Source organism: Amycolatopsis sp. GA6-003, assembly GCF_046267895.1.
GTDB lineage: Bacteria > Actinomycetota > Actinomycetes > Mycobacteriales > Pseudonocardiaceae > Amycolatopsis.
The window spans coordinates 8,409,696-8,871,068 of the sequence record NZ_CP176499.1 but is presented as its reverse complement, the minus strand read 5'-3'; the positions used below and the strand labels follow the sequence as shown (position 1 = coordinate 8,871,068).

Genomic DNA, 461,373 nt, shown 5'->3' with positions numbered 1-461,373 from the left:
CCGCCCCGTCGTTTAGCGGGCAGCAGTTTGCCGCGGTAACCGTCCCGTCTGGTCGGAACACCGGCTTGAGTTGAGATATCTTCTCCAGCGTCACGCCCGCCCGCGGGCCGTCGTCGGCGGACACCACGCTGCCGTCCGGCAAGGTCACCGGAGTGATGTCCTGCCGCCAGAACTCCCCCGCCGCCTCGGCAAGATTCTGGCTGCGCACCGCGAACGCGTCTTGGTCCTTTCGGGACACTCCACAATGGTCTGCGACATTCTCCGCGGTCTCGCCCATCGTGATGTAGACATCCGGCAGCGCACCGTCTTTCCGCGGGTCTGTCCACTTCAGACCGCCAGCTGCCCGCTTCTCCGTCACGGCCATCGCGTCGGCGTACAGCGGGTTCTTCGTGTCCGGCATCCCGTCCGCTTTCCCTTGGGAGAACCGGGAAACGCACTCGACGCCCGCCGAAACGAACACGTCGCCTTCGCCAGCGCGGATCGCGTGCATCGCCATCCTCGTGGTCTGCAGCGAAGACGCGCAATAGCGGTGCACAGTGGTGCCGGGCACCGCGTCGAGGCCGAGCCTCAGCGCAACCATCCGGCCGAGGTTGTACGCCTGTTCCCCGGCCGGTTGCGCGCAGCCGAGCATCAGGTCGTCGATCCGCCCGACCTCCGGGACCGCGGCCAGCGCGGCTTCGACCATCTGCGCGGCGAGGTCGTCCGGCCGCAGGTCTTTGAGCGAGCCTTTATACGCCCGCCCGATCGGCGAGCGAGCGGCGGAGACGATCACGGCTTCGGGCACAGCAGGGTCCTCCTCAGGAGTTCGGGGTGTGCTGGAGGAAAGCAGGCCATTCGCCGCCCCCGTCCACATTGAGCACCGCGCCGCTGACGTGACTCGCGAGCGGCGACGCGAGCAGCAAACAGGCTTGCCCGACCTCGGCCGGGGACGCGAACTGTCCACGCGGGATCGTCCGGGCGACCGCGGCGCGCTGTGCTGGATCGCCGTAGTGGTCCTCGGAACCCGGCGTCTCGACCAACCCGCAACTGACCGCGTTGACCCGCACCCGCGGTGCCCACTCGACGGCCAAACTGGTGGTGAGACTTTCCAGCGCCGCCTTCGCCGCGCCGTACACCGCCGTGCCCGGGCTGGGCCGCCGCGCCGAAATCGACGTGACATTGACTGCCGACGCACCGGCCGTCTCGGACAGAATCGGGTACGCCGAGTGGAGCACGTACGCCGCGGCCAGGAAGTTCAGATCGTTGATCTTGCGATGAAACCGCGGCGAGGCCTCGGCGAACTGGGCGAACGGTGCGCCGCCGGCGTTGTTGACCACGACGTCGAGCCGCCCGTGCCGCTCGCCGATCTCCTCCAGCCACTCGCGGACCTGCTCCGGCTCCCGCACGTCGACCTGCGTAAACCGCGGCTTGCGCCCGTCCACCTCGCGCAGCTTCCCGGGTTCGGTGCGCCCGCAGATCTCGACCTCGGCCCCCGCTTCGAGGAACGTCGTCACGATGCCGTCGCCGACGCCGCGCGCTCCGCCGGTGACGAGGACGACGCGACCGGTCAGGTCGAAGCTGACAGACATGCTGCTCCTTCTCGCCGGGAGCGCTCAGCTTACCAAACAAGTGCTAGGTTGAGGGCGAGGAGGTTTTCCCTGCCACGTGAAGCGATCCGGCGAGCCAGCATCGTCGCCGGGGGCGCGCCGGGATTGGCGGGGCGTCGCTGAAGGACATCGACGCTGCGTTGCCACGGCGGCTCGTGAGCGCTGATTCCGGTCAGAACCGGCGCCGCCGCTCACGAGCTATTCAGCCCACGTATCCCGCGGGCTTGCCCCAATCCGCACCCCGGGTCGTAGTCCGGTCCACCAGCACACACCGCGTCCCGGTGAAGTTCGTTGGCATGCATTTGTTGCAGTGGATGCACAACGACGGCGTCTCCGGCTCGGCCGCGATGCGGTTCACCAGGTCCGGCTCGCGCAGCAACGCGCGCCCCATCGCGACGTACTGGAATCCTTCCCGCATCGCCAGCTCCATCGACGCGCGGCCGGTGATCCCGCCGAGCAGCACCATCGGCAGCTTCACCGCGGCCCGGATCTGGCGCGCGTCTTCAAGCAAGAATGCGTCCCGGTAAGGGTATTCGCGGATAAAGCGCTTCCCCATCGCCTGAACGCCCAGCTTCAGCGGCTGCGGCAGCACCGCGGCGAACTCGCGGACCGGGGCGTCGCCCTTGAAGAGGTACATCGGGTTGAGCAGCGACGAACCGGCAGTCATCTCGAGCGCGTCGCAAGTACCGTCGGCTTCCAGCCACTGCGTCACCGGAATCGCCTCGTCGAGCCAAAACCCGCCGGGAGCACCGTCGTCCATGTTCATTTTGACGATCACCGCGATCCGGTCGCCGACCGCGTCGCGCACCGCGCGCATCGTGTCGCGCGCGAGCCGGGCGCGGTTTTCCAGCGAGCCGCCGTATTCGTCGGTGCGGTGGTTGAGTTTCGGACTCAGGAAGGAGCTGATCAGATAGTTGTGTCCTAAGTGGACCTCAATCGCGTCGAAGCCGCATTCGATAGCGCGCAAGGCAGCTTCGGCGTGGGCGCGTTTGACGCGTTCGATGCCGACGTGGTCGATTTGCTGGGCGAAACTGAGCGTCGTCTTGTGGAAATACCGGCTCGGCGCGAGCGCGGGAAGCCCGTTGCCCTTAGGGTTCGCGACCGGCCCGCCGTGCCCGATCTGCGCCGAGACCGCCGCGCCCTCGGCGTGCACCGCGTCGGTGAGCACGCGCAGTCCGGGCAGGGCTTCGTCGGCCCAATAGATCTGATGCCGGTCGGTGCGGCCTTCCTTGGCGACCGCGCAATAGGCGACCGTCGTCATCCCGACGCCGCCTTTCGCGTAACCGACGTGGAAATCGACCAGATCCCGGGTGACCCGGCCGTGATGGCTGAGCCCCTCGTAGGTCGCCGCCTTGACAACGCGATTGCGCAACCGCACCGGCCCGAGCCGGGCGGGAGCCAGCGGGTCGGGCGGGGTGGAGGTCGTGGAAGTCACGGTGCCACGGTAGGAAACGGAGCCCGCGGCCCGCTCCGCCGATCTCGGTGACCGGGAGGCCAGGACAGGTGGGCGCGGCAACGCTCGGCCCGGGCGCGGCGACTCCAGTTCAGCTGTTCGCGCTCAGGAGGGAAACCGCTGTGTCTGGCCTCGTCCTCGATACCACGCCGACGCCTTCACCGGCCCCACCGCCGTCGCCGCGCGCCTCAAGGAAGCGTCCGAGACGGACGAGCCGGCGGATTACGCGAACAGGATCAATCTGGAGATCCTCGGCCAGCTCGCGGGTCCGCGCCCATCAGCACTCCGCCGGTCGTGCGGATGTCCGGGAAATCGAACGGGGCCGGTTTCCTCGACATGACGGCCGAGTTCCTCGCAGAGTTTGGCCGTTTGCCGCGACGCGGCCAGGCACGCCGGATGCGGGTCGACCCGGTCCGGGCGTGCCTCGCCAGGTCGATGCGGAGCCGCCCGGGGCCGCGGCGGGTCGCGGCGATGAAGGTGCCGTTCGGGGTCGGGCGGCGATCGCGTCCAGCAGCGCCGCGCTGTCCCGGACTGTCGTGGTCACCGCGTGGGCGACCGAAACCGGCGCGTCGGCAGCGGCGGAGCAGCTCGATGTCCACAGTGGACTCAGCCGAGGCGGACAACCGGCTGTTGCGGGGAGACCGGCGGCCTCGGTGCCGAGGTCCTCGACCAGGAACGGGACGCCGGTGAGCGGGCCGTCCGGCGCCGATCTCGGCGAGGGCGGCTTCGAAGCGACGGCCGACGACAGCGTTGAGCCGAGGATTCGTCTCCTCGATGCGGGCGATCGCCTGTTCGGCGGCCCCGTGCGGACAGTTCGCCGCGGCGGATGGCGGCGGGGTCAAGGGCGGAAGGGGGCACAGCGAGATCTCCTCGGAAGGCTCAGCCGAAGAAGGCTTGACCGCCGTCGAGCGGCACGGTGGCCCCGGTCAGGTAGCGCAGATCGGAGCCGACCAGCGCGACGACGGCGCGGCCGATGTCCTCCTCGCACTCCCCGATCCGGCCCATCGGAATGGTCGCGACGAATTCGGCGGCCTCTTCGGGATGGTGCTCGGTCCACCATTTCAGCCCGGGCGACAACGCGTGCGGCGCGATCGCGTTGACCCGGATCCCGTCGCGCGCCCACTCCACGGCGGCGGTGCGCGACAGCGAGCGCAGGGCTTGTTTCGCCGCGGCATAAGCACCGTAGGTGGTGGGATCCCAACGCACCATCGCTGAGGTGACCAGGTTGACGATCGAACCGTCGCCGGTCGCCTTCAAATGCGGATGGACGGCTTTCATGAACGCGAACGCGGCGAACGGGCCGGTTTCGAAACCGCGCCGGAAATCCTCCTCGCTCATTTTCAGCAACGGCCCGAAGGCGCCGGAGTACGCATTGTTGACCAGAATGTCCAAGCGGCCGAACCGCGAAACGGCCTCGTCGACGACGCCGGGAATCGACGCGGTGTCCGCGACATCGCATGCGAACGGTTCCGCGGACGCGCCCCGCTCGCGCAGGAGACGACAGGTCTCGTCCAGCTTGGCGCGCGTGCGGCCGACGACCGCGACCGACGCCCCCTCTCCTGCCAGCGCCAATGCGATTCCTTGCCCGACGCCTTGTCCGGCGCCGGTCACCAGGGCCACCCGGCCCGCGAGCGTGTTCATCGGCCTCCTTCGTCCTGGGCAACCGGCCGGGCGAGGTGTTTCGCCACGAAAATGCCGTCCGCGGAAACGCAGACCCGGCCGTCGGCGAGTATTTCGCCGGTCGTGTGAATACGGTGGCCTTCGCTGGATTCTTGGCGTGCGCGAATCGTCAGTTCCTCGAACAACGGGGTCGTCCGGTGGTACCGGACGCTGAGCGTGCCGGTCATCCCGTCCGGCCCGGGACCCCAGCTGTTCGCGACGCCGAGCGCGTGATCCAGCAGCAGTGCGGAAATCCCGCCGTGCACGCAGCCCGGCGGACCTTGATAAGGCAAGCCGAGCGTCACCGTTCCGGCGACCGAACCGTCCGGCAGGCCGTGCAGGCGCAGCGGCGGCGCGAGGGCGTTTTCCGGGCCGGTGACCGGATCGTGCCGTGGCCGCCCGGCCCACATTCCGGCGACTCGTTCCTGCCGCTCCGGCGCGTGTTCTTCGAGCTGGGCGGCGATCCGGTCGAGTTCGCGGGCGATGTCCGTCATCGGCGCGGCGCTGTCCGCGCCCGCGTGCAGCAGTGCGCTGACCACCCGGCGCGCCGCCGCGACGGCAGCGTCGATGCCGTCGTCATCGGGCATGGGCGACAACGGGACGTTCTCGGCGTAGGTCGTCATCAGTAGTGCGCCGCCGGGCGGAGAGTCGCTTCGGCGCCGCCGTCGACGTAAACGACCTGGCCGGTGATGTGCGTGGTCGCGGCGTCCGCGAAATAGGCCAGGACTCGCGCGACGTCCTCCGCGGCCGCGTAACCGTGCAGCGGCATCGGGACTGCTTTGTCCATCACGGCTTTCCTCTTCGGGTCCGCGAAAAGCTCGTCGGTCATCGGCGTCCGCACCACCCCGGGTGCGACCACGTTGACCGCGATTCCCGCGTCGGCCCAGCCTGGCGAGACGGACGTCCGGCGCGCCCATTGCGCGATCGCGGACTTCGAGGACGGGTACAGCTGGAGCGCGCGATTGCCGGCGATCGCCGCGCGAGCGGCGGTCAGCGCGGCTTGCTCGTCGCCGCGCAGGCAGGCGTCGACCACCGCGGGATCGTTCGGCTGGGTGCCGGAGATCGAGCCGACCAGGACCACCCGCGGCGTCGCGGATTTCGCGAGCAACGGCTGGAGTGCGTCGACGAACTCGGTGCTGCCGAAGTAGTTCACCGTGACCATGGCTTCGCCCGGATTCGCCGTGCCGGCGCAGGTGATCACCGCGTCGACGTGCCCGGTGCGCTTGCCGATGTCCTCGGCGGCAGCGGCCCGGCCCTGCGGCGTCGAGAGGTCCGCGTCCACGTCGCTGCCCGCGAGGTCGACGCCGAGAACCTGGTCGCCGCGCTCGGCGAGGAGACCGCTGAGCGCCGCCCCGATCCCCGAACTCGCTCCGGTGACGACGACAGTGCGCGGCATGACGGCCTCCTGAGGTGGGTTCCGGGAACGGCCGCGACGCTACGGGGACCTCGGCGCGCGCGGCGGGCTGATCCCGGTCACCGGGAGAAACTGGCCGGTCTGACATACCAGCGCTCCGGACTACCACGTCACCTCGAGCACCTGGTCGCCGAGCGAGCCGCCCGGCCTGCGCGGTGTGAAGTCTCAACCGGCCCGGACTGGTCGGTCAGCCGGCCGGCCCAGTTCGGCCAGCAGCAACCGGCACGCCAGCACGGTGTCCGCCTCGGCCTCTTCCGCGGTGATGTGCCCGTTCAGCTGCGAGGTCAGCACGCCGTACCAGGTCTGCTCGACCAGCCGGACCAGCCGGCGGTCGTGGCCGCTGGGCTCGGCCACCCCGGCGACGCGCAGGATCAGGTCGCCGAACGCGACCGTCGCGGCCATGTTCGGCGACTCCCCCGCGACCGTCGCGTTGTTCGACTGCAGCATCGCCTGCGCGAGCCGCGGCCGCTCCAGCAGCCGGCGGGCGGCGTCGACCAGCACGCGCGCGACCGCCTCGGCCGGTTCCTGGCCGGGTCCGACCGGGACGCTGGTGCGGTCCAGCTGCTCGACCTGGCTGTGCAGCAGCGCGGTGAACAGGACCGTCTTGGACGGGAAGTACCGGTAGAGCGTGGCGATGGCGACCCCGGCGTCGCGGGCGACGTCGAGCATCTGGATCCGGTCGAGGCCGTGCTCGGCGCCGTGGTCCGCGGCCGCCCGCAGGATGCGCCGGTAGCGCTCCCGCTGCGCGGGCGAACTCGGCGTGGCCGGCGCCCGGTTTTCGGCGACTCTCGGCACCGCGACTCCTCCGCTCGTGATCAGGCCATTCTCGCGCACGATCCTCCCACCGGGCGCCGCCGCTGCCGGTGAGCGGGACGACCGCGGCCGGACGCGGTGGGCTCGCTGGGTCGCGACGACTTGGCTTCGGCGACCAGTTCGACGTGGTGGCGGCCGGGTCCGGCGCGTACCTCGCGGCCCGGGCCGGGCTGCGCACCCGCAGTGGTCGAGGGCGCGGACCGGCTCGGCGGGACGTCGGCGTACTCCGGCGCGGCCTGCTGGCTGCCCGGCACGCAGGTGCAGCAGCGCTTCGGCGTCGCGGATTCCACCGCCGCCGCGCGCGAGAACCTGCGCGCGCTGCTCGGCGAGGACCGGGCCGGGCGGCAGGAGGCGTTCCTGGAGAAGGCCCCGGAGCTGGTCGCGACGCTGCGGGCGGACCCGGCGCTCGAGTTCGAGCGGCGGGCGTTCCCGGACTGCTTCGACCGGCCGGGCCGGGTCCCCGGCGGACGTTCGTTCGTGCCGGTCGGCCTGCCGCGGTCCGAGCTGGGCGAACGCGCGGAGCTGGTGCCCGCGCCCGCGACGGACGGCGGTACGCGAACGAGTCCCTGCCATACGACCAGAGGGGCCGTGAGATGGCAGCGGACCCGGCGCGGCGGATCCCCTCGCACCTCGTGTCCGACAGCCGGGAGGGCGGCCGCGGTGCCCGGCGGACGGCCGGACGACCGCTCGGCGGCCGACACGTGGGTGCAGGCGGACACGCTCGCGGAGCTGGCCAAGTTGATCGACGCTCCGGAGCCGCCGGAGACGGTCGCCGGTTCGATTCTTTCGCCGAGGCCGGGCACGACCCGGGATTCGGCCGGGGCGAGGACGAATACGCGCGGCATGCCGCGAATCCGGTGCCGGTTCCGGTGATCGCCCGCCGTTCCGCGCCGCTCGGCTGGTGCTGCCGGACCTGGGCGCGAAGGGCGGACTGGTCACCGAGCCGGTCCGGACGCGCGAGTGCTGCGCGAGGACGGTTCGGTGGTCGAAGGTCTTTACGCGGCCGGGAATTCGGCGGCTTCGATGACCGGGCGGTACTGCCCGGGCCCGGGCATTCCGCGGGGCACAGCGTTCCCGGCCCGAGCGGTCGACGAGATGGGGGCACGGGCCGGAAAACAGCCGGATTGCCGCGCAGCCCCACGCCGCCGCGGGCCAGGCGCGTCAACCGAGCACCGTGCCCGAGCTTTCCGTGCGAGGGCGTTTGCGGGAGAAGGCCGAGAGGTCGATCTCCAGCCCCGTGTGTTCGCCGACGTACCGCGCCGGCCGCGCGTCGTGGTCCGTGCCGTTCTCGGTCTGTTCGATGATCGCGGCCAGGAACTTGCCGACGACCGGGGCGTTTTTGAACTGGTTGCCGCTGGTGCCCATGGCGACGTAGAACCCGTCGAGCCCGGTGCGGTCGTAGATGGGGGTCCAGTCGTCGGCGACGTCGTAGACCCCCACGACCCCCCGCGCCCGGTTCGGGACCGTCAGCCCGGGCAGCCGCCGGGCGGCGCGGGTCACTTGCGCCTCGAACACCGCCATGGTCGGGTGCGTCGCGACCGCGTCCGGGTCGTCCGCCCACTGCAGCGGATCGCACTCCGGTTCCGTGCCGCCGACGAGCAGCCCGCCGCCGGGCTCGCCGCGCAGATACGTGCCCAGGTCCATGTCCGCCACCGAAATCCCGGCCCCGGAACCGGCTTGATACCCCGGCGGCGCCGCCACGTGCGCGACCTCCTGGCGCAAGGGCCGGCACGACACCGTGAAATCCGCGCCGACCCCGGCCAGTTCGTTGACGCGCGTCGACCACGGGCCGGCGGCGTTGACCACCACGGCACACGGAATCCGGGTCCCGTCGCCCAGCACTGCCGCACTCACGCGGCCATCGGCCCGCTCGACGCCGCACACGGTCGTGCGGAAGCGGAACTCCGCGCCGTGGAACCGCGCGGCGGCGGCCAGGTTCTGCGCGGCCAGCGCCGGATCGGTCACGAATCCCGCGTCGGGCGTGTACACCGCGCCCAGCGCGGACTCCGCGTCCGCCCAGAACCGGTTGTCGTCAAGGCGTTTCGGCGGCCAGTAACTGCCGACGTCGATACCCGGTATCCGCTCCGCGAGCTCTGCGCTCGACCACTCCTCGAACGGAACCCCGGCCTCTTTGAACAGCGGCACATACGCCGACCGCGGCGCGGCAGGAACGTCCAGCATCGCCAGCCCGCACCGCTCGAACCGGGCCAGCTGCCCGACGTCGCAACCGAGGTGCTCCGCCCACGCCCGCCAGGCGAAATGCGCCTCCCAGGCCGCGGAAACCCCGGCCAGCGTGGAAAAATTGAACCGCACCACCGCACTCGAAGCGGCCGTGGAACCGTGCCCCGGCGCCCCGGCCTTGTCGACGACCGTCACGCGCCACCCGCGCCTGCCCAGTTCCAGCGCGACCGAAGCACCGACAACGCCCGAACCGATCACCACGACATCGGCGGCCATGGAACCCACTCCCCTCACGGAAACCCGTGCGCCACGCCGAGCACGCACGATGACCCGGCCATTGTCGGCAGGCGCGGAGTCGCGCGGCATCAAGCATTCGCCGCATCTCCGCGCGCGAAACCGCGACCGCTGTCGACCCGCGGCGCTGCCTGGCCCCTGCGTCAGCCGGCCTGACCGGGCAGCCTGCACGCGTCATCTGTCGCGCCGGACCGCCGCCGGGTACGACAGGTATCGCTTGTCCTCGAAGGCGTGATGGGAGAAAGTGGACACTGGCCCGTACCAGCGGAGGTAAGCGCGCATGGCTGATGAGCTGCAGGAGGTCGTGGACGCCCTGGCCGAGCGGCTGCAGCGGTCGGTGGCGATCGACGACCCGCAGATCCGGCTGCTCGCGGCGAGCCGCCATTTCGGCGACGAGGACACGACACGGGTCTTCTCGGTGCTCAACCGCTCGCTCGACCCGCGGCTGCGCGAGCAGATCCTCGCCAAGGGCATCGCGCAGTGGACCAGCCCGGGCCTGGTGGTCGTGCAGAACGAAGGAACGCTGCCGCGGCTGTGCGTACCGATCCGCTGTGCCGGCCTGCTGCTCGGCTACCTGTGGCTCATCGACCCCGATGCCACGCTGACCGAGCACGACATGGAGAGCGCCCGGGAAGCCGCCGAACGCGCCGGTGTCGTGCTGTACCGGGACCTCATCGTGCACGAACGCACCCGGGCCCGGCACGAGGCGATCCTGTGGGAGCTGGTGGCCACCGACCCGGCCATCCGCTCGCAGGCGGTCGAGGACCTGCATGCCGAGCAGCTGTTCCCCGCGACGGCCATGCACTTCCAGGTGCTCGGCGTGCAGCACCGGGGAGCCGAATCCCCGCAGACGGTGGCCATGGAGGCGGCGCTCGAGGACGCGCAGGACGCGATCGCGCAGCACTGCGGGGCACCGGGATCCGCGCTCGTCGCCGCGAACAAGTCCCGGGCCTGGTTGGTGATCGCCCAGCCGCGGCCGTTGTCGCGGCGCGAGACGGAGACCGTCTGCGACCGCCTCACCGCACGATTCGACCAGCTCACCCACCACGACGGGCGACTCGTGCTCGGCATCGGCGGCCCCGTCTCCCGGATCGAGGACATCGTCGAGTCGTACCGGCAGGCTTTCCTCGCGGTGCGCGCGGCACAGCTCGTCCCCTCCGTCGGACCGATCGCCCGCTGGGACGAGCTGGGCCCCTACGCGCTCCTGCTGAAAATGCCCGCCGAGGATCTGCTCGCCGCCGCGCAGGTGCCGGCGCTCGCCACCCTGGAACGCGAGGACGGCCAACGCGGACTCGTCGCGACGCTGGAGGCGTTCCTCGACAACGCGGGCGATGTCGCCCGTACCGCGGGCGAACTCAAGGTGCACCGGGCCACCCTGTACCACCGGCTCAAACGCATCGAAGCGATCACCGGATGCGACCTGAACCGAGGCGAAGACCGGCTCACCCTCCACTTGGGACTGAAACTGCGCACCCTGGCCGCCGCCTACCGCGACCAGACGGCTCCGGAAACCTCTTCCGCCGCGCTGCGCTCGGTGTCCTGACGCTCGGTGTCCTGGCCCAGACCGCGCAAGCCGCTCCGAAACGCGAGCCCTCGCCGCGGAGGCAGGACTGCGCACTTGCCGAACCACCAGGCGCGGCAGGGCATGCCGCCCAAGCGGATCTTTCAGCGGCGCCGCCGGAAACCAGCCACGGCACGACCTTCGGCAGCTAGTCGGCAGCTGGCGTCATCCCCAGATGGTCCATGACGAACGCGAGGATCTCCGCGTGGTGCTCGATGGCCTGCGCCCGCGTCGCCGGCAGGTGGCCGTAGTCCTTCCGGACCCGCAGCAGCGGCTTGTTCGCGGCGCTGGCCGCGCGCAGCCGCGCGGTGAAGACGCGGCCGTGGAACGGTTCGCAGCCGAAGTCGTGCTCCCCGAAAATCTGCAGCACAGCCGGATGCCGCACGCCGACGCGAACGTTGTGGTACGGGGAAAAGGCGGCGAGACGACGGGAGTCTTCGGGGTCCGTGACGTCTCCGTAGTCCTCGAGGAACGCCCCGCGCACTTCCTTGGCTGCGGGGTTGTCGGGGCTCTGGAACTCCAGCATGTCCAGCAGCGGCACATCGGCCACCACCGCGCCCCAGAGATCCGGCCGCCGCACGAGCGCGACGCCGGCGAGCATGCCGCCGTTGCTCTTGCCGTAGAAGGCGAGCCGTCCGGGTTCGCTGACCCCGGTCGCGATCAGTTCGTCGGCGACGGCGAACAGGTCGTCGAAGGTGTTCTGCTTGTTGGCCAAGCGCCCGGCTTCGTACCACTCCCGGCCGTATTCGGCGCCCCCGCGGAGGTTCGCCTGCACGTACACGCCGCCCGCCGCGAGGAACGGCCCGACATTCCCGAGATAATGGGGCATCAGCGCCTGGTTGAAGCCGCCGTAGGCCTCGATGAAGGCCGGCTGCGGCTTGCTGCGGTCGAGATCGGGCCGGTGGACGACGAAGTACGGGATCCGGGCGCCGTCCCGGCTCGTGGCGAACGCGCGGTCGACGGTCAGCTCCGGAAAGGCCCGGCCGCTCTCGCTCAGCCGGACGAGTTCGTTCGTCTCGGGCAGGTAGCGGTAGTCCACCGGCGCCTGCTGGAAAGTCTCGTGAGTGAACGTCAGCTCGGCGGAACGCTCGAAGCGGCGGGCGGCCATCGCGGTGGGCGAGGACCCGGAACCGGGCATCGGGACGGCCGCCTTCGCTTCGCCGGTCGCGCCGACCACCCGGAACTCGACCGCGATGTCCCGGATCTCGCAGACAACCAGGTCGTCGCCGAGCTTGCGGACGCACCGCAGGACCGCTTCGGACTCCGGCACCAGTTCGCGCCAGGTGCGCTCGTCGGCGGAGGTGGCGACGGGGACGGCGACCACTCGGCCGCGCGGGGCGTCGCCGGTGACCACCGCGACGTAGGTGTCGTCGTCGTACCACACGCCGTGGCACTCCCCGCGGTAGTCCGCGGGGAGGAAGGGCCGCCATTCGCCGGTGGCGCGGTCCAGGAGGCGGCAGGCGATCTGCTCGTGCTGCCCGGCGAGGGCGACGACCCGGGCGCCGTCCGGGGACACCTGCGCGGTCAGCGTGAAGGTGTTGTGCGGCAGCTGGTCGCAGGGGAACACGGTGTCGGCCTCGGCGGGGACGCCCGCGGTTACCGGGACGAAGCGCAGCCGGTGATCGCCGGTGTCCGTCCGGTCGGCCGTGTAGAACCCGGTACCGTCCGGCAGCCAGCCAGGAGTCGCGCCGGCGGCGACGTGGCGCGGTGCCTCGACCGGCAGCAGCCGGCCGTCGTCGGTGCGGACGACGTGCAGCGTGCCGATCGTCTGTCCCAGCGGGTAAGCGGCGAACACGACCCGTGCTCCGTCGGGGGCCGGTTCGTACCAGAGCAGCTGCGAGCCCTGGCCGAACGCGGGGTCGCGCGGGTCGACGAGAAGAGTGCGGGGGCCGTCCGCGGTTTCCGAGACCCACAGGCCCAGCGTCGGGTCGTCGGCGGCGACCGCGGCGAGCCGGAACCAGAACCGGCCCATCCGGCGCGGCGTCGTGGTCCCCCAGATCTCCGCGTTCGACGGCTGGTCCGCGACGGTCCGGCCGAGCTGGTCGCGGATCTCGCCGAAATGCTCCCAGCCGCGGAGCGCGGCCGTGGTGGCGGCGTTCTCCCGTTCCTGCCAGGCGAGCGTCTCCGGGGTGTTCTCCCGCAGCCAGCGGTTCTCGTCGGTGAACGTCACCGCCCCGACCGTCACGACCTGCTCGCTGGTCTTCCCGTCCGCCGTTTCCGTCGTCACCCGTGCTCCTCGGTTCTGCGTGGGCAAGGAACGCGCTCCGCGCCAATCGTGCGGTCCAGCTTAGGATTCGCCGTCGCTCGCGGCCGCAGGCAAACGTCGCGACTCCGCGCCCGGGAACGCGACATCTGTCGCCCGCGCCAGATGTCGGACCGCCGCGCCGAACTGCCCGACGTTTGTCCAATTCTCCTCGGCGAGTCCGCATCGCAAGCTGAGTACCGGGTTCGCCGCCTTCGCCCTCACCTGGAGGTATTCATGTCCTCGCGCACGGTCGACCTCGTCACCCGCAACGTCGTCGAGATTCCCGCGGAACCGGCCGCGATCTGGCCGTTGCTGCTCGACCCGGACAGGTGGAAACAGGGGGCGAAACCGGTCTGGGAATCGGGCGAGCCGGGTGCCGTCGGGGAGGTCCGGGTCGCCCGAGAGGCGATCGACGGCGCCGAGTACCGCCTGGCCGTCGAGACAGTGGTGCTCGAACCGCCTTTCCGCAAGGTCGTGAAGCTGCTGACCGGCGCCCCGGACGATCCCGGGTGGGCCGCGTGGCAGCTCGTCCCGCTGGCCGGCTCGACGCTGGTGAGCTACGACGTCTACAGCCGGCACGAAATAGACGGCGGGACGACCGCGGACGATTACCGGGCGGCGAACCGGCTCCGCTTCGACACCGAACTCGCCACGCTCAAGCGGCTGGTCGCAGAGGAGGTGGCGGGCGATGAAAAATGAAACCGTGGCGAGCGGCCTGCCGGCGCCGAGGGGCCGCACGCGATCGGTGAGCGCGTTGCTGGTCGGCGCCGTGCTCGTCTACGGCTTGCTCGAAGCCATGATCGTGCCCGCGCTGCCGCTCATTCAAGGCGGGATCGGCGCCACCCAGGCGGAAGCCGGGTGGATCATCTCGGCGATGGCGCTCGTCGGCGCGGTCGCGACGCCGGTCGTCAGCAGGCTCGCCGACATCCGCGACCGGCGGCGCGTTTTCCTCGGTGTGCTCGCGGTCGTCTTCGTGGGGATCGCGACCGCGGGGCTGGCCTCGTCGGTGCTGGTGTTCGCGATCGGCCAGGGGCTGCAAGGCGCCGGGGTCGGCCTGGTGCCGCTCGCGGTCGGCATCGTCCGCGACACCGAACCGCCCGAGCGGTTGCGCCGGACGAACGGGCTGTTCGTCGGAGGGCTGGCCGTCGCCAACGCGACCGGGGTGCTGCTGGCCGGGCCGCTTCTCTCCGCGCTCCCGTACCAATGGCTGTACTGGACGGCGTTGATCGTGCTCGTTCCGCTGCTGGCGTTCGCGGTTGCCGTGATGCCCTCCTATCCGCCTTCGGTGCGCGGCAGGGTCGATTCCGCCGGCGCCGCCCTGCTCGGCCTCGGCGTGGTCGCGCTCCTGCTGGCCATCACGTTCGCCGCTTCGACCGGATGGGCGTCGGCACCCGTGCTCGGGCTGGGCGCGGCGGCGATCGTCGCGCTGGCGGGGTTCGTCCTCGTCGAGCGGCGCGTCGCCGACCCCCTGGTGGACCTGCGGCTGGGCGGCTCCGCGGTGCTGATCGTGCACGTGACCGCGTTCGCCGCGGGCGTGTCCTCGGCGGTGCTGATGATCGCGGTGCCGAGGATCGCGGCGGCACCGGCGGCGACCGGGTACGGGCTGGGTTCGACCGCGGTCGCCACCGGGCTGATCATGTTCCCGCTCGGCGTGCTCGGCGCGATCTCCGCCCCGCTGACCGGCCGGCTGGAACGGCTGGTCGGGTCGCGCATGGTGATGGTGCTTTCCGGGACGCTGCTGCTCGCGGCGGGACTGATCATGGTGAGCGGCCGGTCCAGCGCTTTCGTGCTCGCCGTCGGAGCCGGACTGGTCGGGGTGGCCATCGGCACCGGGCTCACCCAGGGCGTCAACATCATCGCGCTCACGCTTCCCGCCGACCGCGTCGCGAGCGTCACCGGGCTCGCTTACGTGCTGCGCGCCGTCGGCAACGCGGTCGGCGCCCAATTGGCCGCCACCGTCATGGCCCTCGACCTGCTTCCGGGCACCCAGCTGCCCACCTGGAACGCCATCACCTGGGTCTTCCTCGGCGCGGGCGCGGTAGGAGCGCTCGTGGCAGCGGTGTCTTTCCGGCTCCCCGCGCGGCTGACCGCCGCACACTGAACCGCGCGCATCCGTCCGACCAAGGAGACGCACATGGCCCCGACCGTCCGAGCCCTCGCCGACCGGGTGTGGGACCACGTCCTGCGCACCGAGCCGCACCACGCGCTGCGCGCCGGCCACCCCGTCGAGCACCTGCCGAGCGGGTCGCTCGACGAGGCGGAAGAACGGGCCGCGACGGGCCGGTCCGTGCGTGCGGCACTCGCCGAGATCGACGACGCCGCGCTCGACCGGGACACGGCCGCGCTGCTGCACTTCGTCGCCGACCAGTGGGCGTGCGCCGGCGAATCGTGGTGGTGGCACTTCCCGGTCGCGCCCTACCAGCTGTTCGAGCTCAGTTTCACCGCGCCGCAAGCCTTCGACGCGATCACTTTCGCCGACCCGGACGCCGATGTCGAGCTTTTCCGTTCCCTCGCAGGGGATCTCGCTCGGCGGGTACGCGGCGCGGAAGCGAAACTTCGCGCGCAGGCCGAGCGCGGATGGGGAGCACCGCGAGCGGCGTTGCCAGGATTCGTCGCCGCCGTCACCGGCCTGCGCGCCGCGACGCAGCGGTGGCTCACCCTCGACGAGCACCGCGTCGAGCCCCTCTCCCCCGCACTGCGCGGCAGGCTCGCCGACGGACTCGGCCGCACCGTGACGAACGACGTACTGCCCGCGGTCGACTCCCTGCTGCGCTACCTCGACGGTCCGGCACGAGACACCGCTGCGCCAGGGGTCGGGCTCGGCCGCTACCCCGGCGGCGAGGAAGCATACCGGCGGCTGGTACGGCAGTACGCCTCCTTTGACATCTCACCGGAGCAGGTGCACGACATCGGGCAAGCCCAGGTCGCCGAACTCACCGAGAAGATGGCGGAACTGCGCTCCGAGACCGGGTTCGACGGCGACGAAGCCGCCTACCGGAAGGTCCTCGAGGCGGACGAACGATTCCACGCCCGCCGCGCCGAGGACGTCGCCGCGACCTACCAGCGCCACCTCGCCGCCATCGAACCGCTGCTCGGGCACTGGTTCTCGGTGCTGCCCAAGGCACCGCACACAGTCGAACGCCTCGATCCCGAACTCGAAGCCGGACTGTCCTACGGCTACTACGAACCACCAGGACCGGCCAATCCCGCAGGCCGCTACCGCTACAACGGATCCGGGCTCGACAGCCGAGCACAGATCAACGCGGCGACCCTGATCTTCCACGAACTCGTTCCCGGGCACCACTTCCACCTCGCGCGCCAGGAAGAAGACACCGCACTGCACCCGATCCGCGGCAAGCTCGCCCCCGAGCTGCTCGACGCCTACACCGAAGGCTGGGCCGAATACGCCGCCTCGCTCGGGATGGAAATGGGCCTCTACGCCGATCCCTGGGACCGGTACGGCCACTACGCGCACCAGCGCCTCACCGCACAACGACTCGTCGTCGACACCGGGCTCAACGCGTTCGGCTGGTCCTTGGAGAAGGCGGAGGCGTACCTGGCGGCCACGACCTTGGAATCGCCGTCGCAAATACACACCGAAACGCTGCGCTACTCCACCGATATGCCCGGCCAAGCGCTGGGCTATCGCCTCGGGTTCCTCAAGTTCTGGGAACTGCGCGAACAAGCCGCGCGCACACTCGGGCCCGCCTTCGACGTCCGCGCCTTCCACGAGGTCGTCCTCGGTCCCGGTGCGCTCCCGCTCGCCGCCGTTAGCGAGAACACGGCGGACTTCGTCGCGGAGCAAACCACCGGATGACACCGCGGGCTGCCCCGGTTCGAGGGTTTTGCCGCCACGCTGGTGCTGTTCTCGCACTCTGCCGGGCTGAGGCGGCAGCCGCGGCCCGAGCCGGTCGGCCGCCGAGGTGCGCCGTCCGGCTGATTCGCGAGGTCGGCGAGGGTTGACTCCGCGCCCGGCAGCCGTGTTACCGTCCGAACTAGAAATGATTTCAGTTCGTCCGCGAGGAGCACAGCATGCCGGTTGCCGCGACCGAAACGGGCCCCTCGCCGAACCGCACCCTGCCGCCGTCGATGGTCGAGCGGATGACGCTGATCCTCGACGCCTTCGACGCGCCGAGCACCCGGCTCACCCTCGAACAGGTCGCGCACGCGACCCGGCTCCCCCGTTCGACCGCGCACCGCATCCTCGACCAGCTCGTGCGGCTGCAATGGCTGTCGCATTCACCGTTCGGGTACGCGCTCGGCACCCGGGCGCTGCGCCTCGGCGGCACCGGCGGCAATCATCTCGAACTGCGCGAAGCGGCCGCGGCCGTGCTGCACGAACTGCAGTTGCGCACCGGGATGGTCGCGCACCTCGCGATCCTCGACGGCGCGGAGGTCCGGTACCTGGACAAGGTCGGCGGCCGCTTCGCCGCGGTCGTCCCGTCGCGCGTCGGCGGCCGCGCGCCCGCGCAGTGCACCGCGCTCGGCAAGGCGATGCTCGCCTGGCTGCCCGCGGAACAGATCGAGGACCGGTTCCGGCCGGGGATCGGCCGCCGGACCAGCCGGACGATCTGCGACCTGGTGACGCTGCACCGCGAACTCGGCCGGATCCGCGACCGCAACGGCCTCGCCTTCGAACGCGGCGAGTGCTTCTCCGAAATCTCCTGCGTCGCGGCTGCCATCCGCGGCCCGGAGGGACCGGAGGCGGCGATTTCCCTGGTCGGCGACGCGCACACGGCGCTGGAGCGCGTCGCGCCGCTCGTCGTGGTCGCCGCGCGGCAGGTCACCCGGCAGCTGTACCCGATGGTGCGGCCGCGCACGGCAGAACCGGCCTGAACCCGGCCGTCCACAAAGGACTATCCGGCGCCTGGACAGCACCGGTCCGCGAGGAATCCGCCGACCGCGGAGCGGAAGCCGGCCGGATCCTCCACCCACGGCAGGTGACCGGCGGGCAGCCGCACGCGCGACACCTCCGGCAGCGCCCGGGCGAGCGAGTCGACTGCCGAGCGCGGCCGGATGTCCGCGGTCCCGTCCACGATCAGGGTCGGGACGTCCAGCGTTTCGCACTGGCCGCGAAGGACTGGCGAGCGCTCGCCGCCGAGGGCCGCGTTGCACTCGAAATTCACGTCGAACCACGGGTCGGCCATGGCTTCGGCGTGCTCCAGCGCGCGTTCCCGGTCGGCGAAGTCGGCTGACCACTGCAGGACGCAGTACTCCCGGTCTTCCTTGGCCGTGCGCTCCTTGGCTGCCAGCGCCTCCCATCGCGTCCGGTGACCGCCCAGCGCGTTCCGCAGATTCCGCGAGTAGTCCCCGTGCCAGGTCGAGTCGTCGTCGATCCCGGTGCCGGAGACGTAAACCAGTTTCGTCACGCGGTCCGGATGCGCCAGGGCGTAGCGCAACGCCAGCTGCGCGCCCCACGAATGGCCCAGCAACGCGACGCGGTCCCAGCCGAAATGGGCTCGGACCGCGTCGAGATCGGCCACCGTCCGCTCGACCGAGTACGGTCCCTGTCGCTGTGATCGGCCGCATCCTCGCTGGTCCCAACGACAGACAGTCGCGGCTGCCGACAGGTCGGCGGCGACGTCCGCCATCATGTCCCACAGACCCGGGCCGCCGTGACAGAAGACGACCGGTTCGCCGTCGCCTTCCCGGGCCGCCCACAGCCGGACACCGTCCTCAGTACGCACCGCGTGCTCCACCGACGCAGTGTCGCGCACCGTTCCGCTCCCTGCGACCGGGTTTCGAGCGGCCGGGTGCTCGCGTTGGACCCGGGCGTCGACGACCGGCCGATGACTTCCCGCCGCGGCGATTTCGGCGGCGACGCGCGTCCGGACGAGGTCCCGGGCTACCGCTGGGGCTGGAGCGACCGCTGAGCCTCCTCCTCGAGCGCGCGCACCATCGCCACCGCCGCCTGCCCCGGCTGCTCCCCGGTCACCGCCCACAGTGCGCGTCGCGGTCCGCCGCATTCGTCGCGCACCGGGATCCACCGGACGTCGGCGGGCAGCGAATCCGCGGCGAAACCGGGCACCAGCGAAATTCCCAATCCGGCCGCGACCAGGCCCAGCCGCGTCGGCCACGCGCGCACCGCGAAAGCGATCGACGGCCCGGCGATTCCCGGCCACGTCCCGAATTCCGGCGCGCCGCCCGCGCCGACGATCCATTGCTGTTCGGCCAGTTCGTCCGGTTCGACCCAGCTGCGCCCGGCGAACGGATGCGCTTCCGCGACCGCCACGCCGTAGCCGATTCCACTGCGCAATTCGGTGCGGCGCAAGCCCGCGAAGTCGTATTCCGGAACACCGTCGCCGGTCACCGCCACCGCGACGTCCAGCCGGCCGCGGCGCAGCGACTGCAATTGCGCCGGGATCGCCGACTCGGCGAGCTGCACCTCCACGCCCGGATGCGCGCGCAGCAGCCGGGAAACCGCGCGCGGCAGCAGAACCGCCGACGCGGCGGGGAATCCGCCGACCGAGATCCGCCCGGCGAGGCGGTCGCGCAGTCCGGCGAGTTCCTTTCCGGCCGCGCTCACGCTTTCCAGGACGCGACCGGCGTGCCGGATCAGCACTTCCCCTGCTGTCGTAGGACGGATTCCGCGCGCGTGCCGTTCGAACAAGGCGGTTCCCGTCGCGCGTTCGCTCGCCGCGATCTGCCGGGACACCGCCGATTGCGTGTAGCCGAGCCGGTGCGCGGCAGCACTGAACGACCCCGTGCGGGCCACCTCGACCACGACCCGGAGGCCGGTGAGCGTCAGATCAGCCATTCCGCCAACCATATCCGAAACGCGCGACCCCGGGCGTCCACAGTAGACGCCACCGCGACCCCCTCCCCTCGCCCCGGCCCGAAGCACCGGCGCGAACCCGGGTTTTCGCGCCCCGAAGGACACCGAGCGTGCCCCACCTGCCCCGCCGCGGGTGCCGCCGAACGCCCGAACCGCGGTTGCGGCGAACAGGCGAACTCGCCCGCGCCCGAAACATCCGCGTGGCGCCGAGCGATGCTCTTGCCAGGAGCGCCGAAGGAAACTCCAGCGGGACCGCCTGCCGGCGGTCCACTGTGGAATGCCCGCGCCCACCCGCTGTTCACCGGCTGGCCGTCGCCGCTTAACCGCGGGCGGTAACTTTTCGGCGCCGTGTCCACGATGTCCTCATCGACTGCGACGGCTCGTCACCGGACGGCCGTCCGAGCCGGACTGAGGTTGCGACCCATGAAAAGCGCTCGAAGTCCACGCCGGACTCCCCGGTTCCAGCTGATCGGCGGCCCGGGAAACGCGACGAGATGGCGGCTTCTCGGCACGAACAACGCTTCGCTGGGGCTGGGCACCGTCGATTATCGCAACGGGGAGGAATGCGTCGCGGCGATCCAGTGGCTGTGCGCGAACATTCCGCGCACGCGCATGGAACTCACCCACGACCACGGGATCGACTGGCGATGGTTCCTGCGCGCGGGCAGCGGGACGATAGCGTCGGCGAGCCACGCCTACGGCCGCCGCATCGAAGCGCAGCACGGATACGAACGATTCGTCGCCGCGATCGGGGAAGCGGCGGAATTCGCGGCGGAAGGCCGGATCACCGACTGGCGCACGAAATACCGGCTGCCCGGCTGAACGCGTTCGCCGGGCATTGACTACCACGGACGTCTCGCTCCTCGCCGCCGCCAAGGGTTCGGCGGCGAACGCCGACCCGGGCACCGCCGTGAACGTCCCGCCGGTTCGCGCGAGCAGCCAGTCGTCGCGCCAATCGCGGATTCCTGGCCTGGCGCAATGCCGATCCGCCGCTTGCCAGGCAGCGGATTCGGCGCATGGTGGTGTTCGCGGCTATCTGCGCACCGTTACTGGTGAGAGGAATCGTCCGGCGGTCGCGGCGGACGGGATAATGCGTCAGTTCCCGGTTCCCGGCCGAGCTGAGCCCCAGCCCCGCCGGGAACCGGCTGGTCGGCCGCGGGCCCGACGTCCGCCCCATTCGAGATATCCGGCGAGCGCGGCGCGGAACTCCGGGTCGGCGGGCAGCCCGACCTCGTCCGCGGTGGCCAGCAGCAGCGAACCCACCGGCGCGCTACGGCTCGGTGCGGCGCCGGAGGTACTCGATGATCACCCAAGCACGCGCAACGGCATCGCGGTCGGCACCTCCTGACCGCTACGAGCCCAGCAGCTCGGCCAGCACCGCAGCCTCGCTGATATCACTGCGCTTGGTCGCCGTCAGCAGAGTCAACGGACCCTTCTCCGCCAGCGCACGCAGATGGTCCAGCGCTTCCGCACGCTCCGGATCTTCCAGCTCCGCCCGGTAGCGCTCCGCGAATTCCTCGTAGCGCTCCGGATCATGCGCATACCATTTGCGCAGTTCCGTCGACGGGGAGATCTGCTTGAGCCAGTCGTCCAGGTGCGCGCGATCCTTGCTCAGCCCGCGCGGCCACAGCCGGTCGACCAAGACCCGCGAGCCGTCGGCGGATTCCGGTTCGTCGTAGACCCGGCGGACCTGGACTCGGCGTTTGCTCATCGGCAAGCGGCTCCTTCCGCGGTCGGGGGCTCCCGCCCAGCGTCCGCCGTCGCCCGCCCCGGCGCAAACGAAGGGGGTATAACCCCAGGGTATGGAACTGCGTCAGCTGCGGTACTTCGTCGCCGTGTTCACCGAGGGGTCGATCAGCCGGGCGGCCGGGTCGCTGCTGATGTCGCAGCCCGCGCTGACCCGGCAGATCCGGGTGCTCGAACGCGAACTCGGGACGCCGTTGTTCGACCGGGTGCCGACCGGCGTGCAGGCGACGGTCGCCGGCCGGGCGTTGCACGAGCACGCGCGGCAGCTGCTGCGGCTCGCGGACGCGACCCGCGAGGTCACCCGGTCCGCGGCCCCGGTCAAGGAGCAGGTCGAAATCGCGTTGCCGCCGGGCATTCCGCAGGACTGGGTGCTCGCGGCGCTGGCGGAGATCCGCCGTCAGGTGCCGGACGCCGCACTGTCGTTTTTGGACGCCAGCAGCACCGAGCAGCTGCGGATGCTCAGCGAAGGACGCATCGACATCGGGCTGGTGCACCAGAACCCGCCGTCGACGCTGCACGGGCGGCTGCTGTTCGAGCATCCGTTCGGCGTCGCGATCCGGCCCGGGCACGAGCTTTTCGGCCGCGCGAAGTGCCGGTTGCGGGAACTCGACGAGGTCCGGGTGCTCGCCCACGCGCGGGCGCAGGTCCCGGCCGGGCACGACCAGATGCTCGCGGCCGCGCACGGGCTCGGGGTGTCGCCGCACTGGCGGTTCGCGCGGTTCAACGAGAACGCGCTGGCGTGCGCGGAGGCCGTCGAGGCGGACGCCGTGCTGCTGAGCCGCCCCAGCGCGAACCGGATGCTGCCCGGCTGGGCCTGGAGCGAGCTGGTCGAGCCGAGCGTCCCGCTGACGACGTGGGCCGCCTGCCAGCCGCAGACCCGGCGGATCGTCGGCGCGGTCATGGAGGTGCTGGCCGGGTTCTAGCGAGCCCGTCCGGGAGCGCGAGGGCTCCCGGACGGGACCGGGTCAGCCGGTGGCCAGCACCTTGAGCCGGTCGAGCCCGGCGCTGAAGTAGTCCTGGTCGAGCGGCGACGAGGTGTACTGCCAGAAGGTGTAGAACCCCCAGTTGTAGGGCAGCGCGCCCGGCGACGACGAGTACGCCGCCACCCACAGCGGGTTGGTCGAGCTGAAGTCGCCCTTGTTGCCGGTGCACTGGGTCCACCAGCTGGTGGCCGTGTAGATCACCGGCCAGCGCGACGTCTTCGCGTGGTACTCGTCGCTGAACGCCTTGATCCACGACACCATCGCGGACTGGCTCAGCCCGTAGCAGGCCGAGTTCGGGCCCCATTCGATGTCGAGCGTGCCGGGCAGGGTCTTGCCGTCGTTCGACCAGCCGCCGCCGTGCGCGACGAAGTAGTCGGCCTGCGCCGCGCCGCCTGAGATGTCAGGGCGGCCGTAGTGGTATGCGCCGCGGATCATGCCGACCTGGTACGAGCCGTTGTACTGCTGGGCGAAGTCCGGGTTCTGGTATCCGGTGCCCTCGGTCGCCTTGACGTAGGCGAACCGTTTGCCCTGGTTCCACCAGGACTGCCAGTCGACCGCCCCCTGGTAGCTGCTCACGTCGATGCCCGCCGTGGTCGTTTCGACCGACGCCGGCGCGACCGCGGCGCCGCCCGGTTCGCGCGCCCGGATGGACGCGCCCATCTGGTGGTTGTCCGGAGTCTCGGCCGAGGTGCTCGCGGCCGCGGCAGGTGCGGCCGCGGCGGCCGGCGCGGTCGCCGCGAGCAGGGCGGCGGCCGCGGCGACCACCGTTCCGGTCAGGCGGCGGCGCGCCCTCCCGGCGGGTCCCCAGTGGTGAGTGGTCATGACAGGTCCTTTCGGATGCCCTCGCGACGTGCCACCCGATCAGGCGGCACGAGGACCTGATTCTGTTGCTGAACGTGATGCGCTGTCACTGCTCCAAGTGAACTAATTTCCAGTTGACCGGACAACGGGAAAGACATTCTCAGTAGGCCGTTGCGGTCGAATCCGGCGAAAACGCCGCCGGCCGGCCGCCGTCGCCTTACTCTCCTGCGCCATGTCGAAATCTCGAAGAACCCGGACGATCCTCCAGCTCCTCGCCGTGCTCCTGGCCCTCGCCGCCACGGGCGCCGGCACCGCGCAGGCGGACGAACCGGCCCTGCTGCGCTTCAACCACTCCTACGGAGTCCTCGACCGCGAGACCGCCGACGCCATCGAGCATTCGGCCTACCTCAAGGACTTCGCCAACTTCCAGGTCCGCACCACCACCGGCGCGGGCGGCGAGAAGTGGACCGGCCGCTACCTGATGGGCCGCGAAACCTACCTGGAGCTCTTCGGGGTCGGCGACGTCCCCGGCAAGGACGGCGACCTCGGTTCGGCGGGCCTGGGAGTCTCGGTCGAACACACCGGTCAACTGTCCACAGTGGTCCAGCGGCTGCGCGACGCGGGCATCGCGAACCCGGTGGAATTCCAGCAGACCCGCGACTTCGGCGACGGCAAGCCGGTCCCGTGGTTCGACGCGGTCTTCACCACCGACCAGTACGACACTTTCGGCGCCTGGGGCATGGAATACCGCCCCGAGTACTTCGCCGACCCGCGCAGCAACACCGGACCGGCACAGTACCCCGGCGACATCAGCCGCAACCGGTACTTGCCGGACGACTACCGCAGTCACCAGATGCGCGACGTCGTCGGCATCCGGCTGGGCATCACCGCCCGCGACCTGGACAACACGCTGTCGCTGCTGCGCGCCGGAGGCATGACCGTGCGCCAGTTCCCGGCCGGCGCGCTCGCTTTCGACGGCATGACCACGATCCGCTTCGACGCGGTCCCGGCGGATCAGGTCGGGTTGCGGCAGATCGACCTCGTTCTCAACCGTCCGGCCGGAACGAGGCACGTCGAGCAGATCGGCCGTTCGACGCTCACCGTAGGCCCCGGCGCACACGCGCGCTGGACGTTCGGCTTCCGCGGCTGATCCCCGTCCGCGAGGGGAACCCCGCGTTCCCCTCGCGGACGGCAGGCAGAGGCGGCGAAAACCCGGTGGTCCCCGCCGGTAAGTTGATCGATATCTCGGTGCACCGGGAACGACGACCCGGAAAATCGGGTCCGTACGAGGGGAATCGCATGCACAAGAGTTCCGTCCTGTCCATCGGCCGTTCGGCCGCGGCGCTCGCCGCGTTCGCCGCGCTGGCGGCGTGTTCGCCGGGAACCGGCGCGGCCCCGGCGGAAACGGCCGCCGCCCGCCCGGAGGCCTTCGGCGCGGCCGGCTACCGCGGCATCGCCCCGGGGATGGCCAAGGAAGCGGCTGTCGCCACCGGGAAACTCGCCGCCGCCCCGGTCTCGGCGCTGGACGGCTGCACGGTCCTGAGCTGGCAGGGCGGCCCGGCGCCGGACCCGGCCAAGCTGGCCGCCGAAACCGAGGCGCAGCGCAAGGCCGACGACCTCTACGCCAGATCCGACGCGGCGGACCACGAGGCGAAGCAGAGCGCGGGCAAGTCCGCCGCGGAGCTGGCCAAAGCCGCCGCCAAGGACGCGGAAGCGGCGCAGCTGGCGGCCGACTCCGCGATGGCGAGCGCCGAACTGGCGGGCAAGCGCGAAGAGCGCGACAAGGCGTTCGCCGCGGCCGGCGGCGCCTCGTTCGGCAAGAACGGCCTGCACGAACTGGGCGCTCCTCCCGGAGCCAAGACCGCGGAGGGCATCGGCGTCGGTTCGTCGCTGGCCGACCTGCACAAGGCGTACGACGCGCGCGGCCTGAAGCCCGGCACGGCCGGGCGGTTCGAGCTTCCCATCGCGGAAAAGCCGGGCTGGCGTTTCGTGTTCACCCCCGCCGACAACGGAACCGTCGGCGGAGTGGCGATCAGCGACGGCGCCCTGAAGTGCCGCTGACGCTGAGTCCATAGTGGACGGTTGAAGGCCTCCTCGCCGTCGCGGGCGAGGAGGCTTTCACGCGTCCCCGGAACGCAAGACCGCCAACTCCGTGCGGCCCCGAATTCCCAATTTCGCGTAAATCCGCGTCAAGTGATATTGCACAGTCTTGACCGACAGGAACAATTCCGCGGCCACCTCCCGGTTGGACTGTCCACGGGCGACCATCCGCGCCACCGCCTCCTCCTGCGGCGTCAGCTGATCCGCCCCGCTCCGCGGCACGTGCACGCCGCCGGCCCGCAATTCCCGCTCGCACCGGGCGACACACGTCACCGCCCCCATCGAAGCGAACCCGTCCCGGGCGGCAGCCAATTGCGCGTCCGCCCGGGCCCGCCGGCCCAGCCTCCGCAACGTCTGTCCATACGCGAACGCGATCCGCGCCTGGTCGTACCGCAACGGCAGCGCCCCGATCAATTCCAGCGCGGCGTCGAACGCCGCCACCGCACCGACATGATCGTTCCGCGCGCCCAGCAACCGCCCGCGAGCCGCCGCCAGCCGGGCCCGCGCCGAAGCATGCTCCCGTTTTCCCGCGGCCCGCTCGTGCGGAGCCAGGAACGCGTCCGCCTCCGCCGATCGTCCACTAAGGACCAAAGCGTGCGCGTACAGGTCGTGCCAGGGCCAATGTCCGGGCTCGTCCACCGAAGTCGGCAGCGACAACCGGGTCAGCGGATGCAAGGCCCGCAGCACGCCTGCGGAATCAGCCGCGGCCTCCGCGACCTGCGCCCGCGCCAGCAATGCCGGGACCCGCATGATCTCGTAATCCTGCGGTCCCGCCGCACAAGCGAGCAACGCCTCCTCGGCCCGCCCGTGGTCCCCGCGCAACGCGTGCACCGCGGCCGAAGTCCAGTGCAGCAACGGCGCGGCGAGCACGATTCCGGTCCGGTCCACGAGCGCCAGCGCTTCCCGGACCACCCGCAACGCGTCGTCCCATTCCCCGCTCAGGAACAGCGTCCGCGCCAGCCATGCCCGCGCCCACAAGGAAATCCGCGCCGAGCCGCCCAGATAGCTCGTGGGCACCGCGCTTTCCAGGTCCACCCGGGCGTCGTCGATCCGGTCGGCGAGCAGATTCAGCCATCCCCGCGCCATCACGACCCGCTGCGCCTGCGCCCCGTGCCGGATCCGGTCCGCCAGCCGCGCGTAATCCCGCCGCGCCTGCTTGGCCCGTCCCGAAGCGGCGAGCCCGAGGCCCCGGATCGCCGCCGCCTCCACCGCGGCCGGCGTCTCCGGCACCGCCAGCTCGAGAGCCCGGTCCGCCCAGCGCACCAGGTCCTCCGCGGAGTACCGGCACAGCGCGTCGAGCACATAGCGCTGACATATCAACGCAGCCGTCTCCGGATCTCTCGAGGCGTTGACGATATCCCAGGCCCGGCTCAACCGTCCGCCGGCTTCCGCCGCCCGGCCCCGCACCACCGCGAGGTAGCCCAGCACCGCGTCCCGCAACGGCGTCTCGCGCACGCTCTCGACTTCCGGGGCGAGCGCGGCGGCCCGGAACACGTCGCCGGTGCCGATCAGCGCGTCGACCGCCCGGGTGATCCGAGCCTGCCGCAGTTCCGCGTCTTCGGTGAGCCGTCCAGCGTCGTTGAGCAGCACCGCGGCCGTCCCCCACGCCCCTGCCGCGGCCCGCTCGACCGCCAGCGCGTCGAGCCGGTCCGCGACGCCCGCGTCCGGCACCGGACTGGCCGCGACCAGCAACCGCAAGCTCCGCGCCGGATCCTCGACCAGTTCCGCCGCCCGCCGCTGCAGCTTCGACCGCCTTTCCGGGCCCAGCCCGGCCAGAACCGCCGCGCGCACCATCGGGTCCGGCGGCCCGACCTCGGCCAGCCCGCGCGGCGCGAGTTCGACCAGCCGCGTCGCGCACGCCTCGTCCAGCACCGGCAGCGGATCGCCGTCGAGATCGGCCAGCGACGCCACCGAGCGCACCGCCGCACCGCCGCCGAGCACCGCCGCGGCCGCGACAAACCGTTCCGCCGCCGGAGAAAGCCGCGAGATCCGTTCGCGCACCGAAGCAGCGACCGCGGCCGGTGCGGGGAGATTCGGATCGAACCCGGCCCAAGTCGCACGCGGGACCTCGGTCAGCAGCCGCACGACGTCGCGCGGCCGGCCAAGCGTGTGCCGGCACAAGCGTTCGGCCATCGTCGGGTGCAGAGCGATCCCGTGCGCCGAGGCCAGCTCGGACACTTCCGCGGCGTCCAGCGGCGGCACCCGCACCTCGTCGCCGGACATCCGCGCGAGCAGTTCCTGAACGTCCGCACGGGCGCGGGAATCGCCGGTCGCGGCGGTGAGCAGCACCGTCGCCCGCGCCGCCGGATGGTGCCGCAGCAGCGACGACAGCGTCCGGATCGAGTCCACGTCGGCCAGTTGCGCGTCGTCGACCACCAGCAACGTCCCCGGCAGCAGCTCCGCCGCGATCCGTCCCGCGACCGAGAGCGGACCGTCGTCGGTCGGCACGTCCGGGAACAGCTGGCGCAGCACGGCGAACGCGCTGCCGCTCTCCCATTCGGCGGCGGTCGCGCGGAGCACCGGCCCGGGGAACGCGCCGGCGGCCCGCCGCGCCAGGGTGGTGCGCCCGCATCCGGCCGGACCGCACAGCAGCACCGCGCGCCCCGCCTGGGACAGCAGGCCGGCCAGCTCCTCCGCCGCGGTCGTCACGGTCCTCCCCGCTTCTCCGGATGCCGCCGTCAGCCGGGATCGCCCCCGGCGACGGGCAGGACGGTGCCGGTGACATACGAGGCCTCGTCCGAGGCCAGGAACGCGATCGCCGCGGCCTGCTCGTCCAGAGTGCCGTACCGCTTCAGCAATGACGACCCGACAGTCTGGTCGATGTGCGCCTGGAACCACTCCCGTTCCTGGTCAGTGGCCGGATCGGGGCCGCCGCGCGGGATGCGCCGCGGCGGGGCCTCGGTGCCGCCCGGCGCGGTCGCGACCACCCGGACGCCCGCGTCCGCGTATTCGAAGGCCAGCGACGCGGTCAGCGCGTTGACCCCGCCTTTCGCCGCCGAGTACGGGATCCGGTGGATGCCGCGGGTGGCCGCCGACGAGACGTTCACGATCACCCCGCCGCCGCGCTGCGCCATCGACGGCAGCGCGGCCCGGCAGGAGAACAGCGCGGTCAGCAGGGACCGGCGGAGTTCGGCCTCGATTTCGTCCGGGGCGAATTCGGTGAACGGCTTGAACCGCAGCGCGCCGCCCACGTTGTTGACCAGCACGTCGATCCGGCCGAACCGGGCCAGCGCGGCCTCCGCGACCGCCTGCGCGCCCGCCCAGGTCTCCAGGTCGGCGACCACCGCCGCGGCCTCGGGCAGCTCGTCGGCCAGGCCGCTGACCAGGCCCGACCGGTCGGCGAGCACCAGCGCGCCGCCCTCCGCGGCGATCCGCCGGGCGGTCGCCTCGCCGATGCCCTGCGCGGCCCCGGTGACCACCACGACCTTGCCCGCGAACCGGCCCGGCGACAGGAATTTCGGCCGCGCCGCCGCGTCGCCCATCGCGCGGCGGGTGGTGAGCTTCGACCGTTCCGCGTGCTCGGCCACCAGCCTGCGCGCGGCCGCGCGGTCGCCGGACTCGAACGCGGCGACCAGGTCCAGGTGGTCCTGCGTGCAGCGCGGATGGCACCAGGTCGCGTTGCGCAGCGTCTCGGCCATGTGGCCTTTCACGCCGAGCGCCTGATATGCCTGCAGGAGGTGTTCGTTGCCGGTCAGGGTGAACAGGTAGTCGTGGAACGCCGCGTTGGTTTCGGTGTAGGCAGCGGCGTCGAGGAACCGGTCACCGTCCACATAGGGCACGGTCGACTCGGCCAGCAGCCGGTATCCGGCGAGCTGGCCCGAGGTCAACCGGCCGATGGTCAGTTCGAGCGCACCCAGTTCGAGGGCTTGCCGGGCCTCGAAAACGGCGTCCGATTCGTGGACCGACGGGTGTTCCTCGCCGATTTCGTACCCGCCCGGCGCTTCGCCGGCCGCGGGCAGCATTTCCTGGCCCGCGATCGTGCGCGCGACCCGGGCTTCTTCCGCGGCGGACACCACCGCTCCGGCCCGCACCGGGTTCAGTTCGACCGCCGGGAACAGCTCCTGCCCGGCGAGCGCCCGGCCCGCGCCGAATTCCGGTTCAGGTTCCGGAACTGCCATGGCAACCGGCTCGGCTGGGATCTCTGGCGCCCGAACTGGCGCCGCCAGCGCGAATTTCTCGTAGTAGAACCCGGTCGGCTCGAATCCGGCCGAGGCGAAGTGGCCCCGCACCGCCTCCACCATCGGCGGGGGCCCGCACAGGTACACCGCGACGTCGCCGCCGTGCAGGTGCTCGTCCCGGATCAAGGCGGTCACGTAGCCCTTGTTCGGCGCGGCACTCCTCGGGTCGGAAACGCAGTAATCCCAGGTCAGCCCGGGAACCTCGGCGGCGAGCTTCTCCAGCGTCCCCGTCTCGACCAGGTCGTCGTCGGTGCTCACGCCGTATATCAGGTGCGCGGGTCTGGTCAGACCAGAATCGCGCATAGCGCGCACAATGGACAGGATCGGCGCGAGCCCGGTGCCCCCGGCGAGCAGCAGCACCGACCGGTCCGTCTCGCGCAGGAAGAAGCTCCCGTGCGGCCCGGTGAAGGTCAGTGCGTCGCCGGGTTTCGCCCGTCCGGTCAGGTAATCCGACATGACGCCGCCCGGCGTGAGCTTCACGAGGAAAGTGAGCCGCTCGTCCTCGGGCGCGTTGCTGAACGAATACGACCGGGTCGCCTCGGTCCCTGGCACGGCGATGTTCACGTATTGCCCGGGCAGGAAAGCCAGCCGGCCGCGCTCGCGGATCTCCACCGTCAGCGACATCGTCGTCGGCGAAAGCCGGTCCAGCGCGACAAGAGTGCCGTGATGTTCCGCGGCCTGCGTTTTCGCGACCGCCGACGTGCTCGCGATCTGCAACACCAGATCGGACTTCGGCTTCATGCTGCACGGCAGCACATAACCGCGCTCCGCCTCGTCCGCGCTCAACGCGTCTTCGAGATACGACCCGCCGTCGTACTCCCCCGATTCGCAGAACGCCTTGCAGGTTCCGCACGCGCCGTCGCGGCAATCGAGCGGAATGTTGATGCGCTGCCGGTAGGACGCGTCCGCGACCGTCTGCTCCGGCGCGCAGGTGACAAAGCGAGTGACACCGTCCTCAAAGGACAGAGCGATCCAGTGGTTCATGACCGCCTCCGCTCAGAAATGGTACACGTCGACGACGTGATGAATGTAGTCGTTCTTGAGCACCACCGTTTTCCGCCGGATCAACGGCGAAGGACCGGAGAAATCGATGGTGTAGAACGAAGTCCCGTAATACGGATCGACCGTGTGGTACCGGAAATACATCGTGTGCCAGTTGAACCGCACGTCCACCAGATCGCCGTGCCGCTCGATCAGTTCGACGTTCGCGATGTTGTGGCTGGTCCGCGGTTCCGGAATGGACGTCGCGCTCGACCGTTCGGTGCGGATCCGGAACACCCGGTCCTCGAGCCCGCCCTTGTTCGGGTAATAAATCAGCGAAATGTCGCGCTGCGGGTCCTCGGTGAGCAGATCGTCGTCTCCCCAGGAAGGCATCCAGTACACGACGTCGTCGGCGTAGCACTCCAGCCACTTCTCGAACTCGCGGTCGTCCAGATACCGGGCTTCGCGGTAGAGAAACTGCTCGACGTCGTGCTGGGTGATGGTTTTCCCGGCGGCGGCGGTCATCGGGCCCCTCCTCGAACAGCCTGCTCACGGGCGATCGCCGCGCGCATGGCTTCCTGCCAATACCCGTGCTGCACCGGATAAAGACCCTCGTCCTCGTTCTTCTGCCCGGCCGAAACGACCCCGTGCAGCCCGAGCGACGACGCGACCTCGTCCGGTCCGGTGAGCCAATGGCGTGCCCCGCGGCTCATGTCGTTCCACGGTGCGGCCGTCGCGCGGAAAGTGAGCTGACAGGACCGGAATTCCTCCAGATCGTCCGGCGTGGCCATGCCCGAGGCGTTGAAGAAATCCTCGTACTGCCGGATCCGCCACGCCCGCGCTTGCGCGCTCTCGCCCTTCGGCGCGATGCAGTAGATGGTGACCTCGGTCTTGTCCGGCGCGATCGGCCGGAAATGCCGGATCTGCGTCGAGAACTGGTCCATCAGGTACACGTTGGGGTACACGCACAGGTTCCGGGACCCGCGCACCATGAACTCGCCCTTGGCGTCGCCGTATTTCTCCTTCAGCTCCGCCATCCGCGGCCACAGGGGCCGGTCCTGCGGATTGCCCGCCCAGGTCCACAGGCACAGGTGCCCGTGCGGGAACGACCAGTAGCCGCCGCCGGACTTGCCCCACGAACCGGCGTCGAGGGTCTTCGTGTCGTTCGCCGATTCGCCGGTGTTGCGCCGGGCCGTGGTGGCCGCGTAATTCCAGTGCGTCGCGGTGACGTGGTAGCCGTCCGCGCCGTTCTCCGCCTGGACCTTCCAGTTGCCGTCGTAGGTATACGTGGAGGCCCCGCGCAGTACTTCAAGTCCGTCCGGCGACTGGTCCACGAGCATGTCGATCACCTTGGCGGCGTCGCCCAGGTGCTCGGTCAGCGGAAGGACGTCCGGATTGAGGCTGCCGAACAGGAACCCGCGGTAGGACTCGAACCGGGCGACCTTCGTCAGGTCGTGCGAGCCGCCGGTGTCGAACGATTCCGGGTAGCCCGCGCCGTCCGGGTCCTTGACCTTGAGCAGCTTGCCGTCGTTGCGGAAGGTCCAGCCGTGGAACGGGCAGGTCAGCGTGGGCCGGTTGTCCCGTTTCCGGCGGCAGATCATCGCGCCGCGGTGCGCGCACGCGTTGATCAGGCAGTGCAGCTCGCCGGCCTTGTCGCGAGTGACGACGACCGGCTGGCGGCCGATCGTGGTGGTGAAGTAGTCCCCGGGATCGGGCAGCTGGCTCTCGTGCGCGAGGTAGATCCAGTTGCCCTCGAAGATGTGCTTCATCTCGAGTTCGAAGATCTCCTCGTCGGTGAAGATCCGGCGGTTCGCGCGGTAGACGCCCGCCTCCGGGTCCTCCACCACCGCGTCCGCGACGAGCGAAGCGGCGTGGTCCAGCATCTCGGCCATGACTCCTCCAACGGGCCTCGGATCTGCACTGATCGGCTCCCCACCAGGGCGTTTCCCGCACTGTGCCAGCCCGTGGCCCCAGCCACACCAGGGCAAGCCCCAGTCCTGACCCAGGGTGCGATTATTCGATGCGGTTTATCAATCGCACGCAAACCGCTCCTTGTCTTCACTCAATGCCGGAACCTACGGTGAGCGAGACCACGCGAGGAGCCGGTGAGGAGGCAGCCCGATGGAACTGCGCCACCTGCGGTACTTCGCCGCGGTCGCCGAGACCTGCCACTTCGGCCGCGCCGCCGAACGCCTGCACCTCGCCCAGCCCGCGCTGTCGCACGCGATCCGGCAGCTGGAGGACGAACTGGGCGTCGCCCTGCTCAGCCGCACGACCCGGCAGGTGCAGGTCACCCCGGCCGGCCAGTTCTTCCTGGCCGAGGCCCAGCGGATCCTGGACGCCGTCGAGGCGGGCGCGCGCGGAGCCCGGCGCATCGCCGACGGGCGGCGCGGCCTCGCCCGGATCGGCTTCACCGGCACCGCCGCGCTGTCGCACCTGCCGCAGGTCGCCCGCGCGCTGCAGCACCGGCTGCCCGAGGTCGAACTCGAAGTGCACGCCGACCTGCTCACCGGCGAGCAGTGCGCCCAGCTGCGCGACGGCACGCTCGACATCGGCGTGCTGCGTCCGCCGGTCACCGGCGGCGACCTCGACCTGCACGTCATCGAGACCGAACCGCTCGTGCTCGCCGTCCCGGCCGACCACCGGCTCGCGGTCGAACCGGTCGTGGCGATGAGCGATCTGCGCGCCGAAGCGTTCGTCACCTATCCGGCCAGCCACTCCGTCGTCAACGAAGCGGTGCTGCGCAGCTGCCGCGACGCCGGTTTCACCCCGCACCGCGAGCACGAAGCGGCCGGCACCGCGGTGCTGCTCGCGCTCGTCGCCGGAGGTCTCGGCGTCGGCGTCGTCCCCGCGTCCGCGCGGGCGCTGCCGCTGGCCGGGGTCGTGTTCCGCGACCTCGCCGGAGCGGCCACCGTCCAGCTCGCGCTCGCCTGGCACCGCGACCGGGCCTCGGCACTGGTCCCGGCCGTGCTCGACGCGCTCGGCGAGCTGTTCCCCGTCGAACTGCCCGTGTCAGGGAGGACACGATGAAGATCACCCGGGTGGAGGCGATCCCGTTCGCCATCCCCTACCGCAAACCGCTGCGCTTCGCGTCCGGCGAGGTGCACACGGCCGAGCACGTGCTGGTCCGCGTGCACACCGACGACGGCGTGGTCGGCGTGGCCGAAGCGCCGCCGCGGCCGTTCACCTACGGCGAGACCCAGGCCGGGATCGTGGCCGTGCTGGAGACCGTTTTCGCGCCGCAGGTCGTGGGGCTGAGCCTGCTCGAACGCGAGACGGTGCACGCCCGGCTTTCCCGCACGGTCGGGAATCCGGCCGCGAAGTCCGCTTTGGACATGGCGATCTGGGACGCGCTCGGGCAAAGCCTCGACGTCTCGGTCACCGAACTGCTCGGCGGCTACACCGACCGCATGAAGGTGTCGCACATGCTCGGCTTCGACGAGCCGGCCGCGATGGTCGCCGAGGCGGAGCGGATCCGCGACAGCTACGGGATCACGACGTTCAAGGTGAAAGTCGGCCGCCGTCCGGTCTCCCTGGACACCGCGGTGGTTCGCGCGCTGCGGGAGCGGTTCGGCGCCGAGGTCGACCTGTACGTGGACGGCAACCGGGGCTGGACGGCCGCGGAATCCGCTCGCGCGATGCGGGAAATGGCCGACCTCGACCTGCTGTTCGCCGAGGAGCTGTGCCCCGCCGACGACGTGCTCGGCCGCCGCTGGCTCGTGTCCCGTATGGACGTTCCGTTCATCGCCGACGAATCCGCGGTGACCCCGGCCGACGTGACCCGCGAGATCCTCGGCGGCTCGGCCACCGCGATCAGCATCAAAACCGCCCGCACCGGTTTCACGCGTTCGCAGCGCACGCACCATCTCGCCGAAGGCCTCGGACTGGAAGTGGTGATGGGCAACCAGATCGACGGCCAGATCGGTTCACTGTGCACTGTCGCGTTCGGAGCGTCGTACGAGCTGACGGCCCGCCGCCCCGGCGAACTGTCCAATTTCCTCGACATGACCGACGACCTGCTCGCCGAACCGCTGCGCATCGCGGACGGCGAACTGGCCATCCGCCCCGGCGCCGGCCTCGGCGCCGAACTCGACCCCGGCAAGCTCCGGCACTACCGGCAGGACCGCTGAGCCGGAAACCCCCGATGGATCAAGGAGGATTCATGACCGCCACGCATTCCCCCACCGCCGCCGCGTCCGGAGCCAACGCCACCGAACGGTTCAAGAGCGACAAGCTCGCCGGCGTCGCGGGCACCCCGAAGGAACGGGTCAGCCTGCTCGCCCGCGAGGTGCTGGAGGCCGTGCACGCGACGATCCGCAAGCACAAGGTGACCTACGACGAATACAACGCGTTGAAATCGTGGCTGATCAGCGTCGGCGAGGACGGCGAATGGCCGCTGTTCCTCGACGTCTGGGTCGAGCACGTCGTCGAAGAGGTCGCCACCGAGCACCGCAAGGGCAACAAGGGCACCATCGAAGGCCCCTACTACGTGCCGGACGCTCCCGAGCGGGGCGCGCGCGGCAAGATCCCGACGCGGGAGAACGAGCCGGGCACCCCGCTGGTCTGGACCGGCCAGGTCACCTCGACCACCGGCGAGGCGCTGGGCGGCGCGAAGGTCGAACTGTGGCACGCGGACGCGGACGGCCTGTATTCGCAGTTCGCGCCGGGTATCCCGGAGTGGAATCTGCGCGGCACCTTCACCACCGACGACGAAGGCCGCTTCGAAATCCACACCGTGCGGCCCGCGCCGTACCAGATCCCGACCGACGGCGCCTGCGGCAAACTGATCGCGGCGGCGGGCTGGCACGCCTGGCGTCCGGCGCACCTGCACGTCAAGGTGTCCGCGCCGGGCCACGAACTGCTCACCGCGCAGCTGTACTTCCCCGGCGACGAGCACAACGACGACGACATCGCGTCCGCGGTGAAGCCGGAACTGCTGCTCGACCCCCGGCCCGCGGACAACGGCGAAACCGTCGAATACAGCTTCGTCCTCGACCCGGCCCTCTGATTCGTTAGGAGCCTCATGCTTTACCACGTGCGGATGGACGTCCGCCTGCCCGCGGACCTGGACCCGGCGGTCCGCGACGCCCTCATCGCGCGCGAGAAGGAGTACAGCCAGCAGCTGCAGCGCAGCGGGAAATGGCCGCACATCTGGCGGATCGCGGGCGAGTACGCGAACTACTCGGTGCTGGACGTCGCCGACCACGACGAGCTGCACCAGATCCTGTCGAACCTGCCGCTGTTCCCGTACATGGACATCCAGGTGACCGCCCTCGCCCGGCATCCGTCCAAAGTGGACTAACTTGCCCGCTCCCGGACTTCTCGTCCGCGAGGGAACCCTGAGAGGGTGTTGTGGAACCCGGTGATCGCCGATCATCGGGTCGGGTGTGCGTGTGTTCGGGCAAGCCGTCGTATGACTCGGCGAAAACCAGCGAGGGCGGCGAACACATCGAACCCCGCGGCCCCACCGAAACCGAAGCCGCACGCCACCAGAAGACACCAACGACTAACCACCACACCCTCTCAGGGACTCCGATTCCGTCAGGGTTCCCCTCACGGACGTCCGGAACGCTTACCTGGCCTGCCAAACCGGCGCGCGCTTCTCGACGAACGCCTGCGTCCCCTCGCGCACGTCCTCGCTCGTCATTACTGCGACGGCGTTCTCCCGATTGTTGTCCCAAAAGACGTCCTCAGCCGGGATCGCACCGTCCACAATGCCCAGTGCGACGCGTTTGCTCGCCTGCACCGCCAACGGCGCGTTCGCGGCGATCTTCTCCGCCAGCGCCAGCGCCTCGGCCAGCACGTCGGCGTCCGCGACCACGTGGTTGACCAGTCCCAGCGTCGCCGCGCGGGCGGCGTCCAGCGGTTCGCCGGTGAACATCATCTCCATCGCGATCTTCCGCGGGATCTGCCGGGGCAGCCGGAACGCCCCGCCCGCCGCGGCGAACAGGCCGCGTTTGACCTCCGGGAGCCCGAAGGCCGCCGATTCGGCCGCCACCACCAGGTCGCTGGCCAGCGCGAGTTCCGTGCCGCCGCCGAGAGCGAATCCGTTCACCGCGGCGATCGTCGGCTTCGAGACCGGGTGCCGCACGTACCCGGCGAAGCCCCATTCCTCGTGGCCCGGCGCGGCGAGCGATTCGCCCCGCGCCACGGCTTTCAGGTCGGCGCCGGCGCAGAACGCCCGCTCCCCCGCGCCGGTCAGCACCACGACCCGCGTTTCCGGGTCCCGCTCGGCCCGTTCCAGCGCGGTGCCGACGAGTTCGCTCAGCTCGGCGTTGACCGAGTTCATCGCGTGCGGCCGGTTGAGCGTGATGACCAGGACGTGTCCGCGCTGGTCGACAAGCGCGGCAGGGGCGTCTGCGGGCATGGCCGTCCTCCTCCGCCGGCGCGAGGGCCGGCGCCTTCTCGTGGTCGGGTCCGGGCCGGAGGGCACCGCACCGGCCACCACCCCACCGTGCCGGTTCCCGCGGCGGCCGTCCACTCGAGCCGGAAGGTCCGCCTCGGCTCAAGCGTCCACAGTGGACCGCTAGGACTCGACGAACCTGCTCAGCAGCCGCCCGAACTCGGCCACGTCGCGGCGCGGCCAGTCCCGCAGCCGGTCTTCGAGCCGTTTCCGTTGCGCCGCACGGGTGATCGCCAGCGCGCGATGCCCGGCTTCGGTCAGCTCGAGCCGCTGCCGGCGCGAATGCCGCGGGTCCGGGCCGCGCACCAGCAGCCCGGCGTTCTCCAGTTCCGCGAGCTGCCTGCTCACCGTCGAGGGGTCGAGCCCGTACTCCTGGGCGAGATCCGCCGCGTGCGCGCAGTCCGCGAGGTCGATCGAGGACAGCATCGTGTACTGCACGAACCCGAGCCCCTCGTACAGTTCGTTCGAGCGCACCCGGGACCCGCGGGAAAACAGGATCATCGCGCGGTGGATAGCGTCCAGGGCGTCGCCGTCGCGGTCTTCTCCCGGCATGTCCCCGCATGCTAGAGATGCACCATACAACTGTCAACGCGGCTCGGCGGCGATTCCCCGGCGCAGCAGGTCGTCCGCGTCGGCCCCGGCTTCCTCGAGCAGCGCGCGGGTGTGCGCGCCGAACGCCGGGACGTCGCCCATCCGCGCCTCGACGTCGGCGAACGTCACCGGCGGCAGGAGCGCGTCGACGACGGCGTGCTCGGTGCCGATCTTCCGCCAGCGGTCGCGGGCGCGCAGCTGCGGATCGGCGACGACGTCGGCGACCTGTTTCACTTGCGCCGCCGGGATTCCCGCGTTCGCGAGCCGTTCGTCCAATTCCACTGTGGACCATCGGACGGTCTCGGCGGCGACCGCCGCGTCGCACTCCGCCCGGTGCTGCACGCGCAGGACGTTCGTGGCGAATCGGGGGTCGGCGGCCAGGTGCGGGGCTTCGAGGACCGAGGTGACCAGGGTCCGCCATCCGCTGTCGTTCTGGACGCCGATCAGCATCTGGCCGTCTTTCGTCGGGTACGCGTCGTAGGGGGCGATCGACGCGTGGCTCAGGCCCATCCGCGCGGGCTGGCGGCCGGAGTACATCTGGCTGTACATCGCGTAGCCCATCCATTCGACGGTCGCCTCCAGCATCGACACCTCGACCGTCGCGCCCTGGCCGGTCCGCCAGCGGCGCAGCAGGGCGGCCAGCACGGCTTGCGCGCAGTACATCCCGGAGGCGATGTCGGCGGCCGGGATGCCGGTCTTGACCGGGGTGTCCGGGGTGCCGGTGATGCCGATCAGCCCGGCTTCGGCCTGGACCAGCATGTCGTAGGCCTTGCGCTGTTCCCTGGGGCCGCCGGTCCCGTAGCCGGAGAGGTCCACCGCGACCAGTTCCGGGCGGTCCGCCCGCAGCTCGGCCGCGCCGAACCCCAGGCGGGCGGCCGCTCCGGGGGCCAGGTTCTGCACGAAGACGTCGGCGCGGGCGACGAGCCGGCGGACGACGTCGCGGCCTTCCCCGGTCTTGAGGTCCACGGCCAGGGATTCCTTGCCCCGGTTGAGCCAGACGAAGTGGGCGCCGGTGCCGTGGACCACGTGGTCGTATTCGCGGGCGAAGTCCCCGCCGTCCGCCCGTTCCACCTTGACGACGCGGGCGCCCAGGTCGGCCAGGGTGCGGGTGGCCAGCGGGGCGGCGACCGCCTGTTCGATCGAGACGACGGTGATTCCGTCCAGCGGAAGCGCGGAGTCCGGGTGCATGCCGCTTACTATTACCCGGTTTTCGCTCGCGTGGAAGGTCAGCCGCGCGGGTCGAAGGGGATCCCGGACGGCTTCGCCTTCTCCAGCAGGTCCTGGTACCTGCCGTCGCTGATCTTGATCGTGGCGGCGCCGAAATCCGCGTTCATCAGGCGGTCGCGCAGAGCTGCCGACGGCCACCCGTCCCAGCCGACCAAAGGTGGGTACCGCCAATCGTGGTAGTGGTTTTCCGGCGGTTCGTCGTGGGCGTCGGCCAGCCGGAAGAAGTGCGTGCCGAGGCCGTCCTTGTGGTAGACGACCTTCGGGTGGGAACCGTCGAAGTTCACCTTCGACCGCGGGTACGTGACCTGCGACGAGTGCTGCGTGGTCGTGACGTATTCGACCTGGTTCGCCGACTGGTCGATCCACGAGATCACGTGCTCCCAGTCGTGCCGGTGTCCGCCGAGGCCGCTGCCGTCGACGGCCTGGTCCTTCTCGAAGTAGCTCGCGTAGACGACCGCGCACCAGCCGTGGTTGCAGGTCGAGCGCGAGTAGGTCTGGGAGTTGTCCAGGTCGGACTTGTCGTGGCAGTTGCCGTTGACCGCGCCGGTGGTCTTGAGGCCCGGCGCGAGCGTGCCGTCCGGGCCGATCGCCGGGGTGGCGTAGCAACCGTCGCCGTCGTAGTCGTAGGCGGGCGAGAAGGACTGCTCGTATCCGTTGGCGTTCTGCGGCAAGTTGTGCGGTGGATCGGCGTACGCCGCGGTCACCGGGAACAGCAACGCCATGCATCCGGCGACCGTCGCGGCGCGGGCGAGCGGGAGTTTCCTCATCTCCGGATGGTGCCATCGCGAACGCGGAAGGTGAAGGGACGCAAGGGAAGCATCCGATGCCCTTTCAGCCCGCGAGCACCTCCGCACCCCGATGCACGCGCAGCAGATCCGCCCGGACGAGGTCGGCCAGCAGCCGTTCCTCCTCGTCGGCCTCGACCGGACGCGCGGGCAGCTCCCGGCTTCCGGCCAGTGCAGCGGCCGCGGCTTCCGCGAAGGACGCCATCGCGGGAGACTGCCCGTCCCGCTGCAGCAACGCGCCCGCCGACGCCGCGAGACCGCGCAAGCCCTGTCCGGCTTCTTCCAACGCTTCCCGTTGCTCCGCCGAAGGCTCCCGGCTGCCGGGCTCGGGGCTCAACAGGTCCTGATGCGTCCGGGCCGCGGCGCGGAACCGCAAGCCGACCTCACGCCGGCCGCCTCCGCCGCGCAATCGCTCCGCCACCGCCGCGAGCAGCTCGCCAGTCTCCTCGACCGCGTCGGAAAACCTTTGCGCCACCGAAGGTTTCGGCACGCCCGGCACCGCGGCGAAGCCGAACAGAAGCCCGATCACCACGGCGAGCGCCACCAGCAGCAGGTACTCCATGAGCACCGAAACCGCGTCCAGATGCCGCGTCGTCGCGTTCATCCCGACGCTCATCAGCACCATGCAGCCGTTGAACACCATCGGCTGCACCTGCATGAACGGGAATCCAACGAGCAGCGCGACAATCCCCAGCGGCAGCAACGCGCCCGGCGGCAACAGCCACAGCGCGACCGCCAGCACCACGGCCCCGGCCACCGCGCCGGCGGCGCGCTGCCACGCCTTCGCCAGCGTGTCCCGCCACTCCGGCTGCATGAGCGCGAAGGTCGTCATCAGGAACGACACCGTGAGCGGATCGCCCGGACGGAACGCCGCGATCACCGCCGCGACCAGCATTCCCAGCGCACACCGCACCGCGTGCCGCAACTGCGCGGAGCGCCACGAGAACACCCCGGTCGCCTCCCGCCGCAAGGCCTCGCGCACGAGATGCCGCGGGAAGTCCACAATGGACTCGTCGCGACGCAGGGCTGCCTCCCGGACCGCGGACAGCCCGGCCCAGGCTTCGTCGAGCAGCGCCGAGGTGTCGCCGGGCAGCGCGACGTCCGGGGCGCTCCGCTCGATCTCCGGCGGGTCCGAAACGGTCTTGGCCCGCACGGCTTCCGCCAGCGCCGCGACCTGTTCGTCCGCGGCGTCGAGCACGCGGGTCACCGCCGCCGCCTGCGCCTCGTCGAACGCGCGCAGCCGGTCGCGCAGCAACGCGGCCGTGCCGTGGTAGCGCGCGCCTCCGGCGAGCACCCGCGCCTGCCACGCGCGCGGCCGGTCGGTCACCCACAACCGCACCGCCCGTTCCGCGCTCGCCCGATCCGGCCCGGCGAGCGCGTCGGCCAGCGCGGTGCGGGTCGGCTTGCCCGGATCGCCCAGCCCCATCAGCAGCCGCAGCACGAACACGACCGCGACGGCCAGCGCCGGCGCGCAGACGATCTGCGCCGGGCTGGCCGTGCCGCTCAGCTGGAAGCCGTAGCCGAACACCGAAGCCATCCCGAGCCCGAGCCCGACCGTCACGTACCGCGGCCCGAGCGCGGGCACCAGCGCGGCCGCGAACACCACCAGCACGAGCAGCGCGATCGACGCGACCGGCGACACCTCGCCCAGCAGCCGCGGCCCGGCCCCGCCGAGCACGACCGCCGGGGCGAACGCGGCGAGCAGCCACAGGTCCGGCCGCAACGGCCCTCCGGTGGCGGCGATGAAGCAGAACAACGCGGTCAGCCCGGCCAGGATCGCCGTCGCGCCGAGCCCGAGCGCCACCCCGAGCCCGGCCGTGCCGCCGACGACCACCAGAATCGCCGCGAGCATCCCGCCGCCGCGCGCAATCGCGTTCATCCCGCCCCGTTCCGTCACCGCGCAATGCCGCCGGGTAGCCTCGCACGCCGCATTGCCGCACTGTGCAGCGGGGAAAGCTCGTGAGTGCTTATCCCGGTTCTAACCGGGACCAGCACTCACGACGTCAGACGGCCGCGCGCTCCGGCGGCAGCGTCAGCAGCGTGTACACCTCGCCGCGCGCCTGTCCTTCCAACCCGTCCACCGACCGCAACGCCGCGTTCCGCGCTTCCAGCTCCGCTTGCGTCCGCGGCGCCATGACCGACGCGCCGTCCGTGGCCAGCGCCTGGTTGCGCTCCACGAACTCGCGCGACCGAGCCTCGTACGCCGCGAACGCCTCGTCGTGCGGAGCGGCGGCCAGCTCGTAGGCCAGCAGGTACGCGCCGACCATCGCGAGGCTCGAGCCCTGCCCGGACAGGAACGACGTGGCGTGCGCGGCGTCCCCGGCCAGCGCCACCCGGCCCTTCGACCACACCGGCAGGCGGATCTGGCTGACCACGTCGAAGAACAGATCGTCCGCCGAGCGCATCGCCTCGACCATCCGAGGCACCAGCCAGCCGTCGCCCTCGAAGCAGCTGGCGACCAGATCGCGCTGCGCCCGCGGGTCAGCGAAGGCGTGGAACGGCGGATCCTCGCGGCTGAACTGCAGGAACGCGTGCATGTCCCCGTCGCCGTCCCCGGTGGCGTAGAGCGCCGCGCTGTGGCCCGGGACGGCCCACACGACCCCCTCGTGCGACAACCCGAGGTCGTTGGGCATGGTGAACCCGGCGAAGCAGCAGCCGAGGTAGCGGTGGAACTGCTCCTCGGGCCCGAAGATCAGCGAACGGGTCTTCGAATGCAGCCCGTCCGCGCCGATGACCAGGTCGAACGTCTGCCGCCGGCCGCTGGCGAACCGCACGTCCACCGCGGCCCCGCGGTCGTCCAGGTCCGCGATCGACTCCGAGAAGCGGAACTCGACGTCGTCGCGGACCGCGTCGTAAAGGAGGCTGGTGAGGTCGCCGCGGGCCAGTTCGATGTCGTGCCCCGTCAGGTCCCCGGTCACCGCCGCCGGTTCGAGCCCCTTGAGGAGGCTGCCGTCCACGTCGAGGAACGAAATCCGCCGGGTCGCGACGTGCCGCGCCCGCGCCTTCTCCTCCAGCCCCATCCGCCGCAGCACCTCGACGGCCGGGCCGCGCATGTCGATCGGATACCCGCCGCCGCGCACCGCCGGCGCCTTCTCCACCACGGTGACCGCGAAGCCGTACCGGTTCAGCCAGTACGCCAGCGCCGGGCCCGCGATGCTCGCCCCCGAGATCAGCACACTCCCGCTCATGGTTCTCCCCTTCCCCTCGGCAAGCGATAGATGCCTACCTTAGGTATCATTTTCGAGACCGGCCGGACCCGCCTCCCGCGATCCCGGCGACCCAACTATATACCTAAGTTAGGTATCTAATCAAGGAGCCCGCGATGTCCGCCGTCCCTTCCCTGTTCCGGGACCTGCTCCCCCGGCTGAACGAGCTGAGCGGGACGCTGCGCCGGGGAAAGCTGTTCGAGCGCGCGGTCGAGGCCACCGGGCTGCCGCTGGAACGGCCGGCGGTGAGCGTGCTCGGCATCCTGCGCCTGGAGGGCGAACCGCTGCGGGTCGGCGAGATCGCGAGCCGGATGAACGTCGTCGGACCGCACGCGACGCGGCAGGTGCAGGCGCTGGAAAGCCGCGGCCTGGTCCGGCGCGTGGCCGATCCGGACGACCAGCGGGCCCGGCTGATCGAGCTGACGCCGGAGGGAGAGGCCGCCGCCGACCGCTACGTCGGCGTGATCGAGGGCTGGTTCTCCGCCGCCCTCAGCGACTGGACGGCAGAAGACCGCCAGCTCCTCGACCGGCTGATGAAGCGGCTCGTCGAGGACCTGACGGCCCGGCTGTCCGACTGGGACTGAACGCCGTCACCGCGACAGCCGCAGGAACTCCCGCTGTTCGCGGTCGTAGCGCTGGGTCAGTCCGTTCCCGTAGCGGTCCCACCAGTTCTGCGTGTGCCCGTTCTGGCGGGTGGTCGTGTCGCCGTAGACCTCCCGGTCGTACTCGATCCGGGCGTCGCGGAACTGCTGCTGGAACTCCTCCGGCGACAGCCCGCGCAGATGCTCCACCGCCGCCGGGTCGAGGGTGCGCGCGCTCTGCACGATGTCCGCGCCGCCCATGTGGTTCAGGATCGCCCGGACGCCGCCCGCGCCGCGCATGTGCGCGCCGGACATGATCGCGGCCTGCGTGCCCGGGTCGGTGAATTCCAGGGCGCCGGCGCGGCGCGCGTTCGCGGTCATCAGCTGCGCGACCACCGCGCGTTCCTCGGCGCTGCCGACGCCGTACTGCTCGCGAGCGGCCATGATCTGGTCGTAGCCGTTGTGCATGCTCTCGCGGAAGCCGTACGCCTCGCGCACCCCGCCCTGTTCGCCGCTCGCGCCCTCGGACCGCATGATCGAGTCGACGACCCGGTCGTCCAGCTGGTGCGGTGCGGCACCCCCAGCAGCCGCACCGCCGCCGGCCCCAGCTCCCCCGCCGCCCGTGCCGCCGCCGTAGCCCTGGGCCACCGCGGTGTCGGCCTCGGCGTAGTTGTGCGCCGCGTGCGCCACCTTGCCGTTGACCTGTTCGATCAGCTTCACGAAATCGCCGAGCGACGACACGAGCTTCGACTGCAGCAAGGCGTTCGCGGCGGCCACCCCGCTGCCGATGCCGGCGAACGACAGGGCGTCGATCACGAGCGTCTCGAGGTCGCGCACGGCCGAGAACGCCGCGGCGCCGAGGCCTTCCACGTTCTTCACGATCGCCGACACCTCGGCCGGCAGCACCCGGTAGGTTCCCGCTGTCATGGCAGTGACCCTCGCGCACCGGCCGGGCCGCGCCAACGGCCGAATTACCCACTTCCGCCGGGGATCGAATCGCTGCCCGGCGGGTACCTGAGCGGCATGGAGCCCGACGAGGACCGGCACGACCGGACCGACCACGAGATCGAACTGCTCGCCGAGCGGCTCTGGGCCTGGTCCCGCGACCCGGACGGCGAGCCGGGCCTCGGCCAGCTCGCCGACGCCGGGTTCGCCGTCTCCGGCCGCACCGCGCGCTACGGTTCCGGGCGGCCGTGCGTCGCCCTGCTGCTGCCGTCCGACCGGCTGCGGGAATTCGGGCACAACCTCGTCGCCGCGGCCATCGTCGGCGCGGCGCTCGCGACGGTCCGGACGCTGGAATCCGGTTCGCTCGTGGTCACCGACCGCCCCGCCGACGGCATCGACGCGGTGCTGACCTTCCAGCCCGGCGTGCACACCTGGGCCGCCGCGCCGCTCGCCGCCCGGACCGAGCTGCGGGTCACCGTGCAGGGGAATTCCGGACCGGCCCCCGAGGACAGCACGGACGCGGTCGCCGGGCTGGTGCAGGTCTTCACCGCGATCGCCGCGCTGCGAGCGCGGCTGCCCGCCGGGTCGGAGGTGCGGGGAATCGTGACGCACGGCGGAGAATCCACCGACGTGGTGCCCGATTTCGCCGAAGCCCGCTTCGGCTTGCGCGCACCCGACGCGGAAACGCTCGGCCGGGTCGTCACCGAGGTGACCACGGCCGCCGAGGGCGCCGCGATGGCGACCGGGACCAAGGCGAACGTCGAACGGTTCGGGCCGATTCACGCGCGGTTCCAGGACAATCCGGTGCTGTCCGGGCATTTCGCCCGGCATCTCGCGGCGTGCGGGATCCACGCGTCCCCGGCGGGAGCCGCGGCGATTCCCGGCCGGGCGGAGGTGGGCGATCTGAGCGTGCGGATGCCGGCCATCCATCCGTCCGTCGCGCTCCACGATCCGGTGCGCGCGGTCGGCAGCCGGGCGTTCGCCGAGGCGACCGGCTCGCCGCGCGCCCGGACGGTGCTGCTCGCGACCGCGTCGGCGCTGGCCCGGACCGCGTCGGACCTGCTCGCGCATCCGGCTCTGGTGCGCCAGGCCTGGGACAATTTCGCCGACCGAGCGCGGCGGCGCGGCTAAAGTCCTCGGCATGGGGACGACGACCGCGGACGTGCCGCTGCCGGACGGCCGGAATCTTCGGGTCCACGACAGCGGGGGCGGCGGTTTTCCCGTGGTGTGGCACCACGGGACCCCGCAGTCCGGCCGCTTGCTGTCTCCGGTCGTGGAAGCCGCTGCCGCGCGGGGCTTCCGGGTCGTTTCCTATGCCCGGCCGGGATACGGCGAGTCCGCTCCGGACACCGGGCGGACGGTCGGGTCGGCCGCCGAGGACGTCCGGCAGCTGGCGGACGCCCTGGACCTGCCGCGGTTCGCGGTGGCGGGCGCGTCCGGCGGCGGACCGCACGCGCTGGCCTGCGCCGCGAGGCTGCCGGATCGGGTGCCGGCCGCGGTGTCGCTCGGCGGAATGGCGCCGTTCTCCGAGGAGTACGACTGGTACGACGGGATGGCCGACGACAGCTGGCTGCGGGCCGCCCGCGAGGGCCGGGAAACCCGGCTGCGGCACGGGAAAACGCAGGAATTCGACCCGGCGAGCTTCACCGACGCGGACTGGACGGCACTGCGCGGCGCCTGGGCGCCGCTGGGCCAGGACGCCGGCGCCGCGGCGGACGTGGCCGCGGAAGCCGACGACGACCTCGCGTATGCCGCACCGTGGGGATTCCCGGTCTCCGACGTGCGGGTCCCGGTGCTGCTGGTGCACGGCGGCGAGGACCGGATCGTCCCGGCCAGCCACGGCGAATGGCTCCTGCGGAACCTCCCGGACGCCGAACTGTGGCTGCGTCCGCGCGACGGGCACATCTCGGTGCTGAACGCGCTCCCGACCGCGCTCGACTGGCTGCGCAACCTCCTCGACCGTCCGTGAGGGGCGCTCCCGCGGCGACGCGTAGTGGTGCCGCCGGATCGTCAGCCGTGCCGATTTGAGCCCTCCACCATGCGGCGGCCGGACCTGGCTATGACTTCGGCCTGAATCTGCGATATCGGCCAGCCGATCGGGCCTCTGCCGCCGGCAGCGCGTGCCGGGTTTCCGCGGATCAGGATCAGCGAAGCATTTCCGGCCGTTTGCCGCCGCGGCCTTTCCCGGCGGCCGCGACCCCAGCCGGGCAGGAACCCGCGCCACCGCCGGTTATCGTGTCCGGCATGAGCAACGTCGAGACCGACCCGGCCGAACTGGCGTGCGGCGGCGATCCGGTCGGCCCCGGCAAGGTCGAGATCCTCGACGCCCGTTCCGTGCCGCTCGGCGGACCGCGGGCGATGCCGGTCCGCCGCACCCTGCCGCAGCGCCGGCGGTCGCTCATCGGCGCGTGGTGCTTCGCCGACCACTACGGTCCCGACGACACCTCGGTCAGCGGCGGCATGTCGGTCGGCCCGCATCCGCACACCGGGCTGCAGACGGTGAGCTGGCTGTTCGCCGGCGAGATCGAACACCGCGACAGCCTCGGCTCGCACGCGATGGTCCGGCCCGGCGAGCTGAACCTGATGACCGGCGGGCACGGCATCTGCCACGAAGAGGTGTCGACGCCGGAAACGACGACGCTGCACGGGGTCCAGCTCTGGGTCGCGCTGCCGGACGAGCACCGGCACACCGCGCGGGACTTCCAGCATTACGCGCCGCCGGCCACCGAACTCGACGGGGCCACCGCGCGCGTCTTCCTCGGCACGCTGGCCGGGGCGACCTCGCCGGTGAAGACCTTCACTCCGTTGCTGGGCGCGGAACTCGTCCTCGAACCGGGCGCGAGCATCCGCCTCGACGCGGACCCGTCCTTCGAGCATGGCGTCCTGCTGGACACCGGGGAAATCGTCTTCGCGGGCACCCCGCTGCAACGGGCTCAGCTCGGTTACCTCGGCATCGGCGCGGCCACGCTCGACCTGCACAACCCCGGCCCGTCGCCGGCGCGGGCGATCGTGCTCGGCGGGCCGCCGTTCGGCGAGGAAATCCTGATGTGGTGGAACTTCGTCGGCCGCAGCCACGACGAGATCGCCGAGTACCGCGCGGCCTGGGAGGCGAATTCCGACCAGTTCGGCGCGATCGAGCCGTACCCCGGCGGCCCGGCGCGGCTGCCCGCTCCCCCGCTGCCCGCGGTGCGGATCAAACCGCGCCGCAACCCGGCGTGAGCCTCCCGGAACGGTGACGCCGCGGTGACGGCCGGCCCGGAGGCTGGGGGCCGATCGCGTCGGCACTGTCGGAGGCGTTGTCATGGATGGGGCCTTTGCCGCGTCGCGGCGCAACCGAGCACCTGCCGCCGCGCCGCCGATCGTGCACGACGTCCTCCGTTCCCCGGGCCAGCCGCTCGCCCGCGACACGCGGGCGGTCATGGGCGCCGAACTGGACTGCGATTTCAGCGAAGTCCGGGTGCACACGGACTCGCGCGCCGCCGAGTCCGCCACCGCGGTCGGCGCCGCCGCCTACACGGTCGGCCAGCACATCGTCTTCGGCTCCGGCCGCTACGAACCGCACTCCGCGGCGGGCCGGCGCCTGCTGGCCCACGAACTCGCCCACACCCAGCAGCAGACGGCCGCACCGGCTCCCGCGGACTTGCGGATCGGGGCAGCCGAGGACAGCACCGAACGCGACGCCCGCCGGGTCGCCGCGGGCGGACGGGCCCGGGCCGCCGCGGGTCCGGCGGTGCTCCGCCGAAGCCCGCTGACCGACGAGCTGACGACCGACCTGCGCACGGGCGGCAAGGCAAGCGTTTTCGACCGGCTGCGGGCTCGCGGCCCGATCGCTCAGGACCCGGATCTGGGCCCCTGGATCGACCGGAGCTTTCCCGGCGACACCGACGATCGCTGGCTGGCCCGGGAACTCGCCGCCCGCGGCGCGGAGCCGCGCTGGACGGCCGAGGCCTTCGCCGAACGGGAGCGCCGGGCCGCCGAGCACGGGTGGCGGCCCGAACCCGGCAACATCGAAGCGCGCTTCGACGCCGGCCACGGCCCGAACCCGATCCAGGCGTTCTATTTCCCCGGGAGAACCAACCGCCACGCCATGATCGTCGGCGGGGTGCACGGGTCCGAGGCCGCCGGAGTCCAAGTGGTCGAAATGCTGCTGCGGATCCTGCGGACGCCGGACGCCCAGGGCAACCCGCGCGTGCCCGCGTTCAGCGTCATCGTCGTCCCCACTTTGTTCCCGGCGAATTACGCGGTCCGCAGCAGGCAATCCCCAGGCGGCATCGACCCCAACCGGAATCTGCCCCAGCGCGGGCAAACGGTCGGCGCCGTCCCGGTCGATCGGCGGAACCGGCCGCTCGATGCGCGAAACCGGCCGATCCTGCCGGAAAACCTGGTGCTGCTCGATCTGGTCGACCGGTTCCGCCCGGAGCGCATCGCCATGGTGCACGGCGTGGCCGGCGGTCCCAACGCGGGCGTGTCCACCGACCCGCGGCCCGGGCACGACCGGCCCGCCGGCCCGGACACTCCGGAAGGCGACGATCTCGCTCTGGCCCGGGAGATGGGAAGCCGGGCGATCGCCGGAGGGGCGCGGGCCCCGCTGAACGAGCGGGGCAGTGTCACCTACCCGACGCAGTCGGTGCCGCACCAGGAAGGCGTGACGTTCGGGATGTACGGCTCCAGCGCGGCGGGCAGCCGTCCCGCGATGAACGTCGTCCTCATCGAAACCCTGGGCAACACCCGGTCCGACGAGATCAGGAACAGCGACGCCGCGGGCAAACGGCGGATCGAGCTGCAGTCGTTCGCCGACGTGCTCAGAGACGTCTTCCTCGAACGGCCCTGAACTCGCGCCTAGCGCAACCGGTTCCGCGCCCCGGACGGATCGAAGTTCACCCGCCGCAGCGGTCCGGCCGCCAGCAGCACCACCGCCACCGCGCTCAACGCCGCCAGCACCAGCGCCGCCACGAACCGGGCCGGCACCGACGTCGCCGAGGCCAGGACCGCGTAGCCGCCCAGCACCACCGCGACCGGGCCGAGCAGCGCGACCGCGGTCAGCACCGGCGGAATCCGGCCGCCGTCCGGGCGCCGCGCCGAGACGACCGCCGCGCCCGCCGTCACGACCGCGGCCACCAGCAGGCAGGCGCCCACGGTGTCCGACAGGCGGTGCCAGCTGAGCGCGACGGTCGCCGCGGCCACCCAGGCCACGCCGGGCGCACCCACGGCGAGCACCCAGGTCCGGAACCGCGCGGGCAGCACCACGGCCAGCGCCAGCAGCACGGCGGTGGCCGCGCTCACGTGCCCGCTCGGGAAGCTGTTGTGGTGCGGGGCCCCGGACGAACCGACGTCCGGCCGGTCCAGCAGGTAGATCTTGAGCAGCTGCGCGGCGGCCAGCGGCAGCGAATACAGCACCAGCGCGGTCACCCCGAGCGCGAACCGCTTGCGCAGCACGGCGAGCGCCACGATCACGATCCCGGCCGCGCCGAACACCTCGACGCCGTCGATCCCGGCGAGCGGCCGCGCCCAGTCCACAGTGGACCGCGGAAGGCTCTGCGCGAAGCGCACGACGCCGTCCTCCGCGCGCTGCCCGGCCTCGGTCCGCACGAACAGCAGGTAGGCGACGACGAACGCGGCGGCGAACCCGATCGCGGCCGCCACGAGCACGGCGGTCCGCGAACGCCGCGGCGGGGCGAGCGCGTGCCGGGGCGCGGACAGGGGCACGGTCGGCGTTTCAGGAGTCAGCACTGCCATGCCTTCGAGCCTGGCCGCGGGATTTCGGGATCTCGTCAGTGCCGTGTCATGGTTTCGCTACAAGATCCGCCCGGCTCGCGCGCATCCGCGGGCTTTCCGAATAATGGCCCCTGTGGCTGTGGTGCTGGTGATCGAGGACGACGCGTCCGTCCGCGAGGGCATGGAGCTGGCGCTGCGCCGGCAGGGACACACGGTGCACACCGCGGCGACCGGCGAGGACGGCGTCGCGCAGCTGCGCGAACGCGCGCCCGACCTCGTGGTGCTCGACCTGATGCTGCCCGGCATCGACGGGTTCGAGACCTGCCGCCGGATCCGCGCGCTCGGCCAGGTGCCGATCATCATGCTCACCGCGCGCAGCGACGATTTCGACGTCGTCGCCGGCCTCGAAGCGGGCGCGGACGACTACGTCGTGAAGCCGGTCGAACCGCGCGTGCTCGACGCCCGGATCCGCGCGGTGCTGCGCCGCACCGCCGCCGAACCCGGCGCCGCCGGCCCCGAACAGCACGGCGACCTGGTGATCGACCGGGCCGGGATGCTGGTGCGGAAACACGGCGAGCAGGTCTCGCTCACGCCGACCGAACTGAAGCTGCTGCTGGAGATCTCGCGCACGCCCGGCCAGGTCTACAGCCGCAGCCAGCTGCTCGCCTCCGTGTGGGGGCACGACTACCTCGGCGATTCCCGCCTGGTCGACGCCTGCGTGCAGCGGCTGCGCGCGAAGATCGAGGACGTTCCGGCGCGGCCGGACCACGTGCAGACGGTCCGCGGCTTCGGCTACCGGTTCGGCCGCTCGTGAGCCGGCTCCGGTCGTGGGTGTCCGGGCTGCGCCTGCGGCTGGTGCTGGCGTTCGCGGCGATGACGCTGGTCGGCGCGGGCGCGGCGGCGGGCGCGAGCTACGTGTCCGCGCGCAACACGATCCTGGCCGGCGTGCAGGACCCGGCGATGGTGCAGCTGCGCGACGAGGTCCGGACCTACCTGCCGCAGCTGACGCTCCCGCCCGACCAGCGGCAGCTCGACAACATGGCGAGTTCGCTCAAGGGCGTCACGACGGTGGTGTTCGGGTCGCTGCATTCGCGCGTCGGGCTGAACCCGGCGGAAATCCCCGCCGGGCTGCGCAGCGCGGTCGCGGAGGGGACGTCCATCCAGTTCCAGCGGGTCGTCGAGGGCGGGCGCCCGGTGCTCTACATCGGGATGCCGCTGCTGCGCTACGGCGCGACGAAGAGCGAACACACCGGCATCGAGGTCTACAAAACGGTCCCGCTCGCCACCCAGCAGGCCGCGATCGAGCAGCTGGCGACGCGCGCGTGGCTGATGACCGCGCTGGCCCTGCCGATCGCGGTCGCGCTGGCGCTGCTGGCGGCGCGGCAGGTGCTGCAGCCGGTGCGCGCGCTGAACTCCGCGGCGCGCAAACTCGGCGACGGCCAGCTCGACGTACGGCTGCCCGCCAAGGGTTCCGACGAACTGGCCCAGCTGGTCACCACGTTCAACCACACCGCCGCGGAACTGGAACGCACCGTCGGCTCGCTGCGCGAGATGGAGGCCGACGCGCGCCGGTTCGTCGCGGACGTCTCGCACGAGCTGCGCACCCCGCTGGCCGCGATGAACGTGGTCACCGACGTCCTCGACGAGGACGCCGACCAGCTGCCGTCGGACACCGCGGTGGCGGCGCGGCTGGTGTCGGCCGAAACGCGGCGGCTGACCCGGCTCGTGCAGGACCTGGTCGAGATCTCCCGCTTCGACGCCGGACGGGCTGAGCTGCGGGTCGAGGAGGTCGACCTGGCCGAGGCGGTGCCGAACAGCCTCGCCGCCCGCGGCTGGATCGACTCCGTGGCGACCGACCTGCCCAGCGTCACCGTGTCCGCGGACCCGCGCCGCCTCGACCTGGTCGTCGCCAACCTGGTCGGCAACGCCCTGCACCACGGCGCGCCTCCGGTCGAAGTCCGGCTGAGCGCCGACGAAACGACCGTTTTCCTGACCGTCACCGACCACGGCCCGGGCATCCCCGAGGAGGTGCTGCCGAAGGTGTTCGACCGCTTCGCGAAGGCCGACACCTCGCGGGCCCGGTCCGAGGGAAGCGGTCTCGGGTTGTCGATCGCCCTCGAGAACGCCCGGCTGCACGGCGGCGACATCGAAGCCGAAAACACCGGCGACGGGGCGCGGTTCACGCTCCGCCTGCCCCGCACCGCGCGGGAGGAACGATGAAACTCCTGCGGCTTTTCCTTGCGGCAGCTTCGGTTTTGGCGCTCGCCGGGTGCGGCGTCCAGCCGACCGGAGTGATCCCCGCCGGTGACGCTCCCGGCGGATTCCAGCTGGGCGCGCCGCGTCCGCAGATCACGCTCTACTTCGTCTACGCGGGACAGCTCAGCCCGGTGCAGCGCGCCTGGGCGAGGGACGCGACCCCCACGACGGTGCTGACCGAACTGTTCGGCGGCCCGACCCGGGTAGAGGAACAAGAGGGTTTCTACTCGATGCTCTCGCCTGGCCGGCACGTCACGGTCGACACCTCGGCGCAGCCGGTGACGGTGACTGTCGGCGAATCGATGAAACTGCTGTACCCGATCGGGCTGCAGCAGGTGGTCTGCACCGTGTCCGCTTCGTTGGCCGCTTCCGGGCAATCGATCGGCAAGGGGATCACCGTGGTCGCCTCGGACACCAAGCTGGAATCCCTGTACTGCAATTAGCCTTGCGTGCCGGGCAAAAACCCGTACACCACCCGTTCGACGACCGACAGGACGATCTCCGTCGCGCTGTGTCCTTCGGGCACCTGCCGCAACGCCGCCTCCAACGCGCCCAGCACCGCCCCGGTCAACGCGGCGGCCTCGACCCGATCCAGCTGCGGCGCGCACGTTTCGTAGAGCTTCTCCGCCCACCGGTCGGCCACCGCGGCGTTGCGCAGCAGGTACCCCGCACGCAACGCCGGGACCCCGGCCAGCAACCGGGTGCGCACCTCGGTGAGCGGATGGTCCAGCGGAAAGCTCCAGGCGTCCGCCGTCGCCAGCGCGTGGACGGTTTTGGTCACCAGCTCCGCCACCGGCGCGCCCGGCCGCGCCTGCGCGAAGACCCCGTCGACCACCTCGTCGTAAAGATGCTGGTCAGCGAAGACGACGTCCTCTTTCGTGGCGAAGTAGTTGAAGTACGTCGCCGGGGACACCTTCGCCCGCGCGGAGATCTCGGCGACGGTCGTGCCGTCGTAGCCCTGCTCGTCGAACAGCGTGAGCGCCGCCTCGATCAGCGCCTGGCGGGTCCGCCGCTTCTTCTCTTCCCGCAACCCGGTCATGGCGGGAATCTTACCGTTACTCTAAACTTAGAGAGTCTCTAAGATTGGAGGTCCCGATGGAGCGGACCGGATGCGTGGTGGCCGGGGGCGGCCCGGCCGGCGTGATGCTGGGCCTGCTGCTGGCGCGGGCCGGGGTCGAGGTGGTGGTGCTGGAGAAGCACCGCGATTTCCTGCGGGATTTCCGCGGCGACACCGTGCACCCGTCGACGTTGCGGCTGCTGGACGAACTGGGCCTCGGCGACCGGTTCGCCGCCCTGTCCCGTTCGGTGCTGGAACGGATGAAAATGGAGATCGGCGAGGAAACCGTGATCGCCGCCGACTTCGGCAGGCTGCGCGGCCCGCACAACCACATCGCGATGGTGCCGCAAGCCGAATTCCTGGGCCTGCTGGCCGAAGCCGGCGCGGCCGAACCGAAATTCTCGCTGCGCATGGGCGCGTCGGTGGTGTCCCTTCGCCGCGAGGGCGGCCGCGTGACCGGCGTGAACTACCGCGACGAAACCGGCGCCGTGCACGAACTCGCCGCCCCGCTGACGGTCGGCTGCGACGGCCGCTGGTCGACCGTGCGCCGCGAACTCGGCCTCGCCCTGCGGGAGTCGGAGGTCCCGATGGACGTCTGGCAGGTGCGAGTGCCGAAAGCCGGACCGGGCGAACGGGGGGTGTTCGCGCGGTTCGGCCCCGGATACGCCTCAGTCACCATGGACCGCGGCGACTACTACCAGACCTCCTACCTCATCCCCCGCGGCCAAGACGCACAGCTGCGCTCCGGCCCCATCGAGGGCTTCCGCTCCCGGCTGGGCGAACTGTTCGGCTGGACGCCTTCGCAGTTGTCCGCCATCCGTTCGTGGGAAGACGTGAAGCTGCTCGAAGTGACCATGGGCCTGCTGCCGCGCTGGCACGCCCCGGGCGCGCTGTGCATCGGCGATGCCGCCCACCCGATGTCCCCCGTGGGCGGCGTCGGGGTGAACCTCGCGGTGCAGGACGCCGTCGCCACCGCACGCCTCCTCGCGGAACCACTGCGCCGCGGCGAGGTCCCGATGTCCCGCCTGGCCGCAGTACGCCGCCGCCGCTTGCTGCCGACGGTCGCGGTGCAGTCGAGCCAGCGAGGCGAACATGAGATGCTGCTGCGCCCGGCGCTGGAGGGAACGCTGGATCGGCTGCCCGCACCGATGCGGATGGTGCAACGATTCCCGGCGCTTTCCGGGGTAACTGCTTATCTCGGCGGCGTCGGGCTGCGACCGGAGCATGCACCTGCTTTCGCTCGACGGTCCAGTGTGGACAGTTACGCGGGATGAGGTGCTGCCGTTGGGTTGGTGCCGCGGGGGTTCGCGGCACCAACCTGAGGTGGGTTTGAGCGGTGCCTGGGTTTGGCCGGAGCCCGGGCTTGGGCGGAGCCTGGGGCTTGGGCGGAGCCTGGACTGGACCAGAATCCCGGCTCGGCGGGAGCCCAGAATTGGCCAGCGCGCAAGCTTGGCCGGAGCCGCGGCTCAGCCGAAACCTCAACTGGAGGAAAAGCCCGGCTTGGCCGGAGCCCGGGCTCGAGCGGAGCCCCGACTTGACCAGAGCCCGGGATTGGCCAGCGCCCGGGCCGGACCGGAGCCCCAGCTGGCCGAAACCCGGGCTTGTCCGGCGCCTGGGTCGAGCAGAGCCACGGCCCAGCCGGAGTCCGAACCGTCGGCGTCCATCTCCACGGACGGCGCGTAGCCGCGCTCCATCCCCCAACGGAAACCGGCGATGCAGGCCCTGCCGAGGCCTTCCTTCGCGGTGCGGTGCAGCACGTGCACCGCTTGTCCGACCCGGTTTGCCGAAACCCGGGCGTGAGCAGAGCCCCGGCTTGACCAGACCCCAGGATTGCCAGTGCGCAGGCTGGACCAAAGCCCAAGCTTGGCCGGAGCCCTGGCTTGGCCCGAACCCCCGGCCCGACCGGAGCTCCGGCTTGGCCCCAGCCCCCCGGCCCGACCGCAGCTCCGGCTTGGCCCCAACCCCCGGCTCGGCCCGAGCCCCGGCTTGGCCGGAGTCCGGACTTGGCCGGGACAGCAGCGGAACGCGCACCGTTAGCCCACCGCCAAACCGGCTTCCACCCGTCGCCATGGACTCGTCCCCCGGTCGCATCGGCCGCGGCCTCCCCGCGGTAGCCCGGCTACGCCGGATAAGCCCGCACCAGCCGCGCCTCCTGCAGTGCCCGGGCCCACCATTCGAGCTGGTCGAGCAACGCCTTCGCCGCGACCGCCGCGTCCGGGTCGAGCGGTTCGCCGTTCTCCCCGAAGCGGCCGTGCGCCCCGTGGAAGCTCACGGTTTCGCGGATGGTGACCGCGTGCAGCTCGGCGAAGACCGGACGGAGGTGCTCGACCGCGCGCAGCCCGCCGGAAATCCCGCCGTACGACACGAAAGCGACCGGTTTCGCGTGCCATTCGCCGCGGAACCAGTCGAGGACGTTCTTGAGCGCGGCCGGGTAGCTGTGGTTGTACTCCGGCGTGACGACGACGAACGCGTCCGCCGCTTCGAGCCGGGCGGCGACGGGCGCGGCCCCCTCGCCGTTCATCGCGAGCGGCAGCGAGATCTCGGCGACGTCGAGGACGTCCACCGAGAATCCGCCGTGCCGGTCGACCTCGCGGGCGAACCAGCGCACGACCGTGGGGGCGAACCGCCCTTCCCTGGCGCTGCCGACGAGCACAGCGAGCCGGACGGGAGCTTCGGACACGTTTTTCTCCTTTTTCCCGGGGCGGAACAGGTTTCCCGCCTCCGGAAGGGAGTCTCGAACTTCAAGCTCCCTTTAAGTCAAGCTATGCTGAGCGCATGACGAAAACGGAGCCGCCCGAACTGACCGTCGGCGAACTCTCCCGCCGCAGCGGCGTGCCGGCGTCGGCCCTGCGGTTCTACGAGGACGAGAACCTGATCCGCAGCAGGCGCACTGCGGGCAACCAGCGCCGCTACCGGCGCGACGCCCTCCGGCGGGTCACGTTCATCCGCATGTCGCAGCGAGTCGGCATGCCGCTGGCGCAGATCCGCGAGGTGCTGGCCCTCCTGCCGGACGACCGGACCCCGACCCGCGCCGACTGGTCACGCATCTCGTCCTGCTGGCGCTCCGACCTGGACCAGCGCATCCGCCAGCTGGAACAGCTCCGGGACCAACTGAACGACTGCATCGGCTGCGGCTGCATGTCCCTGGCCAAATGCCGCCTGGCCAACCCGAACGACCAACTGGGCCAAGCCGGCCCCGGCCCGCAGCGGCTGCCGGACCACCGGGGAACGGAATACGACTGAGACCGCCCGGCGTCTCGAGCCGCCCGCGCCTCCGGCCCGGGTTTCGCCGCGCGGGACTAGCCCCACCGGGGGGTGCCACCTGGCAGCCACACTCCGCCCGACTCACCGCCCCGCCCCCACCCCCGCCGCCGCCGAAACCTGAGCTGCCCACGGCCTGCCGCCATTTCTCGGGCGCGCAGAAACCCCTCCCCGCCAGCGTCGGCGACGACAGCCTCGATTTCGGCGCGGCTCCCGCTCAACCCGCGCCAACGCCCATCGCTCGGCGTACACCAGGCGTAAGCCGCCGTCGACGGATGCCTGCGCGCAAGTCGCCGTCCGCGGGCGGCCGCGCACAAGCCCCGAGCGAGCAGCCACGCGCTGACCGCCGTGCACAATCAGCCGCACGCAAGCCGCCATCCCTGGCCGCGAACTTCGCCAGCTCACCGCCCAGCTTTCGCCGCCCATCGCCTGCAGGCCGCTGCCCCAGCCTGCCGAGCACGCTCCGCATGCGACAACTCGGGCCGCCGCACTCAACCTGCCGGCTACCGGCCGCGCGTCCGCAGCCGACTGCCGCTGCAGCGGTCCGGGCGGGACCGCTCACTTGCCCGGTGCGTCAGTCACTCCGGCGCGGTCATCCCAGCAGCAACCCCCTCACGTAAGCCGCCTGTCCGGCGTGCTGCAGGTCGTCCGACAGCACGCTGACCAGCCGGACTCCCAGCGTCACCGGCGGGTCCCAGGCTTCGTCGACCACGCGGTCCAGCGCCTCCTCGTCGATACCGGCCACCCAGGACACCGTGTGCTCGTGCACGGCGTCGTAGTAGCCGGTGAGCAAATCCGGCGACTGCGGCCGCACCTTGGCGACGTCGTCGCTGCTGTGCCCGTAGCCGATGTCGCCCGCCGGGAACGGCAGGTCGAATTTCTCTCGCCAGTCCTTGGCCGTCCAGAGCTGGTCGGTGCCCGCCACGTCCGCGACATGGTCGTCTTGCACCCTCGCCAAATGCCAAATCAGCCAGCCGATCGAGTTGGCGTCCGGGCCGGGGCGCGCCGCCAGCTGCTCCGCGGTCAGCCCGTCGACTGCCTGGTGCACCACTTCCCGCACCCGGCCGAATCCGTCCACGAGCAGATCGGCCACATTCATCTCGCGCTCCTCCTCCGTCGTCGTGTGCCTGCCTCGATCATGCCTCGAAGATCCGGCTGTGCCCAGCACTGTGACTCGAGCAGTGCGAAGGGTCCCTTCGCACCGGCAGAACCGCTTCCGCACGGCAAAATCCGCCGGCTACCCGCGGTGACCGCGACCGTCCACTTCGGACCTGACGGCCGCGGCCGGTGTCAGGTAAACTCCGCGGCGAAAGCGACCTGCACGCCGACGACGCGAACGGAGGGCCCCGTGGCGATCACCGCGCCCCGCGCCCTGCCCGGCTTCGACAACATCGCCGGCATCGCGATTCCCGCGTGGGCGGGCATGGTGCTCACCGCGGCCTGCGCGATTTCGGCGATAGTGGTGCTGCTGCTGATTTTCCGCAACCGGCGCAAGTAGTCCACGCGGGACCTTCGCTTCGATATCCGCCGGTTCCGGTGCGAGACAGTGCGGAATCAAGCGCCAACCGAGAAGATCACTTGGCCACCCGGGTGAACCGGCTGGTGATCACGTGGTCCTTGGCCGGCCCGGTCACCACCCATTCCTGTTCCCACCGGCGGGCGTCGAGCACGCGGTAGGCCCCTCGATACCAGTCGGCGGCGCACGGATGGTCGGCCGTCCACTCCCCGGTCGCCAGGTCCAGGTCGTGGAAGAATCCGCCGTGGTCGAAGTGGACCGCAGCGCGCGGGCCTCCGCCCGGCCGGTAGTGCAGCGTCCGGACGAACGGTCCGCGATGCGCTCCGAGCTGCAGTTCTCCCGACTCGTGATAGACGAGCACCCCGTCGGCGGCCGTGAACGTCGCGCGACCGCTCGCCTCCCCCAGCGCCGCCCCGTCGACGTCGACGATTTCGCGCGCGAGCTGCCATTCGCCGGAAAAGTACCCGGTCAGGTCATCGATCGGAAAAGCCACGGATCCCATTGTGCGCCTCCGGACCGCCCGCGAAGGGCACTGGGACCGCTGTCTCGACACTGTCTGTCACAGGGGTGGCGTGAAGGGTCCTGTCATCCCGGCTGCCACCAGTCCCCATGCTGTTCACCCTGCGCGACCGGGCCCGCCCCGGCCCCCGAAAACGGCCGGCGCGACGGGGACTCTCGCGCCGATCGCGGCGGGGCAGGCTCGCCCGGACGGTCCGCCGCCCTAGAATCGGCCGAGTGGCGCACCCCGACCTGGCCGAGCAGGCCACCCGTTCCCCCGCTCTCGAGACTCTGCAGCGCGTCTTCGGCTACGACGCGTTCCGCGGCGACCAGGCGGAGATCGTTGAGCACGTGATCTCCGGCGGCGACGCGCTGGTGCTCATGCCCACCGGCGGCGGGAAATCGCTGTGCTACCAGATCCCGGCGCTGGTGCGGCCGGGCGTCGGCGTGGTGATCTCGCCGCTCATCGCGCTGATGCAGGACCAGGTCGACGCGCTGCGCAACGTCGGCGTGCGCGCCGGATTCCTCAACTCCACACAGGATTTCGCCCAGCGGCAGGAGGTCGAGGAGGCCTTCGTCGCGGGCGAACTCGACCTGCTCTACCTCGCGCCCGAACGGCTCTCGGTCGAATCCACCGTGCGGCTGCTCGACCGCGGCAAGATCGCCCTGTTCGCGATCGACGAGGCGCACTGCGTCTCCCAGTGGGGCCACGATTTCCGGCCCGACTACCTGATGCTGTCGTCGCTGCACGAACGCTGGCCGGACGTGCCCCGGATCGCGCTCACCGCCACCGCGACCGAGGCCACGCACAAGGAAATCTCGCAGCGGCTCGGCCTGGACGACGCGAAGCATTTCGTCGCGAGCTTCGACCGGCCGAACATCCAGTACCGGATCGTGCCGAAAAACTCGCCGCAGAAGCAGTTGCTCGACCTCCTGCGCACCGAGCACCAGGGCGACGCGGGAATCGTCTACTGCCTGTCCCGCGCTTCGGTGGAGAAAACGGCGGATTTCCTGGTGCAGAACGGAATTCCGGCGCTGCCCTACCACGCCGGGCTCGACAAGGCGACCCGCGCGGCGAACCAGTCGAGGTTCCTGCGCGAGGACGGGCTCGTGGTGGTGGCCACGATCGCGTTCGGCATGGGCATCGACAAACCCGACGTGCGGTTCGTCGCGCACCTGGACCTGCCGAAATCCGTGGAAGGCTATTACCAGGAAACCGGCCGCGCGGGCCGCGACGGGCTGCCGTCGACCGCTTGGCTCGCGTACGGGCTGCAAGACGTGGTGCAGCAACGCAAAATGATCGACAACTCCGAGGGCGACGAGAGGCATCGCCGCCTGCAGGCCCAGCACCTGCACGCGATGCTGGCGCTGTGCGAGACGGTCGAATGCCGGCGCACGCAGATCCTCGCGTACTTCGGGCAGTCCGGCCAGCCGTGCGGGAACTGCGATACCTGCCTGAACCCTCCGGAACGCTGGGACGGCACCATCGCCGCGCAGAAACTGCTGTCCACAGTGGTCCGTCTGCGCAACGAACGCCGGCAGAAGTTCGGTGCAGGCCAGATCATCGACATCCTGCTGGGCAAGACGACCCCGAAGGTCACCCAGTTCCAGCACGACACGCTGAAGGTCTTCGGCATCGGCACCGAACTGCGCGAACAGGAATGGCGCGCGGTGGTGCGGCAGCTGCTGGCGCGCAACCTGCTCGCGGTCGAAGGTGATTACGGATCGCTGGTCCTGACCGAAGGCTCGACCGCGGTGCTGAACGGCTCACTAGAAGTGCAACTGCGCCGCGAACCGGAACGCCCGGCGCGCGCCCCGCGAACGTCCCGCCGCACGCCAGCCGCGCCGATCGACATGCCCCCGGAAGCCGAACCGGTCTTCGAGCGCCTGCGTGCCTGGCGCGCGGCGACGGCGAAGGAACAGGGTGTCCCGGCATACGTGATCTTCCACGACGCGACGCTGCGCCAGATCGCCGCGATGATGCCGACGACGCTCGACGTGCTGGGCACGGTGAGCGGGGTGGGCGAGAGCAAGCTGGCCAAGTACGGGGAGGGAGTGCTGGCGGTTTTGGCGGAAGAGTGAGGGCGGGGAAGCTGCCGACGAAGCCGTCGGGTGCCATCTCGCGCAGTACCTGGGCAATCTGTCGCTGTGGCCGGTGTCCGCCTGGCCGCGCGTTCGCCGCGCACAGCCCGCCGTCAGCGCAGCACGCTTCCCGCGCAGCCTCAGACCGCAATCCGGCCCGCCCGCTCAGCGCCACCCCACCTCAGCCGCGAGAATCCCCGCGAACCAGCCGCCTCCTCCCAGTCAACGTCGACGCCAGGGCTCACTCAACCGCCCGGGCGCGGGTCGTTTCCGAGACCTTCCGGACCGCTCCCGTGATCTGCGAGTGGTACCGCCCGTTGGTCTTCTCGTCCACGAAGCGCGCCGCCTTGCCTACGGCCTCGTTCACCTTCTCCGGGTTCTTCCGCACGTACGACACCGCGCCCGCGGCGCCGGCCAGCATGGTGAGTTTCTTCATCAGAGCCATCGCGCACAAGTCCTTTCCCTAGGGAACCTCAGTCACCTGCCCAACGCCGTCCGGCCGCTTCGGGTTCCCGGCGAAACTCGGGTGACAGGAGGAGCGCGGGGCAGGCATCATCCGATCGTGCGCGATCTTTCGGCTCTTCCCAAGGTGCATCTGCACGTCCATCTCGAGAGCACCGTTCGTCCCGGTACGCTGGAGGAACTCGCGGCCGCCCATGGTGTTCGGCTGCCCGGGAAGCCGGCCTCGTTCAACGGGTTTCGGGCGTTCGCCGATCGGAACAGTCTCACTCGGTCGTGTTTGCGCGAAGCCGAGGACTTCGAGCGGATCGCACGGGAATTCTGCGCGGACGAAGCCGCACAGGGGACTCGGTACGTCGAGGTCACCTTTACCGCTGCCTCGCACGGGGAACGGGTCGGGGACCTTGAACTTCCCCTCGCCGCGGTCCTCAACGGACTGTCGGAGGGCGGGAAAGAGCATGGGCTGCAATGGAGGCTGATCCTCGACCATTCGCGGCGGAGGTCGGTCGAGCGTGCCGAGAAGACCCTGGAATTGGCCAAGCGGCACGAAGAGGTCGTCGCGATTGGCATGGCTGGCGAGGAAAGGTATTCGCTGGCTCCGTTCCGGGAGGTGTTCGTCAAGGCGCGGGAGGCGGGGCTGCATCTCGTTCACCACGCTGGCGAGGACGCGGGGCCGGACAGCGTGCGCGAGGCGCTCGAAATCGGTGGTGCTGAGCGGATCGGCCACGGAATTCGCATCGTGGAGGATCCGGAGCTGACCGCTCGGCTCGCGGAAAGCGGGATGCCGCTTGAGGTGTGTCCGTCGTCGAACGTCGTGCTCGGGTTGGTTCCGTCGCTTCCGGAGCATCCGCTGCCCCGATTGATCGACGCTGGTCTCAGGGTCACGCTCAACACCGATGTCCCGGACGTCACCGGCACCACGATCACCGACGAATTCACTCGGGCGAGGGAAGTTTTCGGGTACGACGACGCGACCTTGGCTCGATTGGCCGGCAACGCGGTGACCGCCTCGTTCGCGCCGGAAGAGACCAAAGCGTTGCTGCACAAGGAGATCGACGGCTGGCTCAGGTCGGCAGAAGACGCGTGACCAGCGCGCCCAGCTGCTGCGCGTTCCGGCATTCGTGCATCTCCACCAGCTCCGCGTAGTCCGGCGCGGCCGAATCGCCGGTACCCCACAGGGCCCGGCGCTCAGGGTTCAGCCAGTGGACGTGCCGGGCACGGGAGCGGATCGCGCGGACGGCCTCGAGGTTCGGGTCGCCGCCGTTCGTCCGGGCGTCGCCCAGGATCAGGACCGACGTGCGCGGGCCGACGGCGTCCAGCCAGCGCGAGGTGAATTGTCCCAGCGCACGGCCGTAATCGCTGTGGCCGTCCCAGCGGACCACCGCGGCCTCGCTGAGCATTCGCGCGCCCAGCTGCTCGGGATCGGCGGCGCCGGTGTCCACGAGATGCGTCACCTCGTCGGTGCTGTCGACGAAGCCGAAAACGCGGATTTTGCTGAACTGGTCCCGCAACGCTTGCACCAGCAGCATCGTGAAGTTCGCGAATCCCGCCACCGAACCGGAAAGATCGCACAGGAGGATGATTTCCGGGCGACCGGGGCGGCGATGCCGGTAGGCTGGCCGCAAGGGCACCCCGCCGGTGGAGAGTGAACGACGCAGCGTTCGGCGCAAGTCGATCTGGCCGCGTGTCGTGCGTTTGCGGCGCGCGGCGAGCCTGGTGGCGAGTTTGCGGGACAGCGGCTGGATCGTGCGGCGCAGTTCGGCCAGTTGCGTCCGGCTGGCGAGCAGGAAGTCCACGCGGTCGGCGGCGGGGGCGATCGCGTGCTGGGCGATCCGTTCGCGGCCCCGGAGTTCGGCGGCCCGGCGGCGCGCCTCGGTCCGCACCCGGCCGCGGAAACCTTCGACGCGGCGGCGGATTTCGTCGCGGGTGAGCCGGTCGGTGAACTCGCCCGAGGAACCCGAGGAACCCGAGGAACCCGAGCCGGAACCCGAGGCGCGCATCGCGGCGAGCACTTGGGCGATGAGCGTCTGCGGTTGCAGGCGGTCCAGCGTCTGGTGCGCGGAATACCCGCCGCCCGGGCCGGTGCCGGCGCCGTACTGGCCCAGCAGGTCCACCGCGAGCCCGGCGAGCTGGTCCAGGGCCTGGTCGTCGCCTTCGGCCAGGGCCTCGGCGAGCGCTTCCCGCAGCTCCTCCCGGTCCCGCGGCGGGTTTTCGCGCGCCAGCTCCGGAGCTCCGACGCCGGCGGGGAAGTACAGGTCGAACGCGGCGTCGAACACCGTCCGCTGCCCGCCCCGGCGGACGAGGGCGGCGGCGAGCCCCTCGCGGACCAGTTCGCGGTCGTCCATGCCGAGCACTTCCAGCGCGGCCGCCGCGTCGGCCGTCTCGCCCGGACCGGCCGGGATGCCGTGCGCCCGCAGGGCCCGCACGAACTCGGCGAGCCGTCCGGCCAGGCCCGGCGCGGCGGTCACGACGCGTCCAGCACCTGGTCGAGACGCAGCCCGGCCCCGGCCTTCGCGATGTCGTCCTGGTGCTTCAGCACGACGCCGAGGCTTTCCCGCACCACCCGCTCGTCCAGCGCGTCCGCGCCCAGCTCCAGCAGCGTGCGCGCCCAGTCGACGGTCTCCGCCACCGACGGCAGTTTTCGCAGGTCCATCGCCCGCAGCGCGGCGATCACCCGCACCACCGAATCCGCCAGCGCGGCCTCGATGCCGGGCACCTTCAGCCGGACGATCTCGCGTTCGAGGTCCTCGTCCGGGAAATCGATGTGCAGGAACAGGCACCGCCGCCGCAGCGCCTCGGACAGCTCGCGCGTCGCGTTCGACGTGAGCACCACGAACGGCTGCTGCGTCGCGGCGATCGTGCCGAGTTCGGGCACGGTCACCTGGAAATCGCCGAGCACCTCCAGCAGCAGGCCCTCGATCTCGACGTCGGCCTTGTCCGTCTCGTCGATCAGCAGCACGGTCGGCTCGGTGCCGGAGATCGCGGTGAGCAGCGGGCGGCGCAGCAGGAACTCCTCGCCGAAAATGTCGGTGCGCGCCTCGTCCCACGTCTCGTCGCGGCCCGCGGTGATCCGCAGCAGCTGCTTCGCGTGGTTCCACTCGTACAGCGCGCGGGCCTCGTCGATGCCCTCGTAGCACTGCAACCGCACCAGCCGCGAGCCGGTGACCTCGGCGACCGCCGTCGCCAGCGCGGTCTTGCCGACCCCGGCCGGGCCCTCGACCAGCAGCGGCTTCCCCAGCCGGTCGGCGAGGAACACCGTGGTCGCGACCGCGGTCGACGCGAGGTACCCGGCCTCGGCCAGCTGCGCCGACACGTCGTCGACGGACGAGAAAAACCCGGTGCCCACGTAGCCTCCTAAGCGATCGCTCACCTGCACTGTACTGGCCGGTCGCCCCGAAAGCCGTCCCGCCGCCCGGACATCGGACCCATACTGGACCCGCACTCCCCCGCACCACCAGCGGTCCGGAAAAGGAAGCACATTCCTCCGACGTATCCCGGACCGCCGCACCAAGGCAGGAGGCCGCCCGCCGGACGCGGACCCCGGGCTAGCATCGCGGCGTGACCTACGCTGCCGCTGATGCCCGTTACGACTCGATGCCCTACCGCCGCTGCGGGCGCAGCGGCCTGAAGCTGCCCGCGATCTCGCTCGGGCTGTGGCACAACTTCGGGAACGACCGCCCGCTCACCGTCCAGCGCGACATCGTCCGCCGGGCCTTCGACCTGGGCATCACGCACTTCGACCTGGCCAACAACTACGGCCCGCCGTACGGCAGCGCCGAGGAGAACTTCGGCCGGCTGCTGGCGAGCGACCTGAAGCCCTACCGCGACGAGCTGGTCGTTTCGACCAAGGCCGGCTACGACATGTGGCCCGGCCCGTACGGCGAATGGGGTTCGCGGAAGTACCTGCTGGCCAGCCTCGACCAGTCGCTGGGCCGGATGGGGCTGGACTACGTCGACATCTTCTACTCGCACCGGTTCGACCCGGAGACGCCGCTGGAGGAGACCGTCGGCGCGCTCGACCGGGCGGTCCGGTCCGGCAAGGCGTTGTACGTCGGGATCTCGTCCTACAACTCCGCGCGGACCGCGGAAGCCGCGCGGTTGCTGCGCGAACTGGGCACGCCGCTGCTGATCCACCAGCCGTCGTACTCGATGTTCAACCGCTGGACCGAGGCGGACGATCTGCTCGGGACGCTGGAGCGGGTCGGCGCGGGCTGCATCGCGTTTTCGCCGCTCGCGCAAGGGCTTCTGACCGACAAGTACCTCTCCGGGGTGCCCGCGGATTCGCGGGCGGCGCAAGGGAAATCGCTGAACCCGGACACGATCACCGAGGAGAAGCTCGGCAAGATCCGGGCGCTCGGCGAGATCGCGGCGCGGCGGGGGCAGACGCTGGCGCAGCTCGCGCTGGCCTGGGCGTTGCGGGATCCGCGGATGACGTCGCTGGTGATCGGGGCCAGCAGCGTGAAGCAGCTGGAGGACAACGTGGCCGCGCTGGACAACCTCTCCTTCACCGCGGACGAGCTGGCCGAGATCGACCAGCACGCCACCGAAGAAGGCATCAACATCTGGAAGCGGTCTTCGGACGGCTGAAAAGGCACTCGGCCGGAGGCGCGAACTACCCGAGCCTCCGGCCGAACTCGCCGTAGACCGTCTCGCCGTCCAGGAACGCTTGGTACGCAAGAGCGATTCGCCGCGCTTTCGAGGGCCGCAATCGCGCTCGCGCGGCCTCGAGGTCAAGAAACTCGAACCGGCTCACCTCGTCCGCGGCCAGGCGGATAGCGCCGATCCGCTCGCGGCTCAGCACCCCGCCGTCGAAGACGAACTGCAGGCTGTCCCGCCAAACGCCGTGCGCGGGCAACCAATCGACGACGAGCAGGCGTCCCGCCGCGACGTCGATCCCGAGTTCTTCCCGGACCTCCCGACGGCACGCGGCCAGCGGCGACTCGCCGTCTTCGACCAAGCCGCCGGGAATCTCCAGGAACGGCTTGTAGGTCGGGCAAACGAACAGGACCCGGCCGTGCTCGTCGCGCGCGAGAACTCCGGCCGCTGCGTTCTTGCGCGGAAACCGGGCGGCGATGCCGGGATGGAATTCGGCCTCCGGCTCGCCCTCGTCCCGGAGATCGCGCGCGAACCGGGCCTCGTCGCCGCCATGGACCGGATTGCCCGCCACGGCCGTCACCCCCGGCGGGCGCGGATGGTCTCCGCCGCCCACTCCGCCCAGTCCCGTTCCATCGCCGCGTACCGCTTGCCCCACTCCAGGGCGAGGCGGCCGTAGAGCGACGGATCGCTGTCGTCCCAGTCGACCGAAGCCTCCAGCGCGGCCAGCTCCTCGACCAGTCCCTCGGCGAAAGCGCCGTGCCTGCCCAGGAACCCCCGGGCCTCCTCCGGCGAGACCTCGCCCAGGAAGTACACCCGCAGCAGCATCTCGTTCCGCCGCGGCGCCGGCGGCCTGTCCTCCAGCAGCCATTTGCGCAGTTCCGCGCGCCCGGCGTCGGTGATCGCGTACTCCTTGCGGCCGCGCGGGCCCTCCGCGGAGACCTCGATCAGGTCCGCGCCCTCCAGCTTGCCCAGTTCCCCGTACAGCTGGCTCTGCGTGGCCGTCCAGACGCTCGACATCGCCGTTTCGAAGCGTTTGAGCAGGTCGTAGCCGCTTCCCGGGGCCGTGGCGAGCAGCCCCAGCACCGCGTGTCGCAAAGTCATGCCCCCACCCTACCTTCCACTATTGACATGTCCAGCCCGCACGTTCTAGCTTTGACCTGTCACCACAGGAATATGGGGGTACCGATGAACTACCTGAAGAGTTTCCTTCCGTGGATCGCCTTCGCGGTCGTCTCCACGCAGGCCGACTGGCGGTGGTCGGGCCTGGCCGGGCTGGTGCTCGCGGGCGGGCTGCTCCTGCTCGAACGCCGGAACGGCAAGGGCTGGGACACGCTGTTCATCGAGGTCTCCGCGGTCGTCTTCTTCGCGGCGCTGTCGGCCTGGTCCTTCAGCGACCCGGCCTCGCCGCTGAGGAATTACGTCGGCGCGCTCACCGACCTGTGGCTGGCGGCGACCGCCTGGGGGTCGATCGCCGCGAAACGGCCGTTCACGCTCGGGATCGCGAAAACCATGGTCCCGCCGGAAATCGCCGCCACGACGGTGTTTCGCCGGGTCAACGTCGTGATCACCGCAGTGTGGGCGGCCAGTTTCACCGTCGCCGGAATCGCCGAAGCCGTCCTGCTGCATTACGCGCCGCACGACACCGTCGGTTTGGTCGTCATCAAGGTCCTCGGCTTCGCGGTTCCGATTTCGTTCACCATTCGCTATCCGCGCATCGTCCGGGCCCGTGCCCAGAAAGCCGCGTGAATCCATGGCCACCACCGATTTCCACCTCAAGGGCCACTACGCCCCGGTCCACGACGAACTCACCGCCCACGACCTGCCGGTCACCGGTGCGCTGCCGCCGGAACTGACTGGCTGGTACCTGCGCAACGGGCCGAATCCGCGCCAGGACAGCGCGCATTGGTTCACCGGCGACGGCATGGTGCACGGCGTGCGGCTCGAAAACGGCCGCGCGGCCTGGTACCGCAATCGCTGGGTGCGCACCGAAAGCTTCGACACCCCGAATCCGGTGCTCTACAACGCCGACGGAAGCAGGAATCTCCGGTCGAGCGTTGCCAACACCCACGTCGTCAATCACGCGGGCCGCACGCTCGCGCTCGTGGAATCCTCGCTGCCGTACGAAATCACCACGGATCTCGACACCGTCGGCGTCTACGATTTCGACGGAAAGCTCGCCGACGCGATGACCGCGCATCCCAAGATCTGCCCGGAAACCGGCGAACTGCATTTCTTCGGCTACGGCAGCCTCACCGCCCCGCACGTGAGCTACTACCGCGCCGACGCCGCCGGGGAACTCGTGCTGCGGCAGCCGATCGACGTGCCCGGCCTGACAATGATGCACGACTTCGCGCTCACCCGGCGGCACGTGGTGTTCTTCGACCTGCCGGTGGTGTTCGACCGCGGAACCGACGGCGGCATGCCGTTCCGCTGGAGCGACACCTACGGCGCGCGGCTCGGCCTGCTCAGCCGCGACCGGCCGGAGGACGGCGTGCGCTGGTTCGAGATCGACCCGTGCTACGTCTTCCACACGCTCAACGCGCACGACACCGCCGACGGCCGGATCGTCGTGCACGTCGTGCGCTACGAGCACTTGTACCGGCCCGGCGTGCCGGACCCGAAGGGCGCGCTGTGGCGGTGGACGATCGACCCGCGCGCGGGCGCCGTCGCCGAGGACCTGCTCGACGACCGCGACGGCGAGTTCCCCCGCATCGACGACCGGCTCGCCGGGCTCGACGCGCGGTTCGGGCATCTCACCGGATGGCACGGCCCGGAGGGTCCGCTCGTGCTCCGCCGCTACGACTTGCACACGAACACCTCACGCGAGCACGTGTTCCCGGAAGGACACATCCCCGGCGAAGCGGTTTTCGTTCCGGCGGACGACCGTCCGGACGGCGCGGGCTGGCTCCTGACGTACGTCTACGACGGACCGGACGACCGCAGCGACTTGGTGGTGCTCGACGCGCAGGACCTCGAGGCCGATCCGGTCGCGACGGTCCGTCTGCCCGGACGCGTGCCCACCGGGTTCCACGGCAACTGGCTGCCCGACGCTTGATCCGGTCGGCCGGCGGACGGCGGACTCTGCGTGCCGTCCCCGGGTTTCGCCCGCCGAGCCCGTATCGTCGGGCCAAGACCTCCCGCCTGCCCTCCCGAGCCGGAAGAAAAGAAACTTTCCTGCCAAAGCGGGGCGAATCCGGTTACCGTGGCAGGACGGAAGTCCGAACGGGAAGGAAACTCAGCAGGTGGCAGGGTCGGGTACACCACCGGTCGGCACCCCGGCCGGGATGCGCATGATCAACCAGCGGGCGGTGCTCGACCTGCTGCGCCGCGGCGGGCCCGCGACGCGGCCGCAGGTGGCGAAGGACACCGGGCTGTCGAAGCCGACGGTGAGCCAGGCGCTGCTGGCGCTGGAGGCCGCCGGGCTCGCCCGCGCGACCGGGCACACGTCCACCGGCACCGGCCGTTCGGCGGTGCTCTACGAGGCGGACCCGACCGCGGGGTACGTGCTGGGCCTGGACATCGGCCGCGAGCACATCCGGGTCGCGGTCGCCGACCTGGGCCGCACCACGGTCGCCCGGCGAGACGTGCGCAACACGGCCCGCTCGGGCAGCGCGCTGATCTCCGCACTGGGCAAACTGGCGGCGGACATCGTCGCCGAAGCGGGCCTGACCAGCGACGACATCGTGGTCCGCGTGCTGGGCTCCCCCGGCGTCGCGGACCCGGTGAAACGCTGTTTCCGGCACGCCCCGAACCTGCCCGGCTGGGGCCGTCCCGGGTTGCTCGACGACCTGGAGCAGGTGCTCGGCCCGGACCTGCTGGTGGAAAACGACGCGAACCTCACCGCGGTCGGCGAATGGGAAAGCGGCGCCGCCCGCGGAGCGTCGGTAGTGGGCTGCATCACCATCGGCACCGGAGTAGGCATGGGCCTGATGGTCGACGGCCGGGTCTTCCGCGGCGCCACCGGCGCAGCGGGAGAAATCGGCTACCTGCCCTACGGCCGCACCCGCGTCGGCGACGAGCCCAGCGAACCCCCCGCCCGCGGCCACCTGGAAGAAGCGACCGCCGCACAGTCGGTGGTCCGCGGCGCACGCGAACTGGGCCTGGGCACAGCCCGATCCGCCCGCGAAGTCTTCAGGCTAGCCCGCGAGGGGGACGAACTGGCGCAACGAGCGGTATCCGCGGAAGCAGACCGACTCGCCTACACCGTCGCTTCGGTGGCCGCGGTGATCGACCCGGAACTGATCGTCCTGGGCGGCGGCGTAGGAACGGCAGCAGACCTGCTGCTGGAACCAATCGACCGCGCCCTTCGCGCGTTCACCCCGCTCACCACCACGGTGGTGCAAGGCGAACTCGGCGACGACGGCGTCCTCACCGGCGCCATCAGCGTCGGCCTGCGCGCAGCAGAACGCCTAGTCTTCGACCGCCGCGTAGGCGCCGCCTAACCCGCACCGCTGCACCCAACAGCGCGGCACCAACCGCAACCGCTGCACCCAAACAGCGAGGCACCCAGCCCTAAAACCGCAGCCAGCGCACCCAACGAGCGAGGCACCCAGCCCCTCCCCCGCACCCCGATACGAAGCCTCCCTGCGGGCGGTGGGTGCTTGTCAAGGCATCTTTCCCGCCTTGACAAGCACCCACCGACCGTCAGCACAATCAAGCTTCGGGGTGCCCCACGCCAAACCGGGCGCAATGTCGCCCGCCAGGGCGACGAGCCGCCCCCCGGCACCCCGCAAACCTCCCCCACCCCCGGTACCTTGCAGGAATGATCGGACTGCCCGACACCATCACCGCCTGCCTCTTCGACCTGGACGGCGTACTGACCGGGACGGCCGTGCTCCACCGCGAGGCGTGGAAACGGACGTTCGACGAATACCTCCGCACCCGCGACTCCGCGAACTTCCAGGAATTCACCGACACCGACTACGCCACCTACGTAGACGGCCGCCCGCGCGCCGACGGCGTCCGGGAATTCCTGCGCTCCCGCGGAATCGAACTCCCCGAAGGCGCCCCGGACGACCCCGTCGACGCACCCACCGTCAACGGCATCGGCAACCGCAAAAACGAACTGGTCCTCAAAATCATCGACGAACGCGGCGTAAACCCCTATCCGGGCTCCGTCCGCTACCTGGAAGCAGCCCAGCAAGCGGGCCTCCGGATCGCCGTAGTGACCTCCTCGGCGAACGGCGCGAAGGTCCTCGACGCAGCCGACCTGTCCCGCTTCGTGGAAGCCCGCGTAGACGGCCTGGTCATCCGCCGCGACCACCTGAAAGGCAAGCCCGCGCCCGATTCCTTCCTCGCCGGAGCCAAGGCGCTGGGCGTGGACCCGAAACAGGCCGCGGTGTTCGAAGACGCACAATCCGGCGTCCAGGCGGGAAAAGCCGGCGGTTTCGGGTACGTCGTGGGCGTGAACCGCGAAAACCAGGCGGCCGCCCTGCGCGCGCACGGCGCCGACGTCGTGGTGGACGACCTCGCCGACCTGCTGGAGGACAAGTGACAGAACTCGGTTACGAGTGCGCGCCGTGGGAGCTGCGCTGGCGCGGGCTCGACGTGGATGCGTTGCAGCGCACCGAATCCGCCTTCGCGGTCTCGAACGGACACATCGGACTCCGTGGCACCCTTGAGGAAGGCGAACCGCGCGGGCTGCCCGGCACGTACCTCAACGGCTTCTACGAACAGCACGAACTCCCTTACGCCGAGGGCGGTTACGGCTATCCGGAGGAAGGCCAGACCGTCGTCAACGTGACCGACGGCAAGATCATCCGGCTGCTGGTCGAGGACGAGCCGCTGGACATGCGCTACGGCATCGCGACCGCGCACGACCGCGTGCTCGACTTCCGCCGCGGCACGCTGCGCCGGGTCACCGAATGGTCCTCCCCCACCGGCAGGCGCGTGCGGGTGACCACCGAGCGGCTGGTTTCCTTCACCCAGCGCGCGGTCGCCGCGATCCGCTACGAGGTCGAACCGCTGGACGAGAACCTGCAGCTCGTCGTGCAGTCCGACCTGCTGGCCAACGAACCGGTCGAGTCCGACACGCACGACCCGCGGGTGGCCGCCGCGCTCGACGCGCCGCTGGTCGGCGAGTTCTGCCACGCCGCGGGCTACCAGGCGGTGCTGGTGCACCAGACCCGGATGTCCGGGCTGCGGGTCGCCGCCGCGATGGACCACAAAATCGAGGTGGACGACGGCCTGCGCACCCGCATCCACGCCGAGGAGGACCTCGCCCGGCTCACCGCCGCGGTCGACGTGCCCAAGGGCGGACGGCTGCGGGTCACCAAATTCCTCGCCTACGGCTGGTCCGCGCAACGGTCCGCGCCCGCCTTGCGCGCACAGGTCGAAGCCGCGCTCGCGGGCGCCCGGCAGACCGGCTGGAAAGGCCTGGCCGCCGAGCAGCGCCAGTTCCTGGACGACTTCTGGGCCACTTCGGACATCGAAATCGACGGCGACCCGGAACTCCAGCAGGCCGTCCGGTTCGCGCTCTTCCACCTGCTGCAGGCCGGAGCCCGCGGCGAAACCCGGGCGATCGCCGGGAAAGGCCTCACCGGCCCGGGGTATGACGGGCACGCGTTCTGGGACACCGAAACCTTCGTGCTGCCGGTGCTGACGTACACGATGCCGGACGCCGCCCGCGACGCGCTCGGCTGGCGACACTCCACAATAGACAAAGCGAAAGAGCGCGCGGCCCAGCTCGGCCTGCGCGGCGCGGCTTTCCCGTGGCGGTCCATCAACGGGGCCGAATGCTCCGCGTACTGGCCGGCCGGGACCGCGGCGTTCCACGTCAGCGCGGACATCGCCGACGCCGTCGTGCGCTACGTGAACGCCACCCAGGACGAGCATTTCGAACGCACCTGCGGCGCGGAACTGCTGCTGGAAACCGCGCGGCTGTGGGCCTCCCTTGGGCATTACGACCACCACGGGCACTTCCGCATCGACGGCGTCACCGGGCCCGACGAGTACTCCGCGGTGGCGGACAACAACGTCTACACGAACCTGATGGCGCGCAAGAACTTGCTCGCCGCGGCCGACGTGTGCCAGCGGCATCCGGACGTCGCCGCACAGTTCGAAGTGGACACTCCCGAGATCGATTCCTGGCGCGCCGCGGCGGATGCCATGGCGCTGCCCTACGACCAGGAACTCGGCGTGCACCCGCAGTCGGAAGGCTTCCTGCAGCACGACGAGTGGGATTTCGCCGCCACCGACGAGGATTTCTACCCGCTGCTGCTGAACTACCCGTACTTCGACCTGTACCGCAAGCAGGTCGTCAAGCAGGCCGACCTCGTGCTGGCCCTGCATCTGTGCGGCGATTCGTTCAGCCCCGAGGAAAAAGCCCGCGACTTCGCCTACTACGAAGCACGGACCGTCCGCGATTCCTCGCTGTCCGCGGGCACCCAGGCCGTCATCGCCGCCGAGGTCGGACACCTGCAGCTGGCCTACGACTACCTCGCCGAAGCGGCGCTGACCGACCTGCACGACGTGCACAACAACGTCCGCAACGGCCTGCACATGGCGTCCCTGGCCGGTGCCTGGCAGGCCACCGTGGCCGGATTCGGCGGCCTTCGCGACTACGGCGGCCAGCTCTCGTTCGCGCCCCGGCTGCCGGAGGAACTGGGCGGCCTCACCTTCCGCCTCGCCTTCCGGGAAACGCGGTTCCAGGTGTCCATCCAGCACGACGCGGCGACGTACCGGGTGCTCAACGGGCCGCCGCTGGACCTGATCCACCACGGCGAACGGTTCACCGTGACCGAGGAGCCGGTGGAGCTGCCGATCCCGAAGCTGGACCCGGGCCCCGCGCCGGTCCAGCCGGCCGGCCGCGCTCCGGCGCGCCGGGACGCGTCGAAGGTGCGGCAGTTCGACCGAACCTGACTCGCGAGCGGCGATGCCGGGGCGAACCGGCTCTAAACCGCGGGACATGGTTGGCACCCGGACTTGGTGATCACAGGGAATCCGGGTGAGTGAGCCCCAGTTGGACCGCGAGGCGCGCCGGTGCCTCGCGGTCCTGCGTCAGGTCGAGGAAGTGTCCGGGAACGCCGCGCTGACGGCGCAACTACCACTTCGGGCTCGCCACTAACACGTCCTCGACAAAGGCATCGGGCACGTCTGCCTCAAGCCCCGCACGCCCCCTCCACGGCATCGTCATCGACAACGTCTTCACCGGTCAAACCCCTACGAGAGACTCCGGCAGAAAACCCAAACCACACAGTCCGAGTGACACCGATCTTCCGCAGTCGCACAGCCGGTTCTAACCGGCATCGCCGCTCACGACGGCGTTTCGTCCGTGCCCGGCACCCGCGGCACCTCGTCGGTCCGGGGCGGGCTCAGGTCCGGCCCCGGCGCGGTGGCCACCTCGCCGGGCAGCTCGTCCGGATCGGGCAGCTCGCGTTTGCGGCGCGCGGGGAACGGCGTTTCCTCGTCGTCGTCGTCCTCGGAGCGGTCGCGGGGAAGGAATTCGCTGCGCGGGGTCATGTCTCCGGGATACCCGGTTTACCGCGCCCGCACCAGGGAGTTCACGCGGCCGGACGCGAGCGCTGCTTTCCGGTCGCGTCGGTGAGCTGGTCCAGCAGCGTCAGCAGGAGCCCGTCCCGGGTCGACCACGGGCAGATCGTCATCTTCCCGCCCGCGACCGTCAGCAGGGCTTCCGCGACCACCGCGCCGCCGAGCGCCTGCTGGGCCCGCTGCCGCGAAATCCCGGGCAGCTGCGCCCGCCGCGCGAACGGCATCGCCGAGAGCCGCGGAATCCACGCGCGCACGTCGTCCAGGTGCAGCTCGCGGGCCTTGCCCGGACGGTCGCCGGCCAGCCGGGCCAGCTGCCGCAGCACCTTCGAACAGCCGACCACGCGGTGTTCGGCCAGTTCAGCCTGCACATCGCCCAGCGCGGCGGCGACTTCCTCCAGCACGTGGTCACGCAGCGCACGCACTTGCTTGCCGCGCACCGGCGGTTCGGCGGGCAGCCAGTCGCGCGTGACCGACCGGGCGCCCAGAGGCAGCGACCGCGCGAAAGTGGCCTGCTCGCCGGCCCCGGCGGACAGCTCGACCGTGCCGCCGCCGATGTCGAGCACCAGCAGCGGTCCCCCGGCCGCGCCGTACCAGCGGCGCGCGCCGACGTAGGTCAGCTCCGCTTCCCTGCGGCCGGAGAGGAACCGCAGTTCGACCCCGGTTTCGCGGGCGACCGCACGGACCGCCTCCCGGGAGTTGACCGCGTCCCGGACCGACGACGTGGCCAGCGGAAACACGTCCTTGACCCCGTGCTCGCGGGCAAAGTCCATGCCGTTCGCGACGGCCTTCGCGATGGCCGCGATGCCGCGTTCGCTGAGCCGTCCGTCGTCGTCGAGTTCGCGGTCGAGGCGCAGCCGGGTCTGGTGCGTCAGCGCCGGGTCGATCGGGGATCCGCCGGGTTCGAGCACGACGAGCCGGGCACTGAACGATCCCACGTCCAGCACCGCAGCAGCGGGTCCTTCGATTCTGCGCACAGCCCGGCCTACCTCGCTTTCGCCCCGCCCGGATTCCCCGTTGAACCCGTTCTTACTCCCGTATTCGCGTCCCGCGCGGGGAGTTGACGGCATTTCGACGGCGGCATCGACCTGAGGTGCGGTTTTTTCACACCCTCAGTAGCCCGCATCATAGCGGACCTAGCCGAGCAGCTCCTTCAGCTTGGCGACGGCGGCCACCCGCGCCTCGCGTCCGGGCTGCAGCGGGTTGACCGCCAGCGTGGTCGCCCCGGCCTCCTTGAACGCCGCCAGCCGCTCCTTCACATACCCCGCCGGACCGACCAGCGACGTGGCGCGCAGCAGCTCCGTCGGGACCGCCGCGGCGGCTTCTTCCTTCTTGCCGTCGAGGTACAGGTCCTGGATTTTCTTCGCCTCGGCCTCGTAGCCGTAGTTGCACGCGAGCGTGTTGTAGAAGTTCTTGCCGCGCGCGCCCATCCCGCCGATGTACAGCGCGAACACCGGGCGCACCCAGTCGAGCAGGCCCTCGACGTCGTCGCCGATGGCCAGCGGCGGCGCGGCGAACACGTCCAGCTCGCCCAGCTCCGGGTCGCGTTTGGCCTTGCCCTCGGCCAGCGCGGCTCCCCAGACGTCGGCGGCCTTCTCCGGGTGGAAGAAGATCGGCTGCCAGCCCTCGGCGACCTCGGCGGCGAGCGCGACGTTCTTCGGCCCGAGCGCGGCGAGCACGACCGGGATCCGCTCGCGCACCGGGTGGTTGATCAGCTTGAGCGGCTTGCCGAGCCCGGTGCCCTGGTCCGCAGGAAGCGGGATCGTGTAGTGCTTGCCGTCGTGCACGACGCGCTCGCGCTTCCACACCTGGCGGCAGATCTCGATGATCTCGCGGGTGCGGCCGATCGGCGCGTCGTACTTCACGCCGTGGAAACCCTCGATGACCTGCGGTCCGGACGCGCCGAGGCCGAGGGTGAACCGGCCGTCGGACACGAAGTCCAGCCCGGCCGCGGTCATCGCGGTGAGGCTCGGGGTGCGGGTGTAGATCTGGAAGATGCCCGACATCAGGCCGACGCGCTCGGTCTTCGCCGCGAGGTAGCCGAGCTGGCTCACCGCGTCGAAGCTGTAGGCCTCGGGGACGAACACGATGTCGAGCCCGACCCGTTCCAGCTCCACGATGTCCGCGACGCTTTCGGCGAACCCGCCCGAGTAGCTGACGCCGGTGCCGATCCTCATCGATCCCTCATTCCCGTGCCGGTCGACTGTGACTAAGCGTTTGCTCATTATGCGGCCGCCCGGGTGCCGGCGCTACGGCGTGGGTCACACCACAGCGGGCGCCACCGTCCCGCGCACCTCGCCGAAGCCGATCCGGGCGCCGGCCGGACCCGGGGCGGAGGCGCTGACGACGACCTCGTCGCCGTCTTCCAGGAAGGCCCGGGTCTCGTCGCCGACCGCGAGCGGTTCGCGCCCGCCCCAGCTCAGCTCCAGCAGCGAACCGCGCTGGTCCTTCGCCGGGCCGGTGACCGTGCCGGACGCGTACAGGTCGCCGGTGCGCAGGCTCGCGCCGTTCACCGTGAGGTGCGCGAACTGCTGCGCGGCCGTCCAGTACTGCGTGGCGAACGGCGGGCTGGACACGAGGTGGCCGTTGATCCGGATTTCCAGCGTCAGGTCGAGACTCCACGATTCGGCCGGGCGCAGGTATTCGAACGGCTCCGGATGCTGCGCGGGCTGGGACACCCGGGCGTGTTCCAAGGCGGCGAGCGGGACCAGCCACGGCGACACGGACGTGGCGAACGATTTGCCGAGGAACGGCCCGAGCGGCTGCGATTCCCAGCCCTGCAGGTCGCGCGCCGACCAGTCGTTGACCAGGCAGACGCCGAACACGTGGCGCGGGAACTCGTCGATCGGCACCGGTGCGCCCAGCTCCGAGCCCACGCCGACGACGAAGCCGACCTCGGCCTCGAAGTCGAGCCGGGTGGCCGCGCCGAACGACGGTTCCGGGGCGCGCCGCGGTTTCCGCTGCCCCGCCGGGCGAACCACGGGAGTGCCCGACGGGACGACGGTTCCCGCGCGGCCGTGGTAGCCGATCGGCAGGTGTTTCCAGTTCTCCGGCACCAGATCGTCGCCGCCGGTGAAGATCCGGCTGGCGTTGAGCGCGTGCTGTTCGCTGGAGTAGAAGTCGACGTAGTCCGCGACGTCCACCGGCAGATGGCTGACGATGTCCTCGCGGGGCACCAGGTGCGGCCGGATCCGGTCGGCGTGGCGCGGTTCGGTGAGCCATTCGCGGACCCGCGCCCGCACTTCGGCCCAGGTGTCCGGGCCGGCGGCGAGCAACGGGTTCAGCACGCCCGCGCCGAGCAGGCGGCCGAAGGACTCGCCCTCGGCCGCCGCGCTCAGGTCGAGCACCTGGTCTCCGACCGCGACGCCCGCCCGCCGGATCCGCTCGCCGTGCGAGAAAACGCCGTAGGGCAGGTTGTCCAGGCCGAACAGGGTGTCCGGCGGAAGGTCGAGCCAGGTCACGCGGACGCCTCCGCGATCCACGCGCCGACCACGGTGTCCAATGCGGACAGCGGGAGGATTCCGTTGCCCAGGACGACGTCGTGGAAGGCGCGGATGTCGAACCGGTCGCCCAGCGCCTGTTCGGCCTCGGCGCGGACGCGCTGGATTTCCAGCCGTCCCACCATGTAGCTCAGCGCCTGGCCCGGATTCGCGACGTACCGGTCGATCTCGGCCTCGATCTCCATCTTCGCCATCGGCGTGTGCTCCACCAGGTAGTCGACCGCCTGCTGCCGGGTCCAGCCCAGCGCGTGCAAACCGGTGTCGACCACCAGCCGGCCGGCCCGCATGGAGTCCTGGGCCAGCATGCCGAAGCGGGCGATGTCGTCGGAGTACAGGCCCATCTCGTCGGCGAGGCGCTCCGCGTACAGGCCCCAGCCCTCGATGTAGGCGTTGAACGGCGCGATCCGGCGCAGCAGCGGCAGATCGGCGAGTTCCTGCGCGAAGGTGAGCTGGAAGTGGTGGCCGGGAACGGCTTCGTGGAACGCGATCCCCTCGCTGGTGAACCGCGGCCGCGAACTCGCCTCGTAGGTGTTCGCGTAGTACGTGCCGGGCCGGGAACCGTCGAACGCCGCCTGCAGGTAGTAGGCGATGGTGCCGCTCGCCGCGTCCGCCTCCGGAACCGGCTCGACCGCGCACTTCGCCTCCGGAACCCGGGAGAACCATTGCGGGGCAACGGTTTCCGCCCGGGCGATGGCCGTGCGCGCGCCTTCCAGCAGCTCCTCGCCGTCGCGCCAGCGCAGCTCCGGGTCGTTGCGGAGCCGGTCGAAGATCTCCCGCAGCTCTCCGGTGCCGAACACGCGGGCGCCGAGTTCGCGGTACTCCTCGGCCAGCTTTTCGCCCAGCCGCAGCCCGGTTTCGTGCAGTTCCCGCGCGGTGCGGTCGGTGGTGGTGTGCGCGCGGATCAGGCCCTGGTACTTCTCCAGCCCGCCCGGCAGATGGCTGATGCCCGGCTCGCTGTCCGTCTTCGAAACCGGCAGCACGTCCTCGGCGAGGAAGTCGCGGTAGCGCCGGTAGGCGGGCCGCACGACTTCGGCGAGCAGCCGGTCGCACTCCGCCGCGAAGCCCTCGACCTCGACCGCTGGGGTTACGCGGAACGGGTCGCCGTCCTCGTTCGCGAGGTACCGCTCGACGTACTCGATCCCGATGCGCACCAGGAAGTCCGGCGGCGCGAATCCTTCCGCGACGGTCGTCCGCTGCGCCTCGATCACCGCGTCGAGATAGCCGCCGATCGCCGCCAGCCGCGTGAGGTAGTCGCGCGCCTTGCCCTCGTCCTCCGGGACCAGCGCGGGAAGGATCGTCATCAGGTTCAGCGCGGGCGAGCTGAACCCGTCGCTCACCGCGAAGCCGGACAGCCGCGAGTCGATCGTGTCGATCGCGCCGCGGGCGTGCGTGCGCACCACCTCGCGGGTGATGACCTCGGACGGGGTCAGCCCGGCCGGGTCGATGGCGTCGGCGCGCTCGGCGATCGCGGCGTACCTGGCGCGGTCGCGCTCGGCCGCGGCAAGGCTCGGGTCGGCGAGCTTCGTGTGGTCGCCGGGCAGGCCGAGGACGGTGCGCTCCAGCGGTTCCCGCTCGAAGTCCAGCTCGACCAGCTCGTCGGCCAGACCGGCGACGGTGTCGCCGTGGCCGGCCACCCACTCGGTGACCACGGCGTCCAGCACCGACAGCGGCAGCGAGCCGCCGGAGAGGACGGTGTCGTGGAACGCCTTGACGTCGAAGCGGCTGCCGAGCCGCTGCTCGGCCTGCGCGCGCAGCCGCTCGATTTCCAGCCGTCCCACCATGTACGCCAGCGCCTGGCCCGGGTAGCCGAGGTACCGGTCGACCTCGGACTCGATCTCGACCCGCGCCATCGGCGTGTGCTCCAGCAGGTAGTCGACCGCCTGCTGCCGGCTCCAGCCCAGGGCGTGCATGCCGGTGTCGACGATCAGCCGGCCGGCCCGCATGGACTCCATCGTCAGCATGCCCAGCAGCGACACGTCGTCGGAGTACAGGCCCATCTCGTCGGCGAGGCGCTCGGTGTAGAGGCCCCAGCCCTCGGCGTACGCGGTGAAGTTGCCGATGCGGCGCAGCAGCGGCAGGTCGGCGAGGTCGAGGGCGGTGCTGAGCTGGAAGTGGTGGCCCGGGATCGCCTCGTGGAACGCGATGACCTCGGCGGTGTGCCGGAACCGCTCGGTGGCCTGGTGGGTGTTCGCGAAGTAGACGCCGGGGCGGGACCCGTCCGCGGCGGGCGGCATGTAGTACGCCGGGGGCGCGCCGGGCGCGGAGTCCTCCGGCACCGCCTCGACGGTCCACGGATGCTCCGGGACGCGGCCGAACCAGTTCGGCGCCTCGGCCGCGGCGCGGGAGATGGCCGTGCGGGCGGTTTCGAGGAGGTCCTCGGCGCTCGTCCAGCGGAGCTTCGGGTCGGTGCGCAGCCGCTCGAAGATCTCCGGCAGCTCGCGCGTGCCGAACACGCGCTCGCCGAGCGCCTGGTACTGCTCGACCTGGCCGGCGATGATCGCGAGGCCGGTGTCGTGCAGCTCCTGCGGGGTGCGGTCGCTGGTGGTGTGGGTGCGGGCGAGGCGGGCGTAGATCTCGTCGCCGCCGGGGAGCCAGGAGACGCCCGCCTTGTCGTCCGGGCGGCCGTGCGGGAGGACCTCGGCCTCGAGGAAATCGCGGTACTCGCGGAAACCCGGCCGGGCGAAGTCGCGGAGGATTTCGTCGCGGCGGGCGGCGAACTCGTCGTTCGGGGCGGGCTGGCGCAGCAGCGGGTCGTTCTCGGGCTCGGCGAGGTAGCGGTCGAGGTGCGCGATCGCGGCCTTGACCAGGCGTTCGACCGGCAGGAGTCCCGCGGCGATGCCGTCGCGGTGGCGTTGCGCGACGGCGCGGAGGTACTCGGGGATCTCGCGGAGCCTGCCGAGATGCGCCTCCGCGGTTTCCGCGGTGACGGTGATCATCGGCAGCGCGGACAGCAGCCCGGACGCGGGCCCGACGAACAGGTCGGTGACGGTGAAGTCGACGACCCGGCTGTCCATCCGGTCGAGGCTTCCGGCGATGGAGCTGAGCACGACGTCGCGGGTGACGCGGTCGGCCGCGCCGAGCCCGGCCGGGTCGACCGCCTCGGCGCGCTCCCGGATCCCGGCGAGCTTCTCCCGGAACGCCGCCTCCGCCGCGGCCGACGGATCGCCGAGCCCCGGCGCGTCCGGCCGGACGCCGAGAATGGCGGCGTCGAGCGGCTCGTGGTCGAACGACGCCTCGACCAGCTCGTCGGCGAGATCGGAAACGACGGACATCGGCGTGGACCCCCAGGGTAGGCGGAGAAGGTGCTGCCGCCGACCCTAATCGAGACCCGCGCCGCGACGCCCGTCTCCCGGCTGGCCGGTCCCTCGGCAGGCCTACCGGCGTGCCGGGGCGTGGAACTCGGGGCGGCCGGGTTGGGGCGGGTTTTCGCTTTTCCGCGCTGGTGCGGCGGTTGGCCTGGGCGCGCTTTGGCGGCGGTTGGCCTGGGCGCCATGCCAGGAAGGCACGGTTCGCGAGGCCTTTCGGACAACCGGCCACCGCCCGCATCCCGCCAGCCGCCGCGGTGGCGCGCGGCTCGCCGATGCCGAGGGCAAGGCATCCCCCACGAGACAAGGCCCGCAAGACTCTCCGGACAACTCGCCACCGCCAGCCGCCGCGGCGGCCTGCGGCTCGCCGACGCCGGGGGCAAGGCCTCCCCCGCGAGACCCTCCCGACAACCCGCCACCACCCGCATTCCGCGAGCCGCCGCGATGGCCCGCGGCTCGCCGATGCCGGGAGCAAGGCCTCCCCCGCGAGACCTTCCGGACAACCCGCCACCACCCGCGCCCCACCAGCCCGCAGCTCGCCGACGCCGGAGGCAAGACCGCCATGCCAGCGCGACCACACCCCGCAAACCCTTCCGGACAACCCGCCGCCACCCGCGCCCCGCCAGCCGCCGCGGTGGCGCGGGGCACGCCGGGCGCGGTGGTGCGGCCGGGTGCGGCGGGCGAGGCGGTAGCGTTGCCGGAGTGGCCGTGACCGATCCCGCCGACATCCGCCTGCTCGCCGCGCTCGCCGAGCTGGGCAAGGGGGCTGTGCACGAGCTGGCGGCGAAGGTCGGGATGGATCCGAGGGAGGTCGCCTACCGGCTGGTCGCGCTGTCCGGGAGCGGATTGCCGCTGCTGGTCGGGGTCGAGAGCGACCCGAACGGCCTTCGCGCGGCGATTTCCGGGGCTCCGGCGTCGTGGCAGCGTCCGCAGGGGGGCGGGTATCCGGGAGGGCCCGGGTCGGCGCCGTTCCCCGCGGCCGGGCCCGGCCAGGGCGTGCCGCCGGGTCCGGCCTCCGCGCCGATGGCTTCCGGCCCGGCCGCGATGCCCTCCGGTCCGGCGCCGAACGGCCCGGCTTCGGCGGGAGTCCCGGGGCGGGGCGCGCAGGCTCCCGGGATGCCGGGCTCGTCCGGTCCGCATCCGCCGGGACAGTCCGGGATCCCCGACTCGGCCGGGATGCCGGGGCACTCCGGACCGCACCCGCCGGGGCAGCACGGCATGCCCGGACCCGGGACCTCCGGCGCCTACCCGCCCGGGCAAACCGGTCTCCCCCCGGGCCCGGGGCAGCACGGCAGGCCCGGGCCGGGGACGTCCGGCGCCTACCCGCCGGGGCAGAACGGCATTCCCGGACCGGGAGTGTCCGGCGCCTACGCACCCGGACCGGCCGGGATTTCGGGCGCTTACCCCCCTGGGCCGAACGGGATTCCCGGCGGAATGTCCGGCGCGTACTCCCCCGGGCAGACCGGGATGCCGCCCGCCGGGGCGAGTGTCCACAATGGACCTTACCTGGCTCCGGACCCGGTCGTCAGCACGTGGGGCGTCCCGCAGACGGCTTCCTGGGCCCGCGGCGACGAACCCCGGCCCGCCGCCGCGCCCGCGAAGCAGGGGCGGATCGGCGAGACGATGCAGTCGCAGGGGCTCGAGGGGGAACAGCTTTCGGTGCAGCTGCTGGAAGTCCAGGATCCCGCCGACTTCCTCTTCGGCGCGGCCGGATACCGGCTCGAGGACGGCGAGCGGGCGGTCGTCGTGCACACCGAGATCACCAACCGCGGCCCGATCCCGTTCGCGTCGCTGCCCGACAACTACCTGGAACTCGTCACCGACAGCGGCGAGACCATCGCCAAGGCCCCGGTTTCGCTGACGTCGCGGCCGCCGCACAAGATCGGCGTGCAGCCGGGCGAGACGCTCGGCGGGCACACCGTCTACGTCCTCCCGACCGCCACCCGGGTGGTCGCGGTGCGCTGGAGCCCGCGGCCCGAGCCGGACGAACGCACCCTGACCTGGGCCGTCGACTAACCGGCCGGCCGGCGCCCGCGCCGGTCGGCACCCGGCGCAGGCGCTCGCGAGGCCTCCCGTCTCGCGGGAGGTCCGGAGCACCGGCCACATCGTCCGGACACTCCGCCCAGCGGCCATCCGCGAGACGGGCAAACCCCGCGCATGCCTCGCCAGCAAACCACGCAGCCACCGGGCTAGTTCCCGTGCCGCAAGGTCTCCAGCGCACCGGCCACACCGTCCGGCTACCCCGCCCAGCGGCCATCCGCCAGACGGGCAAACCCCGCGCATCCCGCGTCAGCAAAACCACGCAGCCACCGGGCTAGTTCCCGTGCCGCAAGGTCTCCAGCGCACCGGCCACACCGTCCGGACACTCCGCCCAGCGGCCATCCGCGAGCTGGGCAAGCCCCGCGCATGCCGCGCCAGCAAACCACGCAGCCACCGGACTAGCTCCCGCCCCGCAAGATCCCCAGCGCACCGGCCACACCGTCCGGCTACCCCGCCCAGCGGCCATCCGCCAGACGGGCAAACCCCGCGCATGCCACGTCAGCGAAGCCGCAGGACTAGTTCCCGTCCCGCAAGATCTCCAGCGCACTAGCCAAATCGTCCGGATACTCCGCCTCGAACTCCACCCACCGGCCGTCCGCCGGATGCGCGAAGCCGAGGGTTCGCGCGTGCAGCCACTGCCGCGTCAGGCCGAGTTTCCGGGCCAGCACCGGGTCCGCGCCGTAGGTCAGGTCGCCCGCGCACGGGTGGCGCAGCGCGGAGAAGTGCACGCGGATCTGGTGCGTGCGCCCGGTTTCGAGCTTCACATGCGCCAGCGAAGCCGCCCGGAACGCCTCGACCACCTCGTAGTGCGTGACGCTCGGCCGTCCGCCCGCGACGACCGCGAACTTGTAGTCGTGCCGCGGATGGCGGTCGATCGGGGCGTCGATGGTGCCGCGCGTCGGGTCGGGGTGGCCCTGGACGACGGCGTGGTAGCCCTTGTCGACGGTCCGCTCCTTGAACGCCCGCTTCAGCACGGTGTACGCGTGCTCGCTCTTGGCCACCACCATCACCCCGGTGGTGCCCGCGTCGAGCCGGTGCACGACGCCCTGCCGTTCGGCCGCTCCGGACGTCGAGATGCGCAGCCCGGCCGCCGCGAGGCCGCCGACGACCGTCGGGCCGGTCCAGCCCGGGCTGGGGTGCACGGCGACGCCGACCGGTTTCGAAATCACCACGATGTCGTCGTCATCGTGCAGGATCTTCATGCCTTCGACGGGCTCCGCGACGATTTCCGCCGCCCGTCCGGGTTCCGGCAGCGTCACCTCGAGCAGCCCGCCCGCGGCCAGCCGGTCCGATTTGCCCGCCGGACGGCCGTCGAGGAGCACGTCGCCCGCCGCGGCGAGGTCCGCGACCGCGGTGCGGGACAGGCCGAGCAGTTTGGCGAGCCCGGCGTCGACGCGCATCCCGTCGAGCCCGTCCGGGACGGGCAGCATGCGCGCGCTCACTCGGAGTCCTTCTTCTTGCCGCGGGTGGAGGTGCCGTCGTAGTCCTTGCCGAGCAGGGACAGCAGCACGATCAGCGCGCCGCCGACGCAGATCGCGGAGTCGGCGATGTTGAAGATCGCGAAGCCCTGCCCGTTGGGCACGAACGCGGAGATGAAGTCGACGACGTGCCCGCGCAGCGGTCCGGGCTCGCGGAAGAACCGGTCGGTCAGGTTGCCGAGCGCGCCGGCGAGCACGAGCCCGAGGCCGATCGCCCAGCCGACCGAGCGCAGCCGGCGCGAGATCCACACGATCGCGATCACGACGCCGATCGCGACGAGCGCGAGCACCCAGGTCATGCCGGTCGCCATCGAGAACGCGGCGCCCGGATTGCGGGTGACCTGCAGGTAGATCAGCCCGCCGAGGATCGGCTTGGGCTCCTTGCCCTCGAGGTTGGCGACGACGAGGTTCTTCGTGATCAGGTCGATCGCCCACAGCAGCGCCGCGACCGCGAACACCACCCAGACCCGCCGCTTGGGCAGCGGCGAGGTTTCCTCGGCAGCCCCCTGCTCAGGCGGTTCCGCAGACGGCTCGACCTCGGATTCGGACGGCGAAGGATCGGTGCTCACCCCTCCATTGTCCACAACCGCGCCCGAGCAGGTCACAGCGGCAGTCCCCGGCCGGAATCCGGTCGCCCGGCGCCCGCTGGTTCCGCCTGTTTCGCCGTCGTGCCCGCCGAGATCCCCACCCGCGCCGCCGCGGCGTGGACCCCGCCGACTGTCTCCCGCTGTGGGCGGCCCACTGGCGGGCCTGTCCCGCACCGAACCGCGAGAAATCCACGACGGTCAGCAGGCCGCCCTAGCCGACTGCCTCCCCCGCGGCGGCGACGCCATCAACCGCGTTCCCCGTCGTCGAGTTTGAAATGATCAGTCAACCGGTCGATGGTGAATTTGTTGCTGAGACGGCAAGCGCTGTGCTGATTGGCGAACATGCCGCTCTGCCAAAAGCCTTCGGTCCGGTCGCGGACGGCCACCCATTCGACGGGGACGACGTACTCGGCGGTGTCGTTCGTCGACCAGCCAGGTGCGAGCGAGGTACTCGTGTCCGCCGTCGCGGTAATAACGGAAGAAGACGACATTGATCGGCACCCCGTAGCTGGTGTTGAGGTAGGTGACGATGCGCTCGGTCGCGGAGTCCGCCTCGGCGGCGACTACGGACAAGCGGTGGTCCCTGTTCAGTTCTTCGGGCGGATTGCTGCCCAACCTCCAAGACGTGCAGTGCGCCGTCTCCGTCGACTGCGGGCAAGTCGATGATTTTTCCGAAGCTGGTCGGCACTTTGCTGCCGATCAGCAGCAACCGAGGACCCAAGATGTCCGGGTCCGCCTTCGATCAGGAACAGAAACCGGGCAGCTCCCGCGTGTCCCCCACCGGCGCCCACCGGCCGTCCACCTTCGCGTACTCCCACCGGGCGCCCCGGGCCACGATCTGTCGCAGCGCCAGCACCAGCCGGTCCACGTGTTCCTCGGTGCTCCCCAGCCCCAAGCTCACTCGGACGGCCTGCTGGCCCTCGCTTCCGGCTTCACGGATCAACCGCCGGGCGGCCACATGCGCGCAGAATGCCCCGTCCCGCACGCCGATTCCGTACTCAGCCGACAGAACCGCCGCCAGCCAGCCGGGCTCGAATCCGTCGACCACGAAACTGACCGTGCCGACCCGGTCCACCGGTGCGTCGAAGAAGCGCAGCTCGGCAAACCCGGGCAAGCTCTCGAGACCCTTGCGCAACCGCTCCAGCAGCGCGGCCTCGTGCGCACCAACGGCATCCCAATGCGCCGCCAGCTGCTCGCAGGCCACGCCGAGCGCATACACGCCAACGGTATTCGGCGAACCGGCCTCGTGCCGTTCCTCGCCGGTGTTCCACACCACGGCTTCCTCGGTCACCAGTTTCGTCGCACCGCCGCCGGCCAGGTACGGCTCGGCCGCCCGCAGCCAGTCGCTGCGGCCGATCAGCGCGCCCGCCCCGAACGGCGCGTACAGCTTGTGCCCGGACAGCGCGACATAGTCGACATCCAGCTCCCGCACCGAAATCCTCCGATGCGGAGCGAGCTGCGCGGCGTCGAGCGCGACCCGAGCACCGTGTTTCCGGGCCACCGCGGCGATTTCCGCGACCGGCAGCAGCTCGCCGGTCACGTTGGACGCCCCGGCGACCACCACCAATCGCGGCCCCTGCGGACATTCCGCCAGCGCTTCGTCCACAACGGACACCGCGGCGAGCCGGGTGCGCGGCAGCCGCACGCGCCGGACGTTCGGGCCCCGCCACGGCAGCAGGGCCGCGTGGTGTTCGCTGTCGAACACCACCACGGAAGTCTTGCGCGGCAACGCTTTCGCCAGCAGGTTGAACGCGTCCGTGGTGTTGCGGGTGAAGATCACCGAATCGCCGCTGCGGGCGTCCACGAACCGGCGCAGCACGTCGCGGGTCCGCTCGTACAGCCGGGTGGAGACCTGCGAAGCGAAGCCCGCGCCGCGATGCACGCTGGCGTACCAGGGAAGGAACTCGTCGACCGCCGTGCGCACCGCGTCCAGGCAGGGCGCGCTGGCCGCGTGGTCGAGGTTGGCGTAGCCGATGTCGCCGCCGGTGACCAGCGGGACCCGCAACGCGGCACCAGCGACAGCGGGAACAGCAGAAACAGTTTCCGTGGACCGGTCGAGTGCGAGAGTCATGACGGTGCCTCCTCGGCGTTCCGGGGGACCCCCGGCGAGGGGCCCGCGCTTGCCCGCCGCACTGCGCGACCGGCCTGGTCCTCACCCGGGGCACCCCACCGCGGTAGGAGGGTTGCCGGCCAGCAAGCCGGGGCTTCGCGCTGGCACTCATGACCTGGAACCGAAGATAGCGGAAAACCCGCGAAGAAAGCCAGCCCCGTCTCGTGATCTGAGACGGCGGTCACCCGACAGTCTACAAAGGACAGAAGGGTCAGGCCCCGGATTCCCCGTGCCAGCGGGCGAGGCGGCCGGCCCGGTCGACGGCCCGGATGCGCCGTTCGGTCGCGTCGCGGTCGGCGGCGGTCGTGACCACGAGAAGCTGATCCTCGACCTGCAAACGGCTCGTTTTCTGCGGGGTGAAGCCCGTCCCGCCGCGCACCACGAGGCTGACCGTCGCCCCGGCGGGCAGCCGCAGCTCCGACAGGTACACGCCGTGCAGCTTCGACCCCTTCTGGATGCGCACCTGCAGCAGTTCCGCGCCGAGTTCGTCGAGCGGCGCGGCGTCGACCTCGATCTCGTGCGCCTGCGTCGCCTTCGTCAGCCCGAGGATCCGCGCGAGCGGGCTGAGCGTCGCGCCCTGCAGCAGGGTGAGCACGATGACGAGCACGAAAACCGCGTCCACGAGCCGTTGCGCGCCCGGCACGCCTTCGGACAGCGGGATCATCGCGAGCACGATCGGCACCGCACCGCGCAACCCCGCCCACGACAGGAACGTCTGCTCCCGCCACGGCAACCGGAACGGCAGCAGCGACAGGATCACCGACAGCGGCCGCGCGAGCAGCAGCACCACCGCGCCCGCGACCAGGCCCGGGATGAGCGTTTCGAGCAGCCGGGTCGGCGACGCGAAGAGACCGAGCAGCACGAACAGCCCGATCTGCGCCAGCCAGCCGAGCCCTTCGGCGAACGACAGGGTGTCCGACCGGTGCGGCAGCTTGGAATTGCCCAGCACCAGGCCCGCGACGTAGGTGGCGAGCAGGCCGGACGCGTGCGCCAGCTGTCCCGAGGAGTACGCGAGCACGCACACCGCGACCGTGGCGAGCGGGTACAGGCCGGTCGCCGGAAGCGCGGCCCGGCGCAGCGCCTGCGCGCCCAGCCAGCCGAACGCGAGGCCGAGCGCGAGGCCGGCGAGCAGTTCGTAGACCACCAGCAGCGGCAGCGACCAGTCGACGGCCTCGCCGGACGCGAGCACGACGACCGCGATGTAGGCGGGCGCGTCGTTGACGCCGGATTCCAGCTCCAGCGCGCCGACGAGCCGTTTGCCCACCCCGGCCGTGCGCAGCACGGAGAACACCGCCGCCGCGTCGGTGGACGCGAGGACCGCGCCCCACAGCAGAGCGAGCCGCCAGTCGAGGCCGAGCAGCCAGTGCAATGCCGCGCCGGTGACCGCGATGCTGATCACCACGGCCACTGTGGACAGCAGGATTCCGGGCCCCAGCGAGGGTTTCACCGCCGACCAGCGCGTGGTGAGCCCGCCTTCGGTGAGGATCAGCACGAGCGCGGCGAGCCCGAGGGACTGGGTGAGCGCGGGATTGTCGAAGCGGATGCCGAACCCGGCCTCGCCGAGCACGACGCCGATCCCGAGATACAGCAGCAGCGACGGGAAGCCGAGCCGGATGGACACCCGCACCGCGACGACCGAGACGACCAGAACCAGCGCTCCGACGCCCAGCAGCACGGGAAGCTCGTCCACTCTGGCCCTCCCTCCCGGTCGCCCGCAGGCGTCCAGAATAGTGAGGCAGGGTCCGGTTCCCGAGCGCGCACCACCGGTGCGGGGGACGGCGCAGGTGTGTTACGACGCCTCGGCGGCACTCACCGTCGCGAGATCGACACCGAGCGCGGCGAACGGCCCCTTCGCGCTCGGCAGGACCCGGATCGCGCGCTGCTGGTCCCGCGTCAGCCATCCCGCCTCGACGGCCCGCTCCAGCACCGCCGCCGGAACCGCGCCGGCCAGGTGCTCCCGCCGCTCTGTCCAATCCAGACAGTCGCGCAGCAACGGCCGCCGCGGCCGATCCGGCACCGCGACGCCGAGATCGGCCAGCACGTCTCGTCCGGCGTCGGTGAGCGCGAGCCCGTCCGACACGTCGATCAGGCCCCGTTCGACCATCCCGTCCCGCAAGGCGACCCCGAGCGTCCCGGCCAGATGGTCGTAACAACTGCGCGCGAAGGACAACCGCTGCACCCGCAACGAAGTCCGCAGCCCGGACGGCCGTTTCAGTTCGGCATGCTGCGCCAGATGCTCGATCAACTCCGCGACCCGCGGATTCGCCAGCCGCACGTACGCGTGCCGCCCCTGCTTCACCCGCGCGACGAACCCGGCCTCGGCCAGCCGCGTCACGTGCTCGCTGGCCGTCGAGACCGCGATCCGCGCGGCGGCGGCCAGTTCGCCGACGGTCCAGGCGCGGCCGTCGAGCAGGGCGAGGCACATGGTCGCGCGGCTCGGATCGGCGAGCACTGCGGCGACTTCGGCCAGTCCGACTGTTTCCATACGGCGAGGGTAGAGCGGGCAAGGTTCGGCGGCGGCCGAAAAGTCGCCTCGTGAGTGTTCATCCCGGTTAGAACCGGGATGAACACTCACGAGCCGCTACAGCGCGTCGAGGAACTTCGCGCCCAGCGAGACCGCCGGTTTGGAGTCGTTGGCCCCCTCCAGGAACACCGCGAACGCCAGGTCGCCGCGGTAGCCGACGAACCAGCCGTGCGCCTCCGCGCCGTCGCCGAACTGCGCGGTGCCGGTCTTGCCGAACACCGGACCGGAGTGCGAGAGGCCGGTCGCCGTGCCGCCGGTGACGACCTCGCGCATCATCCCGCGCAGAGCCGACAGCACCGATCCGGACGGCGGCTGGTAGCCGGTGTTGACCTTGGTCCCGCCCTCCCACAGCCGCGGCACGACCGCGCGCCCGGACGCCGCGGTCGCCGCCAGCACCGCCGCTCCCATCGGGCTGACCTGCACCTTTCCCTGTCCGATGCCGTCCTCGACCTGCTCGTCCGCGTTCGCCGCCGGGTCGACGCGGCCCAGCTCGGTGGACAGGCCCTCGATCGCGAAATCGGCGTTGAGGCCGAACTGGGTGGCCGCCTTCGCGAGCCCATCGGCGGGCAGCTGCGACGCGAGCCGGCCGAACGTCGTGTTGCACGACTTCGCGAACGCCTTGTGCACGGTCGTCGTGCCGAGGTCGAAACCCTCGTTGGAGAGCGTGCGGGTGCCGATCCGGTCGGTCAGCGGGCACGGCACCGAGGAATCCGGCGTGACGAGCCCGGCTTCCAGCGCCGCGGTGGCGGTGACGATCTTGAACGTCGACCCCGGCGCGTACTGGCCGCTGAACGCCGACGCCGCGTTGGTGACGCTGGCGTTCTGCGCCACCGCGAGCAGATCGCCGGAAGACGGCTGGACCGCGACGAGGACTGCCTTGCCGCGGTATCCGTCGACCGCTGCCTGAGCGGCGTTCTGGGTCGCGACGCTGAGCCCGGTGACGGCCGGTTTGTGGTCGCCCTCGGGGTTGCCGAACAGCGTCTCCAGGCTCTTGCCCGTGGCGTCCACGCGCTCGACCGCGAACGCTTGCGACGCTTGGCCGTGCCCGGTGAGCGCCGAACGGAGCAGCGGGAACACCTCGTCGTCAGCCAGTTTCAGCCCGCCGCTGCCGGAGACGACGACCGGTTTGCCGTCGCGGTCGACCACCGCCGGAAGGTCCGAGGACGCGATCGCCAGCCGCTGGCCCGCTTCCAGCTTGGGGTGCAGCACGGTCGGCGCCCAGTGGACCCGCCACTTGCCCTGCGCCTGGACGAGGCCGAGGCTGCCGGTGTACGTCCAGCTGCGGTTCGGACCGAGGTTCCAGGTGATCGTGTAGGCCGCCGTGGCCTTGTCGCCCTGTGCCGCGCCGACGTCGCCGAGCTTGGCGGTCAGCTCCTTGGGCCGGAGCGTCGCCCACGCGTCCTGCAGCGCGGAAGAGGCGTCCGTCGGGGCGTCGGTGGCCTTGCTGGCGGCGTCGGGGTCTTTCCCGGCGAAGGCGAGCAGGTAGGTGCGCGCCGCTGACGTCGGGTCGCCGGGCTCCGCGACCGTCTCCGTTCCTGGCGAGGCCGCCGTCGATCCCCCTCCGTTGAGCAGCACGACCGCCGCCACCACGATCGCGACCACGGCCAGCGCGCCCCCGATCAGCACGCCCTTCTTCCCGGCAGGACTCACCGTCGCCTCCCCCTCGCCCCACGCGGTCCGCCCGCGTCCCTGGCCCAGCTTGCTCATCGCTGGAGGGAACCGGGCGTTACCTCGGGGAATGGGACGGATTCGTGATCAACGCGGTGCAGTATAGGTCGTTATACGTCCGCCGCCGGTCCGCGGGTCAACGATCCGCGGGCCGGAGGGCAGTTTGGGACCAGTCGGGGACGTGCCGCGCTCAAAGCCCGCCTGAAGGACCCCGATCACCGGCGAGCGGTGGCGCGGTGCTCCTGCTGTCCACGGTGGGCCTTCTGCTCCGCGAGATGGCCTCGCCCGGGACGCGTCGTCGGCTGTTTCGGAATCCCGGCTGCTCGTTCGCAGGGTAAACCTGCTGGTCACCGCCGGGATCCGGACGGCAGACGCACCCTTTTCGCTGCCTCCTGGCCTTCCGGATCAAGTCGCCAGTCGGTACCGGACGTACTGCCGGGCAACGTCGGTGAGCCCGGGGAACGCGCCGCGGTAGGCCCACATTCCGAAGACCAGCACCGCGAACGCGGTCACTGCTTCGGCGGGGGCGTCTCGGTACGCCGGGATCGCGTTCGCCCATTCTTCGGCCTGTTGCGGGGTGTGGCCGTCGGCGACGAGCCGCAGCACCAACGCCGCCGGGTCAAGCCATGGCGCGCCGACGCTCGACCACGCCCAGTCGACAACCCGCGCGCGGTCGGAGACGAGAATGTTGAGCGGGTGCAGGTCACTGTGCACGAGGCTGCTTCCGTCAACGGCCTCGATCCCGCGCCGCTCCCAGTCCAGCAGTTCAGGCAGGTGGGCCTTGTCCCAGCCGTCAAGTTCGCGGTCCGATTCGGACAGTCGACGCCAGGGGGCGGACCACGCCCATTGGTCCATGGACTGCTCCAGTTCGACGGGGGACGGGGTCAGCTCCCGTGTCATCGCAGCTACGGTCTCGGCGACCATCGGGAGGTCCGGCGATCCCGGCGCGAGGCTGGGGTGATGCCCGGTGACGGCCTCGAACCCGAGCACGTGCCACCCCTCGGCGGTCACTTCCCAGAGGAGGCGCGGCGCAGCAGAATTCGGCCGGGCCCCGACCCGTGCTTCCGTCTGCTGCGCCCGCGCTCGCCGTGTGCCAGCCAGGACGCCCTTGACGAAGCAAGGGCCGTGCGCGGCCTGGAGCGTTGCCAGGAAATCGGAGTTCCGGCCGTTGTCCGGGGAAACCGTCGCGGCCACGGGACCCGTCCGTTCTTCGATCGCTCGCCGGACGGCAGCGGGAAGGTTCGCCCAATCCTGGCTGACCATGTCTGCCTCTTCGGTCTAGCTCCGCGCGGAAGACGGCGGCGGGTCGTCGGTGCACCCGTTCTTGCACTGGGAACACTTGGCGCACTTCGCCGCGCCAGTGAACCACAGGGGCTCGTCCACCGCGAACCCCGCCGCCCGGATGGCGCCGGTGGTCCGGCGCATCATGTCGACGAGCGGAACGTCCCCGATTTCGTCTCTGTCATTCGGGACGTGGTGGATGAAGCTTCCGGAAACCCGGTCGCAGAATTCCGCGTATTCGTGCGTGTACAGAATGAACGTGTGCCATCCGATATCGACGGTTTCGCTCGGCGCCAGAGGGCGGCTGGTCCGGGCGCACGCCGCGAGGAACGCAAGCGCCTGGTCCATGATTCGTCCCGCGTACTCCAGAGAAACGACGTTCTCTGTCGAGATGCGGGCCCGGAGCCTGCGGAACAATTCCTCCGGGATGAGCCCCTGCCCGGTCAAGTCCCCTACCGCAACAGTCATATGCGAACATCCTTCCGATCTGGTTGTATCCGTTGCCTTGCGTGCCAACGAAAACCCGGCGACCGCCGCCGGGACCACTACAGTCCAGCGGTCTTTTTCGTTGCCGCGCATGGAACCCGGCCGGTGCGGAGCCGATTCGCGGACCGTGCGCGGAAGGTCTCCCCAGCATGATTCGCGCGGTCATCGCCTGTCCCTCGCGTCCGTACCAGCCCATGCCCTCTACCTTCGGGACCAGCCGGACCGATGAACAGACGTTTGCCGTCTACCGTCGTCTACAGTCAATGGCGAGCACAGGGGGTGACGGATGGACGACCTCGCAGCACGGCTCCGGCGCGCACGCACCGACGCGGGGATGAGCCTCGCGGCTTTAGCCGCCCGCACCCACTTCAGCAAGCCGCTGCTCGGGTTGCTCGAAACCGGAAAACGCACGATCAGCCCGGAACACGTAGTCGCCTACTCCCGCGTCCTGTGCGTTCCCGTGACGGCCCTGTACGGGGCCCCGGACGACCCATTGCGCATCGCGCACGAATGGCTGGTGTCCGAGACTCCCGCAGCCCGGCACACGGCCGCCGGGCGACGCGTCGGCCCCAGCCTCGCCACCGAACTAGAGGAACGCGTCGTCGAGCTGCGCCACCTCGACGACGTGATCGGCGGGGGCGACCTCATCCCGCTCGTGCGCCGCGAACTCGCCGACGCCGAACGGGTAGTGAACGAGGCCAGCTACGACGAGGACACCGGCCGCCGCCTGCTCACCGCAGTCGGCGAACTCGCGCAGCTCGCCGGATGGGTCGCCAGCGACGCCGGACAGTACGCAGAAGCACAGCACGTGTACCTGTCCGGCGTGTCCGCCGCCCGCGACGCCGGCGACCGGGCACTCGCCGGGCAACTCCTCTCCAGCCTCAGCTACCAGGTGGCGAACGTCGGCGACCCGGCCGACGCCGCCCTGCTCGCCCGGTCCGCCGTCGCCGGGGCCCGCGACGCCACCCCCACAGTCCGCGCACTGCTGCTCGAACGAATCGCGTGGGCATCCGCCCGGTCCCGCGACACCGACAGCACCCGCCGCGCCCTCGACTCCGTAGACGACGCCTACGCCGCCCGCAGCACCGGCACGGAAGAACCGGAATGGGTGTACTGGCTGGACCGGAACGAAATCGACGTGATGGCCGGACGCTGCCTCATCGAACTAGGCGAACCGGCACGCGCGGAACCTCTCATCACCCACGCCGTCGACGCTACGCACCGGAACACGCCCGGGAAGTCGCCCTGTACCGGACCTGGATCGCCGAGGCATACGCGCGCTCTGGGGACCTCGACGCGGCCCGCTCCGCACTACGCGCTGCCCGCGAGTCCGGCGACGGAGTCAACTCGGCCCGGCTGGCCACCCGCGTCGAACAGATCTCCCGGCTGGTCGGCGCGGACGCGTAAGCACCAGGCCCGCGCTGTCGGCCAGCTCCCCGAGCGGAGATCATCTCGTCTCTCAGCCGGGGCGACCTCCGCCTGGGGAAATCGACCGACGAAACAGCAGGTTTCAACCCCGCGCCGTATAGGTCGTTATACAGCCTGATCGGTCTTCCGCCGCGCGCGCTGCCAGCAGATCCCGGCCACGACCAGCACCGCGACCAGGACACCCGAGCTGATCAGCTGGACCCGGGCCTCGGGGTCGCCGGTCATCACCGCCAGGATCGCGACCATCGCGGCCAGCGTGAGCCAGGTCAGGTACGGGAAGCCCCACATGCGCACGGTAAGGCTCTCCGGCGCGGTGCGTTCCAGCTGCCGGCGCACGCGCAGCTGCGTGCAGGCGACCAGGATCCACACGATCAGCAGCACTGAGCCGACCGCGTTGAGCAGGTATTGGAAGACGGTGTCCGGCCAGAGTGCGTTCAGGGCCACGGCGACGAAGCCGAAGAGCACCGAAGCCGCGACAGCGAACACCGGCACGCCGTTTCGGTCCACTTTGGTCAGTGCGCGGGGCGCGTGGCCGCGGCGGCCCAGCGAGTACACCATGCGGGCCGCGCCGTACATGTTGGTGTTCAGGGTGGACAGCAGGGCGAACAGCACGACCACGTTCATGATCTGCCCGGCCGCCGGGATTCCGATCCGCTCCAGGGTCGCGACGAACGGGCTCTGTCCTGTTTGGACGTCCGGCCACGGCAGCAGCGAGACGATCACCAGCATGGAACCGATGTAGAACACCGAAATCCGCACGACCGCGTTGCGGACCGCGCGGCCGACGGCGTGCGCGGGGTCGTCGGACTCCGCGGCCGCGATGGTCACCACTTCCAGGCCGCCGAAGGTGAAGACCACCGCGAGCAGCCCGGTGCCGACGCCCTGCCATCCGTGCGGCAGCAGCCCGCCGTGGCCGAGGAGGTTGCTCGTGCCCGCGAAGGACGTCCCGGGGAGCACGCCGAGGAACGCGAGCACGCCGAGGACCAGGAACGCCACCACGGCCAGCACCTTGATCAGCGCCAGCCAGAACTCCAGCTCGCCGAAGCGGGACACGGCCGTGAAATTGACCGCGGTCAGCACGGCCATGAAGAGCAGGACCAGCGCCCACTGCGGAATGCCGGGCAGCCAGCCGTTGACGATGATGGCGGCGGCGGTGGCCTCGACGGCGAGCACCACGACCAGCGCGGCCCAGTACAGCCAGCCGATGGCGAACCCGGCCCACGACCCGAACGCGCGCTCGGCGTGCACCGAGAACGACCCGCTGGACGGGATCGCGGCGGCCATTTCCGCCATCATGCGCATGACCAGCATCGCGAGCGTGCCCGCGAGCACGAAGGACAGCACGATGCCGGGCCCGGCGAGCTTGATCCCGACGCCGGAGCTGACGAACAGTCCCGAACCGATCACGCCGCCCATCGCGAGCATGGCGAGGTGCCGCTGGCGCAATCCGGCGGCCAGCCCCTCGGCGGCCGCGGCTTCTGAAGTCATGGGGAATCCCTAGCAGACGCTCCCCCAGGCGCCGGAAGGCAGGCGTCCGTGCGGGGAACCCAAGCAGAATCCCTCCGGGTTCCCCGCACGGACCAACCGCACTTACGCCTTCGCGACCGCCACGCGCACCTTCACGCCTTCGCCGACCGTGCCGTCGAAGCCCTCGGCCACCTCGCCGTAGGACACCGACGTCGCGAGCGTTTCGGACGCCACGAACTCCTCGTGCTTGCGCACCGCGCCGGTCACCTCGCCCGCGGCGTCCACGGTCAGCGAGATCCGGTCGCCGACGTCGAGACCGGCCTCGCGGCGGGCCTGCTGGACCACGCGGACCAGGTCGCGCGCCACGCCCTCGTTCGCCAGGTCCTCGGTGACCTCGGTGTCCAGCACGACCAGGCCGGCCCCGCCGGGCAGTTCGGCCGCCGCGCCGCCGCCGGAGGCCACCAGCCGCCGGTCGTACTCGCCCTCGACCAGCTCGACGCCCGCGGCCACGACCGCGCCGGAGGCGTTCGTCGTCCAGTCGCCCGCCTTGACCGCCTTGATCACCTGCTGCACGGCCTTGCCCAGCCGCGGCCCGGCCGCCCGCGCGTTCACCGCGACCTCGAACGTGCCGTGCGCGGCGACGTCGGCGGTCAGCTCCACCGCCTTCACGTTCACCTCGTCCCGCAGGATCTCGGTGAACCCGCGCAGCGGTTCGACGTCCTCGGCCGCGACCACGAGCTTCGCCAGCGGCAGCCGCACCCGCAGCTTGTTCGCCTTGCGCAGCGCCAGCGCCGACGACGCCACCTGCCGCACCTTGTCCATCGCGGTCACCAGCGCCGCGTCGGCGGGCAGGTCGAGCGCGTTCGGCCAGTCGGCCAGGTGCACCGAGCGGCCGCCGGTCAGCCCGCGCCACACCGTCTCGGTGGTGAGCGGCAGCAGCGGGGCGACGACCCGGCAGGTCACCTCCAGCACCGTGTGCAGCGTGTCGATCGCGTCCTGCTCGCCCGCCCAGAACCGGTCGCGCGACCGGCGGACGTACCAGTTCGTGAGCACCTCGAGGAAGTCCCGCACGGTCTGGCACGCGCCCGCGATGTCGTAGCCGTCCATCGCGGACTCGACGTCGGTCACCAGCTCGTGCGTTTTCGCCAGCACGTACCGGTCGAGCAGGTGCGTGGAATCCGTGCGCCACTGCCCCTGCTTGCCCTCGGCATTCGCATACAGGGCAAGGAAATAGTACGAGTTCCACAGCGGCAGCACGGCCTGGCGCACCGCGTCGCGGATCCCCCGGTCGGTCACCACGAGGTTGCCGCCGCGCAGGATCGGGCTCGCCATGAGGTACCACCGCATGGCGTCGGACCCGTCGCGCTCGAACACCTCGTTGACGTCCGGGTAGTTCCGCAGCGACTTCGACATCTTCTGGCCGTCGGAGCCGAGCACGATGCCGTGCGACACGCAGGTGCGGAACGCCGGCCGGTCGAACAGCGCGGTGGCGAGCACGTGCAGCAGGTAGAACCAGCCGCGGGTCTGCCCGATGTACTCGACGATGAAGTCGCTCGGGTAGTGGTGCTCGAACCATTCGCGGTTCTCGAACGGGTAGTGCACCTGGGCATACGGCATCGACCCGGAGTCGAACCACACGTCGAGCACGTCCGGCACGCGGCGCATGGTCGACTTGCCGGTCGGGTCGTCCGGGTTCGGCCGGGTCAGCTCGTCGATGTAGGGCCGGTGCAGGTTGTCCAGCCGCACGCCGAAGTCGGCCTCCAGCTCGTCCAGCGAGCCGTAGACGTCGATGCGCGGGTAGGCCGGGTCGTCGCTTCGCCACACCGGGATCGGCGTGCCGAAGTAGCGGTTGCGGGAGATCGACCAGTCGATGGCGTTCTCCAGCCACTTGCCGAACTGGCCGTCCTTGACGTTCTCCGGGTACCAGGTGATCTGCTGGTTCAGCTCGACCATCCGGTCCTTGAACTGCGTCACCGCGACGAACCACGACGACACCGCGCGGTAGATCAGCGGGTTCCGGCAGCGCCAGCAGTGCGGGTACGAGTGGTCGTAGGTCTCGTGCCGCAGCAGCACCGCGCCCTGGCGCGCCGCGCCGCCGGTGCCGTTCTTGAGGTCCTTGACGATGTTCGGGTTCGCGTCGAACACCTGCTGCCCGGCGTAGTCCGGCACGGTGGCGTCGAACTTGCCGTGGTCGTCCACCGGCGTCACCGGGGCGATCCCGGCCGCGTCGGTGACCACCTTGTCCTCGGCGCCGTAGGCGGGCGCGATGTGCACGATGCCGGTGCCGTCTTCGGTGGTGACGTAGTCCGCGGAAAGGACGCGGTGCGCGTTCTCGGCGCCCACGAAGTACGGGAACGGCGGCGCGTAACGGGAGCCGAGCAGCTGCTCGCCGGTGTAGCGCGCGACGACAGCCGGTTCCTCGCCCAGCTCGCGGGCGTACGCGGCCACGCGCTCCTCGGCGAGCAGGTACCGCTTGCCGTCGCTTTCCACCACGACGTACTGCACCTCGGGATGCACCGCGGTGGCGAGGTTGGACGGCAGCGTCCACGGCGTCGTGGTCCAGATCAGCAGGTACGTGCCGTCGAGTTCGTTGTCGTTGCCCTCCAGGCGGAAGCCGACCGTGACGGCCGGGTCCTGCCGGTTGCGGTAGACGTCGGCGTCCATGCCCAGCTCGTGGTTGGACAGCGGCGTCGCGTCGCGCCAGCAGTAGGGCAGGACGCGGTAGCCCTCGTAGACGAGTCCCTTGTCCCAGAGCCGTTTGAACGCCCAGAGCACCGATTCCATGTAGGTGACGTCGAGCGTTTTGTAGTCGTTGTCGAAGTCGACCCAGCGGGCCTGGCGGGTCACGTACTCGCGCCATTCGTCCGTGTAGCGCAGCACGGACTGCCGCGAAGCCTCGTTGAACTTCGCGATGCCCATCTCTTCGATCTCGGTCGTCTCGGTGATCCCGAGCTGCCGCATCGCCTCGAGTTCGGCGGGCAGGCCGTGGGTGTCCCAGCCGAACCGCCGTTCGACGTGCTTGCCCTTCATCGTCTGGTAGCGCGGGACGATGTCCTTGACGTACCCGGTGAGCAGGTGCCCGTAGTGCGGGAGGCCGTTGGCGAAGGGCGGGCCGTCGTAGAAGACGTACTCGTTGTCGCCGTTCGTGCCGGCGGGGCGCGCGTCGACGGTCGCCTGGAAGGTCCGGTCGCTCTCCCAGTACGCGAGGACGCTCTCCTCCAGCGCGGGGAACGACGGCTGGGACGGGACCGTGGTCTCTCCGCCCGGCGAAGCCTGGGGGTACATCCGGGTGCTCCTTGCGTTCGTCGCTCGTACGGGCGACCGGCGGCCGCCCACACGGGGACGAGACGCTCGCGCGTCACGCGGTACCACCCCGCTTGCCCGGCGCGCTGCTCCCGGGCCACTCGTTGCACGGCTGTCACGGGCCGCACCCGTCCGGTTCTACTGCGGGCTCGCGCCCGGTTCTTCCGGAGGCTCCCCGGTGATGGCCGGATCGACGCCTTGCTGACTCCAGGTTAACGCCTCGCCGCAACTCGCTTTCGCCCTGCCCCGGCTGTGTTCGCCCGGCCGGGCGCGGACGCCGGTAAACCGCGTAACGATCGCGGGCGCCGGGCGGAAAAACCCGGTGCCCGGCGCCGGGCCGCACCGATACGGTGGCCGCCGGGCAACGGTCCCGCCAACACCACAGCACAGGAGTCGAGCACGGGTGAACCGTAGTTTCCAGGTGGATCTTCGCGGGGTCGTCGACCTGCTGAGCCAGCACCTCTATTCCAGTCCGCGCGTGTACGTGCGGGAACTGCTCCAGAACGCGGTGGACGCGGTGACCGCGCGGCGGGCGGCCGACGCCGCCGCGCCCGCCGGGATCGCGATCGACGCCGGCGAGGGGACGCTGCGGATCGCCGACACCGGGATCGGGCTGACCGAGGGGCAGGTGCACGAGCTGCTCGCGACGATCGGCCGCAGCTCCAAAAGGGACGAACTCGGGTACGGCCGCCGGGATTTCCTCGGCCAGTTCGGGATCGGGCTGCTGTCCGCGTTCCTGGTCGCCGACGAGACCCGCGTCGTCACCCGCTCGGCGACCGGCGCTCCCGCGGTTTCGTGGACCGGCCGCGCGGACGGCACCTACGCCGTCGGGCCCGGCGAGCGGGACGCGATCGGCACCACCGTCACCCTCACCGCGCGCCGCGGCGCCGAGCAGTGGTTCGTGCCGGAGACGGTCGCCGACCTCGCGACGCTCTACGGTTCCATGCTGCCGTTCGAAATCACCGTGAACGGCAAGGCGATCAGCGGCTCCGGCGTCCCGTGGCTGGCCGGCCAGCGCTCCCCCGGGCACCGTTCGGCGGACCTCGTCGGCTACGCGCAGGAGGTGCTGGGCTTCACCCCGTTCGACGTCGTCGACCTCGACGTGCCCGAGGCCGGGCTGACCGGCGTCGCCTACGTGCTGCCGTTCCCGGCGAACCCGGCCGAGCAAGGCGGGCATCGCGTGTACCTCAAGCGGATGCTGCTCGCGGAAAACGCACCCGGGCTGCTGCCGGACTGGGCGTTTTTCGCCCGCTGCGTCGTGGACACCGGCGAGCTGCGGCCCACCGCGAGCCGCGAGGCGCTGTACGACGACGATCAGCTCGCCGCGACCCGCGAAGCGCTCGGCGAGCAGCTGCGCGGCTGGCTCGTCGGGCTGTCGGCCACCCATCCGCAGCGGCTCAACCAGTTCCTCAAGATCCACCACCTCGGCGTCAAAGCGCTCGCCCTGCACGACGACGACATGCTGCGGCTGGTCGACGAGTGGTGGCCGCTGGAAACGAACGTCGGCCGGATGACGCTCGCCGAATTCCGCGCGCGCTACGGCGTGCTCCGCTACTGCGCGACCGCCGACGAATTCGACCAGCTGGCCGGCGTCGCGGCCGCGCAGAACCTGCCGGTGATCAACGGCGGCTACACCTACGACAGCGAACTGGTCGAACGCGCCCGCGCGCTCGACCCGGCCGTGCGCGTCGAGCGGCTCGACCCGAGCGACCTCACCACCGCCTTCGCCGACCTCGACCCGGACACGGCGCTGGCGGTCCGGCCGTTCGCCGCGGCCGCGCAACGCTGCGTCGACCGGCTCGGCTGCGAGGTCGTGCTGCGCGAGTTCGAGCCCGCGTCGCTGCCGGTGCTCTATCTCGTCGACCGTGCCGCCGCGTTCGCCGGCGAACTGCGCGCGACCAAGGAAGCCGTGGACGAGCTGTGGGCCGGGGTGCTCTCGGCCTTCGAGAAGCCGGAACGGGACCGCCCGCAGCTGGTGCTCAACTACCGGAACCCGTTGGTACAGCGCATTTCCCGGCTCGACAACGCGGAGCTGACCGCGCTGGCCGTCGAATCGCTCTACGGACAGGCGCTGCTGCTCGGCAGGCACCCGGTCCGGCCCGCCGATTCCGCGCTGCTCAACCGGGCGTTCCTCGGCCTCCTCGACCGCGCCGTCCCGAACCAGGAGAACCGATGACCGCACCGACCGGCCAGGACCTGTGGAACCGGCTGGGAGCGGCCCGCAGCCTCCCCTTCGGCAAGGGCCAGATCGCCGCGATGGAGACCCTGGTCCGGACCGCCGACGCCGAGGGCGCGGGCGACGTGCAGTACGCCGCCCGGCTCTCGCTCGTGCGCGCGTACACGCACGGCGGCGAACCGGCGAAGGCGTTCGTGCCGTTCGCCTGGTGTCTCGCCAAGCACGACCAGGGCGAGGGCGCCGAGAACTGGGACTACGTTCTCTTCTGGTCGTTCAAGTCCGTCGTCAAGTCGCTGACCGACTTCCCCGAGGTGCCGCTGGAACGCACCTACGCCGTGCTCGACGACATGGAGCGCAGGTACCGGGTGGCCGGGCACACGATGAACCCGGTGCACCAGCACCGGCAGATCGTGGCGCGGCACGTCGGCGACCACGAAACGGCCGTCGAGCAGTACCGGCTGTGGAACGCGGCGCCGCGCGGCGAAATGTCGGACTGTGCCGGATGCGAACCGTCGAGCAAGGTCGCCCACCTGAGCCGCTACGGCCGGTTCGAGGAAGCCGTCGCGATCGCCGAACCGGTGCTCAGCGGCACGTTCACCTGCAGCGAGCAGCCGAACGGGATCCTGTCCACACTGCTGCTCCCGTTCGTCCACAGTGGACGGCTCGAAGAGGCGGCGCGGGCGCATCGGCAGGTGTACCGCACGATCCGGCACAACCGGCTGGACCTGGGCCTCCTCCCCCGCCACCTCCGGTTCTGCGCGCGCACCGGCAACCACGTGCGCGGGCTGGAAATCCTCGAGCGGCATCTCGGCTGGCTGGACGACGCGCCCTCCCCGTACGTCGAGATGGAGTTCTGCGCGGCCGCGGCGCTGAATCTGCGCCTGGTCGCCGACTCCGGGCACGGCGGCACGGCCGTGCGGCGGCCCGGAGGCGAGATTTCCGTCCAGGCCCTGCACGACGAGCTTTCCGAGCGCGCGCTGGGCGTCGCGGCCCGCTTCGACGCCCGGAACGGGACCAGCGAGCAGAGCGACCTGGTCCGCGCCGTCCTCGCCGCCGAGCCGATCGTGGACCACCTCCCGCTGTCCTGGACCAGCCCGCGGCCGGCCCCGGCGCGGACTCCGGCCGCACCGTCCTTTCCGGACACTCCGGAGGAACTGGCCGACCTCGCCGAGAAGCACTCCCGGCGCGGCGAAGAAGCGGCCGCCGAAGCCGCGTGGGCGAAGTTCGACGAACTGTGCCCGGAACCGGCCGGAGCGCTGCTCGCGCGGCGGCTGTCCGGGTCCGCCAACGCGGCGGCGGACCCCGAAACCGCCGTGCGCGATTGGCTGCGCGCGGCCGAACTGTTCGCGGCCGAGGGCGACGAGGTCGCCCGGCACACCGCGGCGAGCAAGGCCGGGCTCGCCCGCTGCCAGCTGGGCCAGCCCGGCCTCGCCGCCCTCTCCGACGCGGCCGAGGCACTGGCCGGGCTGGACGACCGGGACCAGTACGTCCGCGCCCTGATGCGGTGGGCCGTGGCGCTTTCCGAGACGGACGACCTCGACGGCGCGTCCGCCGTTCTCGGCCGCGCCGAAGCCGCCGCCACGGCGGCGCCCGCCGAGCTCACCGCCCGGCTCTCGCTGCTGCGCGCCGAACTCACCGCGCGCAGCGGCCGGCTGCCGGAGGCCCGAGAGCTGGCCGAGCGCGCGACGGAACTGTTCGCCGAAGCCGGGTTGGCCGGCCAGGAGGGGTGGGCACGGCTCATGGCCGCCCGGATGACCGCCTCGACCGGCGATCTCGAGGCGGCTTACGCCCTGCTGCGGCCCGCCGAATCCGTCGCCGACGCGGGCCTGCGGGCCCAGATGCGCCGCACCCTCGGCATGCTCGCGTCCGACCTCGGCCTGCTGGAGGACGCGGTGGGCCACTACCGCGACGAGGTCGCCGATCTGGCCGAGTCCGGGGACCTGGCCGGGGCCGCGCTCGCCCAGCTCGGGCTGGCCTCCGCGGCCGGCCGCGCCGGGGACGCGCTGACCGCCGCCGACGCGGCCGAGGCGGCGATCGAAGTCCTGGAACGGGACGGCGGCGAGGACGAACTGGCCAGGGCGCGCTACCTGCTCGCCGGGGCACATCGTGCGCTCGACCAGCGAGACGCGGCGCTGGTCTTGCTGGGGCAGGTGCTCGAGCATTTCGCCGCGGCCGGGAACCAGCCCGCGGCCGGGCAGGCAGCCGAGACCATCGGCGACGTCCTCGACGAACTCGACCGCGACGACGAGGCCGCCGAGTCCTACCTGCGCGCCGCGGAGTGCTTCAGGGCGGCGGAAATCCCGGTCGACGCCGTGCGCAACCTGCGGCAGGCAGCGGTGTCGTGGCAGTGGACCGCCGACCCGGACCGGGCGCTCGCCACGCTGGCCGAAGCAGAGAAAAGCGCCGCGGCCCTCGAGGGCGACGAGCCGCCGGTCGTCGGGGAACGAGCCATGGTCGCCTTGAACGGCGGCCGGATCCTGGGTTCCGCCGGACAGCGGGAGGAAGCGCTGCCCCGGGCCGCCGCGGCCGCGGAACTGCTCCAGTCGATCGGCGCGACGACCGAAGCCGCGATCGCCGTGTCGCTGCAGGCCCGGCTGCTGGCCGAACTGGACCGCCCCGCCGAAGCCCGGGCCGCGGCGGAAGCAGCGATCCAGGGCTTCCCGCCGGAGGCGACGGAGCAGATCGAAGGACTCCGGGCGCTTTTGGCGAGCCTCGACGTTTCGTAGGCGCCGCTCCGCCGAGCCCGCGGGTGTTCTGCCGGGCTCGGCGGATCATCCCGCTTGTCGCGAACCCGGCCGCGCACCGTCGCCGCGGCAAGACGCTCCCCCCTGCCTCACCGCGTTGCTTGACCCCGCCCGCGCGCGATGGCCCCAGCAGAGGCACGATCCAGCCCGGCACCGCGGATCAACCCGCCGACTCCACCCGCTCACCCCGAACCCGGCCGCGCACCGTCACTGCGGCAAGCACCGCCGCCGCGAACCACAACCCCGCCGAAACCACCCCCAGCACATGCAATCCGTCCACAAACGACCCGCGCGCCGCCGGTTCCCCCGCCACCGCACCGAAAACCGCCACCCCCAGTGCTCCGCCCGCCTGCCTCGCCGCGTTGTTGATCCCGCCCGCGATGCCCGCGCGCTCCCCCGGCGCGTCGGCGACCGCGGCGGTCACCACGGCGGCGGTCAGCAGTCCCATCCCGACGCTGAGCACCACCAGCGTCGGCAGCAGCGTCCAGTACCCGGTGCCAAGGCCGATCCGCAGCAGGTTCAGCAGCGCCGCCCCGCCGAGCAGGAGCCCGGTCACGATCTGCGGTCGCGGGCCGAACCGAGCGGTGAGCCGTCCGGAGACCGGGCCGACCAGGACCAGCGGGACGAACATCGGCAACAGCGCCACCGCGGCGGCGATCGGGTCTGCGTGGAGCACGTCCTGCAAGTAGAGCGTGAACACCAGCACCGAACCGAGACCGACGAAGTTCATCGCCGCGGACACCAGGTTCGCGCCCGCCGTCTGCCGGGACCGCAGCAGCGACAGCGGCAGCATCGGTTCTGCCGAGCGCAGTTCCACCGCCACAAAGGCCACCGCGAAGGCCACGGCGAGCAGCCCCACCCACGGCGTTTTCGCGATCACCGCATACACCCCGGAGCCGAGCGCCAGCGCCGCGGTCGCCGCGCCGGGAAAGTCCACGCGGCCCGGTTTCCGGACGTCCGGCGGCACCATCCGCCGGGTCGCGACGGCCGCCGCGGCGACGATCGGCACGTTCAGCCAGAACACCGGCCGCCACCCGGCCGTCTGCACGAGAATCCCGCCCAGCAGCGGTCCGGCGGGCAGCGCGAGCGCCGAAATCCCGGCCCAGATCCCCAGTGCCCGGGCGCGTTCCGCCCGGCCGGGGAACGTCCCGGTGATGACGGCCATCGTGCCCGGCAGCAGCAACGCCGCGCCCACGCCTTGCCCCGCCCGCGCCGCGACCAGCCACCCCGCCGACTGCGCCAGCCCGCACGCCGCCGACGCGGCCCCGAACACGGCCAGCCCGGTCAGCACCACGCCGCGGTGGCCGAGGACGTCGCCGAGCGCTCCCCCGGTCAGCAGCAAGGCGGCGAGCACGACCGAATACCCGACCACCACCCACTGCAGCTGCGGGACGCCCGCGTGCAGTTCGCTGCCGAGCGTGGGAAGGGCGACGTTGACGACGGTGACGTCGAGCTGCACCAGGAACATCCCGGCGCACATGGTGAACAAGATCGCGGTGCGCATGGGTCCAGGAGACACCGGGAACGCTTCCGTCGCGGTGGAAGTGTGCCGGGGGCATGCTGGAGGCATGGAAGGAGACGCCGACATCGCGCGCACCGCCGCCCTGTTCGCCGATCCGGCGCGGGTCCGGGTGCTGATGGCCCTCGCCGACGGCCGGTCGCTGGCCGCGTCCGTGCTGGCCGGCGAAGCGGGCCTGACCGCGCAGGGAGTCAGCGCGCATCTGTCGAAACTGCTGGCCGCGGGTCTGGTGACCGCGGAAAAGTCCGGCAGGCACCGGTTCTACCGCATCGCCGGTGCGGCCCCGGAACTGCTGGAAGCGCTCGCCCGGCACTCTCCCGCCCGTCCCGTCCGGTCGCTGCGGGAAGGCACGCGCGCGGAAGCCTTGCGCACCGCGAGACTGTGCTACGACCACGTCGCCGGACGGCTCGGCGTGACCGTCACGGCGGCGCTGCTCGACCGCGGCGCACTGGCCACTGTGGACGGTGACCCGACCACCCGGCGACGGCCCGGGGACCGGATTTCCTCGCAGCTGCAGGAACATCCGTACGTGCTGGGACCGGCCGCCGACGAGGTGTTCGCCGCGTTAGGGGTGGACGTCGCGGAGGCCGCGAAAAGCCGTCGTCCGCTGCTGCGGTTCTGTCTGGATTGGACAGAGCAGCGCCATCACCTGGCCGGAGCGCTCGGCGCGGCGGTCACCCGACGGTTCCTGGACGCGGGATGGCTGCGGTCACGCGCGAAGGCACACCGAGCGGTCCAGCTCACCGAGGCTGGTGCGAAAGTGCTCGAAGAGGTCTTGGGCGTCAGCGATGCGCCGCGGCCAGCACGGCATCCGGACCGCACCGCGCGCACGGCGTGAAGCCGAGCTGCCGGGCCTCGCCGACGCCGATCGGAATCGTGTCGCGGCCGGACAGCCAGCCGCAGTCCACCAGGTGGTAGCGCGGGTACTCGTCCACGACCACGACCTCGTCCTCGAGGTCCTTGACCACCTCGAGGTCCTCCGGCGCGGTCTCCTCCACGCCGGGCGGAGTGTCGCGGACCGCTTTCGCCTCGGATTTCGGCCCGGCTTCCGAGGCCTGCTTCCCGATCTCCGGCTCCGGCACCTCCGCCGGATCGCCCAGCTCGCCCGTCGCCGGGATCAGCGCGGTCTGCTCGGCGTCCTTCTCGGCCGGGACCGCCTCGCCCTTTTCCCCATCCGAATCCTCCGAGTCCTCGGAGCCCTCGGCGTCCGAAGAGTCCGCGGAGTCCTCGTCCGCGGGCCCCGCGGTGTCCGCGCCCTTGCGCCGCCGCAGCCAGTCCACGAGCAGCAGGAGCCCGGCGAGCACGGAGAGCCCGATGGAAACCCAGGCCCACAGCGAGGTGCCCGTGATGAGCGCCGTGACGAGCAGCCCGAGAGCCGCCAGCACCAGAAGGAGGACGATGTAGAGCACGCTGAATTACAACACGCGCCGCCCGGTTTCCGGAGCCGACCCGCCCACGCGGCGTACCCCGCCGGTGCCCCACCGTGGCCGCGCCGGATCCAGGCACGCCGAAACCCCGCCGGGTCGGAAGGCGCTCCGGCGGGGTTGGGTACGGCAGTGGGTCAGCCGGCCTCGGCGCGCGGGCCGAACGAGTAGCCCTGGCCGCTGCTTCCGGTCGAGGACTGGCTCGAACCGGACGACGCCGACGCCGGGGCCGCGGAGCCGCGGTCGTCGAGCTCGCGCAGCTGGGACTCGAGGAATCCGCGCAGCCGGGTGCGGTATTCGCGCTCGATCGTGCGGAGTTCTTCGATCTTCTTGCCCAGAGCGCCCTTCTCGGCGTTCAGGTTGTTCATCGTCTCGGTGTACTTGCGCTGCGACTCGCGTTCCATGGTGGTCGCCTTGTCGCGCGCCTGGCGCTCCAGCGTCTCGGCGCGCGTGCGCGCGTCGTTCAGCATCGTCTCGGCGCGGGTGCGCGCCTCGTTCACCATCGAGTCGGACTTCGCCCGGGCGTCGGACAGCAGCTGCTCGGACTTGGTCCGCGCCTCCGCCAGCATCCCGTCGGACTCGGTCTTCGCCTCGGCGGTGAGCCGGTCGGCCATCTCCTGCGCCAGTCCGAGCACCTTGGCGGCCTGGACGTTCGGCTCGGCGCTGTCGGGGACCATCGAGTGCGCCTGGGTCTGCTCCATCGCCGACGCGGGCGGCGGAACCGGGGCGAGCCGCCGCGACGGCTCGGGGTCGCGGCCCGGCGGCGGGCCGGCGACCTTCGCGTTCTCGAGCTCGGAGCGGGTCGACTCCAGCTCGGCGTCGAGCTGCTCCACCTGCTGCCGCAGCTCGTTGTTGTCCTCGATCAACCGGGCAAGCTCGGTCTCCACCAGGTCGAGGAACGCGTCCACCTCGTCCTCGTTGTAGCCCCTCTTGCCGATGGGCGGCTTGCTGAACGCGACGTTATGCACGTCAGCGGGGGTCAACGACATCAGATCACCTCACGCACTCCATGGCCTGCAGGACACACCCGGGTTTTCCCCGATCACCTGGGTGTCAGTTGCATCGCGAAGAACACAACCAACAGCAGCACCATAATCGACAAGTCCAGTCCTACGCCGCCGATCCGGACCATCGGAATGATCCTGCGGAACAACCGCACCGGCGGGTCGGTCACTGTGTAGATGGTCTCGAGCGTCACCGCAACCCCTCCGGCGGGACGCCATTCCCGTGCGAAAGTCCGCACGAGCTCGACCACGATCCGGGCCGTGAGCAGCAGCCAGAAGGCAAACAGCACGTACCAGATCGCGAGCCACACAGCATTCACGGCGACCACTCTAGCGGGGGACGGCCGGATTGGGCGCGACCAGCCGCTCCCAGGGCGACATAGTCGACAAAATCACGTCTGGCTGCGCCCAGCGGTTCTCCCGTGTTCACCCGCGCAGGAACAATCCGCCCTCGGCGATCCGCCTGCGGTCCTCGGCGGTCACGTCCACGTCGGGCGGTGAGAGAAGGAACACCTTGTTGGTGACCTTGTCCATCGAGCCCCGCACGGCGAACGCCAGCCCCGCCGCGAAGTCCACGATCCGCTTGGCGTCCGCGTTGTCCATCTCGGTGAGGTTGATGATCACCGGGATGCCCTCGCGGTAGTGCTCGCCGATCGCCCGCGCCTCGATGTAGCTCGTCGGGTGCAGCGTCGTGATCCGGCTCAGCGGGTCCCGCGCCGGCGCGGCGGCCGGTTCGGCGACCGGGCGCAGCCGGGCGACCGGCTCCGGCTGGCGGTCCACGGCGAGCGCGCCGTGCGTCGCCGGCTCGGCCGCCATCGACCGCGACCGGACGCGCGCGGCGGGTTCGTCGTAGCTGTCCTCGACGTCGCGGTAGCGGGCCCGGGAGCGCGCCGGCGGCTGGTCGTAGCCGTCGTCGTACTCGTCGTAGCCGTCGTCGTAGCCGTCCTCGTCCGCGGGCACCATCCCGAAGTAGGCCTTCAGCTTCTGCAGCGCGCTCATGCCTCTCCCTAGCCCTTGCCGCTCCCGCACCGTTGTGCCCCGCCCGGGCGGACACGAAACGTGACCGCCGGGCGGACTCCCTACGGCGAGGCTAAACCGCGCCCGCCGAGCAACGCGGTTCCGACACGCACACACGTCGAGCCGTGCCGGATCGCCTGGTCCAGATCATGGCTCATTCCGGCGGACACGTCAGCCGCTTCCGGATGCCGGGCCTGGACCCGTTCCGCCGCCTGGGCCAGCCGGGCAAAAGCGGTGCCCGGATCCTCCCCCAACGGGGCCACGGCCATCACGCCTCGCAACCGCAGCTCCCCCGTGTGGGCGATATGGTCGGCGAGGGCGTCGACCTCGGCCAGCGGGATCCCGCCGCGCGCGACGTCGCCGTCGAGGCTCACCTGGACCAGCACGTCGAGCGGTTCGGTCCGCTCCCCCGCCTCCCGCGCGGCGGCGACCGCTCGGGAGAGCGCGTCGGCGAGCCGCACCGAGTCGACCGACTGGACCTCCGCCGCCCAGCGCACGACCGAACGCGCCTTGTTCCGCTGCAGCCGCCCGACCATGTGCCAGCGCGGCGCGGCCTCCGGGCGCAGTTCGGCGACCTCGGCCGCCTTCGGACCGGCCTCCTGGTCTCGGTTCTCGGCGAGGTTCAGCAGCCCGAGGTCGGTCAGCAGGGCGGCATCGACAGCCGGGAAGGTCTTGGTGACGCCGAGCAGCCGCACCTCGTCGCGGGAACGGCCGGCCGTCGCGCAGGCGTTCGCGATGCGTTCCTCGACCGCGGCCAGCGCCGCCGCCAACTCCGCCCGCCGCTTCTCGACCGGGTCCTCGGTCACGCCTTCTCCTCTTCGAGCCAGGTGATGCCGGCGATCCGGCCGGTGGTGCCGTCGCGGCGGTAGCTGAACAGCGTCTTGTCCTCCGCCGTGCACCGCGGGTCCGCGCCGACCCGGCCGACGCCCAGGTCCGCCAGCTGCTGCCAGAGCCCGGCCCGCAGGTCCAGACCAGCCGTGCCCTTGCGCGTTTTGCAGGCGCTGCCGGGCAGGTGTTTCTCGACGTCCGCGGCCATCGCGGCCGGGACCTCGTAGCAGTCGCCGCAGATCGCCGGGCCCAGCAGCGCCTCGACGCGCCCCGGTTCGGCGCCGAGCCCGCGCATCGCCTCCAGCGCGGCGGGCAGCACGCCGACGCGCGCCCCGACCCGGCCCGCGTGCACCGCGGCGACGACGCCCGCTTCCGGATCCGCCATGAGCACCGGGACGCAGTCGGCGACCAGCACCACGAGCGCGACGCCCGGCCGGTCGGTCACCAGCGCGTCGGTGGCCTCGGCGGCGGAGGTCTCGGTGCCGTCGACGACGGTCGCGGTCCGGCCGTGCACCTGCTCCATCCAGGCCAGCTTGTCCTCGGCGAGGCCGAGTTCGGACGCCAGCCGCTTGCGGTTGGCGTAGACGTCGCCCGCGTCGTCGCCGACGTGGTCGCCGAGGTTGAAACTCTCGTACGGCGGCCGGGAAGCCCCGCCCGCCCTGGTCGTGACCACTCGTCGTACTCGCACCCCGCCATCCTGCCAAAAACCGCGGCGGCCGCAGGGGCGAGCCTCGTGCGCGGCGATCCCGGTTCTAACCGGCGCCAGCACTCGCGGCCTCCCTCCGGCGCGCCGCGCGCTTCCGCCGCTGAGCCACGCGACCGCACGCCTGTCCCGCACGAACGCGCACCGCAGCCGGGCCCTCGTGCGCGGCGATCCCGGTTCTAACCGGCACCAGCACTCACGACCCCCTCCGGCCGCCGCACGCATCCACCGCTGACACACACGCGACCGCACGCCTGTCCCGCACGAGCGCGCAACACGGCCGGGCCCTCGTGCGCGGCGATCCCGGTTAGAACCGGGATTGCCACTCACGACGCCCCGCCCGGCCGCTCCCCCAACCGCACGCTTCTTCCGCAGCGCCATGCCCTTGCCGCGCCGCCATGCCCCGCCCGCTGCGCCATGCCCGCCCGCAGCAGCACGCTTGTCCCGCGCGAGTGGGCACCGTGGTTGGGTCTCGTGAGTGTTTATGCCGGTTAGAACCGGCACCAGCACTCACGAGGGCCCAGGAATACGCCAACGGCCGCCCCGAACGCGTCGGGACGGCCGTTGCTCGTGAGTCCGTGCTTACCGCCGCATGAAGGGCGGCACGTCCACATCGTCGTCGGTCGGGTCGTCGTGGACCGTCGTCGGGCGGCTCGGCAGGCCGCCCGTCGCCGAACCCGAACCGATCGGCGAATACCCGCGCGAGCCGCCGCCCGGCTGGGGCAGGCCGCCCGGCGGGGTGCCGGCGCCGGGCTGCGGCAGGCCCGACGCGGGCGTGCGCGGCGGGGCGACCGGGTAGCCGGAGCTGCCCGCCGGGGGCACCGGGGTGGCCCCGGTCTGCGGCGGGGTCTGCGCGGACGAACCGCCGCCGACCTGGCCGGCCGAGGCGGACGCGGTGCCGTTGCCCTGCTTGCCGCCGAACGCGGGCGGGTCGAGTTTCTTGTGGGTGGGCGCGCCGGCGTCGAAGCCGGCCGCGATCACCGTGACGCGGACCTCGTCGCCGAGGGAGTCGTCGATGATCGTCCCGAAGATGATGTTCGCGTCCGGGTGCGCCGATTCCTGCACGAGCGACGCGGCCTCGTTGATCTCGAACAGGCCGAGGTCCGAACCGCCCGCGATGGAGAGCAGCGCGCCGTGCGCCCCGTCCATCGACGCTTCCAGCAGCGGCGAGTTGATCGCCTTCTCCGCGGCCTGGATCGCCCGTCCCTCGCCGCGCGCGGAGCCGATGCCCATCAGCGCGGAGCCCGCGCCGGACATGACGCTCTTGACGTCGGCGAAGTCGAGGTTGATCAGGCCGGGCGTGGTGATCAGGTCGGTGATGCCCTGGACACCGGAGAGCAGCACCTCGTCGGCGGAGCGGAACGCGTCCATCAGGGACACGCCGATGTCGCCGAGCTGCAGCAGCCGGTCGTTCGGGATCACGATCAGCGTGTCGCATTCGTTGCGCAGCTGCTGGATGCCCTCCTCGGCCTGCTTGCCGCGGCGCTTGCCCTCGAAGGTGAACGGCCGGGTCACCACGCCGATCGTGAGCGCGCCGAGCTTGCGGGCGATCTGCGCGACGACCGGCGCGCCGCCGGTGCCGGTGCCGCCGCCCTCGCCCGCGGTCACGAACACCATGTCGGCGCCCTTGATGACCTCTTCGATCTCCTCGCGGTGGTCCTCGGCCGCCTTCTGCCCCACCTCGGGGGCGGCTCCGGCGCCGAGCCCGCGGGTCAGTTCCCGGCCGATGTCGAGCTTGACGTCGGCGTCGGACATGAGCAGTGCCTGCGCGTCGGTGTTCACCGCGATGAACTCGACACCCTTGAGGCCGACCTCGATCATCCGGTTCACGGCGTTCACGCCGCCGCCGCCGATGCCGACGACCTTGATCACCGCAAGGTAGTTGTGCGGGGGCGTCATCGGGTCCGCCTTCCTGATCGTGATGTGCACATGCCGCCCGCCGGGGCCGGAACCCTCAACCTCAACCCGAGAGTGAGAGTTATGTCAACCACCGGCGTCAAGGCAGGACGGTAGGCGCCGCGCAAGCTCTAATCCAGTAGCCACGCCGTGAGCGGCAAAGGTGTTTTGCCACAACGCGAAGCCGCGCGCAAGGCCGGAACCCGCCGCGAGGCCCGGCGCGCGGTCTGGTATGCGAGCGCGCCGGGTCCGGCGGAAGCGCTGCCCAGGCGCGAGATCCGCCGCTGCGCGGGCGCCGAAGCCGCCAGCTCCACCACCGCACCCCGGAAACCCGGCCGCACCCCGCCCGATCCGCTAGGCAGGCACGGAAGTCACCAGCACCACGTCGCCCGACGGCTTCCCCGACGGCGACCCGCCCGCCTGCTCCACGCTGATCGCGAACTGCCGCGCACCGGCCAGCCCGTCCGCCACCACCAGCGAGCCCGACGGCCCGCCCGGCAGCAGGCCCGCCGGGCGCGGGGCGAGGTCCGGGCCCATCAGCCACGCCTCGTACACCTGCCCGGCCCGGACCGGCGGCAGTCCGGACTGCATGAACATCACGCGGTCCAGCTTGCGCGAAACCACCACCGTGCCGCCGCCCCCGCGCGGCGACGCGACGTGTTCGGTCCGCGCGTCCGGCGCGGTGAGCAGTTCGGCCACCGGGAGGTAGCGGGCGCGCGCGGCGTCCAATTCGGACTGTGCGCTGTTCAGCTGGCTGCTGGTGTGCAGCGCGATCCCGCCGAACACGCCAGCGAGGGCGAGGCCGACGACGGCGGCCGCGGCGGCGAGCAGCATCGGCCAGCGGCGCGGGCCGCGCGGGCGCGGTTCGGCGGAGCCGGTCTTCGGCGGCAGCTGGCGGGTCGTGCGCATGTCCGCCAGCACCCGGTCCTTGAGCCCGGACGGCGGCTGGTCGTCCATCGCCGCGCCGAGCCGGGCCGCGGTCTCGCTCAGTTCCCGCACTTCCTGCGCGCAGGCCTCGCACTGGTCGAGGTGGCGGCGGAACTGGGCCCGCTCGACCTCCGAGAGCGCGTCGAGCGCGTACGCGCCGGCCAAGGTGTGCATGTCCGGACTGTTCACGCCGTCACCCCCAGGCAGTCGCGCAACCGGATCAGCCCGTCGCGCAGTCTGGTCTTGACCGTCCCCTGCGGCGTGTCCAGCACGTCGGCGACCTCGCGGTAGGTGTAGCCCTGGTAGTAGGCCAGGAGGACGGATTCCCGCTGGAGTTCGGTGAGCGTCTTCAGGCAGCGCCGCACCTGCGAGCGCTCCAGCCGGGTCGCGACGGATTCGGCGACCTCGTCGAACGGCCGCCCGCGCGCGGCCTCGAAGGTCGCTTTCCGCTCGCGTTCGGTGCTCGCCCGCGCGGACCGCACCCGGTCGACCGCGCGGCGGTGCGCCAGCGTCATCGCCCAGTTCAGGACGCTGCCCTTCCCCGGCGAGTAGCGCGTGGCGGTCTTCCACAGCTCCACCAGCACCTCCTGCGCCACCTCCTCGGACTGCGCGGGGTCCCGCACGATGCGGCGGACGAGCCCGTAAACGGGACCGGCGAGCTGATCGTAGAGCCGTTCGAAGGCGCGTTCGTCGCCCTTCGCGACCAGCGCCATCAGGTCCTCGGCGCTGGTCGCGGGCGCCGCGGAGAGCCGGTCCGCCGGGCGTGCGCTCTCATCCATGGAGGGCTCCTGCCGTGTTCTGTCCGGTCCGGGCGGCGAGCGGGGCCTTGCGCCGCCAGAGCGCGAGCCCGTGGCGGCGGATCAGCGCGGAGACGCGCTGCGGCTGCAACGGCCGGCCGAGCAGGAAGCGCGCGAGCGTGCGGATCCCGGCCGGTCGGCGGACTCCTCGCAGCGTAGCGGTCAGCGCGGCGTCGCCGCCGTGCCGCAGGACGACGGTCAGCGCCAGCAGCGCGTCCGGGCGCGGCAGGTGCATCCGGTACTCCCCCGCCGCCTCCTGGAACGGCGACACGTAGAACTCCTTGTCCGCCCGGACGTCTTCATCCGGCCGGAGCAGGTAGGCGTGCCTGCCGCCGTAGGTGTTGTGCACCTCGGCGACCACGCAGGCGAGTTCGCCGTCCGGCGTGTGGCACCAGTAGACAGTGATCGGGTTGAACACGTACCCCAGAACGCGCGCCGACGCGAGCATCGTCACCGGCCCGCCGCGCAGGTCCACTCCGCGGCGCGCGAGCCAAGCGTCCAGTTTGGACCGGATGTCGCCGGGTTCGTCGCGGCTGAAGTGGTCGCGGCCGTCGAAGCGCGCGAACGGCCGGAGCCACCACGGCAGCCGCGGCAGGTCGTCGAGATCGGTCCGCCACAGGTACATCCGGTGCACGAAGGAGTACGGCGGATCGGCCCGGCGGACGTGCGCGACGGTGGCGTCGTAGAGAGCGGTCACCAGCTCACCCCGAAACTGGCCGCGGCGCGGACGCCGGAGGTACAGCCGTCCTCGTGGAATCCCCAGCCTTGGTAAGCACCGGCGTACGCGACGATGCCGTCGTTCAATTCCGGCAGCCGTCTTTGCGCGGCCACGGATTCCGGCGTGTAAATCGGATGTTCGTAGGACATTTTCGCGGCCACCGCATTCGAATCGAGACCAACACTGGGGTTGAGGGTGACGGCATACGTCGTCGCTTCGTCGAGGCCCATCAAACGATTCAGGTCGTAAGTGACTTGCACAGCGCGCAGATCCGCCCCGCAGCCGGGCGTCCGGTAATTCCAGGAGGACCGGGCGGCAGGGACGGTCGGCAGCACCGCGGGATCGGTGTGCAGCCAGGCTTCATTGCGCGAATAACGGAAAGCGCCGAGCAGTTCCTGTTCCGCCGCAGTGGGATTCGGCAACAGCCGCAGCGCTTGGTCCGCATGCGTCGCGACCACGACCCGGTCGACCCGATGCGCGGTGTCGGCATCGTCGCGCACCTCGACCCCGCGCGCGGTCCGCCGCACCGCGCGAACCGGAGTGGACAGATGCACCGCGGTCAGCTGCTTGGCCGCCCGCTCGACATACTCCCGCGAACCGCCGACGACAGTCCGCCAGGCCGGCGAATTCCGCACCGTGAGCATTCCGTGATTGCGCAGGAATTCGAACAGATACCGCGCCGGATACCGCATCGTGTCGGTGCGGTCGGCGGACCACACCGTGGACACGAGCGGCAGCACGAAATGGTCCGCGAAATAGCGTGAATACCCGCCGATCGCCAGGAACGCGCCGAGCGGAACGTCACCCGCCTCCGGGCGCTCGAGCAGCCGTCCGGCGTGCCGGTGGAACCGCTTCACCTCGGCCAGCATGAGCAGATAGCGCGCGGACGCGGCGTTGCTCCGTTGCGCGAACAGCCCGGGCAGGCCCTTCGCCCCGGCGTACTGCAGGCCGCAGCCGTCGCAGCGGATGCTCATCGACATCTCGGTGTCGCGGGTGCGGACGCCGAGTTCGCCGAACAGCCGCAGCAGCGTCGGGTAGGTGCGCTCGTTGTGGACGAGGAACCCGGAATCGACGGCGACCGTCCCGCCGTGCGCGCTCGGCACGTCGTGGGTGTGGGCGTGGCCGCCGAGCCGGTCGTCGGCCTCGAACAGCAGAACCTCGTAGCGGCGCTGCAGCAGGTACGCGGCGGTGAGGCCGGCGACCCCGCTGCCGATGACAGCGATGCGTTGTCCCGTGGTGTGGTGCACGGAGGGGATTCGGAGCCGGAACCGGAACGGATGGGCGCCAATCCGCGCGGCCGCCGGTTCCGAATCCCTCGCATGCCGAACTCCGCAGCCCACCGCATCGCCGGCTTCGCCGAACGCGTCCTCGGCGGCCCGCTGCCGGTCGCCGTCCGCACCTGGGACGGGCACCGGGCCGGACCCGCCGGGCCGACTGTCGTCCTGAAAAACCGCCGCGCGCTCCGCTGGCTCCTGTACTCCCCCGGCGAGCTGGGCCTGGCCCGGGCTTACGTCTCCGGCGACCTGGACGTCGAAGGCGATCTCACCGAGGGCTTCCGCCGGGCCTGGGCTTACCGGCCGCGACTGTCCGCGCGGGACTTCGGCGAGGCACTCCGGCTGGCCGCCCGGCTCGGGGTGTTCGGCCTCCCGCCGAAACCGCCCGCCGAAGAAGCCCGCTTGCGCGGAAAACCGCACACGCTCGGCCGGGACCGCTCCGCGATCTCGCACCACTACGACCTTTCGAACGCCTTCTACCAGCTGCTGATGGACGATTCGATGGCCTACAGCTCGGGCTACTGGTCCGGAACCGCCGATCTCGCCCGCGCCCAGCACGACAAACTCGAACTGATCTGCCGCAAACTCGGCCTCCGCCCCGGGAAGCGCCTCCTCGACGTCGGCTGCGGCTGGGGCTCCCTGCTCGTGCACGCGGCGAAGCACCACGGCGTCGAGGCCGTCGGGGTCACGATCTCCGCCGAGCAGGTGCGGCACGGCAAAGCCCGGCTCGCGCAGCACGATCTGGACGACCGCGTCGAGGTCCGGCAGCAGGACTACCGGGAACTCGCCGGAGAATCCTTCGACGCCGTAGCGTCCGTCGAGATGGGCGAACACGTCGGCGAAGAGAACTACCCGACCTACGCCAGCACGTTGTTCCGCATGCTCAAACCGACCGGCCGACTGCTGCTGCAACAGATGTCGCGTGGAGCGGTCGCACCGGGCGGCGGCGCGTTCATCGAGCGCTACATCGCCCCCGACATGACCATGCGCCCGCTGAGCCGCACCCTCGGCCACCTCGAAGCCGCGGGCTTCGAAATCCGCGACGTGCACGCGTTGCGCGAGCACTACGTCCCGACCGTGCGAGCCTGGGCGGAAACTCTGGAGCGGCACTGGGACGAGGCCGTCGCGCTGCTCGGCGAGGCAGGCGCCCGGGTCTGGCGGCTTTACCTGGCCGGCGGCGCACTCGCCTTCGAGGAGAACCGCATGGGCATCGACCAGATCCTCGCCGTGCGGCCGGACGCGAACGGCCGCTCCGCGATGCCGTGGACGAGGGAGTGGGCATGATCGCGCTGCTCGGCCTCACCGCCGGAGCCACGCTGGCCGCGGTGACCCTGACGTTCGGCATCGCCCGCCTGCGCCGTCGCTACGACACCATCGACACCTTTTGGGGCTTGGGTTTCGCCCTTGTCGCCGTAGTCTCGTTCCCGTTCGGCACCGGCCCGCTCGCCCTGCGCCTGACCGTCGCCGCACTCACCGTCGTCTGGGGCGTGCGCCTGGCCGTCCACCTGCACCTGCGCAACCGCGGCAAGCCGGAAGACCCGCGCTACCAGCAGATCGCCGAACGCGCCGGCCCGAATCCGGGCGGCCGGATCTTCGTGCGGACCTACCTGCTGCAGGGCGTGGTCCTGTGGTTCGTCTCGCTGCCGGTGCAATTCGCCATGTCCGGCACGGGTTTCGGCGTTGCCGGCTGGCTGGGCGTGGCGGTCTGGCTGGCCGGGTTCGCCTTCGAAACCGTCGGCGACGAGCAGCTCCGCCGCTTCCGCGCGAACCCGGCGAACCAAGGCCAGGTCCTCGACACCGGCCTGTGGCGCTACACCCGGCATCCGAACTACTTCGGCGACGCCTGCGTCTGGTGGGGCCTGTACCTGCTGGCCTGCTCGACGTGGCCCGGCGCGGCGACGATCCTGTCTCCAGTCGCGATGACCTTCACCCTCGCGCGCGGCACCGGCAAGCCCATGCTGGAGAAAAGCCTGCGGCGATCCCGCCCCGGCTACGCCGACTACGTCGCCCGCACCAGCGGTTTCTTCCCGCTGCCGCCGAAAAAGCTCACTCCCCGATGAGCTGCCGCAGCAACGCGAGATGCCGGGAGGTCTCCCGCACCAAGTACTCGACCACCTCCGCGACCGTCACCAGCCGGTCGCCCGCGAACCCCACCGGATCGTCCAAGGACCGCTCCGCGAGAGCCTCCCGGCACAGCTCGACGTTGTCCCGATAAGCGCCGCGCACCTCCTCGATCGGCAGGTCGAGACCGACCTCGAACGCCGCGTCCCGCCTCGCTTCCAGCCGCTCGGCCCACCGCTGCGGCTGCCCGGCGACCAGGACGTCGTGCAGGGTGTTCTCCACCAGCGAGAGGTGCCACAGAATCCCTGCGGCGGTCATCAGCTCGCCGGGCCGATGGGCCTGCTCGTCGGTCAGCCCGGAGCATTTCCACGCCACGGTCGCGCGCAGCAGTTCGAGGTCGTCGACCAGCTGCGCGCGATCGAGGCTCACTCGCCGGTGAGACCGTCGGTCAGCTCGCGCAGCAGGTCAAGATGCCCGAGATGGCGCGCGGTCTCCTCGATCATGTGCGTGACGACCCACCGCACCGTGAGCGGTTTGTCCCCCTTGAACAGCACCGTGTCCTCGAACCCCCTCGCCGCGACGACCGCCCGGCACTGCTCGGCTTCGGCCTCGTAGTCGGCGATCAACTGCGTCATCGGCAGCTCCAAGGCGAGCCGGAACTCCGCGTCGCGATCGATTTCGAGCCGGTCCGCCCACTCGTCCGGCTGCCCGTCGAGCACGACGCGGAACCAGTAGTTCTCCACGAGGGTGAGATGGCACAAGATCCCGGCGATCGTGGTCAACTCGCTGGGCACGTGCGCGCGGCGGGCCTGCTCGTCGGTGAGCCCGGAGCATTTCCAGACGACGCTGGCGCGAAGGAAGTCGAGGAAGCCGGTGAGCTGGGTGCGCTCGTCCCCCGCCATCGGCGGTTCGGGACGTTCAGGAGCATCGGTCACGCCAAGCAGTGTGCCGCACCGGGCCACCGGTTTTCAGGATTTAGCTTGCGCGCAATGTAATTGCGCGCTACCTTCATAGGGCAAGCAGTTCCCGACCGCTTCGAAGGAGAACCCGATGCCCAGCCGCGACGCGACCACCCACTGGACCGGCGGACTGCAGAAAGGCAAGGGCGAGGTCACCCTCGACTCGTCGAACCTGGGCACCTACGAGGTGTCCTTCCCGACCCGCGCGGGCAATCCGGACGGCCGGACGAGCCCCGAGGAACTCATCGCCGCCGCCCACTCGAGCTGCCTGGCGATGAACCTTTCCGGAGTGCTGGAATCGCAGAATCTGGAAGCCGACTACATCGACGTCTCCGCCGAGGTGACGCTGGGCCCGGCCGAAGGAGGAGGCTTCGAAATCAGCGGAATCGCAGTCACCCTGCGCGCGAAACTGGACGGCGTCACCGCCGAGCAATTCGCCGAACTGGCCAACACCGCGGAAAAGACCTGCCCGGTTTCCAAAGCCCTTTCCGGCACCACCATCACCCTGGATGCCGCACTGGCCTGAGCGTTCCGTGAGGGGAACCCACACGGAATCAAATTTCCTCAGGGTTCCCCTCACGCCCAGCCCGCCGCGACGCTCCCCATGCCACGGCGGGTTTCTCAGCCCGCAACGACTCCACCGCAACAAAGCCCGTGAGAGACCCCCTCACAATTCAGATTCCCTCAGGGCCCCGTCCGCACCCGCCACGACCACCCACCCCACCACCCCAGCCGCGAAACACCCATCCCACCGCAGCCAACGCACCCAACCATCAAGGCACCCACCCCTCCCCCGCCCCCGATACAAAGCCAAAAACACGGCGCTGGGGTGCTTGTCAAGGCATCTTTCCCGCCTTGACAAGCACCCCAGCGCCGTAGTCACACTAAAAAATCGGGGTGCCCAGCCTCACCACTGGGCGCAATGTCGCCGCCAGGCGACGAGCCGCCCGACCTCACGAAAACGCAGCCACATTGACCTTAGCCCACTCCGCATAAGAAACCCCAGGCCGCCCCAGCAATTCCTCCACCACCCCAGTAGGCTCCTGCGGATTCCGAGTCGTATACGCATACATCCCCAGCAGCCACGAAGCAATCTCCTCCGGATACCCGGCCGCGACCCATTCCGCGACCTGCTCCTCCGGAGTCAACTCCACCAACGAAACCGGCTTCCCCAAAGCCTCCCCGATAGCCGCCACCATCTCCGCGAACGAAATCCCCTCGGGCCCGCTCAGCTCGTAAGTCCGCCCGACATGCCCGTCAGTGCTCAGCACATGCGCGGCCACCGCGGCGATATCCCCCAGATCGATCGGCGTCTGCGTAGCCCCCGGATAAGCGGACCGGACCTCCCCGCGCTCGCGGATCGACGGCGCCCACCCCAGCGAATTGTTCATGAAAGCCCCCGGGCGCACGAACGTCCGAGCGAACCCGGCCGCTTCCACCGCGGCCTCCACCGCCGCGTATTCGTGCCCGCTGGACGCCGGGTGCTCGTCTCCGATGCTCGCCCCGGACAGCGCGACCACCCGCCGGATCCCCGCCTCCCCGGCCAGCTCGCAAAACCGCGAAACAGTCCGCGCGTACGGAGCCAGATACACCGCCTCGACCCCGTCCAGCGCGGCCGGCAGCGTCGAGGGCTTGGCCAGCGACCCGACCACCACCTCGATCCCGTCCGGCAGCGCCGCCCGTTCCGGATCCACCGTCAGCGCCCGCACCGGAACCCCGCGAGCCACCAGCTCGTCGACCACCAGCCGTCCGACGTTGCCGGTCGCACCCGTCACCAGAACCGTCATGCCCCCACCTTCTCGTATGGCGTACGAACGAGGCCAGCGTACGGCATACGGGAAAGGCGTGCCACCGCGACGTCGTGAGCGGCGATCCCGGTTAGAACCGGGATCGCCGCTCACGAGGTGATGGTCGGCAGCTCCGGCGCGGAAACGTCGTAGATCTTCCCCTGCTGCGTCAGCAGCGCGGCCAGCACCTTCGCCTTGCGGTCGGTGTTCTCCGCGTTCCCCCACCGCACGGTCTTGCCGGTGGAGAGCGTGAACTCGACGCTCGCCGGGGTCTGCGCGGTGACCGTCGTGGTCTGCTTCGCCAGCTGCTCCGGCAGCACCCTGAGCACCGCCGTCACCGCGCGGGTGACCGGATCGTCCGCCGACACCTTCGGCAGCTTCAGCTCGGGCAGCCCGGCCGGCCGGGTCTTCACCGTCTTGAACACGACCCCGCCGCCGTCGACCAGATGCACCCCGTCGCCGCCGGGGCCGCTGTCGAAGAACGCGATCGCGGTCCGCTCGGTCACCGCGATCTCCAGCGTCGTCGGCCACGACCGGGACACCTCGACCGTCGCGATGCCCGGCATCTGGGCCACCCGGTCGCGGATCCCGTCGACGTCCGCGCGCAGCATCGGCTGCCCGGGCGGCACCGCGGCGGTCGCGCGGATCTGGTCCGCCGACACGGTTTTCGCGCCCTGCACCTCGATCGTCTTCACCGCGAGCAGCGAGCTGAAGAACAGCAGATACCCCAGCGCCGCCAGGGTGACCACGGTCAGCAGCGCCACCCAGCGGCGGCGGATCTCCTTGGCGCGGTTCGGCCGGGACTTCCGGGCGGCGGCGCGCGCCGAGCGGCCCGAACGCGCGGCGGTGCGGGCGCGGGTGCGCCGGCGCTCCTCCTCGCTCCGCCTGCCGCGGCGTTCCCGGGCCAGGGCAGCACGCTGTTCCTCGCCCGCGCGAGGCGCGGGCGAGCGGCGGCGCTGCCGGGTCCCGGTCATGCTCGGCCGGCCCTCCGGTCCAGCTCGGCCAGGATCTCCGGGCCCAGCTGCGTCACGTCGCCCGCGCCCATGGTGACCGCGAGGTCGCCCGGCCGGACGAGGTCCGCGACCAGGCCCGCGGCCACGTCGAAGGCGGGCTGGTAGTGCACCGGCACGGTGACGCGGTCGGCGATCAGCGCGCCGGTCACGCCCGGCACCGGCTCCTCGCGCGCGCCGAACACGTCGAGCACCACGACCTCGTCCGCCAGCGACAACGCCTCGGCGAACTCGGCGGCGAAGGTCTGCGTGCGCGAGTACAGGTGCGGCTGGAACACCACGACGACCCGTCCGCTGCCCGCGGCCGTGCGCACCGCGCGCAGCTGCGCGGCGACCTCGGTCGGGTGGTGCGCGTAGTCGTCGTACACCCGGACGTCGCCCGCGCGGCCCTTGAACTCGAACCGCCGGCGCACCCCGCCGAACGCGGCGAGCCCGGCGGCCATGCCGTCCAGCGGCGCGCCGAGTTCGAGCCCGGCGAGCAGCGCGGCGACCGCGTTGAGCGCCATGTGCTCCCCCGGCACCGCGACGCGCAGGTCGTGTTCTTCGCCGTCCAGCGCGATCCGCACGACGCCGCCGTCCGGCGCGGGCGTGTAGTCCAGCACCCGCACGTCGCCTTCACCGGAAGCGGCCCGGCCGTAGCGCCGCACCCGCACGCCCGCCGCGGCGGCCTCGTCGCCCAGCCGCGCCGCGCCCTCGTCGTCCGCGCACACGATCAGCAGCCCGCCCGGCTCGATCTGGCCGACGAAGTCGCTGAACACCTTCACGTACGCCTCGGCGGTGCCGTGGTGGTCGAGGTGATCGGGCTCGACGTTCGTCACCACCGCCACCGACGGCGTGTAGGTGAGGAAGGAACCGTCGCTCTCGTCGGCCTCCGCGACGAACACGCCGCCCTCGCCGTGGTGCGCGTTGGCCCCGGATTCGTTGAGGTCGCCGCCGATCGCGAACGACGGGTCCATCCGGCAGTTCTGCAGCGCCACGGTGAGCATCGACGTCGTCGACGTCTTGCCGTGCGTTCCGGCGATGCACGCGACGCGGTGCCCGGCCATCAGCCCGGCCAGCGCCTGCGCGCGGTGCAGCACCGGGATGCCGCGTTCGCGGGCCGCGGCGAGTTCCGGATTGGTCTCCTTGATCGCGGTGGACACCACGACGGCCGACGGCGGTTCGGCCAGCTCGGCGAGGTTGTCCGCGGTCTGGCCGACGAACAGCGTCGCGCCCTGCGCGCGCAGCGAAAGCAGCGCGCGCGACTCCTTGGCGTCCGACCCGGACACGGCCGCGCCGCGGGCGAGCAGGATCCGCGCGATGCCGGACATCCCGGCCCCGCCGATCCCGATCAGGTGCGCGCGGCGCAGCTGCTCGGGCAGTTCGGGCGAATCAGGCACCGGCGGCCTCCAAAACGATGCGGGCGAGGGTCTCGTCGGCTTCCCGGTGGCCGAGCCCGACGGCGGCCGCGCTCATCCGCGCGACCCGGCCGGCGTCGGTCACCAGCGGGATCACCAGGTCGGCGACCTTCGCCGCGGTGAGGTCGGCGTCGGCGACCATCAGCGCCGCGCCGGCGTCGACCGCGGGCTGGGCGTTGACCGCCTGCTCGCCGTTGCCGTGCGGCAGCGGCACGAACACCGCGGGCAGCCCGACCGCGGACACCTCGGCCGCGGTCATCGCGCCGGACCGGCACACCACCGCGTCCGCCGCGGCGTAGGCCAGGTCCATCCGCTCCAGGTACGGCACCGGCACGTACGGCGGGCGGCCGGGAAACTCTTGCACCGCAAGGGAATTCTTCGGCCCGTGCGCGTGCAGCACGCCGACGCCGGCCTCGGCGAAGTCCTTGGCCGCGCCGGACACCGCGGAGTTGATCGACGCCGCGCCCTGCGAACCGCCGAACACCAGCAGCGTCGGCGCGTCCGGGTCCAGCCCGAAGAATTCGCGGGCCTCGGCGCGCAGCGCGGCCCGGTCCAGCGACGTGATCGAGCGGCGCAGCGGAATGCCGACCACCTCGGCCTTCGGCAGCGGCGTGCCCGGCACCGCGACCGCGACGCGGGACGCGAACCGGGCGCCGACCTTGTTGGCCAGCCCGGCCGATTTGTTCGCCTCGTGCACCACGATCGGCACGCGGCCGCGCGCGGCGAGGTACGCCGGCAGCGCGACGTAGCCGCCGAAGCCGACCACGACGTCCGCGCGCACCCGGTCGAGCACCTCGCGGGTGCGGCGGACCGAATCGCGCACCTTCAGCGGCAGCCGGAGCAGCTCCGGCGTCGGCTTGCGCGGCATCGGGACCGGCGGGATCAGCTCCAGCGGGTACCCGCGCGCGGGCACGAGCTTGTTCTCCAGTCCGCGTTCCGTGCCGAGGGCGACCACCTCGGCGTCCGGGCGCAGCCGCTTCACGGCGTCCGCCAGCGCGAGCGCGGGCTCGATGTGCCCGGCGGTGCCCCCGCCGGCGACCACGACGACCGGCGCCCGGCCCGCTGCCGGCCGCTGCGTTCCCTTGACGGGCTTGCTCACCGATGACCTCTCCGGTTCGCGGTGCTCCGGGCACCGCGGTTCGCTGTACTCCGCCGCGCCGACCGGCGGCGTTCCTGTGCCGGTGCGGGCCTTGCCGCACGCGGCGCCGGCCGGGCCGCCTTCGTCCCGTTCCCCGCGCCGCGCGTTCCCTTGCGGGAGGACGGCGGGCGGTACGGATCGGGCGCGGGCAGCCGCAGCAGGCGTCCGAATTTACCCGGCCCGTGCGAGCGCAGCGCGGCCACCGCCTCGGGTTCGTGCCGCGCGGCGTTGGCCAGCACGCCCATGATGAGCATGGTGATCACGAGCGACGTGCCGCCGTAGGAGATCAGCGGCAGCGTGACGCCGGTGACCGGCAGCAGCCCGACCACGTAGCCGATGTTGATCGCCGCCTGCGCGACGAGGAACACCGTCAGCGTGCCCGCGACGATCCGGATCCACGGGTCGATGTTGCGGGTGGCGATGCGCAGGCCGACCACGGCCACGCCGGCGAACAGCGCCAGCACGACCGCGCAGCCCACGAAGCCCAGTTCCTCGCCGATCAGCGCGAAGATGAAGTCGTTCTGCACGTTCGGCAGGTAGCCCCAGTTCGACGCGCCCTGCCCGAGCCCCTTGCCGAACAGCCCGCCGTCGGCGAGCGCCAGCTTGGCCTGGTTGGCCTGGAACCCCTCGGCCGAGGTGTCCGCGTCCGGCGACAGGAACGACATCACCCGGGCGAGCCGGTAGGGCGCGATGATCGCCAGCACCAGCACGCCGCTCAGGCCGCCGGCCAGGATCACCCCGAAGAGCCGTTTCGGCGCGCCGGCGAACCACAGCAGGCCGAGCAGCACCACCGCGAGCGTGATCGTGCCGCCGAGGTCGGGCTGCAGCATCACGAGCGCGAACATCAGCAGCGCCACCGGCACCACCGGGACCAGCAGATGCCGCCACTGGTGCAGCACGTTGTACTTGATCACCAGGATGTGCGCGCCCCAGAAGGCCAGCGCCACCTTCGCCGCCTCGACCGGCTGGAAGGTGAACACGCCGAGCTTGAACCAGCCCTGCGAGCCGTTCACCGTCGACCCGAGCGGCGTCAGCACGAGCAGCAGCAGGCCCAGGCACGCGACGGTCATCGTCGCCGACATCCGGCGCACGCGTTCGAGCCGGACCCGCAGGCCGATCCAGAACACGATCCCGCCGATCGCGACGAACATCAGGTGCCGGAAGAACAGCGAGTACACGCCGCTGCCAGTCTTCGGGTTGTAGGAGGCCACCGAGGACGCGGACAGCACCATCACCGCGCCGATCACGGTCAGGATGCCGGTCAGCGCGAGGACCAGGTGGAACGACGCCAGCGGCCGGGACAGCCACGCGGTCAGCGCGGTGCGGAGCGCGACGAACGGGCTTTCCTTGCGGACGCGCCGCGGCCGGGGCTTGTCTCCGTCAACGACCGTCATCCGCCGCCCCCGCCGCGCCTCCGGCCAGCGCACGCACCGCGGCTTCGAACGCGTCGCCGCGCGCTCCGTAGCCGCCGAACATGTCCAGCGAGGCGGCGGCGGGCGCGAGAAGCACCACGTCACCAGGACGAGCCAGGGCGCTGGCCGCATTCACCGCCGCAGTCATGGGCTCATCGTCACCCGGAAGGAGGCGGTTGCACGGGACATCCGGCGCGTGTCGCGCGAGAGCGGCTTCGATCACGGGGGCGTCGGCGCCGAGCAGGACGGCCGCGCGCAGCCGTCCGGCGACCGCCGCGACCAGGTCGTCCACCGACGCGCCCTTGAGCTGCCCGCCGGCGATCCAGACCACGCTTTCGTGCGCGAGCAGCGAGCCGAGCGCGGCGTGCGGGTTGGTGGCCTTCGAGTCGTTGACGTACCGGACGCCGCCGATCTCGGCGACCTCCACCGCGCGGTGCGGCGCGGGCTCGTACGCGCGCAGCCCCGCGCGGACCGCCGCCGGCGTCACGCCGTGCGCGCGGGCCAGCGCGGCCGCGGCGAGCGCGTTCGCGAGGTTGTGCGGTCCGGCCGGGCGGACGTCGGCGATCTCGGCCAGCTCCTCCGCGCTCGCCTCCGGGTCGGCCCCGAAAGCGCGGTCCACCAGCAGGTCCTCGACCAGGCCCAGCTCCCCGGGCCGCGGGGTGTCGAGCACGAACCCGATCCGCCGGGCGGCCTCGGGCGCGTGGTCCTCGGCGATCCGCGTGGACCACGGGTCGTCGACGTTGTGCACGACGGTGCGCGAACGTTCGTGCACGCGGCCCTTCGCGGCGGCGTACTCCTCCATCGAACCGTGCCAGTCGAGGTGGTCCTCGGCGAGGTTCAGCACCACCGACGCGTCCGGCGCGATCGTGGACGACCAGTGCAGCTGGAAGCTCGACAGCTCGACGGCCAGCACCTGATGCCCGCCGCGCACCGCGTCGAGCACCGGGTAGCCGACGTTGCCGCAGGCCACCGCGTCCGAGCCGGCCGCGCGCAGGATCGACTCCAGCATCCCGACCGTGGTCGTCTTGCCGTTCGTGCCGGTGATCACCAGCCACGCGGGCGGATGCTCGCGCAGCCGCCCGATCCGCCAGGCCAGCTCGACGTCGCCGATCACCTCGACGCCCGCCGCGGCCGCCGCGACCAGCAGCGGCGACGTCGGCCGCCAGCCCGGGCTGGTCACCACGAGCGCGGTGTCCGCGGGCGGTGCGGTCAGGCCCGGGACCAGCTCGGCGTCCAGGTCCCCCAGCTCGGCGAGCCGGTCGGCGTCGCCGTCCGTCACCGTGACCCGCGCGCCCAGCTCGCGCAGCACCGGGACCACCGACTTCCCGGTGACTCCCGCGCCCGCGACCAGAACGTGTTCGCCGTCCAGCTCCACCCGACCTTCTTCCCCTCCGCCACCCTCAACGGTGGCGCTGCGCGCCGCTGGTTTCACCTAGCTCCCGAAGTTGAGCTGCTCGCTGTAGAACAGCCCGAGGCCGAACATGCAGCAGATCGCCGAGAGCAGCCAGAACCGGATGATCACCGTGGTCTCCGCCCACCCGGCCAGCTCGAAGTGGTGGTGGAACGGGGCCATCCGGAACAGCCGCCGCCGCGTCGTGCGGAAGACCGCGATCTGCGTGACCACCGAGATCATCTCGACCATGAACAGGCCGCCGATGACGATCGCGAGCAGTTCGGTGCGGGTGGTCATGGACAGCCCGGCGACGAGGCCGCCGAGGGCGAGCGAACCGGTGTCGCCCATGAAGATCTTCGCCGGCGCGGCGTTCCACCACAGGAACCCGATGCAGGCCCCGGTGGCCGCGGCCGCGACGACCGCGAGGTCGAGCGGGTCGCGCACGTCGTAGCAGGCCGGCAGCGGCTGGGTCGAGCAGGAGAGCCGCGCCTGCCAGAACGAGATGACCACGTAGGTGGCGAGCACCATCGCCGCCGCGCCGCCGGCCAGTCCGTCGAGGCCGTCGGTGAAGTTCACCGCGTTCGACCAGCCGGAGATGACGATGTAGCAGAAGATCACGAACACGACCGACGGGAACGTGATCAGCGCCAGGTCGCGGACGTAGGACAGGCTCTGCGACGCCGGGGTCAGCCCCTGGGCGTCCTTGAACTGCAGCGACAGCACCGCGAACAGGACGGTCACCACGAGCTGCCCGACCAGCTTCGCGGTCTTGTTCAGCCCGAGGTTGCGCTGCTTGCGGATCTTGATGAAGTCGTCGAGGAAGCCGACCACGCCGAGCCCGACCGCGAGCATCAGCACGAGCAGGCCGGACGCCGAGGGGGCGGCCGCGCGCGAATTGCCGATCCAGGTGATCAGGTGCGCGACGAAGTAGCCGGCCACCATCGCGATGATGATCGCGACGCCGCCCATGGTCGGCGTGCCGCGCTTCGACTTGTGCCCCTGCGGGCCTTCCTCGCGGATCTCCTGGCCGAAGCCCTGCCGCGAGAAGACCCGGATGAGGTAGGGCGTGAGCAGGATCGAGACCAGCAGACCCGCCGCGGCCGCGATCATGATGTTGATCACGCGTGACCACCGTTCGAGCGTTCGGAGTTCGAGGAGGGGGAAGTCCCGGGATCGGCCAGCAGCGCCTCGGCCACCCGCCAGAGACCGGCGGCCTTGGACGCCTTGACCAGCACCACGTCCCCGGGACGGAGCTGATCATGCAGCACGCCGACGGCGGCCTCGACATCGGGTACCAGCACCGACTCCTCGCCCCAGGAACCCTCCTGCAGCGCGCCCTGGTGCATGGCGGCGGCGTCCTGGCCGACCACGACGAGCTTCTCGATGTTGAGCCGGACGACGAGCCTGCCGATCGCATCGTGCGCGGCGACCGAGTCCTCGCCCAGCTCGCCCATCACGCCGAGCACCGCCCACGCGCGGCGGCCCGACCGGCTCATCGAGGCCAGCGCCTTCAGCCCGGCCCGGACCGATTCCGGGTTGGCGTTGTACGAGTCGTTGAGGATCGTGACGCCGTCCGCGCGGGTGGTCACCTCCATCCGGCGCTCCGAGCGCCGCTGCAGCGACGACAGCCGCCGCGCGATCTCCTCGGTGGTCGCGCCGAGTTCGCGCGCGATGGCGGCGGCCGACAGCGCGTTGCCGACGTGGTGCTCGCCGTGCAGCGGCAGCGTCACCGGGGCCTCGCCCTCGGGCGTGATCAGCCGGAACGACGGGCGGGCCTCGTCGTCGACGGTGATGTCGGCGGCCCGGACCTGCGCCCCGGCCGACTCCCCCACGCCCACGACGCGGGCCTTGGTGCGGCTCGCCATGGCCGCGACCAGCGGATCGTCCAGGTTCAGCACCGCGAGGCCGTCTTCCGGCAGCGCCTCGACCAGCTCGCCCTTCGCCTTCGCGATGCCCTCGCGCGAGCCGAACTCGCCGACGTGCGCGCTGCCGACGTTGAGCACCGCGCCGATCCGCGGCGGCGTCGTCTCGGCGGCCGCGGCGATGTGCCCGACCCCGCGCGCGGACATCTCCAGCACGAGGAACTTGGTCGAGGCGTCGGCGCGCAGCGCGGTCCACGGGTGGCCCAGTTCGCTGTTGAACGACCCGGGCGGCGCGACCGTCGGGCCCATCGGCTCGATGAGCTGCGCGATGACGTCCTTGGTCGAGGTCTTGCCGGACGAACCGGTGACGCCGACGACGGTCAGCCCGCCCGCCGCCAGCCGGTCCACCACGTGCCGGGCCAGCTTGGCCAGCGCGGCCAGCACGGCGGCGCCGGAGCCGTCGGTGTCGCCGGCCAGCGCGACCGACCGGGAGTTGGCCTGTCCCGGCGGCAGCGGCGGCACGACGATCGCCGGGGCGTCGACCTCCCGCGCGGCCAGCACGCCGACCGCGCCGGCCTCGACCGCCTTCGCGGCGAAGTCGTGCCCGTCGACGCGTTCGCCGGGCAGGGCGAGGAACAGCCCGCCCGGGCCCAGCTTGCGGGTGTCGAATTCGACGCTGCCGGTCACGACAGCGGATCCGTCGGTGCGGTGCAGCCTGCCGCCGACGACGTCGGCGATCTCGGCCAGGCTCAGCTCGATCACGCGGTCACCTCGAGACGCTTGCGGATGGCGGCCTCCAGCTCGTCCCGGTCGGAGAACGGGTGCACCACACCCTGGGCCTCCTGGCCGGTCTCGTGGCCCTTGCCTGCGATGAGGACGATGTCGCCCGGCCCGGCGACCGACACCGCGTGCGCGATCGCCTCGCGCCGGTCGCCGATCTCCAGCACCTCGCCGCCCGCCGCGGGCCCGACGGCGCGGGCCCCGGCCAGCATCGCGGCGCGGATCGCGGCCGGGTCCTCCGAGCGCGGGTTGTCGTCGGTGACGATCAGGAGATCGCTGCGGCGCGCCGCGGCCTCGCCCATCATCGGGCGCTTCGCGGTGTCGCGGTCGCCGCCGCAGCCGAGCACGGTGATGATCCGGCCGTCGGTGCGGGCGCGCAGGGCGTCGAGGCCCTGGGCCACCGCGGCCGGCTTGTGCGCGTAGTCGACCACCGCGGTGAAGTCCTGGCCGAGGTACACCCGCTCCATCCGGCCGGGCACCTCCACCGCGGCGAGCCCGGCGACGATGTCGTCCGCTTCGATGCCCGCGCTGTCCAGGATCGCCGCCGCGAGGACGGCGTTGGCGACGTTGAACGTGCCGGGCAGCGGGATCTTCGCCGCGCGGCTGAGCCCGTCCGGGCCGAGCAGCGTGAAGGTCTGCTCGCCGGCCGGGGTGGCTTCGATGTCGGCGGCCCGCCACAGCGCGTCGGTCCCGGCCTCGATCGAGACGGTCACCGTCTGCGGAGTGAGCAGCGCCTGCCCCCACGCGCTGTCGACCACGACGACCTCGGTGGTGGACCGGCCGTCGAACAGCAGGGACTTGGCGGCGAAGTACTCCTCCATGTCCTTGTGGAAGTCGAGGTGGTCCTGCGACAGGTTGGTGAACGCGCCCACCGCGAACCGGGTGCCGTTGACCCGGCCGAGCGCCAGCGCGTGGCTGGAGACCTCCATCGGCACGTGCGTGACGCCGCGTTCCAGCATCACCGCGAGCAGCGCCTGCAGGTCCGGGGCCTCCGGCGTGGTGAACCCGCTGGCGAGCCGCTCGCCGCCGATCCGGGTCTCGACCGTGCCGATCAGGCCGGTGGCGCGCCCGGCGGCGCGCAGGCCGGAGTCGACCAGGTAGGACGTCGTGGTCTTGCCGGAGGTGCCGGTGACGCCGAGGACGGACAGGTGCAGCGACGGCTCGCCGTAGATCCACGCGGCGATCTCGCCGAGCGCGGCGCGCGGGTCCGGGTGCACGAGGACGGGCACCGGCGCGTCGCGCAGCGCGGGCCGGTCGGCTCCGCTCGGGTCGGTCAGGACGGCCGCGGCTCCGGCGGCGAGGGCCTGCTCGCTGAAGTCGGCTCCGTGCGCGCGGGCGCCGGGGAGGCCGGCGAACAGGTCGCCGGGGAGCACGTGCTGCGCGCGCAGCGTGGCGCCGGTGACGGTGAGGTCGGCGGCCTCGGGACGGTCGGCGATGAGCCGGGCTCCCGCACGGGCGAGCAGAGTGGCCAGCGGGACCGGGTCGATCCGGGCCGGCCGGGGCGGCGCGGCGGCCGCTTTGGCCGGGCTGTCCGGCAGCGACGCGGCAGCGGGCCCGCTTCGGGGCTGGGACGAGGACACGGACACGCCGGAGAGGTTACCGAGGCCGGATCCGGGTGACCCAACGCGGTACGGCGAACGCGCGCCCCCGCCCCGGGTGTGGTAGGCGAGGCGGGCAAGATCGTTGCGGCGCAACCCTTTCCCCGGCCCGGGACCGGCCCGTGTGGACGATCGGCGCGGGGTTCGCCGCTTCGGCGCTTCGAGCACGGCCGGACGCGAACGCGGCATGCCCGGCGGGCAACGAAGCCGGAGCCCCCGGATCCTCGTGTCCCGCAAAGAAAACGAGTCCCCCGCGTCGGCCGGAACGCGACCCGGTGCTCCAGCTCAGCAGCCGCCTGTGCCGCAACTGCGGGCGCCCCGAACGCGTCGTCCGGGACGCCCGCGCTGCTGCCGGAAAAAAATCAGGGCAGGACCAGGGGAACGACCGGGGCCGGGCCGTCCGACAGCGGGATCTGGTAGCGCTGCGACAGGTACGACGCGACGGTGTGGAACAGCGGTCCCGCGGAGTGGCCGAAGCCCGAGGGCAGCGTGGTGTCCGGCGCGTCGAGCCGGATGCCGACCACGAAGCGCGGGTGGTCGGCGGGCAGGATGCCGGCGAAGGTGATGTTCGCCAGGCTCGAGCTGTAGGCCTTGGTGCGCGGGTCGATCTGCTGGCCGGTGCCGGTCTTGCCGGAGACCTGGTAGCCCTCCAGCCCGGCCGAGGGCGCGGTGCCCGCGTTCGGGCTCTTCGCGTTCTGCACCACCGCGCGCAGCATGTCCCGCACCGTCTTCGCGGTTTCCGGGCTGACCACGCGCTCGGTCTTCGGCGGCGCTTCCGGCGTCACGGTGCCGTCCGGGTTCTTCTTCGCCTTCACGATCCGCGGTTCGACGCGCAGGCCGTCGTTGGCGATCGCCTGGTACATCCCGGCCATCTGCACCACGGTCATCGACAGGCCCTGCCCGATCGGCAGGTTGCCGAACGTGGACGCCGACCAGTCCTCGCGCGGCGGGACGTACCCGGAGCTCTCGCCGGGGAGGCCGATGCCGGTCTTCTGCCCGATGCCGAACTTCTTCAGCAGCTCGAGGTACCGGTCCGGGCCGACCTGCTGCGCGAGTTCCAGCGTGCCGACGTTGGAGGACTTCGCGAACACGCCGGTGGTGGTGAACGTCTGCGTGCCGTGCTGCCACGCGTCGTGCACCGTCCGGTCGGCGACCTTGATCGAGCCCGGCACCTGCAGCGTCGAGGTCGGCGTGGCGATCTTCTCGTCGATCGCCGCGGTCGCGGTGACCACCTTGTTCACCGAACCGGGTTCGTACGGCGTGGTGACCGGCCGGTTGTTGAGCAGGTCGGGCTTGAGCGTGGACGGGTCGTTCGGGTTGAACGTGCTGGAGTCGGCCAGCGCGTACACCTCGCCCGTCTTCGCGTCCATGATGACCGCCTGGCCGCCCTTGGCGTTCGCCTTCGCCACGTAGTCGCTCAGCTGGCGCTGCAGTTCGAACTGCAGGTCGGAATCTATGGTCAGCTGGAGATCGGAGCCCGGGACGGCGGCGGTGAGCACGTGCTCGGTGCCCGGCAGGTACAGGTTGTCGTTGCCGTTCTGGGTGTTCACGATCTCGCGGCCGGGCGTGCCGGCCAGGTCCGCGTCGCGCGATTTCTCCAGCCCGACCACGCCGTGCAGGTTGTGCTTCGACACGTCGGGGTCGTCCATCCGCCAGTTCGACAGGCCGACGATGTTCGACGCGAGCGTGTCGCCCGGGTACTCGCGCTTGGCGCGCTTCTCCACGCTGATCCACGCGTACTTCTTGACGATCTGGTCGGCCACCGACGGCTCGACGTTGTCGACGAGGTAGGTGAAGGACTGCTGTTTGTGCAGCAGCGCCAGCTGTTCGGCCTCGGTCGTGAGGTGCGGGACCTTCTGCGCGATCAGCTTCGCCGCGCCGGCGACCTCGGTTTCGAAGGTGCGGCCCTTGTCCGGGTACTTCTTCGCGTACTCGTCCATCGTCTTGTGCAGCGCCCGCAGGTTCACCGACAGCGTGCGGGTTTCCACGCTGAACGCCAGTTTCGCCCCGTTGCGGTCCACAATGGACCCGCGCTGCGCGGGGATGTCGATGGTGAGCGTGCGCTGCCGTTCGGCCGCCGCGGACAGCGCGGGGGCCTCGAACCACTGCACCTGCACCAGTTTCGCGCCCGCCACCACCATCAGCACCACGAGCATGATGCGCACCGCGGAAAACCGGCTGCGCTGCCCGCCGTTGCCCCGTTTCGCGACCGCGCGGCGGGTGCCCGCGGCGTAAGTCCGCCGCGCGCTGCCCGCCGCCCGGGAACGGCTGTTGCCGCCTGCCGCCATCACTGTCCTCCCGCGGTCCCCGCCGTCACGTCGCCTTCGATGCCGCCCTCCGGCGGAGCGACCGGCTGCTGCGCCGGGGGCGCGACCGGTTCCTGCTGCTCGTCCGGCTCGGCCTTCTTCGGTTCGCCGACGACGGTCGTCTTGCCGTCCTTGCCGACGACGATGCGCGCCGGGTCGCCGCCGGGCACCATGCCCAGCTGCTTGGCCGCGGGCGCGAGCGACGCCGGCGACTGGGCCTTCGCGACCTCGCGCTCCAGCCGGTCCTTCGTCTCCATCAGCGAAGCGCTGTCCGTGCGCAGTTTTTCGAGCCGGTAGGAATCGGCGATCGCCTGCGTGGTGAACCACAGCGTCGCGGCGACCCCGACCGCCAGCAGCCCCATCATCACGAGCACGAACGACGCGCGCGACCGCGGCCAGCGCAGCTTGAACCGCGCGCGCACGGTCTTCGTCTCGACGGTTTCCGGTTCCGCCACCGGCTTTTTCGGCGCGCGCTGCCGCAGCAGGTCGGCCCGCTGCGCCCGCCGGGCGTAGGCCCGCTCGGCCGCCGTCGTGCGCCGCCGTGCCGGGGCATCCGTCTCGGCGACGGTGTTCCGCGGTGCCCGCTCCGCAGCGGTCGACGACGAGCGGCGGGACTTCGTAGGTGCGGTCATCGCGGCTCTCCGATCCGTTGTGCTGCGCGCAGCCGCACCGAGGCGGCCCGCGGGTTGTGCTCGATCTCGCTCTCGCCGGCTTTCTCCGCTCCCCGGGTGAGGAGCTTCAGTTCCGGCCCGTGCCCGGGCAGTTCGACCGGAAGCCCTTCCGGCGTCCGGGATTTCGCCCGTTCCGCGAGCGCCTGCTTGACCAGCCGGTCCTCGAGGGACTGGTAGGACTCGACGACGATCCGGCCGTTCATCGCCAGCGCGCCCAGCGCCGCGGGCATCGCCCGGCGCAGCACTTCCAGCTCGCCGTTGACCTCGATCCGCAGCGCCTGGAAGGTGCGCTTCGCCGGATGCCCGCCGGTGCGCCTGCTCGCCGCGGGCACCGCGGAATAGAGCAGTTCGACCAGCCGGCCGCTGCGGGTGAACGGTTCCTTCTCCCGCTCCGCCACCACGGCGCGGACGATCCGCTGCGCGAAGCGCTCTTCGCCGTAGTCGCGCAGGATCCGGATCAGCTCGCCGGGCGCGTAGGTGTTGAGCACGTCGGCCGCGGTGAACCCGGTGGTCGGGTCCATCCGCATGTCCAGCGGCGCGTCCTGCGAGTAGGCGAACCCGCGTTCGGCGCGGTCGAGCTGCATCGAGGAGACGCCGAGGTCGAACAGGATTCCGTCCACTCGGGACAGTCCCAGCCCGGCCACCGCTTCGGGCAGCCCGTCGTAGACCGTGTGCACGAGGTCGACGCGGTCGCCGTGCCGCGCGAGCCGCTCCGCGGAGCGCTCGAGCGCGGCGGGATCGCGGTCCAGGCCGATCAGCCGGAGCCGGGGGAACGCGGTCAGCAGCGCGTCGGAGTGGCCGCCGAGGCCGACGGTCGCGTCGACCAAGACGGCGTCGCGCCCTTCCAGCGCGGGGGCGAACAGCTCGACGATGCGGTCCAGCAGCACCGGAACGTGCTCGGCTGCGTCCGTCATGTCCTCCCCCTTTCTGCCGCGTGCGTAACCGGGGAAGATGCGGCGGATGCCGTCAGGTCCCTGCCCGCCCGCTTGCTGACCTGGCACCGGGGAAGGTGCGCCAGGGTCAATGAGCGGACAGAGGCCTCACGGCATCCGCGTCGAACGGCGTACCCGCGTCCCCCGACGACGCAGGTGCGCCCGGGGCGTCCCCTAGAAGACGCCCGGCAGTACTTCCTCCCGAGCCTGTGCGTAGCTGTCCTCGTGTTCGTCCAGGTAGCCCTGCCACGCCTGGGCGTCCCAGATCTCGAGCCGGGTGATCGCGCCGATCACCACGCACTCCTTGTTGAGCCCCGCGTACCGGCGCAGCTCCGGCGCGATGGCGACGCGCCCTTGCCCGTCCGGACGCTGCTCGTCCGTCCCGGCGAACAGGTAGCGCTGGTAGGCCCGCACCGCCTCGTTCGTGAACGGGGCTTCGGCGACCTTCCTGGCCATCTGCTCGAACTCGGCACGGGGGAAGACGAAGAGGCAGTGGTCCTGCCCCTTGGTGACCATCAGCCCGCCGGCCAAGGCTTCGCGGAACTTCGCGGGCAGCGTGAGCCGCCCTTTGTCGTCCAGCTTCGGGGTGTGGGTGCCGAGGAACACCGGCCTCCACCTCCCTACCGGATCCGGTTGGCTCCCCGCCCGGTTCCGGCTCGGGGGCTCCCTTCCGCCCCACTGCGCACCACCGTACCCCACTTTTCACCACAGTCAACGCGTCCCGGGGCCGTGCCACTCCGTCGGGTGGCGCGTTTGCGCAGGTCACGGAGGTGGGTCCAGGTGGGGGCTCGGTGGGGGGACCGTGGCGAAGATCCCCCGCACCGGGGTCTGCCGCAACCTCGGAAGGCCTGAAACGTCCGCGTTTCGGCAGCGCGGGGACCAGGAGTGAGGACTGGTGGGGGAACCGGTGGGGGCCGGTGGGGAGGCGGGTGGAGCGGGGTGGGGAGCCGCGGTGGGGCCGGGTGGGGAACCGCAGTGGGGGCCGGTGGGACCGCTGGCGCGGCACCCGGTGGGGCTGGGTGGGGAACCGCGGTGGGGCCGAGTGGGGAACCGTCCGCTTGCGGCGCCGGCGCCGTCCACTTCGGACGGGGTCAGCCGGGAACCAGCTCCATCACCCGCTCGGCCAGCCGGGCACTGTCCACGGGGGACACCGTCACCCATTCCGCTCCGCCGCGCCCCGGCGAGCACACCGCGGAATAGGCCCCGGCGTCCGTGTCGAACCACGTCAGCCCGCCGGCGCGGGCCAGTTTGCCCGCGCGGTCGCGGACGTGGACGGTGAACTGGCCCGCCGCGTACACCGGCCGGGACTGGATCGCCCGCAGCTCCTCCCCCTGCGCGCCGCCGGGCGGCTCCCCCGCCGCGGGCAGCCGGACGCCGTAGCCGGGACCGGCCGACAGTTCGGGCAGCACGTCGACGATCGCCGACGCGAGTTCGCTCTCTCCGATGTCGCGCACGCCGATGGTCCGCGCCGGCTGCACGGCCAGCACCGCGTTCCGGCCGCGGAGCGCGGCGACCGCGCGGAACGGTTCGTCGGCGGTCATGTCGGCGAGCGCCTCGCACTCCACGTACCGGTCCGCGGACGCCAGCACGCGCAGGCTGTTCTCCAGCGCGGCGTCGAGACGGCCGTCGAACAGGCCGCGCTCGCCGAGGTTCCGGTAGACCTCCGCGCGGATCGCGGACCGGTCGGCGTCGGTCTCCCCCACGCTGCGCACCGCCAGCGGCGCGGGCGGGGCGGCCAGGCCGAGGTCGGCCCAGACGATGTCGAACGCGGACGCCGACAGGCTGATCAAGCCGGCCCCGCGCCGAGCGGCGGGACCGCGGGGAATTCGCCTTCGGGCAGGAGGCCGCGCAACGCCGTGTCCCGGGTGCGCAGGACGTCGATCGCCTTCTGCCGGGCGGCCTCGGCTTCGGCGCGCCGCTCGTCCATCTCGGACGACAGCCCGGCCAGCCGCACCAGGCTCCCGCTCGCCGCGGCGGACCGGATCATCGCCGCCGGGTCGAAGTCCACCGGCGCGGGCATGTCGGCGCGCGCCCGGGCGGCGATCTCGGCCTGTCCCTGCACGGCCTCCCCGACCTTCGCCGACACGACCGACGTTTCGGCCAGCCAGCCGGAGGCCGTGCCGAGTACCTTCCGCATCGCGTCGCCGGCGTCGCCCTGCCAGGTTTCCTCGCTGCCCGCCGACAGCGCGACCAGCCCGCCGATCGACTCCTCGAGCCGCCGCGCCAGCCCGGCCCACCGCGCCCCCGCCTCGCCGGCCGCGGCCGGGTCGTTGCCCTCGACCGCCTGCGCGGCGAGCGCCGCGTGGCTGAACGCTTCGTACCGGGCCGTCGGCTCGGGGGCCGGGGTGTCGGTCACGACTTTCCTCCTCGCACGGGGTTCACGGCAGCTTCGGCTCGACCAGGCCGGCCACGTCGCCCGCCCGCGAGCAGGCGAGCGCGGAGTCGGCGAAGTTCGCGTTGGCGACGTCGACCTGCACGCTCTGCGCGCCGCCCACGTCGAGCAGCACCGCGCACGTGCCGCGGCGGCCGGACACCTGCACCGCCTGGTGCGAGCCGACGTCCTTCTTGGTGCGCTTGCCGTCGGAGAGGTCGAGGTTGGCCAGCCCGTTGGTCTCGTCGAGGGTGACGGTGACGCCGAAGACCGAGGGCGCCGTCCAGTCGCAGGCCCGGGCCTCGCCGATCGTCTTCGGCTTGCCCTGCCCGGTGAGCCCGGCCGACGACCGGTCCTGCGGCGAAAGCAGCGCGCACGGGTCGAGCTTGGCCAGCGAAGGTGCGGAGGACGTCGGCGGCGGCGGCGGTCCGCCGTCCGCGGGGGCGGCGTGCGAGAGGCCGGGCATCCGGCCGCACGAGACCAGCGGCAGCACGGCCAGCCCGGCGAGGGAAAGGAGCGCGGCGCGCGCCGCGAGACGGTCAGCCACCGGTGCAGTCCACGCCCTCGGCGGCTTCGCCGTCCTGGTCGCGGTATTTCTCGAGAGCGCCGCCGATGCGGGTCTTCAGCCCGGCGATTTCCTTCCCGAACGCGGTGAGCCGGTCGACCGCCGAGCCGTCGCGGCCGAGGCCGTACTTCGCCATGAACGCGCCGACCTCGCCCGCGTACCCGCCGCCGAGCGGCACCGACCGGCCGAGCACGGCGGCCTCGCGGACCATCTCGCCGACGACGTCCTGCAGTTCGCCGAGCTTCGCGTACGTCGCGGACGCCAGCTCGGGCGTGACCGCGAACCGGCCGCCGGACAGCCCCGGGAGCCCGGCTTTCCGTTCCGCCTCGGCCTCGCTCATGCGCGGATGCACCTCTTCCGACGTCGAACCGTGGTCGGGCGACTTCGTTTCGGAGCATACGACAGTGCATACAGTCAGCGGGATCACCTGAAAATGCCTCATAATCACCCGTAAGAAGGAGTGCTGAGGTGGCTGGGCGTCACCATGAAACGATCTCGGGGTTCCGCCGCCCCGTTCTCCCGGGTTTGACACACTGGGGAGAACGCTGGACAGGCGCGCATCCCCGCCGGTTGCCGTCCAGCCATTGCGCCACCAGGAGGTCGAGTGACGTCGAGAATCCAGTCCGCTTCCCCCGCCGGCCCGCACGGCAACGGGTCCGGACAGCCGCCGTACCCGGCGGTCGAGTCCGCGGACGGGCTGGCGCGGGTCCCGGCGGCCGGGCTCGGCGAACTGCACGACACCGCGCGCCGGATCGCCGCGAACGTCGAGCGCGTCCTCGTAGGCAAGCCGGACGTCATCCGGATCGCGCTGGTGACCCTCCTGGCCGAGGGCCACCTGCTCGTCGAGGACGTGCCGGGCGTCGGCAAGACCTCGCTCGCCAAGGCGCTCGCGCGCTCGATCGACTGCACCGTCAGCCGCGTGCAGTTCACGCCCGACCTGCTGCCCAGCGACGTCACCGGCGTCTCCATCTACAACCGGCAGACCGGCGAGTTCGAGTTCCGGCCCGGCCCGGTGTTCGCGAACATCGTGGTCGGCGACGAGATCAACCGGGCCTCGCCGAAGACGCAGTCCGCGCTGCTGGAGTGCATGGAAGAGCACCAGGTCACGGTCGACACGAGCACCTACCCGCTCGGCGCGCCGTTCATGGTGATCGCGACGCAGAACCCGATCGAGATGGAGGGCACCTACGCGCTGCCCGAGGCCCAGCGCGACCGGTTCACCGCGCGGGTGTCCATCGGCTACCCCGACCAGCAGGCCGAACTGGCCATGGTCGACGAGCATTCCGGGCACAATCCGCTCGCGGACCTGGCCCCGGTGTCCGACGGCGAGACCATGCTGCGGCTGATCGAGACCGTCCGCGGCGTGCACATCGCGCCGGAGGTCCGCCGGTACGCCGTCGACGTCGTGTCCGCGACCCGGCAGGTGCCGGAGATCCGGCTCGGCGCCTCGCCGCGCGCGACGCTGCACCTGGTCCGGGCCGCGCGGGCGCAGGCCGCGCTGTCCGGGCGCGACTACGTGGTGCCCGACGACCTGCACACGGTCGCGGTGCCCGTGCTGGCGCACCGGCTCGTGCTCACCACCGAGGCGCACGCCGCCCGCCGTTCGGCGACCGACGTGGTCCGCGCGGTGCTGCACCGCGTCCCCGTCCCCCAGGGCTCGGCCCGCTGAGGCGCGTCCCGCTACCCCGTTAGGGAATCCGCATGCTGCGCGCGCTTTCCGGCCTCACCACCCGAGGCCGCTGCCTCCTCGCCGCCGGGATCGCGGCCGCGGTGTGCTCGCTGGTGCTCAACGAACGCGACCTGCTGCGGGTCGCGGTGTTCGTGGTCGCCCTGCCGCTGCTGGTCGCCGCCTACATCTCGGCCACCCGGCTGCGCCTGGGCGCCGCGCGTTCCCTGCGCCCGGACCGGGTCGCGGCGGGCTCGGCCGGCGAGGTCGACCTGGAGCTGTGGCGCAGCGGGCGGCTGCCCGGCGGCGAGGTGCTGCTGGAGGACGGCGTGCCGTACGCGCTGGGCTCGCGCCCGCGGTTCGTGGTCGAACGGCTGCCGCACGACCGGCGCGTGCTGCTGCGGTACCCGCTGCGGCCGGGCCTGCGCGGGATCCAGCAGGTCGGCCCGCTGCGCGCGACGATCACCGACCCGTTCGGGCTGTGCGAGTTCGAACGGGAGCTGATCGGCCATTCGCGGCTGGTCGTCGTGCCGCGCGTGGTCCCGCTGTGGGGGCTGCCCGGCGGCGGCGGGGCCGGGGCGGGCGACGACGGGAGCGTCCGGCTGCATTCCGGGCAGGGCGAACCGGACGTGATCGTGCGGCACTACCGCACCGGCGACGACATGCGGAAGGTCCACTGGCGCTCGACCGCGCGCCGCGACGAGATCATGGTCCGCATCGAGGAACGGCCCTGGCGCGGCGGCACGACAGTGTTGCTGGACCATCGCGCGGCCGCGCACCACGGGAGCGGGCCGGCGGCGAGCCTGGAGTGGGCGGTGTCGTTCGCCGCGTCGGTGTCGCTGCATCTGCGGCGGACCGGCCACCGGGTCCGGCTGGTGACCGAACACGGCATCTCGCTGGCCGACTCCCCCGCCGACGGCGGCGAGGGCTACGACAACCTGGTGCTCGACGCGCTGGCCGCGCTCCAGCCCGCGCACCAGCGAGACGTGACGCTCGGCCACGATCCGGCCGAGGGACAGGAACTGATCGCGATCCTGGGCACGGTGAGCGCGGAATCGGTGCACGAGCTGACGCGGTTCCGGGCGCGCGGCGTGCGCAGTCTCGCCGTCCTGCTGGACACCCCGGCCTGGGCGGGTTCGGCCTCGCCGGAGCACCTCGCCGCGGCGACCCAGGAATCGGCGGAGCTGCTGCGCGGGGCCGGCTGGGGGGTCGTGGTGGCCGGTCCTTCGACGCCGATGCCCGAGGTGTGGGGGCTGCTGTGCCGCGCGGGCACCCACCGGTCGACGGTGATCGGCGGTACGCGATGAGCCCGCTGGCCACCGTCGTGAGCGGCAATCCCGGTTCTAACCGGGATTGCCGCTCACGAGCACGCAAGGGGAACCGATGACCGCCACCGCTCCCCGCCCGTCCGGCGCGCCGCCGATCCCGCACACCCCGACGCCGCAGCCGACCGATCCCCCGCCCGCGTGGCGGAGCAGCGTCCTGCCGCCGGTCGCCGCCGGGCTCGCGACGCTGTGCGCGGCCACGTCGCTGACCAGCGTCGTCTCCGGCTGGGCCTGGTTCGGGTACCTCGTCGTGGCCGTCGTGCTCGTCGCCGGGACCGGGCTGGCGCTGCGCTCGCTGCGCGCGCCGACCGTCGTCGCCGGGTTCGGACAGCTGCTCGTGCTGCTGTTCCTGATCACCGGGGCGTTCACGACGCAGGGCGTGCTCACGATTTTCCCGGGTCCCACCGCCTTCGGCGAACTGCGGGCCACGCTCGCCGCGGCGGCCGAGCAGATCCGGATCGGGCTGCCGCCGGTCGACAGCACCCAGCCGATCCTGTGCCTGGTCACGATCGCGGTCGGCCTGGTCGCGGTGCTGGTCGACACGCTCGCCGTCGCCGCAGCGGCGCCCGCGGCGACCGGGCTCGTGCTGCTCTGCGTGTACGCGGTGCCCGCGGCGCTGTCGGACGAACTGATGCCGTGGTGGACCTTCGTGCTCGGCGCGGGAGCCTTCGCGTGCCTGCTCGCGCTCGACGGCAACCACCGGCACCGCCGCTGGCGCAACCGCGACGCGCCCGGGTCCGGCGGCGCGCTGCGGCTCCTGCAGGCCCCGGTGGCCGTCGTCAGCTCGGCGATCGTGCTCGGCCTGCTGGGCGGCGGAATCACCATGGTCGGCACCGTCGGCAAGATCCCGTTCGGCTCCGGCCCGGGCGGCGACGGCGACGGGACCGGCGGTTTCGGCATCGCGCCGTTCACGCAGCTGCGCGGGCTGCTCGACCAGGGCCAGAACACCGAGCTGTTCCAGGTCCGCGGCCTCGGCCCGGACCGGCGGCTGCTGCGCGCGTTCACCTTGGACACCTACACCCCGAACAAGGGCTGGGGCCTGCGCGCCGGCGGCCAGGCGCAGACCGGCGTGCTCGCGAACAGCACCCTGCCCGCCGCGCCCGGCGACGACGGCACCGGAGTGTCGCGGCAGATCCAGATCCAGCCGACGCGCTGGGTCGACAACTGGCTCCCGATCTACGGCGCCCCGCGCGCGCTCCGGGGCGTGCCGCCGCAGTGGCTGTACGACCGGGTCAGCGGCTCGGTGTTCACCACGACGAGCGAACCGGCCCCGACGTACGTGGAAACCGCGTCGCTGAAGGAGCCGACCGCGGCGGAACTGCGGGAGGCCGCGCCGAAATCCGACGAGGTCCCCGCGCTGTACACGCGGATCGGCCAGGTCGACCGGCGGGTCGCGGCGCTCACCGAACAGCTCACCGCGGGCAAGTCGAACAACTTCGACCGGGCGACCGCGCTGTGGCAGTACTTCAGCGCGCAGAACGGTTTCGTCTACGACACGAAGACCGCGGACGCCACCGACGCCGACGCTCTCGCCGACTTCATCCTCAAGGGGAAACGGGGCTACTGCGAGCAATACGCGTCGGCGATGGCGGTGATGCTGCGGGTCGCGCACATCCCCGCGCGCGTCGCGATCGGCTTCACTCCCGGCGTGTCCAAGGGCGACTATCAGTCGATCAGCTCGCAGGACGCGCACGCGTGGGTCGAGGCGTACTTCGGGGACAAGGGCTGGGTCAGCTTCGACCCGACCCCGCTCGCCGACGGCCGCGGCATCGTCCCGCCGTACCTGCAGCAGAACACCCAGAACCCGCGGCAGTCCAACGCGACCGACGACGTGCCGACGGCCCCGCGTTCGGCCTCCCCGTCCACCGGCGCGCCGACCGACAAGACCCACGACCAGGCGACGCCCGCCGCCCCGGTCGACACCACTCCGGACGACAGCTGGCTGACCTGGCTCGCGCTGGCCCTGGCCGTGCTGGGCGTCGCTGCCGTGGCCACGTCGTATTTCCTGCGCCGCCGCCCCCGTCCGGGCCTGGCTCCGTCCGGTGTGCCGCCGGGTGCCACGCCGGACGGGAACGTCCTGGTCAGAACCCCAGTCGCCGCTCCGACTCCGGTGCGCCTGGCCGTGTTGTGGCTGCCGCTGACCGGAGCCGTCCTGTTGGTAGCCGCGCTGGGCCTGCTGGCCGGAACAGTGTCGTGGTGGTTGGCCGCGGCCGTCGTCCTGGTTCTCGCCGCGCTCGGAGGCCCCGCGGCGCTCCGGGACCTCACGCGCCGCCGCCACCTTCAGACCATCGCGACGCACGCCCCCCACGCGGCCGACGCGGCGTGGCGCGAGCTGAAAGCGGAATGCGCGGACCGGGATGTACCGATCTCCGACAGCGACACGGTCCGCGTGGCCGGCGGGAAGATCGCGGAACGGCACCGCCTGGACGACCAGGGCCGGGAGGCTCTGCGGACGGTGCTGGGCGCGGTGGAACGCAGCTGGTACAGCGACGAGGCGGAACCGGACCCGACGCTGGAGCCCGCGTTCGGGCAACTGCGGGAGAGCCTGCGGCAGACCGCCCCGCTGTCCCTGCGGGGCCGGTTGTTCCCACGCTCGGTGCTTCGCCGACGGCGGTGAGTTTCCCCCAGGGCCGGGCGGCAGTTTCCGGACAGGTCTGAACTGCCGCGTGGTGCCCGGATCTGGCTGGGGGATCGCCGACCGTTGCCGGGATTTCCGCCGGCGACCCTCGCTGCGGGAAGCCCAGCACGGTCCGCGCGGCCACGACCTCACCCCGCCCCGCTGGCTGCCGGAAACCCCCGAATGGGGTGCGGCGATGTCCGGACTCTGCCCGGCCGAGTGCCGCAGCGGTCGAATCGATCGGCGATCGCCGCGCAACGCCGCAACCGGTGCCGCGGCTGGTTTCGGCTCGCGTTGCTCACCGAAGCTCGGGCCAGGGATCTTTGTCCCGCTTAGCGGTTCGGTCCGGGCCCGCGCACGAGAAAACCGGTGCCGTGGCTCGCTCGCCTCACCGCAGCAGGTGAGTCATACACGCGTGGACGCTCGGCCAAGGCACGAGCCACGGATCCGTGCCTCCCACCATGCGGCGCAGTCCAGGCCCGCGCACGAGAAACCGGCACCGTGACTCGCTCGCCTCACCGCAGCAGGTGAGTCAGACACGCGTGGACACTCACCAGGGCACGAGCCAGGGATCCGCGCCTCCACCAAGCGGTGCAGTCCAGACCTGCGCACGTGAAACCGGTGCCGCAGCTCGCTCGCCTCATCGCAGCGGGCGGGTCAGACACACGTCGACGCCCGGCCAAGGCGGATCCATATCCCCGCCAAGCGGTTCGGCCCAGGCCCGCGCAACGGGGATCCGCGCAACGGCGGAACCGGTGCCGCGCTCTGGCTCGCGGAGCAGGCGCGCGTTGTCGCTCGCCGAGGCATGGGTCAATGGTTCGCGCCCCACCGAGCGGTTCCGGCACCGCGCACGAAAATCCGCGCAACCGCGGCTCCCCGAAAGCTCGGCCAGGGACCCGGGTCCCGCCAAGCGGTGCAGTCCGGGCCCGCGCACGAGAATCCGCTCAACGGTGGAGCCGCCGCCGCACTCTGGCTCACCGCAGAAGGCACGCGTCGTCGCTCGCCGAGGCACGACTCCCCGCCGAGCGGTTCCGGCACCGCGCATGAAAAATCCGCGCAACGACGGCTCCCCGAAAGCCCGGTCAGGGACCCGGGTCCCGCTAAGCGGTGCAGTCCGGGCCCGCGCACGAGAATCCGCGCTCCGCCCCTAGGGGAGAAGCGCGGATTCGCCGTCGTGCTATTGGCCTTCGAAGCGCTGGCGGAAACGTTCCTCCATGCGCTGCGTGAAGGAGCTCTTGCGGCCGGTCGGCTTCCCCCCGCCTCCTCCGTCGTCATGGCTGTTCGCGCCGCCGCTGTCGCTGTGGCGCAGCGACGTCACGGCCATCATGACCCCGAAGAACATCACGAGGAACCCGAGCACGCTGACCACCGGCACGTCGGCGACCCGCAACACCGGGATCACCACACCGAGCACCAGCAGCGCAACGCCCACCACGAACAGGGCGATCCCCTGGATGCGCCGACGGCGCGCGGGTCGGCGCAACCGGGTGCCACGCACCGTGGATGCGAACTTGGGGTCCTCGGCATAGAGCTCGCGCTCGATCTGGTCGAGCAGCCGCTGCTCATGCTCGGAGAGTGGCATCTTTCCTCCTCCGGCACAGCTGTCGCGGGCGCCGGGCCGCGCAACGTCCTGGACCCAACAGCCAACCCCAGGCGGGGTGGCACTGTCCAGGATACGAGCCCCGCGCTCGTCCGACTACCCGATCCCCGATCCGGAAATGATCGAATCGGGGGAAATCCCGCACAACGCAGGTTGACAGTGCGTCACCGCGACCGAAGTCACCCCCTTCGGCGCAGTCCAGGCCGCCGCGCCGCCCCGTCGGCATCCCCCGGGCGGGGTCCCTCGTCACGGAGAGAAACCGGCTTCGCGCCGACCACCCGCCCTGCCGACACCCCGTCCGGGACGATCTTCCGCCGATCGATACCGTCCGCCATTCATTCACCCGATGCCCGCCGAGATCGGCAATCCCACACCCCGAGACCAGCCCGGAGCCCGCTAACTCAGCGCGACCGCCGAACCCCTGTTCCGGACTTCGCCCGACCGCCCTCGCATCGGACACCGGCTGCCGGCGAGCCGCTCGTCCCGGTGAATCGGCCCCGCCAGAAGCGCCCTAGCCGGACCGCGGCTGACAGCGACTCGCGCGGTCCCCCTACTGCCCGGCGAACCCACGCGGCGCGAGGACGGCATCGGCCAGACGCCGAGCGCACGTCACGAGGCACCCGCCCGGCCACCTGCCAACCCATCAACCCCACGGCGGAAGGCACAGCAGCAGCAGCCAGCCGCCGGACACAGCGGGCGGAGTCATTTGAGGTCACGCCCAGCACGCAATTCCACGCCGCCACCAACCCCGCAGCTCCACCTCACCGCCGACCCAGCCCGCAGCTCCATCCCACCGCCGACCCTCCCCAGCGCAAAGAGCAGCATCAGGCAGACATCGAGCAGGCATCGCGAACCACCGCCCGGCCGCACGCGGCAACGATGCCGAGACCGCCCAGCACCACGATCCGCCCCGGCCTCACCCCTCCCGCGGAGCAAGCAGCGACGCAGGCCGGATCGCCGCCGAGCCGAACTTCAGTCTTGCCACGTCTGCGGCTACCTCCGCGTCGCGCCAGCGGGGCTCGTCGTTCTCGAACGACAGCTGCTCCCCCTCGTCGCCGGTGTCCAGGCCTTCCACGCGCACCCCGATCAGCCGGACCGCTCCCGTCGGGGCGTGTTCGGTCAGCAGCTCTACTGCCGTGCGGTGGATGTCGCGGGCCACGTCCGTCGCCGAGAGCACCGTGCGTGCTCGGGTGATCGTGCGGAAGTCGGCGAACCGCACCTTGATCGACACCGTCCTCCCGCGCAGTCCGCGCGATCGCAGCGTCGCCCCGACCCGTTCGGACAGGCGCAGCAGTTCCAGACTCAGCTCGTCGCGGTTCAGGACGTCGACGTCGAAGGTGTGCTCGGCTCCGATCGACTTCTCCGCCGACTCCGGTTCCACCGCCCGGTCGTCATGGCCGTTCGCCAGCGCCCACAGGTGATCCCCCGCCGCCCGGCCGACCGCGCGCCGCAGCCGGGCGGGCGGGGTGGCGGCGATGTCCGCGATCGTGTGCCAGCCGTGCTGGCGCAGCTGTTCCTCGGTCCGCTTCCCGACGCCCCACAGCGCCGACACCGGCAGCGGGTGCAGGAAATCGAGCGTCTCGGCCGCGGGGACGATCACCATCCCGTCCGGTTTCGCCATCCCCGAGGCGAGTTTCGCCACGAATTTGACCTTCGCGACGCCGACCGAGCACGAAATCCCGTGCTCGGCCTGCACCCGCTCCCTGATCCGCGCCCCCAGCACGCCCGGCGTGGTCCCCAGCCGCCGCAGCGCGCCTCCCACGTCCAGGAAGGCCTCGTCCAGGCTCAGCGGCTCGACCAGCGGCGTCAGCTGCCGGAAAATCCCCATCACGCCGCGCGACACCTCGCCGTACAGCCCGGGCGTCGGCTGGATGCAGACGAGCTGCGGGCAGAGCCGCTTGGCCGTGGCGAACGGCATGGCCGAGCGCACGCCGTAGCGCCGCGCCGGATAGCTCGCCGCGGCCACGACCGAGCGCGGGCCGCCGCCGGACACCACGACCGGCCGGCCCGCCAGCTCCGGACGCGTGCGCAGTTCGCACGACACGAAGAAGGCGTCCATGTCCACGTGAAGAATCGAGCAGCCGGTGTCGTCCGGCAGCTCGGTCGCGCCCGTGGTGACGCGGTAGCGGGCCATCCCGCTCGGCAGTTCGGCGTTTCTCCCCACGCCTCCGGACGCTACCCGCCGCCACCGACAATTCCGGGCGCTCAGGCATCGGCGACCACGCTTACGGGTGGTTCCGGCCCTCGCCAGGGCGGTTATCGCGGCACCGAAGAGCGAAAGTCCGTCGTGCGATCAGGTGCAACCGGCCCGCCACGTCGCGCAGCGCAGGCAACCGCCGAAACACTCAGCCAGCCCACGCCCCCGACCATGCGTACGAGTGGCACAGCCCCGCCTAGGCAGTCATTGCAACAGCGAAGAACGGATCAACCCCGCCGCGCGATCGCGTGCAACCGGCCCGCCACGTCGCGCAGCGCGGGCACCGCCGAGGCGCTCAGCTCGAACTCCGCCAGTTCGTCCTCGCGGACCCCGCCCGGCACGACGTCGGAGATCACCCGGTCACCCTGCAGCAGCGTGACCTCCAGGCCAGCGGCCACGAGCGAGTCGGTCAGCCCGGCGCTGTCGTACCGGCGCAGTACGGTGTCCCCAGCGACGATGCCCTCCGGAGCCTCCATCAGCTGCTGCGCCTCGGAGATCCGGCCGGCCAGCGCGCGATGCAGCACGGCCGCGGTGCGGTTGGCCACCAGCACCGACACGGCGCCGCCCGGCGAGACCGCCGCGGCGAGCGCGTCGAGCACCGCGCGCGGGTCGTCCACGACCTCCAGCAGGCCGTGCGCCAGCACCAGGTCCGCGGACCCGGCCTGGACGTGCGCGGCGAGCGCGTCAGAGTCGTCGGCGATCACCGTGATGCGGCCGGAGACGCCCTCCTCCTCGGCGCGGCGGCGCAGCGTCGCGAGCGCGTTCGGGTTCGGTTCGACCACGGTGACCAGGCAGCCGGCCGAGGCGAACGGCACCGCCCAGCCGCCGCTTCCGCCGCCGACGTCGACGACGACCGGCTGCTCCACGCCGCGGGCGCGGGCGGCCCGCAGTTCGGCCTCGAGGGCCCGGCGAACGGCGCCGGAACCCCGGGCGGCCACGGTGTCGGTCTTCATGGCCGACAGGGTAATGGCCGCCGGTCACTTGCCGTGACCCGCGTGGGCGCCGCAGCGGCGTTCGCCACCTTCCGGGCTACCGCCCCGGCCGACGGCCCGTAGGCTGTGTCGAGTGCACACGGTCGCCGTTCTCAGCCTCAAGGGTGGTGTCGGCAAAACGACGGTCGCGCTCGGTATCGCGTCGGCCGCGCTGCGTAGGGGAACCCGCACGCTCGTAGCCGACCTCGACCCGCAGGGCAACGCCACCACCTCGCTCGACCCGCCGTTCACCGACGCGACGCTCGCCGACGTCCTCGAGACGCCCGCGCGGGCCGTCCTCGAACGCGCGATCGCGCCCAGCGTCTGGAGCGAGGAGATCGACGTGCTGGTCGGCGCCGAGGAGCTGGAGTCGCTGAACGAGCCCGACTCCGACGGCCGCCGCCTGGAAAACCTCTCCCGCGCGCTCGACGAGCTGCATCAGCATCCGCTGCGCGAGGAACCGTACGAGCTGGCGATCATCGACTGCCCGCCGTCGCTCGGCCGGCTCACCAAATCGGCGCTCGTGGCCGCGGACAGCGCGCTCATTGTGACCGAACCCACAATGTATGCGGTCGCCGGCGCGCAGCGCGCTCTCGAGGCGATCGAACGGATCCGCGAGGACGCCAATCCGTCCCTGCGGCCGATCGGCGTGCTGGTGAACAAGCTGCGCGTGCGGTCCTACGAGCACCAGTTCCGGGTCGCGGAGCTGCGCGAGAACTTCGGCTCGCTGGTGATGCCGACGGCGATCCCGGACCGGCTCGCGGTGCAGCAGGCCCAGGGCGCGTGCAGCCCGATCCACGAGTGGCATTCCCCTGGTGCACAGGAGATCGCGCTGACCTTCAACATGGTCCTCGCCAAAATCCTGCGCTCCAACCGCGCCGGACGGCACCGCGTGCGCGCCGAGGAGGAAGCGGCGCAGGCGGAAGTGCCGGAAACCGCGGGCTGACCCGTGCCCGAGGGCGACACCGTATTCCTGGCCGGCAAGCTGCTCGACCGCGCGCTCGCGGGGAAAACGTTGGTGCGCGGCGAATTCCGGCACCCCGAACTGGCCACTGTGGACCTCGCGGGCCGGGAGGTGCACGGCGTCGGGACCGTCGGCAAGCATCTCTTCACGCGCTTCTCCGGCGATCTGACGCTGCACAGCCATCTGCGGATGGACGGCTCGTGGAAGATCCAGCCGGCGGGCGCGAAGTGGCCGATGCCCGCCCATCACGCGCGCGTCGTGCTGATGACCGAGGACGTCCAGGCGATCGGTTTCCGCTTGCACGACCTTAAACTGCTGCCCACCGCCGAGGAACACACTCTCGTCGGCCACCTTGGCCCGGACCTGCTGGATCCACAGTGGACGGACGAGCACGCCGCGCTGGCCGCCGCCAACCTGGCCGCGAAACCGGACCGCGAACTCGGCGACGCGCTGCTGGACCAACGCGTCCTGGCCGGCGTCGGCAACCTGTACAAATGCGAGATCTCGTTCCTGCTGGGGGTTTCCCCGTGGACCCCGGTGTCCGAAGTGGACCCGGCACGCGCGGTGGCGCTCGCCAGGAAACTGCTCGTGGCCAACGCGTGGCGGCACGAGCAAGCCACCACCGGCGACCTCCGCCGCGGCCGCCGGACCTGGGTCTACGAACGCACCCGCCAGGGCTGTTTCCGCTGCGGCGGCCCGCTGCTGGTGCGCCAGCAGGGCGACGGCCAGTACCAGCGCCCGACCTGGTGCTGCCCGCGCTGCCAGCCCGGCCCCGTCCCGGCCGGCGGACCGCCGGGCAAATGATGTTGCCGGACCGAGAGGTTCGCGGTTAGCGTGGCAGTACACGAGAGAGGAGGTGGTCCTAAGTTGTATTCACACAGGACTCGTGAGGTGGCTGTCCGCTAGCGGATGGCGCGTGTTGGGACTTTGAGCAGCGATACAACAAGAGCCACCTTCGGCTCATCGCCTGCTTCACGTGCTGCCTGCTGACGAATACCAGGCAGTCACCGGGTTCCCGGGGTTCTCGAGCACCGGTCCGGCTCGAGCCTGGACGCTGACGGCGTCCAGGAGGCGCCCCGGGAATTTCCCTGTCCGCGCCCGGCGAGCACCGCGGCGGTTCCTGCGGAGCCGCGGAAGTCGCTAGGCTGGGAGGATGCTCAGGCCGGACTACCCGATCAGCACCGAACGCCTGCTCCTCCGCCCGTTCCGGGACGACGATCTCGATGCCCTGAACTCGTTCCAGTCCCGCGCGGACGTCGTCCGCTACCTGTACTGGGGACCGCGAAGCCGCGCGGAATCCGCGGCCGCGCTGGCGAAGCGCGTGCACAGCTCGACGTTGTCGGAGGAGGGCCAGTTCCTCGCCGTCGCAGTGGAACTCGCCGAAACGGGACAGCTCATCGGCGACCTCAACCTCGAATACCTCAGCGCGGAACACCGCCAAGGCGAGATCGGCTTCGTCTTCCACCCCGACCACCACGGAAAAGGGCTGGCCCTGGAAGCAACGCGCGAAGTCCTGCGCCTCGGCTTCGAGGAACTGGGCCTGCACCGGATCATCGGCCGCTGCGACGGCCGCAACACCGCGTCGGCCGCACTGATGGAGCGCCTGGGCATGCGGCAGGAAGCACGCCTGCGGGAAAACGAGATCGTCAAGGGCGAATGGACCGACGAACTGGTCTACGCCATGCTGGAAGACGAGTGGAAAGCCGGGGCTTCCCGGAGGAACTGATCACCGGGCATCCGGTCGATCCGCGGTGCGAGCCGGAATGGTTCGCACACCCGGCCAACTCTGGCTCTCCGCACGCCTCACCACACCGGCACCCGCCTTGGAGACGGACCACCTTGCCGTGAGGGCCACCACCACGGACCCCGAATTCCCCTCCCGACCCCGCCAAGGTCCGGGAGGAAGTCCCGCACGCGGAGCGTGCCCCCCTCCACGGACCCGGATGCCCTCACGGCTCTTCAAACCCTGAAACCGCCGCCGATGCACAAAAACATCGAGGCACCCAGCCCCTCCCCCGCACCCCGATACGAAGCCTCCCTGCGGGCGGCGGGTGCTTGTCAAGGCATCTTTCCCGCCTTGACAAGCACCCACCGCCCGTCAGCACAATCAAGCTTCGGGGTGCCCCACGCAACCCAAGACACCGGCAATGTCGCCCCCCAGGGCGACGAGCCGAAGACCCACCCCGACGCGACCCAAACCACACCAACCCAAGCCACCCCAAGCGCCCCCACCAGACATACGGCAGCATGAACCCCGTGCTCTTCGACAGGATCGTCCGCCCAGCGATGTACCGGCTCGCCTACCACGACCCCGAGGCGGTCCACGAACGCACCGTCGCCCTCCTGAGCCGAGCCGGAACCGCCCTCCGCCCGATCTCGAAGCTGTACCGCACCGAAGACCCCACCACCGTCCTGGGCCTGACCTTCCCGAACAAAATCGGCCTGGCCGCGGGCATGGACAAGAACGGCCGCGCCCTCCACGCCTGGCCCGCCCTGGGCTTCGGCTTCGTCGAGGTAGGGACCGTCACCCGCCACCCCCAGCCGGGCAACCCCAAACCCCGCCTCTACAGCCTCCCGGCCACCGACGCGGTCATCAACCGCATGGGCTTCAACAACGACGGCGCGCAAGCCCTGGCCGACCGCCTGGCCGCGCACGGAAAACCCGCGGTCCCGCTGGGAATCAGCATCGGCAAGTCCAAGGTGACGCCGCTGGACGAGGCGGTCGAGGACTACCGCTTCTCCCTCCGCGCCCTCCACCCCTACGCGGACTACTTCGCGATCAACGTCAGCTCCCCCAACACCCCCGGTCTCCGTGCGCTGCAAGACAAAGCCGCGCTGGCCGAACTCCTCGCCGAACTCCGCAAGACCGGCGCCGAGCTGGGCGGGAACACCCCGTTGCTGGTCAAGGTCGCCCCCGACCTCACCGACGACGCCCTCGCCGAACTCCTCGAAGTCTGCCTGGACCACGGCGTCGCCGGAATCATCGCGACCAACACGACCCTCTCCCGCAAGGGCATCGCCCCTTCCGAAGCCGCGCTGGCGGCGGAAACCGGCGGACTCTCCGGCCGCCCGCTGACCCAGCGCTCGGCCGAAGTCGTGCGCTTCGTCCACGAAAAGACCGAGGGCAAGCTGCCCATCATCGGCGTAGGCGGCATCCTCGGCCCGGACGACGCCCGCCGCATGCTCGACGCCGGCGCCAGCCTCGTCCAGCTCTACACCGGCTTCGCCCTGCACGGCCCTGGCCTGGTCCGCCGCGTCGGCCGGGGACTAGCCGCCCGGTAACCCGCGCCGCCCGAAGACGCGGTGCTGCCCTCGAATCCGGCCAGGGAACCGAGGGCAGCCCGGCAGAAAAACCCCGCCTCAGCCGGGGAACCGGGGCCCTCCGGTGCTGACGAACCGCAGATACCCCCGCCACGACGCGTACCGGTCCAGACCTTCCCCGCCGGCCGCGGCCGACGGTTCGCAGAGCACCGCGAGCGGCGAACTCCCGTCCTCCAGCTCCACCCGGCCCAGCACGAACGGCGCGGCCAATCCCGCCGCGAACCGGCCGAACTCCGCGGGGGACAGCCGCCAGCGTTCGCCGTCCACTCCGGCCGAACCGGCGATCACCCCGGGCTGGGGCGGCGTGACACCGTCGAGCAGGACCATCCGATAGCGCTCCGCGGTCCGGACCAGGCCGCCGAACCGCGCACCGTGCAAGTCCTCGTGCAACGGCTGGCCGCACAGATGCGCCCCGAACACCACGACGTCGACGCTCTCGCACGGATACGGATCCGGCGACTGCTCGCCCGTCAGCACCGAAGCCAGGTCGATCCCGATCTGGTCCTCGAAGGCCCGCGTCACGATTGTGATCCCGTACGGCCGCCGGTCCCCCGGCACCGTCACCGCGGAGAGATCCAGCGCCTTCAGGGTCGCGTCGAGGACCCCGACGGTCGGCAGCAGCAGCGCGTCCAGCTCGGCCAGCAGCGATCGGGCGGCAAGGGCGTTTCCGGCCCCGTAAAAGGCGCTGACGTCGACCGGCGCCAGCACGGCGCCGGAAGCCTCCAGAGACGCCGCGGCGACGTCGAAAGCCCGTCTCGCCGGCAGCGGCAGGCTGGCTTCGGCGGGGATGCCGAGGCGCGGATGCCGGCCGGCGGCGAGGCGGACGTCGGCGGGCCATTCGCGGACCGCCGGGTCCAGACCATCGGGGCCGAGCATCGCCGCGACGGCCCGTTGAGCGGTCGCGAGGCGGTGCGCGGACACCGAAACGGCCGGCCCCGGGATCAGCCCGGGAGTCGGGTCGAGGGTGAGCACCCCGGGCGGGGCGGCGATCTCGCGCGCGGACGAATTCAGTGCCAGGTCGACGATCTCGAGTCCGACGGCCGCGCTTTCCGGGTCCGCGACGGTGGTTCCGAGGACCACCGCTCCGGCTCCGGTCAGGCGCGCGAGCGCGGGCGGGCCGTCGAAGTCCGCCGCGCACACCGTTCCGGCGAGCGGCAGGTCTTCCCCGGCGTGGACGCGCTCGTCGACCGTTTTCGCTTCGACGAGCACTTCCTCCATGGTGCGCACCGAAGCCCAGAGCCCGGGGCGGCCGGCTTTCGCGAGCCGCTCGAACGCGGTGCGGACCCGCTCGTGCGAGCTGGGCGGAGGGACGGGGACAGGATCAGGTTCCGGCGGGAGCGTAGTCACGAGGGCGTCCTTTCCTCGGCGGGATCGGAGGAGTCCACTGTGTACGTCCGGCGCCGCGAACCTCAGCCCGTGACGCCGGGCCTGGCGGGTGCCAACACCGACCTCATGGGAAAAACGTTAAACCGCAGACGTTTCCGTCACCAGCAGGATCGGATTACGCGATTGTTGCGGTGTGCGGGGGAAACTCACGCACCGTCGCGGCCGGACGCGTCCCGTTGCGCCGACCGGAATCCGAAACTCGGCCATCAGGACGGCGTTTCCGCGCGACCGCCGCGAATCCCGCAGTCGCCGCGAAGCCGCGGGCCCGGACCACATTCACCCCGGGATCGGGCGTTTCGCGGCGGATTCCCGCGTCGGACCGCCCGGCGACGGGCCTGGATCAGCGGGCGGGCGGGATTCTTCCGCTCGTGCTAGCCGGGCCGCAGCGGCCGCCATCGACACCGGCGGACCCACGAGAACTTGAGCCAACCACTCCCGCAACCGCCCCCAGAAAGCAGCTCAGCCCAGAGCCCTCAACGCCAACGCCAACCCCGCGAGCCGATCCGGTCGGTCAGCGCTTCCCGCTCCACCGCGAACCCACGAGAGCGTCAGCCAACCACTCCCGCAGCCCCGGGGAAGCGGGTCAGCCCAGATCCTTCAACACCAGCGCCAACTCGGCGAGCCGGTCCGGTCGGTCAGCGCTCCCGCCACACCCCGAACCCACGAAAGCGTCAGCCAACCACTCCCGCAGCCCCCGAAAGCAGCTCAGCCCAGATCCCTCAACGCCAACGCCAGCCCCGCGAGCCGGTCCGTCGCGTCCGTCAGCGCTTCCCGCGACGTGCCCAGGCCGTCGCTGCTCGCCGCCACTGCGCGGCCGGCCGCGGCGACCAGGCCGCCGTAGCCCTCGATGCCGTCGTCGAGCTGTTCGCGCAGTTTCGCCACCGCCGCCTGCAACGCCGAACGTTCGCGTTCCGGCGCGGAGTTGCGGCCTCGTTCGATCGCTTGGATCCGGTCGGCCAGGCCGCGCAGCGCACGGGCCGCCTCGTCGGCCGTCGCGCGGGCGTCGGCGACCGAGACTTCCGGAACCGCCGTGGTGCCCAGCGAAGTCGGCACCGACAGCTGCCGGAGGAGTTCGCGCAACGAGGCTTCCGATTCGGCCAGCCGCTCCATCGGCTCGCGCGCGGCCGAGCCGGCGGCGGGCAGCGGCGGCGGGCCGCTGGGCGCGGCGGGCAGTTCGAGCTTCTTCAGCTCGCGCAACCGCAGCGCGGTGCGGACGCTGAACGTGCCGAACACCAGCGTCGCGAATCCGGAGAACACCGCCTGCCCGATCTCCGGGCCGGCCACCGCTCCGCCGAGCAGGCCGGTGGCGGTGAGCACGGTGAGGATCCCGAGCAGGATCGTGATCAGCACCCACAGCGTCAGCACGCGCGAGGTGCGCCGGATGCGCCGCTGGTGCTTCGCGCCGGGCTCGTTCCAGCGCTGCCATTTCGCGCGGACCTCGGCGACCGCGGGCACCTGTCCGGCGACTGTCGAAAACACCGCGGACGCGGCCGGGGCCGACGGGCGGCGCGGCACGGGCGGCGGCGGGGAGACCGGACCGCGCTGGGTCCGGCCGTTCTGCTGCGGCTTCCCGCCGGCCTCGTCGGCCGGCGGGAAGTACCGCTGCAGTTTTTCCTGGGCGCGCTGGGCGTAGTCGGGCAGCCGCTCGATGTGCTTCTCGAGCTTGGCGTTGAACTCGCTGAAGTCCAGCCGCTTCGTCATCCGCCGCTACCCCCTGCGCCGCTCGTGCCCGGCCGGTCAGGCCGGGTTCTTGCCCTGCTCCGCCTGGACGCGGGCCTGGATCTCCCGCTGGATGTCGCCCGAGGCGGCCGGCTTGGCCGCGGCCGCGCCCGCGCTCGCACCCGCGCCGCCGTCGGTGACCTGGGCGACCGAATCGCCGCGCATCGACGCACGGATCTGCTCCAGCCGCGAGTGGCCCGCCATCTGGGTGGCCGACTCCTGGACCTCCATCATGCGGCCCTGCACCGAGTTCTGCGCCAGCTCGGCCGAGCCGAGCGCGGTGGTGTAGCGCTTCTCGATCTTGTCCCGGACCTCTTCCAGCGACGGCGTGTTGCCCGGCGCGGCCAGCTGGCTCATCTGGTTCAGCGAGGCGGAGACCTGTTCCTGCATCTTCGCCTGCTCCAGCTGCGAGAGCAGCTTGGTGCGCTCGGCCAGCTTCTGCTGCAGCATCGTCGCGTTGCGCTCGACCGCCTGCTTGGCCTGCGTGGCCGCCTGCAGCGACTGGTCGTGCAGCGTCTTGAGGTCTTCGATGCTCTGCTCGGCGGTGACGAGCTGCGCGGCGAAGCTCTCCGCCGCGGTCTCGAACTGCGCGGCCTTGGCTTCGTCGCCCTTGCCGCGGGCCTCGTCGGCCAGCACCAGCGCCTGGCGCGTCGAGGCCTGCAGCTTCTCGACCTCGCCGAGCTGGCGGTTGAGCTTCATCTCCAGCTGCCGCTGGTTGCCGATCACGGAGGCGGCCTGCTGCGTCAGCGCCTGGTGGTTGCGCTGCGCCTCCTCGATGGCCTGCTGGATCTGTACCTTCGGGTCGGCGTGCTCGTCGATCTTCGACGAGAACGCCGCCATCATGTACTTCCAGAACTTCACGAACGGGTTGGCCATCTCCTCCGCCTGCCTTCTTGCGTCCCACGGGCCCTGATTGCTTCGGGGCGGGGCGTCGCTCCCCTAGTCGCACAACGTACCGACCCCGGCGTCGGGTTCCATCGTGTCAGGTCGGCCTCCGCCGTTCCAGGCGACCCCGGGGGAATTCAGGGTCAGCCCTGACCGGCGCCCGCCAACGAACCCGCGCACGCCGACGGCCCCGGGGAGATCCCCGGGGCCGGACAGCGAAACAGCGGGGCGCTACGCCGCGATCGTGGACGCGAGCTTCGGCGCGCCGATCGTGGTCCGCAGCGTCGTGTTCATCCGCGGAGCGGGCTGAAGCCGCAGGTCGGAGAGGTCGTCGCCGATCAGCTCCGACACCAGGCGGCCGCCTTCGAACCCGGCCTCGCCCCGGTCGGGCACGGTCTCCCGCGAAGCGGTCTCCACCTCTTCGACGGGCGCGACCTCGACCTTGTCGAGAGCCGACACGTCCGCGGCGACCTTGTGCAGCAGCTCGCCCAGCGGCAGCTCCAGCGCCTCGCAGATGGACGCCAGCAGCTCGCTGGAAGCTTCCTTCTGGCCGCGTTCGACCTCGGACAGGTAGCCGAGGCTCACCCGGGCGGCGCGGGAGATGTCACGCAGCGTCCGACGCTGGTTGGTGCGGGCATGACGGAGCCGATCACCGATCGCCTCGCGCAACAGCACGGTCATCACGCGCCTCCCTTCCCGAACTGGTGCCTCCTACGTTACCCAGAGCGGTACCCCGAGTGCAGGACTTGACACGTGCGTACGCCAAGGGCGAACGCCGTTTTCAGTCTAGTTGTTCCCCGAGCAGCGCGAACGCGGCTCGCACCGACGCGGTCCGGATCGTGTCCCGATCACCGGTCTCGGCCAGCTCACGCACCGTGTCCGCACCCGGCCCGCTGAGCCCGACGTACACCGTTCCCGGGGCCACGCCGTCCTGCGGATCCGGCCCGGCGACGCCGGTCAGGCCGAGCCCCCAGGTCGCTCCGCAGCGCTCTCGCGCGCCCCTGGCCAGCTGCGCGGCGACCTCCGGGTGCACCGCGCCGTGTTCGGCCAGCAGCTTTTCGTCGACCCCGGCGAGCGCGGACTTCAGCTCTGTGGCGTAGACCACCAAACCGCCGCGCAGCACCGCGCTCGCGCCCGGCACCTGGGCGAGCGTGGCGCAGACGAGACCGGCTGTCAGCGACTCCGCCGCGGCCACGGTTTCCCCCCGCCGGGTGAGGGCCGCGACCAGTTCGCGCGCTTCGGTCATCACGAGCCCATCGCGCGCCGGCCGGCGGCCCGCAGCCGGATCGCGCGGACCAGGTAGTCGACGCCGGTCAGCACCGTCAGCGCCACCGCGAGGCCCATCAGCGCCCAGCGCACCGGGTCCGCGCCGGCCGGCAGCGGCAGCAGGTAGGTCACGATCGCGGCGATCTGCGCCATCGTCTTCGCCTTGCCGCCGCGGCTGGCCGGGATCACGCCGTGCCGGATCACCCAGAACCGCAGCAGCGTCACGCCGATCTCGCGCACCGCGATCACGATGGTGACCCACCAGGACAGCTCCCCCAGCGCGCTGAGCCCGACCAGGGCCGCGCCGATCAGCGCCTTGTCCGCGATCGGGTCGGCGATCTTGCCGAAGTCGGTGATGAGCCCGTAGCGGCGGGCGACCCAGCCGTCGACCTGGTCGGTGGCCGAGGCGACGGCGAACAGCCCGGTGGCGATCGCGCGCCAGGTCGTGTCCTCGCCGTGGCCGGTGAACAGCGCGACGACGAACAGCGGGACCAGGACGAGCCGCGAGATGGTGAGCAGGTTCGCCAGGTTCAGCGTCGGGACCTCGGTCGCCTCGGGCAGCCGGTCCCCGCCCTCGGACGCGGCGCGGGGCACGCCCTCGCCCGCCCCGCTGGGCGCGGCACTCACCGGCCGGCGTCCGGCGCCAGGCGGACGACCAGGTCGACGCCGGCGGAGTCGACGACCTCGCAGCGGACGAGGTCGCCCACCGCGAGCGGCTTGGTGTTCTCGTCCTCGAGAATGACGCATTCGCCGTCGACCTCGGGGGCCTGGTGCGCGGCGCGGCCGACCGCGTCGTCGCCGTCGGTGCCGTCGTGCTCGACCAGCACGTCCACGAAAGTGCCGATCCGATCCTCGGCGCGCTGCGCGGTCAGCTCCTCGACCAGCGCCGAAATGCGCGCGACGCGTTCGGCGACCTCGGCCGGGTCCAGCTTGCCGTCGAAGGTCTCGGCCTCGGTGCCGTCCTCGTCTGAGTAGCCGAACACGCCGACCGCGTCGAGCCGGGCCCCGGTGAGGAACCGCTCCAGCTCGGCCAGGTCGTCCTCGGTCTCGCCGGGGAAGCCGACGATCACGTTGGTGCGGATGCCCGCCTCCGGCGAGTGCTCGCGGATCTGCTCGGTGAGCGCGAGGAACGAATCGGTGGAGCCGAACCGGCGCATCCGGCGCAGCACCTGCTCGCTGGAGTGCTGGAAGGACAGGTCGAAATAGTCCGCGACGCCCGGCGTGGTCGCGATCGCCTTCACCAGCTGCGGCCGTGTTTCCGCGGGCTGCAGGTAGGACACGCGGACGCGCTCGATGCCGTCGATCCCGGCCAGCCGCGGCAGCAGCAGTTCGAGCGCGCGGGTGCCGTCGCGGCCGAAGTCCTTGCCGTACGACGTCGAGTTCTCGCTGACCAGGAACAGTTCCTTCGCGCCGTTCTCGGCGAGCCAGGCCGCCTCGGCGACGATCTCGTCCGGCTGGCGGGAAACGAACGACCCGCGGAACGACGGGATCGCGCAGAACGAGCAGCGCCGGTCGCAGCCGGAGGCGATCTTCAGCGCGGCGACCGGGGAATCGTCGAGCCGCGTGCGCAGGACGCGCGGGCCCCAGCCGTGCTGCGCGTGCCCGGGCACCTCGACCTCGGCCGTCGCGGCGGGCCGCTGCACCGGGCTGATCGGCAGCAGCTTGCGCCGGTCGGACGGGGTGTGCGCGGCGATCGCGCGGCCGGCGACCACGTCGTCCAGCCGCGCGGAGAGGTCGGCGTAGTGGTCGAAGCCGAGCACCGCGTCGGCCTCGGGCAGGCTGTTGGCGAGTTCGTTGCCGTAGCGCTCGGCCATGCAGCCGACCGCGACGACCTTGCGCCCGGTGTCGGCGGCGGCGAGCAGCGTGTCGACCGAGTCCTTTTTGGCCGATTCGACGAACCCGCACGTGTTGACCACGACGACGTCGGAGTCCTCGGGTTCGGCGGCCAGTTCCCAGCCGCCCGCGGCCAGCCGGCCCGCCAGCTCCTCGGAATCGACCTCGTTGCGGGCGCAGCCCAAGGTCACGAGGGAGACACGGCGGGCGCGAGCGGAGTCAGCGGCTGGAGAAGGCACGACGTTCAGGGTAGCCGTCGCGTCCGGGCGCCCCCGCGACGGCGTCGCCCAGTGCGGTGAAGCGGCCCTCCCCCGCCGGGCGGGAGTCCCGCCCGGCGGGGGTCACTCGGCTGCGGACACGTCCGGAACCGTCAGCAGCGTCAGCTCCGCGTCGTCCAGCGCCTCCAGGTCGACGTCCGGCCCGGCCAGCCGCATCGCCTGCGCCCGGATGGCGCGTTCGAGCAGGCCCCGGGCCGAGCGGCCGTTGGCGAAACCCGGTCCGCGGTCGAGGCCGGCCATGAACCCGGGCAGCGCTTCGGCGAGCGCCGCGTCGAGCCGGTAGCCCTGTTTGCCCGCCATCGCGGTGAAAATCGCGGCCAGCTGGTCGTTGTCGTAGTCGGCGAAATGCACCGTCGCGCCGAACCGGGACCGCAGGCCCGCGTTGGCGTCGAGGAAGCGGTCCATGTCCGCCGGGTAGCCGGCCGCGATCACGATCAGGTCCTCGCGGTGGTTTTCCATCTGCACCAGCAATTCGGCGATCGCCTCGGCCCCGAAGTCGGGGCCGGGGCCGGAGCCTTGGACCAGCGTGTAGGCCTCGTCGACGAACAGCAGCCCGCCGATCGCCCGTTCGCACACCTCGCGGGTCTTCGGCGCGGTCTGGCCGATGTACTCGCCGACCAGGTCCGGCCGCGCGACCTCGACCAGGTGCCCGGACGGCAGCACGCCCAGCTCGCGGTAGAGCTGCCCCATCAGCCGCGCGACGGTCGTCTTCGCGGTGCCCGGGTTCCCGGTGAACACCAGGTGCCTGCTGCGCGCGCCGACCGGCAGCCCGGCCTTGCGGCGGCGCGCGTCCAGCCGCGTTTCCGCGACCAGCGCGCGGACCTGCTCCTTCACCCCGTCGAGGCCGATCATGCCGTCGAGTTCGGCCAGCAGGTCGTCCAGTCCCCGGCGCGGTCCGGCGTCGTCGCTGACCGCGACCCCGGCCTCGCCCGGCAGGTCGGCAGCCACCAGGACGGCCAGCTGGTCCGGCGGCGTGTCCGGGGCGGCGGCGAGCCGGCTGGACTGCCTGCTGATCGCGGCTTCCAGCAGGCCGCGCGCGGACCGGCCGTTCGCGAAGCCGCGGCCGCGCGGGATGCGGCGGATCGCCTCGGGAAGGGCCGCGAGCAGGTCCTCGGACAGCTGGTAGCCCTGTCCCTTCGCCATCACGGCGAAAATCCCGGCGAGTTCCTCGTTCGTGTAGTCCGGGAACTCGATCCGGCCGGAGAACCGCGACCGCAGGCCCGGGTTGGACTCGAGGAACTCGTCCATCTGCTGGGGATAGCCCGCGACGAAGACCACCAGGTCGTCCCGGTGGTTCTCCATCTGCACCAGCAGTTCGGTGACGGCTTCCTTGCCGAAGTCGTCGTTGTCGTCGCGCACGAGGTTGTACGCCTCGTCGATGAACAGCACGCCGCCCGCGGCCCGCTCGCACACCTCGCGCGTCTTCGGCGCGGTCTGGCCGGTGAACTCGGCGACCAGATCGCCACGGCCGACCTCGACCAGGTGCCCGGACGGCAGCACGCCCAGCTCGCGGTAAATCTGCCCGACCAGCCGCGACACGGTCGTCTTCGCCGTGCCCGGATTGCCGGTGAAGAGCAGGTGGCGGCTGCGGACGGCGACCTTCATCCCCGCGTCGCGGCGCCGCGCGTCGACGGCCATCTCGTCCACCATGGACCGCACGCGCTGCTTCACCGAGTCGAGCCCGATCATCGCGTCCAGTTCGGCCAGCAGCTCGGGCAGACTGCGCCGCGGACCCGAGTCGTCCACCGCGCCCACGCCGGATTCGCCGGGCTGCGGCAGGTCGGCGGCCACGAGCGTGACCAGGTCCGCGCCGCCGTCGGTGGTCAGCCGGGTGGACTGCTTGCCGATCGTCGCTTCCAGCAGCACGCGCGCGGACCGGCCGTTCGCGAACCCGCGGCCGCGCGGGATCCGCCGCACCGCTTCGGGAAGCGCCGCGAGCAGGTCCGCGGACAGCTCGTAGCCCTGTCCCTTCGCCATCACGCGGAAGATCTGCGCCAGCTCGTCGTTGGAGTAGTCCGGGAATTCGATCGACCCGGCGAACCGCGAGCGCAGGCCGGAGTTGGACTCCAGGAAGGCGTCCATCTCCTTGGGGTAGCCGGCCGCGAAGACCACCAGGTCCTCGCGGTGGTTTTCCATCTGCACCAGCAGTTCCGCGACCGCTTCCCGGCCGAAGTCGTCGTCCTTGTCGTTCACGAGGTTGTAGGCCTCGTCGAGGAACAGCACGCCGCCGACGGCCCGCTGCACGACCGCGCGGGTCTTCACCGAGGTCTCGCCGAGGTACTCGCCGGCCAGGTCGGTGCGGGTCACCTCGACGACGTGGCCCTTGGGCAGCGCGCCGAGCGCCCGGTAGATCTTGCCGAGCAGCCGGGCGACCGTCGTCTTCGCGGTGCCCGGATTCCCGGTCAGCAGCAGGTGCCTGCTGCGCACCGCGACCTTCATGCCCGCTTCCCGGCGGCGCGCGTCGATCGTCATCTCCGCGGTCAGCGAACGGACCCGCTCCTTGACCGCGGCGAGGCCGATCATCCCGTCCAGTTCGGCGAGCAGTTCCTCGATCGAGGATCCGCCGCGCCGGCCGGCCGCGGCGACCAGCGGCTCGATGTCCGCGTGGCCGATCTCGATCCGGGCGCCCGGCAGCGCGCCCCGGCTGACCGCCTGCCGCGACGCCGCGTCCAGCAGGGTCTCCACGGTGCGGGCGCTGGGTTCGCCGGCGAGCGCGGCGAGCCGGTCGCGCACGTCGGCGGGCAGGCCGAACGAGCGTTCCCGGGCGAGGACGTCGAGCAGCGCGGCCGCTTCGGCGGGCCGGTCGAACCGCGGCAGCCGGTACTGCAGCATGTTCTGCACCAGGTCCGGGGCCTCGGTGCTGAGCTGTTCGAGCACCTTCTCGGTGCCGTCCAGGATGATCAGGCGGCAGCTGTCCTGGTCGCGCGCGTACCTGCGCAGCAGCCGGACGGTGCCCGCGACGTCCTTCTCGAAGAGCGCGTCGACCCGCTCGGCGAGCATCAGCGCGGAGCCGCCGTTTTCGATCTCGTTGATCGTCGCGGGCACCGAGCGCTCGACCGGGTCGTCGCCGTACTCGGCGATCAGGGCGGCGCAGTCGAAGAACTCGGCGTTGTCGAACCCGACCTCGGCCTCGGTCAGCGACGCCTTCAGCGCGCGGGCGAACCGGCGCTGGCCGGTGTTCGCCTCCCCCACCAGCAGGATGAACGGGTTCGGCTGCTTGGTGCCCGCGGTCGTCCGGGCCGCTTCGCGCTTCTCCCATTCGGCGTAGGCCTTCTGCCACTCCTCGTAGGCCTTTTCGTAGCGGGCCTGCTCCTTGCGCTGCCACATCCGGTTGCCCGCGGCCAGCAGGTCGAGCGTGACCGACCGGCTGTGCCGCGCCATGTCGCCCAGCACGTTGTTCCCGGAGCCGTCCGAACCCGGCCGCTCCGGTTCGGGCGGCGGCGGTTCGCCGGGGCCGTTCGCGGTGCCGTGCCGGGTCGCGTCCGCCCAGGCGACCACGCGGGTGGCGCGCGTGACGAACTCGGAGACCGGCTCGGCTCCGGAGACGAACATCCCGGCCTGGCCCAGGTTCTCCACCCGGATCTGCGGCGCCGGGGCGCTCGCCGGCGCCGGCGGTGCGGGAGCGGGCAGCGGCGGCGGTCCCGCGGGCGCGGGCGCGGCGGGCGGCGGCTGCGCCGGGACTTGCCCGGACCACGGGCCGCTCTGCGGTGCGGGCGGGTAGCCGGGCTGGGGCGGCCGGTAGCCCTGCGGAGCGGACGGCGGGCCGGGGTAGCCGCCCGGATTGCCTTGCGGCGCAGGGGGTCCGGCGTATCCGGGGTTGCCCTGCGGCCCGGGGTTGCCCTGCGGCCCGGGGTTGCCCTGCGGCCCGGGGTTGCCCTGCGGCCCGGGGTTGCCCTGCGGTCCGGGATAGCCGCCCTGCGGTCCCGGGTAGCCGCCGGGATTCCCTTGCGGTCCGGCGAATCCGCCCGGGGCGCTCGGCGGGCCGGGATACGGCTGCCGGGGTCCTCCGCCGTTGCCCGGGTAGCCCGGCTGGCCGCCGGGGTACTGCTGCGGCGCGCCGTACCCCGGCGCGGGGGCGCCCGGCGGCGGCACGAGCCGGGAGGCGGCCCGGTAGCCGGGATCCGCGGGCGGCTGCGTGTACTGCCAGCTCCCGTCCGGCAGCCTCCGCTGCCACGCCTGGCCGGGGACGAGCAGCCATCCGGCGCCGTCCGGGCCGGTCAGCGCGGCCGTCCGGCCCGCCGCCGCCTCGGACTGTGCGGCCTGGAATGCGTCCCACCCTGCGCGCGTCAAAAAAACCAGCTCCCCCTCAGGTGCCCGTGCGGCGAGCCCGCCGCCGCCCCATTGTGCCCAACCCGGGACGCTCCGCGACGGCTAGTCGCCGAACTCGCCCGTTCGCCGCTCCCCCGCGGTCACCACCGCAGGGCGTGCTTGAGCTGTTTGACCGCGATCGGCGCGAGGGTGGTGGTGAAGGTCGCCGACGGATGGTTGTCGTCCATGTAGACCAGCACGTTCCCGACGACCGCGCGGCAGCGTTTCTGGTCGCAGTAGTAGTCGGTGAAGTCCAGGAACGTCACGTTGCCCGGGATGTCGTCCACCTGCTCCCACGACGGCGTCGGGGCCACCGCCGAGGCGCGCGGCACCGAGCACGCCAGGTCGGTCGGGCTCTTCTGCGCGACGCAGCTGGCCATGTTGAACGCGTAGCGCGGGTTGTCGCGCACGGCCACGACCGGGATGCCCGCCTCGTCCAGAGCCGACCAGACGTCGACGAAGCCCTTCGGCGTCGACTCGTTCGGCCCCGGTTTGGCGTTGACCGTGCCGAGCATGACGACGGCGTCCGGGCGCGTGTCGAGCAGTTCGTCGGTGGCGGCCTTGTTCCAGTCGAGGCAGTTCTTGTCGCCCGGCATCAGCTCGGAGCCGGACGAATACGGGCACGCGCCCTTGAGCATGGTCGTGACCTGCCAGCCGTCGGAGACGACCGCGGGCCGGAACGCGGCGAGGTACTGCTGGATGTGCGAATCGCCGACGAGCACGATCCGCTTGGCGGGCGTGCCTTCCGGGCCCTCCGTGCAGATCTCCAGCTCCTTGTTGCGCGGCGACTTCGAGCACTGGTCCGGCGCGATGCGGGCCCAGTCGTCGGCGAGCTTCACCGTCGGCGGCACGATCGGCGGCGACGGCCCGCCGCGGTAGACGAAGCCCTGCGCGTGCGCGACCGCGCCCGGATGGTCCGGGTCGCCGATGGCGATCTCGTAGTTCGCCCGCGCGCTGCTCACGCCCTGCCAGACGCCGCTCGTGACGAGCACCGGGGCCAGCGCGAGCACGCCGAACCGGTAGGCGCCCCACCGTTTCGCGGTGCCGATCTTCGACAACCGGACCGGATTCTCGATCAGGTGGTAGGTCAGGATCGAGAGCAGGAACGACACGCCGACCACGAAGGCGCCGCCGAGCAGGCCGACCGCCGGCCGGTCGCGGACGATCAGGTAGAACACCAGCACCGGCCAGTGCCACAGATAAAGCGAGAAGCTGAGGTTGCCGACGTAGCCGAGGAATTTCGAGCTGAGCCAGCGGTCCGCGCCGAGCGCGCTGCCGGTCTGCCCGGCCACCAGCACGAGGGCCGCCGAGACGGTCGGCCACAGCGCGATCCAGCCCGGGAACACGCTGTCGACCTCGAGCAGGACGCCGCACAGCACCAGCCCGGCGACGCCGGCCCAGCCGAGGACGACGCGCAGCGCCCGCGGCAGCGTGACCTGGTCGAGGAACATCGCCAGCAGGCCGCCGAGCGCGAACTCCCACACCCGGGTCAGGCCGTGGAAGTAGGCCAGCGGCTGGTCGGCCGCGGTGAGGTACACCGAGTACGCGAGCGACGCGGCGAACAGGACGGCCAGCAGCAGGGTCACCGTGCGCCGCAGCGACCAGCCGAGCCGGCGCACGAGCAGGCCGAGGCCGGCGAACAGCAGCGGCCACAGCACGTAGAACTGGCCCTGGATGGACAGCGACCAGAAATGCTGCACCAGGCTCGCGCTGTTGTGCTGGGCGAAGTAGTCCACCGAATCGGCCGCGAGCTGCCAGTTCTCGTAGAACAGCGCGGACGCGACGACCTCGCGGATGGTCTGGAACCAGCGGTCCTGCGGGAGCAGCAGCTGCGAGACGACCACGACGGCCAGCAGCACGGTCATCGCGGCCGGGAAGAGCCGTTTGATCATCCGGCCCCAGGTCGCGCGCAGGTCGATCCGGCCGCGCAGCAGGGCCCGGCAGAGCTGGCCGGTGATCAGGAACCCGGAGACGAGGAAGAACACGTCGACGCCGCCGGAGATCCGGTCGAACCACACGTGGTAGACGACGACCAGCACCGAGGCCAGCGCCCGCACGCCCTGCAGCTCGGGCCGGAACCGGGCCTGCGCGCCCGGCCCGGCGGAAGGCCGGCCAGGCCGCTGCGGGGCGGCCACGGTGGTGCCGGACATCCAGGTTCCTCCCGAGGGCCGGTAGCCGGCCGCGGGCGCCGACTACTGGTCATGTGCGCTCACTAGCTATACGTGACGGGCCGCGCCGTCACGCATCCGGGGTCCCCCGACGGAGCCGCTCGGCGGCGCCGGTGCTCGCGGTAGTTATCTTGACCAGGTGCCCGACTCCCGCCCTCCGTCCGTCCGCCGCGCGCGGATCGCCGACGTCCGCAAGATCAAGGCCCTCGTCGATTCCGACGCCGGCCGCGTGCTGCTCGAAAAAGATCTGGTCACGCTCTACGAGGCGGTGCAGGAGTTCTGGGTCGCGACCGACGAGCGGGACGGCGCGGAGGACGTGCTGGGCGCCGCCGCGCTGCACGTGCTGTGGGAGGACATCGGCGAACTGCGCACCGTGGTGGTCGACAAAGCCGCGCGCGGCCGCGGGATCGGCCGCGCGCTGGTCGGCAGGCTCGTCGAGGAGGCCCGCGAGCTGGGGCTGAAACGGCTGTTCGTGCTGACGTTCGAGACGTCGTTCTTCGCCGGGCACGGGTTCGTCGAGATCGACGGAGCCCCTGTGTCGCAGGAGGTGTACGAGGAGATGCGGCGCTCGCTCGACCCGGGCGTGGCGGAGTTCCTCGACCTGCCCTACGTCAAGCCGAACACGCTCGGGAACTCGCGGATGCTGCTCGAGTTCTGAGCGCTCACGTCAGGTGCACGGTGATCCGGTCCCCGGTGGCCGAAACCTCGGCCAGCCGGACCGTCGTGCCCGCGTAGTTCGTCTCGTGCGGGCCGGGCCGGTCGGTGTGCAGCTGGACGGACGTGTGCTCGCCGCGGCCCGGTTCGGTCAGCACCAGCGACACCACCGCGTCGCCCGCGACGAAGCACTGCCGTCCCGGCTTGCAGCGCGAGTCCGAGACCAGGTCGCGGTAGCGCACTGTCAGGTCCCGTCCGGAGACCTGCACTTCCTGTCCGCGGGACAGGACCACGTCGTGGCCCGGCTCGGCGGCTTCCGGTCGCGGAGTCTGCGCGAGGGCGACCGGACCGCCCGCGCACCCGGCCAGCGCGGCGGCCGTCCCGATACCCACTGCGAGCTTCTTGAGGTCCATGCCTACCGGACGGGCGACACGCCCCGCCAGGTTGCACGCGCGGATCAGAAGTCTTCGTCCTCGCCGCCTGCGGGCGCCCCGCCCGCGTCGGAGCCGCCGCGGATCATGAACAGCACCGACTCCAGCTCCTCCGGTTTGATCAGCACGTCGCGGGCCTTCGAGCCCTCCGACGGGCCGACGACGCCGCGGCTTTCCAGCAGGTCCATCAGCCGCCCGGCCTTGGCGAACCCGACGCGGAGCTTGCGCTGCAGCATCGAGGTGGAGCCGAACTGCGACGTGACGATCAGCTCGGCGGCCTGCAGCAGGACGTCGAGGTCGTCGCCGATGTCCGGGTCGATCTCCTTCTTCTCGCCCGCCTTGGCGCTGGTGACGCCCTCGTTGTAGTCCGGCTGCGCCTGTTCCTTGGCGAAGTTGACGACCGCCGCGATCTCCTCGTCGCCGACGAACGCGCCCTGGATGCGGACCGGTTTCCCGGCGCCCATCGGCAGGTAGAGCGCGTCGCCCATGCCGATCAGCTTCTCCGCGCCCGGCTGGTCGAGGATGACCCGCGAGTCCGTCAGCGACGACGTGGCGAACGCGAGCCGCGACGGCACGTTCGTCTTGATCAGGCCGGTGACGACGTCGACCGACGGCCGCTGGGTGGCCAGCACCAAGTGGATGCCGGCGGCGCGGGCCTTCTGGGTGATCCGGACGATCGCGTCCTCGACGTCGCGCGGGGCGGTCATCATCAGGTCGGCCAGCTCGTCGACGATCGCCATGATGTACGGGTACGGCTGGTACTCGCGTTCGCTGCCCGGCGGCGCGGTGATGTCGCCGGAGCGGACCTTGGCGTTGAAGTCGTCGATGTGGCGGACCCGGTTGGCCTGCATGTCCTGGTAGCGCTGCTCCATCTCCTCCACCAGCCAGGCCAGCGCGGCGGCGGCCTTCTTCGGCTGGGTGATGATGGGCGTGATCAGGTGCGGGATGCCCTCGTACGGCGTCAGCTCGACCATCTTCGGGTCGATCAGGATCATCCGGCATTCGGCGGGCGTCGAGCGGGCGAGCAGCGACACCAGCATCGAGTTCACGAAGCTCGACTTGCCGGAACCCGTGGAACCGGCCACCAGCAGGTGCGGCATCTTCGTCAGGTTCGCGGTGACGAACTCGCCCTCGATGTCCTTGCCGAGCCCGATCAGCATCGGGTGGTTGTCCTTGACCGTGGACGGCGCGCGCAGCACGTCGCCGAGGCGCACCATCTCGCGGTCGGAGTTGGGCACCTCGATGCCGACCGCGGACTTGCCCGGGATCGGCGCGAGCAGGCGGACGTTGTCGGTGGCCACCGCGTAGGCGATGTTCTTGGTCAGCGCGGTGATCTTCTCGACCTTCACGCCCGGGCCGAGCTCGACCTCGTACCGGGTGACCGTCGGGCCGCGGGTGAAGCCGGTGACCTGCGCGTCGACGTTGAACTGCTCGAGGACGCCGGTGATCGCCTCGATCATCTGGTCGTTGGCCTTGCTGCGGGACTTCGGCGCGTCGCCGAGCTTCAGCAGGTCGGGCGGCGGGAGCGCGTAGTCGCCCTCGACGGTGCGGGTGACCGACAGCGCGGGTTCCGGGGCCTTCTTCGGCTTCTTCTCCGGCACTTCGGCAGGCGGCGCGACCGGCTTGGGCGGCCGGATCGGCGTGGCCGGCTCGGCGAGCGCGGCGTCGAGGTCGAGCTGCTCGCCGTCCTTGTCGGCGCTGGCCTGGCGACGGCGCGCCGGTTTCCGCAGCCGCACGGGCTTCGGATCGGGTTCTTCCTCGGCGGGCTCTTCGCCGCGCTGACCGGCCTCGTATTCGGCCAGCTCGTGCTCGTCGAGGCCCCAGGTGCGCAGGCGGTGCGGGATGTCGCGCACCGGGGTGCCGGTGAACACGAGCACGCCGAACAGCAGCGCGAGGATCAGCAACGGCACCGCGACCCAGGTGGTGACGCCCTTGGTCAGCAGCCCGCCGGAGAACGCGCCGAGGATGCCGCCCGCATACATGCGGCCGTCGTTGGTGTCCGGGAGCGCGGTGAAGATGTGCAGCATCCCGAGCACGGACAGCACGACCAGCAGCGTGCCGATCACCATCCGCGGCCGGGTCTCCGGCCGGGGCTCGGACCGCATCAACGCGACCGCGACCACCAGCAGGACCAGCGGCAGCGTCACCGCTCCCGCCCCGAGAACCGTCCGAGTGGCGACCTCGACCCCGGCCCCGATCGGCCCGGCCGCCCGCCACCACACCCCGACCGCGGCGACGATGGCGAGCGCGATCAGCCCGAGAGCCAGCCCGTCGCGCCGGTGTTCGGCTTCGAGCTCCCGCGTGCGCCCGACCGTGCGGGCGAGCGACCCGACGCCCTTGGCGACGAGGTTCCAGGTGCTGCGCACGCCGCGCCCGAACGCCCCGGAACTCTTGCGGCCGGCCGGACGCCGCGCGGGAGACGTCCGGGGCCGGGAACTGCTCCGGGCCCTGGTCGAGCCCTTGGCCCGGCTCGACGCCCCCCTCGCCGGGGTACGCGAACCGCGCGCCGGTGCTTTCCCGCCGCTTCCCGCCGTGCTCCGCTTTCTCGTCGCCGACCCAGCCATGCCTCCACGGTAACGGGCGAGGACCGATAGTCCCATGTGCCACTCGCAGCGCAGGCGAAACAATCGTCCCGGATCACAGTGGATCTTGCGGAGACACCGGCGGGTCCTTGGGGAGCGGAGGCCTCATGCCAGCCCTGCCGAGGTCGTGCCCGCGCTCGCCGACCGGACCGCTTTCGCAGGTGCCGCCTGAATTGAAGCGTTGCCGTTGAGGTGACTGGCGGAGCAGCCAGGGTCGGTCGTGGAGGACGCGGATTCGCCGGAGGTGACGGTGAGCGTCCCGGATGCTGCGCGGCCTCGGACGCGGTTGCTGGTGTTCGGTTCACGGACCGGGATGTTGCGGCAGACCCGGGACGCGGAGGAGGGCGGACCACGGTCTCGTGGTTGTACTAGGTGGCGCCGCTCCGTCGCCTCCGGGCCCGGAGGCTTCCGGTCCGACGTCCCCCGTGGCCGGCTCCCCCGCGCCCGCGAGCGTCGCGGCGACCCCGACCACCAGCGCGACCTCGGCGGACGGCTACCTGAAGAAGTCCAGATGCCCGCCGCCGACGGCGATCCTTCTGACATCTACGCCTTCGGCAACGACGTGCTCAACGAGACCCGGTTCTCGACGCGCGGCGACGACGGCATCACCAATCAGGCCGAGTACAACAGCCCGTGCACATGGAACGTCAAGAAGCTCCCGTTCCAGTTCGCGCCCAGCAGCAATTACACGGGCCAGCTCGCGGTCGACACCCTCAACCCGCACGGCACGCTTCTGCTCACCGCCGGCAACGGGTTCTTGAACGGCAGCCTCGGCTGGGAGTGGGACTACTGAGCACGCGCCCCGTCTGACACGGTGAGGCAGCCGAGCACCTCCACACACGCTCTGAACAGCTGCGAAGACCTCCGAAGCACCCCACTGCCCCACCGCGGGGAGAACCGCGTTGTCCCAGGTGGTCCCGGCCGTGAAATGCTCTGCTCATGTTCGCGCTCCAACAGGACGAGGCTCCGCGCCGTGCCCCCGCGATCTGGCGGACGATGCTCAACCTCGACCGAGGGCTGGTGAATCTCGTCGGGCGGCTCACGGTCACCGGGTCGGTGCCGCGGGAGCTTCGGGGGAAGCCGCTGCTCATGGCGGCCAATCACATCGGCGTGTTCGACGCCTTCGTGCTCATGGCGGCGTGCAAGCGGATCGGCATCAATCCCCGCTTCATGCTCGCCGGCGGGATTCTCGACGCTCCGGTGATCGGCCCGGCGCTCAAGGTCAGCGGGCACTTGCGCGTGGACCGGGCCAAGGCGGCGACCGCGATCGGGCAGTTCGCCGAGGCGGCCGAGGCGTTGCGGACCACGCGCGAGCCGATCGTCGTGTACCCGGAGGGGCGGATCAGCCACGACCCGGGGCTGTGGCCGGAGCGCGGCAAGACCGGTGCGGCGCGGCTCGCGCTCGCCGCGGGGGTGCCGGTGATTCCGATCAGCCAGTGGGGCGCGCACGAGGCGGTCTACTGGGGCACGGAGACCGTCAACGGGCCCGCGGATCTGCTGCCGCTGGCCAAATCCGGGTTGAGCGCGCCGTTGCGCCGGCCCCGGTTCAAGGTCCATTTCGGGACTCCGGTGGACCTGTCCGACGTCGAGCCGGAGCGGCCGGGCGCGGGCGTGCGCGCGCACGCGAAGATCATGCGGGCCATCACCGACGGCCTGATCCCGTTGCGCCGCCACGAACCCGTCCGCCCGCGGTTTCACGACCCGACCCGGCCGACCGACACCGTCAGCCCCTGGAAGCCGCAGCGCTGAGTCCGGATCGTGGGACACCCCGCCGAGCCCGGCTAGGGTCGCGTGGTGTGAGCACCCGCATCCTGGTCGTCTACTACAGCGCGACCGGCAACACCGCCGCCCTCGCCGACGCGCTCGCCGAGGGGGCGGGCGAAGCCGGAGCGGAGGTACGCGTCCGCACCGTGGCCGAGACCGCGCCGCCGGAAGCGGTGGCGAGCAACCGGCGATGGCAGGCCTGGGTCGATTCCGGGCCGCACCACGACCTCGCCGCGCTGGCCGATCTCGAGTGGGCGGACGGGCTCGCGCTCGGCAGCCCGACCCGGTTCGGCGGGCCCGCCGCGCAGCTCAAGTCCTTTGTGGACACCACGGGCGGCCTGTGGGCGCAAGGGAAACTCGCCGACAAGGTGGCGACGTCGTTCACGTCGGCGTCCACCGCGCACGGCGGCCTCGAAGCGACCGTGCTGGCGATCAACAACATCTTCTACCACTGGGGCGCGATCGTCGTCCCGCTCGGCTACGCGGAGCCGCACCTGCTGGAGTCCGGCAACCCGTACGGCGGCTCGTTCGTCTCGCGCAAATCCGCCGCCCCGGACGACACCGCGCTGCGGGCGCTGCGGATACAGGGGCAACGGCTGGCGACGATCGCGACCCACGTCGCGACCGGCCTGAAAACCGCCGGATAACTCAGTTTCGCCCGGTCGTCCCGCTCCGTAGTGTCGCGCGCGTGACCACCGAACTCCCCGTCCTCGAACCGCCCCGGGCGATCCACCGGGGCCGCGGCCTCTCGCTCGTCCTGCTCGCCGCGATCTTCTTCAGCACGTCCGGCGCGCTCGCGAAACCGGTCATGGGCGCGGGCATGACGCCGGAGCAGGTGGCGGTGCTGCGGATCGGGACAGCCGGAGTGCTGCTGCTCATCGGCACCGCGCTCTTCGCGCCGCGCACGCTGCGGATCCGGCGCGGGGAATGGCCGATGCTGCTCGCGTACGGCGCGCTCGGCGTGGCCGGGACGCAGCTGCTGTATTTCATTGCCGCGCAACGGATCCCGGTCGGCATCGCGATCCTGCTGGAGTTCCTGTCGCCGGTGCTGATCGCGTTGTGGGTGCGCGTGGTCCGGCGGAAGCGGCTGCCGCGCATGCTGTGGTTCGGGATGGCCGTCGCGATGGCCGGGCTGGCGCTGGTCGCGCAGGTCTGGCAGGGGCTGCGGCTCGACGCGATCGGGCTGCTGGCCGGGCTCGGCGCGGCGCTCTGCTCGGCCGGGTACTTCCTGCTCGGCGAACGCGCGGTCGCCGACCGCGAGCCGCTCGGGCTGGTCACCTGGGGCATGGTGATCGGCGGGGTGCTCGTGAGCGTCGCCGCGCCGCCGTGGACGCTGCCGCTGGGAATGGCGGGCCAGACCGTCCCGTTCGGACCGTGGACGCCCCCGTTGTGGGTGCTGCTGCTCGGCCTGGTGGTGCTGTCGACGGCGATCCCTTACCTCGCGGGGATTTCCGCGCTGCGCCACCTGCCCGCCTCGGTGGCGAGCGTCGTCGGGCTGCTCGAACCCGTCGCGGCGGCGGCGTTCGCGTGGGCGCTGCTCGGCGAAGCCCTCGCCTGGCCGCAGGCGGTCGGCACCGCCCTGCTGCTCGGCGGCGCGTACCTGGTCCAACGGCAGACCGCCGCCCTCGCCTGACTCCCTCTCCGGGTGGAACGGGAACCAACCTCGGGCGGGATGTGTCTTATCCGCGGACCCGCCACACTGGACGGGCCGCACGAGAACACCTGGGGGATCTCATGGACAACCGGCCGAACCGGGCGCAGCAGCGCAGAGCCCGCAACGCGCTCGCCCGCCAGGCAGCGATCGTCATGGTGGCGTTGCTGCTGGCGGGCGCGCGGCGCTGAATCAGGGCTGAATCAGACCGGGATGACCGTCGGCACGATCATCGGCCGGCGGCGGTAGGTGTCGGCGACCCACCGGCCGACGACCCGGCGCACCGCCTGCGCGATGCGGTGGGTGTCGGTGATGCCCTCGGCTTCCGTCCGCGCCAACTCCATCTCCACGAGCGGCACGACGGCGTGCAGGGCCTTCGGGTCGTCGGAGAAACCGCGGCCGGAGATCGTCGGGCTGCTGACCGCGCGGCCGGTGTTCGAGTCGATCACCACGGTGATCGCGATGAACCCGCCCTCGCCGAGCACGAGCCGGTCGGACAGGGTCGACTCGCCGACGTCGCCGACGGACAACCCGTCCACGTACACGTGCCCGACCTCGACGCGGCCGGTGCGCGAAGCCTTGCCGTCGACCAGGTCCACGACCACGCCGTCCTCGGCGATCACCACGTTGTCCGGCGCGACGCCGGTGCGGATGGCGAGTTCCCCGTTGGCGCGCAAGTGTTTCCACTCGCCGTGCACCGGCATCACGTTGCTCGGCCGGACCGCGTTGTACAGGTACAGCAGCTCGCCCGCGGACGCGTGGCCGGACACGTGCACCTTCGCGTTGCCCTGGTGCACGACGTTCGCGCCGAGCCGGGTCAGCCCGTTGACGACCCCGAACACCGCGGTCTCGTTGCCCGGGATCATCGAGCTGGCCAGCACGACGGTGTCGCCCGCGCGGATCGAGATCTGCCGGTGCTCGCCGCGCGCCATCCGCGACAGCGCGGACAGCGGCTCGCCCTGCGAACCCGTCGACACGAACAGCACCTTGCTCTCCGGCAGGGTGCTGGCCTGGTCCAGGTCCACGAGCAGGCCGTCCGGCACGTTCAGCAGGCCCAGCTCGGCGGCGATGCCCATGTTCCGGACCATCGACCGGCCCACGAACGCCACCCGGCGGCCGTGCCGCACGGCGGCGTCCAGCACCTGCTGCACGCGGTGCACGTGGCTGGCGAAGCACGCGACGATCACGCGCTGGTCGACGCGCCGGATGACGTCGTCGAGCACCGGGCCGATGTCGCGCTCGGGCATGACGAACCCGGGCACCTCGGCGTTGGTCGAGTCGACGCAGAACAGGTCCACGCCCTCGTCGCCCAGGCGCGAGAAGCCCGCGAGGTCGGTCAACCGCCCGTCGAGCGGCAGCTGGTCGAGCTTGATGTCGCCGGTGTGCAGCACGACGCCGGCCGGCGTGCGGATGGCGACCGCGAGCGCGTCCGGGATCGAGTGGTTCACCGCGAAGAACTCGAGGTCGAACGCGCCGACCTGGCGCCTCTCCCCCTCGCGCACCTCGATCAGCTTCGGCCGCTGGCGGTGCTCCTTGGCCTTGGCCGCGAGCAGCGCGTTGGTGAACCGCGAACCGTAGATCGGGACGTCCGGGCGCAGCCGGAGGAGGAACGGGACGGCTCCGATGTGGTCCTCGTGCCCGTGGGTGAGCACGAGGCCGTCGATGTCGTCGAGCCGGTCCTCGATCGCGCGGAAGTCCGGCAGGATCAGGTCGACGCCGGGCTGGTCGTCCTCGGGGAAGAGGACGCCGCAGTCGACGATCAGGAGCCTGCCGTCGTATTCGAAGACGGTCATGTTGCGCCCGACCTCGCCGATGCCGCCGAGCGCGACGACGCGCAAGGCTCCCTCGGGAAGTGCGGGCGGGAGGTGCGTCGGGCCGGGTCCGGCGGGAAGTGAAGTCACCGGGGCATTGTCCCAACGCTGGTGTGCGAGGTGGGGGCGGTGTAGGCCGCCTGCGAATCTGCTTGTGCCACCCGTGCACCATGCCAGTCCGAGGCCGCGCTGTCCTCCAGCGGCACGCCGCCCTGGGCGAGATCGGCCGCGATCTGCTCCAGCTGGTCGTCGAACGGGGCCACAATCGGCAGCCGCGGGTCGCCGATGTCGAACCCGCGCAGGCGCAGCGAGGCCTTGCTGAACGCGACTCCGCCGACGCGCGACATCGCCCGCAGCACCGGCAGCATGCCGCGGTGGTTCGTGCGCGCGGTGGACGTGTCGCCCGCCTCGTAGGCCTCGATCATCGCGCGGATCCGGCCCGCCACTACGTGCCCGATCACGCTGACCACGCCGACCGCGCCGACCGACAGCCACGGCAGGTTCAGGCCGTCGTCGCCGGAGTAGTAGGCGAGGTGGGTGTTCGCGATGACCTCGGACCCGGCGATCAGGTCGCCCTTGGCGTCCTTCACCGCGAGGATCCGCGGGTGCTCGGCCAGCCGCTGCAGCGTGTCCACCTCGATCGGCACGATCGAGCGCGGCGGGATGTCGTAGAGCATCACCGGCAGCTCGGTGGCGTCGGCGACCGCGGTGAAGTGCGCGTACAGCCCGGCCTGGCTCGGCCGCGAGTAGTAGGGCGTGACGACGAGCAGGCCGTGCGCGCCCGCTTCGGCGGCGGCGTGCGCCTGCTCGATGCTGTGCGCGGTGTTGTTGGTGCCCGCCCCCGCGACGACGGTCGCCCGGTCGCCGACCGCCTCGACGACCGCGCGGACCAGCGCGGCCTTCTCCTCGTCGGTGGTGGTCGGGCTCTCGCCGGTGGTGCCGTTGACGACGAGGCCGTCGTTGCCGAGGTCCACAAGGTACTCGGCCAGTTCCTGGGCCCGCTTCACGTCCAGCGCCCCGGCTCGGTCGAAGGGGGTCGCCATCGCGGTGAGCACGCGGCCGAACGGACGTCCGGGCGCGGCGGCAGGTGAGGTGGACATGGCCACGACGGTACCTCCTCAGGCCGCCGAACCCGGCCCCGACCTGGTGTGGCATACCGCAACTCCGGAGAATTTCCGCCGCCGCGCCGCTCCCGGCGGAACTTCTCGCGCGCTACTTGACCTTGGCGGTGATCTGCGCCGGGATCTGGTCGTTGTTCGCCCGCGACAGGACACAGTAGATCTTGCGGTTCGGGCCGCTGCTGCTGTCGCTGTCCGGCTGCACCTGCCACGCCTGCTGGGTCGGCACGATCGCCCGGTAGGCCAGTCCCGCGCGCTGCTGCGGCGGCACCACCGCGGAATGGAACGACGCCGCGCAGCGCGCCTCGGCCGCGCGGCTGAGGTCCTCCAGGCCGGGATACGGGGCGACGACCGCGTCGTCGTCGCTCCAGTTCTCCAGCGGCAGCGGGCTGGCGGAGTCGAAGACCTCGAGCGTGTGGTTCTTCTTGCAGTCGACGTTGTTGTCCGAGCTGATCACCACGCCCGGCTGGACGATCGCGTTGTAGCAGATCTCGTACGAGGAGAACTTGGTTTTGAGGTACCCGTCCGGGCCGTAGGTGACGGTCTCGGCCTGCTGCTCGTCCTTCTTCGGCGACCACACCGGCTTGCCGAGGAAGAACCCGCCGGCCAGCGCGGCGATCGCCAGCGCCGCGATCGCGCCCGCCCACAGGCCGCGGCGGCTCTTGCCTTCCGGCTTCGCGGCCATCCGCGTCGGCTGCCCGCCCACGCGGGTCTCCTGCTGCGGCATGACGGCGGTGGCCGGGCGTGGCGTCGGGCCGGTGGCGTGGGCGAGCTGCGCCCGCGCCTGCGCGGCGGTGAGCCGGGCTTCGGGATTCGCCACGAGCAGGCCGAGGATGACCGCGCCGAGCGGACCCTGCACGCGGGTCAGGTACGGCACTTCGGTCATGATCGCGTGCAGCGTGGCGGCCGTGGTGGGCCGTTCGAACGCGACGATGCCCTCGACCGCGAAGTACAGCGTCGCGCCGAGCGACCACAGGTCCGATTCCGGCATCGCCTCGCGGCCCTCGACCCGCTCCGGGGCCATGAACGCGGGCGAGCCGACGATCATCCCGCTCGTGGTGAGCCGCGGGTCGTCGATGGCGTGCGCGATGCCGAAGTCGGTGAGCTTCACCCGGCCGTCCGGCGCGACCATGATGTTGGCCGGTTTGACGTCGCGGTGCACGATCCCGGCGGCGTGCGCGGCCTGCAGCGCCGACAGCACGCGCTCCCCGATCACCGCGGCCTGCTGCTCGGGCATCGGGCCGTGCGCGCGGACGAGGTCGGCGAGCGTCGGCGCCTCGACCAGTTCCATCACGATCCAAGTGGTGCCCTGGTCGGTGACCACGTCGTACACCGTGACGACGGCCGGGTCGTTGAGCCGCCCGCCCGCGCGCACCTCGCGCAGGATCCGTTCGGAGAACACCGCGGCGCCTTCGGCTTCCGGCAACCGCAGCTCCTTGATCGCGACCTGCCGCCCGATCACCTGGTCCTGCGCGCGCCACACGATGCCCATGCCGCCGCGGCCCAGTTCGCCGAGCAGCAGGTAGCGGCCGGCCACCACGCGGCCGGCGGGGGCCGTGCGGTTCGGGTCGTGCGGGCGGGTCTGTTCGTCGGTCACGGGGTCGGGCTCCTCGGTCGGCTTCGCGCAGATGCTAGTCCGACCGTCCGGCAGCCTCGCCGGTTCCGTCCGGTTAGGACAGCGTCAGCCGGTGAAGGTGAGCGTGATCAGCACGACGTTGAGCAGGATGATCACCGCGGCGACGACGGCCCCGAGCACGGTGGTGGTCCGGCGGTTGACGTCCGCGCCCATCAGCCCGCGGTCGGCGGTGAGCCGGATCAGCGGCACGAGCGCGAAGGGAATGCCAAACGAGAGCACCACCTGCGAAACCACGAGCGCGGCACTCGGATCGGCGCCCAGCGCCAGCACGACGATCGCGGGAGTGAGCGTGATCAGCCGCCGCACTACGATCGGAATCCTCTTGCGCAGCAAGCCTTGCATGATCATCGCGCCCGCGTACGCCCCCACCGACGTCGACGCCAGCCCGGACGCGAGCAGCCCGATCGCGAACATCAGCGCGACACCGGGTCCGAGCGCGGCGGCGACCGCCCCGTGCGCGCCTTCGATGGTGTCGACGCCTTGCTGTCCTTGAAGATTCGTCGCGGCCACGAGCAGCATGCCGAGATTCACCGCGCCGGCGAGCAGCATCGCGAATCCGACGTCGTAGCGGGTCGCCCGCAGCAAGCGCCGGCGGCCGCCGGGTTCCGGTTTGCCGTGCCGGTCGCGGACCAGTCCGGAGTGGAGATACACCGCGTGCGGCATCACCGTCGCGCCGAGCATCGCGGCCGCGATCAGCACGCTGTCGCCGCCGCTGAAGCGCGGGATCAGGCCGTTCGCGATGTCCGCAGGCGACGGCGATTCGACGAACAGGCTCGCCAGGAACCCGACCGCGATCACCACCAGCAGACCGGTCACGACGCGTTCGAACGGGCGCTGGCCGCCGCGGTCCTGCACCGCGAGCAGCACCAGCGACACGAACCCGGTGATCAGCCCGCCGGCGACCAGCGGAAGTCCGAAAAGGAGGTTGAGCGCGATCGCGCCGCCGACGACCTCGGCCAGGTCGGTGGCGATCGCGACGATCTCGGCCTGTGCCCAGTAGCCGAGCCTTCCCGCCGTCGAGAGCCGGTCGCGCAGCGCCTCGGGCAGCGACTGGCCGGTGACGAGACCGAGTTTCGCCGACAGGTACTGCACCAGCACGGCCATCAGGTTCGCCACGACGATGACCCACACCAGCAGGTACCCGTAGCGCGCGCCGGCGCTGACGTTGGCCGCCACGTTCCCGGGGTCGACGTACGCGATCGCGGCGACGAACGCCGGCCCGAGCAGCGCCCAGCCCGCCCGCAGCCGGGCCACGCCGCGCGGACGTGCCGCTTCCGCCACCGCCATGTGCGCCCACTCTCCGTTGTCGGTCGCCCCAACTCAAAGTTTAGGCACGCCGAACTTTGCCGGGCAAGGGTGGGCTGCGCCACGCCCCTCGTCGGCTGCGGTCAGGCGGGCAGGAGCACTTCGTGGCCGGCTTCGCGGAACGCCGCCACGGCCCGGTCGAGGTCGTCGGAGCGCACCAGGATGTGGTCGGTGTCGAAGGTGGACAGCGAGAACAGCGCGACGCCCGCCGCCGCCAGCTCCGACGCGAGCGCGGAAATGATGCCGGTGAGGGTGAATTCCAGCGGCCCGCGCACGGTGAACAGCCGCCAGCCGTCCTCGACGGCGCCGCCTTCGGGTTCGCGGCCGGTCGGGCAGATCACCGACAGCTCGTCGGGCGTGCGGGTGACCGACACGAGCGCGGGCTCGCCGGGTTCCAGCAGCTCGGCGGGGACGGCGGCGTCGGCGGGCAGCCGCACGACCGAGTAGGGCCCGGGGCGGAGGTCGATCGTCAGGTGTTTCATCAGTGCGTTGTCAGCCTTCCAGCACTTTCGGGCTCGAGGCGATCTCGGTGCCGTCGGGCAGGGTCGAAATCGTGAAATCGGCGAACACGTTGGCCGCCGCCTTGTGCAGCTGCCGCAGGCATTCGATGGCCAGCGAACGGATCTCGACGTCCGCGTGCTCGGTGGCGCGCATCGCGATGAAATGCCGCCACGCGCGGTAGTTCCCGGTGACGACGATGCGGGTTTCGGTCGCGTTCGGCAACACGGCGCGGGCCGCCTGGCGCGCTTGCTTGCGGCGCAGGGTGGCGCTGGGCGTGTCGGCGAACTTCTCCTCCAGCCCGGCGAGCAGTTCGTCGTACGCGGCCGCGCTGGCCTGCGTGGCCTTGACGAACTTCTCGTGCAGCACCGGGTCCGCGGCGATGACGTCCGGCTCGACGAACTCGGCGTCGCGCTCGGGAACGTAGCGCCGCGAGAGCTGCGAGTAGGAGAAATGCCGGTGCCGGATCAGTTCGTGGGTGAGCGAGCGGGAGATCCCGGTGAAGTAGAAGGTGACCGACCCGTGTTCGAGCACGGCCAGGTGGCCGACGTCGATGACGTGCTCGAGGTAGCCGGCGTTGGTCGCGGTCGCCGGGTTCGGCTTCTCCCAGGACTGGTAGCAGGCGCGCCCGGCGAACTCGGCGAGCGCCTCGCCTCCGTCCGCGTCGGTGGACCAGGGCACGTCCTCGGGCGGGAAGAACTCGGTTTTCGCGATCAGCTGCACCTTGGGCGGCACCGGTCTCGCTCCCCTCATGTCGGCTCCGCCAGCCTAACCCGGCGGCACGGGTGACATCACCGCGCCTTGACGTGACGTCACTGGTGACGTCATAGTGGTGTCATGGACTTGACGCCGTATATCGCGAACCTTCGCGAGGACCTCGCGAACACGGCCTCCGCCGGGGACGAGCAGACCCGGCGGGCGGCCGCACTGCTGTCGTCTGCTCTGGAACCGGCGGTGCGGCTGACGCTGATGAACGCGCTGGCCGACCTGGCGGCCGAGGTGACCGCCGCCCTGCCCGGCCAGGTCGTGGACGTCCGGCTCGACGGCAGGGACGTCCGCGTGGTCGTCACCGGCGGCGAGGACCGTGCTGCTTCCGAGCCGCCCCCGCCGCCGCCCCCGCCACCGGTGGACGGCGGCGACATCTCGCGGATCACCCTGCGGCTGGTCGAGCAGATCAAGGGACAGGCCGAACAGGCGGCGGCCGCGCAGGGGGTTTCGCTGAACACGTTCGTGGCGCAGGCCGTGCAGGGGGCGCTCGGCCACGCGCAGCAGCACCAGCAACGGCACCAGCGCTGGCACGACGCCGGCAGCGGCGGGGGCCGCACGGAGACCAAGCTGCACGGCTGGGTCGAAGGCTAGAAGGGGGCGCCACCATGGGCGAGAACCGGGAAGACCAGGGGAAGAACACCGAGGGCCGGGTTGGGGAACCTGGCTTCGGAAACGCGGCGGGGCCCGACGCCGGGACGGATGCGGGGGCTGCGGGCGGGGCTTCTGCCGGGGCTTCTGCCGGAGCGGGCGCAGCGGGCAGCGGGACCTCCGCCGAGGCGGGCGCTGGTTCCGATGCGGGGTCTACGGTGAGCGGAACCGCCGCTGGGGCCGCATCCGGCGCGGACGCTGCAGCGGGCGGAAACCCCGCGGAGTCGGTGTCCGGCGCGGACGCTGCGGCGAGCGGAACCGCTGCTGGGGCCGCATCCGGCGCGGGGTCTGCGGCGAGCGGAAACCCCGCGGAGTCCGCGTCCGGCGCGGATGCTCCGGCGAGCGGAACCGCTGCGGGAGCCGGGCACGGCGGAGGCCCCTCGGGGACCTCGGCCGGGGCCGCCGAAGCAGGCGAGCCGGGCACCGAAGCTGCCGGATCCGCGGCGGGCGAGGCTGGGTCGGCCAGTGCTGAGTCCACTTCGGACAGTTCGGCGGCTCGCTCCGGCGCTTCGGCGGGCGGGTCGGAGGCCGGGGAGCCGGGTCCCTACGTGCGGCTGCAGGACTTCGAGGCGGACGGTCCCGTCGAACTGGATCTGGGCGTCACGATCGGGCGGGTCGAGGTCGTGCTCGGGCGGGAGTCCGGGGTGACCGTGCGGCTGCAGCACGACGCGGGCGAGCAGCCGTCGTGGGTGAACGGGGTCAGCAGCCTGCTGTCGTGGGTCGGGGAGAAGTTCGGGGACCAGTTCGGCGGCCTGCCGGAGTTTTCGGTCGCCGACGCGGTGCGGCAGGCGCGGATCGAGAAGACCGGCAACCGGGTCGTCGTGCGGGCGGCCAAGGCGTGGCAGCTGCGGAACGTCCCGGTGGCGGTGACGGTCCACGCGCCGGCCGGGTCGCACCTCGAGGTGCGCGCGGGTTCGGCGGACGTCACGGTGACCGGCGCCGCGGGCCGCGCGGACATCCTCACCGGCTCCGGCGAGGTGTCGCTGGAACGCGCGGACGGCGCCGCCACCATCCGGACCGGCACCGGAGCCGTGAAACTCGGCCCGACCCTGGCCGGACTGCAGTTGCGAAGCGGAAGCGGTTCGGTCGAGGCGGCGTCGATCGCCGGACCGGCGACGCTCGGCACCGGAACCGGAAACGTCTGGCTGGGCGCGGTCGAGGGCGACGTGATGGCCCGCACCGGCAGCGGCGACCTGTCGGTGGCCGACGCGGCGTCCGGCTCGCTCGAACTGATCACCGGCTCGGGAGAGGTGCGAGTCGGCATCCGGAGCGGAGTCCGGGCGGAAGTGGAACTGGCCTCGGCGGCCGGGCGGGTGTCGAGCGAACTGGACGTCTCGGACACGCCGCCGGAGGGGGCGGTCGCACTGAAAGTCCGCGCCCGCACCGGAACCGGCAACGCGGTGGTGACCCGCGCGGCGGGCTGAGGCCGGGAACATCCCGTCTGCTGCGGGCGCGCCGAGCAGACGGATGCAAGGGGGAGGCGGCGGGCCGCACCGGAGGAATCCGGGCGGCCCGCCGCTTCGTGCGGTATGGGCTTTCCGTCGCGCCACGGCATGCGGCAACACCCGCCTCCGCCAGGGCCCCTGCGGCAACACCTGCCTCCGCCAGGGCTTCCCTGCACACGGCGCCTCGGCGGCGAGACCGTCCTTGCCGCCACAGGGACTTCCCGGCGCACCACGCCCAGCCACCGCGAGAAATCCCCTCCGCCCCAAGACTTCGCCGCGCGCCAACGCGGCCACCACAGGATCTTTCCCGCGCCAACCCGGCCACCGCAGCAATTTCCCGCGCCAACCTCACCCACCGCAAGGACTCCCCTGCGCATCACATCCCAACCACGGCGAGAACTTCCCTGCCGCTCCGAGCATCAGCCCAGCCACCACGAAAACCCTCAGCCGCCGCCAGGACTTCCACGCGCCAACTCCACAGCCTTCGCCGCAGGGAGTTCCACACGGGCACCGTGAATCCGCCGCCAGTGCCCACCAAGCCCCAGCCGAGCCACCGACACCCCGGTCAGCGGGGGGCGGTTCCGGCTGGATCCGGCACCAGGATCACTTCACCGCCCTCCGCAAGGCCCGCGCCAGATCACCCCTCTCCCCCACCACCACGCCATCCAGGCCCTGCCACTCCGCCATCGTCCGCAACTCCCCGGCCAGCTCCGCCGCCACCCGGGACTGGTCGGCCCCGGGTTCGGCGAACGCGCCCTGCACTCGCAGCACCCCGGCCGCCCGGTCGGATTTCAGGTCCACTCTCGCCGACAGCGCTCCGTCCAGCAGGAACGGGAACACGTAATACCCGTGCACCCGCTTGGGTTCCGGCACGTAGATCTCGATCCGGTACCGGAATCCGAACAGCCGCTCGGTCCGCGCGCGTTCCCAGATCAGCGGGTCGAACGGGCACAGCAAAGCCCGTCCGGAAACCGACCGCGGCGTGCGTGCGTTGGCGTGCCGGTACGCGACCGCGCGCCAGTCGGCCACCTGGACCGGCTCCAGCACGCCTTCCTCGACCAGCTCGCGAACGGCTTGCCGGGAGACGTCCGGGCCCAGGCGGTAGTAGTCGCGCAGGTCGGTTTCCGTCGCCACGCCCAGTGCCCGCGCCGAGCGGTCGATCAGGCCGCGGGCGCCTTCCTCCGCGGAAACCTTGCGGGACAGGATCTCCGGCGGCACCACGCGCTCGGTCAAGTCGTACAGCCGCTCGAACGACCGCCGGGTGCCGGTGCTCAGCTGGCCGACGCCGAACAGGTACTCGCAGGCCTTCTTCACCACCGACCGCTCCCACCACGCGCCCGGCCCGCGCCCGGCCCCCTCGGTCTCCAGTTCCTTTTCGATCGCCCCGGCTCCGATCGGACCGTGCTCCTTGACGACGGCCAGCACGTCGTCGAGCAGGCCCGGCATCGTGTCGACCGCCCGGGTGTAGTTCCGCCACCAGCCGTCCCGTTTGGCTCCCGACCGCAGCAGCGGCCAGTCTTCGATCGGCAGCAGGCTCGCCTCGTGCGCCCACGACTCGACCAGCAGCCGCGGCCTTCGCGGGCGGTGGCTCCACGCGGCGTCGTCGACCAGCGCCGGGTCGTAGGGGCCCAGGCGCGAGAACAGCGGCATGTAGTGCGCGCGCACGGCGACGTTGACCGAGTCCAGCTGCAGCAACTGGACCCGCGACAGCACCTTGGCGAGGTGCCGCCGGGTCGGGGCGGAGGCGGGCCGGGGATCGGCGAACCCCTGCGCGGCCAGAGCGGTGCGGCGGGCGGCGGAAAGGCTGATCGTCTGCATGATGCCGCCATGGTGCCAGCCACCCCCGACAGTTTCGGTACATTGCCCGCGTGAGTGCCGCCGAAGTCCGTCCCGCGAACCCGTCCGACGCCGCGGAGATCGCCCGCATCCAGCGGCTGACCTGGCGGGCCGCCTACGCCGGCCTCCTGGGCGGCGAAGCCATCGACGAACTCGACAAGGCCGACCTCGAGGGCACCTGGACCGAGACCATCGAGTACCCCGATTCGCGCGTCTACCTGGCCACCGAAGGGTCGTTCACGGTCGGCTACTGCGTCGCGGGCCCGGCCCCGCGCGACGAAGCCGCCGCGGCCGACGGGTCGGCCCCGGAAGACGCTCCCGGATTGATCGCGTCGCTGGTGGTCGAACCGCGCTGGGGACGTCGCGGGCACGGCGGGCGGCTGCTTGCGACCGCCGCCGCCGGCCTGCGCGCGGACGGCCTGAGCCGCGGCATCACCTGGGTCGCCCAGTCCGACCACGCGACGCTCGGCTTCTACCGCCGCGCCGGCTGGTCCCCCGACGGCACCGTGCGCACCCTCGACACCGGCCGCGGCACGCTGCGCGAAGTGCGGATCACCGGCACGCTGGAGCTGGAACTCACGCAGTGACCGGCTCTTCGCGCTTCGCGAAGACCACCCAGCGCATCACCGAGTACATGAACACGCCCTCGCACGCCCCGGCGATCAGCCGCGACAGGTGGTACTCCACGCCCAGCGCGGCCAATCCCGCGCCCAGCCCGAGCAAAAACGCTGCGTAGTTCACCGCGATCGCCACCGCGTACAGCACCGCCTGACGGCCCACCGGCGCGTGCGAACGGAAGTTGAGCGCGCGGTTCAGCACGAAACTCAGCCCGAACGCGACCACGTACGCGACGCTGATCGACAACCACACCGGCCACCCGAGCCCGCCGTGGAACAACGTCAGCAGCAGCAGATCGACGCCGAACGTGAAGCCGTTGAGCACCGCGAAACCGAGGAAACTCGGCGCGACGATCCGGGACAGCCCGAACGGCAGCACGCGCACGACGGCGGCGCACAGCCCGGCGAAACGGTCGGCGATCGGCACCTCAGGCACCTGCCCGATCCTGGCAGCGGAAGGTGTCCGGAACCGGTCGGCCAGGTGATCTTCTGGGGCTGGCTCCCGGGGAAAGAGTGGGGTTAACCCCCGTGATCTTTCCGTGATGGCTGCTAGCTTGGAGTGAGCGGGGACACGGACGGGGGTGACGCGGATGGGATGGGTGCTCCTGACCCTCGGCGTCGCCTTCGGCTCGGCGCTCGTGCCGCTGGTCAACGCCGAACTCTTCGTCATCGGCCTGTGCGCGAGCCAGCACAGCGTGCACTGGCTGTGGCTCGGCGGCGCGGTCGCGGTCGGGCAGATCGCCGGGAAACTGCTGTACTACCTGGCCGCACGCGGCTCGATCCGGCTGCCGAAATTCCTGCACGACCGGCTGCACCGCGAACGCCCGCTGACGCCGCGGCGGGTCCGCTGGCAGCTGCGCACCAAGGCGATCCGCGGCAAAATCGAGGCGCTGCGCGAACGCTGCCAGCGCCATCCGCACTGGATGACCGGCACCTACGGGGTCAGCTCGCTCGTCGGGCTGCCGCCGTTCATGGCGACGAGCGTGCTGGCCGGGATGGTCCGGATGCGGCTGTCGACGTTCCTCGCCGCGGGCTTGGCCGGGCGGTGGGTGCGGTTCAGCCTGCTGGCCGCTTCGCCCGCGATGTTCGCCGGATGGCTGCAGTAATTCCCTGCGATGATGGCGGGATGCGCGAACTGGTCTACCTGTCCGAGCGCAAACTCCGGCAGTTCGATCTCCAGCGCCGGCGATGGCCGGGCCGGGGCCGCGTCGAGGGCGAGGTCAAGATCCCCGGCGTGGGCGGGCTGAAGGTCGGCCCCGGGCCGGGAGAACCGCCCGCCGCGGACCTGGACGCGGTCCTCGCCGCGCTGGACTCCTCGGACCGGGCGGCCAAGTGGTTCGCCGACGACGGCGTGCGTCCGGGCGACTGGGTGCAGTTCGAAGCGCCGATGAGCTACACGTGCGCGTGGTTCGCCGCCGTGTTCGTCGACCTGGACCAGGCCACCGAAAGCTATCCGACCGGCGGCGCGATCCGGCTGCTGCTGCACGGTTCCGAGCAGCACCTGGCGGGAGCCCAGTCCGGCCGCGGCAATTACGACGCCTCCGCCGGGTACCTGCCGGAGCCCACCGGTTCCGATCTCTTGCGGGTCGTCACCCTGCTCAAGCGTCTCCCGGACGACACCGGGCAGTCGCTGTTCACGGAAGCCGGCGACGACCCGCTGTCCGAGAAGTTCGGCCGGGTCGTCGACGCGCTCTCCGAACGGCTGGCCGTGCGCCACACCGGGGCGTGGATGGGCGGCTACGCCCGGGTCACCGGGGTCCTCGGGCACACCGCGGAACGCCGGATCGTGACCGCCACCCCGCTGTACGTCGAGTACCTCTCCGAACCCGGCTGACCGCTACTTGCCTTCCGCGGCTTCCAGTTCGATCGCCTTGCGCATCGTCGCCCGGGCCCGCCGCCGGTCCCCCGCGATGTCGTACGCGTACGCCAGCCGGTACCAGGCCCGCCAATCCTCTTGGCTCGCCTCGACTTCCGCGCGCCGCTGGTCGAACCACGCGTCCGCGGCGTCGCGGTCCACCCGGCCGGACGGGCGGCGCGGCAGGTCCGACACGTCCGGCAGGCCGCCCTCGGCGTCCAGCCGCCGCGACAGCCGCTGGATCTGCATGCCGGACCGCCACGTCACCACGACGATCCACACGCCCAGCAGCGGCAGCAGGAACACCCCGACGCCGAGCGCGATCCCGGCCGGCGTCCCGGTGCCGAGCAGCGCCACGGCCCGGTCCGCCAGCAGGACCAGGTACACCACGAGCGCCGCTGTCATCAGCAGCGCGAAATTGCGGGCTTTCACAGGTCGAGCACGTTCTCCAGGCCGACCGTCAGGCCGGGACGCGACACCACCGAGCGCACGCCGAGCAGCACGCCCGGCATGAACGACGTCCGGTCCAGCGAATCGTGCCGGATGGTCAGGGTTTCCCCCTCGCCGCCGAACAGGATCTCCTCGTGCGCCACCAGACCCGGGAGACGGACGGAGTGCACGTGGACGTCCTCGACCGAAGCGCCGCGGGCACCGTCCACTTCGGACGTCGTGGCGTCCGGGCCGGGCGCGACCCCGGCCTCGGCCCGGGCGGCGGCGATCATCCGCGCGGTGTGCGCGGCGGTGCCGGACGGGGCGTCGGCCTTGCGGTTGTGGTGCAGTTCGATGATCTCGGCCGAGGCGTAGAACTTCGCCGCCTGCGCCGCGAAACGCATCGCCAGCACCGCGCCGAGCGCGAAGTTCGGCGCGATCAGCACGCCCACCGACGGCTTGTCCGCCAGCAGCCCGCGCACTTCGGCCAGCCGCTCCTCGCTGAACCCGGTGGTGCCGACGACCGCGTGCAGGTCGTGCGCGATCAGCCAGCGCAGGTTGTCCATCACCGCGTCCGGATGCGTGAAGTCCACGACCACCTGGGCCTTCTCCAGCGCGGCGAAATCGTCGCCGGCGTCCAGAGCGGCCACCAGTTCCTGGTCCGCGGCGCCCTCCACGGCTTTCACCACGGTGGCGCCCATGCGGCCGCGCGCTCCCAGCACGCCGACGCGGATCGGGGACTCGGTCATGACGCGATCACCTCGTGCAGATCGTCGGGCAGGTCGTCGGCGTGAGCGTACGGCCCCACCACCGCCGCGGACGACACCCCGCCGGGGCGCCGCAGCAGAGTGCGAGCGAGCGCACACACGTCTTCGGTGGTGACCGCGTCGATCCGCGCGATCGTGTCGTCCACGCCCAGGTACCGGGCGTAGTTCAGCTCGTTCTTGCCGATCCGGGACATCCGCGACGACGTGTCCTCCAGGCCCAGCACGAGCCCGCCGCGCAGCTGCCCCTTGGCGCGTGCGACCTCGGCGTCGGACAGCCCGTCCGCGGCGACCGAGTCGAGCACCTCGCGGATCACGCCGGCGACCTGGCCCAGCCGCTCCGGCTGGCAGCCCGCGTAAACCGACATGTGCCCGAGGTCGGCGTAGCTCGCCACCGACGAATACACCTGGTACGCCAGCCCGCGGCGTTCGCGGATCTCCTGGAACAGCCGCGAACTCATGCCGCCGCCGAGCGCCGCGTTGAGCACCGACAGCGTGAACCGGCGCTCGTCGTGCCGCGGCAGCGCGCGGAAGCCGAGCATCACGTGCGCCTGCTCGGTGTCGTCCGGGTGCAGCGCCAGCTTCGGCACCGTCTTCAGCCGCGCCCGGCCGGACCGCGGCGCGACCGGCGTCGCGGCGCCGCCGAGCCGGTCCTTCAGCGCGCGCTTGACCAGCCGCAGCACCTGGCCGTGCTCGACGTTCCCGGCGACCGCGAGCACCATCCGCGGCAGGGTGTAGCGACGGCGGTAGAAGCCGCGCAGCGCGACCGGCGACATCTCGGTGATGGACTTTTCCGTGCCCAGCACCGGACGGCCCAGCGGATGGTCGCCGAGGATCGCGCTGACGAACTCCTCGTGCAGCAAGTCTTCCGGATCGTCGTCGCGCATCGCGATTTCTTCGAGGACGACGCTGCGTTCCATGTCCATGTCGCGATCGGTGCACTGCGCTTCGAAGACGACGTCGGTGACGAGGTCGAGCGCGAGCGGCAGGTCCGCGTCGAGGACTTGGGCGTAGTAGCAGGTGTGCTCTTTCGCGGTGAAGGCGTTGAATTCGCCGCCGACCGCGTCGATTTCCTCGGCGATCTGGGTGGCGTCGCGGTGGGTGGTTCCCTTGAACAGCAAGTGTTCCAGGTAGTGCGCGGCACCGGCGACGGGAGCCGGTTCGTCGCGGGAACCGACGCCGACCCAGAGGCCGACTGTCGCGGACCGGGAAGCCGGGACGTGCTCGGTGATCACCCGCAGGCCGCCGGGAAGGACGCTCCGCTTGACGACCGCACCGTCCGAAGTGGACTCGAGCGTACGGGTGGTGCCGACGGGCTGCTCGTGCCCGGAAACCTGCCGTGCCAATGCAATCCTTTGCTCACATGCGGTGAAGGCCCCCTCCCCGGCCGGAGAGGGGGCCTTCACGGACCAAGCTGTGCGGGACGAGCCTTACTTGGCTTCGGTCTTCTCCGCCTCGGCGTCGCCTTCGGCCGGCTTCGCCGCGTCGTCTTCCTTGACCACGATCAGGCTGATCTTGCCGCGGTTGTCGATGTCGGCGATCTCGACGCGGATCTTGTCGCCGACGTTCACCACGTCCTCGACCTTCGCGATCCGCTTGCCGTTGCCCAGCTTCGAGATGTGCACGAGGCCGTCCTTGCCCGGCAGCAGCGAGACGAACGCGCCGAACGCGGCCGTCTTCACCACGGTGCCCAGGAAGCGCTCGCCGACCTTCGGCAGCTGCGGGTTGGCGATGGCGTTGATCTTGCCGATCGCCGCCTCCGCCGACGGGCCGTCGGCCGCGCCCACGTAGATCGTGCCGTCGTCCTCGATCGAGATGTCGGCGCCGGTCTCCTCGGTGATCGAGTTGATCATCTTGCCCTTCGGCCCGATGACCTCGCCGATCTTGTCGACCGGGATCTTCACCGACGTGACGCGCGGGGCGTACGGGCTCATCTCGTCCGGGCCGTCGATCGCCTCGGCGATGACGTCCAGGATGGTGAGGCGAGCGTCCTTCGCCTGCTTCAGCGCGGCCGCGAGCACCTCGGACGGGATGCCGTCCAGCTTGGTGTCCAGCTGCAGCGCGGTGATGATGTCCTTCGTGCCGGCGACCTTGAAGTCCATGTCGCCCAGCGCGTCCTCGGCGCCGAGGATGTCGGTGAGGGCGACGTAGCGGGTCTCCCCGTCGACCTCGTCGGACACCAGGCCCATCGCGATGCCCGCGACCGGGGCCTTCAGCGGCACGCCGGCGTTGAGCAGGCCCATGGTGGACGCGCAGACCGAGCCCATCGAGGTCGAGCCGTTGGAGCCCAGCGCCTCGGAGACCTGGCGGATCGCGTACGGGAACTCGTCCCGCTTCGGCAGGACCGGGACCAAGGCGCGCTCGGCGAGCATGCCGTGGCCGATCTCGCGCCGCTTCGGCGAGCCGACGCGGCCGGTCTCGCCGGTGGAGAACGGCGGGAAATTGTAGTGGTGCAGGTAGCGCTTCGTCGTCTCCGGCGACAGCGAGTCGATCTGCTGCTCCATCCGGAGCATGTTCAGCGTGGTGATGCCCAGGATCTGGGTCTCGCCGCGCTCGAACAGCGCCGAGCCGTGCGCCCGCGGGACCACGGCGACCTCGGCCGAGAGCTGGCGGATGTCGGTCAGGCCGCGGCCGTCCATCCGGATCTTCTCGGTGAGGACGCGGTTGCGCATGATCTTCTTGGTCAGCGCCTTGAACGCGCCGCCGACCTCCTTGTCGCGGCCCTCGAAGGCTTCGCCCTCGCCGAGGCCGAGCTTCTCCAGGACAGCGGCCTTGACCTCGTCGGTCGCGGCGTCGCGCTCCTGCTTGCCGGGGATCTGCAGCGCCTTGGCCAGCTCGTCGGACGCGATCGCGGCGACGGCCTCGTAGATGTCCGGCTGGTAGGCCGGGTACACCGGGAACTCGCCGGTCGGCTTCGCGGCGTCGGCGGCCAGGCGCTGCTGCGCCTCGCACAGCACGCGGATGAACGGCTTCGCGGCCTCCAGGCCCTCGGCCACCGCGGCCTCGTCGGGAGCCTTGCCGCCGGCGGCGATCAGGTCGAGCGTGTGCTCGGTGCCCTCGGCCTCGACCATCATGATCGCGACGTCGTCCCCGACGATGCGGCCGGCGACCACCATGTTGAAGGTGGCCTTCTCGAGCTGCGGCCAGGTCGGGAACGCGACCCACTGGTCCTCGATCAGCGCGACGCGCACGCCGCCGACCGGGCCGGAGAACGGCAGGCCGGCGATCTGGGTCGAGGCCGACGCGGCGTTGATCGCCAGCACGTCGTACGGGTCGTCCGGGTTGAGGCTCTGGACGGTGATGACGACCTGGATCTCGTTGCGGAGGCCGTCGGCGAAGGACGGGCGCAGCGGGCGGTCGATCAGCCGGGCGGTGAGGATCGCGTCGGTCGACGGGCGGCCTTCGCGGCGGAAGAACGCGCCCGGGATGCGGCCGGCGGCGTACATCCGCTCCTCGACGTCCACGGTCAGCGGGAAGAAGTCGAAGTGCTCCTTCGGGTGCTTCGACGCCGTGGTCGCCGACAGCAGCATGGTCTCTTCGTCCAGGTACGCGACGACGGCGCCGGCGGCCTGCTTGGCGAGCCGGCCGGTCTCGAACCGGACGGTGCGGGTGCCGAACCGGCCGTTGTCCAGAACGGCTTCGGTCTCGAACACGGTGACTCCGGTGGAGTCGGTCATATGGTCAATCTCCTCTTTGGTTCCTTCGTACGGCGAGAGTCTCCCACTGTGGGACCCGGTTCGCCCGAGGACGCTCGAGGAGGTGTGAGGCCGGTCTTCGATCGAAGCCCCCGGGTCCGTTGCCCGGGAACCACTACCGAGGACCGGCGGGATCGTTCCTCCAGCGCGCTCGCGCCGTGTGGGGGTGTGCTTGCGGCGAGGGGGAGCGGCTCCGGCCGCTCCCCCTCGTCAGCAGGCTATCGACGCAGGCCGAGACGCTTGATCAGGTCGCGGTACCGCGCCACGTCCACCTTTTCCGTGTAGTTCAGCAGCCGGCGGCGACGGCCGACCAGCAGCAGGAGACCGCGACGGGAGTGGTGGTCGTGCTTGTGGGTCTTCAGGTGTTCGGTGAGGCCGATGATCCGCTTGGTCAGCAGCGCGACCTGGGCCTCGGGGGATCCGGTGTCCGAGTCGTGCAGCCCGTACTCGGCGAGGATCGTCTTCTTCTCTTCGGTGGACAGCGCCACTGGTGGTGCTCCTTGTGCATCTCGTGCCGTGAGGCCCGCACCGCGCCGCGCGGCCGGGTGAGACGGTCTCGGCCGCCACGGACTGCAGCCGGACCCGATTGCCGAGGTTACCAGCCGGTTGAACTGCGGCTTCCGGCGCGTGCGGCTAGCTGGGCGGCACGGCCTCGCCCGCGCGGCGCAGCCGCCAGGTGCGCAGCGTGCGGTACGGGCTTCCGCCGCCCATCAGCTCGACGCGGTCCGCGGTCCAGACCCGGCTGCGGAAACCGGCCAGCTGCTCCGTCCACGCCGTCGGCGGCTGCGTGCGGGAGCACCGCGCCAGCGTCAGATGCGGCCGGTAGGGACGGTCTTCGCCGGGGCCCAGGGTCGCGGCCGCGGCGAGATCGGCCAGGTCCTCCCCTGCCACTCCCAACCACAGCACGCCCGGAAATGTTCCCGAACCGGCGAGCCGGACGTCAACGGATTTACGGCCGGCCAGCGCCCGGTCGAGGAAGGCACCGCAGCCGGCGGGGTCCGCCTCGCCGTAAAAGGCCAGCGTGATGTGCCAGCCGACCGGGTCGGACCAGCGCAGCAGCCGGTCCCTGGCGCCGAGCGCGGCGGCGATCTCGGCCGCGACGTCGGCGGGCGGGCGCAGCGCGGAGAACAGCCGCATCCGCTATTGGCCCGCTCCCGCGCGGCGGAGCAGGTCGGCGATCGCCGGGAAGTCCTCGTCGAGCAGCTTGGCCGCCTCGGCGAGGTTCTCGTCCTCGGCGACGTCGCGGATGCCCGCGAGCACGATCTTCTCGTCCGAGCTGACCGGGATGTTGTCGCGGCCGACGGTGGGCCGCGAATCGCGCACGTCCTCCAGCGCGGCCTGCATCGCGTCGCGGTCGCCCGCGGCGACCTCGGGCACCAGGATCTTGCGCTCGAGCATGATCATCCGGGCCAGCACGACCGGATTGCCGATCTTCGCCCGCCGCCCGCTCATCACCTGGCTCAGCATCGGCGCGCTGATCCCCAGCACCTCGGCCAGGAACGCCTGCGACACGTCGAAGGCCACGACCAGCCTGCGCACCCGATCGCCGAGCGGCTCCCCGTACCACTCCCGCTGCAGCGCGATGTTCCGCTGGACGATCTTGTGGTCCTCCACCTGGCTCCGCTCCCCTAGCGCTGTCGTCCCGCGGCCCGGTGCTGCCCGGCCCTGTCCGTCCCTCCGGCCCGGCGCCGCCGGCCCATCTTGCCACCCCGGACGCCCCCGCCGGGCCGGAACGCCCGATTCGCCCCGGGTCCGGCCCGCCCCGGGCCGGGTCCGCTCGGCCGTCTTCAGCCGAGCGCTTCCCTGGTCCGGGCCACGTCCTCGTCGATCTTCTTCACCAGATCGGCCGACGCCCCGAACCTCGCCTGGTCCCGCAACCGGGTGACGAAGTCCAGCGCGACGTGCTGGCCGTAGAAGTCCTCGTCGACGTCCAGCACGAACGCCTCGACGGTGCGCTCGCGGCCGGAGAACGTCGGGTTCGTGCCCACCGAAACCGCCGCGCGCAGCCGCCGGCCCGGATCGGACAGCCGGCTGAACCACGCCGTGTAGACGCCGTCGGCGGGCACGGCGGCGAACCGCGCGGTGGACAGGTTCGCCGTCGGGTAGCCCAGGTCGTGGCCCCGGCCGTCGCCGCGCACGACGATGCCCTCCAGCCGGTGCGGGCGGCCGAGCGCGTCGGCCGCGGCCACCACGTCGCCGGCGTCGATGCAGGAGCGCACGTAGGTCGAGGAGAAGGTGATGTCGTTGGCACCGCGGTCGTCGTCCAGCGAACGGCCCTGCAGTTCCGCGCCGTAGGCGACGAACCCGAAGCGGCGGCCGAGTTCGCGCAGCAGCGCTACGTTGCCCGCGGCCTTGGCCCCGAAGGTGAAGTTGTCGCCGACCAGCACCGCGGCCGCGTGCAGCCGGTCGACCAGCACCTCGTGCACGAACTCGTGCGGGCTGAGCCGGGACAGCTCCAGGGTGAAGGGCAGCACGCAGAACACGTCCACGCCGAGTCCTTCGACCAGTTCGGCCTTGCGCCGCAAGGTGGTCAGCTGCGCGGGATGGCTGCCCGGGCGCAGCACCTCGGACGGATGCGGGTCGAAGGTGAGCACCACGCTGGGCACGCCGCGTTCGGCGGCCGTCGCGACGGTGCGCTTGATCAGTTCCTGGTGCCCGCGGTGCACGCCGTCGAACACGCCGATGGTGACCACGCACCGTCCCCAGCCGCCCGGGAGGTCCCCGAGCCCACGCCACCGCTGCACTGTCTGTCAACTCTCCCCGAGCAAGGTGCCTTTGGCCTCCCACCCTATGCGGGCAGGAGGACCACCACCGAACGGGTCACTCCCTCGGCGTCGGAGGCCAGCGCGAGCACGTGGCCGTCCGGCGCGAACAGGCCGTACGTGCCGGTGATTCCCGCCGCCGGGATGCGCCTGCCGTACTGGACGGCCTTGGCGGTGGCGGCGTCGAGATCCCGGCGCGGGAACGCGGCGGCGACGGCGGCGTCGAGGTCCAGCGACAGTTCGGGGCTTTCTTCGAGCTGGTCGAGCGTGCGCGCGCGGGCGAGCGTGAACGGCCCGACGGTGGTGCGGCGCAAGGCTTTCAGGTGCCCGCCGACGCCGAGCCCGGCGCCGAGATCGCGGGCGAGCGCGCGGACGTAGGTGCCGGACGAGCATTCGACGATCGCGTCGAGTTCGATCCGGTCCTCCTCGCGGCGGAGACCGAGAACGTCGAACCGGTGCACGGTCACCGGCCGCGGCGGGAGGACGACGTCTTCCCCCGCGCGCACCCGGGCGTAGGCGCGCTTGCCGTCGATCTTGACGGCGGAGACGGCGCTGGGCACCTGCTGGATGTCGCCGGTCAGCCGCGCGATGCCGTCGGCGATCCGCTCGTCGGCGACCGCGGCGAGGGTTTCCGGCGCGGCGTCGTCGCCGAGCGGCTCGCCTTCGGCGTCGTCGGTGGTGGTGGCCCGGCCGAGCGACAGCGTGGCGAGGTAGGTCTTGCGGTCGAGGGCGAGGTGGCCGAGGAGTTTCGTGGCGCGCTCGATGCCGAGCACGAGCACGCCGGTCGCCATCGGGTCGAGCGTGCCGGCGTGGCCGACCTTGCGGGTGCCCATGATCCGCCGCGCCCGCGCGACCACGTCGTGCGACGTCATTCCCGCCGGTTTGTCGACGATGAGCAGTCCGGGAGGAGGGGCGGGACGGGACGGTTTTTTCGGGCGAGACACGGCGGAAACCCTACCTAGCCGGGGTTTCCGGGCCGACGGCCGGTTCGGGCTGGTGGGCCGGGGCTGGGGCGGGGTGGGTGCGGCGGGTGTGTTGGACAGCCGCCCGGCTCGGGCGGGCTGGGCGGCCGATCGGATCGGGCGAACGGCTCGGGCAGACGCACCGGAACCAGGTAGATCCCCAGCGGGTGCTCGCCGTCGGCGAGCACCCGGCGCACGGGATCACGCGGCGGCTCTCGGCCAGCGAGCCGAACTCGGCGCGGACGGGGCTGGCCGGGCCCGGCCGGGGACGTGGCTGCTGGGCTGACCGATCCGGGCGACCGTCCGGGTCAGTACCTCGGCGTTTAGGCGGCGGCCACGACGTCTTCCGGGGCGCGGTCCCAGCGGTGCCGCCGGATCCGGACCGGGACCTCTTCCCCGCGCGCCTCCGCGGCGAAAACCTGGGCGCGGGCCCGCCGCCACCACACCAGCATCCGCGACGCGCCCAGTGCCAGCACGGCCACGATGACCAGCAAGGAGATCCGGAAGTTGCCGCCGGTCGCCTCGAGGAGGATGCCGATCAGCAGGGCGGTCACGGTGGTCGCGAGGAAGCCGCCGACGTTCACCACTCCGGTCGCGGTGCCGACGCGGGACAGCGGGTTGTAGTCGCGGGCGACGGCGAAGCCGATCATCGACGCCGGGCCGCCCAGGGTGAGGAACGCGAACGCCGGGATCAGGACGCCCACCGGGACGTGGCCGTTCCAGCCGAGCAGCACCGCCCACACCAGCGTCGCTCCGGCGAGGTAGCCGACGACCAGCGGCACCCGCAGCGCCGGGGCCCGGCCGATCACCGCGCCCAGCAGCGGGCCGCCCGCCATCGAGCCGAACACGAACACCGTCAGCAGCGCGCTGGCGGTCGCCGCGGGCAGGCCCTCGCCCTGCACCAGGAAAGGCATGCCCCACAACAGAGTCAGCACGTTCGGCGCGAACATCGTCGAGAAGTGCACCCAGAAACCCAGCCGGGTGCCGGGGGTGCGCCAGGCGAGTTTGACCTGGCGGCCGAGTTCCGCCGGGCGCACGGGTTCGCGTTTGCGTTCCGGTGCGCCGTCGGGAGTGTCGCGGACGCGCAGCGCGACCGGCACCGAGTACAGCACCGTCACCGCGCCGACGGCGAGGAAGGTGACCGTCCATCCTGGACCGTCGAGGAGCAGGGTGAGCGGGACGGTCGCGACAAGGTTGCCGATGTAGCCGACGCAGGAGGTGAAGGACGCGAGCAGCGCGTACCGGTGCGCGGGGAAGTGCGCGGCGACGAGCCGCAAGACGCTGACGAAAGTGAGCGCGTCGCCGAGACCGAGCACGCCGCGGGCCACGAGGCCGAGCGCGTAGGTGTCGGCGAGTCCGAGCAGCAGCTGCCCGGAGCCGAGGATCAGGACGGCGGCGGTGAGCACGCGGCGCGGGCCGTAGCGGTCGACGAGCACGCCGGTCGGGATCTGCATGGCCGCGTAAACGCCGACCTGCAGCACGGTGAAGATGCCGAGCGCGGCGGATCCGACGCCGAAGCGTTCGGCCGCCTTCAGCCCGGCGACGCCGAACGAGGTGCGGTGGAAAACAGCGAGCAGGTACACCGTGACCGCGGTGAGCCAGATGAGCCAGGACCGGACAGGGGCGCGGCCGGCGGGCGTCAAGAGTTCCTCCAGAGTGCGGGCGAGCGTCGGGACAGCGGAGGACGACGACGCTGCCGCCTCGATAGTTGTATCGCCTCAGCAACCTCGATACATAGCCGTAACCGGGGTGTGTTTCACCACAAATCGACTTCGCCGCGGATCCCGACGACCGTTTCGCCGCCGACCCACACGTCGTCGCCGTCCCGCTCGACGTGCACCCGCCCGCGCCTGCCGAGCCGCGTGCCCTGCGCCGCGACGTACGACTCGGGCGCGATGCCCTCGCCGATCAGCCACTGGCCGAGCGCCGCGTTGAGGCTGCCGGTGACCGGGTCCTCGACGACGTCGCTGAACGCGCGGACCTCGAACGCCGTGTCCGATCCGGGCGGCTGCGCACCGGCGACGCCCACCTTGTACGAGCCGAGCACGCCGAAGTCCGGCTCGATCGCGAGAACGGTCGCCGCGTCGCGCAGCAGCAGCGCGACCCAGCCGGGGCCGTTGTCCGCCCAGCGCGCGTCGAGGACGTCGGCGTCGCCAAGGCGCAGACCGCGTTTCACCGCGGCGAGATCCGCGTCGTCCACCGGGCCGCCTCGGCGCAGCGGAGGCGCGGCGAACGCCAGCCGGTCGCCGTCGCGGCGCACCCGGACCAGCCCGGCCCCGCATTCCTGCACGAGATGCCCGGCTTTCGGCTCTCCCCCGGCGGCCAGCCACGCCCGCGCCGACCCGAGCGTCGGATGCCCGGCGAAGGGCAGCTCGCCGTGCGGGGTGAAGATCCGCACGCGGTAGTCGGCGGCCGGGTCGGACGGCTCGAGCAGGAACGTGGTCTCGCTGAGGTTGGTCCAGCTCGCGAACGCGGCCATCCGCTCGTCGGACAGCCCGTCCGCGCCGTGCACGACCGCGAGCGGGTTGCCTCGGGCGAGTTCGTCGGCGAAGACGTCGACCTGGGTGAACTTCGGCATGCGCCCACCCAAGCATCCGCCGGGCGACGGCGGCGAGCGGGTTTCTCCGTTACGCCATCACGCCTCCCGCACCGCGCCGACCACGGCCCACCGCCCGGACCGCCACCGCGCCACCACCGCCGCCAGCCGGAACACCATGAACAGCGACAATCCGGTCCAGATCCCGCTCAGCCCCCAGCCCAGCGCCAGCGACAGCCAGATCAGCGGCAGGAAGCCGAGCCCGGCGCTGACGAGCGTCGCGGTGCGCAGGAAGGCGGCGTCGCCCGCGCCGAGCAGCACGCCGTCGAGCGCGAACACCACCCCCGCGATCGGTTGCAGCGCCACGAAGAACCACCAGGCGTGCGGGATTTCGCCGAGCACTCCCGGATCGGACGTGAACGCGTGCGGCAGGACGCCCCACAACGCCGCGAACAGCACGCACAGGAAGCAGCCGAGGATCAGGCCGTATCCGGTGATCTGCGTGGCCACCCCGCGCGCCTGCCGCGCCGCTCCCGCGCCGAGCGCCGCGCCGACGAGCGATTGCGCGGCGATCGCGACCGAATCGAGCACCAGGGACAGGAACGTCCACAGCTGCAGGACCACCTGGTGCGCCCCGACCGCCTCGGTCGAGGTGCGCGCGGCCACCGCGGCGGCGGAAACGAAGCACGCCTGGAACGCGAAACTGCGCAGCACCAGGTCCCGGCCGAGACCCAGTTGCGCCCGCATCACCCGGAAATCCGGCCGCAGCGGCACCTTTTCCCGCACCAGCGCGGCGACGAACATCGACGCCGACACGACCTGCGCGACGACGTTCGCGATCGCCGACCCCTCCAGCCCGAGACCGGCCGCGTACACCAGCACCGGGCACAGGACGGCGGAGATTCCGTTGCCCGCCAGCACATAACGCAGCGGGCGGGTGGCGTCCTGCACGCCGCGCATCCAGCCGTTGCCCGCCATCGTGACGAGGATCAGCGGCGCGCCGAACAACGCGATCCGCAGCCACGACACCGCCGCCGCGGCGATCTCGTCGCTGCCCGAAAGCGCGCGGGCGATCGGCCCGGCCAGCAGTTGCCCCGCGACGAGCAGCACCAGCCCGACCAGCACGCCGAGCCAGGTGGCCTGCACGCCCTCGCGGACCGCGTCGGAGCGCCTGCCCGCGCCGTGCAGCCGCGCGGTGCGCGAAGTGGTGCCGTAGGACAGGAAGGTGAGCTGCGTGGAGACCTGCGACAACACGACGCCGCCCAGCGCGAGGCCGGCGAGCGGCAGCGCCCCGAGATGGCCGACGACGGCGGTGTCGACCAGCACGTAGAGCGGTTCGGCGGCGAGCACGCCGAGCGCGGGCACGGCGAGGCCGAACACTCGGCGGGGCGGGATGCGGTCACCGCTGACGGCGGTGGTCGTGGCGTTTTCGGACACGGGACGAGAGTAGCCACCGGGACCGACAATTCCGGCGGCCCGGAGGTCGAGGACGACCGGACTCCGGCGAACCTGGCGCGGAATTCGCTTGCCGCGCAAGGGAATCCGGCCTGAGATCGAGTCGCTCGCCGGGCCGGAGGACGCGGCGGCGAAGATCAGGCCCGGTCCGTTCCCGCAGGGGCGAAGTACCGTTCGGCCGCTTCCAAGCGCGGTACCGAGATCCCCAGCCGCCGCGCTTCGGCCAGGACGTCCCGGCAGACCTCGCGCGGTTCCTCGGCGTCGGGGTCGGAGTGCGCCGCGAAGTTCACGCGCACGGGCTCGAAATGGGCGGTCAGCCAGGCGAGCACGGGAGCCGTCAGCCAGGCGGGCGCCCGGAAGAGCAGCACGCCGCCCCGCTGCCGCCGCAGGTCGAGACCGCGTGCTTGAAGGAGCGGCAAAAGCTCGCGACCGGCCAGCAATCCCTCGCGCAGGTCGCGAGCCGCACCGGCCAGTTCGGACAGGGAGCCCCGCCGCAGCCCCTGCGAGAACAGGCCGGCGTCCGAGACGAAATGGACCCACAACCAGCCGCGGAAATCGGGGCGCTCCTTGACCCGGAGCCCGGCTTCGCGAAACGCCTGGCGCACAGCACGCTCGCGGTCGGTCGGCGGCTGGCCCAGAGTGCCGAAGACGACCGATGGCAGCAGCGCCCCGCGGAGCACGCCGTCCGCGCCGAAACCGCCACCCGCCTGGGGAAAGCCCCAGGCGATCCGGTCGGACGGAAGGTCGCCGATCGCGTCGAGCGGCTCGGCCCAGACGTTGCCGAAGACCAGCACCGTCGCCTGGCCGAGCCGCGGGGCCAGGAAGGCCGTCGCCTCCGGAAGGCGGTGGTGCGGCACGCTGAGCACGATCAGGTCGAAGTCGTGGTCCGGCTCCAGCGTTTCGCGGTAGCGCACCGGCCACTTCTCGACGACGCGCTGCCCCCGCACCCGGTGCCGCGTGTCGAACAGGTCGAGGTCCACCGCGTCCCCGTAGGCGGCCGCGCGGCCCGGCCGGACGTAGAACTCGACTTCATGCCCCGCCCGCTGCAGGACCCAGCCGTAGATCGTGGCGATGACGCCGCGGCCGAACATCAGGATCTTCACGCTGCACCTCGTGGGGTACGCTGAAACTGGAGACAATCTCCACTTTCAACATATGGAGATCATCTCCAGTTGTCAACGCGAGGGAGCGCATGACCGCCGACAAGCCGCTGCGGGCCGACGCCCGGCGCAACCGCGACGCCCTGATCGCCAAGGCCCGGGAGGTCTTCGACGCCGGCGACTTCTTCGACCTGCGCTTCGACGACTTCGCCGGCCTCGCCGGAGTGGGCACCGGCACGCTGTACCGCCACTTCCCCACCCGCGAAGCCCTGGCCGAGGCGGTCTACCACGGCGAAGTCGCCGCGCTGTGCGACCGCGCCCGCGAACTGCAGGCGACGCTGCCCGCAGCGGAGGCTCTGGCGGCGTTCCTGCGCGGCATGGTCGACCACATAGCCGCCCACCCGGGGTTGGCCCGGACGCTGGCCACCCTCCTGGCCGACCGGTCGAGCGCCCGAGCCGAAAGCAGCCAGGAACTGGAGCAGGCAGTCGCCGACCTGGTCGCCGCCGCCGTGCGCGAGGGCACCGTTCGCGACGACGTGGACGCCGGCGCCGTGATGATGACGCTGCACGGCATCGGCGCGGCCCACGACCGTCCCCAATGGCGGACCGAGGCCGACGACCTCATCACCCTTCTGCTGGACGGGCTGCGCCGACCGCGGTGATCCTGGACCAAGCCGGAAACATCAAGCCCGGTCAGGACGCCCGCAGCAGCGGAGCCCTCCCCAGCGCCGCCCGCAGCCGGTCCAGCACCTCTTCCGCCGGACCCTCCGCCGTGCATCCCGCCGCCATCCGATGGCCTCCCCCGCCGAACTCCGCGGCGGCGGCGGACACGTCGATGTCGCCGGCGGAACGCAGCGAGACCGTCCACACTGGACCGGGCCCGGCCTCCTTCAGCACCGCCGCGACCCCGGCCTCGCGGGTGGCGCGCACGACGTCGATCACCGACTCGACCTCTTCGAGCCGCACCGTCGCCGCCGCGGCCGCGCGCACGACCGTGTGCACGAAGCCGAATCCTTGCGCCCCTTCGGGTTCCAGGCGGGCCTCCGACAGCACCGTCGCCAGCATCGGCAGCCACGCGAACGGGTGGTCGTCCACGATGCGGCGGGCCACCTCGCCCGGGTCGGCTCCGGCTTCCAGCAGGCGCGCGGCGATCCGGTGCGTTTCGGGGCTGGCCCGGCGGAAGCCGCTCGTATCGGTGACGACCCCGGCGTACAGGCAGCGCGCGGCGGCCGCGTCCAGCTCGACGCCCATCGCCTCGATGATGCGCGTGACCAGGATCGCCGACGCTTCGGCGGTGTCGTCCACGACGTGGTGGGTGCCGTAGCGGGCGTTGGTCGCGTGGTGGTCGACCACCAGGACCGAACCGCCCGCCTCGCGGACCGCGGCGACCCTCGGGGCGAGCCTGCCCAGCCGGGCCAGGGTCGGGGTGTCCAGGGCGACCAGCAGTTCGTCCGTCGGAGGGAGGGCGTCGACCGGGGTGATCAGGCCGTCGACGTCCAACCAGGCCAGTGTTTCGGGGGCCTCGTCCGGCTCGCCGAAGGCGACCCGCACGCGCGCGCCGCGGCGGTGCAGCACGTGGCCGAGGGCCAGCGCGCTGCCGAGGGCGTCGGCGTCGGGACGAACGTGTCCGAGCAGCGTCACGTCGGTGGCCCCGGCGAGCAGTGCGGCGGCGGCCTCGATGTCCTGTACCAGGGAAGCTGTCACGAAGTGCCACGCTACGCTCTGCAGGATGCCTGAGTACGTGATCCTCGTTCTGCCTTCCGCCAACCGCGTGTACGCCGCCTCGTCGCCGGCGTTGCTGCGCGCCGAACTGGCGGCCTTCGGCGCTGGTCTTTCCGCCGAGGTGTCGGCGATCGAAGAGATCGAACTCGGCGGGGTCGGGTACGTGAAATTCGCCTGCGCGGCCCCGCTCGGCGAGCGCGATCTGGCGCTGCTGTCGAACCTGTCCTCGCTGTACGCCCTGTTCGAACTGGGCGACGGCGTGCTGGTGCCGGTCGCCGTGCACCCGCTGGCGAAGGCCGACTCCGACCTGCTGACCATCCAGAAGTACCCGGGCAAGACGAACGAGCAGTTCACGAAGCTGCTGCTCAACCTCACCCTGCTGGCGACCTCGCGGCCCGCGGACTGGCCGGACCGCGAACTGCACGTGCTCGACCCGCTGTGCGGCCGGGGAACGACGCTGAACCAGGCCGTGATGTACGGCTTCGACGCCACCGGGCTCGACGTCGACGCGCGCGATTTCGAAGCGTACGAACAGTTCGTGAAGACGTGGTTGCGCACGAAGCGCGTGAAGCACACGGCGGAATCCGGGCAGCTGCGCCGCAACAAGGTCCGCCTCGGCCGCCGGCTGGACATCGAGTACGCGTTCGACAAGGACGGCTACAAGGCCGGCCGCACCCGGCGGCTCAGCTATCTCAACGCGGACACCCTGACGACCGACGAGGTCCTCCGCCCGGCCTCGGTGGACCTCGTCGTGACGGACGCGCCGTACGGCGTGCAGCACGGCAGCCACCGCGACACCGGACTGGCCCGCAGCCCGCGCGACCTCCTCGCGGCGGCGATCCCGGTGTGGAACCGGGTGCTGCGCCCCGGCGGGGCGATGGGGATCTCGTGGAACACGCACGTGCTGCCGAGGGAAGAACTGGCGGCGATCCTGGAACGGGCGGGCTTGGAGGTGCGGTCGGGCGGGCCGTACGAGGAGCTGGCGCACCGGGTGGACCAGGCGATCGTGCGGGATCTCGTGGTCGCGGGAAAGCCGGGCTGAATACCGCTCGGTGCTGTTGTTACAGCGCGCAGACTAGCTTCACCAGAATGAGTGAAAGCGAGATAGCAAGGGCGAGTCACCACCGGGCTTTTAGCGCTCAGGGTTGACCGTTCATCGCATCACGTCCCCGGCGGCACAGTTCGTACGGCAGGGTCGACCGTGAAATGGACACGACACCAGAGCGAATCCCGCCCTTGGCGACCGAGGCGGTCGAATTGGCGACCTGCCTGCCCCGCCAGCTGGAGATTGCCCCATTGAGCGAGGCCGGTCAGCCCGACGACTCGTTGCCTTACCTGACTTCCTATTGCCGTCGTGCCCACGATCGCGCACTGGCGTCCATCGTCGAGGACGCCGCGCGCGGGACGAGCGGAATCGTCACCCTCGTTGGCGGGCCGGCAACCGGGAAGAAACGCGCACTATGGGAAGCCATGTACACGAAGGGCGGCGACGGGCCATTCCTGCTCTACGGCTGGAAAATCTGGCCCGGTCTCAGTCCGCGCAGCCCGGAGGAACTTCTCGCGAGCGCTAAGGGATTTCAGAAAAATACTGTCGTGTGGATTCCTTCCGCGGAACGCTACCTTTCCCCCGGCGACGACGGAATAGGAAATGAAGTCGCTGAATGCCTGCGGAATCTGCTGCACAAGGCAGCGAGTGCACCGATTCTGATTCTCGCGAGCCTGACCCCTGAGCACTGGCAGGACCTCACCGCTCCGTCGGCCGGGGGCGCCGATCGGTCGCACGTCCAACTCCTGTTGCGAGGCACCAGTCTCACGGTGCCCGGCACCTTCACCGAAACCGAGGTCAGCCGGGCACTCGCCTCCCTCGACCCGCGGGTATCCGAAGCGGCGGCGAACGCACCGAACGGCCAGGTGATCCAGACCGTCGTCGCCGGGCCGGCGCTGCGCACCTACTGCCAGCGGATCAGCTTGTTCGCTCGGGCGGTGCTGGAGTTCGTGATCGAGGCCCGGCACGCAGGCCACGGCCGATCGATGTCGCGGACGCTCCTCCGGCAGGGCGCGCAAGCCTTTCTCGACGCACCGGATGCCGACGAGTGGTTCGCCAAGGCGCTGAAAGAACTGACGACGCCGGTACGCGGCGGGGCAGCCGTCCTGGTCAACGAGGCGAAAACGGACACCTATCGGCTTGCCTCGGGTCTTGATCGGCTGTATGTGACCGAGGCGCCGAAGCCGGTCCTTCCTCGTGCGAGCCTGTGGCCGGTGCTGCTGGACACCGTTGCGGGACAAGGCAGTCTGGACATTGCCCGGGAATGCGCACGACGTCACCTGCTGGAGTTGAGCACCGGGTTTTACCTGAAGAGCGGCCTGCCTCGAGCGCGCCTCGAACTCGCCGCGATGCTGGCTAAGGCAGGGCGGATCGACGAGGCGGTCGCCCAGTACCGGATGCTCACACGAATCGGCGCCGACGTCGAGGAGGCGATCAACCAGGGGGCGAGCGCGCTTTTCGCGGCCGGGCGCGAGCAAGACGTCCTGGACTGGCTGGGTCCGCTCGCCGAAGCGGGAAACCGTTCGGCGGCATTGCACGTCGAGGCCGCCCATACCCGGTGCGGCCAGCCGGAGCTGGCGCTGGCGGTGCACCGGCGCCGTGCGGAAAACGGCGACCTGCGCTCGGCCGCTTACGTGGCGGCGAGCATGGTCTCGCCCGAAATCCTGGTCGACTCCCGGGGCCGGCTGGCCTCCGGCGCTCTGGAGGAGCAGCGGATCCGCCGCCGCAAAGAACTCGACCGGGCTGTGCGCTGGCTGACCGAGCTGGCCGGGCAGCTCGGGCGCGACCTGCTTCCCCTCATCACGGATCTGACCATGGATACCTTCGGGATCGACGAGGCGCTGCGGATGCTTTCCGCGGAAGCGACCGACTACGACCGGCACGACGCGTACCTGCTCGGCGCCAAAGCGCTCTCTGGCGCCGGGCGGGTCGAAGAAGCGCTGAGCTGGGTCAAGTCGGCCCGTCGGCACCGGGTCCCCGGCACCGCCTCCGTGGCGGCTCGGGTGAATCTGCGCGCCCGGCTGCTCGACGCCGCCCACGAGTGCGCGCTCGAGTCCGCGGCCGAGGGGGACGTGGCTCCGCTGGTCGAGGTCGGCGACGCCTTCGCTCAATCCGAGCTGATAGAGCGGGCCCTCAAGTGCTACGACGACGCGGCGAACCGGAAAGCGACCGTCGCGCTCGCTGCCGCTGCCCTCGCCACGGCCCGGCGCGGCATGCTCGACAAAACCTACAGCTACTACCGCCGCGCGCACCTGGCCGGCCACGCGCCGGATCCGGCCGAAATCGTCCGGCTGCTCTGTTCCGCTCACCAGGTCACCGAGGCGTTGCAGTGGTACGCGAAGACCGTTCCGCCGGATCCGGGCGCGCTCGCCCCGATCGCCCGGTACATCAAGGATTTCTCCGAGGCCGTGACCGTGGCGGAGGCCGTTCGCTCCGGAAAGAGCATTCCGCGATGGCAGGCGCTCGCCTGGGTGGCCGACGAGCTCGCCCGCACCGAACACGCCCGGACCGGCGGCCCCGACCGGACCACAGTCAGCGGAAACGGCCCGCACCTCGCGGCCTCCTCGCGGCTGGTGCTGGCGGGCCACCTGTACAAGAAAGCAGCCGAATCGGGGTCCGTGCACGTCGAGGAACGCGCCGTCCACATGCTGATGGACGCGCGCAACTTCACCGAGGCGGTGCAGCTCATCCGCTCCGGCCACGAGATCGTCCCGCGGCGGCTGCGGGCGCTGCTGGCGGAAGCCCTCGCCGGACGAGGCGCGCTGAAAGAGGCCGAACAGCTGCTCGAAGAACTGCTCGACGAAGACGACTTCAGCGCCGCCGCAGGGGTCGCCCGCGGGTTCAATCTGGACGGGGAGTACGTCAAAGCGCAGGACATCGCCGAGCGCGGGGCCCAGGGCGGGGACGTCGAATCCTATGTGCTGCTGGGCGATCTTCGCCGCGGCGCGGGCGATCAGACCAGGGTGCTCGATCTCTACTGTCTCGCGCTGGCCCACGGCCATCCCGGCGCGCGGACCCGGATCGAACGCGTCCTCGCCGGGGACGGCAATGTCTGGGAGCACGCACAGCTGCGGAAGTACGGCCTCGATCCGCGGGGGCACATCGCGGCGGACTGGGAGGTCCCGGCGCCCGGCGAGGACAGCGCATGAAGGCGCACCGTCCCGCGCTCGTTCACTGGTCACCCGGGAAAGGTCGGTGTTACCAATTGCCGACACAACCCCGGCCACCCGAACCGGTGATTCCGCTACGTCAGGCGCGGGCCGAGGAAGCGCAGGACTTCCGGCAGGATTCCCCGCCAGTACTCCGAGGTGTGCTCCCCCGGCGTGATCCGCGCGACCTCCGGGCCGGCCTCGGCGATCAGTTTCCGGTTGGCCGCCAGGAAGGGGTCGCCGTCGCCGCACCACACGCCGAGGCCCCGGGGCGGGAGTTCGTCCGCGTGCTGGAGCGGTTCGGCGGCCTTCCAGTCGTCCTGCGCCGGGAAGATGTGCCGCGACCGGGCTTCCGGCCAGGTGCGGAACAGGGCCGCGCTGCAGGTGGCCACTGCTCGCACGTCGCGGCGGCGGCGGGCGAGGCCGAGGGCTCCGAAACCGCCCATCGAGATGCCGAGCAGGCCGGTCATCGGGCGGAGGCCCGATTCGGACAGCCAGCCGGGGAGTTCGTCGGTGAGCATCCGGTGCGGGTCGTCGCCGCCGTCGGGCATCCAGTAGTGGCTGCCGTCGACCGCGGCGACCGCGAACGGCGGGGTTCCGGACCGGACCGCGGCGGTGAGGGCCGCGGGCAGGTCCAGGTCCAGGAACGTGCGGGCGTTCGAGCCGCGGCCGTGCAGGGCGGCGCAGACCGGCAGGCCGGTGCTGGGGACGCCGTCGGGGGTCATCAGCACGACGTCGACGTCCCGGCCGCGGGCCGCGGAGTGCCTGCGGTGGATCGTGATCGACGCCTTCAGGGGCGCCGGGCTGGAGGCCGGGGCAGCCGAGGGCGGCGCAACCACCGGGGCGGAGCGCCCGGTGCAGGCGGAGACGAGCGCCGCGGCACCGCCGAGCAGCAGGCCGCGTCGCGTGACACCGGGCTTTGACCGCATCGCTTCAGCCGCGCGTCTCCTCTTCTGCTTGCTCCTCGTCCTCTTCGGACCGAGGGGCCTTGTACGGGTCCGCTTCGCCCGCGGGCTGGGCTCCGGTCGCGCGGCGCGCCACCTCGGCGTCGGATTCGCGGGCCTTCGCGAGCAGTTCTTCGATGCGGCGGGCGTCGTCCGGGACGCTGTCCGCGACGAAGGTCAGCGTCGGGGTGTAGCGGACGCCGGTGCCCTGTCCCACCTTCGTGCGCAGGACGCCGCGCGCGGCCTCCAGCGCGGCGGCGGCGCTCGCGAAGTCCGGCTCCGCGTCGAGGCTTTCGCCGAGCACCGTGTAGTACACCGTGGCGTCGTGCAGGTCCGCAGTGACGCGGGCGTCGGTGATGGTCACCGAGCCCAGTCGCGGGTCCTTGACGTCGTGTTCGATCGCCGAGGCCACGATCTGCGAGATCCGCTTGGCGAGCTTGCGTGCCCGAGCGGGATCGGCCATGGCTGAGGTCTCCTTCTCCGGATTTCCGGGTGTTCTAGTCGTCCGGGCCGAGCAGCCGGCGGCGCGCGGAGAGCAGTTCGAACTCGGGCCGTCCGGCCGCGAACCGCTCGCACGCGTCGAGCACGTCCCGGATGTGCTCGCCGTCGGGGGCGACCGCGGCGACGCCGATGAGCGCGCGCCGGTGCAGGTCCAGATGTCCCGCCTCGGCGACCGAGACGGAAAAGCGTTTCCGCAGTTCGGCCACCACCGGCCGCACCACGGATCGTTTCTGCTTCAACGAATGCACGTCGTCGAGCAGCAGGTCGAGCTCCAAGGCTCCGACAAACAAGCTAGTCACCTCAAAACTCGACGGAACAGCCCGACTGGACCCCACGCGGGGGTCCAGGGGGCTTGCCCCCTGGCGGGGGCGCGGGGGTTCGACCCCGCACAACACGCTGAGGGCGGGAGGGGCGAGCGCAGCCTGCGAGCACGCCCCTCCCCCAACGGAGGCCTCAGCTGCGAGGCTTCTCCCGCTGTTCGTAGGTCTCGATCACGTCGTCGACCTTGATGTCGCTGTACGAGCCCAGCGTGAGACCGCACTCGTACCCTTCCCGGACCTCGACCACGTCGTCCTTGAAGCGGCGCAGCGAGTTGATCGGCAGGTTCTGCGCGATGACGTTGCCGTCGCGCAGGAGGCGGGCCTTGGCGTTGCGCCGGATCTCGCCGGACATGACCAGGCACCCCGCGATCGTGCCGATCTTGGAGGACTTGAAGACGTCCCGGACCTCGGCGCGGCCCAGTTCGACCTCTTCGTACTCCGGCTTGAGCATGCCCTTCAGAGCCTGCTCGATCTCCTCGATCGCCTGGTAGATGACCGTGTAGTAGCGCACGTCGACGCCCTCGCGGGTGGCCCGCTCGGTCGCCTTGCCCTGCGCCCGGACGTTGAACCCGAGGACGATCGCGTCGGACGCGGTCGCCAGGTCGATGTCCGATTCGGTCACGCCGCCGACGCCGCGGTGCACGACGTGCAGTTCGACGTCTTCGCCGACGTCCAGCTGCAGCAGCGCCGCTTCGAGCGCTTCGACGGTACCCGAGTTGTCGCCCTTGATGATCAGGTTGAGGCTGCTCGTCTCCTTCAAGGCGGAGTCGAGGTCCTCGAGGCTGACCCGCTTGCGGCGCGACGCGTTGAGCGCGTTGCGGGTGCGGGCGGAGCGGCGCTCGGCGATCTGCCGGGCGACGCGGTCCTCGTCGACCACCAGGAAGGTGTCGCCCGCTCCTGGCACCGAGGTGAACCCGATGACCTGGACCGGACGCGAGGGCAGCGCCTCGGTGACGTCCTCGTTGTGCTCGTCGACCATCCGGCGGACGCGGCCGTAGGCGTCGCCCGCCACGACCGAGTCGCCGACGCGCAGCGTGCCGCGCTGGACCAGGACGGTGGCCACCGGGCCGCGGCCGCGGTCGAGGTGCGCCTCGATCGCGACGCCCTGCGCTTCCATGTCCGGGTTGGCCCGCAGGTCCAGAGCCGCGTCCGCGGTCAGCAGGATCGCCTCGAGAAGCCCGTCGATGTTGATGTTCTCCCGTGCGGAGATCTCGACGAACATCGTGTCGCCGCCGTATTCCTCGGCGATGAGGTTGTACTCGGTGAGCTGCTGCCGGATCTTGTCCGGGTTCGCGCCCTCCTTGTCGATCTTGTTGATCGCGACCACGATCGGGGCCTTCGCGGCCTGCGCGTGGTTGATCGCCTCCACCGTCTGCGGCATGACGCCGTCGTCGGCCGCCACCACGATCACCGCGATGTCGGTCGAGTTCGCGCCTCGGGCACGCATGGCGGTGAACGCCTCGTGACCCGGGGTGTCGATGAAGGTGATCAGCCGCGGCACGCCTTCGAGCTCGGTCTCGATCTGGTAGGCGCCGATGTGCTGGGTGATCCCGCCGGCCTCGCTCTCGCGGACCTTCGTCTTGCGGATCGTGTCCAGCAGCCGCGTCTTGCCGTGGTCGACGTGCCCCATGATGGTGACGACCGGCGGCCGGACCTGCAGGTCCTCCTCGCCGCCCTCGTCCTCGCCGTAGGTGATGTCGAACGTCTCGAGCAGCTCGCGGTCCTCCTCCTCGGGGGAGACGACCTGGACGACGTAGTTCATCTCGCCGCCGAGCAGCTCGAGGATGTCGTCCGACACGGACTGCGTCGCGGTGACCATCTCGCCGAGGTGGAAGAGCACCTGCACCAGCGAAGCCGGGTTGGCGTCGATCTTCTCGGCGAAGTCGGTCAGCGAAGCGCCGCGCGGCAGCCGGATCGTCTCGCCCTGCCCCTTGGGCAGGCGGACGCCGCCGACGCTGGGCGCCTGCATGTTGTCCATGTACTCCTGGCGCTTCTGCCGCTTCGACTTGCGGCCCTTGCGCGAGGGCCCGCCGGGACGGCCGAACGCGCCGGCCGTGCCGCCGCGGCCGCCCGGGCCGCCGCGACCGCCGCCGCCGCGGAAACCGCCGCCGCCGGCCGGGGCGCCACCGCCGCCGCCCGGACGGAAGCCGCCACCGCCGCCACCGCCGCCTCCGGGACGGAAGCCGCCGCCACCGCCGCCGCCGCCGGGACCGCCGCGGAAGCCGCCGCCACCGCCGCCCGGACGGCCGCCGCCGCCACCGGGACGACCGCCGCCGCCGGGACCGCCTCGGCCGCCTGCCGGTCCGGCCGGACGGGCGCGGCCCGGCATCATGCCGGGGTTCGGGCGCGGGGGCATGTTGCCCGGGCTCGGCCGGTTGCCGCCGCCCTGGCCGCCGCCGGGACGCGGCGGACGGGTGTCGCCGCCCTGGCCGCCGCCCGGACGCGGGGGACGGGTGTCGCCGCCCTGGCCGGGGCCGGGGCGCGGGGCGGGCGGACGCGGGGCCGGGGACCCGGAGCCGACGCCGAACGGGTTGTTGCCGACCCGCGGCGGGCGCGGGCCGGGACGCGGGCCGCTGGGCTTGGGGCCCTGCGGCTTGGGCGGCACGACCGAACCGGCGGACGCGGCGTCCTGCTGCTTCGGGGCCGGCTTGGGCGCGGCGGGCTCGGCCTTGGCGGCCGGGACCTCCTGCGCCGGGGCCGGCTGGGCCGGTGCGGGCGGGCGCGGACCGGGGCGGGGACCGCCGGGCTTGGGGCCCGGGGAGGCCGCCGGCTTGGCGGCCTGCGGGCCCGGCTTCCCGGCCGGGGCCTGCTGCTGCGGCGCGGGCGCCGGAGCGGACGGGGCCTGCGGAGCGGCGCTCTGCGGCTGCGGAGCGGCCGGCTTCGGGGCCGGGCGCGGTCCCGGCGTGGGGCCGGGCTTCTTCCCGCCCTTGGCGGGGTACGCGTCGCGGAGCCGGCGGGCGACGGGCGCCTCGACGGTGGACGACGCGGACTTCACGAACTCGCCCTGCTCCTTCAGCTTGGCGAGAACTTCTTTGCTGGTGATGCCGAGCTCCTTAGCGAGCTCGTGTACGCGGGCCTTGCCTGGCACAGCTCTCCTCATCTAGGGGAGGCCAGGCGGAAGACCCGCTGACCTCGTCCTTACCGTCGCGCGTTCATGGCTTCAGCTTCACGGCTGACTCATGACGGGTCGACCTGCTTCCTTGTATCTCGCGACCCCGGGTTCGTCCCGGCGTCGTCGTCCGCGGCGAACGCCGCGTGGTCGTGCAGCCCCGCGGCCTCGAGCGCGCCCTGGACCCGGAGGGCCCGCGGGAACGCCCGCTTCCGCTCGGCTTTGGCCAGGCAGCCCGGCCCGGGGTGCAGCCACGCACCCCGTCCCGGCAGCCGCCGACGTTCGTCGACGACCAGCCGCCCGTCCGCCGCGACCACGCGCAGCAGTTCGCCGGTCAAGTCCCGTTTCCGGCAGCCGACGCACGTGCGCACCGGCGAATGCCGGTGACGCTGGAGGTCGGGGGTGTCCCCAGTAGCCCTGCGCGGGTCTTGAACCGTTGTCGAGTCTAGCGCCTGCACCTTCAGTCGGCCGAACCGGTCGCCGCGGCGGGCCGCGCCTGGCCGGCGTGGTCTTGCTCACCCTCGGCCGGACCGGCGGGCTCGGCGGGGGCCGCGTCGCTGCGGATGTCGATCCGCCAGCCGGTGAGGCGGGCGGCGAGGCGGGCGTTCTGGCCCTCCTTGCCGATCGCCAGCGACAGCTGGAAGTCCGGCACGACGACCCTCGCCGTCTTGGCGCGCTCGTCCACGACACGTACCGAAACAACCTTCGCGGGCGACAATGCATTCCCGACGAACTTGGCCGGGTCGTCGGACCAGTCGATGATGTCGATCTTCTCGCCGGACAGCTCGCTCATCACGTTGCGCACGCGCGCGCCCATCGGGCCGATGCAGGCGCCCTTGGCGTTGACGCCGGGGATGGTGGAGCGCACGGCGATCTTCGACCGGTGCCCCGGCTCGCGGGCGACCGCGGCGATCTCGACGGTGCCGTCGGCGATCTCCGGGACCTCCAGCGCGAACAGCTTGCGCACCAGGTTCGGGTGCGAGCGCGACAGCATGATCTGCGGGCCGCGGTTGCTGCGCGACACGCCGAACACGAACGCCTTGATCCGGGTGCCGTGCTCGTAGGACTCCCCCGCGACCTGTTCGGCCTGCGGCAGCACGCCCTCGGTGTCGCCGACCTGGATCACGACCATGCCGCGGGCGTTGGCGCGCGCGTCGCGCTGGACCACGCCGGCCACGATCTCGCCCTCCTTGGCGGAGAACTCGCCGTAGGTCTTCTCGTGCTCGGCGTCGCGCAGCCGCTGCAGGATGACCTGGCGCGCGGTGGTGGCCGCGATCCGGCCGAAGCCCTCGGGCGTGTCGTCCCATTCCTCGTCGACCTCGCCGTCGGCGGCGAGGGTGTGCGCGAGGACGCGGACGAGGCCGGTCTTGCGGTCGATGTCGATGCGGGCGTGCGGCTGGTGGCCCTCGGTGTGCTTGTACGCGGTGAGCAGCGCGGTCTCGATGGCCTCGATGACCGTGTCGAAGGGGATGTCCTTGTCCCGTTCGATCGCCCGCAGCGCGGCGATGTCCACGTTCACTTCGACTCCTCCTTCTTGTCCTTGTCGTCCTCGGCAGCGCTGTCTTCGGTCAGGGCTTTGAGTTCTTCGGCGGGCGGCTGCTTGAATTCGACTTCCACCACGGCCTTCGCGACGGACTCGTAGTGCACGTCCTTGATCCGGCCGTCCACGAGCACCCGCGCGCTCTTCTCGCCGGCGTGCCCGACGCGGCCGAGATAGGCGGGGCCTTCGACGGGCGTGATCTTGACGAGGCGGAACCGGGCGCGCCGCCAGTGCCGCTGCTGGGTGAGCGGCCGGTCGAGGCCCGGCGAGGTGACCTCGAGCGTGTAGGCGCTCGCCAGCACGTGCTCGTTCTCGTCGAGTGCGGCCGAGACGGTGCGGCTGACCTCGGCGACCTCGTCCAGCCCGACGCCGTCGTCGGAGTCGACGACCACCTTCACCAGCTGTCGCCTTCCGGCTTGCTGCACCTCGAGCGAGTCGAGGTCGAAACCCGCGGTCGTGACGGCTTCGGCCACGATCGGCTCCAGCCGGCTGGCGAGTTCGTTGGGCACGTGGGGCACTCCTGTTCGGCCTGTTGGTCGGTGAAGGCCAAGCTTATCCTGCGCCCCCGCGAAGACGCGCGAGCGGCGGCGCACCCGGGCGGCCTGGCAGGATGGGCCGACGTGACCGCAGACTTCTCCCGGCGCGCCGTGCTGCGTCTGGGCGCGCTGAGCGCCACTGTCGCCGCGGCTGTGCCGCTCGCCGCCTGCTCGGGCGGCTACGACGACGCCCCCGATCCGCTGGCCCCGCTGCTGGCGATGGCCGAGGCGGACGCCGCCGCGGCCAGGAAACTGCCCTCCGGCGGCGACGCGGCCGGCCAGGTCGCCGACGCCAGAGCCGCGCAGGCGGCCGCGCTGAAGGCCGAGGTGGACCGGCTGAACCGGCCCAAACAGGCGGTGAACGTCCCGCCCGCGCCCGCGGACCTCGGCGGGTTCAAGGACCGGCTCGCCGCCGCGCGCAAGCAGGCCGAGGACCTGGTGCCCGCGCTGCCGGCGTACCGGGCCGGGCTCGTCGCGTCGGTGGCCGCCGGATGCGCCGGGCTGCAGCGGGTCGCGCCGGAACTCGGGCCGGGGGCGGACGCGAAGGCCGCGGCCGCGCCGTCGTCGGTGCCGAAGGAAGCGGTGGATTCGCTGCAGAAGGCGCTGGCGGCGGAGCACGCGTCGTTGTGGGTGTACGGGCTGGTGACGGCGTTCCTGCCGGGTGATTTCGGGGAGGCCGTGAAGGCTGGCCGCGCGGAGCACACCGCGCGGCGGGACGCGGTGACGCAGATGCTCACTTCGGTGTCGGCGACGCCGGTGGCGCCTGAAGCCGCGTACGTGCCGCCTAAGCCGGTTACGGACACGGCTTCGGCTGCTGCGCTGGTGGCGAGCGCAGAGGCGGATACCGCGGCGGCTTGGCACGCGGTCCTCACGCATACCGACGATTCGGGGCTGCGCGGGATGGCGCTGCAGGCGGTGATCGCGGCGGCTCGGCGCGGGACGCCTTGGCGGCAGGAGGCCGGGCAGAAGCCCGCTGCGGTGGCGTTGCCTGGGCAGCCTTCGTAGGGGCTCGTGAGTGCGTATCCCGGTTAGAACCGGGATATGCACTCACGAGACACCGCGCAGTCCCGCTGCTCGCGCACGACCTGCAGCGGTCGCAGGCGTCCTGCGCGAGATGCGGAGTCAGGGCACAGCAGCCGCGGCGACACCGGGCGTGGGGCGGCAGGAAGCGGGCGGAAGCCGCCGTCGCCCTCCCCGGGCAGCCTCCTAGCAAAAACGTGCAGGCCGGACCACCCCGGCCTGCGCGTTCGAAAGCAGTCTCAGCGGAGCTTGCCCGACAGCGTCAACGCGTTCTTCGCGATCCGGCTGAGCAGCGGTTTGTCGTGGTGGCCGTAGTAGAAATCGGTCAGCACGATCGTCACCTCGGGGCCGTTGGCCTTCGATTCGTACTCGGCCTCGTTGCCGCTCAGCTTCGGGGCGTCGGTGTCGTGGAAGGTGCCGTCGCGGACCAGGTCGCTCACGTTGCCGGTGCCGTCCCGGTCGGTGAGTTCCTTCAGCTCCGTCGCCTTCGCCGCGTCCGGCATCGTCACCAGCACCACCGACACCAGCGCCTTCGCGTCCCCCGCCTGCACCGTGTACAGCGCCCGCGCCAGGGACTTGCACTGGTTGTCCTGGAAGAACTTCTTGGCGCCGGAGTAGGCGTTGGCGGCGCAGTCGGTCGCCTTGACCGGGCCTTCGGCCAGTTTGTAGTCGAACGCGGGCTTCGCGGTGGTCGCCGGGGATTCGGCGACCGGCTGTTCCGGCGTGCTGTCGTGCCGGATCAGGTACCAGACGAGCCCGGCCACGACGGCGATCGCCACGAGACCGGCGCCGCGCAGCAGCAGGGCGCGGTTGCGCGACGGCCCGGGCGGCGGCGGGCCCGGGCGCGCGGGCACGGCCGGGATCGGGGCCGTGTCCGACGGGCCGGGGGCGCCGGGGGTGAAGTGCGGATGGGACACGCGAACACCGTAGTTCACCCCCTCGCCGGCCTTCAGCCAGACGCCGCGCCCAGTGCGGCGAGAACGCGTTCGACGTCGTCAGGGCCGTTGTAAAGGTGGAAACCGACGCGGATCCGCCCGTTGCGGACGCTCGCGACGATCCCGGCTTCGGCGATCCGCGCGGGGTCGGCGTCCAGTGCCACGATGGCGCTTCCCTGGGGTTCCAGTCCGGCCGCGGCGCGCAGGGAATTGGCCAGGCCGACGTTGTGGTCGCGCACCGCGGCGAGGTCGAGTGACGCGAGGTAGTCGAAAGCTTCCGCTGCGCCGACGTGCGAGAGCCACACCGGCGAAAGGTCGAACGCGCGCGCGTTTCCGGCCAGGCGCAGCGGCATTCCGTAGACCGAGGACCACGGGTCGTCGCCGGCGTACCAGTTCGCAGCGACCGGGCGGGTCCGTTCGTGCGCCCGCGGATGCACCGCGAGCCAGGCGCAGCCGCGCGGCGAGAACAGCCATTTGTAGCCCGCGCAGACGATCCAGTCCGCCCACGCGACGTCCAGCGGGAGCCAGCCCGCGGCTTGCGTGACGTCGATCAGGACCGGCACGTCCGCGGCTTCGGAGGCGGCTCGCAGCGCGGCGGTGTCGAGCAGCGCGCCGTCGGCGGACTGCGCGAGGCTGACCGCGACGAGGTCGTGGCCTTCGACGTGCTGCGCCAGCTTGGCGAGCGGCGCTTCGGTGACGTTCGCCCGCTGCGCGAACGGGAACGTGACGCTGGTGAATTCGCCCTCGGCGACCAGCACGCGGGCGTCCGGGGCCAGCCCGGCGGCGACGTTCGCGGCCAGCTGCGACACCGACGCGCCGATCGCCACCCGTTCCGCCGGGACCCCGGCGAGCCGCGCGAATCCGCCGCGCGAGCGGGCTACCGGCTCGTCGAAGTCCGACGGGGCGTCCTTGCCGGTGCGCCACCGGCCGACCGCGGCCTCGACCGCGTCGGCGACGGGCGCGGGCGGGATTCCGATGCTGGGGGTGTTGAGGTATCCGGCGGGGACAGCGAAGTCGGTGTTTCCTCCGAAGATCATGTCTCCCAGGTTAGGGCAGCAATGCCGTGACATCACCGTACGACGGCGGGTTCAGCGGCAGCTCGGTCTCTTCCCGGACGGAGTCCACTGTGGCCAGTGCGGCGGAAAGCGCTACGCGGTAAGGGGTTGAGCCGAGACTGACCCGCGCGACGCCCAGGGAAGCCAATTCGGAGAAAGTGGCCTTGCCGGGCGGGTACAGGAGGTTCACCGGCACGTCGACCGCTTCGACCAGCTCCGTCACGTCCGCGGGATCGTGCAGGCCGGGGACGAAGACGCAGTCGGCGCCAGCGTCGGCGTATGCACGGGCCCGGGTGACGGCGTCCGCCACCGGGCCGGCGCCGAGCCAATGCGTGTCGGTGCGGGCGTTGAGGAACATGCCCGGCGCCCGTTCGCGCACCTTGGCCAGCAGCGCGGCCTGGACGACGATCGGAGCGAGAGCGTCGCCTCGGCCGTCCTCCAGGTTGACGCCGACGACCCCGGCGTCGGCGAGCTCGGCGACGAGGTCCGCCACTTCTCCCGCGTCGGCGCTGAACCCGTCGGCGAGGTCGACGCTGACCAGGATGTCCAGCGGGGCCAGCGATTTCGCCAGCGCGACGGTGGCGGCGCGGGAGGCCGGGGCGCCGTCGGCGAACCCGGCCGCCGCCGAAACGCCGAGGCTGGTGGTGCCGACCGCCGGATGGCCCGCGTCGGCGAGCGCGGCGGCGAAGCCGAACTCCCAGACGTTCGGCAGCAACAGCGGACGGCCCGGGACGTGGAGCGCGGCGAAGGAAGTCATGTCCGCCACGGTACGAGGTCCGCGGTTCGGCCGCGGCCGAACCGTCGGCCAGCCCCCTCGGCTAGCCGGCGGCTCAGCCTCCGGAACCGCCGGAGAACGCCGCGATCCGTGCCGCGCGCCGTCCCGCCACGGCATTGCGCAGCGCGGGAACCACTGGTCCGGCGAGCTTCTCCAGTTCCTTCAGCCGGTCGCTGTGCCGGCGCGCGTCCGAGCGGGACATCCCGGCTCCGGAGGCGGCGGCCAGGGTGGCCAGCGCGGCGGTCGAGGCGTCCACTTCGGACAGCGGGGCGGCCAGGGCGTGATCGAGCCGGGCGTGCGCGTCGCGGACTCGCGCCGGGTCTGAAGGCGCCAAAACCTTGCGATGCAAGAAAGAACTGCTGCCCTCTTCGAGCAGACCCGCCGCGGAGAGTTGCGTTTCCAGCGACTGCAGCGTGTCGTTCTTTCCGCGGCGCAGCAGCGCTCGCCACGAGGCCGGCTTGTGCGAGCGGAGGTCGGCGAGCAGATCGTCGAGCAGGAGGTCGCCGGTCGGTTCCGCGCCGGTCGGTTCGGCTTGGCCGCGCTGGTCGCGCAGATTGCCGCGCAGCACCAGGTCGGTCATCGCGGCGGCGCGGACCAGCAGGGCCGCGCGGGAACGGCGGGAGACCGGGCCGCCGCCGGGGTCGCAGGCGAGGAAGTACGCTCGCGCGGGCAAGGAATCGCTCATTGTTTCTTCACCTCTGGCCAGATCGTTTCCCAGGATTGCTTCCGCCCGGTGTACAGCCACATCAGTCCGGGCACCACTTCAGTCACCGAGGAGAAGTACGGGCGCAGCAACGCCGGGTCGAAGCCCGCGAAAAGCACGTTCCTCGCGGAATCCGGCGGCCGGTCGAAGTACCAGTAGCCTCGGTGTCCACTGTAGACATCGTCGATCCCGTACCGCGGCCCGTAGTATTCCACGGCCGCGGCGAACGGGTAGATTTCCCCGTATACCGCGGTTTCCCGGCGCACTCCCTCGGGCAGCGACCGATACGCCTGCCCGACGCCGTCCGCCAGCTGCTGCTGCGCGGTCTCCCCGGCCGCGAACACCGTCCCGAGCGGAAACGGGCCGAACGAGGTGGCTTTCATCGACGCGGGCCACACCGGAAGCCCGGCAATGGTGACCGCGGCCGAAAGCGCGAACGCGATTCCCGCCGGGATTTTCCACCACCGCACCAGATTCCGCCGGGAAAGCTCCGTCGCGGCGGCGGCGAACGGCAGCGAATACAGGCTCATCAAATAGTACGAGCGGCCGTGCGTCCCGACGATCACTGCGACGACCAGCAGCAGCGCCACCGCGAGGTACCGGTACGGCGCCAAGTCCGGAGAACGGAACAGCCGCCACATCCCGTACAGCAGCGCCAGCACGCCGATGCCCATTCCCGCGCCGAGCAGACCGTCGCGCGCGAAGGCGAGGTAGCCGGGGAATTCGGCCGCGACGACCTCGCTCATCCGCGCGTAGGCCCAGCCGTGCGCGGCTTGCCAGAACAGCGTCGGCAGCGTGACCACGACGGCGATCAACGCGCCCAGCCACAGTTTCGGCCGGGACACCAGCTGACGCGGTCCGAGGACGAGCGCGGACCCCAGCACCGCCGCCCACAGCGCGGGGATCAGGAATTTCGTCTGCAGCGACACCGCGGTGACCACTCCGGCCCAGACGAGCAGGCCGTCGCGCCGGGTCCGGGTCCAGCGCACGAGCAGGAACACCACGAGCGTCCAGAAGAACGGGTCCAGCGCGTATGTGGCGACCCAGTGGCTGATGACGATCAGCCCTGAAGTCGCATACGCCCCGGCCGCCATCGCCTGCGCCCCGCGACCGCCGCCGAGTTCGCGGGCGGTCAGCGCGGTCACGACCACCCCGGCCCCGGCCGCCAGCGCCATCGGCAGCCGCAGCGCGAACAGCGAACCGGGGAACCACTGGTCGAGCGTGCCGGCCAGCAGCGGGACGAGCGGCGGCTGGTCGAAATACCCCCAGGTCAGGTGATCTCGACCGGCCACGAGGAAGTACAGCTCGTCGAATCCGTGCGCGTACCGGGTGCTCGTCGCCGCCAGCAGCGCGACGGCGGCCGCCGCGACCGCCAGCACCGGCAGCCGGGCGAACCGCGGGATTCCTTCGCTCGTCATGGCGCCGAGTCCACCGCGCCGGGCGGGTGCGGCGTAAGCGTGCTCGGTAGCGACTCGCAGCGACGAAAGTGGATCAGTTCCGGCGCGTCCGCAACTTTCGGCGGCAGCCGTCCCGCCCGGGCGGTGCGGATCGGGCGCGGCCGGGCGAACGACCGGATACCGTGGCCGGGTGACCAGCATGCGCCGTCCGTGGCCGCGGTCGACCGACTGGCTCTGGCTGGGCGGCACCGCGCTGGTGTTCGCCTGCCTCGACTTCGGGCTTTTCCTCGCCTCCGGGCCCACCACCGGTTTCCTCGGGCCGTACGCGGCGCTCGTGCTCGAAGTCGTCTGCGACGCGTCCCTGCTTCTCCTGGCGCGCTTCCCGAACGGCGTGGCCGGTCTGCTGATCGCGGCCTCGCTGGCGATGCTGGCGTCCGACCTCTTCTCCCCCGGCCTGCTCGTGCCGACCAGCCAGCCGACGCTGATGACCGTCCCCACGATCACGCCGATCGTGCTGGCGCAGCTCGTCCGGCAGCTCGACCGGCGCCGGGTGCTGTGGATCGCCGGATTCCTCGCGCTGCTGGCGACGCGACCGTGGAATCCGGCCTGGAACACGACGCCGTTCGGCTTGCTGAGCACCGCGCTGCCGGTGGCGATCGCGCTGTATTTCGAGGCGCGGCGGCAGTTGCTGAGTTCGCTGCGCGACCGGGCCGAACGGGCGGAACGCGAGCAGCATCTGCTCGCCGAACAGGCGCTGGCGGCCGAGCGGCGGCGGCTGGCGAGCGAGATGCACGACGTCGTCACGCACCGGTTGAGCCTGATGGTGCTGCACGCGGGCGCGCTCGGCGTGACGTCGCCGGACCCGGCGGTGAAATCGGCCGCCGAGGACATCCGGCGCGAGGGGGCGCACGCGCTGGACGAGCTGCGCGACCTCGTCGGGGTGCTGCGCAACGGCACCGGGATCGAGCCGCCGGTGCCGAATCCGCCGCTGCCGGGCGAGGTGGCGGACCTGGTCGCCGAATCGGTGGCGGTCGGGATCGCGACCGAGCTTTCCGTGACCGGCGACCGGACGTCGGTGTCGCCGACCGTCGCGCGCACCGCGTACCGCGTGGTGCAGGAGGCGCTGACCAACATCCGCAAGCACGCGCCGGGCTGCTCGGCGACGGTTTCGCTGCGCTATCACCCGGGAGGACTGGACGTGGCGGTCGCCAACACTCCCGCGACCCGGCCGCCGGACGCGGCGCTCGCGGGCACCGGCTCCGGCGCGGGGCTGAGCGGGCTGCGCCAGCGGGTCGAACTCGTCGGCGGGACCTTCGAGGCGGGGCCGCTGCCCGGCGGCGGGTTCAAGATCGGTGCCATACTGCCCGCCTACGTCCCGACCACGGAAGGTGCTGCCCGGTGATCACGGTCGTGGTGGCCGACGACGAGCCGATGGTGTGCGCGCACCTGCGCACGATCCTCGGCTCGGCCGGCGACATCGAGGTAGTCGCGCAGGCGCGGGACGGCGCGGAGGCGGTCGAGGAAGTGGTCCGGCACCGGCCCGCGGTGGTGCTGATGGACCTGCGGATGCCCGGCGTGGACGGGCTGGCCGCGATCGAGCGGATCTGCGCGCTGCCGGAACCGCCCGCGGTCGTCGCGCTGACGACGTTCGACGCGGACACCTACGTCATCCGCGCCCTCCGCGCGGGCGCGGCCGGGTTCCTGGTGAAGTCGACGCCGCCGGAGGACCTGATCGGCCTCGTGCGCGTGGCGGCGGACGGGCACACCGTGCTGTCGCCGTCGGCCGCGCGACGGCTGGTCGCCTTGTCGGCGGACGGCCAGCGCCGCGACGACGAAGCCCGCCGCCGGACCGCCGGGTTGACCGAACGGGAGCGGGAAGTGCTGGCGTGCCTGGGCGAGGGACTGTCCAATGCGGACATCGCCGGGCGGCTGCACCTGGCGGAGGCGACGGTGAAGAGCTACGTGTCGCGGATGCTGGTGAAGCTCGACTGCACGAACCGGACGCAGGCCGGGCTGCTGGCGCACGAGGCGGGGCTCGTCGGCCGTTAGGTCGCCAACCGGCCCAGCTCGGACGGGCACACCGGGTGCCGCGCGCCGATGGGTCGCGCGGTCCGAAGCGGACATCGCTGCCCGGCCGCACGAAGAGGCCGGGCTCGTCGGCCGTTAGGCCGCAACCGGCCCAGCTCGGACCGGCACACCGGGTTGCCGCGCGCCGATGGGTCGCGCGGTCCCAAGCGGACATCGCTGCCCGGCCGCACGAAGAGGCCGGGCTCGTCGGCCGTCAGGTCATTTCAGCAACGAGCCCAGCCGCTGCGCTGACGCCACCACCAAGCGGCCCAGTTCGTCCGGGTCCGGGGCCTCGAACAGCGACAGCCCGATGCTCGTGCCCGGGGTGTCGCGGCCGGTCGGCACCACCGCGGAGATCCCGGTGATTCCCGGCGCGATCTCCCCCACCGACACCGCGTAGCCGCGGGCCCGGGCGCGGGTGATCTCCTCGCGTTCGCCTTCCACCGGCGGTTCCGCCGCGAGCAGCGCGAGCCCGGCCGAGCCGCGGCCGATCGGGTCCAGCTGGCCGCTGCGGAACGACACGTGCATCCGGGCCTGGCGCGGTTCCACGATCATCAGCATCCGCACCTGCTCGGCGTTTTCGCGGACCACCAGGTGCGCCGACGCGCGGCCGGCGTCCGAAAGCTCCTCCAGCACCGGGCGCGCGAGCGTGCGCAGGTCCTGTTCCACCGGCTCGGCCAGGCGCACGAGACCGGCGCCGAGCGAGATCCGCTTGAACCGGTCGCGGCGGCAGAGGTGGTGCGCCTCCAGCGTGCGCACCAGCCGGTGCGCGACCGTGCGGTGCACGCCGATCCCCTCGGCGATCTCGGTCATCGTGAGCCCCTGCGGATGCTCCACCAGCAGCTCCAGCACCTGAAGCCCGTGGCTCAGCGTCTTCGACGTCCCCGATTCGGACACACGACTCCCTTGACGACAGCTTGTCCGGCGACCTACTGTTCCTTCATATCGCACGGTGCGTGCGAATATAGCACGTTTGCCGCTCCCGGCAACTCCCTGCGGATCGAGGTTGAGGACATGGGCGAAGTCCCCGTCGAGGACGTGCTGGCGGTGCATCAGCTCTACGGCCGCCAGAGCCACGCCATCGACTCCGGGCAGGCCGCGCGCTGGGCCGCCACGTTCACCGCGGACGGGGAGTTCGTCTCGCCCAGCTATCCGGAACCCGCCGTGGGCGCCGCCGCGCTGACCGCGTTCGCCGAGCGGTTCCACGCCGGATGCGTCGAGTCCGGCGAACGGCTGCGGCACGTGGTGTCCACAGTGGAAGTCCAAACCGGACAGTCCGAGGATGCCTTGCGAGCGCTGGCTTATCTGCAGATCGTCGGGACGCCGGAAGGCGGTTCCCCGCGGCTGCACCGGCTCACCGTGCTGGACGACGAACTCGTGCGCACCGCGGAAGGCTGGCGCGTGCGCCGCCGCACCGTGCACCGCGAGCCCTGACCACGTCGTGAGTGTTCATCCCGGTTCTAAGCGGCATAAACACTCACGACACCCAACCCGCCCCCCACCTTCACGAGGAGCCCCCCATGCCCACCCCCCTTCCCCCTCTCACCCCCTCCGGCCCCGGCCGGGTGCTGCACCAGCCCGCGACCGCGCGGTACCCGGAGATGCCGGGCAAGGTCGCCGTGGTCACCGGCGCGGCGCGCGGCATGGGCGCGCGGTTCGCGGCCGCTCTCGCCACCCGCGGGGTGCACGTGGTGGGCGGCGACCTCGACGCCGCCGCGATGACCGCCACCGCCGACGAGCTGACCGCCGCGCTGGCCGCCGAGTCCATCGAGGACAAACCGGGCCGGATCGTCGCGTCCGCTTTGGACGTCACCCGCGCGCAGGACCACGTCGCGCTCGCCCAGCGCGCGGTCGACGAGTTCGGCCGCATCGACTTCTGGGTCAACAACGCCGGGATCTTCCCCTACGCCGAGGTCCCGGACATCACCCCGGAGCAGATCCGCTCGACGCTTGCGGTGAACGTCGAGGGCGTGCTGTTCGGCGCGCAGGCCGCGGCCGCGCGGATGGAACCGGGCAGCGCGATCGTCAACATGGCGTCGGTGTCCGCGGTCCGCGTGCGCAAGGGCCGCGCGGCGTACTGCAGTTCGAAGGCCGCGGTCGCGCACCTCACCGAATCGCTCGCGGTGGAGCTCGGCGACCAGGGCATCCGGGTCAACGCCATCGCGCCGGGCTACATCGACACCGAGATGACGCGCTGGATCCAGGACGACGCGCCCGCGCTGGCGAAGGCGCTCGACGCGGTGCCGCTGCACCGGATCGGCTCGCCGGAAGAGGTGTGCGGCGTGCTGCTGTTCCTGCTTTCGGACAGCTCGCGGTACGTGACCGGGCACAGCCTCGCGGTCGACGGCGGCTCCCGGCATGTCTGACGCCACCGAAGCCGTGCGCTACCCGGACGTCGTGCTCGTGACGGGCGCGGCGAACGGGATGGGCGCGCAGCACGCCCGCGCGCTCGGCGAACGCGGCGTGCACGTCTGCGTCGCGGATTTCGCCGGGGCGGACGAAATCGCGGACGAGATCCGCGCGGCGGGCGGCGCGGCGACCCCGTACCCCTTGGACGTCGTCGAACCAGCACAGTGGACTCGCGTGCTCGACCGGATCCGCGCCGAGCACGGTTCGCTCGGCGGGCTCGTGAACAACGCCGGGATCTCGCGGCGGCTGGAATTCCAGGACACCACCGCCGAGGTCTGGGACCGGGTGCTCGCGGTGAACCTTTCCGGCCCGTTCCACGGGATGCGCGCGGCCGCGCCGCTGATGCGCGATTCGGGCGGCGGTTCGATCGTGAACATCTCGTCGATCTCCGGCCAGATCGGCTACTTCTCCCCCGCCTACTCGGCGAGCAAATGGGGGCTGACCGGATTGTCGAAGTCCGCCGCGGGCAATTTCGCGAAGTGGCGGATCCGGGTCAACTCCGTCCATCCCGGACTGGTCGACACCGGGCTGCTGGCCGGAGCGGACGCGTTCGTCAAGTCCGCTGTGGACAGTGTGCCCGCCGGAAGGATGGCCGACCCGCAGGAAATCACCGACACGGTGCTGTTCCTATTGTCGGACCGGTCCACGTATCTGACCGGGAGCGAGGTCACGGTGGACGGCGGTCTCGTCTCGAACGGTCTCTACCATCGCATTCTCGCCGAAACCGGAGGTGATCTCGGATGAGCGTCGACACGGACGTCGTGGTGATCGGCGGGGGCGGCGCGGGCCTGGCCGCGGCGGTGTCCGCGGCCGAGCACGGCGCCTCGGTGCTGCTGTTCGAGTCGGAGAAGGAACTCGGCGGCTCGACCCAGCTGTCCGCGGGCATGCTCACCGCGGCCGGCACGAGCGTCCAGCGCGAACTGGGCATCGAGGACACGCCGGAGCGATTCTTCCAGCACTACCTCGACCTCAACCAGTGGCGGCTGAAACCCGGTCTGCTCAAGACTTTCTGCCGCGAGGCCGGGCCCGCCGTCGAATGGCTGATCGGGCTCGGCGCGGAAATCCCGGCGAAGGTGTCGCACGACGCGCACACGCCGGGCCTGACCCGGGCGGGCGTCGAGGACGTCTGGCGCGGGCACGTGCCGAAGGACCAGGGTTACGGCCTCGTCCAGGTGCTCGACCGCGCGCGTCGCAAAGCCGGGGCCGAAGCGGTGCTGAACACCCGTGTCGAACGGCTGCTCGTGGAGGACGGCCGGGTCGCCGGCGTGGTCGCGGACGGCATCGAGGTCCGCGCGAATTCGGTGATCGTGACCAGCGGCGGGTTCGCCCAGGATCCGGCACTGCGCTCGCGGTACTACCCGGACGCGGACGCGGCGGGCGAGGATCTGTTCGTCGTCGCCGCGCCCGGCTCCCGGGGCGACCACTTCGCGTTCGGCGAGCAGGTGTCCGCGTCGATCACCGGCGAGGGCTGGGGATTGCTGCTGCCGACCGCGTATTTCCAGCGCCTGCACCACTGGCAGTCCGGTTTCCCGCCGCGCTCGCGCGTGCTGGTGAACGCGCACGGCCGCCGGTTCATGGACGAAGACGCCTCCTACGCGGTGTCCAGCGGCATCATCTCCGCGCAGGACAGTCCAGTGTGGATGGTCTTCGACGACCGAGCGCGCCGCGACCTTCCGCCGGGCTATGCGCATTGGAATGCCGACCACGTACTGTCCGAAGCGGACGCCGGCCGCACCCTCCGGGCCGGCACCCTGGAGGAGCTGGCGGGCAAGATGAACGTGCCCGCCGCCGCCCTCCAGGCCACTGTGGACAGATGGAACGCCCAGCTCCCCGCCGGCGAGGACCCGGAGTTCCTGCGGCACGAAACGCTGTCCGCCAAGGGCGCGACCGAACCGCCCGCGAAAATCGCCACCGGACCGTTTTTCGCCGCCCGCACGCTGCCCGCCGAACTGGTCTGCACGCACGCCGGGCTGGAGATCGATTCCGGCGCGGCGGTGCTGGACGTCCGCGGCGAACGCGTGCCCGGGCTGTTCGCCGCCGGCGAGGCCGGGGCCGGAGTGCTCGGCTTCCGCTACGTCGGCGGCGGCAACGCGGTCGCCAACGCCGTCACCATGGGCCGCATCGCCGGCCGTTCCGCCGCTGCCTGATCCGACCGAATTGCCAATCCAGCCACAAGAAGGCCGCCCCTCGGGACGCAACCTTTGCCGCAAGGCCATTAGGCCGCGGCTGTGGCCGGAACGGCAACGATCACCACAGTACTGCTCACCGTCGAGGAGAACCCCATGTCCGTCCCCGCCGCAGCCGCCACCACGGCGGATTCCCCGCTGGCCAGACGCACCGTGCGCAAGGTCGGCGTCCGCGTCATGCCGATCGTCCTGCTGCTCTACATCTTCAACTACATGGACCGGGCGAACATCGGCTACGCCCAGCTCGGCATGGCCAAGGAACTCACCATCACGGCCGCGACGTTCGGCGTCGCGTCGGCGATCTTCTTCCTCGCCTACGTGGTGTTCGAGGTCCCCAGCAACATGATCATGAAGAAGGTCGGGGCCCGGCTGTGGCTCAGCCGGATCGCGGTCAGCTGGGGCATCGTGACCGTGCTGACCGGGTTCGTCGCGAGCGTGACGCACCTGATGATCGCGCGGATCCTGCTCGGCATCGCCGAGGCGGGCCTGTTCCCCGGGCTGCTGCTGTACTTGACCTTCTGGTTCCGCGGCAAGGAACGCGGCCGGGCCATCGCGACGCTCGCGCTCGCGCAGCCGATCGCGCTGATCGCCGGCAGCCTGTTCGGCGGCTGGATCCTCGACCACGTGCACTGGTTCGGCATGAGCAGCTGGCAGTGGGTGTTCATCCTGCAGGGCGCGCCCGCCGTGCTGATCGGCCTGCTCACCTTCTTCTACCTGCCGAACAAGCCCGCCGACGCGAAGTTCCTGACCGCCGAGGAAAGCTCCTGGCTGCAGGCCGAGATCGACCGCGAGTACGTGCCGGAGGAGAAGGAAACCTTCCTCGGCCAGCTGCGCGCGGTGCGCGACGGCAAGGTGCTGCTGCTGGCGATTTCCAACCTCTTCATCGCCTGCGGCCTGTACGGGCTGACGTTCTTCCTGCCGCTGATCGTGAAGCAGCTCGACCCGAAGTACTCCTCCACCAACATCGGCCTGCTCGGCGCGATCCCGTACGTCGTCGGCGCGGCCGGCATGCTGCTGCTCGCCCGCAACTCCGACCGCACCGGCGAGCGCAAGGGCCACGTGATCGGCACCGTGCTGGTCGCGGCGCTCGGGTTCTTCGGCGCGATGCAGTTCAAGACCGTGCCGGCACTGTCGCTGATCAGCCTCTCGCTGGCGGCGATCGGCGTGCTCGGCTATCTCGCGCCGTACTGGGCGATGGCCGCGCGGGTGCTGTCGAAGGAGCACACGGCGGTCGGCCTGGCCGCGATCAACTCGATCGCCGCGCTCGGCGGGTTCTTCGGGCCGTACGCGATCGGGCTCGCGGCCACCGAAAGCGACGTGACGATCGGGCTGTACTTCCCGATCGGCTGCCTGGTGGTCGCCGCGGCGATGCTGGCGTTCCTGAAGGTGCCGCGCGACGCCGGCGCCCGCGGGAAGAAGTAGTTTCGAGTTTGATTATCCCGGCGGCGCGGCTACAGTGCTGTCCATGCAGGACCCCGCCGCGCCGCCGGACCCGGACTCGCTCGACTTCTGGTCGTTCATCGCGCTGGCCAACCGCAGGCTGTCCGAGGAATTCGGGTTCCGCCACCAGCTCGCGACCGAGGTGCTGCTGACGCTGAACCGGGCGTCGAACCTGGTCACCTACGACCTCGAATCCGCCGTGCACCGGCCGCGCGGGCGGTCGTGGTCGGCGTTCCGGGTGCTGTTCGTGGTGTGGCTGGCCGGGCCGCTCGAGCCGTCCGCCGCCGCGCGGCTGGCCGGGATGAGCCGGGCGGCGGTGTCGAATCTGGCGAAAACCCTGGTCAGCGAGGGGTTGCTGACGCGGACGCCGGGCGAGACGGACGGCCGTTCGGTGCGGCTTTCGCTCACCGAGGCCGGGCACGCCGAGATGCTCGAGGTGTTCGAGGCGCAGAACGAACGCGAGGCCGGGTGGGTCGAGGTGCTCACCGAGGCCGAACAGCGCGTGCTGGTGCTGCTGCTGGACAAGCTCATCTCCGGCCGGGCCGGGTTCGCGACCCGGCGCTGACCCTTTCCCCCGGCCAGCTCGTGGACTACGCTGGCCGGAAAGTAGTACATACTTTGATTACTTCGCGCCGAGGAGGCGACCCATGGCCTACTACCGCAGCGCGGGCAGCATCCCGCCTAAGCGGCACACCCAGCACCGCACGCCCGAAGGCGGGCTCTATTCCGAGGAGCTGATGGGCGAAGAGGGCTTCTCCTCCGACTCGTCGCTGCTCTACCACCGCGGCATCCCGTCGGCGATCGTGGACGCGACGCCGTGGGAGCTGCCGGACCAGACGCTCACCGAGAACCGGCCGCTCAAGCCGCTGCACCTCAAGCTGCACACGCTGTTCCCCGGCCAGGAGTGGAAGAGCGCGGACGTCGTCAACAACCGCCGGCTCGTGCTCGGCAACGGCGACGTGCGCATTTCCTACGTCGCCGCCGGCGAGGCTTCTCCGTTGTACCGCAACGCGATCGGCGACGAATGCGTGTACGTCGAGTCCGGCGAAGCGGTCGTGGAGACGGTCTTCGGCGCGTTGCCCGCCCGCACCGGCGACTACGTGATCCTCCCCCGCGCCACCACGCACCGCTGGGTGCCGAAGGGCACGGAACCGTTGCGCGCCTACGTGATCGAGGCGAACTCGCACATCGCGCCGCCGAAGCGCTACCTGTCGCGGTACGGCCAGTTGCTGGAGCACGCGCCCTACTGCGAACGCGACCTGCACGGCCCGGCCGAACCGCTGCTCGTCGAAGGCACCGACGTCGAGGTCCTGGTGAAGCACCGCGGCTCGCGCGGCGTCGTCGGCACGCGTTACGTGTACCCGACGCACCCGTTCGACGTGGTCGGCTGGGACGGCTGCCTCTACCCGTACACGTTCAACATCTCCGATTTCGAGCCCATCACCGGCCGCGTGCACCAGCCGCCGCCCGTGCACCAGGTCTTCGAGGGCAACAACTTCGTCATCTGCAATTTCGTGCCGCGCAAGGTCGACTACCACCCGCTCTCGATCCCGGTGCCGTACTATCACTCCAATGTGGACTCCGACGAGGTGATGTTCTACTGCGGCGGGAACTACGAGGCGCGCAAGGGCTCCGGCATCGGCCAGGGCTCGATCAGCCTGCACCCCGGCGGGCACAGCCACGGCCCGCAGCCGGGCGCGGTGGAACGCTCGATCGGCGCGGAGTTCTTCGACGAGCTGGCGGTCATGGTCGACACGTTCCGCCCGCTGGAGATCGGCGAGGGCGGCCACGCGAGCGACGATCCCGGCTACGCCTGGACCTGGGCAGGACGGGGACCGCAGTCGTGACCGACGCATTGACCCGGGGCCTGCTGGACGACGCGGCGGTCTTCCCGCCCGGCCTCGCCCCGCTGCCGGACGCCGTCGCCGCGCACGACCGGCACGCCTCCGCCGAGTACGCCGCGATGGTCGGCCCGCTGGTCGTCGCGGCCTCCGGGCTGGCCGAACTGGCCGAGGTCGTCGCGGGCCGGGAGACCGCCCTGCCGCTCACCGTGACGCTGCCCGCCGGGCCGGACGGGATCGCCGGCGTGCTCAAGGCCGTCGACGGACTGCCGGTGTCGGTCGAATCGCTGGAAATCGCGGTGCCGCAAGGAATGGGCGTCGCCGAGTTCCTGTCCGCAGTGGACGGTTGCCCGGTCCCGGTCGCCGTGGAGATCCCGCGCGACGAACGCCGGGTCCCGTTGCTGCAAGCGCTTTCCGGCACTCCGTACAAGGCGAAGTTCCGCACCGGCGGCACCTCGGCCGAGTACTACCCGGACGAAGCCGAACTCGCCGCCGCGATCCGCGCCGCCGCCGAAGCGGGCGTGCCGTTCAAGGCAACCGCGGGCCTGCACCACGCGATCCGCAACACCGACCCCCACACGGGCTTCGAACAGCACGGCTTCCTCAATCTCTTGCTCGCCGCCGAGGCGGTCGACCGCGGCGCCGGGGACGAGGAAGTCGTTGCGCTGCTTGCGGAACGCGATGCCCAGTCCGTCGCCGACCGGATTCGCGCGCTGGCTCCGGAACGCCTGGCCGCGGCCCGTGCGCAGTTCACCTCGTTCGGGACCTGCAGCATCACCGACCCGCTCACCGAACTGACAGACCTAGGCCTGATCGGAGCCACCGCATGACCGTGCTCGACATTCCCGCCGGCTCCCCGTTCGGCGTCGAAAACCTGCCGTACGGCGTCTTCTCGGCAGGCGGCGGCAGCCCCCGGGTGGGCGTGCGCGTGGGCGAGCACGTGCTGGACCTGTCGATCGTGCTCGGCGACGCGGTGTTCGCCGAGCCGACGCTGAACGCCTTCATGGCGCAGGGTTACGACCGCTGGGTCGAGGTCCGCACGCGGCTGCAGTCGCTGGTGACCGGCGAGGTGCCCGCCGAAGCGGTGCACGCGGTCGCCGACGTCGAACTGCACCTGCCCATCGAAGTCGCCGACTACGTCGACTTCTACGCCTCGGAACACCACGCGTCGAACGTCGGCCGATTGTTCCGTCCGGACGCGGAACCGTTGCTGCCCAACTGGAAACACCTCCCGGTCGGCTACCACGGCCGCTCCGGCACGGTCTACGTGTCCGGCACCGACGTGGTCCGCCCGAGCGGCCAGCGCAAGGGCGAGGACGGCCCGGTCTTCGGCCCGAGCACCCGCCTGGACATCGAGGCGGAGCTGGGCTTCGTCGTCGGCGCGGGCACTCCGCCCCACACGCCGATCCCGCCGGACGACTTCCCGCGCCACGTTTTCGGCGCGGTCCTGCTGAACGACTGGTCCGCCCGCGACATCCAGGCCTGGGAGTACGTGCCGCTGGGCCCGAACCTGGGCAAGAGCTTCGCGACGTCGATCTCGCCGTGGGTGGTCCCGATCCTGGCGCTGGCCGAGGCCCGGGTGCCGCTGCCCGGCCAGACGTCGCCGGAACCGCTGCCCTACCTGCGGGAAACGTCGCCGTGGGGCCTGGACATCACGCTCGCGGTGGAGTGGAACGGCCAGGAGGTGGCCCGCCCGCCGTACCGGGAGATGTACTGGTCGCCCGCGCAGATGCTGGCGCACCTGACCGTCAACGGCGCCTCCGCCCGCACCGGCGATCTCTACGGTTCGGGCACGATCTCCGGAGCGGAACCGGCGGAACGCGGCTCGTTCCTGGAACTCTCCTGGGGCGGCCGGGACCCGGTGACCGTCAACGGCGAATCCCGGACCTTCCTCCAGGACGGGGACGAGGTCGTCATCACCGGCGAGGCCACCGCGAGCAGCGGCGCGAAACTGGGCTTCGGCGAGGTCCGGGGCCGCATCCTCCCCGCGCAGTAGCCCCACCGCCCAGCCGAGGCCTCGTGAGCGGCAATCCCGGTTAGAACCGGGATTGCCGCTCACGACCCGCGCACCCAGCCCGCCGCTTACTCCGCGACCGGAGCCCCCGTCTTCTCCCGCACCTCGTCAAGGGAAACCCCAGGCGCAAGCTCGACCAGCTTCAGCCCGTCGTCCGTCACATCCAGCACAGCCAAATTGGTGATGATCCGATTCACCACTCCGGCCCCGGTCAGCGGCAGAGTGCACTTCTCGACGATCTTGGGCGTCCCGTCCTTCGCGGTGTGATCGGTGATGATCACCACCCGGCGAGCCCCGGCGACCAAATCCATCGCCCCGCCCATTCCCTTGACCAGCGCGCCGGGAACAGTCCAGTTCGCCAGATCCCCGTTGGCCCCCACCTGCAACGCCCCGAGCAGCGCCAGATCGATGTGCCCGCCGCGAATCATCGCGAACGACTCCGCGGAATCGAACAAACTGGCCCCGGGCTGCAAAGTGACCGTCTGCTTCCCGGCGTTCACCAGGTCCGGGTCTTCCTCGCCCTCCCAGGGAAACGGCCCCAGCCCGAGAATCCCGTTCTCGCTGTGCAGCGTCACCTGCACCCCGTCCGGAATGTGGTTCGCCACCTGGGTGGGAATCCCGATCCCGAGGTTCACGTAATCGCCGTCCCGGAGCTCGCGAGCCCCGATCTTGGCCATTTCCTCCCGACTCCAGCTCACGCCGACGCCTCCTCGCGCACGCGGACAGTCCGCTTCTCGATCTGCTTTTCCCGCTCGACCGCCTGAATCAGCCGCTGGACGTAAATGCCCGGCGTGATGATCCGCTCCGGGTCGAGGTAGTCGTCCGAGATCTGCTCGGCCTCGGCGATGGTCACCTTGCCGCAGGTGGCGACGAGCGGGTTGAAGTTCCGCGAGGCGTACCGGTAGACCAGGTTCCCGGCCGGGTCCGCGACGTAGGCGTGCACCAGCGAAAGGTCGGCGACGATCCCGCGCTCCTGCACGTAGGTGACGCCGTCGAACTCGGCGTGCGGCTTGCCCTCGGCGATCGGCGTGCCGACGCCGGACTTGGTGTAGAACGCCGGGATGCCCGCGCCGCCCGCCCGCATCCGCTCGGCGAGCGTGCCCTGCGGGGTGAACTCGACCTCGACGGTCCCGTCGAGGTACTGCTGCGCGAACAGCTTGTTCTCGCCCACGTACGACGCGATCACCCGGCGCACCTGCCGGTTCTCGAGCAGGATGCCGAGCCCGGCCCCGTCGACTCCCATGTTGTTCGAGACGATCGTCAGATCGCGCACGCCGGAGTCCCGGACCGCCTCGATGAGGTCGTTCGGGTTCCCGGTGAGGCCGAAGCCCCCGACCGCGATCGTCAGCCCGTCCTCGAGCAGCCCGTCGAGGGCCTCCGCGGCGCTGCGGTACTTCGTCGGCACGGCATCCTCTCCACTTCGTTCGGTGAGTGGTCAGTCCCCGCATACAACCCAGCGCAGGGGAAACGGGTCAACCGACACGCCGGGATCCCCGGCAAAGCTCTCGCGCACCGAACACCCGCGCCCGATGCGTCCGCTGAGCGGACGTACCCTCGATGCCGTGCCCACCTCGCCTCCAGACCACGTCGTCGGACGGGTGTCCGCGGTCCTGCGCGCATTGTCCACCCACCGCGACGGAGCGTCGACCTCTCAGCTGGCGCGCCAGTGCGGCCTGGCCCGGCCGACGGTGCACCGGCTGCTCGCGTCGCTGGCCGCCGAGGGCTACGTCGACCGCGACCGGCAAACCGGCCGCTGGTACCTGGGCCCGGAGCTGTACCTGCTGGGCGAGGCGGCCGCCCCGCGCTACGACGTGACGCAGCAGGCGCGCGCGAGCGTCCACCGGCTGGCCGCGGCCACCGGGGAGAGCGCGTTCTTCTCCGCCCGCCGCGGCAACGAGACGGTCTGCCTGCTGCGCGAGGACGGCGACTTCCCGATCCGGTCGTTCGTGCTGTACGAGGGCGCGCGGTTCCCGCTGGGCGTGGTGTCGGCGGGGCTGGTGGTGCTGTCGATGCTGCCGGACCGGGAGGTCGAGGAGTACCTGTCCACAGTGGACCTGACGGCCGAATGGGGCCCGGCGCACCGGGCGGAGGACGTGCGCGCCCGGATCGCGCGGACGCGGGAGGACGGGTATGCGACCAATCCCGGGCTGGTGGTCGAGGGAAGCTGGGGAATGGCGGCGGCGGTGTTCGACCCGGCTGGGGAACCGGCCTGGGCGCTGACGCTGACCGGGGTGGAGTCGCGGTTCCGGGAGGAGCGGCGGGCGGAGCTGGGGGCGTTGCTGCTCAAGGAGGCGCACACGCTGACGAACGTGCTGCGGCAGCCCTCGTGAGTGCTGATCACGGTTAGAACCGCGATCGCCGCTCACGAGGCGGTGGCGGCGTTCTCCGCGTCGTAGGCCGCTCGCGCCGCCGTCACCTGGTCCATGTTCTGGCGGGCCCACTGGTCCAGCAGTTCCAGCGGTTCTGCGAGGTTGCGGCCCAGCTGGGTGAGTTCGTATTCGACCTTCGGCGGGATCACCGGGTACGCCGTGCGGACGAGGATGCCGTCGCGGACCAGACTGCGCAGAGTTTGCGTCAGGACCTTCTGCGAGATGCCGTCGACGCGCTTGCCGATCTCGGTGAAGCGCAGCGGGCCGTCGGTCAGCGCGCCGACGATCAGCACCGTCCACTGGTCGCCGATGCGGTCGAGCAGCTGGCGCGTCGGGCAGTCGCGGTCGTACGGGTTTCCGAGCACGGCGGCCTCCTCACTCTCCGCTAGAGAGTAACACTCCCCCGGGCCGGCAGGCTTTACCGAACCCGAACACTTGTCCCACACCCCTCGTACAGCCGCGCGCGACGGTGGTCGGCGGAACATCGACCCGGGAGGACGACAACGATGCGAGGAACGAAGCGGCTGGCACTGGCGGGCTGCGGGATCGCGGCCGGACTGCTCGTGGCCGCGCCGATCGCCAGCGCCGACACGCAGGCGCCGGCCCCGGTCACGCTGAGCCCGCAGGAGGTGCAGCAGATGTGCACCGCCTGGGTGCCGAAACTGCGCAAACAGGCCCAGAACCTGACCAACCGGATCAACGGCGGACCGGAGGTTTCCGGCTCGGTCGCGAATCTCAAGGCGCGCGCGAACGACGCCCGCACCAAGGGCCACGCCGCGCAGGCCGACCGGCTGCAGAAGCGGGCGGACAAGCGGCAGAGCCGGCTCGGCGAGCTGGCGGACGCGACGAAGCAGCTCGACGCGTTCACCGCGGCGCACTGCCAGGCGCCCAAGTGAAGCGGCTGCTCGTGCTCGCCGCCGCGGCTGCCGTCGTCGGGCTCGGCTGCGTGGCGTGCGACAACGGTTCCGCGCCGTCGCCGGACGGCGATTTGAGCAGCATCCAGTCCACGCTGGACTCGATCCAGTCCGAGATGGCGGGCGACGGGCAGCGGTGACCCGCGTACCGTTTCCCCCGACGCAGTCGGCCGGAGGAACGGGAGCCCGCATGGGGTCAGCTGGCCGCGGTCTCGTCCTGGTCGTGGAGGACGAGACCGCGATCGCCGAACTCGCCGCGCTGTACCTGCGGCGCGACGGGTTCGGGGTCGAGGTCGAGCCGGACGGGGCGAAGGCGCTCGCGGCGATCCGCCGGGTGCGGCCGGTCGCCGTGGTGCTCGACATCGGACTGTCCGGAATGGACGGCATCGAGATCTGCCGGGCGCTGCGCGCGGCGGGCGACTGGACGCCGGTGCTGTTCGTGACGGCCCGCGACGACGAGCTGGATCGCTTGCTGGGCCTCGAAATCGGCGCGGACGACTACCTCACCAAACCGTTCAGCCCCCGCGAACTCGCCGCCCGGGTACGGACGGTGTTGCGTCGCGCGTCCGGCAGTCCGGCCACGACGCTGGCTTGCGGCGGCGTGCGCGTCGATGTCCCCGGCCGCCGCGTCTGGGCAGGCGAGGCTGAGGTCGCGCTGACCTCCACCGAATTCGATCTGCTCGCCTATCTTTTGCGGCATCCCGGTCAGGTGCTTTCGCGGGATCAGCTCCTCAGCGCGGTCTGGGGCTATGCCGCCGCGGCCGGGACTCGCACGGTGGACGTGCATGTCGCGCAGCTGCGGGCAAAACTCGGCGACGACAGTCCGATTCGGACAGTGCGCGGCATCGGCTACGCGGCGGACGGATGAAAGGCACGCTCGCGCTCCGGATCACCGTGGTGTGCCTGGCGGTCGCCGGAATCGCGGTGCTCGTGGCCGGGCTGGTCGCGTCCAGATTGGTCCGCACCACCGCGGATTCGGTGCTGCAGCAGTCGTTGCGGGACCAGGCCGACGTCATCGCCGGGCAGCTCGACGACACCGGCATCGGCAACCGGCTCGCGCTCGGCAAGGCGGCCGCGGTCGTGCGGGGGCAGGGCATCGAGGTCGTCGTGCACCGGGTCAGCGGCCAGAATTCCGGACCGGCGACGGCGGTGCGCGCGGCGGAACGGGCCGGGCTCGAGTCCGGAAAGGACCGTTCGGCGCGGGTCGCGATCGGCGGGGTCGACTACCTCGTGGAAGTGCGGCCGGTCGGACCGCAAGCCGCGTTCGCGCTCGTGCAGCCGGTGCGCAGCGCCGAAGCGACGCAACATGCGTTGCTGCGCAACATCCTGCTGGCGCTGGGCATCGGGCTGCTCGTCGCCGCCGTCGCCGGATACGTCTCCGGGCGTTTGCTCGGCCGCCCGCTTCGCCGTGCGGCCGCCGCCGCGGGCAGCCTCCGGGCCGGGCGACGCGACGTCCGGGTGCCGGTCGAAGGACCCGCCGAGGTCGCGCAAGTCGCGGGTTCGCTGAACGAACTCGCCGACGCGCTGGCCCGCAGCGAAGCCCGGCAACGGGAGTTCTTGCTGTCGGTGTCGCACGAACTTCGCACCCCGTTGACCGCGGTGACCGGTTTCGCGGAGGCGATCGCCGACGGGGTCGCCGAGGGCCCGGACGCGCGCCGCGCCGGGGAAACGATCCACCGCGAGGCGCAACGCCTGGAACGGCTGGTGTCCGACCTGCTGGAACTCGCCCGTCTCGGCGCCGACGAATTCCAGCTCGACCTGGGCCCGCTCGACCTCGTCGCGCTGGTCCGGGACTGCGCGGAGGTGTGGCAGCTGCGCTGCGCCCGCGCGGACGTCCCGCTCACTGTGCATGCTCCCCCGGGAACCGCCCTGGTCATCGCCGACGCGCGACGGCTGCACCAGGTCGTGGACGGCCTGGCGGAGAACGCTTTGCGCGTCACGCCCGCGGGTGCGCCGATGGTGTTCGCGCTGACGGTCGCGGACGGGCACGCACACCTGTCGGTCCGGGACGGCGGGCCGGGGCTGGCGCCGGAGGACTACCCGGTGGCGTTTGAACGCGGGGTGCTCAATGCGCGGTACCGCGACAGCCGCCCGGTCGGGTCCGGCATCGGCTTGGCGCTGGCGCACGGGCTGGTGACGCGGATGGGCGGGACGCTGACGGCTGGGCCCGCGCCGGAAGGCGGAGCGGCGTTCACGATCACCCTGCCGATGGCCGACTAAGCGAGGGCTCAGTTGGAGGTCGTCAGCGGGTCAATTCACGCACCCGCTCGCCGTCAGCTTCGGCTGCGTCGGGGTCCCCGCGGCGTGGTCCTGGCGACCGGCCACACCACGGCTCCCGCACACCAGCTCAATTCACGCAACCACTCGCCGTCGTCAGCTTCGGCTGCGTCGGAGTCCCCGCGGCCTGGTCCTGGCGACCGGCCACATCACGGCTCCCGCGCACCTGCTCAGTTCACGCAACCACTCGCCGTCGTCAGCTTCGGCTGTGCCGGGGTTCCCGCTGGAGGAGTCGGCGTCGTCGTCTCCGCGATCGGCCGCACCGCGCCGGCGTTCGCGGGCTGGCGGGCCGTGCTCGGATCCGGGGTTTCTCCGGAGGCCGCGACGTCCGGCGAGCTGATCTGCGTCTGCACGAATTGCCGCACCTGAGCCGGATCCACCTTCACCGCGTCGCCGTCGGACGGGGTGGCCAGCGACAGGCTCTGCACCGGGATCGTGCCGAACGCGATCGCGCCCGAGCTGAGGCCGTGCAGGCGCTGGGCGAAGCTCAGCAGGTCCCAGCCCTGGTCGAGGGTGACCGAACCTTCCAAAGCGTCCACCAGGGACGAAAGCCGCGCGGGATCGGCGAGGGTGCCGGAGCCCAGGACAGTCTTCGCCATCGCCGACATGAACGCCTGCTGCCGCGCGATCCGGTCCAGGTCGCCGCCCGGCAGGCCGTGCCGCTGGCGGACGAAGGCGAGCGCCTGCGTGCCGGAGACGGTCTGCGGTCCGGCGGGGAAATCCGCGCCGGAGAAGGGATCGTGCACCGGCGCTTTGAGACACACCCGCACTCCGCCGACCGCCTGGCTCAGCGCGGCGAACCCGGCGAGATTGACCGCGGCGTAATGGTTGATGGTGAGCCCGGTGAGCTTCTGCACCGCGGCGATCGCCGACCTCGCCCCCGCCTCGTCCGCGGCCACCTCCAGCGCCGGGCCGCTCATTCCTTGCTGCGCAAGCTTTCCCCGTTGATCGGCCCGCGCCCGGCTGTACGCGGAATTGATCTTGTGCTTGCCGTAACCAGGAATGTCCACATAGGAATCACGCGGAATGGAAATCGCGGTGGCGGCCGCCCCGCCTGCCGGGACGTGCACGACGATCATCGTGTCGGTGGTGTTGCCGCCGTCGTCGCCCCCGCCCGCGTGCAGCGCGTCGAGCACGTTCTGCGGCAACGGCGTTCCGTCCGGTTTGGTGCGCGAATCGAGGCCCACCAGCAAGATGTTCTGCGCGACGGTGAGCGGCTCCCCGGCCGGGGTGTCCGGAACCCGCGCGGAGGGCGCGATGACGTCCGCGGTGACGAGACTCGTGTCCAGCCGGTGCAGTTGCGACCACGCGAATCCGGTGGCGCCCAGCACCAGGGTGGACACCACCCCCAGCACCGCACGGCCGCCGATCCGGCGGCCCCGGGACGTGATCAGCACGGCCGGTTCCTCGCTTCCCCGGGGACGGATTTCGACCCCCGCGTCCGAGGATCACCGCGTTAGCTGGGAATAGCCTGAGAAACCTGTCGCGAAGATGTGATGCTGCCCGTTCGGCCGAGCCCGCCGCGACAGCCGGTATCCCTTCGAGCACAGGGAGTTCAGCGCGGCATCCGCCGCCACACCGCGCGCGGCACGAACCGCATCGCCGCGAACACCAAGCGCAACACGCCCGGCACCCACACCACTTCCCGGCGCCGGCGCAACGCGGCCACAGTCGCGTCCGCGACCTGGTCGGCGGTGCTGGAGAACGGCGCGGGCGACATCCCTTCGGTCATCCGGCCGATCACGAAGCCCGGGCGCACGAGCAGCAGGTGCACGCCGGTGCCGTGCAGCGCGTCGGACAGCCCCGAAGCGAAGCCGTCGAGCCCCGCTTTCGCCGAGCCGTACACGTAGTTCGCGCGCCGCACGCGGATCCCGGCGACCGACGAGAAGACGACCACGTTTCCGGAACCCTGTGTGCGCAACAGTTCCGCCGTGTGAGTGAGCACAGACACCTGAGCGACGTAATCGGTGTGCACGATCGCGGTGGCGTGCGCGGCGTCAGTCTCCGCACGGGCCTGGTCGCCGAGGATGCCGAACGCCAGCACTACCGTCTCGAGCGGACCGTGCTCCTGGAGGACGCGATCGAGCAGCGGACGGTGCGCGGAGAGGTCGTCGGCGTCGAAGTCCTCGGTCACGACGGTCTCCGCGCCTGCCTCGCGCAAGGCGGCCGTCTGCTCGCTCAAATCCGCGCCCGGCCTCGCGGCGAGCACGAACCGCCGTGCCCCGCCCCGCGCCAGCCGGACGGCCACCGCCGTCCCGATTTCGCTGCGTCCGCCTAGTACCAGCACCGTTCCGCTCACGAGGGGTGAGTCTGCCAGTCCGATCTCCGGGCGGCACGCGTGCCCTGATTCACAAACTGCAACTTTGCAGACTCTGCAAGAACTGGCTACGCTGATCCAGTGCCCCCTCCCGGCCTGCGCGAGCGCAAGAAGCTCGAAACCCACCGCACCATCGCTCTCGCCGCGCTTCGGCTGATCGACGAGCGTGGTCTGGACCAGGTGACTGTCGACGACATCGCCGCCGAAGCGGGCGTGTCCGCGCGGACGTTCTTCAACTACTTCGCCGTCAAAGAAGACGCCGTGCTGCTCGCGTACGCCGATCACGCGGAGCGGGCCGAGCAGACGATCGCCCGGTTCCTCGCGCAGCCGGAAGGCGTCGGGGCCTTTCCCGCGTTCATCGCGACCGTCCGGGAAGACCTCGCCGACATCGAGCGGGACCGCGACGAGTGGCTGACCCGGCTGCGCATCATCCACGGCGATCCGTCGCTGCTCATCCGCGCGACGACGCTCAACTCCGGCTCTCGCGGTCCGATGATCGCCGCCATCGCCCGGCGTTCCGGCACCGACGCGGAGAAGGACCTGTTCCCGTCGCTGCTGCTGGCGGTGGCGGGCGGAGTGCTCAACACCTCGCTCAGCAGGTGGGCCGCCCGGAACGGGGCCCAGCCGCTGCTCGAGATTTTCGACGAGGCCGCCGCGGCCGCTGCCGCCGGCCTGCCCGACCCCCGCTGAACTCCCCCGAGTCTTCCCGAGTCCGGAAAGGACTGTCATGTCCCTGTCCACCGCGGCGTCGCCCGCGCCGTCCCCGGCGATGAGCCACCGGCAAGTGCTGCAGGCGATGTCCGGCCTGATGATGGGCATTTTCGTCGCCATCCTCGCGTCCACTGTGGTCGCGAACGCCCTGCCGCGGATCGTGTCCGAGCTGGGCGGCAGCCAGTCGTCCTACACCTGGGTCGTCACCACCGAACTGCTCGCGATGACCGCGACCGTCCCGCTCTGGGGCAAGCTTTCCGACCTGTACAACAAGAAACTGCTGATCCAGCTCTCGCTCGGGCTGTTCGTGGTCGGCTCGCTGGTGGCCGGTCTCGCGCAGAACATCGACGTGCTGATCCTCAGCCGGATCGCCCAGGGCATCGGCGGCGGCGGACTCACCGCGCTCGCCCAGGTGATCATGGCGGCCATCGTTTCGCCGCGCGAACTGGGCAAGTTCTCCGGCGTCTTCGGCGCGGTCTTCGCCGTCGGCACCGTGGCCGGGCCGCTGATCGGCGGCGTCCTCGTGGACACCTCGTGGCTCGGCTGGCGCTGGTGCTTCTTCCTCGGCGTGCCGTTCGCGCTCGCCGCGATCCTGTTGCTGCAGCGCACTTTGGACCTGCCGACGCTGCGCCGCGAGGTGCACGTCGACTACCTCGGCGCGTTCCTGATCATGCTCGGCGTTTCGACGCTGCTGGTGTGGTCGTCGCTGGCCGGCTCGACCTTCGCCTGGGGTTCCTGGCAGACCGCGGTGCTCGTGCCCGCCGGCGTGCTCGTGCTGGTGCTCGCGGTGTGGGTCGAGTCCAAGGTGCGCGAGCCGGTCGTGCCGCTGGCGCTGTTCCGCAACCGCACGGTCACGCTCGCCACCGTCGCGAGCTTCCTGGTCGGCGTCGCGATGTTCGGCGGCACCGTGTTCCTTTCGCAGTATTTCCAGCTGGCACTCGGCAAATCGCCGACGGTGGCCGGGTTGATGAGCCTGCCGATGATCTTCGGCCTGCTGGTCTCGTCCACCGTGTCCGGCCAGCTGATCAGCCGCACCGGCCGGTGGAAGCCGTTCCTGCTGCTCGGCGCGGTGCTGATGACGGCGGGCCTCGGCCTGCTCGGGCTGATCGACGCGCACACCTCGGTGGCGGAGCTGAGCCTGTTCATGCTGGTGCTCGGCGTCGGCGTGGGCATGCTCAACCAGAACCTGGTGCTGGTGACGCAGAACGACGTGCCCGCCGCCGACCTCGGCGCGGCGACCTCGACGCTGTCGTTCTTCCGCAGCCTCGGCGGGTCGATCGGGGTGAGCGCGCTCGGCGCGGTGCTGGCCAGCCGGGTCGGCACGCTCGTCGCCGAAGGCCTCGGCCCGGCCGCGGCGGGCGGTTCCGGCGGCGGGAAGGTGCCCGACCTGGCGCAGCTGCCCGCGCCGGTCGTGGCGGTGATCCGGGACGCCTACGGCATCGCGACGAGCGACCTGTTCCTGATCAGCGCGCCGATCGCGCTGCTCGTGGTGGTCGCGGTGGCGTTCCTGAAGCACCTGCCGCTCAAGACGAAGAGCGGGCTGGAACGGCTGGCCGACGAGGCCGCCTGAGCTGCCGTCGCCCCGGTTTCCCGTTCGACGACCGCGGCACCGCGGTCGTCGAACGGGAAACCGCCGAACTGGCGTTCCTCGCCGCCGTCCAGGTGCTCCCGCTGCGGCTGCGCGACGTGCTCGATCGGTCCGCAAAGGACACTGCCGAACCGCATCGGACAGTACGACCGCGGCCGAAACGGGGCTGCTGCGGAAGTGCGGGCGCTAGCCGTGGTTCGACAGTCGCAATCGGACTCGATCCGCGCTCGCCGGATAACTGCGCGGACCGGGCGAATCGGTTTATCGCGCTTTCGCGCGGGCCGCGTCCTCACCGTCCGAAACGGACTGGTCACCGCGATGGCAGCGTCCGAAACCGCGGCATTGGCGCCGCAGCGACTCGCCGAAACGTTCGAAGAATAAAAAACGCCCGGGCGGCGATCGCGGTGTGCGATCGCCGCCCGGGCGCAACCACCGAGTTCCGGGCTCGTGCCGGTCGTGGTGGGGGAAACTGCTAGCGCCTTCGCCGCCGGGAAATGGTCACCGGCTCGCGGTCAGGCGACTCGATGCCGTGCGGCGGCGGAGCCGGATCGAACCAGCTTCCGGCGCTCCAGCTCGGTGGTTCCCCCGAAGATCCCGTTGCCGAGACCGTTGTCGAGAGCATAGGAAAGGCATTCCGCGCGGACCGGGCAGCGCGCGCAGACCGCCTTGGCCTTCGCGACCTGCTGCGCCCCCGGACCCATGTCGGAAATCGGGAAGAACAGTTCCGGGTCCTCGTCCTGGCACGCCGCGCGGGCGAGCCAGCTGGTGGCCGTGAGTTCCATTGTTGCTTTTCACCTCCTGTCCTCAGTGTCGAACCGTGGTCAACCGAGTTCTCCGCGCGCACGGGCGCACCATGCCTTCGGAGGATGTTCGGTGGGCTTTTCGGCCGAACCGCCCCGGGCCGCGAAGGACCCGCCGGACGACCGGCTTTCCAAGTTACCACCGATCACCGCCGGCGCGCGGAATTTCGATTCAGCTCACATCGCGGACTCGGTTGCCGCCGGACGTGCTACGGCCCCCGCGCCGGTCGTTCCACGCTCCCGCGCAGCCCGGGATTTCCTTTTCCGCGCACCGTTTCCCCCTTCCGCAGCGGCCGCGGGCGAACGGCCCGTCCCAGCCAGGTACCCGCCAGCGCCGGACCTAACCACATTTCCGTGACCGGATCGTTACATCCCACGGGCGCGTCACCGCACCTGTTCGACAAGTCCGCGATCGGGAGGGGGTGCGCGTGGCGGGGTTCGACGGCTTTTTCCGGGGCGATTTCCCTCGCCTCGTGGCGTTCCTGTGCGCGGGCGGGCTCGGGCCGGGCGCGGCGCGCGAGGTGGCGGTGGAGGCGTTCGTCCAGGAAACCGGGGCGTGGCCGCCGCCGGGCGACCCGCGCGTGGCGGTGCGGCTGACCGCCGCGCGGCTCGCCGCCGAGCAGGCGTGGTTCGACGGCGGGGCCCCGGCCGAGGACCCGCCGGGCGACCGGCTGGCCGCGGCCGTGGAGCGGAACGCGCGCGGGGTCGAACTGCTTTCGACGCTGCCGGAGACCCAGCGCACGGTGCTGACCTGGGCGCTCGACGGGTTCTCGCCCGCCGCGATCGCCTCGGCGCTCGGCATGGCGGGCACCACGGTCCGCTCGAATCTGCGGCACGCCCGGGAACGGCTGAAACACCGGCTCGGCCTCGCCGGGCGCGAGGAGGCCCTGATGACCGCATTGCGCGAAGCCGAATCCGCACTGGTCAACGCGCTGCGCTCGGCGCTCGACGTCGAAGAGGCGTTGACCCGGGTGAAAACCGAGGCGAGCGCGCTGGCCGCGCCGCGGGTCCCGGCCGGCCGGTTCGGCTTCGACGGCCCGGTGCGCGCCGCGGTCGACGGCGATCCGGAGGCGGCGCGGGACCTGCTCGCCGCGGTGCAGCCGCTGATCGTGCGCTACTGCCGGGCCCGGCTGGGCGGCGCGGACTCGTATTCGTCGGCCGACGACGTGGCGCAGGAAGTCTGCCTGGCGCTGCTGAACGCGCTGCCCGGCTACCGGAACCAGGGGCGGCCGTTCCTCGCGTTCGTTTACGGGATCGCGCAGCACAAGGTGGCGGACGCGCACCGAGCGCACGCGCGCGACCGGACCGAGCCGGTGGCCGAACTGCCCGAGGCGGTCGATCTCGCCGACGGGCCGGAGGAACGGGCGCTGCGCAGCGAACTGAACCGGCAGCTGGCCCGGCTGCTGCAGCTGCTGCCGGAACGACAGCGGGAAATCGTGTTGCTGCGCGTAGTAGTCGGGCTTTCCGCCGAGGAAGCCGCCGAGGCAGTCAGCTCCACCCCGGGTGCGGTCCGGGTCGCGCAACACCGCGCGCTGCTGCGGCTTCGCTCAGTCCTCGAACGCCGGCGCTGACCCGATCCGCGCCACCACGAACTCCGCCAACGTCGCCACCGGCCCCTCGCTGGCATCCCTCGACAGCAGAACGAAATCCACGGCACCCGGGTCCGGAAGACCGAGTTCGGCGGGCAATTCGACCAGATCGGACGGCACCAGGCTCCGCGCGTGCACGGTGATCCCGAGTCCCGCGGCCGCCGCCGCGCGCAGGCCGGTCAGGCTCGAGGTCTGGCAGGCCGCGCGCCATTCCATCCCGGCGCGCTCCAGCGTTTCCACCGCCAGCTGCCGCGTGACCGACGGCATCGGGTACTGCACCAGCGGCACCGGATGGCCGGGCGCGAGTTCCGTCGCCGCCGAGCCGATCCACACCAGCGGTTCGCGGCGCAGCAGCCGTCCCGGGCCGGGCGCGCCCGGGCGGCGTTTGCCGAGCACCAGGTCGAGGCGCCCGTCGGCGATCCGGCGGGCGAGCACATCGGACAGTTCCACGTGCAGTTCGACGTCCACCAGCGGATGGCTTTCCCGCAGCCGCCGCAGGATTTCCGGCAGCTCGCCGAGCGCGAAGTCCTCCGACACCCCGAACCGGACCCGCCCGCGCACCTGCGCGCCGCGGAAATGCCGGGCCGCGCGGTCCTCGGTGTCCACAATGGTCTGCGCGAACCCGAGCATCGCCTGCCCGCGCGCGGTCAGGTCGACCGCGTGCGTGTCGCGCGCGAACAGCAGCCCGCCGGCTTCGGACTCGAGCCGCCGGACGTGCTGGCTGACTGTGGGCTGCCCCACGCCCAAGCGCCTCGCCGCCGCGGTGAAGCTGCGGGTTTCCGCCACGGCAAGGAAAGAACGGCACAACCGGGGATCCAGCATGCGGGCCATGTTATCGGTAATCGCAATGACAGTCAGTACGGTCATCGGGGTTCCGAATGACCGTCGGCGGCGGGAGAATGGCCGGGAAAGGAGTTCCACCGTGCTCGCTTCGTTCGCCCGCCCCGTCTCGGCCGTGCTCGCCAAGCTGCGGATCGACCCGTTCATCGCCCTGATCCTCGTCACCGTCGGCATCGCCTCGCTGCTGCCCGCCTCCGGCGCGGCCGCCGCCGGGTTCGGCGCGGCGACCAAGATCGCGGTCGGACTGCTGTTCTTCCTTTACGGCGCGCGGCTTTCCGGCCAGGAAGCGGTCGAGGGCATGCGGCACTGGCGGTTGCACGTCACCGTGCTCTGCGCCACTTTCGTGCTTTTCCCGCTCTTGGGGCTCGCCGCGTCGTTCCTCTCCCCCGGGCTGCTGACCTCGCCGCTGTACACCGGCGTGCTGTTCCTCTGCCTGCTGCCCTCGACGGTGCAGTCGTCGATCGCGTTCACTTCGATCGCGAAGGGCAACGTCGCGGCGGCGATCTGCAGCGCGTCGCTGTCCAACCTGCTCGGCATCGTGCTGACGCCGCTGCTCGTCGCGCTGCTGCTCGCCACCGACGGCCCGGGCGTGAGCGGTTCGGCGGTGCTGGACATCGTGCTGCAGCTGCTCGTGCCGTTCGTGGCCGGGCAGCTGGCCCGCCGCTGGATCGGCGGCTGGGTGCAGCGGCATTCCGCGCCGCTGAAGATCGTCGACCGCGGTTCGATCCTGCTGGTGGTCTACACCGCGTTCAGCGAGGGGATGACCGAGGGCATCTGGCACCAGCTGGAGATCGGCCCGCTGCTGGTCCTGGTCGCGGTCTGCGGCGTCCTGCTGGCGGCCGTGCTCGGCGCGACGAGCGGCGGCGCGCGGCTGCTCGGCTTCGACCGCGCGGACCGGATCACGATCATGTTCTGCGGTTCGAAGAAGAGCCTCGCGAGCGGCCTGCCGATGGCGACGGTGCTGTTCGGGCACGCCGAGGTCGGGCTGATCGTGCTGCCGCTGATGCTGTTCCACCAGATTCAGCTGATCGTGTGCGCGGCGATGGCGCGCCGGTACGCCCGGCAGGCGGCCGCGCGGGAGCCGGGCGAACTGGCGGCGGTCGGCTGACCAGGGGCGCGGGCCTCGACCGGGCGGCCCGGGACAACCGCCCGGGCTGACCGTCGCGAACACGGGCTACTCGCGCGTCCCGATCGCCTCCACCGGCCGGGCGCGCAGCGCGAACTTCGCCGGCAGCAGCACCGACGCGGCGCCCACCAGCGCGGTCGCGGCGACGATCCCGAGGTACAGCAACGGCGGGATGCTCGGGATCGGCGACCCGGTGAGGCCGAGGCTGACCGTCGCCAGCGGGATCAGCGGGACCGCCGATCCCACCGCCACCGCGATCAGCACCACCGTCAGCGCCTCGATGCGCAGCACCTTCAACACCTGGTCCCGCGTCATCCCGACCAGCCGCAGCAGCGCGAACTCCCGGGTGCGGGCCAGCGTCGTCATCACCAGCGTGTTCGCGACCGCGAGCGCGAGGTAGGCGAAGACGAGCACCAACGGCAACGCGCTGCTCAGCGCCGAAGCGGTCGCCGCGTCGCGTTGTTCTTCGGACAGGCCTGCCTTGGCGGACACGGTCAATCCCGGGTACTTCGCGGACAGGCCCGCCAAGACTGGTTCCAGGTCCGTCCCGGAGCGGGCCCGGACGAGGATCTGCTGGTTCAGCTGCCGGTTGCTGTGCGCGAGCACGTCCTCGTGCGCCAGGGTGACGTCGCCGAAACCCATGCCGCGCTGGTAAATCGCGACCACGGCCGGGGTCGCGGCGGAGCCGTCCGGCAAGGTCAGCTTGATCTGGTCGCCGACTTTGCCGCCGAGGGTGCTCGCCGCGCCGGCGCTCAACGCGACCTTTCCCGGGGCCAGATCGGCGAGATCGCCTGAGGAGACAGCCAGATCCATCGTCTTGGCCGCGTTGTCGACGGTGATGCCCTGCGCCGGGAACTCGAAGATCTCCGGCGAATCGAGCACCTTCGTCGAGGCGAACACCTGCACCCGCACCACCCCGGTCGCGGCCTCCGCACCGGGCAGCGCGGCCGCGTCCCGGACCGCGTCGTCCGGCAAGCCGCCCGCCGCGCCGGTGAGCGTGTACTGCGCGGTGCTCCCCTCGGCGGCCTGGTCGGCGGCCGCGGCGGCGAGGGTCGTCGGAATGAACAGCTGCACGCAGGCGAAGCCGATCCCGAGCACCAGCGGGCCGATCCCGGCGGCCAGGCGGCGTGCGTTCGCGCGGGTGTTGGCGGCGGCGAGGAAGCCGTATTCCTTGAACCGCCGGGTGATCGGCTTGGCCAGCAGCCGCGTCGCGAACGCCGCCACCGGTGGCGCCAGCAGCAGGAGCGCGATGATCATCAGCAGCCCGCCGCTGCCCGCGCCTGCCACGGCGAAAACGCCGGAGAAGAACACCGGCAGCAGCGACGCGGCCAAGCCGAGGAGCAACAGCAGCACCCCGAGCGTCCGGCGGCCGCCGCTGATTCCCGGTGGTTCGACGGCGGCGTCGCTCAATGCTTCGACCGGGCGCACCGACGAGGCTTTCCACGCCACCGCGAAGGTCGCGATCTGCGCCGTCGCCACCCCGGCGAGCACCGCCACCAGCATCGGCAGAATTCCCACGGAGAAAGAGAAATCGCTCGGCACGACTCCGATCAGGACGAGCGCGCCACGCAACAGCTGTGCGGCGAGGATGCCGGGCAGGCATCCGATCGCCGACGCGACGACCGACAGCACCAGCGCTTCCGCGGCGAGCATTTTCCAGATCTGGCGCGGAGTAGCCGCGATCGCGCGCAGCACGGCCAATTCGCGGCGACGCTGATGGACGCTCAACGCGAGAGTGCTGGCCACGACCAGAATTGCGATCAGCAGCACCGTGCCGCCGAGCGAACCCGCGATCTCCCGCAAAGTGCCGCTCGCCGAGGCGACATCGGGGTTTTCGACGCGGCTCCGGTCGTCTCCGGTGGCCACCTCCGCTTCGGAGCCCAGCGCGGCGGCCAGCCGGTCGGCGAGCTCGCCGGGATCGACGCCAGGCCGGGGAAACACCCCGACGGCGTCCACCCGGTCTCCGCGCCCGGCCAAGCTTTCCGCTTCCGCGTCGGAAAAGAACACCGCGGGAGTGCGGATTTCTCCGTCCACACCGGACAGTCTGGCCACGCCGACGACCCGGTATCCGGCGGCGGCTCTGGTCGTCTGGATCCGGACCGCGGCTCCGGCGTCCTTGGCCAATCCGGCGTCCAGCACCACTTCGCCCGGCCGCCGCGGTTCGCGGCCTTCGACGAGGTCGAACGGACCCAGCCGGGCGCTCGACCACGGATGCCCGGCCGGAGCGCGGTCGCCCGGGCCCAGCACCGCGGGGAAGCTCACGTCCGGCACCACTGAGCCGACGCCCTCGGTCCCGGCGATCTTCCGCACCGTCTCGCGGGTCAGCGGCGCCGGTTCCTTGAGCGGTTTCGATTTGGTCTTGCCGTTTTCCCTTGCCTCGAACGATTTCGCACCGCCGACGACCACCGGGACCCCGGCGTACCGCTGCGGCGGCACCCCGCCGTCCACGCCGGACTGCAGGAGAATGCCGAACGCGGTGACCAGCATGGCCGCGCCGAGCAGAGCGACGAACGCGCCGGCGAAACCGGAAGCGCGCCCGCGCAGCGTTTTGACCGCCAGTTCGAGCATCGCTCACCACTCCCCGAGCGTGGTCATCCGCTCGGCCACGCGGTCCGGAGCGGGTTCGGCCATCTCGTCGGCGAGCGCGCCGTCGGCGAGGAAGACCACCCGGTGCGCGTACGACGCGGCCACCGGGTCGTGCGTCACCATGATCACCGTCTGGCCGGTCTCGTCCACGAGCTGCCGCAGCAGTTCGAGCACCTGGCGGCCGGTCCGGGTGTCGAGCGCGCCGGTCGGCTCGTCGGCGAACACCACCTGCGGCCGCGGCGCGAGCGCGCGGGCGATCGCCACCCGCTGCTGCTGGCCGCCGGACAGCTGGGCCGGGCGCCGGTCCAGCCGCCCGGCCAGTCCGACGCGCCGGACGACCTCGTCCAGCCAGTCCTGGTCGGGCGCCAGCCCGGCCATCCGCATCGGGAGCGCGAGATTGTCCGCGACGGTCAGCGACGCCAGCAGGTTGTAGGCCTGGAAGACGAAGCCGACGCGCTCGCGCCGCAGCACGGTCAGCCCGGTCTCGTCCAGCTCGGCCAGGTCCGTGCCGCCGAGCAGCACCGTGCCGGCGGTCGGCCGGTCGAGCCCGGCGGCGCAGTGCAGGAAGGTGCTCTTGCCCGCGCCGGACGGGCCCATCACCGCGGTGAACGACCCCCGGCCGAACCGGACGGTCAGGTCGCGCAGCGCGGTCACCTCGCCCGCGCCGGAACCGTAGGTCTTGCGCACCGACCGCAGCGACACCACGTCGTCCGGCGGCGCTCCGGTCTCTGCCGGTGCCGGGCGTTGCCGTTTCTCGCGTGCCACTTCGTCCTCCGGGTGCTTGTGCTTTTCCCGGACGCTACGGACGCGGAAACCCGCCGGACAGCCCGTATCCTGCAGATCGCGGGTGCAGAAAACTGCACCCGCCGGGACGGATCTTCGGCAGGGGGACGGATGGCGGCGGCGCCCGCGTTCAGCGTGCGGGACTACCTCGCCGGGTTCGGGGTTTCCTTCCGGTACCTCGCGGTCGGCGCCGCGGCCGGGCTCGGCGGCCTGCTGCTCTTCTGGCTGACCGCGGGCAGCCTCGTGCTGAGCGTCGCCGGGATCGGGCTGCCGCTGCTGGTCCTGCTCGTGCCGGTGTTGCGCCGGTTCGCCCGGGCGCAGCGGAAACGGGTCGAACGGCTGCTGGGCACTCCGGTCGGCGAGAAGTACGCGGAGCCCCGTTCGCCGCTCGGGGTGCTCAAAGACCGCGCGGTCTGGAAGGACCTGGCGTTCCTCGCGGCCAACACCGTCGTCGGCACGCCGCTGTGCTTGGTCGGCCTGAGCCTGCTGTCCGGCGCGCTCTGCTGGGGCACCGCGCCGATCTGGTGGACCCTCCTGCCGCCCGCCGCGCACCTGACGTTCCGGCCGGTCACCAGCTGGGCCCAGGCGTTCGGCGCGACCGGCATCGGCCTGGCGTACGCGACCGGACTGCTCCTCCTCGTGCCGCTGCTGGCGCGCGGGCACGCGATGCTGGCCCGGGCCTTCCTGCGCCCGCCGCGCGGCAGCAAGCAAACCCGCCGGATCGAAGAGCTGACCGTCAGCCGGGCCGAAGCCCTCGAAGCGCACGGCGCGGAGCTGCGCCGGATCGAGCGGGACCTGCACGACGGCACCCAGGCCGGGCTCGTCGCCATCTCGCTCCGGCTCGGGCTGATCAAGCACGCCCTGCAGCACCAGCCGGACACCGCGCTCCGCCTGGTCGACGACGCACAGGAACTGACCGAGCATTCGCTGGCCGCGCTGCGCACGATCGTCCGCGGGATCTATCCCCCGCTGCTGACCGACCGCGGTCTGGCCGGCGCGGTGCAGGCGCTCGCGGCGAGCGGCGCGGTCCCGGTCGAGGTCGACGTCTCGGGCACCGGACCGGCCCCGGCCGCAGTGGAGGCGGCGGCCTACTTCGTGGTCGCCGAAGCGCTGACGAACGTCGCCAAGCACAGCGGGGCCGGCCGGGCGTGGATTACGCTCGGCATCGACCGGGAAAGGATCAGGATCACTGTGCGGGACAACGGGAAGGGCGGCGCCGCGGAGAACTTCGGCACCGGGCTGGCCGGGATCCGGCGGCGCGTCGCGGCCTTCGACGGCAGCTTCGAGCTGAGCAGCCCCGAAGGCGGCCCGACGGTGCTGCGGGCGGAGCTGCCGTGCGCGTCGTGATCGCCGACGACAACGCGTTCATCCGCGAGGGCCTGGCGTTGCTGCTGTCCACGGTCGGCCACGAGGTGTGCGCCGTGCTGGAGCGGGGGCCGGACGTGCTGCCCGCATTGCTGGAGCACCGGCCCGACATCGCGGTGCTGGACGTCCGCCTGCCGCCGGGGTTCACCGACGAGGGGCTGCGGGCGGCGGCCGCGGCGCGCGCGGAAATCCCCGGTCTGCCGGTGCTGATGCTGTCGCAGTACGTCGAGCACGCCTACGCGGCCGAGCTGCTGGCCAACGGCGCGTCCGGCGTCGGCTACCTGCTGAAGGACCGGGTCGGGCGGATCGAGGAATTCCGCGAGGCGATGGACCGGGTCGCGGCGGGCGGGACCGCGATGGACCCGGAGGTCATCTCGCAGCTGATGGCGCGCCGGCTCGCCGCGAACGCGCTCGACGTGCTCAGCCCCCGCGAACGCGAGGTGCTCGCGCTGATGGCCGAGGGCTACGGCAACGGCGCGATCGCCGAGAAGCTGTTCATCGCGGAAACCTCGGTGAACAAGCACGTCGGCAACATTTTCGCGCGGCTCGGGCTGTCCGCGGGCACCGGCGACCACCGGCGGGTGCGGGCCGTGCTCGCGTATCTCAACGCCTGACCCGCGGCGCCCGGGGCGGAAAACCAGTGGAGCCGCGCCCGCGTCCGCGGCTACTGTCGCCCGGCCAGTGTCAGCAAGGCAAGGACGTGCCGTTGTACCTCGCGTGAGACATCCCAAGCTCTGACCTCGTAGCGCGCCGCGGTCGTGCGTCGCGCTTCTTCGTGCTGCGGAATTCTCACTGGATCGGGGTACTCCCGTGCTCTATCACTGGACAGTCCTGCCCACTCGCCTGCCGCTCGTCCGGCGGCGCTGCCATGCGTGCCCGGCGCAGCGGTTCCGGGCCGACGGCAAGTTCCGGGTCAACGCCAACCACAAACTCGTCGACGCCTGGCTCCTCGTGCTCTGCACCGGGTGCGGGGAAACGGCGAAACTCACCGTGTTCGAACGGGCGAAGGTGCGCTCGGTCCGCCCGGCACTGCTGGATCGCTTGCACCACAACGATCCTGGCCTCGCCGCCGAACTGCTTCAGGACCCAGTCCTGCGAAGGCGCAACCGCGTCGCGCTCGACTGGGACGGCGCCTGGCGGCTCGACACGGGTGGTCTGGACCACCTGGGCCAGGACGCGATCGACGTGTCGGTCGGCTTCGCGGCCCGCATCCCGGTCCGGCCGGCGCGGCTGATCGCCGAGGGCTGCCGCCTGGCCCGGGCCGAGGTGGAGCGGCTGCTCGCCGAGGGGAAGGTCGTGTCGGGGGTCCGGCTGAGCGGCAAGCTCTCCGGCGACTTCTCCTTCACGCTCAAGCACTGAACGCCGTGCGGGGAACCCTGAGGATTCCCTCGGGGGTTCCCCGCACGGCCAGTCGCGGCTTCCGTCCACAGAGGACTCCGCAAGTCCACTCCCGACTTCCGCTCGCATGAGCGCGAACCGCGAACCCGGGCACACCGCGGTGCCTGAACGGGCAATCGTGCGTAACCGGCTCCCGCGGGAAACGTTGCCGCGCCCGGAGACCCCCGGGTGGCGGAGCGGCTTGCCCCGCCGTCCGCGCACTGGTGTCCAGAAGGGAACAACGCGGCGACAACCCGTAGACCGGCGCTTACCGTAAGTCCGCAGTCTCCCCGTGCTCTGTCGTATCGGCCGAACGAAGGGCATCCGCGGCGACGCCGGCGGCCTGGCATGCCAGTCCGTCATATCCGGAGAACCCGACCAGAGGAGAAAGCATGGCTTCGCAGGACGGCGCCCGCGTCGACACCAGCGTCATGCGCAAGGGCGCGCAGACGATCAGCGACACCGGGCAGAACATCACCGGCGTGAACCAGAAGGTCGACGGCACCATGCAGACGCTGTTCGGCACCTGGCGGTCGGACTCGGCGAACGTGTTCAACACCGCGATGGGCCAGTTCGACCAGACGGTCCGCAAGATCGTGCAGAAGCTGGACGAGCTCGCGCAGAACGTGCAGATCTCGGCGAGCGAGTACGACAGCCGGGACTCGGACAACACCTCCACCGCGCACAACGCGGCCGCGGTCATCGGCGGCGGCGGCCTGCAGGGCTTCTGATCCCCTTCCTTCCCACGAAAGGACCTCTCCCATGGCTTTGGGCCAGTTCCAGATCAGCTTCGCGACCATGCAGGACACCGTCGGGCAGGCGAAGCAGCAGTCCAACCAGATCACCGAGCTGCTGGACCAGATGAAGGCGGTCATCGAGGGCCAGCGCGAAAACTGGACCGGCGTCGCGGCGGACATGTTCCACGAGACCTACACCTACTGCCACCAGGCCGCCCTCACGCTGCCGCAGGCGCTCGACGCCGCCGCGCAGACCCTCGCCAACATCAACGAGGGCACCTCGAACACCGAGGGCAACAACGCCAAGCGGTTCGCCGCGAACTGAGGCCGCCGCTTCGGCGCGACTGACCCAGAAAGGAGGGCGACGGCCATGGTTTCGTTGGGCGACACCGATTACGGGATGCACAACGACACGTCGAACAAGCACCAGACGACGTCGGAGGACGGCAAGTTCCACAGCCCGGGCGACCAGACGCCGCCGGACGTGACCAACGAGTGGATCCCGCCGGGCGACGTCGGCAAGCCGCCGCCGGTGCCGGGCGGTTCCGAGCATCCGGGCAAGGGCGTCACCGCGGTCAACACCGAGGCGATGCGCACGTTCGCGAAGAACATGCAGGCGCTTGCGGACGGGCCGCTGAAGGATCTTCCGGCGAAACTCGACGGGATCCAGCTCAAGCCCGGCGTGTTCCTGACGGCGCAGGAGAAGATCGTCAAGCCGATCCAGGGCACGAACGCGCTGCGGGACACCACCCGCACCGCGATCCACGACCTCTGCAAGGCGCTCGACGAGGTGGCGGACGCGGTGAACAAGGCCTCGAAGGCGTACGACAGCGCCGACGAGGTCAACAAGATGTCGGCCGACGACTACAACCAGTATTTCAACACCGTCAGCGGCCACATCACCGGCGCCGGTCAGAAACCCTGACCGGTTCGGGCGGCGGTCTTTCCGGGTTTCTCCCGGGTCTCTCAGGTGCGAAGCGATCGAGGGAAGATGGCGGACGACAACACCAACGGGTTCACCTCGGACGACAACGGGGTCTGGCCGGACACCACGAAGACCGGCAACCAGAACACCACTGGTGACCCGTCGAAGGATTTCGACGGCCTGACGTGGAAGCAGATCGAAGCGGCGGTGCTCGGCGGCGGTTCGCTGTCGGGCGGCCAGGACAACCGGGACAAGGCCTACGGCAACGTCAACTGGCAGTCGCTTCAGGACGCGGCCGGGGTGTTTCAGGAGACGCAGCAGAACCTCGAGATGGTCGCCCAGTCCATTCAGGACCAGACCGCCGCCCTCGCCGGGCCGAACGGGCCGTGGAAGGGCGACGCCGCGACGAAGTTCAAGGACATGATGACCGCGCTGGGCACCAAGTTCTCCGATCTGGCGGACCGGATCGGCGACGGCGGCGGGTCGAACAACGTGCCGACGAACCTCGTCAATTCCGCGGCCTACCTCAAGTGGGCGCAGGACACGATCCGCTACATCGACAGCTACTACGCCAGCCAGGTCCTCGCCCAGGGCAGCAAATACCACCTCAGCGACGGGCGCGCGTACATCTCGCAGTTCCCCGAGGCCGTCGAGATGATGACCAACGACATGCGCAAGGTGGCCGGCCAGCTCGCGCAGAAGTACAACACCGTGCACGTCAACGCGGGCAGGACGACCCCGCCGCCCACGCCCGGCGGCGGCGGCAACACGCCCCCGCCACCTCCGCCACCGCCCCCGCCGCCACCGCCGCCCACGCCCCCGCCGCCGGTGACGCCTCCCCCGCCGCCGCCGGTTTCTCCCCCGCCGGTTTCCCCGCCGCCGCCCCCGGCGACGCAGCCGCCGCCTGCCCCGGAACCGCCGCCGGTGTCCCCGCCGCCGGGCGGTGGCGACGGCGCGCCCCCGCCGCCTCCGGTGAACCAGGCCGTGCTCCCGCCGCCTCCGGGAGGCGGAAACGGTCCCGGCGGAAGCGAGGTGCCGCCGCCGCTGACGAACGCCGTCGTGCCGCCCCCGCCGGGCGACGCGAACGGCCCGGTCGGCGACGGCGCCCCGCCGCCGATCAACGCTGCCTCCGTTCCGCCGCCGCCGAACGGGAACGCGGTGAAGCCGCCGTCCGTTCCCGCGCCTCCGGGCGACCGCACCGGCGGGGGGAAGAACGTGAAGTCCCCGCAGATTCCGCCGCCGCCGGGCGATTCACCGGAAGGGAACAACCTCAAGTCGCCGTCGATCCCGCCCCCGCCCGGCGCCTCGGGCAACAACCTGGGCGGGCAGGTCGACCCGCCTTCGATTCCCGCCCCGCCGGGTGATTTGGGCGGGCAGGTCAACCCGCCCTCGATCCCCGCCCCACCGGCCGACTTGGGCGGGCAGGTCAACCCGCCCTCAATTCCTGCCCCGCCGGGCGACTTGGGCGGGCAGATCAACCCGCCCTCGATCCCCGCTCCGCCGGGCGACTTGGGCGGGCACGTCAACCCGCCCTCGATCCCCGCCCCACCGGGCGACTTGGGCGGGCACGTCAACCCGCCCTCAATCCCAGCGCCTCCCGGAGATTCCGGCGGAAACCTGGCGAACAACGCGCTCGACCCGGCACATCTCCCGCCGGGCCTGAACACCCCGCCGGGCAACCAGACGCCGGGCGGCGGCGGCATCCCGATGATGCCGCCGGGAGGCATGGGCGGCGGCGGTGGGCTGAACCCGCCGTCCGCGGAACGCCCGGACTCCTCCGGCCTCCTCGGCAACATCACAAAGCCGTGGCTGAGCCCACCGCCGGACGGCATCGGCAACCCCGACTCGCACGGCGACACGCCCCCGCTCAGCTCGGCCAAGTGGGCCCCGCCGCCCGGCGCGAGCGGCGGGCCCGGAGACGGCGTCGGCGGCCCTGGCGAAAGCGGCCCGGGCGCGATCAAGGGCCTGGGCGAGAGCGACCTGCCGAAGCTGCCGGATCCGATTGGCAACCACGAGCAACAGCAACTCCCCGGCGCCGGTACCCCACCGATGGTGCCTCCCGGTGGCATGGGCAGCGGCCTGAACACGCCCGCCGCCGAACGCCCGGACTCCTCCGGACTCCTCGGCAACATCAAGAAACCCTGGGTGAGCCCGCCACCGGACGGCATCGGCAACCCCGACACACACGGCGACACCCCGCCCCTGCACTCGGCTGAATGGGCCCCGCCACCAGCGGGCGTCGACGGTCCGGGCGCTGGAGAACCGGCCGGACCCGGGGTCAACGGCCTCGGCGAGAGCGACCTTCCGAAACCGCCGGACCCCGTCGCCAACCAAAACCACGAACAACAGCAGCTCCCCGGAGCCGGAACCCCACCCATGGTTCCGCCGGGCGGCATGGGCAGCGGCCTGAACACCCCCGCCGCCGAACGCCCGGACTCCTCCGGCCTGCTCGGCAACATCAAAAAGCCCTGGGTGAGCCCGCCACCGGACGGCATCGGCAACCCCGACACACACGGAGACACCCCACCACTGCACTCGGCCGAATGGGCCCCGCCACCAGCGGGCGTCGACGGTCCGGGAGTGAAGGGCCTCGACAAGAGCGTCCTTCCGAAACTTCCGGACGCCCTCGGAAACCACGAGCAACAGCTCCCGGCTCCGGGCACCCCGCCGATGATGCCGCCGGGCGGCAACGGCGGCCTGAACCCGCCCACCGCCGAACGACCCGACTCCGCCGGATTGCTCGGCAACGTCCAAGAACCGTGGACTGCCAGCATGCCGATCGGCGTCGGAAACCCCGCCGCCCACGGCGAAACCCCGCCCAGCACCGCAACCGGCTGGGCACAGAACCAAGAGCCCCAAGGCCCCAGCATGCCCATGGCTCCGCCAGCAAGCACCGGAGGCGCAACGAACACACCCGCCGAACGACCAGACTCCGCCGGGCTTCTCGGTGACGTCCGAGAACCGTGGACCGCAAGCACGCCGATCGGCGGCGGAAACCCCAACGCCCAAGGCGAAACCCCACCAAGCACCGCAACCGAATGGGCCAAAGACCACCAGCCCCAGGAACCCGGCACCGCAGGCACCGCGGCGAACACCCCCGCCGACCGCCCCGACTCCGCCGGGCTCCTCGGCAACGTCCAAGAACCCTGGACCGCCAGCACACCCATCGGCATCGGAAACGCCCAAGCCGAAACCCCGCCGAGCACCCGAGCCAACTGGACCCCGCAGCCACCAGCAGCACCGCTGGTCCCACCCGGCGCCGCAGGCACCGCGGCGAACACCCCCGCCGACCGCCCCGACTCCGCCGGGCTGCTCGGCAACGTCCAGGAACCCTGGGCAACAAACATCCCAGCCGACCCCGGACTCCCCAGCGAGCAAGGCGAAACCCCGCCCGCCAGCCCAGCCCCATGGTCCACTGTGGACGCCCAGCAGAAGGCGACCCCGCAGCGGGGCGAAGACCGTCCGGAAAGGACAGTCACCCCGAAGACCGGCCGGGAAACCCCCGACGACGGGATCGTCCGGATCGCCGTCGTGCAGCCTCTCGACACCGAGGACACCTCGGCCTGGGACGTAGGCACCGACGATTTCCTCCCCGCCCTCCTGCCGGTCACCGCCCAGGCCGAAGACCGGAAGCAGGAAATCACCACCGACCACGTCCAACGCACCGACGCGCCCTGGCGCCCCGACGAGACCCCCGCGCTCGGCACCTACCAGCGGGTCCGCGGCGGTCCGGCCGAGATCCTCCCGGACGAGCTGCCCACCTGCGGCGACGCGCCGGAACCGCAGGAACCCGAGCCCGACACCGCGGAAGACGAGGCCGGGGAAGAAGAGGAACGCACCATGGCCGATCTGCTCCGGCAGGACGATTCGGCCTGGGGCGAGCCCGCGCGCCGCGGGACGCCGGGGGTGCTCGAATGAGCACGGAGACCGTCAAGCGGGGACCGCGCGCGGCGGGTCCGGAAATGCCCGAGGGGCAGGAAGAACTGCAGGAACCGCCCGTCATGGCGGAGCCGGCGGCGCGCGATTTCAACTCGCTGCTGATGATGCTGCCGATGGCCATCGGGTCGCTGGTGATGGTGCTGGCGTTCTCCGGAGTCGCGGGCAGTTCGCCGTTCACCTACGTGATCGGCGGCGGCATGGGCGTGTCCATGATCGCGATGAGCCTCGGGCAGCTGTCCCGCGCGGCCGCCGAGCGCAAGCGCAAGATGCAGGCCGAGCGGCGGGACTACCTGCGCTACCTCGGGCAGGTCCGCGAGCGGGCGCGTTCGACCGCCGAGGACCAGCGGCACGCGGTGGCCTGGAACAATCCCGCCCCGGATTCGCTGTGGTCGCTCGCGATGGGGCCGCGGCTGTGGGAGCGCCGGATCAGCCACGAGGACTTCGCGCGGGTCCGGATCGGACTGGGCACGCAGCAGTCGGCGCTGGAGCTGGTGCCGCCGGTGACCAAGCCGATCGAGGACCTCGAACCGCTGTCGGCGATCTCGCTGCGCCGGTTCACCGAGACCTACCGCACGCTGTCCGGCATCCCGATCGCGGTGGGGCTGCGCAGCTTCACGAGCGTCGAGTTCGACGGCGATCCGGACGCGGCCGTCGCGCTGGTCCGGGCGATGCTCGCGCAGCTGGTCGCCTTCCATTCGCCGGACGAACTGCGGCTGGCGGTGCTCACCACGGAGGCCGCGCAGGCGCAGTGGGACTGGGTGAAGTGGCTGCCGCACAACAACCATCCGACCCTGCGCGACGCGGCGGGCCCGCTCCGGCTGCTCGCCGCCGACCACGACGAGCTGATGGACCTCCTCGGCCCGGACGTGGCCGACCGCGACGACCACGACAAGACCGTCGGGCCCACGACGACCGAACCGTTCGTGGTGGTCGTCGCGCACCTGGCGACGATCCCGGAGTCCTCGCGGCTGGTCGGCGCGGGCCTGCGCAACGTGGTGCTCCTCGACGTCACCGGCGCGCTTCCCGGCGGTCCCAAGGTGCTGCGGCTGACCGCAAAGGACGAGCTGGTCGAGTTCCCGGCGGGCAGCGGGGCGGGTTCGGCGGCCCGGGACGAGCTTTCGGTCACCCAGGCCGAAGGGCTCGCCCGGCTGCTCGCGCCGAAACGCACCAGCGGCACCCTGGAGATCGCCGACCAGCCGCTGGAAAGCGACTTCGGCCTGACCGCGCTGCTCGGCATCAAGGACGTGCACACCTTCGACGTCCCGGCCCAGTGGCGGCCGAGGATGGCGCAGCGGGCCCGGATGTCGGTGCCGATCGGCGTCACCGAAGACGGCGAGATCGTCGAACTGGACCTGAAGGAATCCGCGCAGGGCGGCATGGGCCCGCACGGGATGCTGATCGGCGCGACCGGGTCGGGCAAGTCGGAGCTGCTGCGCACGCTCGTGCTCGGGCTCGCCGCGACGCATTCGTCGGAGATCCTCAACTTCGTCCTCGTGGACTTCAAGGGCGGCGCGACGTTCCTCGGCATGGACCGGCTTCCGCACACCTCGGCGACGATCACCAACCTCGCCGACGAACTCCCGCTGGTCGACCGCATGCAGGACTCGCTCAACGGCGAAATGGTGCGGCGGCAGGAACAACTGCGCGCCAGCGGCTACCCGTCGCTGTACGAATACGAAAAGGCGCGCGCGGCCGGCGAGCAGCTGGCCCCGATGCCGACGCTGTTCCTGGTCGTGGACGAGTTCTCCGAACTGCTGAGCGCGAAGCCGGAGTTCATGGAGCTGTTCGTCTCCGTCGGACGGCTGGGCCGCAGCCTCGGCGTGCACCTGCTGCTCGCCTCGCAGCGGCTCGACGAGGGCCGCATCCACCGCGTCGAAGGCCATCTGTCGTACCGGATCGCGTTGCGCACGTTCTCCTCGATGGAGTCCCGCAGCGTGATCGGCGCGGGCAGCGCCTACGAACTGCCGCCGGAACCGGGCAACGGCTACCTGAAGATCGACACCACGAACCTGGTGCGGTTCAAGGCCGCTTACGTCTCCGGCCCGGTTCCCGCGGGCAACGGCGACAACTCCGCGGTGGCCGCGGCGAGGGCCAGCCGGGAGGTCGTCCCGTTCCGCACCGAGGCCCACCCGGCGAAGCTGATCATCCGCGACGACGAACCGGAACCGGCCGGGAAACAGTCCGACGCGGACGCTCTGGAAGCCGCCGTGCCGGGCGGCCCGACGCTCGCCGACGCGTTCATCGACCGGCTGACCGGCGCGGGCCCGGCCGCGCGCCAGGTGTGGCTGCCGCCGCTGGCCGAATCGCCGAGCCTCGACTCGCTGCTGCCGAGCGTGCTGCCCGACCCGGAGCGCGGGATGGCGGTGCAGGACCCGGCGCACTGGGGCAGGCTCCGGGTGCCGATGGGGATGATCGACCGGCCGTTCGAGCAGGTGCGCGAGCTGCTGACGGCGGACCTGTCGTCGGCGGCCGGGCACGTCGCGGTGGTCGGCGGGCCGAAGACCGGCAAGTCGACTTTGCTGCGCACGCTCGTGCTGGCGCTGGCGATGACGCACACCCCGAAGGAGGTCCAGTTCTACGGGCTGGACTTCGGCGGCGGCGGGATCATGTCGCTGTCCGGGCTGCCGCACGTCGGATCGGTGGCCACCCGGCTCGAACGCGACCGCGTCGTCCGGACCATCGAGGAAATCTCGCAGGTCATGGAGGGCCGCGAGACGCTGTTCTCCGAGCACGGCATCGAATCCATGGACGCCTACCGCGCGCTGCGCCGCAGCGGCCGGATCGAGGACCCGTTCGGCGACGTCTTCCTGGTGGTCGACGGCTGGTACAGCCTCAAGAACGACTACAGCGAGCTGGAGCAGAAGATCGGCGAGCTGGCCTCGCGCGGGCTGTCCTTCGGCGTGCACGTGGCGATCGGCGCGACCCGCTGGTCGGAGATCCGGCCGTACCTGCGCGACCTGCTGCAGACCCGGTTCGAACTGCGGCTCGGCGACCCGATGGAGTCGGAAATCGGCTCCCGCAAAGCGAAAACCGTGCCGAACCAGCCGGGCCGCGGCCTGACCCCGGACGGCCTGCACTTCCTCGCCGGCCTGCCGCGGATGGACGGCAGCGGGAACACCGAGGACCTCGCCGCGGCAACCAAGGCGGTCGCCGAAGAGGTCCGCCTCTTCTGGCCGGGCGCCCCGGCTCCGGCAGTGCGGCTGCTGCCCGCGAAACTGCCGATGGCGCAGCTGCCCGCGCCGGACGGCGACCTGCGGGTCGCGCTCGGCCAGGACGAGCAGCGGCTGCTGCCGGTGTGGCACGACTTCGCCGCCACTCCGCACCTGCTCGCCTTCGGCGACAACGAAACCGGCAAGACCAACCTGCTGCGAGTCGTCCTGCGCTCGGTGCTCAGCCGTTACTCGCCGAGCGAGGCGAAGATCGTGCTGGCCGACCCGAGCCGCCAGCTGGACGCCGAAGTGCCCGAGGCGTACCGCGTCGGGTACGCGACCACCACCGAGGCGCTGCAGGAACTGGCGCGGCAGGCCGGCGTTTCGCTCACCCCGCGGGTGCCGGACCAGACCATCACCGCGGACCGGCTCAAGCGCCGCGACTGGTGGACCGGCCCCCGGCTGTTCTTCGTGGTCGACGACTACCAGCTGCTCACCAGCGGCATGGGCTCGCCGCTGGAACCGCTGTTGTCGTTGCTGTCGCAGGGTTCCTACATCGGGTTCCACCTGATCCTCAGCCGCAGCACGTCCGGCGCGATGCGCGCGCTGAGCGACTCCGTGGTCCGCCGGATCTGGGAGCTGGGCAGCCCGGGCGTGGTCTTCTCCTATCCCAAGGAGGAGGGCAAGTTCCTCGGCGAGGCGGCCCCGCGGCAGCTGCCCGCCGGGCGCGCGCAGCTGGTGACCCGCCGCGGCGTGAAGCTCGTGCAGACCGCGATCGCGGAAGACGACCGGACCGGCGAGGGCTGGTCCCCGCTCGCGACGACCGAAAGGGGCGTGCGATGACCGCGTCGACCGGCGAACTGTGCCGGATCACCGTGTACGGGCCGCAGGGCCGGGCGGACCTGGCGGTGCCGATGTCCGTCCCGCTGACCAGCCTGCTGCCGGTGCTGCTGGAGCACACCGGCGGCCGCGAGGACCTCGGCGAGGCCTGGGTGCTGCAGCGGCTCGGCGAGGAACCGCTCGACGCGTCCGGCACTCCGGAGTCGCTGGACTGGAAGGAGGGCGAGGAATTCCACCTGCGCCCTCGCGCGGATCCGCTGCCGGAACTGGATTTCGACGACATCGCGGACGGCATGGCCACCGCGGTGAGCCGCCACCCCGGCCGCTGGCGCCCGGAGTTCAACCGCGGCCTGTTCCTCGGGTTCGCGATCTTCTCCCTCGCGGTGCTGGCCAGGGTGCTGCTCTACCCGGGTTCGGCCGGGCTGACCGCGATCGGCGGCGGCGTGGTGTCGCTCGGGCTGCTCGTCGCGGCCGTGGCGACCGGGGTGCGTTCGGAGGACAAAACGCTGCTGACGCTGCTCGGGCTCGGCGGCTGCGGGTTCGCCTTCCTCGCCGGCGCGGTCGCGGCGGCCGGGCTCGATCCCGCGTTCGACCTCCAGGGCACGCCGATCCTGACCGGCTGCCTCGCCTTCGCGCTGGCCGGCGGGCTCGTGCTCGGCGGGCGGGCCGCCTGGTCGCCCGCGATCCCGTTCGTGCCGTTCGGCGCGGTGGTCGCGACCGGGCTGGCCGGGGCCCTGTCGCTGTGGCTGCACCTCGGCGCCGGGTTCACCACCGAGCAGGCGGCCGGGCTGGTGTCGTTCGTGCTGGTCGGGCTGATGGTGTTCGCGCCGCGGATCGGCATCCGGTTCGCCCGCATCCGCGGCCCGCAGCTGCCGCGTTCGGCCGGGGAGCTGCAGTACGACATCGAGCCGATGCCGGCCGCGCGGATGGTGCGCCAGACCGGGTACGCCGACGGCTACCTCACCATCGCCTGTCTCGCCGCCGCCGCGATCTTCACCGGCTGCTTCCCGTTCCTGATCGGGCACGGGCTGTTCCCGGCCATCCTCGGCGGGCTGGTTTCCGCGGCGGTGCTGATGCGGTCGCGGGCGCTGCTCGGCGCGTGGCAGCGGGTTCCGCTCGCGGTCGCCGGCGCGCTCGGACTGGTGCTGCTCGGGCTGTCGCTGATCCAGCCGCTGCCCACGGCGTGGCGCGGCGCCTGCGCGGCCGGGCTGTGCCTGGTGTTCTTCCTGCTCCTGCTGGCGATGCTGCGCCCGCCGCCGCGGCGGCTGCTGCCGATCTGGGGGCATCTGGCGAACTGGCTGGAAACGCTGAGCGCGGTGGCGATGGTCCCGATCCTGCTGCAGTTGTTCGGCGTCTACGCGTGGGCCGTCGGGCTCACCGGATGAGCGAAGGAGAGGTGCACTGGTGCAGACGCAGAAGGACCACGTCGAGGCGTATTCGTTCCTGATCGGGCGGATGACCTCGGCACTGGTGCTCGGCGACGCGAGCCACCTCGACGTGCCCGCCCGGCGGGCCTGGGTCGGGCTGCTGGTCGGGCTCGTGCTCGGCCTGCTGATCGCGGTCGGGTTCTTCGTGTACGGGCTGATCGCGCACCACACCGGCGGGGCGGCGCCCGCCGCCGGCCGCCACGCCTGAGCGGAAGGAGGGCAGCCATGGAACTCTCGCTGATCCGGCGCGGCGGCAGCGCACTGGAGAAGAAGACCGTGGGCAACGCGCTGGTCGTGCATCTCGCCGAGGGGATGACCGGCGAGGCGCAGTCGCTCGCGCTCGGCGTCGCGGCCGACCCCGAGCACGACCTGGTCGTGGTGGACTTGCCGGTGGACTCGCCGATCGCGATGTGGGAATCGGTGGCCAAGGCGCTCCCCCGGCGCCGCCGCGGGGTGCGGCTGGTGATCGGCGGCCGTTCGCGCGAGACCACCGCGCTGGCCGGGCAGTGGCTGGCCGAGCGGATCAACCGCCCGGTGCTCGCGCCGGACGGTTCGGTGATCCCGAGCGCGGGCGGCGCGCTGTTCGTCCACGCCGGACGCGGCGGCGGCTGGGTGCGCTTCCGGCCGGGCCGCCCGCCGGCCTGGGAGGCGAAGCGGTTCCCGCGCCCGGCGTGGGATTCCGGGATCGCCGCCGAGCTGACGCCGACGAGTTCGCGCGGCGTCGCCGAACCGCTGCCGGGCGGTCTGTGGGTCCGCCCGGTCGGCTTCGACGCGCCCCAGCGGCACCACCGCCGCGCGCTGATCTCCCGGATGCCCGCGCAGCACGACACCATGACGATCGTGCTGGGCTGCCCCGGCTGCCCGCCGCTGGCCCTGGACGACGCGGCCCGGCTGTGGGTGCAGCTTCCGGACAAGGTGGCGGCCAAGGCGCGGTTCGTGCAGTACGGCCCGATGGCGGTGCCCGGCGAGGCCTCGACCGGGCAGGCGCTGGCCGATCTGCTCGGCAAGCCGGTCGCGTTCTACGCGGGCGTGCCGGTCGGTTCGCCGCAGCTGCCGACCCTGCGCACCGTGCTGCCCGACGGACGGTTCGGCTGGCGTCCGTTCGCCGCCGAACTCGGCTACGAACCGCGCTCGGGCGACGAAACGCCGTTGCCGCGCCTGCTTTCGCACCGTCCGCCGGTCCACGGGCTCGACCAGATCTCGCCCGCGGTGTACTGGTACTCGCCGGACGCGGTGGTGGAGGTCGTGCAGTCGGGCCTGCTGGTGCGTCCGCCGCAGGACGGTCCGTCGACAGCCGCGGTTCGCGAGATCGCGCTCGACGCCGCGGTGCACAACCTCGCCTTCGACGCGGCGGACGAGGGCTCGGCGGCGCGGATGCGGTTGCTGGCCGAGGATCTGCTGGCCCGGCTGGACGAGGAGACTCGCCGGATGAGCCGGGTGCTGCCCGCTGCCGCGCTGCTCGCCGAACGTGCGCGGCCGCGGGCGGCGGCTCGGGCGCTGGACGCGATCGAGTCCGGGAATCCGGCGCCGGCCGCGGCCGCGGCTCCTCCGCCGGCGTATCTGCCCGCGGCTCCGGCGGCGCTGGGGATCGCCGCGCCGACGGAGGTTCCCGGGGCGATCGCCGCTCCCGCTCCGGCTCCCGCGCCGGTGAAGACCGAAACTCCGGCCGCTTCGCCGGTCAAGGCGCCGGCAGCTCCTCCGGCCGCTTCGCCGGTCAAAGTGTCGGCAGCTCCTCCGGCGGCGAAGCCGATCACGCACCTCGCTCCGGCCGAGGTCGCCCCGGCCAAGCCGGTCGAACCGCCGGTCGCCGCACCCGAGAAGCCGCCGGCCGCGCTGCGGTTCCAGGAGACCCCCAGCGCGGAAGCGACCGCCCTGCTGCCCCAACGGGGGGCGGACAAGGAACGCCAGTGGCTGCGCAAATCGCTCGGTGCGGAATACGGCCTGATGTCGAACACCGTCGCGCGGATCCTGTCCGAGCACCCGGGATTCCAGGGCGTGCTGTCGACCTCGTCCTCGGCCGAGGTGCTGACCGACGCGGTGGCCGTGCAGCTTTACCTGTCCCCCAAGGGATCGACGATCGACGCCGGACTGCGGCGCGGCGCGAACGGCCCGCACGTGCCGGTCGCGCGGTGCGTCGTGGCCGGGCTGAGCAGGCTGCCCTCGCATCGCGGTCCGGCGACGTTCGCCGCCGCGCTGCCGCCGTCCGCGTGGCCGCTGCTGGACGGGCGGAAAGTGCTGACCGAATGGGGTTTCCTCAACGCGCTGACCCAGCCTTCGTCCACTGTGGACGGCGAGACGGACGTGCTGGTGTGGTCGATCACCGGGCGGCGCACCAAATTGCTGGAACCGGCCGAGGGCGGCGTCGAAAACCGCGTGCTGTTCGTGCCCGGCACCAGTTTCAAGGTGCTGGAAACGCGCGAACCGGCGCCGGGCTCGCGCGGCGCGGTGCTGCTGCGGGAGCTGACCGCGAGCGAGATCGACGAGACCGGCCGGGTGGCGAACGACCGGGCGGCGCTGGACGAGCTGGCGGTCGACTCGCTCCGGCAGACGCTGCGGACGTGGGCGGAAGCGGGCGAGGACCTGGTCCGGACCGTGATGGACGAGCAGGCGGCGGAGCGGTTCGGGGCGCTCCCCGGTCTGGCGTGAGTGCGGAGAGGCGGAGACGATGAACCGACAGCTGCTCGTGGTCGGCGGCGACCGGCCGGGTGCGTTCGGCACCATCGGCGCGGCGCTGGCGCAGGCGCAGCCGGGGGCGACGATCAGCGTGCGCCCCGGCCGGTACGAGGAGAACCTCGTGGTGGACCGGATGGTGTCGCTGGTGGCCGAACCGGGCACGGCGGAGATCGTGGCGGCCACCGGGAGCGTGCTCGTCGCGAACGCCGAGGCGGTGCAGCTCAGCGGGTTCGTTCTCACCGGACTCGACGACCAGCTGGTCACCGTGGACGTGGTCCGCGGCGAGGCGGCGCTGGACGGCTGCCGGGTGTCCGGGACTTCGTGGGCGACGCTGCTGGCCCGGCTGGAGGGTTCGCTCGCCCTGCGGGGCTGCACGGTGACCAGCACCGGCGGGGCCGGGGTCGTGCTCGCCTCGCCGGCCCAATCGTCCCTTGAGGACACTGAGATCGTCGACGCCGCGTCGTCCGGGGTCGTCGCGGCCGAGACCGGTTCGGTGCTGCTCCGGCGCTGCACGGTACGGGGTGCGGCGGGCAACGGGGTGTGCGTGAACGGCGAGGCGGTCGCGATTGTCGACCAATGCGAAATCGTCGGCGCGCGGAAACCGGCGATGGTCGTGGAACAGCAGGGGCGCGCGACGATCACCGGGCTGACCGTGCGGGACAGCGCGAACGTCGACCTGTACGTGACCAGCAAGGGCCGGGTTTCCGTGGCGTCGTCGGAGTTCCGGGCCGCGCCGATGCAGGCCGCGCACATCGCCGCGGCCGCCGAGCCGGTGTTGCGGGACTGCGTGTTCGCCGGGGCGGGCGCGAACGCGGTGCAGGCCACCGGAACCGCCGCGCCGCAGTTCGTGGACTGCACCTTCGAGGGGTCTCCGGTCACGATCCTGGTCGACGGCCAGGCGCGGCCGCGGTTCGAACGCGCGACCGTGCGGGGCTCTACGCACACCGCGATGTCGGTCGGTGCGGAATCCGCGGTCGCTGTCCGCGGATTGCGGATGACGCCGGAGCGCGGGGACGGGATCGTCCTTTCCGGACAGTCCGCTTTGGATCTTTCGGACGCCGCCGTCGACAGCGGCCGGGGAAGCGGTCTGGAGGTCAGCGAAGACGCGCGGCTGACCGTGACCGACCTCCGGGTCGATTCCACCGCGGGCAAGGCGGTGTCGTTCGCCTCGAGCGCACCGTCGTCGGCGAAGTCGGTGCAGGTGCGCGGCGGCGGCTTGCACCTTTCCGGAACCGCGGAAATTTCCTTGCAGGACTGCGAGATCATCGATTCGGCCGGGGACGGGATCACCGTCGGTTCGGCGCTGACCGCTTCCCGCTGCCGGGTGCGCGATGCGCGCGGCAACGGGGTGTACGTCGCCGCTCGCGCGTCCTTCACCGAATGCGAGATCCTCGGCGCGGGCGAGGACGGCTTCCACGTGGAAACCACCGAACCGGTCAGCATCCGCGACTGCGTGGTCAACGACGCTTCGGGCGAACCCGTCAGCGGCGAACACGCGGACGTGGACAACCTGAGCACCGATTCCGCCCGGACCGCGGAACGGGCGCCCGCCGGCCCGCCTGCCGATTCCGGGGTCGCCGAGCAGACCGTGCGCGAGGCCGCCGGCGAGGTGCTCGAAGGCCCGCTGGGCGAACTGGAGGCGCTGGTCGGGCTCGCCGGGGTGAAGAAGGAAGTCACCGGCCTGATCAACCTGATCAAGATGTCGCAGATGCGCGAGCGGATGGGCCTGCCGATGCCGCCGATGTCGCGGCACCTGGTGTTCGCGGGCCCGCCCGGCACCGGCAAGACGACCGTCGCCCGGCTGTACGGCACCGTGCTCGCCGAACTCGGCATCCTGGCGAAGGGGCACCTGATCGAGGTGGCCCGCCAGGACCTGGTCGGCCAGTACATCGGGTCCACCGCGATCAAGACCACCGAGGTCGTGGAAAAGGCCGTCGGCGGGGTGCTGTTCATCGACGAGGCGTACACGCTGAGCGCGCCGACCGGCGGGTCCGGCCCGGACTTCGGGCAGGAGGCCATCGACGCGCTGATGAAGATCATGGAGGACCAGCGCGATTCGCTGGTGGTGATCGTCGCGGGCTATTCCGAGCAGATGGAGCAGTTCCTGCAGTCGAATCCCGGCCTCGCGTCGCGGTTCACGCGCACCATCGAATTCCCGAACTACAGCGTCGACGAACTGGTCACCATCACGACCGGCCTGACGCGCAAGCATTACTACGAAATGACCGACGACGCGCTCGCCGCGCTGCGCGAGTATTTCGAGCGGGTGCCGAAGAACTCGACGTTCGGCAATGGTCGCGTCGCGCGCAAGCTGTTCGAGGCGATGGTGAACAACCAGGCGTCGCGGCTGGCGCTGTACCCGCCGTCAAAAGACATCGAACTGAACCGGCTCACCGCCGACGACCTGCAGGCTGAGCTGGCACAACTGCCTTCCGCGGCGAAGTCGACGGTTTCGGTCGCCGCCGATCCCGCCGCCGCGGTCAAAACCAGCGCGGGCTGGAAACGGCTCAGCGGGCTGGTCGGCCAGAACTCGGTGCGGGAGAACGCCGAACGGCTGCTGCTCAAGCTCGGCAAGCTCACCCGGGAACGGCAACCGCTCGGCCATCAGGCGAACCTGGTGATCAGCGGAAAACGCGGCACCGGGCGCTCGGAGTACGCGAAACTGTACGCGCAAATCCTCTCCGAATTCCGGATGGCCCCGATGGGACAGCTGGTGCGCCGCAATCTCGCCGAAGAACTGTCGCCGCAGTGGCCGGGCCAAGCCGAACACCTGGTCCGGGCCGCGGTGGAGGACGCGTCCGGCGGCACCCTGGTCGTCGATCTGGACGGCGACTGGGACACCTCGCCGCACACCCCCGGCATCGAAGCCTTGGAAGCTCTGGCCGGAATGATCGCCCGCCGCCCGGCCGACCCGGTCGTGGTGTTCACCGGCGAAAGCGACCGCGTCGGCGAACTGCTCGCCCAGCTGCCCGCCCTGCGCGACGCCTTCCCGTACGGCTGGCAACTCGACGAGTACACAGTGGACGAACTCGCCGAGATCGCCGTGCGCCTGCTGGTCCGGCGCGGGCACGAGGTTCCCGACGACGTCCGCGCCGCACTCGCCCACGAGTTGTCCGCCGCGTCCGACCACACCGCGTACGCCGCGCACGAGCTGGCCCGCACGCTGTCGGCCGCCGCCGCGTCCCGCACGCTCGCCGCCGCCGACCTGCGCGGCATCCGCCCGCCCGACACCGGAGCGCTGGCCCTCGGGCCGGGCCTGGCGTCGGTCGGCTGACCTTCGGGAGGAGACCGATGAGTTCGCACCACGAGAAGATGCTCGAAGACGCGATGGCGGCTTATCAGCACCAGCGCGACCACTTCGACCAGGCCCGCCAGGACGTCGAAACCGCCACCAGCACCGTCACTTCCGCCCGCCGCGAGGTGACCGCGACCGTCGGCCGCACCGGCGAATTGACCGAGCTTTCCTTCCCCACCAGCGCCTACAAACGCATGGCACCGGCGGAACTGGCGTCGGTGATCGTGCAGACCGTTTCCGCCGCCCGGCAGAAATCCGTCGCCGCGGCCGCGGAAATGCTGGCCCCCATGCTGCCGCCGGGCATTTCCGCGCAGGAGCTGATGAGCGGGAAAGTGGACGTCAACGCCCTGTTCTCGGCGCGAGTGCCAGGATTCGACGAAGGGACTCTGCCGTGACCGACCAATTTTTCGTCGACGCCGACGGCCTGGACGGCGGCCGCGACGGTTTCGACGGCAAGAGCGCCGAACTGCGCACGCTGGCCCAGCGCGTGCAAAGCCTGGCGAACCCCGGCCGGATCCAGGACGCGGCCGGAAACGACAAGAACGGCAACGAATTCTCCACAACGCACATCCAGTCCGCGGCCGAGATCTACAACGGCATCAACGCCTGGGCGCTCGCGGTGGAAGCGACCCGCGACGCGATCGCCGACATGGCCACGTCGTTCCGCGAGGCCGACCAGGGCGCTTACGACGGGTCGAACGCCCTGTTCAAGAACTTCACCGACCTGAACGGCAAAGTGCACAAGACCGACCCGGGCGGTTCCGACGCGCCGCCGTCCGACTACCGGCGCGGTGTGCGGATCCAGGGCAAACTCCTCGGCAGAAACCAGGAAACGGAAGACGGCGACGGCTGGACGGCGGCCAAGAGCGTCCGGGCGCGCATCCCGGACCGCGGAACGGAACCCCTGCCGGACGAGAAACCTCAGCGGTTGAAGCGCCGGTCGCTCGAACGGCTGGTGGTCACTCGGGACGCGGAGGCCACCGCGCTGCGACCGGCGAAGGTCTTCGTCCGCTCGGAAAAGCCGGCGCACGCGGTCGAAGGCGAAACCGTGGGCTGGGAACCGGCGAAGCCGCTCCCCGCGCAACCGCCGGCCACCCCGGAAAACCCCCGTCCCTGATTTTCCGCGCCCCGAGGAGGTGCCCCCGCGATGAGTCTCATGGTGGACCCCAGCCTGAACTGGGTGTTCTACATCATCGCGGGCGACGCCTGGCCGCAGGGCGACGAGGACAAGGCCCGCGAACTGGCCGCCGAATGGGACCGGGTAGCGGCGGAGATTTCCGCCGCCGGAACCGGTTTCAGCCAGCTGGCGGAACAGGTAGTGTCCAATGTAGGCGGCGAGGTAGCGACCAATTTCGCGAACCACGCCAACAAACTCAGCACCATGGGCGCCGGTTTCTCCTACCGGGCCCAGCAGCAAGCCGCCGCGCTGCGCGAATACGCGCTGAATGTGGAAAACGCGAAATACGGCATCCTGATCTCCATCGCGGTCACCGCCGCGGACCTGATCTGGGCGATGACGAACCCGTTCACCGCCCCGTTGATCCCCGGCATCTGGGCAGCCGGGCGAACCGCCGTGATGCAAATCGAACGCTCGCTGATGTCGCGGCTGATGAGCCTGCTGTCGAGGGTCGGGCGAGAGGCCGCGCAGGAAGCCGCTGAAGAGGCGGCAGAGGAAATGCTGGCCGAATTCATCCAGATCGCGCAAGGCAACCGAGACGGCTTCGACTGGAAACAAATCGGCCAAAACGCGGCACTGGGCGGCCTCGGCGGGGCGTTCGCCGCCGGCGCGCACAGCAGTCTGGGAAAATGGGGCCACAACGTCTTCGGCGCAGCCGGAGTGGAAGCAGCCACCGAGGTGGTAGTGGGCATGTCCGGCGCGGCCCTGTTCGGCGGAGACCTGGACAGCCTGGGCTGGGGAGCCCTGAACGGCGGGTTAAGCGGCGCCGCCACCCACGGAGCCCACCACGCAGGCCAGAGCCTCCACGACAAACTCACCAACGGCGGCAACGACGGCGGCGGTGAGGGGAAGGGGCCGAACGACCCGGGCGGGGACAGCGGGACCGGGAATATCAAGGTGGCCCCGGTGAACGGCCCGAACGCACCTGACGGTTCTGGGGGGCTCGGGGATGGCGGTCCTGGTGGTGCCGACGGCACCGGGGGTGTAGGAGATGGCGGCTCTGGTGGCAATGGATCCCGGGGCACCGGTCCTGGCGGCGGCAACGGCTCCGGCGGGCACAGCGGCACCGGTCCTGGCGGCGCCAACGGCTCCGGCGAGCATGCCGGTATCGACCCCGGCCGCGGGGGCAATGGCCCCGGCGGTGCCAACGACCCCGCCAGTCCCAGCAGCACTGGCTCCGAGGGGCATGGCGAGGCTGGTCCCGGAGGCACCAACGATTCCGGCACCAACACTTCCAGCGGCAACGGCGACGTTGGCCAAGGCGGCACCCACAACTCCGGCACCAGCAACTCGACTCCAGGCAACTCGAACACCACCGGCGGCTCAACGAACGGCAGCCCCTCAAACGCCGCGAACAACTCCCCTTTGCCCGGCAACCCCAACCCGAATCCCTCGACCGGCTCCAACTCGAGCAGCGTCCCCGAGCCCGCGGGCAACTCCGCGACGGGCTCGCACTCGACGAGCGGCAATCCGTCACCCGGAGACCCGAACTCCGCAGGCAACTCCAGTCCGGCGAACCCGAGCAACCAGCAGTCGCCCGGCAACGCCAACACCCCTCCCCCGGGAAACCCCAGCTCAGCCGACGGCTCCACAGACCACCCGACTTCGCCAGGCAGCCCTGAGTCAGCTGGCAACTCCACGAGCACCCCAGACCCAGCGGACACCCCCAGCGGCAACACGCCCGCAACCGGCCCGGCTGGGGGCCCCGCCCAAGGCCCCGGCTCGCCCGGCAACCCTCCCGTCACCAACCCCAGCACCGAAAACCAGGGCGGACCCACCACCGGCGGTCAGAACCCCTCAGCCGCCAACCCCGACCCGAACACCGCCCCCGGAAACCAGAGCAACCCCCACTCCAATCCGGGCCCCGGCAACCAGGGCGCGAACGGCACCGGGCACAACGCCGCCCCGCCCATGCCGGACTCGGTCAAGACCACACCCCCGCCACCGTCCACACCCGACTCCGTCGCCACCGGAACCTCGAACTCCCCCAGCACAAACGGCGGCCAGACAGCTGGCAACAACGCCGTCTCGCCAACCCAGCACGACACCGGCCTCCCCGGCTTCGGCGGCAACCAGAACCCGCACTCCGCCACCGATCCCAACTCCCCGAACCCGACGGCGATCGGCCCGGCCCCATCCGGCCACTCGTCCCCCGTGGGCAACGCTTCCCCGAACCCCACCCCCGGGGCGACCCCATCCGCTGGCCCAGCCCCGAGCACGAGCCAGAGTCCGTCCGCCAACCCCGACTCCGCCACCCCGCAGCCCAAGCCGGTACCGCCGCCGACGTCGACCAGCGTCAAAGGCATCGACTCAACCCCGAGCCCCTCCCCGAAGACCACTGTCGACGGCCCCAGCCCGTCGCACGCCTTCCCCACCCCGATCCGAACCTCGGCCGCCAGCCCCGACCCGACCCCCGGCAGCCTCAACCACACCACCACTCCGGCGGCGAACACCGACCCGAACCCAGCCGCAAGCCCGATCTCAAACAGCCCGAACCCAGCCGCCACCCCAGTCTCAAACAGCCCGAACCCAGCCGTTACTCCAGGCCCAGCCGCCCAGCCGAGCCCCGGCACGCAGCCCAGCCCGAGCCCTGCTGCGAACCTGGGCCCGAACCCCGCGGCTGATCCGACCCCGGCCCCAGCCACCCAGAACCCAGCCAGCAACCCAGGCTCGAACGCCCATCCGAACCCGGACCGAGCTGCCGACCCCACCTCAGCTGGAAGTCCGCGCCCGAAGCCGGGCTCGAACCCGGACACTGCCGGCAACCCAAGCCCGAACCGGAATGCCACCCCCGGCACGGACTCACTCGCCAACTCCATCCCGAAGCCGCGCGCCACGGCCGGTCCAACGCCGAGTCCCTCCCTCAATCCGGCCCCGGTCGCCACCCCGAACGCTGCCCCGACCCCGGCCCCGGGTCAGACGTCCACCGCCTCCCCGAACCCCGCGGCGATCGGCCCGGCCTCGTCCAGCCACCCGTCCCCCTCGGACAACGCTTCCCCGAACCCCACGCCCGGTGCGACCCCATCCGCCGGCCCCGCCCCGAGCACCAGTCAGGCACCCACCATCTCCCCGGCCCCAGCTGCCAGCCGAAACTCCACGACTTCCCCCAACCCGGCGGCCAGCCAGCGCCCCATCACCGACTCGAACACCGCCACCAGCCAGAACACCACCACTTCGGCCAACCCAGCCACCAGCGCAAAACCCGCCGCCGAACCGGCTCCAGCCGACTCCACCCCCCAATCCCCCAAGACCAGCCCGGCCCCACCCGCGGCAAAGCCGATCAACCCCACCCCCGCCCCGCGACCCGGCGACGGCGCCACCTCGAATCGCCACGCCCCCGTCGCCGCGCCGAAGAAGCCCGGCAACCCATCACTCCACACTCCCCTCGCCCCACCCAAGGGACCTCAGCCGTCCCTCCACACTCCCGTCGCGGCACCCAAGAAAGCCACCCCATCCCTTCACACCCCGGTGGCAGCCCCGAAAAAGCCGACTCCCGCCGGACCGGGGCCGAACGTCGGCAAGCATCCCCCGGTCACCGGCGGCAAGGCCGATTTCGCTCAGCACCACAAGAACTTCAAGTACACCGTCGTCCACGAAACCGGGATCATCGGCGACCTCGGCACCCGCAACCAAAACAACCAGAACAGCATCGGCGTAGTAGCCACCGTCGCCGCGACCCCAGGCGACGATCTCCACGCCCTCGCGGAGAAGTACTCCACCGGGTTCACCGGAAACTCCTCCGACGGACGATTCGCCCTCGTCATCGGCATCAACGGCACACCGGGCTCAGAACAAGCGATCACCCAGAAAATCCAGCACTTCCAGAATACCTGGGACAACCGTTTCTCGGTAGCAATTATCGGGTTCACCTGGAAACACCCGAGCAACCCGAAGATCGACCAGAAGACCATCCCCTACGGCGGCATCCGCGAAACGATCGCCCGCAATCCGGTCACGGAAAAGCTCGTCGGGCAGATCCGGGAAGCCGGTGGCGACAGCGAGGTCTACCTGCACACCGGCGACGCCGACGTCCATTCCCTCAACACCCGCACCGGGCCGTTGTTCGACGCGGTCGACACTGCGGTCCGGCAAAATCCCGAGGGTCCGCCAGAGGTGCTCAGCGGCGGGTACCACGTCCGGCCGGAGGACGGAGACCTCGCCAATCGGGCCGCGCAGCTGGACCTCGACGTACGGCAGGCGCTGGCCGGAGTCGACTCCCGGTCGGTTTATTTTCCGGAGCCCAACACGTTTGTCCGGATGCCGGGGAACAAACTCGAGAACGACGCGACTTTCGGCACCAAAAACCCGAACACCGGAAACTTCGACTACGGAGCCAAAGAAGGCCAGGGGCTGATCGATTCAGTTCTGTCCCAACGCAATCCTGGCTGGCAATACAGCGACCACCCGGCGGCAATCGCGAAATTCTCCTCCGCTCTCGCCATCCAGACCGACGGATCGCGCATCGCGGGCAAACTCGGCACCGACCCGCACGGCATCACCGCGCTGACGCAAAGCCACGCCAACGAAACCACCTGGTCCGACCAGATCGGCCATTATCTCGGCAACCACACGACTCTCGACCCCAATCTGGCCAAGATCGCCGCGAAAGCCGCGTTCCACGGGATCAGTCCGGGCGGGCCGACCCCGAACCGGCCAGACGTCTTTTCCGATGTCGTCGCGAATTTGCCCAAGAACGAGCGCACGTCGCTGGTCAAGGGCATGAAAGAGAACGTCGAGGACGGCAAGAAGCTCGCCGACCTGACGCTCGCCACCCGGCAAGCCCTGGTCGACAACCTCAGCGGCAACCGGCCGACGGCGGCGCAAACTCCTGCTGCCGCGCCAAAAAACCACCCGCAGGCGAAATCAGCACCGAAGCCGAATCCGAAAACCCTGCCGGGGCCGAAGGAATGGAACGGGCGTCGCGACACCGCACCGGTCACCCGGTTTTCCTCGGAACGGTTCGACCCAGTCAAGAAGATCGCCGACCAGTTCGCCGGCAATCGCGCGGGGCTCAAGGGCGGGCAGCTCGCCGGCGCGATCGCGCACATCCGGTTCGACGTACGCCGGTTCGAGATCGCGCCGGGCCAGTGGGTGCGCGAGCACACCATCCCGATCGACCTGACCTCGCGTTCCGGCTCAGTCTCGCCTGAGCAGCGGGAACAGTTCGTCCAGGACCTGCAGGCCCACCTCGACGAATGGGTCAACCAAAGCTCCCGGCTGCCCGGCGGCGACCAGCTGCACGTCCGCCTCGACGTCCGCGTCGCCGACGACCTCCACCCGGACGACACCAGCTGGCAGGCCGACCCGCGCCGCCGGATCCCGGTGAATCTGCACGATTCCACTGTGGACCCCGATACCCCGGACACCGACCAGCTCAACTGGGACGTGCGCGACCCGGCGTTCGGCGCCACGCACGAGCTGATGCACTTCCTCGGTCTCGGCGACGGCTACCGGAACGACGAAATGCTGTTCAACCGCGACGATCAGCCCGGCGTGATGGGTCCGGACGCGTGGCACGATTCCCGGCTCACTCCGGGCAATCTGGCCCAGATCGAGCAGGTCTCGAACACCGCGAACATCCGCGACCACCACCTCGGCGACGCACCCGCGCCGAACCCGGCACCGCACCAGGACGACCACCGTGCACCGTCCGAGCCGGACGGCAGGCCGAACCTGCACACCCCGATCAAAGCCCCGCACGAGACCGCCGAGAACTCCCGGCCCGAACCGGACAACCAGCCAGGCACCCCCGACAACACTCCACAAAGGACGAGCACCGAGCAGAACCAGCCACCGCACCAGGGCTCGGACGAGCAGACCGAGAAGCCCGACAGCCGTCCCCTCGCCGACCGGCTGCCCGAGTTCGTCCGCAACGGCAGGGCGCTCGGCTCCGTGGTTCCGGTCGACGTCCGCGGTGCCAAGGACGTCGGCACGAGCATCGAAAACCTGATCCACCGTCTCAACCCGAAGCAGCAGAACCCGCCGCAGACGCACGGCATCGACGCGATCACCGATTCGCTGTCCGGACCCGAGTTCGAGTCCTTTATGGGCGATGGCCGCAAGTCGATGGTGCGGGCCGGCGAGAAATGGTACGAGGTGCACGTCACCGCGGAGCCGGACTTCAGCTCCGTCAACGCGGACCAGATCACCAATCTCGAGCAGCCGACCATCGGCGACGTCAAGAACGAGGTCAAAACCACTCACGCGAGCCCGAACACCGATACCACCGCGAAGGTCGTCGGCACCTCGTACTTCGGGCTTTTCCCGGCCGGTCCGTACGCGTCCGTCGGCGGCACCGCGCAGCTCGCCAGCCCGTCCGCGGAGCACACCGGGACCACCACCGGCACCGATCAGCGCGTGATCCGCACCGCGGGCAACATGCAACGAGCCGACGCACCGGTCAGTTACCGGATCACGGTGCGCACCGAAACCGGCGGAATGGTCGGTTCTACAGTGGACGGACAAGTCGGCCTGGTCCTCTCCGCCGACCTGGCCAACCTCGAAAGGGAAAAGACGGCCGGACCGGCTGAGCCGAAACCCGACTGGGCCAAGAAGATCGAATTCCTTTCCCCGGAAGCGGTCGACTTCGACGAGAAGGCGCTTTTCGAGAAGGTAAGCAAGAATCTGCATCCGTCGGTGACGAAGTTCGGCGCCCCAGGCCGGACCTCGCTGCGGGAATTCCTCAGCCGCGGCGGCGTTCGCAGCATGCTCGGCACCGCGATGCAGGGCAGCCCGGTGGTGTCGAACGACCTGCTCAGCCCACACGGAGCGCACCGCGACGCGGTACAGCTCTCGGCGCGGCCGACGAAGGTCGAATACCTCGGCACGATCCCCGGCGACAGCGAACTGCGGTTCAACGATTCCGCGGTGAGCGGCGGAAGCACCACCGTCTCGTCCAAATACGGCGGCGAGGTGAACGCGATTTTCGGCGGCGGGTCGTACGTTCCCGGCTCGGTCGGCGGAGTCGCCGGGGTCAGCGGCAGCTACTCCCGCAAGGTCAGCCAACAGTCCACAAGCGGCACGAGCTTCACCAACAAGTCCACAGTGAACGCGAAGGGCGACATCGGCCTGTACAAGGTGACTGTCGATCTCGAAGTCACCACCTCAACCGGGGAAACGACGACCGTCCAGGCCACTTCGTACACGCGAATGGGCCTGCCCGAAGCGAAAGCCCAGGGACTTCCGGTTCCGAAACACACTCCGGCGAAGTTCAAGGACGTCGGCGCGCGCTACGAACCGCCCTATCTCGCCGCGGCCGTGGCGGCGGGCACTGCCCGGCCCGGCTCGTTCGAACCGGCGACCCGCGTTCAGCCACAGATCGAGAACGCGCTGCGAAACCTGCCGGGAGCGGGCAAATTCCTGCCCCGCTGGGACAAATTCCAGAGCGACGACCAAGGCTCCAGCCGCGACGTCGCCGAACGGTTCGCGAACCTGCGGAAGATCACGTCCACGTTCTCGGTCGCCTCGCTCCGGGGCAAAATGGACAGTCTCTTCACCCAAGGCGTTTCCACGCAACTGAAGCGGCGCGGGCTCTTCACCGACGAATACCTCAACGTGACAGTGAAGGCGAAGCCAGGGCCGGGCAGGCACCTCGGTCAGGCCGACGGCCGCTCGGTCAAGAACAGCAACGAAACGAGCCCCTCGCTGACCAGCGCGACCACCACCGAACGAGGCTGGTCGGTCGGTCTCGAGGGCCGGGTGATCATTCCCGGGGCGACGACGGTCGCGAACCTCGGGGTCAGCCCCACGGTGAGCCCGTTGCAGTATTCGGACACCCGGACGTGGAAGAACTCCGGCGGCCCGACTGTGACCACGACGACCGGCAAGGGCGGCAGCCCGGATTCGCAGGTGTTCGAGCACGACGTCGAGTTCGAGGTCGAAATCACCAGCTACACCCGCCACCGGCCGTGGGTGCGGCGGCTGACGCCCGGATCGCCGTTCCGGGTCGCGCCGAAGGTGTCCACTGTGGCCAGAACCGGCGACCCGGACCTGCCGAAAATCCAGGGCAAGGTCGATCTGTGGCTCAACGACGGGGCCGCGCTGACCAAGGACCCGGCGGAGTTCAAGCCGGGCAGGCCGGGCGTCGTCGCGATGCCGCCGAACGCCACCCCGAGCATCGACGACCTGCTGACCCAGCAGCAGGACCAGCCGACGCCGAAGTTCCTGCACGTGGAAGCGTTCGCCAACACCGAGGCGCTGCGGGACGAGGCATTGCGCCAGCTTCAGCGCGCGGCCGGCGGCGACGCGGTGCTCGGCCTCCCCGGCAGCGAAGCGCGGGCTCGCGTGGACCGGATGTTCTCGCCGGAGAACTTCCGCGGCCTCACGCCGAAACTGCTCAAGCAGGGCGGGACGGCGAACGGTTTCCGTTACGAACGCCGCGTCGCCGACCGGGTCGGCGGCCTGGGCATGGGCATTTCGCTGAGCAATCCGAAGCTCGTCGCGGTTTCGGCAACCGGCGGCGGCGACCGGACGTATTCCGGCGGGTCGAAAGCCAGTTACGAAGACACGCGGAAACAATCCGTCGAAGCGAACGTGCAACTCGGCGTCACCGTGCGGCCGGCCGGCAGCGATGCGCACGGCCAAGGCCAGCTTTTCGGCACCGCGAAATGGAGTCCCTGGCAGCGCAGCTCCGGATCGTCGCACGAGATCACCGCGAGCATCGACCACACCAGCCGGTCCTCTTCGGACAGTCGCACCGTGCTGGTGCAGTACGACGCTAAGGTCCGGCTGATCGCGGAAAGCCGCCAGGAAGGCCTGGTCAACGGGTCGATTTCGCGAGCGGGCGCGGACGTCCTCCTGCCGGGTTCGGTCTACGTCGCGATGACCGAGGACGAGGCTCGCGCGGAAGGGTTGCTGCCGCCGGTCGAACCGCGTACGCCGGCGCCGGGCAAGCTTTCGGCTCCGCCGCTGGTCGGCGGCAAATCCAGTTCGCTCGGCTCCGCGGTGCTGGAGGACGCTCCCAACCTGACGAAACTCGTGCAGGAAGCCCGGCAGCGGCTCGGCGGGCTCGGCGACCGGCTGCTGCCGAAATCGGTGCTGGACGATTCGATGAACAACCTCCAGCGGACGCTCGACACCGCCTCCCCGGAAGCCGTCACGTCTCTTGTGGACAGTGCACTGGACGGCGGAGTGTCCTTGCTGGCCCAAGACCCGGGCGTGCTCTGGACCGACAATTACCAGCTGCTGCTCAAAGCGAAGATCCTCGACACGCGATTCCTCGACGTGAAGCACGACGGCAGCGAGGTCGACCACGTCGTCAACGCGACCCGGACGGACAAGAACAATTCCGGGCACGGTTCGTCGTACGGCGGTCAGGTCCGCGGCGCCGGCCGCGGGTTGTTCCAGGACAGCCAGCCCAAGGTCAGCGGCTACGACGGCGCGTACCTGGGCGCTTCCGGGACTCGCGCGAAGAGCGACCAGACCGTCGAGAACAAGGCCACGACCACGGCGTTGACCTCGTCCTCGAGCGGCCCGTCGGCGCGGTACCAGCACCAGGTCCAGTTCGAATTGGTCGTCGCCCGGGACGGGCGCACCTACCCGGTCGCTTCGCAGGAGGCGACCGTGACCTCGCGGTCGTCCGCGGACGACCACAAGATTTCCGGCGACGAGCAGTACCACACCAAGCTGTACGGATCGCGGACGACCGAACTCAGCGCCACCGAGTCCACTTCGGACCGGCTGGAAGCGTGGCAGCGGGAAGGTTTCGGCCCCCTGCCGAAGTCTTCGACCGTCGAGGGACTCCGCGGCGCGGCGGACGTGCGAGCCGGCGCCCTCCGCGCGCTGCGGCTGGCTGGCGCGGGCAACGGTCTCACCGGACCGGGCACCGGCGCGCACAACACGCTCACCTCCTCGATCACCAACGAGACGCTGCAAGCACATCTCCCGAACATGGTCGGCAAACCGTTCGCCACCCCGGATTTGCATTCCTCCGCGGTGACCGGCAGCAGCCACGCTTCGGTGAAGATCTACACCCGCGTGGTGAAGCCGGATCTGGTCGGATTGAGCGATTCGGTGAAACTGGAGCGTTCGGATCAATCCAGTTCCGCTTTCACCGGCGAGGCCAAGGAAACGGTCACCGGCGAGCAGCAAGGCAACCTCGGCACCGGCGGCATCACCGACCCGGGCCGGAACGCGCATTCCTGGGGCGGCCTCGACGTCCGCGGCCCGGTCGGGCAGAACGATCCGACGTCCAGCACCGCCGCGGCACAGCGGTCCGTGGTCGGCAAGGACAAGGGCCGGACCGGGCTGGTCGGCTTCGACGTCGAGTACCGGATCGTCGCGACGGTCGACGGCAAGACCGCGGCGGTGGAGGTCCGCGTGCCGCAGTCGTCGCGGACGCGGATGAGCGAACCGGATCTGGAGCAGGCGCTCGGCGGACCTTTGCCGGCCACGCTCGCCTCGGCGCAAGACGCGGTGAAGAAAGCCGCCGAGGATTGGCGCACTGCGGAAGAGGAGCTCGAAAAGGCACAGCGCGATTTCGACGACGCGTGGCTGTCCGAAAAGGACAACCTGCGCACGACGACCGACGGCGCGCGCGGCCTGAACCTCCCGGTCGACGGCGATCCGGTGCAGCACCTGCGGCAAGCGGTCCAGACGGCGCAGAACGAAGCCCGGGAAATCGGCCAAGCTCTGCGTGCGGGCAACGACGAAATCGCCCGGCTCGACGAACGCGATGAGCAGCTTCTCGCGCTGGCCCTCAGCGAGGAGCCGGGCTCCGCCGAGCAAAGCGATCTGGTCGCGAGGGCCTGGGACACCCAACGGCAGGTCCAGCAGATCCGGAACGAGCAGGCCGAACTGGTCCGGCAACGGCAGACCGCGCAGGACCGCGCCGCACAGCTCCTGGCCGTGCTGGACGAGTACCGCAACAATCACACCGACCACTCCGCACGGCAGGACGACGCGGCCAACCGGATCCAGGATGCCCGCGAGAAGGCGGACGAGGCTCTGCGGAAATGGTGGCAGGCAAAGTCCGAAGTGGACACCAAGATCACCGCGCATGCCTGGCCGCGTCCGGCGGAGAACACCCCGGAACAACACCGCGAGGGCACCGTCGAGGTGAACGACACAGTGTCCGGTTGGGACGCTGACACCGATCGGCCCTACCACTTCGACCCGGCGGAAATCCAGGTTCGCCAGATCACCGACAGCTCCGGCCGGGTTCGCGCAGTCTCGTTCCTCCCGGCGGACGAGCACACGGAAAGCGTTGAACGGGACTGGGTCGCCGACAATTCCCGTACGGTCAGCACGCTTCCGGAAGGCGCGACACCGGACAAGTTCGACCCGCTGGTGAAGCAGGCCAACGCCCACGGAGCCACTCCGGAACTTTCCGGCCGCCGGTTCGGCGAGTGGGCCGACAAGACCGCGGCGCCGTGGGACGACGACTCCCTCTTCGTCTTCGCCCACGGACGCGAGCAGTCGGTCAAGGTGACCCTGCTCGGCGGCCGCACGGTGCGGGTCGATGGCGACACGTTCGCCCGGATCGTCGCCCAAGCCGCACCGCTGGCCCAGGCTCATTCGGTCACGCTCATCGCGTGCAGCACCGGACAGACCGACGGCCCGGGCGGCCTGGCGCATGACTTCCAGCGCGCACTCGGCGAACTCGGCGGACCGTCCACAGTGCACGCACCGACCAAACCCACGTTGTTCGGCCGTGCTTCGGCGACGCTCGGCAAGGCGATCGGGGCGACGCACAGTTTCACCGCGGTCACCGACGGCGGCTATTTCCGCACCTTCGGCGATCCCGTTCGGTCCACTGCGGACACCGCGCCGCCCGCTGCGGAAAACCGCTACTCCTCGCCCGCGGAGCTGATGGCCGACCTGCGGCAGACCGCGGTCAACGGCCCGCCGCCGGCCCCGCTGCTGGGACCGGACCTGTTCGGCCTGTACCGCGCCCCCGAACCGCCGGAATTCCTGCGCGGCCACGATTTCCGCACTCTCACCGCCGGACAGGGCATCAGCTTCCTGGACCTGCTGGACCTCGCGAAGGGCTACCAGCTCGGCCGCGAGCACCTGGATCCCGCGAACCTGGACGACAATCGCGAGTGGACTCTCGAGAAGGAGCGGCCGGACGACCAGCTGTCCGCCTGGGCGCCCGGCGACGTCGAACCGCTCCCCAAAACCACGTCGACGCCGTTGCTGATGCACGCCATCTGGCTGGGCGGCCCGCTCAAGGACACCGGCACCATGCACGCCTTCCGCCGCAACTTCGGCGACGCGGCGGACCGGCTCGGCGACGGCATCGTCCCGGTGCTCTGGACGGACGTGCCGCGCTGGCAGACCGAACTGGCGCTGACCACCGCGGCCCCGGAGGAGGGCCCGGATCCGCTGCACGACGTCCGGGATCTGCTGCGCTGGGCGGCGGAACACCGGATCCAGCTGATCAATGTGGACGAAGTGTTCACCAGCGAGCACCCGATGCGGGCGCAGGAGTTCTACCTGTCCGAACTGGCCAAGCAGACCGGTCCGGGCTTCGCCGCGGCGAGCGACATCCTGCGGCTCGAGCTGATGCACCGGTTCGGCGGCCTCTACACCGACGGCGACAACGTCGTGCACGGGCTGGACGACGTCGTCCGCGCCGCCGAGTCCGCCGCCGGCTACGCGGTGCACCGCGTCGGCGGGAACATCGCGAACTCGGCGTTCACCATGGCGAAAGGACATCCGTTCGCGGCGTCCTATTTGGACCAGCTGCGGGAGAACTACGGGCGGACCCAAGCGAATCTGATGCCCCGCGAGGTCGACTCGCTCGGCCAGAACTTCTTCGCCACGCCGCTGGGCCGCGTGCACCGGCAGTCGGTGATGTACCGCTCGGGCCCGGTCGCACTGACCGAAACGGCCCGGCGGATCGGCCTGAACTCCGCGCTCGAACTGCCGGGCATGACGGAGATCCGGATGAACAGCGACCACAGCTGGCTCCTGCCGCCGCAGGGCGACCCGGCCCCGCTGGCGGACCGGATCGAGACTTTGGCGCTGACTCAGCGCGTGATCCAGACGCTGGTGCGCGGCCTGCACAACCGCGACGGCGACCTGCATCTGACCGCGGTCGAGCCCGCGGTGCGCCGGCACGCCGACCCGGATCTGGTGTGGCACGCGGCGTTGTCCTACCTCGCGGCCGACCCGGAGCTGTCCGCCCTCATCCGCACAGTCACCGACCGCAGCAGCTACACCGGCAAGGTGCACGACGTTCCGCTGCCGCCCGCGGCCCGCGCGCTGCTGACGATCGACGACAGCCGCGTGCACTACCACCTGGGCGAGGTCCAGCGCGCCGCCACCCTGCACGCCGCCGACGCGGTCTTGGTAGCGGATTCGCCCACCCCGCTGGAAAACTTGATCGACACTCTCCGCTCCGCGGAGGGCCCGGTCCCGCCCATCGAAGTCACCGGCACCGGCCCGGACGGCCGAGCGCACGCCACGGCGGCCGCACGAGAATTGGCCGGGAAGCTCGCCGACGCCCTGGGCACCGATGTACTGGACCGCGTGCCGGTGAAGATCCGAGTGTCCGAAGGAGACGGTCGCGTCTCGATTTCCTTCCGCCCGCCCGACGGACCCGCGATCGAGATGTCGACAAGCAGGCCAAGGGTGTACCGCGGCCTGGACGACGGCCCCGCACCCGCGACCCCTCGGCCCTGGACGCACAACGGCCGTACCGTAGGGACGCACTACGCACCGTCCGAAGTGTCCGTTCCTGATCGACAGTCTATTTTGTCCACCGATCCGGCGGCGGTCCGCGCTTTCACCGAGCAGCTGCGCACCAACGGCAGCGACCGTCCCGCCGACGCGGTCACCGTCCGGCTGTCGGCCGCCGAACACCCGACCGCGGACTTCCTGCTCGGCGACACCGCTGAAACGGGCCTTCTGCTCGAAGAATTGGTACGTACCGCCACGCACCGCTGGTGGTTCCGCCCGACCCCGCCCGCCGGGCCGATCGCCTTGAGCGACCGGGACGGCACCGCCAAGCTCCTCGGCTGGGTCCTCGCGGAACTCGGCCGCGGCGAATCGGCCGCTTCGCTCGCCGAGAACGTCGCAAGGCACGAACGCCCCGACCTGATCTGGGCCGCGGCCCGTGAACTGGCCGCGCTGTCCCCTGTCCACGCCGAGCAGCACGCCGCCCTCCACCTGCACGGCGTGACCGACACCCTGCTGGGCAAGCCGGACGCCTCCGCCGTGCTGTCCGACCTGGCCGAAGCGACCCGGGCCGGCGCGGACGTCGGCCGAATCGCCGAAGCCGTCGAGGTGCTGGACCGGCACGGCGCCCTTGATGCGCTCCTGAGCGCCCCCGGCGGCCGTTCCTTGCTGCTCGAAGAAATCGCCCGGATCGGCGACCGTCCGAGCCCTGACGGCTACGCCCGGTCCCTCGCCGCCGCTGTCCAGAATCTGGCCGCGAAGAACCTGTCCGCGGACGCGTTCCGCACCGCAGTACGCACCGCCCTCGACGGCCCGGCCAGGCGACCGGCCCCGCATCGGCTGAGCGTCGTCGGCCTGGGCTGGCTGGACCGCTGGCATACTGCCGCCGCCATCCGGAGATACCAGGCGGAGGAACGCGCGGCGTCCGCCCGCCAGGCCGCTGAACTGGCCGAACTGGCGGAAGGAGGCCCCCGCCATGGCTGAATCACCGGGCGCGAAGGAGGGACCGGCGATGTCCGAGGACCAGTGGGTGCTGCTGGTCGACCCGGCGTGGCAACCGGCGCCGACGACCGGCGGAACCGAGGTTCCGAGCCCGCCGCCGCGGGCCGTGGTGGGCGGCTGGCTCGCGCGCGCGGACGGCTCCGTCAGCCGCTTCGAGCCCAACCCGTCCTACGAACCGGCGGCACACGACTCCCCGACCGACCCGCTGGACGCCGTGCTCCGCCTGACCGCCCGCGGCGAGGCGGACTTCGACCAGCTTGCCGCCGTCTTCCGCGAGTCGGCCTTCGCCGTGGCCGTGGACACCGACGAATCCCCGCTCGTCGCGCCGTCGCCGGACAACATCCCGTGCCTGCTCGTCACCACGGCCCCGGCCCACCGCCGCCGAGTCCGCGCGGCCGGCTGGCGTCCGGCCGGTCCGCTCGACCTGCTTCGGCTGCTGAACGACCGCGACGGCGTCGACCTGCTCCTCAACCCCGGCTCGCCGGGCTGCCTCCGGCTGCTGGCCGACAGCGTCCGGGAGATCACGACCTGACCGGTCTGTCTCAATGACGCTGGCGTCTAATTCGTAGCGACCTCGCATCAGTTTCCGCCTGGCGCTTCCGGCTCCCCGACGCACCGCGACGCCGGTGCTCTCCCGGTTTTGTCGGTGGTGCGCGCGATGATGTCCCGGACAGCAGCCGACTTGGGGAGGGACGGCAATGCGAGTGTTGATGAGCGGTGAAGCAAGAGTCGAGTACGGGCATCTCTATGTCCGGACCCTGGCCGCACCTGCCATCCGGCCTGCCGTCGTTTCGGCGTACCCCGAGCCACTCGCCTCATCACGGCACCGACCGCACCGCCGAAGCACCCCGCTCACTGTCCACCGAAAGCCAGTCATTCCGAGTAGCGTGCAGCGCCAGCTGGAACCGGTTCGCCGCCCCCGTGCGGGCCATCAGGTTTTCCAGGTACCGGAACATCGTCCGCCTGCTCACGCCGAGCACCCGGGCGACCTGGTCGTCGCTGAGGCCCGCGGCGAGCAGCGCGAGCAACCGGCGTTCGCTGGGCCGGATCTCGGGGCCGGAGGCGTCCGCGGCGAGGCCCAGCGGCAGCGCGACCTGCCAGCACATGTCGAACAGCCCGGCCAGCGCGTCGAACAGGCCGCACGAGCGGATCAGCAGCACGGTGCGGTCCGCGCCGGACAGGGCCGCGCAGTCGTCCACGATCAGGAGTTTCACCGGGACCTCGGGCAGCACCCGCGCCTCCTCCCCGCTTTTCCCGCAGGGCAGGATGTTCTCCGCGACGTACTCGGGCCGCTCCAGCGCGAGCCTTCCGTAGACGGCGCGGTAGCGGACGCCGCGGGCCAGGTTCTCGAGTTCGATCTCGTTGGCGTCCGCGTCGGCGTAGTACGGCGGCGAGTCCAGCCCCCGGACCTCCGTCCGCGCCGAGCGCTCCAGTTGCCGCACCCGTTCGGCGGCAGTGGTTCCGCTGACCACCTCGATCATCGGGTCGGCGTCGCAGCGCGCCGAGTGCCTGCGGTACTGCTCGTACAGCCGCGTCATCGCCGCCCGGGCTCCGGCCAGTTCGGCCTCCCGTTGCCTGGTCAGCACCTCCAGCACCGGTTCCGGCCGCAGCGCGGACATCGGCGAACCCGGTCCGTCGACCCGGCCGGCCAGTCCGATCCCGGCCAGCACCCCCAGCACCCGGCGCACCTCGGCGGGGTCGCGGCCGGTGTCGTCCGCCAGCCGGTCCGGCGGAACCGGGCCCGACGAAAGTAGGTCGAGATAGATTTCTGCTTCGTCCGCTTTGAGCCCGAGCGTCAGGAGATGGCCGATTGCTTCGGGAACCATTCGGACGCACCTCCACCGGGCTGGCCGACACCATTGCGCCACTGGCACCAGCGCGTCACCGCCAGGGCTGAACGAACTGTAGACAACGGGGCACCGAATGGCCCGACGCCGTTCGCAGGAAATTCCCTGGGAGGGATCGTGTCCCGTTCAGCCCGAAGAATCCTTGCCATGGCCGGTTTCGCGGCCTTGGCCCTGACCGCCCCGGCCCTGACCGCCCCGGCCCTGCCCGCCGTGGCCGCGCCCGCCGCGGCGCATCCGACCGCCCGCGTGTGCGCCGAGAAGGCGAAGCCCGGCATGGTCACGTGTTTCGCCGAACGCCAGACCGACACCATGCGCGCGCTGCTCTCCCCAGGCGCGCTGCCCAGCGGGTTCGGCCCCGCGGACCTGCGCTCCGCCTACAACCTCACCGCCGCGGGCAGCTCCTCGGCCACGGTGGCCATCGTCGACTCCAACGACGACCCGAACGCTGAATCGGACCTCGCGAGCTACCGCTCCACCTACGGGCTCCCGCCCTGCACCACCGCGAACGGCTGTTTCAAGAAGGTGAACCAAAACGGGCAGGCCAGCCCGCTTCCGTCCGCCGATTCCGGCTGGGCCGGCGAAATCTCGCTCGACGTCGACATGGTTTCGGCGATCTGCCCGAATTGCCACATTCTGCTCGTCGAAGCGAATCAGCCGAGCATGGCCGATCTCGGCACCGCGGTGAACACCGCCGTGTCGATGGGCGCGAAGTACGTTTCCAACAGCTACGGCGGCGGCGAGGACGGCTCCGAACCTTCCTCCGACTCGAGCTATTTCCACCACCCGGGCGTCGCGATCACCGCGAGCACCGGCGACAGCGGCTACGGCATCAGCTACCCGGCCTCGTCGCAGTACGTGACCGCGGTCGGCGGCACCTCGCTGACCCGCAACAGCAGCGCCCGCGGCTGGGGCGAAACCGCGTGGAGCGGCGCGGGCAGCGGCTGCTCGGGCTACGTGGCCAAGCCCGCGTTCCAGAACGTGACGACCGGCTGCGGCAAGCGCGCGGTCGCCGACGTCTCGGCCGTGGCCGACCCGCAGACCGGCGTGGCGGTGTACCAGACCTACGGCGGCAGCGGCTGGGCCGTGTACGGCGGCACCAGCGCGTCCGCCCCGATCATCGCGTCCGTGTACGCCCTCGCCGGCACGCCCGGCGCGTCCGACACTCCCGCCGCCTATCCGTACTCGCACACCGGCAACCTCAACGACGTGACCTCCGGCAGCAACGGCAGCTGCTCGTCCTCGGTGCAGTGCAACGCCGGCCCGGGCTGGGACGGCCCCACCGGTCTCGGCACGCCGAACGGCACCGCGGCGTTCACCGCGGGCGCCCCGAGCGGCGGCGTCACCGCGAACAACCCGGGCAGCCAGAACGGCGTCGTCGGCACCGCGGCGAAGCTGCAGCTGTCCGCGTCCGGCGGCAGCGGCGGCTACACCTGGACCGCCACCGGCCTGCCCGCCGGTCTGTCGATCAGCTCCGGCGGCCTGATCTCCGGCACGCCGACCACCGCGGGCACGTACTCGGTGACCGCGACCGCCAAGGACTCCTCCGGCGCCACCGGCTCCACCACGTTCGGCTGGACGATCGCCCCGCCCGGCGGCGGCTCCTGCACCGGGCAGAAACTGGGCAACCCCGGCTTCGAGAACGGCACCAGCCCGTGGACCGCGTCCGCCGGAGTGGTCAGCACGTCGTCCAACGGCGAACCCCCGCACAGCGGCACCTACCTCGCCTACCTGGACGGCTACGGCAGCGCGCACACCGACACTGTCTCGCAGTCGGTCAGCATCCCCGCCGGCTGCCACGCCACGCTGAGCTACTACATGCACGTCGACACCGCCGAGACGACCGCCTCGACGGCCTACGACAAGCTGACCGTCAAGGCCGGTTCGACCACGCTCGCCACGTACTCGAACCTGAACCAGGCCAACGGATACCAGCTGCGCACCGTTGACATGTCAGCCTACGCGGGCCAGACCGTGACGCTGACCTTCACCGGCACCGAGGACTCGAGCCTGCAGACCTCGTTCTGCCTCGACGACACGGCGCTGACCGTGAGCTGAAACCGAACGCGAGGAAGGCCGTCCCGTCCGCGGGGCGGCCTTTCCTTGCTGCGCGGGGAATCAACCCTCGGATTCAGCTCAATCCTTCACCGCAAGCACATCCAGCCCCAACGACGTGCACTGATGACGCACCGCGTCGTCGTCTCGCCGCGACACGGCTGCCGGTGGTCGTGCGTTCGCTGGTCAAGGATCGGAGCGCGTCGACGCGGGTGGTTCCCGGCAGTGCGGTACGGCCGGGCCGCGCAGGGGTGAGGGCGGGACAGATGAACGTGCTGGGCCGGTCGGTGTAGTACCCGATGCCCGGACCACAGCAGGGTCAGGCCGTGGCCGGTCAGGGTCGGGTCGACGTCGCGAGGACAGTCCGCTTCGAGGATCAGCCCTTTCCAGCGCACTTGTCGGGCCGAGGCTGGCGAAACAGGGCAGCGATTCCTTGGCGCGCAAGGATTTTCGCGCGCCAAGGAATCAGCGGCGAAGCTCCTCCACGGCGCGGCTCGGAACATCGGGCACACCCCGGAGAGCGAGACGAGGTGCAGCAGCGGTTTTGCATGGAAGTACGCGAACTACGAGGGAACGGGATTCACGCACGCGGCCTGCGGCGATTTGCACGAGATCCCGGACGGCTTCACCAGCAGCCGGTCGTGGATGAGCAACCACACGCACCACTACCGGACGTCGTTCTGGGGCAAGGGATACCCCTGCCTGTCCCCCTCGCCGCAGGCGTACTACGCCGAGCCGCACGGGACTGGCACGCCGTCTGCTACCTCTCCACCGACTGCTGACCGCTCAGTCACGCATCGAGCACCTCGGCCAAGGTCGGCAACGAAGGATGCGCACCGTGCCGCGTCACGACCACGGCGGCCACTTTCGCCGCGAAACCGCAGGCCGCGACTACCTCCGCAGTTGTCGGTCCACCGGGGATCTCGGCCAGCCGCGCAGCAAGCGCGCCGACGAACGAATCTCCCGCGGCCGTGGTGTCCACCGCTCGTACGGCGACCGCCGGGACGTGCGCGGACGACGACGCGTCGAGGACGGCGCATCCCTCGGCTCCCAGGGTCACGATCACCCACCGGCAGCCCGCGGCGAACAGCTCGGCACCGCCCCGGCGCAACCTGGTGCTGTCGAAGGGATCCTGGCCGGTGAGCTGGCGGAACTCGATTTCGTTCGACACCACCACATCGCTGAACGGCAGCAGCTTCGCGGCGACGTCGTCCGCGGGCGCGGTGTTGAGCACCGTCAGGACGCCACGTTCGCGAGCAGCCGCGAAAGCGCGTTCCGTCGCGTCTGCCGCCGCCTCCAGCTGGCCCACGACTACCCGCAGGCCGGGCAGTTCCCTGATCGCGGCTTCGGCCGCCGCGGCGGGAATGTCGGCGTTCGCCCCGGCCACGACGACGATCGAGTTGACGCCCTCCGCGTCGACGGTGATCGCGGCCCGGCCGGTGGGCAGCGGCGACCGGCGCACCCGGGTCACGTCCGCGCCCTCGGCCATCAGGGCTTTCAGGTACTCGTCGCCGTCCTCGTCCTGGCCGACGCAGCCGAGCACGGCGACGTCCGCGCCGAGCCGGGCGGCGGCGACCGCTTGGTTGCCGCCTTTCCCGCCCAGTTCCCGGCTCGCCGAGAAGCCCATGAGGGTCTCCCCCGGCTGGGGAATGCGCGGCGCCTGGACGATGTGGTCGACGTTCAGCGACGCGACTACCGCCACTGCCGGGCTCATGCGGTCAGCCATCGCGCCGGAACGTCCCGCATCAGCCGGGCCACGGCGTCGGCCGGCACGCCTTCGGCTTCGAGCAGATCGGCGAAAATCGTCGGCACGAACACGAGCCCGTTCCCGCCGTTGTGCGTCCACATCTGTTTCAGGAACAGGTCGTGCGACAGCATGATCTGGTCCCCGAAGCCCTCGTGCACCCACCGGGCGACGGCGTGCGCGGTCTGGGAGACCGTCGGCGCCACGCCCTCGCCGGGGAACGAGATGTCGAGGCCGATCATGTCGAACTCCAGCAGCACGCCGCGTTCGAGCAGCTCGCGCTGGTAGCCCGGGTCGTCGCCGGACGGATCGCTGTGCGCCAGCGCCACTTTCGAAGGCAGCGCACCGCATTCGTCCAGCACCAGGTCGAGCACCTCGTGCCCGCGGCGCTGCCAGCCCGGCATGTGGATGTTGAGCCCGACCTTCGGCCGTGCCGCCTGCGCGAGCGCCGCGGCCCGCAAGGAAGCCCGCTCCCCTTCGGTGAAAAGCGGGGAGACGCCGACCTCGCCGATGACGCCAGCGCGGATCCCCGTTTCGCCGACGCCCTCGTCCAATTCGGAGAGAATGCGCGCGGTCTGCGCTTCGACCGCGACCGCGGTGATGCGCTCGCCCTCGAACTTCTCCAGGTACGCACCGGTGCCCATGATGACGTTGACGCCGGTCGCCTCAGCCACCGCGGCCAGCGCCCGCGGATCCCGGCCGATCGCCGCGCTGCCGGTCGCGTCGACCACCGTGCCGCCGCCGGCCGCGGCGAACGCGGCCACCTCGCGTACGACGCTCGCATGGTCTTTCGCCGCCACGTTGTCCGCGCAGCAGTACGGATCCTGGCGCAGCAGGAACTGCCAGCCCGGCCCCACTTCCGCCTCGACGAGCCGTCGCGTGGAGGCGTAGGACGGTTCGGCGACCGCGGAGGACAGGTCGTTGAAGAGGTGTTCGTGCGGCAGCACCACCCCGAGGTCCGCCGCGTCGACCGGGCCGAGGACGCCGCGCACCTCAGCCACGACGCACCTCGGCCGGCTGGGCGAGGACCGCGGGTTCGGCGGTGTGCCGGGACGGGATCATCGCGATCGCCGCGGCCGCCAGCGCCACGAAAGCGCCGATGACGGTGACCAGGTGCAGGCTGGAACCCGCCGCGGGTGCGATGACCTCGAGCAGCAGCGACCCGATGAGCTGGCCGGCCGTGGAGGCCAGCCCCAGCAGCAGAAGCCCCAGACCGCGCACCAGCAAGGCCATCAGCGCGATCGACAGGAGGCCGAGCGGCCCGCCGAAGTACATCCACCACGTGCCCGGCAGAGCGAAGTGCGCGCCCGCGGCGGCCATCCGCACGACGTACACGAGGCCGAGCGCGGCGAAGCCGATCAGGAAGTTCCACGTGATGGAGATGAACATCGAGCCGGACAGCAGGCCGATCTCGGAGTTGCCCGCGGGCTGCCAGCCGGCCAGCAGGCCGCCGACGAACGGCATGATCGCCAGCGCGATCATGTGCGGGGCCGACCAGTTCGGGGAGACGACGAGCACCGTGGCGCAGATCGCCAGGATCGCCCCGGCGACGCGCGGCGCGCTCATCGCCTGCTTGAACGGGACGCCGATGCCGAGCCGGTCGCACACCACGCCGGAGATGACCATGCCGGAGATCAGCGAGGTCTGGAAGATCGCCACCCCGAGGAAGCCCACCGTCACGCCTTCGGAGAGCACGATCACCGCGCCGCACAGCCCGGCGAAGAAGTTCCATCGCGGGATCTCTCCGCGCACCAGCTGACCCGGCAGCCGGAAGAACGCGGTGCGCGTCCGGGCCCGCGCCAGCACGATGACCAGCATCAGCACCAGTCCGGTGCCGAAGGACACCAGCGCGGCGGCGTGCCCGTCGCCGAGCGCGGTGCCGAGATGCCCGTTGACCAGCGACTGCAACGGGCCGAGCATCCCGGCGAAGACGGTCGCGATCGTCAGCACGACGACCGAGGTCGCGCGGCGGGTGGGTGACGTACTCATCGAATCCTCCTTGATCCCGAGTGCGCGCGGCTCAGATTTCGCGTCCGGCGAGCCAGGTCAGCGCCTGCGCGAAGAGCTTGCGGTAGCCGTCCCAGCCCATGAACTCCTCCGGAGCCCAGTGCGGGGAGATGTCCGAGGTGAACGCGAGGGTGCGCCCCTTGCCGACCTGGCGCGCGGCCAGCATGACGTCGCCCTCGACGGTGGCCAGCAGCTCGGCGTCCGGCTTCAGCGTGGTGTGCTGGTAGCCCAGCAGGATCGGCCATTCCCGGTCCAGCCCCGCGACCACCGGGTGGCCGGGCTGCACGACCTGGGCGCGGACGCCCTCCGGAGCCTCGACGCGGTCGTCGAACGGGTCGAGGTCGACCGGGAGGATCTCCTCGATCGGCGTCCGGTGGTAGTTCGCCTTGCCCTCGAAGCCCTGGAAGCTCAGGTAGCCGCCGGCCATCATCAGCCCGCCGCCGCCGTGCACCCACTCGCGCAGCAGCTTCAGCCGGTTGGGCGTCGGACGGCCGCGGGTGAACGTGTCCGGGTGCAGCAGCAGCGTGTTGGACCCGACGTCGGAGAGCAGCACGACGTCGTAGGCGCCGAGTTCCTCCAGCGTCTGCGGGAATTTCTCGGCCACGTCGTGCGAGCGCAGGTGAGTCGCCTCGACCCCTTCCGCCGCCAGCGCCGCCAGCAGCCGCTCGCATCCGATCTCCACCTGCGTGTGCGCGAACGGGTCGTATCCCTTGTGGTCGATCGTCGCACTGACCCACGACTCCCCGGCTAGCAGGACCTTGACCATCGACGACTCCTTCGGGCGAAAGCGGCTTAGCGTGTGTTGCGCAATATAGCGCAACACGGCCAATATAGGATGCGGTTGCAGTCGCCGTCAACGCTCAACGGGGAGGAGCCGGATGTCGCTGGCGAAGGTGGCCCGAGAGGCCGGAGTGGCCGTTTCGACGGTGTCGAGGTACGTCCGGGGGGAGCTGCACGTCGCTTCCGAGACGGCCCGGCGCATCGACGCCGCGCTGTCGGCCGAAGGGCATCCGCCGGTCCGGAAACAGGTGGCCGGGCTCAGTCTCGGGCTGGTGGTCCCGTCGCTGGACAACCCGTATTTCTCGACGCTGGCGGACGCGGTGGCCGACGCCGCGGCGGCGGACGGCATCGACGTGTTCACCGCCCTCACCGGTTCGTCGCCGTCGCGGGAGCGCGCCAGCGTCGAGCGCCTGATGCGGGTGCCGGACGTGGGCGGGCTGATCTACCTGGGGATGAACAGCACCAACGAAGCCTTCGCGGGCAGGCTGGCCGGCGATTTCCCGGTGGTCTTCCTCGACGAGTACGTCGAGGCCGCCGGGCCGCGGATAGCGCACGTCACCGCCAACAGCTTCGGCGGCGCCTACCAGGCGACCACCCACCTGATCTCCCAGGGCCACCGGCTCATCGCCCACGTCGGCGGCCCGGCCGGGCTGCGCACGGCCGACCAGCGCGAGGCCGGCTACCGGGCGGCATTGAAGGCGCACGGGATCGAGGCGGACGAATCCATGATCGTGCGCGGCACCTTCAGCTCGGCCTTCGGCATGAACTTCTTCGCGCACATGGCGGCGGCGAACGCGGCGCCGACGGCAGTGTTCACCGCCAGCGACATCGCCGCGGTAGGCCTGCTCGAAGCGGCGCGCCGCGCGGGGGTTTCGGTGCCGGGAGACCTGTCGGTGATCGGCTGCGACGGCATCACGCTCGGCGAATGGACGTCGCCGAGGCTGACCACCGTCGCGCAGCCGACCGAGCAGATGGCCCGCAAAGCGGTCGACGAGGTCACCCGGCTCGCGGCCGGCGAAAGCCCCGCGGACCACGTGCTTTCCATGCAACTCGTCGTCCGCGAATCGACCCGGGAGTACTCCGGATGAGCACCGAAGCCCTCGAACTGCTGCGCGACCTGGTGCGGCAGGACACCACGTCCGGCGACAACGCCGCGCAGGCCGCCGCCCAGGAACTGGCCGTCTCCTACGCCACCGCCACCGCGGGCGTGCGCGTGCGGCAGCGCTCCTCCTCCGGGCGGCCGTGGGTGCTGCTCGGCACCGGTTCGGGCGACGGACCGCTGTTCGTGTGCCACATCGACACCGTCCCGGTCGGCTCCCCCGAACTGTGGGAACGCGCCCCGTTCTCCGCGGACGCCGACGAGAAGTTCCTCCACGGCCGCGGCAGCGTCGACATGAAGGGCGGGCTGGTCGCCGCGGTGGAAGCGTTGCGCAACGCCGCGGAAGCCGGTGCGGACGCGCAGGTCCTCCTCACCAGCGACGAAGAAATCGGCTGCCGGGGCGCGGCCGAGGCGGCGACGTCGCTGGAGCTGACGCCGCGGATCGTCGTGGTGCCGGAAGCGACCCGGAACCGCGTCTCGCTCGGCCACCGCGGAGCGACGTGGCTGCGTCTCGCCGCGGCGGGCAAGGCCGCGCACGGGTCCACGCCCCAGCTCGGCCGCAACGCGATCCAGCTGCTCGCCGACCGGGCCCTCGGCGCGCTCGGTTCGCTTCCGCTGTCCACTGAGGACTATCTGGGCGCGGAGACCGTCAACGTCGGCACCTTCGAGGGCGGAACCGCGACGAACATCGTTCCGGCGTCGGCGGTTCTGACGCTGGATGTCCGCACGGTGGACGGCGGCGCGCCCGCGATCGCCTGGGCCTCGTCGCTCGATCCGGCCATCAGCGCGGAGGTGGAACTCGATCTGCCCGCTGTCCGGACCCCGCGCGTGCCGGAACTCCTCGGCACCTACCCGGCGGCCCCGGCCGCGACGTATTTCACCGACGCCTCGGCGCTGGCCGGATCGGTGTCCGGAGCGCCGGTCGTGATCTGGGGGCCTGGAGAACCGCGCGAAATGCACGCGGCGAATGAGAAGCTGGAATTGGAGTCGTGGCGGGAGGCTTTACGCAACTATCGCGAACTGGTGCTGGCTGCGGCTCGCTGATCGTCTTCCGCGGGCAGTTCACGGTGCCGCCGCTCGCCGCGAGAGCTGCCCGCGGCAAACGACAAACCGGACCTGCAGTCGTGACGGGAGGCGTTGCGCCACTCCCGCGAACTACTGCAGGTCGCTCGCTGACAGTCCCCAGCGCCTCCACCCACCGCGAGAATTCCCCGCGACAAACGACAAACCGGAACTGCAATCCTGGCAGGAGGCATTGCGCAACTACCGCGAACTACCGCTGAGCGCCTTCCCACGCAGGCAGTCCACGGCACCACCACCCGCCGCGAGAGCTGCCCGCGGCAGACGACAAACCGGGCCTGCAGTCGTGACGGGAGGCGTTGCGCCACCCGCAAACTGGTGCTGGCCGCCGCTCGCTGACCTTCCCGCCGCCGGTAATCCACCAGTCCCGCCGCGAGGGTTGCGTGGCGAGGCATCCCGCCGTCCGGCCGCGCGGCACCCCGCTCAGGTGCGCGACCTGAGCGGGCCGAACTGCGCCCGGTCACCGCAGCGGGTCGTATGCTTGAAGGTCGATTCCCGGGTCGGCCTCGCGGGCCAGCCGGGCCGCGATCGAACCCGCGTACGGTCCCATCGTCAGGCCCGACGCGCCGAGTCCGTTGGCCACCACCAGGCCCTTGACCTGCGGCACCTTGCCGAGCAACGGGCGGATGTCCGGTCCGGCGGGGCGGAACCCGACCCGGGTCTCCACGTACGTCGCGTCCGCCAGCCCGGGCGCCACCGACAACGCCTCGGACAGCACCTCCGCGAGCCCGGCCGCGGTGACCCGGTTGTCGAAGCCTGCCCCGTCCTCCCGCGTCGCGCCGACGACGATCCGCGAATCGTCGAACGCCAGCAGGTAGTGGCGCGACTGCGGCAACACCACCGGCCACCGCGAGGTTTCCGTACCCGGCAACCGGAGGTGGACGATCTGCCCGCGCTGGGGTTCGACCCGCACCTCGACCCCGAGCGGTCCCAGCAACGCGGGCGACCAGGCCCCGGCCGCGGCGATCACCGCGTCCGCGCCGACGAGCTCCTCGCCCACCAGCACCCCGCGCACCCGCTCGTCCGCGACGATCGACGCCGTGCCCTCGACAATCCGCGCGCCATGCCGCACCGCCGCCCGCCGCATCGCGTCGCGGACCAGCCGTCCGTCCAGCCGAGCCGCGCCCGGAATGTGGATAGCCGGGCCGTCGTGCGCGAGAGGCGGGAACAGTTCCTGTGCCTGGCGGCCGTCGATGAGCTCGACGTCCCCCGCCAGCGGCGCTGCCTTCGCCCGATCCGCCACTCGCTGAAACGCTTGCGCCGCTTCGCTTTCCGACACCAGCCGCAGCGAACCGACCCTCCGGTAGCCGAGATCGGTCTCGCCGTCCTCGGCCAGCGCCGCCCGCAGGTCCTCGTAGTACTCCGCCCCGCCGGCCGCCATCCGGTACCAGTCCGGATCGTCCACCGCGGACGACCACGGGCAGATGATGCCCGCACCCGCCGACGTCGCCCGGCCGCTCGCCGCCCCGTCGACCAGCACTGTGTCCACTCCGGCCCGGGCCAGTTCGTACCCGGCTGCCGCACCGACGATCCCGCCGCCGACCACGATCACGCGCATTTCGCCCCGCTCCTTCACCGCTGACTGTTTTCCGCTCACCGCACATCCGCCGCTGCATCCACGGCGCGAGCAGCAACCCGACGCCCGCCGCCATCACCGCCGCACCCACCCCGGAGTTCCCCACACGCCCCGCGCCCGCAGACCCGGGGCCACGCGAGCCGAGAGATCGCAGCCAGGACCCGCATAGCCCGGCCGTGCCTGGGTATCCCCCGGGAGAACCGCAGTTTCCCGGCGACGGTCAGGAGGACTCCATGCTGGCATTGCTCGGTCTGCTTCTGGTGATCTGGCTGGTGTGCATCGTGCTCGGGGTGGTGATCAAGGGCCTGTTCTGGCTCGTCGTCGTGGGCGCGGTGCTGTTCCTGGCGACCGCCGCGGTCGGGTTCGTCAAGCGGGAGGCGCTCGGGCGGGGGCGCTGACCGGTTGAAACCTGTCCCGGGCGAGACGATCGCAACACCCGCGGGCGGCCGGCGCGGCTTAGGCTGAGGGGCATGGCCGACCCGACACCGCAGACTCCGCAGGAAGCGTTCGACCTGCTGATGGCAGGCAACCACCGCTTCGTCACCAGCGCCCCGGAGCATCCCAACCAGGACGCCGCCCGCCGCGCCGCGATCGCGCCCAACCAGCAGCCGTTCGCGGTGCTGTTCGGCTGCTCCGACTCCCGCCTCGCCGCCGAGATCATCTTCGACCGCGGGCTCGGCGACCTGTTCGTCGTGCGCACCGCGGGCCAGGTGATCGGCGGCGAGGTGCTCGGCAGCATCGAATACGGCGTCGACCTGCTGAACTGTCCCCTGGTCGTCGTGCTCGGCCACGACTCGTGCGGTGCCGTCGGCGCGGCCACCGCGGCGCTCGAGGACGGGCTCGCGCCGATCGGGTACGTCCGGGACGTCGTCGAGAAGGTGACGCCCAGCGTCCTCGCCGCCCGGGCCGCCGGGCGGGTCGAACCGCACGAGATTCTCGCCGAGCACGTCAAGCACACCGTCGACCTGCTGCTCGACCGGTCCCGCGTGCTCGCTGACCGCGTCGCCGAGGGGCGCGCCGCGGTGGTCGGCCTCCGCTACCGGCTGGCCGACGGCAGTGCCGAGGTGGTCGCCGCGCACGGCATCGACGTGCCCGCCGCCAGCTCGGTGGCCTGAACCGGTCCTCGAGGGGACCCCTGAAGGGAATCAGGGTCCCCCTCGCGGACCGGCTTCCCGGATCGCGCGTTCCAGCAGGGCGAGCGCCCGTTCGATGTCCTTGCGGTCGGCCTCGTCCAGCCCGGCCAGGAGCGCTTCCTCCCGGGCCAGGTGTCCTTCGAGGACCTGGTCGACGAGCTTGCGGCCGGCGGCGGTCAGTTCGGCGTAGCTGACCCGGCGGTCGGCGCGGTGGTCGCGGCGGCGGATCAGCCCGTCGCGTTCGAGCGCGTCCAGCCGCCCGGTGAGGGCGCCCGAGGTGACGAGCGCGGAGGCCGCCAGCTCCGACGGCGTCTTCCGGTAGGGCCGCCCGGCCCGGCGCAGGTTGCACAGGAGGTCGAACTCGCCCGGGGTCAGGCCGTACGGGGCCAGGTAGCCGCGGAGGCCGCCCGCGGCGAGGTCGGCGATCCGCCGGACCCGGCCGAAGATCGCGATCGGCGAGGCGTCCAGGTCCGGGCGCTGCCGGGCCCAGTCCGCCACCACCTGGTCGACCGGGTCCATCGGCATCGGCTCCTTGTTCCGCGGCATGCGGACGGAGCCTATCCGGATCCGTCCTAGCGGGATCGCACCGAGGGCTGATCGGCCGCTGCGGATTCGTTCGCCGCCGGAGCGCGGCCGAGCAGCAGGACGAGCGCACCGAGCAGCGTGAGCAGCTGCGTCGCGGCGAGCAGCGCGTACCCGGCGGCGAATCCGTGGTCGCCGCCCGCGGCGATCGCCACGCCCATCAGCGTCGGAAGCAGCGCGGACACGAGATTGCCGACTCCGTTGACCAGGCCGTAAGCGCTGCCGACGGTGCCCGCGGGAGCGTATTGCTGCACCAAGGTCGGGATCGCCGGTCCCTGCAGGCCCCAGAACGCGTTGGCGAGGATGAGCGTCGCCGCGGCGAGCCAGCGCGAATCCGCGAAGGTCGCGGTCGTCGCGCACACCGCGGTTCCGACGCTGCCGACCACCAGCACGAGCGGCGCCCGGCGGCCCGGCATCCGGTCGAGGAGCCATCCGCCGAGGAACCCGGACCCGAGGCTGACCACGAACGGCAGCGCCGACAACGCGCTCATCTGCGCGAGCGAGAAATGCCGCGCCTGAAGCAAATACGACGGAAGCCACGAGGTGCTGCCCCACAGATACCCGAGGGTGGCCACCTCGATCAGCAGGATCCAGCCCAGTTTGGGCGTGCGCAGCGCCCCGGCGAACCGCCGCGACGCCGGCTGCCGCGTGGCGGTCCGGTGCCGCGAGGCCCGGACGAACAGGGCGACCAGCGGCAGCCCGACCACGAGGTTGAGGGCCGCGAGCAGGAGGAACGAACCGTGCCAGCCGAAGCGCACCAAGGCGAAAGTGATCACCGGGATGCCCAGCGCGGTGCCCAGGGAGACGCCCATCGAGCTGACCGCGTTGGGTTTGCCCCAGGCGCCTTCGGCGAAATTGTCCTTGACGTACATGGTTTTCAGCGAGAACAACGGTCCCTCGCTGGCCCCGAGCAGGAACCGCAGCGTCAGCAGCAGCATCGCGCTCCCGGCGTACGGGGACGCGAGAGTGAACAACGCCCAGCACCCCAGGCTGACGAGCAACCCGCGCCGCACCCCGAAAACCGCTTCGTACCACGGCGTGATCAGCATGGCCGCGATTCCGTAGCCAGCCAGGAAAAGCGTCATCAACGCGCCCTGCGCGGCCCGGTTGCCTTGAATGCCGAAATGCCCGGCGAAGGCGGGGTCGGTGATCAGCACGGACACGTTGACCCGGTCCAGGTAGGAGATCGCCACGACCGCCAGCAGCGCCAGCACGCCCAGCCACGCGGTCAGCGGCGCGCCGGGCCGCCGCTCTTCCCTCAGCACAGTCACCGCGGTTCCTTTCCGGCCGGCCGCCTCGGCGGGCGGGTCGCCGGGAAGTATCTTTATCCTAAGATGCTTGTGTCAAGCTACCTGGACAGGCTTCTCCGCGGCAGTTCCGGGGTCCGGACGCGACGACGGGGAAGGGCTGGGCCCTCCCCCGTCGTCGACCGGCGGAACAGTGTGCGGTGGCGGCGCGCTCAGCCCCACACCGGTTCGCGCGCCGGAGCGAGCAGGTCGCTGACCTCGCCGGAGACGTCCTCGCCGGGCACCCCGCGCCGGAACAGCCGCCCGGGCGCGCCGCCGCTCGTGGACACTCCCGCCAATTCCGCCCAGTCGCCGCGCACGCGCAGCCACGTGCCCTCGCGCAGGCCGAGCACCGGAATGTCGTTGCACTCGTGGAATTCCGCGAGCCGCTTCTCCCGGGTCTCGCCCATGTGGGTGCTGGCCGGGTCCGGGTCGACGTAGTGCGGGTTGAGCTGGAACGGCACCAGCCCCAGCGCGGTCAGGCTGGGCGGCTCCACGATCGGCATGTCGTTGGTGGTGCGCACGGTCGGCCCCGCGATGTTGGTTCCCGCGCTGGCCCCGAGGTACGGCATGCCCTCGGACACCCGCTCCCGCAACGGTTCCAGCAGCTCGCGCCGGTACAGCTCGGCCAGCAGGCGGAACGTGTTGCCGCCGCCGGTGTACACCGCCGGGGCCGAACGCACCGCGGCGACCGGGTCGGCGAAGGCGTGCAGCCCGCGCACCCGCACGCCGAGCGGCGCCACCGCGGCCGCGATGCGCTCGGTGTAACCGTCGTGGTCGGCCAGCGCGAACGGCACGAACACCAGCTCGGTGCGCCCGGCCAGCACCTCGGCCACCGCGTCCAGCGCGTGTTCCAGCGGACCGTGGCCGTGATTGGTCGAGTTGGACAGCAACAGCAAGTCAGTCACGCGATTCTCCTTGGTTCGCCCGCCATTGTTCAGCAAGTCCGCAGCAACCGGCCGAGGACCCGGACGGAGAACCGCAGCGACTCCAGCGGCACCCGTTCGTCGACGCCGTGGAACAGCCGGTTGTAGGGCAGTTCCGGCGGGACGCGCAGCGCTTTGAAGCCGAAGCCGCGGATGCCGAGCGCGGACAGCGCCTTGTTGTCGGTGCCGCCCGCGTTGCAGTACGGAGTGGGATGGCCGTCCGGATCCTCCGCCGTGACGGCCGCGCACATCGCGTCCACCAACGGACCGTCGAAGCCGCTTTCCATCGCGATGTCCCGGTGGATGAATTCGCGGCGCACCGACGGCAGCAGGAGTTCGTCGATCGTGTCCAGCAGCTCCTGTTCGCACCCGGGCAGGAACCGGCCGTCCACCGCCGCGGTGGCCCGGCCGGGGATGACGTTGACCTGGTACCCGCCGGAGATCATGGTCGGGTTCGCGGAATTGCGCAGGATCACGTTCACCAGGTCGGCCACCGGGCCCATCCGCGCCAGGCTTCCGTCCACATCGGACGGATCGAACGGGACGCCGAGCAGCTCCGCCGCGCGTTCCAGCAGCGTCCGCACCGGTTCGATCAGCCGGACCGGGAAGCGGTGCCGCCCGATCCGGGCGAGCGATTCGGCGAGGTCGGTGACCGCGTTCTCGTCGTTCGGGGAGGAACCGTGCCCGGCGCGGCCGGTGGCGACCAGCCGCAGCCACGCCTGCCCGCGCTGCGCGCATTCGATCGGGTACAGCCGGCTGCCGGTGCCGAGGTCGAACGACACCCCGCCGCCCTCGGTGATCGCCTCGCCGACGCCGTCGAACAGGTCCGGGCGGTTCTCGGCCAGCCAGTGCGAGCCGAACTTCCCGCCGCCCTCCTCGTCGGCGAGGAAGCCGAACACGACGTCCCGCGGCGGTTTCTCGCCGGTGCGGCCGAATTGCCGTGCCAGCGCGAGGATCGCCGCGTCGAAGTCCTTCATGTCGATCGCGCCGCGGCCCCACAGCAGGCCGTCGGCGATCTCGCCGGAGAACGGCGGGACGCTCCACTCGTCGGCGTCCGCGGGCACCACGTCCAGATGCCCGTGCAGAAGCAGCGCGGGCCGCGACGAGTCCACTCCGGACACACGGGCGAACACGCTGGCCCGGCCGGGCGCGCTTTCCACGAGCGTCGGTTCCAGCCCGGCGTCGGAGAGCTTCTCCGCGACGTACTCGGCGGCGGGCCGCTCGGTGGCGCCCGGATTGGACGTGTCGATCCGGATCAGGTCCCGGCAGAGGTCGACGACCTCGTCCTGTGCGCTGGTCACCGGCCGACCTCCTCCAGTTCCGCCGAGCCGACCGGGCGGATCAGCCCGGCCTTGCCCAGCACCGTGTACAGGATCGCCGCGGTGAGCAGCGAGTTCAGCGCGGGGATGCCCCAGTGCACGAACTTGCCGACGCAGAACGCCGCCGCCCACACCGCGAGCGTCGCGGGCACCCACACCGGCATCGTCGCCGGGACCCGGCCGGCCGCGCGGGTCTCCCGCAGCGGCGTGGAAAGCCGGCGCACCAGGAAGTACTCGGCCACGATGATCCCGCCCACCGGCGGGATCGCGACGCCCAGCACGGATAGGAACGCGGTGAAGTGCTGGAGGAACCCGATCGCGGACAGCACGGTCCCGGCAATCCCGATCACCAGGGTGACGACGCCGCGGTGCAGCGGGCGGCCGAACACGGTCCGCACGAAGTTCACCACGCCCAGCGAGGAGCCGTACAGGTTCCAGTCGTTGATCTTCGCGGTCGCCAGCACCACCACGATCAGCCCGACGAAGCCCGACGTGGACAGCACGATGTGCGTCACGTCGGAACTGCCGACCAGGTGCCCGAGGAGCACGCCGGTCATCCCGACGATGTACTCCGACAACACGATCGAGGCGGAACTCTGCAGCAGGACGTGCCAGCCCTTGCGGTTGAACCGGGTCATGTCCGGCGCGACCACGGCTCCGGTCATGTAGCCGCCCGCGATGATCGTCGCCGCGGCCGGGATGGAGATCGCCGTCGCGGTCGGCGCGGCCGACATCAGCGCGCTCACCGAATGGTCCGACAGGGTCGAGACGACGCTCCACGCCACGAGCCCGAAGAACAGCGGCACGGCGATCTTCGCCAGCCACATCATGTATTTGAAGCCGTAGATCACCAGCAGCGTCAAGACCGCGCCGGACACCGCGCACCACAGCCACGGCGGCCCGCCGACCAGCGCGTTCATGCTCTTGCCGAAAATCCCGTTCTGCACGCCGAACCAGCCCACCAGGCTGATCGCGATCACCAGGCTCACCAGCGCGGACCCGTTCCGGCCGAAGCCGGTGAACCGGGTCAGCATGGTCATCGTGAGGCCCTCCCGCTGGCCGGCGAGGCCGATCAGGAAGATCACCGCCTCCAGGATCACCGCGCCGAGGGTGAACGCCCAGAACGCGTCGGAGAACCGCATCCCCACGCCGAGCGTCGCGCCGAGCACGAACTGCGACAGCGAACCGGACTGCGCGAGCCACTGCAGCAGCATCGAACCGAACCCGTAGCGGGCTTCTTCGGGGACGCGGCGCAGCGAGTAGTCGTCGTTGCCGATCCGTTTCCGGGGCTGCTTCGCGGTTTTCGTCGCGATGCTCATCCGGCCACCTCCGTGCCCAGCGTCTGCAGGTGCGCCATCGAGCCGTAGCGCGCCTGGAGGACGGCGAATTCCGCCTCGTCGTGGAACTGCAGCGCGCCCGCGCCGAACTGCTTGGCGACCTCGACCGCGTAGCGCGCGGCGGCCGCGATGTCCGTCTCGTGGCTGGCGCCGGTCGCGCAGCCCGCCACGGTCGCCGCCGAGGTGATCGCCAGCCCGACCACCGGCGCGTCGGTCGCGGTCGCCGGCTGCAGGATCGAGTTCAGGTGGTAGACGCCGTTGCCGTAGGGAGTGATGTCCTGCGTGGTGATCGGGTAGGTCACCAGCGGCGCGCCAGTGACCGCCTCCAGCAGTGCGCCGAGCCCCTCGGAAACCCGCAGGATGTAGCCGCTGCGCACGGTCGGCGACAGCGCGAGCCCGCGGTGGTTGATCACCCGGTTGCCCTTGGTGGTGTCGATCGACAGCACCGCGGCCATCTCGCCGGACAGCTCGTAGCTGTTCATCGTGGCGATGTCGACCGGCGAGTTCATGAACGGCACCGGATCGTGCGGCAGGGTCGGCGCGTCCGGGCAGACGTGCGTGCCGATCAGCACGTCGCCGGCCAGGACGTCGCCGCGGGCCCGCATCGACAGCAGCTTGGCGGCCGCGGCGAGCGCGGCGGCGGCGCCGTCCCCGTCGGACACGAACCCGGTCACCTCCGGCCGGGCGCCGACCCCGCCGAGCCTCCCCACCACGCCGAGGGTGGGCGCGTCGCCGCCCGCGGTGCGGCCGCGGCTGCCGGCCACCCGCACGCGGACGAAGTCGGTCTTCCCGGCCGGGCCGGGCACCGTCGTGATCTCCGCGCCGCTGCCGTCCGCGCCGGCCACGGCGTCGAGGTAGGCGACGACCTCTTTCCCGGTCACCGCCGGGTCGTCGAGGATTTCGAGCAGTTCCAGGACGTGTTTGAGCATGTGGTTCCTCTGAAGATGGCAAGCCGCCGGGATTGGTCCGACCAGATTCGGCCGGGAGGCCCCGGCTTTACAAACATTTCCCGTTATTCGCACAATGGCCGGATGCCGGACTCCGACGACCGCGCCACCCCGCCCGGCCTGCCGCAGACCGCGGACCGCGCGCTGCAGGTGCTGCTCGCGTTCGACCGCTCCCGCCCGGAATGGGGCGTCACCGCGGTGGCCCGCGAGTTCGGGCTGCACACGTCGATCGCCCAGCGGCTCCTGGCGGTGCTGGCGCACCGCGGTTTCCTCGTCCGCGACGACAGCACCCGCAAGTACCGGATCGGCCCGGCCGCCCTGCACCTGGGCCGGATGTGGGACCGGGCCGGCGCGCTGGACCTGCTGGTCGCCCCGGTCCTGTCCGACCTCGCCGCGCAGACCGGGCACGCCGCTCTGCTGTCGTTGCCCGACGGCGCGCACACGCGGTGCGTGCTGGCCGCCGAGGGCGCGGACGGACGGCTGCGCGGCTACTCGCTGGTCGGCGAGCTGTACCCGGCGCACGCGGGGGCGACCAGCAAGGCGTACTTCGCGTTCCTGTCCGAAGAGGAACGCGACCGGCTGTTCGCCGACCGCCCGATGGCCCGGTTCACGCCGGACACGGTCACCGACCTCGCCGTCCTGCGCGAGCAGCTGGCCGAGGTCGCTTCCCGGGGCTGGGCGTTCACCACCGGCGAGTACGACACCGGCGTGGCGACGCTCGCGGTGCCGGTGTTCCTGCGCGGCGAACCGTACGGGAGCCTGTCCGTCGGCTGGTCCGCCTCCCGCTTCGACCACGACCCGGAGCAGTGGGTGGAGCTGCTGCGCCGGGGCGCGGAGTTGATCGAACTGCGGCTTTCCCGGCCGGTTCCGCGCCGGTGAACCGGCTCAGCGGAGCGCTTCGAGGTCGGCGGCGAACTGGTCCAGCGACGGCAGGGCGAGAATTCGGCGTTGCAGCCCGCGTGCGGCCAGCCGATAGGACGGTTCGTCCACGACCTGCTTGAGCGCGGCGGCCAGGTTGTCCGGCGTCAGGCCAGCCGCAGCCACCTGGACGCCTACTCCCAATTCCCCGATGCGGGCGGCGTTTGCGGGCTGATCGGCGAACAGCGGTACCGCAGTCATTGGCACGCCGTGAGAAAGCGCTTCTCGGATTCCGCTGAATCCAGCGTGGGTCAGAAAAGCGTCGCATGCGCCCAGCAATAGGCGCTGCGGCACGAACGGCTCGAAATGCACGTTCGCCGGACGCGGGCCGGTCCAGGCGGCCGGGTCGTGGCCGAGCGCGACGACGGCGCGGATCGGCAACGCTCCCAAGGCTTCCACCGCGATCGTCCGCAGCCGCGATTCGGCGGAAAGCAGCAGATGCGCGTTGGAACCGAGGCTCATCAGCACCAGTGGCGCGTCGGCGGGCAACCCCGCGATCGCGTCGTCGAGCGGATCGCCGGGCTCGCCGGGTACGCAGTAATAGCGGTGCTGGGGGGTGCGCAACGCTTTCGGGTACCACGATTCGGGCAGCAGACCCGCGGCGATTTTGCCGTACGCAGGCGTCAGCGACTCGATCGCGGCGAGGCCGAATTTCGCGCGCACGACATTCAGCCGCGCTACGAGATCCGGCACCAGCCGTGCGATCAACGGCGCGATGTCCAGCACCGCGAGTTCGACGCCGAGTGCCTCCGCGGCCAAAAAGCCGCTGTATTCGTTGGTTTCCCGGACGATCAGGTCCGGCCGCCACGGCTTCGCGACGTCGAGCAGGTTCGCGGTGAATGCCGCGGTCATCCGTTCGTCGAACAGCGGAACGCTGATCGGGCCGGACACCTCCGGCCGCCACCCGCGCCCCGTCTCCCGGCCGGGCAGCTTCGCCGAAAGCTCTTCCGGGGACAGGACGTCCGGCAGCACGAGCACCGGCACGCCGAGCCGTTCGAGTTCGGCCCGCATCGCGCCGCCGGTGGCGATCGCGACCTCGTGCCCGGCCCGGCGCAGCGCGTGCGTCACCGGGACCACAACCGGTACCAGATGCGAGCGAATGGGCAAACCGGTCAGCAGCACACGCATCTCAGGAATCCTCCAGAATTCAGCCGTGATCAGGCTGGCACGGTTCCGGCGAGCCGGACATACCGAGAATTAGGGGGACAAAGCGTCCCCGGCGCGAAGTTCCAGTCGCGCAACGGCATTCCCGGGAAATGTCGTTGCCGGTCCGGGGCGGGGGCGGTCATGCTGCTCGCATGGGCGGGGCGGTGGAGTGTTCGCTGGGAGACATGCACGAGGCGGTCGGGCAAGGCGCAGGCTCGGACGCCGCGGGGGAAATTCTGTCCCGCGCCTTGGCCCCGCTGGTGGCGCACGACGCGCTGCGACTGGCGGCGACGAGCCCGGCCGCCGAGTTCGGACCGGCGGCGTTCAGCTTCTGGCACAAGTTCGACCCCGGTCTCGGGTTGGCCCTGCTGCACCGTGCGTACGCCCACGACGGCGAATGCTGGCCGTTGGCGCGGGCGTGGTCCGCGGACCCGGTACCCGGCGTCGTGCTGTGCGGCGACGTGTACCGCGGGTACGGCGTCGGCAGCGAACTGCTGGTCCTGCTGCGCGACCGCCGCGGCACCTGGGGAGCGTTGGAATTGCTGCGGTCCCAGGGCGGCAAGCAGTTCGACGCCGAGGACGCCCGCCGGACGGCGCGGCTCGGCCCGGCGCTGGCCGAGGTGCTGCGCCAGTACGTCACCGCGGGCCCGCTGACGCCGCAGATGCCGATGCTTTCCCCGGGAGTGCTCCTCGTCGGGCCGGACCACCGGCTGCGGGCGGCGACGCCGCAGGCGCACGCTTGGCGGGAGCGCCTGCGAGCCAGCCCCCGCACGCCGGACTTCACCGATGCCGCGCACCTGGCCGGAATGTCGCTGCAGGCGCGTCGGCACCTGAAAGACCCGCGGGCCCGCCTGCCAGTGCTGACCGCGCCGCCGGCCAGCCACGGCCGCTGGGTCAGCTGCCACACGCAACCCCTCGACGACGGCTCCGGCGACATCGCGGTGGTCATCGAGGCGACCACGGGGAAGCGGCTGCTGCCGTCGTTCTGCGACTGGTACAGCATCACGCCGCGTGAACGCCAGGTCGTCGAACACCTCTGCGAGGGAGCGGCGGCCAAGCACATCGCCCGCAGACTGGACCGGTCGGTGCACACCGTCAACGAGCACCTGAAGGCGATCTTCCGCAAGACCGCGGCGAGCGGCCGGGAGGAACTCGTCGCCGCGATCACCGGCTGAGCGGCTGGGACCGCACCGGCAGGACGGGGCTGGCGGCCTCGCCCGCCGACTCAGCCGCTCCGCGCACCCCGCCGACGGACTCCTCGCCGCGACCACCGAGACCGCACGGGCACCACGATGCAGCAGCCAAGCACCTCGCCCCTCGCCGCGTGCATCGCCGACGGCCTCCGCTCCGCAATCACCGGCCGAGCGACCACCGAGACCGCACCGGCACCACAGAGCAGCAGCCAAGCACCCCGCCCACAAATTCGCCCCCTCCACGCACCCCGCCGACGAACCCCACGCCGCGACCGCCGGCCGAGCGACCACCGAGCCCGCCCCGGCACCACAGAGCAGCAACCGAGCACCCGCCCGCCAACTCACCCCTCCACCCACCCCGCCGACGAACCCCGCACCACGACCACCGAGACCACACCGGCCCGACCTCGGCATCGGTCCGGCGCCGAGTTCCGGAGAAAGGCTTGACCTCCCGTCTGTTATCGCTAACATTGCCCTCCTCACGCCCGCGTACTCAGCGAGGAGGTGCGGGGATGCCCGCCGACGGGTCTTCCGCCAAACGCCAGCCCGGGCTTGCCGAAGTGGCGGCGATGGCGGGCGTTTCGCACATGACGGTCTCCCGGGTGGTGAACGGCACCGGGCCGGTCCGCGCGGAGACGCGGGCGCGGGTGCTGGCCGCGGTGGACCGGCTGGGGTACCGGCCCAATTCCGCGGCCCGGACGTTGGCGACCGGGCGGTCGAGCGTGCTCGGCGTGGTCGCGCTGGAGTCCAATCTGTACGGTCCGGCGAGCACGCTGTACGGGATCGAGCACGCCGCCCGCGAGGAGGGCTACGGGGTCACGATCTCCAGCGTCAGCCGTCCGCGGCGGTCGTCGTTCGCCGAGGCGGTGGACAATCTGCGGCGGCAGGCGGTCGGCGGGATCGTGGTGATCGCGCCGCACGTCGCGGCCGGCGAGGCGTTGCGGCAGGTGCCCGGCGACATCCCGATGGTGGCGGTCGGCGGCGGCGAATCGGCTCCGGTGCCGGTGCTCTCGGTCGACCAGTACGACGGGGCCCGCCGGGTGACCGAGCATCTGCTGTCGCTCGGCCACGAAACCGTGTGGCACGTCGCCGGGCCGGAGGACTGGCTGGAATCGCTGGAGCGCGAACGCGGCTGGCGGGAGACGCTCGAACGGCGCGGCGCGCGGGTGCCGCCGCCGTTGCGCGGGGACTGGAGCCCTCGTTCCGGCTACGACGCGGGCCGCCGGCTGGTCGCCGAAGGGAAGCCGGACGCGGTGTTCGTCGCGAACGACCAGATGGCGCTCGGCGTGCTGCGCGCGTTCGCCGAGGCGGGCATCCCGGTGCCGGGCCAGGTGCGCGTGGCCGGGTTCGACGACGTGCCGGAAGCGGCGTACTTCAGCCCGCCGCTGACCACCGTCCGGCAGGACTTCATCGAGGTGGGGCGGCGGACGTTCCGGTTGCTCGTCGAACGCATGGAAGGCGGCGACCCGGGCGTCCGCCACCTCGTCGCGCCCGATCTGATCGTCCGGGACAGCACCGGGCCCCGGTAGCGAAGCTGCTCCACCGCACTCGATAAAACGAACAACCCTTCAAATGTTAGCGCTAACAGTCTGGCGGCCGCCGCTCGAGCGGCCCGGAATCCGGAAGGAACTCCCCCAGTGCCAGCAGATTCCCTCGTCGTCGGCATCGACTTCGGCACGCTCTCCGGGCGCGCGGTGGTGGTCCGGGTGCGCGACGGCGCCGAACTCGGGACCGCCGTGACCGAGTACCGGCACGGGGTCGTCGACGACCGGCTTCCCGCCACCGCCGAGGAACTGCCGCCGGGCTGGGCGCTGCAGGTCCCGTCGGACTACCTCGACGTCCTGCGCACCGCCGTGCCCGCCGCGCTGGCCGAGGCGGGCGCCGACCCGCGGGACGTGATCGGGGTCGGCACGGATTTCACCGCCTGCACAATGCTCCCGACCGACGAGGACGGCACCCCGCTGTCCGAGCTGCCCGGGTTCACCGGCAATCCGCACGCCTACGTGAAGCTCTGGCGGCACCACGCCGCGCAGCCGCAGGCCGATCGCATCAACGCCGCCGCCCGCGAGCGCGGCGAACCGTGGCTGCCGCGCTACGGCGGGCTGATCTCGTCCGAATGGGAGTTCGCCAAAGCGCTGCAGCTGTTCGAGGAAGCCCCCGAGGTGTACCGGGCCATGCGGCATTGGGTCGAGGCGGCGGACTGGATCGTCTGGCAGCTCACCGGCGCCTACGTCCGCAACGCCTGCACGGCCGGGTACAAGGGGATCTACCAGGACGGCCGCTATCCGGACCGGGACTTCCTCGCCGGCCTCCACCCCGGTTTCGAGTCCTTCGCGGACGAGAAGCTCGCCCGTCCGACCGGGCAGCTGGGCTCGCTCGCCGGGAAGCTCGGCGCGGAGGCCGCGGCCTGGACCGGGCTGCCCGCCGGGATCGCGGTCGCGGTCGGGAACGTCGACGCGCACGTCACCGCGCCGGCCGCGCAGGCGGTCGGACCGGGGCAGATGGTCGCGATCATGGGCACGTCGACCTGCCACGTCATGAGCGGCGCCGACCTGCGCGAGGTGCCGGGCATGTGCGGCGTCGTCGACGGCGGCATCGTCCCCGGGCTCTGGGGCTACGAAGCGGGCCAGAGCGGAGTGGGCGACATCTTCCGCTGGTTCGTCGAGCACTGCGTCCCGGCGTCCTATTCGGACGCCGCGGGCGCCGAAGGGCTCCACGAGTTCCTGACCCGGCTCGCCGCCCGGCAGGAGATCGGCGAGCACGGCCTGGTCGCGCTCGACTGGCACAGCGGCAACCGGTCGGTCCTGGTCGACCACGAGCTGTCCGGGGTCGTCGTCGGGCAGACCCTCAGCACCCGGCCCGAGCACGTCTACCGGGCGCTGCTGGAGGCCACCGCGTTCGGCACCCGCAAGATCATCGAGACCTTCGAGGCCGCCGGGGTTCCGGTCACCGAGCTGATCGTCGCGGGCGGGCTGACGAAAAACCCGCTGCTGATGCAGATCTACGCCGACGTCACCGGCCTCCCGCTCTCGGTGATCGGCTCGGCGCAGGGACCCGCGCTCGGCTCGGCGATCCACGCCGCGGTCGCCGCCGGCGCCTATCCCGACGTGCGCGCGGCCGCCGCGGCGATGGGTTCGGTCCAGCGGATGGCATATCAACCGGTGCTGGCGAACATCTCAGCTTACGACGAGCTGTACGCGGAATACACCGCGCTGCACGACTATTTCGGCCGCGGCGGCAACGACGTGCTGCACCGGCTCGCCGCGCGCCGGCGCGAACTGGCCACTGTCGCGAAAGGACGGAACTGATGACGCTGACCGCCCAGGCTCGCGGGACTATCGCGGAGCTGAGGGAATCCGTCGCGCGGCTGCACCGGGAGCTGACGCGCAACGAACTGGTGGTCTGGACCGCGGGCAACGTGTCGGCGCGGGTGCCCGGCGAGGACCTGATGGTGATCAAGCCGTCCGGGGTGTCCTACGACGACCTGAGCGCCGACACCATGGTCGTCACCGATCTGCACGGCAAGCTCGTGCACGGCGAACTCGCCCCGTCGTCGGACACCGCCGCGCACGCCTACGTCTACCGGCATCTGCCCGAGGTCGGCGGGGTCGTGCACACGCATTCGACCTACGCGACGGCCTGGGCCGCGCGCGGCGAGCCGATCCCGTGCGTGCTCACGATGATCGCCGACGAGTTCGGCGGCGAGATCCCGGTCGGCCCGTTCGCGTTGATCGGCGACGACTCGATCGGCCGCGGCCTCGTGGAAACCCTCCGCGCGACCCGCTCCCCCGCGGTCCTGATGCGCAACCACGGCCCGTTCACCGTCGGCGCGACCGCGCGGGACGCGGTGAAGGCCGCGGTGATGGTCGAGGACGTGGCCCGCACCGTCCACATCGCACACCAGCTCGGCACGCCGGTCCCGCTGTCCGGCCCCGACGTCGACCGGCTGCACGCGCGCTACCAGAACGTGTACGGACAGCGCTGAAACCCCTGACCCAGCAAGGAGAAAAGATGATCTCCGCGACCAAGCCGCAGGTGTGGTTCCTCACCGGCAGCCAGGCGCTCTACGGCGAGGAAACCCTCGACCAGGTCGCCGGGCAGTCGCTGCGGATCCGGCAGCTGCTGGCCGGTTCCGGCGGGCTGCCGTGCGAACTGGCCGGGAAACCGGTGCTGACCGAGTCCGCCGGGATCCGGCAGGTGCTGCAGGAGGCCAACGCCGACCCCGCGTGCGTCGGGGTCATCGCGTGGATGCACACGTTCAGCCCGGCGAAAATGTGGATCAGCGGCCTCGACGCGCTGCGCAAACCGTTGCTGCACCTGCACACCCAGCTCGACGCGACGCTGCCGTGGGCCAGTCTCGACATGGACTACATGAACCTCAACCAGGCCGCGCACGGCGACCGCGAGTTCGGCTTCGTGCAGACCCGGCTCGGGATTCCGCGCAAGACCGTCGCCGGGCACGCGGCCGATCCGGCGGTGGTCGCCCGGATCGACGCGTGGGCGCGGGCGGCGATCGGCGCGGCGCATCTGCGGACCTTGAAACTGGCCCGGTTCGGCGACAACATGCGCGACGTCGCGGTCACCGAAGGAGACAAGGTCGAGGCCGAGCTGCGGTTCGGCGTGTCGGTCAACACCTACGGCGTCACCGAACTGGCCGAACGAGTCGACGCGGCCTCCCCGGCCGAGGCAGACAGCCTGGTCGCGCAGTACGCCGACGAGTACACGCTCGCCCCGGAGCTGGCCCGCGACGGCGAACGGCACGAATCGCTGCGGTATGCCGCGCGGATCGAACTCGGCTTGCGGTCCTTCCTCGGCGAAGGCGGATTCGGCGCGTTCACCACGAATTTCGAGGATCTCGGCGGACTGCGGCAGCTGCCGGGGCTGGCGGTGCAGCGGCTGATGGCCGACGGCTTCGGCTTCGGCGGCGAGGGCGACTGGAAGACTTCCGCGCTGCTGGCCGCGGTCAAAGCGATGAGCCGCGGCTCGGACCGCGGAACGTCCTTTATGGAGGATTACACCTACCATTTCGGTCCCGGAGAACCGAAAATCCTCGGCGCGCACATGCTCGAGGTGTGCCCGAGCATCGCCGCGGACCGGCCGTCCTGCGAGATCCACCCGCTCGGCATCGGCGGCCGCGAGGACCCGGTCCGGCTGGTCTTCGACGCCGCCCCCGGCCGCGGCGCGGTGCTCGGCCTGACCGACCTCGGCGACCGGTTCCGCCTGGTGGCCAACGAGATCGACGTCGTCCCGCCCGACGAGCCGCTGCCGAACCTGCCGGTGGCCCGCGCGGTGTGGAAGCCCGCGCCGTCGCTCACCACGTCCGCGGAAGCGTGGATCACCGCGGGCGCCCCGCACCACACCGTGCTCACCCAGGCCGTCGGCACCGAGACCGTGCGCGATTTCGCCCGCATGCTCGGCGTCGAACTGCTCGTCATCGACGAAACCACCACCGCCGCGGACTTCGGCGACCGCATCCGCTGGAACCAGGCCTACCACCGGCTCGCCCAGGGTTTCTGAAAGAAGGAGAACGAACAATGAGGTTCATTCGAGGAATCCGCGCCGCCGCCGCGGCGGCCGGGGCCGCCGTGCTCGCGTTCGGCGCCGCCGCCTGCGGGTCCAGCGCGAAAACCGCCGACCAGCAGGCGGGCGGGCCGGCCGGCGCGCTGGTCGGCGTGACGATGCCGACCAAATCGTCCGAACGCTGGATCCACGACGGGGACAACATCAAGGCCGCGCTGGAAAAGCTCGGCTACCGGGTCGACCTGCAGTACGCCGAGAACGACATCCCCACCCAGGTCAACCAGATCGAGAACCAGCTGACCAAGGGCGCGAAACTGCTGGTCGTCGCCTCGATCGACGGCACCGCGCTGACCACCCAGCTGCAGGAGGCGGCCGACCGCAAGGTCCCGGTGATCGCCTACGACCGGCTCATCCGCAACTCCCCCGCCGTCGACTACTACGCCACCTTCGACAATTTCAAGGTCGGCGTCGAACAGGCGAACTCGCTGCTCAAGGGCCTCGGCGACGGACCAGGCCCGTTCAACATCGAACTGTTCGGCGGCTCTCCGGACGACAACAACGCGACCTTCTTCTACAACGGCGCGATGTCGGTGCTCAAGCCGCTGATCGCGAGCAAGAAGCTGGTCGTCAAGAGCGGCCAGGTCGACTTCGCGCCGACCGCGATCCTGCGCTGGGACCCGGCCACCGCGCAGCGCCGGATGGAAGACCTGCTCACCAAGACCTACACCGGCGGCGCGAAGGTCCAGGGCGTGCTTTCCCCCTACGACGGCCTGTCGATCGGGATCCTGTCCGCGCTCAAGAGCAACGGCTACGGCGCCGCCGGACAGCCCTACCCGGTGGTCACCGGACAGGACGCCGAGGTCGCCTCGGTCAAGTCCATCATCGCGGGCGAGCAGTACTCCACCGTGTTCAAGGACACCCGCAAGCTCGCCGACGTCACGGTGAAAATGGCCGACTCCGTCCTCAAAGGACAGAAGCCCGCGGTGAACAACACCACCGACTACAACAACGGCACGAAGGTGGTGCCCGCGCAATTGCTGCAGCCGGTCGTCGTGGACAAGTCCAACTATCAGCGGGAACTGCTCGACTCCGGCTACTACACGGCGGGCCAGCTGAAATGACCGAACTGCTCGGCATGCGCGGGATCACCAAGACCTTTCCCGGCGTCACCGCGCTGTCCGACGTCACGCTCTCGGTGCGGCGCGGGGAAATCCACGCCGTCTGCGGCGAGAACGGCGCCGGGAAGTCCACCCTGATGAAAATCCTGTCCGGCGTGCACCCGCACGGCAGCTACACCGGCGAAATCACCTTCGACGGCCAGGCCTGCGCGTTCGGGTCCATCCGCGACAGCGAACGCCGCGGCATCGTGATCATCCACCAGGAACTCGCGCTGTGCGCGCAGCTTTCGATCGCGGAGAACATTTTCCTCGGCAACGAACGGGCCAAGCGCGGCTGGGTCGACTGGAACCGGACCAACCACGAGGCCGCCGACCTGCTGCGCCGGGTCGGCCTGCGGGAGAACGCGGTCACGCCGGTCAGCGAACTCGGCGTCGGCAAACAGCAGCTGGTCGAAATCGCCAAAGCACTGTCCAAACGCGTCAAACTGCTCATCCTCGACGAGCCGACCGCCGCGCTCAACGACGACGATTCGGCGCATCTGCTTTCGCTGCTGCGCGAACTGCGAGACGACGGCGTGACGTGCGTGATCATCTCGCACAAGCTCGGCGAGGTGACCGCGATCGCCGACACCGTCACGATCCTGCGCGACGGCAAGACGATCGAAACGCTCAGCGCGGCCGGGCTGAGCGAGGAGCGCATCATCACCGGCATGGTCGGGCGCGACCTCGAACACCGGTTCCCGCCGCGGGAGCCGGACATCGGCGACGAGGTGCTCCGGATCGAGGACTGGACCGTGCACAGCCCGAGCCAGCCCGGCCGGGTCGTGGTGGGCGGGGCGAACCTGACGCTGCGCCGCGGCGAGATCGTCGGGCTCGCCGGGCTGATGGGCGCGGGCCGCACCGAACTCGCGATGAGCGTCTTCGGCCGGTCGTACGGCACTGGCATCTCAGGACGGCTGGTCAAAGACGGCAGGGAGATCACGCTGCGGTCCGTCCGCGACGCCATCCGGCACGGCATCGCCTACGCCACCGAGGACCGGAAACTGTACGGGCTCAACCTGATCGACGACATCCAGCGCAACACGTCGGCGGCCGGGCTGCCCGCGCTCGCGCGCCGCGGCTGGGTGAACGAGCACGCCGAACACGACGTCGCGGCCCGGTTCCGCCGCGAGCTGCGGATCAAGGCGCCTTCGGTGCGCAGCGTCACCGGCAAGCTGTCCGGCGGGAACCAGCAGAAAGTCGTGCTGGCCAAGTGGATTTTCACCGATCCGGACGTGCTGATCCTCGACGAGCCGACCCGCGGCATCGACGTCGGCGCGAAGTACGAGATCTACGGAATCGTCAACGAGATGGCCGCGCGGGGGAAAGCGGTCCTCGTCATCTCCTCCGAACTCCCCGAACTGCTCGGCCTCTGCGACCGCATCTACACGCTGTCCGCGGGCCGGATCACCGGCGAGGTCGACCGGGCCGGCGCCACCCAGGAACTGCTCATGCGACACATGACGAAGGAACGGCCATGACCACCGCGAACCCCGTGCGGCCAGCCGATCCGGCCGCCCCGCCCGCCGGGCGCGGCCCCCGGCGGATCTCGATCAACCTCCGGCAAAGCGGCATCTACGTCGCCTTCGCGCTGATCGTCGTCCTGTTCGAGGCGATCACCGGCGGCGCGCTGCTCGAACCGCAGAACATCTCGAACATCATCGTGCAGAACTCCTACGTGCTGATCCTCGCCATCGGGATGATCCTGGTGATCATCTCCGGGCACATCGACCTGTCCGCGGGCTCGGTGGTGGCGATGACCGGCGCGGTCGCCGCGGTCCTCACGGTGAATCTCGGGCTGCCCTGGCCGCTGGCGGTCGTGCTCACCCTCGTCGTGGGCGCGGTGATCGGCGCCTGGCAGGGGTATTGGGTCGCCTGCTTCGGCATCCCCGCGTTCATCGTGACGCTGGCCGGGATGCTCGCCTTCCGCGCGCTCACCCTGACCGTGCTCGGCAACCAGGGCATCGGCCCGTTCCCGGACGCCATCCGCACCCTGTCGAACGGCTTCACCGGCGGCTACCTCGGCAACATCGGCCTCGGCCCGCTCGGCGGCGCGGACCTCGTCAGCCTCCTCGCCGGGGTCGTCGTGGTCGCCGGGATCGTGCTCGCGCAATGGCGCAAACGCGTCGCGCGGCTCGGCTACGGCCAGGAGGTCGACCCGTTCCCGCTGTTCGCGCTCAAGATCGCCGTCGCCGCCGCGCTGGTGCTCGCGGTGGTCGTGCAGCTGGCCCGGTTCCGCAATCTGCCGTGGGTTCTCGTCCTGCTCGCCGTGCTGGTGCTCGGGTACTCCCTCGTGGCCGGGAAGTCCGTGTTCGGCAGGCACGTCTACGCGATCGGCGGGAACCTCCAGGCCGCGACCCTGTCCGGGGTCAAGGTCAAATCCGTGACGTTCTGGGTGTTCGTCAACATGGGGGTGCTGGCCGCGCTGGCCGGAATCATCTTCGCCGGACGGCTCAACCAGGCCGGTCCCACGGCGGGCGTCAACTTCGAACTCGACGCCATCGCCGCCGCGTTCATCGGCGGCGCCGCGGTCCAGGGCGGGGTCGGCAAGGTCGTCGGAGCCATCACCGGCGGGCTGATCATGGCGGTGATCAACAACGGCATGTCGCTGATCGGGGCGCCGAGCGAACGGGTCATGCTCGTCAAGGGAGCGGTGCTGCTCGCCGCGGTCGCTTACGACATCTGGACCAAGCGCCGCGCCGGAGCCGCCGCCCGCTGACTCGCGGCCGGTGGGCGCTGTCCCACCGGCCGCTATCCGGCCAGCCGCAACTTCCGTGCGCGCAACGAAATCTCCAGCCCGAACCGCGCATCCGGATCATGCAACTGGTCACCGAACAACGCGTTCAACGTCCGCAACCGGTTGCGCGCCGTCTGCGGATGCACCCCCAGAACCCCCGCGATCTCCGGCGCACTCCCGCTCGTGGTCAGGAACGCGAGCAAGGTCTCCGCCGCCTTGTCCTGCGCCGTACGGGTCAGTACCTCCAGCGGCGCGAGACTGCTCGTTTCCAATGCGGTGCGCAGGACGTCGTCGGAGAACAGCCAATGCGTGGTGAGATGGTCGTCCCAGCGGACCGGGCGAGCGTCCGGCAGCACGCCGCGGCGGAGCAGGCCCAAGGTGCGGCGCGCCCAGCGCAACGACCTGGCGGTGTCCTCCGGCACGACCTCGGGGCCGAGCGCGGCGCGGACGCCGAAGTCCGGCACCGGTGCGGCGGCGGGGAGGACTGCCCACGGTTCGGGGGCGTGCGGGTCGCACAGCGCGTCGTCGGTGTTCTGGAGTTCGCCGGTGTCGAAGGCGACCGCGACGACGGTCTCCGGGAGCGGCCAGCCCGCCTCCCGGGCGAGGGCGGCGAGTGCGGTCGGCCGCGGCTTGCCGAGTTCGGCGAGCAGGCGGGCTCGAGCCCGGTCGCGGTCGCCCGCCGCCGCGGCGCGACCGCCTTCGGCCGCCAGCCGGCCAAGGATGTCCACCGCGACCAGCAGGTTTTCGACCGCGCGGGCGAAGTCCGGCGAGCGGCTCAGCAGCGGCAATACCCGCCGGGCGGCCGCGGTGAGCGCGCGGTGCACGCGGTCGAGATCGCCGACCGCCCGGAACTCTGCGGCGCCGAGGGCGCGGAACGTGTCGGCACCCGGCGGAGCTTCGGTTGCCGTGCGGCGCAGCACGTGCGCGACGAACCGCGTCGCCCCGCGGTCGAGCAGCCAGGCGGACTCCGGCAACCGACGGCGGACCTCGTCGAGCAACGCCGCCGCGACCGGCTCTTCGGTGAGCATGCCCGGATCGTGGCGGCTGGGGCCGGCGGAAAGCGTCGTCGAGAATGCGTAACTGCCGCACATACGCAGAATCACCGATGCGCTCCGGGCAGCGCGGCCGCCAGACTCCTTTCGCTCGCACAGTCGCGATCTTGAGAAAAGGTGATCCGGATGCGCTTTGCCCGCCCCGCCGGCCTCGCGGCCGCCCTGCTGATGAGCACCGGCCTTCCAGTGCTCGCCGCGCTCCCGGCCAGCGCCGCCGGCTGTTCCGACGTCGACGTCGTGGTCGCGCGGGGCACCGGCGAACCGGGAACGCTCGGGGTGATCGTCGGCGACCCGGTCTTCGCCGCCGTGAAGAAGGCCCTGCCCGGCGCCTCGGTGAGTTCCTACGCCGTGCGGTACCCGGCCAGCCTGCAGCCCGATTCCGCGTCGCGGGGGAACCAGGACCTCGTCGACCACGTCACGCACCAGGCCGAGGCGTGCGGCGACCAGCGGTTCGTCCTCGTCGGCTACTCGCAGGGCGCGAACGTCGTCGCCAACTCGGTCGGCATCAGCAGCGAGGGAGCCCTCGTCGGCGCGCCGATCGTCGCGACCATTCCGGCGGACGTCGCGCCGCGGGTGGCCGCGCTGCTGACCTTCGGACCGCCGATCGCCAAGCTCGGCAAGCACATCACCGGCGAGTACGAGGACCGGACCAAGGAATTCTGCGCCGTCGGCGACCCGGTCTGCCGCCCGAACGGCACCAACGTCCTCGCCCACCTCAGCTACACCCGGAACGCCGGCGAAGCGGCCGCCTTCGCCGCGGGCCGGGTCACCGCCGGGCAGTAAACCCGAGCATGGCCAGGTGTGCTGCACCGGCAGCCGCAGCACTCCTGGCCTTCGGACCCCCGACCGCCAAACACCGGCAAATACGAAAACCACACCAAGAAGTTCCACCCCACCGGCGAAGCAGCCGCCCTCGCCGCCGACCACATCACCGCCGCGCAGTAACCCACGCGGCGATCTGCGCCCGGCTCCGGAATCCGAGCTTCGCCAGGATGTGCTGCACGTGCGTGTCCGCGGTCCGGCGCGAGATCACCAGCTTCTCCGCGATGTCCTTATTGGACAGTCCACTCGCGACAAGGCGGGCCACCTCGTGTTCGCGGTTCGTCAGCACGCTCGCGGGCCGCGTCGGTTCGTCCTCGCCGAGGGCGAATCGCGTGGCTCGCTTCTCGCCCATCGCCCGTCCGGCGGCGAACGCGGCCGCGAAGCGCTCCTCGCCGAGTGCCTGCCGGGCGGCCTCGGTGAAGCGGCGGTGCGGCAGCACCACAGCCACCTCCGCCGACGCGCCGACCGCCTCCCACACCGTGGCCGCCGCGCCGAACAGCGTCGCGGCGCGCTCGTGGTCGCCCCGGCGCGCGGCCGTCCACGCCAATCCGTCGAGCCGGTAGGCCAGCTGGAACCGGCTGCCGATCTTCCGGGTCGCCTGGAGCGCTTCGACCGCCGCTCGCTCGGCCGCGTCCGCGTCGCCGAACTGGACTTCGGCCTGCACCAGCCCGGCCAGCACGATGCCGCGGTAGTAGTGGTCGCCGCACGCGCGGCTCAGCTCGACCGCCCGGTGCAGCACCCGCCGGGAGGTCTCCAGCTCGCCGAGGTAGGCGAGCGCGACCCCCTGGATGTACCGCGGATGCAGCTCGCGCCGGACGTCGCCGAGCTTCTGGAACGTCTCGCCCGCCGCGGCGGCGAGTTCGGCGCAGCGGGGATCGAGCCGGATCATCGCTTCCAGCGCCCGGACGTAGGTGATGAACGCGGCCAGCGGGACGTCGCCGGGATCCGCGGCCTGCTCGGCCTCGTCGAGCCGCGCCGCGGCGAGCTGGACATCGGAATGCCACAGCGAATACAGCGCCGCGGTGGCCAGCGCCAGCGCGCGTTCGGGCCGGTCCGGCGGGGCGGCGGCCAGCGCGCGGTCGAGCCAGCCGCGGGCCTCCGAGTTGAGGCCGAGCAACGTCCAGTGCTCCGCGACGCGGCAGGCGATCCGCAGCGCGGCGCCGGCCTCGGCGGGATCGGCGACCGACCAGTCCAGCGCCGCCCGCAGGTTGTCCTGTTCCAGCCGCAGCCGGCCGATCCAGGAAAGCTGCGCGGGGCCGGCCCATTCCGCGTCCGCGCGGGCGGTCAGCCGGTCGATCCAGTCCCGGTGCGCCCGCGCGGCCCATTCCGTTTCCCCGGCCTCGGCGAGCCGTTCCGCGCCGAACTCGCGCAGGGTCTCCAGCAGCCGGAACCGCACCGTGTCGCCGTGGTCTTCGCGCAGCAGCACCGATTTGTCCAGCAGACCGTCGACGAGGTCGAGCACCTGATGCGGGTCCCCGTCCGGGCCGGCGCACACGGCTTCGGCCGCCTCGAGGTCGAAAGATCCGGCGAAAACGGACGCGCGCGCCCACAATTCCTGCTCGGCCGCCGAACACAGCTCGTAGCTCCACGCCACCGCGGCCCGCAGCGTCCGCTGCCGTTCCGGCGCCGTGCGCGGTCCGGTGCCGAGCGTGCCGAGCCGCTGCCGCAGGCGTTCAGCCAGCTGCCGCGGCGAAAGCGTCCGGACGCGGGCCGCGGCCAGCTCGATCGCCAGCGGAACGCCGTCCAGCCGCCGGCACACCTCGGCGACGTCGCCGGAATTCGCGGCGGACAGCCGGAATCCGGTGCCCGCGGCGGCCGCCCGGTCCGCGAACAGGCGCACCGCGGCGGATTCCTCCGGGGCCTCGGCGTCCTCGTCCGGGACGACGAGCGGGGGCACGCCGACGACGCACTCCCCCGGCACGCCCAGCGACTGCCGGCTGGTCGCCAGCAGCGTCACCCCCGGGCACTCGCGCACGACCTCGGCGACGAACTCCGCGCACGCTTCGACCAGATGCTCGCAGTTGTCCAGCACGAGAAGCAGATTCCGGTCGCGGAGATGGTCCAGCACGCCGCGGCGCACCGAGCGGTTCGGGCCTTCGTGCAGGCCGAGCCGGTCGGCCACGCGGTTCGGCACCAGCGCGCCGTCGCGCAGCTCGGCGAGTTCGACGAAAACCCCGCCCCCGGCGAACCGGCCGACCGCCGCTTGGGCGACTTCGCCCGCCAAGCGCGTCTTCCCGATGCCGCCCGGACCGGTGAGCGTGACGACCCGGCTCTCGTCCAGTCTCGCGCGGATCGCCGCGGTTTCCGCGCGCCGTCCGACGCAGCTCGTCACCGCCGGAACCAGACCCGCGACCGTCCTCAAGCCACACCTCACCGTGTCGACTGACGATCAAGCGTAACAAGGAGCGGCGGCGGCGACTGGCATTTCCGGCGCCCCTCGCCGAAGCGGTGGCCCGGCACCGGAACACGGTGCTCGCCCGATGATTCAGGCGAGCACCGTGTCCCGTTTCCCGAGCCCCCGGGGTCTAACGCGCGGCCAGCGCGAGCGCGAAGGTGTTTCCCTCCCCCTGGAAGAACGAGCTGAGATACGCGGTGAAAGCGCCGCAGCCGGTCAGCGGCGGGATCGCGTAGGTGCCGGTCACCGGGCCGCCGGTCGCCAGCGCGAACCCGGAGCCGGTGCGCAGGTCGACCGGGATCGCGGCGCTCGCCCGGCAGTTCGGGTCCGCGACGGGCAGGCCGAACAGCGACACCTGCGGCAGCGCGAGCGCGAGCCTCGCCTGCGCGGCGAACCCGCCGTCGCCGAGTTCGCCGGTCTGTTCGCCGTCCGGCGTGAAGCGCAGCTCAGCGGTTCCCGGAACGAAGCCGAAGAGCTTGAATTCCGCGCGCGCCGGGTCGAACGTCGGACCGCCGCTGAAGGACGGTTGCGTGGTGACGGCGAAAGACCCGGAGATCGGCACCGTCGTGCCCAGCGCCTTCACCGTCGTCGTCCCGGCGAGGCCGTAGCGGTAGCCGGTCTGCGCGGTCCCGACGTCGAAGCTCAGCAGCACCGCGTCCTGTCCCGGGTCGAGGGTGCAGTCCGAGGTGAACGAGCCGAGCCCGGTGAACGAGCCGTCGGCCTTCTTCGGCGTGAGCCGGGTGCTGAACCCGCCGAGGGTCACCGTCGTCTTGCCCGCGTTCGGCACCACGATCTGCGGCACCGAGCCGGTCGCCTGCGCGGTGAACGGCCCCGACTGCGGCACCGCCGCCTTCGCCACGGTCAGCGGCACCGTCACCGGCCTGGTCAGCGAGCCGTTGACCAGCGTCACCTCCGCGCCCGCCGTGCCCTCGACGCTCGCCGCGCCGACCAGCGCCAAGCCGCGCGCAGCCTTGTCCGGGACGGACACCGAGACCGAGAGGTCCGAGGTCGTCAGCGTGCCGCCCGGCGCGGACGGAACGTCGAACGACGCCTTGACCTCGACGTTCAGCTTCTGCAGCCCGATCAGGGGGAACGGGCAGGTGTAGCTCAGCACCTTGTCGACCGGCGTAGCGCCCGCGGCCGCCGCGGGCGAGGCGAGGCCGGACACGGCGAGACAGGCGAGACCCGCCGCGAGCAACCACCGGGCTTTCGGCACGGCTCCCCCTTTCCGGGGCATGGCGCCGGTCCCCGCCGCGGCGCGACGGGGACCGGCAGATCGGATTACTTGCGGGCGAGGTTCAGGTCGAGCGTGTTGCCGTCGCTCTTGGCGAACCCGCTGATCCAGTCGTTGAACGAACCGCAGTTCTGGAACGCCGACAGCGAGTACGTCCCGGTCAGCTTGCCGCCCTTGAGCAGGTCGAACCCGTCGCCGGTGCTCATCTCGCTGGTCGACGGGCTGACCGTGCCGCACTTCGGGTCGGTGCTGATCGGGAAGCCGAACAGGTTGACCGTGGGCAGGAAGACGTCGAACTTGATGTGCGCCTTGAACCCGGTGCCGACCAGTTCGCCGCTCTGCGTGCCGTTCTGCACGACCTTGACGTCCGCGCTGCCGGGCAGGAACCCGAGCAGCTTGAACTCGGTCTTGGTCGGGTCGATCTTCAGCGAACCGGTGAACTTCTTGGCCGCGATGTCCACGTCGGCGTCGAAGCCGCCCTTGATCGGCGCGGTGCTGCCGAGCGATTTCAGCGACGTTTTCCCGTCGATGCCGAACACGAACTTGCTGCCGCCGGGCGGCGGGGTGTCCGACGTCGGCGGCGGGGTGGTGGCCGAGGTCGGCGGCGGCGTGTCGGAGGTCGGCGGCGGAGTCTCCGAGCTCGGCGGAGGCGTCGAGGTCCCGCCGCCGTTGATGGTGATCGTGGCCAGGGTGTTGTTCTGGCCCGGGTCCTGCGTGCACGGCGCGTTGATGGTGCCGTCCGGGGTGATCCCGGTGACCGAGCCGTCCGCCTTGCGCGGGGTGACCTTGAGCGCCAGGTCGCCGACGGTGATCTTCGCCTGGCCGGGCTGGGTGAACGTGAGCGACGGGGTCTTGCCGGTCGCGTTGATGTTCATCTCGCCCGAGGCCGGGATGTTCGTCTTGTCCAGCGCGATCGGGACGCTGACCGGAAGGTCGAGGCCGGGCGCGGCCACCTTCGCGCTCGCGGTCGCGCTGCCTTCCAGCGTCGTGGCCCCGATCAGGCCCAGCCCGCTGACCGTGTCCGCGTTGATGGTGGACACGGCCTTGATGTCGAAGGCCCCGGTCGCCTGCCCGGCGTTGACCGTCTTCGGCAGGTCGGTGTTGATCACCACCTTCAGCGACTGGGATCCCACCAGCGGGAAGGTGCAGTGGTAGTTCAGCGTCAGCGAGATCGGGTCGGCGGCGCTGGCCTGGGCGCCGACCACGAGCGCGGCGGCGACGAGCCCCGCCGCGCCCGCGGCCGCGGCGGCCCCGACCGTCTTCTTCTTGCCTCTTGGGTGACTCACGATAGTCCTTCCGTGTATCAACAGTGATACGAAAAGGCGGAGCGCGGTAAACAGGAATCGCTACCGATCGGTAAGCTAGCGAGCGGCCCGAGTGCCGATCAAGAGCTTTCGCGGAAATCCCGCGACCGGCTCCGCAAATTGTCACCCGCGCACGCCGGGCGGACCGTTTTCCTAGCAGGAGCGGGCGACTTTCCCCGGCGCGGTCCCGGTTCCGGGCCGCTGACGCGGGTGACAAAACCGAATCCGGAAATGCTGACGCGCGTGCCAATCGGGCATTCCTTTCTTGCCCGTGCGCGACCGTGCTGCGTAGCCTCGAAAACCATGAACAGAATGCACAGCGCGGTGCTGGCGATGTCGGCTGCCGTGCTCCTCTCGGCCGCGGCCTGCTCCTCGGACCCCGCGCCCGCGGACACCGGCCGGCACGCCGACCCCGCCGCGCTCGCGTGGGTCGACAAGGTGTGCACCAGCGTGGCCGCGGGTTCGGCGAAGCTCGCGCAGCCGCCGGCCTCCGACAGCGCCGCCCCCGGGAAGACGCGGGACGCGATGGTCGCCTTCCTCGACCGGCTGGGCTCGGCACTCGGCGACATGGCGAGCGGCCTCCGCGCGGCGGGCGTGCCGCCGGTCCCGGACGGACAGTCCGCAGTGGACAAAGCGACCGCCACCCTGACCGAGACCACGGGCAAGATCGCCGCGACGAAGTCGAAAATGGAGCAGGCGAAGGTCGAGGACCAGGCGAGCCTCCGCCAGGCGATCGCCGACGCCGACGCGACGATGGGCCAGCTCACCGATCCGGAAGGCCCGATCAAGGACCTCAAGGCGAACCCCGAGCTGAACCTCGCCTTCGCCGAATCCCCCACCTGCAAGCGCGTCTACGGGACGAGTTCATGACGGCCCGCCGCGCGCTCGCCGCGCTGGTCGCCCTGGTTCTGGCCGCCGCGTTCGCCCCGGTCGCCGCCGCGGCGCCGGACCCGGGCACCGGCCCGGCCGACGATTCGTTCTACACGCCGCCGTCGCCGCTTCCGGCGGGCAAACCGGGCGACATCATCCGCTGGCGGCCGTCGAAAGCCGGGCCGCGCAAGGCGTCCGTCGACGCCTGGCAGGTGATGTACTTGTCCACCAACGCGCTCGGGAAGCCGGACGCGGTCACCGGCACCGTGCTGGTGCCGAAGAACGCGGACCGGGCCACCGCGCCGGTCGTCGCGTTCGCGCCCGGCACGCACGGCCCGGCCTTCGCCTGCACTCCGTCGAAGATGATCGACCTGGGCGCGTTCTACGAGCAGCCCGGCCTCGACGACCTGCTCGACGCGGGCTACGCCGTCGCGGTGCCGGACTACGAGGGCTACCAAAGCTCTCCCAAAACCACCTACGTCGTGGGACGGTCCGAAGGCCCGGCCGTGATCGACGCGGTCCGCGCGGCGCAGCGACTCGCGCCTGCCGGGCTTTCCAGCACGGCGAAAGTGGTCTTCCGCGGCTATTCCCAGGGCGGCGGCGCGGCGGTGTGGGCGGGAGAACTGCAGCCGTCGTACGCCCCGGAGCTCAATCTCGCCGGGATCGCCGCCGGCGGGGTGCCCGCCGATCTCGTCCAGGTGACGCTGCAGCTCGACGGCAAATTCGGCTTCGGGGTCTTCGCCTACGCCCTGCTCGGCCTCGACCAGGCGTACCCGGAGCTGAAACTCGACTCGTTCCTCAGCGACAACGGCCGCGCGAAGCTGGCCGAGATGAAACAGAGCGCGTGCACGTTCGAACTGCTGACGACGTACGCGAATCAGAAGATCTCGGACTACACCACGAGCCCGGGCTACATCCAGCCCGCCTGGACGGCCCGGCTGGCCGAGAACAAGCTCGGCGGCAGCCCGCCGAAGGCCCCGCTGTTCCTCTACCACGCCACCGGGGACCAGCTGGTGCAGTTCTCGCAGGCCGACGCCCTGCACAAGACGTACTGCGCGGCCGGGGTCCAGGAAACCTGGAAGACCTACGACACCGACCACATCACGCTCGTCTACACCGGCAACGCCGACGTCCTGTCCTTCGTCAAGGACCGGATCGCCGGCAAACCGGCCGCGGCGAACTGCTGAGCCAATGCCCGAGCCGCGAGCACTGTTCCGCTTCGCCGTCGTCGGAGCGGCCGCCTACGGGGTCACCGTGCTGGTCGACTACAGCCTCAAACTGACTGTGCTGCAGGAGAAACCGGTGACCGCGCTGGCGATCGCGACTGTCGCGTCGACGGCGTTCGCGTATTTCCTGTCCCGCCAATGGTCCTTCGTGGACCGAGGCGGCCACGGACGGCTGCGGGAAGCGACGCTGTTCTTCGCGGTCAATGCCGGTGCGGTGGCGGTGAATCTCGTGCCGCTGCTGGTATCGCGGTATGTGCTGCGCCTCGAAGTGCCGAATATCGGTTACGTGGCACAGGAAATCGCGGACTTCGCGGCGGGGATGGTGCTGGGCACGGCGTCGGGCACGGCGTTCCGGTGGTTCGGGTACCGGCGGTGGGTGTTCCCGCGACCAGCTCGTCCGAAGGAGACCGACGGCGAGCTGGTCGCACCGCAGCTTACCGAGCCGCGAGGCGGATCTGTCGCCAAAATTCCGTAAATACCGGCCCGGTTCCCGGCGGGCGCTCGCCTCACCCCCGGTCCGGGAGCGCCCGTTCCGCCAGCAACGCCAGTTCCAGCCGCAACCGCTCGCCCGGGTCGGTCAAGCGGTCCCCGAACAATTCGGCGAGCGTCTTCAGCCGCGCGCGGACCGTCTGCGGGTGCAGGTCCAGCATCCGCGCGAGTTCCGGGGCGCTGCCCCTCGTCCGCACCAGCGCCAGCAACGTCTCCGCCAGGTGCTCGCGGCGTTTCTCCGGCAGCCCGGCGAGCGGGGCCAGTGTCGTCTCGGCCAGCTGCGCGGCCAGGAATTCGTCCGCGAGCAGCAGCAGCGCGGGCACGTGGTCGCGGCACCAGACCACCGGGCCCGGCGCGTCCAGCAGCCCCCGGGCCGCCAGGTCGGCCGCCCGGCGCGCGACCCGGAACGATTCGGCCGCCGAGCCGGACGGGGCCAGCGGGCCGACCGCCGCGGTCCAGCCGGCGGGCAAGGCCGCGAGTCCGGCCAGCTCCGTGTCCGGCGCGGCGGTGAGCGCGGCGGGCGGATCGCCGGTCAGGTCCGCGGCGACGTGGTCCGGGAGCAGGCCCGGCGGAAGCTCGGGCGCGCCCGGCAGCGCGCGGAACACCACCGCCGCGACCCGTTCGGGCAGCCCGGCCGGACTGTCCTCTTCGGTCCGCGGCCCGCCGTCGAGCAGCGCGCGGAGCACGCGGCGATTCCGCTCCCCTTCGCCGGATTTCTCCGCTTCGGCCGCGCTGTAGCCCTCCGCGACCGCCGCCATCGACGTCTCGACATCGCCGAGCATGCCTTCGGCCATCCCGTAGACGACGTCGCCGGACAGGCCGGTTTCCTGGGCTATTTCGGCGATCCAGCGCCACATCACCCGGCTCGCGACGCGCACCGCCGCCTGCACCGACTCCCGGCTGAGCCCCTCGTGGAACGCCGTCCGCCCGTGCGCGCGGAAATCGGCGAGCCGGTCGCTCTGCCACATCGCCGGCGCGCCGACCCGGTCGATGTCCCGCTCGATCCCCCGCCGCGTCTGCTCGATCGCGGCGGTCCGCCCGGGATCCTCGCTGAAGCACCCGGAATATTCCGGGATCTCGGCGGCGATGGCGTCGACGCACGCCCGGGCGATCTCCGGGATCCGCGGGCGCACCGCGTCGCCCAGCCGGCGCGGGATCCGCGCCCACACGGAGCCGTCCGAACCGGCGGAACTGCGCATGGCGATTTTAATCCCCCACTCGGAAATTGGCGGTCGAGGAATACCGGCCCCAGTCGGCACGGAGCGTAGAACGCACCCCCGTCCGTGTCAAAAGCGCGGGTTCCCGTCGCTCTTTCGGGCGCCGATCGTTCATTTTTAGTGACGCACGTTTTCAGCTACGCTCACCTCCCTCCGTCCCAGCGCCTCGAAGGGGGATTCGTGGTCGAGTACCGCAGCTTCGCTCTGCTGGCTTCGCTGCCGCGCGCGCTCGGCGCGTGCCTGCGCCCGCACGCGGCGCACGCCGCGGCCGCGATGATCCAGGAGACCCAGCGCGCGGTCCCGGCGTACGGGAAGCCGCTCAAGGGGGTTTTCGGGAAGGTGCTGGTCCGCAGCGTCGAGTACGCGGTGCTGCACTGCGTGGACTCGATGGGCGCCCCGGACCTGCCGCACGACGAGTGGATCGAGTTCTACCGCGGCCGAGGGGCGATGGAGTTCAGCGAGGGCCGCAACCTCGACGCACTGCAGGACACCGCCACGATCGGGGCCAGGGTCGCCTGGCGGGCGATGCACCCCGCGGTGGTCGCCGCCGGGGTCGACCCGGCCGTCATCTCGGTCGGCGCGGAAGCGATTTTCGCCTACGTCGACGAGCTGTGCGCCACCGCGATCGCCGGCTACCAGCAGGCCCAGGCGGACGCCGAGGGAGCCGTGCCCGCCCGGCGGCGAAGGCTGCTGGAGCTGATCGGGCAAGCTCCGGAAGGCGCGGCGAGCAGCATCGCCGAACTGGCGAGCGGCGCGGGCTGGCCGCTGCCCGAAACGGCCGCGATGGTCGCGCTCGAACGGTCCCCTGGCGCCGACGACTTCCCGGCCGGCCTGCTCGGCGACAGCGTCCTCGCCGACCTGGACGGCCCAGAGCCGCACCTGCTCGCCGCCGACCCGGACGCCGACCTCGCCCCGCTCACGCCCCTGCCCGACGGCTGGCGCGCCGCGGTGTCCCCGACCGTCCCGCTGGCCGACGCACCGGCCGCCTTGCGCACCGCGCGCCGGGCCCTGCAGCTGACCGGCCCGGAGACCTGCGGCCCGGTCATCTGGTGCCGCGACCACCTGGCGACGCTCTGGCTGCTCGCCGAGGATTTCCTGGCCGCCGAACTGGCCCGGCAAAGCCTCGACCCGTTCGCCTCGCTGAGCGCCAAGCAACGCGAGCGGCTCAGCGAAACCCTCCTGGCCTGGCTGGAAACCCGCGGCGGCGCACCGGAAATCGCCCAGCGCCTCGACGTCCACCCGCAAACGGTCCGCAACCGCCTGCGCCAGCTGGAAGACCTGTTCGGCGACCGCCTCAAAGACGCCGACGACCGGCTCGGCATGCAACTGGCGCTGCGGGCGCAGCGGCTGATGCGGGCACATCGGCCGCTGGAGAACTGAACGGCAGCGCCGTCGCGGCTGCCGGGCGGGCCGCGCTGAGAGCCGGGGAGACGGCAGGGCTGGCGGTCGCCGCGCGCCTCGTGCCGCACATCAACGCTCAACACCGCACGCCCAACGCCTCGCCCGAACCGGTCCGCTCGAGCCGAGGGCAGGGCCGTCGCCGCTCAAAGCCGCGCGCCCAGTGCCTCTGCCCGCCCCCACCGCAGATCCGACCGACGGCACCACCGCCGCCCGAACCGCCCGCTCGAATCGGCGAGCAGGGCTGCCGCTCAGCCGCACACCCAACCCGCCACGGAACCAACGCCACCACGGCCCGCCCGAACCGACAGGCCGGGCAACCGCTCACACCCAACCCCCCTCCCCACCACAGAACCCACCGACGGCCCGCCACCGCCCCACCCGAACCGGCCGCCCGAATCGGCGGGCCGGGCAGCCGCTCAACACCGCACACCCAATGCACTCCCGCACCACAGAACCCACCAACAGCCCGCCACCGCCCCACCCGAACCGGCCCGCCCGAATCGGCGAACAGGACCGCCGCTCAGCCACACACCCAACCCGCCACGGAACCAACGCCACCACCACGGTCCGCCCGAACCAACAGGCCGGGCAGCCGCTCAACACCGCACACCCAAAACCCCTCCCCCACCACAGAACCCACCAACAGCCCCGCCCCCACCCGAACCGGCCGCCCGAACGAACGGGCAGGGCCGCCGCTCAACGCCCCGCACCCACCACCCCGCCCCGCACCTCCCCCGCCGACGAACCAGCCACCGCCGCCCCGCCCGGAACCGGCCCCGTCGAGCCGGGTCGAAGCCAGCCGGGCCGAAGCCGCTGGCCCCACCCGTGCCACCACCGGCGAATCGACTGCCGAACCACCCGCCCGGCCGCGGCCCCGGACAACCCCCGCGCGGGCGCGCGCTCCAGCCGGTTCGCGGGCATCGGCAGCACCCGGCGCCACGCTCTCCCGGCGGGTCCCGGCGGAGGCGGGCGGTGCTCCTGGCGGGCGAAATGGATCCTCGCGCGGCACGACATCAGCGCGTCCGGTGCGTCGTTGCGACCATGCGTCGAGGATGACCCGGCCGCCGCGGCAATGTCGACAAGGCGTCCGGCGGCGGGCGGAAAATTCGCACGCGCGGCCGCTTTTTCTTTTCTTTTCCTGTCACGCGCGGCCGGGATTCCCGGGAGGTGGCGTTTGCCACAGCGCGGAAAACCCGGACTGCCCTAATTTCGGTTTCCCGAGAAAGGGCTGCCGATGACACTCGAGACGTACACCCTCGCCCTCCACGGCCGGCGGGTCCGGCTGCGCGAATACCGGCCCGCGGCGGACACCGGCGACGAGGCGGTCGTGCTGGTGCACGGAATCGCGGGCAGCATCGAGACCTGGACGCCGGTTTTCGACCGCTGCGCGGCGCTCGGCCGTCGCGTGCTGGCGCTGGACCTGCCCGGGCACGGCGGTTCGGACGCGCCCCGCGCGGATTACGGGCTCGGCGCGATGGCGAGCATCGTGCGGGACGTGCTCGCGGTGTCCGGCGTGCGGCACGCGACCGTCGTCGGGCATTCGCTCGGCGGCGGCATCGCGATGCAATTCGCCTATCAATTCCCGGAAATGTGCGACCGGCTGGTTCTCGTCGGCAGCGCCGGGCTCGGCACGGAGGTGAGCCCGGTGCTGCGGGCCGCCGCGCTGCCCGGCGCGGCCGCCGTCCTCGCGCTGACCGTCAACCCGGCGACGCTCGCGTTCGCCCGCGGGGCGGCCCGGCTCGGCCGCCGGCTCGGCGGGTCGTTGAAAACTGAAACACGGGAACTGGCCCGGCATTTCGGCTCGCTCGCCGATCCCGGGCGGCGGCGGGCCTTCCTGTCCATCGCGGGCAGCCTGATGGACCTGCGCGGCCAGCGCGCGAGCGCCGCGGAGAAGCTGTACCTGGCCGAATCGGTGCCGACGCTGCTCGTCTGGGGAGCCCGCGACCCGCTCATCCCCGTCGCGCACGGGCGGCGGACCGCCGAACTCCTGCCGGACAGCAGGCTGTCGGTCCAGGAAAACGCGAAACACTTTCCACACGTGGCCGACCCGGAGGGGTTTTGCCTGCTGCTCAACGAGTTCCTCGCCGGGACCGCGCCCGCGCGGCTCACCTTGGCCGACGTCGCCGCCCGCCTGGAAACCTCCGTCGGGGATTCGAAAACGCCCGCCTGAAAATTGTCACGCGCATAGCATCCGCCGGGGTTCGGAGTATCACCTGCACCCACCTGTTTCCACCCGTTCGGGTGTAGTCCGGACGGGCGATGGACGCGGCGGCCACCGGCCCGTTGACAGTGCCGTTCCGGGGAAATTATGTTGCCTGTGCCGCAAAATCTGGATCGGCTTCGACCGCGAAGAGGCCGGTTTTGTTGCCAGCAAGGATAAAAACATGACCGAAGTGGATTCCGGGTTCGTCCGTCCCGCGCCGCTGGGCTACCGGCCGCACTCCGGCGAACGCGCCGCCGGGCCCTCCGCCCGCCCGCGTTCCGGGCCGGTCCCGCCCGCCCCTCGCAGCCCCGCCGAAACCCGGCCCGTCCGGGCTTCCAGCGCGCTCGGGCTGTGGGCGTCGCTGCCGCGGGAACTGGCGGTCCGCTTCACGCCGAGGGTCGACCCGCTCGCGAAGGCCATCCTGCGCGAGGTCCAGCTGGCGGTGCCGGAGTACCGGCAGCCGATCGAGGGCGCGTTCGGGCACGTCATCACCCAGGGCGTGCGGCAGGCGATCGTCCAGTGCCTCGACAGCGTCGGCAAGCCCGCGGCCGCGCCGGCCGCCGCCTGGTCGGCGGTGTTCCGCGACCTGGGCAAGATCGAGTTCGCCGAGGGCCGCAGCCTCGACTGCCTGCAGACCGCCTACCGCGTCGGCGGACGGGTCGCGTGGCGGCACCTCGCGGAGTTCGGGCAGACCGCCGGGCTGCCCGCGGAAACGCTCTGCACCAGCGCCGAAGCCATTTTCGCCTACGTCGACGAGATCTCCGCGCTGTCGATCGAGGGCTACACGGCGGCGCAGACCCGGGCCGCGGGCAACCTGGCCCGGCGCCGGCGCCGTCTTCTCGACCTGCTGCTCGCCGATCCGCCGTCCGCGCCGCAGACCGTCGCCGCGCAGGCCGCCGCCGCGCAGTGGACGCTCCCGGAAGAGGTCGCCGTCGTCGCCCTCGAACCGCGGTCCGGCCAGCATCGGCTCGCCGTCCCCGACCTCCACCCGGACGTCCTCGTCGACTTCGAAGGCGGCGAACCGTGCCTGGTCACCGGCTCGCCGGACGAGCATCTGGCCGATCTCGCCGAGCGGCTGCCCGGCTGGCGCGCGGTGGTCGGCCCGTCCGTCCGGCTCGCCGACGCACCCCGGTCGCTGCTGTGGGCGCGCCGGACGTTGCGGCTCGTCCAGCGCGGCGTGCTGCCGGACGCGCCGTTGACGCACTGCACGGACCACCTGTCGACGCTCTGGCTGCTCGCCGACGAATTCCTGGTGCGGGAACTGTGCGAACGCAGCCTGGAGCCGTTCCGGGATTTGACCCCCAAACAGCGCGCGCGGCTCGGCGAGACCCTGCTGATCTGGCTGCAGTCCCGCGGCAGCGCGCCCGAGATCGCGAAGATCCTCAAGGTGCATCCGCAGACCGTCCGGTACCGCATGCACCAGCTCACCGAGCTGTTCGGCGACCGGCTCGACAACGCCGACGACCGGCTCGACCTGGAGATCGCCCTGCGCGCGGAAGCGCTGCTGGGCTCCTGAACCGCGTCATCCCAGCGAAGTGGTGAGGCATGTGACAGGACTGTCCGGCGAGACAGCCTTCGGACCGATGCTGAGCGGAGACGGACGGCCCGGGCGGCTGTGGGCGATGCTCCCGCGCGAGCTGGCCGCGGTGTTCCGGCCGCGGCTGCTGGACGTCGCCGACGACGTGCTGCGCGAAATCCAGCGCACCGTGCCCGGGTACGCGCAGCCGCTCGACGGCCCGTTCGGCAAGGCGCTGCGCGGCGGGGTGCAGGCGGCGATCCTGCAGTTCGTCGACCGGATCGCGACCGCGGGCGCGGTGGCCGACGATCGCCGCAAGGTCTTCGTCGCGCTGGGCGTGCACGAGTTCGAGCAGGGCCGCAACCTCGACGTGCTGCAAGCGGCGTACCGGGTCGGCGCGCGCGTGACGTGGCGGCGGATGGCCGAGGTGGGCGCCCGGGCCGGGGTGCCGTCGGCGACGCTGTGCCTGCTGGCCGAAGCGATTTTCGCCTATATCGACGAATTGTCGGCGTTGTCGGTGGAAGGGCACGCGGCCGCGCGCACCCGGGCGACGGGCGCGCGGGAACGCCGCCGGCGACGGCTGCTCGATCTGCTGCTCTCCGACCCGCCGACCCCGATCCAGCTGCTGGAGGAAGCCGCCTCGGACGCGGCGTGGCCGCTCCCCGCCCGGCTGGTGGCGGTCGCTCTGGACGGACCGGCCGACGTCGCCGGGCTCGACGCGCTCGAAGACCTCGAAGACGCGGCCCCGCGGCTGGTGCTGGCGATGCCCGAAGACCGGGCCCCGCTCGCCGCCGCCTTGTCCGGCCGCCGGGCGGCAGTGGGCCCGCCGGTGCCGCCCCACCGAGCTGGCCGCTCGCTGACGGCGGCGCGGGAAGCGTTGCAGCTGGTCGCGGCCAACGTCCTCCCGGACGAGCCGGTGACCTGGTGCGCGGACCATCTCGCGACCCTGTTGCTGCACAAGGATCCCCTGCTGCCGGCGAACGTCTCCCGCCGCAGGCTGGCCCCGCTGGCCGCGCTGACCGCGAAACAGTACAACCGGCTGGCCAGAACGCTCCTCGCCTGGCTGGAAACGCGCGGCAACGTCCGCGAGGTGGCGGACCGGCTGGCCATCCATCCGCAGACCGTTCGGGCTCGTGCGCAGGAACTGGAAACGATGTTCGAGGGGAGGCTGTGGGATCCGGACGACCGGTTCGAGCTGATTCTGGCTCTTCGCGCGACGCTGACTTGACCGGGTTTCGGTCCGGGGATGCGTTGAGTCGAGCGGCTTTGGTCCGGTGCGCGACGCTGGCCTGAACGCCCTCGCCCGGGGGTGCCGCGGCCCTTCACGCGACTCCGATCTGAACCAGTCACGCCCGATGCTGCCCTGGCCCGAGCCGCCCTCGCCCTCCGCGCGCGCTTGGCCTGAACCTCACCCGGTGCCGCCCTGGCCCCAGGGGCGTTCTGCTCCGCACGGTGCTGGCCGGAATGCCCTTGAGCCGTGCGCATCCCCGGCTCGAGAACGCCTTGCCCTCCGCGGCACCACCCCGATCTGCCCCGGCGCAGCACCGGCCCGAACGCCGCTCGCTCTCCGCACGCCCCGAAGTGCCCTCGCCCCTACGCGATCCCGCTCCCGAGCGCTCCATGCGGCCGCGCGGGCTGCGGGAGGTCCGTGCGGGGAACCTTCACGGACCTCCGGGTTTCCCTCACGGACCGGCGCGAGGAGGTGCGGTGCGGGTCAGGCGGCGGACATCCCGGTGATCCGCCACTTCCCGCCCGTCCGCTCGGCGGTCACGCTCAGCTGCGCGGCCCCGGTGCTGCGTTGTCCGTCGCCTCGGGTGCCGGTCTGGTCGAGGAACACCAGCAGGGCCGCGCGGTCGCCGTCGAGGAGTTTCACTCCGGACGCGACCGCGGTCGAGGTCACCACGAGCTTCTGCTCGGCCGCGAGCTGACGCACCTGGCCGAACAGCCGGGAGTACTGAGTGAGTGCGGGGCCGGTCAGCAACTCCTTGGCCGCGCGGTCGTTTCGGGCCGGATCGTCGTAGCGGTAGGAGAAAAGCGTGCCGAGTGCGGCGCTGATCTGCTTCCCCGCGTCCGCGGTGCCGGACACGTCGGACAGCGCGGTGTTGTGTGCCAGCACCGCGTTCGTGTCGCGGGTCTCGACGGTGAACCACACTGCCAGCGCGGCCAGCACGATCGCGACGGCCGGGAACACCAGGCGTGCCCGGCGTTTCCGCGGCAAGGGCTCGACCGGCTCCTCGACCGGCTCCTCGACAGGCTCGTCCGGTTCCGGCGGCACCGGATCCCGGTAGCGTCCGGCCACTTTGACGGCCCGCTTCTTCGTCCGCGTGGTCACGGCGCCTCCCCTGCCGGAACTTGGCCCAATGCGGTGACCCGCCAACCGTCCGGTGTCCGGCGAAGGTCGGCCTGGAACCGGGAACGCTTGGTCACCGCCTCCTGGCCCTCGGGCGTGACCGCCAGTTCCACGGACGTGATCAGCTTCGCCATGCCCGCGCCAGGGTCCACTTCGGTCACCGCGGCGTCGGTGACTTTCCCGACGGTGACGGTTTTCGCCTGCGCGACCCGGTCCAGGCTGCCCTGCCGGTCCTGCGCCAGCTCGTCGTGCAGCGCGCCGCCGGACACGTCCAGCCAGTGCTGGTAGCCGGCCGCGGCCTGCCGGTAGTCCAAAGTAGTCAGTCCGGCGATCGCGGATCGACCGGCCTGCAACGCGTCTTCCCGCACGACTGCGCGCGCGACGCCGTCGTCGTGCGCGGCTTGCCACCAGGTGTACCCGGACCATCCGGCCGCCGCGGTCGCGAGGGCCGCGGCGATCGGGCCCAGGGAAGCGGAAATCCTCACGGCTGTCCTCCCGGTGCGTTCTGCGAGCCGCGCACGTTCGTCGGGTCGCCCTTCGGCAGCGCACAGCGCGCGGCCGTGTTCAGCGGTCTCGTCGAGGTGTCGAGACCGTCGCGATACGGCGTCGCGTACCCGGCGGTGCACGGAGGCGGATCGAAGAAAGACAGCGACAAGCCGAAATGCGCCCCGTCCGGCCGGACGACCGAGCTGACCGCGCCGACCGCCCGCGGCGCGGTGATCAGCAGCTGCCGGATCCCGTCCTGCCGGGACTCGAGGACGTCCGCGGTGGTGAGCAGGTTCGCGAGCAACACACCCAATTGCGGTCCGGAATCGCGGATCAGCGAACCGACCTCGTTCGCGGCGGCGGGCACTGCCGGAATGAGCTTGCGGAGGTCGCCGTCGGATTGCTTCAACGTCGACGCGAGCAGTTTGGCGTTGGCGCCGAAGCTGCGGATCGCGTCCGCCTGCTGCACCTGCGTGTCGAGGACCGTGTGCGCGTCGGTGACGAGCTGGGTCAGCGGCGCGACGTGCTCGCTCGCGGCTTGCACGAACTCGATGCCGCGGCCGACCAGCTGGTCCAGGGCGGGACCGGCGCCGGACGTCGCGTTGTACAGCTCGTCGACGACGGTGCGCAGTGCGGGCTTGGGCACCGACGCGGCGAAAGAGTCCACAGTGGACAGCACGGTGTCGACCGGGAGCGGGATTTTCGTCTGGTCCTGGGTGAGCACCGAACCGTCGTGCAATACCGGGCCGCCCGCCGTGCGCGGCCGCAGGTCGACGTACTGCTCTCCGACCGCCGACCGATCGGCGACGACGGCCTCGGTATCGGCCGGGACGGGCGCGGTGCCGGAGTCGATCTCGAGATCCGCTTCCATCCCGGCGGGGGTGAGCCGCAGCTGGCCGACCCGGCCGATCGGCACGCCCCGGTAGGTGACCTCGGCGTTGGTGAAAATGCCGCCGCCCGTGGGAAACTGGGCCTTCACCGTGTAGCCGCGGCCGAAGAACACCTTGTCCAGACCGGCGTAAGTCGCCCCGACATAGGCCACGCCGACGACGGCGAGGACGACGAACAACGTCACCTGGACACGCACGAACCGGGTCAGCATCAGTGGCCCGTCTTCAGGAAACCGTTGAGATAGTCGCCGCGGATCGCGTCCAGCGCGGCGTCCGGGAACGGGAAGGTGAAGATCATCTCCATCGCCTTCGGCAGTTTGTCCCCGGAATCGGCCAGCCGCCGCAGCAAGGGCGCGAGCGCCTGGAGATCGGCGACGAGGTCGTCCTTGCTGCGGTTGACCGTGCTGACGGCGACCGAGGTCAGGCCGTCGAGCGACTTGAGCATCCCGACCAGCGCCTCCCGCTGCTGGTTGAGCACGCTGATGCCGGGGGTCAGGCCGTTGAGCGTCGCGGTGATCCGGTCGGTGTGCGCGTTGAGCGTTTCGGCGAGCCGGTTGACGCTTTCGATCGCCCGGGTGATCTCGCCGCGCTGTTCGTCGAGCCCCTTGACCAGAGTGTCCAAACTGGACAGCAGGCTCCTCGCCGCGGTCTCCTTGCCGCCGAGCGCGGCGTTGAGCTGGTGGCTGATGTTCTGGACCTGGGCGACGCCGCCGCCGTTGAGCAGCAGGGAAAGCGCGCCGAAGACCTCTTCGATCTGCGGGGTCAGCGCGGAGCGGTCGAGCGGGATGACCGTGCCGTCGACCAGTGTGCCCGAAGGGGTCGCGTCGGGCGGCGGGGCGAGTTCGACGAACTTCTCGCCGAGGATGCTGGCCTGCCGCAGCCGCGCGACCGCGTTGGCCGGGAGGTCGACGTCGCCGTTGAGCACCAGGTCCACGACCGCGCTGTGCCCGTCCGGGGCGAGCTGCACCTTCGATACCCGGCCGACCGGCACGTCGTTGACCTTGACGCCGGACTGCGGCACCAGGTCCAGCACGTCGGTGAAGCTCGCGGTGACGTGGATCGGGTGGTCGCCGAGCGCGGCGCCGCCGGGCAGCGGGAGGTCGTACACGCTCACGCCGGTCCCGCATCCGGTGGTGGCCAGGACCAGCGTCAGCACCGCTGCGACCTTCGCCAGGGATTTCATTTCGTCTCCGGGAATTCGAGGAGGTTGCCGCGGCCGTTGATCAGGCCGGTGTCCGGGTCGTAGGCCCCGAGCACGTTCGTCAGCGCGTTCGGGGCCGCGCTCAGCGCTTCGGCGAGGGAATCCTTCTGGTTCGCCAGCACCTTCGCGACGCCGGCCAGTTTGTCCACATCGGACTGCACCTTGCCCCGGTTGTCCTTCACGAATCCCTGCACCACGCCCAGCGCCTGGGTCAGCTCGGTCAACGCGCCGGAGAACTGGTCGCGCTGGTCGGCGAGGACCTTGCTGAGCGACGAGAGCTGCGCGATGGCCTGCTTCACCTGCCCGTCGTTGGCGGCGAGCATCGCGGTGAACTTGCTGATGTTGTCCACCGAACTGAACAGGTCGTCCTTGGAATCGCTCGCGGCGCGGGCGAATTCGCCGAGGTTCTTGATCGCCTGCCCGATTGTCTGGCCGTTGCCGTTCAGGTATTCGGCCGATCGAGTCAGGACGTCGCTGACCGCGCCGTCCTTGTTCGCCCCCTGCGGGCCGAGCGCCGCCATCAGCTGGTTGAGGCTGCGCAGCAGATCGTCGACCTCGACCGGCGTCGCGGTGCGCTCGCGCGGGATCGACGCGCCGTCGGCCAGTTCGGGACCGCCGGTGTAGACCGGCGTGAGCTGCACATACCGGTCGGCGACCAGGCTGGGCGTGATGACGACCGCTCCGGCTCCTGCCGGCAGCTGCACATCCGGCTTGAGCGTCATGGTCACTTTGACGTCCGTGCCGTTCGGCTCCACTGTGGACACCGAGCCCACGGCCACCCCGAGGACGCGCACGTCCGAGTTCGGGTAAATGCCGACGGCGGCGCTGAAGTACGCGGTCACCGTGCGCTCGCGCGGCGCGGTCGCCACCTGCCATCCCGCCGTGACCAGCAGCGCGCACACCACGCCGAGCGCGAGCGCGCGCAACCTGGCCCGGCGGCGGGCCTGGGCTCCCAGGTCGATGAGCTGGTGCGCCATCAGCGTCCCCCGTTCTTCGGTGGCAGGCAGCTGCCCGGTGTACCGCCGTTCGGCACCAGGCCGCAGAGGTAGGTGTCGATCCAGCGGCCGTTGCCGACCGCGTTGCCGAGCAGCCGGTAGAACGGGCCGGCCAACCGCAGGCTGTCCTCGAGCCGGCCCTGGTTGCGCTGGAGCACGGTCGCCACGCGGTCGAGCTGGTCGAGCGCGGGCCCCAGGGTTTTCTGGTTCTCCGCGACCAGCCCGCGCAGCTGGACCGACAGGTTCTTGACGCCGCTGAACAGCTTCGCGATCGCGTCCTTGCGGTCGTTCAGCTCCTTGAGCAGCGTCGTGCCGTCCCGGATCAGGGCCTGGATCTGGCCGGAGCGGTCGCCGAGCGTCTTCGACACCTTGTTCGTGTTCTGGAACAGCTTCACCAGCTCGTCGTCGCGGGACGCAAGCGTTTGCGACAGGGCGGCGATCCCGGTGAAGGCGGTCCGGACGTCGCTGGGCGCCGACGCGCCGAGCGTCTCCGACAGCGTGCGGAACGCCTGCGCGAGCTGGCCGGTGTCGATGGCGCCGACCGTTCCGGCGAGGTCGTTGAACACCGCGGTGACGTCGTAGGGCGAACTCGTCCGCTCGACCGGGATCGGCTGGTCCGGGTCCAGCTCGCCGTCGCCGACCGGGTCGAGCACGAGGTTTTTCTGGCCCAGCAGCGTCTTGATCTTGATCGCCGCGGTCGTCCGGTTGCCCACCCAGGCGTCCTTGACGCGGAACCGCACCTCGACGCGGCCGCCCGCCAGCCCCACGCCGGTGACCTCGCCGACCTTCACCCCGGCGACCCGGACCTCGTCGTTCGGCTTGAGCCCGGCGGCCTCGCGGAACTCCGCCCGGTAGGTCGTGCCGCCGCCCACGATCGGCAGGTCGTCGGAGAAGAAGGTCGCGGCGCCGACGAGCGCCATCAGCAGCGCGGTCGCCGCGCCGACGGCGATCGGGTTGCGCAGCCGGAACGGCTTGATCCGGGGCGGTTTCACCGGCACCTCGCAGCGGTCACCGGAATGCCCGGCATCGGCCCGCCGGGCGCGGGCCTGGCGTCGGTCTGCACGGAGCAGAGGTAGAAGTTCGCCCAGGAGCCGTAGGAGAAAATCGTGCCGATGCGGTCGAGTTTCTTCGGCAGGTTGCCGAGGAACTGCTCGAACACCGGGGTGTTGTCGGCGAGGTTCTTCGACAGGTCGCCGAGCGCGGCGATGCTGTCCTTGAGCGGCTGGCGGCCGGCCTGCAGCAGCCCGGCGGTGGACGTGGTCAGCTCGCCGAGCCCGCCGATGGCCTGCCCGATCGGTTTCGCGTCCGCGGCGAGGCCGGTGACGAGCTGCGCGGTCGTGTCCACGAGCGCGTCGAACTGGTCGCCCTGCGCGTTCACGGTGTCCAGCAGCGTGTTGAGATTGCCGATCACCTTCCCGATCACGGCGTCCTTTCCGGCCAAAGTGGACGTCAGCGACGCCGTGTGCCGCAGCAGGCTTTCGATCGTGCTGCCTTCGCCTTGCAGGACCTGGATGATCTCGAAGGACAGCTGGTTGACGTCTTTCGGCGACAGGGCTTGGAAAAGCGGTTTGAAGCCGTTGAACAGGGTGGTCAGGTCGAGGGCCGGTTTCGTCTTGTCCGGCGGGATCAGCGCGCCGTCGGCGAGCGCCGGCGCGGCTCCGGAAGGCCCGGGGTCGACCGAGAGGTAGCGCTGCCCGACCAGGTTGCGGTAGCGGATGACGACCGAGGCCGCGGCGGTGAGCCGGTGGGTCCGGTCGACGGAGAACGCGACGTCGGCGAGCCGGTGCTCGACCACGCGCACCTCGTCGACCTGGCCGATCCGCACGCCCGCCATGCGGACCTCGTCGCCGGGGTTGACCGAGGTCGCGTCGGTGAACCGGGCGGTGTAGCCGACCGTCGTGCCGACGTTCGAATTGGCGATGGTGATCGCCAGCACCGCGGTCGCGCACACGGTGACGGCAAAGAAGACCAAGCCCTTGAACGCGGGTCCCGCGACGCTCCTCATCGGACAGTCACCTCCGTTCCGCGCAGTGCCGGTCCGATGAGGACACTGCTCCAGTCGGGCACTTCACCCAGTGCGGGCTTCAAAAGTTCGGCGATGAGCCGCCGCTCCCCCGGCGAGTTCGCCGGGCCTAGATCGCCGTCGGCCGCCCCCGGGGCCGCGCCGCCGCCGTAGCACTTCGGACCGCCGACCGCGTCGAAGCGCGGGCTGTCCCGGCCGGGCACGTACTTGTCGCGCGGGTTCTGCACGGTCAGTGTCACGTGCAGGCCCGGTTCGCTGGTGCCCTTGCCGAGAGCCTTCTCCATCAGCGGTTTGAGCCGGTCGACCGCGTCGAACAGGCACGGGAATTCGGGCGAGTACCGCGACAGCAGTTCCAGCGACGGGCGGCTGGCGGCGGAAACCCCGATGAGGTTGCCCGCGTTCTTCCGCAGGAAGTCGTTCAGGTTCCCGGCGGCTCCGGTCACGCTCGAGTAGAGGCTGTCCAGCTCCCCGCGAGTGTCCACAATGGTCTTCGCGGTGGTCGACAAATCGCTCAGCGCCTGGAGGATGTCCGGGGCCGCTCCGGTGTAGACGTCGGCCGCGTCGGCGAGCCCGGTGATGTCCGCCTTGAACTGCGGCAGCAACGGATTCAGCTTGGCCAGCAGGTCCTGCAATCGCACAATGCTGTCGCCGAGCGGCTTTCCGCGATTGTCGAGGGCCAGCGAAATCGCGCCGAGCGAACTGTTCAGCTTCTCCGGCTGGACCGCCCGCAGCAAGGGCAGCAGATCGCCGAGCACGCGCTCCAGCTCGATCGCGTTGGCCGAGCGGTCCTGCGCGATGACGTCGCCGGCGCGCAGCGCACCGACTGGTCGAGCGGGCAGCACGAGGTTGACGTACCGCTCGCCGAAGACCGTCTTCGGCAGCAGCCGCGCGGAGACATTTCCCGGCAGCTGCCCGATTTTCGCCGGGTCGAGCGCCAGGTCGATCTCGGCTCCGGACGCCGTGCTGCGCACCGCCCGCACCTCGCCGAAGGGCACGCCCTTGACCTTCACCTCGGCCGTCGGCGCGAGCTGGCTCCCGACCCGGTCGGCCTCGAGCGTCACCAGCGCGGAGTCGTCGAAATCCTTGTTGTAGACGGCCACCGCGAGGCAGCCGAGAAGGGCGAGCACGCCGAGGAACGCGACCCCGGCCAGCTGCGTGGCCAGCCGCTTCATCCGGACACCTTCACCGTGGTCGTCGCGCCCCAGATCGCCAGCGACAGGAACAGGTCGAGCACGCTGATCAGGACGATGGACGTCCGCACGGCCCGGCCCACCGCGACGCCGACCCCGGCCGGGCCGCCGCTCGCCCGGTAGCCGTAGAAGCAGTGCGTGAGGATCACTCCGACGCTGAAGACCAGCACTTTCCCGAACGACCACAGCACGTCGCCCGGCGGCAGGAACAGCGTGAAGTAATGGTCGTAGGTGCCGCCGGACTGTCCGAAGAAGACCACCGTGGTCAGCCGGGAGCCGAGGTAGGAGATCAGCAAGCCGATGACGTACAACGGGATGATCGCGATGAACCCGGCGACGATCCGCGTCGTGACGAGGTAGGGCATGCTCCGCACGGCCATCACCTCGAGCGCGTCGATCTCCTCGGAGATCCGCATCGCGCCGAGCTGGGCGGTGAACCCGCTGCCCACAGTGGACGAAAGCGCGAGCCCGGCGACGAGCGGCGCGATCTCCCGGGTGTTGAAATACGCGGTCAGGAACCCGGTCATCGCCGAGATGTTGATCTGGTTGAGCGCGCTGAACCCCTGCAGCCCCACCGTGACCCCGGTGAACACGCACAGCCCGACCATCACGCCGATCGTGCCGCCGATCACCGCGAGCGCGCCGCTGCCGAACGTCACCTCGGCCAGCAGCCGCACCACTTCGCGGAAGTAGCGGGTCACCGCGAGCGGGACGGCCGCGATCGCGCGGACGTAGAACAGCAGCTGGTCGCCGAGGTCGAACAGCTTGTCGCCGGGCTTGCTGAGGTTGACCACTCAGGTTCCCTTCGCCGGAACGAGTTGCAGGTACAGGGCGGTCAGCACGGTGTTGACGAAGAACAGCAGCAGGAAGGTGATGACGACCGACTGGTTGACGACGTCGCCGACCCCCTTCGGCCCGCCCTTCGGGTTCAGGCCGCGGTAGGACGCCACCACCCCGGCGAGGAAGCCGAAGATGACCGCTTTCACCGAGCTGGCCACGAGATCGGACAGCTGCGCGAGGGCGTTGAAGCTGGCCAGATACGCGCCGGGGGTGCCGCCCTGGACGATCACGTTGAAGAAATAGCCGCCGAGCACGCCGACCACGCTGACCAGGCCGTTGAGCAGCACGCACGCGAGCACCGCGGCCTGCACGCGCGGCACGACCAGGCGCTGGATCACCGAAACGCCGAGCACCTCCATCGCGTCGATCTCCTCGCGGATGGTGCGCGCGCCCAGGTCGGCGCAGATCGCGCTGCCGCCCGCGCCGGAGATGATCAGCGTCGTGACGATCGGGCTGGCCTGCTGCACGACCGCCAGCACGCTCGCCGCGCCGTTGAACTGCTGGGCGCCGATCTGGCTGGTGAGCGAGCCGAGCTGCAGCGAGATCACCGCGCCGAACGGGATGGAGACGAGGATCGCCGGCGAGATGGACACGCTCGCGATGAACCAGAACTGCTGCACGAATTCCCGGACCTGGTACGGGCGGCGGAACATCGCGAGGATGATGTCCAGCCCCATCGCGCACATCCGGCCGAATTCGCGCAGGCCGCTCGCCGCCCGTCGCGGGAGGTCGGCCAACAGCGTCGTCACGACGCCGTCCCGCATCCGTTCGGACCGGAGCTGCCGACGCAGCGGAGCACCAGATCGGTCACCAAGGTGTTGCCCGGGCCGGAAACCAGCCCGGTGAACAGGCGGCTGAGGTCCTCGCGGCCGACGCAACCGGCGAACGGCGGCGTCGTGAACGTGGTCGTCACCTTCGCCGGCGGAGCGGGGAAAGCCAGCGGCAGCAAGGCTTTCAGCGTCACCTCCGCGGGTTGCGCGGTGCGGCAGTCCGGGCCGACGTCGAGCGGCTTGCCGTCCACTTTGACGTTCGACAGCTTGACGAAGACCTTCGCGGTGACCTCGGAATCGGCGCAGAGGTTGGTCTGCGTCTTCTTGCAGTTGGCGTCCTTGCCGGTCAGCACCTGGGTGCTGCCGGTGACGTCGCCGGCCGGGACGAGTTCCACCGTGGCGGTGGCCGGCATGAACCGGAACGCGACGAAATAGCTTTCGGTCACCGGGATGCTGAGCTTGCCGGTCAACGGCACGCGGCCGCTGAGGCCGAGCAGGGCGCCGTCGAACCGGCCCTGCGGGAAGCTGATCTCCGAACCGAGCTTCGCGACGCGGCTGGTGGTCGGCTGCTGCGCGTCGCCGACATAGAAGCCGACCGGGAAATTAGCGGCGGCCGGTGCTGGCGCGGTGTCGCCGGGCGCGGCTTGCGCGGAGCCCAGCGACAACGCGGCCAGCACCAGTACCAGCGGCAGCGAGAACCGGGTCAGCGCAGACATTCGGACTTCCTCATCGAAGACGTTCCTCCCGAAGCTACTGACGATTCTCGTTGCGGCACAGGGGTTTCCGTGTTCTTGTCACGCCGGTCGGCGTTTTCGCGGGCGCACTTCACCTCCGCGTGAGCGTCACGTCCAGTTTGTTGCCCGGACCGGAGGCGAGATCGGTGATCAGGCCGGTGAGGAAACCGCAGCCGGTGAACGCCGGGACGGTGTAGGTCGCGGTCAGCTTGCCGCCCGCGGCGGGGTCGAACCCGGGCGCCGAGGAGAGCGGCACGTCGGCCGGGGTTCGCGTGCGGCACGAGTCCGAGCTCAGGATCGGGAAGCCGAGCAGCCGCACCTTGGCGAGCCGGACGTCCACCTTCGCGTTCGCCTTGGCTGTTCCGCCGGAGAACGTGCCGTCGATCGGGCCTGCCTGGCTCAGCTTGACCGTCGCGGAGGCCGGGAGGAAGCCGAACAACCGGAAGTAGACGTCCGATGTGGGCAAGGCGAACTGGGCGTCGAACTTGCCCGCGTCCGCGTCGAGTTTCGCTTCGAGCCGCCCGGGGCCGAGGGGCAGGGTGGCGCGGAGTTGCTTGAGCGTGGTCTTGCCGCGGAGCGAGTAGGTGAATTTCGTGGTGCTCGGCGGGGTCGTGGTGGGCTGGGTGGGCTGGGTCGTCGGTTCCGTGGATTGGGTCGGCGAGGTCGGCTGAGTCGGCGAGGTCGGCTGGGTCGGCTGGGTCGGCTGCGTTGGCTCGGTGGATGAGGTCGGTGGGGTCGGGGACGTGGGCTGGGTGGGCTCAGTCGAGGACGTGGGCTGCGTGGGCGAGGTGGGCTGGGTCGGCTCGGTGGACGACGTGGGTTGCGTCGGCGAGGTCGGCTGCGTGGGCTCGGTGGATGAGGTCGGCTGCGTGGGGGAAGTCGGCTGGGTCGGCTCGGTGGACGACGTCGGCTGGGTTGGCGAAGTCGGCTGGGTCGACGTCGGTGGCGTCGAGGTGGGCTGGGTCGGTTGCGTGGGCTCGGTGGACGAAGTCGGCTGGGTCGGGGAAGTGGGCTGGGTCGGCTCGGTGGAGGACGTCGGCGAGGTCGGCACGGTCGCCGAGGTAGACGAGGTGGACGAGGTCGGGGTGGACGAGGTCGGGGTCGTCGGGGTCGTGCTGGTTCCGCCGCCCGGCTTGATCTCGAAGGTGCCCAGCTGCTGGTTCTGTCCCGGGACGGCGACGCAGTCCGAGGTGAACGTGCCGAGGTCGGTCGGCTGGCCGGAGGCGGTGCGCGGCGTCATCGTCGTGCTGAAGTTCCCGACGGTCACCGACGCGGTACCGGCGCTGGGGAAGGTCACGGCCGGGGCCTGGCCGCTCGTCTTGACGTGGAACGCGCCGGAAGGCGGCACCTGCGTCGACGGGATGGTCAGCGGCAGGCCGAGGTTCAGCGTTTTGTCGACGGGGTACTTGAGCTGGGCCGCCGCCTTGGCCGAGCCGTCCAGCGTCGTCGCGCCGACCAGGGCGAGCCCTTCGGTGGCGGTTTCCGGGACGGTGACGTCCACGTCGAACTTGATCGGGGTGGACGCCGAGCCCGCGACGGCGTTGTCCGGCAGGTTGGTGTCGATCTTCACCGCGAGCACCTGGTCGCCGATGAGCGGGAACGGGCAGGTGTAGTTCAGGGTCAGGCTGGCCGGCGCGGCCTGGGACAGCCCGGCCCCGGCCAGCGTCGCGGCCGCCGCGGCGCTCGCGACGGTCAGGACGGCCAGCGCACCGGCCGCTTTTCTCGGCTTCCACGGAAACTTCACGACTCGTCACCTCGGGGAATCGGGACAATGTTTCCGGAAAATACCTCCGGGATTGCCGCCACAACAACTGACGGGCAATTTCTTGTCACGCCGGTCGGAGTGCCCGGAAAGAAAAGGGTCACCGGCTTCAGTACTTGTCACGCGCGTGCTATTCGCCGCACGGGAAACTGTTACGCGCAGGACAGCCGGCCGCTGACTCCTTGCTTTTCCCAGCCACTGCTCGTTACGTTGCGGGGAAAGGGAAGGAGCGGCCATGCGCCCGCCGGTCATCGCCGTGACGGACCTCGGCAAAAAGTACCGCGAAGTCACCGCGCTCGCGGGAATCAGCCTCACCGTCGCCCCGGGGACGGTGCTCGCGATTCTCGGGCACAACGGCGCCGGGAAAACCACTTTGATCGACATTCTCAGCACGCGGAGCCGGCCGACCTCGGGCACCGCCCGGGTCTGCGGGCACGACGTCGTCCGGCGCGGGCGGGCGATCCGGCGGCGGATCGGGGTCACCGGGCAGTTCGCCGCGGTCGACGACGCCCTTTCCGGACGCGGGAATCTGCTGCTGATCGCACGGCTGCTGGGCGCGAACCCGGCGCAGGCGCGGGCGCGGGCCGCCGAGCTGATCGCGTCGTTCGGGCTCGAGGACGCGGCGGACCGGCCGGCCGGAACCTACTCCGGCGGCATGCGGCGGCGGCTCGACCTGGCCGCGGGCCTGGTGGGCGCGCCGGAGGTGCTGTTCCTCGACGAGCCGACGACCGGGCTCGACCCGGTGAGCCGGGCCGGGCTGTGGACCGTCGTCGGGGACCTGGCCGCGCGCGGCACCACGATCGTGCTGACCACCCAGTACCTCGAAGAGGCGGACCGGCTGGCCGATCACGTCGTCGTGCTCGGGCTCGGCCGGATCACCGTCTCGGGCACGCCCGCCCAGCTCAAAGCGCGGTTCGGCAGCCGGACCGCGACGCTGACCCTCGGCAGCGAACTCACCGTGCGGCGCGCGGCGGACGCGGTGTCCCGCCTCGGCCTGTCCGCGGGCCGTGCCGGGCAGACGCTGACCGTCCCGCTGCGCGGCCCCGGCGACGTCACGATGCTGGTGCGCGCGCTCGACGCGGCCGAAGCCCCGCTGCGGGACCTGACGGTGACCGAACCGACGCTCGACGACGTGTACCTGTCCCTGCACGCGACGGCGACGGGCTCGTGACGCAGTCCCGCCACCGCGCGCCGGCCGCGAGCCTCGCCGATCCGCCGACGTGGCCGGAAACCAGCTTCCGGACACAGGTCCGCGTGCTCGCCGCGCGCTCGCTGCGCACCGCGTTCGGCGACTGGCGGCTGGTCTTCTTCGGCTTGTTGCAACCGGTGGTCCTGCTGTTGCTGTTCAGCCAGGTGTTCAGCGGGGTCGGCGCGCTGCCGAGCGTCGCGGCTTACCAGGGATACGTGAACTTCCTGGTGCCGGCGACGCTGGTCAACATCTCGATGACGACCGCGATGAGCTCCGGAGCGGGCCTGCTGGCGGAAATCTACGGCGGCTTCACCGCGCGGCTGCGCTGCCTGCCGATCTCGTTGTTCTCGGTGCTGGTGGCCCGCACCGTCGCCGATTCCGCGCGGCTGGCCGTGCAACTGGTCGTGACCTCGGCCGCGAGCGTGCTGTTCCTCGGCTTCCGCCCGGCGGGCGGGGTGCTCGGGCTGAGCCTGGCGCTGCTGCTGACGCTGGTCGTGGGCTGGTGCCTGAGCTGGGTGTTCGTCGCGATCACGACGTGGCTGCGCAAGGCGGAAACGCTGCAGGCGGCGTCGTTCGTGGTGATGTTCCCGCTGATGTTCTCCTCGAGCGCGTACATGCCGCTGGACTCGATGCCGCACTGGGTCCGCACGGTGTCGGCGGTGAACCCGCTGACGTACGCGATCGACGCGACCCGGGCGCTGGCGTTGAACCGCCCGATCGGCTGGTCGGTCGCGGCGGCGCTGGCGATCGCGGGGGTGGCTGCGGTGGCGGGGGGCGCGTTGGCCGCCCGCACGTTCCGCGACCGCGGCTAGCCCGCCGACCCCAGACCCTCCAACCGGGCCGCCGCCTCCGGCGCTCCCCCAGCCGCGGCGAACGACGCGCCGATCCGCTCCGCACCCTCGCGGTATTTCGGAGCCGATTCGATCGCGTCCCGGATGTCCGCCGCCCGCGCACGGTCGAACCGCAGCCGAACCCCCGCCTGCGCCGCCACTACCTGCTGGGCCAGCATCGACTGGTCGTCCCGGATAGGCGCCAGCACCAACGGCAGCCCGGCCGCCAGGGCTTCGCACACCGTGTTGTGTCCGCCGTGGCAGACCACCACCGACGCCTGCGCGAACACCTCTACCTGCGGGATCCGCCACGCCAGAGCGACCTCCTCGCTCTCCAGCGTGCCCGTCGGATCGACCACCAAGCCCTGGACGTCCGGCATTCCGGCCAGCGCGGCGACGCTTTCGGCGAGAAACCGTTGTCCCGCCGAAGCATTGGACGTTCCCAACGTGACGACCACCAGCGGCCGAGTGTCTACAAAGGACCGAGCGGAGCCGTTGGAGGCCGGGGGGAGGATCGGGCCGACATAACACACCGGCGCCGCCACCCGCGCCTGTCCGGCCAAGGCCCGCGTCGTGAAGGCCAGCACCAGGTGCGGCGAGAACCGCAGGTCGGCGACGCGGGCTCCGTGTCGTGCGCACAGTCTCGTCTGGAGTCCGGTCACCCAGGACGCGATCCTCGGCATCGACGCGAGCGGATCGGCCAGTTCGGTGGACGTGGAGGCCGACGTCGCCCACGGCAGCCCGCCTCGCGCGGTGACCAGCGCGCCCGCCAGCGCCTGCTGGTCGGCCACCACGACGTCGGGGCGGAAGGCGTCGACGGCGAACTGGACTCCGGGGACCATCGCGTCCGCGAGCGGCACCAGATACGACTCCCAGAGATATTTCAGCGCGGCGAACCCGCGCAGTTCGGGAGGCCGGAGCGCCACCGAGAACGGCCGGGAGTCCCCCGCCGCGAACACCTTTCCGGGGACCAGCGCGGACACTTCCGGCGAAGGACCGCACCAGGCCACCTCGTGGCCGCGGGAGGAAAGCTCCGCCGCCACCCCGCGCAGCGGCGCGATGTGCCCGGCCAGCGGCGGGACGACCAGCAGGAACCTCATGCCGAATGCCGTCCGATCCATTCCAGCACCAGCTTGCGCACCTCGCGATGCTGTTCCACGAGCACCGAATGCCCCTGCCCTTCGAACACGTGCAGCTCGCCGCGCGGCAGCATCGAGGTCAGCGCTTCGAGGTCGTCGGCCTGGTAGCCGTGGCTGCCCAGCACGGACAGCACCGGACAGCCGATCGCCGCCACCTGCTCCCAGGTGAGCAGCGGCCCGAGCGGCACCTCCTCGGCCATCTTCGTGGACATGATCCGCTCGGCGGCCAGCCGCGCCAGCCGCCGGTGGTGCGCGCTGAAGTTCGCCTCGATCCAGGCGAAGCTCTCCTCCTCCTGAAGGAAGCGCACGGTGTGCGCGAGGATCTCGCTCATCTTCCCGGCCCACGCCTCGGTCGCGGGCTCCGATTCGATGCACACGATGCTGCGGACCCGCTCCGGATTGGCGGCCGCGTAGCTGTAGGCGAGCGTCCCGCCGAAGCTGTTGCCCACCAGGTGCACCGGCCGCTCGATGCCGAGCTGGCGCAGCAGGTCGTCGAGGTCGGCGACGAAGTCGGCCAGCGTGTAGCCCCGCTCCGGCCGCTCGGTCTTGCCGTGGCCGCGCAGGTCGTAGCTGACCACGTCGATGCCCGCGGCCGCGACCGGAGGCGCCAGCGTCAGGTAGAAGCTCGCGAGGCTGTCGGTTCCCATGCCGTGCAGGAACACCACGGTCTCGGCGCCGCCGGCGCGGACGAGCTGCACGTTGGTGCGCAGCCCGTTCACCGTCATCGTGGGCACGTGCGCTCCCCCACGAACCGGGCGATGTCGCCGACGGTCAGCCCGATGACGTCGTCGAGATCCTTCTCCGCCAGGTACTCGGCGAGGTTGACGTCCTCGCCGAAGTGCTCGGCCAGGATGCTCGCGAAGGTCACCAGGTCGATGCTTTCCAGTTGCAGGTCCTCGTGGAACGTCGTGTCGGGAGTGATCTCGACGCCGAGCACGTCGGCGTCTCCGACCAGCTCGCCGAGCAGTTCCGCGACGACGTCGAAGACGGCCGAGGCGTGGTCGATGGTCATGTCGTGCTCCTGAGTTGTGCGATGGCGGTGTCCCCGTTCAGCTCGACGGAGACGGCGAGGTCCGGCAGCCGGCGGCCGCGACCGGAGACCCGGCCGTCGGCGTGCACGCGGATCTCCGCCGGGTAGACCGGTTCGGCCAGCTCCGCGCGCACGGCGTCCTTCGCCGCGATGCGGGTCAGCAGCCAGCCGCGTTGCTCGCGCGGCGCCACCGCGGCGAACTCGGCCCGTTCCTCGGCGGCGAGGTAGACACCGGCGTAGATCTCGCGCGCGGCGACGGTCGGCCAGCGGTCGGTGACGGACACGCGCCCGCCGTCCAGCCGCTCGGAAAGCAGGTGCCGGTCCGGGAAGGCGTACACGCGATGGGCCGCGCGGTCGCACGGGAACCGGACGTCCCGCCAGCCTTCGATCGTCGCGAGCACCCGGCCGTCGCGCACCAGCTCGGCGTCCATCTCCAGGACGTCGGGCCGGGGCAGCCGGGTCCGCACCAGGCACTCGACCCGGGCGCCCGGCGCGGGTTCCGGGCCGTGCCAGGTGATCCGGCCGATCGAGCGGGGGAAGGCGAGCAGGCCGTCGGACCGGGTCGCCATCAGCCAGCAGCCGAGCAGCTGGCCCACGTTGTCGAGCAGCCCGCCGGGCGCGGACGGGACCACCAGCTCGCCCCGGATGTGCTGCTCGCCGAGACCGGTCAACCGGGCCAAGCCCTGGTACGCCGGACCGTGGAACATCTCGCGGCGCGCGTAGATCTCGGCCGCGGGCAACGGCGGCGGCGTCTCCGGCGCGGGGATTCCGGCGCGCGGAGGCGGTGGCGGGAACGAGCCCAGCTCGACGGTCAGCAGCGCGTACGGTCCAATCTCGACAGTCACCTGGTCGCCCCGGCGGCTGAGCGACAGCGGCGCCTTCCGCGCCGGAGCGGCGATCAGCCACCGCGAGAACACCGCGTCGCGCACCGTTGCCGCCGTCGTGCCCGGCCACGCCCGTTCGACCGCCCGGCAGGCGAGGTCCACCAGCGTCGTCGCGGGCACCACCGGACGGAAGTCGGTCTCGTCCGGCCAGCCGGCGCGCTGCCGGAAGAACCGGTGGTCGCGCAGGTACGGCATCGCGGCGAGCGATACGTCCACAGTGGACTCCACCGGCCGCTGGACGGCCGCCGCGACGACGTCCGCCGCGGTCCGGCGGGTCTGGTCGAGCAGCGCGGCGAACTCCGCGGCGATCGCCCCGTTCACGCCCGCGGGCAGGTCCGGCACGTGCCGGTCGTCGAGCAGGCCGCGCGCCCGCTCCCCCAGCGACAGCAGCGGCCGTCCGGTGTTCAACCGGATCCGCCGCGGTTCTACGGCCGCGAAATCGGGTGCGCCGCCTTCGGTCCACAACGCCGTGGCGACCCGGCGTAGCTGGGCGAGCCCGGAACGCGTGCCAGACCCGGCAGCGACGACCAGGTGCCGCCGGTCGCCGAGCGTGTCGGCGACGAACGAGCCCAGCTGCCCGGCGCCGACCTGGACGAACACGCGGAACCCGGCGTGGTGCAGGGCCTCGGTCAACTCGCGGAACCGGACCGGGCGCACGAGGTGCTCCAGGTACAGCTCGCGGATCGCGTCCGGCTCGGCGGGATACGGCCGCGCGGTGGTGGCCGACCACACCGGCACCGTGGGTTCGCGCAGGTCCAGTTCCGCGGCGAGGCGGGCGAACGGGGCCAGATGCGGGCGCAGCAAAGGCGTGTGGAAACCCGACCGGAACGGCAGGGTCCTGGCCACGATTCCCTTGCCGCGGCACGACTTCGCGAACGCCGCCACCGCGTCCGGCGGGCCGCACACGATCGTCTGCTGTGCCGCGTTTTCGTGGGAGAGCACGAGATCCGCGGGGAGCAGTTCGGCCGCGCGCCCGGCTGAGCAGCCCAGCACCAGGTAGTCCGCGGCGGGCAGCTCGAAGCCTTCCGGCCAGTACCGGTCCAGCAGATCCGGCTCCGGCCGGTACATCCCGGCGGCCTGCATCGCGGTCCACTCGCCGGCGCTGTGCCCGGCGAGCGCGTCCGGGCGGATCGCCAGCCGCCGCAACGCCTGGTCGAGCACGAGCCCGGCCGCCGACACGCTCGCCGCGCGGGCCGGCACGTTCGCCGTCGACCAGCGCGGCCGGTCGAGCCCGAAGTGCCGGGCGACGTCGGCGAGGCGCGGTTCGGCGTCCGCTTCCAGCCCGGGGTACAGGAACACGGTTTTCCCGTGCGGCAGCAGCGGGTCGGTGGTGCACCAGAGGTCGGCGCTGTGCCATGGCCGGCCGGTGGCCGCGACCTTTCCGAGCACCTTGCGCGCCATGGCCAGTTTGCGCTCGTCCGGGCCGACGATCCCGATCCGGCACCGCCCGTCCCCCGGCTCACCCGGCTCCCCCGGCCGGTCGAGCCGTTCCAGCAGTTCCTCCGGCGAGTTCGCGGCCAGCCGCAGCACGCGCTCCGGCTCGGTGACGCGCGCTTTGCGTTTCGGCGCCGGGTCGCCCGCCTCCACCACCAGGTGCGCGTTCACGCCGCCGAACCCGAACGCGCTGACCGCGGCCACGCGCGGCAATTCGCCCCACGGCTCCGCTTCGGCCAGCACGCGGAACCGCGTTTTGTCGAGCAACGGGTTCGGGTCGCCGCAGTGCAGGGTCGGCGGAAGCACCTCGTGGTGCAGTGCGAGCGCCACCTTGACCAGCCCGGCGACCCCGGCCGTCGACAGCGTGTGGCCGATCATCGACTTGACCGAACCGAGCACGGCGCGCGGACCGCTGGTCGTGCCGAACACCTCGGCGACGGTGGTCAACTCGGCCGCGTCCCCGGCGGGGGTGGCCGTGCCGTGCGCCTCCAGCAGGCCGATTCCCGCGGGGTCCATGCCCTCCCAGGCCCGGCGCAAGGCGAGGGTCTGGCCCGCGACGGACGGGCTGAGCAAGCTCGCGCCGCGGCCGTCGCTCGACGTGCCGCTGCCCCGGAGCACGGCATACACGCGGTCGCCGTCGCGGCGGGCGTCGGCCAGCCGCTTGAGCACGACGATCGCGGTGCCCTCCCCGATCAGCATTCCGTCGGCCTCGCGCGAGAACGGGCTGATCCGCTGGCTCGGCGACAGCGCGCCGAGCTGGGTGAACAGCGACCAGAGCGTGTCGTCGTGCGTTTGGTGCACGCCGCCGGCCAGGACGGCGTCGCAGCGGCCCCGGGCCAGTTCCCCGATCGCCTGGTCGACCGCGACCAGCGACGACGCGCACGCGGCGTCGACGGTGTAGGCCGGGCCGCCGAGGTCGAGCCGGTTGGCCACCCGGGCCGCGGCGAGGTTGGGGACCAGCCCGGCGGCGGTCTCCGGCCGGAACTCGCCCAGGGTTTCGCGCAGCGCCGTGCGCAGCCGGTCGAGCACGTCCGGCCCGGCGGACGGGATCAGCTCGCCGACCGTGCGGGCGATCTGCCGGACCGTGCGGACCCGCTGGTCGAACCCTTGCAGGCCCGGCGAAAGATAACCGCCGCGGCCGAGCACGACGCCGATCCGCTCGGGGTCGCCGAGCCCGCCGAGGCCGCCCGCGTCGTCCACCGCGGCCGCGGCGACCGCGAGAGCGGTGAGCTGGTCCGGCTCGATGCCGGTCAGGGAGGTCGGCGGCACGCCGTGGGCGGCCGGGTCGAATTCGAGCGTGTCCGGAGCGAACCCGCCCCGGCGGCCGTGCGTGCGGTCCGGCGCGGAACCGTCCTGCCCGTGGAACGCCGGATCGCGGCGATCGTCCGGAATCTCGGTGACGGCGTCGGCGCCTTCGACGAGGTTCCGCCAGTATTGGTCCACAGTGGACGCACCGGGCAGGAACACGCCCATCCCGACGATCGCGACCGGTTCCTGCCTCACCACAGCGATGCCGTGTACAAGACGGCACGATCAGTTCCGTAGGCGAGTTCGCGCAGCAGCGCCGCGACGCCCTCGTCCGGGTCGAGCAGCGCGACCTCACGGCGCTCGTACTCGCGGGCCAGCTCCGGCGACACCATCCCGCCGTGGCCGCCGTCCGGGGCCCACGGTCCCCAATGGACAGTGACCGCCCGGCCGGGCCAGCTCGTGCTCAGCGATTCCAGCACGTCGTTCGCCGCGGCGTAGTCGGTCTGGCCGCGGTTGCCGAGCACCGCGGCGATGCTGCCGAAGAAGGCGACGAAGCCGGGTTCGACGCCGAATTCCGTCAACGCCGAGAGCAACGCCCGCGCACCGTCCGCTTTGGTCTCGAAAACGGTGCGGAACGACTGCTCGTCCTTGTCCGCCATGAGCTTGTCGTCGATCACGCCCGCGGCGAAGACCACGCCGTCGATCCGGCCGTGCCGCGTCACGAGGTCTTTGACCAGCTGATGCACGGCATTCGCGTCGCGCACGTCGAGCGACTGGTACGCCGGGTCACCGCCCGCCGCCCGCACCTCGTCCAGCGTGCGGCCGATTTCGCGCTGCGCCAAGACAGTTCGCACCCGGCGTTCGATGTCGGACACCGACCCGCCGCGCCCGGCGAGCACGGCCCGCATCGCGGCGGGATCGGCGGGCAGGTCGTCGGGTTCGCCGGGCCACGGGGTGCGGCCGGCGAGTTCGAGCCGGCAGCCGGACCCGGCGAACGCGACCGCCGCGCGGGCGGTGATCCCGCGGGCCCCGCCGACGAGCAGCACCAGGGAATCGGGCCCGAGGTTCAGCGCGGCGAGTTCGCCGCCGCCCGGCCCGGCCCCGGAATAGGCCAGCGAGCCGAGGTCCTGGGGCCGCGGTTCGAGGGTGAAGCGGCCGTCGCGGTCGTGGCCGACGACGGACGGCCCGTCGCTGCGGGCTTCGTCGACCAGCACCTTCGCGCGGTCCTGCGCGACCTCGACGAGCCGGGTGGTCCCCTCGCGTTCCAGCGCGGCCGAGCGGACCAGGCCGCGAAGCCCGGCCGCGCCCGGTTCCGCCGCGATCAGGACGTCTCCGCGCACTGCCTTGAGCCGGGCGAACAGCTCCGGCGCCTCGACGCCGTCGGCGAGCAGCACGGTGAGGTCCGCGGCGCCGGTGCCGATTTTCGCTCCGGCACCGGCGAAAGCCTCGCGCACGGACTCGTCGTCGCCCAGCACCGCCACGGATTTTCCGCGCAGCCGCGCGGGATCCGGGTCGAGCGGGACCGCCGTTCTGGCCAGCCGGTACCGTTTCGGCGCGGCGGCCTTCGCGGCGGGCGACAACCAGCTCTCCAGGTGCGCGGCGAGGGCGTTCGCGGTCCGGTCGCGGCTGAGCTGGTCGGTGCGGTCGTCGGCGGGCAAGCCCAGCTTGCCCAGCAGGGTTCCGGCGATCTCGGTCCGCTTGATCGAGTCGATCGACAGGTCCGCCTCGAGGTCGAGGTCGCCCGCGATCATCTCCGCCGGGTAGCCGGTGCGTTCGCTGATCACGCCGATCACCGTCGCCAGCACGTCCTCCGGAGCTGCCGCGCGCTCGGCGGGTTCCGCTTCCTCGACCACCACCGGGGCCGCCGCCGGCGCCAGGGCCGGAGCGGCCGGAACAGGTGCGACCGGCGTGGAACCCAGGTAGCCGAGCAACACGTCCCGTTGCGCCGCGACGAGTTCGCGGGCGGTGCGCAGGAAGTCGACGACCGCTTGGTCGCGGCTGGGGGCGGGTTCGGTCATCGCGGTGCTCCGTATCCGTCGGGCAGGCGGGAGGGCGGGAACTTCGGCGCCGGGCGCGCGGACGGACCGACCGTCGACAGCCCAGGCGGTGGCGGCGGGTTGCGGGCGCGGCGGCCGGGCCAGCCGTTCGGTGCGCACGGCCACGCCCGCTTGTGCGAGGCGGGACAACGCGGTCAGGAACCCGTTGAGGTCCGGCCCGCAGGCGACGGCGGTGTGCGGGCGGTCCCCGAGGATTTCCGCCACCAGCCCGGTCAGCACCCGACCGGGCCCGACCTCGACGAACGTCCGCGCGCCTGCGGCGTACATCGCTTCGATCTGGTCGAGGAACCGGACGGGCGCGCCGATCTGCGCGGCGAGTTCGCCGCGGACGTCGTCCTCGTAGGGCCGGGCGGTCCGGTTCGACCACACCGGCAGCCGGGGCGCCGAAAGGTCCTCCCCGGCGAGCGCGGCGGCGAAGACGTCGCCCGCTCCGGCGACCAGCGGGCTGTGGAACGCGCAGGCCACGGGAATCCGCTTGGCCGCGATCCCGGTCTCCCGCAGCCGCCGGACCGCCCGCTCCACCGCGGGAACCGGTCCGGACAGCACGCTCTGCCCGGGCGCGTTGTGGTTGGCCACCACGACGTCCGGGCCGATCAGCGTCGGGGTGAGGACGTCGCGCGACGCCTTGGCCGCGGCCATCGTGCCGGGCGCGGCGACGTCGGCGATGGCGTTCGCGCGGGCCTGGCTGAGCCGCACGAGCGTCTCGGGGTCGAACGCGCCCGCGACCGACAAGGCGACCAGTTCGCCGTAGCTGTGCCCGCCGAGGAAGTCCGGCCGGACGCCGACCTGGTCCAGCAGCCGCGCCACCGCCGTTTCGACCAGCCCCAGCGCGGGCTGCGCGACGCGGGTGTCCGTCAGCGCGTTCTCTTGTGCGGCAAGGGAATCGGGGTCGAACGCTTTCGGAGGGAAGGCGGTGGCGGCGACCTCGGGGGCGAGACGCAGGAGGTCGGCCAGCTCGGGAAAGTGCACGAACAGCTCGGCGAGCATGCCGACGCGCTGGCTGCCTTGGCCGGGGAAAAGGAACGCGACCTTGCCGGGATCGGCCGCGGCGGTGGTGATCCCGGCCAGGATCTCCGCGGTTCCGGCGGGCCAGTCGCGGAGCCCATGCCGCCGGTCGGGGGCGACCGGGCCCGCGCCGAGCACGGCGTGGAAATTGGTGCCGCCGAAGCCGAACGCGCTCACTCCGGCCAGCCGGGCCGGCGCCGCCCACGGCCGCGCCGAGGTCGTGAAGGAGAACGGACTGGCCGCCGCGTCCCAGGCCGGGTTGGGCTTCGCCAGGTGCAGGGTCGGCGGGACGACCTCGTGCCACAGCGCGAGCACCGCCTTGATCAGCCCGGCCAGCCCGGCCGCGCATTTCGTGTGGCCGATCTGGCTCTTGACCGAACCGAGCGCGCAGGAACCGGGCGCGGCCCCGGCCTCGGCGAAGAAACGCGTCAACGTGCGCAGTTCGGTCGCGTCGCCGACGACCGTGCCGGTGCCGTGCGCCTCCACCAGCCCGACGTCCGCTGGGGACACTCCGGCGTCGCGGTAGGCCCGTTCCAGCGCGCGGGCCTGTCCCTCCGGACGCGGCGCGGTGAGCCCCAGCGCCTTCCCGTCGCTCGCCGCGCCCACCCCCTTGACCACGGCGTAGATCCGGTCGCCGTCGCGTTCGGCGTCGGCGAGCCGTTTGAGCACCAGGCAGGCGACGCCCTCCCCGAGCGCGATGCCGTCGGCGTCCGCGTCGAACGGACGGCACCGCCCGGTGGGCGAGAGCGCGCCGGCGGCGGTGAACATCAGGTAGTCGTGGATGCCGTTGTGCAGGTCGACCGCGCCGCACAGGACGAGCGAACTGGTTCCGGTGCGCAGTTCCTTGACCGCGAGATCCAGCGCGGCCAGCGAAGACCCGCAGGCGGCGTCGACGGTGTAGTTGGCTCCGCCGAGGTCGAGCCGGTTCGCGATCCGGCCGGAGATGACGTTGGCGAGCGTGCCGGGGAAGGTGTCCTCGGTCGGTTCGGGCAGCTGGTCCCGGAGTTCGCGCGGGACCTCTTCGAAGTAGCCGTCGAGCAGCGAGCGCAGCGTGCCCGCGTTGGCGAGGTCGCCGCCTGCCTCGGCGCCGAAGACGACGCTCGTGCGTTCCCGGTCGAATTCCCGGTTTTCGTACCCGGCGTCGGCGAGCGCGCGGCGCGCGATCTCCAGCGACACGAGCTGCGCCGGGTCGATGCTGCTCATCGCCGACGGCGGAATGCCGTAGTCCAGCGGGTCGACCGGCAGCGGCGGCAGGAAGCCGCCCCACTTCGACGTCGACTGTCCGAAGTAGACTTCCGGATCCCAGCGCTCGGGCGGCACCTCGGTCACCGAATCCGCGCCGCGCAGGATGTTCGACCAGAACGCGTCGAGGTCGGGCGCGCCCGCGAAGGCGCCGGCCATCCCGATGACCGCGATGTCCCGGCTCGAGGTTTCCGCGGCTTCGACGGGTCGCGCGAACGTCTGTCCGGAAGCGACTTCGGCGTGCAGCTCCGCGATCGTGGTCCGGCGGTCGCGCAGGACGGCGACCTCTCCAGCCAGGTACATCCCCTCGGAGAGCTGGGTTTGCGCGCTCAGCCGCGTTCCGTCGCGGCGCACGCCCTTGCTGGCGATCCGCAACCGTCCGGTGTTCAGCTCTTCGAGGCGTTGCCAGGCTTCCCGCGCCGGCACGTCGGACAGACTCGCCTTGAGCTGGCCGAATTCCGTCGTGTACGGGCTGAGCAGGCAGCGCGTGCGATGGCCTGGTGCGGTTTCGAGAGTGACGGTGGTGTCGGCGGCGAGCACGCATTCCTGGAACAGCCGGGTGATCGCGCCGTGCCGCACGGCTTCCTTGGTGAACAGGTACGCCGTGCCCAGCAAAACGCCCGCGCCGTCGAGCGGGGCCGCCATCGCGGCGACCATCGCGGCCGAACGGGCGTCATGGATCCCGCCCGCGAACAACACCTCGACGTCCTTCTCCCCCGCGAGGACCGCCAGCTGTTCTTCCCACAACGCGAAGCTCGACCGCGGGCCGACGTGCCCGCCGCATTCGGCTCCCTCGAAGACGAACCGGCGCACTCCGGCGTCGAGGTACTGCCGGAGCAGGATCGGCGAGGGAACGTGCAGGAACGTCGCGATGCCCTCGGCCTCCAAAGCCTTGGCCTGCCCCGGTTTCCCGCCGGCGATCAGCACGCACCGCGGCCGGGCGGCCCGGATCCCGGCCAGCTGCTCGGCACGCAGATCGTCGGGAACGAAGCCGAGGATGCCCGCGCCCCACGGCCGGTCGCCGAGCCGTTCGGCGGTGCCGCGCAACAGCTCCGCCGTGCGCGCGCCGTTCGCGGTGGCGACCGCGACGAAAGGAAACCCGCCCTCGTCCGCGACCGCGGCGGCGAACGCGGGCTGGTCGCTGACGCGCGTCATCGGGCCTTGCACGATCGGCAGCGCGGTGCCCAGCGTGCGGCACAACCGATCGCCCAGCGCGGTCGAGGGCAGCTCCGCCCCGACGATCCGGCGGACGCCTTCCTCGGTCGCGGACGGCAGGACCACCCCCGCCGCGCCTCCGGCGAGCGCGCCCACCGCGGTCCGCGTGCCCGCCACCCGGCCCCACACCGGAAGGTCGAACTTGCCCAGAAGCTGTTGCAGGAAAACGAAATCGCTCAGTTCTCCGGCACCGGCGACGAGCCCGAGCGCACCGCCGCGGACCGCTTCGGCGGCGGTCGCCGCGTCCGGCACCTCGGCAAGCGCGCCCCGCCACGGGGCTTTCGTCCGGATCGCGAAGGCCGCGCCCTCGGGCAACGGACCGTCCGTGCGCACACCGTAAGGCACGCGGACCCGGGCCGCGACCAGGCGCAGCTCCACCGGGTCGGTCCCGTCGAGCACGCCCAATCCTCCGCCGCGCGCGACGGACGCCACCGTGTCGGGATCGCCGACGCCCAGGCACCGCAGCCGTCGAGCGTGCGACGGCGGAACGAGCTCGACCATCGGCTGACCTCCTGTAGCGGGGCGGGCGGTGATCACCGCGGAACCGTTTACAGCAATAACGCATCGACTGCGGAAAAAGCAATACCGGCCGGGGATAATTGCCGCGGAGCATACCATCGGCACTCTCGCCGTGCTAATGTCCGAAACTGTGCCCGGAACCCATCCCAGGCCGCTGAACAGGGGTTTTATCATCCAGCTGACAGTCAAGAAATACATTTTGCTCACGCCGGTAACAACGTCGGAGAAAATAGTGGAGCGCACGTGGAACTGAGCGGGCGGGTAGTCGTGCTCACCGGCGCGGCGCACGGAATCGGGGCCGCGATGGCCCGCCGGTTCGCCGCCGAGGGCGCGCGCGGGGTGGTCGTGTCCGACCTCGACGCGGACGGGGCCGAACGCGTGGCGGCGCAGATCCGGGACGCGGGCGGGCAAGCCGTCGCGACGGTGACCGACGCGACGTCCAAAAAGGACTTGAAAGCGCTGGTGGCGGGCGCGCGCGGCGAGTTCGGGCCGGTGGACCTGTTCTGCGCCAACGCGGGCGCCGCGTTCGGCACCGGCGTGCACGCCGCGGACGAACAGTGGGCGAAATCCTGGGAAATCAACGTGATGCAGCACGTCCACGCCGCACAGGCGGTGCTGCCCTCGATGCTCGCCCGCGGCGAAGGCTGCCTGCTGCTCACCGCGTCGGCAGGCGGCCTGCTCGGAGTGCCGGGCGACGCGCCGTACTCGGTCACCAAGCACGCGGCCGTCGCGCTGGCCGAATGGCTCGCGATCACCTACCGGCCGCGCGGGGTGCGGGTCAGCGCGCTGTGCCCGCTCGGCGTCCGCACCGCGCTGCTGGAGCCGGGCCTCGCCGCGGGCCACCCGGCCGCGCTGGCCATCGCGGCCGCCGCGCCGCTGCTCGAACCCGAGGACGTCGCCGACGCGGTCGTGCGCGGCCTTTCCCGGGACGAGTTCCTGATCCTGCCGCACGAATCGGTGCGGGAATCGTTCGCGCGCAAGGCCAGCGCGGTGGACGCGTGGATCGACGAGATGGCCGTCCAAGGAGGCTGAAGTGGAGTACCGCAGGCTCGGCGCGAGCGGGCTCGCCGTGAGCGAAATCGCCTACGGCAACTGGTACAACCACCACGCGCCCGGCTGCGTCGCCGCGGCGCTGGACGCGGGCGTCACCACGTTCCACACGGCGGCGGCCTGGGACGGCGGCGCCGCGGAAGCCGCTTTCGGCGCGGCGTTCGCCGGCACGCGCCGCGACGACCTGGTCCTGTGCACCGGGGTGTTCTGGCCCGAAGGCCCCGGGCCCAACGATTCGGGCCTGAGCCGCAAACACGTGATCGCGTCGCTGGAGGGCTCGCTGCGGCGGCTGCGCACCGACTACGTGGACGTCTACCAGCTGTTGAGATTCGACTACAAGACACCGGTCGCGGAAACGTTCCTGGCCCTGTCGGACCTGGTGCGGCAAGGCAAAGTGCGCTACGTCGGCACCGCGGAGTGGACGGCGGAGCAGCTGACCCAGGCGGCCGAGGCGGCCGCGCGCTACGACGTGCCGCTGATCTCGAACCAGGCGCATTACTCGATGCTGTGGCGCGTGGCGGAGGCACAGGTGATCCCGGTGTCCGACCGGCTCGGCATCGGCCAGTTCGCCGCGGTCCCGCTGGCGCAAGGCGTCCTGACCGGCAAATACGGCAACGGCGCGGTCCCGCCGGGCTCGCGCGCGACCGGACCGGCGTACGCGCGGCCGTTGCGGTACCCGGAGCTGGTGGACCGGGTGGAGCTGCTGCGCGGCGTCGCGGACGACGCTGGGTTGACCATGGCCCAGCTCGCGCTCGCCTGGACCCTGCAACACGAAACCGTCGCCTCGGCGGTGGTGGGGGCGAGCAAGCCGGAGCAGCTGACCGAAAACGCGAAGGCCGCGGGGGTCCGGCTCGATCTGGACGTCCTGATGCGCGTGGACCAGCTGCTGGGCAGCTTCGTGCAGACCGATCCGCGACTGGTGTGGACGCCGCCGCCCGGGCTGGTTAACTGAATCGTGACAGGACGCGACGTCAGCGGTAAACGGGCGCCCCGACGCTGGAGGGCATGACAGCATCCGAGACACCGAGCACGAGCCGGAAGCGTTCGGTCAACCGGGAACTGGTCGAACTGGCGGCGCTGTTCTTCGCCACCGGCATCGCCGACCTGTTCGTCAGCACCCTCGCGAACAACCGCGTCGCCCCCGCGCTGATGTTCGCGCTGGGCGGGCTTTTCATCGCCGCCGCCACGCTGCGGCACCGCTGGAGCCACCGGCCGCCGCGCACCTCCGCGCCCGGACAAGGGGCCGCGGTCGAATGGCGCCTCCGCGCGACCGTGCGCGACGTGCCCGGAAGCCTGGCCGCCCTCACCGCCACCCTGGCCGCGCACCGCTACGACATCGCGGCCATGCAAGTCCTCACCTCGCCCGACGGCGCGGTGGACGAGTTCCTCCTCCGCGCCCCGGAAGGCACCACCAGCGCAGACGTCGCCGAGGCGGCCCGCTCCGGCGGCGGCGAGAACGTCTGGGTCGTCCGGGCGGACGCGCACGACCTCGTCGACCTCCCGACCCGGATGCTCGCCATCGCCGCCCAAGCCGCCGACGCCGACGCCGACGTGCGCCCCCTCCTCAGCGCCCTGCTCGGCGAATCCTGCACGGTCCGCCGGAAAACCGGGGTCCGCGTGCGGGACGAGCGCGTCACCGGAACGACCCTGCTGCTGCACGGCCGGCCCGGCGAACTCCTCGAAGTCCGCCGTCCGCTGCTGCCGTTCACGCCCGCCGAATTCGCCCGGGCCAAGGCGCTTCTGCGGGTGCATCTCGCCGGATACCAGGCCCGCACCGCTGGGATATCAGCCGCCTGCTCCGTCCCGGGAAGCTCCGGCGAACGATGAGAACGGAACCGGGCCGGGAAGCCGCCGCAGGGTCACCGTTGAGATATCACTGACGCCGCAGTGCCGCGGCAACCCAGGCTCCCCGGTGCCGTCACCGGAACCACCCTGCTGCTGCACGGCCGACCCAGCGAACTCCTCGAAATCCGCCGTCCGCCGCTGCCGTTCACGCCCGCCGAATTCCCCCGCGCCAAAAGCCCTCCTGCGCGTAAACCTCGCCGGATACCAGACCCGCACCGCTGGGATACCACCTGCCTGCCCCACCCCAGCAACCTCCGCCGACTGATGAGAACAGAACCGGGGCCGGGAAGCCGCCGCAGGCTCACCGTTGAGATATCAGTGGTGCCGCAGTGCCGCGGCAGCCCAGGCTCCCCGGCACCGTCACCGGAACCATCTGCTGCTCCACAGCCGACCCAGCGAACTCCTCGAAATCCGCCGTCCACTGCTGCCGTTCACGCCCACTGAATTCGCCCGGGCCAAGGCGCTTCTGCGCGTACATCACGCCGGACACCAGACCCACACCGCTGGGATACCACCTGCCCGCCCCACCCCCAGCAACCTCCGCCGACCGATTAACCGGAACCGCGGCCGGGAAGCCGCCACAGGCTCACCATTGAGATATCACTGGTGCCGTAGTGCTGCGGCAGCCCAGGCTCGGTCACCGGAACCACCGTGCTGCTGCACAGCCGCCCCGGCAAACTCCTCGAAATTCCGCCGCCCGCCGCTGCCATTCACGCCCGCCGAATCTCCCCGCGCCAAAACCCTCCTGCGCGTACATCACGCCGGACACCAGACCCACACCGCTGGGATACCACCTGGCCGCCCCGCCCCAGCAACCTCCACCGAACGATGAGAACAGAACCGGGGCCGGGAAGCCTCCCCAGGCTCACCGTTGAGATATCAGTGGCGCCGCAGTGCCGCGGCAGCATAGGCTCTCCGGTGCGGGGAAACGGCATGGAGTAGATCAGCGGCGGATCGCCCGGCTCAGGACCGGGAGGGCGCGGGTTCGAGTCCCGCCTCCATGTCCACCCCCGCCTCTTGGAGTAGTTCAGCAGGCAGAACACCCGGCTGTATTCCGGGAAGGCGCAGGTTCGAATCCTGCCTCCAAGTCTTCGAGAGCAGGGGGAATCCACATGGGACACACCGCGTCGCCGGGGTACGCCTACGGGCAGCTCGCCCGCGCTGTGCGCACCGCCCTGTCCGCGAAGGACAGCGCGACGCGCCGGCGCGCCGGGGCGAAAGCGAGCCAGTGGCAGGACGTCCTCACCGGCATGGCCGACGGTTCCCTGCGGATCGGCTCGCGGGTCCCGGTCGCGGGCACTCCGGCGTGGGTGACCCTCGAGGTCGCGCACGGCGGATTCGCCACCGGCCGGTTCCTGGCCGAGGTCCCGCTGTCCCCGGCCGAGGCCGCCCTGTGCGCCGACGGGCCGGGCACGACCGACCGCGAACGGCTCAACCTCTGGTATCTCACCGACGCCGGACTCGACACGCTCCGCGCCATGCTGGCCGCCGAGTCCTACCGGATCGAGCTTCCGGAGGACGCCGCGCTGCCGACCGTCGCGTGGCTGCTGGACCACGGGCACGCCGAAGCCGCGCTCGACCTGGTCGCCGAGCTTCGCCCGTACCTGCCTCGCCTGCGCCTGGCCCCGCTCCCCGGCGCAGCGCCGCGGCCCGCGGGCGCGCTGGTACGGCTGAGCACCGTCGGCGAAGTCCGGGACTCGCTGCGCTCGGCGCGCACCCGGCCCGCGATCGCGGCGATGCTGGAAACGCTGCAGGTATGGCATCCGCTCTTCGACCGGTTGGTCGCGCTGTGGTGCGACACCGTAGAAGGCGAACTGCCGCGGCTGGCCGAAACCGGCATCACCGGCGGTTGGCCGTGCCGCACCTGGCCTGCCGACTGGCAGCAGCGCCGCGCCGAGTGGCTCGCGGACTACGCGAGCGCGAGCGCCCAGCACACCGCGTCGACCGCGCACACGCACCCGAAGAGCAACTTCGCTCGGCTGCACCGCGCACTGCTGGCCTGCGAGCACGACAGCACGGAGCTGACCGGACGCGACGTCGGCTGGATCCGCCGCGCCCTGGCGAACACGATCACCAAGCACGGCGAACCGGGCTCGGAACCGCGAGCAGCGCTGCGCGCGCTGCAGGCCTCGGTCGCCGCGCGGCCCACCCACGCCGAACTCGCCGCCGCGCTTTCCGAGCGGCTGGACCGCTTCCCTGCCGACGGCGGGCTGCCGTCCCTCGAACCGGTCGCCGAGGACGCGCCCGCGCACCTGGTCGCCAAGGTCGCCCGCGCACTGGAAGCGCCGATCGAGGAACTGGTCGCCCGCAACGTGATCACCTCGGCCGACGTCCTCGCGACAGTCCTGCCGCAGATCACCGCGCAGTTGCTGGCCGCGAACTTCGCCGACGAACAGCTCGCGACGCTCTACGCCCACACCTACGCGGCCTTCCGCCGCCGCCGAAGCCTCCTGCTGCTCGACCTGGAAAACCAGATCAGCATCGAGGAACTGCCCTGGGTCCGCGCGATCGACCCGCTGCGAACACGACGTCCGGACACCGCGCGGGCGGCACGCCAGACGCTGGCCCAGACGGTCCTGCTCGCGCTCAACGCATTCCCGCAGGCAATCCTGCCGAACACGCTGGTGCGCGAACTGGGCGCGCTGGCGAAACAGGCCGGGCTGCCGATGCCGCTGGTCGAGGAGGTCGCCGCCGACATCTTCATGGGCGCCTTCACCGCGAAATGGCGCACCGCGGCCGAACTCACCAGCCGCACGATGGCGGGCACGCTCTACGCCCGCTACTACGACCTGCCGGAATCCTGGCCGTCCGCCCCGCCGCGGCGCCGGTTCCGCGCACTGGCCATACGCACCGCCGACGACTTCGCCGACCTGTGCGCGGCCCGAGCCGCCGAAGCCCAGCCGACGCGGAAGATCCTCCGCTCGGTCGCCGCGAACGGCACAGTGCTGGAGCAGAGCCAGATCCTCACGACCCAGAACCTGGCAGTCCTGGTGCACACGCTGGACCTTCGGACCCGGCTCGAAGCATCTGCACCGCAACTGGCCGCCGAGTCGCTGACGTGGACGGTCACCCGCCTGGCGACCCGCACTGACCACCATCACGCGGCGCTGCAGGGCGTCAAGAACGCGGCCTACGCCTGGCGGCAGGCGCTGTTTTTCCTGAGCTTCTGCGACCTCGACACCCAGCGCGCTCTCCTGGGCCGACTCGCCGAACAGGTCGCCCGAGCAGGCCTGACCGAGCGGTTCGCCCCGGCGGTAACGGGTTTGGCGCACGTGGTGGAAGGCGGCCGCTTCACCCCGGAGGGCCGGACGGACGACGGCGGACGGCGTTTTCTCGGCTGGACCACGGGGAGGCACTGGTGTCTGCCAGAGCCTGCGACGGCGCGCCGCTAGACGGTTGCCCTGTCCCCGAGCGTGATCGGGACCGTGCGGCGCGGAAACCAGAAGGCTCCGGTCAAAGCGTTTCTCGCGGCTCTCGGCTGCGGTGCCGTCCCTCCAACCGTTTCTGGTTCTCCCCGGCGCGAGCCCGAGGGCACTGGGAAAGTGCGGCCAGCGGCACGAGCTGGCCGCACTCCCCAATCTGCGGCGAATCCTTCGAGCAGCAACGCGGTCAACGGTGCCGAGATGCTTTGCTGCGCCGATTTCCCCGTCCCCGGTTCAAGATTCCCGACCGCCCTCAGCCTCGCCGGTGATCTTCTCCAGCGCCCCCGTCAGCGCGCCGACGCACAAGTCACGCAATTCCGCCCGCGACATGGCTTCGGTCAGCAGCCATTCCACGCACAGCACCCGGACGAATTGCAGCCACCCGGTCAACGCGGCGGACAGCAGCTCCCCCGCGTGCCCGGTCAGGCCGGAGGCGTCGACCAGCCGCTGCCGCAGCGCGGTCAGCTCGTCGGTGATCGCGGCCTGGACCACCGGATCGCCCGCCAGGGTGCGGTTCGCCGCGAGGACCGTGTTGCGGTTGGCCAGGAAGTAGTCGAAATGGACCTCCAGCCCGAGGGTGATCTGTTCGGTCAGCGACGCCGCCGGATCCGGTTCGGTGTCCGCGAGCAACCGGTCGGCCGCTTGCCGGTACACCGCCGCGAAGAGGTCGTGTTTGGCGTGGAAGTGCCGGTAGAGCAGGGCGCGCGAAATCCCGGCCTGTTCGGCGATCTGCTCCATCTGCACCGCGTCGTAGGGCTTGGCCGCGAACTCCCGCGCGGCGACCTCGAGGAGCTGGGCGCGGCGCTGGGCGGGATCGAGTCGGCGGCGCGGCGGCATGCGCCCCACTCTAGTTGACACCTGTCTACCACGTCCGTACGGTCCCGTTAGTAGATACCTGTCTACTAACAGCGAGGTCCCCGTGCAGGTTCGGCGCATCGTCCTGGAGCCGGCGGACGCCGTCGGTGCCCTGTCTTCCGCCGGTTACGTCGGCGGCCTCGAATTCAGCGACCCGACGCCCGGCGTCCGGTCCCCTGAGCACTGGGCCCGTGCGGTGTGGGAACAGGCTCCGCGGCCCGTGCGCGTCTTTCTCCGGTTCGCGTGGCGGGTGGGGCTCGGCCTGCGGCTGGGTCCGCGGGACTCGCCGACGCAGGTGCTGGGGTGGACGCTGGTGAGTTCGACCGGTCAGGCGGCCGTGCTCGAAGCCCGGTCCTGGCTGCTGACCGCGCGCAATGTCGTCGAACTGCGCGGCACGCGGGTGCGGTGGACCACCTTCGTGCGCTTCGACCGGCGACCGGCCGCCGCGCTGTGGTCTCTCGCCGTGCCCTTGCACCACGCCCTGATGTCCCGATTGCTGCGCCGCGCCGCACAAGACGGTTGAACGCAGCCCCGGGCGGCCTCGATGAGCCACGGCCGCGCAGTGTCCACTGTGGCCGGATCCATCGCCAGCGGACGGCCCGAACTCCGCGCTAGGTGCGCGGGATCGGTGATCCGCACATGCCAACTGTGGCGGGCGAGCCAATCCCGGGATCAGCGACCTCGGATCGCCACGGCGTGCCGACATAACCCGCCATGAACTCCGCACCGGGCCCGGCCGCGGGGCCGACCGGGCGGCCTGGCCGGATCTGTGGGCTAGTCGTCCTTGTGGACACCAGTATCTCCTGACCAGACTTGAAATATGGCAGGCAAGGAGATCGTCGTCGCGGTGTGCGCCGACGTGGTGCTGCTCGATCTCGCCGGACCGGTCCAGGTGCTCGACGGCGCGGGCGGCTACCGCGTCCGGCTGGCCTCAGTGGACGGACAGCCGGTGCGCTCGGACACCGGAGTGGTGCTGAGTGTCGACTGTGCACTGTCCGAAGTAGACGGACCGGTCGACACGGTGCTCGTCCCGGGACCGCCGCCGGGCCGGGTCGACGGCACCGCTCCGGCCTTGCTCGACGGAATCCGGCGGCTCGGCGGGACCGCGCGCCGGGTCGCGTCGGTCTGCACTGGCGCGTTCCTGTTGGCGGAGGCCGGTTTGCTGGACGGACGGCGGGCCACCACGCACTGGGCGATGTGCGCCGAACTCGCCGCGCGGTTTCCCAGCGTCACCGTGCGCCCGGACGCCATTTACGCGCGCGACGGCCGGATCGTCACCTCGGCCGGGGTGACCGCCGGGATCGACCTGGCGCTCGCGCTGGTCGAGGAAGACCTCGGGCCGGACGTCGCCCGGGACGCCGCGCGGCAGCTGGTCGTGTTCCTGCGCCGCCCCGGCGGACAGTCGCAGTTCAGCGTCTGGAGCGACGTCCCGGCGCCGAAAACCCCGGCGCTGCGGGTCGTGCTGGACGCGGTCGCGGCCGAACCGGCGGGCGATCACACACTGTCCGGCATGGCCGCGCGCGCGAGGGTGAGCGTGCGTCAGCTGACCCGGCTGTTCCAGCAGGAACTCGGAGTCACGCCGGGCCAGTACGTCGCCCGGATCCGCGTCGAGGCCGCCCGCGTCCTGCTCGAGTCCTGCGACGCCGGAGTGGAGACCGTCGCCCGCCGCTGCGGGTTCGGTTCCGCCGAGAGCATGCGCCGGCTGTTCCTCCAAGTCCTCGGCATCACCCCGACCGCGTACCGGCAACGGTTCGCGTACTCGTAAAGGAGACCCCAGATGTCGGATTCCGTTTCCCGGCGCACCGTGCTCGGCGGCGCCGCGGCCGGTGCCGCCGCGATCGCGCTCGGCGCACCGGCGGCCGACGCGGCACCAGCCGAACTGTCCTTCCCCGCCACCCGGCTGGCAAGACGCGCCCAGACCCTGGTGACCCGCGCGCAGCAACCGTTCCTGCGCAACCACAGTCTGCGCAGCTTCCTCTTCGCGCGGGCCGCCGCCGCGCAACAGGGCAAGCGGCCGGACGAACACTACGACGCCGAACTGATGTTCCTCATCTGCGTGCTCCACGACATGGGGCTGACCGAGGAAGTCAAGTCCGATCAGCGGTTCGAGGTCGCGGGCGCCGATTTCGCCGCGCGGTTCCTGGAAAGCCACGGCATCACCGACCACCGCGTCGACACCGTGTGGGACGCGATCGCCTTGCACACCACCCAGCACGTGCACGAATCGCCGGTGTTCCAGCGCCGTCGCCCCGCCGAGATCGGCGTCGCGCAGGCCGGCATCGGGATCGACCTCACCGGTCCCGACGAACCCGGCCAGCTCCCGCCCGGGTTCGCCGACCGCGTGCACGCGCGCTATCCCCGGCTCGGCGGCTGCCGCGCCCTCACCGACGTCATGGTCTCCCAGAGCCTCGCGAACCCCCGCAAGGCGCCCTCGATGACGCTCCCCGGCGAGATCCTCCACCAGCGCCGCCCCGAGGTGCCCTATCCGACCTGGGACATGGTCCTCGACGCGAACACCTGGGGAGATTGACCGTCAGTCCATTGTGGACACACCGGCTCGCCCGGCCGGCTTCGGCGCGATCCGGGACGCGATCGTCTCCACCACCGGCAGCATCGACGGCGCGAACTTCGCCACCGCGATGCCGCCGCCGACACCCGCCCACGCCACCGGTCCCAGCGGGGCGCAGCCGAAGAAGTGGCTCACGCCCGGGGTCTGCACCACCGCGAACAGCACCGCCGCCGAGCCGAGGCTCGTGGCCAGGACCAGCGGGCTGTGCGCGCGGCCGGACAGGGTCTGCACCAGCTGGGCGCCGACGAGGCCGCACAACGACATCGTGCTGGTGCGTCGTGCGGTGCCCGGGGTCACCGTGCCGGCCAGCCACGCGGTGGTCGCTCCCAGTGCGGTGACGACGCCCCGGTCGCGGATCTGCCGGGTGAGCGGCGCGCCGAGCGAGCCGGTGCCCACGACGGTGCCGTTCTGCCCGGCGTCCGGCGCGGCGCTGGGGGTGACCGAAATGGCCATCGCCGGGAACATGTCGGTCAGCAGGTTGACCAGCAGCAGCTGCCGGGTGGACAACGGGGAAGCACCGGACAGCAGCGTGCCCAGCACGGTGAAACCGACCTCGCCGGCATTGCCGCCGATGAGGATGCTGATGGCGTCCGCGACGCTGCGCCACAAGGCCCGTCCTTCGTCGACCGTGTCGGCCAGCACCCGCAGGTCGCCGTCGGTCAGCACGATGTCGGCCGCGTTGCGCGCGGCCGCGGACCCGCGCGCGGCCAACGCGATTCCCGCGTCGGAGGCCCGGATGGCGGCGGCGTCGTTCGCGCCGTCGCCGACCATCGCCACGACCCGGCCCGCGGCTCGCAGCGCTTCGACCACCTGCAGTTTCTGCTCCGGAGCCACCCGGGCCACCACGCCGGCCTCGCGCACCAGGTCTGCCCGGCCGGCCCGGTCCAGCGCGGCCAGCTCCTGCCCGGTCACGACCGCGGTGTCCTCGGGCCAGCCCAGTTCGACGGCGACGGCCAAGGCGGTGCGCGGGTGGTCGCCGGTCAGCACGACCGGGCGCACGCCCGCCGCGCGCAGCCCGGACACCATCGGCGCCGCGCTGGGGCGCGGACTGTCCGCCAACGCGAGCAAGCCGACGAACTCCAAGTCCGCCAACGGTTCGTCGACGGCCTCGGCCAGCCGGTCCGGACCCACCGGACGGCGAGCCACCGCGAGCACCCGAAGGCCGGAGCCCGCCAGCGATTCCGCCCGCGAAAGGATGTCCGCCGGGGCGTCCGGGCAGCACGGGAGCACCACTTCCAGCGCTCCCTTGACCACCAGCCACCCGGTTTCGCCCTCGAACCCGGCGGCGGCCGCGTAACCGCGGCTGGCCTCGAACGGCAAACCGGCGACCTGCCGCCAATCCTCGCCGGGCGGCGAAGCGGCGAGCACCGCGGCATCGGTCGCGTGCTTGGCCCGCGAACTGTCCTTTTCGGACGGACAAGCCCGCGCCCCGGTCCGCACCACCTGAGTCTCCGCCGCCTGCCGCAGCGGGAGAATCTCTCCGTCGGCCGTCGCGACCTTGACGACCCGCAGTTCGTTCGTCGTGAGCGTGCCGGTCTTGTCGAAGCACACGGTGTCGATCCGGCCCAGTGCCTCCAGCGTGCGCGCGGAGCGAACCAGCACGCCCCGGCGGCTGAGCCGGCGCGCCGCCGCCATCTGCGCGACCGTGGCGACCAGCGGAAGTCCTTCCGGCACAGCGGCAACCGCGACCGCGACGCCCCCGCTGACCGCTTCGCGCACCGTTCGCCCGCGCAGCAACGACAGGCCAGCAACGGCGACTCCGCCCGCGAGCGTCAGCGGCAAGGCTTTGCGGGTCAATTCCCGCAGTCTGGCCTGTACCCCGGCAGCCGGTGCCGTGCGGGAGGCCAGCGCCACGGCGCGCCCGGCCTCGGTGCGGTCCCCGGTGTCCGCGACAATCGCCCGAGCCGATCCCGCGACCACGGTGGTTCCTTCGAAGACCATGCACCGGCGGTCCGCGATGTCCGAGGCCGGGGTCGGCGCTGTGTGTTTCGGCACCGGCAGCGATTCCCCGGTCAGCACGGATTCGTCGACCTCGAGATCCTGCACCCGCACCAGCCTCGCGTCGGCGGGCACGACGTCGCCCGCCCGCAGCTCCACCAGGTCGCCGGGCCGCACCTCGGCGGCGTCCACGACTTCCGGCCGCGCTTCCTCCGACGCGAGCCGGCGGGCCTGCTGGGTCTGGGTCGCGGCCAGGCCCGACAGAGCCTGCTCCGCCCGCACCCCCTGCACCCCTCCGACGAGCGCGTTGGCCCCCATCGCGGCCAGCACCAGCAGAGCGTCCACAGTGGACCCGAGAATCGCCGACGCGGCGGCTCCGACGGCGAGCACCGGAGTCAGCGGATCGCTCAGCTCGCCCCGCATCGCGCCGGCCAGCCGAAGCCCGCTCGCCACCGGCGCGGTTCCGGGCAGTTCGGCGGCTTCCGCGGCCAGGCGCCGGGCTCGTTCGGGCAGGCCGGTGCGGCGCGCCCGGCGACGGCGCGGGTCCGAAGCCAGCCTGCGCAGCACTTCCTCCAGCGGCAACGCATGCCAGGCCACTCGCGGCCGCGGCGCCGGAGCCGGTTCCGCGGCCATCGCCACCGCGGCCTGCCAGCCCCCGGCCAGCGCGACGCCGGTGGCGAGGTCGACCGGGCTGAGCCGGGCCAGCGGCGACAGCAGACGCCGCCACTGCCGGTGCCCGTCCGTGGCGACCACCAGACCGGACAAGGCCGCGGCGGCCTCGGCGCAGGTCATCGCCCGGCCACCGGCGGCGCGCGCACCGCGAACGGCGCGCATCAGCCGCCAGACTCCCGCGAGACCGCTGATCGACAGCAGGTCGGCGGCCCAGACCGCGGCATCGCATCCGTGCGCGACCGCGACCGCGAGATCGCCGCGCAGCAAGCCGTCCAGCACTGCCTCCCGGGCAGACGCGTCGACGCCCGGCGGGACGCGGGCCAGCGTCAGCACGACGCGGCCGTCCTCCTGGCAGCCGGTGACGACCTCGGCCATCGTCCGGTCGGTGACGACCTCGTCCGCCAACGCGGCCTCGCCGCCCGGGGAGCCGTCCTGGACGACCACGATCCGCAGGCCCGCCTGCCCGGCCGCGTCCAGCACGCTCTCCGCCAGCGGGTCGGGCACCCATCCGACGAGCACCGTTCCCACGTCCGCGCCGTCCGCCGAGGCGATCATCAACCCGGTTTCGGCCGCCGGATCGTCCGGCGCCGGCCGCAGCCGCACGGGGCTGTCCTCGCCGTTCACCGCCTGCAGCGCCGCTTGCCACAGCCTGCCTTCCGCCCACTCGCGGTCGTTGGGATTGGCCTCGAGCACCGTGCGCTCGTCGCCGCACAATGCGTTGCTGTGCACCACAAGCGTGTCGGCCGCTTGCAGCAGCCGGAGCCGGTCCGGGTTCCGGACGAGCACCCCCTCGCGCGCGAGGGCGAGCCCGGCGCCGGAGGCGTACGCGGTCCAGCCGTACCGGGCGGGTTTCGGAGAACTGGCGAGGATCGCGGAACTGGCCTGGCTGAGGTTGCGCTGGAACAGCGCGGTAGCTCCCGCGCCGACCAGACCGCCGGTCAACGCGGTTTTGGCGTAGTCGCTGACCGGATCCGGCGGGGCTGCCCGGCGCTCGGGCCGGGTCGGCGGACAGTCGCGGTCGGGCACGCACAGGCGGTCGCAGGACCGGTCGAACGCGACCACTTGCGCCACCGCGTCCGCGAGCTGCCCGGCGCGCAGCAGCACGTCGAGCGTGAGGTCGACGGGAGACTTCCCGACGCCGTGCAGCGCGGCATTGGCCGTGGCGACCGCCAATTCGGCCGCAGGCCTGCCGAGCCGGGCGCGCAAGAATTCTTGGGCGAGCGGATGTTCCCGCACCGCCGTGAGCGCGGCATCCAGCACTTGCGGCGGCCGCCGCAGCCGCAGCGGCGTGGTGGCCGCCGCCATCGCCAGTCCGGCGCCGCTGATCGCGAGTGCGGCCGCCTGGGTCTGGACCGCGCGGAGATCGCCCGGATGGACGGACGCTTCGTCTTGGGCGCCAACGGACAGCCCGTGCTTTCGCGCACGGGCCGCCAGTGCTTCCACCAAGCGGTCGCTGGCCGCGTCTTCCGCCATCGTCAGCACCATCCGGGACAGGCCGGCGTCCCAGTAGGCGGCGATGACGTCGGGCCTCGCCATCGCCTCCCGAGCCAGCTTGCGCACCAAGCGGCCGAACCGGCTCGCGTCGCCTTCCGCCGCTGGGTGCAGTCCGAGATGGAGCTTCTGCCCGTGCCGCCACACCGCGCCGGTTCCCTCTGCCCCGCTGACCACCGCCTCGCGCAACACCCGCGCGGCACACGTCGTGGCCCGGACGCCTGCTCCCGCCCCGGTGATCACAGTGTCAGCACCGAGGTTGACCGCTTCGGCGGCAACGCCCGCGGCCTGGCTTGCCCCGCGGACGAGCCGTTCGGGCACGGACAACGCGGCGGCCGGAAGCCGGAGTGCGCGCGACAGCAAGGAAGGAAGGGTACCGGTCATTTCCTCGTCATTCTTCGCAGAGCCGTTTCGGAAACACGAGCTTCCGCAGTGCTAATCCCCGGCAGCGGCATCCTTGCGAACGTCCTCACGGGACAGTTTCTCGGCGACATAGGTGCCTGCGCCCACCACGACGGCGACCGGCCACTCGAGAACTCCGACCGCGGCCAGCGCTGCCAATCCGCCCCACCACAACGCGCGTTTGGGCATTTCCGAAGGCAGTCTCAACCCGGCGGTCCCCGAGTCCTGCTTCACCGCTTGGCCGTTCTTGTGCCGCCCAGGGGGTTTCGTCCCCGGGCCGTCTTGCGTTCCCGTGGTGCTGCGTGGGCGCGATGACATCTCTCGCCTCCTCGTCGTGGCCCTTCTGATACCCGGTGACGAGCAAGGCAAACACCCGGACGGGGGAAGCTAACCGAGGAAACGGACCAAGGTTTCGGCCAGCTGCACGGGGTTTTCCTCGGCCATATGGTGCCCGGACTCGATGCGCGCGGACGTCAGCTCGCCGCTGACCCAGGAGCGCCAGACAGCGACCGGATCGCCGTAAAGGTCTTCCATGTCGTCCTTCGCGGACCACGCGACGAGGGTCGGACACGTGATGACGCGCCCCGCCGCCCGGTCCGCCTCGTCGTGAGCACGATCGACAGTCAGCCCGGCGCGGTAGTCCTCCAGCATCGCCCGCACAGTGGCCGGATTCGTGATCGCACTGGTCATATCGCGATAGTTCTCGTGCCCCATGGCTTGCTCGTCCGGTCGGTACCAGGCAAGGGGATCGGCCGTGATCACCCGCTCCGCGTGCGGGGACGAGCCGAAGAAGAACCAATGCCACCACGCGGTAGCGAACTTGGCGCCAGCGCGTTCGAGCGCCTCGAGGATGGGCACGCTGTCGAGAACACCGAGGCGAGACACCGCATCCGGATGATCGAGCGCGGTCCGGTACGCGACGTAACTGCCGCGATCATGGCCCACGACAGCGAATCGGCTGTGCCCGAGATTGCGCAGCAAGGCCACGATGTCGGCGGCCATCGCGCGGTCGCAGTAGACCTCGTGCTTCCCGTCGGGCGCGGGTTTGGCCGACCGGCCGTACCCGCGCAAGTCGGGGCAAACGACGCTGAACCCGGCCTGGGCGAGCGCGGGGGCCACCCGGTACCAGGTCGTATGCGTCCGAGGATGCCCGTGCAACAGCACGACGGGCGGTCCTTCTCCGCCGCTTCGGCCGTGGACGGTTACGGAGTCGTTGACGGGGATGTCCCATTCCGCGAAAGTGTCGAACACGCTGTCACTGTCTCACCGGCGAGGCTGGCTCGCGCGCTGCGGCGGGGCGCTTGGCGCGGTCAGGATTTCAGGTTTGAGCAGCCGGAAACGGGGCATCCGACCGGGTGGCGCGGAGGGGGCCGGTACCGCGGAATCCGACTCCTGGGGACTCGGTTCATTACGGGGGTGCCGTGGCTCGTCCTGGCAGACGCCGATGGCGTGTTTTTCTGGTGCAGTTGTTCTTCGTCGTGATCTGGCAGGTCTTCTACTCGCTCGTGCTTCGTCCGCTGCTCCCCCGCGGCGACACGGTGGGCATCGTGATGATCGCCGTGTTCTCGGCGGGCATTTTGGCAGTGCCGGTCGTCTCCGCGTTCCACCGCCGAAAGCACCGGGACAAGAAGCGGCATCGGTTCGGATCACGACCTGAAGACCGCCCGGGAGGAGAACAATGAAGAAGAGCAGCCTCGGCTTTCTGCTCGGCATCATCGGCGCGTTTCTTTCGTTATTCGCCCTTGTCTTCGCTTTCTTGCTGAATCATCCAGAATTCAGCGAAACACTGACCACGGCGGGAACCGGACTGGTCATCGTCGGCGTTCTGACGGTCGCGACCGCAGTCTTGCTCTCAGCAAAGAAGCACAGAAATAACGGCCGGTGACCGTGCCCCGGTTCCGGACTCCTGCCTCGACAGCAAGGAAACCCGTGACAACCACCTCACTGATCGGCATCATCACGTCGATTATCGCGATCCTGCTCGGCGTCGCCGCGATCTTGGTCAGCACGAAAAGAAGATCGAAGCAGCGCCGACCCGCACGCTCAGCCAGAGAACTCACCGCGCCCGAGAAGGCGACACCCCATACCGCCGCCGAAACGCCGCAGCAAACCGACTAGCACTCGAAAACCCCCACCGAGCCGCGATTTCGCTCACCGACAATTCCGGGTGCGCTTCAAGATCCGCCCGAGCATGCTGCAACCGCACCCCCACCAGATGTTCCGTCGGCGTGCACCCCACCCATTCCCGGAAACTCTCCTGCAGCCGACGGACCGTAGTCCCGGCCACAGCCGCCATCTCCGCCGCGGTCCACGCCCGCGAAGGGTCCGCTCGGACGGCGTCCACCACCCGCGTGATCGCCCTCGGCCGCGGTGCCGGGACCCGGCCGGAATCGGGGCAGCCGGCGAGAAGAAACCCCGCCGCGACCGCGCCCGCCAGCTGTTCCCGGACGATCGGCTGGTCGGTGAACAGCGCGCCGTCGCGCATCTGCGACGACAGCCCGGCCACGAGATGCCGCCAGTCGCGTGCCGGGCCGTGGTCGAGAGGCAATTGGTCCGGGAGCGCGCCCGCCGCCCGGACGGTCCCGGCGCCGAGAACGCGTTCGGCCTCGCGGTCCAGCCAGTCCCGGTCGAATTTGACCCCCAGCACGGTGCAGGTCGCGTCCCAGTGGGTGATCAGCGACGGGGTGTCGGCCCGGAAAACCGTCGCCTGCCCGGGCACGGACGTCACCGTGCCGTGCCTGCCCCGGCTGGCGAGGTGGCCGGTCAACGGCAGGTTGACCTCGTAGGCAGCGGGGTAGTCGCAGGCGATCTCGACGTCGGCTCCCCATCCGACGTACCCGATCAGCACCGGGCCGAGGTCCAGCGTCCGCAGGGTCAGCCGCGGTTCGCGGCCGGCGCGCAGCGGCGTCAGCTGGTGCGGAAAGTAGGCGGCGGCCACCGACTTCGAGACTCGCTCCCAGTCCCGCGGCGCCGCACCCCGGCGTGCGGACATGGACCGCATGCTAGCTGATCTGCGGCGACGCGCCGGATTCGTCGCGCGATCCGTACCGGATCCGCGCTTCGCGTGTCGTGGGCCCGGCCCGCGCGGACCTACCTTCTGCACCGACCCGCACGAAGGAGGCCGCGTCAATGACGACGAACAGCACCACCGCCCCGGACCTGTCCTGGATCGCCGGCATCACCATGGCCCAGCTGGAACGCAACCCCTACGAGCCTTACGAACGGCTGCGCCGCGAGGCTCCGCTGGCGTACGTGCCGGTGCTCGGCTCGCACGTCGCGACGACCGCGGAGATCTGCCGCGAGATCGCCACCAGCCCCGATTTCGAGGCCGTCATCACCCCGGCCGGCGGCCGCACCTTCGGCCATCCGGCGATCATCGGGGTCAACGGCGACGTCCACGCCGACCTGCGCTCGATGGTCGAACCCGCGCTCCAGCCGGTCGAGGTCGACCGGTGGATCGACGGCCTCGTCCGCCCCATCGCCCGTCGGTACCTGGAGAAGTTCGAGAACGACGGCCGCGCGGAACTCGTCTCGCAGTACTGCGAACCGGTCAGCGTCCGCTCCCTCGGCGATCTGCTCGGCCTGAACGACGTCAGCTCGGACAAACTCCGCGAATGGTTCGCGAAGCTGAGCCGGTCCTTCACCAACGCGGCCATGACCGAGGACGGCGAATTCGCCAACCCGGAGGGCTTCGTCCAGGGCGACGAGGCGAAGGCCGAGATCCAGGCGACGGTCGACCCGCTGATCGACAAGTGGATCGCCGAGCCCGCCGACACCGCGATCTCGCACTGGCTGCACGACGGGATGCCGCCGGGCAAGACCCGCGACCGCGAATACATCTACCCGACCATCTACGTCTATCTGCTCGGCGCGATGCAGGAACCGGGCCACGGCATGGCCTCGACGCTGGCCGGCCTGTTCAGCGAGCCCGACCAGCTCGAGCAGGTGGTGGACGACCCGGCGCTGATCCCGCGCGCGATCTCCGAGGGGATGCGCTGGACGTCGCCGATCTGGTCGGCCACCGCGCGGATCTCGACCAGGCCGGTCACCGTCGCCGGGGTCGACCTGCCCGCGGGCACGCCGGTGATCCTGTCCTACGGCTCGGCCAACCACGACACCGGCGTCTACGAGGCCCCGACCCGCTACGACCTGCACCGGCCCCCGCTGCCGCACCTGGCCTTCGGGGCCGGGAACCACGCCTGCGCCGGAATCTACTTCGCCAACCACGTCATGCGGATCGCGCTGGAGGAGCTGTTCGAGTCGATCCCGAACCTGGAGCGCGACACCTCCTCGGACGTCGAGTTCTGGGGCTGGGGCTTCCGCGGACCGACGTCGCTGCACGTCGCGTGGGAGGCTTGACATGCCGTTCACCGCGACCGCCGGCGGCCGGGCCGTGCCGTGCGAACCGGACCAGCCGCTGCTCGACGCCTTCCTCCGCGCCGGCGTCTGGATGCCGAACTCCTGCAACCAGGGCACCTGCGGCACCTGCAAGCTGCGGGTGGTCGAGGGCGCGGTCGACCACCGCGACTCCCCCGCCGACACCCTGACCGAGGAAGAACGGGCCGCCGGACTGGCGCTGGCCTGCCAGGCCCGGCTCCGCTCGGACGTCGTCGTGGAAACCGCGGGCGGCGCGGGCCGGACCACGCACCCGCTGCGCGACCTCACCGCGACCGTCCGCGAAATCCAGGACATCGCCCGCGACACCCGGCGCCTGCGGCTCGGCCTGCCCGAACCGCTGGCGTTCAACGCGGGCCAGTACGTCGAACTCACCGTGCCCGGCACCGGCGTGCGCCGCCAGTACTCGCTGGTCAACACGGCCGACGAGGACAAAGTCCTGGAACTGCACGTCCGCCTGGCGCCCGGCGGAGCGGCGACCGAGCAGTGGATCTTCGCGGACCTCTCCGTCGGCGAACAGGTCCAGGTCACCGGCCCGCTGGGCGATTTCTCCCTGCCCCCGGCGGAAGAGGACGACGGCGGCCCGATGGCCCTCATCGGCGGCGGCACCGGCCTGGCCCCGCTGATCGGCCTCGCCCGCACCGCGCTGTCCCGCGATCCGGCCCGGAAAGTGTTGCTGTACCACGGAGTCCGCGGCGAGGCCGACCTCTACGACCTCGACCTGATGGCCGAACTCGCCGACGGCTACCCGGGTTTCTCGTTCGTCCCGGTGCTGTCTCACGAGCCCGGGAACCGCACGTACCGCACCGGTTTCCCGACCGACCGGTTCCTCGAAGACGTCCCCAGCGCCCGCGGCTGGTCCGGCTGGCTCTGCGGACCGCCGCCGATGGTCGAGGCGGGGGTGAAGGCGTTCAAACGCCGCCGGATGGCGCCGCGGATGATCCACCGGGAGAACTTCACCCCGGCCACGACCTGACCGGAACCCGAAATCCCTTGCAGGCCAACCGGTTCTCCGGCCGGTTCGGCTCGTCCTCGGCGCAGCTGATCAGCAGCTGCGCCGGGTGCGCGATATGGTCCCGAAGCCGTTCGGCCGCCAGATCCGCATCACGGGCCAGTGCCGCTTCCAGGATCGCCTTGTGCTCGGCCGGTCGGGTTTCCTGTCCAATGCCGGTACAACTCCGCCTCCTCGCGCAGGCCGCGCCGTGGCGACCAGCCTGCGGTTGCGGCAGCCGTCGAACAGGGCCAGAGGGAAGCCGGCGTGCGCCCGGCAGATCGGCCTGGGCTGCGAATACCCCGACCCGCCCGGCGACTGGGGCGGAAACCACCGTTTCTGCGATGTGTTCGAAATCCGCGACGGCCGCATCCAGCGCCTGCACATCTGTCTCGGCCCGGACTGCGGCGACGCGGACGCCGGGCGGCATCCCTGGCTGCGCTAGAGGTCGATGACGACCTTCCCGTGCACGTGCCGCCCTGCCTGCAGCTCGACCGCGGCCCGGACGTCCTCGACCGGATAGGTCGCCGCGATCGGCACCCGCAGCCGTCCCGCCGCGACCAGGTCCGCGATCTTCTCGAGGGCGTCCGGCGCCGCGTTGGCCCCGTTCCCCGGGGTGATCCCGTCGATTTGAGCGGCGATGGCGGTGATCCGCTCGTCCGGCACGCCGAGTTCGCGGGCCGCCCGCACCGTGTCCGTCCCGTGCAGGTCCATGGCCGCGGTGACGCCAGCGGGAGCCAGCGCCCGCACCCGGTCGACCAGGCCCTCGCCGTACGCGACCGGCTCAGCCCCCAACGCGCGCAAGGCCTCGGCCGAGGACGCCGACCCCGTCCCGAGCACGCGCGCACCTGCGATCCGGGCGAGCTGGACGGCGAACACGCCGACGCCGCCTCCCGCACCGCCGATCAGCACCGTGTCGTCCGGACCCGGCTTGACCACGTCCAGCGCCGCAGCCGCGGTACAACCGGCGATCGCCAGCGCCGCGGCGGTGCGGTCGTCGACACCGTCCGGGGTGCGGTGCGCCTCGCCGCCCGCCGCGATCGTCCCCGCCACGTCCACCAGGACGTAGTCGGCGACCGCCCGGGACAGCGCCCCGCCGAACACCCGGTCCCCGACCGCGAACTCGCTCACGCCGTCGCCGAGCTGGTCCACGACCCCGGCGTAGTCGGTGCCGAACCCGCACGGCAGGCTCAGCCCGAACCGCGCGGCCGTCTCCGCGTCGGAAGTCATGAACCAGTCCATCGGATTCAGCCCGGCCGCGGTCACCCTTACGCGAATCTGCCCCGGACCAGCCTGCGGCACCGGCACCTCGCGAAGGCGCAAGGCCCCTGGCCCGCCGAACGCCTCGAACTCGACCGCCCGGCTCGTTTCTTTCCCGCTCACCTGTCTCCTCGAAGCCGAGTAAACGGACTATGCTCCGTTTACGTCCTTCGACCCTAGCACAAATGGAGCGTGATCCGTTTTGGCCGCCGCGAAGACCCCCCGAGCGGACGCGACCCGCAACCGCCAGCAGTTGCTGGACGTGGCGACCCGGCTGTTCGCCGCCGCCGGAACCGAGCCGTCGATGCGCGCGATCGCCGCCGAAGCCGGGGTCGGCATCGCCACCCTCTACCGGCACTTCCCCACCCGGGAGTCCCTGGTGGACGCGGTCTACCAAGACCAGGTCTCGCGGCTCACCACCGGCGCCCGCGACCTGCTCGGCCAATTCGGCCCGGCCGCGGCGCTGCGCCGCTGGATGGACCTGTTCGGCGACTGGATCGCGACCAAGAACGGCATGCTCGACACGCTGCTCGCGATGGTCGAATCGGGCGAGATCGCGCACGCCCGCACCCGGACCGAACTGCTCGAAGCCATCGACGCGATCCTCGAAGCAGGCCGCACGAGCGGAGAACTGCGCGAAGACGTCCCCGCGGAAGACATCGCCGCCGCCCTCATCGGCATCTTCACCGTGGCCGGTTCACCCGAACACACAGCTCTGGCGGGCCGCCTCCTGGACCTGCTGATGGACGGGCTCCGGCACTCCGCCGGCGAGCGGGACTGAAGCGCGGAGCGAGGAGCGCCAGGCCGCGGCCAGGACCGCGTGCGTTCGGGCAGCCTCGCCGACCCGAACGAATCCATGCTCGCGAAAGCACTCCCCGACGGCCGGCTCGGACCGGCCGCGACCGGCGAGTTCGCCGCGCCATTCGGCCTGGTCCGCAGCCGAGCCGTCGCCGACCCGCACCGCCGGCTCCGGCTGACGCTCGCGGTTTCCCTGCTGCGCCGCGGAGAATGGGCGACCGGCCTGTCCGAACCGCAGTACATCGCCCTCGCCGCCGACGACGTCCTGGCCGCCGAGACGCTCGCCGCCTACCGCGACCTCGGCGTACCGCACGAACACACCTCCGAAGGCGACTACGGCAAGCCTGCACCGAAGTACTCGGCGGCCGGTGGTGCGGCCCGGTCAGGTCAGATGGTCGAATTCCCCGCTGACCCAACGGATGTGCGTCTCCGCGGACCGGTGCACGACGGCCTTGGCGTCCGCGTCGATGGTGTCCCCGCCGAGGGTGTACAGCCGGTCGTAGGACCAGCCGTCCAGCCGGTCCACGATTCGCCGGACCACCGCGGCCGACAGCGGGATGTGCTTCGGGAAATTGCGCTGGAACGAGACCCAGTCCGGGGCGAGGCCGCCGCTGATCGTGTCGCCGGACAGGAGCGTGCCGTCCGGGGTGCGCAGCACCGAGCTGCCCAGCATGTGGCCGCCGACCTCGATCAGCTCGACCCCGGGCACCGGCTCGGCGTGCTCGGTCCAGAATTCGAGCACCGGGTCGGTGCGGCCCAGCCATTCCTTGCCCGCGGCGTTCACCAGCACCGGGACCCGCCCGAACGCGTGGCTCCAGCTGACCTGCGCGGCGAACATGTGCGGATGGCTGGTCGCCACCGCGACGACCTCGCCGAGCGCCCGGACCGCGGCGAGAGTGTCCGATTCGATGGAGGTCGGCGGGTCCCACAGCACGTTCCCCCGCGCGGTCCGCACGACGAACGACCACTGCCCGATGCCCACCACCGGCTCCCGCCGCAGGCTGTGCACCCCGCGGCCGTGGTCGCGCTGCAGCACCACGTGCGGTTCGGCGGCCAGCTGTTCGTGCGTCCGCCAGCTCCCGGAATGCGGGCCCAGGTCCCCGCGCTCCTCGATGCCGACCTCGCCCCGGTCCAGCACGCACCGCGGGGGTCCGGGGGTGCCGGGTTGTTCGATGCCGCATCGGTCACAGATCCACAATGTCATGATCGCGATTCTCAAACCTCGACCATGGTAGAGGTCAACTGTTCGTTCCCTCGCGCGCTGCCGCCTGCGATGATGAGCACGTGGACTTGTCCGGCGGCTGCCTGCGGTGCTATTCCCAGCAGGACTTGGCCATCCTCTCCGGCGACGCCGGCTCCGTCCCCGACCGTCTTGTCGTCTCGATCGCGTCCGAAGCCGGGGATCACTGGTCCGGCGAACAATGGCGATTCCTGGGCCGGCGGCTCGCGCCCCGGCTGATCTCGCTGGTGCGAGCCCGGGCGGTCGATCCCGGCCTGGCACCGCGGGTTTTCGGCCCGGACTACGCCGACCTGGCCGGATGGCCGGATGCCGAACGCCGAGCCACCGAGGAAGCGCTGGCCGCTGCCTTGGCGGATGCGCTGGAGCATTGGCCTTCCCGCGCTCTCGTGGCGCTGCTGGGCGGTTTGGCCTGCGCCTACGACGACTTGCGGCCCTGGCTGGCGCGCATCGACGCCGCCACCGGCCCGGCGGCGCTGGGCGGCGTCGTCCGTCTCGCGTGCTGCTGGGCGACAGACCTGCTGTGGGGCGAGGACGACTGGTTCGCCTGGTGGCACACCGACGATCCCTCGGCCCCGGTGCGCGAATGGACGCTGAGCGAGAAGACCAGGACCGCGGTCGCGCGGTTCAGCCAAGCGCACCCGACGTGCAAGACAGCCCGGGACGCCCTGCTCGCCTACGACCGTCTCGATCGAGGCGAAGACAGTCCCTGGTGGTACCCCGGCTACGGCTGGAACCAGTGGCGATCGTGGGGTCTGCCCGGACACTACGGCTGGCTCCGGCCCCGCGACACACGTCCTGCTTGAGGCGCACGACGGCCATTCCCCCGGCCGCCGAAGGCCGCCGACCCGGTTGTCCCTCCTGAGAGCTACCCGGATTGTCGTTCCCGGCGGGATTCCGCGAACCGACTGGATTCCTAGTCTCTGTCTTGCCCAAGGAAACCGCCGCGGAGAGGACAAGAGCAATGGTTCAGACCAAGGAAACCGGACGGCTGCGCAGATACCGATTCCCGGTGCTGCTGGCCGCGTTCGCCGTCGTGATGCTGGCGAACGCGGCTGTCATGCAGCTGGTGTCGCCCGTCGTCCTGCTCGCCCTGCCGGTGGGGGCCGGGTCCGTCGTCGCCGTGGTGGCCGGGTACCGCAAGCTGTCGCGGGTCGTGGAGCAGCGCACGGAGATCCCCGAGTTCGCCGGGAACCGGATGTGGCCCCAGCTGCTGCGGGGCGCGGCGCTCGGGTCCGGGATGTCCGTCCTGCTGCTCCTGCTGATCGGGATGTTCGGCGGCTGGCAGGACCTCTCGGGGGGCTCGCTCTGGGGCTGCCTCGGCGCCGCCGGGCTGATGGCGAGCGTCGCGGTCACCGAAGAGGTGCTGTTCCGCGGCGTGCTGTTCCGGATCATGGAGGAACGCACCGGGACGACGATCGCGCTGGTCCTGTCGTCGCTCATCTTCGGCCTCGCGCACTCGATCAACGCCGACGCGACGCTCTGGGGCGTGCTGTCGATCGCCCTGACCGGCGGGTTGCTGTCGACCTCCGCGTACGTCGCGACCCGTTCGCTGTGGCTGTCGACCGGCCTGCACTTCGCCTGGAACTTCACCAACGCGGGCATCTTCGGCGTCGCGGTGTCCGGCTCGGCCGAGGCGTCGCCCGGGCTGCTGCGGACCACGCTGTCCGGGCCTGACGTGCTGACCGGCGGCGTCTTCGGCCCCGAGGCGAGCCTGCTCGCGCTGCTGGTCTGCGCGGTGCCCACCGTCGTCCTCCTGCGCCGCGCCGCCCGCACCGGCCGGATCCGGCGCCGTGCCGCAGCCTGACCAGTACGCTCGCGCGATGCTCCTCCGGTGGCAGAGACTCTCCTCGTCCACAAAAGACAGTGCACTCGCGCTCGTGCTGACCGTCCTGGCGTTCGTGCCGACCGTGTCGTCCGTCGGCCCGCAGCTCGGGGACTTGCCGCAACGCCCGGCCGACGCGCTCGCGGTCGCGCTGGTCCTCGCGCAGGCTGCGCCGCTGGCGATCAGAAGGCGCTGGCCGGTCGTCTGCCTGGCGGTCTCCGGCATCGCCTTCGCGCTGTATCAATCGTTCGGCTACCCGGTCAGCATCGCCGGCCTAGGGTTCTACCTGGCGCTCTTCGCGGCCGGCGCCCACCAGGCCCGGTACCGCCGGATCACCGCCGCGACGGCCACCGCGGCGTACATCGGGCTGGCGATCGCGTTGCATCTGCTGGGTTCGCCCAGCCAGCCCCAGGTGTTCGTGGTGTTCTTCCTGAGTTCGGCGGCGATGTGGGCGGCCGGGACCGCGATGCGCCGGTGGCGGGCCGAGGAGGCGGAGAACCGCAGGCTGAGCGTCGAGGTGGCGACCGCCGGGGAGCGCGCCCGCATCGCCCGGGACCTGCACGACGTGGTGACCCACCACGTGACCGCGATGGTCGTCCAGGCCGACGCGGCGCAGTTCCTGCTCGACGGGACCCCGGACAACGTGGGGAAAGGACTCGCCGCCATCAGCGACACGGGCCGCCGCGCGTTGACGGAACTGCGGCACCTGCTCGGCGTGCTCGAAGCGACGGGCGACTCGGCGAAGGCCGACCGGGCACCGGCGCTCGGCCGGGTCAGCGACCTCGTCGAGCAGGCCCGGTTGTCCGGTCAGCCCGTCGAACTGACCAGGCGGGGCGACCATCGCGAGCACGCCGTCGACGTCGAACTCGCGGCGTACCGGGTGGTCCAGGAGGCGCTGACCAACGCGATGAAGTACGCGACCGGCCGCCCGACCCGGGTCCAGATCGACGATCACCACGACCGGATCGAGATCGAGGTGACGACGGACGGGACCTCCGCGAGCGCCCCCGTCGCCGAGCGGGGCGGCCGCGGCCTGAGCGGGCTGCGGGAACGGGTGCGGATGCTGGGTGGTGAGATGGCAGCCGCGGCCCGGCCCGAAGGCGGGTTCCGGGTGCACGCTCTCATCCCGTCACGGAGGCAGGCATGACTGTCCGGGTTCTGGTGTGCGAGGACCAGGAACTGGTGCGCGCCGGGTACACCACGATCTTCTCGGCGCAACCGGATCTGGAGGTAGTCGGCGAGGCCGCGGACGGCAGGCAGGCCGTCGAAGAGACCCTGCGGCTGCGCCCGGACGTCGTGGTGATGGACATCCGCATGCCCATCGTCGACGGCATCGAAGCCACCCGCCAGCTCGCCGGACCGGGCGTGGACAGCCCGGCGAAAGTGTTGGTGGTGACGACTTTCAACGTCGACGAATACGTCTACGAGGCGTTCAAAGCGGGTGCCAGCGGCTTCCTGCTCAAGGACGCTCCGCCAGCGGAACTGATCAAGGGCGTGCGCACTGTCGCCGCCGGAGACTCCCTGGTGGCCCCGGCGGTCACCCGCGCCCTGATCGGCCGCTTCGCGGAACGCCTGCGCCCCGCCGACACCGCCCACCCGGCCCGAGACCGCGTCCGGCAGGCCCTCGCCCGCCGCGAACTCGAAGTGCTCGAGCACATCGCGGAGGGCCTGTCGAACGCGGAGATCGCGGAGAAGCTCAGCATCACCACGGAAACGGTGAAGACGTATGTCTCCCGGATCCTGACGAAACTCGACCTGAGGGACCGCGTGCAGGCGGTGGTTCTCGCCTACCGGGTGGGGCTCGTCGGCGCCGAACCGTCTTCCGGGGCCATCCACTGATGATGGGAGGCCAGCGAACCGGCGGTGCTGACCGCGGCAGATCCAGCAGGCGGAGGCCGGACCGGAGGCGGCTTTCCAGTTCGGGGCGGGTCCTTGCTCAGCCGCGGCATGACCGGCGCAATGCCCGTAACCGCTATGCCGAGCCCAGCGCACGATCCTCGGATGCGAGCAGAGCTGAAAACACTGGCCCACCGCCTTGGATCTTCCACGCCTCGTAGGAATCGACGACAGCGCCGTAAAGGCCGCTGGTCGTCTTGGTCCCGACGATCTCGACGTGGGCGTACTCCGTGCCCGCGCGGAGCATCACGCCAGTATCAGCCGCCGTCAGCTTGCCGAGTGCGGCGACCTCGGCGTCGTCCACGCGGCCTCCCGGTGCCGCAGCGTTCTCCAGTCCGCTACCAGAGTTCTCGGCAAGCCGTACGATCCGACCTCCTGGAGCAGTACCGCCGAGACGCCGGAGCGGCTCAGTTCGGCGAGCCGCGCGGTGATCTCGTCCGTCGTGCCGTACAAGCAGAACCGGCGGGCGAACGACTCCGCCGCGTAATCGTCCACAAAGGACTCGCACGCGCGGATCGCGGATTCCCACGACTCGGCGTGCAGCAAATCGGGCGCCAAGTCCGGCAGGCGTTCGGGCACGCGCACCCGAATGCCCGCCTTCTCCAGGAATTCCGCTCCGCCGTTCGCCGCGATGCTGAGGCAGACCGGTTTCAGTTCCCGGGCATCCCGGCGCACGGTGTCGGTGACCCGGCAGAACGCCGACACCGTGACCGGCACGGCCGCCCGGCCCGCGGCGCCGGCCGCCACCTGGCGCATCGCGGCCGCCAAAGGCTCCGGCGACACCCCGCTCAGCAGGATGGCACCGTCCGCCAGCTCGCCGGCGAGCCGCAGGTTCCGCGGTCCGCTTGCCGCCACGTGGATCGGCACCGGAACCGGATCGCGCAACCGGGTCCGGGCGCCGCCGAAGTCCGTTTCCTCGCCGGAGAGGAGGCGACGGATCGCGGTCAGTCCGGCACGCAATCCGGATCGGGTCGACGGAGCCAGGCCGGCCGGCGCGACCGAGCTGTTGCCGACCCCGAGGCCGAGGACGAACCGGCCCGGCGCGAGTTCGGCCGCTGTCCGCGCCGCGCCGGCCACCACCGACGGGTGCCGGGTCACGACGTTCGTCACCGCCGTGCCCAGGCCGATCCTTGACGTGCCCGCCGCGGCCGCGGCCGCGGTGGCGAAGACGTCTCGCCACAGCAGCTGCGAGTCCGGGAACCACACGTCGTCGAACCCTAGCCGCTCGGCCTCCTGGACGAACGCCACCAGCTCGGGCAGGGGCGCGCACGGCGGAACCCGGACGCCGATCCTCATGCCGCCGGCGCTCCGGACTCCTGGCGAAGCCCGTCGGGCTGTGCGGAACGAGCCTCCCGGATCACCAACCCGGCTACCAGGCTGACCGCCGACGCGGCCGCCATGTACACCGCGATGGAGACCCACGTGCCGGTCGATTCGAGCAGCGACGCGCTGATCGCGGGGGCGAAAGCGTTGCCGCCGATCGTGCCGAGCGTGAACCCGATCGCCATGCCGCTGAAGCGCAGCGAAACCGGGAACGCTTCGGAGAAGAACACCGGGAACATGGCGTAGTTGCCCGCGTACCCGGCGAACAGCAGGGCGAACCCGAGCAGCATCAGGCCGGGATTTCCGGTGTTCAGCAAGGGAAACCAGACGAACGGGAGCACGACCATCGACGCGGCGGTCGCCGTGAAGACCGTCCGCGGGCCGATGCGGTCGGCCAGCTTGCCGTACAGCGGCGCGGCGATCACGACCACGAGAAGCCCGGGCAGCAGCGCTCCCAGCATCTTCGAAGTGCTCAGGTGCAGTGCGGTCTTGCCGTAGGTCAGCACGTAGACCGACGTCACGGTGATCATGATTCCCGCGCCGACGGTCGCCAGCGTCACGATGACGACCGTGCCGCCGCATTTGCGCAGGACGTCGACCAGCGGCAGTTTGTGCACCGAACCGGCGCCCTTGACGTCCGCGAACTCCGGGCTCTCCCGCAGGCCCAGCCGGATCACCAGGCCCGCGACCACGAGCAGCACGCTCACCAGGAACGGGATCCGCCAGCCCCACGACAGCAGCGCGCTGTCGGGAAGCTGTGCCACGAACAGGAACATGACGTTCGCCAGGATGGTGCCGACCGCGGTGCCGGTGTTGAGGATCCCGCCGAAGAAGCCGCGGCGTTCCTTCTCCGCGTGCTCGACGGTGAGCAGCACCGCGCCGCTGGTCTCCCCGCCCAGCGAAATCCCCTGCACGATGCGCAGCACGACCAGCAGCACCGGTGCGGCGAGGCCGATCTGCCCGTACGAGGGGAGCAGGCCGATCGCCGTGGTCGCGACGCCCATCAGCATCAGCGTGGTGACGAGGATGGACTTGCGGCCCATCCGATCGCCGAGATGCCCGAACAGCAACGCCCCGAAGGGCCGCGCGACGTAGCCGACGCCGAAACTGGACAACGAGATCAGCGTGCCGACCACGGGATCGGCGGCGGGGAAGAAGACCTTCGGGAACAGCAGGGAAGCGGCCAGGCCGTAGACGGAGAAATCGTAGAACTCGATGGTGGTGCCGAACCAGCCCGCCAATGCGGCCCTGGCCGATTGCCGTTGCGGTGGTGTGCCAGCGGACATTGCTGCCTCCGGAAATCCGGTTGGGTGGACGTAGGGTTGGGCAAGAGCGGGACCGCGGCAACGCCGGGGTCCAGTCAGCGGACCGCGGACTAGCGGGCCACGCCCATGCGGTGGGCGAACTCGTCGGGATCCAGGTCCAGCCACCGGTAGCCGATGCTGTTCCACAGACCGCAATGCTGGGCCGCGGCGAAGGTTTCGGCGCTGACCGCCGAACTGCCGCCGGTCTTCAGCACCATCGCCCGGTTCTGCCGGACACTGCGCCACTCGGCCTGGCCCTCGGCGTCGGGCGATCCGGTGCGGACGAAGGCGCCCCAGTACCGGACCATTTCCGCGGAGAGCCGGAGTTTGTCGCGGTCGTAGCCGCTCGTCGGGGTCGGCCAGAGGTACGCCTGGTCTGCCGCGTGGGAGGCGCCGGGGTCGAAACCGGCCGGTGCGGGCGACGGGCTCGGCGCGTCGAAGCGGTAGAGGAAGGTCTTCGGTTCGTACTTCGCGAAGGTGCGGGCGAGTTGCGCGTATTGGCATCCGCCGAGCCCGTAGAAGACGCTGGAATCCGTCCACACCGCACCGAGGGCGTACGCGGCGGTGTCGCTGGCCGGATAGTTCCGCAACGGGTACTCCTTCCGCACGTCGGCCGCGTGGTCGCCGTAGAGGTATTCGAGGCTCTTCTCGTACTGCTCGGGAGTGGCCTTCGCGAACGGCCGCGCCCAAGCGCGCACCTCGTCCCGGGTGCTGCCGATCAGCAGCGGGACTCTGGCGAATCGGCCGGTCTGCACGGCGGTCATCGGCGCGATCGGCAGTTCGGGGACGCCGGCGGTGGGCAGCGGTCCGGAGAGGATTCCGCCGCGGAACCCGGCGCTCGCGCCGAGGATCCGGGAGGCCGGTTCGGCTCGCAGGCAGTCCGCCGGGTTGGCCGCGGCGCCGCATCCGGCGTCGTTCGTGAACCGCTGGCCGGCGGCGCGTGCTTCGGCGACGGTGTGGCTCGGGCATCCGCCGCTCTGGATGATCGCGCCGTCGATCAAGCCGTGCGTCATCGGCGAGGCGAGCAGCGAGCAGACGGAATGGCCGCCGGCGGACAGGCCGGAGATCGTCACAGCGTCGCGGTCGCCGCCGAACTGGCCGATGTTCTGCTTCGTCCAGCGCAGCGCGGCGATTTGGTCGAGGAGGCCGTAGTTTCCGGCGCCGGACTGGCTGAGCCCCGGAAGGTTCAGCAACCCGAAGACGCCGAGCCGGTAATTGACGGTCACGACGACGATGTTGTTTGTTTCGGCCAGCAGCGAACCGTCGAATTCGTCGCCGGAACCGCTCGAGAAACCGCCGCCGTGGATCCAGAACAGCACCGGAAGCCGCTGCCCGCTCGGCCGCGCGGGCCGGTAAACGTTGAGGTTGAGGCAGTCTTCGTTGACCGTCGAGCGCGACGCTTGCGGGCAAGCCGGGCCGTAGCTGGTCGCGGGCCGTACGCCGGTCCATTTCGCCGCCGGTTGAGGCGGTTGCCAGCGCAGGTTTCCGACCGGCGGTGCCGCGTACGGGACGCCCAGGAAGGAGTCGACCGCGCCGGTCGTCTTGCCCTGCAGGCTTCCGGTGTCCGTCTGCACGGTCAGCGAATACGGGCGGTCTCCGCCAGCCGACGCGGTACTGCCCGCGAGGACCGGCAATCCGGCCGCCAGCAAGGAAACGACAACGCCGAGCCAGGCGAATCTGTTTTTCATCTGTGCTCCTCGGTGGTGGGCGAGGCGAGGGAGGGAGTACGGATCAGCGGGCGAAGCGCCGCAAGAACGGGAGCACCGCGGCGGCCACGTCGTGCGGTTTGTCTTCCATCAGCGCTACGGTCCCGCCCGCGATCACTGCCTGCCGCACCGACTCCGCCGCCGTCAGATGCGCGGCCAGCGGTTCGAGCGCGGGCAGGGAGAACGGGTCGCCGTCCGCGCCGAGCAGCAGCACCGGCGCCCGCACGCTGCCGATCCGGTGCTCCATTTCGTAGCGCGCGCAGGCGAGATGGCCCTCTCGCGGATCCACGCCCGGGGCGAGGGCGTCCCGGACGAACCGGTCGAGCAGCGCGGTCGCCCCGGACGGGTAGTACGGCCGCCGTTGCTCCCACCAGCCGAGCAGGTGCGCGCCGCCCGGATCGCGGCGGGCGTCGTCCACGCCGGGACCGTCCACACGCGACTTCCGGTAGGCCGCGTCCGCCCATGGCGCCGAGGAAAGCACCGCCGCGGTGACCCGTTCCGGTGCCGCGGCGGCGATTTCGACCGCGACCGCGCCTCCGGTGTGGTGCCCGACGATCGCCGCCCGCTCCACGCCCAACGCGGTCAGAGCGGCGAGCGTGCCCTGGGCGTAGTCCTCGATGCGTTGCGGGGCCGGGAGCGGCGTGCTGTTGCCGAAGCCCGGCAGGTCGAGCGCGAGCACCCGGTAGCCGACGGCGAGAAGCGGCTGCAGCTCCCGGAACTCGTCGAGCGAACGCGGGGTCTGGTGCACCAGGACGACGGCCGGGCCTGCCCCCTGCTCCGCGTAGTGCACCTGTCCGCCGGGCACCGGGACGTACCCGTACCTGGGCGGAACTGTCGTCGGCACCATCGGCCTCCCTCGAGCTGGGGTTCGCGCTCGCGACGCGGCGAGCAGTGCCCGGGAGTGTTCGCCTTCCGCGCCGCCGGGCCTACCGTCCCGGTCCGCCCACCGGACCCGGGAGCGCGACCGCGGGGCAACGGCGGGGTGACCGGCGCTGGACTTGGATCTTGCCGCCTGGTGATAATCACGGCTCGTTCCCCGACCGCCGAGGAGGCGCCGTGACCGCACCGGATGGCGGGCGCCCGAGTTCGGTGCTCGGCAAGGCGCAGCTGCTGCTCGGCGCGTTCGAATCGGGCGCCTACCAGCTGGGGCTCACCGAGCTGAGCCGCCGCTCCGGCGTGCCGAAGGCGACCGCCTACCGGCTGGCGCAGGAGCTGACCGCATGGGGCCTGCTGGAGCGCCGCGGCGATCTTTACCAGCTCGGCCTGCGGATCTTCGAGCTCGGGCAGCGGGTGCCGGCGTCCGCGGTGCTGCGCGCGGTCGCCCGGCCCGCGCTGACCGACCTGTTCGCCGCGACCCGCGCCACGATCCACCTCGCCGTGCTGGACGGCGTGCACACTCTCTTCCTGGAGAAGGTCGCGGGCGAGGCCAACATCCACTCGCATTCCCGCGTCGGCGGGCGGCTGCCCGCGGCGGGCACCGCGACCGGCAAAGTGCTGCTCGCGGCCGCGCCGGACCTGGAGAGGCACCTGGCCCAGTTCCGCGAGGCCGGGTTTCCCCACCTCACTTCCCGCACCGTGTCCACCGTGGACGACCTCCGCAAGCAGCTGACGGCGGTCCGGGCACAGGGATTCGCGCTCGAGATCGAGGAAACCATGCCCGGCGCCGGCAGCCTCGCGGTCCCGGTGACCGGCGCGGACGGAACTGTCCACGCGGCGGTGTCGACGACCGGGCCGGTTGCTCGCCTCGCCCCTCGACGGCTGCTGCCCGAGCTGCGCTCCACCGCCGCGACGATCGCGCGGGCGCTCGACCGGGCGCTGCTGACCGCCTCCGAGGTGCGCAACGAACGCACCGCACCCGCGCCTGCTCCGCTCCGGCACGCGGCGGGCTGACCATCGCGCGAACGCGCAACCAGACGCTCCCGCAGAAGCACAACGAAGCCGCACCTGCCCGCCGCGGGCTGACCGGTCCGCTGACCGATCCACGCGCTTGGCCGCCCGTCGCGCCCGCCCGACGATCACCGCGTGGACGAGACCCAGCCGCACACCCTGCCCGACCTGCTCACGCTCCGGGCTCGACAGGACCCGGACCGTGAGCTGATCCGCTTCGAAGACGGCCGCGGCCTGCGCGTCGGCGACGTCGACGCCGGATCGCGGACGCTGGCCGCCCGGCTCGCGCTGCCGCCCGGCACCCGGGTGCTGACCTGCCTGCGCCCCGGCCGCACGGCGGTGGAGCTGCTGTTCGGCCTCGCCCGGCTGGGCGCGGTGGAAGTGCCGCTGGCGCTGGACGGCACGGCAGCGGCCGCGGAAGCGCTCAGGCGTTCCACCGGAGCGGCCTTGCTGATCGCCGGCACCTCCGCGCTCGCCGCCAACCCCGCGTCAGCCGCTCTGCTCCCCCGGATGGAACGAGTCGTGCTGGTCGCCGAGGACGATGACGGGCCGTCCGGTCACCCGTTCCTCGACGAGCTGCCCGCGACCGCGGTCCGCGAGCACCGTCCCGCGGCGGAAGACCTGCTCGTCGTGCTGTCGACCTCGGGCACCACCGGCCGGGCCAAGGCGGCCGAACTCCCGCAGTTCGCGGCGATCCGGCACGCGCGCCGGGTGGCCGCGACGATGCGGTACGGCCCGCGGGACGTGCTGTTCAACGTCTTTCCGTGGAATCACGTGAACGTCCGGCACACCGCGCTGCTGCCCGCGTTGCTTACCGGAGCGCGGCTGGTCGCGCACCGGCGTTTCTCGGCTTCGCGGTTCTGGGACGTCTGCCGGGCCGAAGGCGTCACGGCGTTCAATTTCATGGGCGCGATGCTGGCGATCCTCGACCGGCAGCCGCACTCCGCCCGCGATCGCGACCACGCGGTGCGGCTCGCCTACGGCGCCCCGGCTCCCGCCGCGTTGGCCGGGAGATTCCGCGACCGGTTCGGGGTGCGGGCGCTGGAGGCCTACGCGAGCACCGAACTCGGCGACGTCGCGGCCAACACTCCGGACGACTGGCGTCCGGGGACCGCGGGACGGGTGGTCCCGGAGTACGACGTCGAGATCCTCGACGAAGCCGGCCGGCCCCTCCCGCCCGGGCACACCGGGCAGATCGCCGTGCGCGCCCGTCTGCCGCACCTGCGGTTCCGGGGCTACGCGGGCGATCCCGCGGCCACTGCGGCGGTCCTGCGCGACGGCTGGTTCCGCACCGGCGACCGCGGCCGCCTCGACGCCGACGGGTACTTGGTCTTCGCCGGGCGGCGCGGCGACGTGATCCGCCGGCGCGGGGAGAACATCGCGACCTGGGAGGTCGAGCAGGTGGTGCGCGCCATGCCCGGCGTGGTCGACGCCGCCGCGGTCGGGGTCGAATCCGACCTCACCGAACAGGAAATCCTCGTCGTGCTCGCCACCGCCGACCGGACCGTCGACGGGCCGGCGGTGCACGAATGGTGCCGCACCCGGCTGCCCCGGCACGCCCGCCCCCGGTATGTCCGCATCGACCGCGAGCTGCCGCGCAACGGCAGCGGCAAGGTCGTCAAACGCCTTCTTCCGTCCACAGTGGACGGATCCGCCTGGGACGCCGAGCGCCGGTCCGCTGGGTGAACCGGAATCCGGCTTTCCCGCGCTGCGGCTGCCTACGGTCGGCAGGTCATTTCCCGTTTCCGCCAGGAGGATCCCGGTGCGCGTACTCGACCTGACCGACGAACTGGCGCGGCAGGGCGCCCGGCTGCTGGTCGGCCTCGGCGCCGACGTGGTGCGGGTCGACCCGGACGACCGCCTGCCGGAGGCCGAGCGGATCCATTGGCACGCCGGGAAAAAGCTCGCGGACGAGGCCGCCCTCGACGCGCTCGCCGCGGAAGCGGACGTGGTGCTGGAAAGCGGCCCGGCGGCCCGGCTGCGCGGGCTCCGCCCGGACGGCTCGTCGCGGTGGCCGCACGCGGTCCACGTGGCGGTGACCCCGTTCGGGCTGACCGGCCCGCGCCGCGGCTGGGCCGGCGGCGATCTCGTGCTCGCCTCGGCCGGCGGGATGACCTGGCTCGGCGGGAAGCCCGGCGGCCAGCCCCAGCCCCCGCCGCGGGAACAAGCCCTCCAGCTGGCCGGAGCGCACGGCGCGATCGCGGCCCTGCTGGGCGTGCTCGCCAAGGACCGCACCGGCGCCGGGCAGCTGATCGACGTCTCCGCGCAGGAAGCGGTCGCCGCGACCCTGGAGACCGGGGCGATCTCGTGGATCCACGCCGGCCGTTTCCCGGTCCGCAACGGCGGCGTCTACGACCATGTCGCGCACCGGATCTTCGCGGCCGCGGACGGCTACGTCGCGGGCGGCTACTCCGGCAGCGAGCGCATGTGGACCGATCTGCTGGCCTGGCTGGCCGAGGAGGGCGAGGCGGACGATCTGCTGGACGAGCGGTTCGCCGACCCGGTGCTGCGCTGGGCCGAGCGCCCGCACGTCGACGAGGTGCTCGCGCGGTTCGTCGCGAAACGCACCGCGCGGGAGGTCGCCGAGCAGGGCCGGGCCCGGGCGCTGCCGTGGGCCGAGGTCGCTTCGCCGAGCCAGCTGACCGGCAACCCCCAGCTGCGCGAGCGGAAGTTCTTCGTTTCCGTCGACGGGACCGAGAACGCCGGTTTCCCCTGGAACGCACCCGGCCTGCCCCGGCCGGTCGCGCTGTCGCGGCTCGCCGAGGGCGGGTGGGGCGGCGCCCCGCGCGAGCCGCGGGCCGCCCGCGGCAGCCAGGCCCTCGAAGGGGTCCGCGTCCTCGACCTGACCTGGGTGCTGGCCGGGCCGTACGCCACCAAGATCCTCGCCGAGCACGGGGCCGACGTCCTCAAGGTCGAGTCCCGGCACCGGCACGACCCGACCCGGTTCTCGCCGTCCATGCGGCTGCGGCCGGACGCCGGACCGGACGACTCGGGCTACTTCCTCAACTTCAACCGCGGCAAGCGCAGCCTCGCGCTCAACCTCCGCACCGAAGCCGGCCAAGCCGTCCTGCGCGACCTGGCTGCCCGCTGCGACGTCGTCGTCGAGAACTTCAGCCCCGGGGTGCTGGCGAAGTGGGGCCTGGACTACGAGTCGCTGCGCGAGCTGAATCCGCGCGCGATCCTGGTGTCGATGTCCGGCGTCGGCCACACCGGTCCCTGGCGGAAAGCGGTGACCTTCGCCGACACCCTCGCCGCGATGTCCGGGCTGTCCAGCGAAACCCGCGACCCGGGCGAACCGCCGCAGGGACTGGCGTTCGGCCTCGGCGACATGGTGGCCGCCAACGCCGCCGTGCTCGGCGCGCTCGATCTGCTCGCCCGAGGAGAGGGCGGGCACGTCGACCTGTCCCAGCTCGAAGCGATGGCCGCGACGATGGGCCCAGCGGTACTCGACGAAGGCCGCGACGACCCGCGCACGGCGGCGCATCCGAACCGATCGCCGCACGCGGTGCCGCACGGCGTCTACCCCGCGGCCGGGAAGGATCGGTGGATCGCCATCACCGCGCAAGACGAAGCCCAGTGGGCCGCTTTGCGCGACCTGGCCGGTCTCCCCGGCGACGGAGACCTCGCCCGGCGGCGGGCGGCCGAGGACGAGATCGACGCCGCCCTCGCCGCCTGGACCCGCGGCCAGGACGCCGCCGGCCTCGCTGCCGAGCTGCAGGCCGCCGGGATCGCCGCCGCTCTCGTCGCGACTGGCCGCGACCTGGTCGAAGCCGACGAACACCTCGCCGCACGCGGTTTCTACCCCACGCTGGAGCATCCGATCGCGGGCGCGGTGCGGCACGAAGGCATCGTCGCCCGGCTGTCCGCGACGCCGGGCGCGCTGACGACGCCCGCTCCCCTGCTCGGCCAGCACACCGAAGAGGTGCTGCGGGAACTGCTGGATCTCGACGACGACCGCCTCGCGGCCCTGCGCGCCGCCGGGGCGACCGAATGAGAGGAGTGCGCATGCCGGTCCTGACCATCGCCCGGGACTCGGGGGTGGCGACCATCCGGATCGACCGTCCCCCGGCCAACGCGGTGAACCCCGCGATGATCGAGGAATTCCTCGGCGTCCTGCCTCCGCTGCTGGCCGACCCCGGGGTGCGGTGCCTGGTCCTCACCGGCTCCGGCAAGTTCTTCGTCGCCGGCGCCGACATCGCCGTCATGCGCGATCTTTCCGACGCCAACCAGGCGAAGATGCGCCGGTGGATCGACGTGCAGCGGCTGCTCGAACGAGCCGCGAAACCCGTCGTCGCCGCGCTCAACGGGCACGCGCTCGGCGGCGGAGCGGAGCTGTCGCTCGCGTGCGACGTGCGGATCCTGTCCGCGACGGCGAGTTTCGGGTTTCCCGAGATCGCGCTGGGGCTCTTTCCCGGCGCGGGCGGCAGTCAGCGCCTCCCCCGCCTGGTCGGCCCGCATCTGGCCAAGCGGCTGATGATCGACGGAACGCGGCTGTCCGCGGCGCGAGCCTTGGAGCTAGGCCTGGTGGACCAGGTGGTCGAGCCCGAAGAGTTCGACCGCGTGGTCGCGGAAACGGCCCGGGGATTGGCCGCCAAACCGACCGCTGCGATCGGCGTGCTCAAGCGCATCGTCGACGAGGGGTACGGGCTGCCGATCGAAGAAGCGTTGCGGTACGAGGAAAAAGGCGTGCGGGAACTGACCCGCACCGCGGACGCCGCCGAGGGACTGCAAGCCTTCCTGGACAAACGTCCGCCGGAATTCACCGGGCGCTGAGGAAGGCGGCACCGAGCTTTCCCGGTGCCGCCCTTCCCGTTTCAGTACTGCGCGACCATGGGGGTGTCCACTCCGAGATCGCCGACCGTGCCCGCTCCGCCGGGAGAGCCCAGCGGGGCGTCGCGGCCGGGAAGGGGCTGCTCGAAGAACGCGATCGAGTCGGTCACGAACACCGCCTTGCTTTCGTCGCCGCGCGCCTTGCGGTCGACGAAGATCGCGTCCACCGGGCACTCCGGTTCGCAGGCGCCGCAGTCGATGCATTCGCTCGCGTTGATGTAGCTCTTGCGGTCGCCGACGTAAATGCAGTCGACCGGGCAGACGTCCAGGCACGCCCGGTCGGTGACGTCGATGCAGTTGGCTCCGATGACGTAGGCCATGGTTTTTCCCTTCCGGATCAGGAGTTTTCGGTCGAATGCCCGGGGAACAGCGGCAGCTGCGGGTCGAGCGCGACGGCGGCGTTGTTCACCGCCGTGGCGACCTCGCCGAAGCCGACCGACATCAGCCGGACCTTGCCCTCGTACTCGGTCACGTCCCCGGCCGCGTAGACGCGGTCGAGGCTGGTCCGCATCCGCGAGTCGACGACGATCGAACGGCCGCGCAGCCGCAGGCCCCACTCGTTGAGCGGGCCGAGATTGCTGACGAAGCCGAGCGCGGCGACCACACTGTCCACTTCGAACACCCGCGGCGCGTCGTCGCCCCGCACGCGCACGTGGGCCTGGCGCAGCGATTCGCCGCCGGTCAGCGCTTCGACCTCCGCGTCGGTGACCACGGTCGCGGTGCTCTCGGCGACCGCGGCGACGTTCGCGGCGTGTGCGCGGAACGCGGACCGCCGGTGCACGAGCGTGACCGACCGCGCGATCGGCTCCAGCGCCAGCGTCCAGTCGACCGCGCTGTCCCCTCCGCCCACGACGAGCACGTCCTGGCCGCGGTGCGCGTCCGGGTCGGCGACGAAGTAGCTCAAGCCTCGGCCGAGGTAGTCCTCCCCCGCCGGGAGTTTGCGCGGGGTGAACGTGCCGATCCCGGCGGTCAGGATCACCGCCCCGGCCCGGATCGGCTGCCCGTCGGCCAGCGTGACCTCGGCCCGGCCGTCCGAGGCGTAGCCCAGCGTCACGGCCTGCCTGCCGAGCAGGTACTCGGGTCCGTACTGCCCGGCTTGCTCCAGCAGCGCGGCCACGAAATCGCGGCCGCGCACCCGGGGCAGCCCCGCGACGTCGAGGATCTCCTTTTCCGGGTACAGCGCGGAAATCTGCCCTCCCGGCTGCGGCAGCCCGTCGACCACCACGGTGCGCAGCCCGCGAAATCCCGCGCAGTAGGCGCCGTAGAGCCCGGTCGGGCCGGCCCCGACCAGCAGGATGTCGGTGTCGATGGGCGTGGGGGGCATGAGCCGACCTCCGTCGATGCGATGTGTCTGAAGTGGACAGACCGTGTCCGCGGCTGACCGGGACGGTAGGCGAGCGCCCCGCCCGTGCGGGCGCCGCGCGGACCGGTGAGCGGACCGCGGAGCGGATTCCGGACCGGGGTCCGGTGAGCGGACCGGAGGCATTGGCCTGCCGGGCCCGCGGTGGTGGACTCGCGCCCGGCTTCGGCACAACGAACTTGGAGCGGTCATGAGCGTGCAGAACGGGGAGAAGACCGGCGCCGCGCCGCGCGGGCGGAACGCGCGGCCGGGAAGGCTTCCGGGCCGGCAGGACTGGTCGAGCTGGCCGCACTACCAGGCCGCGGCGGCCGGGTTCCGCGGCTATTGGTACCCGGTGGGCCACGCCTCGCACTTCACCGGCAAGCCGAGGCAGATCACGCTGCTCGACGAGAAGATCGTCCTGGTCCGCGACGGCGGCGCGGTGTACGCGCTCAAGGACCGGTGCCCGCACCGCGGAGTGCCGCTCTCGCAAGGCAATCAGCAGTTCCCCGGCACGATTTCGTGTCCGTACCACGGCTGGACCTTCGACCTGAAGAGCGGCGCGTTGAAGGCCGTGATCACCGACGGCCCCGGGTCGCCGATCTGCGGCAAGGTCGCCCAGCCCACCTATCCGGTCGAAGAACGGCTCGGCCTCGTGTGGGTCTTCGTCGGCGACGGCGAAGCCGCCCCGCCGATCGACGAGCAGCTGCCGGAAGAACTGGTCGGCAACGCCGCGGTCGTCGGGTCGAGGATCCAGCCGCGCGAGGGCAACTGGCGGTTCGCCTGCGAAAACGGCTACGACGAGGGCCACGCGAAATACCTGCACCGCACCGCGTTGTGGCGGCTGTTCAAGCCGATGCCGGTGTGGAACGAGACTTCGATCGTGCAGCGCGGCCGGTGGATCTACCGCGTGCAGGACAAGCAGTACTGGACCGCCGACTTCCCCGGCCTCGGCAAGTGGGACAACCAGGCGTGGTTCAAGCTGCGCCCGCCGAAGGAGGTCGGCAACATCGGCAACACGAGCACGCACCGCGAAACCAACCCGGTGATCGCGGCCCAGCAGTTCCCCGGCTTCGCCTCGGTGAGCATGCCGGGCGTGCTGCGCATCGTGTACCCGACCTTCATCCACTACGAGTTCTACGTCCCGGTCGACGCGGGCAACCACCTCTACGTCGGCGTGCTGGCCAGCTTCCAGCGCGGCTGGAAGGCGCTGCCCTTCTACGCCAAGTACCTCGGGTTCGTCCGCTGGCTGTTCCACGGCCAGTTCTCCGGGCAGGACAAGTGGATGGTCGAGGTGACCGACGCGCCGCCGGAGAAGCTCTACCGCCCGGACGATTCGCTGCTCAAATGGCGCAAGCTCGCCGAGGACACCTGCGAGGACCGGGCCGAGCGGCTCAGCGCGCAAGGCATCGCGGTCCCGGCTCCGGAGGCGCGCTGATGGCCCGCGTCGTGCTCGGGGTCGGTGCGTCGCATTCGACGCTCATGAACACCCACTGGGACAAGGTCGTGCACACCGGCCGCGCCGAACGGTTCCGGGACGCGCTGCGCGAAGCCCGCGACGAGATCGCCGCCGCGGAACCCGATCTCGCGGTCATCGTCGGCTCCAACCACTTCCGCGGCTTCTGGCTCGACCTGATCCCGCCGTTCACCCTCGGCGTCGGCGAGGTCATCGGGTCCGGCGAAGCGAAAACCCCGTCCGGGCCGCAGAAAACCGCCCCCGGATTCGCCCAGCGGCTGGCCGGAGACCTCGTCGAACGCGGCACCGAGGTGGCGATCTCGGCGCGGCTGCAGATCGACCACGGCCAGACCCACGCGATCCAGTACCTGCTGGACGGGCTCGCCGTGCCGGTGGTCCCGCTGGTGGTCAACGTTTTCGCCGCCCCGCTCCCCCGCCCCGACCGGTGCGCCGAACTCGGGCGCAACCTGGCCGAGGCGATCGAAGCGCTGCCGGAAGACCTGCGGGTCGTCGTCATCGCCTCGGGCGGGCTGTCGCACCAGCTGCCCTGGCCGGACGACTGGCGCGCGCCCGAGGGCGAGGACGAGGAATTCCTCGTGGAAGCCTGGCTCAACGGACGCGGCGACTGGGAACGCTACGACGGCCGCCGCCGGAGCATCATCACCGGCGCCCGGCCGGTGCTGTTCCCCGAATTCGACGAGGCGTTCCTGGCCGATCTGGAACGCGGCGAGCTGGCGAAGTACACCTCGATGACCACCGAGGAGATCGGCAAGGTCGCCGGGAACGGCGGCCAGGAACTGCGCACCTGGCTCGTCATGGCCGCCGCGCTCGGGTTCGCCCCGGGCCGCGCGCTGGCCTACTCCCCGATGCCGGAGTGGCTGACCGGCATGGGGGTGGCGGTGATCCGGCCGTGAACGACCTCGAAGCCGTGCTGGAGCGCGTCACCGAGGACCGGCTCCGCGCGGCCGCGCACGCGGTCGCGGACATCCCCAGCCCGACCGGGCGGGAAGCGCCGCTGGCCCGGCTGCTCGCCGCCCGGCTGTCCGCCGCGGGTTTTTCCGCACAGCCGCAGTACCTCGACGAGTTCCAGGCCAACGCGGTCGGCCGGCTGCGCGGCGCCGGCGGCGGCGAAGACCTCATGCTGTACGCGCCGATCGACACGCTGACCACCGGACAGTCCGAATTGGACGTTCCGTGGATCGGCCCGGAACTGCGCCCGGACATGCTCGCCGAGGCCCGCGACGAAGGCCCGTTCGTCTCCGGCCTCGGCGCGAGCAACCCGAAGGGGCACGCCGCGTGCCTGCTGGTGCTCGCCGAGGCGCTGGGAGAAGTCCGGCCCGCGTTGGCCGGGGACGTGGTGGTGGCCTTCGGCGCCGGCGGAATGCCCACCAACGCCGTCGAAGCGCCCGGCTATCCCGCGCGGGCCAACACCGGCCACGGCGCGGGGTGTTCCTTCCTGCTGGAACGCGGATGGCACACCGACCACGCGGTGATCGCCAAGCCCGGCGATTTCGTCGCCCACGACGAGGTCGGGCTGTGCTGGTTCGAGATCGCCGTGCCGGGCATCCACACCTATGCCGGGAGCCGCCACCGGCTGCCCTACCGCAACCCGATCGTCGCCGCGGCCGACGTGGTGACGCGCCTGGAACGGTGGCTGGCCGGCTACCCGGCCCGCCACCGCACCGCCACCGCCGCGCCGCAGGGCGTGATCGGCTCGATCGCGGGCGGCTGGGAACGGATGCTCGCGGTCACCCCCGCGGCGTGCCGGATCCGCGTGGACCTCCGGATCGCGCCGGGGACCAAACCCCTTGCGGTCAAACGGGAACTCGCCGCGTTCCTCGCCGAGATCGATCCCGCGCTCGAACTGGAGATGGTCCTCGCGGTCCCCGGCACCAGCACGCCGCCGGACTCGAGAATCGTCCGGACCGCGATCGAGGCGTGGGAGCGGACCTCGGGCCGGAGCCACGATCCGGCTCCGGACAACAGCGGCGCCACCGACGCCAACATCCTGCGGGCCCGCGGCATCCCGACCGCCCGCGTCGGCATGCCGAAGGTCGCCTCCGCCGGCTTCGACGTCGATTTCAGCCGCGGCATGAACACCGTCGACGTCCGCGCCATGCGCCGCCTCTGCGAGGTGCTGGCGCGCACCGCCTTGTCCATCACCGGGAAGGAAGCAGCATGACCCCACCGCCCGAAAGCCGCTTCGCGGACGCGGACGGCGTCCCCTACCACTACCACGACCTCGGCTCCGGGCCGGACACCGTGTTCCTGCACGGCGGCGGCCCCGGCTGCACCGCGTGGAGCGACTTCGGCCCGGTGGCGCCGTTGTTCGCCGCCGACCGGCGCTGCCTGCTCGTCGACATCCAGCAGTACGGCAAGTCGGCGAAAACCCCGATCACCGGGCCGATGTGGGACCACCACGCCGCCAAGACCGTCGCCCTGCTCGACGTCCTCGGCGTGGAGCGCGCGGATTTCGTCTGCAACTCCTGGGGCGGCACGATCGCGCTCAACCTCGCCGCGAAATACCCGGACCGGGTGCGGTCGCTGGTCGTGACCGGCAGCATGCCGGTGTTCTACGGCCCGCTCGCCCCGCTGCCCGAAGGCGCGCGCCGCGGGCGCAACGCCCGCGACGCCTACTACGGCGGCGAAGGCCCGACCCGGGAGAAAATGCGGCGCCTCATCACGAGCCTCGAGTGGTACGACGGCGAGAAACTGCCCGAGGAAACCCTGGACCTGCGGTACGCGCAAAGCCTCGACCCGGGCGAGCGCGAACTGGCCGCCATGTCGGACTCCCCCCGCGGCGACTGGCAGGACCTCACCGACGAGCTCGGCCGCGTCCAGGCCCCGGCGCTGTTCGTCTGGGGCATGCACGACGCGTTCCTCACCCCGGACTACCCGCTGATGCTGGCGCGCATGGTCCCGAACGGAAACCTGCACGTGATGGACCACGTCTCCCACCATCTCCAGGAGGAACGCCCGCACGCCTACCACGCGGTCGTCGACGGGTTCTTCCGTTCCCTGGCCGGAAACGAGGCGCCCGCGTGAAAACCGTGCTCGCCCTGCTGGCCGCCGCGGCCGCGGCCGTCGGCCTCCGCAAGCTCGCCGCCCGCAGCAACACCCAAGTCCACCGCATCAACACCAAGGAGCACGCGTGAGCATCTGGACCGAACTGAGCCCGGCCGCCTACCGGGTCGAATACGTCGACGCCGCCGGGGTTTCGACCCGCACGCTGCGCGCCGGCAACCCGGACGCCGCGGCGGTGGTGTTCCTGCACGGCACCAGCGGGCACCTGGAAGCGTTCGCCCGCAACATCGGCGCGCACAGCGAGTTCGACGTGCACGCCATCGACATGCTCGGCCACGGCTACACCGCAAAGCCCGCCCGCCCGTACGAAATCGCCGACTACGTCCAGCACCTGCTGGACTACTTCGACGCCGTCGGCATCCGGGCCGCGCACATCGTCGGCGAGTCCCTCGGCGGCTGGGTCGGCGCCCGCGCCGCGATCGACCACCCGGAGCGGGTGCTGAGCCTGCAGCTGCTGTGCGCGGGCGGGACGGTGGCCAACCCCGAGGTCATGGACCGGATCCGGACCAGCACGAAGAACGCCGTCGCCACCGACGACGTCGAACTGACCCGCAAGCGGCTGCGGCTGCTGATGGCCAGCGAAGAGGACGCCACCGAAGAACTGGTCGAGGTGCGGCACGCGATCTACCACACGCCCGAGTTCGTGTCCAATGTGGACAACCTGTTGTCGTTGCAGGACATGGAACGGCGCCAGCGCAACCTGCTGCGCCCGGAGCACCTGGCCCGGATCACCCAGCCGACGCTGATCGTGTGGGGCAGGCAGAACCCGTTCGGCGAGGTTCCGGAAGCGGCGAAGATGCACGAGAACATCCCCGGCTCGCGGCTGGAGCTGTTCGAGGAGTGCGGGCACTGGCCGCAGCACGAGCAGGCCGCCCGCTACAACCCGCTGAGCCTGGAATTCCTGCGCAAGGCCGCCGCGTGAAGGCCGCGCGCTTCCGCGCCTGGGGCGCCGGCCCGGTCGTCGACGACGTGCCCGAGCCGGTCCGGGGCGACGGGGAGGTCCTGGTCGACATCCAGGCCGCGGCGGTGGCGCACCTGGACGTCACCGTCGCCGGCGGCGCCTTCGGGCTGAAACCGCGGCTGCCCTACATCGGCGGCGTCGAGGGCGCCGGGATCGTGGTGGAGTGCGACGAGGACTCCGGTCTCGAACCGGGCTGCCAGGTGCTGCTGCGCGGCGGCGGGCTGGGCCTGAAACGCGACGGCACCTGGACCGAACGGGCCAGCGTCCCGGCCAAGGCGGTCGCCCGGCTCGCCGCTCCGCTGGCCCCCGAGGTCGCCGCGACCTTCTTCGTTCCCGCGACCACCGCGTTCGTCACCCTGCACGACGTGGCGAAGCTGGGCGCCGACGAGGAGGTGCTCGTCGTCGGTGCCGCGGGCGCGGTCGGCGCGATGGTGGCTCAGCAGGCCCGGCTCGCCGGCGCGAAGGTGACCGGCGTCGTCGGCCGCGCCGACCAGCTCGCCGACGTGCCGGACGGCGTCGCCGGAGTCTGCCTCGACTCGGACGAAGACGTCGAACGGCTCGCGCGGGACCGTCCGGCATCCCTCCTGGTCGACACCCTCGGCGGAGAGGGGCTCATCGCGCGCACCCGCTGGGTCCGCCCGGGCGGACGGGCCGCGGTGATCGGCTACGTGACCGGCACCGAAGCCAAAATCGACCTGCCGTCCTGGCTCCTCGACGACGTCGCGCTGCTGCCGGTCAACATGATCCGCCGGGAACGCCAGGCCCGCGAAGCCTGCGGAGACCTGATCAAGAAGCTGTCCGAGGGCGAGCTGGAAGTGCGCGTGCAGCGCTACGGCCTCGCCGACGCGGGCGCCGCGCTCGCGGATCTGAAGGCCGGTCGCGTGCGCGGCCGCGCCGTCCTCGTCCCGTGACCGGGGTCCGGTCAGCGGACCGGTCCGCTGGCCGGGCTTGTTCCGCTGACCGAACCTGGTTCCATGACCGGCGGTGACCCCATGAACAGCGTCCTCGGCAAGGTCCAGCTCATCCTGGAAGCCTTCGGGCCCGACGACGAGCACCTGAGCCTCACCGAGCTGTCCCGGCGTTCCGGCGTCGCGAAGGCGTCGGTGCACCGCCTGGCCCAGGAACTGCTCGCGTGGGGCCTGCTGGAACGCCGGGGCAGCGACTACTGGCTCGGCATCCGGCTGTTCGAAATCGGCCAGCGCGTGCCGCGCCAGCGCATCCTCCGCGACGCCGCCCGCCCCTACATGGAGGATCTCTTCCAAGCCACCAGCGAAACCGTCCACCTCGCCGTCCCGGACGGCCGCGAAGTCCTCTACCTCGAGAAAGTGTCCGGCCACCGCCAAGCCCCGTCCCGCGTCGCCGGCCGCATGCCGATGCACTGCACCGCGACCGGCAAGGTCCTCCTCGCCTTCGGCCCGCGAAACCTGGTCGAGGAAGTGCTCGCGTCGCCGCTCGAACGACGCACCCCGCACACGGTCAACGCGCCCGGCGTGCTCCTGAGCGAACTGGCCCGCGCCAAGGCGAACGGGTTCGCCGTCGAGTACGAGCAGACCCGCGTCGGGTACGCCAGCGTCGCCATCCCGCTCACCGGAGCGACCGGACTGACCACCGGCGCCCTGTCCATCACCGCACCCACGTTCCGGGCCGACGTGGACAAGTACGCCGGGCTGCTCGCGATGGTCAGCCACCGGATCACCAAGACAATCAGCGCGATGCGCTCCTCGGCGGGGGTCCCGTAGACAGCGGGGCCTGTCGGCGCCGAACCAGCGATCCTCAACGCCCTCGCCGATGCCCAAGAAAACGGTCGACGCTTGTCGCCGCGGCCTGGCTGCACGACATCGGCTCCTCGTCGGAAATCGGCCACACCCGTTTTCACCCGCTGGACGGCGCGAGGTACTTCAAGGTCAACGGCTGGCCCGAGGCGATTGTCAACCTGGTCGCGCACCACTCCGGAGCGAGGTTCGAGGCAGAGCAGCGGGGCCTGGCCGACCAGCTCGCCGAATTCCCCTTCCGGGACACTACGCTCCTGGACTCACTGGTGACCGCCGACCTGACAGTCGGCCCCCTCGGAGAGCGGGTCTCTTACGACGAGCGAATTTCGGAGCTCCTCTTCCGGTATCCCGCTTCGGGTCCGGTCCACCGAGCTTGGCTCGTCGCAGCGCCGGTCATGCGCGCCGCCGTCGAACGCACCGCCCGGCGGTCCAGCATCGATCAGCACCGGTGACGTATGCGGGCGCGGAAGTAGCGCTTCCGCAGTCGCCGGATTGAAAGGCACGTCACGCGCGCGACGCCCCCAGAACGCGGACGACATCGACGTCGAAATCAAAGCTGCCGCGCTCCTGCTCTGCCGGATTTCCAGCGTCAACAGCGGCATTTCGCCGACCCCGGGCTCCACAGTCGATCAGCGCCACAAGGATCGCCCGATCCCGCAGTTCGACAAATATTTTCGGCGGATTGCCCTGAACGCGACTGGCCTCCATGTTGCAGAACGGCGACAACTCGACAATCTCTTCCACATCATCGAGCCAGCACCAGAACTGCTGCAGGTGCCGATACTGCTTCACTATGCAGCTGTGCGCCAGGGACTCCCGGTGCGAAAATTCGGCCGCCGGCGAAGGCATTCGGGAGGCCTTCGCCGTCGAGCCAGTCGACCAGCATGGCCACGCAGTCGAGGTACCCGCCGATCATCGAGTCGGCAAGGTTCTCGGCCCTCAGATGCGTTCCCCAGCCCGAGCCGAGCCCTGATGCCACCTCCGCGGCGGTCAGGAAACAGGCTTGCTCGTACAGTCCCTTTCTCTACCGCCGCCGCACCCCTCCCGAGCGCCCCCGCAAGACCTCGCCCCGAGGTTGTTGACGAGACCGTTTCCGCAGGTCATACCCTGCAAGAGGGCGACAGAGCGGGCCGGGCCGGGCTCGAACCGGCAGCCAAGGGATTATGAGTCCTCCTGGGCCTAACAGTGTGCTGACCTGCGATAACGCACATCGTCGGCGAGCGTCGGAGCCGAAATCCCTTGGGTTTGGCAAGAAATCGGGGATCAGAGCCGGCGCCACCGTACCCGTCGGAGTGCCGCGCCGCCTGGAGCGAAGCGACACTTCGACGTATCGCAAGCAACCTGCGCGGGGCGCCCCGCCCACAGTGCTCCCGACTGGCCGAACCGTCGCGCTCGTACATGAGATGCGCAATGAGCTATGGAGGCGCCGCACCACAGCCGACAAGCTCAATACTTGTCGCTCGCACCCAACGGATCGCTCGAAGCAGCGCACCCGAACCTGTCTTCCATAATTGGCGAAAAAAGGTGACATAGCCCTGCCATAACCGCTTTCGACACACAACATGTCAACCGAGAAAGATACCCACCACTCAGCACATTGAATTGAATCATGTCCCGCTTGTGACCGATAGGATTCGGCACCACGACATCAACAAAACAACCAACAGTCAGAGATAAACCAAGGGAGACGCGCGACCCATCCCTTGTCGGCAGCCCGTCGACATGCAGGCAGAACTACAGCACAGACCATTCTCACAGCACGTGCAACGATTCTCCGCCAGTCGCGGGACCGCCGCCGCTCACGCGCCGTACTCGGCGGCGGCAGTCGAAATCGTCGGGTGGCCAGCAAGCGACTATGTGCCAACCTCCTCCAGCACCGGCAGAATGAAGGGATGCGTGAGCTGATTCCGTCTCGCAGGCACAACTGCGGCAGTGGGTCCGGGAGCTGCCGAGCGGGCGGTCTTGCGGGTTGTGGCGGCGGAGTGAGCACTCCATTCGACAGCTTCAAGCTCAGGAGGTCCGCTGGCGGGCAACGGGGCGGAGCCAGGGGCGGCAAGATCAACCTCCCTGGTGACCCGATGCTGATCATCCGCTACGCGGCAATGCTCGGCGTGCCGAGCCGGCCCCAGACTGCGACCGTCGCAGCTCATCCCCGCCCCGCTGGCCCGCCAAACTCGTCGCCTCCCTGGGAAGCCGTCCTGGCTCAAGGCCTCCGCGCTGTGAGCACCTAGACCTGCACATTGCCGGGCGAGCCTCAGCGCTCCGCGTTGAGAACGGCTTCGTCGATCCCGTAGGCACCCAGATACATCAGCTCGTCGACGAGGTCGAGAAACGCAGCCCGTTCGGCTGCTGTCCGAGTTTGCGCGAGACCCCGGATGACAAGCCGGCACACGTCGTCGGCGTCGCCCGCAGCGGACGTACGGAGGTCACCGGCAGCCGTCCCGACCGTCTCGACGAATCGCCGAGCGCACTGCAACGCAAGAGCGCTCATCTGGTCAGGAGCGTGTTCCAGGGTGATGAACAGCTGAGGAATCGCTTGCTCGTACGCCGACGACCGGACAAGGGAAGAGAGGAGAGCCTCATGTGAACGGAGCGGCTCCCCTCGGAGTCTCGGCACCACGCGGACGGCTGCCTTCCGGACGTCCGGGTCGGGATCGTCGAAGAGCTGCCTGAGTGTCGTCGCCGTCAGCTCTGTATCCTGGCTCGACAGCAGGACATCTGCTGCAGCCGCGGCAACCCCCGCTCGGCTCGCCGCGTCCGTCCCCGCCAGGACCTGGTCGAGCGAGTCAGCAACATGCCAATTGACTGCGGCGACGAGCGCGGCTTCACCGCCGCGGCATCGGACCGCCTCATCTTCCGAAACGATCATGCGCTGAATGACCGGCAGGACCAAGTCAAGATCTCCGCCGTTGCCCAGGTAAATGAGGAGTTGCCGGACATAGTCGCTGGCGAGAAGCCTGTCGTTGGTGCTGATCAGCTTACGGAAAGCGGCGACCGCTCGCGGTCGCGCGAACCGCAACGCCGCGCTGATCGCATGCGCTACCTGCGACCGCACCGAGACGATCGGATCGGTTGCGAGGACGTCCAACGCCGGCAGCACGGCGGTCGTTCGTGTGCCATCGACGTCGAACACGAGGAGGTCGCCCAGAGCCTCGGCGAGGCTGCCCCGTGCCGAGTTCATTCCCGCGAACCTCAAACCTTCTCCCGGCTCGCTTTCGCCGGACGACCCGGTCCGCTCCGATGCCGGGTCCTGCGCTTCGGTCGCCCGCCTGCTGAGCAGTTCGACCAGATCCAGCGGCGTGGTCTTGAGGTATGGGCGCAACGCTGGTCCCAGCCAGCGGTCCGTTTCCGCCAGGCCCAGTCCAGCGAGATGACGAACAGCAGCGAACACTTCTTCGTGTTCCGACGGCACCGGGAACGCCTGGCTCAAACCGATGAGGATCGCGCAGGGGTAGCTAGCATGCACCCGGGCGTCGAGCCGCAAGGCAAGCCGTGCGAACCGGAGCGGATCATCCTTCGTCCGCTCCTGCAAAACATTGGCGAGTTCCGGAGCGCCTCCAGTGAACGCGTCCCAATCTGTTCGATCCGCGTCGTGCTTGCCCATCGCCCGCAGCCAGTCGTCGTCAGTCATGTGCGCGATCGCTGCTCCAGCAATCGGGGGCCGGATTACGCCACTGACGATGCCCGCAGGCTCAGGCGGCGATTCAGCGCCGAATTTGCGCTGGTACTCGCCGAGCCGACGGCGACCGATGGGCGTCAGCCGGTTCGGGTCGAGCGCGGAGAGCAGCGTAAACGCATGATAGCCCCATCGGCGGCCTTCCCAGTCGAACCGGAGATCCCGGACCGCGCTCTCCAGCGCTTGGTGAGTCGAGTCGTCCAGGTACCCCGCGATCGTGCGCATCAGTTCGCGAGCGCCCCACACCGAGTTCGACAGTTCGCCGCAGAACAGGCGATCGACTCCCTCCAGAAGCAGCTCAGCAGACCACCCTGCGTAGTGCGAACCCACGGAACCGAGCCCGCGATAGAGAAGAGATTGCGCACCGCTCGACTTGTTGGCAGCCAGCCCTTCCAGCATCGGCTTTGCCGCAGCAGGGTCCTGGCGGACCACCGCCGCAATCGCCGACCGCATGCCGGCCAGCAGTGCATTGTCGACTTCATCCGTTTCGGACATCTGGTGGCAGTGAGTGAAGTGCCGGTCGCGGGGGAAGCCTGGGCCGCTGCTGTCCACGACAGCGACCGCCATGACACGAACCATGAACGGCAGCAACGTGGTGACGAACGCAGCCGGTGCGGCGGCCGCGGCCTTCTGAATCAGGCTGGCAAGGGAATGATCACGGCGGGCCAGGACCTCGACCTTGCCAGATTCGGCAAGGACCACGGCGTCAGAACTGCCGACGAAGTATGCGCTGAGCAACTCGATCGCCCAGCGCGGCTCGTGTTCGACCAGGTCGTGCGCGGCGAACCAGATTCCTTCCGCGCGGTCGTGCGCGGTGCCCGCACGTACTGCGGCGAGCAGCAGGTCGAAAAACTCTCTGCTTGTCCAGAGCTGAGTTCCGCGAGCGATCCAGAGCAACCAGTCGTCGTACTCCGCGCGATGCTGGAAGCCGGAAACAACCGAGGCGGCACGGTCCGGCTGTGTCTTCGCGAGGACAGCAAGGGCATCGACAGCGAGACCTTGTTCGTCCGGCGTGCCGCTCTCCAGCCATTGCCGGATCTGCCCGTTCGCTGTGAGCAACTCAGACCACTGCGGTGAGCACACCACCTGCCAGGCCCGCCTGCCGAGATCGATCGCGGCCATCGTGTCCAGGAAGACCTGGAGCTCGGCCGGGGTCGGGTCGGCAAGGCCTGCCAGCACCGCCAGGATTGCTTCCTTGAGGTGAAATCGGACGCCGCCGCTCCCGAGCGTCGAGGCCAGCTCGTCGAGGTAACGACTCGTGTCCCGCTCGCGCAAGTGATGAAGGATCTGGCGGACCTGCGCGCGCCGGAAAAGCTCCTGCTGCCCAGCCGCCAGAAATTCGACGAGAGTCTGGTTCCGGTTCGCCCATTGCCGGGCAAACGCGTAGTCGAAGAACGACTCGTGGAAGAACGCGATCTGATTGCCGTCACGGACCAGGACGTGTTCTGAGATGACGGCGTCTGCGTGGTCGGCCAGCTCGCCCGGGTCCAGGATCGAGTCCGGCACGGAGAGGTGGGCGCGGTCGCTGATGGCATCCGCTACCGCCGCGACGACTTCCGCGAATCGCACGCCTGGCTTGCGATGGGTGACGGCGCGCCGTTTTCGGTCCCAGTACGCGTCAAACAGGTGGGCGGTGGTCTGGAAGTCGAGTGCGTGCGGTTGATCCGCGACCTCGGCGAGCAATACCAAATGCAACGGCAAGCGCAGCAGGTCGCGTTGTTTAGCCCGCAGCTTTTCATGGTTCAGTCCCATGGCGTCGACCGCGGTGTCGACCGCTTCGCCGGACAGCGGCGAGACGACGAGTGATTCTGCTTTGCACGCAGCCTGGAGGTTTCGGATTCGGTGGTCGTTGTCGAGGTCGAACTTCCGGCAGGCCAACACGATTCGCATCGAGGGGAAGGCCGCAGCTTCTCGCGTCAATTCTTCGACCACATCGAAACTTGTCGACATCCGGCCTGACGCAAGGCTCACGACGTCAAGCTGATCGATCACGAGAACGCACCGTTTGCCGCCCGCGGCGGCCGCGAGGGCTGAGACCGGCGAGACCTCGAGCCCCAGCTTGGCACCGAGTCCTTCCGCGGTGGCGAAGTCCTCGACTCGGTCGAGCCGGAAAGCAAGCACAGCCATGTCGGCGGCGACAAGCTGGTCGATCACCTGGGACAGAACCGTGGTCTTGCCGCCTCCCGCGGATCCGACGAGGAACGTCACGGGCGACGACGGATCGGCGATCAGGTCGGCGAGGGTGGCAGCTTCGGCGCGAGGGATCGCAGGAGACAGCATTTCTCGTTCGACAGCCGCACGCCACATCTGGGTGACCGTGTCGACGGTCCGGCCGAGGTTCTCGCGGCGGCGGATCGTGCCGAGCGCGAGGCCGTAGTCGGAGAGCCGCGACTCGATCAGGGACGAGGTCAACTCAACGCCGAGCAAGTCCATGGCGAGGTCGCCGAGGCCGGCGGCGGCCAACTGTCCGGCCGCGCCGTCGAGGAGAAGACCCGCCATGGCGGCGTTCATGCCGACCACGGCCCGCTCGTCCTGACAGCGAAACCACATCCCGCGCAGCATTCTCCACGCAGAGGCGGACGTTCCGCAGATGTCAGCGGCGGCAACGTCATCGAATACTGACCGTAGTTCTGTGGTCAGCCACTCCTTGATGAACTCGTCCACGCTGGCCGAGCGGCGCGCTCGGTCGGCCAGCTCGTTCAGTTTGGGGGCGGGAGTCGTGGAGACGAAGTGGAATTCGCGGCCCGCGTCGAGATGCCGGCGGGCATTGGTCCAGATGTCCTGCCGTTGTAGCGACTTCACGGTCCAATTGCCGGCGGTGCCGTTCTGCCGCTTCAACTGATGGGCTTCGACGACCCCGTCGTTTTCCCGGGTGTAGAGAAACTCGGCCCCGTCGTCCAGCTCGCCCGCCTTCTCGACGACAATGGACCGCCCAACCCCGGCGAGGATGTACAGCAGATACGCCGCAGTCCACCTGCCCTCGTAGCGATTGCCGAATTTATCGGCCTCACCGGCGGCACGCGGACTCATCGTCACCCCTCCAATCGCTGGCAAGCAGCCTACTTCATCTGACCAGGCGAACGGGAGGTTGCCGTCGGAGGAGCGTTGCGGTGCCTCGAATGCGGTCGGGCGCTCGGTTCGTGAGCCGCACAGCGGTCGCGGCCGAGGAAACGGAGCGACGCAACTGGCGGTCGCGGCCGGGCAGTTCGGCGTGCCGGACGTGGTCGTCACGAACGCCGGATACTCCGACATCGTCGGCATCGAGGACGCCGACCTGGCGTCGCTGCGCGCGGTGATGGAGATGAACCTCTGGGGCGTCGTCCACGTGGTCAAGGCAGCGCTGCCGATGCTGCACGAGGTCGGCCGCGGGCACTTTGTGCAGATCTCGGCGGTGAGCGGCCGAGTGGCCCCAGCTCCCGGCCTCGGCCCGTACGTGACGGCGAAGTTCGCCGCTGAGGGCTTCCTCGAAGCGCTCGCGAAGGAGGTCGCGGGCTTCGGGATCCGCGTGACCATCGTCGAACCCGGCCGGATGGCCACCTCGATCACGTCGTCGATGGCGATCCCCGAGCCGAGCGCGCCCTACGCGGCTTTGATCGCGCCGCTCGCCGACGCCTACGCCAGAGGCGCGTCCGCCGCCGATGCAGCACGACAAAGCGAGCAGGTCATGCGCCCGTTTCAGCTTGGGTAACCCACTCCACCGGGACGGGTTCAGACAAGCATGGGGTGATTTCGGATTCCAGGATAATGTGCTCAATCATTGTCTCGTTCCCGCTGGCCAACACAACCGGTACTCAGTCGCCGTCATGACCGCTCCGCCTCAATTCGACAAATTCCGGCGAACCACCGCACGTAATTCCTTGGCCGTTCGACGACCTGCGGCCATTTTCGCCGCCCAGGTTCGACCAGGATGGAGGACGTCCCAGTTAGGTCGCGACTGGCGTCGTCGTTCCCTTCCCGGATCGCGCGCCCCGAAGCCGGTCACGGCAACGTTCCACAGGGGACGGTGATCGCCAACCATTAGCCGCAGGGCTCCATGCGCCCATATCTCTTCAACTGGCAGATATCGAACCTGAAATTCATCTACGCTCAGATTTTCGCAAGATTCAATGTCTATTCTATGACACTTGACCTTCGATCTAATATCACCGGACGGCCCCGCGGCTCGGCCGACGTAGATCGGAACAGGCAACGCCGACGACGTTACAGGGACGTACAGCTCGCTCAATCCAGCGTAGTACAGCGCATAGATTCCTGCCCCTCCAGATTGGGGAGTATGAGCCAGAGAGATTGACGGCGCGGCTTCCATTGCCCACTGGACAGAGCGCTCCAAGTTCTCGCGCCGCAGAGGATCGAATATACCGACCAGCTCGGAACTACCCCTCAAGAACTGCCTGCTATTGTTGTCCGCGCGCGGGCCAGCTGTCAGACTTTCCACTTTCTCTTGTTCACGCCTGCGTAACTCTAGAAATAATTTCGGCTCGATTCCTACGGCTGCGCAGATAGCCGCAACGGTCGCCTCTGACGGCGTTTTCTTCCCCTGCCGGTGATTCAACGCTTGACTCACGCTAGTTCGGCTGAGTTTACAGATCCTCGCTACGTCGTTGACACGCAGCCGAGCCGCCACCATCTCATCACGTAGAGCGATCGCCAAGTCGCTCTGGGGTGCATCCCTGCTCACGCTATGTTCCCTCCGCGTACGCCTGTTCGATTTTGTTCATCTTTGCACGTTTGAACACCGGATTGGCTTCATCGGGTTCAGACTGGCAGTGCGTTCGAAGAACAAAGGGCGCTGGTCTGCAACAACAGCCAGCCGTTCGACGTGATCGCACCAATCCGCTAGCACACTGAGACGGAGCAACTAAGAGTGAAGACCACCTCCGCGAAGGCAGGGCTGAACACCGTCGAGTGGCCAGCTGCGCTGACCAGAATCCTTGCCGATCGCGAGTTGTTTCGTCGCCTGATACTCTGTCTTTCACTGCTCAGCGGCGTCTTCATCACGACGATTGGCCTGGCCGCCGCCGTACTGCTCGCACGTGGTGACGTCGTTGCAGCCCTGCTCGGCGAGTGCGGGAAGTAGAGAAATGACGGGGTCGTCGACCTCATAGTGGACGACCCCGCCGGCAGGCCACAAAGCGGGGCACGCCGTCATGCTCCTCATTCTCACTTATGGCACCACACGTGCAACGGAGCATTGACAGTGGTACGCAGGTAGGTTTCGGTTGCCGCCAACAAATCCAATTGGCGATCGCTGACCTTCGAACCGGACAGACCTGGCTGAACGACTGTGATTTCCAACCGCGCCTTGAGTACGCGTGCCTGTTCCCTCAGCCGGTACAGGTCGGCGATACTGCCGGTTTCGAAAGGGCTCACACCGGTTCTCTGGTGCTTCTTCCTGGCGCGGCGTTCGAGATTGGCGAACATCGGCACACTGTCGGATCTGCTGCGCCAGACGACGCTCTTCTGCGCTTGGCCGCACAGTTCGTACAAGTCCGAGACCCGAGCCCCGGGTGGCCCGCCTGCGTACTTGCAATGGAAGAAGTGGATGAGCAGACCCTTGTCATCGATTTTGAGAGCGACGACGTCGGCGATCTCGCCGGACCCGTCGTCATCGAGGACGACGTCCCACGTCTCGTCCTGAGCCAGTTGCCGGATCACTCGCGCCTGGATCGAGTCGGCGCGTTTCGGCGCACCCTGGGATTCCACGCTCAGTTCGATGCCGGTCCAGTCGAGCGCCCGAAGCCGCTCCCGTGGGAACGGCTCCAGTTTTTGTTTCGGGTCATAGAGTTTGTCGTCGTGGATCACCCGGTCCCGATCGAGCAGGAACGTCAGTCCGTCTCGGTCGGTCAGCCACGTACTCAATCGGACCGTACCGGAACGGCTGGTGCTGACCTCGATCTCGTCCGGTTCAGAGCAGCGGTAGTACAACCGCCCGTCTACGACGTCGGCCTCGTATCCGACAGTCCAGGCGGCGGTGCTCACCCAGAAACGCAACGGCCCGGTCTCGGCCTCGTCGCGGGGCCGCAGATCTACGTCGACCATCGGGTAAGTGCGCCCGCTGTGGGTGAGCCTCAGCTGTTCACTCGACGAGGCGAGGACTTCCCACGGCCATTCGACGCCGAGCAGCACCGCGTCCGGCCGCGCGGTCAGGTCCTCGGGCACGATGAAGTTGCGGACGATGTCGTCGATGCTGATGCTCTCGTCCAGCAGTTTGTCTCCGACTCCGTCACACCAGTCTCGCCAGTGCTTCACGGTCGGGGCTTTGCTGTGGCTCCAGATCCGGCCTTTGATCGACGCGCTGATGTTGACCCGCTCGCCCTGCCGGTAGCCGGAACCCGAGATGTTCGTTTGCGTCTTCGTCTGAGCTTCCGCGGTGGAGAAGCTTTCGGCGACGTCAGCGCCGACGTGCATGGAGAACCGGCGGAAGTGGTTGCGCACGTCGAGCACGCCGACCGTCGTCGGCACCAGACGCGTGATGTCGCCCATCACCCGATACACAGTCGACCCGGTGAATCGCGTCGACGGACCGGACACCCGCTCGGCAAGTTCCGGAAACAGCCCGCTGTTGGCCGAGTTGTTGATGTACAGCAATCGACGGCGGCGGTCAAAGTACAAGACGAACAGTTCGTAGGCCAACTCTTCGACGGTCTTCACGTCCCCCCAGGCAACTTTGCTGCGGCAGGCGACAACGCACCACGCCACGCCTTCGGCTGGATTCAGCCCGATCGGGACGGTAAGAAGATTCTCCTCGCCGAAGAAATCCGTGATCGCTTCGGGGTGCCACTCGTCCGACTGGGTTCGATACACGACCGTGCTCATCTTGGGAGTGAGGTTGCGGAGCATCACCTCCCCTGGCGTGCTCGTGAACCCGGATTCGAACTCTCCAATCGCGCGTTGTTCCCCCAACGCGGCTTCCGACAGGTCGCGCAGCACGTCGTTCCAGTCGGCGTTCTCCGCGTACAACGCCCGCAGCCGCTCGTCGACGTGATACTCCGTGCGGGCGACGAACACCGATGCGTCTCCCAGCCGTGAGCTGGAGGACGTCCGTGCCAGCCTGCCGACGAATTGCAAGGTCACGCCGAGGCTTTTCTGCGGATCGTGTACCGCGGCGATTTTCAGCGCGGGCAGGTCGAACCCCTCGCCCAGCATGTTCACGCACACGATGATCCGCGAGTCACGGCTGCGGATCGCCTCGAGTGCCTGCGTCTTCGCCGTCCCCGAAAGACTGTGGTAGACAGCGACTGGCGCGAACTCAGGCGCGAGCTCCAGGTAAATCGGCAATAACTCGTCTACGCGCCTGATCGTTTTCGCCCGCACCAGCAGCAGATGGTCGAGACCGGCTTCCCTGTCCTGCCGGAGCTGATCCACTGCTTTCCAGGCGAGCACGCGATCCGTGTCGGCGAAGTCGATCACCGATGTGTAGTTGATCGGCGCGAACAAGCCGTTCCGTTGAGCTTCTGACAACGGAAAGTCATAGACGATCCGTCCCTCGACGTGCTTGCCGTCCTCTCGAAACGGTGTCGCGGTGAACTGCACGACCGGGCGATCAGCGAATGCCTCCCTGGTGTCGGCCCAGGTCCGCGCTTCGACATGGTGCGCTTCGTCGACGAACAGGTGAGAACACAGTGCCCGCAGCGTTGATCGCGCTTCCGGATCGCAGGCGGTCAGCGCTTGCGGAGTCGTGACGATGACATTGCACGCCTCGGCGAACGCTTCAGCCTGCTCAACGGACTTCAAACTGCTTTTGAGCTGTCCGACGACCGGGCGCATCGCCCCTGGAGCAGCGATCTCCAGTTCGTGCAGCACCCCGAGCCGCACGAAGGTATCGGAGATCTGACTTCGCAGCACATCTGACGGGACCAACACAAGCAGGCGCGGCAACCGCGCCGCCAGCAGCAGTGCCACCATCGTTTCGGTCTTGCCCGTTCCGGTCGGCATCACCACTGTCACCGGTGCGACCCGCCCGGTCGTCCAATATCCCAGGACTGCGTGCAACGCTCCCAGTTGCGGACGACGCAAACCCGCTTGTCCATCGGTTCCTTCCTGGAAGCTGATAGCGTCCCGGTAGGAGTCGAGCACATCCGCTGGCGTCCATCTCGTGCGCGGCCCGACCCAGCTGCCGTTGACCACCGGCGCTCCAGGCTCGCTTCCCAGACCCGCGCGCAACGACAGCCTGGCCTGGTCGGCAACCTCACCGGTCATCGCGGCCGGCCAGATTCCGAACCGGTTCCGTGCCACCAATCCAGCCACGGTGTCCAACGTGAAATCCGTGGACGCCGGGACCAGGAGCTGCTGGACGACGTTGCCGTCGATCGCTTCTGCCGCCGCCCAGACATCCGGCGATCGCCATCCAGCTGCCATTCGATCGCCCCTTCCGACGGTTCGGGTTTCAAGCGTCGGCCGCACGACGAAGACGTCGAGACCTCTGATGCGCCAAAGCTCGCCTCAGCTTGATCACGTGCTGTTGACAATCGGACCGGCCAGCCAGTTGTTACGCTGATCGGCGCGCGTTTACCCTGAAGGGTGACAGAGGGCCACTGCTCCCGATGCCCGACCTCAGGTGTGCAACCGCCGCGATCGAGACGACTTGCGCGGCACACTAGGACGGCGATGCAGCCAGGACTCGATCTCCTTTCTCCTTGGTTTCTCAGCAGGAATGCCAAAAGACTCCGACGCGTAGCCCGGCCGGACAACACCCAGCGAACCATTGTTTCCAGCCGCATGCGCAGTCAGAACAGCCGCCACCGCCTCCCCCAGCGTGAACTGGTGACGCACCCGTACCGCCACCCGTTTGTTCCCGCCGATCATCCGCCCAGCGCTCGCGTACGCGCAGCAGACAGCGGGGTGCCCACGGCTTTGGTGCTCAGCAGTGAGCAGACGACTCCCGGAGCAATTGGCGACGCGAGGGCCAGCTGCTGACAGCCAGCCGGATTCGTTAGCGGACACTGTTCCGGAGCTGGTGCTCGCTGGGCAGGTCAGCGGCTGCTCGATCTCGGCCGAGCCTATGTGGACGACGTACTGGTGGTCCTCACCTAACTCGTCGCCTGCGAGCACGCCGACAGAGCCAGCAGTTGCGGTTGGTGCTCCCGACAAGGGAACCGGAGCAGCGTTTCGGAAAAAAATCAAGCCACTGACTGCATGTGTCATGCAGAATCTCCAGGCTTCTCGAAAATATGCGTTGCGTTAGCCCGAAACTACAGGATTGACCCATCTACGTCCCGGATCCGGTCGCGAGGACGGGCGATGAATTCAGAGAGGTGCAAGTCGAGTAGCTGATCGGATATCGCTGGGTCGATGCCAAGCAAGGTTGCCAGTGCCGCTGCGGCGTCGAACCGGCTCTAGCGCGAAGATACCGTTTCGACCACTTCTGCCGTGCGCTGTCGTGCTCGCGAGAGTGCGTCTTGCATTCCTTGCCCGCGTGAAGGTGGGTTCATGAGGGCTCGTGCCCCCCTTCGGGCGGTGTCGGTGATCGGGCTTCGGCCACAGCGCGACACGGAGCGGGCTTGATTTCCACAACGCGATGCGGCGTGTTCGGGCCGAACTGCTTGGCGATGCAACAGCGCGACAGCGACTCTCCGGTGCGGAAATTCGGCCGTTGGCGGAGATCGCTTCAACTCCCGGCGCCCACTCTCAGGGGCCAGCGTCGAGAGGTCTTCGTCGTCGAGGTAGTTGACCAGCATGGCCACGCTGTCGAGGTACCCGTCGATCGTCGAGTCGGCGCGGTTCTTCGCCCTCAGATGCGTTCTCCAGTCCGAGGCGAGCTCCCGAATGTCATCGGGCTCCAGCACCTCCAGCGGTGCCTCAACGGCGGTCATGAAAACAGGCTTACTCGAACAATCCCTTGGGTTACCAGCGCTGTGCTCGTCTCCAGCGCTTCCGCGAAGCCTCGCTTCAAGATCGTTTTCGAGGCTGTTTTCGCAGGTCAGACCCTATACAAGGGGTGGCAGAGTGGGCCGGGTCGGGCTCGAACCGACGGCCAAGGGATTATGAGTCCCCTGCTCTAACCAACTGAGCTACCGGCCCCTGGGTTCGCTTCCGCAGGTCGATCCCCCCAGTTCTGGTCAACTTAGCACAGGCCCCGCGCGGGCCGGGGGCGTAGGCCGATCGGGTCGGGGGGTCTCGCGGGGGCCGCCGGTCGCCTAGATTGCTGAGGGGGCGGGTCCCGAGAGGAGGCGGCCATGACCGTTCCGGGACGGGTTTCGCTCGCGGTTCTCGACGCGCTCGCCGCCGGGCTCGGGCTGGGTTATCTCGCTCGCGACTATCGCGACACGGTGCTTTCGCACGGGCCGGTTCTGTCGATCGCGACCGTTCTCGGGATTGCGCTAATCGTGGTGGGATATCGCAGTTACCGCGTGCTTCGGAGTGCGAACAGCCGGCTGGAGGCGATAATCGCGGACGAGTTGTCCCGGCGTAAGCCGTCGCCTCGGCCTCGGCGGTGAATGCCGGGTCAGCTGCCCAGTTCGACAATGGCGCCGGACAAGCCCGGGGCGAGCACCGCGGCCAGGCCGCCTGGCGGGACCGTTTCGCGCAGAAGGTGCAGCCAGGCGAAAACTGAGCCGAGCAGCATCGCGTGCACTGCGGGCAGTTCGGGTCGCCGGGCCAGTTCGCCGCGGGCGATCGCGCGGTCCAGCACTTCGGTCAGGTAGGCGCGTTCGCGCACCAGGAACAGTTCGCCGAGCCGGGCGGCGGGCTGGTCTTCGGCGCGGAGGTCGGCGAGCAAGCCCGGCAGGGCGTTTCGCACTCGCGGTCCGTCCAAAGCGGACTGAATGTCGGCGAGAACAGCCGCGACGTCGCCGCGCAGGGTGCCGGTGTCGGGGGGCGCGGCGAGGGCGTCGTCGTGCACGACCGCGGCGAAGACGAGTTCCGACTTGGACTTCCAGCGCCGGTACAGCGCCGCCTTGCCGACCCCGGCGCGCGCGGCGATCGCGTCGACCGTGCAGCGCTGGTAGCCGACCTCCTCCAGCAGGTCGTTGACCGCGGTCCGCACCGCCGCGTCGATCCCCTGTTCCCGCGGCCGTCCGCGCCGGTTGTGCGTCATGGAGCACAGTTTACGAGACTGCCAGTTCCGTATATGTTCGGGGCATGACCTGGGACAGAACCTCCGTCCGGACCCTCGGCGTCGACCCGGCCGCGCTGTGGGACGTCCTCGCCGACGTCGAGAACTGGCCGCGCTGGGACCCCGACGTCGCGCGGGTCGTGCTGCACGGGCCGGCCGCGACGGGTTCGACTGGATTCCTGTACCCCAGCGGCAGATTCCGCGGCGGCGTGCACGGGAAGATCGCGGAGGACTTCACCTTCACGAGCTGGCGGCCCAGCCACGGGCTCGCGCTTTGCCAACCCGTTCCGCTCGGGCGGATGGACCTCAGCCTGAGCGTCGCGGCCGTCCCCGGCGGGGCCGAGCTGACCCAGCGCATCGTGCTCGACACTCCCCTGCGCGCGGTCATGGTGCGGATCATCGGCGCGGACCTCGTGGCCAATTTCGGCCGGAAATGCGCCGCGCTGACCCGGCTCGCCGCCGCGAAAACGGGCTGACCGCCCTCGCGGCCCAGGCCGGACCGCGAGGACGGACCGGCTAGTTCCGGTACCGGAACAGGATCCGGCCCCGGTCGAGGTCGTACGGGCTCAGCTCCACCAGAACCCGGTCGAACGGCACGATCTTGATGAAGTTCTTCCTGATCTTGCCGCTGATGTGGGCCAGCACGCGGTGCCCGTTCGCCAGTTCGACGGTGAACCGGGCGTCGCGCAGGCACTCGACCACGGTTCCCTCGACTTCGATCCCGCCCTTACCGGCCATGGCGCATCAGCTCCACGTTGCTGTTCGCCCGCCGGGCGCCGATGCCCTCGAACAGCGCCGTCGCCGCTTCGTTGGCTTCGTTGGCCTCGGCCGCCGCGGTCGGGATTCCCGCTCGGTGCAGGACGCCGAGCGTGTGGACCAGCAACGCGCGAGCGATGCCGCGGCGTTGCCGATCAGCCCGGACCGCGAGGAGCCCGATCCGGGGAAGGCGCGTCGCCTGAACCACCCGGAGCAGACCCACGTACTCGCCGTCCTCGACAGCGACGGCGTACTTCGACGGGTCCGCGACGGTGTCTCCAGCCGGGCGCGGCAGCACCTCGGCGGGCATCTCCGACCAGCCGACGCTCGCCTCGACTTCGGTACGAAGGACGCGGTCCAGCTCGCGCAGCGGAGCCTCGGCCGCGGCTCCCACGGGCACGATCGTGACGCCCGGCGGCAGCCCGACCGGCCCGGTGACCTGCGGGTCCGTGGGCACGACGTACTCCCACTCGCGCCGCCGCACGGTGAGACCGGCCCGTCGCCAGCCGTCCAGCAGCTCGCGGTCGGTTTCGTCGACCACGGTGTGGAGGGGCTCCGGCAGCGCGGCCAGCATCTCGCGGGCGAGCTGGTCGAAGACCGAGCGGTGCCAGGCGTCGACGCTCAGGAAGACCCGTCCGTCCGGCCGTGTGGTGGCTTCGCCGCGACCGGCGAGCCGGCCGTCGTCCCAAGCCTCCCAGAGTCCGGGTGCGACCCGGGTGATGCTCACCGCGGGTTCGCCCGCGGTGAAACGCACAGTGTCCATGATGGTCACCTTTCGGAGTGCCTTCGCTCACGGCGCTCCTGGCAACCCTCCGTCAGCCGCCCGACCGTGACGACACGGGGAGCACCCACATCGAAACAGCGTTCATGGGTCTCACCTCCGGGCGTCGAGTCACGGTCGAGGCGAACGATAGCGGCGCGGTCCGAACCGGGTCCACCGATTTAATCCGGCTCAGCCGATCCGCAGCACCACCTTGCCGCGACCGTGTCCGGCGGCCACCTCGGGATGGGTGCTGGCGGCGAGCGGGTACTCCTTCCGCACGGCCACCCGGAATTCTCCCAGCGCGCACAGGTCGAGCAGTTCGCGGAGCCGCTGGGAGGACCGGTCGCTGGTGATCCACTGTCCGCCGAGTTCATCGGCCAACGCCGGCTCCACAATGGACTCCATCCGGCTGCGATCCCCCACTAAAGCCGCCGCGGTACGCAGATTCCCGTGGCCAACCGTATCGAAAGCGAGGTCTGTCTCGCGGCCCACACCCGCAGGGTCGTATCCGGCACAAGATCCCCTTCGTCCGCCGGGCGGTGCTTACAGTGGACTTCATCAAGCGGACTTGAGGTCAAGCACGGAAAGAGCTGCCATGCCCCAGATCACGCGCGAGGTCGTCTGGCTGAAGCCGGGACAGATCGCCGAACGCGCCGGTGTGAGCGTTCCGACGCTGCACTACTACGAGAGCCGCGGACTGATTTCGAGCAGGCGCACGAGCGGCAACCGGCGCGAGTACCGGCGCGACACGCTGCGCATGATCGCGTTCATCCGTACCGCGCAGCGCGTCGGGGTTTCGCTGGAAGAGATCAAGGAAGCGCTCGCCGAACTGCCGGAGCAGCGCGTCCCGACCAAACGCGACTGGGCGCGCATCTCCCGCCGCTGGCACGACCGGCTCACCGCGCGGATCGAGGAGCTGACCGCGCTGCGCGACCGGTTCACCGGCTGCATCGGCTGCGGATGCCTGTCGCTGAAAGCCTGCCCGTACTCGAATCCGGACGACATTCTCGGACAGGGCGGCGCGGGGGCGCGCCGGTTTCCGCATTAGCCGCCGCTGGCGGGGCGGGGATCCCTGCCGGAGTCGGAGTCCGCGAAGGCGGCCCCGGGCGGCTAACCGCTGAGGGCGGCCCGGAAGTACCGGCCCGTCGCGCCGTCGTGCTCGGCGAGTCCCTTCGGCGTGCCGGTGTAGAGCACCTGGCCGCCGTTCTCGCCCGCGCCGGGGCCGAGGTCGAGCACCCAGTCCGCGGCGGCGACCACGTGCAGCGAATGCTCGACCACGACGAGCGTCCGGCCCTCGTCGACGAGCCGGTCCAGCAGCGCGACCATCCGCGTGGCGTCGCTGGGGTGCAGGCCCGCGGTGGGTTCGTCGACGAGCAGGTCGTCGCTGGCCGAGTCGAGCTGACGGGCGAGTTTCAGCCGTTGCCGCTCGCCGCCGGAGAGCGTGTCGAGCGGGCGGCCGCTCGCCAGGTGCCCGAGCCCCAGTTCGCCGAGCAGCGCGGCGAGCCGGACGACGTCCGGATGCGGCACGTACCGGGCCAGCGCCGACACCGGCGTGTCCAGCACCTCGAGCACCGTCCGTCCCTCGAGCCGCGTTCGCAGTGCCTCGGCGCGGAATCCGGTCGCGCCGCACTCCTCGCACGGCGTGTCGACGTCCTCCAGGAACGCCAGGTCGGTCCGCCGCACGCCGGTGCCGCGGCAGGCCGGGCAGCCGCCCTGCGAACGCGGGTTGAACAGCTTCGGCGACTCGCCGCTCACCTCGGCGAACGCGCGCTGCACCGGGTCGGCCAGACCGAGCCAGGTGCCGACTGTCGACCGCCCCGTCGCGACGATCTGGCTCTGGTCCACGACAGTGAACCGCGGGTGCCGTTCGGCGAGTTCGCCCGCCAGCGTCGACTTCCCGGACCCGGCCACCCCGGTGATCACCGTGAGCACGCCCGTCGGCACGTCGACGTCGATGTCGCGCAGCGTGTGCCGGTCCAGCCCGCGCAACGGCAGCCAGCCGGCGGGTTCCCGCACCGTGTCCTTGAGCCGGACGCCGGTCCGCAAGGCCCGCGCGGTGGTCGTGTCCGCCTTCCGCAGCTTCTCGGGCGGACCGTGGAACACCACGCGCCCGCCCGCTTCCCCGGCTCCCGGCCCCAGGTCGATCACGTGGTCCGCGGCCAGCATCACCGCTTCGTGGTGATCCACCACCAGGACCGTGTTGCCATGGTCACGCAGCCGCCGTAGTACATCGACCAGGGACGCGACGTCGGCGGGATGCAGCCCGTCCGTCGGTTCGTCCAGGACGTAGGTGAGGTCGGTGAGGCTCGAACCCAGGTGCCGCACCAGTTTCAGCCGCTGCGATTCGCCGCCGGACAGCGTCGGCGTCGCGCGGTAGCAGTGCAGGTGCCCGAGGCCGAGCGTGATCATCGACTCCAGCCGCAACCGCAGCGCCGCCACGAGCGGACGCGCCCACTCGGGGTCCAGTCCGGCGCAGAATTCCAGCAGCCCGGCCGCGTCGCGGTATCCGAGGTCCACAATGGACACCCCGTTGATCCGGCTCTCCCGCGCGGCCGGCGCGAGCCTGCTGCCGTCGCATTCGGGGCACGGCCGCTGCCGGGTCACCTCCGCCAGCGCCGCCCGCACCGCCGGTCCCATCTTGGCTTCGCGTTCGACGAGCAGCCGGCGGATCCGCGGCACCATCGACTGGTACTTCGCGCTGGCCGGAAAACGCGGCAACGGGTTCGGCGGCTTCTGCGTGGGCCCGTGCAGCAGGAACTGCACCAGTTCCTCTGGCCATTCCCGCAGCGGCAGATCGTTGTCGAAGAATCCCGAGTAGACATAGCGCTTCCAGATCCAGCTGCCGACCGCAAAACTCGGGAAGACCATCGCCCCGTCGTTGAGCGAACGGCTGCGGTCGATCATCCGCTCGCCGTCGATGTCGGTGACCGTGCCGAGCCCCGCGCACGCCGGGCACATGCCGGAAGGATCGTTGAACGAGTAGGCCGGCGAGTAGCCGGCGGACGGTTCGCCCAGGCGGGAGAACAACATCCGCAGCATGGTCCACACCTCGGTGGCGGTGCCGACCGTCGACCGGGAATTCGTCCCGAGCGGCCGCTGGTCCACCACGACGACGGTCGTCAGCCCGCTCAGCGAACTGGCCTCCGGAGCCGGATCGTGCGGCAGTTTGGTGCGGACGAACGCGGGCATGGTCGAGTACAACTGCCGCCGCGACTCGGCCGCGAGCGTCGCGAACGCCAGCGACGACTTGCCGGACCCCGAAACGCCGGTGACCGCGACCAGCTGATGCTTCGGGATGTCCACGTCCACGTCGGCCAGGTTGTGAGTGCGCACACCGCGGAGGCTGATCACGTTCGACGGCATGCCTTGCAGCCTACGTCCCGGTCGGGGTGCTGGCGGGCCGGGCTGAGGCGGGCCGGGGTTCTGGCTGAGCCGGGCCGGGGTTCTGGCCGAGCTGGGCCGGGGTTCTGGCCGAGCTGGGCCGGGGTTCTGGCTGAGCTCGGCCGGGGCTCTAGCTGAGCCGGGTGGGCGGTGGGGTGGCGGGAAGTGGTTGGCGGGTAAGGGAAGCCGGGCTTTTCGGGGTGGATTATTCGGTGCGGAACATTCAGCTCGGGCTGCGGCGGCTCGTGGTGGTTGTTTTGCTGATGCCGAGGTTTTCGGCTGGCTCGCGGCGCCCCGGGATCGTTTTGTCGATGTCGGATTGTGCCGGTGCAGTGCGCTCGCTAGCACCGCATCGAGCGCGCGTCGGCTTGCTCCAATGCGGTTCGCTCCCCCGACTCCGCCAACGTCGATTCCCTCAGCGCGGCCCGATCCCCCAGCCGCCTCAGCCGAGGTCGCCTTGTGCCCGCCGCACCGCCCGAGCTGGCCCGTGGCGAACGGGTCGAGCGGTGCTTCCCCCTGAGTGCCGAGAGCATCCGGGCGCCGCCCGCTGATTTTTGGACTTGCTGGTCCATTTTTCCGCGGGCACCCTGGCCGAGCCAGGCGGGGACGGCCCGCGCGTGTATTCGGGAACGGAGCGAGGACCCCGATGTCTCTTGACCAGTACTACCTGCTCGGCCGGTCCGGATTGCGGGTCAGCCGGCTCGCGCTCGGCACGATGAACTTCGGCGTCGACGGGTTCCACGCCGCCTACGGGAAGTCCGAGGAGCAGGCGCGGCCGATCTTCCGCAAGTACGTCGAGGAGGGCGGCAACTTCGTCGACACCGCGGATTTCTACACCGCGGGCGAGAGCGAGCGGCTGCTCGGCAAGTTCATCGCCGAGACGGGCGGCCGGGAGCGGCTCGTGCTGGCGTCGAAGTTCACCAACAGCGTCGGCCCGGGCGATCCGAACGCGGGCGGCAACGGCCGCAAGCACATGATCCGGTCGGTGGAGGCGTCGCTGCGCCGGCTGGGCACCGAGTATCTCGACCTGTTGCTGCTGCACACGTGGGACCGGATCACGCCGGTCGAGGAGGTGCTGCGCACGTTCGACGACCTGGTGCGGGCGGGAAAGATCCGGTACGCCGGGCTGTCCGACGTGCCTGCCTGGTACGCGAGCCGCGCGCAGACGCTCGCCGACGCGCGTTCGCTGCCGCCGATGATCAGCCTGCAGCTGCCGTATTCGCTGATCGAGCGGACGATCGAAACCGAGCACGTCCCGGCGGGTCTCGAGCTGGGGATGGGAATCACCGCGTGGAGCCCGCTCGGCAGCGGATTCCTGAGCGGCAAGTACCGCAGCTCGGCGGCCGGACTCACCGGCGAGGGACGGCTGACCGGGGAGGGCGCCGCCGGGAACTGGACCACGCGCCAGTGGGAGCTGCTGAAAACGCTCGAGACGGTCGCCGGCGAGCTGGACGTGACGATGGCGCAGGTCGCGATCAACTGGGTGGCGACACAACCGGGCGTCGCGTCGGCGATCGTCGGGGCGAGCAGCGCGGAGCAACTGGACGCGACGATGCACGCGCTCGACTTCACCCTGCCCGCAGAGGCGCGCGACACACTCGACCGCGCGAGCGAGGTGCCTCCGGCGGGGCCGTACCGGATGTTCACGCCGGAGTACCAGTCGTGGCTGGTCAACTCCGGGGCGAAGGTGGGCGACAAACCGGAGGGCTACCGGCCGGTGGTGCGGAACTGGGCGTCGGCGAAGCAGCCGTGAACCGCGCGGGATTCCGCGCTGGATAAGAAATGATTTCCTCCGCCCTTTTCAAGGTATAGCGCACCCCGGGGCTTGCCGCAAGCCCCGGGGGATGGCGCAGAATCGCTGCTCGATCGGGAAAATCGAGCTGTCGGGGGCGGGCGTGCGGTTGGTGCGGGCGGGGTCAGGGCTGGGGGCGGGTGTGCGGTTGGTGCGGGCGGGAACAGGGCTGGGGGCGTGCGGGATTGTCGGGCGGGCAAGGGTTTTGCGGCGCGATCGTCGGAAGTTCACCGGGTCGTGGCACTACTTCGCCACGAATGCCTTGGTGTGGCACGTGATCGCTGCGGTCCGGTGCGCTGGCTGCGCTGTTGGTTCACCGCGGTTCGGACGCGGCACGAGAGATCGCGCTCCACCGGTATCGACGATTGGCTGCCGGCATGCGCGCGGTTCCTTGTGCGCCCATGCGCGGGCCCGGTCGTTCGCCGCCCGGCTGGTCTCGTCGGTTTCGCTCTTGGTCGGCTTCCACGGCAGCACCGCACGCGAGTCTGCGGCTGGTTCGCGTGTTTCCCGCACCTTGAAGCTGGTTCGCGTGTTCCGGCACCTTGGGGCTGGTTCTGGGTGCGACAGGGCGGCTTTTCGACGCTGGCCACACCGCTGACGTCGTCGCGAGCCGGACGGACCCCGCTCTGCGGCCCGTCCCGCGACGCCGTGTCAGGCCGGCAGGCTCGATCGCCAGGCGATGCCAATCCGCCCGGTACGACCCGCGCCCTGTTCAGCTCCGCGCTCGCCTCCGCCCGGCCCGATTCGCGCAGCCGTCCGCGATGGCCCAGCCCGTTCGGCATTGCTTAGCCCATCGCCGGCAGGCGCGCCGCGCCAGGGGTTCGCCAGCCACAGCTGAACGCTCGCCCTTGGCCGAAGCCAGCCGCGCCGCGGTCGTGGTGCACCACGGACTCGGCTCGGCCGCAAAGCTCGCCAGGTACGCCGCACCACCGCCTGGCACACGTACCGGCTCGGTTTTGCCCGCCGTTGCCTGACCTCCCCGCCCGACGAATCCAGTCTGCGCCTGGGCTCGGCTCGGCTCGGCTCGGCTCGGCTCGGCTCGGCTCGGCTCGGCTCGGCTCGGCTCGGCTCGGCTCGGCTCGGCTCGGCTCGGCTCGGCTCGGCTCGGCTCGGCTCGGCTCGGCTCGGCTCGGCTCGGCTCGGCTCGGCTCGGCTCGGCTCGGCTCGGCTCGGCTCGGCTCGGCTCGGCTCGGCTCGGCTCGGCTCGGCTCGGCTCGGCTCGGGAGAGCGTGCCACGCAACCCGCCGACCCACGCAACCCGCCGACCCACGCAACCCGCCGACCCACGCAACCCGCCGACCCACGCAACCCGCCGACCCACGCAACCCGCCGACCCACGCAACCCGCCGACCCACGCAACCCGCCGACCCACGCAACCCGCCGACCCACGCAACCCGCCGACCCACGCAACCCGCCGACCCACGCAACCCGCCGACCCACGCAACCCGCCGACCCACGCAACCCGCCGACCCACGCAACCCGCCGACCCACGCAACCCGCCGACCCACGCAACCCGCCGACCGTCGCCGCTCCCGGCCAGAAGCCGGAATAGCCGCCAAAGCCGCCAAAGCCGCCAGAAAACAACCAGTCCACGCAGCCACTTGACAGAAGGTGGACAATAAAAAATCGACGCGTCTTCACCAGGCAATCAGAAGTTCGCGCCGAATCTGGGTTCAGAATAACACCAGCGAGGGGCACTTGTCAACTCAGGGGTACGAAGAAGAACTGCGGTCCGAACAGGACTACGTCGCCAGCTTGTACCGGCGGCTCGACGGAGAGCGCGAGCGGGTCAAAGAGCGCTACACCGCTGCCCTCAAACGAAACGACGAGACTCCGGGCGAGCGCGACGTCGAGGTGCGCGCGCTCGCTCGCGAAACGCGGCGGTTGTCGGTCGCCGACTCCGGGTTGTGTTTCGGGCGGCTCGACCCGCTCGACGGCGAGCATTTCTACATCGGCCGGATCGGGCTTTTCGACGAGGACGACGAGTACAAACCCGTCCTTCTCGACTGGCGTGCTCCGGCGTCCAGTGCGTTTTACACCGCGACCGCGGCCACGCCGGAGAACATGCGGCGGCGGCGGCAGTTCCACACGCGCAGCCGCCGCATCACCTCGTTCACCGACGAGGTTTTCGGGCAGCCTGGCGCCGGCGAGGTGAACGACGCCCTGCTGGCCGCGGTCAACGCGCCCCGCGGCGAGGGGATGCGGGACATCGTCGCGACGATCCAGGCCGAGCAGGACCGCATCATCCGGCTCGACCACCCGGGCGTCCTGGTCATTGAGGGAGGGCCAGGAACCGGGAAAACCGTCGTGGCGCTCCACCGCGTCGCGTATCTGCTCTACACGCAGCGCGAGCGGATGGAGCGCCACGGCGTGCTCGTCCTCGGGCCGAATCCGGCGTTCCTGAACCACATCGGCCGCGTGCTGCCGTCGCTCGGCGAGTCCGACGTGGTGTTCACCACCCCGGGCGGGCTGCTTCCGGGGCTGCACGCGCACGCCGAGGACGAGCCGGAAGCCGCGCGGTTCAAGGGATCTCTGCGGATGCTCGACGTGCTCGACGCGGCGATCGCGGACCGGCAGGAGCTGCCCGAGGAACCCATTCTCATCGAATTGCGCGACACCACCGTCCGGATCGACGCGGCGACCGCCGAGTGGGCCCGCGACGAGGCGCGGCAGAGCGGGCGGCCGCACAACGAGGCGCGGGCGGTGTTCGTCGAGATCGTCACGTACGTGCTCACCGAACGCGCCATGTCGCGCATCGGGCGCGGTTGGCTCACGCGCGACGACAAGGAGGAATGGGAGGACCTCCGTTCCACGCTCGTCAACGAACTCCTCGCCGACCCGGCCTTCGTCAAGGCTATCGACCGTCTCTGGCCCGTCCTGACCCCGGAAAGCCTGCTCACCACGCTGTACTCCTCCCCCGCTCGGCTCGACGCGGCCGGCGCCAGCCCGGCGCTGCTGCGCGAACCGGGCGCGCCCTGGACGGTGTCGGACGTCCCGCTCCTGGACGAGCTGATCGACCTCCTCGGCAAGGCGCCGGGCCGGGCGAAACAGCGCGAGGACCAGGCCGAACGCGAGGCGGAGGCCGAGTACGCGGCCGGCGTGCTGGACATCATGCGGCTCGACCGCGAGGAGATGGACGAGGACATCGGCCTGTCCGCGGAGCACCTGCTCTACGACACCGACCTGGCCGAGCGCTTCGTCGAGTCCGACACCCGCGACCTCGCCGAACGCGCCGCGGCGGACCGCGACTGGACCTACCGGCACGTCGTGGTCGACGAGGCGCAGGAACTGTCCGAAATGGACTGGCGGGCGCTGATGCGGCGGTGCCCGAGCCGGTCGTTCACCGTGGTCGGCGACCTGGCGCAGCGGCGGTCGGCGGCGGGTGCGACGGACTGGGGCACGATGCTGGATCCGTACGTCCCGGGCCGCTGGGCCTACCGTTCGCTCACCGTCAACTACCGCACCCCGGCGGAAATCATGGCCGTCGCGGGTGCGGTGCTGGCGGAGTTCGCGCCCGGGGTCGAGCCGCCGGAATCGGTGCGCGCGTGCGGGGTGCGGCCGTGGTCGCGGAAGGTCGCCGAGGACGAATTGCCCGCGGCGGTCGAGGAATTCGTCCGGGACGAGGCGGGGCGCGAGGGGACCAGCGTCGTCATCGGGCCGCCGGACGTGCCGGGTGCGGTGCCGCCGTCGGAGACGAAGGGGCTGGAGTACGACGCCGTGCTTCTCGTGGACCCGGACTGGATCCTGGCGGACGGACCGCGCGGCGCGGCTGAGCTGTACGTCGCGCTGACGCGGGCGACGCAACGGCTCGGCGTGCTGCATCGCCGCGCGTTGCCGCCGGTGCTGAACGGGCTGGAGGAACGGAGCTAACCGCCGAGGGCACCGCTCGATCACGACACCGGACGGCTCGCGGGCAGACCAAGCGACGCACTGCCGCTGGTGCTCAGCGGGCTCGAGGAAAGCGGGGCAACCGCCGTGGGCATAGCTCAATCGCGACACCGGACGGCTCGCGGGCAGACCAAGCGACGCATCGCCGCTGCTCAGCGGGCTCGAGGAACGCGGGGCAACCGCCGTGGGCACAACTCGCGGACGGGCCGTTGCGTCGCACTCAACCCCGCGACGCAACGGCCCGGCGTACTGCACCGCCGCGCATCGCCCCCGTGCTGAACCGAGCTGAAAACGCAGGCAACCGTCAGGAGCGCAGCTCCGGCGCGAGAACGCTGCTGCGCTTCAACGCCTTCAGCACCACCCCGGTATGCACCGAATCCGCCTGCCGGGACCAGCCGGAGCTGCCGACGAACTCGTGCAACGCGGCGATGTCGGGCAAGGTCACGTCAGCCAGCAGCTGATACTCGCCCGTCATCGCCGCCGCGTAGCGCACGTAGCGCGAGCCCAGCAGGGCGCGGCCGATGTCGTCTACGTGGTGCGGGCGGCAGCGGATCCACAGCAGCGCCTCGACCGGCAGCCCGAGCACGGCTGGCTCCACGACTGCCCGGATGAACACCTTTTCCTCGCGCCGCAACGCTTCCAGCCGACGGCGGACGGTCGATTCCGAGATACCGGCGGCGCGGGCGAGTTCTTCGTGGCTTCGGCGGCCGTCCTCGCGCAGCGCGCGCACGATGGCGCGTTCGTCGCTGCTGAAGGCCACCCCGTCCGGCTGCCGGGGCTGCGGGGTCGGCTGCGGCAGCGACGAGATCGCCGTCGTTTCGGCTGGGCTGAGCAGGCCGGGCTGCCATTCGTGGATCGTGCGGTAGTAGCGCGTGACGGTATCGGCCGTCAGATCGTGCAGGCCGGGGATTGCGGCCATTTCGTCGAACATGAAGGTCGGCAGCCGGTTGCGGTCGCAGAAGACCTCGGCGACCAGTTCGCCCTGTCCGGTGATGAGGTAGCAGAAGCTCGTCTCCGGCCGTCCGGCGAGCGCGGTGCCCGCGGGACGGCCGAGTCCGGCCCGGCAGCGGCCGCGCACCAGCAGCGGGACGCCGTGCGGCGAAACGGCGACCACCGTCACGACGCCGGTGCGCAGCAGGTGCGTCCCGCGCCGCGCCACCGTGCGTTCCGGTGCGTCCAGGACCTCGGCGATCCGCCGCCAGGACGCGCGGCCGTCGACTTGCAGCGCGCCGGCGATTCGGCGGTCGAGCGGGTCCAGCGTTGCCGTCATCAGCCAATACTGTGGCTGATTCCGTCATTTGTCGAGCGGGTCTTGTCCGAGGCCAGCACCAGGCGCGAAGCTGACGTCTCGAACGGACACCAGCGGCAGGAGAGGGAAAGCCCGTGAGCGCTGAGGAGATCTGCTACTTGCCCGTCCGCGAGCTGGCCCGGCGGCTGCGCGTCCGCGAGCTGTCCGCGCGGGAGGTGCTGCAGGCGCATCTCGACCGGATCGAGCAGGTCAACCCGCAGATCAACGCGATCGTCACGCTCACCGCCGAGCGTGCGCTGCGCGAGGCCGCAGCTGCCGACGAACGGCTCGCGCACGGCGAGGAAGCCGGTCCGCTGCACGGGATTCCGGTGGCGCACAAGGACACGCACGACGTCGCCGGCGTCCGCACCACCTACGGTTCCCCCATTTTCGCCGACCACGTGCCGGACAGCGACACACTCGTCGTCGAACGGATCCGGAACGCGGGCGCGATCACGCTCGGCAAGACGAACGTGCCGGAGTTCGGGGCCGGTTCGCACACGATGAACCCGGTCTTCGGGGCCACGCGCAACCCGTACCGGCGGGAGCTGTCCGCGGGCGGCAGCAGCGGCGGGGCGGCGGCCGCGCTGGCCGCGGGCCTGCAGCCGCTCGCCGAGGGCAGCGACATGGGCGGTTCGCTGCGCAATCCGGCGTCGTTCTGCAACGTCGTCGGCCTGCGTCCGTCGCCCGGCCGCGTGCCGACCTGGCCGGCGACGCTGCCCTGGGAAGCGCTGGGCGTGCAGGGGCCGATGGGGCGGACGGTCGGCGACGTCGCGCTGTTGCTGTCCGTGATCGCCGGGTACGACGAGCGCAACCCGATCGCGCTCGACCAGCCCGCGGCACCCTTCGCCGGGTCCCTCGAAGCCGACCTGACCGGCCTGCGCGTGGCGTGGTCGCCGGATTTGGGCGGCCTGCCGGTCGACCCGGCGGTCACCGCGGTGCTGGAACCGGCGGTGAAGGTGTTCGCCGACCTCGGCTGCCGCGTCGAACCGGCCTGCCCGGACCTCGCCGCGGCCGACGAGGTGTTCCGCACCCTGCGCGGATGGCTTTTCCACGCGGGATTCGGGAAACTGCTCGAACAACATCCGGACAAGATGAAGCAGACACTCGCCGGCAACATCGCTTTCGGCGCAACGCTTTCCGGGGCCGACCTCGCGAACGCGCAGACGCGGCAGCTGCAGCTCATCACCGGGATGCGGGAGTTTTTCACCCAGTACGACCTGCTGCTCGCGCCGGTGAGCCAGCTGCCGCCGTTCCCGGTGGAATGGGAGTACCCGGAAACCGTTGCCGGGCAACCGATGCACGACTATCTGGAGTGGATGCGCTCGGCGTACTCGATCTCGGCGACCGGCTGCCCGGCGCTGTCGGTGCCCGCCGGGTTCACCGGCGACGGCCGTCCGGTCGGGTTGCAGATCATCGCGCCGCTGCGAGGCGAGCTAGGGCTGCTGCGGGCCGCGCACGCTTTCGAGCAGGCTACCGGGTACGGCAGCCAGCGGCCGGTCTTCTGAGGACCCGCGTTCGCCGCCCGCGCGGAACTCGGCCGCGAACTCCGCCGCGCCGAGGATCTCGCTCGCGCGGGCGGTGATCCGGTCCACGTCTCCCCGCTCCGCCGCGGGCAGCGGGGCTCCGACCCCGGCCCGGCAGGCCGCGGCCGCGCCCAGCAGACGCGCGGCTTCGCGAGCCGCGCCGGCCAGTGCGTGCGCTCCCGCCAAACCCTCCAGCGCCAACGCGATCGCGCGCGGATCCTCCGTCCGGCGGGCGATCTCGTAGCCTTCCCGCTGCCGCCGCAACGCGGTCTCCGGGTCGCCGCGCAATTCGGCGACAAAACCGAGTTCCGCGAGGATCAACGTGTTGCCCGGCTCGAAATCGACCTGCTTGTTCCATTCGAGCAGCGTGCGCAAATGCTTCTCGGCGAGATCGAGGTCGCCCTCGCGCCGGGCGCCGAGGGCCAGCCCGGTCAGCGCATACATCTCCCCCGGCGTGAAGCCGTGTTCGGCGGCCACCTCGCGCGCCCGTTCGTGCAGTTCGCGGGCTGCGGGGAAATCCTTGCGCAGCAACGCGACCCGCCCCAGCCACGACAACTGGTACGACGCCTCCGGCCACAAGCCCAGTTCCTCGGCGATCCGCAGTCCTTCGGTGTAGCCAGCCTCGGCTCGCGCGTAATCCCCGGACAGCGTCCCTAAAATTCCTTGCGCGAAAATCGCCTGCAGCTGACCCCATTTGTCGCCGATTTCAGCGAACAGTTCCGCGCAGCGATCGGCGTACCGCCGGGCTCCCGCCACGTCGCCTCTCGCCAGAACCTGGCTCGCCCGGTCGCCGCTGGCCGAGGCGATCCCCCACCGGTCGTCCGCGGCTTCGAAGGCGGCGAGCGCGTCCAGGGTGAGCGGTTCGGCGCCGGGCAGATCGGCCACTGTGGACAGTGCGTAGCCGAGGAACCACTTGGCCCGGGCGCTCATCGGCTGCTCGGCCACGGGACGCCAGTCGGGCCGGTCGCCCGCGAGGACGCCGAGCGCGGTGAGCGTCGCCTGTGCTTCCGCGCGCAGGTCCGGGTCGCCGCCGGGCAGGCTGAGCGCGGCGCGCAGGGAACGCATCGCTTCGGCCATCCGGCCGCGCAGGAAGCGGTACCAGGCCAGCCGGTTCGCCAGCCGCAACGCGTCGTCGGCGCTCCCCCACCCGGCCAGATTCTCCGCCGCGGCACGGAGATTCGGCAGGTCCGCGTCGAGCCGCTGCAGCCATCGCCGCTGGTCCCGGCCGCGGAGACCGGCGTCCGCCGCCCCGGCGAGCTGGACGTAGTGCTCCGCGTGCCGGCGCCGCGTCTGCTCGGCTTCCCCCGCTTCGCGCAGCCGCTCCAGGCCGTATGCCGCCACCGATTCGAGCAGCCGGTACCGCGGCACGCCGGTGCTCGCGGGCACGACCAGCGAGCGGTCGACGAGCTTCGCCAGCAGACCCAGCACCTCGCCTTCCGCGACTCCGCCGCCCGCGCAGACCGCCTCGGCCGCGTCCAGCGAGCAGTCTTCGGTATGCACCGACAACCGTTGCAGCACAAGGCGTTCCGGTTCGCTCAGGAGTTCCCAGCTCCAGTCGATCATCGCGCGCAGCGTCTGCTGCCGGGCGGGCACTCCGCGGCGAGTGGTGTCCAGCAGGCGGAACCGGTCGTCCAGCCGGCGCAGCAGCTCCGGTACGCCCAGCGCGCGCACGCGGGTGGCGGCGAGTTCGAGCGCGAGCGGCAATCCGTCCAGCTTCCGGCAAATCTCGGCGACCGCGGCCGCATCGGAACTGTCCACAGTGTACCCAGTGTCGGCGACCCTGGCGATGAACAGCTGCGCGGCGCTGTCGTGGTCCAGCGGCGGCACCGGGAACTGCGTTTCCCCGGCGAGCCCGAGCGGTTCCCGGCTGGTGGCGAGAATCCGCAGCCCGGGCGCGGCGGCCAGCAGCCGCCCGGCGGTCGCGGCGACCGGCTCGATCAGCTGCTCGCAGTTGTCCAGCACGATCAGGGTTTCCTTGCCGCGCAAGGATTCGGCCAGCCGTTCGGCCGGATCCGCCGGGGCGGGCGCCGCCGCGTCCCGGATCCCCAGCGTCGCGGCGATCGCCTCCACCACCCACTCGACCGGCGGGCACTGGCTCAGCGCGCATTCGTGGCGGTCCATGCCGGTCAGCTCAACGAGCCAGGCGCCCGCGGCGAACTCTCCGCCGAGCCGGTGCGCGGTCTCCAGCGCGAGCCGGGTCTTGCCGACGCCGCCGGGCCCGGTGAGCGTCACCAGGCGGGATTCGCGGACGAGCGTGCTGACCGCGCGGACCGCGGCGGTCCGGCCGACCAGTTCGGTCAGCGGCACCGGAAGCTGCGGGGCGACCGCGGTCAGAGCCGGATCCTGCGCCAGGATCGACCGGTGCAGCGCGGTCAGCTCGGGACCGGGATCGAGGCCCAGCTCATCGGCGAGCCGGCGGCGTAGTTCGTCGTAGGAGGCCAGCGCTTCGCTCTGCCGTCCGGCCGCGTACAGCGCGCGCAGCTGGAGAGCCCGCAGGCGTTCCCGCAGCGGATGCTGCCGGACGAGGTCGGCGAGTTCCGCGGTCAGCGCGGCATGTTCGCCCAACGCGAGCCGCGCGTCGGCGAGGTTTTCTTGCGCGACAAGGCGATCCTCCTCGAGGCGTTGGATCACCGGCTGTGCGAAGGCTTCGTCGGCGAACTCGGCGAGCGCCGGGCCGCGCCACAACGCCAACGCCTCGGTGAGCAGCTCGACTTTCGAGCGCGGGTCGTCCGCCGTGCCCGCCTCGGCGAGCAACGCACGGAACCGCCCGGCGTCGACCGCCTCCGGGTCGAGCCGCAGGACGTACCCGGGCGGTTGATATGCCAGCGCGCGGCCGGAGCCGGGTTCGGCGCGCTCCAGCGCCCGGCGCAGCTGCGAGACCTTCGTCTGCAGGGTGTTGACCGGGTTGCCGGGCAGCTGCTCGCCCCACAGGTCGTCCGCCAGCCGGTCCGCCGACACCGGACGGCCCTCGTGCACGAGCAGGACCGCGAGCAGGGTCCGGACCTTGGCCTCGGGTACCCGCACCGGCCGTCCGTCGTCGCTGCTCACGGCCAAGGGCCCCAGGATGCCGAATCGCACGGATCCACCGTAACCGCCTCCGTGCGCGGACCCCCAGCGAACCGTGCGCGGTGCCCGGCACCGTGGTCGGCAGAGCGACGAACGGGAGGGACGACATGTCCGGGAACACGACCTCGGCGACCGTGCTGGGGCTCGGGGCGATGGGCAGCGCGCTGGCCGGTGCGCTGCTGGGAGCGGGACGGCCGGTGACGGTCTGGAACCGCTCGGCGGACAAGGCGAAACCGCTGGTGGAGCTGGGTGCGGTGGCGGCGGGGTCGGCCGCGGAGGCGATCGCGGCGAACGAGCTGACGATCGTCTGCCTGCTGGACGACGCGTCGGTGCGCGAGGTGCTCGAGACGGCCTCGCTCGCGGGCCGGACGGTGGTGAACCTGACCAACGGCACCCCTCGGCAGGCCCGCGAACTGGGCGAATGGGTGGCGGAGCGGGGCGGGAAGTTCCTCGACGGCGGCATCATGGCGGTACCGCCGATGATCGGGCAGCCGGGCGCGTTCGTGTTCTACAGCGGGCCCAAAGACGTGTTCGACGCGCACCGCGACGCGTTCGACACGTTCGGCGGCAGCAACTACGTCGGCGAAGACCCGGGGCTGGCCGCGTTGCACGACCTCGCGCTGCTGTCCGGGATGTACGGCCAGTTCATCGGCATCTTGCAGGCCTACGCGCTGATCCGCAGCGAGGGGCTCTCGGCGGTCGAATTCGCGCCGCTGCTGAGCGGATGGCTGACCGCGATGGGCAGCTTCGCCGAAACCGCCGCGGCGGAGATCGACAGCGGCGACTACACCCAGAACGTCGTGTCGAACCTGGGGATGCAGGCCGCCGGGTTCGAAAACCTGCCCCTCGCCGCCGCCGACCAGGGGGTCAGCGCCGAACTGCTCGCGCCGCTGCACCAGCTGCTCCTGCGCCGGGCCGCCGACGGCCACGGCGCGGAAAACCTCACGAGCGTCATCGAACTGCTGAAGAACTGAGGAGAATCCGGTGAATGTGACGATGATCGGCCTCGGCCCGATGGGCCAGGCGATGGTGCGGGCCTACCTGGCGGCGGGCCACGAGGTGACGGTGTGGAACCGCACCGCGAGCCGCGCCGACGGGCTGGTGGCCGAGGGCGCGAAGCGCGCGGCGACCGTCTCCGAGGCACTGGCGGCGAACGAACTGGTGCTGCTGAGCCTCACCGATTATCAGGCGATGTACGACATTCTCGCGCCGGCCGAGGACGCGCTGCGCGGGAAGATCGTGGTGAATCTCAGCTCGGACACGCCGGAGCGGACCCGGGTCGCCGCGGAATGGCTGGCCGCGCGCGGGGCGGAGATGATCGCGGGCGGGATCATGGTGCCCGCGCCGGTCGTCGGCACCGAGGGCTCGTTCGTGTTCTACAGCGGCGCGCAGCAGACGTTCGAGCGGGTCGAACCGGCCCTGCGCGTCATCGGGCGGCCGGACTACCGGGGCGCGGACCCGGGCCTGGCGCAGCTGTACTACCAGTCGCTGCTGGACCTGTTCCTCACCACGCTGTCGGCGTTCCTGCACTCCGCGGCACTCGCCGGCACCGCCGGGGTGTCCGCCGCGACGCTCGTGCCGTACGCGACGGAACTGCTGACGCTGGTGCAGACGTCGCTGGACGAGGCGGCGAAGAACGTCGACAGCGGCAGCCACCCCGGCGACCGGGCGAACGCCAAGATGATGGGCGCGACGGCCGACCACGTCCTCGCCGCGAGCCGGGACGCGGGCATCGACGTGGCCCTGCCGGCGGCGGTGAAGGAACACTACGACCGCGCCGTCGCCGCCGGGCACGGGCGGGACAGCTGGACCAGCCTGTTCGAGGTGCTGCGCAGCAAGGCGTGACCCCTTCGCGGTCTGGGAGCCCCGCCAGTGGGGGCTTCCCAGGCCGCGATCCCGCACGCAGAGCCGCGCTGGGGAGGGCGTTTCCGCGGCCCGGTCGTCCGCCAAGAAGGCGATCGTCCTGGTGGGCACCGGAGAACTGCACCTGCCGATCGGCACGGCGTCGCCGAGCGTCACGGGATGGGCGCTCCGGCTGCGGAGCAGTGCGTGTTCCTGCCCGGCTTGCCCAGTCCTATCCAGCCGCACCGGGCAAGCCGGGCAGCAGCTTGTCGAGCGTGATCGGCAGCTCGCGCACCCGGACCCCGGTCGCGTGGTGGACCGCGTTCGCGATCGCCGCCGCGGTTCCGACGATGCCGATTTCGCCGATTCCCTTGCTGCCCATGGGATTGAGGTGCGGGTCGGTTTCGTCGAGCCAGTGCGCCCGCAGGTCTTCGACGTCGGCGTTGGTCGCGATGTGGTACTCGGCGAGGTCGTGGTTGACGACGTGCCCGAACCGCGGGTCGAGGACGCTGTTTTCGTGCAGCGCCATCGACAGGCCCATGGTCATGCCGCCGAGCAGCTGCGAACGCGCGGTGACCGGGTTGACGATCCGGCCGACGGCGAACGTGCCGTGCAGCCGCGAAACCCGGACCTCGCCGGTGTCGGCGTCGACCCGCACCTCGGCGAACTGCGCGCCGAAGCCGTACATCGAGTACTGCTTCTCGGCCGGGTTTTCCGGGGTTTCCGCCTGTGCTTCGTCGCCGTCGCCGGGGTCGGAGCCGTACTTTTCCCGGAACGCCCGCGCGGCCGCGACCACGGCCGAGCCCCACGACGCGGTCCCGGTCGAGCCGCCGGCCACGGTGGCTTTCGGGTAAGCGGTGTCGCCGATCCGGAGGTCGATCGACTCGACGGGCACGTCCAGCGCGTCCGCCGCGATCTGCGGCAGGATCGTCCACGCGCCCGTCCCCAGGTCAGCCGCGCCGATTTCGACGGCGTAGCGGCCCTTCTCGCAGCGGATCGTCGCGCTGGACCCGCGCATCCGCTTCGCCGGGTACACCGAGGCCGCGACGCCGCTGCCGACCAGCCACGGCCCGTCGCGGCGGACGCCCGGCCGCGGGTCGCGCCCGTTCCAGCCGAAGCGTCCGGCTCCGGTGCGCAGGCATTCGACCAGGTTCCGGCTGGAGAACGGGAGACCCGTCTCGGGATCGCGCTCCGGTTCGTTGCGCACCCGCAGGTCGATCGGGTCGAGTCCGAGCGCCTCGGCGAGTTCGTCCATCGCCACTTCCGGGCCGAACATCCCCGGACACTCCCCCGGCGCGCGCATCCACGACGGCACCGGCACGTCGAGCCGGGCGAGCCGGTGGCTGGTGGCCCGGTTCCGCGCGGCGTACATCATCCGGGCGGGAGCCGCGGTCTGCTCGGCGAACTCCTTGATCCGCGAGGTCTGCTCGACGACGTCCATGCGCAGCGACTCCAGCCGTCCGTCGCGGGCGGCGCCGAGGCGGACCCGCTGGATCGTCGGCGTGCGGTACCCGGCCAGGCTGAACATCTGCTGCCGGGTCAGCGCGAGCTTCACCGGGCGGCCGGGCACGGTCCGGGCGGCGAGCGCGGCGAGCACCACGTTGGCGTGCGGCAGGCCCTTCGAACCGAAGCCCCCGCCGAGATACGGGCAGATCACCCGGACTTGCTCGGCGGGCAGGCCGAACACCTTCGCGAGCGTGGACCGCACCGAGTGCACGCTTTGGGTGGAATCCCACAGCGTAAGCACGCCGTCGTCCCACAAAGCCGTCGTCGTGTGCGGTTCGAGCGGGTTGTTGTGGTACATCGCCGTGGTGTAGGTCTGGTCCACGGACACGGCGGACCCGGCTTCGACGTCGCCCTCGCTCGTGTCGGTCGGGAAGCTCGGGTTGACCTTGTCCGGCTGGTACAGGTCCGGAGCGTCGGCCGCGAGCTGGACGGTGAAGGGATCGGTCTCGTACTCGACGTCGACGAGTTCCGCCGCGTGCCGCGCGGTCTCGGAGGATTCGGCGAGGACGAGCCCGATCACCCGGCCGCGGAACGGGATTTCGCAGTCCTGCAGCACCGCGAGTTCCGCGTCGTCGGTGTCGGCGAGCCGCTCGGCGGTGAAGGGAGTGATCAAGCTCTGGACACCGTCGAGCGCTTCGGCTTCGACCGCGCTGATCCGCAGGCAGCGGCCGCGCGCGACGGTCGCCTGGATCGGATGGCAGTACAGCGGCGCCTCGACGGGGACTTCGTAAGCGTACGGCGCGGTTCCGGTGACCTTCGCCGGGCCGTCCCGGCGGGTGAGCCCGCGTCCGATCGCGCGCGGTTCCAGCAGTCCGGTCATCGGTCGCGCTCCTCGGCGGTCAGGTCGCGCAGCACCGCGGCCAGGGTGCGCGCGGCGAGCGGGATCTTGAACGCGTTGCCTCCGTCGAGACCGTCCAACGCCTTGGCCTCGGCGAGTTCGGCGTCGGCGGCCGCGCGGAAGACGTCGGCGCTGGGCCGGGCACCGCGGAGGACTTCCTCGGCCCGCCGAGCGCGCCACGGTTTGTGCGCCACGCCGCCGAACGCGATCCCGGCGTCTTCGATTTCTCCATCCTTAATGGACAGTCCAACTGCGACAGACACCAGCGCGAAGGCATAGGAGGCCCGGTCGCGCACCTTGCGGTAGGCCGAGCGACGCGACCGCGGGGTGGCGGGCAGCGTGATGTCGGTGATCAGTTCGCCGTGTTCGAGCACGGTGTCGCGCTCTGGGTGCTCGCCGGGCAGCCGGTGCAGTTCCGGGAACGGCACCGCCCGCTCCCCCGACGGGCCGATGACCTGGACCCGCGCGTCGAGCATCGCCATGGCCACCGCCATGTCCGAAGGATGCGTCGCGACGCACTGGTCGGACGCGCCGAGGATCGCGTGGTGGCGCGTGTAGCCGCCGAGGGCCGAGCAGCCGGACCCGGGCGAACGCTTGTTGCACGGGGTCGTGACGTCCTGGAAGTATACGCATCGGGTGCGCTGCAACGGGTTCCCGCCGACGGTGGCCATGTTCCGCAACTGCGGCGACGCCCCGGACAGCAGAGCCTCGGCCAGCGCCGGATACCGCTCCCGGACCCGCTGGTCGGCGGCGAGGTCGCTGTTGCGGACTCCCGCGCCGATCACCAGCCCGCCGTCTTCCTCCCGGATCTCGGTCGACAGCAGGCCGGTCACGTCCACGAGCCGGTCCGGCCGGGCGACCCCGAGCTTCAAGTGGTCGACAAGATTGGTGCCGCCAGCGAGAAACATCGCCGACGGCTCGGCCGCCACGGCCAGCACCGCTTCGGCCGCCGTCGCGGGTTTGCCGTAGGAGAACGGTTTCATCGCTGTTCACCCGCCTCGCGGACCGCCGCGAGGATGCCCGCGTAGGCGCCGCACCGGCAAAGATTTCCGCTCATCCGCTCGGAAATCTCCTCGTCAGTCCACTGCGGAGAGTCAGCGACCGGCTTGGTGACGTGGCTGGGCGCGCCGCTGGCGAACTCGGTCAGCAACCCGGCGGCCGAACAGATCTGGCCCGGTGTGCAGTAGCCGCATTGGAAGCCGTCGTGGTCCAGGAAGGACTGTTGCAGCGAATGCAGTTCGCCGTCCTGGGCCAGGCCGGCGGCGGTGGTCACCTCGGCGCCGTCGCAGGTCAGCGCGAGCGTGAGGCAGGACAGCACTCTGCGGCCGTCGAGGAGGACGGTGCACGCCCCGCACTGGCCGTGGTCGCAGCCCTTCTTGGGGCTGTAGTCGCCGATCTGCTCGCGCAACAGGTCCAGCAGCGTGCGGCGCGGATCGACGCTGAGCCGATGCTCGGTCCCGTCGACGCGCAGCACGATCGCCCGGACCGCACCGGCGGCTTCCGGCCTGGTCTCCGTCTCGCCCGGTCGCATACCGCCGCCATACCCGCTCTTCCCGGCCCCAAACCTCCGCCTGGTCACCCGGGGGTCGCCCGCCGGCGCCCGCTCATCGGCGGATCGCGGGCGGCAGCAGGAACGGGTAAGGACGACGGCGCACGGTGCGCTGCCAAAACCGGTCCGCCTTGCGCAGCCGCTGCACCAGCGCCCACATCCGGGCGTCGCCGGCGTAGTAGCGGGCCACTTCGCGGCTGCTCAGCGGATTGTCGAGGACCTCGTTCGCCTGCTCCAGGAAGACCGGCACCAGCGGCTCGAGCCGGTCCTTGCGCAGGTTTCCGAGGAAGTCGAGCACGATTCCGCGCGTCGAGTAGTACTTGTCGGTAGCGGCTTTGAGCAGGCACGCCTTGACCGCGCCGCGCAGGATCCACGGCAACGACGTGAGCAGCAAATCCACGTCGACCTGCTCGCGGCCGCGGCTGTCTCGCAGGAAGGGGGTGGTGACGTCGACGAACACGAGTTCGCCGTCGAGGTCGAACCAGTTGCTGGCCTGGGCGTCCAGTCCCAGCGTGGGGCCGGCCGCTCGCTCGATCGTGGTCAGGTATCGCGCGAAGAAGGACTTGGCCCAGCCGAGATCGCGGGTGTGCAGAAGGTTCGAGCAAAGCCGCGCTGGTGGGAGCGCTTCCTGCACGCAGTACGCCACGCCGCCGCTTCGGCCGTGCGGCAGGTAGCGCAACTCGGTGGGTGCCACCGTGATGCCCTGGGCGCGCAGGCGTCGGACGTAGTCGGCGAGCGTGTCTTGATACCGCTGGAACCGTTCGTAGTCCGGGAACGGCGGGAGCCGCTTGCAGGCGAAGGTTCCTTCCCCGGTACGGACTTTGAGGACCAGCGTGTCCTCGCCGTGGCCGAGAACGTCGAAGTCCCGGTAATCGCCGGACCGCAAGGCGGCCTGCACCTGGCTTTCCAAGGCATCGAGATCGCGAGCCGCGAGCGCTAGGGACACGACGGTTCTCCCTTCTCCACCACAGCACGAAGGGCCGCGAGTTCGGCGCGGACGGCGTGCAGCACCCGAGGCCTGGCCGCGCCGGCGAGAAAGAAATGCCCGCCGGAGAACTCGCGGACCACCAGGGATCCCTCCGTGTAGGACCGCCAAGCCTCGACATGCGCGGCAGTGGCAAGCGGATCGTCGCTTCCGCGGAACGCGGTGACCGGGCAGCACAACGGTCGGCGCGGCGTCCATGCATAGCTGTCGCAGACGGCGAGATCGGCCTGCAGCACGGCGCTTGCGCAGCCCCCAGTGTCCAGAGCGGACAGTCGAGCGTCGGTGCCGTACAGATGCGGAGCCCGGCTGCCGGAGACGAAGAGATGCAGAGGTTCGGCGTGGCCTCGATCGCGCAAGCGGCAACTGAGTTCGTAGGCGAGCAACGCGCCCATGCTGTGGCCGAAAAGCGCGTACCGGTCGGCGAGCCCGTGTTCGATCAGTGTCGTGGCCAAGTCAGATACCAACGGTTCGAGGTTGGTATACGGACGGGCCGGGCGGTGGCGCCCGCGGCCTGGCAGCAGGACCGGAACGACTTGCGCGACCTCCGCCAGCGGTCGTTGCCAGCCCTCGTAGGTCGACGCCGTTCCCCCGGCATGGTGCAGGCAGACGAGCCGCACGGCGGCGTCCGTCTTTCCGCTGAAACCGGGCAGCCACGGGGACACCGGGCTCTCGCTATCGCTTGACGTGTCGCCGCCCCTCTTCCGACTGGAGCCAGTCGATCGTGCGCCGCATGCCCTCCTCGAAGCTCACCTCGCCGGGCAAGCCGAAGTCGCGCCGCGCGCTGTCGATCGGGAACAACTGGTTCCGTTCGAACAGATGCACCGCGTGCCGGGTCAGCATCGGGCGGCCATTCAGCCGAAGCGCACCGTAAACGGCTTCGAAGGCCAGCGCGAGCCCCGTGGCGACCGGCGCGGGCAGGTTCAGTTTCGGCTCGCCGACCCCCAATCCGCCGGCGAGCACCCGGAGGTACTCGCGCCAGGTGGTCTCCTCCCGGTCCCGCAGGTTGTAGACCCGGCCGGCCGCGGATCCGGCGGCCGCGGCGGCGATCATCGCGTCGGCCACGTTGTCCACATACGCCAGGCCAGCCGGCGCCCGGCCGCCGCGGACATACATCATTTGCCCCCGCAGCAACAGATTCGCGACCTCGATGACGAAGTCTTTGCTGCCCGGGCCGTACACCGACACCGGCCGCACGATCGTCAACGGCACGTCGCCCTCTTCAGCTGCCCGGCGCACTTCTCGTTCGCCCAGCAGTTTGCTGCGGTTGTACGGCAGCCCGACGTCCCGCGGCGGCGTGGTCTCGGCGCAGGGCCGCTTCGGATAGCCGTAGACATCGGTGGTGCTGACGTGCACGAAGCGGCGCACGGTACCGGAACGGGCGGCGGCCCGGACGAGGTTCGCCGCGCCTTCGACGTTGACCTCGCGGAACTCGCGCCACGCACCCCAGTCCGCGGATTTCCCGGCGCAGTTGTACACGCACTGGACCCCGTCCGCCGCCTCGGTCAGCGCGTCCACATCGGACAGTGCACCGACATGGAACTCGACCGGCAGGTCCGCCAGCTGCCGCCGATCGCTGTGCTCCCGGACCAACGCGCGCACGCGATGCCCGCGTCCGGCGAGCCGGCGGGCCAAGCGGCCGCCGATGAATCCGCTCGCGCCGGCCACCAGGACGGTCTCGCCGGTCACCGCCGGGCTCCCGCCGCGCGCATGGCCTCGACCAGCCGGTCGAGGGAGTGCTCCAGGTCGTCCTCGCTGTGGTCGGCGTTGACGAAGAACCGCAGCCGGCACTGGTCGCGGTCGACCGCCGGATAGCCGATCGGCATCGCGTTCACCCCCAGGGCGAGCAGTGCGTTCGACACCGCGATCGCCGTTTCCCAGGCGCCGAGGAGCACCGGGATCACGGCCGATTCGCGGGACACCCCGATGTCCAGCCCCCGCGCTCGCGCCCCGGCCCGGAACAGCTCCGCGAGTTCCCGCACCCGGGCGACCCGCTCCGGTTCGTCCTTCACGACCCGGATGGCCTCCAGCGCCGCCCCGGCGTTGGCGGGCGAAATCCCGGTGCTGAAGATGTAGAGCGGCGCGGTGTGTTCGAGGTATTCGATCAGCGGCGCCCGGCCGGCGACGTATCCGCCGAGGCTGCCGAGCGCTTTGCTCAGCGTGCCCATCCAGAGGTCGACGTCGGTCCGGTCGACGCCGAAGTGCTCGCCGACGCCCGCCCCGGTGGCGCCGAGAACGCCGATCGAATGCGCCTCGTCGACCATGAGCAGCGAATCGTGCCGCTTGGCGACCTCGATGAACCGCGGCAGGTCGGGAATGTCCCCGTCCTGGCTGTACGCGCCTTCCAGCACGATCAGGGCCCGGCGGTGGCGACGGCGCGCCGCGCGGAGCCGGTCGTCGAGGGAAGCCCAGTCGTTGTGCGGGAACGGCTGCCGCTGCGCTCCGGACAGCAGGCAGCCGCGCACGACGCTGTCGTGGATCCAGCGGTCGTGCAGGACGAGGTCCGGCGGGCCGAACAGGTGCCCGACGATGGCCACGTTCGCCGAGTGGCCGCCGGAGAACACCATCGCGTCCTCGGTGCCGAGGAACGCGGCGATTTCGGCCGCGAGTTCCCGGTGCAGCGGCGTCTGGCCGCACAGCAGCGGCGTCGCCGACGCCGAGGTCCCGTAGCGGTCGACCGCAGCTTTGGCGGCCTCGCGAACCCGAGGGTGGTGCGACAGTGCCAGGTAGTTGAACGCCGCGAAGTTGACCGTGCGCTTGCCGTCGATCGTCGCGTGCCCGGAATTGCCGCCGTCGTGGAGCCGGGCGTACGGATTCGGGCCGCCGAGTTCGACCTGGCGCCGGCGTTGCCGCAGAGCGACGTACTCCGGCCACTGCTCGAATTCGGTCCGCTCCGCGGGAGATTCCGGCGGCTCGTCCTCGCCCGCCTCCAGGAGATCCGCCAGCTGCTCCACCGTCGGGTCTTCGGCCAGCGCTTGCCGCACCTGCTCGGCCTGGCGCTCGGACAACGGGCTGAAGTGCCGCCGCAGCTCGGTCACCATCAGCGAGTCGAACCCGAGGTCCGCGCCCAGCCGGGCGTGCGGCGGGATCTGGTCGGGGGCGAATCCGGACACCCGGGCGAGGTGGTGCAGGAGTCTTCGCCGGGTCAGGACGGGGACCGCGGTCGCCGGATCGTGCCCGGCGGCGGGCTCCCGGGGCTCCCCCGGCGGTTCGCCCGCGACGGCCGTCTCGAACCAGCAGGACTGCGGTTCGTAAACGGAATACGGGACGTCGACGGGTACGCGGGTCCGATGCCGGTCGAGCGCCGCCCAGTCCACACTGCCATCGGAGCAGTGCAACCGTGCCAGCGAACGCAGCAGGGTCTCCCACTCGCGTCCCGGCCGCAGCGACGGCAACCAGCGCGCTTCGGCCGGGTCGGAGGTCATTGCCCGGCCCAGCGCGAGCAATGCCGAATTCGGCCCGATTTCGGCGAAAGCGTCGCAGCCGAGCCGCTGCAACGCGGCGAATCCGTCCGCGAACAACACCGGGCTGAGCAGGTGGTCCGCCCAGTAGTTCTCGTCGACGCTGCCGACCGCTTCGCCGGTCAGGTCGCTGATCCACGGGGTCGCCGGCGCGGAGAAAGCCACTTTCTTGGCGGCATCGCGCAGAAGCGGAGCCGCTCCGGCCATCATCGGCGAGTGGAACGCGTGCGACACGCGCAAGGGCCGCACGTCCACCGAACGCGCTTCGAGTTCGCGCCGGACGGAGGCGAGCTGCGCGGCCGGTCCGGCCAGCACCAGATGACCGGGCGCGTTGACCGCCGCGACGACGACCTCGGGCCGCTGGAGCGCGATCGCCCGGACGACCTCCGCGTCGCCGAGGCAGGAGAGCATCCCGCCGCTCCCGCTTTGCGCCTCCATGTACTGCGCGCGCAAGGCGACGAGGGCGAGCACGTCGTCGAACTGGACCGCGCCGGAAACACACGCGGCGCTGTAGGCCCCGACGCTGTGTCCCAGCACAGCCTCCGGGCGCACTCCGGCGGACATCCACAGCCGGGCGAGCGCGACCTCCAACGCGACGAGAGCCGGTTGGCAGTACCGCGTCCGCGTCAGCCGGTCCTCGTCCGGCTCGGAGAACAGCAGTTCCGGGAGCGGGCAGCCGAGCAACGGCCGCAGCACCAGGTCCGCCTGGTCGATGGTCTCGCGGAACAACGGATGTGCCTGGTAAAGCTCGCGTCCCATTCCGGCGTACTGCGCTCCCTGCCCGCTGAACACGAACGCGACTTTCCGGCGCTCGGCCCGGTCGACATCCCGCACCACCGCGGTCGAGGGGGTGTTCGCGGCGAGGGCGGCCAGCGCGGCGTCGAGGTCTTCCGCGGCGGATCCGACTGCCGCACCGCGATAGCGCAACCACGCGCGTCCGGTGTTCGCGGCGCGGCACAGGTCGCCCAGCTCGGTCTCCGGGTTCGCTGCCAGGTACCGGCGGTAGTCGCCGGCCAGCGTCCGCAGCGCGGTGGGCGTGTGCCCGGAGAGGCACAGCACGTGCGCGGCCCGTTCCGGAGCCGGGTCGGCGGGTTCTCCCCGCGGGGCTTGTTCGAGGACCACGTGGGCGTTCGCGCCGCCGAATCCGAACGAGCTGACCGCGGCCCGGGCGGGGCCGCGGTTGAGCAGCTCGGTCCGCTCGGTGGACACGGTCAGTCCCGAACCGGCCCAGGCCAGCCGGGTGCTGGGGGTTTTCAGGTGCAGCTGCGGCGGCACCTCGCCGTGGTGCACGACCAGGGCGGCCTTGATCAAGCCGGCCACGCCCGCGGCGGCCTCCAGATGCCCGATGTTGGCTTTGACCGAGCCGACCAGGCAGGGCTTGTCCTCGGCGCGGCCGGTTCCGTAGACCGCGGCCAGCGTCTCCCATTCGACCAGATCCCCGAGTTTCGTCGCGGTGCCGTGTGCTTCGACGTAGTCGATCTCCTCGGCCGAGACTCCCGCCTTGTCCAGCGCGCGCCGGATCACCTGCCGTTGCGCGAGACCGCTCGGCGCGGTGAGCCCGTTGGTGCGGCCCCCGTGCGCGACGGCGGATCCGTTGATCGTCGCGTACACGCGGTCGCCGTCCGCTATCGCCTGCGACAACGGTTTCAAGCACACGAGCCCGGCGCCCTCGCCGCGGACGTAGCCCTCGGCGTCGTCGTCGAACACCCGGCAACGGCCTTGCGGGGCAAGCATTTGCCCCTGCGCGAAGGCGATCGACGGCATCGGGGAGAGCATGAGGTTGACGCCGCCCGCGAGCGCGAGACCGCATTCGCGCTCGCGCAGGCTTCGGCAGGCCAGATGCACCGCGACCAGCGACGAGGAGCAGGCGGTGTCGAGGGCCAGGCTGGGGCCTCGCAGGTCGAGCAGATAGGACAGCCGGTTGGCCGCGATCGCGTGCGCGTTGCCGGTCGCGGTGTACAGATCGGGAGCGTCCGGCCGGGCCGAACGCAGCGTCGCGTAATCGTTGCTGCTGATGCCGACGAACACCCCGACGTCGCGGCCGGCCAGGCTGGTCGGAGCGATGCCCGCGTCCTCGACGCACTGCCACGCGATCTCGAGCAGCAGGCGCTGCTGAGGGTCCATCTGCTGCGCTTCGCGGGCGGAAATGCCGAAAAACCGGGCGTCGAACTGGTCCGCGCCGTCGATGAACCCGCCGAAACCGGGGGCCGGGCACGACTCCGCGTCCCAGCGCTGCGCGGGCACTTCGGTGACGGCGTCCCGCCCGTCCAGCAGCAGTTTCCAGTAGGACCGCGCGTCGGCCGCGCCGGGCAGCTTGCAGCCGATCCCCACGATCGCGACCGGTTCCTCGCCGCGAGGATCCGCCGCGCGCTCCGGCGGCGCCGCCGGAGCCGGGCGGCCGAGCCGCTGCGCCAGCTCCCGGATCGTCGGATGGTCGAACACCGTGCCCGGCGTCACCTCGCAGCCGAGCCACGAGCCCAGCTCGTCGACGAGCGCGACCAGCTGCTGCGAGCCCACCCCGAGTTCGGCCAGCGGCAGCGCCGGGTCGATCGCCGCCGCCGGGAGGCCGAGCTGGTCGCCGATCCGCGCTCGCAGCCACTGCTGGAGTTCGGCCGGGGTCGCGCCGGCGCGCTGCTGCCGCCGACGGCACAAGGCGAGCAGAGTGTCCGTCCGGGGATCGACCAGGAGCGGCCCGATCGGCACGGCGATGCCCCATCGCGTTTCGATGGTCCGGACCAGTTCGACGAGCTGGGGGTATTCGAGGCCGAGTTCGGCGAAGCCGCGGCCCGCTACGTCGGTTCGGCCCGCCGCCTCGGCGAGCGCTTGGAGAACGGCCGGCGGGGCCGGCGGGACCGCGTCGGCGCGCGGGGCGGAAGTCCGCGTCACGCTCGCCGCCGAGACGGCCAGGCCGAAGCTCCGGAACGCCCGGCCGCACGCCTGTCTTCGCAGTTTCCCGCTCGTCGTCTTCAGCAGGCCGCCGGGCCGGAGCACGACGACGGCGTGCGGGGAAACCGCGTGTTCGGCTCCGATGCGAGAGCGGACCGTCGCGAGCAGACTGTCCAAGTCGTCGCCCGGCCGTCCGGCTGCTTCGAGGGCCACGACCATCTGCTCCGCGCCGTCGATCTCGGCGGAGAACGCCGCGACGCTGTTCGCTCTCGCCGCGCCGACCGCGTTCTCCACGGTCAGCTCGATGTCCTGCGGATAGTGGTTGGTCCCTTGCACGACCATGACGTCCTTGGCCCGGCCCACGACGAACAGTTCGTCCTGGTGCTGGAAGCCGAGATCTCCCGTGCGCAGGAAGGAAGCGCCCGGCTCGTCCGCGACGGCGGCCGCGAAGACCCGGGCGTTCTCCTCGTCCTTGCCCCAATATCCTCTCGCCACGCTCGGCCCGGCGACCCAGATTTCCCCTACCCGACCGGAAACCACCCGCTTCCGGGTTTCCGGGTCGACGATCGCGACAGTGACCCCGTCCGCGGCCGGACCGCACCCGACGAGCCGGGCAGTGCGGCCGGAGCGGCCGGTCGGCGGCGCGGGATTTCCCTCGGCCACCGTGCTCGCGTCGAAGGCGCGCCGCACCGGCTCCGCCGCCGAATCGGTGGCGGTCACCATCAGGGTCGCCTCGGCGAGGCCGTAACACGGAGAGAACGCGCGCCGGTCGAAACCGCACGGCGCGAAAAACTCGGCGAACCGTTCCAGAGTCTCGGATCGGATCGGTTCCGCGCCGTTGACGGCCACCCGCCACCGCGAAAGGTCGAGGGTGTCCCGCTGCTGCTCGGTGATCTTGCGCAAGCAGTGCTCGTAGCCGAAATTGGGGCCGCCCGAGGTGGTGGCTCCGGTCGCGGACAGCGTTTCCAGCCACAGCATCGGCCGCCGGGCGAACGCCAGCGGCGGCAGGAAATGCAGCGGTATCCCGGCGTAGAGGGCGGTCAGCACGCATCCGATGAGGCCGAGATCGTGATAGAGCGGGAGCCACGAGACGATCGCCGAGTTCTCGTCGTGCCCGAGCCGGCGATGGATCGCGGCGAGGTTGTGCAGCACGTTGCCGTTGCTGACCATGACGCCCTTCGGCGCCGCGGTCGAACCCGACGTGTACTGCAGGAAAGCGAGCGAATCCGCGCCGGTTCCCGGATCGTCCCAGTCCCCGGCGAGCGCGGGGTCCACCTCGTCGGCGACCAGCCACCGGAGCGCGCCGAGTCCCGGTGCGGCATCGCGATTTCCGTTGCGCTGGACCAGATCCGCGGTCGTCAGCGCGTGCGTTGCCGAGCAGTCCGCGGCCATCAGCGCCAGCCGCCGCAGCGAATGGGCGGACCGGGCGGTGTCCGGCGGATACGCCGGCACCGCGATCGCACCCGCGTACTGGCAGCCGAGAAAACTGCCGACGTAGTCCAGTCCCGGCCGGTGCACCAGCAGCACCGGCTTGCCGCGCAATCCCTCCTGCCGCAGGCGAACCGCGACCGCGCGCGCGTACCGGTCGAGTTGCCGGTACGTCCACGCTTCGCTCGCGTCCGAACCGGTGACGAACCGGTAGGCGAGTTCGTCCGGTCCGCGCGCGAACCGGTCTCGCAGCAAAGCCGCCAGCGTCGCGGGCGAACCCGGACGCGCTTCGGTCGTCCTCGAATCCCGGCCCATGGCCGCTACCTCCCCCAAGGCGATCTGGACAAGCGGCGGCGAAAACGGGCGGGCGAGCCCGCGGACCGGCCCGCCGCACCGCGGGGCGGACCCCGCACACCATCCGGCTCCGTTGCGGAAAAGCTATCCCGGACGGCTCACCGCGACGAATTCGGCAATAGTGGCGGCAGCGCTGTCACGAATGCACTCGGACAAGGCCACCCCCTTGAGTGGAACGGAACCGCGATCCGGCGCCGGCCGGGCGGATTCCCGTCACGCTAAGTCTCGTTCACCTGCCCGACAAGCCGAATTCGCCGCAGTTCACTCGAACAGTCCAGCACCGCGAAAACCCGTGGTGCGAACAGCCGGAAACGTTTCGCCCGAACGGTCGCGAAGCATGCGCTCGGTCAGCGGTCGCCGATTACCTGGCGTTCCTCTTCGAATCCCCTCCGGCAGCAGCTCGAAGGTCCACAGAGGACACCCGACCGCCGGGATTGTCGTTGAAGGACAATGGCGACAAAACACCTGCGCAGCCAATCTTCACCTGACCGGGCCGCACGCGTGTTACCTTCGCTCGATGGGCGAATATCAGCGCGCGCTCGTCACCGGAGCGTCCGCGGGAATCGGCGAGAGCTTCGCCGAGAAACTTGCGTCACGTGGATGTTCCCTCGTTTTAGTGGCCCGGCGCGGCGCCTTGCTGGAAGCCGTCGCCGAGCGCATCCGGGAGCGCCACCGGGTCGAGGTCGAAGTCCTGGTCGCCGACCTCGCCGATCCCGCCCGGCTCGAACTCGTGGAGAACCGGCTGGCCGACGACCGCAACCCGGTCGATCTCCTGGTCAACAACGCGGGCGTCGGCGAGACCGAGCCGTTCGCCGACTGCCCGGTCGACAGCGAGCAGCGGACCTTGCTGGTCAACGCGCTCGCGCCGACCCGGCTGTGCCACGCGGCGCTCGCGTCGATGACGAAACGCGACCGGGGCGGGATACTCAACATCTCCTCGCTGGCGGGCCAGCTCCCGGCTTTCCGCAACAGCGCGACTTACGGCGCGACCAAAGCGTATCTCTGCTCGCTCAGCGAAAGCATCCGGCTCGAATTGAAGGCGAGGAATTCCCGGGTCGCGGTCACCGTGGTGTGTCCCGGCTATGTGCCGACCGACCTGACCGCCGGGATAACCTTGCCGAGAATCGCGTGGGTGAGCCGGGAAAAGGTGGTCCGGGATTCGCTGCGCGGACTGTCCCGGAACAAACCGCTGGTGATCCCGGGAACCCTTTACAAGCTGGCGGCCATCGGCTCCCGGACCCTGCCCCGGGCACTCGTCCGGCCGTTCGCCGCGGATTCCCCGAAAGACGCCGATGCGGTATCGAAGACCAGCCGAGGGTGACCGCCCGCGCGGGGAGCCCATGAATTCCGCGCGGCGGCGCTGCACCCTGATCGCGGTGTCGCTCGCGACCTTCATGGCCTACCTCGACAACAACATCGTCAACGTGGCGCTGCCGTCGATCCAGGAAGACCTCCGGTTTTCCGCGTCCGGCCTGGAATGGGTGGTCAGCGCCTACATCCTGGTTTTCGGAACCTTCCTGCTCTTCGGCGGACGGCTGGGCGACATCCACGGCTGGCGGCCGCTGTTCCTGATCGGCCTCGGCCTCTTCACCGTGTCTTCGCTCGTGGCCGGCCTGGCCGCCAGCCCGGGAATGCTGGTGGCCGGACGAGCTTGCCAGGGCCTGGGCGCCGCCGCGGTCACGCCGACGACCCTGGCGATCATCTCGGCCGCGTACCCGGACGAACGCCAGCGGGCCAACGCGGTCGGCGTGTGGAACGCCGTCGGGGCCCTCGCGCTCGCGGTCGGCCCGCTGCTCGGCGGAGTGCTCAGCCAGCACCTCTCCTGGGGCTGGATCTTCTTCGTCAACGTCCCGGTCGGCGTCGCCACGCTCGCCCTCGGCGCTTGGGCGATCCGCCTGCCGAAGCCGGCCGGGCGGAAACCGCCGCTGGACGTCGCCGGAACGCTCGCGTCCGGCGGCGCGTTGTTCGCATTGACGTTCTCTCTGATCGAAGGACACGATTCCGGCTGGGGCTCCCCGGCGATCGTCGGCGGATTCGTCGCGGCCGCGCTGCTGGCCGCGGTCTTCGCCGTGGTCGAAACCCGGGTCGCGCATCCGATGCTGAACATCGGCCTGCTGGGAGAACGGGTTTTCGGCGGCGGCGTCGCCACGATGTTCATCTGGGCTTTCGGATTGTTCGGGATTTTCTTCTTCACTTCCCTGTACCTGCAAGACGTCCTGCGGTTTTCGCCGACCGAGGCCGGGCTCGCCTTCGTGCCGATGGCCGTGCTCATGATCGCCGGCTCGGTGCTCAGCGGCTGGGCGGCCGCGCGGTTCGGCGCGCACCGCTCGGTGTCGGGCGCGATGGCGCTGATCGCCGCCGGCATCGCGGGCGCCGCACTGCTCGACGCGAACGCGACCTTCGCCGAGGTGATGCCGCCGTTGCTGGTCATCGGCATCGGCGGAGGATTCACCACCTCGCTGACCGCGACCGTGCTCGCCGCCATGCCCGGCCGCCAGGCCGGAGTGGCCACGGCCGTCTTCAGCACCGTCCGCCAGATCGGCGGATTGCTGGGCGTCACCGTCATCGGAGCCGTGCTCACCGCGCGGCAAACGGCGGAAGCGCACCGCGGAGCCCTGTTCCGCGAAGCGTTCCTCAGCGGTTACCACCAAGCGTTGCTCGTGGCGGCCGTTCTGGTGGCAGTGGGCGCGGTTATCGCCAACTTCGCTTTGCGCGCCCGGCTTCCGGAAAACGATCCTCGGCAATTCAGCACCGAGGACTGAGGGGAATCCGCGCCGGAGCACGAGCACCCCGCTATTGGCCGTCCGCCAGTCCCGGCCGGAGCCCTTCGCGGTGACCCGTTCGCCCTGGTCACCGGCTTCTTCCGGGAAGTTTCCGAGAAACTTCGGCCGAGGACGGTCCCTGCCCGGCGGTCGCGGTGGTTCTCCCGGTGACACTGTCCGAAGGGAGACCCCGGTGCCGATCGACCACCTTGAGACCGACTATGTGCGCATTCCCCGGCCGCGTAGCATCGCCCGGATGCTGCTCGATTTCCTGCGGGTCCGCGCGGACGTCGCGGCGCGCGCGATACGGGGCGAGACGATCGTTTCGGTCACCGAGACCTTGAGCGCCTCGGGGTGCTCGGGCCGGATCGCGAGCCGGGAGCCGGGAGGCGAGTGGTCGGTGACGGTCGTCCCGGCCGCGGCGGGCGGGCTGCCCGAAGCGCGGTGACCGACGGCCCCGATCCGCTGCGGGTGTTCTACGAGCGGCACCAGCACCGGGTCCTCAGGTATCTGCGCCGGATGCTGCCCTCGGCCGAGGCGGCCGAGGACGTCGCCCAGGAGGTCTTCCGGGTGCTGTGCGCGAAATGGCTGCAGGAGGACGGGGAGATGCACGAGCCGGAGAACTTCCTGTTCCAGCTCGCGCACCACCGGATGTGCAACTGGCTGCGGCAGCACTCCCGGCGCCGCGAGCAGATCACCGACTTCCTGTACCCGGGCAAGGAAACGGCCGAGGCGCTGGTCCGGCACTCCGGCGAGTTCGCCGACCGGACGGCGAGCGTCGTCGACCTGGCCCGCGCGCTCGCCGCGCTGCCCGTCCGCCAGCGCCAGGTGGTGGTCTTGCGGTTCTACGCCGGGCTGACCCTCGAGGAGGCGGCAGCGGTGATGTGCATGTCGCCGTCGGGGGCGAAAAAGGCGACCGCGGCGGGCATCGAGACGCTGCAGAAATCACCCCTGCTGACCGGTTACCCCCGGACGGAGGTGCGCGAGTGATGACCAGCCCCGACGGCACTCCCCCCGCCCTGGACTACGCCGCGGTCCTCGCCTCGGTCGCCTCGGCCGGCGACGGCGAACGCGCCCGCTTGCAGGCGATCGCCGACGAGTCCGAACTCGCGCACGACGCCTACACCCTCGGCGTCGACCATTTGCAGCGCGAAGACTTCCCCGCCGCGTTGCGCCGGCTGCGGATCGCCCTGCGGCACGGCCGCGACGACGTCCTGCCGCTGGTGGAGCACTGCGAGCGGCGCATCGCCGAAGACGAACGCACCGCGGCGGCCGTCCAGGCGCCGCACGAGGAACCACAGGTCGCCGCGGCACCGGCGGTTCCGCACCGCCTTCCCGCGCGGACGACCGGGCCGGGAAGCGTTTCGGCCGACTCGCTCCGAGCCGGGGTCGCGCTCCAGGACTCGCACACGAGCCTCGCCTACGGAGCCGTCTCCTCGGTGCCGGGCACGCTGTTCGCGCTCGCCCTCACCGGCGGCTACGCGAGGGGGCCCGGGGAAAACCACCGGATCCTGTTCGGCCGCAACCGGCCCGAGGTGCACGTCTGCATCGGCGAGGACGACCCGCGGGTCAGCAGGCAGCAAGGCATCCTGGAGCACCACGCCGGCCGGTGGTTCGTGCGGAACACCGGCCGGGTCCCGCTGCGGGTGGGCGAGCTGCTGCTGTTCCCGGACGAGGACCCCCTGCCGCTCGGGAACGGCTTCACCCAGGTGTTCGTCCAGACTCCGCGGCGGCTGCACCTGATCGAGGTCTACGTCACCGGCCCGGGGAACGAACGGCCCGCCCCCCGGCACGAGGAACCGACCCAGGCGCCGAAGCGCTGGGCGCTCTCCCCCGCGGAGCGGCTGGCCCTGGTCGTGCTCGCGCAGCGCTATCTGGCGTCCGAATCGCAACCGCGACCGCTGACCATGCGCGCGGCCGCGGGTCAGCTCGCCGAACTGCAGCCGGAGGAGCGGTGGACGCCCAAGAAGGTCGAGCACCTGGTCACCGGCGTCCGGACCCGGCTGGCCCGTTCCGGCGTGGAGCGGCTGACCCGCGAGGAGGTCGGCGACCCGGTGGGCAACACCCTCAACCACAACCTGATCCAGGAGCTGATGATGTCGACCACCCTCATTCCCCGGGACCTCGCGTTGCTGGAGGACGGCTGCCTCAGCCCGGACCCCCGCTGACCGGCGGCGGCGCGGTCACAGCAGGGTCCCCAGCGGGCCCAGGTCGAGGTTCAGGTCCGCCGCGGAAAGCCCGTACCGGTCGCGGAGTTCGGTGAGCCGGTCTTCGAGCAGCATCAGGGTGAGCCCGAGCCGTTCCTCCTGCGCCTCGGTCAGCCCGCCCTCCTCGACGCGGCGCAGGGCCTGGCGTTCCATCAGCTGCCGGAGCAGTTCGACGACGGTCAGGACCAGCTTCATCAGGTCGCGTTCGACCGTGTCCGCGTCGGTTTCGAGGCGGGTGGGCAGCACGCCGGCCGCTGCTCCGAGAAGGCGTTCGGCCTCGTTCATCGTGGCTCCTTTCCCCAGGGCGCCGGGCGGTCTTCGCGGACCGAGGTGATCAGGGCGCGCAGGGAAATGTGCACCAGGTCGACCTCGGCGACCGACAGCACGAGGTCGCCGGTCAGCACCACGCCGCCGGCGAGCAGCCGGTCCAGCAGGTCGACCAGGGCGAGCCGGTCGGTTTCCTCCGCCGCGGCCGTCACGAGGTCCCCGCGAAGGAGTACGGCGCCCACGGGCCGGTGACCTCGACCTCGATGCCGGCGACGTCCGATCGCCGCAGGTCCGCGAGCCGGGCCAGGAACCGGTCCCGGCCGGTGTCGGGCACCAGGCAGGCCAGGTTGAGGATGTTGCGGTCGGCGCGGCCGGTCAGGGCGGGATCCTGGGTGCGGTGCCGGTGGACGTCCGCGGACAGCTGCGCGAGTTCCTTTTCGATGCGCTCGGCGACCTCGGCCGCTTCGGTGGCCCGGGCTTCTCGCGTCTGGCGTTGGCGAAGCCGCTGGCGCAAATAGGAACGTCCGTCCGCGGGCGCCTCGGCGGGAGTTTCCGGCGCCGGGGAACCGCCGAGCGAGGCGAAGACTTTGACCCCCCATTCGGCATGGCCCCGGACCCGGCGCAACGCCTCCGCGAACGACGCGGAATGCTCGGCGAGCATTTCCCGCACCCGCTGCTCGTCCCGGTAGATCGTCGCCATCCGCAGCGGAAGCACGCCGGTCCGGCGGCTCGCCTCGGCCACGACGGCGTGGTGCGCGCGGGCGATTTCCTCCAGCCACGGAAGGCTTTCCAGATTCTCCCGCAGCGCGGTTTCGGCGAACTCCTCGTCCGGGACCGGGCTGGCCAGCGCGGTCAGCCCGGTCCCGGAAATGGCGGAGACGGGAGAGCCGCGCAGCCCGGAAATGCCTTCCGCCGGGTTTTCCGCCGCGAATTCGGCGACCGCGTAGCAATACCAGCTCACTGTTCCGCTCGCTCTCCCCGCGCGAGTGCGAGTTGCGCGCGCAGTCGTTCGTTCTCCTCCAGCAGATTCTCGCGCCGCGTGCCGGACGACAGGGACGGATCGTGCTCCCACCAGTCGATGCCCATTTCCTTGGCGCGCTCGACCGACGCGACCAGCAACCGGACCTTGACGGTCAGCAGCTCGATGTCGAGCAGGTTGACCTGGATGTCCCCGGCGATCACGATGCCCTTGTCCAGCACCCGTTCCAGGATGTCGGCGAGGTTCGCGCCGCCGCCGGAGCCCGCCGGGCGGGACACTCCGGCCGGCCTCCCGGCGGACAGGCTGGACTCGCTCATCTGCTGCCTCCTCGTCACCGGGCCGCGACGGCCCGGCGGCTCCGCGGACGTTCGTCCTCGGGCTCGTCGTCGTCCTCTTCGTCCTCTTCTTCCTCGTCGAAGTCCTCGTCCTCGTCTTCCTCGGGAAGCTCCTCGTCTTCGGGCTCTTCGTTCTCGGGCTCGTCGTTTTCGGGCTCGGGCCCGTCCTCGTCTTCGCGCACCTGCTCCGGGGTGCGCACGACCTCGCCGTCGCGGATCTCGCCGCGCCAGCCGTCGCCCGACGCCTCGCCCGCCATCGTGACGAACCGGCGGAAGTGCTTGAGGTCCAGCCGCGCCCGGCGGCCCTGCGCCCGCCAGATGTTGCCGGTCTTTTCGAACAGCCCGGCCGGGTAGTACTCGATGACCAGCAGGACCTTCGTCAGGTTCGGGGCGAGTTCGTGGAAGGTCGCCACGCCTTTGATCGTGCCCTTCGCCCCGTCGGTGGTCCACGCGATCCTTTCGTCCGGGATCTGCTCGGTGACCGTGGCCTTCATCGACCGGTTCGACCAGAAGATCTTGAACCGCCACTGCGAGGTCGTGTCGCCGGTCTGCTCCGCGCTGACGACGCCCTTGGCGAAACTGCTGAACTTCTGGAATTCGGTCCACTGGTCGTAGGCCTCGCGGACCGGCACGCCGACGTCGATGTCCTCGACGATGTTGATGATCTTCTTGCCGCCGGAACCACGTTTGCCGAACAGGCCGGACACGGAGTTCTTGATCGCTTTTCCGCCCGCCTCGACCGCCGCCCGGACCGGAGACTTCCCTTCGGCGATCTTTTCGCCCGCGCTGAACAATCCCTTCAGCGAGCCGCTGCCGCCCGCGTCGGCCAGCCGCCGGGACGCTTCCCCGAGTTTGGAACCCGCCGAGGCCATCATCTGCTCGGCTTTCGCCTGCGCGTACTCCTCGCCGGCGTGCAGCAGCTGCTCCGCCGCGGGATTGCGCGAAGCCAGTTCCCTAAGTTTCGCCAGGGGGCCGATTTCGTCGCTGTCAGAACGGATTTCAGCCACGGTTCACCCCCGCCGCGCCGGAGGAACGCTTCTGCGTACGGCCTCCCGAGGAGGCCCGTTTCCGCGTCGTTGAGCTGCCGGAGGTCTTGCGCGCGGGCTTGCGCTCCCCTTGCGAAGTGCTGCGCGGCTTCTTGCGCGCGCGAGCCGGGGCGTCGCTTTCTTCCGCGCCGCTGTCCTCGGCGTCGTCGGGCTCGTCCGGTTCCTCATCGTCCTTTTCGGACTTCTGGCCGGTGACCGCCGACGGAAGACCAGCGGCCTTGTCCCGCAGGTGGCCGGTGTGCTCCTGCAGCGAACCGGCCAGCCGCCCCGCCTGGTGGGTCAGGATGTCCGCGGCCAGGGTCTTGCCCGCGCCCAGCACCTCGTCCCGCACCTGATCGCGGACCCCGGCCAGCTCGGGCGACGAGGCCAGCTCGCGCGTGACGTCCGACAGCAGCTTCTTCGGGTCCAGGTTCAGTTTCTTCCCGACGAGCCAGGCGCCCATGGT

At 71.2% G+C, this 461,373-nt stretch carries 381 protein-coding genes, 3 tRNA genes, 2 pseudogenes and 1 riboswitch (2 of these 387 running past the window's edge); of the genes and pseudogenes, 168 read left to right on the top strand and 218 right to left on the bottom strand.

The features are described 5' to 3' along the window. The 7 genes from F9C12_RS40120 to F9C12_RS40090 form a co-directional block, all read right to left on the bottom strand. Positions 1-784, bottom strand: the 5' portion of a protein-coding gene (locus F9C12_RS40120) for an acetyl-CoA C-acetyltransferase (RefSeq protein ID WP_409463917.1). Its footprint begins 422 nt before the window's first position; the window shows 784 of its 1,206 coding nt (coding positions 1-784); the start codon lies at positions 782-784; its stop codon lies beyond the left edge, outside the window. Between the two features lie 13 nt (positions 785-797). Further along, the gene (locus tag F9C12_RS40115) at positions 798-1,568 is read right to left on the bottom strand and encodes an SDR family oxidoreductase (protein WP_409463916.1); all 771 of its coding nucleotides are present in this window, start codon (positions 1,566-1,568) and stop codon (positions 798-800) included. Positions 1,569-1,788: 220 nt separating this feature from the next. Continuing rightward, positions 1,789-3,021 (bottom strand): NADH:flavin oxidoreductase, encoded by a 1,233-nt coding sequence (locus tag F9C12_RS40110; RefSeq protein WP_409463915.1) that lies wholly within the window; start codon positions 3,019-3,021, stop codon positions 1,789-1,791. An 897-nt stretch (positions 3,022-3,918) separates the two neighbouring features. After that, entirely contained in the window at positions 3,919-4,680 is a 762-nt protein-coding gene (locus F9C12_RS40105) for an SDR family NAD(P)-dependent oxidoreductase (RefSeq protein ID WP_409463914.1), read from the bottom strand. Further along, complete coding sequence (locus F9C12_RS40100) at positions 4,677-5,321, bottom strand: PaaI family thioesterase (protein WP_409463913.1); 645 nt, start codon at positions 5,319-5,321, stop codon at positions 4,677-4,679. The genes F9C12_RS40105 and F9C12_RS40100 overlap by 4 nt, the downstream gene beginning before the upstream one ends. Then, entirely contained in the window at positions 5,321-6,094 is a 774-nt protein-coding gene (locus tag F9C12_RS40095; RefSeq protein ID WP_409463912.1) for an SDR family oxidoreductase, read from the bottom strand. The genes F9C12_RS40100 and F9C12_RS40095 overlap by 1 nt, the downstream gene beginning before the upstream one ends. Positions 6,095-6,277: 183 nt before the next feature. After that, positions 6,278-6,907: a TetR/AcrR family transcriptional regulator gene (locus tag F9C12_RS40090; protein WP_409179514.1), complete on the bottom strand. Its 630-nt coding sequence runs from the start codon at positions 6,905-6,907 to the stop codon at positions 6,278-6,280. A gap of 201 nt (positions 6,908-7,108) precedes the next feature. Between F9C12_RS40090 and F9C12_RS40085 the strand changes: the two genes are divergently transcribed. Together F9C12_RS40085 and F9C12_RS40080 are read left to right on the top strand one after the other, a co-directional pair. Further along, the gene (locus tag F9C12_RS40085) at positions 7,109-7,798 is read left to right on the top strand and encodes an FAD-binding protein (RefSeq protein WP_409463911.1); all 690 of its coding nucleotides are present in this window, start codon (positions 7,109-7,111) and stop codon (positions 7,796-7,798) included. 87 nt (positions 7,799-7,885) lie between these two features. Continuing rightward, a pseudogene (locus tag F9C12_RS40080) lies at positions 7,886-7,930 on the top strand (hypothetical protein); the annotation flags it as partial. Positions 7,931-8,086: 156 nt separating this feature from the next. On the opposite strand, the gene F9C12_RS40075 reads toward F9C12_RS40080, so the two are convergent. Continuing rightward, positions 8,087-9,382, bottom strand: coding sequence for an NAD(P)/FAD-dependent oxidoreductase (locus F9C12_RS40075; RefSeq protein WP_409463910.1), 1,296 nt, complete (start codon positions 9,380-9,382; stop codon positions 8,087-8,089). A gap of 298 nt (positions 9,383-9,680) precedes the next feature. Between F9C12_RS40075 and F9C12_RS40070 the strand changes: the two genes are divergently transcribed. After that, positions 9,681-10,943 carry a PucR family transcriptional regulator gene (locus F9C12_RS40070; RefSeq protein ID WP_409463909.1) on the top strand — a complete coding sequence of 421 codons (1,263 nt, stop codon included), beginning with the start codon at positions 9,681-9,683 and terminating at the stop codon, positions 10,941-10,943. A 166-nt stretch (positions 10,944-11,109) separates the two neighbouring features. Here F9C12_RS40070 and F9C12_RS40065 read toward each other — a convergent pair whose 3' ends face one another. Beyond that, a complete protein-coding gene (locus F9C12_RS40065; protein WP_409463908.1) occupies positions 11,110-13,188 on the bottom strand; it encodes a prolyl oligopeptidase family serine peptidase in 2,079 nt (692 codons plus the stop codon). 252 nt (positions 13,189-13,440) lie between these two features. On the opposite strand from F9C12_RS40065, the gene F9C12_RS40060 reads away from it, so the two are divergent. From F9C12_RS40060 to F9C12_RS40045, 4 genes are all read left to right on the top strand, one after another. Beyond that, a complete protein-coding gene (locus F9C12_RS40060) occupies positions 13,441-13,905 on the top strand; it encodes an SRPBCC family protein (RefSeq protein WP_409463907.1) in 465 nt (154 codons plus the stop codon). Continuing rightward, on the top strand, positions 13,895-15,307 hold the full coding sequence (locus F9C12_RS40055; protein WP_409463906.1) for an MFS transporter: 1,413 nt from the start codon (positions 13,895-13,897) through the stop codon (positions 15,305-15,307). The genes F9C12_RS40060 and F9C12_RS40055 overlap by 11 nt, the downstream gene beginning before the upstream one ends. Before the next feature lie 33 nt (positions 15,308-15,340). Continuing rightward, complete coding sequence (locus F9C12_RS40050; RefSeq protein ID WP_409463905.1) at positions 15,341-17,023, top strand: DUF885 domain-containing protein; 1,683 nt, start codon at positions 15,341-15,343, stop codon at positions 17,021-17,023. A gap of 215 nt (positions 17,024-17,238) precedes the next feature. Beyond that, positions 17,239-18,042, top strand: a complete 804-nt coding sequence (locus F9C12_RS40045; RefSeq protein WP_409463904.1) for an IclR family transcriptional regulator — start codon at positions 17,239-17,241, stop codon at positions 18,040-18,042. A gap of 20 nt (positions 18,043-18,062) precedes the next feature. Here the strand turns inward: F9C12_RS40045 and F9C12_RS40040 are convergent, their stop codons facing one another. Both F9C12_RS40040 and F9C12_RS40035 read right to left on the bottom strand, forming a co-directional pair. Further along, positions 18,063-18,923, bottom strand: coding sequence for an alpha/beta fold hydrolase (locus tag F9C12_RS40040; protein WP_409463903.1), 861 nt, complete (start codon positions 18,921-18,923; stop codon positions 18,063-18,065). Between the two features lie 128 nt (positions 18,924-19,051). Beyond that, complete coding sequence (locus F9C12_RS40035) at positions 19,052-19,963, bottom strand: LysR family transcriptional regulator (protein WP_409179505.1); 912 nt, start codon at positions 19,961-19,963, stop codon at positions 19,052-19,054. A gap of 441 nt (positions 19,964-20,404) precedes the next feature. On the opposite strand from F9C12_RS40035, the gene F9C12_RS40030 reads away from it, so the two are divergent. Next, entirely contained in the window at positions 20,405-20,803 is a 399-nt protein-coding gene (locus F9C12_RS40030) for a DUF1508 domain-containing protein (protein WP_409179504.1), read from the top strand. Positions 20,804-21,076: 273 nt separating this feature from the next. On the opposite strand, the gene F9C12_RS40025 is transcribed toward F9C12_RS40030, so the two are convergent. Further along, positions 21,077-21,244, bottom strand: a complete 168-nt coding sequence (locus F9C12_RS40025) for a hypothetical protein (protein WP_409463902.1) — start codon at positions 21,242-21,244, stop codon at positions 21,077-21,079. 88 nt (positions 21,245-21,332) lie between these two features. Continuing rightward, positions 21,333-21,692, bottom strand: a complete 360-nt coding sequence (locus tag F9C12_RS40020) for a DUF488 domain-containing protein (RefSeq protein ID WP_409463901.1) — start codon at positions 21,690-21,692, stop codon at positions 21,333-21,335. 91 nt (positions 21,693-21,783) lie between these two features. Between F9C12_RS40020 and F9C12_RS40015 the strand changes: the two genes are divergently transcribed. After that, positions 21,784-22,650: a LysR family transcriptional regulator gene (locus tag F9C12_RS40015; protein ID WP_409179501.1), complete on the top strand. Its 867-nt coding sequence runs from the start codon at positions 21,784-21,786 to the stop codon at positions 22,648-22,650. A gap of 42 nt (positions 22,651-22,692) precedes the next feature. On the opposite strand, the gene F9C12_RS40010 is transcribed toward F9C12_RS40015, so the two are convergent. Continuing rightward, entirely contained in the window at positions 22,693-23,532 is an 840-nt protein-coding gene (locus F9C12_RS40010; protein WP_409463900.1) for a GH25 family lysozyme, read from the bottom strand. Between the two features lie 211 nt (positions 23,533-23,743). Between F9C12_RS40010 and F9C12_RS40005 the strand changes: the two genes are divergently transcribed. Both F9C12_RS40005 and F9C12_RS40000 read left to right on the top strand, forming a co-directional pair. Continuing rightward, a complete protein-coding gene (locus tag F9C12_RS40005; RefSeq protein WP_409179499.1) occupies positions 23,744-24,661 on the top strand; it encodes a DUF5829 family protein in 918 nt (305 codons plus the stop codon). A 149-nt stretch (positions 24,662-24,810) separates the two neighbouring features. Next, complete coding sequence (locus F9C12_RS40000; protein WP_409463899.1) at positions 24,811-25,572, top strand: hypothetical protein; 762 nt, start codon at positions 24,811-24,813, stop codon at positions 25,570-25,572. Positions 25,573-25,629: 57 nt separating this feature from the next. On the opposite strand, the gene F9C12_RS39995 is transcribed toward F9C12_RS40000, so the two are convergent. From F9C12_RS39995 to benA, 4 genes are read right to left on the bottom strand one after another with little or no spacing between them, the layout of a single operon-like run. Beyond that, positions 25,630-28,260, bottom strand: a complete 2,631-nt coding sequence (locus F9C12_RS39995; RefSeq protein WP_409463898.1) for a LuxR C-terminal-related transcriptional regulator — start codon at positions 28,258-28,260, stop codon at positions 25,630-25,632. A gap of 29 nt (positions 28,261-28,289) precedes the next feature. Then, complete coding sequence (gene benC, locus F9C12_RS39990) at positions 28,290-30,773, bottom strand: benzoate 1,2-dioxygenase electron transfer component BenC (protein ID WP_409463897.1); 2,484 nt, start codon at positions 30,771-30,773, stop codon at positions 28,290-28,292. Between the two features lie 12 nt (positions 30,774-30,785). Next, the gene (benB, locus tag F9C12_RS39985; RefSeq protein WP_409179494.1) at positions 30,786-31,295 is read right to left on the bottom strand and encodes a benzoate 1,2-dioxygenase small subunit; all 510 of its coding nucleotides are present in this window, start codon (positions 31,293-31,295) and stop codon (positions 30,786-30,788) included. Next, the gene (benA, locus tag F9C12_RS39980) at positions 31,292-32,662 is read right to left on the bottom strand and encodes a benzoate 1,2-dioxygenase large subunit (RefSeq protein ID WP_409463896.1); all 1,371 of its coding nucleotides are present in this window, start codon (positions 32,660-32,662) and stop codon (positions 31,292-31,294) included. Before benA ends, benB begins: the two co-directional genes overlap by 4 nt. Positions 32,663-32,891: 229 nt before the next feature. Between benA and F9C12_RS39975 the strand changes: the two genes are divergently transcribed. Genes F9C12_RS39975 through catC form a run of 4 tightly spaced genes read left to right on the top strand, consistent with a single transcriptional unit; the run spans position 32,892 to position 36,072 of the window. Beyond that, the gene (locus F9C12_RS39975) at positions 32,892-33,800 is read left to right on the top strand and encodes a LysR substrate-binding domain-containing protein (RefSeq protein WP_409179492.1); all 909 of its coding nucleotides are present in this window, start codon (positions 32,892-32,894) and stop codon (positions 33,798-33,800) included. Beyond that, positions 33,797-34,900, top strand: a complete 1,104-nt coding sequence (locus tag F9C12_RS39970; protein WP_409463895.1) for a mandelate racemase/muconate lactonizing enzyme family protein — start codon at positions 33,797-33,799, stop codon at positions 34,898-34,900. The genes F9C12_RS39975 and F9C12_RS39970 overlap by 4 nt, the downstream gene beginning before the upstream one ends. Positions 34,901-34,932: 32 nt before the next feature. Further along, positions 34,933-35,778, top strand: coding sequence for a catechol 1,2-dioxygenase (gene catA / locus F9C12_RS39965; RefSeq protein ID WP_409179490.1), 846 nt, complete (start codon positions 34,933-34,935; stop codon positions 35,776-35,778). 15 nt (positions 35,779-35,793) lie between these two features. Then, positions 35,794-36,072, top strand: a complete 279-nt coding sequence (gene catC, locus F9C12_RS39960) for a muconolactone Delta-isomerase (RefSeq protein ID WP_406634616.1) — start codon at positions 35,794-35,796, stop codon at positions 36,070-36,072. A gap of 270 nt (positions 36,073-36,342) precedes the next feature. On the opposite strand, the gene F9C12_RS39955 is transcribed toward catC, so the two are convergent. From F9C12_RS39955 to F9C12_RS39930, 6 genes are all read right to left on the bottom strand, one after another. Continuing rightward, positions 36,343-37,137 (bottom strand): crotonase/enoyl-CoA hydratase family protein, encoded by a 795-nt coding sequence (locus tag F9C12_RS39955; protein ID WP_409463894.1) that lies wholly within the window; start codon positions 37,135-37,137, stop codon positions 36,343-36,345. A 159-nt stretch (positions 37,138-37,296) separates the two neighbouring features. Beyond that, positions 37,297-37,725: a MarR family winged helix-turn-helix transcriptional regulator gene (locus F9C12_RS39950; protein ID WP_409179488.1), complete on the bottom strand. Its 429-nt coding sequence runs from the start codon at positions 37,723-37,725 to the stop codon at positions 37,297-37,299. Between the two features lie 33 nt (positions 37,726-37,758). After that, positions 37,759-38,952: a CaiB/BaiF CoA transferase family protein gene (locus F9C12_RS39945; RefSeq protein WP_409179487.1), complete on the bottom strand. Its 1,194-nt coding sequence runs from the start codon at positions 38,950-38,952 to the stop codon at positions 37,759-37,761. Between the two features lie 38 nt (positions 38,953-38,990). Next, positions 38,991-39,758: an NPP1 family protein gene (locus F9C12_RS39940; RefSeq protein ID WP_409179486.1), complete on the bottom strand. Its 768-nt coding sequence runs from the start codon at positions 39,756-39,758 to the stop codon at positions 38,991-38,993. A gap of 64 nt (positions 39,759-39,822) precedes the next feature. Then, positions 39,823-41,655 (bottom strand): FUSC family protein, encoded by a 1,833-nt coding sequence (locus F9C12_RS39935; protein WP_409463893.1) that lies wholly within the window; start codon positions 41,653-41,655, stop codon positions 39,823-39,825. Positions 41,656-41,779: 124 nt separating this feature from the next. After that, positions 41,780-42,964 (bottom strand): FAD-dependent monooxygenase, encoded by a 1,185-nt coding sequence (locus F9C12_RS39930; protein WP_409463892.1) that lies wholly within the window; start codon positions 42,962-42,964, stop codon positions 41,780-41,782. 134 nt (positions 42,965-43,098) lie between these two features. Between F9C12_RS39930 and F9C12_RS39925 the strand changes: the two genes are divergently transcribed. Further along, positions 43,099-43,566, top strand: coding sequence for a MarR family winged helix-turn-helix transcriptional regulator (locus F9C12_RS39925; protein WP_409179483.1), 468 nt, complete (start codon positions 43,099-43,101; stop codon positions 43,564-43,566). A gap of 6 nt (positions 43,567-43,572) precedes the next feature. On the opposite strand, the gene F9C12_RS39920 is transcribed toward F9C12_RS39925, so the two are convergent. Continuing rightward, positions 43,573-44,490, bottom strand: coding sequence for a hypothetical protein (locus F9C12_RS39920; protein ID WP_409463891.1), 918 nt, complete (start codon positions 44,488-44,490; stop codon positions 43,573-43,575). Between the two features lie 96 nt (positions 44,491-44,586). Here F9C12_RS39920 and F9C12_RS39915 point away from each other — a divergent pair, with 96 nt between their 5' ends. From F9C12_RS39915 to F9C12_RS39900, 4 genes are all read left to right on the top strand, one after another. Beyond that, positions 44,587-45,639, top strand: coding sequence for a peptidase dimerization domain-containing protein (locus F9C12_RS39915; RefSeq protein WP_409463890.1), 1,053 nt, complete (start codon positions 44,587-44,589; stop codon positions 45,637-45,639). Between the two features lie 10 nt (positions 45,640-45,649). Next, entirely contained in the window at positions 45,650-46,477 is an 828-nt protein-coding gene (locus F9C12_RS39910; protein ID WP_409179480.1) for an alpha/beta fold hydrolase, read from the top strand. Between the two features lie 275 nt (positions 46,478-46,752). Further along, positions 46,753-47,727, top strand: a complete 975-nt coding sequence (locus F9C12_RS39905) for a pirin family protein (RefSeq protein WP_409179479.1) — start codon at positions 46,753-46,755, stop codon at positions 47,725-47,727. Positions 47,728-47,809: 82 nt separating this feature from the next. Continuing rightward, on the top strand, positions 47,810-49,339 hold the full coding sequence (locus tag F9C12_RS39900) for a DUF4157 domain-containing protein (RefSeq protein ID WP_409463889.1): 1,530 nt from the start codon (positions 47,810-47,812) through the stop codon (positions 49,337-49,339). An 8-nt stretch (positions 49,340-49,347) separates the two neighbouring features. Here the strand turns inward: F9C12_RS39900 and F9C12_RS39895 are convergent, their stop codons facing one another. Continuing rightward, positions 49,348-50,244 carry a phosphatase PAP2 family protein gene (locus F9C12_RS39895; protein WP_409179477.1) on the bottom strand — a complete coding sequence of 299 codons (897 nt, stop codon included), beginning with the start codon at positions 50,242-50,244 and terminating at the stop codon, positions 49,348-49,350. A gap of 112 nt (positions 50,245-50,356) precedes the next feature. Between F9C12_RS39895 and F9C12_RS39890 the strand changes: the two genes are divergently transcribed. From F9C12_RS39890 to F9C12_RS39880, 3 genes are read left to right on the top strand one after another with little or no spacing between them, the layout of a single operon-like run. Further along, positions 50,357-51,037: a response regulator gene (locus F9C12_RS39890; RefSeq protein ID WP_409179476.1), complete on the top strand. Its 681-nt coding sequence runs from the start codon at positions 50,357-50,359 to the stop codon at positions 51,035-51,037. A 59-nt stretch (positions 51,038-51,096) separates the two neighbouring features. Beyond that, positions 51,097-52,443: an ATP-binding protein gene (locus F9C12_RS39885; protein WP_409467147.1), complete on the top strand. Its 1,347-nt coding sequence runs from the start codon at positions 51,097-51,099 to the stop codon at positions 52,441-52,443. Beyond that, positions 52,440-52,922: a hypothetical protein gene (locus tag F9C12_RS39880; protein WP_409463888.1), complete on the top strand. Its 483-nt coding sequence runs from the start codon at positions 52,440-52,442 to the stop codon at positions 52,920-52,922. The genes F9C12_RS39885 and F9C12_RS39880 overlap by 4 nt, the downstream gene beginning before the upstream one ends. Here F9C12_RS39880 and F9C12_RS39875 read toward each other — a convergent pair. Next, a complete protein-coding gene (locus F9C12_RS39875; RefSeq protein ID WP_409179474.1) occupies positions 52,919-53,518 on the bottom strand; it encodes a TetR/AcrR family transcriptional regulator in 600 nt (199 codons plus the stop codon). The two genes, F9C12_RS39880 and F9C12_RS39875, sit on opposite strands and share 4 nt — an antisense overlap. A 56-nt stretch (positions 53,519-53,574) precedes the next feature. Between F9C12_RS39875 and F9C12_RS39870 the strand changes: the two genes are divergently transcribed. After that, a complete protein-coding gene (locus tag F9C12_RS39870) occupies positions 53,575-54,810 on the top strand; it encodes an FAD-dependent oxidoreductase (protein ID WP_409463887.1) in 1,236 nt (411 codons plus the stop codon). 372 nt (positions 54,811-55,182) lie between these two features. Here F9C12_RS39870 and F9C12_RS39865 read toward each other — a convergent pair. Next, positions 55,183-55,299, bottom strand: a pseudogene (locus F9C12_RS39865) (dolichol-phosphate mannosyltransferase); the annotation flags it as partial. 356 nt (positions 55,300-55,655) lie between these two features. Continuing rightward, the gene (locus F9C12_RS39860) at positions 55,656-56,216 is read right to left on the bottom strand and encodes an NADPH-dependent FMN reductase (RefSeq protein ID WP_409463886.1); all 561 of its coding nucleotides are present in this window, start codon (positions 56,214-56,216) and stop codon (positions 55,656-55,658) included. A 95-nt stretch (positions 56,217-56,311) separates the two neighbouring features. Between F9C12_RS39860 and soxR (F9C12_RS39855) the strand changes: the two genes are divergently transcribed. Beyond that, positions 56,312-56,779: a redox-sensitive transcriptional activator SoxR gene (gene soxR / locus F9C12_RS39855; protein WP_409179471.1), complete on the top strand. Its 468-nt coding sequence runs from the start codon at positions 56,312-56,314 to the stop codon at positions 56,777-56,779. A gap of 610 nt (positions 56,780-57,389) precedes the next feature. Here the strand turns inward: soxR (F9C12_RS39855) and F9C12_RS39850 are convergent. Then, positions 57,390-57,896: a mycothiol transferase gene (locus F9C12_RS39850; RefSeq protein WP_409463885.1), complete on the bottom strand. Its 507-nt coding sequence runs from the start codon at positions 57,894-57,896 to the stop codon at positions 57,390-57,392. A 249-nt stretch (positions 57,897-58,145) separates the two neighbouring features. On the opposite strand from F9C12_RS39850, the gene F9C12_RS39845 reads away from it, so the two are divergent. Continuing rightward, positions 58,146-58,295, top strand: a complete 150-nt coding sequence (locus F9C12_RS39845; RefSeq protein ID WP_409179469.1) for a hypothetical protein — start codon at positions 58,146-58,148, stop codon at positions 58,293-58,295. Positions 58,296-58,371: 76 nt separating this feature from the next. On the opposite strand, the gene F9C12_RS39840 is transcribed toward F9C12_RS39845, so the two are convergent. Further along, positions 58,372-58,806 (bottom strand): DUF6314 family protein, encoded by a 435-nt coding sequence (locus tag F9C12_RS39840; RefSeq protein ID WP_409463884.1) that lies wholly within the window; start codon positions 58,804-58,806, stop codon positions 58,372-58,374. Between the two features lie 242 nt (positions 58,807-59,048). Here F9C12_RS39840 and recQ point away from each other — a divergent pair, with 242 nt between their 5' ends. Next, positions 59,049-60,893, top strand: a complete 1,845-nt coding sequence (gene recQ / locus F9C12_RS39835; protein ID WP_409463883.1) for a DNA helicase RecQ — start codon at positions 59,049-59,051, stop codon at positions 60,891-60,893. A gap of 241 nt (positions 60,894-61,134) precedes the next feature. Here the strand turns inward: recQ and F9C12_RS39830 are convergent, their stop codons facing one another. Further along, complete coding sequence (locus F9C12_RS39830) at positions 61,135-61,338, bottom strand: antitoxin (RefSeq protein WP_409463882.1); 204 nt, start codon at positions 61,336-61,338, stop codon at positions 61,135-61,137. Positions 61,339-61,455: 117 nt separating this feature from the next. On the opposite strand from F9C12_RS39830, the gene add reads away from it, so the two are divergent. Continuing rightward, a complete protein-coding gene (add, locus tag F9C12_RS39825) occupies positions 61,456-62,439 on the top strand; it encodes an adenosine deaminase (protein ID WP_409463881.1) in 984 nt (327 codons plus the stop codon). Here add and F9C12_RS39820 read toward each other — a convergent pair. Together F9C12_RS39820 and F9C12_RS39815 are read right to left on the bottom strand one after the other, a co-directional pair. Continuing rightward, complete coding sequence (locus F9C12_RS39820; RefSeq protein WP_409463880.1) at positions 62,417-63,820, bottom strand: vWA domain-containing protein; 1,404 nt, start codon at positions 63,818-63,820, stop codon at positions 62,417-62,419. The two genes, add and F9C12_RS39820, sit on opposite strands and share 23 nt — an antisense overlap. Beyond that, positions 63,817-64,698 (bottom strand): AAA family ATPase, encoded by an 882-nt coding sequence (locus F9C12_RS39815; protein ID WP_409463879.1) that lies wholly within the window; start codon positions 64,696-64,698, stop codon positions 63,817-63,819. The genes F9C12_RS39820 and F9C12_RS39815 overlap by 4 nt, the downstream gene beginning before the upstream one ends. A 212-nt stretch (positions 64,699-64,910) precedes the next feature. Here F9C12_RS39815 and mgrA point away from each other — a divergent pair, with 212 nt between their 5' ends. Further along, a complete protein-coding gene (mgrA, locus tag F9C12_RS39810) occupies positions 64,911-65,939 on the top strand; it encodes an L-glyceraldehyde 3-phosphate reductase (protein WP_409179464.1) in 1,029 nt (342 codons plus the stop codon). A 25-nt stretch (positions 65,940-65,964) separates the two neighbouring features. Here the strand turns inward: mgrA and F9C12_RS39805 are convergent, their stop codons facing one another. Then, on the bottom strand, positions 65,965-66,519 hold the full coding sequence (locus tag F9C12_RS39805) for an NUDIX domain-containing protein (RefSeq protein WP_409463878.1): 555 nt from the start codon (positions 66,517-66,519) through the stop codon (positions 65,965-65,967). 5 nt (positions 66,520-66,524) lie between these two features. Continuing rightward, positions 66,525-67,049, bottom strand: a complete 525-nt coding sequence (locus tag F9C12_RS39800; protein ID WP_409179462.1) for a PadR family transcriptional regulator — start codon at positions 67,047-67,049, stop codon at positions 66,525-66,527. Positions 67,050-67,133: 84 nt separating this feature from the next. Here F9C12_RS39800 and F9C12_RS39795 point away from each other — a divergent pair, with 84 nt between their 5' ends. From F9C12_RS39795 to F9C12_RS39775, 5 genes are all read left to right on the top strand, one after another. After that, on the top strand, positions 67,134-67,694 hold the full coding sequence (locus F9C12_RS39795; protein WP_409179461.1) for a hypothetical protein: 561 nt from the start codon (positions 67,134-67,136) through the stop codon (positions 67,692-67,694). 4 nt (positions 67,695-67,698) lie between these two features. Beyond that, positions 67,699-69,003, top strand: a complete 1,305-nt coding sequence (locus F9C12_RS39790; RefSeq protein ID WP_409463877.1) for a carotenoid oxygenase family protein — start codon at positions 67,699-67,701, stop codon at positions 69,001-69,003. 229 nt (positions 69,004-69,232) lie between these two features. After that, positions 69,233-70,390, top strand: a complete 1,158-nt coding sequence (locus tag F9C12_RS39785) for an ROK family protein (protein WP_409186957.1) — start codon at positions 69,233-69,235, stop codon at positions 70,388-70,390. A 320-nt stretch (positions 70,391-70,710) separates the two neighbouring features. Then, entirely contained in the window at positions 70,711-71,442 is a 732-nt protein-coding gene (locus F9C12_RS39780; protein WP_409463876.1) for an HAD family hydrolase, read from the top strand. Continuing rightward, complete coding sequence (locus F9C12_RS39775) at positions 71,439-73,808, top strand: glycoside hydrolase family 65 protein (protein ID WP_409463875.1); 2,370 nt, start codon at positions 71,439-71,441, stop codon at positions 73,806-73,808. Before F9C12_RS39780 ends, F9C12_RS39775 begins: the two co-directional genes overlap by 4 nt. A gap of 393 nt (positions 73,809-74,201) precedes the next feature. On the opposite strand, the gene F9C12_RS39770 is transcribed toward F9C12_RS39775, so the two are convergent. The 5 genes from F9C12_RS39770 to F9C12_RS39750 form a co-directional block, all read right to left on the bottom strand. Continuing rightward, the gene (locus tag F9C12_RS39770; RefSeq protein WP_409463874.1) at positions 74,202-74,408 is read right to left on the bottom strand and encodes a hypothetical protein; all 207 of its coding nucleotides are present in this window, start codon (positions 74,406-74,408) and stop codon (positions 74,202-74,204) included. A gap of 41 nt (positions 74,409-74,449) precedes the next feature. Further along, positions 74,450-75,412, bottom strand: coding sequence for a Ppx/GppA phosphatase family protein (locus F9C12_RS39765; protein WP_409463873.1), 963 nt, complete (start codon positions 75,410-75,412; stop codon positions 74,450-74,452). 159 nt (positions 75,413-75,571) lie between these two features. Then, entirely contained in the window at positions 75,572-76,612 is a 1,041-nt protein-coding gene (locus F9C12_RS39760; protein WP_409179455.1) for an LLM class F420-dependent oxidoreductase, read from the bottom strand. A gap of 84 nt (positions 76,613-76,696) precedes the next feature. Next, a complete protein-coding gene (gene fahA / locus F9C12_RS39755) occupies positions 76,697-77,896 on the bottom strand; it encodes a fumarylacetoacetase (protein ID WP_409463872.1) in 1,200 nt (399 codons plus the stop codon). Then, entirely contained in the window at positions 77,893-81,207 is a 3,315-nt protein-coding gene (locus tag F9C12_RS39750) for a DUF885 domain-containing protein (protein ID WP_409463871.1), read from the bottom strand. The genes fahA (F9C12_RS39755) and F9C12_RS39750 overlap by 4 nt, the downstream gene beginning before the upstream one ends. A gap of 741 nt (positions 81,208-81,948) precedes the next feature. On the opposite strand from F9C12_RS39750, the gene F9C12_RS39745 reads away from it, so the two are divergent. After that, positions 81,949-83,256, top strand: coding sequence for an AsnC family protein (locus F9C12_RS39745; RefSeq protein ID WP_409467146.1), 1,308 nt, complete (start codon positions 81,949-81,951; stop codon positions 83,254-83,256). A 539-nt stretch (positions 83,257-83,795) separates the two neighbouring features. On the opposite strand, the gene F9C12_RS39740 is transcribed toward F9C12_RS39745, so the two are convergent. The 9 genes from F9C12_RS39740 to F9C12_RS39700 all read right to left on the bottom strand — a co-directional run bounded on the left by F9C12_RS39740 (position 83,796) and on the right by F9C12_RS39700 (position 93,396). Further along, a complete protein-coding gene (locus F9C12_RS39740; protein WP_409463870.1) occupies positions 83,796-84,722 on the bottom strand; it encodes an RluA family pseudouridine synthase in 927 nt (308 codons plus the stop codon). Next, positions 84,719-85,327, bottom strand: coding sequence for a signal peptidase II (gene lspA, locus F9C12_RS39735; protein WP_409463869.1), 609 nt, complete (start codon positions 85,325-85,327; stop codon positions 84,719-84,721). Before lspA ends, F9C12_RS39740 begins: the two co-directional genes overlap by 4 nt. Positions 85,328-85,590: 263 nt before the next feature. Further along, positions 85,591-85,836, bottom strand: a complete 246-nt coding sequence (locus tag F9C12_RS39730) for a hypothetical protein (protein ID WP_409179449.1) — start codon at positions 85,834-85,836, stop codon at positions 85,591-85,593. A gap of 251 nt (positions 85,837-86,087) precedes the next feature. Beyond that, positions 86,088-87,416 carry an aminotransferase class V-fold PLP-dependent enzyme gene (locus F9C12_RS39725; protein WP_409463868.1) on the bottom strand — a complete coding sequence of 443 codons (1,329 nt, stop codon included), beginning with the start codon at positions 87,414-87,416 and terminating at the stop codon, positions 86,088-86,090. A 40-nt stretch (positions 87,417-87,456) separates the two neighbouring features. Then, positions 87,457-87,571, bottom strand: a riboswitch (SAM riboswitch). Positions 87,572-87,666: 95 nt separating this feature from the next. Then, complete coding sequence (locus F9C12_RS39720) at positions 87,667-89,145, bottom strand: potassium/proton antiporter (RefSeq protein ID WP_409179447.1); 1,479 nt, start codon at positions 89,143-89,145, stop codon at positions 87,667-87,669. Between the two features lie 99 nt (positions 89,146-89,244). After that, positions 89,245-89,940: an ArsR/SmtB family transcription factor gene (locus F9C12_RS39715; RefSeq protein ID WP_409179446.1), complete on the bottom strand. Its 696-nt coding sequence runs from the start codon at positions 89,938-89,940 to the stop codon at positions 89,245-89,247. 96 nt (positions 89,941-90,036) lie between these two features. Beyond that, positions 90,037-91,686 (bottom strand): penicillin-binding transpeptidase domain-containing protein, encoded by a 1,650-nt coding sequence (locus tag F9C12_RS39710; RefSeq protein ID WP_409463867.1) that lies wholly within the window; start codon positions 91,684-91,686, stop codon positions 90,037-90,039. Positions 91,687-92,052: 366 nt separating this feature from the next. Beyond that, positions 92,053-92,658 carry a phosphotransferase family protein gene (locus F9C12_RS39705; protein WP_409463866.1) on the bottom strand — a complete coding sequence of 202 codons (606 nt, stop codon included), beginning with the start codon at positions 92,656-92,658 and terminating at the stop codon, positions 92,053-92,055. 267 nt (positions 92,659-92,925) lie between these two features. After that, positions 92,926-93,396 (bottom strand): glycine-rich domain-containing protein, encoded by a 471-nt coding sequence (locus F9C12_RS39700; protein ID WP_409179443.1) that lies wholly within the window; start codon positions 93,394-93,396, stop codon positions 92,926-92,928. Positions 93,397-93,700: 304 nt separating this feature from the next. On the opposite strand from F9C12_RS39700, the gene F9C12_RS39695 reads away from it, so the two are divergent. Then, a complete protein-coding gene (locus F9C12_RS39695; protein ID WP_409463865.1) occupies positions 93,701-94,960 on the top strand; it encodes a helix-turn-helix domain-containing protein in 1,260 nt (419 codons plus the stop codon). On the opposite strand, the gene F9C12_RS39690 is transcribed toward F9C12_RS39695, so the two are convergent. Continuing rightward, positions 94,948-96,330: an amino acid permease gene (locus F9C12_RS39690; RefSeq protein WP_409463864.1), complete on the bottom strand. Its 1,383-nt coding sequence runs from the start codon at positions 96,328-96,330 to the stop codon at positions 94,948-94,950. The genes F9C12_RS39695 and F9C12_RS39690 overlap by 13 nt on opposite strands. A gap of 102 nt (positions 96,331-96,432) precedes the next feature. Further along, on the bottom strand, positions 96,433-99,594 hold the full coding sequence (gene ileS / locus F9C12_RS39685; RefSeq protein ID WP_409463863.1) for an isoleucine--tRNA ligase: 3,162 nt from the start codon (positions 99,592-99,594) through the stop codon (positions 96,433-96,435). Between the two features lie 421 nt (positions 99,595-100,015). Between ileS and F9C12_RS39680 the strand changes: the two genes are divergently transcribed. Both F9C12_RS39680 and F9C12_RS39675 read left to right on the top strand, forming a co-directional pair. Beyond that, entirely contained in the window at positions 100,016-101,788 is a 1,773-nt protein-coding gene (locus F9C12_RS39680; protein WP_409463862.1) for an HSP90 family protein, read from the top strand. Then, positions 101,785-104,514 (top strand): hypothetical protein, encoded by a 2,730-nt coding sequence (locus tag F9C12_RS39675; protein WP_409463861.1) that lies wholly within the window; start codon positions 101,785-101,787, stop codon positions 104,512-104,514. Before F9C12_RS39680 ends, F9C12_RS39675 begins: the two co-directional genes overlap by 4 nt. 178 nt (positions 104,515-104,692) lie before the next feature. On the opposite strand, the gene F9C12_RS39670 is transcribed toward F9C12_RS39675, so the two are convergent. Beyond that, entirely contained in the window at positions 104,693-106,036 is a 1,344-nt protein-coding gene (locus tag F9C12_RS39670; RefSeq protein ID WP_409463860.1) for an MFS transporter, read from the bottom strand. Between the two features lie 64 nt (positions 106,037-106,100). Here F9C12_RS39670 and F9C12_RS39665 point away from each other — a divergent pair, with 64 nt between their 5' ends. Next, positions 106,101-106,889 (top strand): ArsR/SmtB family transcription factor, encoded by a 789-nt coding sequence (locus F9C12_RS39665; RefSeq protein ID WP_409463859.1) that lies wholly within the window; start codon positions 106,101-106,103, stop codon positions 106,887-106,889. Here F9C12_RS39665 and F9C12_RS39660 read toward each other — a convergent pair. From F9C12_RS39660 to F9C12_RS39610, 11 genes are all read right to left on the bottom strand, one after another. Next, positions 106,834-107,460 carry a hypothetical protein gene (locus tag F9C12_RS39660; protein WP_409463858.1) on the bottom strand — a complete coding sequence of 209 codons (627 nt, stop codon included), beginning with the start codon at positions 107,458-107,460 and terminating at the stop codon, positions 106,834-106,836. The two genes, F9C12_RS39665 and F9C12_RS39660, sit on opposite strands and share 56 nt — an antisense overlap. A gap of 152 nt (positions 107,461-107,612) precedes the next feature. After that, the gene (locus F9C12_RS39655) at positions 107,613-108,464 is read right to left on the bottom strand and encodes a DivIVA domain-containing protein (RefSeq protein WP_409179434.1); all 852 of its coding nucleotides are present in this window, start codon (positions 108,462-108,464) and stop codon (positions 107,613-107,615) included. A gap of 53 nt (positions 108,465-108,517) precedes the next feature. Further along, positions 108,518-108,790, bottom strand: coding sequence for a YggT family protein (locus tag F9C12_RS39650; RefSeq protein WP_037367937.1), 273 nt, complete (start codon positions 108,788-108,790; stop codon positions 108,518-108,520). A gap of 115 nt (positions 108,791-108,905) precedes the next feature. Continuing rightward, positions 108,906-109,478, bottom strand: a complete 573-nt coding sequence (locus F9C12_RS39645) for a cell division protein SepF (RefSeq protein WP_409179433.1) — start codon at positions 109,476-109,478, stop codon at positions 108,906-108,908. Between the two features lie 80 nt (positions 109,479-109,558). Continuing rightward, entirely contained in the window at positions 109,559-110,302 is a 744-nt protein-coding gene (locus tag F9C12_RS39640) for a YggS family pyridoxal phosphate-dependent enzyme (protein WP_409463857.1), read from the bottom strand. Then, a complete protein-coding gene (gene pgeF, locus F9C12_RS39635; RefSeq protein ID WP_409179431.1) occupies positions 110,299-111,012 on the bottom strand; it encodes a peptidoglycan editing factor PgeF in 714 nt (237 codons plus the stop codon). The genes F9C12_RS39640 and pgeF overlap by 4 nt, the downstream gene beginning before the upstream one ends. Positions 111,013-111,609: 597 nt before the next feature. Then, entirely contained in the window at positions 111,610-112,926 is a 1,317-nt protein-coding gene (ftsZ, locus tag F9C12_RS39630) for a cell division protein FtsZ (RefSeq protein ID WP_409179430.1), read from the bottom strand. A 351-nt stretch (positions 112,927-113,277) separates the two neighbouring features. Then, positions 113,278-114,039 carry an anti-sigma factor domain-containing protein gene (locus F9C12_RS39625; RefSeq protein WP_409463856.1) on the bottom strand — a complete coding sequence of 254 codons (762 nt, stop codon included), beginning with the start codon at positions 114,037-114,039 and terminating at the stop codon, positions 113,278-113,280. Further along, positions 114,036-114,629: an ECF RNA polymerase sigma factor SigK gene (gene sigK / locus F9C12_RS39620; protein WP_409179428.1), complete on the bottom strand. Its 594-nt coding sequence runs from the start codon at positions 114,627-114,629 to the stop codon at positions 114,036-114,038. Before sigK ends, F9C12_RS39625 begins: the two co-directional genes overlap by 4 nt. Further along, positions 114,622-115,347 carry a DUF1365 domain-containing protein gene (locus F9C12_RS39615; RefSeq protein ID WP_409467145.1) on the bottom strand — a complete coding sequence of 242 codons (726 nt, stop codon included), beginning with the start codon at positions 115,345-115,347 and terminating at the stop codon, positions 114,622-114,624. Before F9C12_RS39615 ends, sigK begins: the two co-directional genes overlap by 8 nt. Next, a complete protein-coding gene (locus F9C12_RS39610) occupies positions 115,341-116,612 on the bottom strand; it encodes an NAD(P)/FAD-dependent oxidoreductase (protein ID WP_409463855.1) in 1,272 nt (423 codons plus the stop codon). Before F9C12_RS39610 ends, F9C12_RS39615 begins: the two co-directional genes overlap by 7 nt. Positions 116,613-116,684: 72 nt before the next feature. On the opposite strand from F9C12_RS39610, the gene F9C12_RS39605 reads away from it, so the two are divergent. Then, positions 116,685-117,923, top strand: coding sequence for a class I SAM-dependent methyltransferase (locus F9C12_RS39605; RefSeq protein ID WP_409463854.1), 1,239 nt, complete (start codon positions 116,685-116,687; stop codon positions 117,921-117,923). After that, entirely contained in the window at positions 117,920-118,699 is a 780-nt protein-coding gene (locus F9C12_RS39600) for a DUF1295 domain-containing protein (RefSeq protein WP_409463853.1), read from the top strand. Before F9C12_RS39605 ends, F9C12_RS39600 begins: the two co-directional genes overlap by 4 nt. Here the strand turns inward: F9C12_RS39600 and F9C12_RS39595 are convergent. Continuing rightward, positions 118,686-119,129, bottom strand: coding sequence for a DUF664 domain-containing protein (locus tag F9C12_RS39595; protein WP_409463852.1), 444 nt, complete (start codon positions 119,127-119,129; stop codon positions 118,686-118,688). The genes F9C12_RS39600 and F9C12_RS39595 overlap by 14 nt on opposite strands. Then, positions 119,126-119,635, bottom strand: coding sequence for a DinB family protein (locus F9C12_RS39590; RefSeq protein WP_409463851.1), 510 nt, complete (start codon positions 119,633-119,635; stop codon positions 119,126-119,128). The genes F9C12_RS39595 and F9C12_RS39590 overlap by 4 nt, the downstream gene beginning before the upstream one ends. A gap of 115 nt (positions 119,636-119,750) precedes the next feature. On the opposite strand from F9C12_RS39590, the gene F9C12_RS39585 reads away from it, so the two are divergent. Beyond that, entirely contained in the window at positions 119,751-120,185 is a 435-nt protein-coding gene (locus F9C12_RS39585; RefSeq protein WP_409463850.1) for an OsmC family peroxiredoxin, read from the top strand. 427 nt (positions 120,186-120,612) lie between these two features. Here F9C12_RS39585 and F9C12_RS39580 read toward each other — a convergent pair whose 3' ends face one another. The 17 genes from F9C12_RS39580 to F9C12_RS39500 form a co-directional block, all read right to left on the bottom strand. Continuing rightward, positions 120,613-121,446 (bottom strand): NAD(P)H-binding protein, encoded by an 834-nt coding sequence (locus F9C12_RS39580; RefSeq protein ID WP_409463849.1) that lies wholly within the window; start codon positions 121,444-121,446, stop codon positions 120,613-120,615. Between the two features lie 110 nt (positions 121,447-121,556). Beyond that, positions 121,557-122,420 (bottom strand): cell division protein FtsQ/DivIB, encoded by an 864-nt coding sequence (locus F9C12_RS39575; protein ID WP_409179420.1) that lies wholly within the window; start codon positions 122,418-122,420, stop codon positions 121,557-121,559. Beyond that, positions 122,417-123,766 carry a UDP-N-acetylmuramate--L-alanine ligase gene (gene murC / locus F9C12_RS39570; protein WP_409467144.1) on the bottom strand — a complete coding sequence of 450 codons (1,350 nt, stop codon included), beginning with the start codon at positions 123,764-123,766 and terminating at the stop codon, positions 122,417-122,419. The genes F9C12_RS39575 and murC overlap by 4 nt, the downstream gene beginning before the upstream one ends. 61 nt (positions 123,767-123,827) lie before the next feature. Continuing rightward, positions 123,828-124,952, bottom strand: coding sequence for an undecaprenyldiphospho-muramoylpentapeptide beta-N-acetylglucosaminyltransferase (gene murG, locus F9C12_RS39565; RefSeq protein ID WP_409179418.1), 1,125 nt, complete (start codon positions 124,950-124,952; stop codon positions 123,828-123,830). After that, positions 124,949-126,385 (bottom strand): putative lipid II flippase FtsW, encoded by a 1,437-nt coding sequence (gene ftsW, locus F9C12_RS39560; RefSeq protein WP_409179417.1) that lies wholly within the window; start codon positions 126,383-126,385, stop codon positions 124,949-124,951. Before ftsW ends, murG begins: the two co-directional genes overlap by 4 nt. Then, positions 126,372-127,778 (bottom strand): UDP-N-acetylmuramoyl-L-alanine--D-glutamate ligase, encoded by a 1,407-nt coding sequence (murD, locus tag F9C12_RS39555; RefSeq protein ID WP_409463848.1) that lies wholly within the window; start codon positions 127,776-127,778, stop codon positions 126,372-126,374. The genes ftsW and murD overlap by 14 nt, the downstream gene beginning before the upstream one ends. Before the next feature lie 57 nt (positions 127,779-127,835). Next, a complete protein-coding gene (gene mraY, locus F9C12_RS39550) occupies positions 127,836-128,918 on the bottom strand; it encodes a phospho-N-acetylmuramoyl-pentapeptide-transferase (protein ID WP_409179415.1) in 1,083 nt (360 codons plus the stop codon). After that, positions 128,915-130,420: a UDP-N-acetylmuramoyl-tripeptide--D-alanyl-D-alanine ligase gene (gene murF / locus F9C12_RS39545; protein ID WP_409463847.1), complete on the bottom strand. Its 1,506-nt coding sequence runs from the start codon at positions 130,418-130,420 to the stop codon at positions 128,915-128,917. Before murF ends, mraY begins: the two co-directional genes overlap by 4 nt. Further along, complete coding sequence (locus F9C12_RS39540) at positions 130,417-131,976, bottom strand: UDP-N-acetylmuramoyl-L-alanyl-D-glutamate--2,6-diaminopimelate ligase (RefSeq protein ID WP_409467143.1); 1,560 nt, start codon at positions 131,974-131,976, stop codon at positions 130,417-130,419. Before F9C12_RS39540 ends, murF begins: the two co-directional genes overlap by 4 nt. A 422-nt stretch (positions 131,977-132,398) precedes the next feature. Next, entirely contained in the window at positions 132,399-134,324 is a 1,926-nt protein-coding gene (locus tag F9C12_RS39535; protein ID WP_409179413.1) for a peptidoglycan D,D-transpeptidase FtsI family protein, read from the bottom strand. Continuing rightward, the gene (locus tag F9C12_RS39530; protein WP_409179412.1) at positions 134,324-134,974 is read right to left on the bottom strand and encodes a hypothetical protein; all 651 of its coding nucleotides are present in this window, start codon (positions 134,972-134,974) and stop codon (positions 134,324-134,326) included. The genes F9C12_RS39535 and F9C12_RS39530 overlap by 1 nt, the downstream gene beginning before the upstream one ends. Further along, positions 134,971-135,927 (bottom strand): 16S rRNA (cytosine(1402)-N(4))-methyltransferase RsmH, encoded by a 957-nt coding sequence (gene rsmH / locus F9C12_RS39525; protein WP_409463846.1) that lies wholly within the window; start codon positions 135,925-135,927, stop codon positions 134,971-134,973. Before rsmH ends, F9C12_RS39530 begins: the two co-directional genes overlap by 4 nt. 192 nt (positions 135,928-136,119) lie before the next feature. Next, complete coding sequence (gene mraZ, locus F9C12_RS39520; RefSeq protein ID WP_009080393.1) at positions 136,120-136,551, bottom strand: division/cell wall cluster transcriptional repressor MraZ; 432 nt, start codon at positions 136,549-136,551, stop codon at positions 136,120-136,122. Positions 136,552-137,036: 485 nt separating this feature from the next. Beyond that, a complete protein-coding gene (locus F9C12_RS39515; protein ID WP_409179410.1) occupies positions 137,037-137,735 on the bottom strand; it encodes an ESX secretion-associated protein EspG in 699 nt (232 codons plus the stop codon). Further along, positions 137,732-138,301 (bottom strand): PE-PGRS family protein, encoded by a 570-nt coding sequence (locus F9C12_RS39510; protein ID WP_409463845.1) that lies wholly within the window; start codon positions 138,299-138,301, stop codon positions 137,732-137,734. Before F9C12_RS39510 ends, F9C12_RS39515 begins: the two co-directional genes overlap by 4 nt. Positions 138,302-138,323: 22 nt before the next feature. Then, complete coding sequence (locus tag F9C12_RS39505) at positions 138,324-138,863, bottom strand: DUF3558 family protein (RefSeq protein WP_409463844.1); 540 nt, start codon at positions 138,861-138,863, stop codon at positions 138,324-138,326. Further along, positions 138,856-139,221, bottom strand: a complete 366-nt coding sequence (locus F9C12_RS39500) for a hypothetical protein (protein ID WP_409179407.1) — start codon at positions 139,219-139,221, stop codon at positions 138,856-138,858. The genes F9C12_RS39505 and F9C12_RS39500 overlap by 8 nt, the downstream gene beginning before the upstream one ends. Positions 139,222-139,485: 264 nt before the next feature. On the opposite strand from F9C12_RS39500, the gene F9C12_RS39495 reads away from it, so the two are divergent. From F9C12_RS39495 to F9C12_RS39485, 3 genes are all read left to right on the top strand, one after another. Continuing rightward, positions 139,486-140,550 (top strand): AAA family ATPase, encoded by a 1,065-nt coding sequence (locus tag F9C12_RS39495; RefSeq protein ID WP_409179406.1) that lies wholly within the window; start codon positions 139,486-139,488, stop codon positions 140,548-140,550. Positions 140,551-140,582: 32 nt separating this feature from the next. Next, on the top strand, positions 140,583-141,854 hold the full coding sequence (locus F9C12_RS39490) for a DUF58 domain-containing protein (protein WP_409463843.1): 1,272 nt from the start codon (positions 140,583-140,585) through the stop codon (positions 141,852-141,854). A 76-nt stretch (positions 141,855-141,930) separates the two neighbouring features. After that, entirely contained in the window at positions 141,931-144,489 is a 2,559-nt protein-coding gene (locus F9C12_RS39485; protein WP_409463842.1) for a transglutaminaseTgpA domain-containing protein, read from the top strand. A gap of 1,177 nt (positions 144,490-145,666) precedes the next feature. Here F9C12_RS39485 and F9C12_RS39480 read toward each other — a convergent pair. The 3 genes from F9C12_RS39480 to F9C12_RS39470 form a co-directional block, all read right to left on the bottom strand. Beyond that, on the bottom strand, positions 145,667-146,071 hold the full coding sequence (locus tag F9C12_RS39480; protein WP_409179403.1) for a DUF3040 domain-containing protein: 405 nt from the start codon (positions 146,069-146,071) through the stop codon (positions 145,667-145,669). A 934-nt stretch (positions 146,072-147,005) separates the two neighbouring features. After that, positions 147,006-148,223 carry a DNA polymerase IV gene (gene dinB / locus F9C12_RS39475; protein ID WP_409467142.1) on the bottom strand — a complete coding sequence of 406 codons (1,218 nt, stop codon included), beginning with the start codon at positions 148,221-148,223 and terminating at the stop codon, positions 147,006-147,008. A 290-nt stretch (positions 148,224-148,513) separates the two neighbouring features. Continuing rightward, positions 148,514-149,239, bottom strand: a complete 726-nt coding sequence (locus F9C12_RS39470; protein ID WP_409179402.1) for a methyltransferase domain-containing protein — start codon at positions 149,237-149,239, stop codon at positions 148,514-148,516. A 112-nt stretch (positions 149,240-149,351) separates the two neighbouring features. Between F9C12_RS39470 and F9C12_RS39465 the strand changes: the two genes are divergently transcribed. The 4 genes from F9C12_RS39465 (at position 149,352) to F9C12_RS39450 (ending at position 153,503) form a co-directional block, all read left to right on the top strand. Beyond that, the gene (locus tag F9C12_RS39465) at positions 149,352-150,203 is read left to right on the top strand and encodes a ParA family protein (protein ID WP_409179401.1); all 852 of its coding nucleotides are present in this window, start codon (positions 149,352-149,354) and stop codon (positions 150,201-150,203) included. Between the two features lie 3 nt (positions 150,204-150,206). Further along, on the top strand, positions 150,207-151,025 hold the full coding sequence (locus F9C12_RS39460) for a DNA-formamidopyrimidine glycosylase family protein (protein ID WP_409179400.1): 819 nt from the start codon (positions 150,207-150,209) through the stop codon (positions 151,023-151,025). Positions 151,026-151,374: 349 nt separating this feature from the next. After that, the gene (locus F9C12_RS39455; protein WP_409463841.1) at positions 151,375-151,947 is read left to right on the top strand and encodes a GNAT family N-acetyltransferase; all 573 of its coding nucleotides are present in this window, start codon (positions 151,375-151,377) and stop codon (positions 151,945-151,947) included. 530 nt (positions 151,948-152,477) lie between these two features. Continuing rightward, on the top strand, positions 152,478-153,503 hold the full coding sequence (locus tag F9C12_RS39450; RefSeq protein WP_409463840.1) for a quinone-dependent dihydroorotate dehydrogenase: 1,026 nt from the start codon (positions 152,478-152,480) through the stop codon (positions 153,501-153,503). Positions 153,504-153,581: 78 nt separating this feature from the next. Here F9C12_RS39450 and F9C12_RS39445 read toward each other — a convergent pair whose 3' ends face one another. The 9 genes from F9C12_RS39445 to F9C12_RS39405 all read right to left on the bottom strand — a co-directional run bounded on the left by F9C12_RS39445 (position 153,582) and on the right by F9C12_RS39405 (position 167,367). Next, positions 153,582-154,889: a hypothetical protein gene (locus F9C12_RS39445; RefSeq protein WP_409463839.1), complete on the bottom strand. Its 1,308-nt coding sequence runs from the start codon at positions 154,887-154,889 to the stop codon at positions 153,582-153,584. A 744-nt stretch (positions 154,890-155,633) separates the two neighbouring features. After that, a complete protein-coding gene (gene pspM / locus F9C12_RS39440; protein ID WP_409463838.1) occupies positions 155,634-156,629 on the bottom strand; it encodes a phage shock envelope stress response protein PspM in 996 nt (331 codons plus the stop codon). Positions 156,630-156,665: 36 nt separating this feature from the next. Next, a complete protein-coding gene (locus F9C12_RS39435; RefSeq protein WP_409463837.1) occupies positions 156,666-157,523 on the bottom strand; it encodes a PspA/IM30 family protein in 858 nt (285 codons plus the stop codon). A 240-nt stretch (positions 157,524-157,763) separates the two neighbouring features. Further along, entirely contained in the window at positions 157,764-158,213 is a 450-nt protein-coding gene (locus F9C12_RS39430) for a helix-turn-helix domain-containing protein (protein WP_409179394.1), read from the bottom strand. A gap of 100 nt (positions 158,214-158,313) precedes the next feature. Beyond that, a complete protein-coding gene (locus F9C12_RS39425) occupies positions 158,314-158,778 on the bottom strand; it encodes a CinA family protein (RefSeq protein WP_409463836.1) in 465 nt (154 codons plus the stop codon). Continuing rightward, positions 158,778-159,425 carry a CDP-diacylglycerol--glycerol-3-phosphate 3-phosphatidyltransferase gene (gene pgsA, locus F9C12_RS39420; RefSeq protein ID WP_409179392.1) on the bottom strand — a complete coding sequence of 216 codons (648 nt, stop codon included), beginning with the start codon at positions 159,423-159,425 and terminating at the stop codon, positions 158,778-158,780. The genes F9C12_RS39425 and pgsA overlap by 1 nt, the downstream gene beginning before the upstream one ends. Beyond that, complete coding sequence (rimO, locus tag F9C12_RS39415; RefSeq protein WP_409463835.1) at positions 159,422-160,870, bottom strand: 30S ribosomal protein S12 methylthiotransferase RimO; 1,449 nt, start codon at positions 160,868-160,870, stop codon at positions 159,422-159,424. Before rimO ends, pgsA begins: the two co-directional genes overlap by 4 nt. Before the next feature lie 102 nt (positions 160,871-160,972). Next, positions 160,973-165,199, bottom strand: coding sequence for an AAA family ATPase (locus tag F9C12_RS39410; RefSeq protein ID WP_409463834.1), 4,227 nt, complete (start codon positions 165,197-165,199; stop codon positions 160,973-160,975). Positions 165,200-165,318: 119 nt separating this feature from the next. Beyond that, complete coding sequence (locus tag F9C12_RS39405) at positions 165,319-167,367, bottom strand: acyltransferase family protein (RefSeq protein ID WP_409463833.1); 2,049 nt, start codon at positions 167,365-167,367, stop codon at positions 165,319-165,321. A 157-nt stretch (positions 167,368-167,524) separates the two neighbouring features. Between F9C12_RS39405 and F9C12_RS39400 the strand changes: the two genes are divergently transcribed. Continuing rightward, on the top strand, positions 167,525-168,043 hold the full coding sequence (locus F9C12_RS39400; protein ID WP_037355697.1) for an amino-acid N-acetyltransferase: 519 nt from the start codon (positions 167,525-167,527) through the stop codon (positions 168,041-168,043). 4 nt (positions 168,044-168,047) lie between these two features. On the opposite strand, the gene F9C12_RS39395 is transcribed toward F9C12_RS39400, so the two are convergent. Both F9C12_RS39395 and F9C12_RS39390 read right to left on the bottom strand, forming a co-directional pair. Then, positions 168,048-168,431, bottom strand: coding sequence for a hypothetical protein (locus F9C12_RS39395; protein ID WP_409463832.1), 384 nt, complete (start codon positions 168,429-168,431; stop codon positions 168,048-168,050). A 65-nt stretch (positions 168,432-168,496) separates the two neighbouring features. Beyond that, positions 168,497-171,034: a DNA translocase FtsK 4TM domain-containing protein gene (locus F9C12_RS39390; protein WP_409463831.1), complete on the bottom strand. Its 2,538-nt coding sequence runs from the start codon at positions 171,032-171,034 to the stop codon at positions 168,497-168,499. A 529-nt stretch (positions 171,035-171,563) separates the two neighbouring features. On the opposite strand from F9C12_RS39390, the gene F9C12_RS39385 reads away from it, so the two are divergent. The 4 genes from F9C12_RS39385 to F9C12_RS39370 all read left to right on the top strand — a co-directional run bounded on the left by F9C12_RS39385 (position 171,564) and on the right by F9C12_RS39370 (position 174,449). After that, a complete protein-coding gene (locus F9C12_RS39385; protein WP_409463830.1) occupies positions 171,564-171,845 on the top strand; it encodes a hypothetical protein in 282 nt (93 codons plus the stop codon). Positions 171,846-171,991: 146 nt separating this feature from the next. Further along, on the top strand, positions 171,992-172,801 hold the full coding sequence (locus tag F9C12_RS39380) for a lysophospholipid acyltransferase family protein (protein WP_409463829.1): 810 nt from the start codon (positions 171,992-171,994) through the stop codon (positions 172,799-172,801). Between the two features lie 47 nt (positions 172,802-172,848). After that, positions 172,849-173,463, top strand: a complete 615-nt coding sequence (gene wrbA, locus F9C12_RS39375; RefSeq protein WP_409179384.1) for an NAD(P)H:quinone oxidoreductase — start codon at positions 172,849-172,851, stop codon at positions 173,461-173,463. 41 nt (positions 173,464-173,504) lie between these two features. Beyond that, positions 173,505-174,449, top strand: coding sequence for an EamA family transporter (locus tag F9C12_RS39370; protein WP_409463828.1), 945 nt, complete (start codon positions 173,505-173,507; stop codon positions 174,447-174,449). Between the two features lie 221 nt (positions 174,450-174,670). Here F9C12_RS39370 and F9C12_RS39365 read toward each other — a convergent pair whose 3' ends face one another. The 6 genes from F9C12_RS39365 to thyX all read right to left on the bottom strand — a co-directional run bounded on the left by F9C12_RS39365 (position 174,671) and on the right by thyX (position 181,588). Then, positions 174,671-176,260, bottom strand: a complete 1,590-nt coding sequence (locus F9C12_RS39365; protein ID WP_409467141.1) for a ribonuclease J — start codon at positions 176,258-176,260, stop codon at positions 174,671-174,673. Positions 176,261-176,364: 104 nt separating this feature from the next. After that, entirely contained in the window at positions 176,365-177,378 is a 1,014-nt protein-coding gene (gene dapA, locus F9C12_RS39360; protein WP_409179381.1) for a 4-hydroxy-tetrahydrodipicolinate synthase, read from the bottom strand. 112 nt (positions 177,379-177,490) lie between these two features. Next, the gene (locus tag F9C12_RS39355; protein WP_409463827.1) at positions 177,491-178,993 is read right to left on the bottom strand and encodes a serine/threonine-protein kinase; all 1,503 of its coding nucleotides are present in this window, start codon (positions 178,991-178,993) and stop codon (positions 177,491-177,493) included. 84 nt (positions 178,994-179,077) lie between these two features. After that, entirely contained in the window at positions 179,078-180,319 is a 1,242-nt protein-coding gene (locus F9C12_RS39350; RefSeq protein ID WP_409463826.1) for an Nramp family divalent metal transporter, read from the bottom strand. A 101-nt stretch (positions 180,320-180,420) separates the two neighbouring features. Next, positions 180,421-180,819, bottom strand: coding sequence for an ACT domain-containing protein (locus F9C12_RS39345; protein ID WP_409179378.1), 399 nt, complete (start codon positions 180,817-180,819; stop codon positions 180,421-180,423). Positions 180,820-180,829: 10 nt separating this feature from the next. After that, positions 180,830-181,588 carry an FAD-dependent thymidylate synthase gene (thyX, locus tag F9C12_RS39340; RefSeq protein ID WP_409179377.1) on the bottom strand — a complete coding sequence of 253 codons (759 nt, stop codon included), beginning with the start codon at positions 181,586-181,588 and terminating at the stop codon, positions 180,830-180,832. An 84-nt stretch (positions 181,589-181,672) separates the two neighbouring features. Here thyX and F9C12_RS39335 point away from each other — a divergent pair, with 84 nt between their 5' ends. Then, positions 181,673-182,194 (top strand): toxin-antitoxin system HicB family antitoxin, encoded by a 522-nt coding sequence (locus F9C12_RS39335; RefSeq protein WP_409179376.1) that lies wholly within the window; start codon positions 181,673-181,675, stop codon positions 182,192-182,194. Between the two features lie 605 nt (positions 182,195-182,799). After that, positions 182,800-183,675 (top strand): DUF4097 family beta strand repeat-containing protein, encoded by an 876-nt coding sequence (locus F9C12_RS39330; protein ID WP_409179375.1) that lies wholly within the window; start codon positions 182,800-182,802, stop codon positions 183,673-183,675. Positions 183,676-184,299: 624 nt separating this feature from the next. On the opposite strand, the gene F9C12_RS39325 is transcribed toward F9C12_RS39330, so the two are convergent. Then, complete coding sequence (locus F9C12_RS39325) at positions 184,300-185,514, bottom strand: winged helix-turn-helix domain-containing protein (RefSeq protein WP_409463825.1); 1,215 nt, start codon at positions 185,512-185,514, stop codon at positions 184,300-184,302. A gap of 50 nt (positions 185,515-185,564) precedes the next feature. Between F9C12_RS39325 and F9C12_RS39320 the strand changes: the two genes are divergently transcribed. Then, positions 185,565-186,119 carry a GNAT family N-acetyltransferase gene (locus F9C12_RS39320; RefSeq protein WP_409179373.1) on the top strand — a complete coding sequence of 185 codons (555 nt, stop codon included), beginning with the start codon at positions 185,565-185,567 and terminating at the stop codon, positions 186,117-186,119. On the opposite strand, the gene F9C12_RS39315 is transcribed toward F9C12_RS39320, so the two are convergent. Continuing rightward, positions 186,109-186,585, bottom strand: a complete 477-nt coding sequence (locus F9C12_RS39315; RefSeq protein WP_409463824.1) for a GtrA family protein — start codon at positions 186,583-186,585, stop codon at positions 186,109-186,111. The two genes, F9C12_RS39320 and F9C12_RS39315, sit on opposite strands and share 11 nt — an antisense overlap. Positions 186,586-186,739: 154 nt before the next feature. Here F9C12_RS39315 and F9C12_RS39310 point away from each other — a divergent pair, with 154 nt between their 5' ends. Continuing rightward, the gene (locus tag F9C12_RS39310) at positions 186,740-187,255 is read left to right on the top strand and encodes a hypothetical protein (RefSeq protein ID WP_409179371.1); all 516 of its coding nucleotides are present in this window, start codon (positions 186,740-186,742) and stop codon (positions 187,253-187,255) included. A 20-nt stretch (positions 187,256-187,275) separates the two neighbouring features. Beyond that, positions 187,276-187,983: an SAVMC3_10250 family protein gene (locus F9C12_RS39305; protein ID WP_409463823.1), complete on the top strand. Its 708-nt coding sequence runs from the start codon at positions 187,276-187,278 to the stop codon at positions 187,981-187,983. A 3-nt stretch (positions 187,984-187,986) separates the two neighbouring features. On the opposite strand, the gene F9C12_RS39300 is transcribed toward F9C12_RS39305, so the two are convergent. From F9C12_RS39300 to F9C12_RS39240, 13 genes are all read right to left on the bottom strand, one after another. Then, positions 187,987-188,436: a hypothetical protein gene (locus F9C12_RS39300; protein ID WP_409179369.1), complete on the bottom strand. Its 450-nt coding sequence runs from the start codon at positions 188,434-188,436 to the stop codon at positions 187,987-187,989. Continuing rightward, entirely contained in the window at positions 188,433-189,182 is a 750-nt protein-coding gene (gene dapB, locus F9C12_RS39295) for a 4-hydroxy-tetrahydrodipicolinate reductase (RefSeq protein WP_409179368.1), read from the bottom strand. The genes F9C12_RS39300 and dapB overlap by 4 nt, the downstream gene beginning before the upstream one ends. Then, positions 189,179-190,543, bottom strand: a complete 1,365-nt coding sequence (locus F9C12_RS39290; RefSeq protein WP_409179367.1) for a M16 family metallopeptidase — start codon at positions 190,541-190,543, stop codon at positions 189,179-189,181. Before F9C12_RS39290 ends, dapB begins: the two co-directional genes overlap by 4 nt. An 84-nt stretch (positions 190,544-190,627) precedes the next feature. Further along, complete coding sequence (locus F9C12_RS39285) at positions 190,628-192,874, bottom strand: polyribonucleotide nucleotidyltransferase (protein WP_409179366.1); 2,247 nt, start codon at positions 192,872-192,874, stop codon at positions 190,628-190,630. A gap of 236 nt (positions 192,875-193,110) precedes the next feature. Then, on the bottom strand, positions 193,111-193,380 hold the full coding sequence (gene rpsO, locus F9C12_RS39280; protein ID WP_009080476.1) for a 30S ribosomal protein S15: 270 nt from the start codon (positions 193,378-193,380) through the stop codon (positions 193,111-193,113). A gap of 145 nt (positions 193,381-193,525) precedes the next feature. Continuing rightward, positions 193,526-194,029 (bottom strand): RNA 2',3'-cyclic phosphodiesterase, encoded by a 504-nt coding sequence (gene thpR, locus F9C12_RS39275; protein WP_409463822.1) that lies wholly within the window; start codon positions 194,027-194,029, stop codon positions 193,526-193,528. 3 nt (positions 194,030-194,032) lie between these two features. Then, positions 194,033-194,506, bottom strand: coding sequence for a helix-turn-helix domain-containing protein (locus F9C12_RS39270; protein ID WP_037714715.1), 474 nt, complete (start codon positions 194,504-194,506; stop codon positions 194,033-194,035). Positions 194,507-194,679: 173 nt separating this feature from the next. Then, positions 194,680-195,636, bottom strand: coding sequence for a bifunctional riboflavin kinase/FAD synthetase (locus F9C12_RS39265; protein WP_409179364.1), 957 nt, complete (start codon positions 195,634-195,636; stop codon positions 194,680-194,682). Positions 195,637-195,680: 44 nt separating this feature from the next. After that, positions 195,681-196,598, bottom strand: coding sequence for a tRNA pseudouridine(55) synthase TruB (gene truB, locus F9C12_RS39260; RefSeq protein WP_409463821.1), 918 nt, complete (start codon positions 196,596-196,598; stop codon positions 195,681-195,683). A 341-nt stretch (positions 196,599-196,939) separates the two neighbouring features. Further along, a complete protein-coding gene (locus tag F9C12_RS39255; protein ID WP_409463820.1) occupies positions 196,940-198,259 on the bottom strand; it encodes an MFS transporter in 1,320 nt (439 codons plus the stop codon). Positions 198,260-198,372: 113 nt separating this feature from the next. Beyond that, complete coding sequence (locus F9C12_RS39250) at positions 198,373-199,194, bottom strand: PhzF family phenazine biosynthesis protein (protein ID WP_409463819.1); 822 nt, start codon at positions 199,192-199,194, stop codon at positions 198,373-198,375. A 57-nt stretch (positions 199,195-199,251) separates the two neighbouring features. Then, entirely contained in the window at positions 199,252-200,589 is a 1,338-nt protein-coding gene (locus F9C12_RS39245; protein ID WP_409463818.1) for an MATE family efflux transporter, read from the bottom strand. A 155-nt stretch (positions 200,590-200,744) separates the two neighbouring features. Further along, positions 200,745-201,710 (bottom strand): ketopantoate reductase family protein, encoded by a 966-nt coding sequence (locus tag F9C12_RS39240; RefSeq protein ID WP_409463817.1) that lies wholly within the window; start codon positions 201,708-201,710, stop codon positions 200,745-200,747. 89 nt (positions 201,711-201,799) lie between these two features. Here F9C12_RS39240 and F9C12_RS39235 point away from each other — a divergent pair, with 89 nt between their 5' ends. Further along, positions 201,800-202,369: a TetR/AcrR family transcriptional regulator gene (locus tag F9C12_RS39235; protein WP_409463816.1), complete on the top strand. Its 570-nt coding sequence runs from the start codon at positions 201,800-201,802 to the stop codon at positions 202,367-202,369. Between the two features lie 31 nt (positions 202,370-202,400). On the opposite strand, the gene F9C12_RS39230 is transcribed toward F9C12_RS39235, so the two are convergent. After that, the gene (locus tag F9C12_RS39230; RefSeq protein WP_409463815.1) at positions 202,401-203,411 is read right to left on the bottom strand and encodes a DHH family phosphoesterase; all 1,011 of its coding nucleotides are present in this window, start codon (positions 203,409-203,411) and stop codon (positions 202,401-202,403) included. A 25-nt stretch (positions 203,412-203,436) separates the two neighbouring features. On the opposite strand from F9C12_RS39230, the gene F9C12_RS39225 reads away from it, so the two are divergent. Continuing rightward, a complete protein-coding gene (locus F9C12_RS39225; RefSeq protein WP_409463814.1) occupies positions 203,437-204,471 on the top strand; it encodes a TRM11 family SAM-dependent methyltransferase in 1,035 nt (344 codons plus the stop codon). 164 nt (positions 204,472-204,635) lie between these two features. Then, positions 204,636-207,623, top strand: coding sequence for a hypothetical protein (locus F9C12_RS39220; RefSeq protein WP_409463813.1), 2,988 nt, complete (start codon positions 204,636-204,638; stop codon positions 207,621-207,623). A 95-nt stretch (positions 207,624-207,718) separates the two neighbouring features. Here the strand turns inward: F9C12_RS39220 and F9C12_RS39215 are convergent, their stop codons facing one another. The 7 genes from F9C12_RS39215 to rimP form a co-directional block, all read right to left on the bottom strand. Next, a complete protein-coding gene (locus tag F9C12_RS39215; RefSeq protein WP_409463812.1) occupies positions 207,719-208,552 on the bottom strand; it encodes an alpha/beta hydrolase in 834 nt (277 codons plus the stop codon). A 4-nt stretch (positions 208,553-208,556) separates the two neighbouring features. Next, positions 208,557-209,030, bottom strand: coding sequence for a 30S ribosome-binding factor RbfA (gene rbfA / locus F9C12_RS39210; protein ID WP_409179352.1), 474 nt, complete (start codon positions 209,028-209,030; stop codon positions 208,557-208,559). A gap of 34 nt (positions 209,031-209,064) precedes the next feature. After that, complete coding sequence (locus F9C12_RS39205; RefSeq protein WP_037812533.1) at positions 209,065-209,358, bottom strand: DUF503 domain-containing protein; 294 nt, start codon at positions 209,356-209,358, stop codon at positions 209,065-209,067. Between the two features lie 163 nt (positions 209,359-209,521). After that, complete coding sequence (gene infB / locus F9C12_RS39200; protein WP_409186953.1) at positions 209,522-212,476, bottom strand: translation initiation factor IF-2; 2,955 nt, start codon at positions 212,474-212,476, stop codon at positions 209,522-209,524. An 89-nt stretch (positions 212,477-212,565) separates the two neighbouring features. Next, positions 212,566-212,868, bottom strand: a complete 303-nt coding sequence (locus tag F9C12_RS39195; protein WP_409179351.1) for a YlxR family protein — start codon at positions 212,866-212,868, stop codon at positions 212,566-212,568. A gap of 89 nt (positions 212,869-212,957) precedes the next feature. Continuing rightward, positions 212,958-214,016, bottom strand: a complete 1,059-nt coding sequence (gene nusA / locus F9C12_RS39190; protein WP_409179350.1) for a transcription termination factor NusA — start codon at positions 214,014-214,016, stop codon at positions 212,958-212,960. Then, complete coding sequence (gene rimP / locus F9C12_RS39185; protein ID WP_409179349.1) at positions 214,013-214,546, bottom strand: ribosome maturation factor RimP; 534 nt, start codon at positions 214,544-214,546, stop codon at positions 214,013-214,015. Before rimP ends, nusA begins: the two co-directional genes overlap by 4 nt. A gap of 111 nt (positions 214,547-214,657) precedes the next feature. Here rimP and F9C12_RS39180 point away from each other — a divergent pair, with 111 nt between their 5' ends. Next, the gene (locus F9C12_RS39180; protein WP_409463811.1) at positions 214,658-215,578 is read left to right on the top strand and encodes a ferritin-like domain-containing protein; all 921 of its coding nucleotides are present in this window, start codon (positions 214,658-214,660) and stop codon (positions 215,576-215,578) included. A gap of 254 nt (positions 215,579-215,832) precedes the next feature. Here F9C12_RS39180 and F9C12_RS39175 read toward each other — a convergent pair whose 3' ends face one another. The 5 genes from F9C12_RS39175 to F9C12_RS39155 form a co-directional block, all read right to left on the bottom strand. Beyond that, positions 215,833-216,510, bottom strand: a complete 678-nt coding sequence (locus F9C12_RS39175) for a hypothetical protein (RefSeq protein ID WP_409179347.1) — start codon at positions 216,508-216,510, stop codon at positions 215,833-215,835. A 32-nt stretch (positions 216,511-216,542) separates the two neighbouring features. Beyond that, a complete protein-coding gene (locus tag F9C12_RS39170) occupies positions 216,543-217,565 on the bottom strand; it encodes an aminotransferase class V-fold PLP-dependent enzyme (protein ID WP_409463810.1) in 1,023 nt (340 codons plus the stop codon). A gap of 10 nt (positions 217,566-217,575) precedes the next feature. After that, positions 217,576-218,340, bottom strand: coding sequence for an isocitrate lyase/phosphoenolpyruvate mutase family protein (locus tag F9C12_RS39165; protein ID WP_409463809.1), 765 nt, complete (start codon positions 218,338-218,340; stop codon positions 217,576-217,578). 73 nt (positions 218,341-218,413) lie between these two features. After that, on the bottom strand, positions 218,414-219,043 hold the full coding sequence (locus tag F9C12_RS39160) for a GPP34 family phosphoprotein (protein WP_409463808.1): 630 nt from the start codon (positions 219,041-219,043) through the stop codon (positions 218,414-218,416). Further along, a complete protein-coding gene (locus F9C12_RS39155; protein ID WP_409463807.1) occupies positions 219,040-220,479 on the bottom strand; it encodes an ArnT family glycosyltransferase in 1,440 nt (479 codons plus the stop codon). Before F9C12_RS39155 ends, F9C12_RS39160 begins: the two co-directional genes overlap by 4 nt. A gap of 178 nt (positions 220,480-220,657) precedes the next feature. Here F9C12_RS39155 and F9C12_RS39150 point away from each other — a divergent pair, with 178 nt between their 5' ends. Both F9C12_RS39150 and F9C12_RS39145 read left to right on the top strand, forming a co-directional pair. After that, the gene (locus tag F9C12_RS39150) at positions 220,658-221,860 is read left to right on the top strand and encodes a sensor histidine kinase (RefSeq protein ID WP_409467140.1); all 1,203 of its coding nucleotides are present in this window, start codon (positions 220,658-220,660) and stop codon (positions 221,858-221,860) included. Continuing rightward, complete coding sequence (locus F9C12_RS39145; protein ID WP_409179342.1) at positions 221,857-222,507, top strand: response regulator; 651 nt, start codon at positions 221,857-221,859, stop codon at positions 222,505-222,507. Before F9C12_RS39150 ends, F9C12_RS39145 begins: the two co-directional genes overlap by 4 nt. Positions 222,508-222,744: 237 nt before the next feature. On the opposite strand, the gene F9C12_RS39140 is transcribed toward F9C12_RS39145, so the two are convergent. Next, complete coding sequence (locus F9C12_RS39140; RefSeq protein ID WP_409179341.1) at positions 222,745-223,422, bottom strand: IclR family transcriptional regulator; 678 nt, start codon at positions 223,420-223,422, stop codon at positions 222,745-222,747. A gap of 117 nt (positions 223,423-223,539) precedes the next feature. Between F9C12_RS39140 and F9C12_RS39135 the strand changes: the two genes are divergently transcribed. The 9 genes from F9C12_RS39135 to fahA (F9C12_RS39095) all read left to right on the top strand — a co-directional run bounded on the left by F9C12_RS39135 (position 223,540) and on the right by fahA (F9C12_RS39095) (position 232,397). Continuing rightward, positions 223,540-223,959 carry a nuclear transport factor 2 family protein gene (locus F9C12_RS39135; RefSeq protein ID WP_409179340.1) on the top strand — a complete coding sequence of 140 codons (420 nt, stop codon included), beginning with the start codon at positions 223,540-223,542 and terminating at the stop codon, positions 223,957-223,959. 86 nt (positions 223,960-224,045) lie between these two features. After that, entirely contained in the window at positions 224,046-224,891 is an 846-nt protein-coding gene (locus F9C12_RS39130) for an SDR family NAD(P)-dependent oxidoreductase (RefSeq protein ID WP_409463806.1), read from the top strand. Beyond that, positions 224,884-225,678, top strand: a complete 795-nt coding sequence (locus F9C12_RS39125; RefSeq protein WP_409463805.1) for an SDR family NAD(P)-dependent oxidoreductase — start codon at positions 224,884-224,886, stop codon at positions 225,676-225,678. The genes F9C12_RS39130 and F9C12_RS39125 overlap by 8 nt, the downstream gene beginning before the upstream one ends. Continuing rightward, on the top strand, positions 225,675-227,081 hold the full coding sequence (locus tag F9C12_RS39120; RefSeq protein WP_409463804.1) for an FAD-dependent oxidoreductase: 1,407 nt from the start codon (positions 225,675-225,677) through the stop codon (positions 227,079-227,081). Before F9C12_RS39125 ends, F9C12_RS39120 begins: the two co-directional genes overlap by 4 nt. 135 nt (positions 227,082-227,216) lie before the next feature. After that, on the top strand, positions 227,217-228,542 hold the full coding sequence (locus F9C12_RS39115; protein WP_409179336.1) for an MFS transporter: 1,326 nt from the start codon (positions 227,217-227,219) through the stop codon (positions 228,540-228,542). A gap of 43 nt (positions 228,543-228,585) precedes the next feature. Continuing rightward, positions 228,586-229,125 (top strand): MarR family winged helix-turn-helix transcriptional regulator, encoded by a 540-nt coding sequence (locus F9C12_RS39110; protein ID WP_409179335.1) that lies wholly within the window; start codon positions 228,586-228,588, stop codon positions 229,123-229,125. 82 nt (positions 229,126-229,207) lie between these two features. Further along, positions 229,208-230,407, top strand: coding sequence for a homogentisate 1,2-dioxygenase (locus tag F9C12_RS39105; RefSeq protein WP_409179334.1), 1,200 nt, complete (start codon positions 229,208-229,210; stop codon positions 230,405-230,407). Next, positions 230,374-231,231 carry a hypothetical protein gene (locus F9C12_RS39100; protein WP_409467139.1) on the top strand — a complete coding sequence of 286 codons (858 nt, stop codon included), beginning with the start codon at positions 230,374-230,376 and terminating at the stop codon, positions 231,229-231,231. Before F9C12_RS39105 ends, F9C12_RS39100 begins: the two co-directional genes overlap by 34 nt. Then, positions 231,228-232,397 carry a fumarylacetoacetase gene (gene fahA, locus F9C12_RS39095; protein WP_409463803.1) on the top strand — a complete coding sequence of 390 codons (1,170 nt, stop codon included), beginning with the start codon at positions 231,228-231,230 and terminating at the stop codon, positions 232,395-232,397. The genes F9C12_RS39100 and fahA (F9C12_RS39095) overlap by 4 nt, the downstream gene beginning before the upstream one ends. Positions 232,398-232,483: 86 nt before the next feature. Here fahA (F9C12_RS39095) and F9C12_RS39090 read toward each other — a convergent pair whose 3' ends face one another. Both F9C12_RS39090 and F9C12_RS39085 read right to left on the bottom strand, forming a co-directional pair. Continuing rightward, positions 232,484-233,092, bottom strand: coding sequence for a CoA transferase subunit B (locus F9C12_RS39090; RefSeq protein WP_409467138.1), 609 nt, complete (start codon positions 233,090-233,092; stop codon positions 232,484-232,486). A 17-nt stretch (positions 233,093-233,109) separates the two neighbouring features. After that, entirely contained in the window at positions 233,110-233,820 is a 711-nt protein-coding gene (locus F9C12_RS39085) for a CoA transferase subunit A (protein WP_409463802.1), read from the bottom strand. A 157-nt stretch (positions 233,821-233,977) separates the two neighbouring features. Here F9C12_RS39085 and F9C12_RS39080 point away from each other — a divergent pair, with 157 nt between their 5' ends. Next, positions 233,978-234,745: an IclR family transcriptional regulator gene (locus F9C12_RS39080; RefSeq protein WP_409463801.1), complete on the top strand. Its 768-nt coding sequence runs from the start codon at positions 233,978-233,980 to the stop codon at positions 234,743-234,745. A 32-nt stretch (positions 234,746-234,777) separates the two neighbouring features. On the opposite strand, the gene F9C12_RS39075 is transcribed toward F9C12_RS39080, so the two are convergent. After that, positions 234,778-235,149 (bottom strand): winged helix-turn-helix transcriptional regulator, encoded by a 372-nt coding sequence (locus tag F9C12_RS39075; protein ID WP_409463800.1) that lies wholly within the window; start codon positions 235,147-235,149, stop codon positions 234,778-234,780. Positions 235,150-235,290: 141 nt separating this feature from the next. Between F9C12_RS39075 and F9C12_RS39070 the strand changes: the two genes are divergently transcribed. The 4 genes from F9C12_RS39070 to F9C12_RS39055 are packed head-to-tail and all read left to right on the top strand — an operon-like array spanning position 235,291 to position 237,918. Next, on the top strand, positions 235,291-235,680 hold the full coding sequence (locus tag F9C12_RS39070; protein ID WP_409179328.1) for a hypothetical protein: 390 nt from the start codon (positions 235,291-235,293) through the stop codon (positions 235,678-235,680). Continuing rightward, complete coding sequence (locus F9C12_RS39065) at positions 235,677-235,838, top strand: hypothetical protein (protein WP_409179327.1); 162 nt, start codon at positions 235,677-235,679, stop codon at positions 235,836-235,838. Before F9C12_RS39070 ends, F9C12_RS39065 begins: the two co-directional genes overlap by 4 nt. Before the next feature lie 50 nt (positions 235,839-235,888). Beyond that, the gene (locus F9C12_RS39060) at positions 235,889-236,566 is read left to right on the top strand and encodes a winged helix-turn-helix domain-containing protein (RefSeq protein ID WP_409463799.1); all 678 of its coding nucleotides are present in this window, start codon (positions 235,889-235,891) and stop codon (positions 236,564-236,566) included. Next, the gene (locus F9C12_RS39055) at positions 236,563-237,918 is read left to right on the top strand and encodes a sensor histidine kinase (RefSeq protein ID WP_409463798.1); all 1,356 of its coding nucleotides are present in this window, start codon (positions 236,563-236,565) and stop codon (positions 237,916-237,918) included. Before F9C12_RS39060 ends, F9C12_RS39055 begins: the two co-directional genes overlap by 4 nt. Positions 237,919-238,145: 227 nt before the next feature. Here the strand turns inward: F9C12_RS39055 and F9C12_RS39050 are convergent, their stop codons facing one another. Both F9C12_RS39050 and F9C12_RS39045 read right to left on the bottom strand, forming a co-directional pair. Beyond that, complete coding sequence (locus F9C12_RS39050; protein WP_409463797.1) at positions 238,146-239,372, bottom strand: LCP family protein; 1,227 nt, start codon at positions 239,370-239,372, stop codon at positions 238,146-238,148. A 158-nt stretch (positions 239,373-239,530) separates the two neighbouring features. Continuing rightward, a complete protein-coding gene (locus tag F9C12_RS39045) occupies positions 239,531-240,274 on the bottom strand; it encodes an SDR family NAD(P)-dependent oxidoreductase (protein ID WP_409463796.1) in 744 nt (247 codons plus the stop codon). Between the two features lie 99 nt (positions 240,275-240,373). On the opposite strand from F9C12_RS39045, the gene F9C12_RS39040 reads away from it, so the two are divergent. Both F9C12_RS39040 and F9C12_RS39035 read left to right on the top strand, forming a co-directional pair. Then, positions 240,374-240,982 (top strand): TetR/AcrR family transcriptional regulator, encoded by a 609-nt coding sequence (locus F9C12_RS39040; protein WP_409179322.1) that lies wholly within the window; start codon positions 240,374-240,376, stop codon positions 240,980-240,982. 37 nt (positions 240,983-241,019) lie between these two features. Continuing rightward, entirely contained in the window at positions 241,020-242,573 is a 1,554-nt protein-coding gene (locus F9C12_RS39035; protein ID WP_409179321.1) for an MDR family MFS transporter, read from the top strand. A gap of 530 nt (positions 242,574-243,103) precedes the next feature. Here F9C12_RS39035 and F9C12_RS39030 read toward each other — a convergent pair. Then, positions 243,104-243,373 (bottom strand): WhiB family transcriptional regulator, encoded by a 270-nt coding sequence (locus tag F9C12_RS39030; protein ID WP_009080567.1) that lies wholly within the window; start codon positions 243,371-243,373, stop codon positions 243,104-243,106. A 446-nt stretch (positions 243,374-243,819) separates the two neighbouring features. Here F9C12_RS39030 and shbA point away from each other — a divergent pair, with 446 nt between their 5' ends. Next, the gene (shbA, locus tag F9C12_RS39025; RefSeq protein WP_409179320.1) at positions 243,820-244,962 is read left to right on the top strand and encodes an RNA polymerase sigma factor ShbA; all 1,143 of its coding nucleotides are present in this window, start codon (positions 243,820-243,822) and stop codon (positions 244,960-244,962) included. Here shbA and F9C12_RS39020 read toward each other — a convergent pair. Then, positions 244,939-245,802, bottom strand: a complete 864-nt coding sequence (locus F9C12_RS39020) for a LysR substrate-binding domain-containing protein (RefSeq protein WP_409463795.1) — start codon at positions 245,800-245,802, stop codon at positions 244,939-244,941. The genes shbA and F9C12_RS39020 overlap by 24 nt on opposite strands. A gap of 100 nt (positions 245,803-245,902) precedes the next feature. On the opposite strand from F9C12_RS39020, the gene F9C12_RS39015 reads away from it, so the two are divergent. Further along, positions 245,903-246,928, top strand: coding sequence for a bile acid:sodium symporter family protein (locus F9C12_RS39015; protein ID WP_409179318.1), 1,026 nt, complete (start codon positions 245,903-245,905; stop codon positions 246,926-246,928). A 66-nt stretch (positions 246,929-246,994) separates the two neighbouring features. Here F9C12_RS39015 and F9C12_RS39010 read toward each other — a convergent pair whose 3' ends face one another. Both F9C12_RS39010 and F9C12_RS39005 read right to left on the bottom strand, forming a co-directional pair. Further along, positions 246,995-249,514: an ABC transporter permease gene (locus tag F9C12_RS39010; protein ID WP_409179317.1), complete on the bottom strand. Its 2,520-nt coding sequence runs from the start codon at positions 249,512-249,514 to the stop codon at positions 246,995-246,997. A 3-nt stretch (positions 249,515-249,517) separates the two neighbouring features. Further along, positions 249,518-250,234, bottom strand: coding sequence for an ABC transporter ATP-binding protein (locus tag F9C12_RS39005; RefSeq protein ID WP_409186950.1), 717 nt, complete (start codon positions 250,232-250,234; stop codon positions 249,518-249,520). Between the two features lie 192 nt (positions 250,235-250,426). Here F9C12_RS39005 and F9C12_RS39000 point away from each other — a divergent pair, with 192 nt between their 5' ends. The 14 genes from F9C12_RS39000 (at position 250,427) to F9C12_RS38935 (ending at position 271,159) form a co-directional block, all read left to right on the top strand. Continuing rightward, on the top strand, positions 250,427-251,662 hold the full coding sequence (locus tag F9C12_RS39000; protein WP_409179316.1) for a sensor histidine kinase: 1,236 nt from the start codon (positions 250,427-250,429) through the stop codon (positions 251,660-251,662). Then, entirely contained in the window at positions 251,650-252,294 is a 645-nt protein-coding gene (locus F9C12_RS38995) for a LuxR C-terminal-related transcriptional regulator (RefSeq protein WP_409179315.1), read from the top strand. The genes F9C12_RS39000 and F9C12_RS38995 overlap by 13 nt, the downstream gene beginning before the upstream one ends. 196 nt (positions 252,295-252,490) lie before the next feature. Beyond that, complete coding sequence (locus F9C12_RS38990) at positions 252,491-253,039, top strand: DUF1062 domain-containing protein (RefSeq protein WP_409463794.1); 549 nt, start codon at positions 252,491-252,493, stop codon at positions 253,037-253,039. A 410-nt stretch (positions 253,040-253,449) separates the two neighbouring features. Continuing rightward, a complete protein-coding gene (locus tag F9C12_RS38985; RefSeq protein WP_409179313.1) occupies positions 253,450-253,788 on the top strand; it encodes a WXG100 family type VII secretion target in 339 nt (112 codons plus the stop codon). 31 nt (positions 253,789-253,819) lie between these two features. Continuing rightward, positions 253,820-254,119, top strand: coding sequence for a WXG100 family type VII secretion target (locus F9C12_RS38980; protein WP_409179312.1), 300 nt, complete (start codon positions 253,820-253,822; stop codon positions 254,117-254,119). Positions 254,120-254,164: 45 nt separating this feature from the next. Then, positions 254,165-254,719 (top strand): WXG100 family type VII secretion target, encoded by a 555-nt coding sequence (locus tag F9C12_RS38975; protein WP_409179311.1) that lies wholly within the window; start codon positions 254,165-254,167, stop codon positions 254,717-254,719. Positions 254,720-254,785: 66 nt separating this feature from the next. Beyond that, a complete protein-coding gene (locus tag F9C12_RS38970) occupies positions 254,786-258,637 on the top strand; it encodes a hypothetical protein (RefSeq protein ID WP_409463793.1) in 3,852 nt (1,283 codons plus the stop codon). Then, the gene (gene eccCa / locus F9C12_RS38965; RefSeq protein WP_409463792.1) at positions 258,634-262,650 is read left to right on the top strand and encodes a type VII secretion protein EccCa; all 4,017 of its coding nucleotides are present in this window, start codon (positions 258,634-258,636) and stop codon (positions 262,648-262,650) included. The genes F9C12_RS38970 and eccCa overlap by 4 nt, the downstream gene beginning before the upstream one ends. After that, positions 262,647-264,032 (top strand): type VII secretion integral membrane protein EccD, encoded by a 1,386-nt coding sequence (eccD, locus tag F9C12_RS38960; RefSeq protein ID WP_409463791.1) that lies wholly within the window; start codon positions 262,647-262,649, stop codon positions 264,030-264,032. The genes eccCa and eccD overlap by 4 nt, the downstream gene beginning before the upstream one ends. A gap of 19 nt (positions 264,033-264,051) precedes the next feature. Continuing rightward, entirely contained in the window at positions 264,052-264,282 is a 231-nt protein-coding gene (locus tag F9C12_RS38955; protein ID WP_409179307.1) for a type VII secretion protein EccB, read from the top strand. A gap of 17 nt (positions 264,283-264,299) precedes the next feature. Then, a complete protein-coding gene (locus F9C12_RS38950) occupies positions 264,300-266,720 on the top strand; it encodes a hypothetical protein (RefSeq protein WP_409463790.1) in 2,421 nt (806 codons plus the stop codon). A gap of 19 nt (positions 266,721-266,739) precedes the next feature. Then, positions 266,740-270,021, top strand: coding sequence for a right-handed parallel beta-helix repeat-containing protein (locus F9C12_RS38945; protein WP_409463789.1), 3,282 nt, complete (start codon positions 266,740-266,742; stop codon positions 270,019-270,021). Positions 270,022-270,038: 17 nt separating this feature from the next. Then, positions 270,039-270,437: a YbaB/EbfC family nucleoid-associated protein gene (locus tag F9C12_RS38940; RefSeq protein ID WP_409463788.1), complete on the top strand. Its 399-nt coding sequence runs from the start codon at positions 270,039-270,041 to the stop codon at positions 270,435-270,437. Beyond that, a complete protein-coding gene (locus F9C12_RS38935; protein WP_409463787.1) occupies positions 270,434-271,159 on the top strand; it encodes a hypothetical protein in 726 nt (241 codons plus the stop codon). Before F9C12_RS38940 ends, F9C12_RS38935 begins: the two co-directional genes overlap by 4 nt. Positions 271,160-271,440: 281 nt before the next feature. Here the strand turns inward: F9C12_RS38935 and F9C12_RS38930 are convergent, their stop codons facing one another. The 3 genes from F9C12_RS38930 to F9C12_RS38920 form a co-directional block, all read right to left on the bottom strand. After that, a complete protein-coding gene (locus F9C12_RS38930) occupies positions 271,441-271,593 on the bottom strand; it encodes a hypothetical protein (RefSeq protein ID WP_409179302.1) in 153 nt (50 codons plus the stop codon). A gap of 1,413 nt (positions 271,594-273,006) precedes the next feature. After that, positions 273,007-274,056: a hypothetical protein gene (locus F9C12_RS38925; RefSeq protein WP_409179301.1), complete on the bottom strand. Its 1,050-nt coding sequence runs from the start codon at positions 274,054-274,056 to the stop codon at positions 273,007-273,009. A gap of 213 nt (positions 274,057-274,269) precedes the next feature. Beyond that, positions 274,270-274,584, bottom strand: a complete 315-nt coding sequence (locus tag F9C12_RS38920; RefSeq protein WP_409179300.1) for a hypothetical protein — start codon at positions 274,582-274,584, stop codon at positions 274,270-274,272. A 103-nt stretch (positions 274,585-274,687) separates the two neighbouring features. Between F9C12_RS38920 and F9C12_RS38915 the strand changes: the two genes are divergently transcribed. Both F9C12_RS38915 and F9C12_RS38910 read left to right on the top strand, forming a co-directional pair. Further along, positions 274,688-285,823 carry a TcdA/TcdB catalytic glycosyltransferase domain-containing protein gene (locus F9C12_RS38915; RefSeq protein ID WP_409463786.1) on the top strand — a complete coding sequence of 3,712 codons (11,136 nt, stop codon included), beginning with the start codon at positions 274,688-274,690 and terminating at the stop codon, positions 285,821-285,823. Continuing rightward, positions 285,816-286,373, top strand: coding sequence for a type VII secretion system-associated protein (locus F9C12_RS38910; RefSeq protein WP_409179298.1), 558 nt, complete (start codon positions 285,816-285,818; stop codon positions 286,371-286,373). The genes F9C12_RS38915 and F9C12_RS38910 overlap by 8 nt, the downstream gene beginning before the upstream one ends. A gap of 286 nt (positions 286,374-286,659) precedes the next feature. Here F9C12_RS38910 and F9C12_RS38905 read toward each other — a convergent pair whose 3' ends face one another. Continuing rightward, complete coding sequence (locus F9C12_RS38905) at positions 286,660-287,667, bottom strand: helix-turn-helix domain-containing protein (protein WP_409179297.1); 1,008 nt, start codon at positions 287,665-287,667, stop codon at positions 286,660-286,662. 168 nt (positions 287,668-287,835) lie between these two features. On the opposite strand from F9C12_RS38905, the gene F9C12_RS38900 reads away from it, so the two are divergent. Continuing rightward, entirely contained in the window at positions 287,836-289,743 is a 1,908-nt protein-coding gene (locus F9C12_RS38900) for a putative Ig domain-containing protein (protein WP_409463785.1), read from the top strand. 787 nt (positions 289,744-290,530) lie between these two features. On the opposite strand, the gene F9C12_RS38895 is transcribed toward F9C12_RS38900, so the two are convergent. From F9C12_RS38895 to F9C12_RS38880, 4 genes are read right to left on the bottom strand one after another with little or no spacing between them, the layout of a single operon-like run. Next, entirely contained in the window at positions 290,531-291,466 is a 936-nt protein-coding gene (locus F9C12_RS38895; RefSeq protein WP_409463784.1) for a ribokinase, read from the bottom strand. Further along, a complete protein-coding gene (locus F9C12_RS38890) occupies positions 291,451-292,485 on the bottom strand; it encodes a phosphotriesterase (protein ID WP_409463783.1) in 1,035 nt (344 codons plus the stop codon). The genes F9C12_RS38895 and F9C12_RS38890 overlap by 16 nt, the downstream gene beginning before the upstream one ends. Next, complete coding sequence (locus F9C12_RS38885; RefSeq protein ID WP_409463782.1) at positions 292,478-293,473, bottom strand: DMT family transporter; 996 nt, start codon at positions 293,471-293,473, stop codon at positions 292,478-292,480. Before F9C12_RS38885 ends, F9C12_RS38890 begins: the two co-directional genes overlap by 8 nt. A gap of 31 nt (positions 293,474-293,504) precedes the next feature. After that, the gene (locus F9C12_RS38880) at positions 293,505-294,257 is read right to left on the bottom strand and encodes a glutamine amidotransferase (RefSeq protein ID WP_409179292.1); all 753 of its coding nucleotides are present in this window, start codon (positions 294,255-294,257) and stop codon (positions 293,505-293,507) included. Between the two features lie 112 nt (positions 294,258-294,369). Here F9C12_RS38880 and F9C12_RS38875 point away from each other — a divergent pair, with 112 nt between their 5' ends. Together F9C12_RS38875 and F9C12_RS38870 are read left to right on the top strand one after the other, a co-directional pair. Beyond that, positions 294,370-295,359: a LacI family DNA-binding transcriptional regulator gene (locus F9C12_RS38875; RefSeq protein ID WP_409179291.1), complete on the top strand. Its 990-nt coding sequence runs from the start codon at positions 294,370-294,372 to the stop codon at positions 295,357-295,359. After that, positions 295,356-296,414: a M20 family metallopeptidase gene (locus tag F9C12_RS38870; RefSeq protein ID WP_409463781.1), complete on the top strand. Its 1,059-nt coding sequence runs from the start codon at positions 295,356-295,358 to the stop codon at positions 296,412-296,414. Before F9C12_RS38875 ends, F9C12_RS38870 begins: the two co-directional genes overlap by 4 nt. A 496-nt stretch (positions 296,415-296,910) precedes the next feature. Here F9C12_RS38870 and F9C12_RS38865 read toward each other — a convergent pair whose 3' ends face one another. Beyond that, positions 296,911-298,008, bottom strand: coding sequence for an NAD(P)/FAD-dependent oxidoreductase (locus F9C12_RS38865; protein WP_409463780.1), 1,098 nt, complete (start codon positions 298,006-298,008; stop codon positions 296,911-296,913). A gap of 251 nt (positions 298,009-298,259) precedes the next feature. On the opposite strand from F9C12_RS38865, the gene F9C12_RS38860 reads away from it, so the two are divergent. Together F9C12_RS38860 and F9C12_RS38855 are read left to right on the top strand one after the other, a co-directional pair. Then, on the top strand, positions 298,260-298,424 hold the full coding sequence (locus F9C12_RS38860; protein ID WP_409179288.1) for a hypothetical protein: 165 nt from the start codon (positions 298,260-298,262) through the stop codon (positions 298,422-298,424). A gap of 72 nt (positions 298,425-298,496) precedes the next feature. Beyond that, positions 298,497-299,141, top strand: a complete 645-nt coding sequence (locus F9C12_RS38855; RefSeq protein ID WP_409463779.1) for a carbonic anhydrase — start codon at positions 298,497-298,499, stop codon at positions 299,139-299,141. A 30-nt stretch (positions 299,142-299,171) separates the two neighbouring features. On the opposite strand, the gene F9C12_RS38850 is transcribed toward F9C12_RS38855, so the two are convergent. The 6 genes from F9C12_RS38850 to F9C12_RS38825 all read right to left on the bottom strand — a co-directional run bounded on the left by F9C12_RS38850 (position 299,172) and on the right by F9C12_RS38825 (position 305,538). Continuing rightward, entirely contained in the window at positions 299,172-299,705 is a 534-nt protein-coding gene (locus F9C12_RS38850) for a MarR family winged helix-turn-helix transcriptional regulator (RefSeq protein WP_409463778.1), read from the bottom strand. A 26-nt stretch (positions 299,706-299,731) separates the two neighbouring features. Beyond that, entirely contained in the window at positions 299,732-301,012 is a 1,281-nt protein-coding gene (locus F9C12_RS38845; protein WP_409463777.1) for an MFS transporter, read from the bottom strand. 188 nt (positions 301,013-301,200) lie between these two features. Beyond that, a complete protein-coding gene (gene pepE, locus F9C12_RS38840; protein ID WP_409179284.1) occupies positions 301,201-301,935 on the bottom strand; it encodes a dipeptidase PepE in 735 nt (244 codons plus the stop codon). A gap of 29 nt (positions 301,936-301,964) precedes the next feature. Further along, positions 301,965-303,254 carry a M20/M25/M40 family metallo-hydrolase gene (locus tag F9C12_RS38835; protein ID WP_409463776.1) on the bottom strand — a complete coding sequence of 430 codons (1,290 nt, stop codon included), beginning with the start codon at positions 303,252-303,254 and terminating at the stop codon, positions 301,965-301,967. Then, positions 303,251-304,591 (bottom strand): cytosine permease, encoded by a 1,341-nt coding sequence (locus F9C12_RS38830; protein WP_409463775.1) that lies wholly within the window; start codon positions 304,589-304,591, stop codon positions 303,251-303,253. Before F9C12_RS38830 ends, F9C12_RS38835 begins: the two co-directional genes overlap by 4 nt. Further along, entirely contained in the window at positions 304,588-305,538 is a 951-nt protein-coding gene (locus tag F9C12_RS38825; RefSeq protein ID WP_409179281.1) for a DUF1177 domain-containing protein, read from the bottom strand. The genes F9C12_RS38830 and F9C12_RS38825 overlap by 4 nt, the downstream gene beginning before the upstream one ends. 102 nt (positions 305,539-305,640) lie before the next feature. Between F9C12_RS38825 and F9C12_RS38820 the strand changes: the two genes are divergently transcribed. Further along, on the top strand, positions 305,641-306,435 hold the full coding sequence (locus F9C12_RS38820; protein ID WP_409463774.1) for an IclR family transcriptional regulator: 795 nt from the start codon (positions 305,641-305,643) through the stop codon (positions 306,433-306,435). Positions 306,436-306,441: 6 nt separating this feature from the next. On the opposite strand, the gene F9C12_RS38815 is transcribed toward F9C12_RS38820, so the two are convergent. After that, positions 306,442-307,602 (bottom strand): glycosyltransferase, encoded by a 1,161-nt coding sequence (locus F9C12_RS38815; RefSeq protein ID WP_409463773.1) that lies wholly within the window; start codon positions 307,600-307,602, stop codon positions 306,442-306,444. A 170-nt stretch (positions 307,603-307,772) separates the two neighbouring features. Here F9C12_RS38815 and F9C12_RS38810 point away from each other — a divergent pair, with 170 nt between their 5' ends. The 8 genes from F9C12_RS38810 to mmsB all read left to right on the top strand — a co-directional run bounded on the left by F9C12_RS38810 (position 307,773) and on the right by mmsB (position 318,209). Then, a complete protein-coding gene (locus F9C12_RS38810) occupies positions 307,773-308,795 on the top strand; it encodes a helix-turn-helix transcriptional regulator (RefSeq protein ID WP_409463772.1) in 1,023 nt (340 codons plus the stop codon). A gap of 530 nt (positions 308,796-309,325) precedes the next feature. After that, a complete protein-coding gene (locus F9C12_RS38805) occupies positions 309,326-310,342 on the top strand; it encodes a LacI family DNA-binding transcriptional regulator (RefSeq protein ID WP_409463771.1) in 1,017 nt (338 codons plus the stop codon). Positions 310,343-310,450: 108 nt separating this feature from the next. Beyond that, positions 310,451-312,121 (top strand): ribulokinase, encoded by a 1,671-nt coding sequence (gene araB, locus F9C12_RS38800; protein ID WP_409463770.1) that lies wholly within the window; start codon positions 310,451-310,453, stop codon positions 312,119-312,121. Further along, positions 312,121-312,798, top strand: a complete 678-nt coding sequence (locus F9C12_RS38795; RefSeq protein WP_409463769.1) for an L-ribulose-5-phosphate 4-epimerase — start codon at positions 312,121-312,123, stop codon at positions 312,796-312,798. The genes araB and F9C12_RS38795 overlap by 1 nt, the downstream gene beginning before the upstream one ends. Before the next feature lie 26 nt (positions 312,799-312,824). Continuing rightward, complete coding sequence (gene araA / locus F9C12_RS38790; RefSeq protein ID WP_409463768.1) at positions 312,825-314,330, top strand: L-arabinose isomerase; 1,506 nt, start codon at positions 312,825-312,827, stop codon at positions 314,328-314,330. Positions 314,331-314,347: 17 nt separating this feature from the next. Beyond that, positions 314,348-315,454 (top strand): multiple monosaccharide ABC transporter substrate-binding protein, encoded by a 1,107-nt coding sequence (chvE, locus tag F9C12_RS38785; protein WP_409463767.1) that lies wholly within the window; start codon positions 314,348-314,350, stop codon positions 315,452-315,454. Beyond that, the gene (gene mmsA, locus F9C12_RS38780; protein WP_409463766.1) at positions 315,451-316,971 is read left to right on the top strand and encodes a multiple monosaccharide ABC transporter ATP-binding protein; all 1,521 of its coding nucleotides are present in this window, start codon (positions 315,451-315,453) and stop codon (positions 316,969-316,971) included. The genes chvE and mmsA overlap by 4 nt, the downstream gene beginning before the upstream one ends. Beyond that, a complete protein-coding gene (gene mmsB, locus F9C12_RS38775; RefSeq protein WP_409179271.1) occupies positions 316,968-318,209 on the top strand; it encodes a multiple monosaccharide ABC transporter permease in 1,242 nt (413 codons plus the stop codon). Before mmsA ends, mmsB begins: the two co-directional genes overlap by 4 nt. A gap of 32 nt (positions 318,210-318,241) precedes the next feature. Here mmsB and F9C12_RS38770 read toward each other — a convergent pair whose 3' ends face one another. Further along, a complete protein-coding gene (locus F9C12_RS38770) occupies positions 318,242-319,255 on the bottom strand; it encodes a helix-turn-helix domain-containing protein (RefSeq protein WP_409463765.1) in 1,014 nt (337 codons plus the stop codon). Between the two features lie 150 nt (positions 319,256-319,405). Between F9C12_RS38770 and F9C12_RS38765 the strand changes: the two genes are divergently transcribed. Then, on the top strand, positions 319,406-320,062 hold the full coding sequence (locus tag F9C12_RS38765; RefSeq protein WP_409463764.1) for a cutinase family protein: 657 nt from the start codon (positions 319,406-319,408) through the stop codon (positions 320,060-320,062). A 145-nt stretch (positions 320,063-320,207) separates the two neighbouring features. Here the strand turns inward: F9C12_RS38765 and F9C12_RS38760 are convergent, their stop codons facing one another. The 3 genes from F9C12_RS38760 to F9C12_RS38750 all read right to left on the bottom strand — a co-directional run bounded on the left by F9C12_RS38760 (position 320,208) and on the right by F9C12_RS38750 (position 325,016). Continuing rightward, a complete protein-coding gene (locus F9C12_RS38760) occupies positions 320,208-322,463 on the bottom strand; it encodes an ATP-binding protein (RefSeq protein ID WP_409463763.1) in 2,256 nt (751 codons plus the stop codon). 163 nt (positions 322,464-322,626) lie between these two features. After that, positions 322,627-323,712, bottom strand: coding sequence for a DUF6801 domain-containing protein (locus F9C12_RS38755; RefSeq protein ID WP_409463762.1), 1,086 nt, complete (start codon positions 323,710-323,712; stop codon positions 322,627-322,629). A 65-nt stretch (positions 323,713-323,777) separates the two neighbouring features. Continuing rightward, positions 323,778-325,016, bottom strand: coding sequence for a DUF6801 domain-containing protein (locus tag F9C12_RS38750; RefSeq protein WP_409179266.1), 1,239 nt, complete (start codon positions 325,014-325,016; stop codon positions 323,778-323,780). A 321-nt stretch (positions 325,017-325,337) separates the two neighbouring features. Between F9C12_RS38750 and F9C12_RS38745 the strand changes: the two genes are divergently transcribed. The 3 genes from F9C12_RS38745 to F9C12_RS38735 are packed head-to-tail and all read left to right on the top strand — an operon-like array spanning position 325,338 to position 327,605. After that, positions 325,338-325,904: a hypothetical protein gene (locus F9C12_RS38745; RefSeq protein ID WP_409179265.1), complete on the top strand. Its 567-nt coding sequence runs from the start codon at positions 325,338-325,340 to the stop codon at positions 325,902-325,904. Then, on the top strand, positions 325,901-327,091 hold the full coding sequence (locus F9C12_RS38740; RefSeq protein ID WP_409463761.1) for a lipase family protein: 1,191 nt from the start codon (positions 325,901-325,903) through the stop codon (positions 327,089-327,091). The genes F9C12_RS38745 and F9C12_RS38740 overlap by 4 nt, the downstream gene beginning before the upstream one ends. 4 nt (positions 327,092-327,095) lie before the next feature. Beyond that, the gene (locus tag F9C12_RS38735; RefSeq protein ID WP_409463760.1) at positions 327,096-327,605 is read left to right on the top strand and encodes a GtrA family protein; all 510 of its coding nucleotides are present in this window, start codon (positions 327,096-327,098) and stop codon (positions 327,603-327,605) included. 31 nt (positions 327,606-327,636) lie between these two features. Here F9C12_RS38735 and F9C12_RS38730 read toward each other — a convergent pair whose 3' ends face one another. Next, entirely contained in the window at positions 327,637-328,818 is a 1,182-nt protein-coding gene (locus F9C12_RS38730) for a helix-turn-helix domain-containing protein (RefSeq protein WP_409463759.1), read from the bottom strand. A 198-nt stretch (positions 328,819-329,016) separates the two neighbouring features. Here F9C12_RS38730 and F9C12_RS38725 point away from each other — a divergent pair, with 198 nt between their 5' ends. The 4 genes from F9C12_RS38725 (at position 329,017) to F9C12_RS38710 (ending at position 335,184) form a co-directional block, all read left to right on the top strand. Beyond that, entirely contained in the window at positions 329,017-330,216 is a 1,200-nt protein-coding gene (locus tag F9C12_RS38725) for a PucR family transcriptional regulator (RefSeq protein WP_409179261.1), read from the top strand. A 1,255-nt stretch (positions 330,217-331,471) separates the two neighbouring features. Next, entirely contained in the window at positions 331,472-332,407 is a 936-nt protein-coding gene (locus F9C12_RS38720; RefSeq protein ID WP_409463758.1) for an alpha/beta fold hydrolase, read from the top strand. A 214-nt stretch (positions 332,408-332,621) separates the two neighbouring features. Then, positions 332,622-333,956, top strand: a complete 1,335-nt coding sequence (locus F9C12_RS38715) for a helix-turn-helix domain-containing protein (RefSeq protein ID WP_409179259.1) — start codon at positions 332,622-332,624, stop codon at positions 333,954-333,956. Between the two features lie 67 nt (positions 333,957-334,023). After that, positions 334,024-335,184, top strand: coding sequence for a PucR family transcriptional regulator (locus tag F9C12_RS38710; RefSeq protein ID WP_409179258.1), 1,161 nt, complete (start codon positions 334,024-334,026; stop codon positions 335,182-335,184). Positions 335,185-335,670: 486 nt separating this feature from the next. On the opposite strand, the gene F9C12_RS38705 is transcribed toward F9C12_RS38710, so the two are convergent. The 12 genes from F9C12_RS38705 to F9C12_RS38650 all read right to left on the bottom strand — a co-directional run bounded on the left by F9C12_RS38705 (position 335,671) and on the right by F9C12_RS38650 (position 347,179). Next, positions 335,671-336,288: a hypothetical protein gene (locus F9C12_RS38705; RefSeq protein ID WP_409463757.1), complete on the bottom strand. Its 618-nt coding sequence runs from the start codon at positions 336,286-336,288 to the stop codon at positions 335,671-335,673. Next, positions 336,285-336,791, bottom strand: a complete 507-nt coding sequence (locus F9C12_RS38700; RefSeq protein WP_409463756.1) for a hypothetical protein — start codon at positions 336,789-336,791, stop codon at positions 336,285-336,287. Before F9C12_RS38700 ends, F9C12_RS38705 begins: the two co-directional genes overlap by 4 nt. Beyond that, a complete protein-coding gene (locus F9C12_RS38695; protein WP_409463755.1) occupies positions 336,788-337,894 on the bottom strand; it encodes an MCE family protein in 1,107 nt (368 codons plus the stop codon). The genes F9C12_RS38700 and F9C12_RS38695 overlap by 4 nt, the downstream gene beginning before the upstream one ends. Then, positions 337,894-338,865: an MCE family protein gene (locus tag F9C12_RS38690; protein WP_409463754.1), complete on the bottom strand. Its 972-nt coding sequence runs from the start codon at positions 338,863-338,865 to the stop codon at positions 337,894-337,896. The genes F9C12_RS38695 and F9C12_RS38690 overlap by 1 nt, the downstream gene beginning before the upstream one ends. Next, entirely contained in the window at positions 338,862-339,860 is a 999-nt protein-coding gene (locus F9C12_RS38685) for an MCE family protein (RefSeq protein WP_409179253.1), read from the bottom strand. Before F9C12_RS38685 ends, F9C12_RS38690 begins: the two co-directional genes overlap by 4 nt. Further along, on the bottom strand, positions 339,860-340,870 hold the full coding sequence (locus tag F9C12_RS38680; protein ID WP_409463753.1) for an MCE family protein: 1,011 nt from the start codon (positions 340,868-340,870) through the stop codon (positions 339,860-339,862). The genes F9C12_RS38685 and F9C12_RS38680 overlap by 1 nt, the downstream gene beginning before the upstream one ends. Further along, the gene (locus F9C12_RS38675; protein ID WP_409463752.1) at positions 340,867-341,883 is read right to left on the bottom strand and encodes an MCE family protein; all 1,017 of its coding nucleotides are present in this window, start codon (positions 341,881-341,883) and stop codon (positions 340,867-340,869) included. Before F9C12_RS38675 ends, F9C12_RS38680 begins: the two co-directional genes overlap by 4 nt. After that, positions 341,880-343,073 (bottom strand): MCE family protein, encoded by a 1,194-nt coding sequence (locus tag F9C12_RS38670; protein WP_409463751.1) that lies wholly within the window; start codon positions 343,071-343,073, stop codon positions 341,880-341,882. Before F9C12_RS38670 ends, F9C12_RS38675 begins: the two co-directional genes overlap by 4 nt. Next, positions 343,070-343,885, bottom strand: coding sequence for an MlaE family ABC transporter permease (locus F9C12_RS38665; RefSeq protein WP_409179249.1), 816 nt, complete (start codon positions 343,883-343,885; stop codon positions 343,070-343,072). The genes F9C12_RS38670 and F9C12_RS38665 overlap by 4 nt, the downstream gene beginning before the upstream one ends. Then, complete coding sequence (locus F9C12_RS38660; protein ID WP_406643124.1) at positions 343,886-344,617, bottom strand: MlaE family ABC transporter permease; 732 nt, start codon at positions 344,615-344,617, stop codon at positions 343,886-343,888. Between the two features lie 59 nt (positions 344,618-344,676). Continuing rightward, positions 344,677-345,417, bottom strand: coding sequence for a hypothetical protein (locus tag F9C12_RS38655; RefSeq protein WP_409463750.1), 741 nt, complete (start codon positions 345,415-345,417; stop codon positions 344,677-344,679). 109 nt (positions 345,418-345,526) lie between these two features. Then, the gene (locus tag F9C12_RS38650) at positions 345,527-347,179 is read right to left on the bottom strand and encodes a DUF6801 domain-containing protein (protein WP_409463749.1); all 1,653 of its coding nucleotides are present in this window, start codon (positions 347,177-347,179) and stop codon (positions 345,527-345,529) included. 253 nt (positions 347,180-347,432) lie between these two features. Here F9C12_RS38650 and F9C12_RS38645 point away from each other — a divergent pair, with 253 nt between their 5' ends. Together F9C12_RS38645 and F9C12_RS38640 are read left to right on the top strand one after the other, a co-directional pair. Beyond that, positions 347,433-348,368, top strand: coding sequence for an ATP-binding cassette domain-containing protein (locus F9C12_RS38645; protein ID WP_409463748.1), 936 nt, complete (start codon positions 347,433-347,435; stop codon positions 348,366-348,368). Then, positions 348,365-349,198, top strand: coding sequence for an ABC transporter permease (locus F9C12_RS38640; RefSeq protein WP_409463747.1), 834 nt, complete (start codon positions 348,365-348,367; stop codon positions 349,196-349,198). The genes F9C12_RS38645 and F9C12_RS38640 overlap by 4 nt, the downstream gene beginning before the upstream one ends. On the opposite strand, the gene F9C12_RS38635 is transcribed toward F9C12_RS38640, so the two are convergent. The 5 genes from F9C12_RS38635 to F9C12_RS38615 are packed head-to-tail and all read right to left on the bottom strand — an operon-like array spanning position 349,195 to position 360,971. Next, complete coding sequence (locus F9C12_RS38635; protein WP_409463746.1) at positions 349,195-350,337, bottom strand: glycosyltransferase; 1,143 nt, start codon at positions 350,335-350,337, stop codon at positions 349,195-349,197. The genes F9C12_RS38640 and F9C12_RS38635 overlap by 4 nt on opposite strands. Then, entirely contained in the window at positions 350,313-351,089 is a 777-nt protein-coding gene (locus tag F9C12_RS38630) for an alpha/beta fold hydrolase (RefSeq protein WP_409463745.1), read from the bottom strand. The genes F9C12_RS38635 and F9C12_RS38630 overlap by 25 nt, the downstream gene beginning before the upstream one ends. Continuing rightward, complete coding sequence (locus tag F9C12_RS38625; protein ID WP_238605367.1) at positions 351,077-351,367, bottom strand: acyl carrier protein; 291 nt, start codon at positions 351,365-351,367, stop codon at positions 351,077-351,079. The genes F9C12_RS38630 and F9C12_RS38625 overlap by 13 nt, the downstream gene beginning before the upstream one ends. Continuing rightward, positions 351,364-355,209, bottom strand: coding sequence for a beta-ketoacyl synthase N-terminal-like domain-containing protein (locus F9C12_RS38620; protein WP_409463744.1), 3,846 nt, complete (start codon positions 355,207-355,209; stop codon positions 351,364-351,366). The genes F9C12_RS38625 and F9C12_RS38620 overlap by 4 nt, the downstream gene beginning before the upstream one ends. Beyond that, the gene (locus tag F9C12_RS38615) at positions 355,203-360,971 is read right to left on the bottom strand and encodes an SDR family NAD(P)-dependent oxidoreductase (RefSeq protein ID WP_409463743.1); all 5,769 of its coding nucleotides are present in this window, start codon (positions 360,969-360,971) and stop codon (positions 355,203-355,205) included. Before F9C12_RS38615 ends, F9C12_RS38620 begins: the two co-directional genes overlap by 7 nt. 261 nt (positions 360,972-361,232) lie before the next feature. Between F9C12_RS38615 and F9C12_RS38610 the strand changes: the two genes are divergently transcribed. The 6 genes from F9C12_RS38610 (at position 361,233) to F9C12_RS38585 (ending at position 367,276) form a co-directional block, all read left to right on the top strand. Beyond that, a complete protein-coding gene (locus tag F9C12_RS38610; protein WP_409463742.1) occupies positions 361,233-362,021 on the top strand; it encodes an SDR family oxidoreductase in 789 nt (262 codons plus the stop codon). 1 nt (position 362,022) lies between these two features. Next, a complete protein-coding gene (locus F9C12_RS38605) occupies positions 362,023-362,991 on the top strand; it encodes an aldo/keto reductase (protein ID WP_409463741.1) in 969 nt (322 codons plus the stop codon). A 53-nt stretch (positions 362,992-363,044) separates the two neighbouring features. Further along, entirely contained in the window at positions 363,045-363,866 is an 822-nt protein-coding gene (locus tag F9C12_RS38600) for an ACT domain-containing protein (RefSeq protein ID WP_409463740.1), read from the top strand. A 950-nt stretch (positions 363,867-364,816) separates the two neighbouring features. Then, positions 364,817-364,891, top strand: a tRNA-Leu gene (locus F9C12_RS38595). A 9-nt stretch (positions 364,892-364,900) separates the two neighbouring features. Continuing rightward, positions 364,901-364,973, top strand: a tRNA-Tyr gene (locus F9C12_RS38590). A gap of 23 nt (positions 364,974-364,996) precedes the next feature. Then, positions 364,997-367,276 carry a hypothetical protein gene (locus F9C12_RS38585; protein ID WP_409463739.1) on the top strand — a complete coding sequence of 760 codons (2,280 nt, stop codon included), beginning with the start codon at positions 364,997-364,999 and terminating at the stop codon, positions 367,274-367,276. A 264-nt stretch (positions 367,277-367,540) separates the two neighbouring features. On the opposite strand, the gene F9C12_RS38580 is transcribed toward F9C12_RS38585, so the two are convergent. Next, positions 367,541-368,143, bottom strand: coding sequence for a TetR/AcrR family transcriptional regulator (locus F9C12_RS38580; protein ID WP_409463738.1), 603 nt, complete (start codon positions 368,141-368,143; stop codon positions 367,541-367,543). An 82-nt stretch (positions 368,144-368,225) separates the two neighbouring features. Here F9C12_RS38580 and F9C12_RS38575 point away from each other — a divergent pair, with 82 nt between their 5' ends. The 3 genes from F9C12_RS38575 to F9C12_RS38565 all read left to right on the top strand — a co-directional run bounded on the left by F9C12_RS38575 (position 368,226) and on the right by F9C12_RS38565 (position 370,691). Continuing rightward, positions 368,226-368,684, top strand: a complete 459-nt coding sequence (locus F9C12_RS38575; RefSeq protein WP_409463737.1) for a hypothetical protein — start codon at positions 368,226-368,228, stop codon at positions 368,682-368,684. Positions 368,685-368,981: 297 nt separating this feature from the next. Beyond that, on the top strand, positions 368,982-369,926 hold the full coding sequence (locus tag F9C12_RS38570; protein WP_409463736.1) for a GlxA family transcriptional regulator: 945 nt from the start codon (positions 368,982-368,984) through the stop codon (positions 369,924-369,926). 12 nt (positions 369,927-369,938) lie between these two features. Then, positions 369,939-370,691 carry an HD domain-containing protein gene (locus tag F9C12_RS38565; RefSeq protein ID WP_409463735.1) on the top strand — a complete coding sequence of 251 codons (753 nt, stop codon included), beginning with the start codon at positions 369,939-369,941 and terminating at the stop codon, positions 370,689-370,691. Positions 370,692-370,694: 3 nt separating this feature from the next. Here F9C12_RS38565 and F9C12_RS38560 read toward each other — a convergent pair whose 3' ends face one another. The 3 genes from F9C12_RS38560 to F9C12_RS38550 form a co-directional block, all read right to left on the bottom strand. Further along, positions 370,695-375,215, bottom strand: a complete 4,521-nt coding sequence (locus F9C12_RS38560) for an HAD-IC family P-type ATPase (protein ID WP_409463734.1) — start codon at positions 375,213-375,215, stop codon at positions 370,695-370,697. A gap of 51 nt (positions 375,216-375,266) precedes the next feature. After that, positions 375,267-375,551 carry a hypothetical protein gene (locus tag F9C12_RS38555; protein ID WP_409463733.1) on the bottom strand — a complete coding sequence of 95 codons (285 nt, stop codon included), beginning with the start codon at positions 375,549-375,551 and terminating at the stop codon, positions 375,267-375,269. A 69-nt stretch (positions 375,552-375,620) separates the two neighbouring features. After that, a complete protein-coding gene (locus tag F9C12_RS38550) occupies positions 375,621-376,484 on the bottom strand; it encodes an alpha/beta fold hydrolase (protein ID WP_409463732.1) in 864 nt (287 codons plus the stop codon). A gap of 209 nt (positions 376,485-376,693) precedes the next feature. On the opposite strand from F9C12_RS38550, the gene F9C12_RS38545 reads away from it, so the two are divergent. Then, positions 376,694-376,915 carry a hypothetical protein gene (locus F9C12_RS38545; protein ID WP_409463731.1) on the top strand — a complete coding sequence of 74 codons (222 nt, stop codon included), beginning with the start codon at positions 376,694-376,696 and terminating at the stop codon, positions 376,913-376,915. Further along, positions 376,912-377,118, top strand: a complete 207-nt coding sequence (locus F9C12_RS38540) for a hypothetical protein (RefSeq protein ID WP_409186757.1) — start codon at positions 376,912-376,914, stop codon at positions 377,116-377,118. Before F9C12_RS38545 ends, F9C12_RS38540 begins: the two co-directional genes overlap by 4 nt. Before the next feature lie 171 nt (positions 377,119-377,289). Here the strand turns inward: F9C12_RS38540 and F9C12_RS38535 are convergent, their stop codons facing one another. Then, on the bottom strand, positions 377,290-378,225 hold the full coding sequence (locus tag F9C12_RS38535) for an AraC family transcriptional regulator (protein WP_409463730.1): 936 nt from the start codon (positions 378,223-378,225) through the stop codon (positions 377,290-377,292). Positions 378,226-378,362: 137 nt separating this feature from the next. On the opposite strand from F9C12_RS38535, the gene F9C12_RS38530 reads away from it, so the two are divergent. From F9C12_RS38530 to F9C12_RS38520, 3 genes are all read left to right on the top strand, one after another. Further along, positions 378,363-379,592 (top strand): cytochrome P450, encoded by a 1,230-nt coding sequence (locus F9C12_RS38530; protein WP_409186755.1) that lies wholly within the window; start codon positions 378,363-378,365, stop codon positions 379,590-379,592. A gap of 1 nt (position 379,593) precedes the next feature. Further along, positions 379,594-380,604, top strand: a complete 1,011-nt coding sequence (locus F9C12_RS38525) for a 2Fe-2S iron-sulfur cluster-binding protein (protein WP_409463729.1) — start codon at positions 379,594-379,596, stop codon at positions 380,602-380,604. Between the two features lie 94 nt (positions 380,605-380,698). Then, positions 380,699-381,064 (top strand): hypothetical protein, encoded by a 366-nt coding sequence (locus tag F9C12_RS38520; protein WP_409467137.1) that lies wholly within the window; start codon positions 380,699-380,701, stop codon positions 381,062-381,064. On the opposite strand, the gene F9C12_RS38515 is transcribed toward F9C12_RS38520, so the two are convergent. Then, positions 381,061-382,002, bottom strand: a complete 942-nt coding sequence (locus F9C12_RS38515; RefSeq protein WP_409463728.1) for an NADP-dependent oxidoreductase — start codon at positions 382,000-382,002, stop codon at positions 381,061-381,063. The genes F9C12_RS38520 and F9C12_RS38515 overlap by 4 nt on opposite strands. Before the next feature lie 79 nt (positions 382,003-382,081). On the opposite strand from F9C12_RS38515, the gene F9C12_RS38510 reads away from it, so the two are divergent. Beyond that, positions 382,082-382,660: a TetR/AcrR family transcriptional regulator gene (locus F9C12_RS38510; protein ID WP_409463727.1), complete on the top strand. Its 579-nt coding sequence runs from the start codon at positions 382,082-382,084 to the stop codon at positions 382,658-382,660. Positions 382,661-383,059: 399 nt separating this feature from the next. Here the strand turns inward: F9C12_RS38510 and F9C12_RS38505 are convergent, their stop codons facing one another. Beyond that, positions 383,060-383,881, bottom strand: a complete 822-nt coding sequence (locus F9C12_RS38505; protein ID WP_409186750.1) for a hydrolase — start codon at positions 383,879-383,881, stop codon at positions 383,060-383,062. Between the two features lie 80 nt (positions 383,882-383,961). Here F9C12_RS38505 and F9C12_RS38500 point away from each other — a divergent pair, with 80 nt between their 5' ends. The 4 genes from F9C12_RS38500 to F9C12_RS38485 all read left to right on the top strand — a co-directional run bounded on the left by F9C12_RS38500 (position 383,962) and on the right by F9C12_RS38485 (position 387,578). Continuing rightward, complete coding sequence (locus F9C12_RS38500) at positions 383,962-384,720, top strand: hypothetical protein (protein ID WP_409463726.1); 759 nt, start codon at positions 383,962-383,964, stop codon at positions 384,718-384,720. A gap of 158 nt (positions 384,721-384,878) precedes the next feature. Continuing rightward, a complete protein-coding gene (locus F9C12_RS38495) occupies positions 384,879-385,721 on the top strand; it encodes a CPBP family intramembrane glutamic endopeptidase (protein WP_409463725.1) in 843 nt (280 codons plus the stop codon). A gap of 16 nt (positions 385,722-385,737) precedes the next feature. Further along, entirely contained in the window at positions 385,738-386,886 is a 1,149-nt protein-coding gene (locus F9C12_RS38490; RefSeq protein ID WP_409463724.1) for a sensor histidine kinase, read from the top strand. Next, the gene (locus tag F9C12_RS38485) at positions 386,883-387,578 is read left to right on the top strand and encodes a response regulator (RefSeq protein ID WP_409463723.1); all 696 of its coding nucleotides are present in this window, start codon (positions 386,883-386,885) and stop codon (positions 387,576-387,578) included. The genes F9C12_RS38490 and F9C12_RS38485 overlap by 4 nt, the downstream gene beginning before the upstream one ends. Before the next feature lie 133 nt (positions 387,579-387,711). Here the strand turns inward: F9C12_RS38485 and F9C12_RS38480 are convergent, their stop codons facing one another. The 5 genes from F9C12_RS38480 to F9C12_RS38460 all read right to left on the bottom strand — a co-directional run bounded on the left by F9C12_RS38480 (position 387,712) and on the right by F9C12_RS38460 (position 392,815). Then, positions 387,712-387,939, bottom strand: coding sequence for a hypothetical protein (locus tag F9C12_RS38480; RefSeq protein WP_409463722.1), 228 nt, complete (start codon positions 387,937-387,939; stop codon positions 387,712-387,714). Beyond that, entirely contained in the window at positions 387,903-388,931 is a 1,029-nt protein-coding gene (locus tag F9C12_RS38475; RefSeq protein WP_409463721.1) for an LLM class flavin-dependent oxidoreductase, read from the bottom strand. Before F9C12_RS38475 ends, F9C12_RS38480 begins: the two co-directional genes overlap by 37 nt. Further along, positions 388,928-390,244 carry an MFS transporter gene (locus F9C12_RS38470; protein ID WP_409463720.1) on the bottom strand — a complete coding sequence of 439 codons (1,317 nt, stop codon included), beginning with the start codon at positions 390,242-390,244 and terminating at the stop codon, positions 388,928-388,930. Before F9C12_RS38470 ends, F9C12_RS38475 begins: the two co-directional genes overlap by 4 nt. 89 nt (positions 390,245-390,333) lie before the next feature. After that, the gene (locus F9C12_RS38465; protein ID WP_409463719.1) at positions 390,334-391,950 is read right to left on the bottom strand and encodes a carboxylesterase/lipase family protein; all 1,617 of its coding nucleotides are present in this window, start codon (positions 391,948-391,950) and stop codon (positions 390,334-390,336) included. A 43-nt stretch (positions 391,951-391,993) separates the two neighbouring features. Continuing rightward, entirely contained in the window at positions 391,994-392,815 is an 822-nt protein-coding gene (locus tag F9C12_RS38460) for an alpha/beta fold hydrolase (RefSeq protein ID WP_409463718.1), read from the bottom strand. Between the two features lie 209 nt (positions 392,816-393,024). Here F9C12_RS38460 and F9C12_RS38455 point away from each other — a divergent pair, with 209 nt between their 5' ends. From F9C12_RS38455 to F9C12_RS38440, 4 genes are all read left to right on the top strand, one after another. Beyond that, a complete protein-coding gene (locus F9C12_RS38455; RefSeq protein ID WP_409463717.1) occupies positions 393,025-393,858 on the top strand; it encodes an IclR family transcriptional regulator in 834 nt (277 codons plus the stop codon). A gap of 132 nt (positions 393,859-393,990) precedes the next feature. After that, a complete protein-coding gene (locus F9C12_RS38450) occupies positions 393,991-395,541 on the top strand; it encodes an AMP-binding protein (protein ID WP_409463716.1) in 1,551 nt (516 codons plus the stop codon). Between the two features lie 76 nt (positions 395,542-395,617). Then, positions 395,618-397,849 (top strand): CoA transferase, encoded by a 2,232-nt coding sequence (locus tag F9C12_RS38445; RefSeq protein WP_409463715.1) that lies wholly within the window; start codon positions 395,618-395,620, stop codon positions 397,847-397,849. Positions 397,850-397,860: 11 nt separating this feature from the next. Then, positions 397,861-398,628, top strand: coding sequence for an enoyl-CoA hydratase/isomerase family protein (locus F9C12_RS38440; RefSeq protein WP_409463714.1), 768 nt, complete (start codon positions 397,861-397,863; stop codon positions 398,626-398,628). A gap of 41 nt (positions 398,629-398,669) precedes the next feature. Here F9C12_RS38440 and F9C12_RS38435 read toward each other — a convergent pair whose 3' ends face one another. Then, complete coding sequence (locus F9C12_RS38435; RefSeq protein WP_409463713.1) at positions 398,670-399,005, bottom strand: indolepyruvate ferredoxin oxidoreductase subunit alpha; 336 nt, start codon at positions 399,003-399,005, stop codon at positions 398,670-398,672. Between the two features lie 17 nt (positions 399,006-399,022). Next, positions 399,023-400,009: an NAD(P)/FAD-dependent oxidoreductase gene (locus F9C12_RS38430; protein ID WP_409463712.1), complete on the bottom strand. Its 987-nt coding sequence runs from the start codon at positions 400,007-400,009 to the stop codon at positions 399,023-399,025. Positions 400,010-400,235: 226 nt separating this feature from the next. Here F9C12_RS38430 and F9C12_RS38425 point away from each other — a divergent pair, with 226 nt between their 5' ends. From F9C12_RS38425 to F9C12_RS38395, 7 genes are all read left to right on the top strand, one after another. Then, on the top strand, positions 400,236-401,462 hold the full coding sequence (locus F9C12_RS38425) for an aromatic ring-hydroxylating oxygenase subunit alpha (RefSeq protein WP_409463711.1): 1,227 nt from the start codon (positions 400,236-400,238) through the stop codon (positions 401,460-401,462). Continuing rightward, entirely contained in the window at positions 401,462-402,394 is a 933-nt protein-coding gene (locus F9C12_RS38420; protein ID WP_409463710.1) for a hypothetical protein, read from the top strand. Before F9C12_RS38425 ends, F9C12_RS38420 begins: the two co-directional genes overlap by 1 nt. Next, a complete protein-coding gene (locus F9C12_RS38415; protein WP_409463709.1) occupies positions 402,391-403,662 on the top strand; it encodes a M20 family metallopeptidase in 1,272 nt (423 codons plus the stop codon). Before F9C12_RS38420 ends, F9C12_RS38415 begins: the two co-directional genes overlap by 4 nt. Continuing rightward, complete coding sequence (locus tag F9C12_RS38410) at positions 403,659-404,525, top strand: alpha/beta fold hydrolase (protein WP_409463708.1); 867 nt, start codon at positions 403,659-403,661, stop codon at positions 404,523-404,525. The genes F9C12_RS38415 and F9C12_RS38410 overlap by 4 nt, the downstream gene beginning before the upstream one ends. 106 nt (positions 404,526-404,631) lie before the next feature. Continuing rightward, on the top strand, positions 404,632-405,486 hold the full coding sequence (locus F9C12_RS38405; protein WP_409463707.1) for an alpha/beta fold hydrolase: 855 nt from the start codon (positions 404,632-404,634) through the stop codon (positions 405,484-405,486). Next, positions 405,483-406,436 carry a zinc-binding alcohol dehydrogenase family protein gene (locus F9C12_RS38400; RefSeq protein ID WP_409463706.1) on the top strand — a complete coding sequence of 318 codons (954 nt, stop codon included), beginning with the start codon at positions 405,483-405,485 and terminating at the stop codon, positions 406,434-406,436. Before F9C12_RS38405 ends, F9C12_RS38400 begins: the two co-directional genes overlap by 4 nt. A gap of 81 nt (positions 406,437-406,517) precedes the next feature. Then, positions 406,518-407,264, top strand: a complete 747-nt coding sequence (locus tag F9C12_RS38395; RefSeq protein WP_409463705.1) for an IclR family transcriptional regulator — start codon at positions 406,518-406,520, stop codon at positions 407,262-407,264. A 537-nt stretch (positions 407,265-407,801) separates the two neighbouring features. On the opposite strand, the gene F9C12_RS38390 is transcribed toward F9C12_RS38395, so the two are convergent. Next, entirely contained in the window at positions 407,802-408,089 is a 288-nt protein-coding gene (locus F9C12_RS38390) for a hypothetical protein (RefSeq protein ID WP_409463704.1), read from the bottom strand. Positions 408,090-409,551: 1,462 nt separating this feature from the next. Beyond that, on the bottom strand, positions 409,552-414,003 hold the full coding sequence (locus F9C12_RS38385) for a hypothetical protein (protein ID WP_409463703.1): 4,452 nt from the start codon (positions 414,001-414,003) through the stop codon (positions 409,552-409,554). A gap of 181 nt (positions 414,004-414,184) precedes the next feature. Here F9C12_RS38385 and F9C12_RS38380 point away from each other — a divergent pair, with 181 nt between their 5' ends. Continuing rightward, complete coding sequence (locus tag F9C12_RS38380) at positions 414,185-414,661, top strand: SDR family NAD(P)-dependent oxidoreductase (RefSeq protein ID WP_409463702.1); 477 nt, start codon at positions 414,185-414,187, stop codon at positions 414,659-414,661. A gap of 129 nt (positions 414,662-414,790) precedes the next feature. Here the strand turns inward: F9C12_RS38380 and F9C12_RS38375 are convergent, their stop codons facing one another. Then, positions 414,791-415,279, bottom strand: coding sequence for an Eco29kI family restriction endonuclease (locus F9C12_RS38375; protein WP_409467136.1), 489 nt, complete (start codon positions 415,277-415,279; stop codon positions 414,791-414,793). Between the two features lie 558 nt (positions 415,280-415,837). Here F9C12_RS38375 and F9C12_RS38370 point away from each other — a divergent pair. Then, entirely contained in the window at positions 415,838-416,050 is a 213-nt protein-coding gene (locus F9C12_RS38370) for a hypothetical protein (protein ID WP_409463701.1), read from the top strand. An 83-nt stretch (positions 416,051-416,133) separates the two neighbouring features. Here the strand turns inward: F9C12_RS38370 and F9C12_RS38365 are convergent, their stop codons facing one another. Together F9C12_RS38365 and F9C12_RS38360 are read right to left on the bottom strand one after the other, a co-directional pair. Further along, positions 416,134-419,331, bottom strand: coding sequence for a DEAD/DEAH box helicase (locus tag F9C12_RS38365; protein ID WP_409463700.1), 3,198 nt, complete (start codon positions 419,329-419,331; stop codon positions 416,134-416,136). A 1,588-nt stretch (positions 419,332-420,919) separates the two neighbouring features. Continuing rightward, positions 420,920-420,993: transfer RNA gene (locus F9C12_RS38360), tRNA-Ile, on the bottom strand. A 155-nt stretch (positions 420,994-421,148) separates the two neighbouring features. On the opposite strand from F9C12_RS38360, the gene F9C12_RS38355 reads away from it, so the two are divergent. Continuing rightward, the gene (locus F9C12_RS38355) at positions 421,149-421,409 is read left to right on the top strand and encodes a hypothetical protein (RefSeq protein ID WP_409463699.1); all 261 of its coding nucleotides are present in this window, start codon (positions 421,149-421,151) and stop codon (positions 421,407-421,409) included. Between the two features lie 8 nt (positions 421,410-421,417). Here F9C12_RS38355 and F9C12_RS38350 read toward each other — a convergent pair whose 3' ends face one another. Then, positions 421,418-422,008, bottom strand: coding sequence for a TetR/AcrR family transcriptional regulator (locus F9C12_RS38350; RefSeq protein WP_409463698.1), 591 nt, complete (start codon positions 422,006-422,008; stop codon positions 421,418-421,420). Positions 422,009-422,052: 44 nt separating this feature from the next. Between F9C12_RS38350 and F9C12_RS38345 the strand changes: the two genes are divergently transcribed. Then, positions 422,053-422,502, top strand: coding sequence for an SRPBCC family protein (locus F9C12_RS38345; RefSeq protein WP_409463697.1), 450 nt, complete (start codon positions 422,053-422,055; stop codon positions 422,500-422,502). Positions 422,503-422,542: 40 nt separating this feature from the next. Here the strand turns inward: F9C12_RS38345 and infA are convergent, their stop codons facing one another. The 3 genes from infA to F9C12_RS38330 form a co-directional block, all read right to left on the bottom strand. Further along, positions 422,543-422,764, bottom strand: a complete 222-nt coding sequence (gene infA, locus F9C12_RS38340) for a translation initiation factor IF-1 (protein WP_409463696.1) — start codon at positions 422,762-422,764, stop codon at positions 422,543-422,545. Next, the gene (locus F9C12_RS38335) at positions 422,754-423,545 is read right to left on the bottom strand and encodes a GNAT family N-acetyltransferase (protein WP_409463695.1); all 792 of its coding nucleotides are present in this window, start codon (positions 423,543-423,545) and stop codon (positions 422,754-422,756) included. Before F9C12_RS38335 ends, infA begins: the two co-directional genes overlap by 11 nt. Positions 423,546-423,734: 189 nt before the next feature. After that, the gene (locus tag F9C12_RS38330; protein ID WP_409463694.1) at positions 423,735-424,037 is read right to left on the bottom strand and encodes a zinc-binding dehydrogenase; all 303 of its coding nucleotides are present in this window, start codon (positions 424,035-424,037) and stop codon (positions 423,735-423,737) included. Positions 424,038-424,140: 103 nt separating this feature from the next. Here F9C12_RS38330 and soxR (F9C12_RS38325) point away from each other — a divergent pair, with 103 nt between their 5' ends. Further along, on the top strand, positions 424,141-424,593 hold the full coding sequence (gene soxR, locus F9C12_RS38325; protein ID WP_409186659.1) for a redox-sensitive transcriptional activator SoxR: 453 nt from the start codon (positions 424,141-424,143) through the stop codon (positions 424,591-424,593). Positions 424,594-424,655: 62 nt separating this feature from the next. Here soxR (F9C12_RS38325) and F9C12_RS38320 read toward each other — a convergent pair whose 3' ends face one another. Beyond that, entirely contained in the window at positions 424,656-426,908 is a 2,253-nt protein-coding gene (locus tag F9C12_RS38320; RefSeq protein ID WP_409463693.1) for an ATP-binding cassette domain-containing protein, read from the bottom strand. A gap of 664 nt (positions 426,909-427,572) precedes the next feature. Between F9C12_RS38320 and F9C12_RS38315 the strand changes: the two genes are divergently transcribed. After that, positions 427,573-428,679 carry an aldo/keto reductase gene (locus tag F9C12_RS38315; RefSeq protein ID WP_409463692.1) on the top strand — a complete coding sequence of 369 codons (1,107 nt, stop codon included), beginning with the start codon at positions 427,573-427,575 and terminating at the stop codon, positions 428,677-428,679. Between the two features lie 1,737 nt (positions 428,680-430,416). Further along, positions 430,417-432,588, top strand: a complete 2,172-nt coding sequence (gene helR, locus F9C12_RS38310) for an RNA polymerase recycling motor ATPase HelR (RefSeq protein WP_409463691.1) — start codon at positions 430,417-430,419, stop codon at positions 432,586-432,588. Between the two features lie 322 nt (positions 432,589-432,910). Here the strand turns inward: helR and F9C12_RS38305 are convergent, their stop codons facing one another. After that, positions 432,911-433,876, bottom strand: coding sequence for an Lrp/AsnC family transcriptional regulator (locus tag F9C12_RS38305; protein WP_409463690.1), 966 nt, complete (start codon positions 433,874-433,876; stop codon positions 432,911-432,913). A 113-nt stretch (positions 433,877-433,989) separates the two neighbouring features. On the opposite strand from F9C12_RS38305, the gene F9C12_RS38300 reads away from it, so the two are divergent. Then, entirely contained in the window at positions 433,990-435,402 is a 1,413-nt protein-coding gene (locus F9C12_RS38300) for an amidase (protein ID WP_409463689.1), read from the top strand. Here the strand turns inward: F9C12_RS38300 and F9C12_RS38295 are convergent. Next, the gene (locus F9C12_RS38295; protein WP_409463688.1) at positions 435,331-438,498 is read right to left on the bottom strand and encodes a BTAD domain-containing putative transcriptional regulator; all 3,168 of its coding nucleotides are present in this window, start codon (positions 438,496-438,498) and stop codon (positions 435,331-435,333) included. The two genes, F9C12_RS38300 and F9C12_RS38295, sit on opposite strands and share 72 nt — an antisense overlap. Positions 438,499-438,593: 95 nt before the next feature. On the opposite strand from F9C12_RS38295, the gene F9C12_RS38290 reads away from it, so the two are divergent. Further along, positions 438,594-439,460 (top strand): NAD(P)-dependent oxidoreductase, encoded by an 867-nt coding sequence (locus F9C12_RS38290; RefSeq protein ID WP_409463687.1) that lies wholly within the window; start codon positions 438,594-438,596, stop codon positions 439,458-439,460. A gap of 10 nt (positions 439,461-439,470) precedes the next feature. Further along, on the top strand, positions 439,471-440,331 hold the full coding sequence (locus F9C12_RS38285) for an NAD(P)-dependent oxidoreductase (RefSeq protein ID WP_409463686.1): 861 nt from the start codon (positions 439,471-439,473) through the stop codon (positions 440,329-440,331). 229 nt (positions 440,332-440,560) lie between these two features. Here F9C12_RS38285 and F9C12_RS38280 read toward each other — a convergent pair whose 3' ends face one another. From F9C12_RS38280 to F9C12_RS38250, 7 genes are all read right to left on the bottom strand, one after another. Beyond that, a complete protein-coding gene (locus F9C12_RS38280; RefSeq protein WP_409463685.1) occupies positions 440,561-442,654 on the bottom strand; it encodes a xanthine dehydrogenase family protein molybdopterin-binding subunit in 2,094 nt (697 codons plus the stop codon). Beyond that, positions 442,651-443,655: an FAD binding domain-containing protein gene (locus F9C12_RS38275; RefSeq protein ID WP_409463684.1), complete on the bottom strand. Its 1,005-nt coding sequence runs from the start codon at positions 443,653-443,655 to the stop codon at positions 442,651-442,653. Before F9C12_RS38275 ends, F9C12_RS38280 begins: the two co-directional genes overlap by 4 nt. Next, positions 443,652-444,203, bottom strand: a complete 552-nt coding sequence (locus F9C12_RS38270; RefSeq protein WP_409463683.1) for a (2Fe-2S)-binding protein — start codon at positions 444,201-444,203, stop codon at positions 443,652-443,654. The genes F9C12_RS38275 and F9C12_RS38270 overlap by 4 nt, the downstream gene beginning before the upstream one ends. A 73-nt stretch (positions 444,204-444,276) precedes the next feature. After that, on the bottom strand, positions 444,277-445,167 hold the full coding sequence (locus F9C12_RS38265) for a DUF6206 family protein (RefSeq protein WP_409463682.1): 891 nt from the start codon (positions 445,165-445,167) through the stop codon (positions 444,277-444,279). Further along, positions 445,158-445,868: a thioesterase II family protein gene (locus F9C12_RS38260; RefSeq protein WP_409463681.1), complete on the bottom strand. Its 711-nt coding sequence runs from the start codon at positions 445,866-445,868 to the stop codon at positions 445,158-445,160. Before F9C12_RS38260 ends, F9C12_RS38265 begins: the two co-directional genes overlap by 10 nt. Positions 445,869-445,878: 10 nt before the next feature. Then, complete coding sequence (locus F9C12_RS38255; RefSeq protein WP_409463680.1) at positions 445,879-446,892, bottom strand: NAD-dependent epimerase/dehydratase family protein; 1,014 nt, start codon at positions 446,890-446,892, stop codon at positions 445,879-445,881. Beyond that, on the bottom strand, positions 446,889-453,293 hold the full coding sequence (locus F9C12_RS38250) for an aminotransferase class I/II-fold pyridoxal phosphate-dependent enzyme (RefSeq protein WP_409463679.1): 6,405 nt from the start codon (positions 453,291-453,293) through the stop codon (positions 446,889-446,891). The genes F9C12_RS38255 and F9C12_RS38250 overlap by 4 nt, the downstream gene beginning before the upstream one ends. 556 nt (positions 453,294-453,849) lie before the next feature. Here F9C12_RS38250 and F9C12_RS38245 point away from each other — a divergent pair. From F9C12_RS38245 to F9C12_RS38225, 5 genes are all read left to right on the top strand, one after another. After that, complete coding sequence (locus F9C12_RS38245) at positions 453,850-454,653, top strand: SDR family NAD(P)-dependent oxidoreductase (RefSeq protein WP_409463678.1); 804 nt, start codon at positions 453,850-453,852, stop codon at positions 454,651-454,653. A 19-nt stretch (positions 454,654-454,672) separates the two neighbouring features. Next, entirely contained in the window at positions 454,673-456,094 is a 1,422-nt protein-coding gene (locus tag F9C12_RS38240; RefSeq protein ID WP_409463677.1) for an MFS transporter, read from the top strand. Between the two features lie 193 nt (positions 456,095-456,287). Continuing rightward, entirely contained in the window at positions 456,288-456,542 is a 255-nt protein-coding gene (locus F9C12_RS38235; protein ID WP_409186641.1) for a hypothetical protein, read from the top strand. Continuing rightward, entirely contained in the window at positions 456,539-457,084 is a 546-nt protein-coding gene (locus F9C12_RS38230) for an RNA polymerase sigma factor (protein ID WP_409186640.1), read from the top strand. Before F9C12_RS38235 ends, F9C12_RS38230 begins: the two co-directional genes overlap by 4 nt. Further along, positions 457,084-458,262 (top strand): FHA domain-containing protein, encoded by a 1,179-nt coding sequence (locus F9C12_RS38225; RefSeq protein ID WP_409463676.1) that lies wholly within the window; start codon positions 457,084-457,086, stop codon positions 458,260-458,262. The genes F9C12_RS38230 and F9C12_RS38225 overlap by 1 nt, the downstream gene beginning before the upstream one ends. A gap of 15 nt (positions 458,263-458,277) precedes the next feature. Here the strand turns inward: F9C12_RS38225 and F9C12_RS38220 are convergent, their stop codons facing one another. The 6 genes in view from F9C12_RS38220 to F9C12_RS38195 are tightly spaced (at most 14 nt apart) and all read right to left on the bottom strand, a layout consistent with a single transcriptional unit that may run on beyond the window. Continuing rightward, entirely contained in the window at positions 458,278-458,586 is a 309-nt protein-coding gene (locus F9C12_RS38220) for a gas vesicle protein K (protein ID WP_409186638.1), read from the bottom strand. Then, on the bottom strand, positions 458,583-458,810 hold the full coding sequence (locus tag F9C12_RS38215; protein WP_409463675.1) for a gas vesicle protein: 228 nt from the start codon (positions 458,808-458,810) through the stop codon (positions 458,583-458,585). The genes F9C12_RS38220 and F9C12_RS38215 overlap by 4 nt, the downstream gene beginning before the upstream one ends. Further along, on the bottom strand, positions 458,777-459,529 hold the full coding sequence (locus tag F9C12_RS38210; RefSeq protein WP_409463674.1) for a GvpL/GvpF family gas vesicle protein: 753 nt from the start codon (positions 459,527-459,529) through the stop codon (positions 458,777-458,779). The genes F9C12_RS38215 and F9C12_RS38210 overlap by 34 nt, the downstream gene beginning before the upstream one ends. Continuing rightward, positions 459,526-459,864, bottom strand: coding sequence for a gas vesicle protein (locus F9C12_RS38205; protein ID WP_409186635.1), 339 nt, complete (start codon positions 459,862-459,864; stop codon positions 459,526-459,528). Before F9C12_RS38205 ends, F9C12_RS38210 begins: the two co-directional genes overlap by 4 nt. Before the next feature lie 14 nt (positions 459,865-459,878). Beyond that, positions 459,879-460,889: an SRPBCC family protein gene (locus F9C12_RS38200; protein WP_409463673.1), complete on the bottom strand. Its 1,011-nt coding sequence runs from the start codon at positions 460,887-460,889 to the stop codon at positions 459,879-459,881. Next, positions 460,882-461,373 carry the 3' portion of a hypothetical protein gene (locus tag F9C12_RS38195; RefSeq protein WP_409463672.1) on the bottom strand. The gene runs 81 nt beyond the window's last position, so 492 of the gene's 573 nt are visible here — the last part of the coding sequence; its start codon lies off the right edge, out of view; its stop codon occupies positions 460,882-460,884. Before F9C12_RS38195 ends, F9C12_RS38200 begins: the two co-directional genes overlap by 8 nt.

Coding starts and splice junctions, on each gene's coding strand:
- F9C12_RS40115 (WP_409463916.1), bottom strand. CDS start 1,568: ATGTCTGTCAGCTTCGACCTGACCGGTCGCGTCGTCCTCGTCACCGGC.
- F9C12_RS40105 (WP_409463914.1), bottom strand. CDS start 4,680: ATGAACACGCTCGCGGGCCGGGTGGCCCTGGTGACCGGCGCCGGACAA.
- F9C12_RS40100 (WP_409463913.1), bottom strand. CDS start 5,321: ATGACGACCTACGCCGAGAACGTCCCGTTGTCGCCCATGCCCGATGAC.
- F9C12_RS40095 (WP_409463912.1), bottom strand. CDS start 6,094: ATGCCGCGCACTGTCGTCGTCACCGGAGCGAGTTCGGGGATCGGGGCG.
- F9C12_RS40075 (WP_409463910.1), bottom strand. CDS start 9,382: ATGGCCGCCGATGTCGTGGTGATCGGTTCGGGCGTTGTCGGTGCTTCG.
- F9C12_RS40070 (WP_409463909.1), top strand. CDS start 9,681: ATGGCTGATGAGCTGCAGGAGGTCGTGGACGCCCTGGCCGAGCGGCTG.
- F9C12_RS40060 (WP_409463907.1), top strand. CDS start 13,441: ATGTCCTCGCGCACGGTCGACCTCGTCACCCGCAACGTCGTCGAGATT.
- F9C12_RS40055 (WP_409463906.1), top strand. CDS start 13,895: ATGAAAAATGAAACCGTGGCGAGCGGCCTGCCGGCGCCGAGGGGCCGC.
- F9C12_RS40050 (WP_409463905.1), top strand. CDS start 15,341: ATGGCCCCGACCGTCCGAGCCCTCGCCGACCGGGTGTGGGACCACGTC.
- F9C12_RS40045 (WP_409463904.1), top strand. CDS start 17,239: ATGCCGGTTGCCGCGACCGAAACGGGCCCCTCGCCGAACCGCACCCTG.
- F9C12_RS40035 (WP_409179505.1), bottom strand. CDS start 19,963: ATGGCTGATCTGACGCTCACCGGCCTCCGGGTCGTGGTCGAGGTGGCC.
- F9C12_RS40030 (WP_409179504.1), top strand. CDS start 20,405: ATGAAAAGCGCTCGAAGTCCACGCCGGACTCCCCGGTTCCAGCTGATC.
- F9C12_RS40020 (WP_409463901.1), bottom strand. CDS start 21,692: ATGAGCAAACGCCGAGTCCAGGTCCGCCGGGTCTACGACGAACCGGAA.
- F9C12_RS40015 (WP_409179501.1), top strand. CDS start 21,784: ATGGAACTGCGTCAGCTGCGGTACTTCGTCGCCGTGTTCACCGAGGGG.
- F9C12_RS40010 (WP_409463900.1), bottom strand. CDS start 23,532: ATGACCACTCACCACTGGGGACCCGCCGGGAGGGCGCGCCGCCGCCTG.
- F9C12_RS40005 (WP_409179499.1), top strand. CDS start 23,744: ATGTCGAAATCTCGAAGAACCCGGACGATCCTCCAGCTCCTCGCCGTG.
- F9C12_RS40000 (WP_409463899.1), top strand. CDS start 24,811: ATGCACAAGAGTTCCGTCCTGTCCATCGGCCGTTCGGCCGCGGCGCTC.
- benC (WP_409463897.1), bottom strand. CDS start 30,773: ATGAACCACTGGATCGCTCTGTCCTTTGAGGACGGTGTCACTCGCTTT.
- benB (WP_409179494.1), bottom strand. CDS start 31,295: ATGACCGCCGCCGCCGGGAAAACCATCACCCAGCACGACGTCGAGCAG.
- benA (WP_409463896.1), bottom strand. CDS start 32,662: ATGGCCGAGATGCTGGACCACGCCGCTTCGCTCGTCGCGGACGCGGTG.
- F9C12_RS39975 (WP_409179492.1), top strand. CDS start 32,892: ATGGAACTGCGCCACCTGCGGTACTTCGCCGCGGTCGCCGAGACCTGC.
- F9C12_RS39970 (WP_409463895.1), top strand. CDS start 33,797: ATGAAGATCACCCGGGTGGAGGCGATCCCGTTCGCCATCCCCTACCGC.
- catA (WP_409179490.1), top strand. CDS start 34,933: ATGACCGCCACGCATTCCCCCACCGCCGCCGCGTCCGGAGCCAACGCC.
- catC (WP_406634616.1), top strand. CDS start 35,794: ATGCTTTACCACGTGCGGATGGACGTCCGCCTGCCCGCGGACCTGGAC.
- F9C12_RS39955 (WP_409463894.1), bottom strand. CDS start 37,137: ATGCCCGCAGACGCCCCTGCCGCGCTTGTCGACCAGCGCGGACACGTC.
- F9C12_RS39950 (WP_409179488.1), bottom strand. CDS start 37,725: ATGCCGGGAGAAGACCGCGACGGCGACGCCCTGGACGCTATCCACCGC.
- F9C12_RS39945 (WP_409179487.1), bottom strand. CDS start 38,952: ATGCACCCGGACTCCGCGCTTCCGCTGGACGGAATCACCGTCGTCTCG.
- F9C12_RS39940 (WP_409179486.1), bottom strand. CDS start 39,758: ATGAGGAAACTCCCGCTCGCCCGCGCCGCGACGGTCGCCGGATGCATG.
- F9C12_RS39935 (WP_409463893.1), bottom strand. CDS start 41,655: ATGAACGCGATTGCGCGCGGCGGCGGGATGCTCGCGGCGATTCTGGTG.
- F9C12_RS39930 (WP_409463892.1), bottom strand. CDS start 42,964: ATGAGCGGGAGTGTGCTGATCTCGGGGGCGAGCATCGCGGGCCCGGCG.
- F9C12_RS39925 (WP_409179483.1), top strand. CDS start 43,099: ATGTCCGCCGTCCCTTCCCTGTTCCGGGACCTGCTCCCCCGGCTGAAC.
- F9C12_RS39920 (WP_409463891.1), bottom strand. CDS start 44,490: ATGACAGCGGGAACCTACCGGGTGCTGCCGGCCGAGGTGTCGGCGATC.
- F9C12_RS39915 (WP_409463890.1), top strand. CDS start 44,587: ATGGAGCCCGACGAGGACCGGCACGACCGGACCGACCACGAGATCGAA.
- F9C12_RS39910 (WP_409179480.1), top strand. CDS start 45,650: ATGGGGACGACGACCGCGGACGTGCCGCTGCCGGACGGCCGGAATCTT.
- F9C12_RS39905 (WP_409179479.1), top strand. CDS start 46,753: ATGAGCAACGTCGAGACCGACCCGGCCGAACTGGCGTGCGGCGGCGAT.
- F9C12_RS39900 (WP_409463889.1), top strand. CDS start 47,810: ATGGATGGGGCCTTTGCCGCGTCGCGGCGCAACCGAGCACCTGCCGCC.
- F9C12_RS39895 (WP_409179477.1), bottom strand. CDS start 50,244: ATGGCAGTGCTGACTCCTGAAACGCCGACCGTGCCCCTGTCCGCGCCC.
- F9C12_RS39885 (WP_409467147.1), top strand. CDS start 51,097: ATGACGCTGGTCGGCGCGGGCGCGGCGGCGGGCGCGAGCTACGTGTCC.
- F9C12_RS39880 (WP_409463888.1), top strand. CDS start 52,440: ATGAAACTCCTGCGGCTTTTCCTTGCGGCAGCTTCGGTTTTGGCGCTC.
- F9C12_RS39875 (WP_409179474.1), bottom strand. CDS start 53,518: ATGACCGGGTTGCGGGAAGAGAAGAAGCGGCGGACCCGCCAGGCGCTG.
- F9C12_RS39870 (WP_409463887.1), top strand. CDS start 53,575: ATGGAGCGGACCGGATGCGTGGTGGCCGGGGGCGGCCCGGCCGGCGTG.
- soxR (WP_409179471.1), top strand. CDS start 56,312: ATGACGAAAACGGAGCCGCCCGAACTGACCGTCGGCGAACTCTCCCGC.
- F9C12_RS39850 (WP_409463885.1), bottom strand. CDS start 57,896: ATGAATGTGGCCGATCTGCTCGTGGACGGATTCGGCCGGGTGCGGGAA.
- F9C12_RS39830 (WP_409463882.1), bottom strand. CDS start 61,338: ATGGCTCTGATGAAGAAACTCACCATGCTGGCCGGCGCCGCGGGCGCG.
- F9C12_RS39800 (WP_409179462.1), bottom strand. CDS start 67,049: ATGACTTTGCGACACGCGGTGCTGGGGCTGCTCGCCACGGCCCCGGGA.
- F9C12_RS39795 (WP_409179461.1), top strand. CDS start 67,134: ATGAACTACCTGAAGAGTTTCCTTCCGTGGATCGCCTTCGCGGTCGTC.
- F9C12_RS39790 (WP_409463877.1), top strand. CDS start 67,699: ATGGCCACCACCGATTTCCACCTCAAGGGCCACTACGCCCCGGTCCAC.
- F9C12_RS39785 (WP_409186957.1), top strand. CDS start 69,233: ATGCGCATGATCAACCAGCGGGCGGTGCTCGACCTGCTGCGCCGCGGC.
- F9C12_RS39780 (WP_409463876.1), top strand. CDS start 70,711: ATGATCGGACTGCCCGACACCATCACCGCCTGCCTCTTCGACCTGGAC.
- F9C12_RS39770 (WP_409463874.1), bottom strand. CDS start 74,408: ATGACCCCGCGCAGCGAATTCCTTCCCCGCGACCGCTCCGAGGACGAC.
- F9C12_RS39760 (WP_409179455.1), bottom strand. CDS start 76,612: ATGAGGATCGGCACCGGCGTCAGCTACTCGGGCGGGTTCGCCGAAAGC.
- F9C12_RS39750 (WP_409463871.1), bottom strand. CDS start 81,207: ATGTCCGTCGTTTCCGATCTCGCCGACGAGCTGGTCGAGGCGTCGTTC.
- F9C12_RS39730 (WP_409179449.1), bottom strand. CDS start 85,836: ATGTCGTCTTCTTCCGTTATTACCGCGACGGCGGACACGAGTACCTCG.
- F9C12_RS39725 (WP_409463868.1), bottom strand. CDS start 87,416: ATGACTCTCGCACTCGACCGGTCCACGGAAACTGTTTCTGCTGTTCCC.
- F9C12_RS39715 (WP_409179446.1), bottom strand. CDS start 89,940: ATGGAAACAGTCGGACTGGCCGAAGTCGCCGCAGTGCTCGCCGATCCG.
- F9C12_RS39710 (WP_409463867.1), bottom strand. CDS start 91,686: ATGAGCAAGCTGGGCCAGGGACGCGGGCGGACCGCGTGGGGCGAGGGG.
- F9C12_RS39700 (WP_409179443.1), bottom strand. CDS start 93,396: ATGACTGTTGCGGTAGGGGACTTGACCGGGCAGGGGCTCATCCCGGAG.
- F9C12_RS39695 (WP_409463865.1), top strand. CDS start 93,701: ATGGACGACCTCGCAGCACGGCTCCGGCGCGCACGCACCGACGCGGGG.
- F9C12_RS39690 (WP_409463864.1), bottom strand. CDS start 96,330: ATGACTTCAGAAGCCGCGGCCGCCGAGGGGCTGGCCGCCGGATTGCGC.
- ileS (WP_409463863.1), bottom strand. CDS start 99,594: ATGTACCCCCAGGCTTCGCCGGGCGGAGAGACCACGGTCCCGTCCCAG.
- F9C12_RS39675 (WP_409463861.1), top strand. CDS start 101,785: ATGACCGCACCGACCGGCCAGGACCTGTGGAACCGGCTGGGAGCGGCC.
- F9C12_RS39670 (WP_409463860.1), bottom strand. CDS start 106,036: ATGCGCACCGCGATCTTGTTCACCATGTGCGCCGGGATGTTCCTGGTG.
- F9C12_RS39665 (WP_409463859.1), top strand. CDS start 106,101: ATGGAAGGAGACGCCGACATCGCGCGCACCGCCGCCCTGTTCGCCGAT.
- F9C12_RS39655 (WP_409179434.1), bottom strand. CDS start 108,464: ATGTCGTTGACCCCCGCTGACGTGCATAACGTCGCGTTCAGCAAGCCG.
- F9C12_RS39645 (WP_409179433.1), bottom strand. CDS start 109,478: ATGAGCGCGCTGCAGAAGCTGAAGGCCTACTTCGGGATGGTGCCCGCG.
- ftsZ (WP_409179430.1), bottom strand. CDS start 112,926: ATGACGCCCCCGCACAACTACCTTGCGGTGATCAAGGTCGTCGGCATC.
- sigK (WP_409179428.1), bottom strand. CDS start 114,629: ATGGATGAGAGCGCACGCCCGGCGGACCGGCTCTCCGCGGCGCCCGCG.
- F9C12_RS39605 (WP_409463854.1), top strand. CDS start 116,685: ATGCCGAACTCCGCAGCCCACCGCATCGCCGGCTTCGCCGAACGCGTC.
- F9C12_RS39600 (WP_409463853.1), top strand. CDS start 117,920: ATGATCGCGCTGCTCGGCCTCACCGCCGGAGCCACGCTGGCCGCGGTG.
- F9C12_RS39585 (WP_409463850.1), top strand. CDS start 119,751: ATGCCCAGCCGCGACGCGACCACCCACTGGACCGGCGGACTGCAGAAA.
- F9C12_RS39580 (WP_409463849.1), bottom strand. CDS start 121,446: ATGACGGTTCTGGTGACGGGTGCGACCGGCAACGTCGGACGGCTGGTG.
- F9C12_RS39575 (WP_409179420.1), bottom strand. CDS start 122,420: ATGACCGGGACCCGGCAGCGCCGCCGCTCGCCCGCGCCTCGCGCGGGC.
- murC (WP_409467144.1), bottom strand. CDS start 123,766: ATGTCCGGCATCGCGCGGATCCTGCTCGCCCGCGGCGCGGCCGTGTCC.
- ftsW (WP_409179417.1), bottom strand. CDS start 126,385: ATGACGGTCGTTGACGGAGACAAGCCCCGGCCGCGGCGCGTCCGCAAG.
- F9C12_RS39535 (WP_409179413.1), bottom strand. CDS start 134,324: ATGGCGGCAGGCGGCAACAGCCGTTCCCGGGCGGCGGGCAGCGCGCGG.
- F9C12_RS39530 (WP_409179412.1), bottom strand. CDS start 134,974: ATGACCGCACCTACGAAGTCCCGCCGCTCGTCGTCGACCGCTGCGGAG.
- rsmH (WP_409463846.1), bottom strand. CDS start 135,927: ATGACGGACGCAGCCGAGCACGTTCCGGTGCTGCTGGACCGCATCGTC.
- F9C12_RS39500 (WP_409179407.1), bottom strand. CDS start 139,221: ATGAGCGAGGCCGAGGCGGAACGGAAAGCCGGGCTCCCGGGGCTGTCC.
- F9C12_RS39490 (WP_409463843.1), top strand. CDS start 140,583: ATGCTGCGCGCGCTTTCCGGCCTCACCACCCGAGGCCGCTGCCTCCTC.
- F9C12_RS39485 (WP_409463842.1), top strand. CDS start 141,931: ATGACCGCCACCGCTCCCCGCCCGTCCGGCGCGCCGCCGATCCCGCAC.
- F9C12_RS39480 (WP_409179403.1), bottom strand. CDS start 146,071: ATGCCACTCTCCGAGCATGAGCAGCGGCTGCTCGACCAGATCGAGCGC.
- dinB (WP_409467142.1), bottom strand. CDS start 148,223: ATGGCCCGCTACCGCGTCACCACGGGCGCGACCGAGCTGCCGGACGAC.
- F9C12_RS39470 (WP_409179402.1), bottom strand. CDS start 149,239: ATGAAGACCGACACCGTGGCCGCCCGGGGTTCCGGCGCCGTTCGCCGG.
- F9C12_RS39455 (WP_409463841.1), top strand. CDS start 151,375: ATGCTCAGGCCGGACTACCCGATCAGCACCGAACGCCTGCTCCTCCGC.
- pspM (WP_409463838.1), bottom strand. CDS start 156,629: ATGACGAAGCGGCTGGACTTCAGCGAGTTCAACGCCAAGCTCGAGAAG.
- F9C12_RS39435 (WP_409463837.1), bottom strand. CDS start 157,523: ATGGCCAACCCGTTCGTGAAGTTCTGGAAGTACATGATGGCGGCGTTC.
- F9C12_RS39430 (WP_409179394.1), bottom strand. CDS start 158,213: ATGACCGTGCTGTTGCGCGAGGCGATCGGTGATCGGCTCCGTCATGCC.
- F9C12_RS39425 (WP_409463836.1), bottom strand. CDS start 158,778: ATGACCGAAGCGCGCGAACTGGTCGCGGCCCTCACCCGGCGGGGGGAA.
- F9C12_RS39405 (WP_409463833.1), bottom strand. CDS start 167,367: ATGTCCGGCACCACCGTGGCCGCCCCGCAGCGGCCTGGCCGGCCTTCC.
- F9C12_RS39390 (WP_409463831.1), bottom strand. CDS start 171,034: ATGGCTGGGTCGGCGACGAGAAAGCGGAGCACGGCGGGAAGCGGCGGG.
- F9C12_RS39385 (WP_409463830.1), top strand. CDS start 171,564: ATGCCCGCCGCCGACGGCGATCCTTCTGACATCTACGCCTTCGGCAAC.
- F9C12_RS39380 (WP_409463829.1), top strand. CDS start 171,992: ATGTTCGCGCTCCAACAGGACGAGGCTCCGCGCCGTGCCCCCGCGATC.
- F9C12_RS39365 (WP_409467141.1), bottom strand. CDS start 176,260: ATGACCGTCTTCGAATACGACGGCAGGCTCCTGATCGTCGACTGCGGC.
- dapA (WP_409179381.1), bottom strand. CDS start 177,378: ATGTCCACCTCACCTGCCGCCGCGCCCGGACGTCCGTTCGGCCGCGTG.
- F9C12_RS39350 (WP_409463826.1), bottom strand. CDS start 180,319: ATGGCGGTGGCGGAAGCGGCACGTCCGCGCGGCGTGGCCCGGCTGCGG.
- F9C12_RS39345 (WP_409179378.1), bottom strand. CDS start 180,819: ATGAAACACCTGACGATCGACCTCCGCCCCGGGCCCTACTCGGTCGTG.
- thyX (WP_409179377.1), bottom strand. CDS start 181,588: ATGAGGGGAGCGAGACCGGTGCCGCCCAAGGTGCAGCTGATCGCGAAA.
- F9C12_RS39335 (WP_409179376.1), top strand. CDS start 181,673: ATGGACTTGACGCCGTATATCGCGAACCTTCGCGAGGACCTCGCGAAC.
- F9C12_RS39325 (WP_409463825.1), bottom strand. CDS start 185,514: ATGCAGACGATCAGCCTTTCCGCCGCCCGCCGCACCGCTCTGGCCGCG.
- F9C12_RS39310 (WP_409179371.1), top strand. CDS start 186,740: ATGGGATGGGTGCTCCTGACCCTCGGCGTCGCCTTCGGCTCGGCGCTC.
- F9C12_RS39305 (WP_409463823.1), top strand. CDS start 187,276: ATGCGCGAACTGGTCTACCTGTCCGAGCGCAAACTCCGGCAGTTCGAT.
- dapB (WP_409179368.1), bottom strand. CDS start 189,182: ATGACCGAGTCCCCGATCCGCGTCGGCGTGCTGGGAGCGCGCGGCCGC.
- F9C12_RS39285 (WP_409179366.1), bottom strand. CDS start 192,874: ATGACCGACTCCACCGGAGTCACCGTGTTCGAGACCGAAGCCGTTCTG.
- thpR (WP_409463822.1), bottom strand. CDS start 194,029: ATGCGGCTGTTCTCCGCGCTGCGCCCGCCCGCCGACGTCGCGGCCGAG.
- F9C12_RS39250 (WP_409463819.1), bottom strand. CDS start 199,194: ATGCCGAAGTTCACCCAGGTCGACGTCTTCGCCGACGAACTCGCCCGA.
- F9C12_RS39235 (WP_409463816.1), top strand. CDS start 201,800: ATGACCGCCGACAAGCCGCTGCGGGCCGACGCCCGGCGCAACCGCGAC.
- F9C12_RS39225 (WP_409463814.1), top strand. CDS start 203,437: ATGCCTGAGTACGTGATCCTCGTTCTGCCTTCCGCCAACCGCGTGTAC.
- F9C12_RS39220 (WP_409463813.1), top strand. CDS start 204,636: ATGGACACGACACCAGAGCGAATCCCGCCCTTGGCGACCGAGGCGGTC.
- F9C12_RS39215 (WP_409463812.1), bottom strand. CDS start 208,552: ATGCGGTCAAAGCCCGGTGTCACGCGACGCGGCCTGCTGCTCGGCGGT.
- rbfA (WP_409179352.1), bottom strand. CDS start 209,030: ATGGCCGATCCCGCTCGGGCACGCAAGCTCGCCAAGCGGATCTCGCAG.
- F9C12_RS39170 (WP_409463810.1), bottom strand. CDS start 217,565: ATGATCTTCGGAGGAAACACCGACTTCGCTGTCCCCGCCGGATACCTC.
- F9C12_RS39165 (WP_409463809.1), bottom strand. CDS start 218,340: ATGACTTCCTTCGCCGCGCTCCACGTCCCGGGCCGTCCGCTGTTGCTG.
- F9C12_RS39160 (WP_409463808.1), bottom strand. CDS start 219,043: ATGAGCGATTCCTTGCCCGCGCGAGCGTACTTCCTCGCCTGCGACCCC.
- F9C12_RS39155 (WP_409463807.1), bottom strand. CDS start 220,479: ATGACGAGCGAAGGAATCCCGCGGTTCGCCCGGCTGCCGGTGCTGGCG.
- F9C12_RS39150 (WP_409467140.1), top strand. CDS start 220,658: ATGCGCCGTCCGTGGCCGCGGTCGACCGACTGGCTCTGGCTGGGCGGC.
- F9C12_RS39135 (WP_409179340.1), top strand. CDS start 223,540: ATGGGCGAAGTCCCCGTCGAGGACGTGCTGGCGGTGCATCAGCTCTAC.
- F9C12_RS39130 (WP_409463806.1), top strand. CDS start 224,046: ATGCCCACCCCCCTTCCCCCTCTCACCCCCTCCGGCCCCGGCCGGGTG.
- F9C12_RS39125 (WP_409463805.1), top strand. CDS start 224,884: ATGTCTGACGCCACCGAAGCCGTGCGCTACCCGGACGTCGTGCTCGTG.
- F9C12_RS39120 (WP_409463804.1), top strand. CDS start 225,675: ATGAGCGTCGACACGGACGTCGTGGTGATCGGCGGGGGCGGCGCGGGC.
- F9C12_RS39115 (WP_409179336.1), top strand. CDS start 227,217: ATGTCCGTCCCCGCCGCAGCCGCCACCACGGCGGATTCCCCGCTGGCC.
- F9C12_RS39110 (WP_409179335.1), top strand. CDS start 228,586: ATGCAGGACCCCGCCGCGCCGCCGGACCCGGACTCGCTCGACTTCTGG.
- F9C12_RS39105 (WP_409179334.1), top strand. CDS start 229,208: ATGGCCTACTACCGCAGCGCGGGCAGCATCCCGCCTAAGCGGCACACC.
- fahA (WP_409463803.1), top strand. CDS start 231,228: ATGACCGTGCTCGACATTCCCGCCGGCTCCCCGTTCGGCGTCGAAAAC.
- F9C12_RS39090 (WP_409467138.1), bottom strand. CDS start 233,092: ATGGCCAAGATCGGGGCTCGCGAGCTCCGGGACGGCGATTACGTGAAC.
- F9C12_RS39070 (WP_409179328.1), top strand. CDS start 235,291: ATGCGAGGAACGAAGCGGCTGGCACTGGCGGGCTGCGGGATCGCGGCC.
- F9C12_RS39060 (WP_409463799.1), top strand. CDS start 235,889: ATGGGGTCAGCTGGCCGCGGTCTCGTCCTGGTCGTGGAGGACGAGACC.
- F9C12_RS39055 (WP_409463798.1), top strand. CDS start 236,563: ATGAAAGGCACGCTCGCGCTCCGGATCACCGTGGTGTGCCTGGCGGTC.
- F9C12_RS39035 (WP_409179321.1), top strand. CDS start 241,020: ATGTCCCTGTCCACCGCGGCGTCGCCCGCGCCGTCCCCGGCGATGAGC.
- F9C12_RS39030 (WP_009080567.1), bottom strand. CDS start 243,373: ATGGAACTCACGGCCACCAGCTGGCTCGCCCGCGCGGCGTGCCAGGAC.
- F9C12_RS39020 (WP_409463795.1), bottom strand. CDS start 245,802: ATGCTGGATCCCCGGTTGTGCCGTTCTTTCCTTGCCGTGGCGGAAACC.
- F9C12_RS39010 (WP_409179317.1), bottom strand. CDS start 249,514: ATGCTCGAACTGGCGGTCAAAACGCTGCGCGGGCGCGCTTCCGGTTTC.
- F9C12_RS39000 (WP_409179316.1), top strand. CDS start 250,427: ATGGCGGCGGCGCCCGCGTTCAGCGTGCGGGACTACCTCGCCGGGTTC.
- F9C12_RS38985 (WP_409179313.1), top strand. CDS start 253,450: ATGGCTTCGCAGGACGGCGCCCGCGTCGACACCAGCGTCATGCGCAAG.
- F9C12_RS38980 (WP_409179312.1), top strand. CDS start 253,820: ATGGCTTTGGGCCAGTTCCAGATCAGCTTCGCGACCATGCAGGACACC.
- F9C12_RS38975 (WP_409179311.1), top strand. CDS start 254,165: ATGGTTTCGTTGGGCGACACCGATTACGGGATGCACAACGACACGTCG.
- F9C12_RS38970 (WP_409463793.1), top strand. CDS start 254,786: ATGGCGGACGACAACACCAACGGGTTCACCTCGGACGACAACGGGGTC.
- eccCa (WP_409463792.1), top strand. CDS start 258,634: ATGAGCACGGAGACCGTCAAGCGGGGACCGCGCGCGGCGGGTCCGGAA.
- eccD (WP_409463791.1), top strand. CDS start 262,647: ATGACCGCGTCGACCGGCGAACTGTGCCGGATCACCGTGTACGGGCCG.
- F9C12_RS38950 (WP_409463790.1), top strand. CDS start 264,300: ATGGAACTCTCGCTGATCCGGCGCGGCGGCAGCGCACTGGAGAAGAAG.
- F9C12_RS38945 (WP_409463789.1), top strand. CDS start 266,740: ATGAACCGACAGCTGCTCGTGGTCGGCGGCGACCGGCCGGGTGCGTTC.
- F9C12_RS38940 (WP_409463788.1), top strand. CDS start 270,039: ATGAGTTCGCACCACGAGAAGATGCTCGAAGACGCGATGGCGGCTTAT.
- F9C12_RS38930 (WP_409179302.1), bottom strand. CDS start 271,593: ATGCCGGGGATCAACGGGGCGGTGAACGGGTTCGTCATCGCCCAGATC.
- F9C12_RS38910 (WP_409179298.1), top strand. CDS start 285,816: ATGGCTGAATCACCGGGCGCGAAGGAGGGACCGGCGATGTCCGAGGAC.
- F9C12_RS38905 (WP_409179297.1), bottom strand. CDS start 287,667: ATGGTTCCCGAAGCAATCGGCCATCTCCTGACGCTCGGGCTCAAAGCG.
- F9C12_RS38900 (WP_409463785.1), top strand. CDS start 287,836: ATGGCCGGTTTCGCGGCCTTGGCCCTGACCGCCCCGGCCCTGACCGCC.
- F9C12_RS38895 (WP_409463784.1), bottom strand. CDS start 291,466: ATGGCTGACCGCATGAGCCCGGCAGTGGCGGTAGTCGCGTCGCTGAAC.
- F9C12_RS38885 (WP_409463782.1), bottom strand. CDS start 293,473: ATGAGTACGTCACCCACCCGCCGCGCGACCTCGGTCGTCGTGCTGACG.
- F9C12_RS38880 (WP_409179292.1), bottom strand. CDS start 294,257: ATGGTCAAGGTCCTGCTAGCCGGGGAGTCGTGGGTCAGTGCGACGATC.
- F9C12_RS38875 (WP_409179291.1), top strand. CDS start 294,370: ATGTCGCTGGCGAAGGTGGCCCGAGAGGCCGGAGTGGCCGTTTCGACG.
- F9C12_RS38870 (WP_409463781.1), top strand. CDS start 295,356: ATGAGCACCGAAGCCCTCGAACTGCTGCGCGACCTGGTGCGGCAGGAC.
- F9C12_RS38865 (WP_409463780.1), bottom strand. CDS start 298,008: ATGCGCGTGATCGTGGTCGGCGGCGGGATCGTCGGTGCGGCAGCCGGG.
- F9C12_RS38860 (WP_409179288.1), top strand. CDS start 298,260: ATGCTGGCATTGCTCGGTCTGCTTCTGGTGATCTGGCTGGTGTGCATC.
- F9C12_RS38855 (WP_409463779.1), top strand. CDS start 298,497: ATGGCCGACCCGACACCGCAGACTCCGCAGGAAGCGTTCGACCTGCTG.
- F9C12_RS38850 (WP_409463778.1), bottom strand. CDS start 299,705: ATGCCGCGGAACAAGGAGCCGATGCCGATGGACCCGGTCGACCAGGTG.
- F9C12_RS38830 (WP_409463775.1), bottom strand. CDS start 304,591: ATGAGCATCGCGACGAAAACCGCGAAGCAGCCCCGGAAACGGATCGGC.
- F9C12_RS38825 (WP_409179281.1), bottom strand. CDS start 305,538: ATGCTCAAACACGTCCTGGAACTGCTCGAAATCCTCGACGACCCGGCG.
- F9C12_RS38820 (WP_409463774.1), top strand. CDS start 305,641: ATGCCGGACTCCGACGACCGCGCCACCCCGCCCGGCCTGCCGCAGACC.
- F9C12_RS38815 (WP_409463773.1), bottom strand. CDS start 307,602: ATGCGTGTGCTGCTGACCGGTTTGCCCATTCGCTCGCATCTGGTACCG.
- F9C12_RS38810 (WP_409463772.1), top strand. CDS start 307,773: ATGGGCGGGGCGGTGGAGTGTTCGCTGGGAGACATGCACGAGGCGGTC.
- F9C12_RS38805 (WP_409463771.1), top strand. CDS start 309,326: ATGCCCGCCGACGGGTCTTCCGCCAAACGCCAGCCCGGGCTTGCCGAA.
- F9C12_RS38795 (WP_409463769.1), top strand. CDS start 312,121: ATGACGCTGACCGCCCAGGCTCGCGGGACTATCGCGGAGCTGAGGGAA.
- araA (WP_409463768.1), top strand. CDS start 312,825: ATGATCTCCGCGACCAAGCCGCAGGTGTGGTTCCTCACCGGCAGCCAG.
- chvE (WP_409463767.1), top strand. CDS start 314,348: ATGAGGTTCATTCGAGGAATCCGCGCCGCCGCCGCGGCGGCCGGGGCC.
- mmsA (WP_409463766.1), top strand. CDS start 315,451: ATGACCGAACTGCTCGGCATGCGCGGGATCACCAAGACCTTTCCCGGC.
- mmsB (WP_409179271.1), top strand. CDS start 316,968: ATGACCACCGCGAACCCCGTGCGGCCAGCCGATCCGGCCGCCCCGCCC.
- F9C12_RS38770 (WP_409463765.1), bottom strand. CDS start 319,255: ATGCTCACCGAAGAGCCGGTCGCGGCGGCGTTGCTCGACGAGGTCCGC.
- F9C12_RS38765 (WP_409463764.1), top strand. CDS start 319,406: ATGCGCTTTGCCCGCCCCGCCGGCCTCGCGGCCGCCCTGCTGATGAGC.
- F9C12_RS38745 (WP_409179265.1), top strand. CDS start 325,338: ATGAACAGAATGCACAGCGCGGTGCTGGCGATGTCGGCTGCCGTGCTC.
- F9C12_RS38740 (WP_409463761.1), top strand. CDS start 325,901: ATGACGGCCCGCCGCGCGCTCGCCGCGCTGGTCGCCCTGGTTCTGGCC.
- F9C12_RS38735 (WP_409463760.1), top strand. CDS start 327,096: ATGCCCGAGCCGCGAGCACTGTTCCGCTTCGCCGTCGTCGGAGCGGCC.
- F9C12_RS38730 (WP_409463759.1), bottom strand. CDS start 328,818: ATGCGCAGTTCCGCCGGTTCGGACGGCTCCGTGTGGGCGCGGATCCCG.
- F9C12_RS38720 (WP_409463758.1), top strand. CDS start 331,472: ATGACACTCGAGACGTACACCCTCGCCCTCCACGGCCGGCGGGTCCGG.
- F9C12_RS38715 (WP_409179259.1), top strand. CDS start 332,622: ATGACCGAAGTGGATTCCGGGTTCGTCCGTCCCGCGCCGCTGGGCTAC.
- F9C12_RS38710 (WP_409179258.1), top strand. CDS start 334,024: ATGCTGAGCGGAGACGGACGGCCCGGGCGGCTGTGGGCGATGCTCCCG.
- F9C12_RS38695 (WP_409463755.1), bottom strand. CDS start 337,894: ATGCTGACCCGGTTCGTGCGTGTCCAGGTGACGTTGTTCGTCGTCCTC.
- F9C12_RS38690 (WP_409463754.1), bottom strand. CDS start 338,865: ATGAAATCCCTGGCGAAGGTCGCAGCGGTGCTGACGCTGGTCCTGGCC.
- F9C12_RS38685 (WP_409179253.1), bottom strand. CDS start 339,860: ATGGCGCACCAGCTCATCGACCTGGGAGCCCAGGCCCGCCGCCGGGCC.
- F9C12_RS38675 (WP_409463752.1), bottom strand. CDS start 341,883: ATGAGGAGCGTCGCGGGACCCGCGTTCAAGGGCTTGGTCTTCTTTGCC.
- F9C12_RS38670 (WP_409463751.1), bottom strand. CDS start 343,073: ATGAAGCGGCTGGCCACGCAGCTGGCCGGGGTCGCGTTCCTCGGCGTG.
- F9C12_RS38660 (WP_406643124.1), bottom strand. CDS start 344,617: ATGTGCGCGATGGGGCTGGACATCATCCTCGCGATGTTCCGCCGCCCG.
- F9C12_RS38655 (WP_409463750.1), bottom strand. CDS start 345,417: ATGTCTGCGCTGACCCGGTTCTCGCTGCCGCTGGTACTGGTGCTGGCC.
- F9C12_RS38645 (WP_409463748.1), top strand. CDS start 347,433: ATGCGCCCGCCGGTCATCGCCGTGACGGACCTCGGCAAAAAGTACCGC.
- F9C12_RS38635 (WP_409463746.1), bottom strand. CDS start 350,337: ATGGATCGGACGGCATTCGGCATGAGGTTCCTGCTGGTCGTCCCGCCG.
- F9C12_RS38625 (WP_238605367.1), bottom strand. CDS start 351,367: ATGACCATCGACCACGCCTCGGCCGTCTTCGACGTCGTCGCGGAACTG.
- F9C12_RS38615 (WP_409463743.1), bottom strand. CDS start 360,971: ATGGTCGAGCTCGTTCCGCCGTCGCACGCTCGACGGCTGCGGTGCCTG.
- F9C12_RS38600 (WP_409463740.1), top strand. CDS start 363,045: ATGACAGCATCCGAGACACCGAGCACGAGCCGGAAGCGTTCGGTCAAC.
- F9C12_RS38585 (WP_409463739.1), top strand. CDS start 364,997: ATGGGACACACCGCGTCGCCGGGGTACGCCTACGGGCAGCTCGCCCGC.
- F9C12_RS38580 (WP_409463738.1), bottom strand. CDS start 368,143: ATGCCGCCGCGCCGCCGACTCGATCCCGCCCAGCGCCGCGCCCAGCTC.
- F9C12_RS38570 (WP_409463736.1), top strand. CDS start 368,982: ATGGCAGGCAAGGAGATCGTCGTCGCGGTGTGCGCCGACGTGGTGCTG.
- F9C12_RS38565 (WP_409463735.1), top strand. CDS start 369,939: ATGTCGGATTCCGTTTCCCGGCGCACCGTGCTCGGCGGCGCCGCGGCC.
- F9C12_RS38560 (WP_409463734.1), bottom strand. CDS start 375,215: ATGACCGGTACCCTTCCTTCCTTGCTGTCGCGCGCACTCCGGCTTCCG.
- F9C12_RS38555 (WP_409463733.1), bottom strand. CDS start 375,551: ATGTCATCGCGCCCACGCAGCACCACGGGAACGCAAGACGGCCCGGGG.
- F9C12_RS38540 (WP_409186757.1), top strand. CDS start 376,912: ATGAAGAAGAGCAGCCTCGGCTTTCTGCTCGGCATCATCGGCGCGTTT.
- F9C12_RS38535 (WP_409463730.1), bottom strand. CDS start 378,225: ATGTCCGCACGCCGGGGTGCGGCGCCGCGGGACTGGGAGCGAGTCTCG.
- F9C12_RS38530 (WP_409186755.1), top strand. CDS start 378,363: ATGACGACGAACAGCACCACCGCCCCGGACCTGTCCTGGATCGCCGGC.
- F9C12_RS38525 (WP_409463729.1), top strand. CDS start 379,594: ATGCCGTTCACCGCGACCGCCGGCGGCCGGGCCGTGCCGTGCGAACCG.
- F9C12_RS38520 (WP_409467137.1), top strand. CDS start 380,699: ATGGTCCCGAAGCCGTTCGGCCGCCAGATCCGCATCACGGGCCAGTGC.
- F9C12_RS38505 (WP_409186750.1), bottom strand. CDS start 383,881: ATGACATTGTGGATCTGTGACCGATGCGGCATCGAACAACCCGGCACC.
- F9C12_RS38495 (WP_409463725.1), top strand. CDS start 384,879: ATGGTTCAGACCAAGGAAACCGGACGGCTGCGCAGATACCGATTCCCG.
- F9C12_RS38490 (WP_409463724.1), top strand. CDS start 385,738: ATGCTCCTCCGGTGGCAGAGACTCTCCTCGTCCACAAAAGACAGTGCA.
- F9C12_RS38485 (WP_409463723.1), top strand. CDS start 386,883: ATGACTGTCCGGGTTCTGGTGTGCGAGGACCAGGAACTGGTGCGCGCC.
- F9C12_RS38475 (WP_409463721.1), bottom strand. CDS start 388,931: ATGAGGATCGGCGTCCGGGTTCCGCCGTGCGCGCCCCTGCCCGAGCTG.
- F9C12_RS38470 (WP_409463720.1), bottom strand. CDS start 390,244: ATGTCCGCTGGCACACCACCGCAACGGCAATCGGCCAGGGCCGCATTG.
- F9C12_RS38465 (WP_409463719.1), bottom strand. CDS start 391,950: ATGAAAAACAGATTCGCCTGGCTCGGCGTTGTCGTTTCCTTGCTGGCG.
- F9C12_RS38460 (WP_409463718.1), bottom strand. CDS start 392,815: ATGGTGCCGACGACAGTTCCGCCCAGGTACGGGTACGTCCCGGTGCCC.
- F9C12_RS38440 (WP_409463714.1), top strand. CDS start 397,861: ATGCCGGTCCTGACCATCGCCCGGGACTCGGGGGTGGCGACCATCCGG.
- F9C12_RS38435 (WP_409463713.1), bottom strand. CDS start 399,005: ATGGCCTACGTCATCGGAGCCAACTGCATCGACGTCACCGACCGGGCG.
- F9C12_RS38430 (WP_409463712.1), bottom strand. CDS start 400,009: ATGCCCCCCACGCCCATCGACACCGACATCCTGCTGGTCGGGGCCGGC.
- F9C12_RS38425 (WP_409463711.1), top strand. CDS start 400,236: ATGAGCGTGCAGAACGGGGAGAAGACCGGCGCCGCGCCGCGCGGGCGG.
- F9C12_RS38420 (WP_409463710.1), top strand. CDS start 401,462: ATGGCCCGCGTCGTGCTCGGGGTCGGTGCGTCGCATTCGACGCTCATG.
- F9C12_RS38410 (WP_409463708.1), top strand. CDS start 403,659: ATGACCCCACCGCCCGAAAGCCGCTTCGCGGACGCGGACGGCGTCCCC.
- F9C12_RS38395 (WP_409463705.1), top strand. CDS start 406,518: ATGAACAGCGTCCTCGGCAAGGTCCAGCTCATCCTGGAAGCCTTCGGG.
- F9C12_RS38385 (WP_409463703.1), bottom strand. CDS start 414,003: ATGAGTCCGCGTGCCGCCGGTGAGGCCGATAAATTCGGCAATCGCTAC.
- F9C12_RS38375 (WP_409467136.1), bottom strand. CDS start 415,279: ATGGAAGCCGCGCCGTCAATCTCTCTGGCTCATACTCCCCAATCTGGA.
- F9C12_RS38365 (WP_409463700.1), bottom strand. CDS start 419,331: ATGGCAGCTGGATGGCGATCGCCGGATGTCTGGGCGGCGGCAGAAGCG.
- F9C12_RS38355 (WP_409463699.1), top strand. CDS start 421,149: ATGACCGTTCCGGGACGGGTTTCGCTCGCGGTTCTCGACGCGCTCGCC.
- F9C12_RS38350 (WP_409463698.1), bottom strand. CDS start 422,008: ATGACGCACAACCGGCGCGGACGGCCGCGGGAACAGGGGATCGACGCG.
- F9C12_RS38345 (WP_409463697.1), top strand. CDS start 422,053: ATGACCTGGGACAGAACCTCCGTCCGGACCCTCGGCGTCGACCCGGCC.
- infA (WP_409463696.1), bottom strand. CDS start 422,764: ATGGCCGGTAAGGGCGGGATCGAAGTCGAGGGAACCGTGGTCGAGTGC.
- F9C12_RS38335 (WP_409463695.1), bottom strand. CDS start 423,545: ATGGACACTGTGCGTTTCACCGCGGGCGAACCCGCGGTGAGCATCACC.
- soxR (WP_409186659.1), top strand. CDS start 424,141: ATGCCCCAGATCACGCGCGAGGTCGTCTGGCTGAAGCCGGGACAGATC.
- F9C12_RS38320 (WP_409463693.1), bottom strand. CDS start 426,908: ATGCCGTCGAACGTGATCAGCCTCCGCGGTGTGCGCACTCACAACCTG.
- F9C12_RS38315 (WP_409463692.1), top strand. CDS start 427,573: ATGTCTCTTGACCAGTACTACCTGCTCGGCCGGTCCGGATTGCGGGTC.
- F9C12_RS38305 (WP_409463690.1), bottom strand. CDS start 433,876: ATGACGGCAACGCTGGACCCGCTCGACCGCCGAATCGCCGGCGCGCTG.
- F9C12_RS38290 (WP_409463687.1), top strand. CDS start 438,594: ATGTCCGGGAACACGACCTCGGCGACCGTGCTGGGGCTCGGGGCGATG.
- F9C12_RS38280 (WP_409463685.1), bottom strand. CDS start 442,654: ATGACCGGACTGCTGGAACCGCGCGCGATCGGACGCGGGCTCACCCGC.
- F9C12_RS38275 (WP_409463684.1), bottom strand. CDS start 443,655: ATGAAACCGTTCTCCTACGGCAAACCCGCGACGGCGGCCGAAGCGGTG.
- F9C12_RS38270 (WP_409463683.1), bottom strand. CDS start 444,203: ATGCGACCGGGCGAGACGGAGACCAGGCCGGAAGCCGCCGGTGCGGTC.
- F9C12_RS38250 (WP_409463679.1), bottom strand. CDS start 453,293: ATGGGCCGGGATTCGAGGACGACCGAAGCGCGTCCGGGTTCGCCCGCG.
- F9C12_RS38245 (WP_409463678.1), top strand. CDS start 453,850: ATGGGCGAATATCAGCGCGCGCTCGTCACCGGAGCGTCCGCGGGAATC.
- F9C12_RS38240 (WP_409463677.1), top strand. CDS start 454,673: ATGAATTCCGCGCGGCGGCGCTGCACCCTGATCGCGGTGTCGCTCGCG.
- F9C12_RS38225 (WP_409463676.1), top strand. CDS start 457,084: ATGACCAGCCCCGACGGCACTCCCCCCGCCCTGGACTACGCCGCGGTC.
- F9C12_RS38220 (WP_409186638.1), bottom strand. CDS start 458,586: ATGAACGAGGCCGAACGCCTTCTCGGAGCAGCGGCCGGCGTGCTGCCC.
- F9C12_RS38205 (WP_409186635.1), bottom strand. CDS start 459,864: ATGAGCGAGTCCAGCCTGTCCGCCGGGAGGCCGGCCGGAGTGTCCCGC.